At 71.7% G+C, this 451587-nt stretch carries 414 protein-coding genes, 7 tRNA genes, 3 rRNA genes, 4 pseudogenes and 4 riboswitches (2 of these 432 cut by a window edge); of the genes and pseudogenes, 262 read left to right on the forward strand and 166 right to left on the reverse strand.

What is annotated here, in order from left to right; all coding sequences use genetic code 11:
* The 3 genes in view from argB to OG933_RS34945 are tightly spaced (at most 30 nt apart) and all read left to right on the forward strand, a layout consistent with a single transcriptional unit that may run on beyond the window.
* Nucleotides 1–257: the end of an acetylglutamate kinase gene (argB, locus tag OG933_RS34935; protein ID WP_362529829.1), read on the forward strand. Its footprint begins 709 nt before the window's first position; the window shows 257 of its 966 coding nt (coding positions 710–966); its start codon lies off the left edge, out of view; its stop codon occupies nt 255–257.
* Nucleotides 254–1441: an acetylornithine transaminase gene (locus tag OG933_RS34940; protein ID WP_405630858.1), complete on the forward strand. Its 1188-nt coding sequence runs from the start codon at nt 254–256 to the stop codon at nt 1439–1441. The genes argB and OG933_RS34940 overlap by 4 nt, the downstream gene beginning before the upstream one ends.
* 30 nt (nt 1442–1471) lie before the next feature.
* A complete protein-coding gene (locus OG933_RS34945; protein WP_020132361.1) occupies nt 1472–2017 on the forward strand; it encodes an arginine repressor in 546 nt (181 codons plus the stop codon).
* 315 nt (nt 2018–2332) lie between these two features.
* Here OG933_RS34945 and OG933_RS34950 read toward each other — a convergent pair whose 3' ends face one another.
* The 7 genes from OG933_RS34950 to OG933_RS34980 form a co-directional block, all read right to left on the reverse strand.
* Complete coding sequence (locus OG933_RS34950) at nt 2333–3133, reverse strand: FAD:protein FMN transferase (RefSeq protein WP_362529835.1); 801 nt, start codon at nt 3131–3133, stop codon at nt 2333–2335.
* On the reverse strand, nt 3126–4211 hold the full coding sequence (locus tag OG933_RS34955) for an FMN-binding protein (protein WP_405630863.1): 1086 nt from the start codon (nt 4209–4211) through the stop codon (nt 3126–3128). The genes OG933_RS34950 and OG933_RS34955 overlap by 8 nt, the downstream gene beginning before the upstream one ends.
* Nucleotides 4212–4267: 56 nt before the next feature.
* Entirely contained in the window at nt 4268–5650 is a 1383-nt protein-coding gene (locus OG933_RS34960; RefSeq protein ID WP_362529840.1) for a ferredoxin reductase family protein, read from the reverse strand.
* A 116-nt stretch (nt 5651–5766) separates the two neighbouring features.
* Complete coding sequence (locus tag OG933_RS34965; RefSeq protein ID WP_362529843.1) at nt 5767–6474, reverse strand: L,D-transpeptidase family protein; 708 nt, start codon at nt 6472–6474, stop codon at nt 5767–5769.
* A gap of 83 nt (nt 6475–6557) precedes the next feature.
* Nucleotides 6558–8258, reverse strand: a complete 1701-nt coding sequence (locus tag OG933_RS34970; RefSeq protein ID WP_405630866.1) for a peroxidase family protein — start codon at nt 8256–8258, stop codon at nt 6558–6560.
* Between the two features lie 140 nt (nt 8259–8398).
* Nucleotides 8399–8980 (reverse strand): pyridoxamine 5'-phosphate oxidase family protein, encoded by a 582-nt coding sequence (locus OG933_RS34975; protein WP_020128771.1) that lies wholly within the window; start codon nt 8978–8980, stop codon nt 8399–8401.
* 124 nt (nt 8981–9104) lie between these two features.
* Nucleotides 9105–9998, reverse strand: a complete 894-nt coding sequence (locus tag OG933_RS34980; protein ID WP_405630869.1) for a hypothetical protein — start codon at nt 9996–9998, stop codon at nt 9105–9107.
* 216 nt (nt 9999–10214) lie between these two features.
* Between OG933_RS34980 and argH the strand changes: the two genes are divergently transcribed.
* The 4 genes and pseudogenes from argH (at nt 10215) to OG933_RS35000 (ending at nt 15122) form a co-directional block, all read left to right on the forward strand.
* Nucleotides 10215–11648 (forward strand): argininosuccinate lyase, encoded by a 1434-nt coding sequence (gene argH / locus OG933_RS34985; protein WP_142269419.1) that lies wholly within the window; start codon nt 10215–10217, stop codon nt 11646–11648.
* A 165-nt stretch (nt 11649–11813) separates the two neighbouring features.
* Nucleotides 11814–12785 (forward strand): aldo/keto reductase, encoded by a 972-nt coding sequence (locus tag OG933_RS34990; RefSeq protein ID WP_405630872.1) that lies wholly within the window; start codon nt 11814–11816, stop codon nt 12783–12785.
* A gap of 115 nt (nt 12786–12900) precedes the next feature.
* Nucleotides 12901–13437, forward strand: a pseudogene (locus tag OG933_RS34995) (TetR/AcrR family transcriptional regulator); the annotation flags it as partial.
* Nucleotides 13438–13598: 161 nt separating this feature from the next.
* A complete protein-coding gene (locus tag OG933_RS35000; protein ID WP_362529858.1) occupies nt 13599–15122 on the forward strand; it encodes an MFS transporter in 1524 nt (507 codons plus the stop codon).
* A 144-nt stretch (nt 15123–15266) separates the two neighbouring features.
* Here OG933_RS35000 and OG933_RS35005 read toward each other — a convergent pair whose 3' ends face one another.
* Nucleotides 15267–15938 carry a 1-acyl-sn-glycerol-3-phosphate acyltransferase gene (locus OG933_RS35005; protein ID WP_054239454.1) on the reverse strand — a complete coding sequence of 224 codons (672 nt, stop codon included), beginning with the start codon at nt 15936–15938 and terminating at the stop codon, nt 15267–15269.
* A gap of 312 nt (nt 15939–16250) precedes the next feature.
* On the opposite strand from OG933_RS35005, the gene OG933_RS35010 reads away from it, so the two are divergent.
* The 3 genes from OG933_RS35010 to OG933_RS35020 all read left to right on the forward strand — a co-directional run bounded on the left by OG933_RS35010 (nt 16251) and on the right by OG933_RS35020 (nt 18549).
* Complete coding sequence (locus OG933_RS35010; protein ID WP_405630874.1) at nt 16251–17432, forward strand: glycerophosphodiester phosphodiesterase; 1182 nt, start codon at nt 16251–16253, stop codon at nt 17430–17432.
* 67 nt (nt 17433–17499) lie between these two features.
* Nucleotides 17500–18006, forward strand: a complete 507-nt coding sequence (locus OG933_RS35015) for a sigma-70 family RNA polymerase sigma factor (RefSeq protein ID WP_405630875.1) — start codon at nt 17500–17502, stop codon at nt 18004–18006.
* 45 nt (nt 18007–18051) lie between these two features.
* Nucleotides 18052–18549 (forward strand): GNAT family N-acetyltransferase, encoded by a 498-nt coding sequence (locus tag OG933_RS35020; RefSeq protein ID WP_405630878.1) that lies wholly within the window; start codon nt 18052–18054, stop codon nt 18547–18549.
* On the opposite strand, the gene OG933_RS35025 is transcribed toward OG933_RS35020, so the two are convergent.
* Nucleotides 18539–18964, reverse strand: a complete 426-nt coding sequence (locus OG933_RS35025; protein WP_020128781.1) for a hypothetical protein — start codon at nt 18962–18964, stop codon at nt 18539–18541. The two genes, OG933_RS35020 and OG933_RS35025, sit on opposite strands and share 11 nt — an antisense overlap.
* Before the next feature lies 1 nt (nt 18965).
* Nucleotides 18966–19325, reverse strand: a complete 360-nt coding sequence (locus OG933_RS35030; protein WP_362529868.1) for a hypothetical protein — start codon at nt 19323–19325, stop codon at nt 18966–18968.
* A 614-nt stretch (nt 19326–19939) separates the two neighbouring features.
* On the opposite strand from OG933_RS35030, the gene OG933_RS35035 reads away from it, so the two are divergent.
* The 8 genes from OG933_RS35035 to OG933_RS35070 all read left to right on the forward strand — a co-directional run bounded on the left by OG933_RS35035 (nt 19940) and on the right by OG933_RS35070 (nt 31848).
* A complete protein-coding gene (locus OG933_RS35035; protein ID WP_405630882.1) occupies nt 19940–21001 on the forward strand; it encodes a methionine ABC transporter ATP-binding protein in 1062 nt (353 codons plus the stop codon).
* A complete protein-coding gene (locus OG933_RS35040; protein ID WP_405630884.1) occupies nt 20998–21735 on the forward strand; it encodes a methionine ABC transporter permease in 738 nt (245 codons plus the stop codon). Before OG933_RS35035 ends, OG933_RS35040 begins: the two co-directional genes overlap by 4 nt.
* A gap of 76 nt (nt 21736–21811) precedes the next feature.
* Complete coding sequence (locus OG933_RS35045; protein ID WP_020128785.1) at nt 21812–22639, forward strand: MetQ/NlpA family ABC transporter substrate-binding protein; 828 nt, start codon at nt 21812–21814, stop codon at nt 22637–22639.
* Nucleotides 22640–22808: 169 nt separating this feature from the next.
* Nucleotides 22809–23447 (forward strand): GNAT family N-acetyltransferase, encoded by a 639-nt coding sequence (locus OG933_RS35050; protein ID WP_362529877.1) that lies wholly within the window; start codon nt 22809–22811, stop codon nt 23445–23447.
* Nucleotides 23448–23543: 96 nt separating this feature from the next.
* Nucleotides 23544–24767, forward strand: coding sequence for a precorrin-6y C5,15-methyltransferase (decarboxylating) subunit CbiE (gene cbiE, locus OG933_RS35055; RefSeq protein ID WP_054239463.1), 1224 nt, complete (start codon nt 23544–23546; stop codon nt 24765–24767).
* Nucleotides 24768–25237: 470 nt separating this feature from the next.
* Nucleotides 25238–29527: a nicotinate-nucleotide--dimethylbenzimidazole phosphoribosyltransferase gene (gene cobT / locus OG933_RS35060; RefSeq protein ID WP_405630888.1), complete on the forward strand. Its 4290-nt coding sequence runs from the start codon at nt 25238–25240 to the stop codon at nt 29525–29527.
* A gap of 148 nt (nt 29528–29675) precedes the next feature.
* Nucleotides 29676–30908 (forward strand): uroporphyrinogen-III C-methyltransferase, encoded by a 1233-nt coding sequence (gene cobA, locus OG933_RS35065; protein ID WP_362529884.1) that lies wholly within the window; start codon nt 29676–29678, stop codon nt 30906–30908.
* A gap of 64 nt (nt 30909–30972) precedes the next feature.
* Nucleotides 30973–31848, forward strand: a complete 876-nt coding sequence (locus OG933_RS35070) for a TrmH family RNA methyltransferase (RefSeq protein ID WP_405630889.1) — start codon at nt 30973–30975, stop codon at nt 31846–31848.
* A 72-nt stretch (nt 31849–31920) separates the two neighbouring features.
* Here OG933_RS35070 and OG933_RS35075 read toward each other — a convergent pair whose 3' ends face one another.
* On the reverse strand, nt 31921–32262 hold the full coding sequence (locus tag OG933_RS35075) for a hypothetical protein (protein WP_142269403.1): 342 nt from the start codon (nt 32260–32262) through the stop codon (nt 31921–31923).
* Nucleotides 32263–32636: 374 nt separating this feature from the next.
* On the opposite strand from OG933_RS35075, the gene OG933_RS35080 reads away from it, so the two are divergent.
* The 3 genes from OG933_RS35080 to OG933_RS35090 all read left to right on the forward strand — a co-directional run bounded on the left by OG933_RS35080 (nt 32637) and on the right by OG933_RS35090 (nt 34480).
* Entirely contained in the window at nt 32637–33077 is a 441-nt protein-coding gene (locus OG933_RS35080; protein WP_362529890.1) for an ATP-binding protein, read from the forward strand.
* 87 nt (nt 33078–33164) lie between these two features.
* Entirely contained in the window at nt 33165–33731 is a 567-nt protein-coding gene (sigK, locus tag OG933_RS35085; RefSeq protein WP_362529893.1) for an ECF RNA polymerase sigma factor SigK, read from the forward strand.
* Nucleotides 33728–34480 carry an anti-sigma factor domain-containing protein gene (locus tag OG933_RS35090; protein ID WP_405630892.1) on the forward strand — a complete coding sequence of 251 codons (753 nt, stop codon included), beginning with the start codon at nt 33728–33730 and terminating at the stop codon, nt 34478–34480. Before sigK ends, OG933_RS35090 begins: the two co-directional genes overlap by 4 nt.
* A 47-nt stretch (nt 34481–34527) precedes the next feature.
* Here OG933_RS35090 and OG933_RS35095 read toward each other — a convergent pair whose 3' ends face one another.
* Nucleotides 34528–35889, reverse strand: a complete 1362-nt coding sequence (locus OG933_RS35095) for a protein kinase domain-containing protein (RefSeq protein WP_362530010.1) — start codon at nt 35887–35889, stop codon at nt 34528–34530.
* Between the two features lie 612 nt (nt 35890–36501).
* On the opposite strand from OG933_RS35095, the gene OG933_RS35100 reads away from it, so the two are divergent.
* From OG933_RS35100 to OG933_RS35110, 3 genes are all read left to right on the forward strand, one after another.
* Nucleotides 36502–36696: a hypothetical protein gene (locus OG933_RS35100; protein ID WP_054239472.1), complete on the forward strand. Its 195-nt coding sequence runs from the start codon at nt 36502–36504 to the stop codon at nt 36694–36696.
* A 320-nt stretch (nt 36697–37016) separates the two neighbouring features.
* Entirely contained in the window at nt 37017–37952 is a 936-nt protein-coding gene (locus OG933_RS35105; protein WP_405630895.1) for a phosphotransferase family protein, read from the forward strand.
* Between the two features lie 81 nt (nt 37953–38033).
* The gene (locus tag OG933_RS35110; protein WP_037735185.1) at nt 38034–38333 is read left to right on the forward strand and encodes a zf-TFIIB domain-containing protein; all 300 of its coding nucleotides are present in this window, start codon (nt 38034–38036) and stop codon (nt 38331–38333) included.
* A gap of 57 nt (nt 38334–38390) precedes the next feature.
* On the opposite strand, the gene OG933_RS35115 is transcribed toward OG933_RS35110, so the two are convergent.
* The 5 genes from OG933_RS35115 to OG933_RS35135 all read right to left on the reverse strand — a co-directional run bounded on the left by OG933_RS35115 (nt 38391) and on the right by OG933_RS35135 (nt 38860).
* Nucleotides 38391–38462, reverse strand: a tRNA-Val gene (locus OG933_RS35115).
* Nucleotides 38463–38496: 34 nt separating this feature from the next.
* Nucleotides 38497–38568 (reverse strand) — tRNA-Val (locus OG933_RS35120).
* A 26-nt stretch (nt 38569–38594) separates the two neighbouring features.
* Nucleotides 38595–38666, reverse strand: a tRNA-Val gene (locus tag OG933_RS35125).
* Between the two features lies 1 nt (nt 38667).
* Nucleotides 38668–38741: transfer RNA gene (locus OG933_RS35130), tRNA-Cys, on the reverse strand.
* Nucleotides 38742–38787: 46 nt separating this feature from the next.
* Nucleotides 38788–38860 (reverse strand) — tRNA-Gly (locus OG933_RS35135).
* A 189-nt stretch (nt 38861–39049) separates the two neighbouring features.
* Between OG933_RS35135 and OG933_RS35140 the strand changes: the two genes are divergently transcribed.
* The 3 genes from OG933_RS35140 (at nt 39050) to OG933_RS35150 (ending at nt 41839) form a co-directional block, all read left to right on the forward strand.
* Nucleotides 39050–40102: a chorismate-binding protein gene (locus OG933_RS35140; protein WP_405630899.1), complete on the forward strand. Its 1053-nt coding sequence runs from the start codon at nt 39050–39052 to the stop codon at nt 40100–40102.
* A complete protein-coding gene (locus OG933_RS35145; RefSeq protein ID WP_405630902.1) occupies nt 40099–40920 on the forward strand; it encodes an aminotransferase class IV in 822 nt (273 codons plus the stop codon). Before OG933_RS35140 ends, OG933_RS35145 begins: the two co-directional genes overlap by 4 nt.
* Before the next feature lie 94 nt (nt 40921–41014).
* Entirely contained in the window at nt 41015–41839 is an 825-nt protein-coding gene (locus OG933_RS35150; RefSeq protein WP_405630904.1) for a GNAT family N-acetyltransferase, read from the forward strand.
* Between the two features lie 22 nt (nt 41840–41861).
* Here OG933_RS35150 and OG933_RS35155 read toward each other — a convergent pair whose 3' ends face one another.
* Nucleotides 41862–42410 carry a DsbA family protein gene (locus tag OG933_RS35155; protein WP_405630907.1) on the reverse strand — a complete coding sequence of 183 codons (549 nt, stop codon included), beginning with the start codon at nt 42408–42410 and terminating at the stop codon, nt 41862–41864.
* Nucleotides 42411–42674: 264 nt separating this feature from the next.
* Between OG933_RS35155 and OG933_RS35160 the strand changes: the two genes are divergently transcribed.
* Nucleotides 42675–43121: a hypothetical protein gene (locus OG933_RS35160; RefSeq protein ID WP_362529916.1), complete on the forward strand. Its 447-nt coding sequence runs from the start codon at nt 42675–42677 to the stop codon at nt 43119–43121.
* Between the two features lie 181 nt (nt 43122–43302).
* Nucleotides 43303–43455: a hypothetical protein gene (locus OG933_RS35165; protein WP_020128804.1), complete on the forward strand. Its 153-nt coding sequence runs from the start codon at nt 43303–43305 to the stop codon at nt 43453–43455.
* Between the two features lie 213 nt (nt 43456–43668).
* Here the strand turns inward: OG933_RS35165 and OG933_RS35170 are convergent, their stop codons facing one another.
* Nucleotides 43669–44229: a CGNR zinc finger domain-containing protein gene (locus tag OG933_RS35170; RefSeq protein ID WP_020128805.1), complete on the reverse strand. Its 561-nt coding sequence runs from the start codon at nt 44227–44229 to the stop codon at nt 43669–43671.
* Nucleotides 44230–44504: 275 nt separating this feature from the next.
* Entirely contained in the window at nt 44505–44918 is a 414-nt protein-coding gene (locus OG933_RS35175; protein ID WP_004002642.1) for an SsgA family sporulation/cell division regulator, read from the reverse strand.
* Between the two features lie 191 nt (nt 44919–45109).
* Between OG933_RS35175 and OG933_RS35180 the strand changes: the two genes are divergently transcribed.
* The 7 genes from OG933_RS35180 to OG933_RS35210 all read left to right on the forward strand — a co-directional run bounded on the left by OG933_RS35180 (nt 45110) and on the right by OG933_RS35210 (nt 53296).
* Nucleotides 45110–45571, forward strand: a complete 462-nt coding sequence (locus OG933_RS35180) for a TIGR02611 family protein (RefSeq protein WP_362529919.1) — start codon at nt 45110–45112, stop codon at nt 45569–45571.
* A 78-nt stretch (nt 45572–45649) separates the two neighbouring features.
* A tRNA-Val gene (locus OG933_RS35185) sits at nt 45650–45721 on the forward strand.
* Between the two features lie 995 nt (nt 45722–46716).
* Nucleotides 46717–48006 (forward strand): extracellular solute-binding protein, encoded by a 1290-nt coding sequence (locus OG933_RS35190; RefSeq protein WP_362529921.1) that lies wholly within the window; start codon nt 46717–46719, stop codon nt 48004–48006.
* A 14-nt stretch (nt 48007–48020) separates the two neighbouring features.
* A complete protein-coding gene (locus OG933_RS35195) occupies nt 48021–48977 on the forward strand; it encodes a sugar ABC transporter permease (RefSeq protein ID WP_362529924.1) in 957 nt (318 codons plus the stop codon).
* Entirely contained in the window at nt 48974–49849 is an 876-nt protein-coding gene (locus OG933_RS35200; RefSeq protein ID WP_362529927.1) for a carbohydrate ABC transporter permease, read from the forward strand. Before OG933_RS35195 ends, OG933_RS35200 begins: the two co-directional genes overlap by 4 nt.
* A gap of 10 nt (nt 49850–49859) precedes the next feature.
* Nucleotides 49860–50459: a hypothetical protein gene (locus tag OG933_RS35205; protein ID WP_405630910.1), complete on the forward strand. Its 600-nt coding sequence runs from the start codon at nt 49860–49862 to the stop codon at nt 50457–50459.
* A gap of 101 nt (nt 50460–50560) precedes the next feature.
* Nucleotides 50561–53296, forward strand: a complete 2736-nt coding sequence (locus OG933_RS35210; RefSeq protein ID WP_405630912.1) for a Tat pathway signal sequence domain protein — start codon at nt 50561–50563, stop codon at nt 53294–53296.
* Between the two features lie 7 nt (nt 53297–53303).
* Here the strand turns inward: OG933_RS35210 and OG933_RS35215 are convergent, their stop codons facing one another.
* Complete coding sequence (locus tag OG933_RS35215; protein ID WP_405630914.1) at nt 53304–55724, reverse strand: SCO7613 C-terminal domain-containing membrane protein; 2421 nt, start codon at nt 55722–55724, stop codon at nt 53304–53306.
* A gap of 66 nt (nt 55725–55790) precedes the next feature.
* On the opposite strand from OG933_RS35215, the gene OG933_RS35220 reads away from it, so the two are divergent.
* Together OG933_RS35220 and OG933_RS35225 are read left to right on the forward strand one after the other, a co-directional pair.
* Complete coding sequence (locus OG933_RS35220) at nt 55791–56237, forward strand: SRPBCC family protein (protein WP_054239485.1); 447 nt, start codon at nt 55791–55793, stop codon at nt 56235–56237.
* A 39-nt stretch (nt 56238–56276) separates the two neighbouring features.
* A tRNA-Val gene (locus OG933_RS35225) sits at nt 56277–56348 on the forward strand.
* 55 nt (nt 56349–56403) lie between these two features.
* On the opposite strand, the gene OG933_RS35230 is transcribed toward OG933_RS35225, so the two are convergent.
* Nucleotides 56404–57129 carry a 3'-5' exonuclease gene (locus OG933_RS35230; RefSeq protein WP_020128815.1) on the reverse strand — a complete coding sequence of 242 codons (726 nt, stop codon included), beginning with the start codon at nt 57127–57129 and terminating at the stop codon, nt 56404–56406.
* Between the two features lie 168 nt (nt 57130–57297).
* Here OG933_RS35230 and OG933_RS35235 point away from each other — a divergent pair, with 168 nt between their 5' ends.
* The 3 genes from OG933_RS35235 to thrS all read left to right on the forward strand — a co-directional run bounded on the left by OG933_RS35235 (nt 57298) and on the right by thrS (nt 61163).
* Nucleotides 57298–57864: a DUF4365 domain-containing protein gene (locus OG933_RS35235; protein WP_057606934.1), complete on the forward strand. Its 567-nt coding sequence runs from the start codon at nt 57298–57300 to the stop codon at nt 57862–57864.
* Complete coding sequence (locus tag OG933_RS35240; RefSeq protein ID WP_362529938.1) at nt 57861–59096, forward strand: hypothetical protein; 1236 nt, start codon at nt 57861–57863, stop codon at nt 59094–59096. Before OG933_RS35235 ends, OG933_RS35240 begins: the two co-directional genes overlap by 4 nt.
* A gap of 90 nt (nt 59097–59186) precedes the next feature.
* On the forward strand, nt 59187–61163 hold the full coding sequence (gene thrS, locus OG933_RS35245; protein WP_362529941.1) for a threonine--tRNA ligase: 1977 nt from the start codon (nt 59187–59189) through the stop codon (nt 61161–61163).
* Nucleotides 61164–61191: 28 nt separating this feature from the next.
* Here thrS and OG933_RS35250 read toward each other — a convergent pair whose 3' ends face one another.
* Nucleotides 61192–61878: a potassium channel family protein gene (locus OG933_RS35250; protein WP_405630918.1), complete on the reverse strand. Its 687-nt coding sequence runs from the start codon at nt 61876–61878 to the stop codon at nt 61192–61194.
* A gap of 67 nt (nt 61879–61945) precedes the next feature.
* Between OG933_RS35250 and OG933_RS35255 the strand changes: the two genes are divergently transcribed.
* Nucleotides 61946–62509 (forward strand): HIT domain-containing protein, encoded by a 564-nt coding sequence (locus tag OG933_RS35255; protein ID WP_362529948.1) that lies wholly within the window; start codon nt 61946–61948, stop codon nt 62507–62509.
* A gap of 228 nt (nt 62510–62737) precedes the next feature.
* Here the strand turns inward: OG933_RS35255 and OG933_RS35260 are convergent, their stop codons facing one another.
* Nucleotides 62738–64399, reverse strand: a complete 1662-nt coding sequence (locus tag OG933_RS35260) for a hypothetical protein (RefSeq protein WP_362529951.1) — start codon at nt 64397–64399, stop codon at nt 62738–62740.
* Nucleotides 64400–64597: 198 nt separating this feature from the next.
* Nucleotides 64598–66793: an elongation factor G-like protein EF-G2 gene (locus tag OG933_RS35265; protein WP_405630921.1), complete on the reverse strand. Its 2196-nt coding sequence runs from the start codon at nt 66791–66793 to the stop codon at nt 64598–64600.
* 219 nt (nt 66794–67012) lie between these two features.
* On the opposite strand from OG933_RS35265, the gene pgsA reads away from it, so the two are divergent.
* The 15 genes from pgsA (at nt 67013) to OG933_RS35340 (ending at nt 82458) form a co-directional block, all read left to right on the forward strand.
* A complete protein-coding gene (gene pgsA / locus OG933_RS35270) occupies nt 67013–67765 on the forward strand; it encodes a phosphatidylinositol phosphate synthase (protein WP_362530013.1) in 753 nt (250 codons plus the stop codon).
* Nucleotides 67762–68679, forward strand: a complete 918-nt coding sequence (locus OG933_RS35275) for a phosphatidylinositol mannoside acyltransferase (RefSeq protein ID WP_405630923.1) — start codon at nt 67762–67764, stop codon at nt 68677–68679. Before pgsA ends, OG933_RS35275 begins: the two co-directional genes overlap by 4 nt.
* Nucleotides 68676–69845, forward strand: coding sequence for a glycosyltransferase family 4 protein (locus OG933_RS35280; protein WP_020128825.1), 1170 nt, complete (start codon nt 68676–68678; stop codon nt 69843–69845). Before OG933_RS35275 ends, OG933_RS35280 begins: the two co-directional genes overlap by 4 nt.
* Nucleotides 69846–69879: 34 nt before the next feature.
* Nucleotides 69880–70431, forward strand: coding sequence for a hypothetical protein (locus OG933_RS35285; RefSeq protein WP_078615653.1), 552 nt, complete (start codon nt 69880–69882; stop codon nt 70429–70431).
* Between the two features lie 389 nt (nt 70432–70820).
* On the forward strand, nt 70821–71669 hold the full coding sequence (gene pdxS, locus OG933_RS35290) for a pyridoxal 5'-phosphate synthase lyase subunit PdxS (RefSeq protein WP_383478231.1): 849 nt from the start codon (nt 70821–70823) through the stop codon (nt 71667–71669).
* A gap of 8 nt (nt 71670–71677) precedes the next feature.
* A complete protein-coding gene (pdxT, locus tag OG933_RS35295) occupies nt 71678–72289 on the forward strand; it encodes a pyridoxal 5'-phosphate synthase glutaminase subunit PdxT (protein WP_362529964.1) in 612 nt (203 codons plus the stop codon).
* 74 nt (nt 72290–72363) lie between these two features.
* Nucleotides 72364–73116, forward strand: a complete 753-nt coding sequence (locus OG933_RS35300; RefSeq protein ID WP_028806682.1) for a YebC/PmpR family DNA-binding transcriptional regulator — start codon at nt 72364–72366, stop codon at nt 73114–73116.
* Between the two features lie 151 nt (nt 73117–73267).
* Nucleotides 73268–73816, forward strand: coding sequence for a crossover junction endodeoxyribonuclease RuvC (gene ruvC / locus OG933_RS35305; protein WP_362529967.1), 549 nt, complete (start codon nt 73268–73270; stop codon nt 73814–73816).
* Entirely contained in the window at nt 73813–74418 is a 606-nt protein-coding gene (ruvA, locus tag OG933_RS35310) for a Holliday junction branch migration protein RuvA (protein ID WP_054239499.1), read from the forward strand. Before ruvC ends, ruvA begins: the two co-directional genes overlap by 4 nt.
* 9 nt (nt 74419–74427) lie before the next feature.
* The gene (ruvB, locus tag OG933_RS35315; protein WP_362529971.1) at nt 74428–75486 is read left to right on the forward strand and encodes a Holliday junction branch migration DNA helicase RuvB; all 1059 of its coding nucleotides are present in this window, start codon (nt 74428–74430) and stop codon (nt 75484–75486) included.
* A gap of 175 nt (nt 75487–75661) precedes the next feature.
* Entirely contained in the window at nt 75662–76180 is a 519-nt protein-coding gene (yajC, locus tag OG933_RS35320; protein ID WP_362529973.1) for a preprotein translocase subunit YajC, read from the forward strand.
* 134 nt (nt 76181–76314) lie between these two features.
* Entirely contained in the window at nt 76315–78093 is a 1779-nt protein-coding gene (secD, locus tag OG933_RS35325; protein ID WP_362529976.1) for a protein translocase subunit SecD, read from the forward strand.
* Between the two features lie 3 nt (nt 78094–78096).
* A complete protein-coding gene (gene secF, locus OG933_RS35330; RefSeq protein WP_362529978.1) occupies nt 78097–79209 on the forward strand; it encodes a protein translocase subunit SecF in 1113 nt (370 codons plus the stop codon).
* Nucleotides 79206–79754, forward strand: coding sequence for an adenine phosphoribosyltransferase (locus OG933_RS35335; protein WP_405630928.1), 549 nt, complete (start codon nt 79206–79208; stop codon nt 79752–79754). Before secF ends, OG933_RS35335 begins: the two co-directional genes overlap by 4 nt.
* Nucleotides 79755–79935: 181 nt before the next feature.
* On the forward strand, nt 79936–82458 hold the full coding sequence (locus OG933_RS35340) for a RelA/SpoT family protein (RefSeq protein WP_362529981.1): 2523 nt from the start codon (nt 79936–79938) through the stop codon (nt 82456–82458).
* An 80-nt stretch (nt 82459–82538) separates the two neighbouring features.
* Here OG933_RS35340 and OG933_RS35345 read toward each other — a convergent pair whose 3' ends face one another.
* Both OG933_RS35345 and OG933_RS35350 read right to left on the reverse strand, forming a co-directional pair.
* Nucleotides 82539–83768 carry a DUF349 domain-containing protein gene (locus OG933_RS35345; RefSeq protein ID WP_362529984.1) on the reverse strand — a complete coding sequence of 410 codons (1230 nt, stop codon included), beginning with the start codon at nt 83766–83768 and terminating at the stop codon, nt 82539–82541.
* Between the two features lie 157 nt (nt 83769–83925).
* A complete protein-coding gene (locus OG933_RS35350) occupies nt 83926–84741 on the reverse strand; it encodes a peptidylprolyl isomerase (protein WP_054239506.1) in 816 nt (271 codons plus the stop codon).
* 180 nt (nt 84742–84921) lie between these two features.
* On the opposite strand from OG933_RS35350, the gene OG933_RS35355 reads away from it, so the two are divergent.
* The 18 genes from OG933_RS35355 (at nt 84922) to nusB (ending at nt 103301) form a co-directional block, all read left to right on the forward strand.
* Nucleotides 84922–85638: an MBL fold metallo-hydrolase gene (locus OG933_RS35355; protein ID WP_405630932.1), complete on the forward strand. Its 717-nt coding sequence runs from the start codon at nt 84922–84924 to the stop codon at nt 85636–85638.
* A 13-nt stretch (nt 85639–85651) separates the two neighbouring features.
* Nucleotides 85652–86914, forward strand: a complete 1263-nt coding sequence (gene hisS / locus OG933_RS35360) for a histidine--tRNA ligase (RefSeq protein WP_020128841.1) — start codon at nt 85652–85654, stop codon at nt 86912–86914.
* A 280-nt stretch (nt 86915–87194) separates the two neighbouring features.
* Nucleotides 87195–87854, forward strand: a complete 660-nt coding sequence (locus OG933_RS35365; RefSeq protein ID WP_054239508.1) for a vitamin K epoxide reductase family protein — start codon at nt 87195–87197, stop codon at nt 87852–87854.
* Nucleotides 87855–87937: 83 nt separating this feature from the next.
* Nucleotides 87938–89293 (forward strand): replication-associated recombination protein A, encoded by a 1356-nt coding sequence (locus tag OG933_RS35370; protein ID WP_362529990.1) that lies wholly within the window; start codon nt 87938–87940, stop codon nt 89291–89293.
* A 302-nt stretch (nt 89294–89595) separates the two neighbouring features.
* Nucleotides 89596–90210, forward strand: coding sequence for a 30S ribosomal protein S4 (gene rpsD / locus OG933_RS35375; protein WP_020128844.1), 615 nt, complete (start codon nt 89596–89598; stop codon nt 90208–90210).
* Between the two features lie 183 nt (nt 90211–90393).
* Nucleotides 90394–90834 carry a DUF948 domain-containing protein gene (locus OG933_RS35380; RefSeq protein ID WP_028806686.1) on the forward strand — a complete coding sequence of 147 codons (441 nt, stop codon included), beginning with the start codon at nt 90394–90396 and terminating at the stop codon, nt 90832–90834.
* Nucleotides 90835–90842: 8 nt separating this feature from the next.
* Nucleotides 90843–91199 (forward strand): hypothetical protein, encoded by a 357-nt coding sequence (locus OG933_RS35385; RefSeq protein WP_020128846.1) that lies wholly within the window; start codon nt 90843–90845, stop codon nt 91197–91199.
* On the forward strand, nt 91199–93871 hold the full coding sequence (gene alaS, locus OG933_RS35390) for an alanine--tRNA ligase (RefSeq protein ID WP_362529995.1): 2673 nt from the start codon (nt 91199–91201) through the stop codon (nt 93869–93871). Before OG933_RS35385 ends, alaS begins: the two co-directional genes overlap by 1 nt.
* Nucleotides 93872–93879: 8 nt before the next feature.
* Nucleotides 93880–94344 carry a Holliday junction resolvase RuvX gene (ruvX, locus tag OG933_RS35395; RefSeq protein WP_020128848.1) on the forward strand — a complete coding sequence of 155 codons (465 nt, stop codon included), beginning with the start codon at nt 93880–93882 and terminating at the stop codon, nt 94342–94344.
* 123 nt (nt 94345–94467) lie between these two features.
* Entirely contained in the window at nt 94468–96243 is a 1776-nt protein-coding gene (mltG, locus tag OG933_RS35400; RefSeq protein ID WP_405630937.1) for an endolytic transglycosylase MltG, read from the forward strand.
* Nucleotides 96224–97081, forward strand: a complete 858-nt coding sequence (locus OG933_RS35405) for a shikimate dehydrogenase (protein ID WP_405630940.1) — start codon at nt 96224–96226, stop codon at nt 97079–97081. Before mltG ends, OG933_RS35405 begins: the two co-directional genes overlap by 20 nt.
* Nucleotides 97082–97256: 175 nt before the next feature.
* Nucleotides 97257–98441 carry a chorismate synthase gene (aroC, locus tag OG933_RS35410; RefSeq protein WP_020128851.1) on the forward strand — a complete coding sequence of 395 codons (1185 nt, stop codon included), beginning with the start codon at nt 97257–97259 and terminating at the stop codon, nt 98439–98441.
* Nucleotides 98438–98953: a shikimate kinase gene (locus tag OG933_RS35415; RefSeq protein WP_200840046.1), complete on the forward strand. Its 516-nt coding sequence runs from the start codon at nt 98438–98440 to the stop codon at nt 98951–98953. Before aroC ends, OG933_RS35415 begins: the two co-directional genes overlap by 4 nt.
* Nucleotides 98950–100044, forward strand: a complete 1095-nt coding sequence (aroB, locus tag OG933_RS35420) for a 3-dehydroquinate synthase (protein ID WP_267020897.1) — start codon at nt 98950–98952, stop codon at nt 100042–100044. The genes OG933_RS35415 and aroB overlap by 4 nt, the downstream gene beginning before the upstream one ends.
* A gap of 188 nt (nt 100045–100232) precedes the next feature.
* The gene (locus OG933_RS35425) at nt 100233–101054 is read left to right on the forward strand and encodes a Pro-rich N-terminal domain-containing protein (protein WP_054239516.1); all 822 of its coding nucleotides are present in this window, start codon (nt 100233–100235) and stop codon (nt 101052–101054) included.
* A gap of 91 nt (nt 101055–101145) precedes the next feature.
* Entirely contained in the window at nt 101146–102252 is a 1107-nt protein-coding gene (locus OG933_RS35430; RefSeq protein ID WP_405630944.1) for an aminopeptidase P family protein, read from the forward strand.
* Between the two features lie 51 nt (nt 102253–102303).
* Nucleotides 102304–102870 (forward strand): elongation factor P, encoded by a 567-nt coding sequence (gene efp, locus OG933_RS35435; RefSeq protein WP_020128856.1) that lies wholly within the window; start codon nt 102304–102306, stop codon nt 102868–102870.
* Nucleotides 102871–102872: 2 nt separating this feature from the next.
* On the forward strand, nt 102873–103301 hold the full coding sequence (gene nusB, locus OG933_RS35440) for a transcription antitermination factor NusB (RefSeq protein WP_020128857.1): 429 nt from the start codon (nt 102873–102875) through the stop codon (nt 103299–103301).
* A 234-nt stretch (nt 103302–103535) separates the two neighbouring features.
* Here the strand turns inward: nusB and bldD are convergent, their stop codons facing one another.
* Entirely contained in the window at nt 103536–104036 is a 501-nt protein-coding gene (bldD, locus tag OG933_RS35445; RefSeq protein WP_020128858.1) for a transcriptional regulator BldD, read from the reverse strand.
* 240 nt (nt 104037–104276) lie between these two features.
* Here bldD and pyrR point away from each other — a divergent pair, with 240 nt between their 5' ends.
* From pyrR to metK, 13 genes are all read left to right on the forward strand, one after another.
* Nucleotides 104277–104861 carry a bifunctional pyr operon transcriptional regulator/uracil phosphoribosyltransferase PyrR gene (gene pyrR, locus OG933_RS35450; RefSeq protein WP_020128859.1) on the forward strand — a complete coding sequence of 195 codons (585 nt, stop codon included), beginning with the start codon at nt 104277–104279 and terminating at the stop codon, nt 104859–104861.
* Between the two features lie 96 nt (nt 104862–104957).
* Nucleotides 104958–105938 carry an aspartate carbamoyltransferase catalytic subunit gene (locus OG933_RS35455; protein ID WP_020128860.1) on the forward strand — a complete coding sequence of 327 codons (981 nt, stop codon included), beginning with the start codon at nt 104958–104960 and terminating at the stop codon, nt 105936–105938.
* A 5-nt stretch (nt 105939–105943) separates the two neighbouring features.
* Nucleotides 105944–107230, forward strand: a complete 1287-nt coding sequence (locus tag OG933_RS35460; protein WP_020128861.1) for a dihydroorotase — start codon at nt 105944–105946, stop codon at nt 107228–107230.
* Complete coding sequence (locus OG933_RS35465) at nt 107227–107808, forward strand: hypothetical protein (protein WP_142269358.1); 582 nt, start codon at nt 107227–107229, stop codon at nt 107806–107808. Before OG933_RS35460 ends, OG933_RS35465 begins: the two co-directional genes overlap by 4 nt.
* On the forward strand, nt 107805–108947 hold the full coding sequence (gene carA, locus OG933_RS35470; protein WP_362529599.1) for a glutamine-hydrolyzing carbamoyl-phosphate synthase small subunit: 1143 nt from the start codon (nt 107805–107807) through the stop codon (nt 108945–108947). The genes OG933_RS35465 and carA overlap by 4 nt, the downstream gene beginning before the upstream one ends.
* The gene (gene carB, locus OG933_RS35475; RefSeq protein WP_362529603.1) at nt 108940–112248 is read left to right on the forward strand and encodes a carbamoyl-phosphate synthase large subunit; all 3309 of its coding nucleotides are present in this window, start codon (nt 108940–108942) and stop codon (nt 112246–112248) included. Before carA ends, carB begins: the two co-directional genes overlap by 8 nt.
* Before the next feature lie 78 nt (nt 112249–112326).
* Entirely contained in the window at nt 112327–113433 is a 1107-nt protein-coding gene (locus OG933_RS35480) for a quinone-dependent dihydroorotate dehydrogenase (protein ID WP_028806689.1), read from the forward strand.
* Entirely contained in the window at nt 113430–114272 is an 843-nt protein-coding gene (gene pyrF / locus OG933_RS35485) for an orotidine-5'-phosphate decarboxylase (protein WP_200840045.1), read from the forward strand. The genes OG933_RS35480 and pyrF overlap by 4 nt, the downstream gene beginning before the upstream one ends.
* Before the next feature lie 279 nt (nt 114273–114551).
* A complete protein-coding gene (locus tag OG933_RS35490) occupies nt 114552–114875 on the forward strand; it encodes an integration host factor (protein ID WP_003977346.1) in 324 nt (107 codons plus the stop codon).
* A 60-nt stretch (nt 114876–114935) separates the two neighbouring features.
* Nucleotides 114936–115529 carry a guanylate kinase gene (gene gmk / locus OG933_RS35495; RefSeq protein ID WP_028806690.1) on the forward strand — a complete coding sequence of 198 codons (594 nt, stop codon included), beginning with the start codon at nt 114936–114938 and terminating at the stop codon, nt 115527–115529.
* 52 nt (nt 115530–115581) lie between these two features.
* Nucleotides 115582–115854 carry a DNA-directed RNA polymerase subunit omega gene (gene rpoZ / locus OG933_RS35500; RefSeq protein WP_003988945.1) on the forward strand — a complete coding sequence of 91 codons (273 nt, stop codon included), beginning with the start codon at nt 115582–115584 and terminating at the stop codon, nt 115852–115854.
* A 122-nt stretch (nt 115855–115976) separates the two neighbouring features.
* A complete protein-coding gene (gene coaBC / locus OG933_RS35505; protein ID WP_362529610.1) occupies nt 115977–117179 on the forward strand; it encodes a bifunctional phosphopantothenoylcysteine decarboxylase/phosphopantothenate--cysteine ligase CoaBC in 1203 nt (400 codons plus the stop codon).
* Between the two features lie 241 nt (nt 117180–117420).
* Nucleotides 117421–118629: a methionine adenosyltransferase gene (gene metK, locus OG933_RS35510; protein ID WP_020128869.1), complete on the forward strand. Its 1209-nt coding sequence runs from the start codon at nt 117421–117423 to the stop codon at nt 118627–118629.
* Between the two features lie 34 nt (nt 118630–118663).
* Here metK and OG933_RS35515 read toward each other — a convergent pair whose 3' ends face one another.
* Nucleotides 118664–118960, reverse strand: a complete 297-nt coding sequence (locus OG933_RS35515; protein ID WP_405630951.1) for a hypothetical protein — start codon at nt 118958–118960, stop codon at nt 118664–118666.
* Between the two features lie 104 nt (nt 118961–119064).
* Between OG933_RS35515 and OG933_RS35520 the strand changes: the two genes are divergently transcribed.
* Nucleotides 119065–121218 carry a primosomal protein N' gene (locus OG933_RS35520; protein WP_362529616.1) on the forward strand — a complete coding sequence of 718 codons (2154 nt, stop codon included), beginning with the start codon at nt 119065–119067 and terminating at the stop codon, nt 121216–121218.
* A gap of 131 nt (nt 121219–121349) precedes the next feature.
* On the opposite strand, the gene OG933_RS35525 is transcribed toward OG933_RS35520, so the two are convergent.
* The gene (locus tag OG933_RS35525) at nt 121350–121991 is read right to left on the reverse strand and encodes a hypothetical protein (protein ID WP_405630954.1); all 642 of its coding nucleotides are present in this window, start codon (nt 121989–121991) and stop codon (nt 121350–121352) included.
* Between the two features lie 223 nt (nt 121992–122214).
* Here OG933_RS35525 and fmt point away from each other — a divergent pair, with 223 nt between their 5' ends.
* Together fmt and OG933_RS35535 are read left to right on the forward strand one after the other, a co-directional pair.
* Nucleotides 122215–123147, forward strand: coding sequence for a methionyl-tRNA formyltransferase (gene fmt, locus OG933_RS35530; RefSeq protein ID WP_362529619.1), 933 nt, complete (start codon nt 122215–122217; stop codon nt 123145–123147).
* 195 nt (nt 123148–123342) lie between these two features.
* Nucleotides 123343–124770 carry a transcription antitermination factor NusB gene (locus OG933_RS35535; RefSeq protein ID WP_362529622.1) on the forward strand — a complete coding sequence of 476 codons (1428 nt, stop codon included), beginning with the start codon at nt 123343–123345 and terminating at the stop codon, nt 124768–124770.
* Between the two features lie 87 nt (nt 124771–124857).
* Here OG933_RS35535 and argG read toward each other — a convergent pair whose 3' ends face one another.
* Nucleotides 124858–126312 carry an argininosuccinate synthase gene (gene argG / locus OG933_RS35540; protein WP_020128875.1) on the reverse strand — a complete coding sequence of 485 codons (1455 nt, stop codon included), beginning with the start codon at nt 126310–126312 and terminating at the stop codon, nt 124858–124860.
* Nucleotides 126313–126354: 42 nt separating this feature from the next.
* Nucleotides 126355–128499, reverse strand: a complete 2145-nt coding sequence (locus tag OG933_RS35545; protein WP_405630958.1) for an MMPL family transporter — start codon at nt 128497–128499, stop codon at nt 126355–126357.
* A 162-nt stretch (nt 128500–128661) separates the two neighbouring features.
* On the opposite strand from OG933_RS35545, the gene rpe reads away from it, so the two are divergent.
* The 7 genes from rpe (at nt 128662) to OG933_RS35580 (ending at nt 135106) form a co-directional block, all read left to right on the forward strand.
* Complete coding sequence (gene rpe / locus OG933_RS35550; RefSeq protein ID WP_057606884.1) at nt 128662–129348, forward strand: ribulose-phosphate 3-epimerase; 687 nt, start codon at nt 128662–128664, stop codon at nt 129346–129348.
* Between the two features lie 90 nt (nt 129349–129438).
* Entirely contained in the window at nt 129439–130482 is a 1044-nt protein-coding gene (locus OG933_RS35555) for a sugar-binding transcriptional regulator (RefSeq protein ID WP_383478052.1), read from the forward strand.
* A 49-nt stretch (nt 130483–130531) separates the two neighbouring features.
* Nucleotides 130532–130951: a ribonuclease domain-containing protein gene (locus OG933_RS35560; RefSeq protein WP_362529632.1), complete on the forward strand. Its 420-nt coding sequence runs from the start codon at nt 130532–130534 to the stop codon at nt 130949–130951.
* Nucleotides 130948–131253: a barstar family protein gene (locus tag OG933_RS35565; protein ID WP_142269347.1), complete on the forward strand. Its 306-nt coding sequence runs from the start codon at nt 130948–130950 to the stop codon at nt 131251–131253. The genes OG933_RS35560 and OG933_RS35565 overlap by 4 nt, the downstream gene beginning before the upstream one ends.
* Nucleotides 131254–131384: 131 nt before the next feature.
* Nucleotides 131385–132824, forward strand: coding sequence for a GuaB1 family IMP dehydrogenase-related protein (locus tag OG933_RS35570; protein WP_028806693.1), 1440 nt, complete (start codon nt 131385–131387; stop codon nt 132822–132824).
* 343 nt (nt 132825–133167) lie between these two features.
* Nucleotides 133168–134643: an amino acid permease gene (locus OG933_RS35575; protein WP_267020915.1), complete on the forward strand. Its 1476-nt coding sequence runs from the start codon at nt 133168–133170 to the stop codon at nt 134641–134643.
* 10 nt (nt 134644–134653) lie between these two features.
* Nucleotides 134654–135106 carry an Lrp/AsnC family transcriptional regulator gene (locus tag OG933_RS35580; protein WP_020128883.1) on the forward strand — a complete coding sequence of 151 codons (453 nt, stop codon included), beginning with the start codon at nt 134654–134656 and terminating at the stop codon, nt 135104–135106.
* An 84-nt stretch (nt 135107–135190) separates the two neighbouring features.
* On the opposite strand, the gene OG933_RS35585 is transcribed toward OG933_RS35580, so the two are convergent.
* On the reverse strand, nt 135191–135931 hold the full coding sequence (locus OG933_RS35585; RefSeq protein WP_054239536.1) for a GntR family transcriptional regulator: 741 nt from the start codon (nt 135929–135931) through the stop codon (nt 135191–135193).
* A gap of 211 nt (nt 135932–136142) precedes the next feature.
* On the opposite strand from OG933_RS35585, the gene OG933_RS35590 reads away from it, so the two are divergent.
* The 8 genes from OG933_RS35590 to OG933_RS35625 all read left to right on the forward strand — a co-directional run bounded on the left by OG933_RS35590 (nt 136143) and on the right by OG933_RS35625 (nt 145612).
* Nucleotides 136143–137303, forward strand: coding sequence for an ABC transporter substrate-binding protein (locus tag OG933_RS35590; protein ID WP_405630966.1), 1161 nt, complete (start codon nt 136143–136145; stop codon nt 137301–137303).
* The gene (locus OG933_RS35595) at nt 137300–138196 is read left to right on the forward strand and encodes an ABC transporter permease subunit (protein WP_020128886.1); all 897 of its coding nucleotides are present in this window, start codon (nt 137300–137302) and stop codon (nt 138194–138196) included. The genes OG933_RS35590 and OG933_RS35595 overlap by 4 nt, the downstream gene beginning before the upstream one ends.
* Complete coding sequence (locus tag OG933_RS35600) at nt 138184–138996, forward strand: ABC transporter permease subunit (RefSeq protein WP_362529640.1); 813 nt, start codon at nt 138184–138186, stop codon at nt 138994–138996. The genes OG933_RS35595 and OG933_RS35600 overlap by 13 nt, the downstream gene beginning before the upstream one ends.
* Before the next feature lie 3 nt (nt 138997–138999).
* Nucleotides 139000–140085, forward strand: a complete 1086-nt coding sequence (locus tag OG933_RS35605; protein ID WP_405630969.1) for an ABC transporter ATP-binding protein — start codon at nt 139000–139002, stop codon at nt 140083–140085.
* A gap of 23 nt (nt 140086–140108) precedes the next feature.
* Nucleotides 140109–141632, forward strand: a complete 1524-nt coding sequence (locus tag OG933_RS35610) for an HAD-IA family hydrolase (protein WP_405630972.1) — start codon at nt 140109–140111, stop codon at nt 141630–141632.
* A 64-nt stretch (nt 141633–141696) separates the two neighbouring features.
* The gene (locus OG933_RS35615; RefSeq protein WP_362529784.1) at nt 141697–142842 is read left to right on the forward strand and encodes an MFS transporter; all 1146 of its coding nucleotides are present in this window, start codon (nt 141697–141699) and stop codon (nt 142840–142842) included.
* A 191-nt stretch (nt 142843–143033) separates the two neighbouring features.
* On the forward strand, nt 143034–143822 hold the full coding sequence (locus OG933_RS35620) for a carbon-nitrogen hydrolase family protein (protein ID WP_362529649.1): 789 nt from the start codon (nt 143034–143036) through the stop codon (nt 143820–143822).
* Nucleotides 143823–143899: 77 nt separating this feature from the next.
* Nucleotides 143900–145612 (forward strand): flavin monoamine oxidase family protein, encoded by a 1713-nt coding sequence (locus OG933_RS35625; protein ID WP_405630975.1) that lies wholly within the window; start codon nt 143900–143902, stop codon nt 145610–145612.
* Nucleotides 145613–145646: 34 nt separating this feature from the next.
* On the opposite strand, the gene OG933_RS35630 is transcribed toward OG933_RS35625, so the two are convergent.
* Complete coding sequence (locus OG933_RS35630) at nt 145647–146375, reverse strand: DUF5995 family protein (RefSeq protein WP_405630977.1); 729 nt, start codon at nt 146373–146375, stop codon at nt 145647–145649.
* Nucleotides 146376–146517: 142 nt separating this feature from the next.
* Between OG933_RS35630 and OG933_RS35635 the strand changes: the two genes are divergently transcribed.
* Nucleotides 146518–147636 carry a glycoside hydrolase family 6 protein gene (locus OG933_RS35635; RefSeq protein ID WP_405633599.1) on the forward strand — a complete coding sequence of 373 codons (1119 nt, stop codon included), beginning with the start codon at nt 146518–146520 and terminating at the stop codon, nt 147634–147636.
* Here OG933_RS35635 and OG933_RS35640 read toward each other — a convergent pair.
* A complete protein-coding gene (locus OG933_RS35640; protein WP_362529654.1) occupies nt 147615–148994 on the reverse strand; it encodes a solute carrier family 23 protein in 1380 nt (459 codons plus the stop codon). The genes OG933_RS35635 and OG933_RS35640 overlap by 22 nt on opposite strands.
* A gap of 142 nt (nt 148995–149136) precedes the next feature.
* Between OG933_RS35640 and OG933_RS35645 the strand changes: the two genes are divergently transcribed.
* Complete coding sequence (locus tag OG933_RS35645) at nt 149137–149595, forward strand: thioesterase family protein (RefSeq protein ID WP_142269335.1); 459 nt, start codon at nt 149137–149139, stop codon at nt 149593–149595.
* Here the strand turns inward: OG933_RS35645 and OG933_RS35650 are convergent.
* A complete protein-coding gene (locus OG933_RS35650) occupies nt 149555–150775 on the reverse strand; it encodes an MFS transporter (RefSeq protein WP_405630979.1) in 1221 nt (406 codons plus the stop codon). The two genes, OG933_RS35645 and OG933_RS35650, sit on opposite strands and share 41 nt — an antisense overlap.
* 133 nt (nt 150776–150908) lie before the next feature.
* On the opposite strand from OG933_RS35650, the gene OG933_RS35655 reads away from it, so the two are divergent.
* Complete coding sequence (locus OG933_RS35655) at nt 150909–152165, forward strand: ROK family transcriptional regulator (protein WP_405630982.1); 1257 nt, start codon at nt 150909–150911, stop codon at nt 152163–152165.
* Nucleotides 152166–152168: 3 nt separating this feature from the next.
* Here OG933_RS35655 and OG933_RS35660 read toward each other — a convergent pair whose 3' ends face one another.
* On the reverse strand, nt 152169–152912 hold the full coding sequence (locus OG933_RS35660) for an SDR family oxidoreductase (protein WP_405630984.1): 744 nt from the start codon (nt 152910–152912) through the stop codon (nt 152169–152171).
* A 378-nt stretch (nt 152913–153290) separates the two neighbouring features.
* A riboswitch (FMN riboswitch) is annotated at nt 153291–153421 on the forward strand.
* Between the two features lie 146 nt (nt 153422–153567).
* On the opposite strand from OG933_RS35660, the gene OG933_RS35665 reads away from it, so the two are divergent.
* The 9 genes from OG933_RS35665 to OG933_RS35705 all read left to right on the forward strand — a co-directional run bounded on the left by OG933_RS35665 (nt 153568) and on the right by OG933_RS35705 (nt 160981).
* Nucleotides 153568–154173: a riboflavin synthase gene (locus tag OG933_RS35665; RefSeq protein ID WP_142269331.1), complete on the forward strand. Its 606-nt coding sequence runs from the start codon at nt 153568–153570 to the stop codon at nt 154171–154173.
* Nucleotides 154170–154811, forward strand: a complete 642-nt coding sequence (pnuC, locus tag OG933_RS35670) for a nicotinamide riboside transporter PnuC (protein ID WP_020128901.1) — start codon at nt 154170–154172, stop codon at nt 154809–154811. The genes OG933_RS35665 and pnuC overlap by 4 nt, the downstream gene beginning before the upstream one ends.
* Nucleotides 154808–156097 carry a bifunctional 3,4-dihydroxy-2-butanone-4-phosphate synthase/GTP cyclohydrolase II gene (locus tag OG933_RS35675; protein ID WP_054239551.1) on the forward strand — a complete coding sequence of 430 codons (1290 nt, stop codon included), beginning with the start codon at nt 154808–154810 and terminating at the stop codon, nt 156095–156097. Before pnuC ends, OG933_RS35675 begins: the two co-directional genes overlap by 4 nt.
* Before the next feature lie 37 nt (nt 156098–156134).
* Nucleotides 156135–156620 (forward strand): 6,7-dimethyl-8-ribityllumazine synthase, encoded by a 486-nt coding sequence (ribH, locus tag OG933_RS35680; protein WP_020128903.1) that lies wholly within the window; start codon nt 156135–156137, stop codon nt 156618–156620.
* Between the two features lie 33 nt (nt 156621–156653).
* The gene (locus OG933_RS35685) at nt 156654–156926 is read left to right on the forward strand and encodes a phosphoribosyl-ATP diphosphatase (protein ID WP_020128904.1); all 273 of its coding nucleotides are present in this window, start codon (nt 156654–156656) and stop codon (nt 156924–156926) included.
* A 71-nt stretch (nt 156927–156997) separates the two neighbouring features.
* On the forward strand, nt 156998–157846 hold the full coding sequence (gene hisG, locus OG933_RS35690; protein WP_020128905.1) for an ATP phosphoribosyltransferase: 849 nt from the start codon (nt 156998–157000) through the stop codon (nt 157844–157846).
* 14 nt (nt 157847–157860) lie between these two features.
* Nucleotides 157861–158328: a PH domain-containing protein gene (locus OG933_RS35695; protein WP_362529668.1), complete on the forward strand. Its 468-nt coding sequence runs from the start codon at nt 157861–157863 to the stop codon at nt 158326–158328.
* Between the two features lie 206 nt (nt 158329–158534).
* Nucleotides 158535–159860, forward strand: coding sequence for a hemolysin family protein (locus OG933_RS35700; RefSeq protein WP_405630988.1), 1326 nt, complete (start codon nt 158535–158537; stop codon nt 159858–159860).
* Nucleotides 159857–160981, forward strand: a complete 1125-nt coding sequence (locus tag OG933_RS35705; protein WP_362529672.1) for a hemolysin family protein — start codon at nt 159857–159859, stop codon at nt 160979–160981. Before OG933_RS35700 ends, OG933_RS35705 begins: the two co-directional genes overlap by 4 nt.
* A gap of 18 nt (nt 160982–160999) precedes the next feature.
* Here OG933_RS35705 and OG933_RS35710 read toward each other — a convergent pair whose 3' ends face one another.
* Together OG933_RS35710 and OG933_RS35715 are read right to left on the reverse strand one after the other, a co-directional pair.
* A complete protein-coding gene (locus OG933_RS35710; protein ID WP_362529674.1) occupies nt 161000–162862 on the reverse strand; it encodes an AAA family ATPase in 1863 nt (620 codons plus the stop codon).
* A 437-nt stretch (nt 162863–163299) separates the two neighbouring features.
* Nucleotides 163300–163935, reverse strand: coding sequence for a uridine kinase (locus OG933_RS35715; RefSeq protein ID WP_405633601.1), 636 nt, complete (start codon nt 163933–163935; stop codon nt 163300–163302).
* 189 nt (nt 163936–164124) lie between these two features.
* On the opposite strand from OG933_RS35715, the gene OG933_RS35720 reads away from it, so the two are divergent.
* From OG933_RS35720 to OG933_RS35730, 3 genes are all read left to right on the forward strand, one after another.
* Nucleotides 164125–165510, forward strand: a complete 1386-nt coding sequence (locus OG933_RS35720) for a peptidase C39 family protein (protein ID WP_405630991.1) — start codon at nt 164125–164127, stop codon at nt 165508–165510.
* Nucleotides 165511–165613: 103 nt separating this feature from the next.
* Complete coding sequence (locus OG933_RS35725) at nt 165614–165754, forward strand: SCO1431 family membrane protein (RefSeq protein ID WP_314222086.1); 141 nt, start codon at nt 165614–165616, stop codon at nt 165752–165754.
* 74 nt (nt 165755–165828) lie between these two features.
* Nucleotides 165829–166488 (forward strand): TetR/AcrR family transcriptional regulator, encoded by a 660-nt coding sequence (locus OG933_RS35730; RefSeq protein WP_362529679.1) that lies wholly within the window; start codon nt 165829–165831, stop codon nt 166486–166488.
* Nucleotides 166489–166621: 133 nt separating this feature from the next.
* Here OG933_RS35730 and OG933_RS35735 read toward each other — a convergent pair whose 3' ends face one another.
* A complete protein-coding gene (locus OG933_RS35735) occupies nt 166622–167863 on the reverse strand; it encodes a glycoside hydrolase family 18 protein (RefSeq protein WP_405630994.1) in 1242 nt (413 codons plus the stop codon).
* A 231-nt stretch (nt 167864–168094) separates the two neighbouring features.
* Here OG933_RS35735 and OG933_RS35740 point away from each other — a divergent pair, with 231 nt between their 5' ends.
* Entirely contained in the window at nt 168095–169270 is a 1176-nt protein-coding gene (locus OG933_RS35740; RefSeq protein ID WP_405630997.1) for an acyl-CoA dehydrogenase family protein, read from the forward strand.
* Between the two features lie 559 nt (nt 169271–169829).
* On the opposite strand, the gene OG933_RS35745 is transcribed toward OG933_RS35740, so the two are convergent.
* Nucleotides 169830–170291: a hypothetical protein gene (locus OG933_RS35745; RefSeq protein WP_020128916.1), complete on the reverse strand. Its 462-nt coding sequence runs from the start codon at nt 170289–170291 to the stop codon at nt 169830–169832.
* A gap of 277 nt (nt 170292–170568) precedes the next feature.
* Between OG933_RS35745 and OG933_RS35750 the strand changes: the two genes are divergently transcribed.
* From OG933_RS35750 to fxsA, 4 genes are all read left to right on the forward strand, one after another.
* Nucleotides 170569–171009: an Lrp/AsnC family transcriptional regulator gene (locus OG933_RS35750; protein WP_020128917.1), complete on the forward strand. Its 441-nt coding sequence runs from the start codon at nt 170569–170571 to the stop codon at nt 171007–171009.
* Between the two features lie 67 nt (nt 171010–171076).
* Nucleotides 171077–172693: an amidohydrolase gene (locus tag OG933_RS35755; protein ID WP_405631000.1), complete on the forward strand. Its 1617-nt coding sequence runs from the start codon at nt 171077–171079 to the stop codon at nt 172691–172693.
* A gap of 584 nt (nt 172694–173277) precedes the next feature.
* Nucleotides 173278–174114, forward strand: a complete 837-nt coding sequence (locus OG933_RS35760) for a polyprenol monophosphomannose synthase (protein ID WP_362275348.1) — start codon at nt 173278–173280, stop codon at nt 174112–174114.
* 84 nt (nt 174115–174198) lie between these two features.
* Nucleotides 174199–174729: an FxsA family membrane protein gene (gene fxsA / locus OG933_RS35765; RefSeq protein ID WP_362529693.1), complete on the forward strand. Its 531-nt coding sequence runs from the start codon at nt 174199–174201 to the stop codon at nt 174727–174729.
* Between the two features lie 213 nt (nt 174730–174942).
* On the opposite strand, the gene OG933_RS35770 is transcribed toward fxsA, so the two are convergent.
* From OG933_RS35770 to OG933_RS35785, 4 genes are all read right to left on the reverse strand, one after another.
* Nucleotides 174943–175317, reverse strand: coding sequence for an RNA polymerase-binding protein RbpA (locus OG933_RS35770; RefSeq protein ID WP_020128921.1), 375 nt, complete (start codon nt 175315–175317; stop codon nt 174943–174945).
* A 278-nt stretch (nt 175318–175595) separates the two neighbouring features.
* Nucleotides 175596–177014 (reverse strand): MFS transporter, encoded by a 1419-nt coding sequence (locus OG933_RS35775; RefSeq protein ID WP_405631004.1) that lies wholly within the window; start codon nt 177012–177014, stop codon nt 175596–175598.
* Nucleotides 177015–177066: 52 nt separating this feature from the next.
* The gene (locus tag OG933_RS35780; protein WP_405633602.1) at nt 177067–177822 is read right to left on the reverse strand and encodes a glycerophosphodiester phosphodiesterase; all 756 of its coding nucleotides are present in this window, start codon (nt 177820–177822) and stop codon (nt 177067–177069) included.
* Nucleotides 177823–177830: 8 nt separating this feature from the next.
* Nucleotides 177831–178517 (reverse strand): YitT family protein, encoded by a 687-nt coding sequence (locus OG933_RS35785; protein ID WP_405631007.1) that lies wholly within the window; start codon nt 178515–178517, stop codon nt 177831–177833.
* A 99-nt stretch (nt 178518–178616) separates the two neighbouring features.
* Here OG933_RS35785 and OG933_RS35790 point away from each other — a divergent pair, with 99 nt between their 5' ends.
* The gene (locus tag OG933_RS35790) at nt 178617–180116 is read left to right on the forward strand and encodes a PLP-dependent aminotransferase family protein (RefSeq protein WP_020128925.1); all 1500 of its coding nucleotides are present in this window, start codon (nt 178617–178619) and stop codon (nt 180114–180116) included.
* Nucleotides 180117–180137: 21 nt separating this feature from the next.
* On the opposite strand, the gene OG933_RS35795 is transcribed toward OG933_RS35790, so the two are convergent.
* A complete protein-coding gene (locus OG933_RS35795) occupies nt 180138–181799 on the reverse strand; it encodes a hypothetical protein (RefSeq protein WP_405631009.1) in 1662 nt (553 codons plus the stop codon).
* 41 nt (nt 181800–181840) lie between these two features.
* The gene (locus OG933_RS35800; protein WP_020128927.1) at nt 181841–182035 is read right to left on the reverse strand and encodes a hypothetical protein; all 195 of its coding nucleotides are present in this window, start codon (nt 182033–182035) and stop codon (nt 181841–181843) included.
* 262 nt (nt 182036–182297) lie between these two features.
* Between OG933_RS35800 and OG933_RS35805 the strand changes: the two genes are divergently transcribed.
* The 5 genes from OG933_RS35805 (at nt 182298) to OG933_RS35825 (ending at nt 188119) form a co-directional block, all read left to right on the forward strand.
* The gene (locus tag OG933_RS35805) at nt 182298–182690 is read left to right on the forward strand and encodes an ankyrin repeat domain-containing protein (protein ID WP_054239571.1); all 393 of its coding nucleotides are present in this window, start codon (nt 182298–182300) and stop codon (nt 182688–182690) included.
* Between the two features lie 323 nt (nt 182691–183013).
* On the forward strand, nt 183014–184435 hold the full coding sequence (locus OG933_RS35810) for a HEAT repeat domain-containing protein (RefSeq protein WP_267020947.1): 1422 nt from the start codon (nt 183014–183016) through the stop codon (nt 184433–184435).
* A gap of 218 nt (nt 184436–184653) precedes the next feature.
* Nucleotides 184654–185781, forward strand: a complete 1128-nt coding sequence (locus tag OG933_RS35815; protein ID WP_405631012.1) for a glycosyltransferase family 4 protein — start codon at nt 184654–184656, stop codon at nt 185779–185781.
* The gene (locus tag OG933_RS35820) at nt 185778–187010 is read left to right on the forward strand and encodes a glycosyltransferase (RefSeq protein ID WP_405631015.1); all 1233 of its coding nucleotides are present in this window, start codon (nt 185778–185780) and stop codon (nt 187008–187010) included. Before OG933_RS35815 ends, OG933_RS35820 begins: the two co-directional genes overlap by 4 nt.
* Complete coding sequence (locus OG933_RS35825) at nt 187007–188119, forward strand: GDSL-type esterase/lipase family protein (protein ID WP_405631016.1); 1113 nt, start codon at nt 187007–187009, stop codon at nt 188117–188119. The genes OG933_RS35820 and OG933_RS35825 overlap by 4 nt, the downstream gene beginning before the upstream one ends.
* A 27-nt stretch (nt 188120–188146) precedes the next feature.
* On the opposite strand, the gene OG933_RS35830 is transcribed toward OG933_RS35825, so the two are convergent.
* The 5 genes from OG933_RS35830 to OG933_RS35850 are packed head-to-tail and all read right to left on the reverse strand — an operon-like array spanning nt 188147 to nt 192663.
* The gene (locus tag OG933_RS35830) at nt 188147–189016 is read right to left on the reverse strand and encodes a biotin-dependent carboxyltransferase family protein (RefSeq protein WP_405631018.1); all 870 of its coding nucleotides are present in this window, start codon (nt 189014–189016) and stop codon (nt 188147–188149) included.
* The gene (locus OG933_RS35835; RefSeq protein WP_405633604.1) at nt 189013–189702 is read right to left on the reverse strand and encodes a carboxyltransferase domain-containing protein; all 690 of its coding nucleotides are present in this window, start codon (nt 189700–189702) and stop codon (nt 189013–189015) included. The genes OG933_RS35830 and OG933_RS35835 overlap by 4 nt, the downstream gene beginning before the upstream one ends.
* Before the next feature lie 2 nt (nt 189703–189704).
* Nucleotides 189705–190472, reverse strand: coding sequence for a 5-oxoprolinase subunit PxpA (locus tag OG933_RS35840; RefSeq protein WP_362529722.1), 768 nt, complete (start codon nt 190470–190472; stop codon nt 189705–189707).
* Between the two features lie 20 nt (nt 190473–190492).
* Nucleotides 190493–191335 carry a putative hydro-lyase gene (locus OG933_RS35845; RefSeq protein WP_054239622.1) on the reverse strand — a complete coding sequence of 281 codons (843 nt, stop codon included), beginning with the start codon at nt 191333–191335 and terminating at the stop codon, nt 190493–190495.
* Nucleotides 191336–191343: 8 nt separating this feature from the next.
* On the reverse strand, nt 191344–192663 hold the full coding sequence (locus tag OG933_RS35850; protein WP_405631019.1) for an MFS transporter: 1320 nt from the start codon (nt 192661–192663) through the stop codon (nt 191344–191346).
* Between the two features lie 169 nt (nt 192664–192832).
* Between OG933_RS35850 and OG933_RS35855 the strand changes: the two genes are divergently transcribed.
* The 4 genes from OG933_RS35855 to OG933_RS35870 all read left to right on the forward strand — a co-directional run bounded on the left by OG933_RS35855 (nt 192833) and on the right by OG933_RS35870 (nt 200891).
* Nucleotides 192833–193534 carry a GntR family transcriptional regulator gene (locus OG933_RS35855; RefSeq protein ID WP_362275384.1) on the forward strand — a complete coding sequence of 234 codons (702 nt, stop codon included), beginning with the start codon at nt 192833–192835 and terminating at the stop codon, nt 193532–193534.
* 157 nt (nt 193535–193691) lie between these two features.
* The gene (locus tag OG933_RS35860) at nt 193692–195221 is read left to right on the forward strand and encodes a hypothetical protein (RefSeq protein ID WP_362529727.1); all 1530 of its coding nucleotides are present in this window, start codon (nt 193692–193694) and stop codon (nt 195219–195221) included.
* Nucleotides 195222–195273: 52 nt separating this feature from the next.
* A complete protein-coding gene (locus OG933_RS35865; RefSeq protein WP_405631021.1) occupies nt 195274–196152 on the forward strand; it encodes a hypothetical protein in 879 nt (292 codons plus the stop codon).
* Between the two features lie 107 nt (nt 196153–196259).
* Complete coding sequence (locus OG933_RS35870) at nt 196260–200891, forward strand: hypothetical protein (RefSeq protein ID WP_405631022.1); 4632 nt, start codon at nt 196260–196262, stop codon at nt 200889–200891.
* Here the strand turns inward: OG933_RS35870 and OG933_RS35875 are convergent, their stop codons facing one another.
* A complete protein-coding gene (locus OG933_RS35875; protein ID WP_405631024.1) occupies nt 200892–202418 on the reverse strand; it encodes an APC family permease in 1527 nt (508 codons plus the stop codon).
* Between the two features lie 177 nt (nt 202419–202595).
* On the reverse strand, nt 202596–203246 hold the full coding sequence (locus OG933_RS35880) for a hypothetical protein (protein ID WP_405631026.1): 651 nt from the start codon (nt 203244–203246) through the stop codon (nt 202596–202598).
* Nucleotides 203247–203667: 421 nt separating this feature from the next.
* On the opposite strand from OG933_RS35880, the gene OG933_RS35885 reads away from it, so the two are divergent.
* From OG933_RS35885 to OG933_RS35905, 5 genes are read left to right on the forward strand one after another with little or no spacing between them, the layout of a single operon-like run.
* Nucleotides 203668–206532, forward strand: a complete 2865-nt coding sequence (locus OG933_RS35885) for a nitrate- and nitrite sensing domain-containing protein (protein ID WP_405631028.1) — start codon at nt 203668–203670, stop codon at nt 206530–206532.
* Nucleotides 206529–206966 (forward strand): roadblock/LC7 domain-containing protein, encoded by a 438-nt coding sequence (locus OG933_RS35890; RefSeq protein WP_365120294.1) that lies wholly within the window; start codon nt 206529–206531, stop codon nt 206964–206966. The genes OG933_RS35885 and OG933_RS35890 overlap by 4 nt, the downstream gene beginning before the upstream one ends.
* 9 nt (nt 206967–206975) lie before the next feature.
* Complete coding sequence (locus tag OG933_RS35895; RefSeq protein ID WP_054239587.1) at nt 206976–207371, forward strand: DUF742 domain-containing protein; 396 nt, start codon at nt 206976–206978, stop codon at nt 207369–207371.
* A 24-nt stretch (nt 207372–207395) separates the two neighbouring features.
* Entirely contained in the window at nt 207396–207530 is a 135-nt protein-coding gene (locus OG933_RS35900) for a hypothetical protein (RefSeq protein ID WP_362529747.1), read from the forward strand.
* A 3-nt stretch (nt 207531–207533) separates the two neighbouring features.
* Complete coding sequence (locus tag OG933_RS35905; RefSeq protein ID WP_362529753.1) at nt 207534–208139, forward strand: ATP/GTP-binding protein; 606 nt, start codon at nt 207534–207536, stop codon at nt 208137–208139.
* A gap of 79 nt (nt 208140–208218) precedes the next feature.
* On the opposite strand, the gene glpK is transcribed toward OG933_RS35905, so the two are convergent.
* From glpK to OG933_RS35930, 5 genes are all read right to left on the reverse strand, one after another.
* The gene (glpK, locus tag OG933_RS35910) at nt 208219–209739 is read right to left on the reverse strand and encodes a glycerol kinase GlpK (RefSeq protein WP_405631032.1); all 1521 of its coding nucleotides are present in this window, start codon (nt 209737–209739) and stop codon (nt 208219–208221) included.
* Between the two features lie 69 nt (nt 209740–209808).
* Complete coding sequence (locus OG933_RS35915; RefSeq protein ID WP_405631035.1) at nt 209809–210594, reverse strand: MIP/aquaporin family protein; 786 nt, start codon at nt 210592–210594, stop codon at nt 209809–209811.
* Nucleotides 210595–211135: 541 nt separating this feature from the next.
* Complete coding sequence (locus OG933_RS35920) at nt 211136–212821, reverse strand: EAL domain-containing protein (RefSeq protein WP_405631036.1); 1686 nt, start codon at nt 212819–212821, stop codon at nt 211136–211138.
* 174 nt (nt 212822–212995) lie between these two features.
* The gene (locus tag OG933_RS35925; RefSeq protein ID WP_405631039.1) at nt 212996–214186 is read right to left on the reverse strand and encodes a lipid-transfer protein; all 1191 of its coding nucleotides are present in this window, start codon (nt 214184–214186) and stop codon (nt 212996–212998) included.
* Complete coding sequence (locus OG933_RS35930; protein WP_362529795.1) at nt 214186–214608, reverse strand: zinc ribbon domain-containing protein; 423 nt, start codon at nt 214606–214608, stop codon at nt 214186–214188. Before OG933_RS35930 ends, OG933_RS35925 begins: the two co-directional genes overlap by 1 nt.
* A 97-nt stretch (nt 214609–214705) precedes the next feature.
* Here OG933_RS35930 and OG933_RS35935 point away from each other — a divergent pair, with 97 nt between their 5' ends.
* Nucleotides 214706–215515: a M15 family metallopeptidase gene (locus OG933_RS35935; RefSeq protein WP_405631042.1), complete on the forward strand. Its 810-nt coding sequence runs from the start codon at nt 214706–214708 to the stop codon at nt 215513–215515.
* A 47-nt stretch (nt 215516–215562) separates the two neighbouring features.
* Nucleotides 215563–216099 (forward strand): NUDIX domain-containing protein, encoded by a 537-nt coding sequence (locus OG933_RS35940; protein WP_362529769.1) that lies wholly within the window; start codon nt 215563–215565, stop codon nt 216097–216099.
* Here the strand turns inward: OG933_RS35940 and OG933_RS35945 are convergent.
* On the reverse strand, nt 216090–218468 hold the full coding sequence (locus OG933_RS35945) for a TIM-barrel domain-containing protein (RefSeq protein ID WP_405631043.1): 2379 nt from the start codon (nt 218466–218468) through the stop codon (nt 216090–216092). The genes OG933_RS35940 and OG933_RS35945 overlap by 10 nt on opposite strands.
* Nucleotides 218469–218682: 214 nt before the next feature.
* On the opposite strand from OG933_RS35945, the gene OG933_RS35950 reads away from it, so the two are divergent.
* Nucleotides 218683–220659 (forward strand): acetoacetate--CoA ligase, encoded by a 1977-nt coding sequence (locus tag OG933_RS35950; RefSeq protein WP_405631046.1) that lies wholly within the window; start codon nt 218683–218685, stop codon nt 220657–220659.
* A gap of 254 nt (nt 220660–220913) precedes the next feature.
* On the forward strand, nt 220914–221807 hold the full coding sequence (locus OG933_RS35955; protein WP_405631049.1) for a hypothetical protein: 894 nt from the start codon (nt 220914–220916) through the stop codon (nt 221805–221807).
* A 96-nt stretch (nt 221808–221903) separates the two neighbouring features.
* Here OG933_RS35955 and ptsP read toward each other — a convergent pair whose 3' ends face one another.
* Both ptsP and OG933_RS35965 read right to left on the reverse strand, forming a co-directional pair.
* Nucleotides 221904–223574 carry a phosphoenolpyruvate--protein phosphotransferase gene (gene ptsP / locus OG933_RS35960; RefSeq protein ID WP_405631051.1) on the reverse strand — a complete coding sequence of 557 codons (1671 nt, stop codon included), beginning with the start codon at nt 223572–223574 and terminating at the stop codon, nt 221904–221906.
* A 77-nt stretch (nt 223575–223651) separates the two neighbouring features.
* On the reverse strand, nt 223652–224101 hold the full coding sequence (locus OG933_RS35965) for a PTS glucose transporter subunit IIA (protein WP_057606810.1): 450 nt from the start codon (nt 224099–224101) through the stop codon (nt 223652–223654).
* A 572-nt stretch (nt 224102–224673) separates the two neighbouring features.
* Here OG933_RS35965 and OG933_RS35970 point away from each other — a divergent pair.
* The 14 genes from OG933_RS35970 to OG933_RS36035 all read left to right on the forward strand — a co-directional run bounded on the left by OG933_RS35970 (nt 224674) and on the right by OG933_RS36035 (nt 240642).
* Nucleotides 224674–226199: ribosomal RNA gene (locus tag OG933_RS35970) — 16S ribosomal RNA — on the forward strand.
* 322 nt (nt 226200–226521) lie between these two features.
* Nucleotides 226522–229643 (forward strand): 23S ribosomal RNA (locus OG933_RS35975).
* Nucleotides 229644–229733: 90 nt separating this feature from the next.
* Nucleotides 229734–229850 (forward strand): 5S ribosomal RNA (gene rrf, locus OG933_RS35980).
* The 16S, 23S and 5S rRNA genes sit together here, the layout of an rRNA operon.
* A gap of 109 nt (nt 229851–229959) precedes the next feature.
* Nucleotides 229960–230568 (forward strand): CDP-alcohol phosphatidyltransferase family protein, encoded by a 609-nt coding sequence (locus OG933_RS35985; protein ID WP_362529339.1) that lies wholly within the window; start codon nt 229960–229962, stop codon nt 230566–230568.
* A gap of 114 nt (nt 230569–230682) precedes the next feature.
* The gene (locus tag OG933_RS35990; RefSeq protein WP_054240337.1) at nt 230683–233178 is read left to right on the forward strand and encodes a mannose-1-phosphate guanyltransferase; all 2496 of its coding nucleotides are present in this window, start codon (nt 230683–230685) and stop codon (nt 233176–233178) included.
* Nucleotides 233179–233344: 166 nt separating this feature from the next.
* Entirely contained in the window at nt 233345–234181 is an 837-nt protein-coding gene (locus OG933_RS35995) for a DUF881 domain-containing protein (protein ID WP_362529362.1), read from the forward strand.
* The gene (locus tag OG933_RS36000; protein WP_020133151.1) at nt 234178–234510 is read left to right on the forward strand and encodes a small basic family protein; all 333 of its coding nucleotides are present in this window, start codon (nt 234178–234180) and stop codon (nt 234508–234510) included. Before OG933_RS35995 ends, OG933_RS36000 begins: the two co-directional genes overlap by 4 nt.
* Before the next feature lie 5 nt (nt 234511–234515).
* Nucleotides 234516–235349: a DUF881 domain-containing protein gene (locus OG933_RS36005; protein ID WP_405631055.1), complete on the forward strand. Its 834-nt coding sequence runs from the start codon at nt 234516–234518 to the stop codon at nt 235347–235349.
* A gap of 82 nt (nt 235350–235431) precedes the next feature.
* Complete coding sequence (locus OG933_RS36010) at nt 235432–236316, forward strand: FHA domain-containing protein (RefSeq protein WP_314219659.1); 885 nt, start codon at nt 235432–235434, stop codon at nt 236314–236316.
* Nucleotides 236317–236360: 44 nt separating this feature from the next.
* A complete protein-coding gene (locus OG933_RS36015) occupies nt 236361–237098 on the forward strand; it encodes a MerR family transcriptional regulator (RefSeq protein ID WP_405631057.1) in 738 nt (245 codons plus the stop codon).
* Nucleotides 237099–237182: 84 nt separating this feature from the next.
* The gene (locus tag OG933_RS36020; RefSeq protein ID WP_004934251.1) at nt 237183–237656 is read left to right on the forward strand and encodes a bifunctional nuclease family protein; all 474 of its coding nucleotides are present in this window, start codon (nt 237183–237185) and stop codon (nt 237654–237656) included.
* A 245-nt stretch (nt 237657–237901) separates the two neighbouring features.
* A complete protein-coding gene (locus OG933_RS36025) occupies nt 237902–238585 on the forward strand; it encodes a MerR family transcriptional regulator (RefSeq protein ID WP_078616156.1) in 684 nt (227 codons plus the stop codon).
* Nucleotides 238586–238661: 76 nt separating this feature from the next.
* Nucleotides 238662–240080: a DNA polymerase IV gene (locus OG933_RS36030; protein ID WP_405631059.1), complete on the forward strand. Its 1419-nt coding sequence runs from the start codon at nt 238662–238664 to the stop codon at nt 240078–240080.
* Between the two features lie 100 nt (nt 240081–240180).
* Nucleotides 240181–240642, forward strand: a complete 462-nt coding sequence (locus OG933_RS36035; RefSeq protein ID WP_405631062.1) for a nucleotidyltransferase domain-containing protein — start codon at nt 240181–240183, stop codon at nt 240640–240642.
* A gap of 14 nt (nt 240643–240656) precedes the next feature.
* Here OG933_RS36035 and OG933_RS36040 read toward each other — a convergent pair whose 3' ends face one another.
* A complete protein-coding gene (locus tag OG933_RS36040; protein ID WP_020133144.1) occupies nt 240657–241028 on the reverse strand; it encodes a PRC-barrel domain-containing protein in 372 nt (123 codons plus the stop codon).
* 112 nt (nt 241029–241140) lie between these two features.
* A riboswitch (glycine riboswitch) is annotated at nt 241141–241236 on the forward strand.
* Nucleotides 241237–241419: 183 nt separating this feature from the next.
* Between OG933_RS36040 and gcvP the strand changes: the two genes are divergently transcribed.
* The gene (gcvP, locus tag OG933_RS36045; protein ID WP_405631065.1) at nt 241420–244305 is read left to right on the forward strand and encodes an aminomethyl-transferring glycine dehydrogenase; all 2886 of its coding nucleotides are present in this window, start codon (nt 241420–241422) and stop codon (nt 244303–244305) included.
* A 50-nt stretch (nt 244306–244355) separates the two neighbouring features.
* Here gcvP and OG933_RS36050 read toward each other — a convergent pair whose 3' ends face one another.
* Nucleotides 244356–244775 carry a TOBE domain-containing protein gene (locus OG933_RS36050; protein ID WP_362529319.1) on the reverse strand — a complete coding sequence of 140 codons (420 nt, stop codon included), beginning with the start codon at nt 244773–244775 and terminating at the stop codon, nt 244356–244358.
* A 126-nt stretch (nt 244776–244901) separates the two neighbouring features.
* A complete protein-coding gene (locus tag OG933_RS36055) occupies nt 244902–246857 on the reverse strand; it encodes an amino acid transporter (RefSeq protein ID WP_405631067.1) in 1956 nt (651 codons plus the stop codon).
* Nucleotides 246858–247253: 396 nt separating this feature from the next.
* On the opposite strand from OG933_RS36055, the gene OG933_RS36060 reads away from it, so the two are divergent.
* The 4 genes from OG933_RS36060 (at nt 247254) to OG933_RS36075 (ending at nt 251523) form a co-directional block, all read left to right on the forward strand.
* A complete protein-coding gene (locus tag OG933_RS36060) occupies nt 247254–248546 on the forward strand; it encodes an extracellular solute-binding protein (RefSeq protein ID WP_405633607.1) in 1293 nt (430 codons plus the stop codon).
* A 6-nt stretch (nt 248547–248552) separates the two neighbouring features.
* Entirely contained in the window at nt 248553–249551 is a 999-nt protein-coding gene (locus tag OG933_RS36065) for a sugar ABC transporter permease (protein ID WP_362529314.1), read from the forward strand.
* Between the two features lie 83 nt (nt 249552–249634).
* Nucleotides 249635–250399 carry a carbohydrate ABC transporter permease gene (locus OG933_RS36070; protein ID WP_362529355.1) on the forward strand — a complete coding sequence of 255 codons (765 nt, stop codon included), beginning with the start codon at nt 249635–249637 and terminating at the stop codon, nt 250397–250399.
* A 50-nt stretch (nt 250400–250449) separates the two neighbouring features.
* A complete protein-coding gene (locus OG933_RS36075; protein WP_362529311.1) occupies nt 250450–251523 on the forward strand; it encodes an endo-1,4-beta-xylanase in 1074 nt (357 codons plus the stop codon).
* Here the strand turns inward: OG933_RS36075 and OG933_RS36080 are convergent.
* The 3 genes from OG933_RS36080 to OG933_RS36090 all read right to left on the reverse strand — a co-directional run bounded on the left by OG933_RS36080 (nt 251516) and on the right by OG933_RS36090 (nt 253963).
* Complete coding sequence (locus tag OG933_RS36080) at nt 251516–252583, reverse strand: LacI family DNA-binding transcriptional regulator (protein WP_405631070.1); 1068 nt, start codon at nt 252581–252583, stop codon at nt 251516–251518. The genes OG933_RS36075 and OG933_RS36080 overlap by 8 nt on opposite strands.
* A 226-nt stretch (nt 252584–252809) precedes the next feature.
* Entirely contained in the window at nt 252810–252998 is a 189-nt protein-coding gene (locus OG933_RS36085; RefSeq protein ID WP_020132802.1) for a DUF5999 family protein, read from the reverse strand.
* A 374-nt stretch (nt 252999–253372) separates the two neighbouring features.
* Nucleotides 253373–253963 (reverse strand): hypothetical protein, encoded by a 591-nt coding sequence (locus OG933_RS36090; protein ID WP_028807326.1) that lies wholly within the window; start codon nt 253961–253963, stop codon nt 253373–253375.
* Between the two features lie 572 nt (nt 253964–254535).
* On the opposite strand from OG933_RS36090, the gene OG933_RS36095 reads away from it, so the two are divergent.
* Nucleotides 254536–256053: a glutamate--cysteine ligase gene (locus OG933_RS36095; RefSeq protein ID WP_405631073.1), complete on the forward strand. Its 1518-nt coding sequence runs from the start codon at nt 254536–254538 to the stop codon at nt 256051–256053.
* A gap of 264 nt (nt 256054–256317) precedes the next feature.
* On the opposite strand, the gene OG933_RS36100 is transcribed toward OG933_RS36095, so the two are convergent.
* Nucleotides 256318–258090, reverse strand: a complete 1773-nt coding sequence (locus OG933_RS36100; RefSeq protein WP_405631076.1) for a substrate-binding and VWA domain-containing protein — start codon at nt 258088–258090, stop codon at nt 256318–256320.
* Nucleotides 258091–258298: 208 nt separating this feature from the next.
* Between OG933_RS36100 and OG933_RS36105 the strand changes: the two genes are divergently transcribed.
* Nucleotides 258299–259078 (forward strand): CPBP family intramembrane glutamic endopeptidase, encoded by a 780-nt coding sequence (locus tag OG933_RS36105; RefSeq protein WP_028807327.1) that lies wholly within the window; start codon nt 258299–258301, stop codon nt 259076–259078.
* A gap of 31 nt (nt 259079–259109) precedes the next feature.
* Here the strand turns inward: OG933_RS36105 and OG933_RS36110 are convergent, their stop codons facing one another.
* The gene (locus OG933_RS36110) at nt 259110–259919 is read right to left on the reverse strand and encodes a PhzF family phenazine biosynthesis protein (RefSeq protein WP_405631080.1); all 810 of its coding nucleotides are present in this window, start codon (nt 259917–259919) and stop codon (nt 259110–259112) included.
* A gap of 638 nt (nt 259920–260557) precedes the next feature.
* On the opposite strand from OG933_RS36110, the gene OG933_RS36115 reads away from it, so the two are divergent.
* From OG933_RS36115 to OG933_RS36145, 7 genes are all read left to right on the forward strand, one after another.
* Nucleotides 260558–263278: a LuxR C-terminal-related transcriptional regulator gene (locus OG933_RS36115; RefSeq protein ID WP_405631083.1), complete on the forward strand. Its 2721-nt coding sequence runs from the start codon at nt 260558–260560 to the stop codon at nt 263276–263278.
* A 188-nt stretch (nt 263279–263466) separates the two neighbouring features.
* Nucleotides 263467–263985 (forward strand): hypothetical protein, encoded by a 519-nt coding sequence (locus tag OG933_RS36120; protein WP_362529290.1) that lies wholly within the window; start codon nt 263467–263469, stop codon nt 263983–263985.
* A 155-nt stretch (nt 263986–264140) separates the two neighbouring features.
* Complete coding sequence (locus tag OG933_RS36125; RefSeq protein WP_020132810.1) at nt 264141–264338, forward strand: hypothetical protein; 198 nt, start codon at nt 264141–264143, stop codon at nt 264336–264338.
* A 45-nt stretch (nt 264339–264383) separates the two neighbouring features.
* Nucleotides 264384–265070: an HdeD family acid-resistance protein gene (locus tag OG933_RS36130; RefSeq protein WP_362529288.1), complete on the forward strand. Its 687-nt coding sequence runs from the start codon at nt 264384–264386 to the stop codon at nt 265068–265070.
* A 109-nt stretch (nt 265071–265179) separates the two neighbouring features.
* Entirely contained in the window at nt 265180–265608 is a 429-nt protein-coding gene (locus OG933_RS36135) for an SHOCT domain-containing protein (protein ID WP_362271725.1), read from the forward strand.
* Between the two features lie 26 nt (nt 265609–265634).
* Nucleotides 265635–266069 carry a hypothetical protein gene (locus OG933_RS36140; protein WP_020132813.1) on the forward strand — a complete coding sequence of 145 codons (435 nt, stop codon included), beginning with the start codon at nt 265635–265637 and terminating at the stop codon, nt 266067–266069.
* A gap of 82 nt (nt 266070–266151) precedes the next feature.
* Nucleotides 266152–266991, forward strand: coding sequence for a class II glutamine amidotransferase (locus OG933_RS36145; RefSeq protein WP_362529284.1), 840 nt, complete (start codon nt 266152–266154; stop codon nt 266989–266991).
* 76 nt (nt 266992–267067) lie between these two features.
* Here the strand turns inward: OG933_RS36145 and OG933_RS36150 are convergent, their stop codons facing one another.
* Nucleotides 267068–267871 carry an SDR family NAD(P)-dependent oxidoreductase gene (locus tag OG933_RS36150; protein ID WP_405631088.1) on the reverse strand — a complete coding sequence of 268 codons (804 nt, stop codon included), beginning with the start codon at nt 267869–267871 and terminating at the stop codon, nt 267068–267070.
* Nucleotides 267872–268058: 187 nt separating this feature from the next.
* Between OG933_RS36150 and OG933_RS36155 the strand changes: the two genes are divergently transcribed.
* Nucleotides 268059–268700, forward strand: a complete 642-nt coding sequence (locus OG933_RS36155; RefSeq protein WP_405631090.1) for a PadR family transcriptional regulator — start codon at nt 268059–268061, stop codon at nt 268698–268700.
* Between the two features lie 91 nt (nt 268701–268791).
* Here the strand turns inward: OG933_RS36155 and OG933_RS36160 are convergent, their stop codons facing one another.
* Nucleotides 268792–269220, reverse strand: coding sequence for an SRPBCC family protein (locus tag OG933_RS36160; RefSeq protein ID WP_362271720.1), 429 nt, complete (start codon nt 269218–269220; stop codon nt 268792–268794).
* A 258-nt stretch (nt 269221–269478) separates the two neighbouring features.
* Here OG933_RS36160 and OG933_RS36165 point away from each other — a divergent pair, with 258 nt between their 5' ends.
* On the forward strand, nt 269479–270039 hold the full coding sequence (locus tag OG933_RS36165; RefSeq protein ID WP_405631094.1) for a Clp protease N-terminal domain-containing protein: 561 nt from the start codon (nt 269479–269481) through the stop codon (nt 270037–270039).
* A gap of 107 nt (nt 270040–270146) precedes the next feature.
* Entirely contained in the window at nt 270147–271151 is a 1005-nt protein-coding gene (locus tag OG933_RS36170) for an EamA family transporter (protein ID WP_405631097.1), read from the forward strand.
* A 61-nt stretch (nt 271152–271212) separates the two neighbouring features.
* Here the strand turns inward: OG933_RS36170 and OG933_RS36175 are convergent, their stop codons facing one another.
* Nucleotides 271213–271845: an FMN-binding negative transcriptional regulator gene (locus tag OG933_RS36175; RefSeq protein WP_405631099.1), complete on the reverse strand. Its 633-nt coding sequence runs from the start codon at nt 271843–271845 to the stop codon at nt 271213–271215.
* Nucleotides 271845–272528 (reverse strand): pyridoxamine 5'-phosphate oxidase family protein, encoded by a 684-nt coding sequence (locus OG933_RS36180; protein WP_362529270.1) that lies wholly within the window; start codon nt 272526–272528, stop codon nt 271845–271847. Before OG933_RS36180 ends, OG933_RS36175 begins: the two co-directional genes overlap by 1 nt.
* Before the next feature lie 35 nt (nt 272529–272563).
* On the opposite strand from OG933_RS36180, the gene OG933_RS36185 reads away from it, so the two are divergent.
* A complete protein-coding gene (locus OG933_RS36185; RefSeq protein WP_405631102.1) occupies nt 272564–273895 on the forward strand; it encodes an aminotransferase class I/II-fold pyridoxal phosphate-dependent enzyme in 1332 nt (443 codons plus the stop codon).
* Nucleotides 273896–274123: 228 nt separating this feature from the next.
* Here the strand turns inward: OG933_RS36185 and OG933_RS36190 are convergent, their stop codons facing one another.
* Entirely contained in the window at nt 274124–275056 is a 933-nt protein-coding gene (locus tag OG933_RS36190; protein ID WP_362529265.1) for a DMT family transporter, read from the reverse strand.
* Between the two features lie 74 nt (nt 275057–275130).
* Here OG933_RS36190 and OG933_RS36195 point away from each other — a divergent pair, with 74 nt between their 5' ends.
* Nucleotides 275131–276033: a LysR family transcriptional regulator gene (locus OG933_RS36195; protein ID WP_020132827.1), complete on the forward strand. Its 903-nt coding sequence runs from the start codon at nt 275131–275133 to the stop codon at nt 276031–276033.
* Between the two features lie 6 nt (nt 276034–276039).
* Here the strand turns inward: OG933_RS36195 and OG933_RS36200 are convergent, their stop codons facing one another.
* Nucleotides 276040–276507, reverse strand: a complete 468-nt coding sequence (locus OG933_RS36200; protein WP_020132828.1) for a pyridoxamine 5'-phosphate oxidase family protein — start codon at nt 276505–276507, stop codon at nt 276040–276042.
* 132 nt (nt 276508–276639) lie between these two features.
* On the opposite strand from OG933_RS36200, the gene OG933_RS36205 reads away from it, so the two are divergent.
* Nucleotides 276640–277287, forward strand: a complete 648-nt coding sequence (locus OG933_RS36205) for a cysteine hydrolase (RefSeq protein ID WP_362529262.1) — start codon at nt 276640–276642, stop codon at nt 277285–277287.
* On the opposite strand, the gene OG933_RS36210 is transcribed toward OG933_RS36205, so the two are convergent.
* On the reverse strand, nt 277274–277774 hold the full coding sequence (locus OG933_RS36210) for a Rieske (2Fe-2S) protein (RefSeq protein ID WP_267023719.1): 501 nt from the start codon (nt 277772–277774) through the stop codon (nt 277274–277276). The genes OG933_RS36205 and OG933_RS36210 overlap by 14 nt on opposite strands.
* 191 nt (nt 277775–277965) lie before the next feature.
* On the opposite strand from OG933_RS36210, the gene OG933_RS36215 reads away from it, so the two are divergent.
* The 7 genes from OG933_RS36215 to OG933_RS36245 all read left to right on the forward strand — a co-directional run bounded on the left by OG933_RS36215 (nt 277966) and on the right by OG933_RS36245 (nt 284036).
* Entirely contained in the window at nt 277966–278721 is a 756-nt protein-coding gene (locus OG933_RS36215) for a HipA family kinase (RefSeq protein WP_405631106.1), read from the forward strand.
* Nucleotides 278718–279134, forward strand: coding sequence for a DUF3037 domain-containing protein (locus OG933_RS36220; protein WP_054240369.1), 417 nt, complete (start codon nt 278718–278720; stop codon nt 279132–279134). The genes OG933_RS36215 and OG933_RS36220 overlap by 4 nt, the downstream gene beginning before the upstream one ends.
* Nucleotides 279135–279266: 132 nt before the next feature.
* Entirely contained in the window at nt 279267–280028 is a 762-nt protein-coding gene (gene fabG / locus OG933_RS36225) for a 3-oxoacyl-ACP reductase FabG (protein WP_054240370.1), read from the forward strand.
* A gap of 31 nt (nt 280029–280059) precedes the next feature.
* The gene (locus tag OG933_RS36230) at nt 280060–280821 is read left to right on the forward strand and encodes an SDR family oxidoreductase (RefSeq protein ID WP_020132834.1); all 762 of its coding nucleotides are present in this window, start codon (nt 280060–280062) and stop codon (nt 280819–280821) included.
* 206 nt (nt 280822–281027) lie between these two features.
* Nucleotides 281028–282611: an ABC transporter substrate-binding protein gene (locus tag OG933_RS36235; protein WP_362529252.1), complete on the forward strand. Its 1584-nt coding sequence runs from the start codon at nt 281028–281030 to the stop codon at nt 282609–282611.
* A gap of 92 nt (nt 282612–282703) precedes the next feature.
* Nucleotides 282704–283396, forward strand: coding sequence for a uracil-DNA glycosylase (gene ung / locus OG933_RS36240; protein WP_405631110.1), 693 nt, complete (start codon nt 282704–282706; stop codon nt 283394–283396).
* Between the two features lie 139 nt (nt 283397–283535).
* On the forward strand, nt 283536–284036 hold the full coding sequence (locus OG933_RS36245; protein ID WP_020132837.1) for a tetratricopeptide repeat protein: 501 nt from the start codon (nt 283536–283538) through the stop codon (nt 284034–284036).
* A 91-nt stretch (nt 284037–284127) separates the two neighbouring features.
* Here OG933_RS36245 and OG933_RS36250 read toward each other — a convergent pair whose 3' ends face one another.
* Together OG933_RS36250 and OG933_RS36255 are read right to left on the reverse strand one after the other, a co-directional pair.
* The gene (locus OG933_RS36250; RefSeq protein ID WP_362529245.1) at nt 284128–284619 is read right to left on the reverse strand and encodes a hypothetical protein; all 492 of its coding nucleotides are present in this window, start codon (nt 284617–284619) and stop codon (nt 284128–284130) included.
* Between the two features lie 111 nt (nt 284620–284730).
* Nucleotides 284731–285243 carry a DinB family protein gene (locus tag OG933_RS36255; protein WP_362529242.1) on the reverse strand — a complete coding sequence of 171 codons (513 nt, stop codon included), beginning with the start codon at nt 285241–285243 and terminating at the stop codon, nt 284731–284733.
* Nucleotides 285244–285473: 230 nt separating this feature from the next.
* Between OG933_RS36255 and OG933_RS36260 the strand changes: the two genes are divergently transcribed.
* The gene (locus OG933_RS36260; RefSeq protein WP_327181878.1) at nt 285474–286385 is read left to right on the forward strand and encodes a Gfo/Idh/MocA family oxidoreductase; all 912 of its coding nucleotides are present in this window, start codon (nt 285474–285476) and stop codon (nt 286383–286385) included.
* Here the strand turns inward: OG933_RS36260 and lnt are convergent.
* The 6 genes from lnt to OG933_RS36290 all read right to left on the reverse strand — a co-directional run bounded on the left by lnt (nt 286303) and on the right by OG933_RS36290 (nt 291755).
* Nucleotides 286303–287874, reverse strand: a complete 1572-nt coding sequence (lnt, locus tag OG933_RS36265; protein ID WP_405631115.1) for an apolipoprotein N-acyltransferase — start codon at nt 287872–287874, stop codon at nt 286303–286305. The genes OG933_RS36260 and lnt overlap by 83 nt on opposite strands.
* 141 nt (nt 287875–288015) lie before the next feature.
* A complete protein-coding gene (locus tag OG933_RS36270; protein ID WP_362529235.1) occupies nt 288016–288486 on the reverse strand; it encodes a nuclear transport factor 2 family protein in 471 nt (156 codons plus the stop codon).
* Between the two features lie 232 nt (nt 288487–288718).
* Nucleotides 288719–289252 (reverse strand): GNAT family N-acetyltransferase, encoded by a 534-nt coding sequence (locus tag OG933_RS36275; RefSeq protein ID WP_362529232.1) that lies wholly within the window; start codon nt 289250–289252, stop codon nt 288719–288721.
* A 135-nt stretch (nt 289253–289387) separates the two neighbouring features.
* The gene (locus OG933_RS36280; RefSeq protein WP_405631118.1) at nt 289388–290356 is read right to left on the reverse strand and encodes a YhjD/YihY/BrkB family envelope integrity protein; all 969 of its coding nucleotides are present in this window, start codon (nt 290354–290356) and stop codon (nt 289388–289390) included.
* Nucleotides 290357–290531: 175 nt separating this feature from the next.
* A complete protein-coding gene (locus tag OG933_RS36285) occupies nt 290532–290711 on the reverse strand; it encodes a hypothetical protein (protein ID WP_142269239.1) in 180 nt (59 codons plus the stop codon).
* Between the two features lie 168 nt (nt 290712–290879).
* Nucleotides 290880–291755, reverse strand: a complete 876-nt coding sequence (locus OG933_RS36290; RefSeq protein WP_362271691.1) for an undecaprenyl-diphosphate phosphatase — start codon at nt 291753–291755, stop codon at nt 290880–290882.
* A gap of 427 nt (nt 291756–292182) precedes the next feature.
* On the opposite strand from OG933_RS36290, the gene OG933_RS36295 reads away from it, so the two are divergent.
* The 4 genes from OG933_RS36295 to OG933_RS36310 all read left to right on the forward strand — a co-directional run bounded on the left by OG933_RS36295 (nt 292183) and on the right by OG933_RS36310 (nt 295906).
* Nucleotides 292183–293424, forward strand: a complete 1242-nt coding sequence (locus OG933_RS36295; RefSeq protein WP_405631120.1) for a Gfo/Idh/MocA family protein — start codon at nt 292183–292185, stop codon at nt 293422–293424.
* Nucleotides 293421–294350, forward strand: coding sequence for a PmoA family protein (locus tag OG933_RS36300; RefSeq protein WP_405631123.1), 930 nt, complete (start codon nt 293421–293423; stop codon nt 294348–294350). The genes OG933_RS36295 and OG933_RS36300 overlap by 4 nt, the downstream gene beginning before the upstream one ends.
* On the forward strand, nt 294344–295060 hold the full coding sequence (locus OG933_RS36305) for a cupin (RefSeq protein ID WP_362527255.1): 717 nt from the start codon (nt 294344–294346) through the stop codon (nt 295058–295060). Before OG933_RS36300 ends, OG933_RS36305 begins: the two co-directional genes overlap by 7 nt.
* 111 nt (nt 295061–295171) lie before the next feature.
* Nucleotides 295172–295906, forward strand: a complete 735-nt coding sequence (locus tag OG933_RS36310) for a hypothetical protein (RefSeq protein ID WP_405631124.1) — start codon at nt 295172–295174, stop codon at nt 295904–295906.
* 243 nt (nt 295907–296149) lie between these two features.
* On the opposite strand, the gene OG933_RS36315 is transcribed toward OG933_RS36310, so the two are convergent.
* Entirely contained in the window at nt 296150–296620 is a 471-nt protein-coding gene (locus tag OG933_RS36315) for a helix-turn-helix domain-containing protein (protein ID WP_362527260.1), read from the reverse strand.
* 135 nt (nt 296621–296755) lie between these two features.
* Between OG933_RS36315 and OG933_RS36320 the strand changes: the two genes are divergently transcribed.
* On the forward strand, nt 296756–297925 hold the full coding sequence (locus OG933_RS36320; protein ID WP_142269232.1) for a thiolase family protein: 1170 nt from the start codon (nt 296756–296758) through the stop codon (nt 297923–297925).
* A gap of 43 nt (nt 297926–297968) precedes the next feature.
* On the opposite strand, the gene OG933_RS36325 is transcribed toward OG933_RS36320, so the two are convergent.
* Entirely contained in the window at nt 297969–298778 is an 810-nt protein-coding gene (locus OG933_RS36325) for a TVP38/TMEM64 family protein (RefSeq protein WP_405631126.1), read from the reverse strand.
* A gap of 49 nt (nt 298779–298827) precedes the next feature.
* Between OG933_RS36325 and OG933_RS36330 the strand changes: the two genes are divergently transcribed.
* Nucleotides 298828–299562, forward strand: coding sequence for a DNA alkylation repair protein (locus OG933_RS36330; RefSeq protein ID WP_405631127.1), 735 nt, complete (start codon nt 298828–298830; stop codon nt 299560–299562).
* On the opposite strand, the gene OG933_RS36335 is transcribed toward OG933_RS36330, so the two are convergent.
* Nucleotides 299559–300119 (reverse strand): hypothetical protein, encoded by a 561-nt coding sequence (locus OG933_RS36335; protein WP_405631130.1) that lies wholly within the window; start codon nt 300117–300119, stop codon nt 299559–299561. The two genes, OG933_RS36330 and OG933_RS36335, sit on opposite strands and share 4 nt — an antisense overlap.
* Nucleotides 300120–300385: 266 nt before the next feature.
* On the opposite strand from OG933_RS36335, the gene tuf reads away from it, so the two are divergent.
* Nucleotides 300386–301567, forward strand: a complete 1182-nt coding sequence (tuf, locus tag OG933_RS36340; RefSeq protein WP_362527270.1) for an elongation factor Tu — start codon at nt 300386–300388, stop codon at nt 301565–301567.
* A 141-nt stretch (nt 301568–301708) separates the two neighbouring features.
* Nucleotides 301709–302500: a spermidine synthase gene (locus tag OG933_RS36345; RefSeq protein WP_405633608.1), complete on the forward strand. Its 792-nt coding sequence runs from the start codon at nt 301709–301711 to the stop codon at nt 302498–302500.
* Nucleotides 302501–302653: 153 nt separating this feature from the next.
* Here OG933_RS36345 and OG933_RS36350 read toward each other — a convergent pair whose 3' ends face one another.
* Nucleotides 302654–303703, reverse strand: coding sequence for a hypothetical protein (locus OG933_RS36350; protein ID WP_020131697.1), 1050 nt, complete (start codon nt 303701–303703; stop codon nt 302654–302656).
* A 247-nt stretch (nt 303704–303950) separates the two neighbouring features.
* On the opposite strand from OG933_RS36350, the gene OG933_RS36355 reads away from it, so the two are divergent.
* Nucleotides 303951–304388 (forward strand): DUF4442 domain-containing protein, encoded by a 438-nt coding sequence (locus OG933_RS36355; RefSeq protein WP_020131696.1) that lies wholly within the window; start codon nt 303951–303953, stop codon nt 304386–304388.
* A 115-nt stretch (nt 304389–304503) separates the two neighbouring features.
* On the opposite strand, the gene galU is transcribed toward OG933_RS36355, so the two are convergent.
* A complete protein-coding gene (galU, locus tag OG933_RS36360) occupies nt 304504–305433 on the reverse strand; it encodes a UTP--glucose-1-phosphate uridylyltransferase GalU (protein ID WP_362527272.1) in 930 nt (309 codons plus the stop codon).
* Nucleotides 305434–305839: 406 nt separating this feature from the next.
* On the opposite strand from galU, the gene OG933_RS36365 reads away from it, so the two are divergent.
* Nucleotides 305840–307750, forward strand: a complete 1911-nt coding sequence (locus OG933_RS36365) for an RICIN domain-containing protein (RefSeq protein WP_405631132.1) — start codon at nt 305840–305842, stop codon at nt 307748–307750.
* 78 nt (nt 307751–307828) lie between these two features.
* Here OG933_RS36365 and OG933_RS36370 read toward each other — a convergent pair whose 3' ends face one another.
* A complete protein-coding gene (locus tag OG933_RS36370; RefSeq protein ID WP_405631134.1) occupies nt 307829–308242 on the reverse strand; it encodes a hypothetical protein in 414 nt (137 codons plus the stop codon).
* Nucleotides 308243–308444: 202 nt separating this feature from the next.
* On the opposite strand from OG933_RS36370, the gene OG933_RS36375 reads away from it, so the two are divergent.
* A complete protein-coding gene (locus OG933_RS36375) occupies nt 308445–309098 on the forward strand; it encodes a DedA family protein (RefSeq protein ID WP_405631136.1) in 654 nt (217 codons plus the stop codon).
* Nucleotides 309099–309108: 10 nt separating this feature from the next.
* On the opposite strand, the gene OG933_RS36380 is transcribed toward OG933_RS36375, so the two are convergent.
* The gene (locus OG933_RS36380; RefSeq protein WP_057601908.1) at nt 309109–309636 is read right to left on the reverse strand and encodes a gamma carbonic anhydrase family protein; all 528 of its coding nucleotides are present in this window, start codon (nt 309634–309636) and stop codon (nt 309109–309111) included.
* 76 nt (nt 309637–309712) lie between these two features.
* Between OG933_RS36380 and OG933_RS36385 the strand changes: the two genes are divergently transcribed.
* Nucleotides 309713–310504, forward strand: a complete 792-nt coding sequence (locus OG933_RS36385; protein WP_078615958.1) for an acyltransferase — start codon at nt 309713–309715, stop codon at nt 310502–310504.
* Nucleotide 310505: 1 nt separating this feature from the next.
* Here the strand turns inward: OG933_RS36385 and OG933_RS36390 are convergent, their stop codons facing one another.
* Entirely contained in the window at nt 310506–311363 is an 858-nt protein-coding gene (locus tag OG933_RS36390) for a DMT family transporter (RefSeq protein WP_362527280.1), read from the reverse strand.
* A gap of 106 nt (nt 311364–311469) precedes the next feature.
* Here OG933_RS36390 and OG933_RS36395 point away from each other — a divergent pair, with 106 nt between their 5' ends.
* Nucleotides 311470–312042: a helix-turn-helix domain-containing protein gene (locus OG933_RS36395; protein ID WP_142269221.1), complete on the forward strand. Its 573-nt coding sequence runs from the start codon at nt 311470–311472 to the stop codon at nt 312040–312042.
* A 43-nt stretch (nt 312043–312085) separates the two neighbouring features.
* A complete protein-coding gene (locus OG933_RS36400) occupies nt 312086–312643 on the forward strand; it encodes a YbaK/EbsC family protein (RefSeq protein WP_362527283.1) in 558 nt (185 codons plus the stop codon).
* A gap of 21 nt (nt 312644–312664) precedes the next feature.
* On the opposite strand, the gene OG933_RS36405 is transcribed toward OG933_RS36400, so the two are convergent.
* Nucleotides 312665–313777, reverse strand: coding sequence for a cation diffusion facilitator family transporter (locus OG933_RS36405; RefSeq protein WP_405631140.1), 1113 nt, complete (start codon nt 313775–313777; stop codon nt 312665–312667).
* Between the two features lie 61 nt (nt 313778–313838).
* On the opposite strand from OG933_RS36405, the gene OG933_RS36410 reads away from it, so the two are divergent.
* Nucleotides 313839–314198, forward strand: a complete 360-nt coding sequence (locus OG933_RS36410; RefSeq protein WP_037736240.1) for a metalloregulator ArsR/SmtB family transcription factor — start codon at nt 313839–313841, stop codon at nt 314196–314198.
* Nucleotide 314199: 1 nt separating this feature from the next.
* On the opposite strand, the gene OG933_RS36415 is transcribed toward OG933_RS36410, so the two are convergent.
* The gene (locus OG933_RS36415) at nt 314200–315408 is read right to left on the reverse strand and encodes a 4-hydroxybenzoate 3-monooxygenase (protein WP_405631143.1); all 1209 of its coding nucleotides are present in this window, start codon (nt 315406–315408) and stop codon (nt 314200–314202) included.
* Between the two features lie 50 nt (nt 315409–315458).
* The gene (locus tag OG933_RS36420; RefSeq protein WP_020131683.1) at nt 315459–315866 is read right to left on the reverse strand and encodes a CoA-binding protein; all 408 of its coding nucleotides are present in this window, start codon (nt 315864–315866) and stop codon (nt 315459–315461) included.
* A gap of 112 nt (nt 315867–315978) precedes the next feature.
* Between OG933_RS36420 and OG933_RS36425 the strand changes: the two genes are divergently transcribed.
* Together OG933_RS36425 and OG933_RS36430 are read left to right on the forward strand one after the other, a co-directional pair.
* The gene (locus OG933_RS36425) at nt 315979–316731 is read left to right on the forward strand and encodes a hypothetical protein (RefSeq protein WP_405631146.1); all 753 of its coding nucleotides are present in this window, start codon (nt 315979–315981) and stop codon (nt 316729–316731) included.
* The gene (locus OG933_RS36430) at nt 316728–317279 is read left to right on the forward strand and encodes a SixA phosphatase family protein (RefSeq protein ID WP_405631148.1); all 552 of its coding nucleotides are present in this window, start codon (nt 316728–316730) and stop codon (nt 317277–317279) included. The genes OG933_RS36425 and OG933_RS36430 overlap by 4 nt, the downstream gene beginning before the upstream one ends.
* Here OG933_RS36430 and OG933_RS36435 read toward each other — a convergent pair.
* Nucleotides 317276–319243, reverse strand: coding sequence for an amino acid transporter (locus OG933_RS36435; protein WP_405631150.1), 1968 nt, complete (start codon nt 319241–319243; stop codon nt 317276–317278). The genes OG933_RS36430 and OG933_RS36435 overlap by 4 nt on opposite strands.
* A 121-nt stretch (nt 319244–319364) precedes the next feature.
* Here OG933_RS36435 and OG933_RS36440 point away from each other — a divergent pair, with 121 nt between their 5' ends.
* The 3 genes from OG933_RS36440 (at nt 319365) to OG933_RS36450 (ending at nt 324380) form a co-directional block, all read left to right on the forward strand.
* Nucleotides 319365–319991: a YigZ family protein gene (locus OG933_RS36440; protein ID WP_362527298.1), complete on the forward strand. Its 627-nt coding sequence runs from the start codon at nt 319365–319367 to the stop codon at nt 319989–319991.
* Nucleotides 319992–320196: 205 nt separating this feature from the next.
* The gene (locus OG933_RS36445; RefSeq protein WP_405631152.1) at nt 320197–321360 is read left to right on the forward strand and encodes an exonuclease SbcCD subunit D; all 1164 of its coding nucleotides are present in this window, start codon (nt 320197–320199) and stop codon (nt 321358–321360) included.
* The gene (locus OG933_RS36450) at nt 321357–324380 is read left to right on the forward strand and encodes an AAA family ATPase (protein WP_405631154.1); all 3024 of its coding nucleotides are present in this window, start codon (nt 321357–321359) and stop codon (nt 324378–324380) included. The genes OG933_RS36445 and OG933_RS36450 overlap by 4 nt, the downstream gene beginning before the upstream one ends.
* On the opposite strand, the gene OG933_RS36455 is transcribed toward OG933_RS36450, so the two are convergent.
* Nucleotides 324341–324787 carry an Lrp/AsnC family transcriptional regulator gene (locus OG933_RS36455; protein WP_054240409.1) on the reverse strand — a complete coding sequence of 149 codons (447 nt, stop codon included), beginning with the start codon at nt 324785–324787 and terminating at the stop codon, nt 324341–324343. The genes OG933_RS36450 and OG933_RS36455 overlap by 40 nt on opposite strands.
* A gap of 140 nt (nt 324788–324927) precedes the next feature.
* Between OG933_RS36455 and OG933_RS36460 the strand changes: the two genes are divergently transcribed.
* Nucleotides 324928–325443: a rhodanese-like domain-containing protein gene (locus OG933_RS36460; RefSeq protein WP_405631157.1), complete on the forward strand. Its 516-nt coding sequence runs from the start codon at nt 324928–324930 to the stop codon at nt 325441–325443.
* A gap of 56 nt (nt 325444–325499) precedes the next feature.
* On the opposite strand, the gene OG933_RS36465 is transcribed toward OG933_RS36460, so the two are convergent.
* The gene (locus OG933_RS36465) at nt 325500–327191 is read right to left on the reverse strand and encodes a DUF885 domain-containing protein (RefSeq protein WP_362527309.1); all 1692 of its coding nucleotides are present in this window, start codon (nt 327189–327191) and stop codon (nt 325500–325502) included.
* Between the two features lie 33 nt (nt 327192–327224).
* Nucleotides 327225–327716, reverse strand: coding sequence for an Lrp/AsnC family transcriptional regulator (locus OG933_RS36470; protein ID WP_171395930.1), 492 nt, complete (start codon nt 327714–327716; stop codon nt 327225–327227).
* Between the two features lie 60 nt (nt 327717–327776).
* Here OG933_RS36470 and OG933_RS36475 point away from each other — a divergent pair, with 60 nt between their 5' ends.
* Nucleotides 327777–329000 (forward strand): PLP-dependent transferase, encoded by a 1224-nt coding sequence (locus OG933_RS36475; RefSeq protein WP_362527313.1) that lies wholly within the window; start codon nt 327777–327779, stop codon nt 328998–329000.
* Between the two features lie 147 nt (nt 329001–329147).
* On the opposite strand, the gene OG933_RS36480 is transcribed toward OG933_RS36475, so the two are convergent.
* The 3 genes from OG933_RS36480 to OG933_RS36490 form a co-directional block, all read right to left on the reverse strand.
* Nucleotides 329148–330524 (reverse strand): GNAT family N-acetyltransferase, encoded by a 1377-nt coding sequence (locus OG933_RS36480; protein WP_362527399.1) that lies wholly within the window; start codon nt 330522–330524, stop codon nt 329148–329150.
* Between the two features lie 231 nt (nt 330525–330755).
* Entirely contained in the window at nt 330756–332342 is a 1587-nt protein-coding gene (locus OG933_RS36485; RefSeq protein WP_405631159.1) for an alkaline phosphatase D family protein, read from the reverse strand.
* A 165-nt stretch (nt 332343–332507) separates the two neighbouring features.
* Nucleotides 332508–333944 (reverse strand): PLP-dependent aminotransferase family protein, encoded by a 1437-nt coding sequence (locus tag OG933_RS36490; RefSeq protein ID WP_405631162.1) that lies wholly within the window; start codon nt 333942–333944, stop codon nt 332508–332510.
* Nucleotides 333945–333991: 47 nt separating this feature from the next.
* Here OG933_RS36490 and OG933_RS36495 point away from each other — a divergent pair.
* Nucleotides 333992–334828, forward strand: a pseudogene (locus tag OG933_RS36495) (EamA family transporter); the annotation flags it as partial.
* A gap of 45 nt (nt 334829–334873) precedes the next feature.
* Here OG933_RS36495 and OG933_RS36500 read toward each other — a convergent pair.
* A complete protein-coding gene (locus tag OG933_RS36500) occupies nt 334874–335704 on the reverse strand; it encodes an alpha/beta fold hydrolase (RefSeq protein WP_405631164.1) in 831 nt (276 codons plus the stop codon).
* 351 nt (nt 335705–336055) lie between these two features.
* Here OG933_RS36500 and OG933_RS36505 point away from each other — a divergent pair, with 351 nt between their 5' ends.
* On the forward strand, nt 336056–336817 hold the full coding sequence (locus OG933_RS36505; protein ID WP_362572985.1) for a GntR family transcriptional regulator: 762 nt from the start codon (nt 336056–336058) through the stop codon (nt 336815–336817).
* 128 nt (nt 336818–336945) lie between these two features.
* Here OG933_RS36505 and OG933_RS36510 read toward each other — a convergent pair whose 3' ends face one another.
* The 3 genes from OG933_RS36510 to OG933_RS36520 form a co-directional block, all read right to left on the reverse strand.
* The gene (locus OG933_RS36510; protein ID WP_054240418.1) at nt 336946–338103 is read right to left on the reverse strand and encodes an ROK family transcriptional regulator; all 1158 of its coding nucleotides are present in this window, start codon (nt 338101–338103) and stop codon (nt 336946–336948) included.
* A gap of 97 nt (nt 338104–338200) precedes the next feature.
* Nucleotides 338201–338863 carry a response regulator transcription factor gene (locus OG933_RS36515; RefSeq protein ID WP_362527323.1) on the reverse strand — a complete coding sequence of 221 codons (663 nt, stop codon included), beginning with the start codon at nt 338861–338863 and terminating at the stop codon, nt 338201–338203.
* 14 nt (nt 338864–338877) lie between these two features.
* Entirely contained in the window at nt 338878–340032 is a 1155-nt protein-coding gene (locus tag OG933_RS36520) for a sensor histidine kinase (RefSeq protein WP_405633611.1), read from the reverse strand.
* A gap of 109 nt (nt 340033–340141) precedes the next feature.
* Between OG933_RS36520 and OG933_RS36525 the strand changes: the two genes are divergently transcribed.
* The 3 genes from OG933_RS36525 to OG933_RS36535 are packed head-to-tail and all read left to right on the forward strand — an operon-like array spanning nt 340142 to nt 342243.
* The gene (locus OG933_RS36525) at nt 340142–341062 is read left to right on the forward strand and encodes an ABC transporter ATP-binding protein (RefSeq protein WP_405631168.1); all 921 of its coding nucleotides are present in this window, start codon (nt 340142–340144) and stop codon (nt 341060–341062) included.
* Nucleotides 341063–341064: 2 nt separating this feature from the next.
* Entirely contained in the window at nt 341065–341814 is a 750-nt protein-coding gene (locus tag OG933_RS36530; RefSeq protein WP_362527325.1) for an ABC transporter permease, read from the forward strand.
* A gap of 57 nt (nt 341815–341871) precedes the next feature.
* Entirely contained in the window at nt 341872–342243 is a 372-nt protein-coding gene (locus tag OG933_RS36535; RefSeq protein WP_362527328.1) for a hypothetical protein, read from the forward strand.
* A gap of 57 nt (nt 342244–342300) precedes the next feature.
* Here OG933_RS36535 and mug read toward each other — a convergent pair whose 3' ends face one another.
* The 8 genes from mug to OG933_RS36575 form a co-directional block, all read right to left on the reverse strand.
* Complete coding sequence (mug, locus tag OG933_RS36540; RefSeq protein ID WP_362527407.1) at nt 342301–342846, reverse strand: G/U mismatch-specific DNA glycosylase; 546 nt, start codon at nt 342844–342846, stop codon at nt 342301–342303.
* Nucleotides 342843–344285: an adenylosuccinate lyase gene (gene purB, locus OG933_RS36545; RefSeq protein ID WP_362527330.1), complete on the reverse strand. Its 1443-nt coding sequence runs from the start codon at nt 344283–344285 to the stop codon at nt 342843–342845. Before purB ends, mug begins: the two co-directional genes overlap by 4 nt.
* Nucleotides 344286–344492: 207 nt before the next feature.
* Nucleotides 344493–345272, reverse strand: coding sequence for an SGNH/GDSL hydrolase family protein (locus OG933_RS36550; RefSeq protein ID WP_405631169.1), 780 nt, complete (start codon nt 345270–345272; stop codon nt 344493–344495).
* Nucleotides 345273–345340: 68 nt separating this feature from the next.
* Nucleotides 345341–346372, reverse strand: coding sequence for a hemolysin family protein (locus OG933_RS36555; protein WP_020131657.1), 1032 nt, complete (start codon nt 346370–346372; stop codon nt 345341–345343).
* Nucleotides 346369–347709 carry a hemolysin family protein gene (locus OG933_RS36560; RefSeq protein WP_020131656.1) on the reverse strand — a complete coding sequence of 447 codons (1341 nt, stop codon included), beginning with the start codon at nt 347707–347709 and terminating at the stop codon, nt 346369–346371. The genes OG933_RS36555 and OG933_RS36560 overlap by 4 nt, the downstream gene beginning before the upstream one ends.
* 186 nt (nt 347710–347895) lie before the next feature.
* On the reverse strand, nt 347896–348321 hold the full coding sequence (locus OG933_RS36565; protein WP_362573001.1) for a GNAT family N-acetyltransferase: 426 nt from the start codon (nt 348319–348321) through the stop codon (nt 347896–347898).
* Between the two features lie 279 nt (nt 348322–348600).
* Nucleotides 348601–351168, reverse strand: coding sequence for an ABC transporter permease (locus OG933_RS36570; RefSeq protein ID WP_405631172.1), 2568 nt, complete (start codon nt 351166–351168; stop codon nt 348601–348603).
* A gap of 4 nt (nt 351169–351172) precedes the next feature.
* Nucleotides 351173–352036, reverse strand: a complete 864-nt coding sequence (locus OG933_RS36575; protein ID WP_362527346.1) for an ABC transporter ATP-binding protein — start codon at nt 352034–352036, stop codon at nt 351173–351175.
* A gap of 148 nt (nt 352037–352184) precedes the next feature.
* Here OG933_RS36575 and OG933_RS36580 point away from each other — a divergent pair, with 148 nt between their 5' ends.
* On the forward strand, nt 352185–352427 hold the full coding sequence (locus tag OG933_RS36580) for a hypothetical protein (protein ID WP_020131652.1): 243 nt from the start codon (nt 352185–352187) through the stop codon (nt 352425–352427).
* 4 nt (nt 352428–352431) lie between these two features.
* Nucleotides 352432–352806, forward strand: a complete 375-nt coding sequence (locus OG933_RS36585; RefSeq protein WP_267023653.1) for a fic family toxin-antitoxin system, toxin component — start codon at nt 352432–352434, stop codon at nt 352804–352806.
* On the opposite strand, the gene OG933_RS36590 is transcribed toward OG933_RS36585, so the two are convergent.
* Together OG933_RS36590 and OG933_RS36595 are read right to left on the reverse strand one after the other, a co-directional pair.
* The gene (locus tag OG933_RS36590; RefSeq protein WP_362527348.1) at nt 352801–353478 is read right to left on the reverse strand and encodes a methyltransferase domain-containing protein; all 678 of its coding nucleotides are present in this window, start codon (nt 353476–353478) and stop codon (nt 352801–352803) included. The genes OG933_RS36585 and OG933_RS36590 overlap by 6 nt on opposite strands.
* Before the next feature lie 92 nt (nt 353479–353570).
* Nucleotides 353571–354257, reverse strand: coding sequence for an esterase/lipase family protein (locus OG933_RS36595; protein WP_405631175.1), 687 nt, complete (start codon nt 354255–354257; stop codon nt 353571–353573).
* Nucleotides 354258–354371: 114 nt separating this feature from the next.
* On the opposite strand from OG933_RS36595, the gene OG933_RS36600 reads away from it, so the two are divergent.
* Nucleotides 354372–356708, forward strand: a complete 2337-nt coding sequence (locus OG933_RS36600) for a LuxR C-terminal-related transcriptional regulator (protein WP_405631177.1) — start codon at nt 354372–354374, stop codon at nt 356706–356708.
* On the opposite strand, the gene bioD is transcribed toward OG933_RS36600, so the two are convergent.
* From bioD to bioB, 3 genes are read right to left on the reverse strand one after another with little or no spacing between them, the layout of a single operon-like run.
* Nucleotides 356705–357427 (reverse strand): dethiobiotin synthase, encoded by a 723-nt coding sequence (gene bioD, locus OG933_RS36605; protein WP_405633613.1) that lies wholly within the window; start codon nt 357425–357427, stop codon nt 356705–356707. The genes OG933_RS36600 and bioD overlap by 4 nt on opposite strands.
* Nucleotides 357428–357429: 2 nt before the next feature.
* Complete coding sequence (locus tag OG933_RS36610) at nt 357430–358719, reverse strand: adenosylmethionine--8-amino-7-oxononanoate transaminase (RefSeq protein ID WP_405631180.1); 1290 nt, start codon at nt 358717–358719, stop codon at nt 357430–357432.
* Complete coding sequence (gene bioB, locus OG933_RS36615; protein ID WP_405631182.1) at nt 358712–359965, reverse strand: biotin synthase BioB; 1254 nt, start codon at nt 359963–359965, stop codon at nt 358712–358714. The genes OG933_RS36610 and bioB overlap by 8 nt, the downstream gene beginning before the upstream one ends.
* 147 nt (nt 359966–360112) lie before the next feature.
* On the opposite strand from bioB, the gene OG933_RS36620 reads away from it, so the two are divergent.
* Nucleotides 360113–361240, forward strand: coding sequence for an 8-amino-7-oxononanoate synthase (locus tag OG933_RS36620; protein ID WP_362527357.1), 1128 nt, complete (start codon nt 360113–360115; stop codon nt 361238–361240).
* 46 nt (nt 361241–361286) lie between these two features.
* Here the strand turns inward: OG933_RS36620 and OG933_RS36625 are convergent, their stop codons facing one another.
* Together OG933_RS36625 and OG933_RS36630 are read right to left on the reverse strand one after the other, a co-directional pair.
* On the reverse strand, nt 361287–361538 hold the full coding sequence (locus OG933_RS36625; protein WP_362527360.1) for a DUF397 domain-containing protein: 252 nt from the start codon (nt 361536–361538) through the stop codon (nt 361287–361289).
* A gap of 9 nt (nt 361539–361547) precedes the next feature.
* Complete coding sequence (locus OG933_RS36630; RefSeq protein WP_362527362.1) at nt 361548–362408, reverse strand: helix-turn-helix transcriptional regulator; 861 nt, start codon at nt 362406–362408, stop codon at nt 361548–361550.
* A 213-nt stretch (nt 362409–362621) separates the two neighbouring features.
* Between OG933_RS36630 and OG933_RS36635 the strand changes: the two genes are divergently transcribed.
* The gene (locus OG933_RS36635) at nt 362622–363104 is read left to right on the forward strand and encodes an ATP-binding protein (RefSeq protein ID WP_362527365.1); all 483 of its coding nucleotides are present in this window, start codon (nt 362622–362624) and stop codon (nt 363102–363104) included.
* 58 nt (nt 363105–363162) lie between these two features.
* Here the strand turns inward: OG933_RS36635 and OG933_RS36640 are convergent, their stop codons facing one another.
* The 3 genes from OG933_RS36640 to OG933_RS36650 form a co-directional block, all read right to left on the reverse strand.
* Entirely contained in the window at nt 363163–363636 is a 474-nt protein-coding gene (locus tag OG933_RS36640) for a C40 family peptidase (protein ID WP_362271599.1), read from the reverse strand.
* A 3-nt stretch (nt 363637–363639) separates the two neighbouring features.
* Nucleotides 363640–363851: riboswitch (cyclic di-AMP (ydaO/yuaA leader) on the reverse strand.
* 343 nt (nt 363852–364194) lie between these two features.
* The gene (locus OG933_RS36645) at nt 364195–364500 is read right to left on the reverse strand and encodes a hypothetical protein (RefSeq protein WP_142269183.1); all 306 of its coding nucleotides are present in this window, start codon (nt 364498–364500) and stop codon (nt 364195–364197) included.
* Nucleotides 364501–364507: 7 nt separating this feature from the next.
* Complete coding sequence (locus tag OG933_RS36650) at nt 364508–365143, reverse strand: ATP-dependent Clp protease proteolytic subunit (protein WP_362527367.1); 636 nt, start codon at nt 365141–365143, stop codon at nt 364508–364510.
* Between the two features lie 89 nt (nt 365144–365232).
* Here OG933_RS36650 and OG933_RS36655 point away from each other — a divergent pair, with 89 nt between their 5' ends.
* Nucleotides 365233–365511: a type II toxin-antitoxin system Phd/YefM family antitoxin gene (locus OG933_RS36655; protein WP_362527369.1), complete on the forward strand. Its 279-nt coding sequence runs from the start codon at nt 365233–365235 to the stop codon at nt 365509–365511.
* A gap of 134 nt (nt 365512–365645) precedes the next feature.
* Here the strand turns inward: OG933_RS36655 and OG933_RS36660 are convergent, their stop codons facing one another.
* The gene (locus tag OG933_RS36660; RefSeq protein ID WP_362527371.1) at nt 365646–366635 is read right to left on the reverse strand and encodes an ABC transporter permease; all 990 of its coding nucleotides are present in this window, start codon (nt 366633–366635) and stop codon (nt 365646–365648) included.
* A 302-nt stretch (nt 366636–366937) separates the two neighbouring features.
* Between OG933_RS36660 and OG933_RS36665 the strand changes: the two genes are divergently transcribed.
* The 8 genes from OG933_RS36665 to OG933_RS36700 all read left to right on the forward strand — a co-directional run bounded on the left by OG933_RS36665 (nt 366938) and on the right by OG933_RS36700 (nt 374050).
* A complete protein-coding gene (locus OG933_RS36665; RefSeq protein WP_362527373.1) occupies nt 366938–367567 on the forward strand; it encodes a TetR/AcrR family transcriptional regulator in 630 nt (209 codons plus the stop codon).
* Between the two features lie 132 nt (nt 367568–367699).
* Nucleotides 367700–368002, forward strand: coding sequence for an urease subunit gamma (locus OG933_RS36670; protein ID WP_028807144.1), 303 nt, complete (start codon nt 367700–367702; stop codon nt 368000–368002).
* A 10-nt stretch (nt 368003–368012) separates the two neighbouring features.
* Entirely contained in the window at nt 368013–368324 is a 312-nt protein-coding gene (locus tag OG933_RS36675) for an urease subunit beta (protein ID WP_405631190.1), read from the forward strand.
* On the forward strand, nt 368317–370038 hold the full coding sequence (locus OG933_RS36680; RefSeq protein ID WP_314219494.1) for an urease subunit alpha: 1722 nt from the start codon (nt 368317–368319) through the stop codon (nt 370036–370038). The genes OG933_RS36675 and OG933_RS36680 overlap by 8 nt, the downstream gene beginning before the upstream one ends.
* A 32-nt stretch (nt 370039–370070) precedes the next feature.
* The gene (locus tag OG933_RS36685; protein WP_405631195.1) at nt 370071–370745 is read left to right on the forward strand and encodes an urease accessory protein UreF; all 675 of its coding nucleotides are present in this window, start codon (nt 370071–370073) and stop codon (nt 370743–370745) included.
* 148 nt (nt 370746–370893) lie between these two features.
* Nucleotides 370894–371571: an urease accessory protein UreG gene (gene ureG / locus OG933_RS36690; protein ID WP_362527380.1), complete on the forward strand. Its 678-nt coding sequence runs from the start codon at nt 370894–370896 to the stop codon at nt 371569–371571.
* Nucleotide 371572: 1 nt separating this feature from the next.
* Complete coding sequence (locus tag OG933_RS36695; protein WP_362527382.1) at nt 371573–372331, forward strand: urease accessory protein UreD; 759 nt, start codon at nt 371573–371575, stop codon at nt 372329–372331.
* 186 nt (nt 372332–372517) lie between these two features.
* A complete protein-coding gene (locus OG933_RS36700; RefSeq protein WP_405633615.1) occupies nt 372518–374050 on the forward strand; it encodes an alpha/beta hydrolase in 1533 nt (510 codons plus the stop codon).
* A gap of 86 nt (nt 374051–374136) precedes the next feature.
* On the opposite strand, the gene OG933_RS36705 is transcribed toward OG933_RS36700, so the two are convergent.
* The 6 genes from OG933_RS36705 to OG933_RS36730 all read right to left on the reverse strand — a co-directional run bounded on the left by OG933_RS36705 (nt 374137) and on the right by OG933_RS36730 (nt 382445).
* The gene (locus OG933_RS36705; protein ID WP_020131627.1) at nt 374137–374871 is read right to left on the reverse strand and encodes a 1-acyl-sn-glycerol-3-phosphate acyltransferase; all 735 of its coding nucleotides are present in this window, start codon (nt 374869–374871) and stop codon (nt 374137–374139) included.
* 900 nt (nt 374872–375771) lie between these two features.
* Nucleotides 375772–377025, reverse strand: a complete 1254-nt coding sequence (locus tag OG933_RS36710; protein WP_362536647.1) for a SpoIIE family protein phosphatase — start codon at nt 377023–377025, stop codon at nt 375772–375774.
* A 122-nt stretch (nt 377026–377147) separates the two neighbouring features.
* Nucleotides 377148–379613, reverse strand: coding sequence for a SpoIIE family protein phosphatase (locus OG933_RS36715; RefSeq protein ID WP_405631201.1), 2466 nt, complete (start codon nt 379611–379613; stop codon nt 377148–377150).
* Nucleotides 379614–379758: 145 nt separating this feature from the next.
* Nucleotides 379759–380988, reverse strand: a complete 1230-nt coding sequence (gene rocD / locus OG933_RS36720) for an ornithine--oxo-acid transaminase (protein WP_405631203.1) — start codon at nt 380986–380988, stop codon at nt 379759–379761.
* The gene (ddaH, locus tag OG933_RS36725) at nt 380985–381797 is read right to left on the reverse strand and encodes a dimethylargininase (RefSeq protein WP_054240453.1); all 813 of its coding nucleotides are present in this window, start codon (nt 381795–381797) and stop codon (nt 380985–380987) included. The genes rocD and ddaH overlap by 4 nt, the downstream gene beginning before the upstream one ends.
* A gap of 162 nt (nt 381798–381959) precedes the next feature.
* Complete coding sequence (locus tag OG933_RS36730) at nt 381960–382445, reverse strand: Lrp/AsnC family transcriptional regulator (RefSeq protein ID WP_020131619.1); 486 nt, start codon at nt 382443–382445, stop codon at nt 381960–381962.
* A gap of 78 nt (nt 382446–382523) precedes the next feature.
* Between OG933_RS36730 and OG933_RS36735 the strand changes: the two genes are divergently transcribed.
* Genes OG933_RS36735 through OG933_RS36750 form a run of 4 tightly spaced genes read left to right on the forward strand, consistent with a single transcriptional unit; the run spans nt 382524 to nt 386600 of the window.
* Complete coding sequence (locus OG933_RS36735) at nt 382524–383288, forward strand: LytTR family DNA-binding domain-containing protein (RefSeq protein WP_020131618.1); 765 nt, start codon at nt 382524–382526, stop codon at nt 383286–383288.
* Entirely contained in the window at nt 383285–383653 is a 369-nt protein-coding gene (locus OG933_RS36740) for a hypothetical protein (RefSeq protein WP_372481795.1), read from the forward strand. Before OG933_RS36735 ends, OG933_RS36740 begins: the two co-directional genes overlap by 4 nt.
* Nucleotides 383650–385380: a cation acetate symporter gene (locus tag OG933_RS36745; RefSeq protein WP_020131616.1), complete on the forward strand. Its 1731-nt coding sequence runs from the start codon at nt 383650–383652 to the stop codon at nt 385378–385380. Before OG933_RS36740 ends, OG933_RS36745 begins: the two co-directional genes overlap by 4 nt.
* Nucleotides 385377–386600: a sensor histidine kinase gene (locus OG933_RS36750; protein ID WP_405631206.1), complete on the forward strand. Its 1224-nt coding sequence runs from the start codon at nt 385377–385379 to the stop codon at nt 386598–386600. Before OG933_RS36745 ends, OG933_RS36750 begins: the two co-directional genes overlap by 4 nt.
* On the opposite strand, the gene OG933_RS36755 is transcribed toward OG933_RS36750, so the two are convergent.
* The 5 genes from OG933_RS36755 to OG933_RS36775 form a co-directional block, all read right to left on the reverse strand.
* Nucleotides 386569–386751, reverse strand: a complete 183-nt coding sequence (locus tag OG933_RS36755; protein WP_020131614.1) for a hypothetical protein — start codon at nt 386749–386751, stop codon at nt 386569–386571. The two genes, OG933_RS36750 and OG933_RS36755, sit on opposite strands and share 32 nt — an antisense overlap.
* Before the next feature lie 59 nt (nt 386752–386810).
* On the reverse strand, nt 386811–387761 hold the full coding sequence (locus tag OG933_RS36760) for a cytochrome c oxidase assembly protein (protein ID WP_362534684.1): 951 nt from the start codon (nt 387759–387761) through the stop codon (nt 386811–386813).
* A gap of 148 nt (nt 387762–387909) precedes the next feature.
* Entirely contained in the window at nt 387910–388935 is a 1026-nt protein-coding gene (locus OG933_RS36765) for a 6-phosphofructokinase (protein ID WP_020131612.1), read from the reverse strand.
* Nucleotides 388936–389176: 241 nt separating this feature from the next.
* Complete coding sequence (locus tag OG933_RS36770; protein WP_020131611.1) at nt 389177–389905, reverse strand: type 1 glutamine amidotransferase; 729 nt, start codon at nt 389903–389905, stop codon at nt 389177–389179.
* Nucleotides 389906–389922: 17 nt separating this feature from the next.
* Entirely contained in the window at nt 389923–391161 is a 1239-nt protein-coding gene (locus OG933_RS36775) for a MurT ligase domain-containing protein (protein ID WP_327181798.1), read from the reverse strand.
* Nucleotides 391162–391319: 158 nt separating this feature from the next.
* Here OG933_RS36775 and def point away from each other — a divergent pair, with 158 nt between their 5' ends.
* Nucleotides 391320–391874 (forward strand): peptide deformylase, encoded by a 555-nt coding sequence (gene def, locus OG933_RS36780; protein ID WP_405631208.1) that lies wholly within the window; start codon nt 391320–391322, stop codon nt 391872–391874.
* Between the two features lie 75 nt (nt 391875–391949).
* Here the strand turns inward: def and OG933_RS36785 are convergent, their stop codons facing one another.
* Entirely contained in the window at nt 391950–392591 is a 642-nt protein-coding gene (locus tag OG933_RS36785) for a TetR family transcriptional regulator (RefSeq protein WP_020131608.1), read from the reverse strand.
* 178 nt (nt 392592–392769) lie between these two features.
* Between OG933_RS36785 and OG933_RS36790 the strand changes: the two genes are divergently transcribed.
* Nucleotides 392770–393996 carry an acyl-CoA dehydrogenase family protein gene (locus OG933_RS36790; protein ID WP_054240462.1) on the forward strand — a complete coding sequence of 409 codons (1227 nt, stop codon included), beginning with the start codon at nt 392770–392772 and terminating at the stop codon, nt 393994–393996.
* A 91-nt stretch (nt 393997–394087) separates the two neighbouring features.
* Here OG933_RS36790 and OG933_RS36795 read toward each other — a convergent pair whose 3' ends face one another.
* From OG933_RS36795 to OG933_RS36815, 5 genes are all read right to left on the reverse strand, one after another.
* Nucleotides 394088–394324, reverse strand: coding sequence for a DUF6213 family protein (locus OG933_RS36795; protein ID WP_028807142.1), 237 nt, complete (start codon nt 394322–394324; stop codon nt 394088–394090).
* Between the two features lie 25 nt (nt 394325–394349).
* Nucleotides 394350–395735 (reverse strand): NADP-dependent succinic semialdehyde dehydrogenase, encoded by a 1386-nt coding sequence (locus tag OG933_RS36800; RefSeq protein ID WP_362534691.1) that lies wholly within the window; start codon nt 395733–395735, stop codon nt 394350–394352.
* 76 nt (nt 395736–395811) lie between these two features.
* Complete coding sequence (locus tag OG933_RS36805) at nt 395812–396285, reverse strand: NUDIX domain-containing protein (protein WP_362534694.1); 474 nt, start codon at nt 396283–396285, stop codon at nt 395812–395814.
* Entirely contained in the window at nt 396282–397820 is a 1539-nt protein-coding gene (locus OG933_RS36810) for an ATP-dependent DNA ligase (protein ID WP_405631209.1), read from the reverse strand. Before OG933_RS36810 ends, OG933_RS36805 begins: the two co-directional genes overlap by 4 nt.
* Before the next feature lie 143 nt (nt 397821–397963).
* On the reverse strand, nt 397964–398911 hold the full coding sequence (locus tag OG933_RS36815) for an NAD(P)/FAD-dependent oxidoreductase (RefSeq protein WP_405633617.1): 948 nt from the start codon (nt 398909–398911) through the stop codon (nt 397964–397966).
* A gap of 70 nt (nt 398912–398981) precedes the next feature.
* Here OG933_RS36815 and OG933_RS36820 point away from each other — a divergent pair, with 70 nt between their 5' ends.
* The 6 genes from OG933_RS36820 (at nt 398982) to OG933_RS36845 (ending at nt 404244) form a co-directional block, all read left to right on the forward strand.
* A complete protein-coding gene (locus OG933_RS36820; RefSeq protein ID WP_362534698.1) occupies nt 398982–399557 on the forward strand; it encodes an XRE family transcriptional regulator in 576 nt (191 codons plus the stop codon).
* A gap of 112 nt (nt 399558–399669) precedes the next feature.
* Nucleotides 399670–400641 (forward strand): NADPH:quinone oxidoreductase family protein, encoded by a 972-nt coding sequence (locus OG933_RS36825; RefSeq protein WP_362573291.1) that lies wholly within the window; start codon nt 399670–399672, stop codon nt 400639–400641.
* The gene (locus tag OG933_RS36830; RefSeq protein ID WP_405631211.1) at nt 400638–401822 is read left to right on the forward strand and encodes an acyl-CoA dehydrogenase family protein; all 1185 of its coding nucleotides are present in this window, start codon (nt 400638–400640) and stop codon (nt 401820–401822) included. The genes OG933_RS36825 and OG933_RS36830 overlap by 4 nt, the downstream gene beginning before the upstream one ends.
* Nucleotides 401819–402901, forward strand: a complete 1083-nt coding sequence (locus tag OG933_RS36835) for an acyl-CoA dehydrogenase family protein (protein ID WP_405631212.1) — start codon at nt 401819–401821, stop codon at nt 402899–402901. Before OG933_RS36830 ends, OG933_RS36835 begins: the two co-directional genes overlap by 4 nt.
* A gap of 170 nt (nt 402902–403071) precedes the next feature.
* Nucleotides 403072–403932: a phosphatidylinositol-specific phospholipase C/glycerophosphodiester phosphodiesterase family protein gene (locus tag OG933_RS36840; RefSeq protein ID WP_405631213.1), complete on the forward strand. Its 861-nt coding sequence runs from the start codon at nt 403072–403074 to the stop codon at nt 403930–403932.
* A gap of 117 nt (nt 403933–404049) precedes the next feature.
* Complete coding sequence (locus OG933_RS36845) at nt 404050–404244, forward strand: hypothetical protein (RefSeq protein ID WP_142269158.1); 195 nt, start codon at nt 404050–404052, stop codon at nt 404242–404244.
* Between the two features lie 32 nt (nt 404245–404276).
* On the opposite strand, the gene OG933_RS36850 is transcribed toward OG933_RS36845, so the two are convergent.
* From OG933_RS36850 to OG933_RS36865, 4 genes are all read right to left on the reverse strand, one after another.
* On the reverse strand, nt 404277–405506 hold the full coding sequence (locus OG933_RS36850) for a phosphodiester glycosidase family protein (protein ID WP_405631214.1): 1230 nt from the start codon (nt 405504–405506) through the stop codon (nt 404277–404279).
* Nucleotides 405507–405658: 152 nt separating this feature from the next.
* Nucleotides 405659–406207: a GNAT family N-acetyltransferase gene (locus OG933_RS36855; RefSeq protein WP_405631216.1), complete on the reverse strand. Its 549-nt coding sequence runs from the start codon at nt 406205–406207 to the stop codon at nt 405659–405661.
* Nucleotides 406197–407402 carry a bifunctional class I SAM-dependent methyltransferase/NUDIX hydrolase gene (locus OG933_RS36860; protein WP_405631218.1) on the reverse strand — a complete coding sequence of 402 codons (1206 nt, stop codon included), beginning with the start codon at nt 407400–407402 and terminating at the stop codon, nt 406197–406199. The genes OG933_RS36855 and OG933_RS36860 overlap by 11 nt, the downstream gene beginning before the upstream one ends.
* Nucleotides 407403–407532: 130 nt before the next feature.
* A complete protein-coding gene (locus OG933_RS36865; RefSeq protein WP_362271362.1) occupies nt 407533–407982 on the reverse strand; it encodes a carboxymuconolactone decarboxylase family protein in 450 nt (149 codons plus the stop codon).
* 227 nt (nt 407983–408209) lie between these two features.
* Here OG933_RS36865 and OG933_RS36870 point away from each other — a divergent pair.
* A pseudogene (locus tag OG933_RS36870) lies at nt 408210–408411 on the forward strand (dihydrofolate reductase); the annotation flags it as partial.
* A 6-nt stretch (nt 408412–408417) separates the two neighbouring features.
* On the opposite strand, the gene OG933_RS36875 reads toward OG933_RS36870, so the two are convergent.
* Genes OG933_RS36875 through OG933_RS36895 form a run of 5 tightly spaced genes read right to left on the reverse strand, consistent with a single transcriptional unit; the run spans nt 408418 to nt 411743 of the window.
* Nucleotides 408418–408777 (reverse strand): hypothetical protein, encoded by a 360-nt coding sequence (locus OG933_RS36875; RefSeq protein ID WP_362534724.1) that lies wholly within the window; start codon nt 408775–408777, stop codon nt 408418–408420.
* Nucleotides 408778–408796: 19 nt separating this feature from the next.
* Nucleotides 408797–409720, reverse strand: a complete 924-nt coding sequence (locus OG933_RS36880; RefSeq protein WP_405631220.1) for an energy-coupling factor ABC transporter ATP-binding protein — start codon at nt 409718–409720, stop codon at nt 408797–408799.
* Nucleotides 409717–410478: a cobalt ECF transporter T component CbiQ gene (gene cbiQ / locus OG933_RS36885; protein WP_362534730.1), complete on the reverse strand. Its 762-nt coding sequence runs from the start codon at nt 410476–410478 to the stop codon at nt 409717–409719. Before cbiQ ends, OG933_RS36880 begins: the two co-directional genes overlap by 4 nt.
* A 6-nt stretch (nt 410479–410484) precedes the next feature.
* Nucleotides 410485–410997, reverse strand: coding sequence for an energy-coupling factor ABC transporter substrate-binding protein (locus OG933_RS36890; protein WP_405631223.1), 513 nt, complete (start codon nt 410995–410997; stop codon nt 410485–410487).
* Nucleotides 410994–411743, reverse strand: a complete 750-nt coding sequence (locus OG933_RS36895; protein ID WP_405633619.1) for an energy-coupling factor ABC transporter permease — start codon at nt 411741–411743, stop codon at nt 410994–410996. Before OG933_RS36895 ends, OG933_RS36890 begins: the two co-directional genes overlap by 4 nt.
* A 29-nt stretch (nt 411744–411772) precedes the next feature.
* A riboswitch (cobalamin riboswitch) is annotated at nt 411773–411957 on the reverse strand.
* 212 nt (nt 411958–412169) lie between these two features.
* Here OG933_RS36895 and OG933_RS36900 point away from each other — a divergent pair.
* From OG933_RS36900 to OG933_RS36910, 3 genes and pseudogenes are all read left to right on the forward strand, one after another.
* Nucleotides 412170–414302 carry a SpoIIE family protein phosphatase gene (locus OG933_RS36900; RefSeq protein WP_405631226.1) on the forward strand — a complete coding sequence of 711 codons (2133 nt, stop codon included), beginning with the start codon at nt 412170–412172 and terminating at the stop codon, nt 414300–414302.
* A gap of 430 nt (nt 414303–414732) precedes the next feature.
* Nucleotides 414733–415953: a cation:proton antiporter gene (locus OG933_RS36905; protein WP_362534739.1), complete on the forward strand. Its 1221-nt coding sequence runs from the start codon at nt 414733–414735 to the stop codon at nt 415951–415953.
* A 126-nt stretch (nt 415954–416079) separates the two neighbouring features.
* A pseudogene (locus OG933_RS36910) lies at nt 416080–417125 on the forward strand (PucR family transcriptional regulator).
* 60 nt (nt 417126–417185) lie between these two features.
* Here the strand turns inward: OG933_RS36910 and OG933_RS36915 are convergent.
* Nucleotides 417186–417671, reverse strand: coding sequence for a cation:proton antiporter regulatory subunit (locus OG933_RS36915; RefSeq protein WP_405631228.1), 486 nt, complete (start codon nt 417669–417671; stop codon nt 417186–417188).
* A 179-nt stretch (nt 417672–417850) separates the two neighbouring features.
* On the opposite strand from OG933_RS36915, the gene OG933_RS36920 reads away from it, so the two are divergent.
* Both OG933_RS36920 and OG933_RS36925 read left to right on the forward strand, forming a co-directional pair.
* The gene (locus OG933_RS36920) at nt 417851–418270 is read left to right on the forward strand and encodes a hypothetical protein (protein ID WP_362534745.1); all 420 of its coding nucleotides are present in this window, start codon (nt 417851–417853) and stop codon (nt 418268–418270) included.
* A gap of 190 nt (nt 418271–418460) precedes the next feature.
* Nucleotides 418461–420185, forward strand: coding sequence for a VanW family protein (locus OG933_RS36925; protein ID WP_405631230.1), 1725 nt, complete (start codon nt 418461–418463; stop codon nt 420183–420185).
* 21 nt (nt 420186–420206) lie between these two features.
* Here OG933_RS36925 and OG933_RS36930 read toward each other — a convergent pair whose 3' ends face one another.
* The gene (locus OG933_RS36930; protein ID WP_405631232.1) at nt 420207–420866 is read right to left on the reverse strand and encodes a DUF6629 family protein; all 660 of its coding nucleotides are present in this window, start codon (nt 420864–420866) and stop codon (nt 420207–420209) included.
* A 184-nt stretch (nt 420867–421050) separates the two neighbouring features.
* On the opposite strand from OG933_RS36930, the gene OG933_RS36935 reads away from it, so the two are divergent.
* The 12 genes from OG933_RS36935 to OG933_RS36990 all read left to right on the forward strand — a co-directional run bounded on the left by OG933_RS36935 (nt 421051) and on the right by OG933_RS36990 (nt 431231).
* A complete protein-coding gene (locus OG933_RS36935; RefSeq protein ID WP_082412700.1) occupies nt 421051–421407 on the forward strand; it encodes an STAS domain-containing protein in 357 nt (118 codons plus the stop codon).
* Nucleotides 421404–422333, forward strand: coding sequence for an anti-sigma factor RsbA family regulatory protein (locus OG933_RS36940; RefSeq protein ID WP_362534754.1), 930 nt, complete (start codon nt 421404–421406; stop codon nt 422331–422333). The genes OG933_RS36935 and OG933_RS36940 overlap by 4 nt, the downstream gene beginning before the upstream one ends.
* Nucleotides 422334–422485: 152 nt before the next feature.
* On the forward strand, nt 422486–424204 hold the full coding sequence (locus OG933_RS36945; protein ID WP_405631234.1) for an FAD-dependent oxidoreductase: 1719 nt from the start codon (nt 422486–422488) through the stop codon (nt 424202–424204).
* 134 nt (nt 424205–424338) lie between these two features.
* Nucleotides 424339–424926, forward strand: coding sequence for a hypothetical protein (locus OG933_RS36950; protein WP_405631236.1), 588 nt, complete (start codon nt 424339–424341; stop codon nt 424924–424926).
* Nucleotides 424927–425042: 116 nt separating this feature from the next.
* A complete protein-coding gene (locus tag OG933_RS36955) occupies nt 425043–425789 on the forward strand; it encodes a class F sortase (RefSeq protein ID WP_405631237.1) in 747 nt (248 codons plus the stop codon).
* Between the two features lie 137 nt (nt 425790–425926).
* A complete protein-coding gene (locus OG933_RS36960; protein WP_362277533.1) occupies nt 425927–427081 on the forward strand; it encodes a SchA/CurD-like domain-containing protein in 1155 nt (384 codons plus the stop codon).
* A 94-nt stretch (nt 427082–427175) separates the two neighbouring features.
* A complete protein-coding gene (locus tag OG933_RS36965) occupies nt 427176–427595 on the forward strand; it encodes a cupin domain-containing protein (protein ID WP_054240490.1) in 420 nt (139 codons plus the stop codon).
* Nucleotides 427592–428860, forward strand: a complete 1269-nt coding sequence (locus OG933_RS36970; protein ID WP_028806148.1) for a beta-ketoacyl synthase — start codon at nt 427592–427594, stop codon at nt 428858–428860. The genes OG933_RS36965 and OG933_RS36970 overlap by 4 nt, the downstream gene beginning before the upstream one ends.
* The gene (locus OG933_RS36975; RefSeq protein WP_362534763.1) at nt 428857–430107 is read left to right on the forward strand and encodes a beta-ketoacyl synthase N-terminal-like domain-containing protein; all 1251 of its coding nucleotides are present in this window, start codon (nt 428857–428859) and stop codon (nt 430105–430107) included. The genes OG933_RS36970 and OG933_RS36975 overlap by 4 nt, the downstream gene beginning before the upstream one ends.
* A 35-nt stretch (nt 430108–430142) precedes the next feature.
* On the forward strand, nt 430143–430397 hold the full coding sequence (locus OG933_RS36980) for an acyl carrier protein (RefSeq protein WP_054240493.1): 255 nt from the start codon (nt 430143–430145) through the stop codon (nt 430395–430397).
* A 1-nt stretch (nt 430398) separates the two neighbouring features.
* Complete coding sequence (locus OG933_RS36985; protein ID WP_362277542.1) at nt 430399–430878, forward strand: SRPBCC family protein; 480 nt, start codon at nt 430399–430401, stop codon at nt 430876–430878.
* A gap of 20 nt (nt 430879–430898) precedes the next feature.
* The gene (locus tag OG933_RS36990; protein WP_020125749.1) at nt 430899–431231 is read left to right on the forward strand and encodes a TcmI family type II polyketide cyclase; all 333 of its coding nucleotides are present in this window, start codon (nt 430899–430901) and stop codon (nt 431229–431231) included.
* Nucleotides 431232–431340: 109 nt separating this feature from the next.
* Here the strand turns inward: OG933_RS36990 and OG933_RS36995 are convergent, their stop codons facing one another.
* The 5 genes from OG933_RS36995 to OG933_RS37015 form a co-directional block, all read right to left on the reverse strand.
* Nucleotides 431341–432369: a methyltransferase gene (locus OG933_RS36995; RefSeq protein WP_362529031.1), complete on the reverse strand. Its 1029-nt coding sequence runs from the start codon at nt 432367–432369 to the stop codon at nt 431341–431343.
* A gap of 40 nt (nt 432370–432409) precedes the next feature.
* Complete coding sequence (locus OG933_RS37000) at nt 432410–433525, reverse strand: nitrous oxide reductase family maturation protein NosD (protein WP_405631240.1); 1116 nt, start codon at nt 433523–433525, stop codon at nt 432410–432412.
* Nucleotides 433526–433644: 119 nt separating this feature from the next.
* A complete protein-coding gene (locus OG933_RS37005) occupies nt 433645–435876 on the reverse strand; it encodes a nitrate- and nitrite sensing domain-containing protein (protein ID WP_405631243.1) in 2232 nt (743 codons plus the stop codon).
* A 194-nt stretch (nt 435877–436070) separates the two neighbouring features.
* Nucleotides 436071–437342 carry a GNAT family N-acetyltransferase gene (locus OG933_RS37010; protein WP_405631246.1) on the reverse strand — a complete coding sequence of 424 codons (1272 nt, stop codon included), beginning with the start codon at nt 437340–437342 and terminating at the stop codon, nt 436071–436073.
* 154 nt (nt 437343–437496) lie between these two features.
* Nucleotides 437497–437985: a DUF899 family protein gene (locus OG933_RS37015; protein WP_405631248.1), complete on the reverse strand. Its 489-nt coding sequence runs from the start codon at nt 437983–437985 to the stop codon at nt 437497–437499.
* A gap of 313 nt (nt 437986–438298) precedes the next feature.
* Between OG933_RS37015 and OG933_RS37020 the strand changes: the two genes are divergently transcribed.
* Nucleotides 438299–439432, forward strand: a complete 1134-nt coding sequence (locus OG933_RS37020; protein WP_405631249.1) for an FAD-dependent oxidoreductase — start codon at nt 438299–438301, stop codon at nt 439430–439432.
* Nucleotides 439433–439478: 46 nt separating this feature from the next.
* Here the strand turns inward: OG933_RS37020 and OG933_RS37025 are convergent, their stop codons facing one another.
* Nucleotides 439479–440690, reverse strand: coding sequence for an ABC transporter permease subunit (locus OG933_RS37025; protein WP_362529016.1), 1212 nt, complete (start codon nt 440688–440690; stop codon nt 439479–439481).
* Nucleotides 440691–440889: 199 nt separating this feature from the next.
* The gene (locus OG933_RS37030) at nt 440890–441978 is read right to left on the reverse strand and encodes a substrate-binding domain-containing protein (RefSeq protein WP_362529013.1); all 1089 of its coding nucleotides are present in this window, start codon (nt 441976–441978) and stop codon (nt 440890–440892) included.
* A gap of 119 nt (nt 441979–442097) precedes the next feature.
* Between OG933_RS37030 and OG933_RS37035 the strand changes: the two genes are divergently transcribed.
* Nucleotides 442098–444458, forward strand: a complete 2361-nt coding sequence (locus OG933_RS37035) for a SpoIIE family protein phosphatase (RefSeq protein WP_405631252.1) — start codon at nt 442098–442100, stop codon at nt 444456–444458.
* Complete coding sequence (locus OG933_RS37040) at nt 444455–445549, forward strand: substrate-binding domain-containing protein (protein ID WP_362529007.1); 1095 nt, start codon at nt 444455–444457, stop codon at nt 445547–445549. The genes OG933_RS37035 and OG933_RS37040 overlap by 4 nt, the downstream gene beginning before the upstream one ends.
* A 15-nt stretch (nt 445550–445564) precedes the next feature.
* On the opposite strand, the gene OG933_RS37045 is transcribed toward OG933_RS37040, so the two are convergent.
* Complete coding sequence (locus OG933_RS37045) at nt 445565–445855, reverse strand: zinc-ribbon domain-containing protein (RefSeq protein WP_362529004.1); 291 nt, start codon at nt 445853–445855, stop codon at nt 445565–445567.
* Nucleotides 445856–446101: 246 nt separating this feature from the next.
* Between OG933_RS37045 and OG933_RS37050 the strand changes: the two genes are divergently transcribed.
* Nucleotides 446102–447082 carry an SMP-30/gluconolactonase/LRE family protein gene (locus tag OG933_RS37050; protein ID WP_405631255.1) on the forward strand — a complete coding sequence of 327 codons (981 nt, stop codon included), beginning with the start codon at nt 446102–446104 and terminating at the stop codon, nt 447080–447082.
* Between the two features lie 60 nt (nt 447083–447142).
* Here the strand turns inward: OG933_RS37050 and OG933_RS37055 are convergent, their stop codons facing one another.
* The 4 genes in view from OG933_RS37055 to iolD are tightly spaced (at most 37 nt apart) and all read right to left on the reverse strand, a layout consistent with a single transcriptional unit that may run on beyond the window.
* Nucleotides 447143–448141: a sugar phosphate isomerase/epimerase family protein gene (locus OG933_RS37055; RefSeq protein ID WP_405631257.1), complete on the reverse strand. Its 999-nt coding sequence runs from the start codon at nt 448139–448141 to the stop codon at nt 447143–447145.
* Between the two features lie 37 nt (nt 448142–448178).
* Nucleotides 448179–449375: a Gfo/Idh/MocA family oxidoreductase gene (locus OG933_RS37060; RefSeq protein WP_362528995.1), complete on the reverse strand. Its 1197-nt coding sequence runs from the start codon at nt 449373–449375 to the stop codon at nt 448179–448181.
* A gap of 32 nt (nt 449376–449407) precedes the next feature.
* Nucleotides 449408–450910, reverse strand: a complete 1503-nt coding sequence (locus OG933_RS37065) for a CoA-acylating methylmalonate-semialdehyde dehydrogenase (protein WP_405631259.1) — start codon at nt 450908–450910, stop codon at nt 449408–449410.
* 14 nt (nt 450911–450924) lie between these two features.
* Nucleotides 450925–451587, reverse strand: the final stretch of a protein-coding gene (gene iolD / locus OG933_RS37070; protein ID WP_405631261.1) for a 3D-(3,5/4)-trihydroxycyclohexane-1,2-dione acylhydrolase (decyclizing). The gene runs 1215 nt beyond the window's last position; only the last 663 of its 1878 coding nucleotides appear in the window; the start codon falls outside the window, past its right edge; its stop codon occupies nt 450925–450927.

Raw genomic sequence — 451587 nt, forward strand, 5'->3', positions numbered from 1 at the left:
AACTGGAGAGGCTGCTGCCGGAGCTGAGCTCCGGGATGGTCCCGAAGATGGAGGGCTGTCTGCACGCCGTACGCAACGGCGTGAACACCGCCCGCGTCATCGACGGGCGCGTCCAGCACTCGATCCTGCTGGAGATCTTCACCGACGAGGGCATCGGCACGATGGTCGTGCCCGACGAGAAGCCGCACGCAGAGTCGGCCACACAGCCGGCCACACAGCCGGCGACACAGCCGGACGCACAGGGGGAGCCGTCATGAGCAACGAGGAACTGACCGCGCGGTGGCAGAGCGCGCTCATGAACAACTACGGCACCCCGCTGTTGCCCCTCGTACGCGGTGCGGGCAGCCGGGTCTGGGACGCCGACGGCAAGGAGTACCTCGACTTCGTCGGCGGCATCGCGGTCAACGCGCTCGGTCACGCCCACCCGGCCGTCGTCGAGGCCGTGAGCCGGCAGATCGGCTCCCTCGGCCACATCTCCAACTTCTTCATGTCCGAGCCGACCGTCACGCTCGCCGAACGGCTGCTCCAGTACTTCGGCCGGGACGGCAGGGTCTTCTTCTGCAACTCGGGCGCCGAGGCCAACGAGGCCGCCTTCAAGATCGGCCGGCTGACCGGACGGACCCACGTCGTCGCCACCGAGGGCGCCTTCCACGGCCGGACCATGGGCGCGCTCGCGCTCACCGGCCAGCCCGGCAAGCGGGACCCGTTCCTGCCGCTGCCCGGCGAGGTCACCCATGTCCCGTTCGGTGACGCGCAGGCGCTGGCCGCCGCGGTCACCGAGGAGACGGCGCTCGTCGTCCTGGAGCCGATCCAGGGCGAACTGGGTGTCGTGGTGCCGCCGGCCGGCTACCTCAAGGCCGCCCGCGCGATCACCGCCGCGACCGGCGCGCTGCTGGTCCTCGACGAGGTGCAGACCGGCGTCGGCCGGACCGGGCACTGGTTCGAGTACCAGGCCCACGAGGGCGTCCTGCCGGACGTCGTGACGCTGGCCAAGGGCCTCGGCGGCGGACTGCCGCTGGGCGCGACGATCGCCTTCGGGCGGGCCGCCGAGCTGCTGCAGCCCGGCCACCACGGCACCACCTTCGGCGGCAACCCTGTCGCCTGCGCCGCCGGACTCGCCGTTCTCGACACCATCGAGAACGAGGGGCTGCTGGAGAACGTCAAGCGGCAGAGCGAGAAGTTGCGGACCGGAATCGAGGGTGCGGGCCACTCGTTGATCGATTATGTCCGGGGAGCGGGCCTGCTCCTGGGTATCGTGCTCACCGAGCCCCGCGCGCCCCAGGTGCGGGCGGCGGCTCAGGAGGCCGGATTCCTGGTGAACGTGCCCGCCCCCGACGTCGTCCGGCTGATGCCGCCGCTGAACCTCGGCGACGACGAGGTGGAGGCGTTCCTCGGGGCGCTGCCCGGAATCCTCGACGCAGCCGCGGCGAGCGGAGAGTGACGATCCGGAGAACCGGAGAATGAGACGACGATGAGTCAGGCGCAGGAACATGAGCAGCCGGGCGCGGGCGGGCCCGCCGTGCCGCAGACCCGCACGGCGCGTCACCGCCGGATCGTGGACATCCTCAACCGGCAACCGGTGCGGTCGCAGAGCCAGTTGGCGAAGCTGCTGGCCGACGACGGGCTGAGCGTCACCCAGGCGACGCTGTCGCGGGACCTGGACGAGCTCAACGCGGTGAAGATCCGCAACAACGACGGCGACCTGATCTACGCGGTGCCCAGCGAGGGAGGTTTCCGGACCCCCCGGGCACCGCTGGGGGAGTCGGCGAAGGAAGAGCGGATGCGGCGGCTGTCGCAGGAGCTGCTGATCTCCGCGGAGGCGTCCGCCAACCTCGTGGTGCTGCGCACCCCGCCGGGCGCGGCCCAGTTCCTCGCCTCGGCGATCGACCAGGCCGAGCTGCAGGACATCCTCGGGACGATCGCGGGCGACGACACGTTGCTGCTGATCAGCAGGGAGCCGACGGGCGGACAGGCCTTGGCGGACCATCTGCTGCGGCTTGCCCAGAACGGCCACTGAGCGGCCATTGAGCGGCCGCTGACCGGCCACTGGACGGTCGTTGCGCGGCCGCTGACCGGCCCGATGAGGGGTTCCTCGGGTTGTTCGCCGACTGCGGGCGGCGAGCGGGGACTGGTCGCGCCCCGCGGCGGAGCCGCATATCGACACGGCCCCGGGCCCCTGGGGAAGCGCCTGTGCCGCCGCAGCTCGGTCGCCCTCGTCACCGCGCCGACCCGTGCCGCCAGCGGCAGCACAGGGCGCGGGGGCTGTCCGCAGCGCGGGGTTGCGCCACCCGCCCGGGCCGGCCGTGGCTCGGCCGAGTCGGCGGGCCACGGCTCAGCCGAGTCGGCCGGCCAGGCCCCCCGTGCAGCGCACCTCGTCGCCCGCCGTGATCAGCAGTGCCTCCACGTCCGGCAGGGACTCCAGCCAGCCCAGCGCCTCCCGCGAGCCCATCGCGAACGCGGCCGTGGCCCAGCAGTCCGCCCAGGTCAACTGCGGTGTCACCACCGTCACGGCGACCAGGTCGGTCACCGCGGAGCGGCCCGTTCGCGGATCCACGATGTGGGCGCCCCGCTCCGCCGTACCGGAGGTCGCGACGGCCAGTTCGTCCGCTCCCGCCGCCGAGACCACCGCGGCGAGACCACCCGGGCGCAGCGGGTCGGACACCCCGACCCGCCAGGGCCGCTCGGGCCCGGGGACACCGAGCAACTGCACGTCCCCGCCGCCGTTGACGCTCACCCCGCTCACGCCCGCCGCCGCGACCAGCCGGGCCGCGCGCTCGGCGGCCCAGCCCTTCACGATGCCGGTCGGGTCGAGCCGGCCCTGGTAGCGCATGCTGAACCAGCCGTCGCTCACCCGCTCCGCCTCGGCGCCCAGCTCCAGCACCTCGGCCACTTCCGGATCGCACTCCTCGACGGTCAGCTCACCGCGTACCAGCCGGGAGACCTGGCTGTCCTCGCGGTAGGTGCTGAACACCTCGTTCACCCGGTGCAGCGAGGCGATCGCCTTCTCCAGCGCCGCCCGCACCGCCTCGGGTTCCCCGCCGCGGACGTCGAAGGAGAAGACGGTCCCCATTACCTCTTCGGCGTGGCGCAGCACGGCGGGGGCCGGCGCCGACTCGGCCACGGTGTCAGCCACCGGCCTGGTCCAGCGCCGACTGCAAGGACTTCTTGTAGCCCTCGCTGGTGAAGGTCGCGCTGGAGACGGTGTCGATGTCGGCGTTGCCGGCCGCGACCGCAGCCGCGTTGAGCTTCGGGATGGCCAGCTCGGTCTTCTGGTCGCTGGTGCCGCCCTTGGGGGCCTGGACGGCCTCCGCCTTGGTGATCTTCCCGCCGGCGACCGTGATCCGGACCTGGACGGCGCCGTACTGCGTCTGCGTGACGCTGCCGGTGACGGTCTTGGCCTGCGCGGCCCCCGAAGAGGCCCCCGCGTCGCCGGACCCGGACGACGAGCCCGCCGTCGCCTTCGCCTTGTCCAGCGCCGACTGGAGGGACTTCTTGTAGCCCTCGCTGGTGTACGTCGCGCTGGAGACGGTGTCGATGTCGGCGTTGCCGGCCGCGACCGCAGCCGCGTTGAGCTTCGGGACGGCGAGCTCGGTCTTCTGGTCGCTGGTGCCGCCCTTGGGGGCCTGGACGGCCTCCGCCTTGGTGATCTTCCCGCCGGCGACCGTGATCCGGACCTGGACGGCGCCGTACTGCGTCTGCGCCGCGTCACCGGTGAAGGTGCCGGACGCCTGCGCGCTGCCGGAGCCCTGGGAAGCCCCGGAGCCGGCGCTCGCGTTCGCCTTGTCGATCGCCGACTGGAGGGACTTCTTGTAGCCCTCGCTGGTGTACGTGGCGCCCGAGACCGTGTCGATGTCCGGGCTCTGCTTGGCGACCACGTCGGCGTTGAGCTTGGGGACGGCCAGCGCGGTCTTCTGGTCGCTGGTGCCGCCCTTGGGCGCCTGGACCGCCTCGGCCTTGGTGATCTTGTTGTTGACGACGGTGATCCGGACCTGCACGGCCCCGTACTGCGTCTGCGCCGCGTCACCGGTCATCGTCCCCGACACGACCGCCCCGGACCCGCCCTGCGCCGCTTCCTGCGCCGCCGCGCCCGCGCCCGCCGCCTGGGCGGCGCCCGGGTCGGACGACGGCTTCAGCGACAGCAGCAGCACGATCCCGGACACGGTGGCGGCGGTGGCGAGTACGACGCGCCGAAGAGGGTGGCTCTTCCTCATCGCTTCCTGAGCTCCTGATTCCCGTTGGTGGCGAGGTTCCCGTGCGTACGGGTCGCTCACATCTCGAACGACTCGTGGTGGATGCGGCGGGCGGGAACCCCGGCGCCGCGCAGTGCCTCGTACACCCCTTGGGCGAAGCCGTTGGGTCCGCACATGAAGACGTCGTGGCTGTCGATGTCGGGGATCTTCCGCTGGAGGGACTCCGCCGAGATGTCGGGGCGCTCCCCGTCGGGGCTGTTGACGGCGTACATCAGCCGCGCCCCGCGCTCGTCGGCGATCTTCGCCAGCTCGTCCCACAGCGCCAGGTCCTGAGTGCTGTTGGCCCGGTAGAGAAGGGTGATGTCACCGGCCGCGCCCGGCAGCGTCTCGAACAGTGCCCGCATCGGCGTGATGCCGACCCCGCCGGCCACCAGCAGCACCTTGCCGCGGCTGCGCCGGGACGCCGTCATCGCACCGTACGGACCCTCGGCCCACACCTTCGTGCCGGGCTGCAGCTCACGCAGCGCCGCACTGTGGTCGCCGATCGCCTTGACGGTGATCCGCAGGAGGTCCGGGCGGGGGGCCGCCGACAGCGAGTACGGGTGGGAGCTGAACCGCATCCCCGGCGCCATGAACCGCCACCGGAAGAACTGACCGGCCTCCGCGCCCATCCGGTGCAGCTTGCGCCCGCCGATCAGCACCGACACGATGCCCGGCGTCTCCTCGATGACCGCCTCGACGCGCAGCCGGTGCCGCAGGTTCAGCCGGACCGGGACGATGACGCGGTACCAGACGACCAGCGCGGTGACCGAGCCGTACAGCGCGTACCAGACGGTCTTCGCGGTCGGCTCGATGGCGAAGTCGTTCCCGGTGGTGATCTGGTGCCAGAACGTCAGGAACACGGCCGCGTACGTCATCAGATGGATGTGGTACCAGGTGTCGTACGGCATCCGGCGGCGCACGGGTCCGATCGACACCAGCCCGATGAGCAGGAACAGACCGGTGCCGATCGCCGCCTTGCCCATGTCCGGCAGCTGGTTGATGGAGTCGATCGTCTGCTGGACGATGTCCCCCAGCGTCTTGCCGGCCTGGAGCGCGTATCCCCACATGATCAGGAACACGTGCGCGAAGACCAGGCAGAGCGTGTACCGGCCGCTCATCGCGTGCCAGCGAGCGACCCGGTCCGAGCCCACCCGCCGCTCCAGTGCGGGCACCCGTGCCATCTGCAGCACCACGAGCGCCATCAGGTACCCGGCGAGCAGCCCGGTGATCCGTCCCGCGTTGAGGATCCTGCTGTTGTCGTCCGCGATGTTCGGCGTGTTGGCCCACCACAGCCACAGCACACCCGCCGCGCCCGCCCATACGGCGAGCAGCAACGGGACGGCCGGGGAGCGGCGCGGGCGGATGCGGCGCATCGTCTGGCGGCGGGCGGCACGGCCGCCGGCGATCGTCGTGGTCACTGTTCCTCCGTGGATACGGACCCTTGGCCCTCAGATACGGGCCGAGGAGGCGGAGTGTTCAGCGTTCCACGCAGACCGTCACCGGACGCGACCACGGGCAATCGTCGCGAGGCCGCTCAGTACCGGGTGATCGCCGTACGCCCGTCCGTCGTGCCGATCGCGATGTGGGGTCGCTTCCCCGGTCGGGCCCATGTCAGGAGCCGCCGCATCGCCCCCGTCGGGACCGACACACAACCGGCGGTCGCCCCGCGTCCGTTGACGTGCAGGAAGATTCCCGCCCCGCGGCCCCGCACCGGACTGCCGTAGTTGAAGCCGATGACCAGCGCGTGCGCGTACTGGGTGCGGTAGGTGACCAGGTGCTCGGACTCGGCCGCGCGGCAGTCCGCGGGGCGCGGCTCGGTCCACCGGTTGTAGGCGCGGGACTTGTTGTCCTGGCACCACCAGGAGTCCTGGCGCACCGGGCGGTAGGCGTACGACGTCCCGGGCGGCGCCGGCCGGATGCCGAAGGCGTAGGGGAGGCCGTACAGGCCCGTCGGTGTCGTGTTCGTGCCCTGTCGGCGCGAGGCGCCCTCGACCAGGCCCTTCGCGCCGAACCGGGCCGGCGTGGAACCGGCCGGCACCCACCGGCCGTTCCTCAGGTCCCACCAGGTGAGCGTGCCCGAGGTGGCACCGGCCCGCGGGGCCACGGCGGTGATCAGCTGGGTGCCGCCGCCCGTGTCCGCCATCCGCGCGGGCAGCGGCGGGGCGGCCCCGGTGCCCGGAGCGGCACCGAGCAGGCCGAGGGACGCGCAGACGAGGGCGGTGGCGACGACACGAGGGCGCATGATCAGACGCTATGCGCGGGTGGCGGCACCGGCAGGCCGGGTGGGCCGACCGTGCGGGGTGCCGGCCCACCCGCACCGGCCGCTCAGGTCACCGGACCCAGCGGGTTGAGCTGGTCGGCCCGTCCTTCGAAGGCGTACAGCAGCAGGTCGGTCATCTCGAAGACGTCCTGGGAGTTGCGCTCCTCGACCGGGCTGAGGAAGGGACGCCAGAACGGGTCGCGCACGATGGAGTGCCTGCTGCCCTCGATGGCCCGGTGGAACACCTCGGCGACGATGCGGCCGCCGACGCCGGTCAGCTTGCCCTCGCCCCTCACCTCGGCCTCCCGCAGGATGTAGAACCACAGCGGGGTGTGCTGGGCGACCGCTTCCGCGAGCTCGCCGGAGAGCTGTGCACCGCCGCCCTGCGCGATGTCGGCCGCGGTCAGCGGTTCCACGTCGACCTTGCGGTCGATGAAGTGCTCGACCATCTGCTGCCCCGTGGCGAGCCGCAGCATCGAGGCCCGGGTGAGGTTGCGGAAGGCGAGGTTCAGCTCGGCCTGCGCGGGCCTCGGCAGGCCGCGTCCGCCGAAGGAGCCGAGCGGCAGGTCGGCGAGCGGGTCGACCAGCAGGGTGTCGATCCGCTTGGCGAGGTTGAACTGCGCCTCGGGCACGAGGAGGTCGGTCCGCTCCGGCACCGCCTCCTGGAAGGCGAACAGTCGGCGGAAGTCGGCGATCCAGTTGGTGGGCAGGCGCTCGAAGTCTCCCGACTCCGGGTCCGCCGGGTCGGCGGGGGGCGGCGACAGGGTGCCACTGGTGCCGCTGAACTGGAACAGGAGCTCGAGCGTGCCCCGGCCGCGGTCGAAGATCCGGTTCCAGTTGTAGCGGCCCCGGACCATGCTGTGTCCCAGCCGGTAGGCGGCCACGGAGAACTCGATCGGCATGGTCGGCAGGTCGTGTTCGCCCGGCGAGGGTTCGAACACCCGGCGGCCGTTGTCGAACACGTCCTCGACGATCTCGGGGTCGACGATCCTGCGCAGGAAGTCGTGGCGCAGCATCCACTGGTAGTGCTTGACGACCGTCTCGCGTGCCGACTCGAAGAGGACCGCGCTCGACACGCCCTTGCCGACCAGGTCGGCCACCACCCGGTTGTGGAACCGGATGAAGGCGGCGTGGACCTGGGCGACGACCAGGTTCTCGTCGTTGCGCGGGTCCGGGATCAGCGCCCGGCGCCGTTCGGACTTCAGCGAGCCCGTGCCCTGCCGGGGCAGGTCGAACCCGGTGAGGGGCCGGCCCGCGATGGAGGGGTCGTTCGGTATGCCCTGGGTCGTGCCGGACTTCAGCCGGAGGCCGTCGTCCTCGTAGAACCGGCGGTCGAAGCGGTGGGCGGGCCCGAGGCCGTAGAGGGAGTCGAGGTCGAGGGCCGGGGAGCGGCCCTGGAGGAGCTGGCGCACCGTGATCTCGTCCTCCAGGCGCACCGCGGTGGCGTCCAGGGTGAGGTCGTGGTCCACGAACTGGCCGAGATAGGTGAACCCCGACGGGACCCCCGGCTGGTCGGGGTGGTCCCGCTCGGGGTCCGTCATCGCCTTGGCCAGCTCGGTGCGGGCGTTCCGGTCGAGCTGCTGGGCCGGCCGGGAGCGGGGGCCCAGCCGGGAGAAGCGGAACTTGCGCAGGTCCGCCACGGTGGAGGCGGCCAGCGGCTCCACCGGACCGCCGTCCCGGGACTCGGCGAGGATGCCCTCGCCCATGACGTAGAACGAGGAGCGGACATGGCGTTTGCTCTGTGGTTCGCGTGCGGGTCGGAACATGTTTCCCCCATGTGGTCGCACCGGCGCGAGAGCGCGCGGGCGTGAGCCACGCTAGGGGACGAGTACGGCGGAAGGGGGAATTCCGTCAAATCCCCCAAGAGGCCCAAGTGTTGACTGTCTGTACAGAAAGCATATGCACGTCAAATCGGACTCAGGGGCAACGGCAGTCCGGGCAGTCCGTCCATGCTCGTGGCGATGTACTCCTTCTTCGCGAAGTAGGCGCTGAGCGACTCGTCGTCCTCCCGCGCGAACCGCTTGGCGTGCAGCTCGCGCTCCTCGTCGTACGTCATGAAGGGCACCGCGTACCCGCAGGTGTCCCGCACGAGTTCGGCGTGCACGACGATGATCGCGCGCAACCCGTGCGGGGTCGGGTCCAGGTCCGGGAAGCGGGCGAGGAGCTCCGGGAACCGGGGGTCGTCGCGGAAGACGGGTTCCCCGCGGCCGTGCACCCGCACGATGTTCGGCGGCCCCTGGAAGGCGCACCACATCAGGGTGATCCGGCCGTTCTCCCGCAGGTGCGCGATGGTCTCCGCGTTGGAGCCGGCGAAGTCGAGGTAGGCCACGGTGAGTTCGTCGAGAACGGCGAACGACCCCTTGAGGCCTTTGGGGGAGAGGTTCACCGTGCCGTCGCCGGACAGCGGGGCGGTCGCGGTGAAGAAAAGGGGCTGCTCCTCGATGAACGTGCGGAGTCTGCCGTCGATGCGCTCGTAGGTCTTTCCCATGTCTAACGATTATCCGGGAAAGCCTTTCGCGTGTCTAAGGAAATAAGAAAACAGGTGGGGTGTGCACACGCCACAGCGGCCGCCCCGGCCGGCGCTTCTCGGGGCGGCCGCTGTGCCTGTCACGTCACTTGTTCAACGTGCAGGCGGCCAGGGCGTCGAGGCCCTGCGGCTTGGTGCCCTTGCGGCCGATCGAGATGGCGATGCGGTCGATCGTGGAGACCCGCTTGTCCGCCAGCGGGCCGAGGATCGCGTTCTGCACGAAGTTGGCGCCACCCTGGCCGACCGTGTTCTGGAGGCGGGTGTTGGCCTCGTCGATCTGCGTCTGGAGCAGCGCCAGGTTCCGGTCCACCTCGGCCTGCGCGGTGGCGGGGATCTCCGGGAGCTGTGAGGCGACGTCCGGGCAGCTGATGGTGCCCACGCCGGCCGCGTCGGCGCCGGTGTCGTCGCCCGTCTCCGCCGCGCCGCCGTCCGCCCCTTCGGCGGCGGTCTCCTCCGCGCCGGGCGTGGCCTCGGCCTCGTCACCCGCGGCGGCGTCGTCGCCGGCTTCCTCACCGGTGTCCGCGACGCCGCCCGCGTCGAGGGCGCACGGTGCGAGCGCGTCGAGGCCCTGCGGCTTGGTGCCCTGGCGGCCGATCGAGATGGCGATGCGGTCGATCGTGGAGACCCGCTTGCCCTCCAGCGGGCCGAGGATCGCGTTCTGTACGAAGTTCGCCCCGCCCTGGCCCACGGTGTCGACCAGCCGCTTGTTGGCCTCCGCGATCTGCGTCTGCAGCAGGGCCAGGTTGCGGTCGACCTCGGCCTGCGCGGAGGCGGGGATCGCGGGAAGCTGGGAGGCCACGTCCGGGCACGAGATGGTGCCGGGGCTGGCGAGCGTCTTGGCGTTGGTCGAGCCGCTGCTCTTGGACGACTCCCCGGCGAGGGCGGAGTTGACGACGACCGCGCCGGACAGTGCCAGAGCGGCGGCCGCGCCGATGACCACCACGCGACGCTTGTTGTACTTCGGAAGAGCCCTGGACATGCGGATGCCTCACTTGGGTCAGGAGTGGGTGTACAAACGCGGCGCCGGCGTTCAGTCGTGAGTACGGGTAAGCGGTTGCTGTTGTTCAAACTCCTTTCAAAAACTTCTCGAGATCCGGAACCGGGCGGCCGTCCGGAGTCGAATTGACGAATCATGCATAGCGCTGCATACTCATGCACGACGTGGAGCGCAGCGCAGTGGTGAGGAGCAACGCAAGTGAGCAGCAACAGCGGTGACGTAAGGCTCTGGGGCGGCCGTTTCGCCGACGGTCCCGCCGAGGCGCTGGCGAAGCTGTCCGCCTCCGTCCACTTCGACTGGCGCCTCGCGCCCTACGACATCGCCGGTTCGCGTGCCCACGCGCGCGTGCTGCACAAGGCGGGCCTGCTCACCGAGGACGAGCTGACCCGGATGATCGACGGCCTCGACCGGCTCGAGGCGGACGTCGCCGACGGTTCCTTCGTGGGCACCATCGCCGACGAGGACGTCCACACCGCCCTGGAGCGCGGCCTCCTGGAACGCCTCGGCGCCGACCTGGGCGGCAAGCTGCGCGCGGGCCGCTCCCGCAACGACCAGGTGGCCACCCTCTTCCGGATGTACCTGCGCGACCACGCCCGGATCCTCGGCGGCCTGATCGCCGAACTCCAGGACGCCCTGATCGGCCTGGCGGAGGCCCACCCGGACGTGGCGATGCCCGGCCGCACCCACCTCCAGCACGCCCAGCCGGTGCTCTTCGCCCACCATGTCCTCGCCCATGTGCAGTCGCTGTCCCGGGACGCGGAACGCCTGCGTCAGTGGGACGACCGCACCGCCGTGTCGCCGTACGGCTCCGGTGCCCTGGCGGGTTCCTCCCTCGGCCTGGACCCGGAGGCGGTGGCCGAGGACCTCGGCTTCGAGCGCGGCAGCGTCGGCAACTCCATCGACGGCACGGCGTCCCGCGACTTCGTCGCCGAGTTCGCCTTCATCACCGCGATGATCGGCGTGAACCTCTCCCGGATCTCCGAGGAGATCATCATCTGGAACACGAAGGAGTTCTCCTTCGTGACGCTGCACGACGCGTTCTCCACCGGCTCGTCGATCATGCCGCAGAAGAAGAACCCCGACATCGCGGAGCTGGCGCGCGGCAAGTCGGGCCGCCTGATCGGCAACCTGACCGGTCTCATGGCGACCCTCAAGGCCCTCCCGCTCGCCTACAACCGTGACCTCCAGGAGGACAAGGAGCCGGTCTTCGACTCCTGCGACCAGCTCGAGGTCCTGCTCCCCGCCTTCACCGGCATGGTCGCCACCCTCACCGTCCACCGCGAGCGCATGGAGGAGCTGGCCCCGGCCGGGTTCTCGCTCGCCACCGACATCGCCGAGTGGCTGGTCAAGCAGGGCGTGCCGTTCCGGGTCGCGCACGAGGTCGCCGGCGAGTGCGTCAAGGTCGCCGAGGCCGACGGCAAGGAGCTCGACGGCCTCACCGACGAGCAGTTCGCGAAGATCTCCGCCCACCTCACCCCCGAGGTGCGCTCCGTCCTCAACGTCCCCGGCGCCCTCGCCTCCCGCGACGGCCGCGGCGGTACGGCGCCCAGCGCGGTGGCGATCCAGCTCGCAGAGGTGAAGGCGGACGTGGCGGCCCAGCACGCGTGGGCAACGGCCAAGGACAAGCGCTGAGGGCAGCGCCCTGAGGGGTGCGGGGAACCGCGTGACAAGCCACGCGCCACCCGCACCCGCCGACGAGCCGTACCTCCCGGGCTCCGAGGCGCCCCGCACTCACCGAAGGTCACGACGGACTACGTTGGTCGGAAGCCGTACCGCAGCCGACCAACGGAGCCCGCGATGCCCTTCGCCCGACTGGCCACAGCGACGACCCCCACCTGCCACCTCGGACTGGGCCTCGCCGCAGTCGGCCGCCCCGGCTACATCAACCTCGGCCGGGAAACCGACCTCGGGGCGGACCGCAGCGTCGAATCGCTGCGTGCCCGCACCCACGAACTCCTCGACGCCGCCTACGCCCAGGGCGTCCGCTACTTCGACGCGGCCCGCTCCTACGGCCGTTCCGAGGAGTTCCTCGCCGACTGGCTCAAGTCCAGGCCCCACGCGGACGACATCGTGGTGGGCAGCAAGTGGGGCTACACCTACACCGCCGACTGGACCACGGACGCGGAGCGGCACGAGGTCAAGGACCACGGGCTCCCGACGTACGAACGGCAGCGCGCCGAGACGGCGGAACTGCTCGGCGACCGGCTCGACCTCTACCAGATCCACTCGGTGACCCCGGACAGTCCCGCCCTCACCGACAAGGAACTCCACGCGAAGCTGGCCGAGTCCGCCGCGCAGGGCCTCACCGTCGGCTTCTCCACCAGCGGCCCCGCCCAGGCCGAGGCCATCCGCGCCGCCCTCGCCGTGACGGTCGACGGCGAGCCCCTCTTCCGTACCGTCCAGTCGACGTACAACGCGCTGGAGACCTCGGCCGGCCCGGCCCTCGCCGAGGCCCATGACGCCGGGCTCACGGTGATCGTGAAGGAGGGCATGGCCAACGGGCGCCTCGCCCAGCCGCATGCGCCGGACGCCCTGAAGGCCGTGGCGGCACAGACGTCGCTCGGCTGCGACGCGGTCGCCCTCGCGCTGATCCTGCGGCAGCCCTGGGCCGGCGTCGTCCTCTCCGGCGCGGCGACCGCCACCCAGCTCGCCTCCAACCTGCACGCGGCGGTCGTGGACCTCGACGACGATCAGGTGGACCGGCTGGCCGGGCTGGCGGAGGAGCCGCGGGCCTACTGGGAGCGGCGCGGCAGCCTGCCCTGGCACTGAGGCACCCACCGGACCGTCCGGCCACAGCAGTGAGCATGCCCGCGTGAGCACGCTTGAGTGACTCACGCACGCCCAGGATGAGACATCGGTGTCTCATCTGGGTTAGTCTTGTCTCATGGCTGTCGATCGTGATCAAGTGCTGCGCGGAGCCGCGGCCCTGCTGACCCGCAAATCCACCGCGACGATGGACGAGGTGGCCAAGGCGGCCGGCATCAGCCGGGCCACACTGCACCGTCACTTCGCCGGCCGCGACGCGCTGGTGCGGGCCCTGGAGGCCCTCGGCATCGCGGAGTGCGAGACCGCTCTGGACGCGGCGCGGCTGGACGAGGGTCCCGCGCCCGACGCCGTACGCCGGCTCGTCCGGGAGATCGAACCGGCCGCCGGCCTGCTCGCCTTCCTCTACACCGAGAACCAGCTGTTCGAGGGCGAGGAACTGAACCACGGCTGGACCCGGATAGACGACCGGATCTCGGACCTGTTCCGGCGCGGACAACTGAGCGGCGAGTTCCGCATCGACCTCACGCCCGCCTGGCTCACCGAGGCGCTGTTCGGCCTGCTGGCCTCCGGCGCCTGGATGGTGCAGAGCGGCAAGGGCGCCCCCAAGGACTTCCAGCACATGATCGCCGAGCTGCTGCTCGGCGGCGCGCTGAGGCCACCCTCGGCACAGAGCCCGGACACCCACGGCCGCGACACCCCCGGCCCGGACACCCACAGCCCGGAAACCCGCAGTCAGGCACCCCACAGCCCCGCACCACAGAACCCCGCATCACAGAACCCCGCACCACAGAGTTCGGCATCACAGATAGAGGAATCATGACCAGCACCCTGCGGCCGGCGACCACGACCGGGGCGGTGAAGCGTCCGGACCGTTGGCTCGCGCTCTCCGTCCTCGTGCTCGCCGTGCTGCTGGTGGCCGTCGACGCGACCGTCCTCGGTCTCGCGACCCCGTACATCAGCGAGGACCTCGAGCCCTCCGGCACCCAGCTCCTCTGGATCGGCGACGTCTACTCCTTCGTCATCGCCGGTCTGCTCGTCTCGATGGGCAGCCTGGGCGACCGCATCGGCCGCAAGCGGATCCTGCTCATGGGCGCCACCGCGTTCGGGCTGATATCGGTCCTCAACGCCTACGCGACGACCCCGGAGACGATGATCGCGGCCCGGGCCCTGCTCGGCGTGGCCGGCGCGACCCTGATGCCCGCCACCCTCGCCCTGATCCGCAACCTCTTCCACGACCCGCGGGAGCGCAGCCTCGCGGTCGGCATCTGGGGCGCGACCGCCTCCGCGGGCACCGCGGTCGGCCCCATCGTGGGCGGCTTCCTCCTCGAACACTTCTGGTGGGGCTCGGTCTTCCTCATCAACCTGCCCGTGATGGTCGTCCTGGTCGTCGTCGGCATCAGGACGCTTCCCGAGTCCCGCACCCCGAACCCCGGCCCGTGGGACCTGCCCAGCGTGCTGCTGTCCCTGGTCGGCATGATCGGCATCGTCTACGCCGTCAAGGAGGCCGCCACGCACGGCTTCACCTCGATCGCGCTCGGCACGGGTCTGTTGGGCGCGGCCGCGCTGTACGGCTTCGTCCGCCGCCAGCTGACCCTGCCGGCCCCCCTGCTGGACATGCGCCTGTTCCGCAACCGCGGCTTCAGCGGCGCGGTCCTGGCCGACCTGCTGACCATCCTCGGCCTGTCCGGCCTGGTGTTCTTCCTCTCCCAGTACCTCCAGCTCGTCCAGGGCAGGCGCCCGTTGGAGGCGGGTCTGGCCGAACTGCCCGCCGCCGTCGGCGCGGTGGTCGCCGGCCTGATCGCGGGCCGGGCCGCCCGCCGCCTCTCGGTACGGGCCGTGGTCTCCGGCGGTCTCGCGGCGATCGGCCTCGCGCTGGCCGCTCTGACGACGATCGGCCAGTCCACGGCCTACCCCGTGCTGGGCGCGGCCCTGCTGCTGGTCGGCGTGGGAGCGGGTTTCTCCTTCACGGTGACCGCCGACGTCATCCTGGGCTCCGTGCCCAAGGACCAGGCGGGAGCGGCGTCCGCGGTGTCCGAGACGGCGTACGAACTCGGCGCGGCCCTCGGTATCGCGGTACTCGGCTCGATCGTGACGGGCGTGTACAGGGGCTTCGCGGCCCCGGCGGGCACACCGGAAGGGGCGCACGAATCACTGGGCGGCGCTGTGGAGGCGGCGGGGCACATGTCGCCCGCCGCGGCCGAGGAGATGCTGTCGTCGGCCCGAGAGGCGTTCGTCGACGGCCTGACCGTGGCGTCCGGAGCGGGCGCGGCGGTCCTGCTGGCGACAGCGGTGGCCGCGTGGTTCCTGCTCAGGGGACAGCACCTGGAGAACACGCACTAGAACCCCTGAGCGGCGCGGGGAACTGCGCAACCCCCCACGCACCCGCACCCGAGCGTCCGCGCGCGGAAACGCCATCAGGGGCGCGGGGAACTGCGCAAAAACCCACAACGCACCCGCACCCGGGAACAGCTGACCGCCGGAGGCTTACGCGGCCTTCGCCTTGGTGGCGTACATGTCCACGTACTCCTGCCCCGACAGCCGCATGACCTCGGTCATCACCGAGTCCGTCACGGCCCGCAGAACGTACCGGTCCCGGTCCATCCCGTCGTACCGGGAGAACTCCATCGCCTCGCCGAACCGGACGGTGACCCGCCCCGGCCGGGGCATCCCCGCCCCGCCCGGCTGCAACTTGTCCGTGCCGATCATCGCGAAGGGAACGACCGGCGCCCCGGTCATCAGCGTCAGGCGGGCGATACCGGTCCGCCCCCGGTACAGCCGGCCGTCGGGCGACCGGGTGCCCTCGGGGTAGATGCCGAAGACCTTCCCCTCCTCCAGCACCCGCCGCCCGGTCATCAGCGCCGCCACACCGCCGCGGCCGCCGTCGCGGTCCACCGGGATCATGCCGACCCCGGTGAAGAACCAGGCCATGAGCCGGCCCTTGAGGCTCTTGCCGGTGACGTACTCGTCCTTGCCGATGAAGAAGACCTGCCGGTCGCACACGAGCGGAAGGATCATCGAGTCGATGAACGTGAGGTGGTTGCCTGCCAGGATGACGGGGCCGTCGCCAGGGATGTGCTCCGCGCCCTCGACCCGGGGGCGGAACATCAGGCGCATGACCGGTCCGAGTACTGCCTTGATGAGCACGAAGCGGGACAACGAGCCCTCCGATGTCAAGGGAAAACGGTATGAGTCTGTGCAGGTGAGGACGATACTCGCGGCGCCGGGGCTGACGCACATCGGGTCACCCAGGTCTTACGCACTGTTGACGTACGTTTACCTGGACGGCGGCATCGTCGCCTCCTTGTCATCTGCCCGGAACGCGCTGAACTACCGCGCGGAACCGGCCGGACGGCCGTACGGCACATGCCATCCCCCGTCACCCGCGTGTTAGGACCGAGGTCTCCCGACGGTCATGTCCACGCCCCTACGATCGGGCCGCACGGACGAGCCGACGGCAGGAGGCCCCTCATGGGAACGCAGGGCACGCAGGAGTCGAACCAACAGGCGGGCGCGGGCGGAACCGGACGGCGGGCGCTTCTCGGCGCCGCCGTGCTCGGTGCCACCGGAACGGTCCTCGGCCTGTCGGGCACGGCGAGAGCCGCCGACTCGTCCCGCTCCGGCAAGGGCCTGAAGAGCCTGCCCGTGCCGACGATCATCGGTCATCGCGGCGCCAGCGGATACCGGCCGGAGCACACCTTCGGCTCGTACCAGCTCGCCCTCGACCTGGGTGCCGACATCGTCGAGGCGGGGGACCTCGTCCCCACCAGGGACGGCCACCTGGTGTGCCGTCACGAGCCGGAGATCGGCGGCACCACGGACGTTGCCGACCATCCGGAGTTCGCCGGCCGCAGGACCACGAAGGTCCTCGACGGCGTCTCCACGACCGGCTGGTTCACCGAGGACTTCACCCTCGCCGAGCTGAAGACCCTGCGCGCCGTCGAGCGCATCCCGGCGAACCGCCCGCACAACACGCTCTACGACGGCCGCTGGGAGATCCCCACCTTCGAGGAAGTCCTGAAGTGGCAGGACGAGCAGACCCGCAAGCGCGGCAGGCAGGTCTGGATCTACCCCGAGACCAAGCACCCCACCTACTTCCGCAAGCTGGGCCTGGGTCTGGAGGAGCGGGTCGCCAAGCTGCTGCACAAGTACGGCAAGGACCGCAAGAACTCGCCGGTCATCGTGCAGTCCTTCGAGCCGAGCAGCATCCAGCGCCTGAACAAGCTGGTCGACAACCCCCTCGTGGTCCTGCTGTCCGGCGCGAGCTCGCGCCCCTGGGACTTCGTCGAGGCGGGCGACCCGCGCACGGTCGCCGACCTGGTCACCCGGGCGGGCCTCCGGGAGATCGCGGGCTACGCCCAGGGCATTGGACCGACCCTCGACCTGGTGATCCCGAAGGACGCCGCCGGCAACCTCACCACCCCGACCACGCTGGTGAAGGACGCCCACGCGGTCGGCCTGGTGCTGCACCCGTACACCATGCGCAACGAGAACCCCTTCCTGCCCACCAACTTCCGCAAGGGCACGGACGCGGACGCCTACGGTGATTCCTTCGGCGCGTTCCGCACCTACTTCGCGACCGGCATCGACGGTGTCTTCACGGACAACCCGGACACCGGACTGCTGGCCCGCGCGGACTTCGTCAACGGCTGAGTCCCCGTTGGAGTGACAGTCGGCCGCCCGGGCAACCAGCCGCCCGGGCGGCCGCATCGTGTGGCATATGACGCACGACCTGCTCACCACCCTGCACCCGCTGCTCACCGCGGAGGCCTCCGCCGAGGCCCATGCCACCGGGACCGAACCCGGCGATCTGGAACAGGCGGTCTGGCTCCGCCTGCTGGAGCACCTCGCCACCGACGGCCCGCCGCCCGACCCTCACGGCTGGCTGCGCAGGGCCGTCCGCGCCGAGGTCCGCCGCACCCGCCGTACGACCCGCCGCGAGCAGCCCTACGACAGCGACCCCGCCGACGACCTCGACCGCGGCCCCGAGCAGCTCGCCCTCGCCGCCGCCCGGCACCGCGCCCTGCGCGAGGCAGTGCACCGGCTGCCCGGCCGCTGCTCCCGCCTCCTCCAGGCACTTCTGTCGCCCCGGGACCTCACCTACCGGGAGATCGCGGGGGAGTTGGGTATCTCACAGGGCAGTCTCGGACCGGAACGTTCCAGATGTCTGGGATGTCTGCGGCGTTTGCTGGCGCCGGAGGTTGCGGTCCGCGAAGTGCGGGGATAGGAGTGAAGGACCACAGGCGATCAGGTGAGCGGGAGGCGTGCGCACATGGGCATGAGCGTGACCATCTCGGAGGCGACCGAGCAGGATGCCGAGCAGATCTTCAGATTGCAGTACCTGTGCTTCCAGAGTGAAGCCGCGCTGTATGCCAACTACCGCATCGCCCCGCTGGTCCAGAGCCTCGACTCGGTCCGGCAGGAACTCGCCGCCGACTGCGTCTTCGTGGCCCGCCTGGGCGACGAGGTGGTCGGCTCCGTACGAGGCAGTCTCACCGGGGACGGCGCCGCCGCCATCGGCAAGCTCTGCGTGCACCCGCGCCTCCAGGGCCACGGCATCGGCGCGCGGCTGCTCCGCGCGGCCGAGGGGGCGCTGGCCGAGGAGCGCGGCGCCAAGAAGTTCCGCCTCTTCACCGGCCACCGCAGCGAGGGCAACCTCCGCCTCTACCGCCGGGTCGGATACGAGACGGTCGGTACCTCGCAGGGCACGGACGGCGTCATGATGATCGTCCTGGAGAAGCAGGCCGGGGAGTACGCGGCTACGGCGTAGGCCGCGGAGCGGTACGGGACTTCCGCAGCCAGTACAGGGCGGACAGTGGCAGCAGCACGGGGATGAACACGTACCCCATCCCGTACTTCGACCACACGGTCGAGTCCGGGAAGGCCGACGGCTCGACCAGGGTCCAGGTGCCGACGATCAGCACCCCCGCCAGCTCGGCGGCGCAGCACACCTGCGCCGCCCTGCGGGCGGTCTCGCCGCCCCGCACCAGCGAGTACGTGATGAATCCGTACACCACGCCCGCCACGGCCGAGAGCGCGTAGGCCAGCGGTGCCCGGTCGAACTCGGTCGCGATCTGGTACGCCGACCGCGACACCGCCCCGACCACCATCACGCCGTAGAACCACACCAGCAGGATCCCGGGCCCGCTGATGAGCCGCTCCGGCTTGTCGTCCACCGCCGCCATCTCAGCCTCCCCAGATGTCGTAGAGCCGCACTTCGAGCACGGCGAGCACCACTGCGCCCGCGGCGGCGGTCACCGAACCCCAGCGGGTGCGCTCGGACAGTGACATGAGCCCCGCCGCCGGAACGCACGCGAGCGCCCCCAGCAGATACGCCACGAAGATCGTCGTACCCTGCTCCGGCTTCTCGCCCCGCGCCAGCTGGACGATCCCGACCACCAGCTGGATCACGGCCAGCAGGGAGACCACGGCCATCCCGATGAGATGCCAGTCCTTCGTCGGCTGGTCACGGTAGGCGGCCCAGCCGCACCAGGCGGCGAGCAGCAACGCGGCGACGCCGGTCACCAGCGTCAGGGCATCAAGCATGCTGTGACCCTATTACGGCCTATCCGGCGTCCCGCGATCGGCCCCGTGCCCCGGCGCCGAGTCCGGACGCACGTGCCCGAACGCCACTCGCCCGCCGTCCGGAGACCGTGGCGTTGGCCACAGCGCACCGGGGCCGCGGGCTCGACGCGACCACCTGACGAAGGGCCGATCCGCCTTGTCGGCGCTGGTCACGGACGGGGGAGGGGAGACCTCCGGACGTGGCCGGGGCGGACCCGGACACCGTCCACGGCTGTCCGGCATGCGGACGGCGGGGTCTCGGTCAGGACCGTACGTCTGCTTTACTGATGCTCATGACCACTACGAGCAGCCGCACCCTTGCGACCGAGGCGACCATGACGCCCGGTGCTCGTTGTATGTGTCGAATGTGCGCCTTCTAGAGGGCCCCCGCACCACCCCCGAGCTCGCGCCCCGAAGCGAGACGCCGTGGCATGTCCGTGCGCCGCAAGTCCGCCGTACATGACGTAGCCGCGCCCCGCGCACATGTTTCTCCCCGGTTCCCCGCCACAGCGAGAGCCGTGTCGCGTCCCTGACAGCCTGCACCCGTGCGCCCGGGCACACCCACGCCCGCGCACTCGACAGTGACGGAATTCCACGTGATCACCACCACGGGCCTCACGAAGGTCTACCGCTCGCGCGGCCGTGAGGTCACCGCCCTCGACGGCGTCGACCTCCACGTCCGCGAAGGCGAGGTGTACGGCGTCATCGGCCAGTCCGGCGCCGGCAAGTCCTCGCTCATCCGCTGCATCAACCTCCTGGAGCGTCCCACCGCCGGCACGGTCACCGTCGCCGGACAGGACCTCACCGCGCTCGCCGGGCGCGGACCCCGGGCCGGCAAGGAGCTGCGGCAGGCGCGCAGCCGGATCGGCATGGTCTTCCAGCACTTCAACCTGCTGTCCTCGCGGACCGTGCAGGACAACGTCGAACTGCCCCTGGAGATCCTCGGCATCTCGGGACAGGAACGTTCCCGCAAGGCGCTGGAGCTGCTCGACCTGGTCGGTCTCGCCGACAAGGCGAAGTCCTTCCCGGCCCAGCTCTCCGGCGGTCAGAAGCAGCGCGTCGGCATCGCCCGCGCCCTCGCCGGCGACCCCAAGGTGCTGCTCTCCGACGAGGCCACCAGCGCCCTCGACCCGGAGACCACCCGCTCCATCCTCCAGCTGCTGCGCGACCTGAACCGGCAGCTGGGCCTGACCGTCCTGCTCATCACGCACGAGATGGACGTGGTGAAGTCGATCTGCGACTCCGCCGCGCTGATGGAGAACGGCCGCGTCGTCGAGTCCGGCACCGTCGGCGAGCTGCTCGCGACCCCCGGCTCCGAGCTGGCCGGCGCGCTCTTCCCGGTCGGCGGCGACGCCACCGGCGAGGACCGCACGGTCGTCGACGTCACCTTCCACGGCGAGGCCGCCACCCGGCCCGTCATCTCCCAGCTGTCGCGCACCTACAACATCGACATCTCGATCCTCGGCGCCGCCATCGACACCGTCGGCGGGCTCCAGGTCGGCCGCATGCGCATCGAACTGCCCGGCCGCTACGAGGACAACGTGGTGCCGATCGGCTTCCTGCGCGAACAGGGCCTCCAGATCGACATCGTCGACCACACGGCCGACACCGCCGACGCGGCGCAGGAGCCCGTGCTGCTGAAGGAAGGTGCCAAGTGACCTGGTCCGAGATGCAGCCCCTGCTGTCCCAGGCGTGTTGGGACACCCTCTACATGGTCGGCTGGTCCACGCTCATCGCTGTCGTCGGCGGTCTCCCGCTCGGCGTCCTGCTGGTCCTCACCGACCGGGGCGGCCTGTTGCAGAACCTGGCCGCCAACAAGGTGATCGGGCAGGTCGTGAACATCGCCCGCTCGCTGCCGTTCATCATCCTGATGGTCGCGCTGATGAACTTCACCCGCACGATCACCGGGACGACCATCGGCCGCGAGGCCGCGATCGTGCCGCTCGCCATCGGGGCCATCCCGTTCTTCGCGCGCCTGGTCGAGACGGCCGTCCGCGAAGTGGACGGCGGACTCGTCGAGGCCGTGCAGTCGATGGGCGGCAACACCTGGACGATCGTGCGCAAGGTCCTCGTGCCGGAGTCCCTGCCCTCGCTCATCGCGAGCACCACCACCACGATCGTCGCCCTGATCGGCTACTCCGCCATGGCCGGCACGGTCGGCGCGGGCGGCCTCGGCGACATCGCCATCCGCTACGGCTACCAGCGTTTCGAGACCGAGCTGATGTGGATCACGGTGGCGATCCTCGCCGTCGTCATCTCGCTCATCCAGTTCGCCGGCGACTACGCGGCCCGCTCCCTGCACCGCCGCGGCGGCAGCTCGGGCCCCGCGCCGAGGCTCCGGCTCCTGAAGGCCAAGGAGCCGGCCGCCGCGGACATCAGCAAGGTCGCCTGAGCCCGCCCAGGGCCGCTCCCACAGATCCCCCGCACACCCCACGCGGGTCGCTACACCCTCAGGAAAGGCACTTTTCGTGCGTAACACCGCCAAGTTCACCACCGCAGTCCTCGCCGTCGGCGCCCTCACCCTGGGGCTGACCGCCTGCGGCTCGGACAAGGACGCCGCCTCCGACACCAGCGGCCCGCTGACCGTCGCCGCGAGCCCGACCCCGCACGCCGAGATCCTCAACTTCGTCAAGGACAACCTGGCGAAGAAGGCGGGACTCGACCTGGAGGTCAAGGAGTTCACCGACTACGTCACGCCGAACACGGCGACGGAGGACGGCTCGGTCGACGCCAACTACTTCCAGAACCAGCCGTACCTCGACGACTTCAACAAGAAGAACGGCACCCACATCGTGCCCGTCGTCACGGTCCACCTGGAGCCGCTCGGCCTCTACTCCCACAAGGTCAAGAGCGCCGACGCCCTGAAGAGCGGCGCGACGATCGCGGTTCCCAACGACAGCGTCAACGAGGCCCGCGCCCTGAAGCTGCTCGCCGCGAACAAGCTCATCACCCTCAAGGCCGGTGTGGGCAACGACGCGACCCCCGCGGACATCACCGAGAACCCGAAGAAGCTCAAGTTCAAGGAGCTGGAGGCGGCCCAGACCCCGCGCTCCCTGGACGACGTGGACGCCGCCGTCATCAACGGCAACTACGCCATCGAGGCCGACCTGAAGCCCGCGTCGGACGCCCTCGTCCTGGAGTCCGCCACGGACAACCCGTACGGCAACTTCCTCGCCGTCAAGGACGGCAACGAGGACGACCCGCGGGTGAAGAAGCTCGCCAAGCTCCTCACCTCCGCCGAGGTCAAGAAGTTCATCGAGGACAAGTACGACGGCTCCGTCATCGCCTCGTTCTGAACACCTCGACCGGCCGGGGTACCGGCACTTGCGCCCGGGGTCCGCACCATCACCTGGTGTGGACCCCGTGGTGTGGTTCCGGGCCCACATGCTGCATGCTGGGCAGTTCAGCGGACCCTGACGGGTCGGCAGGTCACACCCCGAAGTATCGAAGGTTACGGAGCGGCGCATGACGAGCACCTTCCCCACCATCTCCATCAGCACGGAGCGGTTGGTGCTGCGTCCCCTCGACGAGGACGACGTGCCCGCCCTGGCCGACATGATGAACGACGAGCAGGTCGCGGCCTGGACGGCCGTGCCCCAGCCCTACGACGCGGCGGCCGCCCGCCGCTGGATCACCGAGTACGCGCCCACCGAACGCACCGAGGGCCGCGGCCTCGACCTCGCCGTCACCGAGTTCCTCACCCAGCGCCTGGTCGGCGTCATCCAGCTCGCCAAGACCAACTGGCACGTGCGCTCCACCGAGCTGTCGTACATCATCGCGCCCTGGGCGCGCGGCGAGGGCTACGCCTCCGAGGCGGCGCTGGCCACCGCCCAATGGCTGGTCCGCGACCAGAAGTTCGAGCGCATCGAGCTGCGCACGGCCGCCGACAACACCGCCTCCCAGCAGGTCGCGCAGAAGATCGGCTGTATCAGCGAGGGCGTGCTGCGCGGCGCCTGCATAGCGCGCGCCCGGGCCGAGGACGGCAGGTGGAACGAGGTGCGCACCGACTACATCGTGTGGAGCCTCCTCCCGGAGGACCTGGAGGGCCCCGGGGAGCACTTCGCGGAGAGCGGCGGTTTCACGTCGTACACCGACTGGAACTGACCCCGGCGCCGGTGCCACCACCCTTGCCGTGACCCACCGACCAGGTACCCTCACGGAGCCCGCTACCTGCGTGAACCCCGGGGGAGACTGACGACGATGGCCGACCGCGTCACGGTGATCGGATGGGACGGTTCGCCGCTGACCGCCGCGGCCCGCTCCGCCCTCGGTGCCGCCACGCTGGTGGCCGGCGCCCCCCACCACCTGACGCTGCCCGAGGTGCCGCCCGCGGCGGAGCGCGTCCGGCTCGGGAGTGTCTCCCTCGCCGCCCGCCGCATCGCGGGCCACCGCGGCACCGCGGTCGTCCTCGCCGACGGCGACCCGGGCTTCTTCGGCGTCGTACGGACCCTGCGCGCACCCGAGTTCGGCCTGGAGGTCGAGGTCGTCCCGGCCGTCTCCGCCGTCGCCGCCGCCTTCGCCCGGGCCGGCATGCCCTGGGACGACGCCCATGTGGTCGTCGCCCACCGGCGCACCCTGCGCCGCGCCGTGAACGTCTGCCGCGCCCACACCAAGGTCGCCGTCCTCACCTCCCCGGGCGCGGGCCCCGCCGAGCTCGGCCTGCTCATGGACGGCGTGCACCGCACGTTCGTCGTCTGCGAGGAACTCGGCACCACCCGCGAACAGGTCAGCGTCGTCACCTCCGACAAGGCCGCCGACCACACCTGGCGCGACCCCAACGTCGTCATCGTCATCGGCGGTCCCACCGGGCCGGTCGTCTCCGGGGACAGCGGCTGGATCGCCGGCCGCGACCCGGGCACCGGCCCGCGCGGCTGGGCGCTGCCCGCCGAGGCGTACGGCGGCGGACTCGGCGAGGGCGAGACGGAGCTGCTGCGGGCCGCCCAACTCGCCCGGCTCGGACCGCGCGTCGGCGATCTCGTCTGGGACATCGGCTGCGGCAGCGGCGCCTTCGCGACCGAGGCGGCGCGGGCGGGCGCCGCCGTCCTCGCCGTCGACCGGGACCTCGACGCGTGCGCCCGCACCGACAGCTCCGCGCGCCGTCACGGCGTCCAGCTCCAGATCGTCCACGGCACCGCCCCGCACGTCCTGGAGAACCTGCCCGAACCCGACGTCGTACGGGTCGGCGGCGGGGGAGCGGCCGTGGTCTCCGCCGTCGCCGACCGCCGTCCGCAGCGCATCGTCACCCACGCCGGGACCCGCGACGCCGCCGAACTCGTGGGTCGCGACCTGACCGAGCACGGCTACCGCGTCGAGTGCTCGCTCGTCCAGTCCGTCGAACTCGACACGCGGGCCTGGACGGAACGGGAGCGGAGCGTCGCGTTCCTCCTCACCGGAGAAATCGTCCGGCGCGCGTCGCCCCGCTGAGGCCCGGCGACGGGCGGGGCGCCTGGTGAGGGACAAGTGAGGGCCGCGTGAGGGACCCGTGGGGGACGGGCGTCGGGCAGGACCTTCCCGACCGCCGATCGTGACCCTGCGCGCCCTCCCCGTGATCCTGTTGTCGTACCGCGCGCGGTAGGCTGGCCGATCGTCGTACCGCTTCCGGTCGCCCGGCACTTCGTCGGTCAATGTCCGGAAAACGCATCCCTTTTGGGGTGGGTGTGGTACGGCAGAACCGGAGGACGCGCAACGTGGCGCAGTCCACAGCGGGGCGTCGCGGATCACGCTGTCGCGACGCGACTACGGCCGGGACAATGCCACTGAATGGCTTTGTCGCTTTTTCGGGCGGGTCGTTCGTGCCGCTGGGCACGGACGCTCGTTCTTCACTACGGGGCGGTCGGTGCGCCGCTCCGGGTGAGCAGGTCGTAGAAGCACTAACCGATGGGCGAGGGGTACGCATGACCGACACCGGCCAGGTCCCGGGCGAGGGGCTGCCGGAGAGCGCAGGCATGGTGGAACAGCCGGGCGCCCCCGCGCACGGTGCGTATGCCTACCTCTCCGAGACCACCGCCGAGGACGAAGACCTGTTGCTGCTGCCGGGTGCCCAGAGCGCGTGGGGCAACGAGGTGGCGCCGCCCGCGCCGGAGCCTGTCGTCGAGACGGTGCACGAGCCGGGCCCGCACGAGACGGCGGGCCGCGACAGCGGTTCGGTCGACCTCAGCGCAGTCCGCCTCCCCGGCCCGTCGGCGCCCCAGGCGGCCCCGCGCCGCCCCCTGCATCTCGGCCCGCCGATCCCCGACGCCTCCGCGAGCCCCGTCCGCTCCCTCGCCGACCGCGGCCCCGCCGGCGCGCCGGTACGACAGACCGGGCCGTCCGCGTCCGGTCCCGAGTACCTCGACGCCCCGCACCTGCGCGAGATGCCGCCGCAGGGAGCGTCTCCCTGGGGTACCGCGCAGCCGCCGGTCGAGCACGGGGCCACGGCTGCGGAAACGGTCGCTCCGGCAGCCGTCGCGGCGGCGCAGCAGCACGAGCCGGTCGGCGTGGCCCAGGCCGTCGTCGCCCGGGTGGCGACCGAGGCGATCGCCGCGACCGCCCCGCAGGAGGCCCAGGAGGCCCAGGAGACCGAAGTCGTCGGCGGCGAGGCGCCCGTGTCGGCGCGGGCTGCCGCGGGCTACGGGGTCGTCGACCCCGGCGAGCTGCTCGGAGCCGCGATGATGGCGGAGGCGGAGCAGGCACCCGCCGCCGCGGTCGCGGAGGCCGGGCAGCACGCGGCCGACGTCCCCCTCTCCGGAGACGACGGGACCGCGCACGGCACACCCGGTCCGGCCGTCGACGCGCCGGTGGACGCGGCGCAGGTGCCGGAAGCCGCCCAGGGGCCCCAGGTCCCCGAGTCCGCGCACGCGGAGCAGCCGGTCGTCGCCGCCGAGGGCACCCAGCCGGCCGAACCGGCCGTGGCCCAGGCAGCCGAGGAGGCGGCCCCGGCCGAGGTCACGGAGCTCGCCGAGACGGCGGAGTCCGCCGAGACGGCAGCGCCCGCGGAGGCTTCCGACGCGAACTCCGTAGCGGAGACCGTCGCTCAGGCGGCCGATGCCGGGCAGGCGAGTGCGGTCGAGGCGCCGCAGCAGCCGGAGCCCCAGCAGCCAGTGGAGTCCGTAGAGCCCGTAGAGCCCGTAGAGCTTGTGGAGCCTCACGCGAGCCTCGGCGGCACTCCGGCCCAGGCTCACGAGGCGCTCGCGGCGGAGGCTGTCCCGGTCGCCGAGTTCGTTCCCGCGCCCGGCGTCACTGCCGAAGTCCCCGTGCCGGATGCCGTCGTGGTCCTTGAGCCCGCTCCCGCTGAGCCCATTCCCGCTGAGCCCGCTCCCGCGCCCGCAGCCGCCCCTGCCCCCGAGCCCGTGGCGACCGTCATCCCTGACGTGCCCGAACCGGCGGCACCCGCCCAGGAGTTGCTCGGCCCCGTGGCCGAGGCCCCCGCACCCGAGGCAACCTCCGCACCCGAGGCAACCCCTGTGCCGGAGGTCCCCGCGCCCGCCGCCGCTCCCGAGTCCGTCCTGCTCGTCGACGCGTTCGTGGCGTCGGCCGAGGTCGCCGCCGCAGCAGCCCTCGCCGAGGCGCCCGCCCCGCAGGCCGAGCCCGCTCAGGAGCAGCCCGTCGAGCCGCTCCAGGACGTCCAGCCGGCACCGCTGCCGGAACCCGAGCAGCAGCCGGAGGTGGAGACTCCGCAGGAGACCCTCGCCCCGGCCGCTCATATCGCGGCCCCCGTGTCTCACATTCCGGAAGCACCCGTTCCAGGGACGGCCGCCGAACCCGAGGCCGCAGTCGAACCCGCGCTCGAGGCGGAGGCCCCGGTCGGCCAGTCGGAGCCCGACCCCGCAGCGGCAGCCCTCGCGGAGGCGGAGCCCGAACAGGAGCCGGAGCCGGAACCGCAGCCGGAACCGCCGACGGCGGAGTCGCCCGTCGAGGCGCCCCCCGCGCAGGTCGTCCCCGAGCCCGTGGCGGTCGCGGTCCCCGTGGCCGTGGACGCCACGGCCACCCAGCAGCCGGCGCAGCAGGAGCACGCGCTCGCGCACCCGCACCCGCAGCTCGTCCAGGAGCCGGTGGCCGTCCTCGCGTCGCCCGCCGCCCCTCCGGCTGACCAGCAGGAGCAGCCCGACCGGCCGGACGGATCCGCGTCGCCGGACCAGCCCCTGGGCCGGTTCGTGCCGGTCGACGGCACGGTGCCCAGCACCCCGCACCTCGCCCCGACCCCGCCGCACCCCCTGGTGCTCCCCACGGAGGAGCAGTTCGCCCACCCGGTGGCGGAACAGGGGCAGACCGCCGAAGCGGACGCCGCACCGACCACCGTCACGGTCCCCGCCCCTCGCGGCGCCGACCCCGCTCCCGCCCCGGCGACCCCGGACACGGAGCCCGAGACCGGCATCGACCCCGATGTCGCACAGAGCCCGGAGGACCTGGAAACCAGGGCCGCCGACCAGGAAGAGAGCCCGGCCCCAGTGGAAGAAGTTCGAGAGTCCACCGGCCCCGCCGCGCCCGCGTACGACGACGCCGAGCGCGAGGCCGTCCTGAAGGTCATGCGTGAGCGCCGCGACATCCGCAACGGATTCCGCGCCGACCCGATCCCGCACGAGGTGCTGCTGCGTGTCCTGGAGGCCGCCCACACGGCGCCCTCCGTCGGTCACTCGCAGCCCTGGGACTTCGTCGTCATCCGCTCCGCCGACACCCGGCAGGCGATGCACGAACTGGCGACCCGGCAGCGTGACGCGTACGCGAAGTCGCTGCCGAAGGGCCGGGCGAAGCAGTTCAAGGAACTGAAGATCGAGGCCATCCTCGACACCCCGGTGAACATCGTCGTCACCGCCGACCCGACCCGCGGCGGCCGCCACACCCTCGGCCGGCACACCCAGCCGCAGATGGCGCCGTACTCCTCCGCGCTCGCGGTCGAGAACCTCTGGCTCGCCGCCCGCGCCGAGGGCCTCGGTGTCGGCTGGGTGAGCTTCTTCGACGAGCGCGAGATGGTCCGCGCGCTGGGCCTGCCCGAGCACCTCGAAGTGGTCGCGTACCTGTGCGTCGGCTACGTCGACGAGTTCCCGGACGAGCCCGAGCTGATGCAGGCCGGCTGGGCCAAGCGCCGTCCGCTGTCGTGGGTCGTCCACGAGGAGACGTACGGCCGTCGCGCGCTGCCCGGCGAGGACCCGCACGACCTGCTCGCCGAGACCGTCGCCAGTGTCCGCCCGCTGGACGCCAAGGCGCTCGGCGAGGCCTGGGAGCGGCAGAAGCGCATGACGAAGCCGCCGGGCTCGCTCGGCATGCTGGAGATCATCTCCGCGCAGCTGTCCGGCCTGTCCCGGCAGTGCCCGCCGCCGATCCCGGAGCCCGCGGCCGTCGCGATCTTCGCCGGCGACCACGGGGTGCACGCGCAGGGGGTCACCCCCTGGCCGCAGGAGGTGACGGCGCAGATGGTCGCCAACTTCCTCGGCGGGGGAGCGGTCTGCAACGCCTTCGCGACCCAGGTGGGCGCCGAGGTCTGCGTGGTGGACGTGGGCGTCGCCGCCGAGCTGCCCGCGACCCCCGGCCTGCTGCCCCGCAAGATCCGCGCGGGCACGTCCGACATGACCACCGGCCCCGCGATGACCCGCGAGGAGGCCAAGCAGGCCATCGAGGTCGGCATCGAGACCGCCCGCGACCTGGTCGCGGCCGGCAACAAGGCGCTGCTCACGGGCGAGATGGGTATCGCGAACACCACGGCGTCCGCGGCCCTCATCTCGGTCTTCACGGGCGCCGACCCGGCCGAGGTCACCGGCCGCGGCACCGGTATCAACGACGAGACCCTCGCCCGCAAGACCGAGGTCGTGCGCCGCGCACTGGAGGTCCACCAGCCGGACCCGGCGGACCCCATCGGCGTCCTCGCCGCGATCGGCGGCTTCGAACACGCGGCGATGGTCGGCCTCCTCCTCGGCGGCGCCTCCCTCCGCACGCCCGTGATCCTGGACGGCGTCAGCGCCGGCGCCGCCGCCCTGGTCGCCCGCGCCATCGCCCCCGAGGTCCTCGCGGCCTGCATCGCGGGCCACCGCAGCGCCGAACCCGGTCATGTGGCCGCCCTGAACAAGCTGGGTCTGCGTCCCCTGGTCGACCTCGACCTCCGCCTCGGCGAGGGAACGGGCGCCCTGCTCGCCCTGCCGCTGGTGCAGAGCACCGCCAGGGCGATGCACGAGGTGGCGACGTTCGATTCGGCGGGCGTCACCGAGAAGTAGGGCCCGCTCAGGGGCCGGCGGGCACGCGCTTGTGCTGCCCCCGGCCCCGCCGCATGCTGAAGTCACCTCTAAAATGCGCACGTCAGGGCCGCTCCAGAGCCGCAGCGCCCACCCTCTGCTCTCTGCCCGTACGAGGAGCCGCACCCTCATGGCCGAACACCCCGCCTACCCCGTAGGCCTCCGTCTCACCGGCCGCAGGGTCGTCGTCCTCGGCGGCGGCCAGGTCGCCCAGCGCCGGCTCCCCGCGCTGATCGCGGCAGGCGCCGACATCCACCTCGTGTCCCCCGGAGCGACGCCTTCGGTGGAAGCGATGGCGGACACGGGCGAGATCACCTGGTCGAAGCGCCCTTACGCCGCCGGCGACCTCGCCGACGCCTGGTACGCCCTCATCGCCACGAGCGACCCCGAGGCGAACGGCCGGGCCTCCGCCGAAGCCGAGGCGCACCGCGTCTGGTGCGTCCGCTCCGACGACGCCGACGCCGCGACCGCCTGGACCCCGGCGACCGGCCACAGCGAGGGGGTCACGGTCGCCGTGCTCACCACCGACGCCCGCGGCCGCGACCCGCGCCACACCGCCGCCATCCGTGACGCGGTCGTCGAGGGGCTGCGCGACGGCACCCTCGTCGCCCCCCACCACCGCACCCGGACCCCCGGTGTCGCGCTGGTCGGCGGCGGGCCCGGCGACCCGGATCTGATCACGGTCCGCGGGCGTCGCCTCCTCGCCGAGGCGGACGTCGTCATCGCGGACCGGCTCGGCCCGCGCGACCTGCTCGCCGAACTCCCGCCGCATGTCGAGGTGATCGACGCGGCGAAGATCCCCTACGGCCGGTTCATGGCCCAGGAGGCCATCAACAACGCGCTGATCGAGCACGCCAAGCAGGGCAAGTCGGTCGTCCGCCTCAAGGGCGGCGACCCGTACGTCTTCGGCCGTGGCATGGAGGAGCTCCAGGCACTCGCGGAGGCCGGTATCGCCTGCACGGTCGTGCCGGGTATCTCCAGCTCGATCTCGGTGCCCGGCGCCGCCGGCATCCCGGTCACCCACCGGGGCGTCGCCCATGAGTTCACGGTGGTCAGCGGGCATGTCGCTCCCGACGACGAGCGGTCCCTGGTCGACTGGCCCTCCCTCGCGAAGCTCACCGGCACCCTGGTGATCCTCATGGGCGTCGACAAGATCGGGAAGATCGCCGAGACGCTCGTCGCGCACGGCAAGTCGCCCGACACCCCGGTCGCCCTCGTCCAGGAGGGCACGACGGCCGCCCAGCGCCGGGTCGACGCGACGCTCGCGACGGTCGCCGAGGCGGTCCGTACGCAGGAGGTCAGGCCTCCAGCGGTGATCGTCGTCGGCGCGGTCGTCGCCGTCGGCTCGCGGAGCCCTGAGTAACCGCGGGTAACACAACCGTTCCGAGCCGTTGGCACCACACCCAGGACAAGGCAGTATCACCCCTGTGGCCGATCTCATCACCGTTGAGGACCCCGACGACCCGCGCCTGCGCGACTACACCGGCCTGACCGACGTCGAGCTGCGCCGCAAGCGCGAGCCCGCCGAGGGCCTGTTCATCGCCGAGGGCGAGAAGGTCATCCGCCGGGCCAGGGACGCCGGGTACGAGATGCGCTCCATGCTGCTCTCCGCCAAGTGGGTCGACGTCATGCGCGATGTCATCGACGAGCTCCCGGCGCCGGTCTACGCCGTCAGCCCGGAGCTCGCCGAACGGGTCACCGGCTATCACGTCCACCGCGGCGCGCTGGCCTCCATGCAGCGCAAGCCGCTGCCGGCCGCCGCCGAACTGCTCCAGGCAGCCCGCCGGACCGTCGACCCGGGGCCGGCCGGCGACCACCCGCTGGAACCGTCGGACGACGCGGGTCAGCGCGTCGCCGTCTTCGAGGGCTTCGTCGATCACGCGAACCTCGGGGCCGCCTTCCGCAGTGCCGCCGCGCTGGGCATCAAGGCGATCCTGCTCTCACCGGACTGCGCCGACCCCCTCTACCGGCGGGCGATCAAGGTGTCGATGGGTGCCGTCTTCTCGGTTCCCTACGCCCGGTTCGACGCCTGGCCGGCCGGGCTCGACGTCGTGCGCGACGCCGGGTACGACATCCTCGCCATGACCCCGGACGAGAAGGCGACCCCCCTCGACGAGCTGAACCCGGCCCGCTTCGAGAAGAGCGCCATCATGCTGGGCTCGGAGGGGCACGGACTGTCCACGTACGCTCTGCGGGCGGCGGACGAATGGGTGCGCATCCCCATGTCCGCCGGGATCGACTCCCTCAACGTGGCGGCCGCCTCCGCCGTCGCGTTCTACGCGACCCGGCCGAGGCTTGTCTGAGGGCCGGACCCGATCGTGGAGCGAGGGCCGGACGGCGTCAAGCCTCCGGCCCTCGCTCGCGCACGGCCGCGGTCAGCGGTGGTGGCACTCCCAGTGCCCCTTGACCCACTGGTGGTCCCAGTGGCCGGGAACATAGACCCACTTGTAGGTGTAGTGGTTGTCCCAGTGGCCGTGGTGCCAGGTCTTGTGGTTGACCCGCTTCTTCTCCCAGTGACCCTTCACCCACTTCTTCTCCCAGTGACCCTTCACCCAGTGGCACTTACCGTCGTGGTCGGTGGTCACCACGGTCGGGGCGGAAGCGGGGGCGGGAGCCGCGGTCGCCGCACCGGACATGCCGAGCACGGCCCCTCCGGCCAGTAGGCCCGTCGCGGCGGCTCCGGCCACCAGGCGGCGGGCTCGAAGGAAAGCGGTCATCGGACACATCTCCCTTGGACGTCGAGCGAAGAGCACAGGCGACGAGGTCACGCCACTCCCGTCCACCGGTGGCGCCGATGGCACGGTGTGGATCCGGGAGGAACGCCGTTCCCCGTCTCGCTGTGCCGGACGCGGGGGATTCGGACCCGAAAGCGGGACGGATGATGACAAAGCCGAAAAATGTCAGGACGGCATAAAGGCCGCGGCGGCGTAAGGGCCGAGGACATCCCTGCGGAACGCGCGGACCCCCGCTCGTCCGGCCGGGTGAGAACCTGAGGCTTTCGTGTACAACACGGCGGCATCCGCGTGCTGTGCGGCTACGAATCCCCTGCGTACAAAAGCCGTCCCCGACGAGTCGTTCCAGGGGAGCCCTCATGTCCACCACCACGTCACTGCCGACGGCACCGCCGACGACGGCGCGTTGTGCCGTCGCCCTGCCGCACTCCCGGCGGGCCCCGTCCCTCGCCCGTCAGGTCAGTGAGAGCTGGCTGAAGGCGACCGACCCGGTCGATCGCGTGCCGGACGCGGTCCTCGTCGTCTCCGAACTCGTGACCAACGCGGTCCGCCACACCTGCGGTCCCTGCATGCTGACGCTGACGATGCGCGACGGCCGACTGGACATCGCCGTCGCCGACCACAGCGAGGAGCTTCCCGAACTCCACCGCCGTTCGGCCGGCGACGAGCGCGGCGGCTTCGGCATGGGGGTCATCCGCGGGCTGGGCGGACAGATCAGGCTGGTCCCCGCCATCGGCGGCAAGACCGTACACGTCCTGCTCGACCTGAGATCCGCGCGCGGCCCGTCCCCGGAGCGGTGAGGAGCCTCCCGGTGCAGGTCTCTTCCCTCCGCACCCGCCGCGGGCGGGCCGTCCGAACCCAGCACGAGGCACGAGGGGAGCAGGGCTTTGCCGCACAGCTTCGATCCGGACGCCCGAGTGGAGGACCTGCTGGCCCGGGTGGCGGGTGGCGACCATGACGCGTTCACCGGCGTCTACGACGCGCTGTCCGGCAGTGTCATGGGACTGGCCTGCCGGATCCTGCGGGACGTCGCGCAGGCCGAGGAGGTGACCCAGGAGGTCATGATCGAGGTCTGGCGCACCGCGGACCGTTACAGCCCCGAGCGGGGAACGGCGAAAGCCTGGGTCCTCACCGTGGCCCACCGCCGGGCGGTGGACCGGGTGCGTTCCGCGCAGGCGGGCTCGGCCCGCGAACACCGCACGGTCACCCTCGATCCGCAGCGGCCCTTCGACGAAGTGGCCGAGATCGTGCAGGACCACGACGAGCAGCGGCGGCTCCACCGCTGTCTCACCGCGCTGGCCCGCCAGGAGCGCGTGCCGCTGATGCTCGCCTACTACCAGGGCCTGACCTACCTCGAGGTCGCCGACGCACTCTCCACCCCCGAAGGAACGGTGAAGTCCCGAATGCGCGCGGGGCTCCGGCGACTGCGCGCCTGTCTGGAGGCCGACGCATGACACCTGAGGAGGATCGTCACCTGGCCGTCGGCGCGTATGTTCTGTACGCCCTGCCGCCCGCCGAGGAGTCCGCGTTCGAGAACCATCTCGCCGGTTGCGAACAGTGCCGGCGGGAGGCGGCCGATCTCCTGCGGGCCACCGCCCGGCTCGGCGCCTCGGTACAGAACGTCCCGGTGACCCCGCAGGCACGTGCCCGCACCCTTCAGGCCGTCGCCCACACCCGTCAGGACCGGGTCCCGCACCGCTCACGGGCCCCCTCCCACCGGGTGCTGCGCTTCGCGCTCGCCGCGAGCATCGCGGCGGCCGCCGTGCTCGGCGGCATCGCCGTCCGGCAGCACGTCGAGGCGGACGACGTCCGTACCCGGGCGGCCCTGGCCGAGCAGCAGGCCCGCACCGCGGGCGCCGCGATCACGGAGGTCCTCACCGCACCCGACGCCACCGTCCACTCCGGAAGCCTGACCGGCGGGACCGCCGCAGCCGTCGTGGTCTCCCTCGACGAGGCGAGGGCGGTCTTCGCCGCCTACGGCCTTCCCGCCCTGACCGGAGGCAAGGTCTACGAGCTCTGGTACGCGGCCGAGGAGGGCGACGTCCGCCCGGCGGGCCTGGTGACCGGCAGCGCGCCGAACGGCTCCCACGTCCTGAAGGGATCGCCCGCCGACGCCGTCGCCGTGGGGATCACCGTCGAGCCGGCCGGCGGCTCACCGCAGCCCACCACCGAGCCCCTGGGCATCATCCCCATCACCGCCTGACGCGGTCCCGGCCACCTCCCCGGCAGCCCGGGAGGTTCAGCTCCGGCTCAGTCCCCGAGCGGGTCGCCCGGCTGCGGACGGAGGTGCTGCTGTTCCTGCCGTACGACGCCGTCGTCGCCGCCGAGCCCGCGCGCCGGACCCTGGCAGCCCTGGACGACGGCGATGCCGAGCGCGACCAGCAGGGTCACCACGACGAACACGAACAGCCGCTGGCGCAGCAGCCGCGGATTTGCGGGCCGCCGCCCGGTTCCCGTGGTCCTCTGCCCCGGGCGCCGGGCGCCGCCACGGGACGCGGGCCGGTTGCCGTTGCCGGGGCGGGTGTTGCGCGAGGGAGCCGGCCGGGCCCCCGACCGCGACGACGAGGCACCGCCACCCCGAGCGGCATTGCCCCCGCGAGCCGGCGCTCCGCCCCGCGAAGGAACCGAACCGCGCGCGGGCGGCGCCCCGTTCCGCGGCGGCGGAGTACCTGGTCCGGCCTGCTGGCGGAGCGTGCGCTCCGGGTAACCGGTGTCGGAGAGCCGCCCCGTCGGACGATCCGCCTCGGCCGACCGCGGCGCCGGAGGACGCGCGTCCGCCAGCCCCTGAGCCTCCCGGGTCGCGATCTCCTTCAGACGCAGGGAGAGATCGAGGGTGCTGGGCCGCTCCTCCGGGTCCTTCGCCAGACAGGCACGCACCAGCGGGGCCAGCGCGTCCGGCACCCCGTGCAGGTGCGGCTCCTCGTGCACCACGCGGTACAGCATCACCTCGGAACTGCCGTGCCCGAAGGGCGAATCGGCCGTCGAGGCGTAGGCGAGCGTGGCGCCGAGCGAGAACACGTCGGTGGCCGGGGTGACCAGCGCCCCGCGCACCTGCTCGGGCGCGAGGAACCCGGGGGAGCCGACCGCCGTACCGACATGCGTCAGCGTGGAGGCGCCCGTCGCCCAGGCGATGCCGAAGTCGATGATCCGCGGGCCCTTGGGGGAGAGCAGGATGTTGGAGGGCTTGAGGTCCCGGTGCACGACCCCGGCCTCGTGGACGGCGACGAGCCCCTCCGACAGCGCGGCTCCGATCGAGGCCAGCTCGGCGGCCCCGAGCGGCCCCTCGTCGTTGACCTTGTCGTGGAGGGAGGGACCGGGCACGTACTGGGTGGCGAACCACGGCCGCTCGGCGTCCAGATCCGCCGCGACCAGCCGCGCCGTACACCCGCCCCGGATCCGGCGAGCGGCCGAGACCTCGCGCGCGAACCGTGACCGGAACTCCTGGTCCTCCGCCAGATCGGGCCGGATCACCTTCAGCGCGACCCGCTGCCCCTTCTTGTCGGAACCCAGGTAGACGACGCCCATCCCACCCGCGCCGAGCCGTCGGTGAAGCCTGAACGAGCCGACGACGCGCGGGTCCTCGCGCCTCAGGCGCATCATCGCCATGTTCATCCCCGCTGCCCGGTCCGTGTGACGTGGCACAGCTTACGTTTCCACGGCCGTTCGCGCGCAGAGGCCGCGCCCTCTCGTACCGATCGATTGTCAGTGACCGGTGGGGAATGTGAAGGGTGATCAGAGACCTTGCGAACAGGCACGCCTTGGCGGTCAGGCGACCCCAACCACCTTTCACGGAGGGTGGATTGATCCCGTGGCAGGTGACGGTGCCCGGACCGGCGCCGACGCCGGCGACCGGAGCCGGACCCGGGGGGTGACGGCCCGCCGGGCGGGCCGGGGAGGGGCGGCGGCGGTACGGCGGAGGGCGGCGGAGTGAGCGAAGTCACGACCTGGGGCCCTGCCTCATGCGGTGTGGCGCCGCGGGTGCCCGGACCGGACCGGAGAGCCCCTCCGGGAAGACCCTGAGACCTAGGACCATCTCTCCACCCAGGGGAGTACTCCGCAGGTCGTGGCTCATCCTCCGGGAGGCCCGGCAATCGGTACGAGGGCATGACGCCCGACGGCGGCCCCGCGCCTAGATTTGAGGTCAAGCGGCGGGTGCAGCACTCGTCCCCCGAGGTCAGACACCCGCCGCTGCCAACGACAACTGATCAGGTCAGGAGAGGGACCATGGCTCTTACGGCACCGCGGACCATGATCCGCGCACAGGGACGCGGTACGCGCCCTCGTCGCACGGGCCGCCGCCACCCCCTGGTGGCGACACTGATGGCCCTTCCTCTGGCGGTCCTGCTCCTCGTCGTCTTCGACGGCTGGGAGACAGTGGCCACACAGGCGTCGTCCGTGGGAGTGATGCTGGGGCGCTGAGCGGCGACCCCAGGCCCGGAAGAGCGGTCCGGGCGGGGACATCCACCCATGAAACCCCGTGGGGACGGGGGTGCGGCGGACGGCAAAAAATGCAGGCGCAGCTGGGGAGCTGCGCCTGCATTGCTTTTCCCGGCGCCCGAGGCGCCTTCCCCGGCGCCCCGCGACGCCTGTCCCGGCCGCCCGCGACGCGCCCGAGGCGCCTTCCCCGGCGCCCCGCGTCGCCTCTCCCTGCCGCCCGCGACCGAGAGGCCCCGCGACTCCGGTCGCCCCGGCTGCGTACCCTCGCGGGAAGAACCGCACGCCGCCGCCCAGGGAGCCCCGTGACCGCGCACCCCCTGCTCACCGAGCTCTCCCGTCGAGCCGGAGCCAAGGCGCACGAGGCCACACCGGCCTGTCCCTGCGGCGCGGCCACCCTCGCCGACCGTCCCGACGCCACCGTCGTCCGGCATGCCGACACCGTCGCGAAGGCGCACGCCCCCGGCACCGACCCGGCCGGACTCACCCCGCGCCTCGCCCTCGCCGCCCGGCTCCCCGACATCCTCCTCGCGCCGCTCGCACCGGCTCCGGCCGCGCTCCACGGCCGTCTGGTGACCTTCTGGCCGTACGGCACCCCGGTGGACCCGGACGATCCCGACCTGGCCCCCTGGGAAGCCGCGGGCACCCTGCTCGCCCGGCTGCACCGCACCCCCGCTCCGACCGCGCTCCCGGAGATGCGCGGTCCCGCCAAGGCGGCCCACGCGGTGGCCCGCCTCCGCGCGGCCGGACCGCACCCCGCCGTCACCCCCGTCCTGGGCGCCTGGCGCGCGCTGCCCGCCTGGGCCCGCGGCGAAGCCCCCATGCCCGACACCACCACCCTCTGCCACGGCGACCTCCACCTCGGCCAGCTCGTCCGCCATCCGGCACCCGACGGGCCCTGGCGTCTGATCGACGTCGACGATCTCGGCGTCGGCGTTCCGGCCTGGGATCTCGCCCGCCCCGCCGCCTGGTACGCCTGCGGTCTCCTCCCGCCCGAGGAGTGGACCCGCTTCCTCGCCGCCTACCGCGCCCAGGGCGGACCCGCGGTCCCGGTGGACGGCGACCCCTGGGCCGCCCTCGACGTCCCGGCGCGCGCACTCACCGTGCAGACCGCGGCACGTTCTGTCACGAAATCGCTCGCGGAGGGGCGGGCGTTGGACGAAGTCGAGCAGTGCCTGGTCGACGCCTGTGCCCGAATGGGTTCCGTCCCCCCGCAGTTGACGGCCGGCCGGGCGAAGTAGGGTGCAACCGACCGCAGCCGGACAGTGTCTGTCCTGGCGGTACGCGAAACAGCACCGACCGGCGAGGAGTTGAGCCGAACCATGCAGTGCCCGAAGTGTCACGCTCAGATGCACACGTACAACCGCAACGGCGTCCAGATCGAACAGTGCAGCAACTGCCGCGGGATCTTCCTCGACTACGGCGAGCTGGAGGCGCTGACCCGCCTGGAGTCCCAGTGGTCCCAGCCGGGTCCGCCGCCGCCGGCCGCCCCGCAGGCGTACCCCCAGGCCGCCCCGGCCGCGCCCGCCTGGGGTGCCCCGCAAGGCGGCGCGCACTACGGCGGCCACCACGGCGGGCACCACCGCCAGAAGGGCTTCGGCCGGATGCTGTTCTCCAGCTGAACCGGAACCGCAAGAAGCCCCCGACCGCGAAGGCGGCCGGGGGCTTCTTGATGTGTGTGGACGATACTGGGATTGAACCAGTGACCTCTTCCGTGTCAGGGAAGCGCTCTCCCGCTGAGCTAATCGTCCTCGGGGCCACGACCCGAGGGGCGTGCGCGGTGCGTGCGCGATACTGGGATTGAACCAGTGACCTCTTCCGTGTCAGGGAAGCGCTCTCCCGCTGAGCTAATCGCGCGGGTTCGGATCTTCGAACAGATCCAGTGGACGATACTGGGATTGAACCAGTGACCTCTTCCGTGTCAGGGAAGCGCTCTCCCGCTGAGCTAATCGTCCTTGGAGGTGGAGACGGGATTTGAACCCGTGTAGACGGCTTTGCAGGCCGTTGCCTCGCCTCTCGGCCACTCCACCAGGAGTGCGGGGGTTCGGGATGATCCCCCTCTTCCTGCTTCCTGCGAGCGGACGACCAGGTTCGAACTGGCGACCTCAACCTTGGCAAGGTTGCGCTCTACCAACTGAGCTACGTCCGCATGTCGTTTCGGTCGGCTCTCGCGTCCCGGCGACGTGTTGAACTCTAGCGGATTCCCGGGCCAGTACAAAAACGCGTTTGTGCAGCGTGCTGCGCTGTGTCTGCTCGCCGACCTGGTCAGGGCCCCCGGCCGGGACCTGCGGGACATGCCCGGACCACCTCTCGAGCGACCCGCCATACACTCGACCACGTGCTCGACCTCCCTCCTCTCGCTCGTTTCGGCACCCGAGTCGCCACCGGCCTCCTCGATGTGACCAGCGATCCGGCCGCGCTCGAAGCCGCCGGTTTCTGGGCCGTCTGCGCCGACTTCGAGGGCCGTCCGGTCTGCGCGCGCTTCGCCGACGTGCGCGAGGAACCGGTGCCCGCTCCCGTGCCCGGGGCGTGGCGAGGGCCCTCGGCCGGTGACTGGACGTCGTCCCTCGACCGCGCCGCGTACACGGCGGGCGTGCGTCGCATCCGGGAGCACATCGCGGCCGGCCAGGTGTACCAGGCCAACCTCTGCCGGGTCCTGACCGCGCCGGTCGGGTCCGACGCCGACGTGGACGCGCTGACCGCCCTGCTGGCCCGGGGCAACCCGGCGCCGTACGCAGGAACGATTCGTCTCCCGGCGCACGGCATAGAGACGGCCACCGCGTCGCCCGAGCTCTTCCTGCGCCGTGACGGCCGGGTCGTCGAGTCCGGGCCCATCAAGGGCACCGGCCGCACCGAGGCGGACCTCCTGGAGAAGGACTACGCCGAGAACGTGATGATCGTGGACCTCGTCCGCAACGACCTCGGTCAGGTCTGCGCCACCGGCAGCGTGACCGTCCCCGACCTGTGCGCCGTGGAGAAGCATCCGGGTCTGGTCCACCTGGTGTCCACGGTCCGCGGCGAGCTGCGCGACGGCGCCGGCTGGCCGGAACTGCTCGACTCCGCCTTTCCGCCCGGCTCGGTCACCGGCGCCCCCAAGTCCAGCGCCCTGCGGATCATCGAAGCGCTGGAGACGGCACCGCGCGGCCCGTACTGCGGCGGCATCGGCTGGGTCGACGCCGACCGGGGGACCGGCGAGCTGGCGGTCGGCATCCGCACCTTCTGGATCGACCGCGCCCCCGGGGGCGCGGCCGTGCTGCGTTTCGGCACCGGCGCGGGCATCACCTGGGGCTCGGACCCCGGGGCCGAGTGGGAGGAGACCGAGCTGAAGGCCTCCCGACTGCTCGCGGTAGCGTCGGGGACGTACGAGGCCGAAGGAGAGGGACTGACGTGAAGATCTGGCTCGACGGCGGGCTGCAGGACACCGAGTCTGCCCGCGTCTCCGTCTTCGACCACGGACTGACCGTGGGCGACGGCATCTTCGAGACGGTGAAGGCGGTGGACGGCGTGACGTTCGCGCTGACCCGCCATCTCGACCGGCTGACCCGCTCCGCGCGCGGTCTCGGCCTGCCGGACCCCGACCACGACGAGGTCCGCCGCGCCTGCGCCGCCGTCCTCGAGGCCAACCCGATGCCGCTCGGCCGGCTGCGCATCACCTACACCGGCGGCCACGGCCCGCTCGGCTCCGACCGCGGCGAACACGGCCCCACCCTCGTCGTCGCCCTGGGGGAGACCACCCGGCGCGCCGATGCGACGGCCGTCGTCACGGTCCCCTGGACCCGCAACGAACGCGGCGCGCTCACCGGCCTGAAGACGACCTCGTACGCCGAGAACGTCGTCGCCCTGGCCCGCGCCCACCAACACGGAGCCACCGAGGCGCTGTTCGCCAACACGGTCGGGCAGCTCTGCGAGGGCACCGGGTCCAACGTGTTCGTCGTCCTGGACGGAGAGATCCACACCCCGCCGCTCGCCTCCGGCTGCCTCGCGGGCATCACGCGCGAGCTGACCGCCGAGTGGACCGGCGCCAAGGAGACCGACCTGCCGCTGGACGTGCTGGAGCGGGCCGATGAAGTCTTCCTCACCTCCACGCTGCGGGACGTCCAGGCCGTGCACCGCGTCGACGACCGCGAACTGCCGGGCGCGCCGGGGCCGGTGACCGCCAAGGCGATGCGGATCTTCGCCGAGCGCGCCGCCGACGATCTCGACCCGTAAGGTCGCGCACCGAACCCGTGACGTCCCGGACCGGAACCGCAAGGACCGGGAAAACAGGCTGACGTGGCTCGCCGGGGTGGGTAGAAAGCCCCTGATGACCACGACCCTGCGGCCGACCGAGCCGCTTCAGCACGCCGCCGACGGGGCACTGTCACGCCACTACCAGGTGTGCGTGAACAGCCGTCCCGTCGGAGCGGTCCACCTCTCGACGTCCCCCGTGTTCGGCCCCCGCGTCGCCCGGATCACCGACCTGCGCATCGAGGAACCGGACCGCGGGCGCGGGCGCGGCACGGTGGCCGCGCTGGCCGCCGAAGAGGTGGCCAGGGGGTGGGGCTGCAAGCGTATCGAGCTCAGGGTGCCCGCCGACGCGGGGACCGCGCTGCGGATGGCGGTGGCGCTCGGCTACGTCCACCGCAACCGCGGCATGGAGAAGGTCCTGGGTGCCACCGCTCCCCGGCTGCCCGAGGGCAGCCGGGGCAGGCCCTTGACCGAGGCCGAGTACCTGCCCTGGTTCGAGCACGGTGTCGCGTCCTACGCCCAGGACTGGGTGGATCGCGGGGTGCCCCGGGACGAGGCGTGGGCCAGGTCGCGGCGGGACCACGAACTGCTGCTGCCGCAGGGCTGGGCGACGCAGAACATGCTGTTCAGCGTCCTGGAGCAGGAGGGCACCCGGGTCGGCACGCTCTGGGTGGCGTTCGTCGGCGGCAAGGCGTTCGTGTACGACGTCGAGACCGACGAGGCCTTTCGCGGCCAAGGCCACGGACGTTCCCTGATGCTGCTGGCCGAGGCCCAGGCCATCGCTGCGGACCAGCGCGTTCTCGGCCTCAACGTCTTCGCCGGCAACACCCCGGCCGAGCGGCTCTACGAGTCCCTCGGATATCTGCCCGTGGGCTACTCGATGTACAAGAACCTGCTCTGAACCGGCCCGCGCGGAGCCCGCCTCAGGCCTGCTCGGCCAGCAGTCGGTCGGCGATCTCCTCGATGCGCTCGCGCAGCCCGTCCTGGCTCTTGCCGCCGTCGAGACGTTCGCCGCCGATGACGTACGTCGGGGTGCCGGTGATGCCGATCGCCTTGCCCTCGGCCTGGTCGGCGTCCACGATCAGGATGTGCCGTCCGTCGATCAGGGCGGTGTCGAACTCCTCGGCGTCGAGCCCGAGTTCACCGGCCACCTCGACCAGGAAGGGTTCTCCCCCACGGTCCAGCTCCTCGACCCGGGTCAGCACGGCCTCGACGTACGGCCATCCCTGCCCCTGCTCCAGGGCTTCCTCGGCGGCCTGCGCGGCGGCGAAAGCGTGCTTGTGCTTCTCCAGCGGGAAGTGCCGAAGCCGCAGCTCCAGCCGGTCGCCGTACCGCTCGCGCAGGGCGCGCAGGTCGTCGAGGGCGCCGCGGCAGTCCGGGCACTGGAGCTCGCACCACACGTCGAGGACGACGGCGGGACGGGCGGCCGCCGGGCCGGGGGCGGCGGCGGAGGTCGGGGACGAGTCGTTCATGACGCCAGTCTTCCAGTCACTGCCCGGCCGCCCCAATCCGGACCTCCGGTCGCCCGGGCACGGCGCTCCCGGCCGGACCGGAGGGACGCGCCGGTGCGACACCTGCGGAGGAGCCGACCCGGAGATGTCCCTGATGTCCGGCCGGAGCATGGCCCGCGACCGGTGCGCAGGTGCAGGATGGAAGGGACGAGGCGCGGGGCCGCCGGCCGCGGTGCCGAGTCGATGTGAACCTCTGCCCGAGTGAGCCCACGCCTGGAGGACCGGATGATTGCCGAGACCGTCTGTTCCGCCGCCGCCGTGGCCGGCCTCGGCATCGCGGCGGTCACCGCCTACCGCAAGCGCTTCCTGGCGGCCGCCCGCATCGCCGCCTACGCCCTGGTACCGCTGGGCCTCGTGATGACCGGCGTCGTCGAATGGGCCGCCGATACCGCCTTCAGCCCGACGGCCTGGGCGGGCTTCGCCGTGCTCGGCGGGGCCTGGGCCCTGTTCGCCACCACCCGCACCGTGGAGCGCCGTCGCGGCGGCACCCGCAAGGAGCGCAGAGCGGCGGCCCGCGCCGCGCAGGCCGAGGCGGTGGCCCCCGCCGCCTCCGCGCCCTCCCTGGGCCAGGCCTCCCGCCCGGCGTCCCGTCCCGCGGCCACACCCCGCGCGAGCGGCGGCGCCGACGACTTCAGCGACATCGAGGCCATCCTGAAGAAACACGGCATATGAGCCGGGGCCGATGAACCCCTGGCCACGGGGTGGCCCGGGCGTTTGAAACGACACAGTCGGCCTGCCCGTGCGCGGAAGTGATCACGGCACGACAGCGACGTCACGGAATCCGGCGCACTCCCGCTCATTCCGGGCGCGTGATCGCGCGAGGGGCGTCACCTGCGTCATCATCGCCCGCGAGATGCTGGACACGACACAGAGCGACGCCGCGCCGCCGCAGGACGAGCCGCGCGGGTGCCTCTTCGCCCTTTCCCAGCCACCGCTGATGATCTTTCTGGCGGTGATCGGGTGTCTTCTGCTCATGGCTTCGCTGCATGATCTGCTGCTGCTCTGAGCCGTACCCGCGGTCCCCGGCGTCACCCGCCGGGGCCGCGTCGGCATCGAACGACTTCGAGGGACCTCCGAGGAACGGCCAAGGGACGGCTGGGGACGCCCAAGGGACGTCGAGGGACGTCGACGGGCGTCGAGGGACATCGGCGGGCGTCGAGGGACATCGGCGGGCGTCGAGGAACCGCGAGAGGGCCCCCGTGCGGCGAGGCCGCGGCCCTCAGCCCGCCGCCTCCTTGCGGCGCGCCCGGTAGGCGGCCACGTGCAGGCGGTTGCCACAGGTGCGGCTGTCGCAGTACCGCCGGGAGCGATTGCGGGAGAGGTCGACGAAGGCGCGCCGGCAGTCCGGGGCCTCACAGCGCCGAAGCCGCTCCTGCTCCCCGGCCACCACGAAGAACGCCAGGGCCATCCCGCAGTCGGCCGCCAGATGGTCGGCGACGGAGGCACCGGGTGCGAAGTAGTGCACATGCCAGTCGTAGCCGTCGTGATCCGTGAGGCGTGGCGTGGTGCCCGCGGCGGCGACCAACTCGTTGATCAGCCCGGCGGCGGTCCGTGGGTCCGAAGCCGCGAAGATCCCGGCGAACCGCCCACGGATCTTGCGCACCGCGGACAGGTCGAACTCGGACAGCACGCCGACGTCACTGATCTCGTGCTTCTGTACGAAATCCGCGAGGGCGGCGACATCCGGCAGCGCGTCCGGAGTCGTGTCGTCCTCCGGTGCGGTGTTCACCAGTTCCACCACGGCATCGAGCGCACACCGGGTGTCGTGGGTGATCAGCACATTTCGCTCCCTGGCCTGGGGGTCGGGCGAGCGCCCGCCGATGCTGGCCGATGGTAGCCGCACCGGGCCGTCGAGCAACGGTCACTCGGGGACCGGATCCCGTGACGTACGGGGTCGGGAGGCCGGGGGAGCCCCGCCCGGACGTGCCGCGCGCACGCCGACGCCGCCCCACGGGAGACCCGTGGCACGGCGTCGGCGCATGCCCTATTCGGTTGTCCTGGCCCGAGCCGTCTCCCCGAGTGGACGGCGCCGGGCAGCTCGGTGTGAGCCTCGCCCTAGCTCTCCGCCAGGATGTGCGAGAGCTCCTGATCGAGATCGAAGTGCCGGTGTTCCGTGCCAGGAGGCACGGCGGCGTCCGTCCGCTTCAGGAAGGACTCCAGGGCCCGCGCAGGGGCCTCGAGCAGGGCTTCGCCCTCGGGAGAGCTCAGGGCGATGCATACGACGCCCTGACCGTGACTGCGCGACGGCCAGACACGGACGTCGCCGGTGCCCGTGGGCCGGTGCAGGCCCTCGGCGAGCAGGTCGCGGGCGAACACCCACTCGACGGTCTCCTCGGCACCGGTGTGGAAGGTGGCGTGCACGGCGTAGGGGTCGGCCGTGTCGTACCGCAGGCCTGCGGGGACAGGCAGGGAGGACTCGCTCGACACAACGAGGCGCAGGTGCAGCTCGCAGCTGACCGTGGTGTTCATAAGCGCCAGGGCCTTTCGCTCAGTGTGCGCTCGGGGATTCGCACGTCGGCGAAATCGACATGCCACCTACGGTGCCGTTGTAAACCCCTCTGAGTGTTTTGCGTGCCTTTACGTAACTCTTCCGGCCGACAGTGCGTTCGCCCAGTACCACCATTCCGGTGACCGGATTCTCTCGGGTAAGGTCAGGCTGTATGAACACGGGGAGTGACGAGTCGGGCGAGGCAGGCGTGGCGGTGGACAGGTCGAAGCCGGACGATGCGGCGGAGGAGCAGCAGGGCCAGGGGCTCGGCTCCAGGGCGCCCGAATTCGTCAAGGCGCGCCGCATGCTGCACCTGAGCTGGCAGGTCGGGGTCTTCGTGATCGGCCTCGCCGTGGTGGGCGCCGGCATCGTCATGTTGCCGCTGCCCGGCCCCGGCTGGGTGGTGATCTTCGGCGGCATGGCGATCTGGGCGACCGAGTTCGTCTGGGCGCAGCTGGTGCTCCGCTGGACCAAGCGCAAAGTCACCGAGGCGGCCCAACGTGCGCTCGACCCGAAGGTCCGCCGCCGCAACATCACCCTGACCGCGATCGGCCTCGTGATCATCGCCGTCCTGACGGGTGTCTACCTGTGGAAGTTCGGCCTCGAGATGCCCTGGAAGATCAAGGACCAGTGATCCGCCGCGGAGGCGCGGGGGAGGGTCGGCCCTGGTCACAGCCACCCCCTGACATGGGGTAATGTTCTTCCTGCGTCCGGGCGATTAGCTCAGTGGGAGAGCGCTTCGTTCACACCGAAGAGGTCACTGGTTCGAACCCAGTATCGCCCACCCGGAACGTCGGCCCGCCTGCGAGAACGCAGGCGGGCCGACGTCGTCAGCGGTGGCAACCGGCGCCCCGCCCGCGCCCACGGAGCCCACTCGGGCCGTCAATCCTGGCAGCACCCCCTCTCCGCCCTTCGGGCCCGGCCGCACCGCCCCCGGGCCGGGCCGCAGCATCTCCCTGGCCCGAGCCGGGCCGCAGCGTCTCCCTGGCCCCGAGCCGGGCCGCACCGCCTCCCCGGCCCCGGGCCGGCCCCGAGCCGGGCCGCAGCGTCTCCCCGGCCCCGGGCCCGGCCGCACCGCCTCCCCGCTCCTTCGGACCCGGCCACACCACCTCCCCGCGCCTTCGGACCCGGCCGCACCGCCTCCCCGCTCCTTCGAGCCCGGCAGCGCCCCCTCTCCGCCCCCCCTCCGCCCCGTCGAGCCTGGTCACGCCGCTGGCCCGGCCGTGCCGGCGCCTCGGTCGCCCACTGGCGACGAGCCCCCGCCCCCTGCCCCGCCCCACTCCCTGTGCCATCCCTCGGCTCACCCGCCCCGCCCCCGCTTCCTGTGCCGTCCCGTGCCGGCGCCGCCCCGCTCGCCCGTGAACACGCCGTACGGCTCGTCGACGGCCAGGTCGATCCCCATCCGGTCGAGGCGGACGGCGCGAGGAGGTCAACCGGGCGATGGGCGACCTTGCTCGTCAACGCCCCGCTCCCTCGTCCCGCCATGCTCCCGCTCCTCGGGCGACTCCCTTTCCCGCAGGCGGATTTCAGCCCCTCGAAGTGATCTTCCGACGACCGGTCAGCGGTTCGGTGATGCGAACAGACGTCTCTCACCTGCGAGTTCGTCCGGTCGGCGAGACCGCATCACCCGCGCGGGCGCGGTTCGCCGGAGAAGCCGAACGTAAGAAATTCCTGTCCGAATCATTGACGCTCTCTCAACCCCCTCGTACCTTGTGCCAGCAAGCGCTTTCTTGAAACGATTCATGCAAGCGGCAACGACGCTGCGGGGAGGGCCCGACTGTGGGAACCAGCAGGAATGTTGAGAGGCGAACGATCCTGAAGGCCGCGGGGGCGACGGCGGCCACACTGGGCCTGGCCGCGACCACGGGGTGCGGGGGAGGCGACGGGACGTCGGCGGACGGGACGGTCACGATCCGTTACGCCTGGTGGGGTGGCGAGCCGCGCACCATCGCCATCAAGAAGACGATCGCGCTCTTCGAGAAGAAGTACCCGAAGATCAAGATCAAGCCCGAATTCACCGACTACGAGGCGTTCTGGGAGAAGTTCCAGACCCAGGCCTCCGGCGGGAATCCGCCGGACGTTTTCCAGAATGCGGTCGGCTTTCTGCGCAAGTACGACAAGCGCGGTGTTCTGATGGATCTCAAGTCGCAGGCGGACGCGGGGAACCTGAGCCTGGAGAACTTCCGCAACGGCGTACTGGCGAACGGTCAGGTCGACGGCAAGCAGATCGGCATTCCGGTCGGCGCCAACACCATGTCGCTCGTCATCGACCTCAAGGCCTTCAAGAACGCGGGCGTCGAGGCGAAGTTCGGCTGGACCTGGGACGAGTACTTCGCCGCGCTGCAGAAGATCCAGGACAAGCTGAAGATCGCCGGTGACACCGGCTACTTCAGCATCATGTACCTCTACGACCTGTACCTGCGTCAGAACGGCAAGGCCTTCTTCACCGACAGCGATCTCGGCTTCACCGAGGACGATGTGACGCAGTGGTGGGCGGACGGCTACAAGCGCGTGAAGTCCGGGCTGGTCGCCGACCCGAAGAAGATCGAGCAGGTCAAGCCGAAGTCCGGTCTCTCGGCGGGCCTCGCCGCGTCCGAGTTCACCTGGGACAACTTCTCCATCCGCTACCAGGGCGAGGGCGAGTCGGACTACGGGCTCGCGCCGATCCCCACCACGGACGGCAAGGACACCGGGCAGTACCTCGGTTCGCTGATGCTGAGCGCCTTCTCCGGGACGAAGCACCCGAAGGAAGTGGCCCAGTTCATCGACTTCATGGTCCACGACCCCGAGGTCGGCAAGATCATGGGCTACGACCGCGGCATCCTCTCCACCACCGAGCAGTACGACGCCTTCAAGCCGACCGACCCCAACAACAAGGGCGTCTCGGCCTACGAGGACGAGGTCGCCAAGGCCGGCGTCCTCGGGAAGATCACCCCGCACCCGTCCGGCGCGGACGTCATCGAGGCGGCCTTCCTGCGGATCGGCGGTGAGGTCGCCCAGGGCAAGACCAAGCCGGCCGACGCCGCGAAGGCGCTGTTCAGCGAGGCCAAGGCCGCGTTCGCGGGCTGAGGGGACGTACCACCATGACGCTCGTCAAGGAAGCGCCCGCGCGCCCGGCGAAGAAGCGGTCCGCCGCTCCTGCCGCCGGGCGGCGCGGGCGGCGCCGCGAGAACCTCGCCGGCTATCTCTTCATGTCGCCGTGGATCGCGGGTTTCCTGCTGCTCACGGCGGGGCCGATGATCGCGTCGCTGTACTACGCGTTCACCAGCTACAACCTGTTCACGCCGCCCCGGTGGGTGGGGCTCGACAACTTCACGACGATGTTCCAGGACCCGCGCTGGCAGAAGTCGGTCGAGGTCACGCTGAAGTACGTCGTCGTGGCCACACCGCTGAAGCTGCTCCTCGCGCTCGGAGTGGCGCTGCTGCTCGCGCAGAAGCGGCGCGGACAGGCCCTGTACCGGGCCGCGTTCTACATGCCGTCGCTGATCGGCGCCAGCGTCTCGGTGGGCTTCGTGTGGCGGGCGCTCTTCTCCGACGACGCCGTCGTGGACCGTACGCAGAAGGTCTTCGGACTCGACGTCGGCGGCTGGATCGGCAACCCGGACTATGTCCTGTACTCCCTGGTGGCTCTGAGTATCTGGCAGTTCGGTGCGCCGATGGTCATCTTCCTGGCGGGGCTCAAGCAGGTGCCGCAGGAGCTGTACGAGGCCGCCGAGATGGACGGGGCCGGCCCCCTGCGGCGGTTCTGGAACATCACGCTGCCGATGATTTCCCCGGTGCTCTTCTTCAACGTGCTGCTGGAGTCCATCCACGCGTTCCAGGTGTTCGGCTCGGCGTACGTCGTCTCGGACACCCGGTGCGGACCGGCCGATGCCACCCTCGTCTACACCTGTTACCTGTATCAGAAGGGCTTCAAGGAGGCGCAGATGGGCTTCGCCTCCGCGATGGCCTGGACGCTGGTGATCGCGGTGGCGCTCGTCACGGCGGTCCTGTTCTGGTCGCAGAAGAAGTGGGTGCACTACGAGGAGGCCGCCAAGTGACCAGTGCCACCAGCCCCGCCGTGCGCCCCGCGCACGAGCGGCGGCGTATCGGATCTCTTGCCTGGCACGTGGGCGCGATCCTTGTGCTCGCGGTCGTGCTCTACCCGGTCGTCTGGGTGCTCGGCGCCTCGTTCAAGCCGAGCAAGGACATCATCGCCAGCATCGACCTGCTGCCCACCGAGCCGGTCTGGGCGAACTTCTCCGGGCTCGCCGACGGCATCTCCGGCATCTCCATCACCAGCTTCTTCACCAACTCGCTGATGTACGCGGGCCTGGCCGTGGTCGGTGTGGTGCTCTCCAGCTCGCTGACGGCGTACGCCTTCGCCAAGATCCGGTTCGCCGGGCGGAACCTGCTGTTCACCCTGATGATCGGCACCCTGCTGCTGCCGTACCACGTGCTGCTCATCCCGCAGTACGTGCTGTTCCGCAACCTCGGCTACATCGACACGCTCGTGCCGCTGGTCGCGGGCAAGTTCCTGGCGACGGAGGCGTTCTTCGTCTTCCTGATGGTGCAGTTCATGCGCGGGCTGCCGCGCGAGCTGGACGAGGCCGCCAAGCTCGACGGCTGCGGGCACCTGAGGACCTACTGGTCCATCGTGCTGCCGCTGAGCCGCCCGGCCATCATCACCAGCGCCATCTTCACCTTCATCAACGCGTGGAACGACTTCATGGGGCCGTTGATCTATCTCAACACGCCTTCCAAGTACACCGTCTCGCTCGGCCTGATGATGTTCCGCGACCAGGAGGGCATCTCCAACTACGGCAGCATGATCGCGATGTCGCTGGTGGCGTTGGTGCCGGTCATCGCCTTCTTCATGGCCTTCCAGCGCTATCTCATCGACGGCATGGCGACCTCCGGACTGAAGGGCTGAGGCGGTCACCATGGCGCAAGCTCGCGTGAAGGCCCGCTCCCGGCGCAGGGAGTCCGTGTTCGGCGAGCGCTTCGCGGTGTTCGCCGAGTGTCTGCTCACCGGAGTGTGGATCTCCGTGGCCTGTCTCGGGGTCGTCACCTACCCCGCGGCCTTCGCCGCCGGCGCCCGCCATCTGCGGCGTCGTACGTCCCATGAGGTCGGTGGCGGACGGGAGTTCGTCGCGGACTTCCGGGCGGCCGTGCGCGGCGGGTGGGTCGTCGGGCTCGCCGGGTGGGCGGTGGCCGCCGCGGTCTGGGTGGACGTCCTGGCCGCGCGGGCCGGGATTCCCGGCGGGCCGCTCGTCGGGGCCGTCGGCATCCTCGCGCTGATCGGGCTTGCCGTGGCCCTGCTGCGGGCGGCGGCCGTCTGGACTCCGGGCCGCACCTGGCGGGCGCTGCTCAGGGAGGCCGGGCGGCGGACCGTGCTCGATCCCGCCGGTTCCTTCCTGATCGTCTGCGGGCTGGCCGTCGTCGTCCTGTCCGCCTGGCTCGTCGCGCCGTTGGCGGTCCCCGTCCTCGGGGCCGTCGCGGCGGCGGCCCTTGCCGTCGAGCAGCGGTACCGGCACCGCTGACGGCCGTGCCCTCGCACCAGGCCGGCGCCCCGGGCGCCGCGCCTCTCTCTGTCATGCCCCTGACCACCCTGCACCCGCACGGAAAGGAAAGGCTGCATCCCATGTCTCCCATCCCCCGTAGGTCCCTCCTCAAGGCGGCTGCCGTCGCCGGAGCCGCCGCCCAGTTCAGCTGGGCCCTGGGCGCCAAGGACGCGCAGGCCGAGCCGAGAGCCGCCGCGGCCGACGCCGATCCCGTGACCCTGGACTGGCTGGAGGACGGCGGCCTCGGCGCCGCCCCCGGTTCCACGCTCGGCGTGCCCTGGCCCATGGGCACGTACCAGGAGGACCAGACCTTCGCGCTGACGGACGCCGACGGCAAGGACGTCCCCGTACAGTCCTGGCCGCTCGCCTACTGGCCGGACGGGTCGCTGAAGTGGACGGCGCACGCGGTCGGTTCGGGCTCAGGCAAGCTCACCCTCGCCGCCGGCGCCCCGGCCGCGCCCGCCAAGAAGGTCACCGTCGACAAGAGCGGCGGCACCATCGACGTGTCGACGGGCGTCATCACCGCGAAGATCGGCAAGTCGGGCGCCACCCTCATCAAATCCGTCACCCGTGGCTCCACCGAGATCGCCAAGAACGGCCGGCTGGTCCTGATCCGGCAGCCCGAGATCGAGGACGAGGACCAGGGCACCGTCAAGACCGAGCGCTTCGAGGGCGCCATCGACGGCGTCACCGTCGAGCAGAGCGGCCCGGTCCGCGCGGTCGTCCGCATCGACGGCAAGCACCGTAAGGGCAGCCGCAGTTGGCTCCCCTTCTCCATCCGCCTGTACTTCTACGCGGGCGCCGACTCCTTCCGCATGGTGCACACCATCACCTACGACGGCAAGCAGGAGCCCGGCAAGGCGAGCGGCGACTTCATCCGGGGGCTGGGCGTCCGCTTCACCGTCCCGATGCGCGACGAGTCCTACGACCGCCACATCCGTATCGGCGGCGAGGGCACCGGTCTGCTGCGCGAGGCGGTCAAGGGCATCACGGGTCTGCGCCGTGACCCCGGCGCGGCGGTGCAGGCGGCCCAGTACGCCGGCCAGAAGCTTCCCGACCCCGCCACCTGGGACCAGCGGGTCACCACCCGCCTCCAGTACATCCCCGAGTGGGGCGACTACACCCTCTCCCAGCTGTCGGCGGACGGCTTCGCACTGCGCAAGCGCACCAAGAAGGGCTACGGCTGGATCGGCGCCGGCGGCGGCAAGCGGGCCTCCGGCTTCGGATACGTCGGCGGGACGAGCGGCGGCTTCTCGTTCGGCCTCCGGGACTTCTGGGAGAAGCACCCCGCCCAGCTCGACATCCGCGACGCGCACACCGACGAGGCCGAGGTCACCCTCTGGCTCTGGTCACCCGAGGCGCAGCCCATGGACCTGCGCTTCTACCACGACGGCATGGGCCAGGACACCTTCCCCGAACAGCTCGAGGGCCTCAACATCACCTACGAGGACTACGAGCCCGGCTTCGGCACCCCCTACGGCATCGCCCGTACCTCCGAACTCCTCTTCTGGGCCAACGAGTCGACGCCCGCCCCGGAGAAACTCGCCGAACAGGTCGAGGCCGTACGGGTGCTGCCCCAGCTCGCCGCCCCGCCCAAGCAGCTCATCAAGGCCAAGGTGTTCGGCCCGGGCCTGTACGCCGAGCCGGACCGCTCCACTCCCGCCAAGGCGAAGATCGAGGACCACCTCGACTTCCTCTTCACCTACTACAAGGACCAGGTGGAGCAGCGCCGTTGGTACGGCTTCTGGGACTACGGCGACATCATGCACACCTACGACACCGTCAGGCACCAGTGGCGGTACGACATCGGCGGCTACGCCTGGGACAACTCCGAGCTCTCACCGGACCTCTGGCTCTGGTTCGCCTATCTGCGCAGCGGCCGCGCGGACATCTTCCGCTTCGCCGAGGCGATGACCCGGCACACCGGCGAGGTCGACGTCTACCACCTCGGCCAGTGGGCGGGCCTGGGCACCCGGCACGGTGTGCAGCACTACGCCGACAGTGCCAAGCAGCAGCGCATCGCCAACACCACCTACCGCCGCTACTACTACTTCCTCACCGCGGACGAACGGGTCGGCGACCTCATGCACGCCAACGTCGACTCCGACGAGACGTTCCTCGCCCTGGACCCGCTGCGCAAGATCCGCACCGAGCCGTACACCCCCGACCGGCACGCCCTGTCGATCGGCTTCGGCACCGACTGGAGCGGTCTGGTGTCGGCGTGGCTGACCGAGTGGGAACGCAAGGGCCCGAAGTGGGAGAAGGCGAAGGCCCGCGTCCTGTCCACCATGGAGACCATCGGCGCCCAGCCCAACGGCTTCGTGCAGGGCAGCGGCCTGTACGACCTCGACACCGGCAGGTTCGCGGTGGCCACGGCCCCGGTCGTCGGCGTCTCGCACCTGTCCGCGGTCTTCGGCCTCAACGAACTGTGCGCCGAACTCATCCACCTGGTCGACATCCCGAAGTTCAAGGAGGCGTACCTCGACTACTGCCGCTACTTCAACGCCACCAAGGCGGAACAGGCGGCGCGCTACGGCAGCAACTTCGGCACCCTGCTGCTCTTCCAGGGCCACTCGCGCCTCGACGCGTACGCCGCCGTCCAGACCGGGGACGAGGTGCTCGCCAAGCGGGCGTGGACGAAGTTCTACAGCTCCGACGGCTACATGGAGTCCTCGCCGTGGAAGACGGAGCCGCTGAGCGGCCCCGCCTCCCTGGTCGCGGGCGGCGAGGCCGCCTGGGTGTCCACCAACGACACCGCCCTCTACGGCCTCGCCGCCATCGAGAACCTGGCGCTGCTCGGCGACAGGATGCCGTGACCGGCGGCTAGTTCATCCGCCCCAGGACCTCCCGCACCCGCCGGACATCGCGCAGCCGCTGCTCGTACGTCGCACCGAGTGCGAGCAGCAGCAGCCCGGCGAGGGCGGGAGGCACCCAGCGGGGGAGCGCGTCGGTCACCTGGACCAGGTACGGGGCGAGTTCGTGCAGCGTGACCAGGGCGAGCACCGAGCCGCCCAGCACGAGCGGGGCCCGCAGCCGGTGCCGGGCGCCCAGCAGGGTGAGCAGCAGCCCGGCCGCGCCCAGCAGCAGCGGACGCGTCCACTCGACGTCGCTCCAGGCCGTGGCGAGGCTCGGCAGGAGCGTCACGGTGAGACCGGGACCGTACGCCGTCCAGGACGACGAGGCCGGGTCCCGGCGCCGGCGCAGGGCTCCGACGAGCAGCGCCGGGACCGTGACCGGCAGCGTGTAGGCCTCCGGGAGTTCCACCTGCCAGGCCGCCAGCCGGACCCACGAGGCCAGCACGAAGAGGGCGACGGCCGCGTAGCCGACGTCACGGCGGTCCGGACGTACGGCCGTTCCGGCCGCGATCACCCCGCACAGGGACAGCACCAGGGCCAGCAGCGGCGGGTCGGCCACCGCGAGAGCGATGGCGACGAACCCTGCGACGGCCCCCGTCACCTCGACCGTCACCGTCGTCACGGGGTCGTCCAGCCGCGCCGCGAGCAGGGCCGCTGCCACCGGGACGACGAGCACCAGCAGCGCGACGATCTCCGGCCGCCAGCCGGCGGACGCGCCCACCGCGCAGGCCAGGGCCGTGGCCCAGCCCAGGGCGGCCGCCGCGGACACGGGCGCCTGCCGACCGCGCCACGCGGCCACCGCGAACACCACGGTCAGCGACGCGAGAACCCCGAGGGTCGCCGGCTCGGTGGCCAGCGACAGGAAGGCGAGACCGAGGGAGGTGAGCAGGGCGAGCCCGGTGGCCGTCCGCGCAGCCGCCCCCCGAAGCGCCGGCGCCAGGAGCGCCGGCACGGTGAGCCCCTGGATCAACAGGCCGACGAGGTAGGGAAGCTCCAGCGCCGTGGGTGTGACGAGCACCGCGGCCCAGGTCAGCGTCAGCGCGGCGGTCAGCGCCTGCGGGCGCCGCTCCGCGCCGCGGACAGCCGTGGCCAGGACCGCGGCGACCGCGAGGAGGACCAGCGGCACCGTGACGGCGTACGGCGGCCAGAAGGCGTCGGCCGTCACCGCGGCACGCGAGTCGGCCGGGGCCCCGGCCCAGATGTGCCGCAGCCACGCCACCGGTCCCAGCAGCGTGACGCCCACGGCGGGCACCGCCCACAGCACCGCACCCGCCTGGACGACACCGGACGCCAGGACGACACCCCGGCGCACCGCCGCCGGGCCCCGCGCGGCGGCCAACAGTGCGATTCCGCAGGCCAGACAGGCCGGCACCACCCAGTCACCGGGTACCGACACCCGCAGGACACCGACCGGGCCGGCCACCGCGCACAGGGCGGCGGTCGTCGCCATCCCCGTCGCGAGCCCCGGCCGCGGCGCGAACCGGGCCACCCCCAGGGCGATCACCGCCGCCAGGAGGAGGAGCGCCGCCGCACGGGCGGCGGCGCTCGGACCGGCCGCTCCCAGGGAGAGCAGACCGGCCGCCAGGACCCCCCAGCCGCCCGTGCCGAACCCGCACACCAGGGCGACGACACGCACCGGCCGCTCGGACACCCGCAGCGCGACCACCGCGTCGAACGCCGTCGTCAGCAGCACCGCGGCCGTGACCGTGAGCGGGCCGCCGCCGAGCGCGATCGTCCAGAGGACCAGGGGGAGTTGGGCGACCGCCAGGGCGGCGGGGTGCGGCAGCCGCAGCGTGGCCGAGCCCGGCAGCCCGGCGAGCGCCGTGCCGTACGCCGCCCACAGCGCCGCCAGCGCCGTCGAAGCCGCCGCCGCGTACGTCGTACCGTCCGCCGCCGTGAACACGACCTCGTGCAGGGCGTAGGCGTCCAGCACGGTCAGCGCGAGGCCGAGGCCGGCCACCGACTCGGCGGTCGAACGCAGCCCCCGCCGCAGCAGCGCCACGGGCGCGCCGAGCACCGCCAGCGTGACCGCGCCCAGCACCAGGGAGCGGCCGGCGATCCCCAGATGCCCCCAGCTGACCAGCGTGAACACCATCGCCGCGATGGTGAGCAGGATCCCGCCGAGCAGGAGGAGGACGTTCTGCACACCCGGGGCGGTGGCCTCGGGGCGGGCGGAAGGGCCGGGTTGCGCCTGCCGGCTGGGCCACACCGGCGGGGCCGGCTGTACCGCCTGCTGAAGCATCGTGATCAGCCAGGCGCGGCGGGCCAGCAACTGGGCCCGGCGGGCGTCCAGTTGCCGGAGCTCGCTGTCGAGGAAGCGCAGCTCCTCGGCCGGGGGCGGAAAATACGTCATGTGCCGCAGTGTGGTCCGGGTCACGCCCGACGGCATGAGCGCACGTACTCAGAACGTACTCAATTGGCGTCGGCCCGGCCCCCGTGCGGGCACACTCGGCCCATGGACTGGACCCGTTACCGCTTCCGCAGCCTGTGGGCCCTGCCCGCGCCGCCCGCCCGCGTGTACGACGCGCTGGAGCGGGCCGAGGACTACCCGCGCTGGTGGCGCCAGGTGCGCGAGGTGAACCAGGTCGACGCCGCGACCGGCGTGATCCGCGTCCGCTCCCTCCTCCCGTACGACCTGACCTTCACCGCGCGCGAGGTGCGGCGCGACGCGGCGGCCGGGGTGCTGGAGATCGCGATGACCGGCGACATCGACGGCTGGGCGCGCTGGACGGTCACCGCCGCCGGCTCCGGCACCCTCGCCCGCTACGAGCAGGTGGTGCAGGTCAACAAGCCGCTGCTGCGGCGGTTCGCCGTCCCCGGCCGGCCGGTGTTCCGACTCAACCACCGGCTGATGATGCGGGCCGGACGGCGCGGCCTGGCCGCGTACCTCGAAGCGGTTTGAAGGAAGCCCGCGAAGACCTGTATTGTTCGGTGCGTTCCCGGGCGATTAGCTCAGTGGGAGAGCGCTTCGTTCACACCGAAGAGGTCACTGGTTCGAACCCAGTATCGCCCACCGGGAAAGGCCGGTCCGCATCACGCGGACCGGCTTTTTGTGTCGGCGCCCCGGCCTAGGCCGCCGCCGGCAGCTCCGGGCGCAGCGGCCAGGAGGTGTCCACCGTCTCCGGTGTGCCGCTGCGCGCGAACCACGCCTGGAGCCCGCGCGCCTGCGCCGCGTGCCAGGTCGTCTGGAGCGCGTGCAGCTCGGCGGGGGACAGGCGTTCCAGCCGGGCCGCGAACCGTCGGCCCAGCGCCCGGACGACCTCCAGGGCGGCCAGCGCGTCCGCCGCCGCGTCGTGCGCGTCGGCCAGCGTGACGCCGTAGTGCGCGCACAGGTCGGTGAGTGTGCGCCGACCCTTGCGGTAGCGGTCCAGGTGCTTGTCGAGGACCCGTGGGTCCAGCACCCGCAGCGGCGTCGCGTCCACCCAGTGGCCCAGCGCGGAGGCGCGGTGCCTGCGCAGCTCACGGTCGAGCAGCGTCAGGTCGAACGGCGCGTTCATCACCACCAACGGACGTCCCGCGGCGGCCTGTTCGGCGAGCAGCCCGGCTATCTCGAACATCACCGGCGACGGCCAGCGGCCGTTGCGCTGGAGGTGGTCGTCCGTCAGTCCGTGCACTTCCGTCGCCCCGGCCGGCACCGGCACACCCGGGTTCACCAGCCAGCGGCTCACCCTCGGCCGGGCCCCCGGCGCATCCTGGACGACGAGGGCGGCCGACACGATCCGGTCGGTCTCCACGTCGACGCCCGTCGTCTCCGTGTCAAAGGCGGCCAGAGGCCCCTCGTACCAGTACGTCATACCCACACAACCCCTCGTTCACCCACGGCAGCTGACGCCCCGTCTTCTGCCTGTTTGGTGATACCCGGGCTGTTTGCGACGTACGCCGGAAGGACACAACACGAGTACGGGTCCTCGCAGTTCAGCGACCCGTCACGGGGACCGGCTTTGCTTGGAAGGCTGTTGGCCATGGCGATAGCGCAGCCCGAGCGGGGCGGGCTGCTGCCCGAACGCGAAGGGCTTCATCGCGGCACGCTCGCCACCACCGCCTGCATGGAGACACTCCAGGTGGGCTATCTGCACGCCGTCGCGGCGGCAGCGGGATGCTCGCTGTCCCAGCCGTTCCCGGACAACGGCATCGACTGGCACGTCAGCCACAGCGCACCCGGGCACACCGTCGACGACGAGGTCACCATCAAGGTGCAGCTCAAGGCGACCTACCAGATCCGGCCCAACCCGCCCGGCCGCTTCTTCTCCTTCACGCTCGACAACGACCATCTGCGCAAACTCGCCCGCACCCCGGTGTCGGTGCACAAGATCCTCGTCGTGATGCTCGTCCCGCGGTCCCAGGACCAGTGGCTGCGCGCCGGCCACGACTGCCTCGAACTGCGGCACTGCTGCTACTGGGTCAATCTCGCCGGCCACCCGATCACCGGCCGGACCCGGACCACCGTGCGGATACCGACCACACGCATCTTCGACGACCGGGCGCTGTGCGAGATCATGACGCGGGCCGGGACGGGAGGCAGACCATGACCCACCGCCCCCTCGACGAGCCACTGCGGGCCGTACGGCCGCACCCCGAGGCCCACTGGGACCAGGCGCCCGAGCCCGGGGAGGTCGACCCGGCCGTCCTCGGCGCCCTGCTGCGCCGGCACGGCTGGCAGCGGCGCGGCGGTGCCGTGGGCCGCTACGGCCGCTGGACCCCGCCCGGGCCGGGCGGCGGCGGGACCAGCCTGCTCGTGCCGGAGAGCCGGGCCTTCCCCGACAGCGACGACCTGCTCGGCGAGGCGCTGCTCGCGCTGGCCCGCAGCGGCATGCCCTCCGCGCGCGAGGTGCTCGTCGGGCTCGCCGTCCCGAGCGACGAGATCCGCTGGTGGCGGGACACACCGGCCGGGCCCGCCGGGGCCGCGTCCTGGCCCGTCGAGGAACAGCTGCGCGCCGCCGCCCGCCAGATGCTGCTGGCCGGCGCGCTCGCCACACGCGCGCGTGCCGGGTACCACGGTGCCCGGCACCGCCGCGCGGCCTTCGCGACGCTGGAGAGCGTCCTCGTCGGCTCCGCGGCCGGTGGCCGCCTTCTGACGGCCTTCGTGCCCGTCGTGGGCGCCCGCCCCCTGTCCGTCCGCCTCCACCAGGCCCTGTACGCGGTCCGTGAGGCCATCGACTACCAGCGGGCCACCGGGGGCATGGACGCCTTCGACGGCGCCGTGGAGGCCGGCGCCAGCCGCGAGCTCACCGAGGCGCTGATCACCCTCGTCCGGGGCACCGAGGGCGCCCGGATCGCCGTCGAGTGGGCGCCGACCGCCGGGGTCCCCGAGGCGTGCGCCGCGGGCGGTGAACCGGTCGAGTTCTCGCCCGGCGACCTGTCCGTACTGCGCGAGGCGGGCGCCCGCTATCTCCGCGCGGAGCCCTCCGTGCCCGTGCGGATCACCGGCGCGGTCGTCCGGATGCGCAGGTCGGGGCCGCGCGGCGACGGCAGCGTACGGCTGCGGGTGCTGGCCGGCGCCGACATCCCGCACGTCCGGCTCACCCTCGACGAGGAGGACTACCGCATCGCCGGGCAGGCCCACCTGGTCGGACTGCCGGTACGGGTGCAGGGCCGGCTGGAGAGCAGGGGCGGCTTCCGCAGGGTCACCGGCGCCTGCGGGGTGGTACCCGTGCAGGTCGACGAGGCCGAGCGGGACCGGCTGATGAAATCGATGCAGGGGGACACAGGGGGTGCGGACTACTTCGAGGAAGCCTGCGAAGAGGAACAGCCGGGGGACTGATTTCGCGGTCGGCGGGTGCGGGTCGGTACGATCGCCTCTTGCGCGCGCCCAGGGTATGGCGCCGCACCCACCTTCAGTCAGGAGATACCGGTGTCGGACGTCCGTGTGATCATCCAACGCGATTCGGAGCGGGAAGAGCGCACGGTGACGACGGGCACCACGGCCGCCGACCTCTTCGCCGGCGAGCGCTCGATCATCGCCGCGCGTGTGGCCGGCGAGCTCAGGGACCTGTCGTACGTGCTCGCCGACGGCGAGGAGGTCGAGGCCGTCGAGATCTCCTCGACCGACGGTCTGAACATCCTGCGCCACTCCACCGCGCACGTCATGGCCCAGGCCGTGCAGGAGCTCTTCCCCGAGGCCAAGCTGGGCATCGGCCCGCCGGTCAGGGACGGCTTCTACTACGACTTCGACGTCGAGAAGCCGTTCACGCCCGAGGATCTCAAGGCCATCGAGAAGAAGATGCAGGAGATCCAGAAGCGGGGGCAGAGGTTCGCCCGCCGCGTGGTCACCGACGAGGCCGCCCGCGAGGAGCTCGCCGACGAGCCCTACAAGCTGGAGCTCATCGGCATCAAGGGCTCGGCCTCCACCGACGACGGCGCGGACGTCGAGGTCGGCGCCGGCGAGCTGACGATCTACGACAACCTGGACGCCAAGACCGGTGACCTGTGCTGGAAGGACCTCTGCCGCGGTCCCCACCTGCCCACCACCCGCAACATCCCGGCGTTCAAGCTGATGCGCAACGCGGCCGCCTACTGGCGCGGCAGCGAGAAGAACCCCATGCTCCAGCGCATCTACGGCACCGCCTGGCCCTCCAAGGAGGAGCTCAAGGCCCACCTCGACTTCCTCGCCGAGGCCGAGAAGCGCGACCACCGCAAGCTGGGCAGCGAGCTGGACCTCTTCTCCGTCCCGGAGCAGATCGGTTCCGGCCTCGCCGTCTTCCACCCCAAGGGCGGCGTCATCCGCCGGGTCATGGAGGACTACTCGCGCCGCCGCCACGAGGAGGAGGGCTACGAGTTCGTCTACACCCCGCACGCGACGAAGGGGAAGCTCTTCGAGACCTCGGGCCACCTGGACTGGTACGCCGACGGCATGTACCCGCCCATGCAGCTCGACGAGGGCGTGGACTACTACCTCAAGCCCATGAACTGCCCGATGCACAACCTGATCTTCGACGCGCGCGGGCGCTCCTACCGTGAGCTGCCGCTGCGCCTCTTCGAGTTCGGGACCGTGTACCGGTACGAGAAGTCGGGCGTGGTGCACGGCCTGACCCGCGCGCGCGGCTTCACCCAGGACGACGCGCACATCTACTGCACCCGCGAGCAGATGGCTGAGGAGCTCGACAAGACGCTCACCTTCGTCCTCGGCCTGCTGCGCGACTACGGCCTGACCGACTTCTACCTGGAGCTGTCCACCAAGGACCCGGAGAAGTTCGTCGGCTCCGACGAGGTCTGGGAGGAGGCGACCGAGACGCTGCGCCAGGTCGCCGAGAAGCAGGGCCTGCCGCTCGTGCCCGACCCGGGTGGCGCCGCCTTCTACGGCCCCAAGATCTCCGTCCAGACGAAGGACGCCATCGGCCGCACCTGGCAGATGTCGACCGTCCAGCTCGACTTCAACCTGCCGGAGCGCTTCGACCTCGAGTACACCGGCCCCGACGGCTCGAAGCAGCGCCCGGTGATGATCCACCGTGCCCTCTTCGGTTCGATCGAGCGGTTCTTCGCGGTGCTCCTGGAGCACTACGCGGGCGCCTTCCCGGCGTGGCTGGCCCCCGTCCAGGCGATCGGCATCCCGATCGGCGACGGGCACGTGGAGTACCTGGAGAAGTTCGCCGCGGCCGCGAAGAAGCGGGGCCTGCGGGTGGAGGTGGACTCCTCCTCCGACCGGATGCAGAAGAAGATCCGCAACGCCCAGAAGCAGAAGGTGCCCTTCATGGTCATCGCGGGCGACGAGGACATGTCGGCGGGCTCGGTCTCCTTCCGCTACCGCGACGGCTCGCAGGAGAACGGCATCCCGTTCGACGAGGCCATCGCCAAGATCGCGAAGGTCGTCGAGGAGCGGGCGCAGGTCTGACCCTGTCGTGCGCGGGCCCCCGGGGAGTTCATCTCTCCGGGGGCCCTTCGCCGTGCCGGGTGTCCTGGGTGTCCTGGGTGTCGCCCTCCTGCGAGAACACCTGGATCAGCCACGACGAGAACGACCCGGTCACCGCACCCAGCAGCGCCAGCCCGCACGCCATCATGCCGACCGCGATCAGCCGGCCTCCCGTGGTGACCGGGGTGACATCGCCGTAGCCGACCGTGGTGAGCGTCTCGCAGGTCCACCAGAGGGCGTCGCCGAAGGTCTTCATGTTCGCGCCCGGCGCCCCGCGTTCCTGGTCGTAGACCGCGAGCGCGCCGGCGAAGCCGAGTAGTCCCGTGGACAGCCCGGCGTAGGTGATCACGCGCGCGTGCAGCGAGAACCGGGGCTCCCCGTGCCGGCGCTGCACGGCCTCGTAGAGCTTGACGATCCGCAGCGGGCGCAGCAGGGGGAGCAGGACGACCAGTCCGTCCAGCCAGTGGGTGCGCACGAAGCGCAGCCGCTCTCCGCTGAGCCGCCAGCGCACCGCGTAGTCCACGCCGAACATCGCCCACGCGATCAGCATCACGGCGAAGGAGAGGTCCCGCCAGCCGTCCGTGATGTGCTGGGCGAGGACGTGGATGGCGTACCCGATGAGGAAGGCCAGGGAGGCCAGCGCGAGGGGGACCTCGGTGCTCTGCTCCCAGCGGGCCAGACGGCTGTCTTCGTCCATCGGCCAAGCTTGGCCCGCGAGGCTTTTCCCGCAGCCCCGCCGACACGCCGCGAATGGGCGAAGCAATATGCTGCCTTGCATGACGAGTGAGCCGGAACAGCAGATCGGAGTGGGCACGCAGGACGCGTTCCAGCGTCTGTGGACGCCCCACCGGATGGCCTACATCCAGGGTGAGAACAAGCCGACCGGTCCGGGTGCCGACGACGGCTGTCCCTTCTGCTCGATCCCGGCCAAATCCGATGAGGACGGGCTGGTCGTCCGACGTGGTGAGCACGTGTACGCGGTGCTGAACCTGTACCCCTACAACGGCGGCCACCTGATGACCGTCCCCTACCGGCATGTCGCCGACTACACCGATCTCACGGTGCCGGAGACCGCCGAGCTCGCGGAGCTGACGAAGCAGGCGATGACGGCTCTGCGCCACGCGTCCGGCGCGCACGGCTTCAACATCGGCATGAACCAGGGAACCGTCGCGGGCGCCGGCATCGCCGCCCACCTGCACCAGCACATCGTGCCCCGCTGGGGCGGGGACACGAACTTCATGCCGGTCGTGGGCCACACACGCGTACTCCCGCAACTCCTGGCAGACACGAGAAAAATGCTGGCAGAGGCCTGGCCGACACCGGCCTAGATCCTCGGCGGTGACTTCCGGGCCGACAGGGAACAGGGAACTGTCCGGCCCGGCTCGGTCATCCCAGCCCGTCCGGCGGCTGTCCGGCCCGGCCAGGTCATTCCAGCCCGTCCGGCGTTTGAGGACGAGGCCGTCCAGGCCGAAAGCGGGGGTCTGGGGGCGCAGCCCCCAGGGACCAGGGACCGGCACCCCAGGACACCCGCACGATTCCGGCCGACCGCCGGAGGCCTACGCGTCGTAGCTGTCGGCCTTACGCGGTGACACGTCCTGGACCGCACCGCTGAGAGCCGACGAGCGCGAGCTGAACTTGTCGATGTCCACGTCGTGTTCCTTGAGCACCTTGATCGCGGAGGTGTGCACCACGCGCAGCACCGGCGTGGCCGCGCGCAGCGCGTCGTCGGCCATGAAGCGGTGCCGCCAGGGCTGGTCGGCCCAGGCGTGCCGCAGACCGAAGGGCTCGGGCAGGCCGATCGAACCGCCGAGCCACTTCAGCAGCGGCGGATACCAGCTGATCGTCGCCCGCGCGGCCAGCCGGACCACCTCGTCTGCGGTGACCAGCGGGAGCTTGACCGTGCGCGTCTCCCAGAACCGGACGCTCTTGGCGACCTCCTTGGTGGGGGCCTCGGACTTCGTGGTGAACAGGCCGTTCACGGGGCCCAGGGCGTGGCCGGTGACCTCGATGCGCAGCGTCTCGTGCAGCACGGTCACCGTGATCAGCATGGTGATGATCAACTGGCCGTCCCAGAGGGGCCACTGCACGCCCAGGTAGTGCCGGTCGCCGCCGCCGAACTGCTGGTTGTTGCAGATGTCCTCTATGGCCCTCGGCTTGACCTGGTACGCCTCGACGTCGGTGCCCTCCGGCCGGGCGACCGCCTTGGCGTTCTCACCGACCGGGGTGACGATCCAGTGCCGGACCGAGGGCGGCGGGAAGCCGCCGGTCTTCAGGCTCTGTCGGGGCAGCAGCTTCAGCTGGTCGTGGATGGCCCGCACGACCGTCCAGCTGCGGAACTCGTGGACGCCCTTCACGGGGTCGAGCGGTGTCAGCTCCTCGGCGAGGTGCCAGGCGCCCCAGCGCGTGCCCATGCCGAGTATGCCCTTGGGGCCGGCGTAGAAGACCGAGTTGGACTGCTGTTCGGCGCTGAGCCGGGCCAGGGACTGGCGCAGCTGCTCGGCCGCCGTCTGGTTCGGGCTGGTCGGCACGGCCTCGGGGACCTTGGCGCCGACGCTGCTGCCGGCCAGCAGGCCGTCCCAGCGCTGGCGCAGGTCCGTCGCGGTGCTCTCGCAGATCCGCTTGGCCAGGAACCAGCCGGCCACGGGTGCCACGACGCACCCGCGCGCGTACCAGCCCACGAGACCGCCGAACGGCATCTTGACCAGGAAGAGCACGGCGAGGGCGCCCACCGCGACGAGCAGACCGGTGCCGACGCCGGAGACCCGCTTGTTGTCCAGCTTCCCCATGGTCGCCCGCAGTTGGAAGACCAGCAGCCACACCAGCAGCCCGGGCAGGAAGAGCACACCGCACAGCAGCATCACGCCGGTCAGCTTCTGGTCGCGCTCGCGCCGGATGCGGTTGGCCGCGAGGCAGTGCTCGACGACGGCCTGCGGCTCACTGCCGAAGGACTGGATGAGCGGCTTGCGGCCGACCCCCAGCATGCGGTCGATCACCGCCTGGGAGAACGCCTCGCCGAGGTTGGGCCGGAAGATCTTGGCCCAGCTGCGGCCGGGATTGACCGCCGTCTGGTGCCACTCGTTGTCGGCCTTCTTGATGTCCTCGACCGGGTTGTCCCGGTAGGCCGCCGAGGCCAGGGCGAAGGTCGGTGTCTGCCCGCCGTCCCCCGTCTGCGGCACCTGTGGTCCGAAGATGTCCGCGTAACCGCTGTCAACGGTCATTCCCGCCCCCGATCGCCGCCGCTCCCGCTTCTGCGGCTTTCCCGACTTCCGTACTTCGCACACCTGTTGATCAGGTCATCAGCGTATCCGCAGGCGGCGACATCCGTCGGCGGACGGCCGAAGCCGCCCGCCGAATCGGAGGGAAACGTTCCACTACGGTGCCCCGCCGGCCACTTGAGGGCCGGCGGGCATCAACCGTCAGCCGCTCTGCGCCTGTTGGCGGACCTTCTCGGCGACCTGTGCCGGCATCGGCTCGTGCCGGGCGTACGCCCGCTGGAAACGCGCCGTGCCGTGGGAGAGGGAGCGCAGGTCGACCGCGTACCGGCCGATCTCGATCTCGGGCACCTCGGCCCTGACGAGGGTGCGCCCGCCGCCGGTCTGCTCGGTGCCCAGCACCCGCCCGCGCCGCCCCGACAGATCGCTCATCACGGAGCCCACGTACGCGTCGCCGACCAGGACGGTCACCTCGGCCACCGGCTCCAGCAGATGGATCCGCGCCTCGGCCGCCGCCTCCCGCAGCGCCAGCGCGCCGGCCGTCTGGAAGGCGGCGTCGGAGGAGTCCACCGAGTGCGCCTTGCCGTCGAGCAGGGTGATCCGGATGTCGACCAGTGGATGCCCGGCCTCCACCCCCTTGGCCGCCTGTGCCCGTACGCCCTTCTCGACGGACGGGATGAACTGCCGGGGCACCGCGCCGCCGACGACCTTGTCCACGAACTCGATGCCCGTGCCGCCCGGCAGCGGTTCCACCTCGATCTCGCAGATGGCGTACTGGCCGTGTCCGCCGGACTGTTTGACGTGCCGTCCGCGCCCGCCGGACTTCGCGGCGAACGTCTCCCGGAGGGGGACCTTGTGCGGGACGACGTCGACCTGGACCCCGTAGCGGGAGCGCAGCCGCTCCAGGGCCACGTCCGAGTGAGCCTCGCCCAGGCACCACAGGACCACCTGGTGGGTCTGCTGGTTCTGTTCCAGGCGCATCGTCGGGTCCTCGGCGACCAGCCGGCCGAGGCCCTGCGAGAGCTTGTCCTCGTCGGCCTTGCTGTGTGCCTGGATGGCGAGGGGCAGCAGCGGGTCGGGCATCTGCCAGGGCTCCATGAGGAGCGGGTCGCCCTTGGCGGACAGGGTGTCGCCGGTCTCCGCGCGGCCGAGTTTCGCCACACACGCGAGGTCGCCCGCGATGCAGTGCGTCAGGTTCCGCTGCTGTTTGCCGAACGGCGCGGACAGGGCGCCGATGCGTTCGTCGACGTCGTGGTCCTCGTGGCCGCGGTCGGCGAGCCCGTGCCCCGAGACATGGACGGTCTCGTCGGGGTGCAGGGTGCCGGAGAAGACCCGGACCAGCGAGACACGGCCCACGTAGGGGTCGGACGAGGTCTTCACGACCTCCGCGACCAGAGGTCCGTCCGGATCGCACGCGGTCAGCTCGCGGGGCTCGCCGTCGATCGTCGTCACGCGGGGCGCCGGGCGTTCCAGGGGCGTCGGGAAGCCCCTGGTGACCAGTTCCAGCAGCTCCACCGTGCCGAGGCCCTGCCGGGCGCCCTCGGCGGCGGGGGCGGCCGCGAGGACGGGGAAGAACGTGCCGCGCGCGACGGCCCGCTCCAGGTCCTCGATCAGCGTCTTGACGTCGATCTGCTCGCCGCCGAGATAGCGGTCCATGAGGGTCTCGTCCTCGCTCTCGGCGATGATCCCCTCGATCAGCCGGTTGCGGGCCGTCTCGATGTCCGGCAGCTGGTCCTCGCCCGGCTCGGACTCCTTGCGTTCGCCGGTGGAGTAGTCGAACAGCTTCCGGGACAGCAGCCCGGTCAGTCCGGTCACGGGCGCGTGCCCGTCGGGCCCCTCGGGCCCGTGCAACGGCAGGTAGAGCGGCAGGACCGCGTCCGGGTCGTCGCCGCCGAAGGCCTCCGCGCAGATCCGCGTCATCTCCTCGAAGTCCGCGCGGGCGGCCTCCAGGTGGGTGACGACGATCGCGCGGGGCATGCCGACGGCCGCGCACTCCTCCCACACCATCCGGGTCGAGCCGTCCACGCCGTCCGACGCCGAGACGACGAAGAGGGCCGCGTCCGCGGCGCGCAGACCGGCCCTGAGTTCTCCGACGAAGTCGGCGTATCCGGGGGTGTCGAGGACGTTGACCTTGATGCCGTCCCATTCCACGGGCACCAGGGAGAGCTGTACCGAGCGCTGCTGCCGGTGCTCGATCTCGTCGTAGTCGGAGACGGTGCCGCCGTCCTCCACGCGGCCCGCCCGGTTCACCGCTCCCGCCGTCAGCGCGAGAGCCTCCACCAATGTCGTCTTGCCCGATCCGCAGTGGCCGACCAGCACCACATTCCGTACGGACGCGGGGTGGTCGGCCGCTGTAGCCCTGCCGGCGGCTCCGGGACGTGCATTCGCCTTGTCGCCCATTTTCCTTGCCTCCCGAACACGGTGAGGTCACTGGGGGCGCGGGCACGGCGGCCCCGCGTGCGATGGCGGCTCCGGCGACGCCCGCGGTCCTTCGAGCTTTCCACTCCCGTCACGGCGCGTCCATACGGCGGACGCGACGCGGCCGTGACCCGGATGCCGTCGGGCCGGGACACGGGGGTCCGGGTGCCCGACCGTCGCACACACGCGCGCGTGGCTACGATGGGCCAGCCGGCGGCCAGCAGGGGCCGCGCGGCGACACCGACCCTCGGGAAGGCCATGCTGAACAAGTACGCGCGTGCATTCTTCACGCGTGTCCTCACACCGTTCGCCGCGTTTCTCATCCGCCGGGGTGTGAGCCCCGACACGGTCACGCTCCTCGGTACGGCCGGCGTGATCGCGGGCGCGCTGGTCTTCTACCCCAGGGGAGAGTTCTTCTGGGGCACGATCGTGATCACGCTCTTCGTCTTCTCCGACCTGGTCGACGGCAACATGGCCCGCCAGCTCGGCCGGACCAGCCGCTGGGGCGCCTTCCTGGACTCCACGCTCGACCGGGTCGCCGACGGCGCGATCTTCGGCGGCTTCGCGCTCTGGTACGCGGGCAACGGCGACGACAACGTCCTGTGCGCCGTCTCGATCTTCTGCCTGACCAGCGGCCAGGTGGTGTCGTACACGAAGGCCCGGGGCGAGTCGATCGGTCTGCCGGTCGCCGTCAACGGGCTCGTGGAGCGCGCCGAGCGCCTGGTGATCTCCCTGGTCGCGGCCGGCCTGGCGGGTCTGCACACGTTCGGCGTGCCCGGCATCCAGGTGCTGCTGCCGATCGCGCTGTGGATCGTCGCCGTCGGCAGCCTCGTCACGCTGATCCAGCGGGTCGTCACGGTCCGGCGCGAGTCGGCCGAGGCGGAGGCCGCCGCGGGCCAGGAGACACCTGAGTCCCAGGGACACGAGGCGCAGGGGAGCGAGGCCGCGAAGTGAGCGCCCAGGAGCGCCTGGCCGACGCGCTGTACGGCCTCGGCTGGAGCACCGTCAAGAAGCTCCCCGAGCCCGTCGCCGTACGGCTCGGCCGCACCGTCGCCGACCTCGCCTGGAAGCGGCGCGGCAAGGGAGTGCGACGGCTGGAGAGCAACTACGCGCGCGTGGTGCCGGGCGCGAGCCCCGAGCGCCTGGCCGAGCTCTCACGCGCGGGGATGCGCTCCTATCTGCGGTACTGGATGGAGTCCTTCCGGCTGCCGGCCTGGAGCGCCGAGCGCATCAGCAACGGCTTCACCGCCAAGGACGTACACCACCTGACCGACGGGATCGCCTCCGACCGGGGCGTCATCCTGGCCCTGCCCCACATGGCCAACTGGGACCTCGCCGGCGCCTGGGTCACCACCGAGCTGCGGACGCCCTTCACCACGGTCGCCGAGCGTCTCAGGCCGGAGACGCTGTACGACCGGTTCGTCGCCTACCGGGAGGGCCTCGGCATGGAGGTGCTGCCGCACAGCGGCGGCAGCGCCTTCGGCACCCTGGCGAGGCGCCTGCGCGACGGCGGGCTGGTCTGCCTGGTCGCCGAGCGCGACCTGTCCGCCTCCGGGGTCGAGGTGGACTTCTTCGGGGACACCGCCACGATGCCCGCCGGACCCGCCCTGCTCGCCCAGCAGACCGGCGCGCTGCTGCTCCCCGTCACCCTCTGGTACGACGACACGCCCGTCATGCGGGGCCGGGTGCATCCCCCGGTCGAGGTACCCGAGTCAGGTACGCGGGCCGAGAAGACGTCTGTCATGACACAGTCGCTGGCAGACGCCTTCGCCACCGGCATCGCCGACCACCCGGAGGACTGGCACATGTTGCAGCGGTTGTGGCTCGCGGATCTGGAACCCCGCCCGTCGGACGGGGACCTCGCGTGAGAATCGGCATCGTCTGCCCGTACTCCTGGGATGTGCCGGGCGGCGTCCAGTTCCACATCCGCGACCTCGCCGAGTACTTCATCCGGCTCGGTCACGAGGTGTCCGTCCTGGCCCCGGCCGACGACGACACCCCCCTGCCGCCGTACGTCGTCTCGGCCGGCCGAGCCGTCCCGGTGCCGTACAACGGCTCGGTGGCACGCCTCAACTTCGGTTTCCTGTCCGCCGCGCGCGTGCGCCGCTGGCTGCACGACGGCGCGTTCGACGTCGTCCACATCCACGAGCCGACCTCGCCGTCGCTCGGCCTGCTGACCTGCTGGGCGGCCTCGGGCCCGATCGTGGCCACCTTCCACACGTCCAACCCGCGCTCGCGCGCCATGATCGCCGCGTACTCCATCCTCCAGGCCGCCCTGGAGAAGATCAGCGCGCGGATCGCGGTCAGCGAGTACGCCCGGCGCACGCTGGTGGAGCACCTCGGCGGGGACGCGGTCGTCATCCCCAACGGCGTCGACGTCGACTTCTTCGCCGGGGCCGAGCCCAACCCCGAGTGGCAGGGCGACACGATCGGCTTCGTCGGGCGCATCGACGAGCCCCGCAAGGGCCTGCCCGTGCTGATGCGCGCGCTGCCGAAGATCTTCGCCGAGCGCCCGGACGCCCGGCTGCTGGTCGCCGGCCGCGGCGACGAGAAGGAGGCGGTGGAGAGCCTGCCCAAGGAGCTGCACGCGCGCGTGGAGTTCCTCGGCATGATCAGCGACGAGGACAAGGCGCGCTTCCTGCGCAGCGTCGACCTGTACGTCGCCCCCAACACCGGCGGTGAGAGCTTCGGCATCATCCTCGTCGAGGCCATGTCGGCCGGGGCACCGGTGCTCGCCTCGGACCTGGACGCCTTCGCCCAGGTCCTCGACCAGGGAGCGGCCGGCGAGCTGTTCGCCAACGAGGACGCGGACGCCCTGGCCGAGGCGGCGGTACGGCTCCTGGGCGACCCGGAGCGCAGAGGCGAGCTGCGGGAGCGGGGCAGCGCGCACGTACGGCGCTTCGACTGGTCGACCGTCGGCGCGGACATCCTGTCGGTGTACGAGACGGTGACGGCCGGCGCGGCGGCGGTGGCGGCCGACGACGACCGTGGATCGCCGGGTCTGCGGGCCCGGCTCGGACTGGCGCGGGACTGACCCCGCCCCGCCGGCGTGAAGGTCACGGGTAGCCTTGCCGCCCGTGACCGCAACCCTGATCTGGACCCTGGTCGTCCTCGTCGCGATCGGCCTGTACCTGAGCTGGACGGCGGGACGGCTGGACCGGCTGCACGCCCGCATCGACGCCGCCCGCGCGGCGCTGGACGCACAGCTGCTGCGCCGGGCGTCCGTGGCCCAGGAGCTGGCCACCTCCAAGGTGCTCGACCCCGCCGCCTCGATCGTCCTGTACGAGGCCGCGCACGCGGCGCGGCAGGCCGAGGAGGAGCAGCGGGAGGTCGCCGAGAGCGACCTCAGCCAGGCCCTGCGGGCCGTCTTCGCTGACGCGCGGCAGCTGGACGTCGTACGCGAGGCGCCCGGGGGAGACGCGGCGGCCCGTGAGCTCACCGAGGCCGCACGCCGGGTCCCCATGGCCCGCCGCTTCCACAACGACGCCGTGGGCGCGGTCCGCAGGCTGCGCCAGCACCGCAAGGTCCGCTGGTTCCGGCTGGCCGGCCACGCCCCGTTCCCGATGGCGTTCGAGATGGACGACGAACCGCCGCCCGCCCTCGCGGACCGCGCGGCCTGAGCCGAGGCTCCGCGACCCGCGACGACGTGTTCCCCGGCCCCCTGGTCCTCGACGAGTCCCGCTTCACCGAGGTGGACGAGGCATGGGTGCCGGTGCCGGTGCTGACGCCCGACGGGCCCGGGTTTACTGGTCTGGGAGAACTCCGACCAGGGAGAGCGGCGCGACCCGGATTGCCGGCCGCCGAGGTCGGTCCGTGGGGCCGGTGCGGGCCACATGATCCACCAAAAGGATCCACGGGCTTTCCATTGGCCCTTGCTGTGGACTGGTCCACTCGCGTTTCCTCGTTGCTGCCGAAGCCCCCCTTTTCCGACGAGTGAGGTCACCCCGTGTCCAGCACGATCTCCGAAAACCAGACCCCCGAGACCGGCACCGCGCGCGTGAAGCGCGGTATGGCCGAGCAGCTCAAGGGCGGCGTGATCATGGACGTGGTCAACGCCGAGCAGGCGAAGATCGCCGAGGACGCCGGCGCCGTGGCCGTCATGGCGCTGGAGCGGGTCCCGGCCGACATCCGCAAGGACGGCGGCGTGGCCCGGATGTCGGACCCCAACATGATCGAGGAGATCATCGAGGCGGTCTCCATCCCCGTGATGGCCAAGTCCCGCATCGGCCACTTCGTCGAGGCCCAGGTCCTGCAGTCGCTCGGCGTCGACTACATCGACGAGTCCGAGGTCCTCACCCCGGCCGACGAGGTCAACCACTCCGACAAGTTCGCGTTCACCACCCCCTTCGTCTGCGGCGCCACCAACCTGGGCGAGGCCCTGCGCCGTATCGCCGAGGGTGCGGCCATGATCCGCTCCAAGGGCGAGGCCGGCACCGGCAACGTCGTCGAGGCCGTCCGTCACCTGCGCCAGATCAAGAACGAGATCGCCCGGCTGCGCGGCTTCGACAACAACGAGCTGTACGCCGCCGCCAAGGACCTGCGCGCCCCGTACGAGCTGGTCAAGGAGGTCGCCGAGCTCGGCAAGCTCCCCGTCGTGCTGTTCTCCGCCGGTGGTGTCGCGACCCCGGCCGACGCCGCGCTGATGCGCCAGCTCGGCGCCGAGGGCGTCTTCGTCGGCTCCGGCATCTTCAAGTCCGGCGACCCGGCCAAGCGCGCCGCCGCCATCGTGAAGGCCACCACCTTCTACGACGACCCGAAGATCATCGCGGATGCCTCCCGCAACCTGGGCGAGGCCATGGTCGGCATCAACTGCGACACCCTGCCCGAGGCCGAGCGCTACGCCAACCGCGGCTGGTAATCACTCCCATGAGCCACGAAGCCCCCGTCATAGGTGTCCTGGCACTCCAGGGCGACGTCCGGGAGCACCTCATCGCCCTGGCCGCGGCCGACGCCGTGGCCAGGCCGGTGCGGCGCCCCGAGGAACTCGCCGAGGTCGACGGTCTCGTCATCCCCGGCGGTGAGTCGACCACCATCTCCAAGCTGGCCGTCCTCTTCGGCGTGATGGAGCCCCTCCGCGCGCGCGTGCGGGCCGGAATGCCCGTCTACGGAACCTGCGCGGGCATGATCCTGCTCGCCGACAAGATCCTCGACCCGCGCTCGGGCCAGGAGACCGTCGGCGGCATCGACATGATCGTGCGCCGTAACGCGTTCGGGCGGCAGAACGAGTCCTTCGAGGCCGCCCTCGACGTGAACGGCATCGCGGGCGATCCGGTGGAGGGCGTGTTCATCCGCGCGCCCTGGGTCGAGTCCGTCGGTGCCGAGGCCGAGGTGCTGGCCGAGCACGAGGGCCACATCGTCGCCGTCCGCCAGGGCAGCGCGCTCGCCACCTCGTTCCACCCGGAACTGACCGGTGACCACCGTGTGCACGCCCTGTTCGTCGACATGGTGCGCGCGAACCGGGCGGCGGCGTCCTTGTAGGATCTGGGGGTCCCCTCAGGCTCCGCAGGCCCGGGGAGTTCGTCCAGGTTGGGTTACGCGAAGGAGACAGGCAGATGTCCGGCCACTCTAAATGGGCTACGACGAAGCACAAGAAGGCCGTGATCGACGCCAAGCGCGGCAAGCTCTTCGCGAAGATGATCAAGAACATCGAAGTCGCGGCCCGTACCGGTGGCGCGGACGTGTCCGGCAACCCGACGCTGTTCGACGCCATCCAGAAGGCCAAGAAGAGCTCGGTCCCGAACAAGAACATCGACTCCGCGGTGAAGCGCGGCGCCGGTCTCGAGGCCGGTGGCGCCGACTACGAGACGATCATGTACGAGGGCTACGGCCCGAACGGCGTCGCGGTGCTCATCGAGTGCCTCACCGACAACCGCAACCGCGCCGCCTCCGACGTCCGCGTCGCCATGACCCGCAACGGCGGTTCCATGGCCGACCCGGGTTCGGTGTCGTACCTCTTCAACCGCAAGGGCGTCGTCATCGTCCCCAAGGGTGAGCTGGCCGAGGACGACGTCCTCGGTGCCGTGCTCGACGCGGGCGCCGAAGAGGTCAACGACCTCGGTGAGACCTTCGAGGTCCTGTCCGAGGCCACCGACCTGGTCGCGGTGCGCACCGCGCTCCAGGAGGCCGGCATCGACTACGACTCCGCCGAGGCCAACTTCGTCCCGACCATGCAGGTCGAGCTCGACGAGGACGGCGCGCGGAAGATCTTCAAGCTGATCGACGCGCTCGAGGACAGCGACGACGTGCAGAACGTCTTCGCCAACTTCGACGTCAGCGACGAGGTCATGGAGAAGGTCGACGCGTAGCGTCGCCGCGAGCTGAGCGGATCCGTCGGGCCGGTGGGACACGTCCTACCGGCCCGACGTCGTTGTCGGTGGCAGCGGATAGCCTGGCGGGCGTCAGAGATCACCGTCCACGGACCGCAGCGGCGGTCCGGCCGCGAAGAGGGGAAGGCCCGTGCGGGTATTGGGGGTGGACCCCGGACTGACGCGATGCGGCGTCGGTGTCGTCGAGGGGGTCGCGGGCCGGCCGCTCACCATGCTCGGCGTGGGTGTCGTACGCACGTCCGCGGACGCCGAGTTGGGGCAGCGCCTCGTCGGCATCGAACAGGGCATCGAGCGGTGGCTCGACGAATACCGCCCCGAATTCGTCGCCGTGGAGCGGGTGTTCAGCCAGCACAACGTCAGCACGGTCATGGGCACCGCCCAGGCCAGCGCCGTCGCCATGCTCTGCGCCGCCCGCCGCGGCATCCCCGTCGCCCTGCACACCCCGAGCGAGGTCAAGGCCGCCGTCACCGGCAGCGGACGCGCGGACAAGGCCCAGATCGGCGCGATGGTCACGCGCCTGCTGCGGCTCGACGCGCCGCCCAAGCCCGCCGACGCCGCCGACGCCCTCGCGCTCGCCATCTGCCACATCTGGCGCGGCCCCGCGCAGAACCGGCTCCAGCGGGCCGTCGCCCTGCACACGGCCACCGCACAGACGACTCCGAAAGGCCGTACGGCATGATCGCCTTCGTCAGCGGCACCGTCGCCGCCCTCGCTCCCGACACCGCCGTGGTCGAGGTGGGTGGCGTGGGCATGGCCATCCAGTGCTCGCCGAACACGCTGTCCACGCTCCGGCTCGGCCGGCCGGCCAAGCTCGCCACCTCCCTCGTCGTACGGGAGGACTCGCTGACCCTGTACGGCTTCGTGGACGACGACGAGCGCCAGGTCTTCGAGCTGCTCCAGACGGCGAGCGGGGTCGGCCCCCGGCTGGCCCAGGCCATGCTGGCGGTGCACGCCCCGGACACCCTGCGCCGCGCGGTGGCCACGGGCGACGAGAAGGCCCTCATCGCGGTGCCGGGCATCGGCAAGAAGGGCGCCCAGAAGCTGTTGCTGGAACTGAAGGACCGCCTGGGCGAGCCGCTCGGCGCCCCCGTGGTCGGCGCCCCGGTCACCAGCGGCTGGCGCGACCAGCTGCACGCCGCCCTGATCGGCCTCGGCTACGCGACCCGCGAGGCCGACGAGGCGGTCGCCGCCGTGACCCCGCAGGCCGAGGCCGCGGACGGCGCACCCCAGGTGGGCCACCTCCTGAAGGCCGCCCTTCAGACCCTGAACCGCGCCCGCTAGGAGACGTCAGTGAACTGGGACGACACGACCGAAGACACCGCCCCGGAGCGGTTGGTCGGCTCTGTCGCCGACCGTGAGGACCAGGCCGTCGAGGCCGCGCTGCGCCCCAAGGACCTGGGCGAGTTCATCGGCCAGGAGAAGGTCCGCGAACAGCTCGACCTCGTCCTGCGCGCCGCACGCGCGCGTGGCGCCACCGCCGACCATGTGCTGCTCTCCGGCGCCCCGGGCCTCGGCAAGACCACCCTCTCGATGATCATCGCCGCCGAGATGGGCGCCCCGATCCGCATCACCAGCGGCCCCGCCATCCAGCACGCGGGCGACCTCGCGGCGATCCTCTCCTCCCTCCAGGAGGGCGAGGTCCTCTTCCTCGACGAGATCCACCGCATGTCGCGGCCCGCCGAGGAGATGCTCTACATGGCGATGGAGGACTTCCGCGTCGACGTCATCGTCGGCAAGGGCCCCGGCGCCACCGCCATCCCGCTCGAGCTGCCCCCGTTCACGCTGGTCGGCGCCACCACGCGCGCGGGGCTGCTGCCGCCCCCGCTGCGCGACCGCTTCGGTTTCACGGCGCACATGGAGTTCTACGAGCCCGCCGAACTGCAGCGCGTCATCCACCGCTCCGCTGACCTCCTCGACGTGGAGATCGACACCGCCGGCGCCGCCGAGATCGCCGGCCGCTCCCGCGGAACCCCCCGGATCGCCAACCGCCTGCTGCGCCGCGTACGCGACTACGCGCAGGTCAAGGCCGACGGGAGGATCACCCGCGTGATCGCGGAGGCCGCCCTGAAGGTCTACGAGGTGGACGGCCGCGGCCTGGACCGTCTCGACCGCGGGGTCCTGGAGGCCCTGCTGAAGCTGTTCGGCGGCGGCCCGGTCGGTCTGTCCACGCTCGCCGTGGCGGTGGGGGAGGAGCGTGAGACCGTGGAGGAGGTGGCCGAGCCCTTCCTGGTGAGGGAGGGACTGCTCGCCCGCACCCCGCGAGGGCGGGTGGCGACCCCGGCCGCTTGGGCGCACCTCGGCCTCACCCCGGCTCAGGGAAGTGGACAACAGGACCTGTTCGGGGCGTGAGGCGGAGGACTGCGGCGGAGGTGTTGGCCGGGTCAGGAACCCAGGTGCCATGCTGAGCGTTGTTCCATGCGCGCGGACTCGCTTAGACTCCGCCGATGCCGCCGTTGTCGGCAGCACACAACCCCCATCCAACAGGCCGCTCCACCATCGCGGTCGTCCGAAGGAAGTCCGTCCCGTGAGTCCTGTGACCCTCCTCCCGTTCATCGTGCTCATCGGGGCCATGTTCCTGATGACCCGGTCGGCCAAGAAGAAGCAGCAGCAGGCCGCCGCCATGCGAAACGACATGCAGCCCGGCAGTGGTGTCCGCACCATCGGGGGCATGTACGCGACGGTGAAGGAGGTCAACGAGGACACGGTCCTCCTCGACGCCGGTCCGGGCGTCGACCTGCTCTTCGCGAAGAACTCCATCGGTGCCGTCCTGACCGACGACGAGTACAACCGCATCGTCCACGGCATCGAGCACGACCTGAAGTCCGACTCCGACGTCGTCCCGGACGACGCCTCCTCCCTCACCGAGTCCACCGAGACCGACGACTCCGTCGACGACGCTGCCGCCGCCTCCGACGACAAGGCCGTCGACCTCGGCAAGAAGGACGCGACCGACGAGGTGCAGGAGAAGGCCGCCGACGCCGAGCCGGCCGAGGCCGCCGAAGAGCCGAAGAAGACCGACGGCGACTCCGACGCGAAGAAGTAGCCCCGTCCCCGGCGTGCGCGGGTACCACCCGTCCGCGCCGGGGCGCGCGCATCTCGCCAGGGGATCCCGACACCATGTCATGGCCGCCGCCGCGCTGACCCGGCGCGAGGTGGCCCGAGAGGGAGTACGAGAAGGTGGCAGCACCTAAGAAGGGCCGGAGCGCGAGTGCCCAGAGCAAGCCAGGGCGCTCGCTGGCCCTGATCCTGATCGCCATCGTGGGGCTCACCGCAGGCATGTTCGCCTCCGGTCACACCACTCCGCGTCTCGGCATCGACCTTGCCGGCGGTACCAGCATCACGCTGGAGGCGAAGTCGGACCAGGGATCAGCGATCAACAAGGCCAACATGGACACCGCGGTCGAGATCATGAACCGTCGTGTCAACGGGCTGGGCGTCTCCGAGGCGGAGGTGCAGACCCAGGGCAGTCGCAACATCATCGTGAACATCCCCAAGGGCACCAACTCGGAGAAGGCCCGGGAGCAGGTCGGCACCACCGCCAAGCTGTACTTCCGTCCGGTCTTGGCCCAGGAGGCCACCGGCTCCGCCGCCGCCTCGCCGAGCGCGTCCCCGAGCGGCTCCTCCAGTGCCTCTCCGAGCCCCTCGGCGAGCGCCTCCGGCACGGGTGAGAAGGCGACCTCCTCGTCCTCCCCGTCGGCCTCCGCCACCTCGCAGGGCCGCGCCGTCACCGACGCGCTGAAGGCCGACTCGACCCCGTCGGCCTCCGCCAGTGCCAAGGCGAGCTCCTCCGCCAGCCCGTCGGCCTCCGCGAGCAGCGGCGCCGCCGTCACCGCGGACGACGCCGCGCTCCAGGCCAAGTACGCCGCACTGGACTGCTCCAAGGAGTCGGTCCGGGCCAAGACCGGCGAAGGCGTCAAGCCCGAGGACACGACCGTGGCCTGCGGTGAGATCGACAAGGTCTGGTACAAGTACCTGCTCGGCCCGGCCGCCGTCGACGGCACCGAGGTCGACAAGGCCCAGGCCGTCTACGACACGCAGACCGCCGCCGGCTGGCAGGTCACCATGGACTTCAACAAGTCCGGCGCCAAGAAGTTCGCCACGATCACCGGCCAGCTCGCGCAGAACACCCAGCCGCAGAACGAGTTCGGCATCGTGCTCGACGGCAACGTCGTCTCCAGCCCGTACGTGAGCTCGTCCATCACCGGCGGCCAGGCCCAGATCTCGGGCAGCTTCACGCAGGAGGAGGCCCAGGGCCTCGCCAACATGCTGTCCTACGGTGCGCTCCCGCTCTCCTTCCAGGAGCAGAGCGTGACCACGGTGACGGCGGCGCTCGGCGGTGACCAGCTGCACGCCGGTCTGCTGGCCGGCGCCATCGGCCTCCTGCTGGTCGTGATCTACCTGGTGGCCTACTACCGCGGCCTGGCGCTCATCGCGCTCGCGTCGCTGCTGGTCTCCGCGGCCCTCACCTACGTGCTCATGGCGCTGCTCGGCCCGGCCATCGGCTTCGCGCTGAACCTGCCCGCCGTCTGTGGCGCCATCGTTGCCATCGGCATCACGGCGGACTCGTTCATCGTGTACTTCGAACGCGTCCGGGACGAGATCCGCGAGGGCCGTACCCTGCGCCCCGCCGTCGAGCGGGCCTGGCCGCGTGCCCGGCGCACCATCCTGGTCTCCGACTTCGTGTCGTTCCTCGCCGCCGCGGTGCTCTTCATTGTCACGGTCGGCAAGGTCCAGGGCTTCGCGTTCACACTGGGCCTGACCACCGTCCTGGACGTGGTCGTGGTCTTCTTCTTCACCAAGCCGCTGATGACGCTCATCGCTCGGCGGAAGTTCTTCGCGAGCGGCCACAAGTGGTCCGGCCTCGACCCGAAGAGCCTGGGTGCCCAGCCGCCGCTGCGCCGCACCCGCCGTCCCGGCGGTCCTGCCGCCGGCCCCGTCGAGACGAAGGAGGCCTGAGCGATGTCGAAACTCGGTAACCTCGGCGCCCGGCTGCATCGTGGCGAGATCAGCTACGACTTCATCGGCCACCGCAAGCTCTGGTACAGCATCTCGATCCTGATCACCATCACGGCCATCGTCGGCCTGGCGGTGCGCGGTCTGAACATGGGCATCGACTTCCAGGGCGGCGCCGTCTTCAACACCGAGAAGACGAGCGTCTCCGTCTCCCAGGCCGAGGAGTACGCGAAGTCGGCATCGGGCCACGACGCGGTCGTGCAGAAGCTGGGCAACGGCACGCTGCGCATCCAGATCGCCGGCATGGACATCAAGCAGTCCAACGAGATCAAGACCGACCTGGCCAAGGACTTCAAGGTCGACCCGGAGACGATCACCGCCGAGCTGGTCGGTCCCAGCTGGGGCGACCAGATCGCCAGCAAGGCCTGGCAGGGCCTGGCGATCTTCATGGTCCTGGTCGTGATCTATCTGGCGATCGCCTTCGAGTGGCGCATGGCCATCGCGGCCCTCGTCGCCCTGATCCACGACATCACCATCACGGTCGGCATCTACGCCCTCGTCGGCTTCGAGGTGACGCCCGGCACGGTGATCGGTCTGCTGACGATCCTCGGTTACTCGCTGTACGACACGGTCGTCGTCTTCGACTCCCTCAAGGAACAGACGAAGGACCTCACCAAGCAGACCCGCTTCACCTACAGCGAGATCGCCAACCGGTCGATCAACGGCACCCTGGTCCGTTCCATCAACACCACGGTCGTCGCGCTGCTGCCGGTGGCGGGACTGCTGTTCATCGGCGGCGGCTTCCTCGGCGCGGGCACGCTCAACGACATCTCGCTGTCGCTGTTCGTCGGCCTCGCCGCCGGCGCGTACTCCTCGATCTTCATCGCCACGCCGCTCGTCGCCGACCTCAAGGAGCTCGAGCCGCAGATCAAGGCGCTGAAGAAGCGTGTCCTGGCCAAGCGCGCCCAGGCGTCGGCCGAGGAGGCGCCCGCACAGCACCGCGGCGACGACACCTACGGCGACGAGCCGGAGGACGCCGAAGCCGCGGTCGTCGGCCCGCGCAACCAGCCCGCGTCCCGGGGCCGGGGCCGTGGCCGTCCGTCGGGGAAGCGCCGATGACGGAGCTCACCGACATCACGGCGCTGCTCCACAGCCGCATCCGTGACGTGGCCGACTACCCGGAGCCGGGCGTGATGTTCAAGGACATCACCCCGCTCCTGGCGGACCCGGTGGCGTTCACCGCGCTCACCGACGCGTTCGCCGGGATCGCGGAGCGCACCGGCGCCACCAAGGTCGTCGGCCTGGAGGCCCGGGGCTTCATCCTGGGCGCCCCGGTCGCCGTCCGGGCCGGCCTCGGCTTCATCCCCGTACGCAAGGCCGGCAAGCTCCCCGGAGCCACCCTCGGCCAGGCCTACGACCTGGAGTACGGCTCGGCCGAGATCGAGGTGCACGCCGAGGACCTGTCCGCCGACGACCGAGTGCTGATCGTCGACGACGTCCTCGCCACCGGCGGCACCGCCGAGGCGTCGATCCAGCTCATCCACCGGGCGGGCGCCCAGGTCGCGGGCGTCGCCGTCCTGATGGAGCTGGGCTTCCTCGACGGCCGTCCCCGCCTGGAGGCGGCCCTCGGCGGAGCGCCCCTGGAGTCGCTGCTCACGATCTGAGCGCGGTCCCAGAACCGTCGTACGCCAAGGGGGCGGGCCCGGAGGAATCCGGAGCCCGCCCCTTGTGTTTCTCCGGTAGACGGCCCTCACATCGGCCTGAAGGCGATCCTGGAGCTCAGGATCGCTACGATGGGTGCTCCGGAGCCTGACCGGGGACCCGGATCGCGCACGAGGAGTCCTCTTGCCAGACGAGGCCCAGCACCTGACCGCCGCCAAGCCCGAGTCCGCCTCGGGTCCCGCGGCCACGCCCGCGTCGCAGGCGAAGGACGACGGCCGTGGGGCGGTCGAGCACGACCGGTCCGCGCCGGTCGACAAGCCGGCCGAGCAGCCCCGGCCCAAGCCGGCCCAGCCCGACGGCTCCTCGGTGGTGCCCGCCGGCCGGCCGGCCGCCGCGCAGCCTTCGGCGCGTTCCGGCTCCTCCAACCGCGTCCGCGCCCGCCTCGCCCGGCTCGGCGTCCAGCGCCAGAACCCGTACAACCCGGTCCTGGAACCGCTGCTGCGGATAGTGCGCAGCAACGACCCCAAGATCGAGACGGCGACGCTGCGCCAGATCGAGAAGTCCTACCAGGTCGCCGAGCGCTGGCACCGCGGTCAGAAGCGCAAGAGCGGCGACCCGTACATCACGCACCCGCTCGCGGTGACCACGATCCTCGCCGAGCTGGGCATGGATCCGGCCACGCTCATGGCGGGCCTGCTGCACGACACCGTCGAGGACACCGAGTACGGCCTGGAGGACCTGCGCCGCGACTTCGGCGACCAGGTCGCCCTGCTCGTCGACGGCGTCACCAAGCTGGACAAGGTCAAGTTCGGCGAGGCCGCGCAGGCCGAGACCGTGCGCAAGATGGTCGTCGCCATGGCCAAGGACCCGCGCGTCCTGGTCATCAAGCTCGCCGACCGGCTGCACAACATGCGCACCATGCGTTACCTCAAGCGCGAGAAGCAGGAGAAGAAGGCGCGCGAGACCCTCGAGATCTACGCGCCGCTCGCCCATCGCCTGGGCATGAACACCATCAAGTGGGAGCTGGAGGACCTCGCCTTCGCGATCCTCTACCCCAAGATGTACGACGAGATCGTACGGCTGGTGGCCGAGCGGGCACCGAAGCGTGACGAGTATCTGGCCATAGTGACCGACGAGGTCCAGGCCGACCTGCGCGCCGCCCGGATCAAGGCGACCGTCACCGGCCGCCCGAAGCACTACTACAGCGTCTACCAGAAGATGATCGTCCGCGGCCGTGACTTCGCGGAGATCTACGACCTGGTGGGCATCCGCGTCCTCGTGGACACCGTCCGCGACTGCTACGCGGCCCTCGGCACGGTGCACGCGCGATGGAACCCGGTCCCCGGCCGGTTCAAGGACTACATCGCGATGCCCAAGTTCAACATGTACCAGTCGCTGCACACGACGGTCATCGGCCCCAACGGCAAGCCGGTCGAACTCCAGATCCGCACGTTCGACATGCACCGCCGCGCCGAGTACGGCATCGCCGCGCACTGGAAGTACAAGCAGGAGGCCGTCGCCGGCGCCTCCAAGGTGCGCTCGGACCAGCCGAGGACCACCGGCAAGGACGACCACCTCAACGACATGGCGTGGCTGCGCCAACTGCTCGACTGGCAGAAGGAGACCGAGGACCCCGGCGAGTTCCTGGAGTCCCTGCGCTTCGACCTGTCGCGCAACGAGGTCTTCGTCTTCACGCCGAAGGGCGACGTGATAGCGCTGCCGGCCGGCGCCACGCCCGTGGACTTCTCGTACGCGGTGCACACCGAGGTGGGCCACCGCACCATAGGAGCCCGCGTCAACGGACGCCTCGTCCCGCTGGAATCGACCCTGGACAACGGCGACCTGGTGGAGGTCTTCACCTCCAAGGCGGCCGGGGCCGGGCCGTCCCGGGACTGGCTGAACTTCGTGAAGTCGCCGCGTGCCCGCAACAAGATCCGGGCCTGGTTCTCCAAGGAGCGCCGCGACGAGGCCATCGAGCAGGGCAAGGACGCCATCGCGCGGGCGATGCGCAAGCAGAACCTGCCGATCCAGCGGATCCTCACCGGTGACTCGCTGGTCACGCTGGCGCACGAGATGCGCTACCCGGACATCTCCTCGCTGTACGCGGCGATCGGCGAGGGCCATGTGGCCGCGCAGAACGTCGTGCAGAAGCTGGTGCAGGCCCTCGGCGGCGAGGAGGCGGCCACCGAGGAGATCGACGAGACGGTCCCGTCCCGCAGCCGTGGCCGCAAGCGGCGCAGCAACCAGGACCCCGGTGTGGTCGTCAAGGGCGTCGACGACGTCTGGGTCAAGCTGGCCCGCTGCTGTACGCCCGTACCCGGCGACCCGATCATCGGCTTCGTCACGCGCGGTAGTGGTGTATCGGTTCACCGCAGCGACTGCGTCAACGTGGAGTCACTCTCCCGCGAGCCGGAGCGCATCCTCGAGGTCGAGTGGGCGCCCACGCAGTCCTCGGTCTTCCTGGTCGCCATCCAGGTCGAGGCCCTGGACCGGTCCCGCCTCCTCTCGGACGTCACGCGGGTGCTGTCCGACCAGCACGTCAACATCCTGTCCGCGGCCGTCCAGACCTCCCGCGACCGGGTGGCCACCTCCCGCTTCACCTTCGAGATGGGCGACCCCAAGCACCTGGGGCACGTCCTGAAGGCCGTACGCGGCGTGGAGGGCGTCTACGACGTCTACCGGGTGACATCGGCGCGCAGGCCGTAGCCGAGCACACGAGAGGCCCCCGTACGCGATGTACGGGGGCCTCTTCGTCGAACGTCGACCGGACGGGTCGGGAGCCGGGATCAGCCGCCGAACTCCTGAAGCCCCTTCAGGGCCTGGTCCAGCAGCGCCTGACGGCCTTCCAGCTCACGCTCCAGCTTGTCGGCCCTCGCGGAGTTGCCCTGGGCACGAGCCTGGTCGATCTGCGTCCGCAGCTTGTCCACGGCGGCCTGGAGCTGACCGGTCAGACCCGCGGCACGCGCGCGTGCCTCCGGGTTCGTCCGGCGCCACTCGGCCTCCTCGGACTCCTGCATCGCCCGCTCCACGGCGTGCATCCGGCCCTCGACCTTCGGCCGGGCGTCGCGCGGCACATGGCCGATGGCCTCCCAGCGCTCGTTGATCGAGCGGAAGGCGGCACGCGCCGCCTTCAGGTCGCCGATCGGCAGGAGCTTCTCGGCCTCCTCGGCCAGCTCCTCCTTGAGCTTGAGGTTCTCCGTCTGCTCCGCGTCCCGCTCGGCGAACACCGAGCTGCGGGCGGCGAAGAAGACGTCCTGGGCGCCGCGGAAGCGGTTCCAGAGGTCGTCCTCGTGCTCGCGCTGGGCGCGGCCCGCCGCCTTCCACTCCGCCATCAGCTCGCGGTAGCGGGCCGCCGTCGGACCCCAGTCCGACGAACCGGACAGTGCCTCGGCCTCGGAGACCAGCCGTTCCTTGGTCCGGCGGGCCTCCTCGCGCTGCGCGTCCAGCTGCGCGAAGTGCGCCTTGCGGCGCTTGGAGAACGCCGAGCGCGCGTGCGAGAACCGGTGCCACAGCTCGTCGTCCGACTTGCGGTCGAGACGCGGCAGGCCCTTCCAGGTGTCCACCAGCGACCGCAGCCGCTCGCCGGCGGCCCGCCACTGGTCGGACTGCGCCAGCTGCTCCGCCTCGGTGACGAGGTCCTCCTTGGCCTTGCGGGCCTCGTCGGACTGCTTGGCCCGCTGCTGCTTGCGCTCCTCGCGCCGCGACTCGACGGTCGTCACCAGCTTGTCCAGCCGGTCCCGCAGTGCCTGGAGATCACCGACCGCGTGGTGCGCGTCGACCTGTTCGCGGATGTGGTCGATCGCGACCTGGGCGTCCTTCGTCGACAGATCGGTGGTCTTCACTCGCTTCTCGAGGAGGCCGATCTCGACAACCAGGCCCTCGTACTTGCGCTCGAAATAGGCCAGCGCCTCCTCGGGGGAGCCTGCCTGCCAGGAACCGACCACCTGCTCGCCGTCGGCCGTACGCACGTACACGGTCCCCGTCTCGTCGACGCGGCCCCACGGGTCGCTGCTCACAGCGCCTCCTCCACATGATGCCTCCGAGGGGCTTCAGCGCCCCTGGGCATCGTCCACAGTTTCGTCACGGCCAACATAGGCGACCGGCGGGCCGCCTGTCCGCATCCAGCGCGACCGAAATTGCGCAGTTGACCGCCCCTTGGTCGGCAGATCGCCGTCAGGATTTCGTGACCGTCGCCTTGTTGATCACGACCGTCGCGTTCGGGGCTCCGTCACCCGCGCCCGTGTTCTCACCGGCGGCGGCGATCTTCGTCAGCACCTTCATGCCGTCGGCCGACACGGTACCGAACGGCGTGTAACTCGGCGGGAGCTGACTGTCCTGGTAGACGAGGAAGAACTGGCTGCCGCCGGTGTGCGCCTGACCCGTGTTGGCCATCGCGATCGTGCCCGCCGGGTAGATGTTGTTCTTGAGGCTGGTGTCCTTCAGGTTCTCGTCCGGAATGGTGTAGCCGGGACCGCCGCTGCCGCTGCCCGTCGGGTCACCGCACTGCAGCACGTAGATGCCGTTGGTGGTGAGACGGTGGCACTTGGTGTGGTCGAAGTAGCCCTTGCCGGCGAGGAAGCTGAACGAGTTCACCGTGTGCGGCGCGGCCTTCGCCTTGAGCGCTATGCCGATGTCCCCGCACGTCGTCGCGAGGGTCATCGTGTACTTCGCCGACTTGTCGATCGTGACCGCCGGCTCCTTCTTCCAGGTCTGCGTCTTGACCGAGCCCGCGGCCGCCTTCTCGCACGGGTCCTTTGCGGCGCTGGGCGTCGCGGACGGCGTCGTCTCCGAGCTCGCGTTCGCCTTGTCGTCGTCCTTCATGACGCCGGTCGCGTACAGCGCGACGCTGCCGATGATGATCACGCCGAGCACCGACGCGATCACCGAGTTGCGCGCACGCGCCTTGCGTCGCGCGGAGGTGCGCCGCTGCTGCTGCCGCAAGAACTTCTCCCGGGCGAGCTGACGCTTCCGCTGTTCCTGGGTGACCACCGAGTTCTCTCCTCGTGCGTCTCGTACGTCGACTGGGACGCGTGCGTCTTGTGAGCCGACCGCCTGCGTGTGCCCCGTACCGTATATGGGTTCGCTGAGGAATCGGCAGCGCCGGTAGGCTCTGACCACTGGCGCAGCCGCCCAGAAGCCCACGCGTATCGACACAAACGAAGGACGATCGTGCTCATTGCCGGGTTCCCCGCCGGGGCCTGGGGGACGAACTGTTATCTCGTCGCCCCCGCCGCCGGTGAGGAGTGCGTGATCATCGACCCGGGCCACCAGGCGGCCCCAGGAGTCGAGGAAGCGATCAGGAAGCATCGGCTCAAGCCCGTCGCCGTCGTCCTCACCCACGGCCACATCGACCACGTGGCCTCGGTCGTCCCGGTGTGCGGAGCGCACGACGTACCGGCCTGGATCCACCCCGAGGACCGCTACATGATGAGCGATCCCGAGAAGGCGCTCGGCCGGTCCATCGGGATGCCGCTGATGGGCGAGCTGACCGTGGGGGAGCCGGACGACGTCCGTGAGCTGACCGACGGCGTGGGACTGGACCTGGCCGGTCTGGAGTTCTCCGTCGCCTATGCGCCGGGCCATACCAAGGGGTCGGTGACCTTCCGGATGCCCGAGGCGGCCGACGTCCCGTCGGTCTTCTTCTCCGGGGATCTGCTGTTCGCCGGCTCCATCGGACGCACCGACCTGCCCGGCGGCGACATGGCCGAGATGCTCGACTCGCTGGCCCGCGTGTGCCTGCCGCTCGAGGACTCGACCGTGGTGCTGTCCGGCCACGGCCCCCAGACGACCATCGGCCAGGAGCGCGCCACCAACCCGCATCTGCGGCAGGTGGCGGCCGGCGGCCAGGGAGCGGGTACGCACGCCCCTCCCCGACGAGGAATGTGACGAGAGACCTTCCGTGAGCACCTTTCAGGCCCCCAAGGGCACGTACGACCTGATTCCGCCGCGTTCCGCGAAGTTCCTCGCGGTGCGCGAGGCGATCGCCGCCCCACTGCGCAACTCCGGCTACGGCTACGTCGAGACGCCCGGCTTCGAGGACGTCAACCTGTTCGCGCGCGGTGTGGGTGAGTCCACCGACATCGTCAGCAAGGAGATGTACGCCTTCGAGACCAAGGGAGGCGACCAGCTGGCCCTGCGCCCGGAGGGCACGGCGTCCGTGCTGCGCGCCGCCCTGGAGGCGAACCTGCACAAGCAGGGCAACCTGCCGGTCAAGCTCTGGTACTCGGGCTCGTACTACCGGTACGAGAAGCCGCAGGCGGGCCGGTACCGGCACTTCTCCCAGGTCGGTGCCGAGGCGATCGGCGCGGAGGACCCGGCGCTGGACGCCGAGCTGATCATCCTGGCCGACCAGGCGTACCGCTCGCTGGGGCTGCGCGACTTCCGCATCCTCCTGAACAGCCTCGGCGACAAGGAGTGCCGCCCGGTGTACCGGGAGGCGCTCCAGACCTTCCTGCGGGGCCTGGACCTCGACGAGGACACGCTGCGCCGCGCGGAGATCAACCCGCTGCGGGTCCTGGACGACAAGCGCGAGGCGGTCCAGAAGCAGCTCGGGGGCGCGCCGCTCCTGCGCGACTACCTCTGCGACGCGTGCAAGGCGTACCACGAGGAGGTCCGTGAGCTGATCACGGCGGCGGGCGTGGTCTTCGAGGACGATCCGAAGCTGGTCCGCGGCCTCGACTACTACACGCGCACGACCTTCGAGTTCGTCCACGACGGACTGGGCTCGCAGTCCGCGGTGGGCGGTGGCGGCCGCTACGACGGTCTCTCCGAGATGATCGGCGGCCCCGCGCTGCCGTCGGTGGGCTGGGCGCTGGGCGTCGACCGTACGGTGCTGGCGCTGGAGGCGGAGGGCGTGGAGCTGGAACTGCCCGCCGCGACCTCCGTGTTCGCCGTCCCGCTCGGCGAGGAGGCCCGCCGGGTCCTCTTCGCGAAGGTCACCGAACTGCGCAAGCTCGGTGTCGCGGCGGACTTCTCCTACGGCTCCAGGGGGCTCAAGGGCGCCATGAAGAGCGCCAACCGCAGCGGGGCCCGCTACACGATCGTCGCCGGCGAACGCGATCTCGCCGAGGGCGTCGTCCAGCTCAAGGACATGGAGTCCGGCGAGCAGACGGCGATCGGCGTCAACGAGATCGTGGCGGAACTGGAGTCGAAGCTGGGCTGACGGGCGCAGGAGCCCGAGGAAGGCGCCGGGTCGGGCGACCCGGCGCCTTCGTCATGCGCCGCAACGTCAACCCGGCGGCCGCCCGTTCGTCCTTCGGAGGGTGCCGTCGCCCGAGCGCCACGCACGCGTGCCGGTGTGCGCCTGGCCTTGGCCGGAACCGAACGCCGCGGGACGGCCGTGCGTACTTCCTTATGCGCAGCGAACGGTGCGCACCCGGTCCGGTGCGGCACAATGGCCCCTGCCCGAAGATGGTCCAACTCTCAAGTGACGGATCGGCGTGATGAGCAAGACGACAGTCAAAGACGTCTCCACGGAGTCCGAGCCCGAGCGCGTCACCGCGACCGAGCCCCGGACCGTGGGCGGCAGCCGTGCGTTCGCGATCCTGCTGCTGATCACCGGTGCCGCCGGTCTGCTGGCCGCCTGGGTCATCACGCTCGACAAGTTCAAGATCCTCGAGGCCAAGGTCGCCGGCGAGACCTTCACGCCCAGTTGCAGTATCAGCCCGATCATCAGCTGCGGCAGCGTCATGGAGAGCAAGCAGGCCGCGGCCTTCGGCTTCCCCAACCCGATGCTCGGGCTCGTCGCCTACGGCATCGTGATCTGTGTCGGCATGAGCCTGCTGACCCGGGTCGCGTTCCCGCGCTGGTACTGGCTGACCTTCAACTTCGGCACGCTCTTCGGCGTGGCCTTCTGCACCTGGCTCCAGTACCAGTCCCTGTACGAGATCAACGCCCTGTGCCTGTGGTGCTCGCTGGCCTGGGTCGCGACGATCACCATGTTCTGGTACGTCACCTCGTTCAACGTGCGCAACGACCTGCTGCCCGCCCCGGGCTGGCTGAAGCGCTTCCTCGGCGAGTTCACCTGGGTCCTGCCGGTCACCCACGTCGGCATCATCGCCATGCTGATCCTGACCCGCTGGGGCGCGGACCTCTGGGCCTGAGCCCGGCACCGGACAGGCGCCGGAGCAGGCCGCGCACCGGGCGCCGGACAGGACTGTCAGACCTCTGACGTAGGCTCCGACGTGTGGAGCCCGACCTGTTCACCGCCGCAGCGGAAGACCGCCAGGAGAAGGACCCCGCCGGGAGCCCCCTGGCGGTCCGGATGCGCCCGCGCACCCTCGACGAGGTGGTGGGCCAGCAGCACCTGCTGAAGCCGGGCTCACCCCTGCGCCGCCTGGTCGGCGAGGGCGCCACGGGCCCGGCCGGGCCCTCCTCGGTGATCCTCTGGGGGCCGCCCGGCACCGGGAAGACGACCCTGGCGTACGTCGTCTCCAAGGCCACCAACAAGCGGTTCGTCGAACTGTCGGCCATCACCGCGGGCGTCAAGGAGGTCCGCGCCGTCATCGACGGCGCCCGCCGCGCCATCGGCGGCTACGGCAAGGAGACCGTCCTCTTCCTCGACGAGATCCACCGCTTCAGCAAGGCCCAGCAGGACTCCCTCCTGCCGGCCGTCGAGAACCGCTGGGTGACGCTGATCGCGGCGACCACCGAGAACCCGTACTTCTCGATCATCTCGCCCCTGCTCTCCCGCTCGCTCCTGCTGACCCTCGAGCCCCTCACGGACGACGACCTCCGCGACCTCGTCAGGCGCGCCCTGTCCGACGATCGCGGCCTCAAGGACGTTCTCACCCTTCCCGAGGACACCGAGGCGCATCTGCTGCGCATCGCCGGCGGGGACGCCCGCCGCGCCCTCACCGCCCTGGAGGCCGCCGCCGGGGCCGCCCTGGACCAGGACGAGAGCGGGATCAGCCTGCAGACCCTGGAGCAGACCGTCGACCGCGCCGCGGTGAAGTACGACCGTGACGGCGACCAGCACTACGACGTCGCCAGCGCCCTCATCAAGTCCATCCGGGGTTCGGACGTCGACGCGGCCCTGCACTACCTGGCTCGCATGATCGAGGCCGGCGAGGACCCCCGCTTCATCGCCCGCCGTCTGATGATCTCCGCCAGCGAGGACATCGGCCTCGCCGATCCGGGCGCGCTGCCCCTCGCGGTCGCCGCCGCCCAGGCCGTCGCCATGATCGGCTTCCCCGAGGCCGCCCTCACCCTCAGCCACACCACCATCGCCCTCGCCCTGGCACCCAAGTCCAACGCCGCGACGACCGCGATCGGCGCCGCCCTGGAGGACGTACGCAAGGGACTGGCCGGTCCGGTGCCGCCGCATCTGCGCGACGGGCACTACAAGGGCGCCGCCAAGCTGGGGCACGCGCAGGGGTACGTGTATCCGCACGACCTGCCCGAGGGCATCGCCGCCCAGCAGTACGCCCCGGACGCCATCAAGGACCGTGAGTACTACGAGCCCACCCGGCACGGCGCCGAGGCCCGCTACGCGGACGCGGTCGAGTGGACCCGGCAGCACCTCGGTCGCAACGGGTCCTGAGCACCCTGTAGACTCGCCCGAAGTGCCGCGTCCCGTGCAGTCAGAACAGGACAGTCGGCCGGAGCACCGGTCCTCGGACCTCGCTCCAGGAGCGTCGCGCACCGTCGAACGGTGTCGCGGGCAGCCCATCACCACCCGGAGTTCCGGGACCGGTCGGTGGGCAACTCGCGTGCTGCATCTATGTGCCCAGACCAGGGGAGCGGCTGCCCGACAGGTTCCACGCGGACCCGACGGGTTTCCCCGGCTGCGGATGCGACCTCCCTTAACCCTGACGAGCCGGAAATTCTGGAAAGAGAGAGATCGTGGCGAACCAGCCCCGTCCCAAGGTCAAGAAGTCGCGTGCCCTCGGCATCGCGCTGACCCCGAAGGCCGTCAAGTACTTCGAGGCCCGCCCCTACCCGCCGGGTGAGCACGGCCGTGGCCGCAAGCAGAACTCGGACTACAAGGTCCGTCTGCTCGAGAAGCAGCGTCTGCGTGCGCAGTACGACGTGTCCGAGCGCCAGCTCGTCCGCGCCTACGAGCGTGCCTCCAAGGTCCAGGGCAAGACCGGTGAGGCCCTGATCATCGAGCTCGAGCGCCGTCTCGACGCGCTGGTCCTGCGTTCGGGCATCGCCCGCACGATCTACCAGGCCCGCCAGATGGTCGTCCACGGCCACATCGAGGTCAACGGCCAGAAGGTCGACAAGCCGTCCTTCCGCGTCAAGCCGGACGACGTCGTCATGGTGCGCGAGCGCAGCCGTGAGAAGACGCTGTTCTCGATCTCCCGCGAGGGTGGCTTCGCCCCCGACGGCGAGACCCCGCGCTACCTGCAGGTGAACCTCCGCGCCCTGGCCTTCCGCCTGGACCGTGAGCCGAACCGCAAGGAGATCCCGGTGATCTGCGACGAGCAGCTCGTCGTCGAGTACTACGCCCGCTGATCCCCTTCCGGATCGGTCTGCGGCGGTCGTAGGACTTCTGCGCCAAGGCCCGTCGTCTCCCTGCCCTTCGGGGCAGGTGGGACGGCGGGCTTTCGCACGCCTAATCCGGTACGGAACGCCGGCGTCGGCGCGATAGGCTCGCCTCCAGAGATAGGTGTTCGTCAGACAGGGAGCGGGTGCGCAGTGTCCGGTGGAGAGGTGGCCGGCATCCTGGTGGCCGTGTTCTGGGCGATCCTGGTCTCCTTCCTCGCCGTCGCGCTGGCGAGGCTGGCCCAGACGCTCAGGGCGACCACCAGACTCGTCGCCGACGTGACCGAGCAGGCCGTGCCGCTGCTGGCCGACGCCTCCGCGGCGGTGCGTTCCGCGCAGACCCAGATCGACCGGGTCGACGCGATCGCCACCGACGTCCAGGAAGTCACGTCGAACGCCTCGGCGCTGTCCACCACGGTCGCCTCCACCTTCGGCGGCCCCCTGGTGAAGGTCGCCGCCTTCGGCTACGGCGTCCGCCGGGCCCTCGGCGGCCGTAAGGACGACGTGCCCGCCGGGGAGCCCCGGCGGACCGTGATCGTGGGCCGAACGGTCTCCCGGCGGGAGAAGCGCAAGCCCCGTGGAAAGAGGGACTGAGACCAGCGATGTTCCGCCGTACCTTCTGGTTCACCACGGGCGTCGCCGCCGGTGTCTGGGCCACCACCAAGGTCAATCGCAAGCTGAAGCAGCTGACCCCCGAGAGCCTCGCCGCGACCGCGGCCAACAAGGCGCTCGAGACGGGAGCGCGCCTCAAGGACCGCGCGGTGGGCTTCGCGCTCGACGTCCGCGACAACATGGCCCAGCGGGAGGCCGAGCTGGGGGAGGCGCTGGGGATCCACGACGACCCCGAACTCCCCGCGCCCCGGCGGTACAACGCCATCGAGAGCAACCGCAGCACCCCCAAGTACCCCGAGCACATCGAGAACACGACGTACTCGCACAACCGGAATGAGGACCACTGATGGAGTCGGCCGAGATCCGCCGCCGCTGGCTGAGCTTCTACGAGGAGCGCGGGCACACCGTCGTCCCTTCGGCGTCGCTCATCGCGGACGACCCGACTCTGCTCCTGGTCCCCGCCGGCATGGTCCCCTTCAAGCCGTACTTCCTCGGCGACGTCAAGCCGCCGTGGTCGCGCGCCACCAGCGTGCAGAAGTGCGTGCGTACGCCCGACATCGAAGAGGTCGGCAAGACCACCCGCCACGGCACCTTCTTCCAGATGTGCGGCAACTTCTCCTTCGGTGACTACTTCAAGGAAGGCGCCATCAAGTACGCCTGGGAGCTGCTCACCGCGCCCCAGGACAAGGGTGGTTACGGCCTGGAGCCGGAGAAGCTCTGGATCACGGTCTACAAGGACGACGACGAGGCCGAGCGCATCTGGCACGACGTCGTCGGCGTGCCCAAGGAGCGCATCCAGCGCCTCGGCATGAAGGACAACTACTGGTCCATGGGCGTCCCCGGACCCTGCGGCCCCTGTTCCGAGATCAACTACGACCGCGGCCCCGAGTTCGGCGTCGAGGGCGGCCCCGCCGTCAACGACGAGCGGTACGTGGAGATCTGGAACCTCGTCTTCATGCAGTACGAGCGTGGCGAGGGCATCGGCAAGGACAACTTCGAGATCCTGGGTGACCTGCCGAGCAAGAACATCGACACGGGCCTCGGCCTGGAACGCCTCGCCATGATTCTGCAGGGCGTGCAGAACATGTACGAGATCGACACCTCGATGGCCGTCATCAAGAAGGCCACCGAACTGACCGGCGTCGAGTACGGCGAGGCCCACGAGTCGGACGTCTCGCTGCGCGTGGTCACCGACCACATGCGCACCTCCGTGATGCTCATCGGCGACGGCGTCACCCCCGGCAACGAGGGCCGCGGTTACGTGCTGCGCCGCATCATGCGCCGCGCCATCCGCAACATGCGTCTCCTCGGCGCCGGCGGCCCGGTCGTCAAGGACCTCATCGACACCGTCATCGAGATGATGGGACAGCAGTACCCGGAGCTGGTCACCGACCGCGAGCGCATCGAGAAGGTCGCCCTCGCCGAGGAGAACGCCTTCCTCAAGACGCTCAAGGCCGGCACCAACATCCTCGACACCGCCGTCACCGAGACCAGGCAGTCCGGTGGCTCGGTGCTGGCCGGCGACAAGGCCTTCCTGCTCCACGACACCTGGGGCTTCCCGATCGACCTCACCCTCGAGATGGCCGCCGAGCAGGGGCTGTCCGTGGACGAGGACGGCTTCCGCCGCCTGATGAAGGAGCAGCGGGAACGCGCCAAGGCCGACGCCCAGGCCAAGAAGACCGGGCACGCCGGCGTGGGCGCCTACCGCGAGATCGCCGACCGGGCCGGTGCGACCGACTTCATCGGTTACTCCGACACCGAGGGCGAGTCGACGATCGTCGGCATCCTCGTGGACGGCACCTCCTCGCCGGCCGCCACCGAGGGCGACGAGGTCGAGATCGTCCTCGACCGCACCCCGTTCTACGCCGAGGGTGGCGGCCAGATCGGCGACACCGGCCGTATCAAGGTGGACACCGGCGCCGTCATCGAGATCCGCGACACCCAGAAGCCGGTTCCCGGCGTGTACGTCCACAAGGGCGTCGTCCAGGTCGGCGAGGTCACGCTCGGCGCCAAGGCCCACGCCTCGATCGACCAGCGCCGCCGCACGGCCATCGCCCGTGCCCACTCGGCCACCCACCTCACGCACCAGGCGCTGCGCGACGCCCTCGGCCCGACGGCCGCCCAGGCCGGTTCCGAGAACCAGCCCGGCCGCTTCCGCTTCGACTTCGGTTCCCCGTCCGCCGTTCCGACGGCCGTGATGACCGACGTCGAGCAGAAGATCAACGAGATCCTCGCCCGCGACCTGGACGTCCAGGCCGAGGTCATGGGCATCGACGAGGCCAAGAAGCAGGGCGCCATCGCCGAGTTCGGCGAGAAGTACGGCGAGCGGGTCCGGGTCGTGACCATCGGCGACTTCTCCAAGGAGCTGTGCGGTGGCACCCATGTGCACAACACCTCCCAGCTGGGCCTGGTGAAGCTGCTCGGCGAGTCGTCGATCGGCTCGGGTGTCCGCCGCATCGAGGCCCTCGTCGGCGTCGACGCCTACAACTTCCTGGCCCGTGAGCACACGGTCGTCGCCCAGCTCCAGGAGCTGATCAAGGGCCGTCCGGAGGAGCTCCCGGAGAAGGTCTCCGCCATGCTCGGCAAGCTGAAGGACGCCGAGAAGGAGATCGAGAAGTTCCGCGCGGAGAAGGTGCTGCAGGCCGCCGCCGGTCTCGCGGAGTCCGCCAAGGACGTCCGCGGTGTCGCCCTCGTCACCGGTCAGGTCCCGGACGGCACGAGCCCCGACGACCTGCGCAGGCTCGTCCTCGACGTGCGCGGCCGCATCCAGGGCGGCCGGGCCGCCGTGGTCGCCCTGTTCACGGTCAACAACGGCAAGCCGCTGACGGTCATCGCCACCAACGAGGCCGCCCGCGAGCGCGGTCTCAAGGCCGGCGAGCTGGTCCGCACGGCTGCCAAGACCCTCGGTGGTGGCGGCGGCGGCAAGCCGGACGTCGCCCAGGGCGGCGGCCAGAACCCGGCCGCCGTCGGCGACGCCGTCGACGCCGTCGAGCGGCTCGTGGCGGAAACGGCCAAGTGAGCGAGCCGATGAGGAAGGGCCGTCGACTCGCGATCGACGTCGGGGACGCCCGGATCGGGGTCGCCTCGTGCGACCCCGACGGGATCCTCGCCACTCCGGTGGAGACGGTCCCCGGCCGGGATGTCCCCGCGGCCTACCGCCGACTCGGACAACTGGTCGAGGAATACGAGCCGATCGAGGTCGTCGTGGGTCTGCCTCGCTCCCTCAAGGGGGGCGAGGGCCCGGCCGCGGTGAAGGTCCGCGGCTTCGCACAGCAGCTGGCGAACAAAATCGCGCCCGTATCCGTACGTCTGGTGGACGAGAGGATGACGACCGTGACGGCCAGTCAGGGACTGCGTGCCTCGGGCGTGAAGGCGAAGAAGGGCCGCTCGGTGATCGACCAGGCAGCCGCCGTGATCATCCTTCAGCAGGCCCTGGAATCCGAACGGGTGTCAGGCAAAGCACCGGGCGAGGGCGTCGAAGTGGTCATCTGATCGCGATACGGTAACGTTCCGCGCGATGTGGCGGTGTTCGAACAGCTGCCGCACAGAGAGAGACGGAACGGTGACGGGCCGGAAAAAGCCGCGTGATCGCCGCCTCGCGGCTCTAGGGGATCGATGACTGAGTATGGCCGGGGCCCTGGCTCCGAACCGTGGCATCCGGAGGACCCGTTGTACGGGGACGGCGGATGGGAAGGGCAGGAGGCCCCCACGGGTCATCAGCCTGCCTACGGCGGCCAGCCACAGCACCACCACTACCCGCAGCAGCCGCAGCAGCAGGAGTACGGCGACTGGGGCCAGGGACAGGCGCAGCAGTACGACCAGCAGCACTACGACCCGCAGCAGTACGGCCAGCAGCAGTACGACCCGCAGTACCAGGGCTACGACCAGCAGCAGTACGGCGCTCAGGACCAGCAGTACACCCACCAGAACCAGCAGGCCTACCACGAGGGGTACCAGGAGGGCGGCTGGGACGGCACGGGCACCCATGCCCACGTCCCCTTCGCCGCCGATCCCGGCGACCCCTACGGTCAGCAGGCCGCGGCCTACGGCGCCGAACAGCCCGACTTCTACGGCACTCCCGAGGCGTACCCGCCGCCGGAGCCGCCCGCCCGGCGCCGCGCCGAGCCCGAACCGGACCCGGTGCCGGAATCCGACGCCGAGGCCGAGCAGAAGACCGACTGGGACCCCGGGCCCGATCAGGGTGAGCACGCCTTCTTCGCGGGCGGCGGGGCCGAGGACGACGAGGACGACGACGAGCCGGAGGGCCGCGGCGACCGGCGGGGCCGGGGCGGTAAGGGTGCGAAGAGCAAGAAGAGCCGCAGCGGCTGCGCCTGTCTGGTCGTCGTGCTGGTGTTCGGCGGTGGTGTCGCGGGTGTCGGATATTTCGGCTACGACTACTACCAGAATCGTTACGCCGCCGCTCCGGACTTCACGGGCGACGGCACGAAGCAGACCGTGAGCATCCAGGTGCCCAAGGGCTCCGGCGGCGCCGCCATCGGCAGACTGCTCAAGGACGCCGGCGTCGTCAAGAGCGTGGACGCGTTCGTCTCCGCGGTCACGAACAATCCCGAAGCGGGCGGCATCCAGGCGGGCGCGTACATCCTGAAGAAGGAGATGTCCGCGAAGAGCGCCGTGGAGATGATGCTCGACCCGGCCAGCCAGGCCAACGTGATGGTCACCCCGGGCCAGCGGAACGTGGCTGTCTACAAAATCATCGACACGAAGCTCGGACTCGCCTCCGGTACCACCAGAAAGGTGGCGGAGAGCGAGTACAAGACGCTGGGTCTGCCGGCCTGGGCGAACGACAACGAGGACATCAAGGACCCGCTGGAGGGCTTCCTCTTCCCGGGGACGTACGGCGCCGCCAAGGGCATGAAGCCCGAGGCGGTGCTGAAGTCGATGGTCGCGCACGCCAACGAGGTGTACGGCGAGTACGACCTCGAGGCCAAGGCCAAGACGCTCAAGCTGGAAAGCCCGTTGCAGGTCATCACGGTCGCCAGCCTCGTCCAGGCCGAGGGTAAGACGCACGACGACTACCGCAAGATGGCGGAGGTCGTCTACAACCGGCTCAAGCCGACGAACGACCAGACCAACCAGTTGCTGCAGTTCGACTCGACCTTCAACTACCTGAAGGGCGAGAGCAAGATCAACATCAGCGAGTCCGAGATCAACAGCAACAAGGACCCGTACAACACCTACACCAACAGGGGCCTGACGCCGGGACCGATCGGCAACCCCAGTGAGGACGCGCTGAAGGCCACGATGAATCCGACCACCGACGGCTGGATCTATTTCGTGGCGACCGACGGCGAGAGCAACACCGAATTCGCGAAGACCTACGCGGAATTCCAGAGACTCAAGGACAAGTTCGATGCCAGCACGGGCAACTGACGCCCGCCGGGCCGCGGTACTCGGCAGCCCCATCGTCCACTCCCTCTCCCCGGTGCTGCACCGCGCCGCGTACGAGGCACTGGAACTCACCGGCTGGACGTACGACCGTTTCGACGTCGACGAGGAGGCGCTGCCGTCGTTCGTCGCCGGGCTCGGCGCCGAATGGGCCGGTCTCTCGCTGACCATGCCGCTGAAGCGCGCGGTCATCCCGCTGCTCGACGAGATCAGCGAGACGGCCGCCTCCGTCGAGGCGGTCAACACCCTCGTGTTCACCGAGGACGGCCGTCGACTCGGCGACAACACGGACATTCCCGGCATGGTCGCCGCCCTGCGCGAGCGCGGTGTCGAACAGGTCGACTCGGCCGCGATCCTCGGCGCCGGCGCCACCGCGTCCTCCGCCCTGGCCGCCCTGGCCAGGGTCTGCACCGGCGAGATCGTCGCCTACGTCCGCAGCGCGGCCCGCGCCGCCGAGATGCGGCAGTGGGGCGAGCGGCTCGACGTCGAGGTCCGGATCGCCGACTGGGCGGACGCCGCCGACGCGCTGCGCTTCCCGCTGGTCGTCGCGACCACCCCGGCCGGGGCCACGGACGCCCTCGCCGTCTCGGTGCCGGAGCGCCCCGCCACCCTGTTCGACGTGCTCTACGACCCGTGGCCGACCGAGCTGGCCGCCCGCTGGTCCATGTTCGGCGGCGCCGTCGTCAGCGGCCTCGACCTGCTGGTGCACCAGGCGGTGCTCCAGGTGGAGCAGATGACCGGCCGTGTCCCGGCGCCGGTGGAGGCCATGCGCAAGGCGGGCGAGCACGCCCTCGCCTCCCGCCGGGACTCGCACCACCCGTGACCCCGTCCCGGGATGTTCCACCGTCCGCAGGCTGGACCCTCGACCGGTTCCTGAGCCGGGACGTGGGAGGATCGGAGGTGGCGGGCCAGGGCCGCGCACCCGGTCACGCCACCGACGTACGCGAAGGACGCGCGTGCGCAGAGCGCTAGCAGAGCGCGAGCACTGAGGAGCATCGTTGAGCAGGCTGCGTTGGCTGACCGCGGGCGAGTCCCACGGACCCGCACTGGTGGCGACGCTGGAGGGCCTTCCCGCCGGCGTGCCGATCACCACGGAGATGGTCGCCGACCACCTCGCGCGGCGACGGCTCGGCTATGGGCGCGGTGCGCGCATGAAGTTCGAGCGCGACGAGGTCACCTTCCTCGGCGGTGTCCGGCACGGCCTGACCATGGGCTCCCCGGTCGCCGTCATGGTGGGCAACACGGAGTGGCCGAAGTGGGAGCAGGTCATGTCGGCCGACCCGGTCGACCCGGAGATCCTCGCGGGCCTCGCCCGCAACGCCCCGCTCACCCGGCCGCGCCCCGGCCACGCCGACCTCGCCGGGATGCAGAAGTACGGCTTCGACGAGGCCCGGCCGATCCTGGAGCGCGCCTCCGCGCGGGAGACGGCAGCCCGCGTCGCGCTGGGCGCGGTGGCCCGGTCGTACCTGAAGGAGACGGCGGGCATCGAGATCGTCAGCCACGTCGTCGAGCTGGCCGCCGCCAAGGCGCCCTACGGCGTACTGCCGACCCCCGCGGACGTCGAGAAGCTGGACGCCGACCCGGTCCGCTGCCTCGACGCGGACGCCTCGAAGGCGATGGTCGCCGAGATCGACCAGGCCCACAAGGACGGCGACACCCTCGGCGGCGTCGTCGAGGTGCTGGCGTACGACGTGCCGGTGGGCCTGGGCTCGCACGTGCACTGGGACCGCCGGCTCGACGCCCGCCTCGCCGCGGCCCTGATGGGTATCCAGGCGATCAAGGGCGTCGAGGTCGGCGACGGCTTCGACCTCGCGCGCGTGCCGGGCTCGAAGGCGCACGACGAGATCATCACCACGCCCGAGGGCATCAGGCGCGCGAGCGGCCGTTCCGGTGGCACCGAGGGCGGACTCACCACCGGCGAGCTGCTGCGCGTGCGCGCCGCGATGAAGCCGATCGCGACCGTGCCGCGGGCCCTGAAGACGGTGGACGTCGCCACGGGCGAGGCCACCCAGGCGCACCACCAGCGCTCCGACGTGTGCGCGGTCCCGGCCGCGGGGATCGTCGCCGAGGCGATGGTCGCCCTGGTGCTCGCGGACGCGGTGGCGGAGAAGTTCGGCGGCGACAGCGTCACCGAGACCCGCCGCAACGTGCGGTCGTACCTCGACAGCCTGCACATCCGATGAGCGGGCCACTGGTCGTCCTCGTCGGCCCGATGGGCGTGGGCAAGTCCACCGTCGGGCAATTGCTGGCCGAGCGGCTCGGCGTCGGCTATCGGGACACCGACGACGACATCGTCGCCGAGGCGGGCCGCAGCATCGCGGAGATCTTCGTCGACGAGGGCGAGGAGACCTTCCGCGCGATCGAGAAGCGGGCCGTACGGCGCGCGCTCGCCGAGCACGACGGCGTACTGGCGCTCGGCGGCGGCTCGGTCCTGGACCCGGACACCCGCGCGCTGCTGGCGGGGCAGCGCGTGGTCTACCTGGCCATGGACGTCGAGGAAGCCGTCAAGCGCACCGGCCTGAACACGGCGCGCCCGCTGCTCGCCGTCAATCCGCGCAAGCAGTGGCGCGAGCTGATGGAGGCCCGTCGCCCTCTCTACGAGGGTGTCGCCACCGCGGTCGTGACCACGGACGGCCGTACGCCCGAAGAGGTCAGCCAAGTGGCCTTGGACGCTTTGGAGTTGAAGGAAGCATGAGCAGCGAGTCCGTAACGCGGATCCGGGTCGGCGGCAGCGCGGGCTCGGAGCCGTACGAGGTCCTGGTCGGCCGTCAGCTGCTGGGTGAGCTCGGCGGGCTGATCGGCGACCGGGTCAAGCGGGTCGCCGTGATCCACCCCGAGGCGCTCGCCGACACCGGCGACGCCCTCCGCGCCGACCTGGCCGGACAGGGCTACGAGGCCGTCGCCATCCAGGTGCCCAACGCGGAGGAGGCCAAGACCGCCGAGGTCGCCGCCTACTGCTGGAAGGCGCTCGGCCAGTCCGGGTTCACCCGCACCGACGTCGTCGTGGGCGTCGGCGGGGGCTCCACCACCGACCTGGCCGGGTTCGTCGCCGCGACCTGGCTGCGCGGGGTGCGCTGGATCGCCGTCCCGACGACCGTGCTGGCCATGGTCGACGCGGCCGTCGGCGGCAAGACCGGCATCAACACCGCCGAGGGCAAGAACCTCGTCGGCGCCTTCCACCCGCCGGCCGGTGTGCTGTGCGACCTGGCCGCGCTGGACTCCCTCCCGGTCAACGACTACGTCTCCGGGCTCGCCGAGATCATCAAGGCCGGCTTCATCGCCGACCCGGCGATCCTCGACCTGGTCGAGTCCGACCCCGAGGCGGCCCGCACCCCGGCGGGCCCGCACACCGCCGAGCTCATCGAGCGCTCCATCCGGGTCAAGGCGGACGTCGTGTCGTCCGACCTGAAGGAGTCGGGCCTGCGGGAGATCCTCAACTACGGTCACACCCTGGCGCACGCCATCGAGAAGAACGAGCGCTACCAGTGGCGGCACGGCGCGGCCGTGTCCGTGGGCATGCACTTCGCCGCCGAACTGGGCCGCCTGGCGGGCCGGCTGGACGACGCGACGGCCGACCGCCACCGTACGGTCCTGGAATCGGTGGGGCTGCCGCTGCACTACCGCTACGACCAGTGGCCCAAGCTGCTGGAGAACATGAAGGTCGACAAGAAGTCCCGCGGCGACCTGCTGCGGTTCATCGTCCTGGACGGCCTCGCCAAGCCGAACGTTCTCGAGGGTCCCGACCCGGCGGTCCTGCTGGCCGCGTACGGAGAGGTGGGCGAGTAGGAGCGCGGGACGGTCGAGTGGTCGGCCCGCTTCCCTTCCGCCCGATTCGCTTTCCACACCGGGCACTTCGGACCGCCCCCGGCCGTTCACCAAAGGACGGCCGGGGGCGGTACCGTTCAGTAGCGAACAGGGGGTCCGCGCCCCTCACAACCAGCGCCCATTGCCTGTACGAGACGGAGTGGCACCGGATGCAGCACGCAGTGGGTTCTCCGCTGCCGCCGCCCCACCAGCCGGGCGGCGCCCCCCAGCAGCAGCCGGGGTATCTCGGCGCCCCCTCGGGCCCGGTCCCGCCCGCGCCCCAGCCGCCGGTGCCGCCCGTGCCGCCTCCGCCCGCCCCGCAGCACGCCCCGGTCCCGCAGGGCACCGACACCACCGGGCATGTCCCGCTGCCGCCGGGCGGCCCCGTCCCCATGCCCAGCGCGCCGCCCGCCCAAGTCGTCCCCGACCCGACGGCCACGACACTGGCGGTGCTGCTGATCGGCCCGGCGGGCGCCGGGAAGACGAGCGTCGCCAAGTTCTGGGCCGACCACCGCCGGGTGCCCACGGCCCACGTCAGCCTCGACGACGTACGGGAATGGGTCCGCTCGGGCTTCGCCGACCCGCAGTCGGGGTGGAACGACCATTCCGAGGCCCAGTACCGTCTGGCCCGCCGCACCTGCGGCTTCGCCGCGCGCAACTTCCTGGCCAACGGCATCTCGTGCATCCTGGACGACGCGATCTTCCCCGACCGCCCGGCCGTGGGCCTCGGTGGCTGGAAACGGCATGTGGGCCCGGGCCTGCTGCCCGTCGTCCTCCTGCCCGGCCTGGAGGTCGTCCTGGAGCGCAACGCCGAACGCGCGGGCAACCGCCGCCTCACCGACGAGGAGGTGGCCCGTATCCACGGCCGCATGGCCGGCTGGTACGGCTCCGGCCTCCCCATCATCGACAACTCCCAACTGGACGTCCCGACGACGGCGAGGGTCCTGGACGACGTGCTGGCGAGGGCGATCGCGAGCCCCCCGAAGTGGTAGAGCGCTCCCGAGCGCGCCGGTCCGACCCGGACGGTTCCCCCGAACGCCCTCCCAACCGGCACAATCCGGCCACTCCTCCTACGCTCGTGTCATGTCAGAGGTCTACGCGTCCCGCCGCAACCGGCTGAGAGAACGCTGCAACGCCAGCGGCAGCGCCACCGCGCTGATCTCCCGCCCCGCCAACGTGAGATACCTCGCGGGTGCGGCCCCGCGCGGCGCCGTGCTGTTGCTGGGCAGACGTGAGGATCTTCTCGTCTGCCTGGACCCGCCCGACGACCGCCCGAGCGAGGGCCGGCCGGACGAGGCCCTGCGTGTCCACTGCCTCCGCCTCCCCGGAGGCGATCCGGCGGTCGCCGCCGCCGATCTCCTCGTGGGCGAGGGCGGCGACTCCCTCGCGGTGGAGGAGCACCACCTCACGGTGGCCCGCCACCGCGAACTGCGTGCCGTCGCGCCCGGGCTGCGCCTCGGCGATCTGGGTGGCGCGGTCGAACAGCTGCGGGTGGTGAAGGACGAGGAGGAGATCTCCTGTCTGCGGATCGGCGCCGAGATCGCCGACCAGGCCCTGGGGGAGCTGCTGGAGTCCATCCTGGTGGGTCGTACGGAACGGCATCTCGCCCTCGAACTGGAACGGCGCCTCGTCGATCACGGTGCCGACGGCCCCGCCTTCGCCACCTCGGTCGCCACCGGCCCGAACTCGGGCCGGCGCGGCCACCGGCCCACCGACCGGCGGGTCGAGGAGGGTGACTTCCTTTCCGTCTGCCTGGGAGCGAGCTACCGCGGATACCGCTGCGAGATCGGCCGTACCTTCGTGATCGGCACGTCCCCCGCCGACTGGCAGATCGAGCTGTACGACCTCGTCTTCGCTGCCCAGCGGGCCGGACGGGAGGCTCTGGCACCCGGCGCCGCCTTCCGGGACGTGGACCGCGCGGCCCGCCAGATCCTGGACTCGGCAGGGCACTCCGAGGGCCTCGCGGCACTCACCGGGCACGGTGTCGGACTCGAAATCGAAGAGGACCCGCAGTTGTCTCCCGCGGCCATGGGTAAACTGGACGCTTGCGTGCCGGTCACCGTCGAACCGGGGGTCCACCTCCCGGGCCGGGGCGGTGTCAGGATCGATGACACGCTCGTCGTGCGCCCCGAGGCGGACGGCGGACCCGAGCTACTCACCATCACGACCAAGGAGCTGCTCGCCCTCTAGGCAGGTGCGTGCGCCGGGGTCGTCCACGTCAGTCCAGGAGATTCCGCAACCGTGGCTTCCACGAACGACCTCAAGAACGGCCTGGTGCTCAAGCTCGAAGGCGGCCAGCTCTGGTCCGTCGTCGAGTTCCAGCACGTCAAGCCCGGCAAGGGCCCGGCCTTCGTGCGCACCAAGCTGAAGAACGTGCTTTCCGGCAAGGTCGTCGACAAGACGTTCAACGCCGGCGTCAAGGTCGAGACGGCCACTGTCGACAAGCGCGACATGCAGTTCTCGTACATGGACGGCGAGTACTTCGTCTTCATGGACATGGAGACCTACGACCAGCTGATGGTCGACCGCAAGGCCGTCGGCGACGCCGCCAACTTCCTGATCGAGGGCTTCACGGCCACCGTGGCGCAGCACGAGGGCGAGGTGCTCTTCGTAGAGCTGCCGGCCGCCGTCGAGCTCGTCGTGCAGGAGACCGAGCCGGGCCTCCAGGGCGACCGCTCCACCGGTGGCACCAAGCCCGCCACCCTGGAGACCGGTCACCAGATCAACGTCCCGCTCTTCATCACCACCGGTGAGAAGATCAAGGTCGACACCCGCACCAGCGACTACCTCGGCCGGGTGAACAGCTAACCGTGGCTGCCCGCAACACGGCCCGCAAGCGCGCCTTCCAGATCCTCTTCGAGGGCGACCAGCGCGGAGTCGACGTCCTGACAGTCCTCGCGGACTGGATCCGGCTCTCCCGGGCCGACACCCGGCAGCCGCCGGTGAGCGAGTACACGATGCAGCTGGTCGAGGGCTACGCCGGGTACGCGCGTCGCATCGACGAGCTGATCTCGCAGTACTCGGTCGGCTGGACGCTGGACCGGATGCCGGTCGTCGACCGCAACATCCTGCGTCTCGGCGCCTACGAGCTGATCTGGGCCGACGAGACCCCGGACGCGGTCGTCCTCGACGAGATGGTGCAGCTGGCGAAGGAGTTCTCGACGGACGAGTCGCCGTCGTTCGTCAACGGCCTGCTCGGCCGGTTCAAGGAGCTCAAGCCGTCTCTGCGTCGCGAATAGCGAACAGTTCCGCAGGGAGAGCCGGGGAACGAGGGCCACAGGAGGCCTGCGAGCCCCCTGTGGCTCGTCGCGCGGTTCCCCGCGCCCCTCGGGGCGCGAACACGCCGGAGGGCCCACAGCGCACGCTGTGGGCCCTCCGGCATGTACCGACAAAAAGCCGGGGTGGCCGGAACCATCAGGTTCCGGCCACCCCGGCGGCACGTTTCTGCTGAGCTCTGCCGGGCCGCTGGGGCCTCAGCCCTCCTCGTGGGAGACGGCGCGACGGGCGTCCGCGTCCAGGACGCCCCAGCTGATCAGCTGCTCGGTCAGGACCGAGGGGGACTGGTCGTAGATGACGGCGAGGGTGCGCAGGTCGTCCTGGCGGATCGACAGCACCTTGCCGTTGTAGTCACCGCGCTGCGACTGGATGGTGGCCGCGTACCGCTGAAGGGGACCCGCCTTCTCGACCGGCACGTGGGCCAGTCGCTCCAGGTCCAGGACCAGCTTCGGCGGCGGCTCGGCGGCGCCGCCCGGAGTGGTGCCCGGCAGCAGTTCCTGCACGGGAACGCCGTAGAAGTCCGCCAGCTCGGCAAGGCGCTGCACGGTCACGGCGCGGTCGCCGCGCTCGTACGAACCGACCACGACCGCCTTCCACCGTCCCTGGGACTTCTCCTCGACACCGTGGAGGGAAAGGCCCTGCTGGGTGCGGATCGCCCGGAGCTTGGCCCCGAGCTGTTTGGCGTATTCGCTGGACATATAGCTCCCCGGCACTGGGTCGACGCGGCACGAGCCGCGTGCTGGTAACTCACTGTGAGGTTACGCAGCGTGATTCTTCTGAGTCAAGCCGAATGGTCCACACCGACGCTTCCGTGGTATCGGTGGCCGATTACTCCAAGGGGGTGATCGGGGCGGTGTCCCGGCCTGCTACCGTGGATGGCGCAAATCCGACGTCCTTTAAGGTCCGTCCCGTGAGGCGGAGAAGGAGGTCCGTTTCATATGGACAAGCAGGACATTCAGCAGGACTCCCGGCAAGCCGATGCGCGGCCCGTTCTCGAAGGCCCCGACATCGCGCGGGTGCTGACCCGTATCGCCCACGAGATCGTCGAACGCGCCAAGGGCGCCGACGACGTGGTGCTGCTCGGCATCCCGACCCGCGGCGTCTTCCTCGCCCAGCGGCTCGCCGCCAAGCTCGAGCAGATCACCGACCGCAGGATCCCGGTCGGCTCCCTCGACATCACCATGTACCGCGACGACCTGCGCATGCACCCGCCGCGTGCGCTGGCCCGCACCGAGATTCCCGGTGACGGCCTGGACGGGAAGCTGGTCGTCCTCGTCGACGACGTGCTCTTCTCCGGCCGCACCATCCGTGCCGCCCTCGACGCCCTGAACGACCTCGGGCGCCCGCGCGCGGTGCAGCTCGCGGTCCTCGTCGACCGCGGCCACCGGGAACTGCCCATCCGCGCCGACTACGTCGGCAAGAACCTCCCCACGTCGTTGCGGGAGACGGTCAAGGTCCAGCTCGCCGAGGAGGACGGTCGCGACACCGTGCTGCTCGGTGTGAAGCCGGCCGCCCAGCAGTAGCACGCGCGCGTGCGGCCCTCGGTGCCGTGCGCCTCACAGCCGTGCCCTGCACGTCCGTGATCTCCCTTGTCTGAACTGCCTTACGGAGCCTGACAGATGCAGCGTCATCTCATCTCGGCCGCCGATCTCACCCGCGACGACGCCGTCCTGATCCTCGACACCGCCGAGGAGATGGCCCGGGTCGCGGACCGGCCCATCAAGAAACTGCCGACCCTGCGCGGCCGCACGATCGTCAACCTCTTCTTCGAGGACTCCACGCGCACGCGTATCTCCTTCGAGGCCGCCGAGAAGCGCCTCTCCGCGGACGTCATCAACTTCTCCGCCAAGGGGTCGTCGGTGTCGAAGGGCGAGTCCCTCAAGGACACCGCGCAGACGCTGGAGGCCATGGGCGTCGACGCCGTCGTCATCCGGCACGGCGCCTCCGGGGCGCCCTACCGCCTGGCCACCTCCGGCTGGATCGACGCGGTCGTCGTCAACGCCGGCGACGGCACCCACCAGCACCCCACCCAGGCCCTCCTGGACGCCTTCACCATGCGCCGCCGACTGGTCGGCCGGGACGCCGGGATCGGCCAGGACCTCGCCGGCAAGCGCATCACGATCGTCGGCGACGTGCTGCACAGCCGGGTCGCCCGCTCCAACGTCGACCTGCTGCACACGCTCGGCGCCGAGGTGACCCTGGTCGCCCCGCCCACCCTGGTGCCGGTCGGCATCGAGACCTGGCCGTGCGAGGTGTCGTACGACCTCGACAGCACGCTGCCCAAGTCCGACGCGGTGATGATGCTGCGGGTGCAGCGCGAGCGGATGAACGCCGCGTTCTTCCCCACCGAGCGCGAGTACTCGCGGCGCTACGGGCTCGACGGCGACCGCATGGCGCGGATGCCCGAGCACGCCATCGTCATGCACCCCGGCCCGATGGTCCGCGGCATGGAGATCACCGCCGAGGTCGCCGACTCCGAGCGCTGCACCGTCGTCGAACAGGTCGCCAACGGCGTGTCCATCCGGATGGCCGTCCTCTACCTGCTCCTGGGCGGCAACGAGCCCGCCGTCAGCCACGCCCGCACCACCGAGGAGAAGTAAGAACCATGAGCAAGATCCTGATCCGTGGTGCGAAGGTGCTCGGCGGTGAGCCGCAGGACGTCCTGATCGACGGCGCGGTCATCGAGGCCGTCGGCGCGGGGCTGTCCGCAGAGGGCGCCGAGGTCGTCGAGGCCGCAGGCAAGGTGCTGCTGCCGGGCCTCGTCGACCTGCACACCCATCTGCGCGAGCCGGGCCGCGAGGACTCCGAGACGGTGCTGACCGGCACCCGTGCCGCCGCCTCCGGCGGCTACACCGCCGTGTTCGCCATGGCCAACACCTTCCCCGTGGCCGACACCGCCGGCGTGGTCGAGCAGGTCTACCGGCTCGGCCAGGAGCACGGCTACTGCGACGTGCAGCCGATCGGCGCGGTCACGGTCGGCCTGGAGGGCCGCAAGCTCGCCGAGCTGGGCGCCATGCACGAGTCGGCGGCCGGCGTCACCGTCTTCTCCGACGACGGCAAGTGCGTCGACGACGCGGTGATCATGCGCCGGGCCCTGGAGTACGTGAAGGCCTTCGGCGGGGTCGTCGCCCAGCACGCGCAGGAGCCGCGGCTGACCGAGGGCGCCCAGATGAACGAGGGCGTCGTCTCCGCCGAGCTGGGGCTCGGGGGCTGGCCGGCGGTGGCCGAGGAGTCGATCATCGCCCGGGACGTCCTGCTCGCCGAGCACGTCGGCTCCCGGGTCCACATCTGCCACCTGTCCACCGCAGGGTCGGTCGAGATCGTCCGCTGGGCCAAGTCCCGCGGCATCGACGTGACCGCCGAGGTCACCCCGCACCACCTGCTGCTCACCGACGAACTGGTGCGCAGCTACAACCCGGTCTACAAGGTGAACCCGCCGCTGCGCACCGAGCGGGACGTGCTCGCCCTGCGCGAGGCGCTCGCCGACGGCACCATCGACATCGTCGCCACCGACCACGCCCCGCACCCGCACGAGGACAAGGACTGCGAGTGGGCCGCGGCCGCCATGGGCATGGTCGGCCTGGAGACCGCGCTGTCGGTGGTCCAGGAGACGATGGTGGAGACGGGCCTGCTGGACTGGGCCGGGGTCGCGAGCCGGATGTCGTTCAAGCCCGCCCTGATCGGGCAGGCCAAGGGGCACGGGCGTCCCGTCTCGGCAGGTGAGCCCGCCAACCTCACGCTCGTCGACACGGAATACCGTGGGTCGGTGGACCCCGCGGGCTTCGCCTCGCGCAGCCGGAACACCCCGTACGAGGGGCGTGAGCTGCCGGGCCGTGTCACGCACACGTGGCTCCGGGGCAAGGCCACGCTCGTCGACGGGAAGCTCACGTGACATCTGCTGCACTACTGCTCGCGGCCGAAAAGGAATCGGCCGAAGTGACCGACTGGGCCGCGCGGATCGGCTGGGTGGTCGGCCTCGGCCTCTTCGTCGCGCTCGTCTACTGGCTGATGCGCGAGGGCTGGAAGTGGCGCGGCACGCTCCAGGGCGACCTGCCCGAGCTCCCCACCGCGCCGGACGACCCCGGCCCGGTGAGACTGGGCATGAGCGGCCGCTACCACGGCTCCACCACCGCCGGGCAGTGGCTCGACCGCATCGTGGCGCACGGCCTGGGCACCCGCAGCCGGGTCGAGCTCACCCTGACGGCCGCGGGACTGGACGTCGTACGCCCCGGCGCGACCGACTTCTTCGTCCCGGTCGCGGCACTGCGTGAGGCCCGGCTCGACAAGGGCATCGCCGGCAAGGTCCTCACCGAGGGCGGCCTGCTGGTGGTGACCTGGGCACACGGCGACAAACTGCTCGACTCCGGCTTCCGCTCGGACCACGCGGCCGAGCACGGCGACTGGGTCGACGCCATCAACTCCATGATCGACAAGACGGAAAACCCGACGGAAACGGAAGGCGCACGATGACGACCTCCACCAGGGGAACCACCAAGGTTCCCGCCGTACTCGTCCTGGAGGACGGCCGGATCTTCCGCGGCCGTGCCTACGGGGCCGTGGGGGAAACCTTCGGCGAAGCGGTGTTCTCCACCGGCATGACCGGCTACCAGGAGACCCTGACCGACCCGTCGTACGACCGCCAGATCGTCGTCGCGACCGCCCCCCAGATCGGCAACACCGGCTGGAACGACGAGGACGACGAGTCGGACCGCATCTGGGTCTCCGGCTACGTCGTGCGCGACCCCGCGCGTGTGCCCTCCAACTGGCGCGCCAAGCGTTCCCTGGACGACGAGCTCGTCGCGCAGAACGTCGTGGGCATCTCCGGCATCGACACCCGCGCGCTCACCCGCCACCTGCGCGAGAGCGGCTCGATGCGCGCCGGCATCTTCTCCGGCGAGGCGGTCGGCTCTCAGACCGAGCTCCTCGCGCGCGTGCAGGCCCAGCCGCAGATGAAGGGCGCGAGCCTCTACGAGGCGGTCACCACCAAGGAGGCCTACGTCGTCCCGGCGGTCGGCGAGAAGCGGTTCACCGTCGCCGCCATCGACCTCGGCATCAAGGGAATGACCCCGCACCGCATGGCCGAGCGCGGCATCGAGGTGCACGTGCTCCCGGCGACGGCCTCGGCGGCGCAGGTGTACGCCGTCGACCCCGACGGCGTGTTCTTCTCCAACGGCCCGGGCGACCCGGCCACCGCCGACGGTCCGGTCGCGCTGATGACCGAGGTGCTCCAGCGCAGGACGCCGCTCTTCGGCATCTGCTTCGGCAACCAGATCCTCGGCCGCGCCCTCGGCTTCGGCACCTACAAGCTGAAGTACGGCCACCGCGGCATCAACCAGCCGGTCCAGGACCGTACGACCGGCAAGGTCGAGGTCACCGCGCACAACCACGGGTTCGCCGTGGACGCGCCGCTCGACCGGGTCAGCGAGACGAAGTTCGGCCGCGCCGAGGTCTCGCACGTCTGCCTCAACGACGACGTCGTGGAGGGGCTCCAGCTGCTCGACCAGCCGGCCTTCTCCGTCCAGTACCACCCCGAAGCGGCAGCGGGCCCCCACGACGCCGCCTACCTGTTCGACCGCTTCGTATCCCTGATGGAGGGCCAGCGTGCCTAAGCGCACCGATATCCAGTCCGTCCTGGTCATCGGCTCCGGCCCGATCGTCATCGGCCAGGCCGCCGAGTTCGACTACTCCGGCACCCAGGCGTGCCGCATCCTGCGCGCCGAGGGCCTGCGGGTCATCCTGGTCAACTCCAACCCGGCGACGATCATGACCGACCCGGAGATCGCCGACGCCACCTACGTCGAGCCGATCACGCCGGAGTTCGTCGAGAAGATCATCGCCAAGGAGCGCCCCGACGTCCTGCTGCCCACCCTGGGCGGCCAGACGGCCCTCAACACCGCGATCTCCATGCACGAGCAGGGTGTGCTGGAGAAGTACGGCGTCGAGCTGATCGGCGCCAACGTCGAGGCGATCAACAAGGGCGAGGACCGCGACCTCTTCAAGGGTGTCGTCGAGGCCGTCCGCGAGAAGATCGGGCACGGCGAGTCCGCCCGGTCCGTGATCTGCCACTCCATGGACGACGTGATCGCGGGCGTCGAGACGCTCGGCGGCTACCCCGTCGTCGTCCGTCCCTCCTTCACCATGGGCGGCGCCGGCTCCGGCTTCGCCCACGACGAGGAGGAGCTGCGCCGTATCGCCGGCCAGGGCCTGACGCTCTCGCCCACCACCGAGGTGCTCCTGGAGGAGTCCATCCTCGGCTGGAAGGAGTACGAGCTGGAGCTGATGCGCGACAAGAACGACAACGTCGTGGTCGTCTGCTCCATCGAGAACTTCGACCCCATGGGCGTGCACACCGGTGACTCGATCACCGTCGCGCCGGCGATGACGCTGACCGACCGCGAGTACCAGCGGCTGCGCGACATCGGCATCGCGATCATCCGCGAGGTCGGCGTCGACACCGGCGGCTGCAACATCCAGTTCGCGGTGAACCCCGAGGACGGCCGGATCATCGTCATCGAGATGAACCCGCGCGTGTCGCGGTCCTCGGCCCTCGCCTCCAAGGCCACCGGCTTCCCGATCGCCAAGATCGCCGCCAAGCTCGCCGTCGGCTACACCCTCGACGAGATCCCGAACGACATCACGCTGGAGACCCCGGCCTCCTTCGAGCCGACGCTCGACTACGTGGTCGTGAAGGCCCCGCGCTTCGCCTTCGAGAAGTTCCCGAGCGCCGACTCCACGCTGACCACGACCATGAAGTCGGTCGGCGAGGCCATGGCCATCGGCCGCAACTTCACCGAGGCCTTCCAGAAGGCGCTGCGCTCGCTGGAGAAGAAGGGCAGCCAGTTCACGTTCGTCGGCGAGCCCGGCGACAAGGACGAGCTGCTGCGCGAGGCCGTACGGCCCACCGACGGGCGTATCAACACCGTCATGCAGGCCATCCGCGCGGGCGCCACCCCCGAGGAGGTCTTCGAGTTCACGAAGATCGACCCCTGGTTCGTCGACCAGCTCTTCCTCATCAAGGAGACCGCCGACGAGCTGGCCGCCGCCGAGCGCCTGGACGTCGAGCTGCTCGCCGAGGCCAAGCGGCACGGCTTCTCGGACCAGCAGATCGCCGAGATCCGCGGGCTGCGCGAGGACGTCGTCCGTGAGGTCCGGCACGCCCTGGGCATCCGCCCGGTCTACAAGACGGTCGACACCTGCGCCGCCGAGTTCGCCGCGAAGACGCCGTACTTCTACTCCTCCTACGACGAGGAGAGCGAGGTCGCGCCCCGCGAGAAGCCCGCGGTGATCATCCTGGGCTCCGGCCCGAACCGCATCGGCCAGGGCATCGAGTTCGACTACTCCTGCGTCCACGCCTCCTTCGCGCTCAGCGACGCGGGCTACGAGACCGTGATGGTCAACTGCAACCCGGAGACCGTCTCCACGGACTACGACACCTCCGACCGTCTGTACTTCGAGCCGCTGACGCTGGAAGACGTGCTGGAGATCGTCCACGCGGAGTCGCTGGCAGGACCGATCGCCGGTGTGATCGTCCAGCTCGGCGGCCAGACCCCGCTGGGCCTGGCGCAGGCGCTGAAGGACAACGGCGTGCCGATCGTCGGCACGTCGCCCGAGGCCATCCACGCGGCCGAGGACCGGGGCGCCTTCGGGCGGGTGCTCGCCGAGGCCGGTCTGCCGGCCCCGAAGCACGGCACGGCCACCACCTTCTCCGAGGCCAAGGCCATCGCGGACGAGATCGGCTACCCGGTCCTGGTGCGGCCGTCGTACGTGCTCGGCGGCCGTGGCATGGAGATCGTCTACGACGAGACCCGGCTGTCCTCCTACATCGCCGAGTCGACCGAGATCAGCCCCACCCGGCCGGTGCTCGTCGACCGCTTCCTCGACGACGCCATCGAGATCGACGTCGACGCGCTCTACGACGGCGAGGAGCTGTATCTCGGCGGCGTCATGGAGCACATCGAGGAGGCCGGCATCCACTCCGGCGACTCGGCGTGCGCCCTGCCCCCGATCACCCTGGGCGGCTTCGACATCAAGCGCCTGCGGGCCTCCACCGAGGCGATCGCCAAGGGCGTCGGTGTGCGCGGTCTGATCAACATCCAGTTCGCGATGGCCGGCGACATCCTCTACGTCCTGGAGGCCAACCCGCGCGCGTCCCGCACGGTCCCCTTCACCTCGAAGGCGACCGCGGTGCCGCTGGCGAAGGCCGCCGCCCGGATCTCGCTGGGCGCGACCGTCGCCGAGCTGCGCGCCGAGGGGCTGCTCCCGGCGACCGGCGACGGCGGTGAGCTGCCGCTGGACGCGCCGATCTCCGTCAAGGAGGCCGTGATGCCGTGGACCCGCTTCCGGGACACCTCCGGCCGCGGTGTCGACACCGTGCTCGGCCCGGAGATGCGCTCCACCGGCGAGGTCATGGGCATCGACTCCGTCTTCGGCACGGCGTACGCGAAGTCGCAGGCGGGCGCCTACGGCCCGCTGCCCACCAAGGGCCGCGCGTTCATCTCGGTCGCCAACCGCGACAAGCGCTCGATGATCTTCCCGGCCCGTGAGCTGGTCGCCCACGGCTTCGAGCTGCTCGCCACCTCCGGCACGGCCGAGGTGCTCAGGCGCAACGGCCTCAACGCGAAGGTCGTGCGCAAGCAGTCCGAGGGCACCGGCCCGAACGGCGAGAAGACCATCGTCCAGCTCATCCACGACGGCGAGGTCGACCTCATCGTCAACACCCCGTACGGCACCGGTGGCCGCCTCGACGGCTACGAGATCCGTACGGCGGCCGTGGCGCGGTCCGTGCCGTGCCTGACGACGGTCCAGGCGCTCGCCGCGGCCGTCCAGGGCATCGACGCCCTCAACCACGGGGACGTGGGCGTGCGCTCACTCCAGGAACACGCGGAACACCTGACCGCGGCCCGCGACTAGCAGCCCTCAGGGGGACACCGGAAACGGTGTCCCCCTCTTCATGACACCTCTTCGCGAGGCTCCTTGGAGGACATGACCATGTACAAGCAATTCTTCCGGCTGGTCTTCCAGCGGATGGACCCCGAGCGCGCCCACCACCTGGCCTTCCGCTGGATCCGGCTCGCCGTGCGGATCCCGGTGCTGCGCACGTTCGTCGCGGCCGCCCTGGCCCCCCGGTACGAGGAACTGCGCACCGAGGCCTTCGGGCTGCGCATGCACGGCCCCTTCGGACTCGCCGCGGGCTTCGACAAGAACGCCGTCGCGATCGACGGGATGTCGATGCTGGGCTTCGACCACGTCGAGATCGGCACGGTCACCGGTGAGCCGCAGCCCGGCAACCCCGCCCAGCGGCTGTTCCGGCTCGTGAAGGACCGGGGGCTCATCAACCGCATGGGCTTCAACAACGAGGGCTCGCTGGCCGTCGCAGCGCGCCTGGCCTCCCGTACGCCCGTCTTCAAGCCCGTGGTCGGCGTCAACATCGGCAAGACCAAGGTCGTACCGGAGGAGGAGGCCGTCGGCGACTACGTGAAGTCGACCGAGCGGCTCGCGCCGTACGCCGACTACCTGGTCGTCAACGTGTCCTCGCCGAACACCCCGGGGCTGCGCAACCTCCAGGCCACCGAGGCGCTGCGGCCGCTGCTGAGCGCCGTCCGCGAGGCCGCCGACCGGGTGGTGACCTCGCGGCGGGTCCCGCTGCTGGTCAAGATCGCCCCGGACCTGGCCGACGAGGACGTCGACGCGGTCGCCGACCTGGCCGTGGAACTCGGCCTGGACGGGATCATCGCCACCAACACCACCATCGCGCGCGAGGGTCTCGGGCTGACCTCCGACCCCTCGCTGGTGAAGGAGACCGGCGGACTGTCCGGGGCGCCCCTCAAGGCACGCTCCCTGGAGGTGCTGCGCCGCCTCTACGCGCGCGTGGGCGACCGCGTCACCCTGGTGGGCGTCGGCGGCGTGGAGGACGCCGAGGACGCCTGGCAGCGCATCCTGGCCGGTGCCACGCTGGTCCAGGGGTACAGCGCCTTCATCTACGAGGGGCCCTTCTGGGGCCGTGCGATCCACAAGGGCCTGGCCGCCCGCCTGCGGACGAGCCCCTACGCCACTCTCGCCGACGCGGTCGGCGCCGACGTGAGGAAGACGGCATGACCCTGGAGCCCTTCGGCGCGCGGCTGCGCCGGGCCATGGACGAGCGTGGCCCGCTCTGCGTCGGCATCGACCCGCACGCCTCCCTGCTCGCCGAGTGGGGCCTGAACGACGATGTCGCCGGCCTGGAGCGGTTCAGCCGCACGGTCGTCGAGGCGACGGCCGACCGGGTCGCCCTGCTGAAGCCGCAGAGCGCCTTCTTCGAGCGGTTCGGCTCGCGCGGCGTCGCCGTCCTGGAGAAGACGGTGCAGGAGGCCCGGGCGGCCGGTGCCCTGGTCGTGATGGACGCCAAGCGCGGTGACATCGGCTCGACCATGGCCGCGTACGCCGAGTCCTTCCTGCACAAGGACGCCCCGCTGTTCTCCGACGCCCTCACCGTGTCGCCGTACCTCGGTTACGGATCCCTCTCCCCGGCGGTGGCGTCGGCGCGCGAGAGCGGCGCCGGGCTGTTCGTGCTGGCGCTGACCTCGAACCCGGAGGGCGGCGAGGTCCAGCACGCGGTGCGGGCCGACGGACGGGACGTGGGCGCGACGATGCTGGCGCACCTGGCCGCGGAGAACGCGGGGGAGGAGCCGCTGGGCTCCTTCGGGGCGGTCGTCGGCGCCACCCTGGGCGACCTCTCGACGTACGACCTCGACATCAACGGTCCGCTCCTCGCACCAGGTGTCGGCGCTCAGGGGGCGACCCCGGCCGACCTTCCGCGGGTCTTCGGGTCCGCGGTGCGCAATGTCGTACCGAACGTGAGTCGGGGTGTGTTGCGTCACGGTCCCGACCTCGTCGCTCTGCGTGACGCGGTGGATCGATTCGCGCGAGAGGTCAGGGCGGCCGTGGACGCCGCCTGACGGGCCTCGGCCGCCCGACCGGGGGCTCGGTCGGGCGGCTCGGGGGCGACTTGAGTCTGGATACATCCTCAAATCCGGGGCACTATGTCTTAAATGTCCGGCCTGGCAGAGGCTGACCAGGACTTTTCCTTGGTTCTCGCTGACTCTGGCGGAGTTGGCCGCTAGTCTCCGACGGAGAGTGAACGGGCAGCGCGTGTTGCTCGTAACTCACCAGGTGTGGGGCGACTAGGTTCCTCACCGGTCCGTATCCGACAGTTCGACATCCGAGGTGACGTAGGCGTGGCTCTTCCGCCCCTTACCCCCGAACAGCGCGCAGCCGCGCTCGAAAAGGCCGCCGCGGCTCGCCGGGAGCGGGCCGAGGTCAAGAATCGACTCAAGCACTCCGGCGCCTCGCTTCACGAGGTCATCAAGCAGGGTCAGGAAAACGACGTCATCGGCAAGATGAAGGTCTCTGCCCTTCTGGAGTCGCTCCCGGGCGTGGGCAAGGTCCGCGCCAAGCAGATCATGGAGCGACTCGGCATCTCCGAGAGCCGCCGCGTGCGCGGCCTCGGTTCCAACCAGATCGCGTCCCTGGAGCGTGAGTTCGGCAGCACCGGCTCCTGATTCCCGGGTGCCGCGGGGAGGGAGTCCCGGGCACTCCGGGATTGCTGGAATAATCGCTGCATGGCAGTAAAACTCCGGGGGACGACCCCCGAAACCCCGGACGCACGTCCGCGGCTGACCGTGCTCTCCGGCCCCTCCGGGGTCGGCAAGAGCACGGTCGTCGCTCATATGCGCAAGGAACACCCCGAGGCCTGGCTCTCGGTGTCGGCGACGACCCGCAGGCCGCGGCCCGGCGAGAAGCACGGAGTCCACTACTTCTTCGTCACCGACGAGGAGATGGACAAGCTGATCGCCAACGGCGAGCTGCTGGAGTGGGCCGAGTTCGCGGGCAACCGCTACGGCACTCCGCGCGCCGCGGTGCTGGAGCGCCTGGAGTCGGGTGAGCCGGTCCTCCTGGAGATCGATCTCCAGGGTGCCCGGCAGGTCCGCGAGTCCATGCCCGAGGCCCAACTGGTGTTCCTGGCCCCTCCCTCCTGGGAGGAACTGGTACGCAGGCTCACCGGGCGGGGCACCGAACCGCCCGAGGTGATCGAGCGCCGCCTGGCGGCGGCGAAGATCGAACTGGCGGCCGAGCCGGAGTTCGACGTGACCCTGGTCAACACCTCCGTCGAGGACGTCGCGCGTGAGCTGCTAGCCTTGGTCGATGTTGTGTGATTACGAGCCTGTGATCACGACCGGTCTTTTCCCATCCATCGGAAGGTAGAGCGTGTCCTCTTCCATCTCCGCGCCCGAGGGCATCATCAACCCGCCGATCGACGAGCTCCTCGAGGCCACCGACTCGAAGTACAGCCTCGTGATCTACGCGGCCAAGCGGGCCCGCCAGATCAACGCGTACTACTCGCAGCTCGGCGAGGGCCTCCTCGAGTACGTCGGTCCGCTCGTGGACACCCACGTCCACGAGAAGCCGCTCTCGATCGCCCTCCGCGAGATCAACGCCGGTCTGCTGACGTCCGAGGCCGTAGAGGGCCCCGCTCAGTAGTATTTTCGGCTCACAGTGGGTTTTTCCACAGGCCCGGCAGCACGGCTGCCGGGCCTGTGGTGTCTGATGGACTCGTACGCCGGGAGCCGCGGCGTACGTTTTCCGAGGTCCGGGGAGAGACGGTGGACAAGCCGAAGGTCGTTCTGGGGGTCAGTGGGGGCATCGCCGCCTACAAGGCCTGTGAGCTGCTGCGCAGACTGACCGAGTCGGGCCATGACGTCCGGGTGGTGCCCACCGCCTCCGCGCTGCACTTCGTCGGTGCCGCCACCTGGTCCGCCCTGTCCGGCCACCCCGTCTCCACGGAGGTCTGGGACGACGTCCACGAGGTCCCGCACGTCCGCATCGGCCAGCAGGCCGACCTGGTGGTCGTCGCCCCGGCCACCGCGGACATGCTCGCCAAGGCCGCCCACGGCCTCGCCGACGACCTCCTCACCAACACCCTCCTGACGGCCCGCTGTCCGGTCGTCCTCGCCCCCGCGATGCACACCGAGATGTGGGAGCACCCGGCCACCCAGGAGAACGTGGCGACACTGCGACGCCGGGGCGCCGTCGTCATCGAGCCGGCCGTCGGCCGGCTCACCGGCGTCGACACCGGCAAGGGGCGGCTGCCCGACCCGGCCGAGATATTCGAGGTCTGCCGCCGGGTCCTGGCCAGGGGAGTGCGCGAACCCGACCTCGCCGGCCGGCATGTCGTGGTCAGCGCCGGCGGCACCCGCGAGCCCCTCGACCCGGTCCGCTTCCTCGGCAACCGCTCCTCCGGCAAGCAGGGCTACGCCCTCGCCCGCACCGCCGCCGCCCGTGGCGCCCGCGTCACGCTGATCGCGGCGAACACCGGCCTGCCCGACCCGGCCGGGGTCGACGTCGTCCAGGTCGGCACGGCCGTGCAGCTGCGCGAGGCGGTCCTGAAGGCGGCCGCGGACGCCGACGCCGTCGTCATGGCGGCCGCCGTGGCCGATTTCCGGCCGGAGACCTACGCGGCCGGAAAGATCAAGAAGCAGGACGGCCGGGAACCGGACCCCATCGTTCTCGTACGGAATCCGGACATCCTCGCGGAGGTCTCCGCCGACCGGGCGCGCTCCAACCAGGTGGTTGTGGGCTTCGCGGCCGAGACCGACGACGTCCTGGCCAACGGCCGGTCGAAGCTCCGGCGCAAGGGCTGTGATCTGCTGGTGGTGAACGAGGTGGGGGAGCGCAAGACCTTCGGCTCCGAGGAGAACGAAGCGGTCGTGCTGGGCGTCGACGGCAGCGAAACTCCCGTGCCGTACGGGCCCAAGGAGGCCCTGGCCGAAATCGTGTGGGACCTGGTGACGCGGCGCCTGACCTGACTGTTTGATGCGCTTCCCCGTCGTCCTCCCGCTCGGTCGATTCGGGTGTGGCGCCCCTGGCCAACGGTGCTCGGCATTCGGCAGAATGCCCGTGCCGCAGGTCACAGCGCTTCCCGAGAGGCGAGACGGGTGGCCCGGTGGAGGGGCACGACCGATAAACTGTTCTCGGACGACGCCGGGCGCAGCTCCTGTCGCGTCCGCCAATGATCAGCCAGCAGCCGCTGCAACCCCAGGGAGCGTTGTGTCCCGTCGCCTGTTCACCTCGGAGTCTGTGACCGAGGGTCACCCCGACAAGATCGCTGACCAGATCAGCGACACCATTCTCGATGCCCTGCTGCGCGAGGACCCGGCCTCCCGGGTCGCCGTGGAGACCTTGATCACGACCGGTCTGGTGCACGTGGCCGGCGAGGTCACGACCAAGGCCTACGCGCCGATCCCCCAGCTCGTGCGCGACAAGATCCTCGAGATCGGCTACGACTCCTCGAAGAAGGGCTTCGACGGCGCCTCCTGCGGCGTCTCGGTGTCCATCGGCGCGCAGTCCCCGGACATCGCCCAGGGTGTCGACACGGCGTACGAGAACCGCGTCGAGGGCGACGAGGACGAGCTGGACCGCCAGGGCGCCGGCGACCAGGGCCTGATGTTCGGCTACGCGTCGGACGAGACGCCGACCCTGATGCCGCTGCCGATCTTCCTGGCGCACCGGCTGTCGAAGCGCCTGTCGGACGTCCGCAAGAACGGGACCATCCCCTACCTGCGTCCCGACGGCAAGACCCAGGTCACCATCGAGTACGACGGCGACAAGGCCCTCCGTCTCGACACGGTCGTCGTCTCCTCGCAGCACGCGAGCGACATCGACCTGGACTCCCTGCTGGCCCCGGACATCCGCGAGTTCGTGGTGGAGCCGGAGCTGAAGGCGCTCCTGGACGAGGGCATCAAGCTCGACACCGAGAACTACCGTCTGCTGGTCAACCCGACCGGCCGCTTCGAGATCGGCGGCCCGATGGGCGACGCCGGCCTCACCGGTCGCAAGATCATCATCGACACCTACGGCGGCTTCGCCCGGCACGGTGGCGGCGCCTTCTCGGGCAAGGACCCGTCGAAGGTCGACCGCTCGGCTGCGTACGCGATGCGCTGGGTCGCGAAGAACGTGGTGGCCGCGGGTCTCGCCGCGCGCTGCGAGGTCCAGGTCGCCTACGCGATCGGCAAGGCCGAGCCGGTCGGTCTCTTCGTGGAGACCTTCGGTACCGCCAAGGTCGACGCCGAGAAGATCGAGAAGGCCATCGACGAGGTCTTCGACCTCCGCCCGGCCGCGATCATCCGCGACCTCGACCTGCTGCGTCCGATCTACGCCCAGACCGCCGCGTACGGCCACTTCGGCCGTGAGCTGCCCGACTTCACGTGGGAGCGCACGGACCGCGTGGACGCGCTGCGCAAGGCCGCGGGACTGTAGGTCCTCCCCGGCACGACGCATGGGCCCGGCCTCCTCAGGGAGGCCGGGCCTCGGCGTTTGCGCGGGTCACCCGCCGCGGGTGGCCGGTCTGCTCGACGATCTTCGCCAGGCCGAGCAGGGCGAGCTCGGGGCTCAGCGCGGCGACCACCGCCGAAGTCGGCGGACGGGAGGCGAGGACGTGCCGGACGGCCTCCGGATCGACCGGGACCTCGTAGTGGTCCTCCGCCCTCCGCCGGAAGGTCTGCGGTGAGCGGTCGGTGAGCAGCCGGAACAGGTGCGTGGCGCCGTCCGGGTCGTCCGCCGGGTGTTCGGGGACGTCGATCGTGCCCAACGTCTCGAACGCTCACGTGCCCAGCCGACCTCCTGCGGCGCCGGACGGGGAACAGAGCCTCGGCGGAAGGACCGTTGTCAGTGGCGTTTGGTAAGAATGCAAGCGTGAGCAGCGAGAACGGGCAGGGGGACGGCGGTGCGGCCGGGGAGGGCGCGCCGCCCGAGCAGCTCGCGCTGATCCGGGAGAGCGTGCGGCAGGCCAAGACGCCGCGGGCCAAGCCCCGGACCTGGCGGGGGGCCGCGCTGGCCGAGGAGCTGCCGGTCGCGCGCGTGCTCGTCGACAAGGGTGTGCTGCATCTGGACCGGTACTTCGACTACGCGGTGCCGGCCGAGCTGGACGCCGACGCCCAGCCGGGGGTGCGGGTGCGGGTGCGGTTCGGGGCCGGGCGCGGTCGGGTGCGGGAAGGGCGGCGCGAGGGCGGGGGGCTCATCGACGGGTTCCTCGTCGAGCGGCTCGCCGCATCGGACTACTCCGGGCCGCTCGCGGCGCTCGCCCAGGTGGTGTCGCCCGAGCCGGTGCTGAGCGAGGAGCTGCTGGGCCTGGCGCGGGCCGTCGCCGACCGGTACGCGGGAAGCCTGGCCGACGTCCTCCAGCTGGCCGTGCCGCCGCGTAACGCGCGCGCCGAGCAGCGCCCCTCCCCGGCGCCGCTGCCGCCGCCGAAAGCGCCGGAGGCCGGGTCATGGGGGCGGTACGAGCGAGGGGGCGCGTTCGTCGAGTCGCTGGCGTCCGGGGGCGCGCCCCGGGCGGTGTGGAACGCGCTGCCCGGCCCCCGGTGGAGCGAGGAGCTGGCGCGGGCCGTCGCCGCGACGCTCGCCTCGGGACGCGGGGCCCTGGTCGTCGTACCCGACGGGCGGGCCGCCGCACGGGTCGACGCCGCGTTGACGGCGTTGCTGGGGGAGGGACGGCATGCGCTGCTCACCGCGGACGCCGGGCCCGAGAAGCGGTATCGGGAGTGGCTCGCCGTGCGGCGGGGTTCCGTGCGCGCGGTCGTCGGGACGCGTGCCGCGATGTTCGCGCCGGTCCAGAACCTCGGCCTGGTCGCGCTCTGGGACGACGGGGACGACAGCCACAGCGAGCAGCACGCGCCGCAGCCCCATGCGCGCGAGGTGCTGCTGCTGCGGGCCGCGCAGGACAAGTGCGGTTTCCTGATGGGGGGTTGGAGCTGCACCGTGGAGGGCGCGCAGCTCGTCGAGAGCGGATGGGCGCGGCCGTTGGTCGCCGCACGGGAGCAGGTGCGGCACAGCGCTCCGCTGGTGCGCACCGTGGGCGACCAGGACCTCGCGCGGGACGAGGCCGCCCGGGCCGCCCGGCTGCCCACCCTCGCCTGGCAGGCGGCCCGGGAGGGGTTGCGGCACGGGCCGGTGCTCGTGCAGGTGCCCCGGCGGGGCTATGTGCCGCGGATGGCGTGTGCGCAGTGCCGGGCCGCCGCCCGGTGCCGGCACTGCTCCGGGCCGTTGGAGGCGCGGGACGGGGGTGCGGTGTGGTGCGGGTGGTGCGGGCGTGAGGAGAGCGCCTGGCACTGTCCCGAGTGCGGCTCGTTCCGCTTGCGGGCCCAGGTCGTGGGGGCCCGGCGGACCGCCGAGGAGCTGGGGCGGGCGTTTCCCGCCGTGCCGGTACGGACGTCGGGGCGGGAGCAGGTGCTGGACACCGTGCCGGGGGCGCCCGCGCTCGTGGTGTCCACGCCCGGGGCCGAGCCGGTCGCCGAGGGCGGGTACGCGGCCGCGCTGCTGCTGGACGGCTGGGCCATGCTCGGGCGGCCCGACCTGCGGGCCGGGGAGGACGCGCTGCGCCGCTGGATCGCGGCGGCCGCGCTGGTACGGCCGTCGGGGGAGGGGGGAACCGTGGTCGTCGTCGCCGAGCCGACCCTGCGGCCCGTCCAGGCGCTGGTGCGCTGGGATCCGGTGGGACACGCGGTGCGGGAGCTCTCCGAGCGGGCCGAGCTGGGCTTTCCGCCGGTGTCGCGGATGGCGGCGGTGTCGGGGACGGCGCAGGCCCTGACCGCGTTCCTGAAGGCCGTAGAACTGCCGCCGGAGGCGGAGCTGCTGGGGCCGGTTCCGGTGCCGACGGGCCCGGCGGGGCGGCCTCGCCGGCCGGGGGCGCCGCCCCCCGGGGAGGAGTGGGAGCGGGCGCTGCTCCGGGTGCCGCCCGGGAGGGGCGCCGCGCTGGCTGCCGCGCTGAAGACCGCGCAGGCGGCTCGGATGGCGCGGGGTGGCGAGGAGGCCGTACGGGTGCGGATCGATCCCCCGGACATCGGCTGAGGGACGACGCGGAGCCGGCGCCGGTGCGGTGGGGGAGGGCCGGGTGTGCGACTGCCCTCTCGGGCGGGGGCCGAGAGGGCAGGGTGGGGAGGGGACGGGGTGGGGAGGTGCTCGGCGCGGGATGCGGTGCGTCAGCCGTTGCGCGGGCCGGGGAAGGCGGTCGGCCTCGCCTCGTCGCGCAGGGCCGGGCTGCCGACGTCACGCAGCGCCGGGGCGCCGGCCTCGCGCAAGGCAGAGCTCCCGGCGTCACGCAGGGCCGGGGCCCCGGCGTCACGCAGGGCCGGGCTGCCGGCCGTCGGCTGGGTCGGCATCGAGCGGGCGGCCGGAACCGTGGGAACCGTCGGGATGCCCGTGTTGACGGTGACCGTGCGGGCGGCGGTGGGCTCGGCGGGTCGCTCGGCCTCGGCGGTGGCGGCCTGGGCCGCGGCCCGGCGGGCGCCGTAGCGGCGGTGTACGGCCTGCTTGGTGACCCCGAGGGCGGAGCCCACCGCGTCCCACGAGAAGCCGAGCGAACGGTCGAAGTCCACCGCCGCGGTGACCAGTGTCTCGACGCTGTCCCGCAGCTCCTGGGCGAGGCGGACCGTGGGGGCGGGGGCGCGTCCGTAGACGACGAAGCCCGTGGACGGGCCGGAGCGGCGGGGGCGGTAGACGTTGCCCAGCTGGGCGGTGAGGGTGCGCAGTGCGTCCACCTGCCGTCGGACGCGCTCGATGTCCCGCACCAGCAAGTGCAGGCTGGCCCGGGCCTGGGCGTCGTGGGTTGCATGGTCGGCCATGAACAAGCCTCTCGAACCGGCGTTGAAGAAGGTGTGGTCAACTCTTTCTTGACCAACGCGGGTTCGCGCCGCTGGTCACGGTGTGGGGGCGTATGGGCATATGCGTACGCCCCCCGGAGGGCGCGGCTCGTGGGGCCTCCCGCCCGTCGGCGGCCTGCCCGGTCGGCGTCATAAACTTGTGCGTTGCCCGTCGTCCGTCCCGCCCGAGAGGCCCCGCCCACTCATGAAGCTCGTCTTCGCCGGTACCCCCGAGGTCGCCGTTCCCGCCCTGGACGCTCTGATCGCCTCCGGGCGGCATGAGGTGGCCGCCGTCGTCACGCGGCCCGACGCGCCGGCCGGACGGGGGCGCAGGCTGATCGCCTCTCCCGTCGCCCAGCGCGCCGAGGAGGCGGGCATCGAAGTGCTGAGGCCCGCCAAGCCGCGCGATCCGGAGTTCCTGGAGCGGCTGCGGGAGATCGCGCCCGACTGCTGTCCCGTCGTGGCCTACGGGGCGCTGCTGCCCAGGGTGGCGCTGGACATCCCGGCCCACGGCTGGGTCAACCTGCACTTCTCGCTGCTGCCGGCCTGGCGCGGGGCCGCTCCCGTGCAGCACGCCGTGATGGCGGGGGACGAGATCACCGGCGCGTCCACCTTCCTCATCGAGGAGGGACTCGACTCGGGGCCGGTCTACGGGACGGTCACCGAGGAGATCCGGCCCACCGACACCAGCGGTGACCTGCTCACGCGGCTGGCCTTCGCCGGCAGCGGGCTGCTCGCCGCGACCATGGACGGGATCGAGGACGGCACACTGAAGGCCGTGCCGCAGCCGGGTGAGGGGATCACCCTCGCGCCGAAGATCACCGTCGAGGACGCTCAGGTCGACTGGGCCACCCCGGCTCTGCGGGTCGACCGGGTCGTGCGCGGCTGCACCCCCGCCCCCGGCGCCTGGACCACCTTCCGCGGGGAGCGGCTCAAGCTCATCCAGGTCCAGCCGGTTCCCGAGCGGACCGATCTCGCCCCGGGCGCGCTCCTCGTCGGCAAGAACAGCGTGCACGTCGGCACCGGCTCGTACGCGGTCGAGCTGCTGTGGGTGCAGGCGCAGGGCAAGAAGCCGATGCGGGCCGCCGACTGGGCCCGGGGCGCCCGGATCGGGGACGGGGACACCCTCGGGGCGTAACGCTCCTGCACAAGCCCCGCCCGGTCCGTGAGCCCCGCCCGGTCCGTGAGCCCCGCCCGGTCCGTGAGCGCCGCCGAGCCCGTGGGTCCCGCCCCCGGTCCGCGGGCGCCGGTCGGCAGGTCCGCCCGGCGTACCACCGACGTACGCTGGACGCACCTTTCCTCCTTTTCCTTCTGCAATCCGGAGCACCTTTTCGTGAGCGATCAGCCCCACCGTTCCCGCAAGCCGGGCAAGCCCTACCGCCGGCCTCAGAAGGACCCCGTCCGCATGCTCGCCTTCGAGGCGCTGCGGGCCGTGGACGAGCGGGACGCGTACGCCAACCTCGTGCTGCCGCCGCTGCTGCGCAAGGCACGCGAGAAGGAGGGACCCGACAAGTTCGACGCCCGGGACGCGGCCCTCGCCACCGAGCTGGTGTACGGGACGCTGCGCCGGCAGGGCACGTACGACGCCGTCATCTCCGCGTGTGTCGACCGGCCGCTGCGCGAGGTCGACCCGCCGGTCCTCGACGTGCTGAGTCTGGGCGTGCATCAGCTGCTCGGAACACGTATCCCGACCCATGCGGCCGTGTCCGCCTCCGTCGAGCTCGCCCGGGTCGTGCTCGGCGACGGACGTGCCAAGTTCGTCAACGCCGTGCTGCGCAAGGTCGCGGCGCACGATCTCGACGAGTGGCTCGACAAGGTCGCTCCGCCCTACGAGGACGATCCCGAGGACCACCTCGCCGTCGTGCACTCGCACCCGCGCTGGGTGGTCTCCGCACTGTGGGACTCCCTCGGCGGCGGGCGGGCCGGCATCGAGGAGCTGCTGGCGGCGGACAACGAGCGGCCCGAGGTCACGCTCGTCGCCCGGCCCGGGCGGGCCACCACCGAGGAGTTGCTCCGGGAGGAGGCCTCGGTCGCCGGGCACTGGTCGCCGTACGCCGTGCGGCTCACCGAGGGCGGCGAGCCGGGAGCGATCGACGCCGTACGGGACGGACGGGCGGGGGTGCAGGACGAGGGCAGCCAGCTCGTGGCGCTCGCGCTGGCCAATGTGCCGCTCGACGGGTCCGACGCGCTGTGGCTGGACGGCTGCGCCGGCCCCGGGGGCAAGGCGGCGTTGCTCGCCGCCCTCGCCGCCGAGCGGGGGGCCGCGCTGCTCGCCTCCGAGAAGCAGCCGCACCGCGCGGGGCTCGTCGCCAAGGCGCTGGCCGGCAACCCCGGGCCCTACCAGGTCATCGCCGCCGACGGGACCCGGCCGCCGTGGCGGCCCGGCTCCTTCGACCGGGTGCTGATGGACGTGCCGTGCACGGGTCTCGGCGCCCTGCGGCGGCGGCCCGAGGCACGCTGGCGGCGCAGGCCGGAGGATCTCGACGGGTTCGGGCCGCTCCAGCGCGGGCTGCTGCGGACCGCGCTGGAGTCGGTGCGGGTCGGGGGCGTCGTCGGGTACGCCACCTGTTCGCCGCACCTCGCCGAGACCCGGTCGGTCGTCTCCGACGTCCTCAAGCAGTATCCGGAGGCCGAGCTGATCGACGCGCGGCCGCTGCTGCCGGGCGTACCGGAGCTGGGTGACGGGCCGGACATCCAGCTCTGGCCGCATCTGCACGGGACGGACGCCATGTACCTGGCGTTGATCAGGAAGACGGGCTGAGGCCCGCGCGGACGGACACGCGAGAAGGCCGGCCCCACGTCCACGGCGTGGGGCCGGCCTTCTGCGCGGGCGGATACTCCGCGGGGGTCAGTCCGTGCCGAACTCCATCGCGGCGCGGTCCAGCAGCTGGTCGTCGTCGGAGACCTCGCCGCGGGAGGCGATGGCCTCGGCGCCGCCCTCCGGCAGCTCGGTCATGGTGCCGATGAGACCGGTCGCGGCCGCCTGGTCGGCGCCGATCGCGGGGCTGCCGGTGCCGATCAGACCGAGCGTGGCGTACTGCTCCAGCTTGGCGCGCGAGTCGGCGATGTCGAGGTTGCGCATGGTGAGCTGGCCGATCCGGTCCACCGGGCCGAACGCGGAGTCCTCGGTGCGCTCCATGGACAGCTTGTCCGGGTGGTAGCTGAAGGCCGGGCCGGCGGTGTTGAGGATCGAGTAGTCCTCACCGCGCCGCAGTCGCAGCGTCACCTCGCCGGTGACGGCCGCGCCGACCCAGCGCTGGAGCGACTCGCGCACCATCAGGGCCTGCGGGTCCAGCCAGCGGCCCTCGTACATCAGCCGGCCGAGGCGCCGTCCCTCGTTGTAGTACTGGGCGAGGGTGTCCTCGTTGTGGATGGCGTTGACCAGACGCTCGTAGGCCGCGTGCAGCAGGGCCATGCCGGGCGCCTCGTAGATGCCGCGGCTCTTGGCCTCGATGATGCGGTTCTCGATCTGGTCCGACATGCCCATGCCGTGGCGGCCGCCGATGGCGTTGGCCTCCATCACCAGATCGACGGGGGAGGCGAACTCCTTGCCGTTGATCGTCACGGGGCGGCCCTGGTCGAAGCCGATCGTCACGTCCTCGGTGGCGATCTCGACCGACGGGTCCCAGAACCGCACGCCCATGATGGGCTCGACGGTCTCGACGCCGGTGTCCAGGTGCTCCAGGGTCTTGGCCTCGTGGGTGGCGCCCCAGATGTTGGCGTCGGTGGAGTACGCCTTCTCCGTGCTGTCCCGGTAGGGCAGGTCGTGGGCGACGAGCCACTCCGACATTTCCTTGCGGCCGCCGAGCTCGGTCACGAAGTCCGCGTCCAGCCAGGGCTTGTAGATCCGCAGGTGGGGGTTGGCCAGCAGGCCGTAGCGGTAGAACCGCTCGATGTCGTTGCCCTTGAAGGTCGAGCCGTCGCCCCAGATCTGGACGTTGTCCTCGAGCATCGCCCGGACCAGGAGGGTGCCGGTGACGGCACGGCCGAGGGGCGTGGTGTTGAAGTAGGCGCGCCCGCCCGAGCGGATGTGGAACGCCCCGCAGGTGAGTGCGGCCAGGCCCTCCTCGACCAGAGCGGCGCGGCAGTCGACCAGGCGCGCGATCTCGGCGCCGTAGGCCTTCGCGCGGCCGGGCACCGAGGCGATGTCGGGCTCGTCGTACTGGCCGATGTCGGCGGTGTAGGTGCACGGGACGGCACCCTTGTCGCGCATCCACGCGACCGCGACCGAGGTGTCGAGCCCGCCGGAGAAGGCGATGCCGACGCGCTCGCCGGCGGGAAGGGAGGTGAGGACCTTGGACATAGGAAGATTATGCATGAACTCGCATGGTCATGCAAAGGGTGCTCAGGTCTCGGTGCTCTCGACCGGCTGCGCGGGCTCCTTCGACAGGGCCGGGTGGCTTTCCCGGGCCAGCCGGTGCGGCCACCAGATCTTCGGTCCGATGTCCAGGAAGAGTGAGGTGACGAGCACCGACCGCACGATGAAGGTGTCCAGCAGGACGCCCAGGGCCACCGCGAAGCCGATCTCCGCGAAGGCGACCATGGGCAGGGTGGCCAGGGCCGCGAAGGTGCCGGCCAGCACCAGGCCCGCCGAGGTGATCACCGAGCCGGTGGCCGCCAGACCGGTCACCACACCCTGCCGGGTGCCCTGGCGGGCGGCCTCCTCGCGGATCCGGGTGGTCAGGAAGATGTTGTAGTCGATGCCCAGGGCCACCAGGAACACGAAGACGAACAGCGGGAAGTCCGTCGACTCGCCCGCGTAGTCGAAGAGATGGCGGAACGCCAGCGCGCTGAGGCCCAGGGCCGCCGCGAAGGACAGGATCACCGTCCCGACCAGCAGCAGCGGAGCGATCAGGGCGCGCAGCAGGGCGCCGAGGATGAGCAGGACCACGGCCAGGACCAGCGGGATGATCACCAGATTGTCGTGCGTGGTCGCCTTGTCCATGTCGAGCAGCGCCGCCGTGCCGCCGCCCACCTGGGCGTCGGCGTCGGGTATCTCGTGCACGGCGTCCCGGACCCGTTCCACGGTCTGCTTGGCGGCCTCGCTGTCGGCCGGATCGGTCATCGTCGCCTCGAACAGCACCTGGCCGTCGTGGACGGGTTTCGTGCCCGCCGGCAGGCCGAGGGACGTCGGCACGACGCCCTCCGTCCCCGCGACCGCGCGTTTCACCTGCCCGGCCCGGGCCTGGTCGGCGATGACCACCAGCGGGTCGCCGCTGCCCGCCGGGAAGTACTTCGCCGACACCTCCTGGCCCGTGATCGAGTCCGGTTTGCCGGTGAACGCGTCCGCGTTGCCGATGCCCTCGGCGCGCAGCTGGATCAGGCCGAGCGAGCAGACCGCCAGGACCAGCGCCGTCACGGCCCAGACCATGCGCGGGCGACGGGCGATGCCACGGCCCGTGCGGGCCCAGACACCGTGCTCGGTCGGGTCCGAGGAGCCGAAGTGCGGGATCGCCGGCCAGAAGATCCAGCGGCCGCAGATCACCAGCAGGGCGGGGAAGAGGGTCATCATCGCCAGCAGTGCGACCGCCACGCCGATGGCCGCGACCGGGCCCAGCCCGCGGGTCGAGTTCATCTCGGCGGCCAGCAGCATCAGCATGCTCAGGACGACCGTGGCGCCGGACGCCAGGACGGCGGGGCCCGCGCGGTGCAGCGCCAGCGCCATCGCCTCGTGCCGGTCCTCGTGCCGGCGCAGCTCCTCCCGGTAACGGGCCACCAGCAGCAGGGCGTAGTCGGTGCCCGCGCCGAACACGAGCACCGTGAGGATGCCGGCGCTCTGACCGTTCACCGTCAGGCCCGCGTGCTCGGCCAGGAAGTAGATCAGCGCCTGCGCGGTGAACAGGGCGGCGACCACGGCGAGCACCGGGACGACGAGGAGGGTGGGGCTGCGGTAGGTGATCAGGAGCATGACGACGACCACCCCCATCGCCGCCAGCAGCAGGGTCGAGTCGATGCCCTCGAAGGCCTCGGAGAAGTCCGCCGAGGTACCGCCGGGTCCGGTGATGTGCACGGCCATACCGGCGCCGCCGTCGCCGACGACGTCACGGATCGAGTCGACGGCCGGGGCGATGCGCTCCCAGCCCTGCTCGTCCATGGTGATCGGCACGTAGATCTGGGCGGCGCGCGGGTCGGCCGGGCGGTCGTAGACCGGGCCGCGGGTCTCGGCGCCGCGGATGCCGTGGTCGGTGAGCTGCCTGAGCTGCGCCGCGTCCTCGGTGATCTGCGCCCGGTCCTCGGCCGTCAGGCCCGCGTCACGGGCGTAGACGACGACCGCGGGAATCTGCTCGGGCCTGAAGTCCTGCGAGATCTCCAGCACCTGGGTGGACTCCGCCGACCCCGGCAGCCAGGAGGCCGCGTCATTGTCCTGGGCGTCGGTGAGCTTCTGGGCGAAGGGTGCCGTCAGGAACAGCAACACCAGCCACAACGCCAGCACCAGCCACTTCGCACGCCGCCCGCAGACCAGGTGCGCGACACCGCGATTCTCGGCCATGACTACCCTCCGAGCCGTTCTGTCTCCGCCGTGTGCGGCCGCCTCCGGTCAGGGGTGCGGGGGGGCTGCGCGATCCTCCTGGGCCGGTCCGCGGGCGTCGCACCACGCTCCCCCCGCGGGACCGATGCCCGCAACCCCCGGAGGGCATGGCAGGCTTGGGTCATGGCCGTGCAGATCAACCCCAGCATCCTGTCCGCCGACTTCGCCCGCCTTGCGGACGAGGCGGAGGCGGTCGCCGGAGCCGACTGGCTCCACGTCGACGTCATGGACAACCATTTCGTCCCGAACCTCACGCTCGGTGTGCCGGTCGTAGAGTCACTGGCCCGTGCGACGGACACCCCGCTGGACTGCCATCTGATGATCGAGGCCCCCGATCGCTGGGCCCCGCAGTACGTCGAGGCGGGTGCCTCGTCCGTCACCTTCCACGTCGAGGCCGCCGCCGCACCCGTGCGGCTCGCCCGCGAGATCCGGGCGAAGGGCGCCCGTGCCTCCATGGCACTCAGGCCGGCGACGCCCATCGAGCCGTACGAGGACCTGCTGCCCGAACTCGACATGCTGCTGATCATGACGGTCGAGCCGGGCTTCGGGGGCCAGGCCTTCCTCGACATCATGCTCCCCAAGATCCGCCGCACCCGCGAGTTGATCAGCAAGCACGGCCTCGACCTGTGGCTCCAGATCGACGGCGGGGTGTCGGCCTCGACGATCGAGCGGTGCGCCGAGGCGGGCGCGGACGTGTTCGTGGCAGGCTCGGCCGTATACGGGGCGGACGACCCGGCGGAGGCGGTCCGTGGCCTGCGGGCTCAGGCGGAGGCGGCGACCGCCGGCGCCTCCTGGGCATGTGGACACTGAACCAACCACTTACCGACAGGTATGTGAACGGCTCCCAACAGAGCTGATCAACTGCGCCGGATCTGCGAGGATGAACGGCGTATCCAGAGTGTGAACAGCAGTGAGGAGAACGCCGTGTCGGGTATGTCGGCGGGCCGGTCAGCCATGCGGATGGGACCCGCTGAGCTGGTGCAGGCGGCGGCCATGGCCCGCCGCTTCTACCTTGAGGGAAAGTCCAAGATCCAGATCGCGGAGGAGTTCGGCGTCAGCCGCTTCAAGGTGGCCCGGGTCCTGGAGACCGCCCTCGAACGGGATCTCGTACGGATCGAGATCCGCGTGCCGGCCGAGCTGGACGCGGAGCGCTCGGACGCGCTCCGCGCCCGCTACGGCCTCAGGCACGCCGTCGTGGTCGAGTCCCCGGCCGAGGCGGAGGAGACCACGGACCCCGAGAACCTGGGGGAAGTGGCAGCGGACCTGCTCGGCGAACTGGTCGACGAGGGGGACGTACTGGGGCTGGCCTGGGGCCGGTCCACCATTCACATGGCGGCGGCGCTGGACCGGCTGCCGCCGTGCACTGTGGTGCAGCTGACGGGTGTCTACGACGCCGGGACCGCGGAGCGCGGCTCGGTCGAGGCCGTCCGCCGTGCCGCCCAGGTGTCCGGCGGCGACGCGCACCCCATCTACGCGCCGATGCTGCTGCCGGACGCGGCCACCGCGGCCGCGCTGCGCCACCAGACCGGGATCGCCCGCGCCTTCGAGTACTTCGACAAGGTCACGGTCGCCTGTGTCTCCATCGGCTCCTGGGAGCCGGGCATCTCGACGGTGCACGACATGCTCAGTGACGAGGAGCGGGCGCACTACGCCTCGCTCGGGGTCGCCGCCGAGATGTCCGCGCACCTTTTCGACGCCGAGGGCCGCCGGGTCGGGCGGGACCTGGGCGAGCGGTGCATCACGGTCAAGACCGACCAGCTGCGCCGGGTCCCCGAGGTGGTCGCGATCGCGGGCGGGCAGCGCAAGGCGGCCGCGATCGACGCGGTGCTCCGCTCCGGGCTCGTCACCAGCCTGGTGACGGACACGTCGGCGGCCGACTACCTGATGACGGCGGGGCCGACTCCGAAGCCCGCCCTGGGCCGGTCGGACCCGGACGGGATCTGACCCGGCCGGAAGCAGGCCATGAGGGGACGGCCGTGACAGCATCGAACGCATGCTGCTGCGGTTCGTCCCCCGCGTGCTGGTGTGCCTGCTCCTCCCGCTCGCCCTGCTCACCGGCTGTACATCGGGGCAGCCGGGCCCGCAGGACTCCACCCCGGCCGTCGCCACGGCCGCCGAGCCGTCCTGGGCCGGCGGCCTGGCCACGGTCCGGGAGTCCGAGCTGCCCGCCGAGGCCCGCCGAACGCTCCGGCTCATCGACGACGGCGGCCCCTTCCCGTACGCCAGGGACGGCGCCGTCTTCGGGAACTTCGAGGGGCTGCTGCCCGCGCACAAGCGGGGTTACTACCACGAATACACCGTCGAGACGCCGGGCTCGCGCGACCGCGGGGCCCGACGCGTTGTCACCGGGCAGGGCGACGAGATCTACTACACCGATGATCACTACGACACGTTCCGGGCGGTGCTGAGATGACGCAGTTCGTGGTCACGCTGGATCTGGAGGGGGTGACCGACAAGTCCGCCCTGATGGACCGCTGCGCCGACGCCCTGGGCCTGCCCGACTGGTTCGGACGCAACTGGGACGCCCTCGCCGACAGCCTCACCGACCTCCAGGCCCCGCCCGGGGACGGCGGGCTGCAGATCGTCGTACGGAACTGGCGGCCGTACGCCGAGGCGCGGCCGCAGGAGTGGGTGATCGCGCAGGACGTGTTCGCCCAGGCCGTCGACCGGGTGCCGGCGCTGTCCGTGCTGCTCGCCCTCGGAGGATCCTCCTAAGACCCCCCTGAGCTGCTTGGACGTTCTGTCCGGGCATCGCATCGCGGCCGTCGTGGGAGAATGAAGTACGTGCTTCTCCCCCTGGCTGACCTGTCCGGGGGTCACCTCTGATCGACTGGGATGTGCAGCACGTGCGTTTCCTCAACGACATCCAGCCCGCGTACGACCTCACCTACGACGACGTCTTCATGGTGCCGAGCCGCAGCGCGGTCGGGTCGCGTCAGGCTGTCGACCTGGCCGCCCCGGACGGCACGGGCACCACGATCCCGCTGGTCGTCGCCAACATGACCGCCGTGGCCGGCCGCCGGATGGCCGAGACCATGGCCCGTCGCGGCGGGCTGGTGGTGATCCCGCAGGACATCCCGATCGACGTCGTCACCGACGTCATCACCTGGGTCAAGAGCCGCCACCTGGTGCTGGACACCCCCATCGTGCTCGCCCCGCACCAGACGGTCGCCGACGCCCTGGCCCTGCTGCCCAAGCGCGCGCACAACGCGGGTGTCGTCGTCGACGAGGAGTTCCGCCCGGTCGGTGTCGTCACCGACGCGGACCTGAGCGGGGTCGACCGCTTCACCCAGCTCGAGGTCGTCATGTCCCGGGACCTGCTGCTCCTGGACGCCGACATCGACCCGCGCGAGGCCTTCAACACCCTCGACGCGGCCAACCGGCGCTACGCCCCCGCCGTCGACCGGGAGGGCAAGCTCGCCGGCATCCTCACCCGCAAGGGCGCCCTGCGCGCCACCCTGTACACGCCGGCCGTCGACGCGGCGGGCAAGCTGTGCGTCGCCGCGGCCGTCGGTATCAACGGCGATGTCGCGGGCAAGGCCAAGCAGCTGCTCGACGCGGGCGTGGACACGCTCGTCATCGACACCGCGCACGGCCACCAGGAGTCGATGATCAGCGCGATCCGGACCGTGCGCTCGCTCGACCCGCGGGTGCCGATCGTCGCCGGCAACATCGTCTCCGCTGAGGGCGTCAAGGACCTGATCGACGCGGGCGCCGACATCATCAAGGTCGGGGTCGGACCGGGCGCCATGTGCACCACCCGCATGATGACCGGTGTGGGCCGGCCGCAGTTCTCGGCGGTCCTGGAGTGCGCGGCCGAGGCGAAGAAGTACGGCAAGCACGTGTGGGCCGACGGCGGTGTCCGGCACCCGCGCGATGTCGCCATGGCGCTGGCCGCCGGTGCGTCCAACGTGATGATCGGGTCGTGGTTCGCGGGCACCTACGAGTCCCCGGGCGACCTCCAGCAGGACGCGGGCGGCCGGCTGTACAAGGAGTCGTTCGGCATGGCGTCCGCGCGCGCCGTCGCCAACCGCACCTCCGACGAGTCGGCGTACGACCGTGCCCGCAAGGCACTGTTCGAGGAGGGCATCTCCACCTCGCGGATGTTCCTCGACCCGGCCCGCCCCGGTGTCGAGGACCTGATCGACTCGGTCATCGCGGGCGTCCGTTCCTCCTGCACGTACGCGGGCGCGGGCTCTCTCGAGGAGTTCGCCGAGAAGGCCGTCGTGGGCATCCAGAGCGCGGCCGGTTACGCGGAGGGCAAGCCGCTGCACGCCAGCTGGTAGCTCCGCGAGGCGCTCCTCGTGCGGCTCCGCTGGTTGGGCCGTACTTCGGGTGCGGGTCCGCTTCGGCTGGTCGCGCCCACGCGGCGGAGCCGCATGTCGGCACAGCCCCGCGCCCCTGCCGGGGCGCGTTCAGCCGGCCCGCAACGAATGTGCACCCTCGTTCCATGAACGCAACGTTCTTGCGTGTGTGCGCAAGGTTGCAGCATTACAAGCGCTACGGCCCTGCTCGTAGGGTCGTGCGCTGTACGTAGCGTGGCGGGGACCCCGCTCGGTGGGTTCCTGCTCGCGCAGGTGTGCCGCCGGTTCCCGTCACGCCGAGAGGCAGCGACGAAGGAGTCAGCGCGTGCTCGATCAAGGCGCACCCCCGCAACAACGCAGTCGGACCGCCCCCGCGTCCCCGGGGCCCGTCGCGCGTCTCATGCGGCGCAAGCCCGTGGAACACCTGGTCGCCGAGGGTGGCCAGGGCGAGGGAGGTTCCCTCAGGCGCTCCCTCGGGCTGTGGCAGCTCACGATGATCAGCATCGGCGCCACCCTCGGCACCGGCATCTTCGTGGTCCTCGGCGAGGCCGTGCCCAAGGCCGGTCCCGCCGTCACGCTCTCCTTCGTGATCGCCGGACTCACCGCGCTCTTCTCCGCCCTGTCCTACGCCGAACTGGCGGGGACCATCCCGGTCGCCGGCTCCTCGTACTCGTATGCGTACGCGACGATGGGCGAACTGATCGCCTGGATCTGCGGCTGGTGTCTGGTCCTGGAGTACGGCGTGTCGGTCGCCGCCGTGGCCGTCGGCTGGGGCGAGTACCTCAACGAGCTGCTCGACGGGACGATCGGCGTCACCATCCCGGACGCGCTGTCGGCGCCGCCCGGGGACGGTGGCATCTTCAACCTGCCGGCCCTCATCGTCGTCCTGCTCGCCATGGCCTTCCTGCTCGGCGGCGCCCGCGAGTCGGCGCGTGCCAACACCGTCATGGTGGCCGTGAAGATCGCCGCGCTGGTGCTGTTCTGCGCCATCGGCGTCCAGGGTTTCCGCTCCGGCAACTACGAGCACTTCATGCCGCTGGGCATGGCGGGCGTCAGCGCGGCCGGTGCGACGCTGTTCTTCTCGTACATCGGCTTCGACGCCGCCTCCACCGCCGGTGAGGAGGCCAAGAACGCGCAGCGCGACCTGCCCCGCGCGATCATGCTGTCGCTCGTCATCGTGACGGCGCTGTACGTCCTCGTCGCGGCCGTCGCCGTGGGCGCCAAGCCCTGGCAGCGGTTCGGCGACTCCGAGGCCGCGCTCGCGCAGATCATGCGCGAGGTGACCGGCCAGTCCTTCTGGGGCACCCTCCTCGCCTTCTGCGCGGTCATCGCCATCGCGAGCGTCGTCCTGACCGTGCTGTACGGCCAGACCCGCATCCTCTTCGCGATGTCCCGGGACGGCCTGGTGCCCAAGGTGTTCTCCCGCGTCCACCCGAAGACCGGCACGCCCCGCACGAACACGGTGATCGTGTCGCTGTTCTGCGGTGTGCTGGCCGCCGCGATCCCGTTGGGCCAGCTGGCCGACGCCACCAGCATCGGTACGCTGTTCGCGTTCGGGCTGGTCAACATCGCGGTCGTGGTGCTGCGCCGGACCCGTCCCGAGATGCCCCGGACCTTCCGGGTGCCGCTCTCGCCGGTACTGCCGGCCCTGGGGCTCGCCTTCTGCGTCTGGATGATGGGCAGCCTTTCGGCCGTCACCTGGGTGGTCTTCGGAGTCTGGATGGCGGTCGGGCTCGTGTTCTACTTCCTCTACGGCCACCGCCGCTCCCGCCTCGCGGCGCCCGCACCATCTGAGAAATGATCAACCCACTGTGCTGAACGATCTCGACGAACGCATCGTGCACGCCCTCGCCGAGGACGCCCGCCGCTCCTTCGCGGACATCGGGCAACTGGTCGGCCTGTCCGCGCCCGCCGTGAAGCGGCGCGTGGACCGGCTGCGGGCCACCGGGGCGATCACCGGCTTCACCGTACGGGTCGACCCGGCGGCCCTCGGCTGGGAGACCGAAGGGTTCGTCGAGATCTACTGCCGGCGCAACACCTCCCCGGAGACCATCCAGCGGGGCCTGGAGCGCTACCAGGAGGTGGTGGCCGCGTCCACCGTCACCGGGGAGGCGGACGCCGTCGCCCAGGTCTTCGCCGCCGACATGCGCCACTTCGAGCGGGTCCTTGAGCGCATCGCGGGGGAGCCGTTCGTGGAACGGACGAAGTCCGTGCTCGTACTGTCGCCGCTCCTGCGCCGCTTCTCCGCAGGCTCACCGACCTGAGCGAACCCGGACCGACCTGAGTCGGTCCGGGGCCACCTGATCCGCCCGGGGTGGCGTCAGGGGTCGATCGGGGTCGGGCCGGGGCTACCCGGCCGTTTTTCGGGCCAGTGCGTTGTTTCCGATCGAGTTGTGCACGCTGAAGCTGACCGCGTCCGAGCGGTAGCGGTCGTCGGACCACTCCACCGGGCGGCCCTCGCGGGTCGTGGTGACCCGGCGGACGCGCAGCAGGGGGCTCGTGCGGCGGATGGCGAGCAGTTCGGCGTCCTGGGCGCCCGCCGCCACCGCGTCGATGACATGCTCGCCGTAGGCGAAGACCAGGCCGGTGTCGTCGAGGAGGCGCTGGGTCACGGAGGGGCAGTCCGGCTCGATCGACTCGACGGCCGGGGAGATCCAGTCCGCGTACACGGTCCGCTCCAGGAGCACCGGCTCGCCGTCGAGGCCGCGCAGCCGCAGGACGTGCAACACGGGTGTCCCGTCACGGAGTTGGAGGCGCACCGCGTCCTCGGTGCCGGCCGGGCGGTACTCCTGGGCGACGACCCGGCCGGTCGCCTCGCGGCCCATCGCGCGCGCCCACTGGGCGAAGCTGCGCAGCTCGGCGAAGCTCTGGCTGCGGCGGCTGGCCAGGACCACGCGGCGGGCGCCCTGGCGGGAGCCGATGAGTCCCTCGGCGGTCAGCGCCGCGACGGCCTGGCGGACCGTGCCGCGCGAGACGCCGTACCGGGCGGCGAGGTCGGTCTCGGCGGGCAGCCGCGCCCCGACCGCGTACTCCTCGCGGTCGATCGCCCGGCGCAGTGCGTCGGCGATCTCCTCGTGTCGCGCGGCCATGCTTCCCCTCTGCGTCGACGGCTGTACACAGCTTGACCAGCCTAGTCGACCTGCGGAGCTGCTCGGCTTCCACCGCAACTGTGCGTGAAATCGGGGCTCAGGGTTTCGCCAGTGTTTACGAAGGGGACACCAGCGGCGTGCGTACTGAGGCCAACTTGTTCAGACAAGTTGCCCTCATCTCCTGCATTCTCGCGCGTCCCCTGGAGAAGCCGTGACCGTGCCCCTGCCGAGAACAGCCGTCCGTGGCGGTGCCCTCGCCGCCGTCGCCGTACTCGCCCTGAGCGCCTGTGGCGCCGCCCCCGACACCAGCACCTCCACCACCGCCGACGGCAAGAACGCCGCCACCGCCACCTCCGCCGCCGACTTCGGCGGCCTCGACGCCCTGGTGAAGGCGGCGAAGAAGGAGGGCACGCTGAACGCCATCGCGCTGCCCCGCGACTGGGCCAACTACGGCGCCCTCATCGACGGCTTCCAGAAGAAGTACGGCATCAAGATCGCGGTCGAGAACCCCGACGGCTCCAGCCAGGACGAGATCAACGCCGTCACCTCCCGGAAGGGCCAGGACCGCGCGCCGGACGTCCTCGACCTCGGCAGTTCCTTCGCACTGAGCGCCGCCCAGCAGGGGCTGCTCGCGCCGTACGAGGTGGCGTCCTACGCCGACCTCCCCGAGGGGCAGAAGGACGCGAAGGCCCGCTGGTACAACGACTACGGCGGCTACATCTCCATCGGCTGCGACGCCAAGCGCGTCAAGACCTGTCCGACCACCTTCGCGGATCTGCTCAAGCCCCAGTACAAGGGCCAGGTCGCCCTCAACGGCAACCCCACCAAGTCCGGCTCCGCCTTCGGCGGCGTCTACGCGGCCGCCCTCGCGAGCGGCGGCTCCTTCGACGACATCCAGCCCGGCCTCGACTTCTTCGCCCAGCTGAAGAAGAACGACAACTACACGCCCGTCGAGTCGACCCCGGCCACCGTCGAGAAGGGCGAGACGCCCATCAGCATCGACTGGGACTACCTCAACGCCGGATACGCCGACGAGTTCAAGTCCAAGGGCGTCGACTGGAAGGTGTCGGTGCCCAGCGACGGCCAGTTCTCCCAGTACTACTCCCAGGCGATCAACAAGGACGCCCCGCACCCGGCGGCCGCCCGCCTGTGGCAGGAGTACCTCTACAGCGCCGAGGGCCAGAACCTGTGGCTCAAGGGGTACGCCCGGCCGGCCCTGATGACCGCCATGGAGAAGGCCGGCACCCTCGACAAGACCGCCGCGGCCAAGCTGCCCGAGGTCTCCGGGACGCCCACCTTCCCGACCGAGGACCAGCAGAGCAAGGCCAAGACGGTTCTCGGGCAGGGCTGGGCCAAGGCCGTCTCCGGATGACCTCCACCGCCGTACGGGTCGACATGGCGGCCGCCGCTCCGGTGAAGCGGCGGCGCCGTGCCCTCGGCTGGCTCGCCGTCGTCCCGCTGCTCGCCTTCACCGCGCTCGCCTTCGGGCTGCCCGCCATGGCCATGCTCGACGGCGCGTTCACCGCCAAGGACCCGGCCACGGGCGCCACCTCGTACACGGCCGACAACCTGACGGCCTCCCTGCGGGGCGCGTACCTGACGGCCCTGCTCGGCAGCGTGAAGCTGTCCGCGGTGTCGGCGGGGCTGGGGGCGCTGCTCGGGCTGCCGCTGGCCCAGGCCGTCGTGACCTCCCGTTTCCGCGCGCTGCGCGAGGCGGTGCTCACCGCGTCCGGGGTGCTCGCCAACTTCGGCGGCGTCCCGCTGGCGTTCGCCTTCGTCGCCACGCTCGGCAACGCCGGTGTGCTGACCCGGCACTTCGGCCTCACCGACCACGGCTGGGACCTGTACAGCTTCTGGGGACTGGTGATCGTCTACCTGTACTTCCTGATCCCGCTGATGGTGCTCACCATCACCCCCGCCCTGGAGGGCCTGCGCTCCCAGTGGCGCGAGGCGGCGCAGAACAACGGCGCGACCTCCGCGCAGTACTGGCGGCACGTCGCCCTGCCCGTCCTGCTGCCCTCGCTGCTCGGCGGCCTGGTGCTGCTCTTCGGCAGCGCCTTCGCCGCGTACGCCACCGCCGCCGCCATGGTCGGCAGCTCCATCCCGCTGGTCACCCTCCAGATCGCCGACGCCATCTCCGGCAACGTGCTCGTCGGCCAGGAGAACGTGGCGCTCGCCCTCAGCCTCGACATGGTCCTGGTCGCGGGCCTGGTCATGGCGGTGTATCTGCCCCTGCAACGACGGAGCGCGCGATGGCTCGCCTGAACCTGTGGCGGTGGGGAGTCCTCGGCCTCGCCGGACTGTACTTTCTGGTCCCGCTGGCCGCGTCGGTCGTCTTCACCGTCGACGTGCCCGGACAGGGCGTCACCTTCGACGCCTACACCCGGATCTTCTCCACGGCGGGCTTCGGATCCAGTCTGCTGCTCTCGCTGGAGCTGGCCGTCGCCACCATCGCCGTCGTCCTGCTGCTGATGGTGCCGGCCATGGTGGCGCTGCGGCTGGGCGCGCCCCGGCTGCGGCCGGTCGTCGAGGTGGTGTGCTCACTGCCGCTGGTCGTGCCGCCGATCGCGTTCGTCGCGGGCATCGGGACGGTGCTGAAATGGGGGCCCGAGCATCTCTCGCGCACGCCGCTGTTCCAGACCTTCGTGGCGATCCAGAACCCCGACTTCCCCGTGGTGCTCGTCCTGGCGTATGTCGTGATGGCGCTGCCGTTCGTGTACCGGGCCCTGGACGCGGGGCTGCGTGCCGTCGATGTGGCCACCCTCGTCGAGGCCGCCCGCAGCTGCGGGGCCGGCTGGCCGCAGGCGCTGGTCCGGGCCGTCCTGCCCAATCTGCGCGGCGCGCTGCTCAACGCCTCCTTCCTCACCCTGGCCCTGGTGCTCGGCGAGTTCACCGTGGCGCAGCTGCTCGGCTTCCAGCCCTTCGCCGTCTGGATCGTGAACGTCAGCGGCTCGCAGGCCCAGCTGTCCGTCGCCGTGTCCGTGCTCAGCCTGCTCGTGACCTGGGTGCTGCTCCTCGTCCTCGCCGGTTTCGGCGGGCGCACCCGTCCTACTTCCCGGGGATGAACCATGACCGTGCTCGACAAGACAGCGACGACGACGGAGCCGGCGACGAACGCGGCGACCGTCGAATTCCGCGGCCTGCGCCGGGAGTTCGGGCCGACCGTCGCCCTCGACGGCCTCGACCTCACCGTCCGGCCGGGTGAACTCCTCGCCCTGCTGGGCCCCTCCGGCTGCGGCAAGACCACCGCGCTGCGGATGCTCGCCGGGTTCGAACACCCCGACGCCGGCGAGGTGCTGGTCGACGGCGAGGACGTCACCCGGGTGCCGGCCCACCGCCGCGACGCCGGGATGGTGTTCCAGTCGTACAGCCTCTTCCCGCACCTCGACGCGCTCGACAACGTGGCCTTCGGGCTGCGGATGCGCAAGGTGCGCACCGCCGAACGGCGTTCCCGGGCGGCCGAGTTGCTGGAGCTGGTGGGCCTCGCCGACAAGGGCGCACGGTTCCCGCACCAGCTCTCCGGCGGACAGCAGCAGCGCGTCGCCCTGGCCCGCGCCCTCGCCCTGCGCCCGCGCGTCCTGCTCCTGGACGAACCGCTCTCCGCGCTCGACGCCAAGGTGCGGCTGACCCTGCGCGAGGAGATCCGGCGGCTCCAGCAGGAGCTCGGCATCACCACCCTGTTCGTCACCCACGACCAGGAGGAGGCCCTGTCCATGGCGGACCGGGTCGCCGTGATGCAGGCCGGACGGCTCGAACAGTGCGCTGCCCCGGCCGAGTTGTACGGCCGGCCCGCCACGGCCTTCGTCGCCGAGTTCGTGGGCACGACGAGCCGGATCCCGGGACAGCTCGACGGCGAGACCGTCGAGGTGCTCGGGCGCCGGCTGCCCGTCGACGGCAGGATCCCGGCCGCGACCGAGGTGGACGTACTGGTGCGGCCGGAGGCGGTGCGGGTGCGGGCCGAGGACGGCGGGGACGCGCGCGTGGTCGCCACCTCCTTCCTGGGCGCGGCCGTCCGGGTCACCGTCCGGCTCGCCGACGGCACGGAGGTCAAGGCCGACCTGCCCGCCCACGAGGCCGCCGAGCTCACCGCGGGCGCCGCGGTGGGCCTCTCGCTGCCCGACCGCCCGGTGCTCGTCGCCGAACGTACGTCCTGATCCCCCCACCGAAAGAGGCAACCGTGACGCAACTCCCCCTCCAGGCCGTTCTGTTCGACATGGACGGCACGCTCGTCGACACCGAGCGGCTGTGGTGGGAGGCGGTGGAAGAGGTGGCCGGCCGGCCCCTGACCGAGGCGGACCGGCCGGAGGTGCTCGGCCGTCCCGTCGAGCACACCGCCCACTGGCTGGCCGCCACCACGGGCCGGCCGGCGCCGGGGCTCGCCGAGGCGCTCCACCGGGAGTTCGCGGACCGCGTCCGCGCCGACATCGTGCCGCGCCCCGGCGCGCTCGCCCTGCTGGACGCCCTGGCCCGGGAGGGCGTACCGACGGCGCTGGTGACCGCGTCGCCGCGGGCGGTCGCCGACACGGTGCTCGACGCGCTCGGCGCGAGCCGCTTCGCCGTCACCGTCACCGCCGACGACACCGAGCACACCAAGCCCGCCCCCGACCCCTACCTCGCCGCCTGCCACGCCCTGGGCGTCGACCCGGCGGCCTGTGTGGCCGTCGAGGACACCGAGACCGGCGTGACCTCCGCCGAGGCCGCCGGGTGCACGGTGCTGGCGGTGCCGTCGCTCGCGCCGATCGGGACGGCGCCCGGCCGGACCGTCGTGCCCGGCCTGGAGGGCGTCACCCCCGGGCGGCTGCGGTCCCTGCTGCCGCACCGGCTCCGCGTCATGAGCTGGAACCTCTGGTACGGCGGCACGAAGGTCCGCGACCACCGGGCCAAGCAGCTCAAGGTCCTCACCGAGACCGACGTGGACGTGGTCGGCCTCCAGGAGACGTACGGCACCGCCGCCGAGGAACTCGCCGAGGCCCTCGGCTGGTACCACCACCGCGCCGGGGAGAACCTCGGGATCATCAGCCGGCACCCGATCACGGCCGCCCTCGGCGACCCCCACGTGGGCTTCTACGGCGCGGCGGGCGTCCGGATCGCGGTCGGCGCCGGCGAGGTCGACGTGTGGACGGCCCACCTGGACTGCGCGCCGTACGGGCCCTACGAGTCCGCCTTCGACGGGCTCGACGCGGACACCCTGGTCGCCCACGAGGGGGCGCGGCTCGCGCGGCTGCGGGACGCCCTGCGCCGGATCGGACCGGGCCCCGGCGTGCCCGTCGTCCTCGTCGGTGACTTCAACAGCCCCTCCCACCTGGACCGGCCGGACGTCGGGTGGCCGGTGACGAGGGCCGCCGAGGAGGCGGGCTTCGCCGACTCCTACCGCGAGGCGCACCCCGATCCGGTACGGGACCCCGGGCACACCTGGTCCCCGGTCCACGCCGAGCACGAGGACGGCAGCGGCCGCCCGGAGCCGCAGGACCGGATCGACTTCGTGCTCCACCGGGGCCTCAGGGTGCTCGACTCCCGGACACACGTCACCGGCAGCCCCAGGCCGTGGCCGGACGTCGAGGACAACGACTGGCCCTCCGACCACGCCGCGGTGATCACCACCTTCGCGATCACCACCTCCGGGATCACCACCTCCGGGATCACCGCCTCCGGGATCACCACCTCCGGGATCACCGGAAATCCGGTGGGCGGTGGCGCGTGAGCTGACTACCATCGGTGGCATGACCTGGCGACATTGATCCACAACCGGCCCCGACGTCCGTCGACTGACCGCCACGCTGTACGCGTACGCGTTCCTCGACGAGTTCGTGCTGCTCTACCCGGTGTACGCGCTGCTGTTCTCGGACAGCGGCCTGTCCGTCGGGCAGATCTCCTCCCTGTTCGTCCTGTGGTCGCTGACCGGTGTCTTGCTGGAGGTGCCCTCGGGCGCCTGGGCGGACGCCGTCTCCCGACGGCTGCTGCTGTGGATCGGCCCGCTGCTGGGCGCGGCGGGCTTCGCCCTGTGGGTGCTGTTCCCGTCGTACTGGGCCTTCGCGGCCGGCTTCGTCCTGTGGGGTGCGCGCGGCGCGCTGGGATCCGGCGCGCTGGAGGCGCTGGTCTACGAGGAGCTGGACCGGGCCGGCGCCGCGGACCGGTACGCCCGGCTCATGGGCCGCGCGCACGCGGTGGGCCAAGTGGCCGTGATGGCGGCGATGGGCCTGGCCGGGCCGGTCTTCGCGGTCGGCGGGTACCGGGCCGTCGGTGCGGCCAGCGTGCTGGCGTGTCTGCTCTGCGCGGCGACGGCGACCCGTTTCGCCGAGCACCGGCGGCCGGTGGACGACGGTGACAGCGGGGCCGCGACCTTGCGGGCCGGAGTGGCCGACGCCCGCCGCGACCGCTCCGTACGCGGTGCCCTGCTGCTCGTCCCGGCCGTGTCGGCGGTGTGGGGCGCCCTCGACGAGTACACACCCCTGCTGGTCAGGGAGACGGGCGTACCGGAGGCGAACGTCTCCCACCTGCTGGTGCTGATCTGGGCCGGCGTCACCGCCGGAAGCCTGCTGGCCGGACCGGCCGAGCGCCTGGGCCGCAGGGGATTCGCCGCGCTGCTCGCCCTCTCCGCGCTCGCCCTCGCCGTCGGGGCGATCGGCGGCACGCCGGCCGGCATCACCCTCGTCGCCCTCGCCTTCGGCGGCTTCCAGCTGGCGACCGTGCTGGCCGACGTCCGGCTCCAGCAGCGCATCGAGGGCACCGGCCGGGCCACCCTCACCTCGGTCGCGAGCCTCGGCACGGAGGTGGTGACCATCGCGGTGTACGGCGCGTACGGCGCCCTCGGCTCGACGTTCCCGCACGGCGTCGTCTTCGCCCTGTGCGCGGTGCCGTACCTGCTGACCGCGCTGACGATGTCGACGGTGGCCCGGGGGAGGGGCGAGTGAGTGGGAGGGCGAGCGAGGAGGCGGCGGGTGAGCGGGCGAGTGAGGGGGCGCAACGAATCGCCGCCCGGCGGTCCGTGCACGCAACGATCCGCTCACCGGCGCGCAACGGCTCCTTCTTGTCCGGCCCGGGTGGGCGCCCGTACCGTCTAGATGGCCCCCACAACCACCCTTTCGCCCGGTGAGGATCACGCATGCGCACCGCCCTGCTCCAGAGCTCCGGCCGCCCCGGCTCCGTCGTCGAGAACCTGAAGGTCCTCGACGAGGCCGCGGACCGGGCCGCCGCCGCGGGCGCCGGGCTGCTCGTCGCGCCGGAGATGTTCCTCACCGGGTACGCGATCGGCGACGACATCGCCCGCCTCGCCGAGCCCGCAGACGGGGACTCCGCGGACGCCGTCGCCGAGATCGCCGGCCGGCACGGTCTCGCGATCGCCTACGGCTACCCGGAGCGCCACGGCGAGACGGTCCACAACTCCGCCCAGCTGGTCTCCGCCGACGGCAGCCGGCTCGCGAACTACCGCAAGACCCACCTCTTCGGCTGCTTCGAGCGCGACCACTTCCGGCCGGGCGGGCAGCCGGTCGTCCAGGCCGAACTCAACGGCCTCACCGTCGGCCTCATGATCTGCTACGACGTCGAGTTCCCGGAGAACGTCCGCGCCCACGCCCTCGCCGGCACCGACCTCCTCGTCGTGCCGACCGCGCAGATGCACCCCTTCCAGTTCGTCGCCGAGTCGGTGATCCCGGTGCGCGCCTTCGAGAACCAGATGTACGTGGCGTACGTCAACCGGGTCGGCCAGGAGGGCGAGTTCGAGTTCGTCGGCCTCTCCACCCTGGCCGGGCCCGACGGAGTCGCCCGCACCCGCGCCGGACGCGGCGAGGAGCTGGTGTTCGCCGACGCCGACCCGGTCTCCCTGGCCGCGTCCCGCGAGGCGAACCCGTACCTGAAGGACCGCCGCCCCGGCCTCTACGGATCCCTGGTCTGAACCCGGCCCGCACCCGCCCCGCATCCGTCACCCCTGAGCCTCCCCCCGAGTCACCACGCGCAAGGAGTCCGTACCCCATGACGTCCACCGTGCCCAACGCCGTCGAGCACGCAGACGAGCAGCAGCCGCCGATCACCATGTTCGGCCCGGACTTCCCCTACGCGTACGACGACTTCCTCGCCCACCCGGCGGGCCTCGGCCAGATCCCCGCGACCGAGCACGGCACCGAGGTCGCCGTCATCGGCGGCGGACTGTCCGGCATCGTGGCCGCGTACGAGCTGATGAAGATGGGCCTCAAGCCGGTCGTCTACGAGGCCGACCGGATCGGCGGCCGGCTGCGCACCGTCGGCTTCGACGGCTGCGACCCCTCCCTCACCGCCGAGATGGGCGCGATGCGCTTCCCGCCGTCCTCCACGGCGCTCCAGCACTACATCGACCTGGTCGGACTGGAGACCCAGCCGTTCCCCAACCCGCTCGCGGAGACGACCCCGTCGACGGTCGTCGACCTCAAGGGCGAGTCGCACTACGCCGAGACGGCCGAGGACCTGCCGCAGGTCTACCGCGATGTCGCGGCCGCCTGGAACAAGTGCCTCGAAGAGGGCGCCGACTTCTCCGACATGAACCAGGCCATGCGCGAGCGGGACGTGCCGCGCATCCGCGAGATCTGGGCGAAGCTCGTCGAGAAGCTCGACAACCAGACCTTCTACGGCTTCCTCTGCGACTCCGAGGCCTTCAGGTCCTTCCGGCACCGCGAGATCTTCGGCCAGGTCGGCTTCGGCACCGGCGGCTGGGACACGGACTTCCCGAACTCCATCCTGGAGATCCTGCGGGTCGTCTACACCGAGGCCGACGACCACCACCGCGGTATCGTCGGCGGCTCCCAGCAGCTGCCGCTGCGCCTCTGGGAGCGTGAGCCGGAGAAGATCGTCCACTGGGCGTACGGCACCTCGCTGGCGAGCCTGCACGAGGGCGGCGAGCCCCGCCCGGCCGTGACCCGGCTGCACCGCACCGCCGGCAACCGGATCACCGTGACGGACGCGAACGGCGACATCCGCACCTACCGGGCGGCGATCTTCACCGCCCAGTCCTGGATGCTGCTGTCGAAGATCGCCTGTGACGACTCGCTCTTCCCGATCGACCACTGGACGGCGATCGAGCGCACCCACTACATGGAGTCCAGCAAGCTGTTCGTGCCGGTCGACCGGCCGTTCTGGCTCGACAAGGCCGTCGACGACAGGGGCAATCCCACCGGCCGGGACGTCATGTCGATGACGCTCACCGACCGCATGACGCGCGGCACCTACCTCCTCGACGACGGCCCGGACAAGCCCGCCGTCATCTGCCTCTCGTACACCTGGTGCGACGACAGCCTGAAGTGGCTGCCGCTGTCGGCGAACGAGCGGATGGAGGTCATGCTGAAGTCGCTCGGCGAGATCTATCCCAACGTCGACATCAGGAAGCACATCATCGGCAACCCGGTGACGGTCTCCTGGGAGAACGAGCCCTACTTCATGGGCGCGTTCAAGGCCAACCTGCCCGGCCACTACCGCTACCAGCGGCGCCTGTTCACCCACTTCATGCAGGACCGGCTGCCCGAGGACAAGCGCGGCGTCTTCCTCGCCGGCGACGACATCTCCTGGACCGCGGGCTGGGCCGAGGGGGCCGTGCAGACCGCGCTGAACGCGGTCTGGGGCGTCATGCACCACTTCGGCGGGACCACCGACGCGACCAACCCGGGCCCGGGCGACGTGTACGACGAGATCGCGCCGGTGGAACTCCCGGAGGACTGAGGCCGCACAGCGCGAGGTCTCACAGCGCGAGGTCTCACAGCGCGAGGCCCGACAGCGGGGTGAGCATCATGCGGCCCGCGAAGCCGACGGCCGTGTCGAGGCGTTCGGTGAACTCCCCGGCCACGTCGGGGAGCCGGCGCAGCGCCCACAGGGCCCGGGCCGCCGTCCAGGTGGCGTCCCGGGCGCGGTCCAGGCTCCAGGAGCCCAGCAGGTGGGTGAGGGGGTCGGCGATCTGCAACAGGTCGGGGCCCGGCATCAGCTCTTCGCGGATGCGTTCCTCCAGCGAGCCGAGTAGCTCGCCCACGCGGTCGAACTCGTCCTCCAGCTCGACCGGTTCGCAGCCGAGGCTACGACAGGCGTCCACCACGGCGAGCGCGAGGTCGTGCCCGATGTGCGCGTTGATGCCCGCGAGCGCGAACTGCAGGGGACGTACGCCGGGATGGCGGCGGAACTGGAGCAGAGGCCGCCAGCAGGCCGGTGGCCGCCGGTCGGCCGGCCCGGGGTCCACCGCGTCCAGGTAGCGCTTCGCGAACCGAACGTCCAGCGTGGTGGCGGCCCGTGCGTCCGGGAACCGGCCGGTGTCGATGCGCCGGTCGACCTCCTGGGTCACCGCGAGGTAGACGCGGTTGAAGACCGCGACGCCGTCCCCGGGAGGCAGGGCCGCGTCGAGGGCGCGCATCCGGGCGAGCACGTCGTCGACACTTGTGCGGTCCGTGTCGAGGCCTGTCTCGACGGGAGCGGTGAACTGTTGCGATTGCGGCATGGGGGCAGGGTGACAGTCCTAGGCTGGCCCGCGTGTCGGCGGGCCCGACGCTTCCCCGGAACGGGGGAACGAGCCCGTCGCACGGGAGGGGAACAGCACGGTGCGAGGCGTACGTGAGCGACGGTCCGGACGGCGGACGGTCATGGTCGCCGCCGCCTCGGTGGTGGTGGCCCTGGGCACCGCGGCCGGGCTGCTGACCGCACTGGGCGACGGGCACGACGGCGACGACCCACGCGGCGCGGACCGGGCCCGTCCGAAGGTGAGCGCGACGCTCCTGTCCCCCTCGACCGCGAACCCGCCGTCCCCGTCCGGGTCCCCCTCGGCCTCCGCCCCGACCGCGCGGCCGACGCCCTCGCCCGGCCGTACCGCGCGCAAGCCGCGGGCGGCCGCCGTGACCACGAACCTCTACCGCCACCCCGAGTCCCAGGTCCTCGACTGGGTCCGCGCCAACCCGGCGGATCCGCGCACCGCCGTCATCGAGTCCCGGATCGCGAGCCGGCCGGCGGCGGTGTGGTTCACCGAGTACGCCCCCGACACCGTGACCTCGCGGGTCCGCGCGGTCACGGCGGGCGCCGCCGCCCAGGGCCGGGTGCCCGTCCTCGTGGCGTACGCGATCCCGGACCGCGACTGCGGCGGCGCCTCCGAGGGCGGGGCGCCCGACCTCGACGCCTACGCGGGCTGGATCGACGCCTTCGCCGCCGGACTCGGCTCCGGCGAGGTCGTGGTCGTCCTGGAGCCCGACTCGATAGCCCAGACCGACTGCCTCGACGAGGCCGGGCGGGCCGGCCGTCTCGCCGCGCTGGCCCGCGCGGGACGTGTGCTGAAGGCGGCGAACCCGAAGGCGCGCGTCTATTACGACGCCGGGCACTCCGGCTGGAACGATCCGGCCGAGCAGGCCGCGCTGCTGAAACAGGCCGGTGCCGCCTCGGCCGCCTCCTCCGACGGGATCTTCAGCAACGTCTCCAACTTCCACCGCACGGCGGACGAGGTGGCCTACGACCGCCGGGTCCTGGGCGCCCTGGGCGGCCCGCCCGGCCTGGGCGCAGTCATCGACACCAGCCGCAACGGCAACGGCGCGCCCACCGACGGCGAGTGGTGCGACCCGGACGGCCGGAGCATCGGCCGGGCCCCCACCTTCCGGACCGGTGAGGCCCGGATCGACGCCTACCTGTGGGTGAAACTGCCGGGGGAGTCGGACGGCTGCAAGGGGTCGGCCGGCGAGTTCAGCCCGTCGTACGCCTACGAACTGGCCTCGTCGTAGCTGCTGGTGCCCTCGTCGAGCAGGGGCCCCGGCGACCTGAGGTGGGCGGGCGCGAACGCGCGCAGTGCGTGGTAGCCCGTGATGACGACGACCGTGCCGAGCGCGATACCGCTCAGCGAGAAGGTGTCGGTGAACTCCAGCGTGACGTTGCCGACGCCGATGATGATGCCCGCCGCGGCCGGCACCAGGTTCAGCGGATTGCGCAGGTCGACCCCGGCGTTGATCCAGATCTGCGCGCCGAGCAGGCCGATCATGCCGTAGAGGATGACGGTGATGCCGCCGAGCACCCCGCCGGGGATCGCGGCGACGACCGCGCCGAACTTCGGGCACAGGCCGAAGAGGAGGGCGAACCCGGCGGCGGCCCAGTAGGCGGCCGTCGAGTAGACCCGGGTCGCGGCCATCACGCCGATGTTCTCGGAGTAGGTGGTGTTGGGCGGCCCGCCCACCGCGGTGGACAGCATCGAGCCGACGCCGTCGGCGGAGATCGCCGTACCGAGCCGGTCGTCCAGGTTGTCGCCGGTCATCTCGCCGACCGCCTTGACGTGGCCCGCGTTCTCCGCGACCAGGGCGATCACGACGGGGAGTGCCACGAGGATCGCCGACCATTCGAAGGACGGGCCGTGGAAGGACGGCAGCCCGATCCAGTCGGCGTGACCGACCCCGGTCAGGTCGAGCCGCCAGTGGTCGGTGACCTTGCCGCTCGCGTCGGCGGAGTGGATCCGGCCGAAGATCCGGTCGAACGCCCACGAGATGCCGTACCCGAAGACGAGGCCGAGGAAGATCGCGATGCGGGACCAGAAACCGCGCAGGCAGACCACCGCCATCCCGGTGAACGCCATGACCAGCAGGGCCGTCCACTGGTCCTGCGGCCAGTAGGTGGTGGCGGTGACCGGGGCGAGGTTGAAGCCGATGAGCATCACGACCGCGCCCGTCACGATCGGCGGCATCGCGGCGTGGATGATCCGCGCCCCGAACCGCTGTACGGCCAGTCCGACGAGGAACAGCGCGACCCCGACGACGAACACCGCGCCGGTGACCGTGGCGCTCGTCCCGCCCTGCGCCCGGATGACCGCGGCCACGCCGACGAAGGACAGCGAGCAGCCGAGGTAACTGGGCACCCGGCCACGGGTTGCGAGCAGGAAGATCACGGTCGCGACGCCGGACATCATGATGGCGAGGTTGGGGTCGAGACCCATCAGGACGGGTGCGACGAAAGAGGCCCCGAACATCGCCACCACGTGCTGGGCGCCGAGTCCCACCGTGCGGGGCCAGGAGAGCCGCTCGTCGGGACGGACCACCGCGCCGGGCGCCGGGGTGCGTCCGTCGCCGTGCAGTTTCCAGCGGACGCCAAGATCCATGGTGCGGGTTCGCTTTCCTGGGGGTGCGGGTGTCCGGACCATTCTCACGTGAAACCGGAGGGTGAGCGACCGCTTAGCGACCCCGTACGATGAGGGTAGTTTCCCCGTACATGCACCTCGTACCCGCACAGGAGCCCCCGCCGTGACCGCCGAAGCCCCGAGCGCCCCCGCTGTGTCGTACGGCCGGCTCATGCCCGTCACCGTCCACTTCGACGACCTGGACGCACTGGGCATGCTGCACAACGCCCGCTATCCGCTGCTCGTCGAGCGGGCCTGGACCGAGTTCTGGCAGGACAACGGCGTCCGCTTCGAGGGCGACTGGGCGAGCGCCGGGGATGCCTGCAACGTGGTCAAGGAACTGCTGATCGGCTACGAGGCCCCGGTCACCCGTACCGGCACGTACGCCGTCCACCTCTGGCTGGACCGGCTCGGTACCACGGGGCTGACCTACGGCTTCCGGTTCTGCTCGGCGGACGGAGCCACGACGTACGCGCGCGGCACCCGCGTCCTGGTGCGACTCGACGCGACCACGATGCGCCCCACGCCGTGGAGCGACGCCTTCAGGACCGGGGGCCGGGCACTGCTGCGGCCTGCGGACTGACCTTCGCACCGGTCCGCTCGCCGCCCCGCAGCACTCCCGCGAACAGTACGAGCCCGCACGCCAGGACCGTCACCACGACGAAGGACACCACCAGGCTGGTCGCCTGCGCCACGCCGCCGATCAGGCTCGGGGCGATCAGCCCGGAGGTGTAGGTGATCGTCGCGACGCCCGCGATGGCCTGGCTGGGGTTCGGCCCGCTGTGCCCGGCCGCCGCGAAGCACAGGGGTACGACGACCGCGATGCCCAGCCCCATCAGCCCGAACCCGCCCATCGCCACCGCCGGATGCCCCGCGACGACGATCAGCAGCCCGCCCAGCGCGGCGAGGACACCGCCCGCCCGGACGGTACGCACCGCGCCGAACCGGTTCACCACGGCGTCGCCCACGATCCGGGCCACCGCCATCGTGAACATGAAGCCGGTCGTACAGGCGGCCGCCGCCCCGGCCGACGAGCCGAGCTGGTCGCGCAGGTAGACGGCCGACCAGTCCAGGCTGGCGCCCTCCGCGAACACCGCGCAGAAGCCGACCGCGCCGATGAGCAGCGCCGAGCGGGGTGGCAGCGTGAACCGCGGGGGCGGCTCCTCGTCCTCGGCGGGGCGCAGATCCAGCACCCAGCGGCAGGCCAGCAGGCCGAGCAGGGTGAGGACGGCCGCCGCCAGCACATGGTGCACGCGCGCGTCCGCACCGAGGTGCGCGGCGAGCGTTCCGCCCGCCGAACCGATCAGGGCGCCCGCGCTCCACATGCCGTGCAGTCCCGACATGATCGACCTGTCGAGCAGCTGTTCCACCTCGACGCCCAGGGCGTTCATCGCGACGTCGGCCATGCCCGCGCTCGCGCCGTACGTGAACATCGCCAGGCAGAGCGTCAGCAGGTTCGGGGCGAGGGCGGGCAGCGTCAGGGACAGCGTCCACAGGACGAGCAGTCCGCGCAGGGCCGCGCGGCTGCCGAAGCGATGGGTGATCGAGCCGGCCAGCGGCATCGCGCAGGCCGCGCCGAACGCCGTGAAGGCGAGCGCGAACCCGAGCTGTCCGGTGGAGACGTCGGCGTGGTCCTGGATCCACGGCACGCGGGTGGCGAACGAACCGGTGACCGCGCCGTGCACCGCGAACACGGCCGCCACGGCGTACCGGGCGCGCCGCACCTCCGACGGTGCGTGGATCACTTCGTCCACTCCGCTCATTCTCCCGTCCCTTCCGGATCCGCGCCGCGCCGTCGCGATGCCGTCGTAAACTATCAGGAACCCTGCCTGATAAATAGATGCCGACGGTCGGCGACAGCCGGTCGGGCCCCTCGGCCATGGGAGGATTCCCGCCATGCCCGCATCTCCGAGCACCGCCCGGGCCATCAACGACCGGCTCGCCCTCCGCCTGCTCCAGCACGAAGGCCCGTTGACGGCAGGGCAGTTGAAGCAGCTCACCGGCCTGTCCCGGCCGTCGGTCGCCGACCTCGTCGAACGCCTCACCGCCTCCGGTCTGATCGAAATGGTCGGGGAGGCGGGCGCGCAGCGCCGCGGGCCGAACGCCAAGCTCTACGGCATCGTCGCCGACCGCGCCCATCTGGTCGCGCTGGACGTGCGCACCGAGGGGGTCACGGTGCTCGTCTCGGACCTGGTCGGCCGGGTGCTCGCCGAGGCGTCCGTGCCGATCGGCGGCGACACGGGCACCGGGACGGCCGTGGAACAGGCGGTCTCGCTGGTCGAGCGGGCGGCGAAGGAGGCCGAGGCCGTCGGGGCGCCCCCGCGCGAGGGTCTGCGGACCTGGGGGCGGCTGCACACCCTCGGCATCGGCGCACCCGGGCTGATCGACCCCGCCAGCGGTGAGCTGCGCGACTCCAGCGGCCTGCCCGAGTGGCACCGCCGACTGGTGGCCGCGCTGCAGGAACGCTTCCCGGCCGCGCACGCGCACGTCGAGAACGAGACCAACCTCGCCGCCCTGGCCGAACAGCGCGAGGGCGCCGCCCGGGACCGCGACACCTTCGTCCTGCTGTGGCTCGGCCACGGCACCGGCGCGGCCGTCGTCCTGGACGGCGCACTGCGCCGCGGCGCCTCCGGCGGCACCGGCGAGATCGGTTTCCTGCCGGTACCCGGCACCGGCGGCCTGCCCTCGGCGACGGACTGCGAGGGCGGCTTCCACTCGCTGGCCGGTTCGGCGGCGATCGCCGCCCTGGCGGGAGAGTACGGGCTGACGGCGCACGCGCGCTCCGACGAGCCGGTGGCGGCGGCGCTGGTGCGAGCGGCGGTGGACGCGCCGGACACCGGGGCCGCCGCCGGTTTTCTCGACGCCCTGGCCGACCGGCTCGCCCTCGGCGCGGCCTCCGTCGTCGCCGTCCTCGACCCCGGCTGTGTGGTCCTCGGCGGGGAGGTCGGACAGGCCGGCGGGGAGGTGCTCGCGAGCCGGGTGGCACGGCGGCTCCGGCAGATGGCGCCGCTGCCCACGGAGGTGCGCGCCAGTGCCCTGGGCGGCGGCGCGGTGCTGCGCGGGGCGCTGCTGACGGCCCGTGACGCCGCGCAGGAGGAGCTGTTCACCATGGCGCACAGGACCGAGACGCACCAGGTCGTGTCCGCGACCTAGGGCCTAGCTGCGGATGCGCGTAGCCAGGTAATCCTCGAAGGTGCCCTTGCCCACCGCCCGCTCCGGCGCCAGGTGGCCGCCCGAGCGAAAGCCCCGGTAGGCCGCGCCCCACAGCGGCACGTTCACCACCGCGCACCGTCGGCCGCTCGCCTTCAAGAACGCGCGGGCCAGCGACTCGAAGGTGCGGACCTCGGGCCCGGCCATGTCGTCGACCCGGCCGGCCGGCGCGCCCGCGGCCAGCTCCGCGAGCCGATCGGCGACCTCGGCGACCTCCACCGGCTGGTCGCTCACCCCGGCCGGCAGCATCATCACCGGTACCTTGGCCAGCCCCTGGAAGAGCTGGACCAGCAGGTCGTGGAACTGGGTCGCCCGCAGCACCGTCCAGCCGAGCCCGGACTCCGCCAGCAGTTCCTCCACGGCGAGCTTGGCCTTGTAGTAGCCGAACGGCACCCGGTCGACGCCGACGATCGAGATGTAGAGCAGGTGCGGCACCCCGGCCTGCCGCGCCGCGGCGATCAGGTTCGCGGCCGCCTGCACATCGTCTCCGCGTGGAGTGGTCGCGCAGTGCACGATCGCGTCCACGCCCGCGACGGCCGCGTCGAGTCCTGGCCCGCCCTCGCGCAGGTCGACGGCGTACGGCCGGGTGTGCCGGCTCAGCACCCGCACCTCGTGCCCGTCCGAGCGCAGCCGTTCGGTGACGAGCCTGCCGAGGGTTCCCGTACCGCCGGTCACCAGGATCGTGGTCATACCGTTCAGCCCCTTCGGACACCGGGCGCTCCCGGTCGGAACGCCCTCCGTCGGGTCAAGCTTGTCGGGGTCGGCCACGGCTCGCATGTCCCGCGGCTCACGGCGGGGATCCGGCCCGCCGGAACGCGCGGCGATCGGCCGGGGCGAAGGGACCCGGCGGCGGGCAAGGGCCGTCGTCACCGCCGCCGGGCCGCACTCCGCCGACCCTAGAAAGGACTAGACCAGTACGTCAATAGGTATGGACCAATCCTGGTGCGGGCCTGGGTGGGCCTCGAACCGGCCCGGACGCAAGCCGAAGTGACGACCTGTGAGCCACCCCACATCCTTCACCTGTATGGACGCCTACCCGGCGTGGCACACTGGCCCTGTAAATCAAAGCAGCGCACTCCGGGGTCGGTGAAAGTCCGAACCGGCGGTTACAGTCCGCGACCCGGTCGCTTCCAGCGACCGGTTGACCAGGTGAAATTCCTGGACCGACGGTTAAAGTCCGGATGGGAGGCAGTGCGCGGCGGGCGGGCATTCGTGCGCGCCGCCGTATACGTACTCGTCCGCGGACGAGTCTGTCCGGCGTCGCCCCCGGTGTCGTTGCCCGTACCTGCTGTCGTCATCGACAGGCCCCGGAGTCCGTGCCCGAAGAGGCAGGAGGACCCGGGAAGTGTTCACCGGAATCGTCGAAGAGCTGGGTGAGGTCACCGCCGTCGAGAATCTCGGCGACGCCTCCCGCTTCCGGCTGCGCGGCCCCGTCGTGACCGACGGCGCGAAGCACGGCGACTCCATCGCCGTGAACGGGGTCTGTCTCACCGTCGTCGAGCACGAGGGCGACGAGTTCACCGCCGACGTCATGGCGGAGACCCTGAACCGCTCCAGTCTCGGAGCACTCGGCGTCGGCTCCCGCGTCAACCTCGAACGCCCCACCGCCGTCGGCGACCGCCTCGGCGGGCACATCGTGCAGGGCCATGTCGACGGCACCGGAGCGGTGTTGGAGCGCAAGCCCTCCGAGAACTGGGAGATCATCAAGATCTCCCTCCCCGCCGACCTCGCCCGGTACGTCGTGGAGAAGGGCTCGATCACCGTCGACGGCATCAGCCTCACGGTCGTCGAGGCCGGCCCCGACTTCTTCACCGTCAGCCTCATCCCCACCACCCTCGCCCTGACCACGCTCGGCCTCAAGCAGGCCGGCGACCCGGTCAACCTCGAGGTGGACATCGTCGCCAAGTACGTCGAGCGCCTGCTGACCACCACCCGGGGAGCGGCGCAGTGAACTCGCTGAACTCCGAGGCCTTCACCCTCCTCGACCAGCACATCCTCTGGTCGGACATGATCGGCAACATCCTCGGCCTGATCACCCTCGCCCTCGGCTGGCGCCGCTCGCTGTGGACCTGGCCGGTGCAGTTCCTCTCCGGGCTCGTCCTCTTCGGCGCCTTCTTCGGCCATCTGACCGGCAGCGCCGGCAAGCAGGTCGTCGTCATGGTCGTCGCCCTGTACGGCTGGTGGCAGTGGAACCGCAGCAAGGGGCGGTCCGAGGACGGCCAGATCACGCCCCGCTTCGCGACCTGGATCGAGCGCGCGGCCATGGTCGGCGCCGCCGCCGTCGGCACGGTCGCGGTGGCCCTGCTCTTCAAGGCCCACCCGTCCCTGTCCTGGGACCCCTGGCCGGACGCCTACATCTTCGTCGGCACCATCGTCGCCATGTACGCCCAGGCGCGCGGCATGGTCGAGTTCTGGATCGCCTGGCTCCTCGTCGACCTCGTCGGCGTCCCGCTGAACTTCGCCAACGGCTACGCCTTCTCCGGCTTCGTCTACGTCATCTACGGCGCGCTCGTCCTGTGGGGCATGCGCGACTGGTGGCTGCGCTCCCGCAAGGCCTCGCAACCCGCTCTGGAAGGAGCGCCGGCATGAGTACCGCACCGATCCTCTACAGCACGGACGGCATCGAGGACTTCGCGCTGGACCCCGTCGAGCGGGCCATCGCCGACATCGCCGCCGGCCGTCCCGTGGTGGTCGTCGACGACGAGGACCGCGAGAACGAGGGGGACCTCGTCATCGCCGCGGAGAAGGCCACCCCGGAGATCGTCGCCTTCATGATGAGCGAGTGCCGCGGCCTGATCTGCGCCCCCATGGAGGGCGACGAACTGGAGCGTCTGAAGCTCCCGCAGATGGTCGAGGACAACACCGAGTCGATGAAGACCGCGTTCACGGTCTCCGTCGACGCCTCCGCAGCCCACGGCGTGACCACCGGCATCTCCGCCGCCGACCGCGCCACCACGCTGCGGCTCCTGGCGAGCGGCACCACCGAGGCCACGGACTTCGTCCGCCCGGGACACATCTTCCCGCTCCGCGCCAAGCCCGGCGGTGTGCTGACCCGTGACGGCCACACCGAGGCGGCCGTCGACCTCGCCCGTCTCGCGGGGCTGCGTCCGGCCGGCGCGATCGTCGAGATCGCCGGCGAGGACGGCCGGATGCTCCGCCTGCCCGAACTGATCCCGTTCGCCCGCAAGCACGGCCTGACGATCATCTCCATCGAGGACCTGATCGCCTACCGCCGCAGCGCCGAGCCCACCGTCCGCCGCGAGGCGCAGACCCGGCTGCCCACCGTCCACGGCACCTTCACCGCGTACGGCTACCGCTCCACCGTCGACGGCGTCGAGCACGTCGCCCTGGTCCACGGTGAGATCGGCGACGGCGAGGACGTCCTCGTCCGGGTGCACTCCGAGTGCCTCACCGGCGACATCTTCGCCTCCCAGCGCTGCGACTGCGGCCCCCAGCTGGACACCTCCCTGGAGCGCATCCAGAGCGAGGGCCGGGGCGTGGTGGTCTATCTGCGCGGACACGAGGGCCGGGGCATCGGTCTGCTCTCCAAGCTGAGGGCCTACGAGCTCCAGGAGCAGGGACACGACACCCTCGACGCCAACCTGGAGCTGGGCCTGCCCGCCGACGCCCGTGACTACGCGGCCGGCGCGCAGATCCTCGAGGACCTCGGCGTGCGCAGTGTGCGCCTGATGACCAACAACCCCGAGAAGACCGACGCCCTCGTCCGGCACGGCATCGAGGTCACCCGGCGCGAGCCGATGCCCGTACAGGCGGGCGAGCACAACATCCGCTACCTGCGCACCAAGCGGGACCGGATGGGACACGACCTGCCCTGGCTGGACACGGCCCCCGTGTCCCCCTGCGGCAACCAGTAACGCAAGTCGGCAAGGCACGAAAGGCAAGAGGAGAGACGTGAGCGGCAAGGGCGCACCGGAGCTGTCCGTACGCAATGTGGGTGACCTGCGGGTCGCCGTCATCGCGGCACAGTGGCACGAGAAGGTGATGGACGGACTGGTCGACGGCGCGCTGCGCGCCCTGCACGACCTCGGCATCGACGAGCCGACCCTGCTGAGGGTCCCCGGCAGCTGGGAGCTCCCGGTCGTCGCCAAGGTGCTGGCCGGACGGGGCTACGACGCGATCGTCGCCCTCGGCGTCGTCATCCGCGGCGGCACCCCGCACTTCGAGTACGTGTGCCAGGGCGTCACCCAGGGACTCACCCAGGTCTCCGTCGAGACCGGCGTGCCCGTCGGCATGGGCGTCCTCACCTGTGACACCGAGGAGCAGGCCCTGGACCGGGCCGGCCTCGAGGGCTCCAACGAGGACAAGGGGCACGAGGCGGTGACGGCGGCGGTGGCGACCGCGGCCACCCTCCGCTCAGTATCCGAACCCTGGCGGTAGGCAGGCCGGCACAACGGCTAGGGTGGGATCACCATGTCCAAGAAGACGTTCGAGGAGCTCTTCACCGAGCTCCAGCAGAAGGCCGCCAACGGCGACCCCGCCACTTCCCGCACCGCAGAACTGGTCGGGAAGGGCGTCCATGCCATCGGCAAGAAGGTCGTCGAAGAGGCCGCAGAGGTCTGGATGGCGGCCGAGTACGAAGGCAAGGAAGCAGCCGCCGAGGAGATCTCGCAGCTGCTCTACCACGTCCAGGTGATGATGGTCGCCCGCGGAATCTCGCTGGACGACGTGTACGCCCACCTGTAAACATCATTTTTCAGACACCACCGCACATATCCGCCCCGATCGTCACGTTCCACGCGAAGGAAGCCGACCTCATGCTGCGCATCGCCGTCCCCAACAAGGGTTCCCTGTCAGGCCCCGCGGGGGAGATGCTGCATGAGGCCGGCTACCAGCAGCGCCGCGAGTCCAAGGAGCTGCGGATCGTCGACCCGGTCAACGACGTCGAGTTCTTCTACCTCCGCCCCCGGGACATCGCGATCTATGTCTCCTCCGGGCGCCTCGACATCGGCATCACCGGCCGCGACCTGCTGATCGACTCCGGAGCCAACGCCGAGGAGATCCTCCCGCTCGGCTTCGCCCGCTCCACCTTCCGCTTCGCCGGCAAGCCGGGCACGGCCGCCGGCATCGAGGACCTGCAGGGCCGGACGGTCGCCACCTCCTACGAGGGCATCGTCGCCAAGCACCTGGCCGAGCAGGGCGTCGACGCCTCCGTCGTCCACCTCGACGGCGCCGTCGAGACCGCGATCGAACTGGGTGTCGCCGAGGTCATCGCCGACGTCGTCGAGACCGGCACCTCACTGCGCAACGCGGGCCTCGAGGTCTTCGGCGAGCCCATCATGAAGTCCGAGGCCATCGTGATCCGGCGCACCGGCGCGGACGTCGAGGAGCCCAAGGTGCAGCAGTTCCTGCGCCGTCTCCAGGGCGTCCTGGTCGCCCGGACGTACGTGATGATGGACTACGACTGCCGGGTCGAGCAGCTCGAGAAGGCCGTCGCGCTGACCCCGGGTCTGGAGTCGCCGACCGTCTCCCCGCTGCACAACGAAGGCTGGGTCGCCGTCCGCGCCATGGTCCCGGCCAAGGAGGCCCAGCGGATCATGGACGACCTCTACGACATCGGCGCCCGCGCCATCCTGACCACGGCCATCCACGCCTGCCGACTCTGACCTCAGCCGGGAACATGTCCAACCTGCCGACCCTCCCCGTCACCTTCCGGCCAGGGCGCACCCGTGTGGTGCTGCTCACGGCCGGAGTGGTGATCCTCCTCGTCATCTCCGCCGTGGCGATGCTGCTGGAGCAGCTCGGCCCGGGGGAGCGGCTCAGCTTCATCCTCACCGGCGCCCTCATCTTCTGGGTGCTGGCCCAGCTCGCCCGGGTGCGGGTCGTCGCCGACGAATCCGGTGTCACCGTCGTGAACATCGCCAGCAGGCGGCGCCTGGACTGGGCCGAGATCCTCCAGGTGAACCTCCGTCCGGGCGACCCCTGGGTGTTCCTCAACCTCAGCGACGGCACCAGCCTGCCCGCCCTCGGAATCCAGCCGGGCATCGACAAGCAGCAGGCCATCGCCGACGCGCGCACCCTGCGGACCCTCGCGGAAGCCCGGTCCGTCCGGGACCCCGAGGAGTCCACAGAGCAAGATCAGGGCTGACTCGGGGCCGTCCACCCTGCCGCTGAAGCCCGTGTCTTGATTAATCTGGTGACGGAGGCGTTCCACTGACGCCTCCGCCCCTGTGGCTCCCAGCCGGGTGCACAGGGGTTCCTGCTACCCGAGGAGTGACTCCCTCCGGCGATGGACGGTTCGTCCTGTAGTACCTGCGCCGCCCCTGTCCGACCTCTTTCGGAGGCGGCGGCATCATGACCACCCCGTTGCTGCTCCTGGCAGCCGCGTTCCTGCTCATCCTCGCCAACGGCTTCTTCGTCGCCGCCGAGTTCGGCCTCATCACGGTCGAGCGGCAGGACGCCGAGAAGGCCGCCGCCGAGGGCGACAGACGAGCCCGCACGGTCGTCGAGTCGCTGAAGGAACTGTCCTTCCAGCTCTCCGGCACCCAGCTCGGCATCACCATCACCTCCCTCGTCGTCGGCATGCTCGCCGAACCGGCGCTGGCCGAGCTGCTGCACGGCCCGTTCACCGCGATCGGCGTCCCCGAGGGTGCCGTCTCCGGTGTCGCCGTGGTCGTCGGCATGCTGCTGGCCTCCGCCGTGCAGATGGTGATCGGCGAGCTCGTGCCCAAGAACTGGGCGGTGTCCAAGCCCCTCCAGGTCGCGCGCTTCGTCGCGGGCCCGCAGGCCGGCTTCTCCCGCCTCTTCCGGCCGGTGATCGCGGCGCTCAACACCGTCGCCAACCGGCTGGTGCGCGCCCTGGGCATCGAGCCCACCGCGGAGCTGGCCTCCGCGCGGACCCCCGGCGAACTCGTCTCGCTGGCCCGTCACTCGGCCCAGGCCGGGGCGCTCGAACAGGACACGGCCGATCTCTTCGTCCGGACCCTGTCGCTGGCCGAGCTGACCGCTCAGCACGTCATGACCCCACGGGTGAAGGTGAGCGCCCTGCAGTCCTCGGCCACCGCCGAGGACGTGGTCAACCTGACCCGCGCCACCGGCCTGTCCCGGTTCCCCGTCTACCGCGAGAAGATCGACGAGATCGTCGGCATGGTCCACCTCAAGGACGCCCTGGCGATCCCTGTCCACGACCGGCTGCGTACCCCGCTCGGCCGTATCGCCCGCCCCGCGCTGCTGGTCCCGGAGACCCTGCCCGTCCAGCCCCTGCTGGCCCGGCTGCGCAGCGAGCAGCCCATCGCCGTCGTCGTCGACGAGTACGGCGGCACGGCCGGCGTGGTCACGCTCGAGGACATCGTCGAGGAGATCGTCGGCGAGGTCCGTGACGAGCACGACGGCCAGGACACGCCCGAACTCGCCGCGGCTCCGGCCGAGGAGGGCAGGCCCGCCTGGGACGTGGACGGCAGCTGCCGTGTCGACACCCTCCAGCGCATAGGCCTGGCGGTCCCCGAGGGGCCGTACGAGACGGTCGCCGGGCTGGTCGCCGATCTGCTCGGCCGGATCCCGGCCGTCGGCGACCGGGCCGAACTGCCCGGCTGGCGGGTCTCCGTGCGCCGCGTCGGCCACTACCGCGCCGAGCGGGTCCGCCTGGTGCGGACCGGCCAGGTCGTGGAGGTCGCCCGATGAGCGCCTTCCAGCTCCTCTTCGCCGCGCTGCTCGTGCTCGCCAACGGATTCTTCGTCGGCGCCGAGTTCGCTCTCGTCTCCGTCCGCCGCAGCCAGATCGAGCCACTGGGCACCGCACGGGCCCGTCAGGTCCTCTACGGTCTGGAACGCCTGCCCCAGATGATGGCGGCGGCCCAGTTCGGCATCACCGTCTGCTCCCTCACCCTGGGCGCGGTCGCCGAACCGACGGTCGCGCACCTGCTGGAGCCGGTCCTCGAGGCGGTCCACCTCCCGCACGGCATGATCCACCCGCTGGGCTACGTGGTGGCCCTCGCGGCCGTGGTCTTCTTCCACCTCGTCATCGGCGAGATGGTCCCGAAGAACCTCGCCATGGCGGCCCCCGAGAAGGCCGCGCTGTGGCTCAGCCCCGGCCTGGTCGCCTTCGCCCGGGTCTGCCGGCCGATCACGGTGGCCCTCGGCGCCTGCGCCCGCGGCATCCTGCGGCTCTTCCACGTCGAACCCAAGGACGAGGTCGAGGCCGTCGTCACCAGCGAGCAGCTGAACCGCCTGCTGGAGGACTCCGGACAGGCCGGCCTCCTCGACCCCGAGGAGCAGGAACGGCTGGAGGACGCGCTGGAGCTGGGCTCCCGCCCGGTGACGGACGTGCTGCTCAAGCGCGAGTCCCTGGTGACGGTCAGCCCGTCGGTCACCCCCGGGGAGATCGTGGGCCTGACCGCCCGTACCGGCTACTCCCGCTTCCCGGTGGCCGCGGAGAACGGCGCCTTCATGGGCTATCTGCACGTGAAGGACGTCCTCGACCTGGAGGAGTCCGAGCGGGCGGTGCCGCAGCAGGTGTGGCGACCGATGACGACGCTCCGCTCCGAACTGCCGCTGGACGACGCGCTGACGGTGATGCGCCGGGCGGCGACCCACCTGGCGCAGGTGGCCGACGCGTCCGGCAGGGTGCTCGGCCTGGTCGCCCTGGAGGACGTACTGGAGCTGCTGGTGGGCGAGGTCACCGACCCCGCGCACCGGGAGGTCTCCGGGATCCGGCTGACGGAGCCGAGGGGGAGTTCCCCCAAGGTGTCGGCTCCGCTGGAGCAGGGCGGACCCCCGTCTCCGGAGGAAGCGCTGGCGAGCTGAGCGGCGCCGCGGGATCCGTCACACCGCCGGATCCTGCGGCCCCCTCCCCGACAGCACCTCTCCGTAGGCCTGCATCAGATCGGGCAGGCGCAGGGTCGCGAGGTCGTCCCGGGTCAGCCCGCCCGGATAGGTCGACAGCCGAAGATCCCGGTAGGCGCAGCTCTTCTCGTACAGGGTGCGCAGGAACCGCCCGTTGCCCAGTTCGTCGATCCACCCCTGGTCCACGACGTGCCCGGCGATGGAGCGCAGCTCGTCCAGGGCCTCCTCGTCCCACGCGTCGCCGTTCTCCGCGGCCAGCACCTCGCCGATGGAGGTGAGTTCGAGGGGCCGGTAGGACGGGAAGTCGACACGGGTCGTGAAGCGGGAGGACAGCCCGGGGTTCGCGGCCAGCAGACGGTCCATGCCCTCCGGATAGCCGGCCAGGATCACCACCAGGTGGTCCCGGTTGTCCTCGGCCCGCTTCAGCAGCACCTGGAGCGCCTCGTCGCCGTACGCGTCGCCCTTGCCGTAACCGGAGTTCGAGAGCGAGTACGCCTCGTCGACGAAGAGCACGCCACCGAGGGCGGAGTCGATCAGCTCGTTGGCCTTCACGGCCGTCTGGCCGAGGTACTCGCCGACCAGGTCGGCCCGCTGGGCCTCCACCAGATGGTCGCCGCCCAGCAGGCCGAGGGCGTAGAAGACCCGGCCGAGGATGCGGGCCACCGTGGTCTTGCCGGTGCCGGAAGGACCGGAGAAGACGAAGTGGCGCTTCGGCGGCTGGACCGGAAGGCCCTGGCCGGTCCGCAGCCGCGCCATGTTGAGCTGCGCGGACAGGGCCTTGACCTGGCGTTTCACCGGCTCCAGGCCGACCATGCCCTCCAGTTCGGCGAGCGCCTCCTCGAGTAACACGGGATCGGTGGGCCCGGGCGGCAGCGACGAGGCGACGACGTTCTTCTCCCGCACCGCAGGGTCCGTCACCGACGGCAGCGGGCCGACGGGCGGCAGGTCGGAGGGCTCGGTCAGCCGCAGATCCCGGCCCTCGGTGCCGAACAGCGGGTCGAAGCCGTCGGGGCCGTCCACCATGTCCTGCCCGATCCCGGTGAGCGTGATCGCCGCGAAGTCGGCGGGATCGTCGTATCCGTCGCCCTCGGCGATCGCGGCGAGCCGGGCGGAGGTGTCCATGAAGGCGGCGTCGACGCGGTGCACCGCCCGGTACAGGGGGAGAGCCGCCGCCGAACGCCCCGTTCCCTCATGGGCCCGGGCCAGCCAGTACCGCAGCTCCTTGCGCTGCGGCTGCTCGCTGCGGCAGCGCATCAGGGCCGACGACAGCAGCGGCTCGGCCTGTCCGTACATCTCCAGGCGGACCCGGGCCATCCCGCCGAACAGACCGGCCTCGATGCCCAGCAGGGGGTCGTCAAGCAGTGGGTCGGTGTGCCGGACCAATTGCTCCCAGTCCTTGACCAGATAGGCGCGGCAGGCGTGCAGGAAGCGGACCTGGTGATCGGTGTCGACGGGCGGCAGCCCGGCGAGCGCCCGGTCCAGTTCGGGCACGTGACGGCCGTCCAGCCAGTGCGAGGCGTGCGCCAGCAGCAGGTCGCGCGGACTCTCCAGCACCGGTTGCACCCACCAGCCCAGCCAGTACCAGGAGTTGAGGGTGCGGCGGTGCCGGGTCCGCTGCTCGCCGAAGCGCTCGCGGTGCCGGAACATCCTGAGCAGCGCGGTCGTCGTGTCGACGCGCAGCGCGTGCAGCCCGAGCCAGCCGTCGGCCATCCCGGGATCGATCCGCACCGCGGTGCGGAACTCCTCCTCCGCCTGCGGATAGGCGCCCATCGTGTAGGCGTCCACGCCTCGCAGCCAGGCGAGGTCGGCCGGGGCGTCGGGGCCCTGCGTGCCGAAGTCCATCACGTCCCCCACAAACCGTGCCCCCGTCGGTGTGCCGCCGGGCGTCGCCCTTCGGCTGCCTTGGTCGAACCGCTGTGCCGCGGACCGGAGTTGCAAGGTGCGCGAGGCAGTCGCCCAGGTCGCACCGAGGGCATCGTACCTGCGTGGGAGCCGCTCGCCGTAGGGTGCGCACAGGCCGTTCGGCGAGGTGGGAGCGGACGGGGCGCATCGCGCGCGGTGACCCTGGGTGAGCGAATCGTGCCGTGGCGCGTCCGGAAACGGGGCATCGGGCGGGATGAGGACAGAACGAAGCCCCCGATCACGGGGGAACAACCGGGGGCTTCGCGTCCGAGGGCGGCTGCGATAGCCGCACATTCAGAACGTAAGTCCTGTACGGGCCGTCGGTCAAGCAGCGCTGAAGCAGTTGGCGAAGTTCGAACGCAGAGCCCTTCACACGTTCACCACATTGCGGGTGGTCCGTCACGGTGGGTGACATCCTGGTGTGGTCCAAGGTCTCCCACCGGCCCCGGCAGCACCTCGTACCCCTGCATCAACTGCCGTACCAGCAGGGCGGCATGGGGGCGCGAAGGATCGTCGGCGAAGTGACGGATCTCGGCCGCGACCCACCCGTCCCAGAACTCCCGTTGCTCCTCCCCGTCCCGGGACCGTCCGCGCGCCCAGGCCTCCTCGGGTGGCATGTCCATCCACAGCAGACACGCCAGGAACGGGCGCAGGGCGCGGCGGCCGGCGCCGACCCCCTCGACCAGGACGACGGGGGCCGCCGGAAGCGGCCGCGGCGGGCCGAAGCGACGGGCGCGCCAGTCGTAGGGGGCGTAGTGCGCGGTCTCGCCGCGGCCGAACGGCTCGACGACCTGGGTCAGCAGTCGCCCGGTCCAGGCGAACAGCTCGTCGTGGCTGGCGAGGTCGTCGAGACGCAGCACCGGCGCGCCCCCCAGCGCCTCGGCGAGCCTTCCGGCCAGGGTGGACTTCCCCGAGCCGGCGTGTCCGTCGACACCGATCAGCCGGACCGGCCCGCAGGACGGCGGCAGACGGCGCAGGCGGGAGGCGAGCTGGCGGAGGGCGGGCTGATGGATGGCGGTTCCCGGGGCGAGGAGCGGGGTGGGGGGCGTCGTACGGTGCCGAAGTCTACGGTCGGCCGCCCGCGCCGCCAGTGGCCCAGACCAATATTGGTGGCGTGGCACGGGCGGAAGTGCTGGAAGGCGGGGCCCGCTCCGTCCATAGTTGGCGCACAGTCGCGCAGACACCCTGGGGGTCTTCCGCACATGAGCAGAGCCGAACAGCCGTCCCGCAGAACGGTCCTCGCCGCCGCGGTCGCCGCCGCGGTGGCAGGGGGCTCGGCCACGGCCGCCACGGCCGCCACCGCCGCCACCGCCGATGACTCGGCGGACGCCGCGACCGCCGAGTCGGCCCCGGCCCGGACCGTCGACTACCGCTCCTGGACCACGTACGCCGACTGGCGCGCCGGTACGGCCAAGGGCACCCGTGCCGTGGCGGGCCTTCGCCCGGGCGTGGCCGTAGGCGCCCCGCTCGGCACCGTCGACTACACCGACCCGCACACCAAGACCACGGCCACCTGGGAGTACGCGACCTGGACGTCCCCGGTCCAGAAGCTCGCCGTGCCCTCGACGGAGGTGATCGCCTCCTGGAGCGCGAGCACCCCGGCCGGCACCTGGCTCCAGGTCGAGCTGAAGGGCACGTACTCCGACGGCAAGGACACCCCCTGGTACGTGATGGGCCGCTGGGCCTCCGGCGACCAGGACATCAAGCGCACCTCGGTCGACGACCAGACCGACGGCCGCAGCACCGTCTGGACGGACACCTTCGCGATCGACGACGCCTCGACCGGCCTGCGTCTCGCCTCCTGCCGCCTTCGTCTCACGCTGTACCGCCGCCCCGGCACCAAGCTCACCCCGACCGTGTGGCGGCTGGGCGCGATGGGCTCCGACGTCCCGGACCGGTTCACCGTGCCGGCCTCCGTGCCCGGCCTCGCGCAGGAGCTGGCCGTCCCGCGCTACTCGCAGGAGATCCATCTGGGCCAGTACCCCGAGTACGACAGCGGCGGCGAGGCCTGGTGCAGCCCCACCTCCTCGCAGATGATCGTCGAGTACTGGGGCGGCCGGCTCACCGCCGAGCAGCTGGCGTGGGTCGACCCGTCCTACGCCGACCCGCAGGTCTGCCACGCCGCCCGGCACACGTACGACCACCAGTACGCCGGCTGCGGCAACTGGCCGTTCAACGCCGCCTACGCGGCGACCTTCAAGGATCTCCAGGGCGTGGTCACCCGGCTCGGCTCGCTCACCGACCTGGAGACGCTGATCGCGGCGGGGATCCCGGCCATAACGTCCCAGTCCTTCCTCAAGGAGGAGCTCACAGGCGCGGGATACGGCACCTCGGGGCACCTGATGACCGTCATCGGCTTCACGGCCGAGGGCGATGTGATCGCCAACGACCCGTTCTCGGCGGACGACGCGGCGGTGCGGCGCGTGTACCGGCGGCGGGAGTTCGAGAACATCTGGCTCAGGACCAAGCGGTACAACGCGAGCGGCAAGGTCGCGTCCGGCACCGGAGGCGTCTGCTACCTGTACTTCCCGGCGCGCCCCACGGCCCGCCAGTGCCTGGCCCTCACGGCGGTGGGGGTCCCCGTGTGAGCAAGGTCTCCGCCGCAAAAGCCCCGGCGGGTGGCAAGGTGGACGGATCGGTGGGGGAGCCGGTGGGGGGAAGCACCTGTCCGTCCGACCTCAGCGAGACACCATGACCGCACAGACAGCCACCGCCACCCGCACCCGCACCGGCGGCCCCGGGACCGACGGCCCGAAGGTCCTCGAGCACGTCATGGGCTGGGTCCTCGTCGCGGTCGTCGCGATGCTGGTCACCCAGCTCGGACTGCTGTGACGGGCGTGACCTGACGCACGGTTGACCTGACATACTGCGGATGTCCCGCCGACCGCCCGAGACCAGGGTCGAAATTGAATATCAGTGAACAGCGCGAAGTTGCCCGTCCCCGGGCACGCGGCACCGAGCGCTCACTGGCGCGCCGCGCCGAACTCATCTCCATCGGGCGGAAGTTGTTCGCCGACACGTCCTACGACGCGCTCTCGATGGATGACATCGCCCGGCAGGCGCATGTCGCCAAAGGGCTGATCTACTACTACTTCCAGTCCAAGCGCGGCTACTACCTGGCGATCATCCAGGACTCCGTCGCCGATCTGGTCACCTTCGCGGCGAGCGGCCTCGAACTGCCCCAGGTGGACCGGGTGCACCGCACCATCGACAGCTATCTGCGCTACGCCGAGCACAACACGGCCGCCTACCGCACGATCGTCAGCGGCGGCGTCGGCTTCGACACCGAGGTGCACGCCATCCGGGACGGGGTGCGCGCGGCGATCGTGGCGACCATCGCCGAGGGCGCGTACGGCAGCAGCGACATCCCGGCACTGCCCCGCATGGGCCTGCTCTCCTGGGTGTGCAGCGTCGAGGGCGCCACCCTGGAGTGGCTCGCCCGCCCCGAACTCTCCCGCGAGATCATGGGCGAACTGCTGGTGAAGACCCTGGGCGGCTGCCTGCGCGCCATCGAGGAACTCGAGCCCGCCTTCTCCGCGCCGAAGCCGGCCCGCCGCGAGGACTGACGCACGAGACGCAGGCGCGAGACGCAGGCGTGAGGCGTGAGGCGTGAGATGCAGGCGTGAGGCGGAGGCGCGAGGCGGACGCACTTGGGGCGGAGGCTCGTGGTCCTCCGCCCCAAGTGCCCCATGAGCCGGGCTATTTGATCGCGTGGATCAGCTCACCGTCGGCCGTGTCCCCGCTCAGTTCCCAGAAGAACGTGCCGCCCAGCCCCTGCCGGGACTTGTACTTCATCTTCGTCCCGATGGTCGCGGGGGTGTCGTAACTCCACCAGTCGTTCCCGCACTTGGCATAGGCGGTGCCGCCGACCGTGCCGGTCGCCGGGCACTTGGCCTTGAGGACCTTGTAGTCCTCGTTGCCGTCCTCGTACGTCCCCGCCGCGGGACCGGTGGCCGTGCCGCCCGGCTTCGCCTGGGTGACGCCGGTCCAGCCGCGCCCGTAGAAGCCGATGCCGAGCAGCAGCTTCCGTGACGGGATGCCCAGGCGCTTGAGCTTGGCGATCGTCGCGGCGGTGTCGTAGCCCTGCTGCGGGATGCCCGGGTACGAGGTCAGCGGCGAGTGCGGTGCCGTGGGGCCGGTCGCCGCCCATGCGCCGAAGTAGTCGTACGTCATCGGGTTGTACCAGTCGACGTACCGAGCCGCGCCCCCGTAGTCCGCCGCGTCGATCTTGCCGCCGTCGGTCGCGTCCGCCGTGATCGCCGCAGTGATCAGCTCGCGCTTGCCGAACTCGGCGCGCAGGGCCTTCATGACGTCCCGGAAGGCCTCGCGGCCGCTGGTGTCGCAGGTGAGGCCGCAGGCGTTCGGGTACTCCCAGTCGATGTCGATGCCGTCGAAGACGTCCGCCCACCGTGAGTTCTCGACCAGGTCGTGGCAGGACCTGGCGAAGGCCGCCGGGTCCTTGGCCGCCTCGCCGAACCCGCCCGACCAGCTCCAACCGCCGAACGACCAGATGACCTTGAGCCTCGGGTGCAGCTTCTTGAGCTCGCGCAGCTGGTTGAAGTTGCCGCCGAGCGGCTGGTCCGCCGTGTCGGCGACGCCGTCCACGGACTCCTCGGCGGTGAACGGCCGGTCGGTGTCCGCCCAGGAGTCGCCCAGGGCGCACTTGCCGTCGGTGACGTTGCCGAAGGCGTAGTTGATGTGGGTGAGCCGGTCCGCGGAGCCGGACGTCTCGATGTTCTTGACGTAGTACTGGCGGTCGTAGATGCCCCAGTCGGTGAAGTAACCCACGACCTTGGAGCCGTTCGCGTGGGCCTGGGCCGGGCGGGGTTCGCCGGCGGTGGCGGTGCCCGCGCCGGCGAGCAGGGCGGCGCCGAGCGCGGCGCAACAGACGGCGGACAGCAGCGTCCGGAACCGGGCGCGGGGGCGGAGCGGGGTGTGCATCGGGTGTCTCCTCGCAGGGACAGGGAGGGGATCGCACGCCGATTGGCATGAACGCGGGGAAGCGTTGGAGCGAAACGGTAGGAGGACTAGACCACTTCGGTCAATGGTTCGGACCAATCGGCCGACCGTTCTTCCCGTCGTCCCTCTGGCGGTCCGCCCGTGCGGCGGCGGTGTCCCGCGGGCATACTCACAGCGCGAAGCCGCTGGTCAGTTCGGGAGGAGGAAGCCGCCATGCCCGACCGCGCGCCGTCCCCGGTGGACCGCTCCCTGCCCACGGCCGAAGCCCGGGAACTCATGGCGCTGGTGCGCGACATCGCCCGGCGCGAGATCGCCCCGGCCGCCGCCGAGGAGGAGGACGCCGAGATCTTCCCGCGCGAACTGTTCACCCTCCTGTCCGCATCGGGGCTGCTCGGTCTGCCGTACGACTCCGCGCACGGCGGCGGTGACCAGCCCTACGAGGTGTACCTCCAGGTCGTCGAGGAGCTCGCCGCGGCCCGCCTCACCGTGGGGCTGGGCGTCAGCGTCCACACGCTGGCCTCCTACGCGCTCGCCGCCCACGGCACGGACGCGCAGCGGGCCGCGTATCTGCCCGCCATGCTCGGCGGCGGGCAGCTCGGCGCGTACTGCCTCTCCGAGCCGTCCTCCGGGTCGGACGCGGCCTCGCTGCGGACCAGGGCCGTGCGGGAGGGCGGCGGGGACTGGGTGATCACCGGCACCAAGGCCTGGATCACCCACGCCGGGCTCGCCGACTTCTACACCGTCCTGGCCAGGACCGGCGGCGCGGGCGCGTCGGGGATCACCGCCTTCCTGGTGCCCGGTGACGCCGCGGGACTGAACGTCGCGGCCCCCGAGCGCAAGATGGGGCTGAAGGGGTCACCCACCGCCCAGGTGCACCTCGACGGGGTACGCATCCCCGACGCCCGGCGGATCGGCGACGAGGGCCAGGGCTTCGCGATCGCCCTGGCCGCGCTGGACTCGGGGCGGCTCGGCATCGCGGCCTGCGCGGTCGGCCTCGCCCAGGCGGCCCTCGACGAGGCCGTCGGCTGGGCGAGGCAGCGACGGCAGTTCGGGCACCCGATCGCCGACTTCCAGGGCCTGCGCTTCCTGCTCGCCGACATGGCCACCCGGATCGAGGCGGGCCGGGCGCTGTACCTCGCGGCCGCGCGGCAGAGGGACGCCGGACGGCCGTTCGGCCGGCAGGCGGCCATGGCCAAACTCCACTGCACCGACGCGGCCATGCAGGTCACCACCGACGCAGTCCAGGTCCTCGGCGGGTACGGCTACACCGCCGACTTCCCCGTGGAGCGCTACCTGCGCGAGGCCAAGGTCCTGCAGATCGTCGAGGGCACGAACCAGATCCAGCGGATGGTCATCGCCCGTCACCTACTGGGTCCGGAAACCCGCTGAACTGCCCCGGCCGCACCTGCGGGGCCGCCAGCCGTACCCACTCCGGGTCGTGGCGTCCCGGCAGCGTGCGGCCCCGATCGGCCCAGGTGCGCAGGAGGTCGCGGTAGATGGGCGGGTCCTGTGAGGGCGGCGGGGCCAGCGGAACCGATTCTGCCCGGACAGGTTCCGGACGCGCGGGGACGAAGAGCTGGCGGTGACGCCCGGGCGCGACTGACTGGGTGGGGGTCATACCAGGGCAACGCGAAGCCACCGGACAGGTCACCGGCAGGCATGGTCGAGCGTGAGTTCGGGGAGTGCCCCCGGTTCCGGCGCTAAGCGTGACCGGTCTGCCCGGTGAAACCCGACGCCCCGTCAAATTCCTTACGGAGCAACAAGATTGCCGCACGCCCGCCGCACGCCCGCCGCGCGCCCGCCGCGCACCGCCCACCGGCAGGGGCACTTCGCCGGCGTCGGCCCCCCGGTCACTCGGACGCACTGATCCTGCACCACGGCGACCTGCCGGCCATGGTGCAGGGCAGCTACGGGAGTCGAGCCGGTGAGGCGAGCGCGGAAGCGGCGCTCAGGCCGCCAGGCGACGCATCGTCGGAACGCGCATCGGGCGCGAGCCCGGTCCGCCGACGTGCGAGAAGGGCTGGGTGCGCCAGTCCAGCCCCTGAGGGAGCGTCAACAGGAGTGCGGTGTCCTGCTCCTGGGGCTCCACGGACTCGTCCGCGGGCCGGGCCTCGGAGGCCCCCCGTCCCGTCCCGGCGCAGACCGTCAGCCCGAAGGGGTTCCACGGCGAGGCGCACAGCGCGTGCTCCGGCAGGACCTCCTCGTCCGCCAGCAGCGCGATGGGCTGCGCACAGTCCGGGCAGATCACCCGGTACATCTCGAAGGTGTCGTACGCGTCGAAGTGATCGGCGTCGTCGACGTCGAAGCCGTCGGAGTAGTCCGCGTCGGGTTCGACGCCCTCCGGCTCGGGTTCGACGACGGACTGGAGCCGCTTGGGCGCGGTGCGACCAGGGCGCTTAAGACTCTGCATGGGATTCTCCCCCTCGGGCTGGGCCGTGAAGGCACTGCGGCCTCGACCACAGCAAGCACTTCCCGCCCCGTCTCGGCGGTAATCACGAGGACATCACGAAGAGTTGAGGAGTGCTGTGGCGTTCGTCACATGCCGCTTGCAGATGCCTCGTGCTTCGGTTGAGCCCCCGAACGGCCCGCACCCGGCCGCCGTCGACTCCCGGCCACATCACAAACCGGCTATGACCTGGACTGCATAGGTATACGCGGAGATCGCACGCACGGTAAGTTCTTGCGTCATGGAGGAGCTGGACCGACAAATCGTGCAGCTGCTCGTCAAGGACGGGCGGATGAGTTACACCGATCTGGGCAAGGCCACGGGCCTGTCCACCTCGGCCGTGCACCAAAGGGTGCGCCGGTTGGAACAGCGCGGCGTCATCCGCGGATACGCGGCCGTCGTCGACTCCGAGGCCATCGGGCTGCCCCTGACCGCCTTCATCTCGGTGAAACCGTTCGACCCCAGCGCCCCCGACGACATCGCCGAGCGGCTGGCCGGCGTACCGGAGATCGAGGCCTGCCACAGCGTGGCCGGTGACGAGAACTACATCCTCAAGGTGCGCGTGGCCACCCCGCACGAGCTGGAGGAACTGCTCGGGCGGCTCCGGGCGCTCGCCGGGGTGTCGACGCGCACGACGGTCGTGCTGTCCACCCCGTACGAGGCCCGGCCACCCCGCATCTGAGCGGATCCGAAAGGATCCGAGGGGTCCCCGTGCCGAGCGGCCGAGGCGAGGCGCGAGACTGTTCCCCATGAGTGAGCGCACCGCCGAGCCCAAGACCGTCCTGCTCCGCCGAGGAGAGGTACACAGCCCCGCCGATCCGTTCGCGACCGCGATGGTCGTCGAACGCGGCCAGGTCGCCTGGGTCGGCTCCGAAGGCGCCGCCGACGCCTTCGCGGACGGCGTCGACGAGGTGGTCGACCTGGACGGCGCCCTGGTCACCCCGGCCTTCACCGACGCCCATGTGCACACCACGTCCACCGGCCTCGCGCTCACCGGTCTCGACCTCTCCACCGCCCCCTCCCTGGCGGCCGCCCTCGCCCTCGTACGGGCCTTCGCGGTGGCCCGTCCATGGGACAAGGTGCTGCTCGGGCACGGTTGGGACGCCTCCCGCTGGCCGGAGGGCCGCCCGCCCCGACGGGAGGAACTGGACGCGGCGACCGGCGGCCGACCGCTCTACCTCAGCCGGATCGACGTCCACTCCGCCGTGGTCACCACCGCCCTGCTGGAACTGGCACCCGGGGCCCGCACCGAGCCGGGCTTCGCGGACGGCGCGCCGCTCACCCGGGACGCCCACCACGCCGTCCGCGCCGCCGCGTTCGCAGCCGTGACGCCCGCCCAGCGCGCCGAGGCCCAGCGGGCCGCCCTCGCGCACGCCGCCTCCCTCGGTATCGGCTCGGTCCACGAGTGCGCGGGACCCGAGATCTCCTCCGAGGACGACTTCACGGACCTGCTGCGGCTCGCCGCCGAGGAGCCCGGCCCCCGGGTCGTCGGCTACTGGGCCGAGCGGGACGTCGACAAGGCCCGGCGGCTGGGCGCGCTCGGTGCCGCCGGAGACCTGTTCGTCGACGGCGCCCTCGGCTCCCACACCGCCTGTCTGCACGCCGCCTACACGGACGCCGACCACACCGGCACCGGCTACCTGGACGCCGCCGACGTCGCCGCGCACGTGACGGACTGCACCGAGGCCGGCCTCCAGGCGGGCTTCCACGCCATCGGCGACGCCGCCGTGACCGCCGTCGTCGAGGGTGTGCGCGCCGCCGCGGAGAAGGTCGGCCTCGCCCGGATCCGCGCCGCCCGCCACCGCATCGAGCACGCCGAGATGCTCACGCCCGAGACGATCGCCGCCTTCGCCGAACTCGGCCTCACCGCCTCAGTCCAGCCCGCCTTCGACGCCCTGTGGGGCGGCGAGGAGGGCATGTACGCCCAGCGTCTGGGCGTCGAGCGGGCGCGCACCCTGAACCCCTTCGCGGCCCTGCTGCGCGCGGGTGTCCCGCTCGCCTTCGGCTCGGACAGCCCGGTCACCCCCCTCGATCCCTGGGGCACGGTCCGCGCCGCCGCCTTCCACCGCACCCCCGGTCACCGGGTGTCGGCTCGCGCCGCGTTCACGGCCCACACGCGCGGCGGCTGGCGCGCGATCGGCCGGGACGACGCGGGCGTCCTGGTCCCGGGCGCACCCGCCGACTACGCGGTCTGGCGCACCGAGGAACTGGTCGTCCAGGCCCCCGACGACCGGGTCGCCCGCTGGTCCACCGACCCCCGTTCCGGCACCCCCGGCCTGCCGGACCTGACCCCCGGCACCGAACTCCCGGTGTGCCTGCGTACGGTGGTGGGCGGCCGGACCGTGTTCCTGCGGCCGAGCGAGTGATCTCCCGGGTCGGCCCGGGGAAGATCACCCGTCCGCCTGTCGACATACGCCCGGTGTCTTCTCCGCGCTGACCTGGGCATTGACGGAAGATCCGCAGGTCAAGCCGCTGTTGACAGCCGATGGCGGGGGGCCGGTAGGTTCGGCGGAGTCCACCACCGGACGCCCCGCCCGGGGAACGCCCGCGCACTCGCCGCGGCGCCGCTGGGTCAGGGGCGGTGAGCCGTACCGGCGCACCGCCACTGGCAGCCAGGCTCAGCGCCCGCGCCGCAGCGAGGGAACGTTCCGGCCGGTCGGGGAGGTGTGACCCGGATGGGGCCCGGGCGCTCAGTAGACAACGGCTTTCGGTCGACCCGCAGCCAGCGGGTCCCGGGCCGGCCCGAAGAGCGCCGGGCCCCCATCCGCAGCAGGCCCGTTCTCACCCCGCTCGCGCTCACCCCCACGGGGCAGGTGCGCACATACAAGCCCAAAGGTACGTTCTTACCCCGCTCACGCGGGTTCGACACCACCGTACGTACGTGCTGTCACGTCACCGCAGGCGGCGGCCACTATGGTGGTCCTCTGCGTACGGACTTGAAGGGGCAGTAGTGAACGACGGCGACGGGACCCTCGCGGCACAGGACCGGGGAAGGCAGTTCGGTCCGCTCGGCACGGCCTTGGTGATCATCCCGACCTACAACGAGGCGGAGAACATCAAGACCATCGTCGGCCGGGTGCGCGAGGCCGTCCCCGAGGCTCACGTCCTCGTGGCCGACGACAACAGCCCCGACGGCACCGGCAAGCTCGCCGACGAGCTGGCCGTCGGTGACGACCAGGTCCAGGTCCTGCACCGCAAGGGCAAGGAGGGCCTCGGCGCCGCCTACCTCGCCGGCTTCCGCTGGGGCCTGGAGAACGGCTACGGCGTACTGATCGAGATGGACGCCGACGGCTCCCACCAGCCCGAGGAACTGCCCCGCCTGCTCACCGCGCTCAAGAGCGCCGACCTGGTCCTGGGCTCCCGCTGGGTGCCGGGCGGCCGGGTGGTCAACTGGCCCAAGTCCCGTGAGGTCATCTCCCGCGGCGGCAGCCTCTACTCCCGCCTCGCCCTCGACCTCCCGCTGCGTGACATCACCGGCGGCTACCGCGCCTTCCGCCGCGAGACGCTGGAGGGTCTCGGCCTGGAGGAGGTCGCCTCCCAGGGGTACTGCTTCCAGGTCGACCTCGCCCGCCGCGCCGTCAAGGCCGGCTTCCACGTCATCGAGGTCCCCATCACCTTCGTCGAGCGGGAGCACGGCGACTCCAAGATGAGCCGGGACATCCTCGTCGAGGCCCTGTGGCGGGTCACGGCCTGGGGCGTGGGGGAGCGGGTCGGCAAGATCACGGGCCGCACCGCCGACCGTCCGGAGCGCCCACAGGCGCCCGCCGCGTCTCACAGCGACGGCTGAGCCTCACAGCGACGGCTGAGCCTCACAGCGACGGCTGATCCTCCCCTTATGCCGCTCTGAGCCTGTTCCGGGCACACTGGGAGCATGACGACTGGCTCTCCGACCCCCGCGTACCAGACACCCGCCCGGCCCCCGGCCCAGCCCCGCCGCTCCCGCCTGCGGACGTTCCTGCCGCTGGGGCTGGCCGCCTGGCTGGTACTGGAGATCTGGTTGCTGACCGTGGTCGCGGGCGCGACGAGCGGGCTCGTGGTCCTGCTGCTCCTGGCCGCCGGGTTCGTCCTGGGCGCCGTGGTCATCAAGCGGGCGGGGCGCCGGGCCTTCCAGAACCTGAACGAAGCGCTCCAGCGCGGTACGGCCTCCTCCGGCCGGGGCGGCGGCAACGGCCTCATGATGCTCGGCGGCCTGTTCCTGATGATCCCGGGCCTGGCCTCCGACGTGATCGGCCTGCTCCTGCTGCTCCCGCCGGTCCAGAAGGCGGTCAGCGGCTATGGGGAGCGCAAGCTGAGGGCGGCCGCGGCCACGCCCGGCACTCTGGGGGACGCCTTCCAGCAGGCCCGCATCCACCGCCCGGACGGCAAGGTGGTGCAGGGCGAGGTCATCAGGGACGAGCAGTGAGCCACGGCGCCTGATCGGCCAGGAGCTACCCCTCGGGCCCCTTGGGGGAGCCGATGCCGATCGCCCTTGCCTCCACGCAGCGGTCACCACGGCCATCGCAGAGGGCGGCAAGCCGCAGAGGGCAGCACGACGACCGCGGGCGCCGTACGTGAATCACGTACGGCGCCCGCGGTCGTTGTCGTTCGCTGTGAAGCTGGTCACAGCCCCTTGGGGCTATGCGCTTTTACGGCTGTCACGGGGATGTACCGCAAGGTTCATCGCCCCGGACCGCAGAACGGCGAGCCGCTCCTCGAGGACCTCTTCGAGTTCCTCGCGGGTCCGCCGCTCCATCAGCATGTCCCAATGCGTACGCGCGGGCTTGGCCTTCTTCTCCTCAGGGCCGTCGCCGTCCACGAGGAGTGCAGGGGCTCCACAGACCTTGCACTCCCACTCCGGCGGAATCTCCGCCTCGACCGAGAAGGGCATCTCAAACCGGTGCCCCTTCTCGCATGCGTACTCCACGGCCTGGCGCGGGGCCAGGTCGATGCCGCGGTCCGTCTCGTAGCTGGTCACCACGAGGCGCGTGCCGCGAAGAGCTCGCTCACTCATGAATCGTGCCTCCCGGGCTTGTCGCCCACAGGACAGGTGTCGCTGTCGTCGTCATCCGGTCAACGTCCGGTCGGCGGTAAAGATTCCCGTTCGGAGTCCCGTTCCGGGTCATGCGTCGCCGTCGTAGCCGCGGTCTTGTCAACCAGTGCAGTACCCACCGGCGCCCGGTTTGTCACATCTGAAAGGAGATGTCACCCAGCGTTTCGGCATCTTTGACGCGCAGTAACGGTACGCCTGGCAGGCCAAACGCGTACACTACCGCCCTTTCGGCTTGAGTGCTAAATCTTCTCGGGCACAGGGTTCCCCGCGTCGCCGATCGCCTGCCGTACCGGTACCCGAACGAGCAGCAGGAAGCCCACCACGAAGAAGACCACCAGCGAGATGATCGCGTCCCGGTAGCTCCCGGTCAGCTGGTAGGTGACCCCGAAGAGGAGCGGGCCGAGCCAGCTCATGCCGCGGTCGCTCATCTCGTACGCCGAGAAGTACTCGGCCTCCTTGCCGGGCGGGACCAGGTGGGAGAAGAGGGAGCGGGAGAGCGCCTGGCTGCCGCCGAGGACCAGGCCGATCGCGGCCGCCAGCAGGAAGAAACCGACCGGGGCGCCGGCCGGCAGGAAGTAGCCGGCGCCCAGGGTGAGCGTCCAGGCCGCCAGTGAACCGAGGATCGTGCGCTTCGCGCCGTACGTCCGGGCCAGCCGCCCCATGCCCAGCGCTCCCGCCACGGCCAGCACCTGCACCAGCAGGACGGCACCGATCAGCGTGGACTGGCCGAGGCCGAGCTCCTCGGAGCCGTAGACCGAGGCCTGGGAGATCACGGTCTGGATGCCGTCGTTGTAGATCAGGTACGCGAGGAGGAAGGAGAGGGTCAGCGGGTGGCGGCGCATGTCGCGGACCGTCGCCGCGAGCTGACGCAGTCCAGGAGCCGTGCGGACCGTCCGATCCGTGCGATCCGATTGATCCGTGTGATCCGTGTGATCCGTCGGATCCGGTCGAGGGGTCGCCTCCCGGGCGGCGGGCGGCCGGTCGCGCAGCCGCAGCAGCGGGATCAGCGTGAAACCGCCCCACCACAGCCCGGCCGAGGCCAGGCAGATCCGTACCGCCATCGACTCGGAGACGCCGAAGGAGTCGTGGGCGAGGTAGAGCACCAGGTTGACGACCAGGACCAGCGAGCCCGCCGCATAGCCGAAGGCCCACCCCCGGGAGGAGACCGCGTCGCGTTCCTCGGGCGGGGCGATCTGCGGCAGGTAGGAGTTGTACAGCATCATCGCCACGGACTGGGCCGCGTTCGCCACGATCAGCAGCGCGCCCCCCAGCAGATAGCGGTCGCCGCCCAGGAAGAACATGCCGGCCGTGGCCGCGGCGCCCACATACGCGGCGGCGCCCAGCAGGGGCTTCTTGCGGCCGCTGCGGTCGGCGGCCGCACCCACCAGGGGCATCACCAGCACGGCCACGATCACCGACAGGGACACCGAGTAGGCGAAGAAGGAACCCGCCCGCACCGGGATGCCCAGCGGATGCACGTACCCGTCGGCGTCCGCCGCCCGCTTGGCGACCGATGTCAGGTACGGGCCGAGGAACACGGTGAGCACGCTCGTCGAGTAGACGGAGCACGCCCAGTCGTAGAAGTACCAGCCGCGCTGCTCGCGCCGCCGTTCGGCGGCCTCGTCGGACGCCGCCGTCCGCACGGTGTCGATGTCCACCCGTGCCCTCGCTTCCCGCTGCCGCAACCGCGCGCGGGCGACGGGCCCGAGGTCAGACCCAGACGCCGCGGTCCTCCATGACCTCGCGCAACGTGTCGATGTGATCGGTCATGATGCCATCGACCTCGAGGTCCAGGAGCCGGTGCATCCGATCCGGATCGTTGATCGTCCACACATGCACCTGGAGCCCGCGCGCGTGGGCGGCACGGACGAAGCGACGGTCCACGACCGGGATGCCCGACTGGCTCTCGGGCACCTGCGCGGCGACCGCCGAACGACGCAGCGCCGCGGGCACGCCCCAGGACCGCAGCCGCAGGTTGAGCACGCCCCGGGTGCCGTACGAGGTCGCCAGACGCGGCCCGGCCAGCCGCTGGGCCCGCACCACCCGCGCCTCCGAGAACGAGCCGACGCAGACCCGGTCCCACGCGCCCGTGCGGGCGATCAGGTTGAGCAACGGGTGCAGCGCGGGCTCCGCCTTGAGATCGACGTTCCACCGCACCTCGGGGAAGGTCTCCAGGAGCTCTTCGAAGAGCGGCACCGGCTCCTTGCCCGCCACGCGCGCGTGCCGTATGTCCGACCAGAGCAGGTCCGCTATGCGGCCGGCGCCGTCGGTCATCCGGTCCAGCGTCGCGTCGTGGAAGGCGACGAGCTTGCCGTCCCGGGTGGCATGCACATCGGTCTCGATGTAGCGGTAACCCGCCTCGACCGCCCGCCGGAACTGCGCGGTGGTGTTCTCCAGGCCGTCCGCGGCCCCACCGCGGTGGGCGAACGGGATGGGCCCCGGATGGTCGAGATACGGGTGGGTCATGAGGCTGGTCACGGACGCAGTATGGCTCCCTGGGGTGTCCCGGTGGCAACGACCGTGCTGCCGCCCGGTGCAGCGGGAACGGCGAACATCCGCAGGAAGAGCTGGGCGAGCGGACCGATCGTCACCGCGTAGAGCACGGTGCCGACGCCGATGGTGCCGCCGAGGGCGAACCCGGTCACCACGACCGCCACCTCCACGGCCGTCCGCATCAGCCGGATCGAACGCCCGGTACGCCGGTGCAGCCCCGTCATCAGCCCGTCGCGCGGGCCGGGCCCGAAGCTGGCGGCGATGTAGAGACCGGTGGCCGCCCCGTTGAGGACGATCCCCGTCAGCAGCAGCGGCACCTGGACGGCGAGCCCGTGTGCTTCGGGGACGTACGCGAGCGTGCCGTCCATCGCGAGGCCGACGACGAAGACGTTGGAGACCGTGCCGAGGCCCGGGCGCTGGCGCAGCGGGATCCACAGCAGCAGTACCGCCGCGCCCACGACGATCGACACGACACCGATCGTCAGGCCGGTGAGCTCGCCGAGACCCTGGTGCAGCACGTTCCAGGGCTCCAGACCGAGCCCTGCCCGCACGAGGAGGGCGGAGCTGGCGCCGTAGAGGGCGAGGCCGACGTACAGCTGGATCAGCCGACGGGCGAGGTGGTCGTGCGGATCCCGCGAGGGTGCTTCCTGCGGTGGCGGCTCGGACAAGGGGTTCCCCTGGTGGTCGTAGTGGCCTGACCCGTGACACTCTGTGGCTTGGAAGCGCAGGGCATCCATGGCCAATTCGGGGAAGGTGGACTGGTAATCATGGCGCAGTGGACCTCGGCGGTGGGGGCCGCGCAGCTTTCGCGGCTGCTCAAGTCCCAGCAGGACCGTCCGGCCGGCCCCGGGTCGCGCCGGCCGCCGGCCTACCGGGCGCTCGCCGACGGTATCCGGCTGCTGGTGCTGGAAGGCCGCGTCCCCGTCGCCGCGCGCCTGCCCGCGGAACGTGAACTGGCCCTCTCCCTGTCCGTGAGCCGGACGACCGTCGCCGCCGCCTACGAGGCGCTGCGCGCCGAGGGGTTCCTGGAGTCCCGGCGCGGCGCGGGCAGCTGGACGGCCGTCCCGGCCGGCAACCCGGTTCCGGCGCGCGGCCTGGAGCCCCTGCCGCCCGAGGCCCTCGGCTCGATCATCGACCTGGGCTGCGCGGCGCTGCCCGCGCCCGAGCCCTGGCTCACCCGGGCGGTGCGGGGCGCGCTGGAGGAATTGCCGCCGTACGCCCACACGCACGGCGACTATCCCGCGGGCCTGCCCGCGCTGCGGTCGATGATCGCCGAGCGGTACACCGCGCGCGGGATCCCGACGATGCCCGAGCAGATCATGGTCACCACGGGCGCGATGGGCGCCATCGACGCCATCTGCCATCTGTTCGGCGGGCGCGGCGAGCGTATCGCCGTCGAGTCCCCCTCCTACGCCAACATCCTCCAGCTGATGCGTGAGGCGGGTGCGCGTCTGGTGCCCGTCGCGATGGCCGAGGGGCTCGCCGGGTGGGACATGGACCGCTGGCGCCAGGTCCTGCGCGAGGCCGCGCCGCGCATCGCGTATGTCGTCGCCGACTTCCACAACCCGACCGGCGCGCTCGCCGACGAGGACCAGCGGCGCCAACTCGTGGAGGCGGCTCGTTCCGCGGGGACCGTGCTGGTCGCCGACGAGACCATGAGCGAACTGTGGCTCGACGACGGTGTCGAGATGCCCCGGCCGGTGTGCGGCTTCGATCCCGCGGGGTCGACGGTGATCACGGTGGGGTCGGCGAGCAAGGCCTTCTGGGCCGGGATGCGCATCGGCTGGGTGCGCGCGGCCCCGGACGTGATCCGCAGCCTCGTCGCGGCCCGCGCCTACGCCGACCTGGGCACACCGGTACTGGAACAGCTGGCGGTGAACTGGCTGTTCAGCACCGGCGGCTGGGAGCAGGCCGTCGAGCTGCGCCGCCATCAGGCCCGGCAGAACCGGGACGACCTGGTCGCGGCGGTGCGCCGGGAGCTGCCGGAGTGGGAGTTCGCCGTGCCCGAGGGCGGGCTGACGCTGTGGGTGCGGGCCGGGGGTCTTTCCGGGTCACGGCTCGCCGAGGCGGGGGAGCGGGTGGGTCTGCGGGTGCCGTCCGGACCGCGGTTCGGCGTCGACGGCGCCTTCGAGGGGTATGTACGGCTGCCGTTCACCGTGGGAGGCGCGGTGGCGGAGGAGGCGGCCGCCCGGCTGGCGGCCGCGGCCCGGATCGTGGAGAGCGGGGGGACGATCGGCGCCGAGGGGCCGCGCACGTTCGTCGCCTAGAGGAATGCCCGGCGGGAGCGGTCACCCGCCCGCGCTGGACACCTGCTCCGCGCCCACGGCGTCGGCCGCCGAGGGCTCGGCACCCGTGGCCTTCGTGGCCCCGGCGGCCGTGTCCACGGGCTTGGTGAGCACGACCTCGGCCGGTACCGGCGGCAACGTCTCCGTGTCGGCCGGGGTGGAGCGCGGCGGCAGCAGGTCCAGCACCGCCTGCCGATGCGCGTCGCTCGTCGCGTCGTCGTACGGGTCCGGTGTCGCCGGTACCTGGAGCCGGTGCACCGGCCCCGAACCGAGCCGGGCGTATCCGCGTCCCGGCGGTGTGTGGTCGACGGGCGTGGTGTGCGGGGGTGCGCCGAGGACCGCCTCCAGCTGCTGCTTCGACGCCGGCCCGAGCGCGACCCGCGCGCGGGTGTGCTGCCGTACGGCGTCGCTCAGCGAGTCCAGGGCGTCGAACTGCTCGGCCACCACCACCGTGACCCCGACCGCGCGGCCGTGCCGGAGGGGGACCTGGAGGAGGGACTGCGGGTCCTTGCGGCCGTCCGTGTCGGCCAGGTGGGTGAAGGCGGTGGGGCGGTCCAGCAGGATCCACAGGGGGTGTCTGGTGTCGTCCGGCGGCGGGTCGCCCGCCTGCCGGGCGCGGTTGCCGGCGATGAGCCGGCGCTCCGTCTCGTGCACCGCCCACTCCAGGGCGGCCAGTGCCCCGGCCAGTCCGACCTCGACGCCCAGGACGCCTTCCCGGCCGGTGAGGCAGGCGTACTCGCCGGTGCTGCCGCCCTCGATCACCAGGACGTCGCCGTGCTGGAGGGCCTGCAGGGCGATGGAGCGCAGCAGGGTGGAGGTGCCGCTGCCGGGCTGGCCGACCGCCAGCAGGTGCGGCTCGGTGGAGCGGATGCCGGTGCGCCAGACGACCGGCGGTACGTCGCGCCGGTCCTCACCGTGGGCGAGGGGGAGCGTGCGCTGGACCCGGGAGGGGTCGGTGATGCCCAGGACCGTCTCGCCGGGGGCGGTGACGAAGCGTTGGGCCGCGAAGTCGGTGGGGAGGGGGCTGAGGACACTGAGGGTGAGTTCGTTGCCCTCCTCGTCCCAGACGAAGAGGTATTCGCGGCCACGGCCGGACTTCGCGGCGAGCAACTGCTCGATCCGTGCGCGGGGTGCGGCCTCTCCGTCCGGGAAGAACGCGGGGTAGCGGATCACGAGGAGGGTCACGCGGTCCGAGTCGTCGAACTCCAGCGTCGGGAAGACGGTCTCCCAGTCGCCGCCGTGGGCGTACAGGGGAGCGGGGTCGTCGGCCGTCGAGAAGTACGGGACCAGGGCCTCGTACAGCACCTGGAGTCGCTGGATCTGCGACTCGTCGGGGCCTTCGGGAACCGGTGGGGTGCGGTCCCTGCCCTGCCAGGCCGCTGCCGCCATCAGGGTGATGACGGCGAGCAGCGGGCCGTACGGCACCAGCACCACGACCAGGATCAACGAGGCCACCAGGAACAGCAGCGGTCCGCGCTTGTCCCTGGGGGTCTCGGCCCACCTGCGCCGCCCGGCCGAGGCCAGCCGGCGCAGTCCGCGGGTGATCGTGATCAGCGGATGGAGGACATCGGTGGCGCTGTCGGCCGCCGTCCGGGCCAGCTCCCGGCTCCGGGCGATCTGTGCGCTGCCTGTGCTCAGGATGCTGGGAAGGGGGCGCCGGGCCACTGCTGTCTCCTGTGAGGTGCGTACGGACGGGACGGGCGGCGTCAGAACTTGATGCCGCCGAGGAGGCTCGCCAGGCTCTCGCCGCCTGCCTTGATGCTCGGGGCGATGGCCGTGCTGGCCATGTAGAAGCCGAACAGGGCCGAGACCACGGCGTGCGACGCCTTGAGCCCGTCCTTGCGGAAGAAGAGGAAGACGATGATGCCGAGCAGGACTACGCCTGACATGGACAGGATCATTTGGGTTCTCCTGGTTCGCGGGGACAGTCACCATGAGTACTTCCAGGATCACAGGATGTATCCATACTATAAAAGGTGCAACTGGGTGAAAAACAGCTGATTTCCCCCAGCTGGCGGAAGGCCTGGTGGGCTGCCTGAGCAGGAGAGTTGCGTCGAACGGGTCTGCCCGTGATCTTTGCCGCCGACGGGACCGGCCATGTTTCCGACGAGCCAGTACGCTGGCGATTCACCTGAACGGTTGAGTGGAGAGGCGGACCGGCCGATGAGCGAAGGCCCCGACCCCGAGGTCGTGGAGCTGGCGACCAAGATCTTCGATCTGGCCCGCGGGGGTCGGACCGAGGAGCTCGTGGCGTACGTCGACGCGGGCGTTCCGGCCAACCTCACCAACGACCGCGGCGACTCCCTGGTGATGCTCGCCGCGTACCACGGCCACGCCGACGCGGTCCGGGCCCTGCTGGCCCGCGGCGCCGAGGCCGACCGGATCAACGACCGAGGCCAGACCCCGCTCGCCGGGGCGGCCTTCAAGGGCGAGACGGACGTCATCAAGGTCCTGCTGGAGGCCGGCGCCGATCCCTCCCAGGGGACCCCGTCGGCGGTCGACACCGCTCGCATGTTCGGCAGGGCGGAGCTGCTCGACCTGTTCGGCGTGCACTGAGCCGACGGTTACGAGCAGGTCAACGAGAGTTCCTGACCAGGTAAATCGACGACCACGGGGGAGGCGGTACAAGGCCGCCGGAAATTTCGGTCGCGGCAGGTAGAACAGCCGGGTCATCATGACGTCGTGATTCACGGACGCGATGGCTGGGCAGGTGTTGCCGCACCGCGCGGGCCGTGACGCGGTCCGCATGGGCCACCGACGAGAGGCAGAGGAAAATGGTCTACAGCAAGCAGGAAACGGCGGGCGCCCCGACGTGTTGTCACGCGGCCAGGTAATGCACGTCCCCGGTTGCGTCGACGCTTGATGTGAGGCTGTTTCCCATGTTCGATCCGGTCATAGCGCCCAGCGGTACGCTGCTCGGCCTGCTCCAGAGGGGGCGCGGCGACGGCACGTTGCACGCGCTCACCGCTCCGCGAGCCGAGGCGCTCGCGGCGCTGAACCACTGTGTGCTGCGGGACCCCCGCCACGACTGGCAGGTGGAGAACCGCTCCCTCTACTACGCCCGTCTCTACCTCGATCTGCACGGCGAGCTGGACGAGATCGAGGCCCACCTCTTCGATGTCGAGGACTCCTTCGACACCGAGGAATCCCGCACGGGCCTGGCCCTGGCCGTCCTCGGCCACCTCGCCTCCTACGGCAGGCGGGAGGCCCTGGCCCTGCTGCGCCGGTACGCGGTCTCAGGAGCCAACTGGGCCTGGGCCCTGGACGAACTCGCCCTGCGGGACGACGACGCCGGTCTGCGCGCCCTCGCGGCACCCGTGCTCGCACGGTTCGCCACCGATACCGAGGGCGAGGCCGAACTCGCCGCCGCCGTACGGGACGCCTTCGAACCACGGCCCTGGCGGCTGTGGGCCGAGGATCCCCGCGAGTACGTCTCCACGCGCGTGCGTGCCGCTCAGGAGGCCGGCTGTTTCGACCGCTGGCAACGTCAGATGAGTCCGAGCGGACCCCGCCCCGGCTGGAGCGTCCAGGCCGTCTTCGAATGGGCCCAGCAGGGTGTCGAACGCGGAGCCGCGCTCCATGTCCCCGCCGCCCGCTGCCTGTCCGCCGTGGCAGGGCCCGAGGACCGCGCCGAGATCGTGCAGGCGGCCAAGGACGGCACCGAGGGAGCCCGCTGCACGGCCCTGCGCTACCTCGCCGACTTCAACGACCCCGACGCCCTGCTCCTCATCGAACAGGCCGTGGCCACCGGCTCGACGCCCGTCGTCGAGGCCGCCGTCGACGCCTTCGAGCGCATGCGCAGCGTCGCCGCCGTCGACCGGGCCCGCGGCTGGGCCCACCGGCCCGACCCCCTGGGCACCGCGGCCGGCCGCATGCTCGCCTGCCGGGGCGGAACCCAGGACAGCGACCTCGTCCTCGGCGCGCTGCGCGAGGCCGTACGCGGCGAGGGCTGCGACGCGCCGAGCCTGTGGACCCTCGTCGACGGCGCCGGACGGCTCGGCATCGTCTGCGCGGCACCCGTCCTGCGCCATATCTACCGCGAGACGGCCTCGTCCCATCTGCGCGGGCGCTGCGCCCGCGCACTGGCCGCCACCGACCCGTCCTACGCCACCGGCTTCGCCGTCGAGTGCCTCTGGGACTGCGAGGAGGGCACCCGCGAGATCGCCGCCCGGCACGCCGAGACCGGTGACGCCCGGGTCGTGGAGCGCCTGCGCCGGCTCGCCGCCGATCCGGCCGAGGAGGCGGAGGTCCAGACGGCCGTGCGCAGCCGGATCGGACCGGACGCCGCGTCCGCGATGTGACTGTCGGGACAGGCCGCCGCCCGAGGGGAGCCTGGCGGCGGCCTGTCCCGGCAGATGAACACCCGATGGCCCGCCGGGCGGACCGGCATGGACGCCGTCCGACCTGCGCGGAACGTGTAGCGCGCCTACGTCCTGCGCAGCGCAACGCTCACGGGACGTTTGTCGTTCGGAAAGATCCACTTTGACGCGTCCACGTCCGGGGCGGCGACAACACGGGTATGCGTGTCGTCATCGTGACCGAATCCTTTCCCCCCGACGTGAACGGCGTGGCCCATTGCGCCTTCCAGACCGCCCGACACCTCGTCGATCGCGGTCACACCCCCGTCGTCGTCGCCCCGGCCACCGCCGCCGGGACCGGGCCGGACGCCGAAGCGCCCTGCCCCGTCGTCCGAGTCCCCTCCCTTCCGCTCCCCGGCTACCCCCAGGTCCGCGTCGCTCTCCCCAGCCGACGCGTCGCCGCCGCCATCGCCGAGCACCGGGCCGACATGGTCCACCTGGCCAGCCCGTTCATCCTCGGCGTACGGGGCATGTCGGCCGCCGCCCGGCTCGGTATCCCCGCAGTCGCCGTCTACCAGACCGACCTGGGCGGCTACGCCCGCACCTACATGGGCGCCGGCGAGGCAGCCGCCTGGCGCCGGATACGGTCCGTCCACGCCGCCGCCGACCTCACCCTCGCCCCCTCCAGCGCGGCCCTGCACGACCTGGACACGCACGGTGTCCCCCGGGTGAAGCTGTGGCCGCGGGGCGTGGACACCCTGCGCTTCCGTCCCGACCGCCGCGACGAGACACTGCGGCGCGCGCTCGCCCCGAACGGCGAGCTGATCGTCGGCTACGTCGGACGGCTCGCCCCCGAGAAGCACGTCGAGCTGCTGTCCGGCGTCTGCGGGCTGCCGGGGGTGCGGGTCGTGGTGGTGGGCGACGGACCGAGCAGGCCCGGCCTGGAGGAGACCCTGCCGGGCGCGGTCTTCCTGGGCAACCGCACCGGCGACGAACTCGCCCGGATCTTCGCCTCGCTGGACGTGTTCGTGCACACCGGCCCCTTCGAGACCTTCTGCCAGACCGTGCAGGAGGCCATGGCCAGCGGTGTGCCGGTGGTCGCGCCCGCCGCGGGCGGCCCGCTGGACCTGGTCGCCCAAGGGCGTACCGGCCTGCTCGTCCCGCCCCGGGACGCCGCCGTCGTGCAGGACGCGGTGGCGGCGCTGGCGGCCGACCCCGCGCGGCGGGCCGCCTACGGCGCCGCCGGGCGGGCCACGGTGGAGGGACGCACCTGGGCCGCCGTCGGCGACCGGCTCATCGGCCACTACGAGGACGTGCTCGCCGCGCGTCGACCGGCGGTGGCGGCATGAGCGGCCCCGACGGCGGCAACGGCCCCGCCCGCCCCACCTGCACGAGTGCCGGGCCGCTGCGGATCGTGCGGCTCGCCAACTTCGTCGCCCCCGCCTCGGGCGGCCTGCGCACGGCCCTGCGCGAACTCGGCAAGGGCTATCGCGCGGCCGGCCACGACCCGGTCCTGATCGTGCCCGGCGAGCGGGAGAGCGACCGTCGGACCGAGCAGGGGCGGGTGATCACCCTGCCGGGGCCGCTGCTGCCCGGCACCGGCGGCTACCGCGTCCTCACCGACAAACGGCGGGTCGCCCGCCTGCTGGAGGAACTCGCCCCCGACCGTCTGGAGGTCTCCGACCGTACGACACTGCGCTGGACCGGCAGGTGGGCGCGGCGGGCCCGGGTCCCCGCCGTGATGGTCTCCCACGAGACCGCCGACGGCGTCCTGCGCACCTGGGGCGTGCCGGAGGGTGCGGCCCGGCGCGCCGCCGACGTGCTCAACCTCCGCACGGCGCACACGTACGCGCGCGTGGTGTGCACCACCGAGTTCGCCGAGCGGGAGTTCGTGCGGATCGGGGCGCGGAACGTCGTGCGGGCGCCGCTGGGCGTCGACCTCGTCGAACGGCACCCCGCCCTGTACGACGCCGGGCTGCGGGCCCGTCACGCGCGCGAGGACCAGACCTTGCTGGTGATGTGTACCCGTCTGTCCGTGGAGAAGCGGCCCGGCACGGCGCTGGACGCCCTGGAGGCGTTGCTGCGGCGCGGTGCGCGGGCGGTCCTGGTCGTCGCGGGCGACGGGCCGCTGCGGCCGCGGCTGGAGCAGCGGGCCCGCGAGCGCGGGCTGCCCGTGACGTTCCTGGGGCATGTCTCCGACCGCGGTGCGCTCGGTGCCCTGCAGGCCTCGGCCGACGTGTGTCTGGCCCCTGGGCCTGCGGAGACGTTCGGGCTCGCCGCCCTGGAGGCCATGGCGTGCGGGACCCCCGTCGTCGCGAGCGCCTCCTCGGCGCTCCCCGAGGTGATCGGCGCCGCGGGGACCACGGCGGCCGACCGGGGGGAGGCGTTCGCGGACGCCGTGGAGAGCCTCCTGGAGCGCCCCTTCGCGGCCCGCCGGGAGGCCGCACGCGCGCGTGCGGAGTGCTTCGGCTGGGGTACGGCGGTCGACGCCTTCCTCACGGCGCACGACGCGACGGTGTCGGTCCCGGCCCCGGTGACCGCACCTGTCCGTCCCTTCGCGCCCGGAGGCCTCGGATGAGACACGTCCGCTTCGTCGCCCTCGGGGACTCGCTCACCGAGGGCGTGGGGGACCCCGTGGGCGAGCGGTGGCGCGGCTGGGCCGCACTGCTCGCCCAGAGCCTGATCGGCGAGAACGGGGGCGCCACGCGGGCGGTCGGGCCCGCGGGGCCTGCGGGGCGCGCGGGGCGCGCGGGGTTCGAGGGGCTCCCAAGGGTCGAGGGGCTCGCGGGAACCAAGAGATTCGCGGGGACCGCGGAGATCCAGGCGTTTGCGGGGACCGAGACGCTTGCGCGAACCGAGGGGCTTGGAGGGACTGACGGGCTCGCGGGGGTCGAGGCGCTCGCGGGGGCCGAGGCGTGCGCAGGGGGCGACGCGGCCGTGGCGCCTGGGGAGCACGTTGAGTTCATCAATCTCGCGGTCAGCGGCGCGCAGACGCGGGACGTGCTGGACCGGCAGCTCCCGGCCGGGCTGGAACTGCGGCCCGACGTCGTCTCCGTGGTCGTCGGCGTCAACGACACTCTGCGCTGCACCTTCGACATCCACGCCGTGGCCGCCCGGCTCGACACGGTCTACGGCGCCTTCGCCGAGCAGGGCGCGGTCCTGCTCACCGCGTGCCTGCCCGACCCGGGCGGCACCCTCGGGCTGCCCGGGGCTCTCGCCCGGCCACTGGCCCGGCGGCAGCGCGCGGTCAACGCCGTCGTCCACGCGCTCTCCGAACGGTACGGCGCCGTCCACCTGCACGCCGCGGAGGGCGCCTGGCTGACGGACCGGGCCATGTGGAGCGCGGACCGGCTCCACCCCGGGGAGCGCGGGCACCGGCAACTGGCCGTGCGCTTCCACGCGGTGCTCGCCGAGGCGGGCCTCGCGACCGGGTCCCCGCCCTCGCCCGAGCCCGAGTTCCCGGCGCCGACGACCTCGGCGAGCCTGTGGTGGCTGGCGACCGCGGGCACCGGCTGGGTGGCCCGGCGCTGCACCGACCTGCTCCCGCAACTGCTCACGCTGGCCGCCGACGAGCTGCGGCACCGCGCGCGGGGGACGAGCGCCCGTCTCGATCTGCGGGCCTCCGCGGCGGTGTCCGCGGCGCTCGCCGCGCTCTCCGTGGCGGAACGGCAGCCGGACGCCGCCTGAAGTCCGGAGCGGCCGACGTCGTCGGCGTCACCTTCGGCGTACGGCCACGAAGCGGACCGGCGTTCCCGGCACGGCCTGGGCCGCCGCCGCGAGATCGCCCGCGCGGACGACCCCGATCACCGGGTAGCCCCCGGTGGTCGGGTGATCGGCCAGGAAGACCACCGGCCGGCCGGCGGGCGGAACCTGTACGGCGCCCAGGACCATGCCCTCGCTCGCCAGTTCACCGCTGCGCGCACGCTCCAGGGCGGGCCCCTCGGTGCGCAGCCCGATGCGATTGCTCGCGGAGGACACGAGGAACGTCCGCGAGGTGAAGGCGCGGAGCGCGTCCGGCGTGAACCAGTCGTCCCGTGGACCGAGCGTCACCCGGAGGACCAGTTCGGCCGGGGGCGCAGGCTGCGGGGCGACGTCCACGCGCGCGTGCGGGACGAGTTCGCGCCCCAGCGGAAGGACGGTGCCGTCCGTGAGCGGCGGGGGCCCGAGACCCGAGAGCAGGTCCGTGGACCGGCTGCCGAGGACCGGCTCGACGATGATGCCGCCGGCCAGGGCCACGTAGGTGCGTACCCCCCAGACGGCCGGTCCGATCTCCAGGAGGGTCCCGGCGCGTACCCGTACGGGGGCGCCCCAGGCGACCGGCCGGCCGTCCACCGTGACCCGGCAGGGCGCGCCGCCGACCGCGACGGTCATGTCGGAACGCGGCCTGAGGGCGCAGCCGTTGAGCGTCGTCTCCAGGACGGCCGCATCGGGCGGGTTGCCCACCAGCCGGTTGACGAGGGCCGCCGCGGGCGCGTCGAGAGCGCCGGAACGGGGCACGCCGAGATGCGCGTGCCCCGGGCGGCCCCGGTCCTGCACCGTGGTGAGGGCCCCGGCGCGGACGACGGAGACTGCGCGGTCGCTCATGAGGTGCCCACAGATCCCACAGATCCCGCCGGTCCCGCCGGTCCCACAGGTCCCACAGGTCCCGCCGGTCCCATCGGTCCCACCGGGACGAAGCGCACGCGCGTGCCCGGCGACAGCAGCGCGGCCGGCACGCGCGCGTGGTCCCAGAGCACCGCGTCCGTGCTGCCGATCAGCTGCCAGCCGCCCGGCGACGCACGCGGGTACACACCCGTGTACGGCCCGGCCAGTGCCACCGAACCGGCCGGCACGGCGGTGCGCGGGGTGGCCCGGCGTGGCACGTCGTAGCGCGGAGGCAGGCCGGTCAGGTAGCCGAAGCCGGGCGCGAACCCGCAGAAGGCGACCCGGAACTCGGTGCCCGCGTGGATGCGGGCCACCTCCTCCTCGGGGACGCCCCAGTGGGCGGCGACCTCGGCCAGGTCCGGGCCGTCGTACCGGATCGGGATCTCCACGGCCGCCTGCTCACGCGGGGGAGCGGGCGGTACGTCGGACGCGGCCAGCTCGGACGCCAGCCGGCCGGGATCGGTCAGACCGTCCAGGAGGACGGTGCGGGCCGCCGGGACAATCTCGCGGGCACTGAGCAGGCCCGCCGCGCGGCGACGCAGCAGTTCCGCATGCAGGGCCTCGGCCTCCGCGCCCGACGCCAGCTCGACGAGCAGGGCGTCGTCGCCGACGGGCAGGACACGCACGCTCATGCGAAGGCCTCCACCCGTACGCCCGACTCCTCCAGCCCACGCCGGACCCGGCGGGCCAGTTCCACCGCACCGGGCGTGTCGCCGTGCAGGCACAGCGAACGCGCGTGCACCTCGATGGACGACCCCGCCTGGGAGATGACCTGCCCGAGGCGGGCCAAGCGCACCGACCGTTCCACGACGGCGTCCGGGTCGGTGACCACGGCCCCGGCCCGCCCACGGGGCACGAGCGTGCCCTCCTCGGTGTACGCGCGGTCCGCGAAGGCCTCCGGGACGGCGGGGAGCCCCGCCCCCCGGGCCCGCTCCAGCAGGCGTGAGCCGGGCAGCCCGAGCACCGGCAGCGCGGCGCCGACGAGGAGCACCCCGTCGACCACCGCGCCGGCCTGCTCCTCGTCGTGCACGACCCGGTTGTAGAGCGCGCCGTGCGGCTTCACGTACGCCACGCGCGCGCCCGCCGCCCGGGCGAACACCTCCAGGGCGCCGATCTGGTACGCCACCTCGGCGGCCAGTTCGGCGGGCGGCACGTCCATGGCGCGCCGCCCGAACCCGGCCAGGTCCCGGTAGGAGACCTGCGCGCCGATCGTCACACCCCGCTCGGCCGCCAGGTCGCACACCCGGCGCATGGTGACCGGGTCCCCCGCGTGGAAGCCACAGGCCACGTTGGCGCTGCTGACGACGGACAGCAGCCGCTCGTCGTCGGTCAGCTCCCAGCGGCCGAAGCCCTCGCCGAGGTCGGCGTTCAGATCGATCGCGGTCGTCGCGGTCATGGTTCCTTCGTATCTCGTTCTCACGCCACGCGGTACTGCTCGTCGCGGGCGTCGGTGAGGAACATCTGTCCCGGGGCGTGGGTGAGGGCGAACGGAGGGCGCGAGGCCATCACCGCGGCCTGCGGGGTCACGCCGCAGGCCCAGAACACCGGGATGTCGTCCGGCGCGGCTTCCACCGGGTCGCCGAAGTCGGGCCGGCCGAGGTCGTCGATGCCCAGTCCCGACGGATCGCCGCAGTGTACGGGGCCGCCGTGCACCGCCGGGAGCAGGCTGCTCTCCCGGATGGCCGCCGCGAGGTGCTGCGGCGGCACCGGACGCATGGAGACCACCATGGGGCCGTGCAGCCGCCCCGCGGGCCGGCACCGGCGGCTCGTCACGTACATCGGGACGTTGCGCCCCTGCTCGACGTGCCGGATCGGGACGCCCGCCCCGGACAGCGCCCACTCGAAGGTGAAGCTGCACCCGATCAGGAACGACACCAGGTCGTCGCGCCAGTACGCGCGCACGTCCGTCGGCTCGTCCACCAGTTCCCCGTCCGCCCAGACCCGGTAGCGCGGCAGATCGGTGCGCAGGTCGGCGCCCTCGGCGAGGACGGTCGTCCAAGAGCCGGCGTCCGTGACGTCGAGGACGGGACAGGGCTTGGGGTTGCGCTGGCAGAACAGGAGCATGTCGTACGCCCAGTCCGCGGGCACCGAGATCAGGTTGACCTGGGTGTGGCCGCCCGCGACCCCGGCCGTGGGGCCCGCCAGGCCCGCCCGGAAGCGGGCCCGGGCGGTGGCGGGGCTCCACGCGTGCGCGTGCTCGTCGAGGAGGGTGACGGGACGGTCGTCGACGAGGGGCGGACGGCTGTCCTGCGTGAGGATCGGACGGTTCACTCCAGTTCCTTCCCGCGGGTCTCCGGCAGCCCCAGCAGCGCCAGGGCGGCGATGGCGTAGCCGATCGCGCCGAACACCAGCGCGCCGCCCACACCCCAGCTGTCGGCGAGGAAGCCGACCGTGGTGGGGAAGACGGCGCCCACGGCGCGGCCGGTGTTGTAGGTGAAGCCCTGTCCGGTGCCGCGCAGGGCCGTTGGGTACAGCTCGCTCAGGTAGGAGCCGAAGCCGCTGAAGATCGCGGACATGCAGAACCCGAGGGGGAAACCGAGCACGAGGAGCAGGGTGTCCGCGCCGCTCGGGATGTTCGCGTACGCCAGGATGCACACCGCGGACAGCAGGGCGAACAGCCAGATGTTGCGCCGCCGGCCCAGCCGGTCGGTGAGATAGCCGCCCGTGAGGTAGCCGAGGAAGGCCCCCGAGATCAGGAAGGTCAGATAGCCGCCGGTGCCGACCACCGACAGGCCCCGCTCCGATTTCAGGTACGTCGGCACCCAGGTCGCCAGGGTGTAGTAGCCGCCCTGCACACCGGTGGAGAGCAGGCCGGCGAAGAGCGTGGTCCGCAGCAGCGGCCCTTTGAAGATCGCCGGGAACGAGCCCTTCTCGGCGCTCTGCTCGCGGGCGGCCGTGGCCTCCGGAGCGTCCTGCACCCGGCGCCGCATCCACACCACGAGCAGCGCGGGCAGGGCGCCGGTCCAGAACATCACGCGCCAGGCGACGTCGTCGCCGAAGAACGAGAAGACCAGCGTGTACGCCACTACCGCGAGGCCCCAGCCGACGGCCCACGAACTCTGGATCGCGCCGAGGGTGCGACCCCGGTGCTTCGCGCTCGCGTACTCGGCGACCAGGATCGCGCCGACCGCCCACTCGCCGCCGAAACCGAGGCCCTGGAGGGACCGGAAGACCAGCAGCGTCTCGTAGCTGGACGCGAAGCCGCAGGCGACGGTGAAGACCGCGTACGTGATCACCGTGATCATCAGGGCCCTGACCCGGCCGATCCGGTCGGCCAGCACCCCCGCGACGGCGCCGCCGATCGCCGAGGCGACCAGGGTGACGGTGGTGAACAGGCCGGTCTGGCCGCTGTCCAGGCCGAAGTAGGCCGCCAGCGCGACCATGCTCAGCGGCAGCGTGAAGTAGTCGTAGGAGTCGAGGGCGTAGCCGCCGAACGCGCCGGCGAAGGCGCGGCGGCCGCGCGGACCGAGGGCCCGCAGCCAGGCCAGAGCGCCGTCGTCGGGAGCGGTGCCGGAGGCGGGGGCGGGGGCGGAGGCGGCGGGGCGGGGGTCGGTGGCCGGGGTCCGTGATGGAGGGGGCGTGCTCATGGGGCACCTCGCTGAGGGAGGACGGAGGGTGCGGGAACTGAGCTGTGCCGTGCGGAGGCGGTCGCCGCGGCGGGGACGGGCGGTGCCATGAAAGGAAGGTAGAGGATCGTTGAACGATCCTTCAATACCCATGTTGTTTCGTTCTCGTGTCTGCGGTTGAATTCCGGGCATGGCAGAGCAGCTGGCGGGACTGGCCGACGACCGCGCCCTCCTGGGCCGCACGAGCACGGCCGAACGGGTTTCGGACATCCTCAGAAGCCGCATCGCCGAGGGCTATTTCCCGCCCGGGACGCGACTGTCGGAGGACAGCATCGGCGGGGCGCTCGGCGTCTCCCGCAACACGCTGCGCGAGGCGTTCCGGCTGCTCACCCACGAGCGCCTGCTCGTCCACGAGCTGAACCGGGGCGTGTTCGTCCGGGTCCTGACCGTCGAGGACGTCGAGGACATCTACCGCACGCGCGCGCTCGTCGAGTGCGCCGTCGTACGCGGGCTCGGGGAGTCGCCGTACACACTGGACGGCCTCCGGGCGAGCGTCACCGAAGGACAGGTCGCGGCCGTCGAGAGTGACTGGAAAGGACTGGGTACCGCCAACTTCCACTTCCACCGCGAACTGGTGGCCCTGGCCGGAAGCGTGCGCACCGACGAGCTGATGCGCAGCGTCTTCGCCGAGCTGCGCCTCGCCTTCCACCTCGTCGACGAGCCGCGCCGGCTGCACGAGCCCTACCTCCAGCGCAACCGCCAGATCCTCCAGGCCCTGGAGGCGCAGGACGCGGAGGAGGCCGAGCGGCTGCTGGGCGTCTACCTGGCCGACTCGCTGGAACGCGTGCTCGAGGCCTACCGGCGAAGGGTCGAGGGCGACAGCGCCCCCTAGCGACGCGGGTCTGTATCGATGTGCGGCTCCGCCGCGTGGGCTCGGCCGGCCCCACCGGCCCGCAGCCGGAGAACGACCCGTAGTCGTGCGGCCATGCCGCCGGAGGCGATCCGCGCCGTTTGGGTCGATGTCAGACCGAGGACCTAGTCTGTGCACCGTGACTTCGCCTGCGTCGACGGACCGTGTTCCGCCCCAGCTCAGCGCGGCGCCGCGCCCCGCTCCGGGCCCGGCGGCCGACGAGGGGCTGGCGCGGCGGCTGCGCGCGCTCGCCTGCACCGCGCCGATCCACGACCTCGACGCCCGCAAGGCCAACCTCGCCGGTGAGTACTCGGTCTACGGCATGGCGGAGATCGCCCTCGCCGCCATCGACCTCGTCACACTCAACATGGACTTCGACACCGGCGCCGACCACGACCAGATAGTGGCCCGCCTCATGCCGCGCATCGCCGCGCAGGCCCCGCGGCGGCCCGTCGCCGAGCACGAGCGGGTGGCCCGCTGGGTGCTGGAGAACCTGATCAACGTCGGCAGCGTCGACCGCGGCTTCCGCGCCGCGTACGGCACGTTCGCGCCGGACGGCACGTATGTGCGCCGCGACTACGACTTCAAGCTGATCGAAGAGGTCCCCGGCTACGGCGGCGCGGTCTACCTCCGCACCACCGACGAGGCGGTCAACGTCCTAGTCGGCGCCCTCGACACCGACGTCACCAGCGCGCAGATCGCCGCCGAGGTCAAGCTCGAGGTGCTCATCCGGCGCGGCCGGCTCGCCGACGCCCAGCTGGCCGCCGAACAGGCCCGCTACCGCACCGTGCAGTACTCGGAGACCCTGCGCCGCGCCCTGGAGGCGACCCGGCGCAACGTGCGCGCGGTGGACTGGCTCAACGCCGTCCCCGACATGATCGCCGAGGCCCTCGACCACGTCGCCGACCGCTACCGCCACGAGAACGCGATCCTCACCAACATCCGCAAGGCACGCGACGAGATCGAGGACGCGGAGAACAAGCGGCGGGCCGCCGAACTCGTCGACATCGTGAAGGACTGCATCCGCCGGCACACCCAGTTGCAGTCCCGGCTGCTGGAGGCCGGCCCGCTGTTCCGTGCCGAGCAGGACCGACAGGCCTTCGCCACGCCCATGACCTCGTCGGGGATCGACCTCTACGGGCACCTCGTCACCCCCGTGCTGCCGCTGCCGCTGGAGCAGGCGGTCCGGGTCACCGACGCGTTCTTCGCCCACGGGACCGGATTGCGCACGCCGGTGTCGGTGCGCCTGGGCGACCTCGTCGACCTGCTGCTGACGCCGCCGGTGGAGCGGGAGCACCTGGGCGCGGAGATGCCGGAGCCGGACCTCATCGCGACGCCGGACGACAGCCGGTTCAGCGAGGAACAGCTGGCGATGGCCAAGGAACTGCTCGATCTGCCGGCGGACGCGCCACGACGGCTGTCGGGACTGCTCGAGGAGGCGCGGGCCAAGGACGGCGAGGAACTGGCCTACCTGGTGGCACTGCTGGCCGTGCACGCCGCCAGCCCGGCCGTGGGCACCGCCTACCGCCAGGGCGAGGAGAAGCTGCTGTTCGCCGTGGACGACGGCAAGGAACTGGACGACCCGGGGTTCGGCGGAGCCGATCTCATCGTCGGCACCGCCCTGCTGGACGCCGCGGGGATGGCGGCGGACCGCACGGAGGCGGCATGAGCCGGGTCGGGAACCGAGTGGACGAGCACGAGAACACCAAGGAGCCGAAGCTGTGACCGAGCAGGTCGAGTGGAGCGACACGGAGGCACCCGCCCCGGCGGCGAACGCCGCCGTCACCCCCGCCGACGCCGCCGACGCGGCGCGGCTCGTCGCCTTCGGGCTGATGCCCAAGCTGCAGCCCGCGCGGGACCAGGAGTACGCCGAACTGCTGCGGCGGTACCGGGAGGACCCGGCGTTCGCACGGCTCGCCGACGCCGTGGCCACCGGACTCGGGCTGATCGTGCTGGAGGTCTCCCCGCGCGCGGGGATGGCGGTGACCGCGGCCGAGGACTCGGTGTTCGCCGTGCGGATGGGGGACTACGCGCGTCGTACGTCCGCCGACGGCGGCGACCGGTTCCTGCACGGGCTCGCGCACCTCTGCGTCGCCGCGATGGCGTTCCCCCGGCCCGAGGACCTGGCCGACGACGGCTACATCGGCCGGGTCAGCGTCAACGGAGTGGACGCCTTCGTACGCCAGGCCTGCCGCCGGCTGGAGGAGCGGGCGGACGAGCAGGGCGAGAACACCGACCCCGCCACCGACGCGCCCGGCCTGGAGGCCGCCTGGCGGATCTGGGCCAGACGCAGCTCCACCGGCGCCACCAAGGACGCCCGCAGACTCGCCGGTTCGACGACCGGCATCGTCGGCAAGGCCGTCGCGTTCCTCACCGACTCCGGTTTCCTCCAGCGGACCGGTGACGACAGCGGCGGTACCTACCGGACGACCGCCCGCTATCAGCTCCAGGTGCGTGACATGGCGGGCGGTGCCGCCATGGCCGAGCTGCTGGAGCTGGGCGTCGTCCCGGTCACCGACGGCTCTCCGACGCTGCTGCCAGCCGAGGAGAGCGAGGACCTGGACCTGGTGGCCGACGCCGGCCTGCCGTTCCACTCCTGAAGCTACCGAGCTACCGAGCTACCGAGCTTCCGGGCTCATGGGCCTTCGGGCCCCTGAGCTTCCGAAGCGCCTCCCCCCGATCTGCCGAAGACTTACGAGAGTCCGCCATGTACGAGCTGTCCCGGGTCCGCCTCTACTCCATCGGGCCTGCCGGTGCGCGCTACGCCGACACCGTGCTTGACCTGCGGGGCGTGGGCGACATCGTGCCCGACCCCGCCCCCACTCAGGCGGAGTTCTTCGAGGAGGAGCCGGTCGGCCCGCCGCGCCGGCCGGCGCCCGCGGGCGTGCTCTTCCTGGAGAACGGCGGCGGCAAGTCCGTCCTGCTTAAGCTGATCTTCTCGGTGATGCTGCCGGGCCACCGCAACACGCTCGGCGGCGCCAGCTCCGGCGTGCTCCGCAAGTTCCTCCTCGCCGACGACTGCGGGCACGTGGCGCTGGAGTGGCAGCACGTGCTCACCGGCGAGTGTGTCGTCGTCGGCAAGGCGAGCGAGTGGCGCGGGCGGCAGGTGTCCAACGATCCGCGGAAGTTCGCGGAGGCCTGGTACTCGTTCCGCCCCGGGCCCGGGCTAAGCCTGGACAATCTGCCCGTCGCCGAGTCCACCGCCGTCCGCCCGCCCGTCGAGGGCGCCTCCGGCGCGCAGGGGCGGCGGCGCACCATGAAGGGGTTCCGGGACGCCATCACCGAGGCGGGGAAGGCGTATCTGCACCTGGAGGTGCACTGGGAGGAGATCCACGACCGGTGGATCGAGCACCTCGGCGAGCTGGGCCTGGACCCCGAACTCTTCCGCTACCAGCGGGAGATGAACGCCGACGAGGGTGAGGCCGCCGGCCTCTTCGCGGTCAAGAAGGACTCCGACTTCACCGACCTGCTGCTGCGCGCGGTGACCGACACACGGGACACCGACGGGCTCGCCGACCTGGTCAGCGGCTTCGGCAACAAGCTGGGCCGCCGCGCCGAGCTGATCGCCGAACGGGACTTCACCGCCGGTTCGGTGGACCTGCTCGGGCGGATCGTCGAGGCCGCCGAGGCGCGGGCACGCGCGCGTGACATCCACGCCGGCGCCGAGCGCCGCACCCGCGCGCTGGCCCGGCGGCTGTCCTCGCGCGGCCTGCGGGAGAAGGCGCGGGCCGGTGATCTCGCCCAGCGGGTCACGGCCGCCGCCTACGCCGTCACGCACTCCGAGAGCGCGCGAGAGCGCAGCGCGCTGATCGCCGCCGAACTCGCCTACCGTCATGCCTCGTTGGCGCTCGCCGGCGCCGAGAAGTCCGCCGCCGCCCAGAAGCGCGAACTCGCCGACGCCCGCACCCTGCACTCCGCCTGGCAGGCCGCCGAGGCCGTGCTGCGCCACCGCGCCGCCGCCGACCGCGTCGCGCGCGTCTCCGCCGCGATCCAGGAGGCCGAACGCGACGCGGCCCCCGCGCTCGCCGCCCGCGCCAGGGCCGCCGTCGACCTCGTCCGGGCCCTGCACGCGGCCGCCGAGAACGCCGAGGCCCTCGCCAACGAGGAGGAGGAGCGCTCGGCGGCACTCCAGGAGGTCGGCGAGTCCGCACACCGGGACTCGACGTCCGCCGCCACCGACGCCCAGCGCGCCCGCAGCGAGGTCGGCCACCTGCGCCAGCGCCTCGCCGAGGTCGAGCAGGAGACCGCCGAGGCCGTACGCGCGGGCTGGCTCGACGACAGCGCGCCCGACGCCGACCCCGCCCGCGCGGCCCTCGCCGCCAGCGACGCCGAGAAGACCGCCGTCGCCGCCTGGGACACCGCGCGTGACGCCTCACGCAGGGCCGCCGAGCACGCGCGCGAGGCCGCCTCCGCTGAGTCCCGCGCCGAGCTCACCGCGGCCCGGGCCGCCGACGCCGCGACGGCCGCGCACCGCTCCCACGAGGCCGAGCTGCGGCTCGCCGAGTCCCTGGCGGGCGAGGAGCGGCTCGCGGAGCTGCTCGGACTGACCGGCGGCGGCGCCCGCCCGCGGATCCCGCAGCCGCGGCAGAACGGCGAGCCGGACGACGGCTCCCTGCTGACCCCCGAGGACCTGGACCGCTGCGCCGACGAACTGCGCGATCTCCTCGACGACGCCGTCTCCTCCGCCGAACGGCAGCTCTTCGAGCTGCGGACGGCGGCCGCCGACGACTCCCGCATCCTCGGCGCGCTCGGTGACGGAGGGCTGCTGCCGCCCGGCCCGGACGTGCTGGCCACGGTCGAGTTCCTCGGCGAGCACGGCATCCCCGCCCTGCCCGGCTGGCGCTACCTCGCGCAGGCCGTCGACCCCGCCGACCACGCGCGCGTGCTCGCCGCGCGGCCCGAACTGGTCGACGGCGTGATCATCACCGACCCCGCCTCGCACGCACGCGCGCGGGAGGCGCTCGGTGAAGCCGCGCTGCTGCCCCGTTCGGCCGTGGCCGTCGGTACGGCCGCCGCCCTGCTGGCGCCGACCCCGGCGGCCGACGCGCAGAGCGCAGACGTCTTCCTCGTCCCGCCGAACCCGGCCATGCACGACGAGCACGCCGCCGACGAGGAACGGCAGGCGCTGCGCGCGCGGGCGACCGAGCGGGACGACGACATCCGCCGCCTCGCCGCGCGGCTCGGCAAGGACCGGGAGCTGGCCGCCCGGCTGTCCTCCTGGCGTACCGGCTGTCCCGCCGGGCGGCTCACCGAACTGGCCCGGTCCGCCGGGGAGGCGCGCGCGTTCGCCGAGGAGTCCGAGGCCGAGCTGTCCGAGGCCCGTACCGCGCGCGCGGAGGCCGACGAGATCGCCGCCGAGGCGGCCCAGGTGCGCGACGAGCGCCAGGAGGCCGCGCAGAAGGCCAGGCGAGCCGCCGACGCCCTGGCCGGCCTCGCCTTCCGGCTGCGCGAACGCGCCGGCTGGCAGGTCAAGGTGCGCGAACTCGCCGACGAGGCCGCCGAGTCGGAGGCCCGCGCCCAGACCTGCCTGGAGCGCGCCCGCGCCGCCGACGAGGACCGCCGCGGCGCCCAGCGCGCCGCCGACGACGCCCGCCGCACCGCGCGTGCGCTGCGCGCCGAACGCGCCGAGATCGCCGGCGCCCCCGACGACGTACCGGAAGGCGGGACGGACGCGTCCAAGGCGTCCCTGCCCGCCCTCCGCGAGGCCTACCGGGCGGCGTCCCAGCTGTACGAGAAGGTCGGCGTCGGCGCGGACCTGCGGGCCGAGCAGGCCCGCGCGGAGAGCGACGAGAGCGGGGCCCGCACCGAGCTGGACCGGCTCAGCAACAAGGTCCGCACGCGCGCGGAGCAGTTGCTCCAGTCGCCCGACGGCTCCGACGGGCCGTCCCGGCAGGCCGCCGCCGCCCGTGCGGATGAGCTGGTGCAGCTCCTGGAGACCCGAGTGTCCACCGCGAGCGAGCAGCTCGGGCGGCTGCGCGGCGAGACCGAGCGGCACGCCCCCGAGGACGGCGGGACCCACACCGAGCTGCCCGAGGAGCTCCAGCCGCGCGACGCCGAGCACGCCCAGGCGCTGCTGCGCACCGCGACGACCGAACTCGCCTCCCGCACCGAGGCGTTGAGCCGGTCCCGCGAGGCCCACGCCGAACTCCTGGCCGACCACCGCGCCGCCGAGGACGCGGCCGGCGGCTTCGACGAGATCGCCGCGATGCTCCGGGACCTGCTGCGCGAACACACCCCCGAGGAGGAGCAGGAGGAGGCGGAGCCCTACCCCGGCACCCCGGAGGAGGCCCGTCAGTCGGCCGCCGAGGCCCGCCGCTCGCTGCGCGGCTGCGCGGCCGAGCTGTCCGCCGCCGAGTCCGCCGTCCGCGAGGCCAGTGACATCCTCGTTCGGCACGCCAACTCCACGCGCTACGAGCAGGTTCGCACCCCGGCCCGCCAGCAGATCCGTGAGCTGCCCGCCGCCGCGCTGCCCGAGCACGCGCAGAAGTGGGCGAACGCCTTCGCGCCCCGGCTGCGTGTCCTGACCGACGAGCTGGAGCAGCTGGAGCGCAACAGGGACTCGATCGTGGACCGGCTGCGCGGGCTCGTCGAGTCCGCTCTCGCCACCCTGCGCTCGGCCCAGCGGCTCTCCCGGCTGCCCGAGGGACTCGGCGAGTGGTCCGGCCAGGAGTTCCTGCGCATCCGCTTCGAGGAGCCCGACCAGAGCACCCTCACCGAGCGGCTCGGCGAGGTCATCGACGAGGCGACCCGGGCCGCCGTGAAGAAGAACTCCGATCTGCGGCGCGACGGCATGTCACTGCTGCTGCGCGGGGTCGGCGCGGCCCTGCAGCCCAAGGGCGTCGCCGTCGAGATCCTCAAGCCGGACGCCGTACTGCGGGCCGAGCGGGTCCCCGTCGGTCAGATGGGCGACGTGTTCTCCGGTGGACAGCTGCTCACCGCGGCCATCGCCCTGTACTGCACGATGGCGGCGCTCAGGAGCAACGACCGGGGCCGGGACAAACACCGGTACGCCGGCACGCTGTTCCTCGACAACCCCATCGGGCGCGCCAACGCGACCTATCTGCTGGAGCTCCAGCGCGCCGTCTCGGACGCCCTCGGCGTGCAGCTCCTCTACACCACAGGGCTGTTCGACACGACGGCGCTGGCGGAGTTCCCGCTGGTCATCCGGCTGCGCAACGACGCCGACCTGCGGGCGGGCCTGAAGTACATCAGCGTCGAGGAACACCTCCGGCCGGGGCTGCCGCAGCAGGCCCCGGCCGGAGAAGGCGATGCGGTGCAGGTGCGCAGCGAGATCACGGCGACCCGGATGTACAAACGGCCCGCGCCGAACACCGGTTGATCAGCTCTCCGTCAGGCGGTGGTCCTCGAGGACACCGGTCCGGTGCCGCTGCACGAACCAGTAGTAGGCGAAGCCACCGCCCGCGATCACGGCGACGAACAGGACGGCCCCCCACTGGAGGTACCAGTGGAAGGGCGCCGCCGCGTTGTAGACCGAGGCACGCGGCCAGATCAGGTTGGTCGTCATCGCCGCGCCCCACACCACCGCGACGAGGTTGACGAGCAGCCCCCAGCGGCCGAGCGAGAACTTCCCGTCGCTCGCCGGCTGCCACCTGCCGCGCAGCCGTGCCACCAGCATCGGGCCGGTCACGCCCAGGTAGGCGAGGTAGATCATGATGATGCCGATGCTGGTGACGACCGTGAAGATCTGCGGCTGGCGGATGTTGACCACCAGGATCGCCAGCGCCAGCACACCGATGATCACGGTCGGCAGCACCGGGGTCCGGAAGCGCGGGTGGCACTTGGCCAGCCGCGCGGACCCGGGCAGGTTGTTGTCGCGGGCCATCGCGAACGCCAGCCGGATCGCCGCCGTGTGCACGGCCAGGGCGCACACCGTGACGGCGATCAGCACACACCACAGCATCGCCTTGCCGGCCGTCGGACCGAGCACGTCGAGCACGACGTACTGAAGCCCGTCCGTGGACAACTTCTCGCCCTTCAGGCTGGAGACGCTCATCAGCGCGAGCAGCAGGATCAGTCCGCCGAGGACGAAGGAGGCGACGATCGCCCGGATGATCGCCCGGGGCGCGTTGCGGGACGGGTCGATGGACTCCTCGCCGAGCGACGCGGCCGTGTCGAAGCCGTACATGACATACGCCGAGGCCAGCGAGGCCACCAGGAACGCGCCGAGATACCCGGCCCCGTAGCCCGCTCCCGTGCCGTTGGTCTCCATGACCACCTGCGGGCCGCGGGTGATGTGGACGGCGAACAGGACGATCAGTACGACGGTGGCGATCAGCTCGATGAACACTCCGGCCGTGTTGATCGTCGCCATCAGCTTGACGCCGAACGCGTTGACCAACGTGGTGAACAGGATCAACACGGTGGCCAGGACGACCGCGTTGGTCGCCACGTCGTACTTGCCGGTGCCGTCACCCACGAACTGGAACGTCGAGGAGATCTGCGGCAGCGTCAACTGGTAGGCCAGCGCCACGGCCGCGATTGACACGATCGAGGCAATCAACATCATCCAGCCGGCCAGCCAGCCCAGATGCGGATTGCCGATCTTCTTCGACCAGTTGTAGACGGACCCCGCGACCGGATAGCGGGCGGCGAGCTCCGCGAAGCACAGGGCGACCGCGAACTGGCCGACGAACACCATCGGCCAGGACCACCAGTAGGCGGGGCCACCGCTGCCGTAGCCGAAGTAGAAGAGCTGGAAAGTGCCGGTCAGGATCGAGATGTAGCTGATGCCCGCGGCGAAGGTGTGGAAGTTGCCCAAGGTCCGCTTGAGCTCGGGTCGGTAGCCGAACTCGGCGAGCTCGGCGTCGTCCTGCTGAGGGCCTTGTGGATGCTCGGCTGTCGTCATGGGCGAACTCCTGGTGCTCGTAGGAGTCCAGCACACCACCAGGGCGATCAGCCCGCGAGATCATCGTCGGCCGGGTCCGTTCACACGTCTCGAAGATCTGCGCTCACTGTGTGAACGGACGCGGCCCGACCGGGGAAACCCGTCTTGGTTCCCCTGGCCGGTGCCGCGCCGACCGCCTCAGGAGTGGGACAGCTGTCCGGCGCCGCCCTGCCTGCGTATCCGCTCCTGCGTGCGCTCGGCGGCCCGAGCCTGCCGACGCAGCCGGCGTCGCTCACGTCGCAGTGAACGCGCGGTGCTGCTCGGCGTCGACACCACGCCGTTGCGCTGGTTCCACACCTGCCGGGTCACCCAGACGTCCAGCGCGCCCCAGGTGGCCAGCACCGTGCTGACCACGCTGCTGATCACCATCGGGAACGCCAGCCAGGATCCGGCCAGCGTGCACAGGAAGGCGACCATCGCCTGTATCAGCGTCACGGCGATGACCAGCACCGCGCGCACCGCCGCCGTACGCACCGGGTCGGGCATCCGACGCCGCCGCGCAGGCTCCTCCACCCACAACGGGCGGTAGACCGCCCGCGCTTGTGCCGTGGCGGACGTACCGCGGGTGTCGCCCCCGCCGGTCCGCCGGACCTTCTGCACCGTGTCCCCGGCTCCCGCGGGGGTGCCACGGCCCGTCGACCCGCGCCGGTCCGGCGCGCTCTCGCTCCGCTCCGCTGTCACGTGCCCGTTCGCCGGAATGTCGCGGTCGGATGCCTCGGGATCCCGCAACGCCGTACTGCCCGCCGTCGCGCTCTCCTCCGGCGCCTTACGCCGCTCCGCCGTGCCCATCACTGTGTCACTCCCCACCGCCAGCAGACCGCTCGCCTCCGGGTCAGAAGACCCGGCTCCCCAGTGGCTGCCCGGCTTGCGCTGTTTTACGCCGCCCAGGTGCGGCAAACGGCTCGTGTGGCCGATTCCGCCCCCAATTCCCAATGAGTAGGACGAACGACGTGCCCTGAAGATTCCCGAGTTGCGAAAAATTCTGGCCAACTCGTGTGCACGGCCGACCGGATCCGGCCGGGTCCACAGGAGCGGATTCGGGGAGACAATCTCCCGTAATTACCGGACAACACGCCATGTCTCGCCCCCGGGGCGGAAGTTCAGCTTCCGGACAGCTCTTCGAGTTCACTGTGCGTCGGTAGTAGGCTCGCGCCGTTTGTTGACGCACATGCGTACCCCCTGCCGGAGGGGGTTCGAGCTGGGGGAGGCCATGCGCTTTCGCGGGAAGTCGATCCGCCGGAAGATCGTGGCGCTGCTTCTCGTGCCGCTGGTGTCCCTGACCGCCGTCTGGGGCTTCGCCACGGTACTCACGGGACGCGAGGCGAGCCGCCTGTTCACGGTGTCGTCCCTCGTCGAGAAGGTCGGCTACCCGATCGAGGACACCGTCCGCGTCGTTCAGCAGGAACGCCGCCAGGCCCTCGTCTACCTCGCCGACCCCCGTGCCTCCGACGCGCTGTCCGCGCTGCGCCGCACCCGGACCGCCACCGACAAGGCACTGGCCGAGATCCGCGGGAACGCCCAGGACCCCGACGTGCGTGACGTCCTGGACCAGGACGACGGGGAAGGCCTGACCGCGGTGCTCGACGCCTTCGACGGCGTCGACTCGCTGCGCCGAAGCGTCGAGGAAGGCACCGTCACCCGGGCGCAGGCCCTCGCCCTCTACACCCAGCTGATCGACCCCTGTTACGCCCTGCTGGCCAAGCTGGACGTCGTCGACAGCGTGGAGATGGACAAGCAGTACCGAGCGCTCGTCAGCGTCGCCCGAGCCCGTGAACTGCTCTCCCAGGAGGACGCCCTGCTCGGCTCCGCCCTGGTCGTGGGCCGGCTCAGCCGCGAGGAGATCCGCGACGTCTCCGACCTCGAGGCCCAGCGGGAGGTGGTCTACGAAGTCGGCCTCGCCCAGCTGCCCACCGCGGAGCGCGAGCGCTACGAGAGCTTCTGGAAGAACGCCACCACCGCCCCGCTGCGCACCGTCGAACAGGCCGTCGTCGGCACCACGCCCGGCGGCATGCCCCGGGGCGTCAGCGCCAAGAACTGGGACACCGCGGCCGGAAACGTCCTCCTCGAACTCGGCACCCTGGACGAGCAGGCCAACGACCGCTACCAGGACCGGGTGCGCCCGGTCGCGATCGAGGTCATCGTCAAGGCGGTCGTCGCCGGCGTCTTCGGACTGGTTGCCCTGCTGGTCTCCCTGGTCCTGTCCGTACGTATCGGCCGTGGCCTCATACGCGACCTGCGCCAGCTCCGGCTGGAGGCCCACGAGGCGTCCGGCGTGCGGCTGCCCAGTGTGATGCGCCGCCTGTCCGCGGGCGAACAGGTCGACGTGGAGACCGAGGTACCGCGCCTGGAGTACGACAAGAACGAGATGGGCGAGGTCGGCCGGGCCCTCAACACCCTCCAGCGCGCCGCGGTCGAGGCCGCCGTCAAACAGGCCGAACTGCGGTCCGGGGTCTCCGAGGTCTTCGTCAACCTCGCCCGCCGCAGCCAGGTCCTGCTGCACAAGCAGCTGACCCTGCTCGACACCATGGAGCGCCGCACCGAGGACACCGAGGAACTCGCCGACCTCTTCCGCCTAGACCACCTCACCACCCGCATGCGCCGGCACGCCGAGGGCCTGGTGATCCTCTCGGGCGCCGCCCCTTCCCGGCAGTGGCGCAGGCCCGTGCAGCTCATGGACATCGTGCGCGCCGCGGTCGCCGAGGTCGAGGACTACGAACGCATCGAGGTCCGCCGGCTGCCGCGCCTAGCCGTCACCGGCCCGGCCGTCGCCGACCTCACCCACCTGGTGGCCGAACTCCTGGAGAACGCCACGGTGTTCTCCCCGCCGCACACCGCGGTCCAGGTGTTCGGCGACCGGGTCGCCAACGGCTTCACCCTCGAGATCCACGACCGCGGCCTCGGCATGGCACCCGAGGCTCTCCTGGAGGCCAACCTCCGGCTCGCCGAGACACCGGAATTCGAGCTGTCCGACACCGACCGCCTCGGGCTGTTCGTGGTCAGCCGGCTCGCCCAGCGGCAGAACGTCCGTGTCTCCCTGCAGCCGTCGCCGTACGGGGGGACGACGGCCATCGTCTTCATCCCCGACGCCCTGCTGACCGACGACGTCCCCGACACCAACGGCATCGGCTTCCGGCTCGACCGGCCCCGGCCCCCGAAGGAGGCCGACTCCGCGGAGCCCCGCAGGACCGCCCTCTCCCCGGCCTCGATGCAGCTTCCCGGAGTGCCGGCCTCGGTGCTCGACGGTCCGGTCGAACTGGAGGCCCCCGTCGGCCTGGACGCCCTCGGTGACTTCCCGGCCACCCTGGACGAGGACGACGACGGCGGTGGCCTGTTCCGCCCGCGGCGCTCCCTCACCCGCGCCGAGGACGAGCCGGCGGCGGACACCGTCGACCAGCACCGCAGGCTGCCCGACAGCCCCGGCGAACCCCAAGGGCCCCTCGCCGACGATCCGGCCGGTCGCCGCCTGCCCAAGCTGGTCAGCTCGCACGGCCGCCCGGTCCCGGAACAGCGGCCCCGCCGTGCGGAGACGGACCCCGAGCCCCCGGCCAGGCCCGGCCCCCGCCGGGTGGAGAACGACGGCCCGGCACCGCTGCCCTCGCGCCGCCGCGGCATGACGGCGCAGATCCCCCGCAACGGTGGCACCACCGAGCGCCCCGCGCCGCAGGAACGTCCCGGCCGCGGCGCACAGGAGCCGGCCCAGCCTCCCGCCCTTCCCCAGCGCACGCGACAGGCCACGGCCCGGCCCGGTGTCCCCGGCGGCACGTCCGACCGCGCGGACACCACGTCCGCCCGGTCCGGCGACACCGCGTCCGGCGGGAGGGACGGCAGCGGGTCCGGCGCGGGTGCGCTGCCGCGGCGCGTACGGCAGGCGAACCTGGCCCCGCAACTGCGGCAGGGTCCGGCCCCGCGCACCGAGGACCGAGCCGACCCCGCGGACCGGGACGCCGACGAGGTACGCAGCCGGATGGCCTCGCTCCAGCGCGGCTGGCAGCGCGGCCGCGTAGAGAACGCCGCGGGCGACGACGCCCACAGCGGCGCGGCACCACAACGAACGACAAAGGGGGACGGTCGATGACCGCACCGAAGACGACCGGCCACAGCACGACCACCAACAACGGCGAGCTGAACTGGCTCCTCGACGAACTCGTCGACCGCGTCGCCAGCATCCGCAAGGCCGTCGTCCTCTCCGGCGACGGCCTGCCGACGGGGGTGTCCAAGGACCTGACCCGGGAGGACGGCGAGCATCTGGCCGCCGTGGCCTCCGGGTTCCACAGCCTCGCCAAGGGCGTCGGCCGTCACTTCGAGGCCGGCAGCGTCCGCCAGACCGTCGTCGAACTCGACGACGCCTTCCTGTTCGTCACGGCCGCGGGCGACGGCAGCTGCCTCGCCGTCCTCTCGGACGCCGACTCGGACGTGGGGCTCGTGGCGTACGAGATGACGCTCCTCGTCAAGCGGGTCGGCGTACATCTGGCCACCACCCCACGCACCGATCTGCCCTCGGGCGGGTAGTGGGATGGCATGAGCACAGACGGTCAGGGAAGCAGTCACTGGTTCGACGACGAGGCCGGACCGGTCGTCCGCCCGTACGCCATGACGCGCGGCCGTACCTCCAGTGCGGTCCAGCACCGTCTCGACCTGATCGCGCTGGTCGTCGCCGAGCCGCACGCCGAGGAAGCGGACACGGACCCGTCGTTGTCGCCGGAGCACGTGGACATCGTGGACCTGTGCCGCGAAGCACCGCAGTCGGTCGCCGAACTCGCCGCCGAACTCAATCTGCCCATTGGGGTGGTGCGGGTCCTCGTCGGCGATCTCGTGGACGCGGAGTTCGTCCACGTGAACCGGCCGGTACCTCCTGCCGAGCTGCCGGACGAGAGTATTCTGCGCGACGTGATCAACGGCCTCCGGGCGCTGTGAGCAGCGCGGAAGCGAGGTGAGGACGTGTCCGGTCGGTGGTTCGCGGTGGACCCGGACGGCGCCCTCGTCCACAGGGTCGCCCGCCGCCCGGACGTCCGGTTGCCGGCGCACGGACCGCTGTCGGAGAACCCCCAGTCAAGCATCCAGCAGGAGAAGTGATCGATGATCTTCGGGCGTTCTGAGCGTGGCAAGCCCCCGGTCGAACCCGTCACGCTCAAGATCCTGGTGGCCGGCGGCTTCGGCGTGGGCAAGACCACCCTCGTCGGTGCCGTCAGCGAGATCAAGCCGCTGCGTACCGAGGAGTACCTCACCGAGGCGGGCCGCCCGGTCGACGACACGACCGGCGTGGAGGCCAAACACACCACCACCGTCGCCATGGACTTCGGGCGCATCACCCTGCGCGAGGACCTGGTGCTCTACCTCTTCGGGACGCCCGGTCAGGAGCGGTTCTGGTTCATGTGGGACGAGCTCTCCGAGGGCGCGCTCGGTGCCGTCGTGCTCGCCGACACCCGCCGGCTCGAGGACTGCTTCGCCGCGGTCGACTACTTCGAACGGCGCTCCATACCCTTCCTCATCGCCGTCAACTGCTTCGAGGGATCCGCCCGTTACCCGGAGGAGGACGTCCGCGGCGCTCTGGACCTCGACGACGGCATACCCGTGGTGCTGTGCGACGCCCGCGACCGGAGATCGGTGCGGGACGTCCTGGTCGGCGTCGTGCAGCACGCGATGGACTTCGGGGCCGAACGCCGCCAGGCGATCACCACCTGAGACGCCCGCGCGGTGGCACGGCCCGTACCCCCGCCGACAGGGGTACGGGCCGTGGCTCCCGGGGAGGTACGCGCGCGTACTAGCCTTCGCCGTCCTCCAGCCAGCCGAAGCTCTTCTCCACGGCCTTGCGCCAGTTGTGGTACTCGCGGTCCCGTACCGACGCGTCCATCGCCGGAGTCCACTCGGCGTCCTTCTGCCAGTGCGCCTTGAGCTCGTCGAGGTCGTTCCACACGCCGACGGCGAGCCCCGCGGCGTAGGCCGCGCCCAGACAGGTCGTCTCGGACACCCGGGGCCGGATCACGGGCACGCCCAGCACGTCCGCCTGATGCTGCATGAGCAGGTTGTTCTTGGTCATGCCCCCGTCCACCTTCAGGGTCGTGATCTGTACCCCGGAGTCCTGGAACATGGCGTCCACGACCTCACGCGTCTGCCAGCTCGTCGCCTCGAGCACGGCACGCGCGAGATGCCCCTTCGTGACGTAGCGGGTGAGGCCGGTGACGACACCACGCGCGTCGGAGCGCCAGTACGGCGCGAACAGCCCCGAGAAGGCGGGGACGATGTAGGCGCCGCCGTTGTCGTCGACGCTCGCCGCCAGGCTCTCGATCTCGTCCGCCGTACGGATGATGCCGAGCTGGTCCCGGAACCACTGCACGAGCGCACCCGTGATGGCGATCGAGCCCTCCAGGCAGTAGACCGGCGCCTCACTGCCGATCTTGTAGCCCATCGTCGTCAACAGCCCGCTCTTCGAAGGCACCGGCCGGCTGCCGGTGTTGAGCAGCAGGAAACTGCCCGTCCCGTACGTGTTCTTCGCCGTGCCCACCTCGTAACAGGCCTGGCCGAACACCGCCGCCTGCTGGTCGCCCAGCGCCGAGGCGACCGGCACGCCGCCGAGTTGGCCCACGGCCGTGCCGTACACCTCGGCGGAGGACCTGATCTCCGGCAGCACGGCCTCGGGCACGTCCATCGCGGACAGGATGGAGGCGTCCCACTGGAGGGTCTCCAGGTTCATCAGCATGGTGCGCCCGGCGTTGGTGACGTCGGTGACGTGCCGGCCGCCGTCGACGCCGCCGGTGAGGTTCCAGATCAGCCAGGAGTCGATCGTGCCGAAGGCGATCTCACCGCGTTCGGCGCGTGCCCTGAGGCCCGGCACGTGGTCCAGCAGCCAGGCAGCCTTGGGCCCCGAGAAATAGCTGGCCAACGGCAGCCCGGTCTGCTCGCGGAAACGGTCCTGCCCGTCGGATCCCCCCAGCCGGCCGCACAGTCCCGCGGTGCGGGTGTCCTGCCACACGATCGCGTTGTGCACCGGCTTGCCGGTGGCGCGGTCCCACAGCACGGTCGTCTCGCGCTGGTTGGTGATCCCGAGGGCGCTGATCTGGTCGGCGCGCAGCCCGGCCTTGGCGATCGCCCCGGCGACCACGGCCTGCACCTTGGACCAGATCTCGGTCGCGTCGTGCTCCACCCAGCCGGGCTTGGGAAAGATCTGACGGTGCTCGCGCTGGTCGACGGCGACGATCGCGCCGTTCCGGTCGAAGACGATGCAGCGGCTGGAGGTGGTGCCCTGGTCGATTGCGGCGACGTACTTCTCGGCGTTGTCCGTCATGGCTACCCCTTGGGCCGGTTCGGAAGGCTGCGTGGATGACTGCGACTGCGGCGGCGGTCGGACGGCGCTTCAGAAGGCCGCGTTGTACAGGAGACCCGCGAGCGCTCCGCCGACCAGCGGGCCGACGACCGGGATCCAGGCGTAACCCCAGTCCGAGGTGCCCTTGTTCGGGATGTGCAGGAAGGTGTGCACGATGCGGGGCCCGAGGTCACGTGCCGGGTTGATGGCATAGCCGGTGGGCCCGCCGAGGGAGAGACCGATGCCGACGACGAGCAGGGAGACGATCAGCACCGTGATCCCGGATTCGCCCAGGCCCTCGGTCAGCCCGAAGGCGAGGACCGGCAGGACGAGGGCGATCGTCGCGATGATCTCGGTGATCAGGTTGGCGACCGGATTCCGGATCTCGGGGATGGTGGAGAAGATGCCCAGGGTCGGCGTCGGCTCCTCGCCCGTGCCCTCGTCGATGCCTTCGCCCGTGCCCTCGTCGACGCCCTCAGCGGTGCCTCCGCTCCGCACGTTCGCCTGGAACTGCGCGAGGTACACCAGGTACGCGAGGACGGCGCCGAGCATCGCACCGGCCATCTGCCCCAGCAGATACACCCACACCTTGCCCCACTCGCCCGTGTCGACGGCGATGCCGAGGGTCACGGCCGGATTGAGATGCCCGCCCGACAGCGGCGCGGCGGTGTAGGCGCCCGCCAGCACGCCGAACCCCCAGCCGAAGGCGATCACGATCCACCCCGAGCCCCGAGCCTTGGAGTGCCTGAGGGTGACGGCGGCGCACACTCCCGCGCCGAACAGGATGAGGATCGCGGTACCGATGACCTCGCCGACGAATATGTCTGCGTTGCTCATGGCGGCTCCTGGGCCCGGCCCGGGGCGGATCGCCCCGGTGCTCCGTACAGGGTGCGGTTCCCGTGGCTGCCGAAGCCGAGGCAGGGAGAACCCGCGCCCCGCCCGGCGTCCGTGACGAGCGTGCCGTCGTAGCCGAATCGCCCCCGGGGGAGTGGGCCTTGCATCGGGAGCCCGCGTGGCGCGTGCCTGGACAAGCCGAGAATGTACGGCGATGTCGGCTGACACCGGGAAGTGTTCACCGGCACCCAGGGAGCGTCAAGGAGGCCGACGGCAACGGTTGGAGACGCGGGAGACGGCCCGCGCCACCGACGTGCGGGGCGCCGATCACCGGCCCGGTGCCCCGGAGCGCCCTTCCCGTCCACCTGATGCCGACCCTCTGCGCCGATCCGGACTCCGACCCGATCCGGACTCCGACCCGACCCCGCCCCGCCCCGACCCGGACCCGGACTCCGGCAGGGCGCACGGAAGTTGCCGAGCACCCGGCGGGTCGTCGTCCCGTGACGGCCGCCTCCCGGTTCGGCCGGCCGTGCGGTCGCTGACGTCAGGTCAGCCCGCTCGCGGACTCCGCCCCGGCCGTCCCCGTCCCCGCCCCCGTCCCCGCCCCCGTCCCCGCAGGAGTCATCGGCTGGGAACCGCGCCGGACCTGGTATTCGGCCAGCCCCGCGTGCCCGACCACCCAGCTCGCCCCGCGCAACGACTTCGCAGCCTTCTTCAAGGGCGCCAGCCACGCCGCCGCCTGGCGGTGATCCGTCACGCTGCCCGGCCGGCACAGAACCGTGGCCAGTGACAAGGTCACCGGGCTTCCGCCAGCGGACCACGGCACGTCCAGCACGGTCGAGACCAGCGGCTCCAGGCCTTCCGGATCGGCCAGCACCAGGAAGTCGTCTCCGCCGATGTGGCCCACGCGCGCGTTCCCCGACGCGGTCAACTGCAGTGCCCGCCCCACCGACCGGATGAGCTCGTCACCCGCCGCGAACCCGGCGCCGTCGTTGACCTGTTTGAAGTGGTCGATGTCCAGCCAGCTCAGCGCGAACATGCGCCCCTCGGCGATCCTCCGGTCCACCTCCCCGGTGATCGCGTCCGAACCGGGCAGCCGCGTCAGCGGATTCAGACCGGCCGCCTCCTCGACCCGGCTCTCGGCCAACGCCCGTACGAGGTCCGCGAGCCGGACGACACCCACGCAGCGCCCGTTGCGGTCGACGACGGCGACGTCGTCGGAGGTGCGGTCCCGGTCGCCGACCGCGACCACGTCCAGCACCTCCCACGCCGTCGCGTCGACGCCCACCGTCCGCGGCGGATCACCGAGCTTGGCCGCGGGACGGTCCGCGTACAGGGCATGGCCGTAGCGCCCGGACATCGACAGCAGGAAGCGTGACCGGTGCACCGACCGGACGGGGACCCCCGCGCGGTCCACGAGCAGCACCCCGGACACGTCCGGCGAGCCGGTCAGCAGCGCCCGTACCTGACCGGCGGAGGCGGTCGCGGACAGCAGGGCGGCCGGCCGGACGAACTCCCGTACCGACGGCCCCGACCGGAGCGCCGGCAGGACGGCGGGACCGAGCGGCGGAACGTACACGTCGGCGACCGGCAACCGGCTCGGCGGCGCGAAGAGTGTGCCCTGCGCCAGCTGCGCCCCGGCCGACATCGCGGCCGCGCACTGGAGCTCGGTCTCCACGCCCTCGACGACCAGCAGCGCCCCCAATTCGTCGCACAGTGTCCGCATCGCCCTGACCGCCGAGGGCCGTGCCAGGAGCGAGGCGTCGAGCTTGAGCAGGTCCGGCGCGATGTCGACGAGCAGCCGCAGCGGTGCGTCCCCGTCCCCGACCCCGTCCGCGCTGATGCGGAAGCCCTGGTCCCGGAGTGCCGCCAGGGCCTCCAGAAGAGCGGGCTGCGGGACGTGCGTGTAGGGCGGAACGACATCGAGCGTGACCTCCCAGGGCAAGCGCCCCGCCTCGCGCACGGCGTCGTGCAGCGCGGTGAGTCCGCCGAGATCGGCCAGAGTGCCGGCGAACACGTTCACATGAAGGGGCAGCAGGGTCTCCTTGCGGGCCGCCGCGCGAAACGCCAACACGGCCAGTCGGCAGTCGAGTTCGGGATCCCGGCGAGCCTGCGCCAGGATGTCGCCGGCCTCCGGGCGGGCGAGTATCTCCAGCCCCGCGACCCCTCCGGTGGTCAGGTTGACCACGGGCTGGAAGGCGAAGCGGAGAGTGTCCGTCCAGGAGTGCACGGCAGCATGATTGCGCTGCGGGCGTGCGCCCAGGCGCAGTTCATGAGACGTTCACACAGGATTCCGAGGTGAACACGGAGGGTGAGAGGGGTCGAGCGGGACAGGTGGCAGGGGTCGAGTGGCTCCGGGGGAGGGGCTGAGCGGGACAGGTGACACGGAGGCGTCGGGTCCTCCTCACCGCACCGCGACCACCGCCGAACCATGCCCGAACAGCCCCTGGTTCGCCGTGATGGCCACGCGCGCGTCCGGGATCTGGCGATCGCCGGCCTGCCCCCGCAACTGCCACGTGACCTCGCAGACCTGGGCGATGGCCTGCGCCGGCACCGCCTCGCCGAAGGAGGCGAGTCCACCGCTCGGGTTCACCGGTATACGGCCGCCCGGCGCCGTCACGCCCTCCCGCAGCGACTTGGCGGCCTCGCCCTCGCCGCACAGCCCCAGATCCTCGTACCACTGCAACTCCAGTGCGGTGGACAGGTCGTAGACCTCGGCGAGGGACAGGTCCTCGGGCCCGATGCCGGCCTCTTCGTAGGCGGCGCGGGCGATGGAGGCCCGGAAGGCTTCCCCGCCGGGCTCCACCCCCACCGCGGAGTCGGTCGCGATGTCCGGCAGGTCCAGCACCGTGTTGGGGTACCGGGGCGTCACGGTGGACACCGCCCTGATGCGCACCGGCTCCGCCGCCCCGTGCCGTCGGGCGAACTCCATACTGGACAGCACCAGCGCCGCCCCGCCGTCCGACGTCGCGCAGATGTCCAGCAGTCGCAGCGGATCGGCGACCACCGCGGAGGCGGCGACCTCCTCCGCCGTCACCCGCTTCCGGTAGCGCGCGTTCGGGTTCAGCGCGCCCATGGCGGCGTTCTTCACCTTGACCTGGGCGAAGTCCTCCGGCGTGTCCCCGTGCACGGCCATGCGCCTGCGCGCGTACAGCCCGAAGTACGTCGGATTGGTCGCGCCGAGCACCCGGAACCGCAGCCAGTCGGGGTCGTCCGGCCGGTCCCCGCCCGCAGGCCGGAAGAAGCCCTTGGGGGCGGCGTCGGCCCCCACCACGAGCACCACGTCCGCCAGGCCCGCGAGGATCTGGGCCCGGGCCGTGTTGATCGCCTGAGCGCCCGACGCGCAGGCCGCGTAGACGCTCGCGACGCGGGCGCCCTGCCACCCCAGGGCCCTGGCGAACGTCGCCCCGGCCACATATCCCGGATAGCCGCCACGCACCGTGTCCGCGCCCACGATCGAACCGACGTCCCGCCAGTCCACACCGGCGTCCGCGAGGGCCGCGCGCGCCGCCTTCACGCCGTACTCGACGAAGCCGCGCCCCCACTTGCCCCACGGATGCATCCCGGCGCCGAGCACCGCCACCTCTGCCGTCATCACGCCACCCCCGTCGGCCGCCATCGCCAGGTCGTCCAGGTCGTCTCCGCGTCCTCGTCGAGCACGCCCGGGACGACCTCCATCTCCATGCCCACCGCCAGATCGGCGACGGTGACCCCGGGAACCGCCTGTCCCAGCACCACGATCCGCTCGGACTCCAGCTCCACAGCGATCAACGCGTACGGCTCCCACGGAAGTTCCGGATCGGTCACATAGGGTGACGGAGGGCGGTACCGGCTGTCCGTGTACGACCAGACGCGCCCCCGCCGCGACAGCGGGACCTCCGTCAGATCGCCGCCCCCGCAGCCCGGGTTGCGGCAGTGCGTGTCCTCGCGCGGGAAGAAGACCGACCGGCATGCCGAGCAGCGTGTGCCGAGCAGCCTGAAGTCGTCCCCGTCCCCGACGAACCAGCCCGTGACCACGGGTGTGCGTGTGCGTGACATGGCCCCTCCCGACAGCATGCCTGACGGAACGTCAGAAGTGTGTCACGGGCGTGCTGAAATGGGCAGGGCAGGAGACATGACACGACTCTCCGGCGCAGTACGCGGTGTCGTCGCCGTGCTCGTCGCCCTGCTGACCGTGACCGCCGCCTCCACCACCGCGCGGGCGAACGCCGACCCCGTGGCCCCAGCGGACTTCGTGGCCCTGAGAACCGTTGACCCGACGATCCTTCAGGAGATGCGCTACTTCACCCCGCACAACTTCGTCGGGGAGCGCATCGACGGTTACCGGCAGCCGATCTGCATCCTCACCCGGCCGGCCGCCGAGGCCCTGCACAAGGCCCAGACGAACCTGCTGAGCCAGGGCTACACACTCAAGGTTTACGACTGCTATCGCCCCCAGCGCGCCGTGAACCACTTCGTCCGCTGGGCCGAGGACCTGAACGACGAGCAGCTCAAAGGCGAGTTCTACCCGAACGTCGACAAGACCCGTCTGTTCGAGGACGGCTACATCGCCGCCAAGTCCGGGCACAGCCGCGGTTCGACCATGGACCTGACCATCGTCAGGCTCCCCGCCACCCCGACCAGGCCCTACGTGCCCGGTGAACCCCTCGTGCCGTGCCACGCCCCACAACAGCAGCGCTTCCCCGACAACTCGGTCGACATGGGCACCGGCTTCGACTGCTTCGACACCTTGGCCCACACCCTGGACCCGCGCATCCAGGGGCAGCAGCGCGCCAACCGGACGCTCCTGAAAAGCACTCTGGAAAACCTCGGCTTCGTGAATCTCGCCGAGGAGTGGTGGCACTACACCTTCAAGCCCGAGCCCTACCCCGACACCTACTTCGACTTCCCCGTGTCCGCCAGGTCGCTGGCCCAGAGGTATTGAGCCGCCTCCGTACGACGCCCTCCCCAAGATCGGATACGCTCCGCCGCGTGTCCGAAAATCTGCACTCCACTTCGAACTCCGCGCGCGACTCCCACTGTTCGAGTTGCGGAGCGCCCTACGGGGAGGGCGCCACCGGCTGGCCCCGCACCTGTCCGGTCTGCGCCACCGTGACCTACCGCAACCCGCTGCCGGTCGCCGTCGCGCTCCAGCCCGTGTACGACACGAAGGGCACCGCCCTGGTCGTCATCACCCGAACCATCGCCCCCGCGCGCGGGGGCATCGCCCTGCCCGGCGGTTACATCGACGACCGCGAGGACTGGCGCCAGGCCGTCGTACGCGAACTCATGGAGGAGACCGGCATCGAGGCAGCGCCCCGTGACGTGCGGCTGGCCGACGCCATGAGCTCTCCCGGCGGCCACCTGCTGCTCTTCGGGCTGCTGCCGGAGCGTCCCGCGGACCGTCTCCCGGCGACCGCCCCCACGGACGAGACCGAGGGCTGGCACCTGCTGCGCGGACAGGAGGAACTCGCCTTCCCCCTGCACACACTCGCCGTGCGGGCGTTCTTCGAGGGCCGCTACATCTGAGCTCGGCGCTCGTCGAGCCCGCGTACCCGCACCGGGTGGGACGGCACCCGCACGCCGTCCGCAGCCTCCCGCTCGACGACGACCCGCGGCCCCTCCCAGCGGGCGACGTACCGTTCGACCTCCGGCTCGTCCCAGCCGTCGCCCGCGTCCCGCACGACCACACCGCCACCCGTCCGCCCTCGCACCGGCGCCCACACCTCCAACTCCAGCCGGCCGTCGTCTCCGCGCACCGGTATGACGGCACCCGCGCGCGCGAGCACCGGGACACGCGACAGCGGGGCATCCACGAGCACCTGCCCCGGCCCCTGGTAAGCCCGCTCCGTCGCCGTGTCGTACCAGCGCCCCCGCGGCAACTGCACCGCTCGCCGGTCGCCGCCGGGGCCGAGCACCGGCGCCACCAGGAGGCAGTCACCCAGCAGGAAGGCGTCCTCGCAGTCCCGCAACGCCCGGTTGCCGGGCGCCCCCCACCACACCGGACGGACATAGGGGGCTCCGGTACGCCGGGCCAGATGCGCCAGCGTCACGTAGTACGGCAGCAGCCGCCTACGCTCGACGAGCGCCACACGCGCGTGCTCCAACACCTCGGGACCGAACTCCCACGGCTCCCGCTGCCCCGCCCGCACGCTCGTGTGCGTGCGGAACAGCGGCAGGTACGCGCCCAGCTGGAGCCGGCGCAGATACAGCTCGGGCGACGGACCACCGTCGAAACCGCCCGTGTCCGGGCCTGAATACGGCACTCCGCACAGCCCCAGCCCCAGCACCAACGACAGTGACGCCCGCAACCCCGGCCAGCCCGCGACGGCGACCCCGGACCAGGTGCCGCCGTAGCGCTGCACGCCCGCCCAGCCGGACCGCGAGAAGACGAAGGGACGCTGGTCCGGAACCAGGTCCCGCACCCCCTCGTAGGTCGCCGAGGCCATGCACAGCCCGTACACGTTGTGGGCCTCGCGATGGTCACCCCCGCGACCCTCCAGGGCGTGCCGCGCCGACCGGGGCAACGTCGACTCCCCGAAAGCGGCGAACACCGTCGGTTCGTCCATGTCGTGCCAGAAGCCGGCGAAGCCCTGCGCGATCCGCTCCGCGTGGAGACCTCCCCACCACTGCCGCACGCGTGCGTGCGTGAAGTCCGGGAAAACGGCCTCCCCGGGCGACGCCAACGCCGTGACGAGCCGACCCGACGCGCCCCGCACGAACGCGTCCTCGGCCACCCCACCGTCGTACACGGCGTTGCCCGGCGTGGCCTTGACCGCCGGGCCGACGGCCGACACCAGACGTATCCCGTCCCGACGCAGTTCCTCGGAGAGCACCGCCAGTTTCGGGAAACGCTCCTGGTCGACGGTGAACACCTGGTGCTCGTCGTAGTGGCCGATGCCGAGGTGGACGGCATCGAGCGGCAGACCGTGCTCCTGATGGCCCGCCACGGTCCGGCGCACCTCCTCCTCGCTCCCGAGGCCCCGGCCCGCGAGCTGATGACCCAGCGCCCACGCGGGCGGCAGCGCGGGCGCCCCGGTGAGCGCGACCCAGGCGAGCAGCACGCGCGCGGGGGTGCCCACCACCACCCAGCAGCGCAACGGACCGCCCGCCATCCGCACCTCGCACGCCCCGGACCGGTCGTGCCCCGAGCCCGCCCCCTCCGTGCCCTCCCGCAGCGTGACCGTGCCGTCCCAGGAGGTGTCGTGGAACACCAGATGAGTGCCCGCGTCGGCCACCACCAGCTGCACCGGCATCGCGAGGGGGAGCGGATCGTCCCCCCGCCCGAACGCGTGCCCGGGATCGGTGTTCCACAGCCGGTACGTCCCGTCGCGCAGCCGCGGCCCGGACGCCCGCCCGCCGAGACCGAAGAAGCGCGCGTCCGCCGCCACCTCCGAACGCTGCATCCAGCGCGCCGGGCCACCCTCCTCCGGTTCCCACCACCGGGGCGGCAGCTCCCGCCGCAGCATCACGCCTCCGGGCGTGCACACGTCGATGGCACCGTGCCGTGAGACCACGACCGTCACCCGTTCGGCGATCACGCGCCATCCGCCGTCCTTGTCGGGCTCCAGAACCGCTCGGGGATCCGGCTCAGGACAGCGGCCGGCCAGCGCGTACGACGGCTCGGGCTCGGCACCGTCCCAACCCCAGAACACCGCGCCGCTCACGGCGACGCGGATCCTCAGCTCGGAGCGACTGAACCGGAGCGTCCCACCACCGGGCCCCGGCTCCGCCTCCTGCACCGCACCCGGCACCCGCGCACGCTCGGGACCCCGCACCGGCAGCCCGGCGGCGTCGGCACGGTTCCTGCGCCAGGCCGCCCGCACCGTGCGCAGACCCTGGGCAGCTCCCGCGGAACCGACCGCCTTCATCGAACGCACCAGGTCACGACCGTCCATGCTGTTCACCCTGTCACTGACCGCGTCACGCGCGCGGGTCGTTCAACTGCCGTTCACCCGTGGTGAGGCCACATCTTCACGAGACGGACTGTGGGGAGCCCACCCTGGTGCAGAAGTCGATCACATGGCATCGTCCGTGTCAGCCGCGTCACGCGCACTACCCCAGCTCGTGCGCGGGCAACGCACACGACGCGTACAGCCCGGGAGCCGCCCCATGCCGACCCTGAACCCCGAGCCGCTCTGGCGGCCCGACCCGCAGCGCATCGCCCAGGCCCAGGTCACCAAGTTCCAGGCCTGGGCGGCCGACCAGCACGGAGCCCCGTCCGAAGGCGGATATCCGGCACTGCACCGCTGGTCCGTGGACGAGCTGGAGACGTTCTGGAAAGCCGTCACGGAGTGGTTCGAAGTACGGTTCTCGACGCCCTACGCGCGCGTGCTGGGCGACCGCTCCATGCCCGGCGCCCAGTGGTTCCCCGGTGCGACGCTGAACTACGCCGAGCACGCGCTCCGCGCGGCCGCCACCCGCCCGGCCGAACCGGCCCTGCTGTACGTCGACGAGACGCATGAACCGAGCCCGGTGACCTGGTCCGAGCTGCGCCGCCAGGTCGGTTCACTGGCCGGTGAACTGCGTGCCCTCGGCGTCCGCCCCGGTGACCGGGTCAGCGGCTACCTCCCGAACATCCCGCAGGCCGTGGTGGCGTTCCTCGCGACGGCCGCCGTGGGCGGTGTCTGGACCTCCTGCGCCCCCGACTTCGGCGCCCGCAGCGTCCTCGACCGCTTCCAGCAGGTCGAACCCGTCGTCCTCTTCACGGTCGACGGCTACCGCTACGGCGGCAAGGAGCACGACCGCCGTGACGTCGTCGCCGAACTCCGCGCCGAACTGCCCACCCTGCGCGCCGTCGTCCACATCCCCCTGCTGGGCACGGAACCGCCCCGGGGAGCCCTGGAATGGTCGGCCCTGACGGCCGCGGACGAGGCACCCGTCTTTGAACCGGTTCCCTTCGACCACCCCCTCTGGGTGCTCTACTCCTCCGGTACGACCGGCCTGCCCAAGGCCATCGTCCAGTCGCAGGGCGGCATCCTGATCGAACACCTCAAGCAGCTCGGCCTGCACTGCGACCTGGGCCCCGAGGATCGTTTCTTCTGGTACACCTCGACCGGCTGGATGATGTGGAACTTCCTCGTCTCCGGCCTGCTCACCGGCACGACGATCGTCCTCTACGACGGCAGCCCCGGCTATCCCGACACGGGCGCCCAGTGGCGGATCGCCGAACGCACCGGCGCCACCCTCTACGGCACCTCCGCCGCGTACGTCATGGCCTGCCGCAAGGCGGAAGTGCACCCGGCCCGCGACTTCGACCTCTCCAAGGTCCAGTGCGTCGCCACCACGGGATCCCCGCTCCCGCCCGACGGCTTCCGCTGGCTCCACGACGAGTTCGCGGCGAGCCGGGCCGACCTGTGGATCGCCTCCGTCAGCGGCGGCACGGACGTGTGCTCCTGCTTCGCCGGGGCCGTCCCGACGCTCCCGGTCCACACCGGCGAACTCCAGGCACCCGGCCTCGGCACCGACCTGCAGTCCTGGGACGCGAACGGCCACCCCGTGATCGACGAGGTGGGCGAACTCGTCGTCACCAACCCCATGCCGTCCATGCCGGTCCGGTTCTGGAACGACCCCGACGGCAGCCGCTACCACGACAGCTACTTCGACACCTACCCCGGCGTGTGGCGCCACGGCGACTGGATCACCGTCACCTCACGCGGTTCGGTCGTCATCCACGGCCGCTCCGACTCCACGCTCAACCGCCAGGGCGTACGCATGGGCTCCGCCGACATCTACGAGGTCGTCGAACGACTCCCCGAGATCAAGGAATCCCTGGTCATCGGTATCGAGCAGCCCGCCGGCGGCTACTGGATGCCCCTCTTCGTACACCTCGCCCCGGGAGCCGCACTCGACGAGGCCCTCCTCGGCCGCATCAAACAGGCCATCCGCGAACAGCTCTCGCCGCGCCACGTCCCCGACGAGGTCATCGAGGTACCCGGAGTCCCGCACACCCTCACCGGCAAACGCATCGAGGTCCCGGTCAAACGCCTCCTCCAGGGCACTCCACTGGAAAAGGCGGTCAACCCGGGTTCCATCGACAACCTCGACCTCCTGCACTTCTACGAGGACCTCGCCCGCAAGCGGGCCTGAGCCGCCGGAAGCCTCGGACTCACCCGGTACCACCACGAAGTCCGAGGCCGACCGGCTTTGAGCGCCCCCGCCACTCGCCGTCACCGCCGTGATCGTCACCGGGTCACCCGGCTGCCTCACCTGCACCCACGAAATCTCCATGACCTGCATGTTTCCGTGCCTCGGGGCCTCTGGCCCGATCGGGCGAGGGCCCGTTGTCAGTGCCGTCGATTACTGTGAGTGAGCATTGATCGACTGTGCACACAGGGGGAAACATGGCACACACCGACCACCGGACCATGCGACGCGTCCTGCGCCGTGAGATCGCCGGCACCATCGGCCTGCTCACCGACGAACACGACTTCCGTGCCATGCGGCGCTACCGCACCTTCGCGTTCGACGATCACGCCGTCTACCTCCAACAGGTCGAAGACCTTCTGAAGACACGCGCCATGCAAGGCACCCACACCACCGTGGCCCTCTTCGACCCCCAGGAATACGCCGAGTACTGCACCGGCAGGGGACTCGACCCCGACATCCCCGCTCACCGCACCCGCTTCACGGCCGAGCTCGCGACCACGGGCCCCACCATCGCCTACGAGGGCCAGCCCCTCGCCGATCTCCTGCCCGCCCTCGTCGACGAAGCCGTACGCCAGGCGACCTGGGAGTACGCGGCCACTCTGCTCGCCCGCCTCGGCGCCTGCGCCACCTGCGGCGAGGACATCGGCCGCGCCGCCTTCACCCGCGCATCGGACCTCGTCGGCCGCATCCTCGACACGGCGCCACCCGGCAACCGCCACCTCGTGTGCAGCGTGACCGGCACACCCGAGACCCTGGTCGCCGTCCTGCACGCGGACGAGGAGGCCGAGGGCGCCACCCGACTCGACGAGGCCGAAGCGCTCGAGTTCACCACCGTCCTCGCCCTGGGCCTCGCCACCCAGAGCCCTGGCGGCCTGGTCATGCGCACCACCGCCCCCGACACCTCCGACCGGATCTACGGCTGGCGGCTGCGCGGCGACGGCCTCGAACCCCTGACCGCAGGCGAGGTCTTCGACGCCTACTGCACCGACGTGGAGTCCGGCGACCTCATCTCACCCGAGTCCAACGTGGACTACTGCTTCCCGCCGGAGCTCGGCCCGGAGGAAAAGACACCGGGCCACAGCCACTGACCGCAAGGGAAGAACCAGGACGCTCACACGCAGCAGGGGCGCTCCACCCGAAGGCGGAGCGCCCCTGCTCACCGGCCGATCGCCGACCGGAACCGACTACTCGCCGGAGAGCACGGCCTGCGCCGCGCTGCGCGCTTCCTCGGCGCTGTCCGCCGCACGCGCGGCAGCCGCGGCACGCTCACACTGCGCCAGCGTGTACTTCGCCAGCGCGGTCCGGACGTAAGGAATCGACGCCGCCCCCATGGAAAGAGAGGTGACGCCCAGACCCGTCAGCACACATGCGAGCAGCGGATCGGACGCGGCCTCGCCACAGACACCGCAGCTCTTGCCCTCCGCCCGTGCCGCCTCGGCGGACAGTGCCACGAGGTCCAGCAGCGCGGGCTGCCACGGGTCCTGCAGCCGGGACACCGCACCCACCTGCCGGTCGGCGGCGAAGGTGTACTGCGCGAGGTCGTTCGTACCCAGCGACAGGAACTCGACCTCCTGCAGGATCGAACGAGCCCGCAGAGCGGCCGACGGGATCTCCACCATCGCGCCGAACTTCGCCCGCAGCCCCGCCTCACGACAGGCGTCCGCGAACGCCTTCGCGTCGGCACGGTCCGCCACCATCGGCGCCATGACCTCGAGGTAGACAGGCAGCCCCTCGGCGGCCTTCGCCAACGCGGTCAGCTGGGTCCGCAGGACGTCGGGGTGGTCCAGCAGGGTCCGAAGCCCGCGCACGCCCAGAGCCGGGTTGGGCTCGTCGGCCGGAGTGAGGAAGTCCAGCGGCTTGTCGGCGCCCGCATCCAGTACCCGCACGACGACTCGTCCCTCGGGGAACGCCTCGAGCACCTGTCGGTAGGCCTGGACCTGCTTCTCCTCGGACGGCGCGCTCTTGCTGTCGTCGAGGAAGAGGAACTCGGTACGGAAGAGCCCCACTCCCTCAGCGCCGGCCTCCACGGCAGCCGGCACGTCGGCAGGGCCTCCGACGTTCGCCAGCAGCGGCACCTTGTGACCGTCGGCGGTGGCACCCGGGCCGGTCGAGGCGGACAGTGCCGCCCTGCGCTCGGCGGCCGCGGCCTCGAGCTGGGCCTTCTTCTCGTCGCTGGGGTTCACGAAGACGTCGCCGGTGCTGCCGTCCACGGCGATCACCGTTCCCTCGGCGATTTCACCGGCACCCGGCAGAGCCACCACGGCAGGCACACCGAGTGCCCGCGCCAGGATGGCGCTGTGACTCGTCGGCCCGCCTTCCTCGGTGACGAAACCGAGCACGAGAGTCGGGTCCAGCAGCGCGGTGTCGGCGGGCGCCAGGTCCCGGGCCACCAGCACGTAGGGCTCGTCACTGTCCGGGACACCGGGCATCGGGACGCCCAGCAGACGGGCGACGATACGATTCCGCACATCGTCGAGGTCGGCCACACGACCGGCGAGGTACTCGCCGGCTCCCGCCAGCAGCTCCCGGTAGGCGGCGAACGCGTCGTACACGGCACGCTCGGCCGTGCTTCCGACGGCGATACGCCGGTCCACGTCGACCATCAGCTCGGGATCCTGCGCCATCATGGCCTGCGCCTCGAGCACCGCCTGGGCTTCGCCCCCCGCCAGATTGCCGCGCGCCATCAGATCGGCTGCCACAGCCTCCACGGCCTTGCGGGCGCGCCCCTGTTCGCGCTCCGCATCCTCCGCCGGGATCTGCTTGGCGGGCGGTTCGAGCACCGCCGTTCCCATGTGCCGAACCTCGCCGATCGCCACACCGTGACTCACGCCGACGCCTCGCAGCGTTGTCTCCATCTCACCCGTCTCCGATAGTGCGGCGGGTCCCGCCGCCGCGGTGGTTGTCCTGTGCCGTCGGTATGACGGCGTCAGTACTACTGCCAGGAAAAGAGAGCGTCGCCGGCTTTGACATCGCCGTCTTCACGGAGTTCGCCGAGCGCGTCGGCCGTGGCCTCCAGCGCGACGACCGGGCACACCGGGGACTTGCCGGCCTCCTCGACCGCGGCCGGGTTCCATCGCACGATGCTCTGCCCGCGCGTCACGGTGTCGCCCTTGTTCACCAGGAGCTCGAAGCCCTCGCCGTTGAGCTGCACGGTGTCGATGCCGAGATGGGTGAGTACCCCATGTCCCTCGGAGTCGACGACGACGAAGGCGTGCGGGTGGAGGGAGACGATGACTCCGTCCACGGGTGCGACGGCCTCGGAAGGCTCACGCACCGGGTCGATCGCCGTGCCCGGGCCGACCATGGCCCCGGAGAAGACCGGGTCCGGCACGGCCGCCAGCCCGATGGCGCGTCCTACTAGAGGGGACGTCACGGTGGTCATGGGAAGCCTCCCAGGGGTGGAGATGTATATGGGCCGTCACTGCTTGTCCAGGTCGGCGCACTGTGCAGCAGGGTATGTCATATGAAGTACCGGTTCCGCACGAGAGCACCCGATCCGTGGTCTAGACCACTAGCGTAGTCGATTTGCAGCGTCTCCGCGGCCCCGTGTACAGTCGTACTCCTGCTTGAGGGTGAGTGACGCGATCAAGCGCGCTTATCGAGCAGCACCCAACTTGTCAGATCCTATCTCTGGATCATCTTCCGCATGTCTGCGGAACGGTGGTCAGGGGGCCGGAAAAACCCTGATAGAGTCGGAAACGCAAGGCCGAAGGGAAGCGCCCGGAGGAAAGCCTGAGAGAGTCTCTCGGGTGAGTACAAAGGAAGCGTCCGTTCCTTGAGAACTCAACAGCGTGCCAAAAATCAACGCCAGATATGTTGATACCCCGTCCCCGGCAGTGATAGCCGAGGATGAGGTTCCTTTGAAACAAAACACAGCGAGGACGCTGTGAACGGCCGGGCTTATTCCGCCTGGCTGTTCCGCTCTCGTGGTGTCGACCGGATAACCGGTAAACATTCACGGAGAGTTTGATCCTGGCTCAGGACGAACGCTGGCGGCGTGCTTAACACATGCAAGTCGAACGATGAACCACTTCGGTGGGGATTAGTGGCGAACGGGTGAGTAACACGTGGGCAATCTGCCCTTCACTCTGGGACAAGCCCTGGAAACGGGGTCTAATACCGGATAATACTTCCACTCGCATGGGTGGAGGTTAAAAGCTCCGGCGGTGAAGGATGAGCCCGCGGCCTATCAGCTTGTTGGTGAGGTAATGGCTCACCAAGGCGACGACGGGTAGCCGGCCTGAGAGGGCGACCGGCCACACTGGGACTGAGACACGGCCCAGACTCCTACGGGAGGCAGCAGTGGGGAATATTGCACAATGGGCGAAAGCCTGATGCAGCGACGCCGCGTGAGGGATGACGGCCTTCGGGTTGTAAACCTCTTTCAGCAGGGAAGAAGCGAAAGTGACGGTACCTGCAGAAGAAGCGCCGGCTAACTACGTGCCAGCAGCCGCGGTAATACGTAGGGCGCAAGCGTTGTCCGGAATTATTGGGCGTAAAGAGCTCGTAGGCGGTCTGTCACGTCGGATGTGAAAGCCCGGGGCTTAACCCCGGGTCTGCATTCGATACGGGCAGACTAGAGTGTGGTAGGGGAGATCGGAATTCCTGGTGTAGCGGTGAAATGCGCAGATATCAGGAGGAACACCGGTGGCGAAGGCGGATCTCTGGGCCATTACTGACGCTGAGGAGCGAAAGCGTGGGGAGCGAACAGGATTAGATACCCTGGTAGTCCACGCCGTAAACGGTGGGAACTAGGTGTTGGCGACATTCCACGTCGTCGGTGCCGCAGCTAACGCATTAAGTTCCCCGCCTGGGGAGTACGGCCGCAAGGCTAAAACTCAAAGGAATTGACGGGGGCCCGCACAAGCAGCGGAGCATGTGGCTTAATTCGACGCAACGCGAAGAACCTTACCAAGGCTTGACATACACCGGAAACGTCTGGAGACAGGCGCCCCCTTGTGGTCGGTGTACAGGTGGTGCATGGCTGTCGTCAGCTCGTGTCGTGAGATGTTGGGTTAAGTCCCGCAACGAGCGCAACCCTTGTTCTGTGTTGCCAGCATGCCCTTCGGGGTGATGGGGACTCACAGGAGACTGCCGGGGTCAACTCGGAGGAAGGTGGGGACGACGTCAAGTCATCATGCCCCTTATGTCTTGGGCTGCACACGTGCTACAATGGCCGGTACAAAGAGCTGCGAAACCGTGAGGTGGAGCGAATCTCAAAAAGCCGGTCTCAGTTCGGATTGGGGTCTGCAACTCGACCCCATGAAGTCGGAGTTGCTAGTAATCGCAGATCAGCATTGCTGCGGTGAATACGTTCCCGGGCCTTGTACACACCGCCCGTCACGTCACGAAAGTCGGTAACACCCGAAGCCGGTGGCCCAACCCCTTGTGGGAGGGAGCTGTCGAAGGTGGGACTGGCGATTGGGACGAAGTCGTAACAAGGTAGCCGTACCGGAAGGTGCGGCTGGATCACCTCCTTTCTAAGGAGCACTTCTTACCGATCCCTTCGGGGTGAGGTCAGAGGCCAGTACATCGGCGTACGTCCGATGCTGGTTGCTCATGGGTGGAACGTTGATTATTCGGTCCGGTTCACGGGTCGGAGGCTGCAAGTACTGTCCGTAAGGGCGTGGAAAGCATCATCTCCGGACGCGACCGGGTCGGGCACGCTGTTGGGTATCTGAGGGTGCGAGCGTTTGCTCGTCCTTCTGATGCCGGCCCCAGTGCACTCGAAACCGTTAAGGGTTCGGGGTGATGGGTGGCTGGTCGTTGTTTGAGAACTGCACAGTGGACGCGAGCATCTGTGGCCAAGTTTTTAAGGGCGCACGGTGGATGCCTTGGCACCAGGAACCGATGAAGGACGTGGGAGGCCACGATAGTCCCCGGGGAGTCGTCAACCAGGCTTTGATCCGGGGGTTTCCGAATGGGGAAACCCGGCAGTCGTCATGGGCTGTCACCCGCTGCTGAACACATAGGCAGTGTGGAGGGAACGCGGGGAAGTGAAACATCTCAGTACCCGCAGGAAGAGAAAACAACCGTGATTCCGGGAGTAGTGGCGAGCGAAACCGGATGAGGCCAAACCGTATACGTGTGAGACCCGGCAGGGGTTGCGTGTACGGGGTTGTGGGATCTCTCTTTCACAGTCTGCCGGCTGTGAGACGAGTCAGAAACCGTTGATGTAGGCGAAGGACATGCGAAAGGTCCGGCGTAGAGGGTAAGACCCCCGTAGTCGAAACGTCAACGGCTCGTTTGAGAGACACCCAAGTAGCACGGGGCCCGAGAAATCCCGTGTGAATCTGGCGGGACCACCCGCTAAGCCTAAATATTCCCTGGTGACCGATAGCGGATAGTACCGTGAGGGAATGGTGAAAAGTACCGCGGGAGCGGAGTGAAATAGTACCTGAAACCGTGTGCCTACAAGCCGTGGGAGCGTCGCGCATTGAGTTTACTCGATGCGTCGTGACTGCGTGCCTTTTGAAGAATGAGCCTGCGAGTTTGCGGTGTGTTGCGAGGTTAACCCGAGTGGGGAAGCCGTAGCGAAAGCGAGTCCGAATAGGGCGTTTCAGTAGCACGCTCAAGACCCGAAGCGGAGTGATCTAGCCATGGGCAGGTTGAAGCGGAGGTAAGACTTCGTGGAGGACCGAACCCACCAGGGTTGAAAACCTGGGGGATGACCTGTGGTTAGGGGTGAAAGGCCAATCAAACTCCGTGATAGCTGGTTCTCCCCGAAATGCATTTAGGTGCAGCGTCGTGTGTTTCTTGCCGGAGGTAGAGCACTGGATAGGCGATGGGCCCTACCGGGTTACTGACCTTAGCCAAACTCCGAATGCCGGTAAGTGAGAGCGCGGCAGTGAGACTGTGGGGGATAAGCTCCATGGTCGAGAGGGAAACAGCCCAGAGCATCGACTAAGGCCCCTAAGCGTACGCTAAGTGGGAAAGGATGTGGAGTCGCACAGACAACCAGGAGGTTGGCTTAGAAGCAGCCACCCTTGAAAGAGTGCGTAATAGCTCACTGGTCTAGTGATTCCGCGCCGACAATGTAGCGGGGCTCAAGCGTACCGCCGAAGTCGTGTCATTCATACAATAGGGCCAACGCCTGTATGGATGGGTAGGGGAGCGTCGTGTGCCGGGTGAAGCAGCCGCGGAAGCGAGTTGTGGACGGTTCACGAGTGAGAATGCAGGCATGAGTAGCGATACACACGTGAGAAACGTGTGCGCCGATTGACTAAGGGTTCCTGGGTCAAGCTGATCTGCCCAGGGTAAGTCGGGACCTAAGGCGAGGCCGACAGGCGTAGTCGATGGATAACCGGTTGATATTCCGGTACCCGCTGTGAAGCGTCAAACATTGAACCAGGCGATGCTAAGTCCGTGAAGCCGTTCCGGACCCTTCGGGGAAAGGAAAGTGGTGGAGCCGACGAACCAGACTTGCAGTAGGTGAGTGATGGGGTGACGCAGGAAGGTAGTCCATCCCGGGCGGTGGTTGTCCCGGGGTAAGGGTGTAGGACGAACGGTAGGCAAATCCGCCGTTCACATAGTCTGAGACCTGATGCCGAGCCGATTGTGGCGAAGTGGATGATCCTATGCTGTCGAGAAAAGCCTCTAGCGAGTTTCATGGCGGCCCGTACCCTAAACCGACTCAGGTGGTCAGGTAGAGAATACCGAGGCGTTCGGGTGAACTATGGTTAAGGAACTCGGCAAAATGCCCCCGTAACTTCGGGAGAAGGGGGCCACGTCTGGTGAGAGCACTTGCTGCTCGAGCTGGGGGTGGCCGCAGAGACCAGCGAGAAGCGACTGTTTACTAAAAACACAGGTCCGTGCGAAGCCGTAAGGCGATGTATACGGACTGACGCCTGCCCGGTGCTGGAACGTTAAGGGGACCGGTTAGTCACTCTTCGGGGTGGCGAAGCTGAGAACTTAAGCGCCAGTAAACGGCGGTGGTAACTATAACCATCCTAAGGTAGCGAAATTCCTTGTCGGGTAAGTTCCGACCTGCACGAATGGCGTAACGACTTCTCGACTGTCTCAACCATAGGCCCGGTGAAATTGCACTACGAGTAAAGATGCTCGTTTCGCGCAGCAGGACGGAAAGACCCCGGGACCTTTACTACAGTTTGATATTGGTGTTCGGTTCGGCTTGTGTAGGATAGGTGGGAGACTTTGAAACGTGGACGCCAGTTCACGGTGAGTCGCCGTTGAAATACCACTCTGGTCGTGCTGGATGTCTAACCTGGGTCCGTGATCCGGATCAGGGACAGTGTCTGATGGGTAGTTTAACTGGGGCGGTTGCCTCCTAAAGAGTAACGGAGGCGCCCAAAGGTTCCCTCAGCCTGGTTGGCAATCAGGTGTTGAGTGTAAGTGCACAAGGGAGCTTGACTGTGAGACCGACGGGTCGAGCAGGGACGAAAGTCGGGACTAGTGATCCGGCGGTGGCTTGTGGAAGCGCCGTCGCTCAACGGATAAAAGGTACCCCGGGGATAACAGGCTGATCTTCCCCAAGAGTCCATATCGACGGGATGGTTTGGCACCTCGATGTCGGCTCGTCGCATCCTGGGGCTGGAGTCGGTCCCAAGGGTTGGGCTGTTCGCCCATTAAAGCGGTACGCGAGCTGGGTTTAGAACGTCGTGAGACAGTTCGGTCCCTATCCGCTGCGCGCGCAGGAATATTGAGAAGGGCTGTCCCTAGTACGAGAGGACCGGGACGGACGAACCTCTGGTGTGCCAGTTGTTCTGCCAAGGGCATGGCTGGTTGGCTACGTTCGGGAGGGATAACCGCTGAAAGCATCTAAGCGGGAAGCCTGCTTCGAGATGAGTATTCCCACCCCCTTGAGGGGTTAAGGCTCCCAGTAGACGACTGGGTTGATAGGCCGGATGTGGAAGCCCAGTAATGGGTGAAGCTGACTGGTACTAATAGGCCGAGGGCTTGTCCTCAGTTGCTCGCGTCCACTGTGTTGGTTCTGAAACCACGAACGGCCCCATGCCATGGTCACGGCATGGTGCGGCTGGACAGTTTCATAGTGTTTCGGTGGTCATAGCGTGAGGGAAACGCCCGGTTACATTCCGAACCCGGAAGCTAAGCCTTACAGCGCCGATGGTACTGCAGGGGGGACCCTGTGGGAGAGTAGGACACCGCCGAACTCCTTTTAGAGCTCTGGCTCTTGGGCATACAGCCCGAGGGCCAGAGCTTTTTTGCGTTGGGGTAAGGTCAGGGGGAATCGTTGGCTCATTTCCTACTGGAGGCCCCCGGGTGGAGGTCCAGGAGACCCGTGTCCAGACAGACCGGGTCCTCACCATCCCGAACATCCTCAGCATGGCGCGTCTGGTCGGCGTACCCGTGTTCCTGTGGCTGATCCTCCGGCCCGAGTTCGGAGGCCCGCAGAGCGACGGCTGGGCTCTCCTCGTGCTGGCTTTCAGCGGGATCACCGACTATCTGGACGGCAAGCTCGCTCGGCGCTGGAACCAGATCAGCAGCCTCGGCCGGCTCCTCGACCCTGCTGCGGACCGGCTCTACATTCTCTCAACTCTGGTCGGTCTCACCTGGCGGGAGATTCTGCCTGTCTGGTTGACCGCTGTACTTCTGGCCCGGGAGCTGCTTCTGCTGGTGATGGTCGGCATCCTCAGGCGGCACGGCTATCCGCCGCCGCAGGTGAACTTCCTGGGGAAGGCGGCCACCTTCAACCTGATGTACGCCTTCCCGCTGCTTCTGCTCAGTGACGGAAGTGGCTGGCTGGCGTCACTCGCTGCCATTTTCGGATGGGCGTTCGCCGTTTGGGGTACAACGCTCTATTGGTGGGCAGGAGTCCTCTACGTGGTACAGGTCCGCCGCCTGGTTCGTGCGGACGCCGTGGCCGACTGACCTCGCCGATTGGCAGCTGCGCAGTGGCTCGATGGCCCGCGGACGAAAAGTGCGGGACAATCTGGACGGGTGAAGTCGGCTAGACAGTCGTCTCTATAGGAGGACGCTTCCGACATGAAGGCCGTCGTGATGGCCGGAGGCGAAGGCACACGCCTTCGCCCTATGACCTCGAGCATGCCCAAGCCGCTCCTGCCGGTGGCCAACCGGCCGATCATGGAGCATGTCCTGAGGCTGCTCAAAAGGCATGGGCTCAACGAGACCGTCGTAACTGTTCAGTTCCTGGCGTCGCTGGTCAAGAACTACTTCGGTGACGGCGAAGAGCTCGGAATGGAGCTCAGCTATGCCAACGAGGAGAAGCCACTCGGTACCGCCGGAAGCGTCAAGAACGCAGAGGAGGCGCTGAAGGACGACGCCTTCGTCGTCATCTCCGGCGATGCCCTCACTGACTTCGACCTCACCGAGTTGATCGCCTTCCACAAGGAAAAGGGCGCACTGGTCACGGTCTGTCTGACGCGTGTGCCCAATCCGCTGGAATTCGGTATCACCATCGTCGACGAAGAGGGCAAGGTCGAGCGTTTCCTCGAGAAGCCGACCTGGGGCCAGGTTTTCTCGGACACGGTGAACACGGGCATCTACGTCATGGAGCCGGAGGTTTTCGACTACGTCGAGGCCGACGTGCCCGTCGACTGGTCCGGGGACGTCTTCCCGCAGCTGATGAAGGAGGGCAAGCCGGTCTACGGCTTCATCGCCGAGGGCTACTGGGAAGATGTGGGCACGCACGAGAGCTACGTGAAGGCCCAGGCCGACGTGCTCGAAGGCAAGGTCGACGTCGAGATCGACGGGTTCGAGATCTCGCCCGGCGTGTGGGTGGCCGAAGGTGCCGAGGTGCATCCCGATGCCGTCCTTCGCGGCCCCCTCTACATCGGGGACTACGCGAAGGTCGAGGCCGGCGCCGAAATCCGCGAACACTCCGTCATCGGATCCAACGTCGTCGTGAAGAGCGGGGCCTTCCTGCACAAGGCCGTGGTGCACGACAACGTGTACGTCGGTGAGCACAGCAATCTCCGCGGCTGTGTCGTCGGGAAGAACACCGACATCATGCGGGCGGCCCGGATCGAGGACGGCGCTGTCATCGGTGACGAATGCCTGATCGGTGAAGAATCGATCGTGCAGGGCAATGTGCGGGTCTATCCCTTCAAGACCATCGAAGCCGGCGCGTTCGTCAACACGTCGGTGATCTGGGAGTCCCGTGGGCAGGCGCACCTGTTCGGTGCCCGTGGGGTGTCCGGGATCCTGAACGTCGAGATCACGCCCGAACTGGCCGTGCGTCTCGCGGGGGCCTACGCCACGACGCTCAAGAAGGGGTCCACGGTCACCACGGCCCGGGACCACTCGCGTGGTGCCCGTGCGCTGAAGCGGGCGGTCATCTCCGCGCTTCAGGCCAGTGCCATCGACGTACGGGACCTGGAGAACGTCCCGCTGCCCGTGGCGCGGCAGCAGACGGCGCGGGGGAGTGCCGGCGGGATCATGATCCGGACCTCGCCCGGGGTGCCGGACTCCGTCGACATCATGTTCTTCGACGGACAGGGCGCGGATCTGTCTCAGGGCAGTCAGCGCAAGCTGGACCGGGTGTTCGCGCGGCAGGAGTACCGGCGGGCGTTCCCGGGAGAGATCGGCGACCTGCATTTCCCGGCCAGCGTCTTCGACTCGTACACCGGGTCGTTGCTGCGGAACGTGGATACGACAGGGATTGCCGAGTCCGGGCTCAAGGTCGTGGTGGACGCCTCGAACGGCAGCGCCGGGCTGGTGTTGCCGAGTCTCCTGGGGAAGCTCGGCGTGGACTCGCTGACCGTCAATCCCGGTCTGAACGAGGCCAGGCCCACGGAGACGGGCGACCAGCGGCGCTCCGGGCTCGTCCGGCTCGGAGAGATCGTGGCTTCGTCGCGGGCCGCGTTCGGTGTGCGGTTCGACCCTGTGGGTGAGCGGCTCTCCCTCGTCGACGAGAAGGGCCGGATCATCGAGGACGACCGGGCGCTGCTCGTGCTGCTGGACCTGGTGGCCGCCGAGCGGCGCAGCGGGCGGGTCGCCCTGCCGGTGACCACGACGCGGATCGCCGAGCAGGTGGCGGCGTATCACGGGACGCAGGTCGAGTGGACGACGACCTCGCCGGACGACCTCACCCGGGTCGGGCGGGACGAGACGGCCATCTTCGGCGGGGACGGCAAGGGCGGCTTCATCGTCCCGGAGTTCAGCAGCGTCTTCGACGGTACGGCGGCCTTCGTGCGGTTGATCGGGCTGGTGGCGCGGACGCAGCTCACGCTCAGCCAGATCGACGCGCGGATTCCGCGGGCGCACGTCCTGAAGCGGGATCTGGCGACCCCGTGGGCGGTCAAGGGCCTCGTGATGCGGCGGGTCGTGGAGGTGGCCGGAGACCGCTTCGTGGACACCACCGACGGTGTCCGGGTGGTGGAGACGGACGGGCGCTGGGTGATGGTGCTGCCGGACCCGGCCGAGGCCGTCACCCACCTGTGGGCGGAGGGGCCGGACGACGCGTCGGCGCAGGCCCTGCTCGACGAGTGGTCGGCGGTCGTGGACAGCGCGGGCCGCTGATCCACGCGCACGCGCGCGTGCCGGACAAGTGTCCCCAAGGGGGCCTGTCCGGCACGCCGGTGGGGCCATTCGGAGGTACTGGGCGCGACGTGCGACGATGTGCGGCATGCCGCAGCAGCCCCCCGTTCGGAGCACACCCGCGCGTGTGCCGCGCCCGGACGCGTCCATGTCGCTGCTCACCAACGTCATGGACCACAGCCTCGACGACGGTTATGCCGAGGCCGCCGCCCGTAAGCAGGCCGAGGGCGTCGGTGGGCTGCCCAGGACGGTTCGCGCGAAGCTGGGTCTCGCCGTGGGCCTGGTGCTCGCGGCTCTCGTCGTCACCGTCGGTGCGGCGCAGGCGCGGGTCGCGGCGCCGGTCGTCGCGAAGGAACGCGAGGAGCTCATCGACCGTATCGATCGTGAGACCGATGCGGCCGACGAGCTCGAAAGCGCCGTCGACAAGCTGCGAGACGATGTGAGCGGTCGGCAGCAGGAGGCGCTCAAGCAGAGCGGCGGCAGTGACCAGGCGGATCTGGTGGGCATCCTGTCGGGCGCCGTCGAGGTGCACGGGCCGGGCGTCAAGCTGGTCGTGGACGACGCCAAGGAAGCCACCACGGGCGGCGACGGCAACCCGCGTGAGACCTCCGGCTTCTCCGACACCGGGCGGGTCCGGGACCGTGACATGCAGCGCGTGGTCAACGGACTGTGGGCGTCGGGTGCCGAGGCCGTCTCCATCAACGGACAACGGCTGACCGCGCTCTCGGCGATCAGGGCCGCGGGTGAAGCGATACTGGTCGACAACAAACCGCTGGTCCCGCCGTACACGGTGCTGGCGGTGGGGGACGGGAAGAGCCTCAGCACCAGGTTCCAGAACAGTGCCGACGGGCTGTATCTGAACGCCTTGCAGGAGAACTACGGCATCCGGACGGCCATCTCCGTGGCGGACGACCTCCGGCTGCCCGCCGCACCGAGTGTGATCGTACGTACAGCGCAGCCGAGAACTGAGAAGGGCACATCGTGATCGCCGTACTGGGCCTCGTCGTGGGAGTCGTGGCCGGCCTGTTGGTCCAGCCCGAGGTTCCGGCGGCCGTCGTGCCTTATCTGCCGATCGCCGTGGTGGCGGCGCTGGACGCCGTGTTCGGCGGGCTTCGGGCCATGCTCGACGGCATCTTCGACGACAAGGTGTTCGTGGTGTCCTTCCTGTCGAACGTGGTGGTGGCCGCGCTGATCGTCTTCCTGGGGGACGAGTTGGGCGTCGGATCGCAGCTGTCCACCGGGGTCGTGGTCGTCCTCGGTATCCGGATCTTCTCCAACGCCGCGGCGATCCGTCGGCACGTCTTCCGGGCGTGAGGTCGATGAGCAACCAGGACGAGACGCCCGAGTACAGGCTCCGCAAGGAGTTGCCCGACGAGGTCCCGGTGACTGCGTCCGCGGACGGAGTGGCCGAGCAGCCGGCCGAGCCCGCGCTGACCGGTCGGCAGCGGCTGGTGCAGGGACTCTGGCCGCCGCGGGTGTCCAGGGCCCAACTCATCGTCGCCCTGCTGCTGTTCGGCCTGGGCTTCGGCCTGGCCGTGCAGGTCGCCTCCAACAGCGACAGCGGAAACGCGCTGCGCGGTGCGCGTCAGGAAGATCTCGTACGCATCCTCGATGAACTCGATGACCGCAGTCAGCGTCTTGAGGACGAGAAGCAAGGTCTCGAGAAGCAGCAGCAGGAGCTGGAGAACAGCTCCGACCAGGCCGAGGAGGCCCGGAAGCAGACGGTCGAGAAGGAGAAGCAACTCGGCATTCTGGCGGGCACGGTCGCTGCGCAGGGGCCGGGCATCACGATGACCATCGAGGACACGAAGGGGACGGTCCAGGCGGACATGTTGCTCGACGCGATCCAGGAGCTGCGCGCGGCCGGGGCCGAGGCGATCCAGGTGAACGGAGTGCGGGTCGTCGCCGGCACCTTTCTGGAGGATTCGGGCAAGAGCGTGAGCGTCGACGGGAACAAGATCAACACGCCCTTTCGTTTCAAGGTCATCGGCAACCCGCAGGACCTCGAGCCGGCGCTGAACATCCCTGGAGGCGTGGTGCAGACTCTTGAGAAGGAGCAGGCCACCGTGACTGTCGAGCGGTCGGACAAGATCGTCGTGGACGCCTTGCGAGCGGCGAAGCAGCCTGACTACGCTCGGTCGTCGGGCCAGTGAACCGGGGGTGCATGGCGGCCGTCCGGCAGGGGCATGAGGTTGCGGGGGGTCGACGCACCGATCGGGTGGTGCGTGGTGGAAACTGTCTGGTGGGCACGGACGTTGTGAAGGTGTCCGGGTCGACCGGTGTATTCAGTCAGGGTTCGTCCTGCCCCACGGGCGGGTCTGTTTCGGTCAAGGGGAATCGCCCGTGAAGTTGTTTGCGAAGTTGTTCGGCAAGAGCGCGCGAGAGGGTAGCGACAACGCGACCGCTCGCCATCGCGCACAGCCTGACGCAGAGGGTCAGCGGCCGCTTTTCAGGGACCAGGTGGCTGGTCAGGGCGGCGACGTTTCCGGCGGCCAGGGCGCGGCGTCTGTTGACCCTGCGCAGTCCGGCGGCATAGGTTTCGGCCAACCGTCAACCTCAAGTACGGGTGGAGGGTTTTCCCCTATGTCGGCCCTGGTGTGTACGAGGTGCGGTAACCGCAACGCGGAGAACAGCCGCTTCTGCTCCAACTGCGGCGCGCCGCTGCGCCCCGGGCTGACGCCCGAGCGTGCGTCGGAGACGACCTCCACCATCTCCATCTCCGGTCTCGAGGCCTACGACGCCGAGGTCACCGGTCAGACGCAGTTGCCCGCGCTCTCGCCCGAGGCGCAGGCCGCGGTCGACGCGCTGCCGCTGGGTTCCGCCCTGCTGGTCGTGCGGCGCGGCCCGAACTCGGGCAGCCGTTTCCTTCTGGACGGCGACCTGACGACGGCCGGGCGTCACCCGCAGAGCGACATCTTCCTGGACGACGTGACGGTCTCGCGTCGCCACGTGGAGTTCCGGCGCAACCCGGACGGCACGTTCAAGGTCGCGGACGTCGGCAGTCTGAACGGCACGTACGTCAACCGGGAGCGGATCGACGAGGTCCCTCTGTCGAACGGTGACGAGGTGCAGATCGGCAAGTACCGGCTGGTCTTCTACGCGAGCCAGCGGGGCTACTGACCGGCCCCCGGGCACCGTCCGGGGGGACTCCCCAGGGAAGGTCCATGCTTCAAACACCGAGGGGCGGTGCCGGACACGGCACCGCCGCCGCGGACGGTGGTCCGATGAGCATCGGCACCGTGCTGAACGCGCTGCGCGACGAGTTTCCCGAAGTCACCATCTCCAAGATCCGTTTTCTGGAGTCGGAAGGGCTGATCGAGCCGCAACGGACCCCTTCGGGGTACCGGAAGTTCAGTGTGCAGGACGTCGAGCGCCTCGGCCACGTCCTGAGGATGCAGCGGGACCACTATCTGCCGCTCAAGGTCATCCGTGAGCACCTGGACGCCGTGGAGCGCGGTGAGGCCGCGCCGCTGCCGACCGTGGGCCGGCAGCGGGACGGCGAGGTCGTTCTGGAGGCGTCGGAGGGGCCGACCGTCGCCAGGATCGGCCGGTCCGAGCTGCTGGCGACCGCGGGGATCGGTGAGCGGGAGCTCGAGGAGTGGGAGTCGTACGGTCTCGTCGCGCCGTTGGAGGACGGGGTCTACGACGCCGAGGCGGCCACGGTGGCAGCGCTCGTCGCCGAGCTGGGCAGATTCGGGATCGAGCCCCGGCATCTGCGGGTGATGAAGGCCGCGGCCGACCGTGAGGCCGGGCTCGTGGACCAGGTGGTGGCCCCGCTCAAGCGCCACCGCAATCCGCAGACCAGGGCCCACGCGCAGGCCCGTACGAAGGAAATCGCGGGGCTCACGGTGCGGCTGCACGCGGCGTTGGTGCAGACGGCACTCGGGGTGCGACTGCCCTGAGCGGGCGGTTTCGCCCTGGGCGGATCGGTCACCCGTTCCCGGCCCGACTACCCAAACGTCCCGGGCACGGCCTAGGGTTGCTGTGTGAACGAGCTCGATGTCGTAGGTGTCCGGGTCGAGATGCCCTCCAACCAACCGATCGTGCTGCTGCGTGAAGTGGGAGGCGACCGTTACCTTCCCATCTGGATCGGACCGGGCGAGGCGACGGCGATCGCCTTCGCCCAGCAGGGCATGGCTCCCGCGCGACCGCTGACCCACGACCTGTTCAAGGACGTGCTGGAGGCCGTCGGCCAGGAGCTCACCGAGGTGCGCATCACGGACCTGCGGGAGGGCGTCTTCTACGCGGAGCTGGTCTTCGCCAGCGGGGTCGAGGTGAGCGCGCGTCCGTCGGACGCCATAGCGCTGGCGTTGCGCACGGGGACACCGATCTACGGCAGTGACACCGTCCTCGACGACGCGGGGATCGCCATCCCTGACGAGCAGGAGGACGAGGTGGAGAAGTTCCGCGAGTTCCTCGACCAGATCTCGCCCGAGGACTTCGGCACCAGCAACCAGTAGCCGGCACATGCGCGGAACGCGGGCGTCCTGCACGGGGACGCCCGCCCTGTTTTCGGCAAATGCCAACGGCGAGTGAGAGCGTCCTACGGCTACTTCTCGGCGCATTCGGCTAGCCTTTCCCCGCGACGGGGTGCGGGAAACCACTCTCAGGGTGATTATCACTCGGCGTGCCGAGTGTGGCGATCGTTGACGCACCCCTGGTGACTGCCTACCGTCGACAAGGCAGGTCAAGGACGGAGGTCGGCGTGAGAAGCAGCGGCGACGGTACGGCTGGGGGTGCCCCCGGACTCGGTGTCGGGGGGAGCGGTCCGTACCCTTCCCCGGGCTCTCCAGCACGCTCGAGCAGGGGGTACCCCCAGCAGAGCAGCGCGGCCGACCACGCTCCGCAGCGACCGGCGGCCGTGCCGAGCAGCGGAGGGGCGACGTCCATGGCGTCCGAGCAGATCGGCTATCGCGGTCCGACGGCCTGCGCGGCCGCCGGCATCACCTATCGGCAACTGGACTACTGGGCCCGCACCGGGCTGGTGGAGCCGAGCGTGCGGCCCGCACACGGGTCCGGCACGCAGCGTCTGTACAGCTTCCGGGACGTCGTCGTCCTGAAGATCGTCAAGCGGTTCCTCGACACTGGGGTGTCGCTGCAGAACATCCGCACCGCCGTGCAGCACCTGCGGGAGCGCGGGTTCAGCGACCTGGAGCGCATGACGCTGATGAGCGACGGCGCCACGGTCTACGAGTGCACCTCGCCGGACGAGGTCCACGCGCTGCTCCAGGGCGGTCAGGGCATCTTCGGGATCGCTGTGGGCGTGGTGTGGCGGGACGTCGAGAGCGCGCTGTCGCAGTTGCACGGGGAGCGTGTCGACACCGGGGAGACGCTCGTCGGGCACAATCCGGCGGACGAACTGGCCCGTCGGCGCAACCGGGCGGTCTGACACCCGACACCCCTCCTGGGGCGCTGGGGGCGGCTGTACGACGTCATTGTCAGTGGCGTGGTGCAGCATCGGACATGTGAGAAACGCGCCCACGATCCTGCATCTCGACATGGATGCCTTCTTCGCCCAGGCGGAGCAGGCGTCCAAGCCGAGCCTGCGCGGGAAAGCCGTGGTCGTGGGGGGTCTGGGGCCCCGTGGAGTGGTCGCGACCGCCTCCTACGAGGCGCGGGTCTTCGGAGTGCACTCGGCGATGCCCATGGCCCAGGCGCGCCGACGGGCTCCGAACGCCGCGTATCTGGTCCCGCGCTTCGCGTTCTACCGGTCGATCAGCGAGCAGGTCATGGGGCTGCTGCGGGCGCTGTCGCCGCTGGTGGAGCCGCTGAGTCTGGACGAGGCCTTCGTCGACCTGGATGCCGGGGGAGCGGCCTGGGACAGCGAGTCGGCGCGGCTGGCGGGGATCAGGCTGCGCGCGGACATACGGGCCGTCACCGGGCTCACGGGTTCGGTGGGCCTGGCTTCCTGCAAGATGCTGGCGAAGATCGCCTCGGAGCAGGCGAAGCCCGACGGGCTGGTGCTCATCGAGCCGGGGACCGAGCGGGCCCTGCTCGGGCCGCTGTCGGTGCGGACCCTGCCGGGGGTCGGCCCGGCGACGGGGGACCATCTGCGCCGGGCCGGGATCACCACGATCGACGAGATCGCCGAGGCGGGTGAGGACGAGCTGGTGCGGCTGCTGGGCAAGGCGCACGGGCACGCGCTGTACGCCATGGCGCTGGCCCGCGACGACCGGCCCGTGGTGGCGGAGCGGGAGACCAAGTCGGTGTCGGTCGAGGACACGTACGACGTGGACATCCACGACCGGGTCCGGGTGGAGCTGGAGGTGCAGCGGCTCGCGGACCGGTGTGTGCGCAGGCTGCGGGGGGCCGGTCTGTCGGGGCGGACCATCGTGCTGAAGGTGCGGCGGTACGACTTCTCCACGCTCACCCGGTCCGAGACCCTGCGCGGGCCCACCGATGATCCGGCGGTGGTCCGGGAGGCGGCGGCCCGGTTGCTGGACTCGGTGGACACGACGGGCGGGGTGCGGCTGCTCGGGGTGGGCGTCAGCGGGCTGGCGGACTTCACGCAGGAGGATCTGTTCGCGCAGGCCGCCGAGGACCGGGCGGACGGGTCCGAGGAGGAACTCGCGGACGAGCCCGTCGGCGAGGTGCCGGTACCGGTCGAGCGCCAGTGGCGCCCAGGACACGACGTGCGGCATGCCGAGCTCGGACACGGTTGGGTGCAGGGCAGCGGGCTGGGCCGGGTCACCGTGCGGTTCGAGACGCCCGAGTCGGAGCCGGGACGGGTGCGTACCTTCAGGACCGACGATCCGGGGCTGGAGCCGGCGGATCCGTTGCCGTTGGTGCGACGAAGACCTGAGGACGACGGTGGCGGAACGGCGGCGGGAGCGCCGCGTCCGGAGGCGAAGCCGTCGGGGGTGGAGTCCGGGAACTCCGCGTGAGGCGGATCAGTTACACAGAGTGAAGCGGTTCGAAGTGTGGGGTGCGTCGGAGCGGTGGCGGTGTCCCGAGAGGCGACACCGGTGACGGATGGGGAGCTGCATGAAGCTGCACGGAGGCCAGTTCGCGGACCCGGCGGGGGCGTCGCCGGAGCGCGAAGCGGAGATGGGCCGGGTGGTGGACCGGGTCACCCGGTGGGCGGGGAACCGGAGCGACGTGGTGGGGCTGCTGCTCGTCGGGTCCTTTGCGCGCGGGGCCGCGCGTCCCGACTCGGATGTGGACCTCGTGGTGTTGTCGACGGCGCCTGCCCGATACGCGGAGGACGACGGGTGGGCACGTGAGCCGGCCCTGGGGGAGGTGGTCCGGGTCCAGGAACGGGGGTCCGTCACCGAATGGCGGTATATGACCGCCTCCGGTCTGCAGGGCGCGGTGGTGATCGGTTCCGCCCACTGGGCGCGGACCGATCCGGTCGATGCCGGCACCCGAAGAGCCGTCACGGACGGCGCCCGGCCGCTGTACGACCCTGCCGGGATTCTCGGGGCGCTGCTACAGGCCTGCGGCTGAGGGGCCGAGAGGGTTCAGCTGTCGTCCGTACCCGCCAGTCGGCCGAAGTCGCGGTCGGGGAGCGGGGGAGCGGCGCCCACGTCGAGGCCGTAGTGGTGGTAGAGCTGGAGCTCCTGTTCGGGGGAGAGGTGGCGACCCACGCCGAAGTCGGGAGCGTCCTTGATCAGGGCCCGTTCGAAGGGGATGCGCAGGGTGCCCTCGACCAGTTGGCTGGGCTCCAGGGGGACGAAGGCGTCGCGGGAGAACAGACCGGTGCGTATGGCCGCCCACTCCGGAACTCCGGTGGCGTCGTCGAGATAGACCTCGTCGACCGTGCCGATCTTGGTGCCGTTGCGGTCGAACGCCTTGCGGCCGATCAGGTTGCGCGGATCGATGTCGGTCTGCACGGGCCCTCCACTTGGTCGCAACTCATCCGTAAGCACTACAAAAGAGCACATTGGGATGAGCGGCCACTCGAGCGAGTCTCGTTGACCCCGCTGGTAGTCTGACAACGGCTGCTGACACCGCGCGGGAGAGTCCTCCGGACATCACCGGAGGCGCCGAAGGAGCAAATCCTCCCCGGAATCTCTCAGGCTCACGTACCGCACGGACGAGGTCACTCTGGAAAGCAGGGCGGTTGCCGACGGCGTCGACGGCTTCCGCTCTCACCGACGGTGAAAGCCGGGTGCCCTCGGGCGGCCCGGTGAAGCTCTCAGGTTGAGATGACAGAGGGGGAGGCCGTCCGGGTACCCACCGTGGTGACCCTCGAAGGTCGTGTCAGACCAGGAGGCCTCCGTAATGACCGCCCACCGCATTCCGCTCACAGAGCTCGAGCAGGGAATCCCCTTCGAACAGCGCCACATCGGGCCCGACCTCGAAGCGCGGGCCAAGATGCTCGCACAGGTCGGCTACGGCTCGCTCGACGAGCTCACCGCCGCAGCGGTCCCGGATGTGATCAAGAACGCCGACGCGCTGGACCTGCCGGGCGCGCGCACCGAGGCCGAGGTGCTGGCCGAGCTGCGCTCGCTGGCCGACCGCAACCAGGTCCTCGACTCGATGATCGGCCTCGGCTACTACGGGACGTTCACGCCGCCCGTCATCCTGCGCAACGTCATGGAGAACCCGGCCTGGTACACGGCCTACACGCCGTACCAGCCGGAGATCTCCCAGGGCCGGCTCGAGGCGCTGCTGAACTTCCAGACCGTCGTCGCCGACCTCACCGGGCTGCCGACCTCCGGTGCGTCGCTGCTCGACGAGGGCACGGCGGCCGCCGAGGCGATGGCGCTGTCCCGGCGCATGGGGAAGAACAAGAAGGGCCTCTTCCTCATCGACGCGGACGCGCTGCCGCAGACCATCGCCGTGATCGAGACCCGCGCCGAGCCGACAGGCGTGGAGATCGTCGTCGCCGACCTGAGCGACGGGATCCCGGCGGAGATCGCCGCGCGGGAGATCAACGGCGTGCTCGTCCAGTACCCCGGCGCCTCCGGTGCCGTACGTGACCTCAAGGCGCTCGTCGACCAGGCGCACGGGCTCGGCGCGCTCGTCACCGTCGCCGCGGATCTGCTCGCGCTGACGCTGCTGAAGTCGCCGGGCGAGTTGGGGGCGGACATCGCCGTCGGAACGACGCAGCGGTTCGGCGTGCCGATGGGCTTCGGCGGGCCGCACGCCGGTTACATGGCCGTCCGCGAGCAGTTCGCGCGCAGCCTGCCCGGGCGGCTGGTGGGCGTGTCGGTGGACGCCGACGGGCACAAGGCCTACCGGCTCGCGCTCCAGACGCGTGAGCAGCACATCCGGCGCGAGAAGGCCACCAGCAACATCTGCACGGCGCAGGTGCTGCTGGCGGTGATGGCGGGGATGTACGCCGTCTATCACGGTCCCGACGGGCTGCGGGCGATCGCCCGGCGCACGCACCGGTACGCCTCCATCCTCGCCGCCGGGCTCGAGGCCGGTGGTGTCGAGGTCGTGCACGGGTCGTACTTCGACACGCTGACCGTACGGGTGCCGGCGAAGGCCGCCGAGGTCGTCGCCGCCGCGCGGGAGCGCGGGGTCAACCTGCACCTCGTCGACGCCGACCAGGTGTCGATCGCCTGCGACGAGACGACCGCGCGGGCGCAGGTGTCCGCCGTCTGGGCCGCCTTCGGGGTGGACGGCGACATCGAGGCGCTCGACGCGGCCACCGCCGACTCCCTGCCCGCCGGGCTGCTGCGGTCCGACGCGGTGCTGACGCATCCCGTCTTCCACCAGCACCGTTCCGAGACCGCGATGCTGCGCTACCTGCGCAGGCTCGCGGACCGGGACTACGCGCTGGACCGGGGCATGATCCCGCTGGGCTCCTGCACCATGAAGCTCAACGCGACCACCGAGATGGAGCCGGTCACCTGGCCCGAGTTCGGGCAGCTGCACCCCTTCGCGCCGGCCGAGCAGGCGGAGGGCTATCTGACGCTCATCCGCGAGCTGGAGGAGCGGCTCGCCGAGGTCACCGGGTACGACAAGGTGTCGCTCCAGCCGAACGCCGGGTCGCAGGGCGAGCTGGCCGGGCTGCTCGCCGTCCGCGGGTACCACCGGGGCAACGGCGACGAGCAGCGGACCGTGTGCCTCATCCCGTCCTCCGCGCACGGCACGAACGCGGCCAGTGCCGTGATGGCGGGCATGAAGGTCGTCGTCGTGAAGACCGCCGAGGACGGCGAGATCGACGTCGAGGACCTGCGGGCGAAGATCGAGCGGCACCGGGACGAGCTGTCGGTGCTGATGATCACCTACCCGTCGACGCACGGGGTGTTCGAGGAGCACGTCGCCGACATCTGCGCCCAGGTGCACGAGGCGGGCGGGCAGGTGTACGTCGACGGCGCCAACCTCAACGCGCTCGTCGGTCTCGCCAAGCCGGGGCACTTCGGTGGGGACGTCTCGCACCTGAACCTGCACAAGACGTTCTGCATCCCGCACGGCGGCGGCGGCCCGGGCGTCGGACCGGTCGCCGTACGGTCGCACCTGGCGCCGTATCTGCCGAACCACCCGCTGCAGCCCGCCGCCGGGCCGGAGACCGGGGTGGGGCCGATCTCCGCGGCTCCCTGGGGTTCCGCCGGGATACTGCCGATCTCGTGGGCGTATGTGCGGCTCATGGGCGGCGAGGGGCTCAAGCGGGCCACGCAGGTGGCCGTGCTGAGCGCCAACTACATCGCCAAGCGGCTGGAGCCGCACTACCCGGTGCTCTACAACGGGCCGGGCGGGCTGGTCGCGCACGAGTGCATCATCGACCTGCGGCCGCTGACCAAGGCGACCGGCGTGAGCGTCGACGACGTCGCCAAGCGGCTCATCGACTACGGGTTCCACGCGCCGACGATGTCGTTCCCGGTGGCCGGGACGCTGATGATCGAACCGACCGAGTCCGAGGACCTGATCGAGATCGACCGTTTCTGTGAGGCGATGATCGCCATCCGTGCGGAGATCGAGAAGGTCGGGGCGGGCGCATGGCCGGCCGAGGACAACCCGCTGCACGGTGCCCCGCACACCGCGGCCGCGCTGGGCGGGGAGTGGGAGCACGCGTACACGCGTGAGGAGGCCGTCTTCCCGGCCGGTGTGTCGGCCGCCGACAAGTACTGGCCGCCGGTGCGCCGGATCGACCAGGCCTTCGGCGACCGGAACCTGGTCTGCTCGTGCCCGCCGCTGGACGCGTACGAGGACTGAGCCGGTGCGTGAGGGCCCCCGTCCGTTCCGGGCGGGGGCCCTCACGCGTGCTAGGCCGTCGCCAGGGACACCTCGGTCGCCTTGATCAGCGCGATGACGTCGGAGCCGACGAAGAGGCCGAGGTCGGTGGCTGCTTCCTTGGTGATCACCGAGGTGAGTTCGCCCCCGTCCATGGAGACCTTCACCGAGGCCATGACCTCGCCCGTCACCAGGCCGGTGATCGTGCCGGTGAGCTGGTTGCGGATCGAGAGGCCGTCGACCCGGCCGGTGGCCAGGGAGACCTCCGTCGACTTCACCAGGGCGCGGACGGCGGTGCCCGCGGCCAGGGCGAGCTGGTTCACGGCCTCCAGCGTGATGGCCGCCGTGAGGTCCTGGCCGCCGTCCAGACGGATCTTGACGGTGGCCATCACCTCGCCGGGGCGGACGGCGGTGACGGTGCCGGGGAGTTGGTTGCGGATGCTCAGGCTCATGAGCGTCAACGGTAGGCCGCGGGTCGCCTTATGCGGGTTATGTGCGGGTATGCGTCGTCCTGGCGGCGTCGGGAGGGTCGGGTCGGAGCTCTTCGTTTCGTCCCGGGACGAAACGCCCGGGACGGGTCAGCCGGTGTGGACGCGGGGGCGGCGGTCGCGGTCCGGTTCGGCCTCGCGCAGGACCTCCCGGGTGACCGGGGCGACCTCGCCCTGGCCGAACAGGAAGAAGCGCAGGAAGTTGGCGAAGGGGTTGCCCTCGGTCCACTCGAAGTAGATGTGCGGGATGCAGCCGGTGGAGTCACGGGTGTTCAGCAGCAGCGCGGCCAGGGCGTTGGAGATGGAGGAGGACTCCAGGGTCAGGACGCGGTAGCGGCCGTGCAGCACCTCGCCGCGTACGGTCAGGCCGGACTCGAACTCGGAGGGGTCGACGACGGTGACCTCGACGAAGACGAAATCCTCCCCCGGGATGTCATTGTCCTGCCGGATCTGTTCGATCTTGTCGCGGTACTCGGCCTTGTCGCGTTGGTCGGGCTCGTTGGCGATGAACCGTATCTTGCGGCTGGCCATGTCCCGGATGAAACGTTCCGCCATCGGGTCCAGCGTCACGCTGGTCACCCGGAGCTCGAAGGCTCGGGCCAGCCGGGACAGCAGCGAGACCAGGATGATGCCCGCGATGAAGCAGGCGCCGATCTTGACGCCGTCGGGGCGCTCGATGACGTTCACGACGGTCACGTAGAGCAGGACGGCCGAGATCGCGGCGAAGCCGACCGTCCAGCCCCGCTGCCGGGCGCGGCGGGCGGCGATGGTCACCGCGATCGCCGCCGAGGACATCAGGACCAGTACGCCGGTGGCGTAGGCGCCGCCCTGGGCGTCGACGTCGGCGTCGAAGATCCAGGTGACCAGGAAGGCGACGAGGGTGAAGACGATGACCATGGGGCGGACGGCGCGGGCCCAGTGCGGGGCCATGCCGTAGCGGGGGAGGTAGCGCGGCATCAGGTTGAGCAGCCCGGCCATCGCGGAGGCGCCGGCGAACCACAGGATGGCGATCGTCGACACGTCGTACACCGTGCCGAAGGCGTTGCCCAGGTACTCGTGGGCGAGATACGCGAGGGCGCGCCCGTTGGCCTGGCCGCCGGACTCGAACTCCCTCTCCGGGATCAGCACCGTGGTGATGAAGCTGGTGGCGATCAGGAAGACGCTCATGATCAGGGCGGCGGTCGTCAGCAGCTTCTTGGTGTCCCGGATGCGGCCCCTGGGGTGCTCCGCGGTGTCGTCAGGGTCGCCCTGGACGTGCGGCATGACCGCCACGCCGGTCTCGAAACCGGACAGGCCCAGCGCGAGCTTGGGGAAGACCAGCAGGGAGACACCGATCATCGCGAACACGTTGCCGTGTTCGGCGGTCAGCGCGTCGGCCCAGTCGGTGACCACATGGCCCTCGGTGATCACATGCCACAGGCCGACGGCCACGACGACGACGTTCAGACCGAGATAGACGACGACCAGCGCGACCGCGACGCCGATGGCCTCCAGGAACCCCTTGAGGAACACCGCTCCCAGCAGGGCGACGAGGACGAGCGTGATCACCATCTGCCGGTCGTGCAGGGTGCTGGTCAGGTGCGGGTTCTCGACCAGGTGGGTCGAGGCGTCCGCCGCGGACAGGGTGATCGTGATCAGGAAGTCGGTGGCGGCGAACCCGAGCAGGGTCAGGACGAACAGCTTGCCCTTCCAGAAGGACAGCAGCCGTTCCAGCATCGCGATCGAGCCCTCGCCGTGCGGACTCTCCTCGGCGACGCGCCGGTACACCGGCAGGGCGCCCACCAGGGTGACGACGACCAGCACGATCGTCGCCACCGGCGAGAGCAGGCCGGCCGCGAGGGCGGCGATACCCGGCTGGTAGCCGAGGGTCGAGAAGTAGTCGACGCCGGTCAGGCACATCACCCGGTACCAGCGTTGGCCCTTGTGCTCGGGCGCGGCCTCGGTGGCCGGGGCCGTCCGGGGAGTGTGGCCCTTGCCCATGTCGGACAGGCCCTCCAGCATCCAGGCGCGCAGGCGACCGGGAGGAGGGTGCTCGGTGGTGGCCATCGGGCGCTCCTGAGGTGCGGATCGGCGTGTGGTTTCGGCCATCACGCGGACGGCGGAATCAGCGTAAGCGGAGAGTGACGCCTGGGCCCTTGGATCATGGGCGGCACGGCGTCAAGCTTCCGTTAAGACTGGTCGCGGGGTGGACACGCAGCGTGACGCACCGCCCGGTTTGTTTCCGGCCGTCGGATCATTGCCCCTGCTCGCTTCGTAATGTTCGCCGATTGATCCGAATGTTTCGATGCCCATTGGCGCCTCGCTGAGCCTTCTCCCGTGAAAAGACCCCCGGATTCCCTGTGTTCAAGGGGTTGCCACCCGTCGGAGGGTGTCTCTAGGGTGCGGCAGCAGCGAAGCTTTCTGGATCTGGTTCGAAACTTTCGATCTATCAAGGAGCGCATGATGGGCGACCCGGCACTCTCCCGCCGCGGCTTTCTGGCGGCCTCCGCCGCGGCCGGTCTGAGCATGACGGCACTGAGCGCCTGCGGCGGCGACTCGGACGGAGGGTCGTCGGGGACGACCACCATCGAGTGGTGGAACATCTCCACCACCCAGCCGACCAAGGACGTCTGGGCCGGTCTCGCCAAGCAGTTCGAGGCCCAGAACCCCAAGGTGAAGATCAAGATCGTGCAGTTGGAGAACGACGCCTACAAGTCGAAGATGACGGCGCTGACCGCCTCCGGGAAGCTGCCCGACATCTTCCACACCTGGGGCGGCGGTGTCCTGCAGCAGCAGGTCGACGCCGGGCTCGTCGAGGACCTCACGGAGCGGACGAAGGAGTGGGCCGACGGCCTGCTCCCGGTCGCCCGCGAGCCCTACCTGCTCGACAAGAAGGCGTACGGTGTCCCGTTCGACATCGGCATGATCGGGTTCTGGTACAACAAGGCGCTCTTCAAGCAGGCCGGGATCAGTGCTCCCCCGACCACCTGGAGCGGCTTCCTCGACGCGGTGCGCAAGCTGAAGGCCGCCGGGATCACGCCGCTCGCGCTGGCGGGCAAGGAGAAGTGGCCCGGAATGTACTACTGGGCGTATCTCGCGATGCGCACCGCCGGTGTCGACGCCCTGCGCACGGCCGGGGACGACAAGGACTTCACCGGGGACGGGTTCGTCCAGGCCGGGCAGCACCTCCAGGACCTGGTCGATCTCCAGCCGTTCCAGAAGGGCTTCCTCGGCGCCGCCTACTCCAGCCCCACCGGCCAGGCCGCCGCCGTCGGCAACGGCAAGGCGGCGATGGAACTCATGGGCCAGTGGGCGCCGGTGGTGGAGGCCGACGCGGGCAAGGGGCTCGGCGCGAACCTCGGCTTCTTCCCGTTCCCGGCGGTCGACGGCGGCAAGGGTGTGATCACCGAGGTGTTCGGCGGAGGCGGCGGGCACGCCCTGCGCAAGGACGCCCCGCAGGCGGCCGTCGACTTCCTGAAGTTCTTCGCCACCGCCGCCACGGACACCGAACTGGTCAAGAAGACCGGGGTGCTGCCCGTCGTACCGGCCGCCGAGAGCGCCATCGCCGACCCCAACATCAAGGCCGTACAGGCCCAGTTGAAGGCCGCCACCGGCTTCCAGCTCTACCTCGACCAGGCCTACGCGCCGGCCCTCGGCCAGGAGGTCAACGACAGCGTCGCCGCCCTCATAGCCGGGTCCAAGTCGCCTCAGCAGGTCACCGAGTCGATCACCAAGGTCGCGAAGGAAGAGCAGTAGCAGGCGATGACCTCCACCTTCCTTCCGGACAAGCGCAGCGGCCCGGACGTAGGCCCGCCGCCCCCGTCCGCCGGCTCGGGCCGGAGCCGGACGCGGCGGCGGGCGCGGCACTGGCTCACCGCCGTCGGCTTCCAGGTGCCCGCGCTGGTGCTCTTCGGCACGCTCGTGCTGCTGCCGATGCTCTTCGCGCTGTACGCCTCGTTCTTCCGCTGGGGCGGCTTCGGCATGCCCGACGACTACATCGGCGGCGACAACTTCTCCCGGCTCTTCCAGGACCCGGTGTTCCTGGGCGACCTGTGGCGCTGTCTGCTCCTGGTCGGGCTCTCGCTCGTCCTCCAGCTGCCGTTCGCGCTCGCCCTCGCGGTCGCGCTCAACCAGAAGATCCGCGGCCGGGCCGTGTACCGGATGCTGTTCTTCGCGCCGTACATCCTCTCCGAGGCGATCACCGGCGTGCTGTTCAGCATGATCTTCGCCCCGGACGACGGTCTCGCCGACCACGTCCTGGGGGCGATCGGTCTGGACGGGGTGGGCGGCCAGTGGTTCGCCGACCCCTCCACCGTCATGGCCACCCTCTTCCTGGTCATGACGTGGAAGTACTTCGGCTTCCACATGATGCTCTACCTGGCCGGACTCCAGTCCATCCCGGCCGAGTTGACGGAGGCGGCCCTGATCGACGGAGCGGGTCCCTGGCAGCGCTTCCGCAACGTCACCCTGCCGCTGCTCGCGCCGACCCTGCGGATCAGCGTCTTCCTGTCGGTCATCGGCTCGATCCAGCTCTTCGACCTGGTGTGGGTGGTCACCGCGGGCGGCCCCGACCACCACTCCGAGACGATGGCCGTGACCATGTTCCAGTACGGCTTCAAGCGCTACCAGGTCGGCTACGCCAGCGCGATCAGCGTGGCCATGTTCGGTATCAGTCTCGTCTTCGCCCTCGCCTACCAGCGGTTCGTGCTCCGCCGGGACCTTCAGGGCGCCACCACGACCATGCGAGGAGGCGGCGCGTGAAAACCCGTGAGACCGGCCGGAGCACCCGCCGTACCGGCCGGACGCTTCCCCTGCACCTCGTCCTCGGGCTCGTCGGCGCGGTGATGGCCGTACCGCTCGGCTACGCCGTGCTGTCCGGCTTCAAGTCCACCGACCAGCTCTCCCGCAACCCCATCGGCCTGCCCGATCCCTGGGTCACCTCCAACTACACGGACATCCTCGGCTCCGGCTCCTTCTGGCAGCTCGTCGGCAGCAGCACGCTCATCGCGGCCGGTACGACCGTGGTGGTCGTCGCGGTCTCGGCGCTGGCCGCGTTCTCCTTCGCCCGGTTCGCCTTCCGCGGCCGGGAGGTGCTCTTCACCCTGTTCACGATGGGGCTGATGTTCCCCTTCGCGGTGGCGGCACTGCCCCTGTTCCTGCTGCTGCGGTCGATGGGCCTGCTGGACAACCCGCTCGGCGTGATCCTGCCGCAGGCCGCCTTCGGGCTGCCGATGACCATCGTGGTCCTGCGCGGGTTCTTCCGGGAGATCCCCGCCGAGCTGGAGGAGGCGGCCACCCTCGACGGCTGCGGGCCCCTGAAGTTCTTCTGGCGGATCCTGCTGCCCATGGCCAGGCCCGCCCTCGGCACGGTCTCCGTGCTCGCCGTGGTCGGCAGCTGGAACAACTTCCTGCTGCCGCTGCTGGTCTTCAACGAGCCCACCTGGTGGACCGTCCCGATCGGCGTCCAGCAGTTCCAGGGCCAGTACTCCGCGGAGTACGCGCGCGTCTTCGCCTACCTCGTGCTCGCCATGGTGCCCGCCCTGGCGTTCTACTCCGTCGCCGAGCGTCAGCTCGTCGGCGGCCTCACCGCCGGCGCCACCAAGGGATGACGCGCGCCCGCGGACCCGTACGGCTCACCCCTACCGTGAGGAGTCGCACCATGCCCAGCACCGCCGCCCGCACCCGGCTCAGACTCGCCGGCGCCCTCGCAGCCGTCCTGGTCGCCTCCGGTGTCGCCACCGGACCGGCCGCCCAGGCGCACGAGGGCCCGGCGCACGGAAAGCCGCGGACGACCCTCGCCGACCTCGCGCAGCGCCACGGCCGCTACTTCGGCAGCGCCACCGACAACCCCGAACTCACCGACACCGCCTATACGAAGATCCTGGGCGAGGAGTTCGACATGATCACCCCGGGCAACGGCATGAAGTGGTACGCCACCGAGCCGCAGCAGGGCGTCTTCGACTGGACGGCAGGCGACGAGATCGTCGACCTCGCGCGCGACCACCACCAGAAGGTCCGCGCCCACACCCTCGTCTGGCACAGCCAGCTGCCCGGCTGGCTGACCGGCAAGGAGTGGACGGCGGACGAGCTGCGGGCCGTCCTGAAGAACCACATCCAGACCGAGGTACGCCACTACCGGGGCAAGGTCTACGCCTGGGACGTCGTCAACGAGGCGTTCAACGAGGACGGCACCTACCGCGAGACGGTCTTCTACAAGACCCTCGGCCCGGGTTACATCGCCGACGCCCTGCGGTGGGCCCACCAGGCCGACCCGAAGGCGAAGCTCTACCTCAACGACTACAACATCGAGGCGGTCGGCCCGAAGAGCGACGCCTACTACGCCCTGGCCAAGGAGCTGAAGGCCCAGCGCGTCCCGCTCGACGGCGTCGGCCTCCAGGCGCATCTCGCCCTCCAGTACGGCTATCCGACGACCCTGGAGGACAACCTCCGCCGCTTCTCCCGGCTCGGCCTGGACACCGCGCTCACCGAGGTCGACGTTCGGATGCTGCTGCCCGCGACCGACGAGAAGCTGGCCCAACAGGCCGACTGGTACCGGGACATGACCGAGGCGTGCCTCGCGGTGCGGCGGTGCGTCGGCATCACCGTCTGGGACTACACCGACAAGTACTCGTGGATCCCGGCGTTCTTCCCCGGCCAGGGCGCGGCGCTGCCCTGGGACGAGCAGCTCGCGCCGAAGCCGGCCTACCGGGCGATCCGGGAGGCGCTCAGCTAGGGCCCGTCCGGCCGGACAGGCCCTGGGCGCCGCGCGGCGGCGCGGTGCTCGAGCGGATCACCAGCTCCGTGCCCAGTTCCACCCGCGGCGAGTCGGGGCGCTCGCCGCGGGCCAGGCTCAGGACGGTGCGGGCGGCCAGTTTGCCCATGTCGGCGAGGGGCTGGCGGACGGTGGTCAACGGCGGGGCGGACCAGCGCACTTCCGGAAGGTCGTCGAAACCGACGACGCTCATGTCCTCCGGGGCCCGCAGCCCGCGCCGGCGCAGCGCCTCGATCGCGCCGAGCGCCATCTGGTCGCTGGCCGCGAACAAGGCGGTCGGCGGTTCGGGCAGGCCGAGCAGGGCGGTGCAGCCGGTGAAGCCCGACTCGGGGCGGAAGTCGCCGGGGACGACGAGGGTCTCGTCCACGGCGACACCGGCCGCCTCCAGCGCGGCCCGGTAGCCGTCGTAGCGGGCGCGGGAGCACAGCAGCCGGGGCGGTCCGGCGATCAGGCCGATCCTCCGGTGGCCCAGCGACAGCAGATGCTCGGTGGCCGCCAGGCCGCCCGCCCAGTTGGCGGCGCCGATGGTCGGGGTGTCGACGGCGGGGGAGCCCATCGGGTCGACGACGACCAGCGGGACGCCCAGGATGCGCAACTGCTCGTGCAGGGTGGGTTCGAGGGCCGAGGTGACGAGGATGACGCCGTCGGAGGCGCGGGCGCGCAGGTTGCGCATCCACTCGCGGGCGTCGCCCGAGCGGCCGTGGATCGCCGACACCACGGTGCCCACCCCGGCAGCGTGGGCGACCTCCTCGACCCCCCGGATGATCTCCACCGCCCAGGGGCTGTCGAGGTCGTTGAAGACCAGGTCGAGCAGCGCGGCCCGGGTGCGGGCGGCGGCGGGGCGCTTGCGGTAGCCGTGCTGCCGCAGCAGGTCCTCGACCCGGGCCCTGGTTCCCGGGGAGACGTCGGAGCGGCCGTTGACGACCCGGGACACGGTCGGTACCGAGACGCCGGCCTGGCGGGCGATCTCCGTGATCGTGATTCTGCCCCGGGACACGGGCACGGTGTCGTCCGCTGTCACTTCCCCACCTCCGTCGCGTGGTTCCGGACGGTGCGCCGAAACTTCCAGAAGTCTTCCGGAACATGCGCGGTCGTGGGAAGACATACAGGGGGTATGCACCAGGCCGAGACGGGGCGACTACGCGGAGTGAGCGGCCGTGAACGCGCGTCGGGGCCGGTTCGCGGTGGTCTCCGCGGGCCGGCCCCTCATGTCTGCGGACGGCGGTCCCGCGCCGTCCGGCTGAGGCTCAGGCGGCGGTCACGACCCGGTGAGGGGCGATGACCCGGCCGTCCGGCAGGAGCTCACCGGTGTCCTCGAAGAGCAGGACGCCGTTGCACAGCAGGCTCCAGCCCTGCTCCGGGTGGTGCGCCGTGAGGCGCGCGGATTCCCGGTCGGCTGAGGTCGCTGTCGGGCACGGTGGCTGGTGCTGGCACATGGATGGGAACTTCCGCTCTGGCGTGAGGTCTGAGATGGCTGTGGTGTCTGTTCCGCGGCGTGAAACGTCGTTCATGGCCGCCCCCCGTTGTGATAAGTCCGTCGGAACCCAGTGTTGCCCCACGGAGGTCGTTCCGCAGGGATTTCGCGGCACCGCTTCTCACAGGTTCATGACGCATCACCCGCGCGGGCGGTTCATCTCAACCGCACTGTCACTTCGGGTGGTTCCTGGTGGCCGAATGGGGCTAGTCCGCGTCGCCCGGGAGGCTCTCGGGTCACCGGACCGCGCCGTACCCCGCCACCGGGGCCGCGGTGACGGGGTACGGGGTGCGGGGGTGCGGGGGTGCGGGGTCGACCGGTCGGGTGGCCGAACGGTCAGGCCGGTGAACCGAGCAGCGGCGGGGTCGCGGGGGTGACACGGAGGGTGAGCAGCGGAAGCAGCTCGGCGACCCGGTGCGCGCGGTGTGCGGCGATCCCCGGCGGTGCCGGGGCCAACGGCACCAGGAGGTCGGTCGGTGCGGGATGCCCCGTGGTGCCGTCCGACGAACTGTCCCCGTGCAGCCAGAGGGTGAGCATGTAGAGCCCGGGCACCGACAGCAGCCGCGGCTGGAACGGCTGGGCGGTCGACTCGGCCTGGCGTAGGGCGCGTTCGGTGGAGGCGATGTACGGGCCTTCGAAGAAGTGCGAGAACGCCCAGCCGTCCGGGGTGAGCCGGGTCTCGGCCGCGGCCACGGCGCGGTCGCCGCAGCGGATCAGGAAGCGCCAGCCGGCCAGCCGGGTCGCGGCCACGCCTTCGGGGGCGATCCGGTCCAGGACGTGCAGGGGCAGCGGGAGTTCGGGCGTGACATCACCCTGAGCGGTGCGCAGGGAGGGCGTACGAGCCTCGCGGACCGCGGTGGGGGAACCGAGTGCCATGAGGACGGAGCGAAGGGCGGGCGCGGGAGCCGGGGGGACATGCAAAGGCATGGTGGGTCGCCTCTCATTCGACAGGCACGGTGGCGCGAGGGCGTGGGCGGACGGCGCTGTCAGCTAGCTCTCGAACAGGTCGGAGAGGCAGGGACCGGAGTCTGGGGATGCGGGGGTGCGCGAGCGGCCTGCCGTCACCTCGACGACAGGCTCCTTCGACTGTGGGCGCCAACCTTCTCTGCCTTGTTCGCGGAGTTTATACGACATGTGTTCAGACTGTGTTTCGTCTAGTCGATGCCGGGACACTCGGCAAGGGTTCATTCGGTCGGCGATAGGGGTGAATCATCCCGATTCAGAGCGGGGTGCGCGGCGATGACCTCGGCTTATGTGTGTCACGCGGTCGGCGTATTTCAGTCGGCGTTTTTCACGAGTTCCGTATTTCGTGAAAGGGCCTTCGGCCGCATGCCCCGTGAATGTGCCAGCGGTCACCGCCGGTGGCTTTCGGTCAGCGTAGCGGGTGCCGGGCCGCCTGGGGGACGTTATCGATCGGCCCGGCTGGGCATCATCCCACCTGACCCGGATCATCCGGCGGCCGGGATCGCCGGTCCGCCCACGCGAGGAGGGACGCTTCGATGGGGGAAAAGGTCGTGGCAGGCGCGTTCGACCTGTCCGATCGTCAGCACTACCGGGACAAGCTCCGGCGGTGCCTGACGGGGCTCGAGCGGCTCCTGGCCCAGAAGCGCTTCGACCGCCCCAAGAACCTCATGGGGCTCGAGATCGAACTGAATCTCGCGGGTGCCGACGGCCAGCCGAGAATGCTGAATGGGCAAGTACTGGAGAGGATCGCGAGCCGCGATTTCCAAACAGAACTCGCCATGTTCAATCTGGAAGTGAACATAGCCCCACATCGATTGGGGGGCCGGGTATTCGATCGACTCGCGGAAGAACTCCGTACGTCACTGGCATATGCCCACCGAAAGGCGGCCGAGGTCGACGCCGGTATCGTGATGATCGGTATTCTGCCCACGCTCGACCGCGACGACCTGGTCTCGTCGAACCTTTCCGAGGTCGATCGCTACACGCTCCTCAACGACCAGATCGTGGCCGCCCGGGGTGAGGACTTCGTCCTGGAGATCGACGGGGTCGAGCGGCTGTCGTGCACCTCGAAGTCGATCGTGCCCGAAGCGGCCTGCACCTCCGTGCAACTGCACCTCCAGGTCACGCCGGGCCGCTTCGCCGCGGTGTGGAACGCCGCGCAGGCGGTCACCGCCGCGCAGATCGCCGTCGGCGCCAACTCGCCCTTCCTGTTCGGTCACGAGCTGTGGCGGGAGTCGCGGCCCCCGCTGTTCCAGCAGGCCACCGACACCCGGCCGCCGGAGCTGCAGGCGCAGGGCGTACGGCCGCGGACGTGGTTCGGGGAGCGATGGATCGGCTCGGCGTACGAGCTGTTCGAGGAGAACCTGCGGTTCTTCCCGCCGCTGCTGCCGATCTGCGACGACGAGGACCCGTTGGAGGTCCTGGACGCGGGCGGGGTGCCCTCGCTCGCCGAGCTCGTCCTGCACAACGGTACGGTCTACCGCTGGAACCGGCCCGTCTACGGCATCGCCGACGGCGTTCCGCACCTGCGGGTGGAGAACCGTGTCCTGCCCGCCGGGCCGACCGTGACCGACGTGGTCGCCAACGCGGCCTTCTACTACGGCGTGGTCCGGGCCCTGGCCGAGGAGTCCCGGCCGGTGTGGTCCCGGCTGCCGTTCGAGGCGGCCGAGGCCAACTTCGACGCGGCCTGCCGGTACGGGATCGAGGCGCGGCTCCAGTGGCCGCGGCGCGGGCGGCTGGGCGGCGTGGCCGAGGTGGACGCGGTGAGTCTCGTACGGGACGAGCTGCTGCCGCTGGCCGAGGCGGGGCTGGACGGGTGGGGCGTGGAGCCGGCCGACCGCGACTTCTATCTGGGGGTCATCGAGGAACGGTGCCGGCGGCGGACCAACGGGGCGACCTGGCAGGTGGCGACGTTCCACCGGGCGGTGGAGGCGGGGTTGTCGCGGGACGCGGCGCTGGCGGCGACCACGCGGCGGTACGCGGAGCTGATGCATCTGGGGGAGCCGGTGCATACGTGGCCTGTGGGGTTGCCGGAGCCTGCGTCCTTGGGGTGAGGCGGGGTGGGGTTCGGCGGCTCGGGAGCGCGGGATCCCCGGGAGCCCCGGGGAGTTCGGTGGTTCGTCGGCTGCGGGGCGGTGGGGGCTGGTCGCGCAGTTCCCCGCGCCCCTGGGTGGGGTCGGTAGCGGGTGGGGATTCCGGCTCGGGTGGGCTTTCGTGCTGACAGGTGGAGATTCCGGCTCGGGTGGGTTTCGTGCCGAACGGTGGGGATTCCTGCTGGGGGCGGGTTTCGCGTCGGCCCGTGGGGGCTTTTGAGGGGATCAGTCCTCGTTGCCCTGGGTTCCTGCTGCCACTATCGCCTTGAGGATCACCGTGTGGATCTGGGAGGGGTCGGTCACCGACTGGCCCGAGCCGCCCGTCGCCCCGGCTATCTGGGCGGCCTCCTCGCGGTCCGCGTCGGGGCCGACCGCGATCATGATGAGAGGGACGGGGCGTTCGGGGCTGGCGAGTTTCCGGAGTTCGGTGAGGAGGGCGGTGCGGGAGATGCTGCCCGGGTCCTGGTTGACGCCGTCGGTCAGGATGACCAGCGCGTTGAACTTGCCCTTCACGTAGGAGGCGGTGGCCTGCCGGTACGCGGCGAGAGTCGTGTCGTACAGGCCGGTCGCGCCGTCGGGGACCGGAGACAGGTCGCCGAAAGCGGCCGACAGCCTGTCGCGCTGGGTGTCGCCGGCGGCGGTGTCGCCGAGCCGTTCGGTGGGGACCAGGACGCGGTAGTCCTTGTCGCCGTCCAGCTTGGTGGAGAACTCCCACAGACCGATCTCGTCCTGCGGGGTGAAGGTGGCGAGGGCCTGGAGGAGCGAGGACTTGGTGACGTCCATGCGGGAACGGCCCGTCCCGGGGACCGGCTCGGACATGGACGAGGAGGCGTCGACGACCGTGGTGAGCCGGGCGCTCTGCACCGTGATCGTCCACGTCCCCAGCGTCTCCTCGACGGCCGTGTCCGACGCGGGCCGGGCGGCGGGCTCGGCGAACGGCTGCGGGCCGCTGCCGCCGGCCGCGGCCACCAGGGTCTGCGGGGCGTCGTAGTCGGACGTCCGAAAGCCGTGCTTCTGGAGGAGTTTCTGCTGCTCGGGGCGGCGCAGAAAGGTCATGAACCGGATCGCCGCCCGGCTCTCGTCGGTGCTCAGCCGGGTCTTGTCGACCAGCGTGTACGGGTAGTCGAGCCGCGGTGAGCCGTCCTTCGGATAGAACAGGTCGAGGCCGGTGCCCGCGTCCGCCGACGCGTTGTGCGTGAACGAGGCCTGCTCGGTGACGACGACCGCCCGGTTGCGCCGGGGACTGCCCTGCTCGGCGCCCGAGGCATCGCGCGGCAGCGTGTCCAGGACCTGGGCGTCGGTGTCCGACGTCCGCTGGGACAGCGTCTTCATCAGGGCGGCGGCCTGGGTGTCCCCGTCCTTGACGCCGGCCGCGGCGGCGCCGATCTGCGTCAGCGCGAGCAGCCCGGTCGCGCTGCGCGCCGGATCGGCCGCGCCCAGCCGCAAGGAGCCGTCCTGAAGGGTGGCCCCGGCCAGCTCCAGCCAGGAGTACGTCTTCTTCGGCCAGCCCAGCGACTTCGCGGCCGCCGGGACCATCGCCACCGCGACGGGGGTGGAGGCCACGTTGCCCACCGGGGTCACCCGGGTCGCCTTGCGGTTGGCGGTGATCCGCTGAACCCACAGGTCCGAGTCGGCCACCCACACCTGCGCGTCCGGGTCCTTGCCCGCCGCCAGCGTCTCGGCGACGTTGGACGACTCGCGCGCCGTGACGCCGATCTCGAGGCACTGTCCGTCGGAGGTGAGGCCGCTGTCCTCGGCCCGCTTCGCCGCGACCGTGAGCGCCGGGGCCACGTCCGGGGAGGCGGCCACGGTCAGTCGTACGGGGTGGTCGCGGCAGGACGAGCCGAAGGAGAGTAATCCGCTGCGCACGGCGGCCGCGGCACCCCCGGCGACCGTGAGCACGAGGGCGGTCGCGAGGGCCACGGTGCGGCGGCGGATCCGAGGACGGGGGTCGCTGCCGCCCGCCCCGTACTGATCGGGCAAGCTGTGACGTCCCATGTCGGTGGTGCCCCTCCCTGTCGGCCCCTGTGGCGGATTTCCGCCGCACGGCCTGCGAAGGGGAGGTACGCCCCGTACGGCGCCCGTCCCCCCGGACGGCCTGTCACGCACGATCTTCGTAACTTCTTTCGAGACCCTAGCGAGGCAGGGGTGGGGATGCGGCGGGTTTACGCAACTGGAGGCAAGTGTGCAGGTGGAGGCAGGGTAGGTGGCTGATTCTTTTCCGCGGGAGCAGCTCTCGCGACGGATTTTCCGCAATGAGACACTGCTCGTTCTGGGGGTTTCGCTCGGTGCGAGCGGTGTGTCGGCCCTGATCAGTTTTGTCGGATCGGTCACCGAGCCGGGCGGCCTCAAGGACCAGGCGGCGACCCTCAACGCCTCGGCCGCGCCCGGTCGTCCATGGCTCGATCTCGCCTGGCAGCTGTTCTGGATCGCCAAGGCGCTCGTCCCGGTGGCCCTGGTCGCGCACTTCCTGATGCGCGAGGGCCAGGGGCTGCGGACCCTGGGCTTCGACCGCACCCGGCCCTGGCCGGACCTCGGTCGCGGGGCGGCGATCGCGGCGGTGATCGGCAGCACCGGCATCGCCTTCTATCTGGCGGCGCGCGGCCTCGGCTTCAACCTCACGGTGGTGCCGGAGGCGCTGCCCGACGTGTGGTGGAAGTACCCCGTGCTGATCTTGTCCGCGATGCAGAACGCGATCCTCGAAGAGGTCATCGTCGTCGGCTATCTGCTGCGCCGGCTGGGGCAGTTGGGCTGGACTCCGGGCACCGCGCTCGTGGCCAGCGCCGTGCTGCGCGGCTCCTACCACCTCTACCAGGGCATCGGCGGCTTCCTCGGCAACATGGCGATGGGTGTGGTGTTCGTCTACCTCTACCGGCGCTGGGGCCGGGTGGGTCCCCTGGTGGTGGCGCACTCCCTGCTCGACATCGGAGCCTTCGTGGGATACGCGCTGCTGGCGGGGAAGGTGGGGTGGCTGCCGACGGCGTGAGCCGGCCCCGGGTGTCCCCGCCGGACAGCACTCAGGCGAGCAGTTCGCCCTCGATGACCGTGACCGCTCGGCCGCTCAGCAGGGTGCGCTCGCCGCACAGTTCGGTGCGGACCCGGCCGGCCCGGGGCGAGGCCTGGAGGCCGGTCAGGGCGGTGCGGCCGAGCCGCTCGGCCCAGTAGGGCGCCAGGGCGGTGTGCGCGCTGCCCGTCACCGGGTCCTCGTCGATGCCGACGTTCGGGAAGAAGCAGCGGGAGACGAAGTCGTATCCCAGGTCCGGGTTCTCGGCGCGGGCGGTCGCGATGATGCCGCGGCGGGAGTGGGCGCCCAGGGCCTTGTGGTCGGGCCGCAGGGCGTGGACGGTCTTCTCGTCGGCCAGCTCGACCAGCAGGTCGCCGACGTGCGGGCCGGTGTCGACACACGCAAGCGGTTCGGCGCCCAGGGCGTCCGCGACCCCGGCCGGGATCTCGACCCTGGTCAGCGGGGCGGTCGGAAAGTCCAGGGTGATCGAGCCGTCCTCGGCCGGCGTCGCGACGAGGACACCGCTGCGGGTGGCGAAGCGCACCGGGCCCTCGTGGGCGCCCGTGGTGTGCAGGACATGGGCCGTGGCGAGTGTCGCGTGGCCGCACATGTCGACCTCGGCGACGGGCGTGAACCAGCGCAGGGCCCAGTCCGCCTCGCCGCCCTCGGGGAGCGGGTGGGCGAACGCCGTCTCGGCGTGGTTGACCTCCAGGGCCACGTTCTGGAGCCGGTTGTCGTCCGGGAAGGCGTCCAGGAGCAGGACGCCGGCCGGGTTGCCGGTGAAGGGGCGGTCGGTGAAGGCGTCGACGATTCGAATGCGCATGCCGGTGACGGTAGGCGCTGGGCACAGCCGCCGACCAAGGCCAATCCGAGAGTCCTGGCCCGGATTCCCCCGGGCTTCGCCGCGAATGGGCCTCGGCCGGGCATGCGCCGGGCCTCGCCGCGCGTCCGCCGTGGCCGGGTCTGCGCCGGGCGTCGTCGCGAGCATGCTGGGGCCGGTTTGCCGTCGGCGCTGCTGGGAGCACGTCATGGCGGCGCGGCGCCGGGTTCCTTCGGCGTCCGCCGTGGCCGGGTGTGCGCCGGGCGTCGTCGCGAGCATGCTGGGGCCGGTTTGCCGTCGGCGCTGCTGGGAGCACGTCATGGCGGCGCGGCGCCGGGTCCCTTCGGCGTCCGCCGTGGCCGGGTCTGCGCCGGGCGTCGTCGCGAACATGCCGGGGCCGGTTCGCCGCTGATCCTGCCCGGAGCACGTCGTGGCGGGGGTGCGCAGACCCCCTGCCGGGCCTTCGTGGCCGGGTCTGTGGTGCTCGTGCCGGCAGCGCCCGTGGCCGGGTTGCGCTGTCCGTCGTCCGGCACGCCGAGGCGTCTCGTGCGGGGGCCTCGCAGGGCACCCGGGGCGAAACCCTGGGATCCTGAGGGTGAGGAGCGCGACCCATGACCTGACGACCACGGGCGGTGAGCGCCATGGCTGGGCTCGAGGAGAGCGGCACCGATCCGGCGGCGTCCTACGCCGATCCGCAGGGCGATCCGTTTCTGCGCACTCGGTTCGTCATACCGGCCCGGCCGGAGACGTTCCTGCGGCGCGAGCGGCTGGTCAGGCATCTCGACGAGGCGCTGCGCACCCCGTTGACGATGGTCAACGGCGCTGCGGGCGCGGGCAAGACGCTGCTGGTCGCCGACTGGGCCGCGGCCCGTGACCGGCCCGTCGCCTGGCTCACCACGGACGCGGCGGAGCAGGGCCCGGGCATGTTCTGGGCGTACCTGCTGCATGCCCTGCGCGCCTGCGGGACGTCGCTGCCCGCAGAGATCGGCTGCCCCGCGGACGCGAGCCGCGTGCCCCCCAACCTGCTGGCGCGGCTCGCCGCCGAGCTGAGCACCCGCGACCGGCCCGTGATCGTGGTGCTCGACGAGTTCGACCGGGTGATCGACCCGGAGATCGCGGACCAGCTGGAGTTCGTTCTGCACCACGCCGGGGACGGCCTGCGCCTGATCCTCGTCACCCGTACGGAGCCGCTGCTGCCCCTGCACCGCTACCGGGCGGCAGGCGACCTGACCGAGATCCGGGGCGCGGAGCTGGCGTTCACCGCCGAGGAGGCGGCCGAGCTCCTCGGCCTGCACGGACTGCGGCTTCCGGCGCACGCGACGCACGGTCTCGTGGAGCGCACCCGGGGCTGGGCCGCCGGACTGCGGCTGTGCGCCCTCGCCGCACGGGAGAACCCGGATCCGGAGCTCTATCTCAAGGAGTTCGAGGCCGACCGCACCACGGTCGCCGACTTCCTGCTCGCGGAGGTGCTCAGACGCCAGCCGCCCGAGACACAGGACCTCCTGCTGCGGGTCAGCGTCCTCGACCGGTTCCGCCCCGAGCTGGTGAACGCGCTGACGGAGCGCACCGACGCCGGGCCCATCCTCGCCGGGCTCTACCGCGAGAACGCCTTCGTCGAGCATCTCGGCCAGGACTGGTACCGCCTCCACCCGCTCTTCGGCGAGATCCTCCAGGCCCATCTGCGGGTGCGCTCACCCGGCCTGGAGCCCGAACTGCACCGGCGGGCCGCGCACTGGCTGCGGGGCTCCGGAGCCCTCACGGAGACGCTGTGCCAGGGCGCCGCCGCGGGGGACTGGGAGTTCACCGCCGGAGCCCTGATCGACGACCTCGCCATCGGCTGGCTCTTCACCGGCCTGCGCTCCGACGAACTCGCCGAGCTGTTCTCCCGGATGGGACCGGAGGCCGCGGGCCCCGCGACGGACCTGGTCCGTGCCGCCGGCGACCTGTCCCGGCGCGATCTCGACCGGGGCCTGAGGCACCTGCGTCGCGCCGAGCAGGGCCTGACGGCCGAACTGGGCCTGACGGCCGGGCCCGGCGATGCGGCGGAACAGGCACTGACCGCCGAGTGGAGTCCGGCAGGCGAGGAGCCCGGCCTGGTGGCGGCCCGCTTGAGCTGCGCCCTGCTCGAGGCGTTGGCCGCCCGGCTGACCGGCGCGCCGGGGCGGGCGGAGCGGGCCGCGACGGCTGCCGAGACGCTGTGCGACCAGGCGCCCGCCCACCTGCTGGAGAGGCATCCCGAGCTCACCGCGCTGCTGCTGGCCCATCTGGGCTCGGCTCGCCTGTGGGCGGGGCGGTTCGACGACGCGTCCGCCGCTCTGTCACGGGTCGCAGGCGCCTCGGCGGGCGCTTCGACGGCACTCGCCCGCGAGGACTCGCTCGGTCGGCTGGCTCTGATCGACTACCTGAACGGCTGGCTGGGCAGGGCGGAGCGGAAGGCCCGGGCGGCGGTGACCGAGACGGAGCGGTACGGGCTGCCCCAGCCGTCCGGTTCCGGCATGGGGCGGCTGGTGCTGGCCGCCGTCGCCGTGGACCGTGACGACCTGGGCCGGGCGCGGGCGCTTCTCGCCGAGGCGGCCGAGTCGTACCCGGCGCTGCGGGACCCGGTCATGGAGGCGGGCCGGGCGATCGCGACCGCCCGTCTGCATCTGGCCCGCGGCGACATCCGAGCCGCTCTCGAAGCGGCGGAACGAGCGGTGCCGGCCGCCGTGATCTCCCCCTGGGCGGCGGGCCAGACGGCGCTCGTCGTCTCCGCCGCGCATCTGGCGGGAGGCCGGCCGGAGACCGCTTTCGAGGTGTTGCGGCCGCTGTCCGACGAGCAGCCGGCGTGCGCGGTGGGGGCCGCGCGGGCCCAGCTCGCGGCGGGTCGACCCAGGGAGGCGATCGACCTGCTCGACGGCGTACGGTCCGAAGGCGGCGCGGGCCCCGCGGTGACCGTCCGGGCCCTGCTGGTGAGAGCACAGGCGGCGGACGAGTCGGGGGACGCGGTCAGCTCGCGCCGACTCGTCGCCCAGGCCCTGCGCGAGGCGCGGCGGGACGGGCTGCGACGGCCCTTCGTCGAGGCCGGTCCGTGGATCCGCCCGTTCCTGGACGCCATGGCACCGCGGGTACCGGCGACGGACCGGGCCATCCCCGGAGCGGTGGCGTCCGACGGCCCGCCGCTCCCGCTCGTGGAGGAGCTGAGCGGACGCGAACGCGATGTGCTGGGCAGGCTCGCCCTGACGATGTCGACGGAGGAGATCGCCGCCGACCTGTACGTCTCCGTGAACACCGTCAAGACCCACCTGAAGAGCGTCTACCGCAAGCTGGCGGTCAACCGCCGCAACGACGCGGTGCGCCGCGCCCGCGAGCTGAACCTGTTGTGACCGAGGCCCTCGGACCCCTCAGGCTCGCCCGTGGCGGGTGAGGCGCCGACCGGGCTTCTCCGCTGCGATGGGGGTGTGGACACCTGCCCGCGGCCCCCTCATCCGACTTGTCCGATCCGTGCGGCCCGTGCGGCCCGTGCGACTCATCTGACTCATCTGACTCGTCCCGCTCGTCGAGGGAGGTCGTGATGCCGAGGGCGGAAGACGTCACGGAGGCTCGGACGCGTGCCGACCGCCAGGACGCCGTCGACTTCACCGGCGGCGTCTACGGATCCATGCTCGCCGCCTCGGTGATCGTCGGTGCGGGCACCCTGGGCTCGTTCCCCCGGCTGGAGCTCGTGCTGCTGCTGTTGTTCACCGGAGTGGCGTTCTGGATCGCGCATGTGCACGCCCAGTTGTTCGGGGCGCGGCTCGTGCAGCGGAACCTGAACCGCCGGGCCGTGCTGCACGTGTGCCGCGAGGAGTGGCCCATCGTCAAGGCAGCGGTCCCGCCGGCCGTCGCCGTGGCCGTCAGCCCGCTGCTGGGACTCGACCTGGAGGGGGCGCTCTGGTTCGCGCTCTCGGTCGCCGTGGCCGGTCAGGTGGGCTGGTCGGCGGCGGCGGCACGGCGGGCCGGAGCCTCCTGGCGGATGGTGGGGGTCACGGCCACGGTGAACCTCGTGCTCGGGTTGCTGATCATCTCCTTCAAGCTCTACCTGACGCACTAGACGCACCAGAGGAGCCGGCACGGACGCCGCCGGCGGCACCCGGGGCGCAGGAGGTATCACCTGCACGGGGTGAGGACGTCCGCCCCGCCGGGGGCGGACGATCGCAGGGTGAGTGCGCAGTCAGCCAGTCCCAGGCCATCCCGGGAGAGCAGCTCATGCGCTACGAGATCCGCGTCGACGGACACCTGTCGGAGGTACTGACCAGGGTCTTTCCGGAACTGGACCATGTGGTCATGTCCGGTCAGACCGTCCTGTTCGGGTACGTCGTCGACGAAGCGCACCTGTACGGGCTGCTGGCCCGCTGCCAGTCCCTGGGGCTGCGGGTCCTGGAGATGCGTCAACTGCCGGAGTGACGTGCCGAGGCGCCAGAGGCACCCGGCCGGGCAGGAGGAGGAGTCATGAGCGTTTCGCCTGGACCCGCACCGCACACCGGACCGGACGACCCGTTCGGTGGCCATGAGCGGCCACCGGGCGGGGCGGCTGCCGGGCCGGTGGGCGTCGATCCCGCCGGGACACTGGCCGTGCTCGGGCGCTCCTGGACATGGATCCTCGCCTCGGCGGTCGCCACGCTCGTGCCGGGCATCCTGATCCTGGTCTGGCCGGACGAGACCCTGCACGTCCTGGCGGTCCTCATCGGCCTGTACCTGCTGGTCACCGGCGGCTTCCGGTTCGTCGCGGCCTTCGCGAGGGACGACCACGGGGAACGCATCACCGGACTCCTGCTGGCGGTGCTGTACGTCGTCGCCGGGGTGCTGTGCCTGCGGAACCCGCTGCAGACCATCGCGACGCTCTCACTGATCGTCGGGGTCCTCTGGCTGGTGTCCGGCATCCTCACCCTCTACACGGCGCTCGCCACCAAGGACCTGCCCCACCGCGGAGTCGTGCTCGGCGCCGCCGTGCTCGCCATCGTCGCGGGGATCGTGGTGCTCGCCCTGCCCACCGAGTCGGCCCGGGCGCTGACCCGGCTGCTCGGCCTGTGGCTCGTCCTGCTCGGCCTGGTCGAGGCGGCGGTCGCCTTCGCCTGGCGGGCCGCACTGCGCCGGGCGCGGGCGGCGGAGCCGGGAACTCCCGCGGGGACGGTCTGAGACGGCCGACGCACTCACCCGTCCCGGGTGAGGACGCGGGGACCGCTCGCACGCACGCTGAGATCGCCACACAACGGCATACGGGCCCCGGCCCGGAACGGAGGAAGAGATGAGTGGGGACACGTACCTCGCCTACGACTATCCGCTGCTGAGCGCCTTCTGGACCATGTTGGTGTTCTTCCTGTGGGTCATGTGGTTCGTCCTGCTGTTCCGGATCGTCGTGGACATCTTCCGGGACGACGAACTCAGCGGCTGGGCCAAGGCCGGCTGGCTGGTGTTCTGCATCGTGCTGCCCTTCCTGGGCGTCTTCGTCTACGTGATCGCGCGGGGCAAGAACATGGGACGCCGGGAGATCAAGCAGGCGCGGGACCAGCAGCAGGCCTTCGACAGCTATGTCCGCGAGACCGCCAAGGGCTCGGCGCCCACCAGCAGCGTCGACGAACTCGCCAAGCTCTCGGAGATCCGTGCCCGCGGTGACATCACGGACGAGGAGTTCAACAGGGCCAAGCAGATGGTGCTGAGCGGCTCCCACCACTGAGCACGAAACCGAATCGAGGCTTCGGGATGACAGCGACACACCCCACCCACACGCCGTCGGCCAAGGGGCACACGGCCAAACAGAACTGGGCCGAAGGCCTGATGGTCTTCGCCGCCGTCACCCTCATGCTCGCCGGAGTGCTCGACATCTTCCGGGGCATCATGGGGATCGCCGAGGACGACGTCTTCCTCTCCACCCGCAACTACGTCTTCGCGTTCGACCTCACCGGCTGGGGCTGGATCCACCTGGCCCTGGGCGCGGTCGCGGTGATCGTCAGCATGGGGCTGTTCCAGTCGGCGACGTGGGCGCGGGTCGCCGGCGTGGCCATCGCCGGGCTGATCGTCATCGCCAACTTCCTCTCCCTGCCGTACTACCCGGTCTGGTCCGTCGTGATGATCGCGTTCTCCGGGTTCATCATCTGGGCGCTGTGCGTGGTGAAGCCGGACAGGCCTGCCGATTGACCGGACTGACCGGACTGACCGGACTGACCGGACCGATCGACCGGAATCCCTCCCGTCCGCATCATCAGGAAGGCGGTAGACGATGTGCCGATGGCTCGCCTACTCGGGAACCCCTGTCCTGCTCGAAACGATTCTCTACCGGCCGGAGCACTCGCTGATCGACCAGAGCCTGCACTCCAAGATGGGTGTGGAGACGACCAACGGTGACGGCTTCGGCGTCGGCTGGTACGGGCCCGACTCGGGCGACGGGACCCCCGCGGTGGTCCGGGAGATCGGCCCGGCGTGGAGCAACCGCAATCTGCGGGAGATCGCCGGTCACGTCCGCTCACCGCTGTTCTTCGCGCACATCCGGGCCTCGACCGGTTCGGCGGTGCAGCAGACCAACTCCCACCCGTTCCGGCACGGGCGCTGGATGTGGATGCACAACGGCGCGATCGCCGACTTCCACCGGATGCGCCGGGACCTCGCCCTCTCCGTCGACCCGCAGCTCTTCCTCGACATCGAGGGGTCGACGGACTCCGAGATGATGTTCTTCCTGGCCCTCACCCTCGGCCTGGAGGAGGATCCGCCGGGCGCCGTCGCCCGGATGGTCGGCCTGGTGGAACGCACCGGCCACGCACACGGGGTGGAGTACCCGGTCCAGATGACGGTCGCCGTGACCGACGGAGAACGGCTGTGGGCCTTCCGCTACTCCAGCCAGGGAGACTCACGCTCGCTGTTCTACAGCACCCGGGTGGAGACGCTCCGGTCGCTCCACCCCGACCTGGCCTTCCTGCGCGAGGTGTCCGACGAGACCCGGCTCATCGTCTCCGAGCCCCTGGGCGACATGCCCGGCGCCTGGAACAAGGTCCCCGAGAGCACGTACGGCGTGGTGCAGCCCGGAGGGGACGACATCGTCCACTTCGTCCCACAGGCGGCCTAGTTCGTACGGCGGCACCGCACAGGGAGTCCGTAGATGTCCCTGGGCAGCCCTGGACAGCCATGGACATCCATGGACATCAGTGCACGGAGAAGCCGCCGTCGACGAAGAGCGACTGCCCCGTCACATAACCGGAGGAGCGGCCGGCCAGGAACACCGCGGCTCCGGCGAAGTCCTCGGCCAGGCCGTTGCGCCCGACCATCGTGCGCGCGGCCAGCGCCGCCACCTTCTCCGGGTCGGACTGCAGCCGCATGTTGAGGGGGGTCAGCACGAAGCCGGGCACCAACGTGTTGCAGGTGACGCCGTACGGCGACCACGCCTCGGCCTGGGAGCGGGCCAGCGACTCCAGGGCCCCCTTGGAGACGCCGTAGGCGCCGCTCTGGACGAACGCGCGGTGTGCCTGCTGGGACGTGATGTGGATGATCCGTCCGAAGCCGCGCTCGGCCATCCCGGGACCGAACCGCAGGCCCAGCAGATAGGGCGCCTCCAGGTTCACCGCCATCGTGGCGTCCCACACCTCCTCGCCCAGCTCGCCCATCGGCGGCCGCAGGTTGATCCCGGCGCAGTTGACGAGGATGTCGGGCTCGCCGTACACCGCCGCCGCCTGCTCCGCGGCGGCGCGCACCCCGTCGCGGGTGCTCAGGTCGGCGCTCACCCAGGCCGCCGTGCAGCCGTCCGCCGTCAGCTCGTCGATCGTGGCGGCCAGCTCCGCCTCCTTGCGCGCCACGATCACCACGCGCGCCCCCGCCCGGGCGAGGGCGCCGGCGATGGCCCGGCCGATGCCGGAACTGCCGCCGGTCACCAGGGCTACCCGGCCGTCCAGCGAGAACAGTTCGGAGAGATAGGCGTCCGGGGTGCCGTGCGAGGGGCTGCGGGAAGTCATGTCCGCACCCTAGACGGCCTCCGCACCCCGGCCGGCGGACGGTCTCGCACCTCGGACGGCGGACGGTCTCCGCAGCTCGGACGGCCTGCGCACCCAGGGGCGCCCGGGACCCTTGCCAAGCGACCTGTTCCGATATATCGTTGACGCATCGCGACAGATCAACGATGGAATGAAGGAGTGGTTTGCGATGCGTACCCACGGATTCGAGCGTGGACATGGACAGGACGGCTCCCGGCGTGGCCGCGGCAGCTTCGACGGGCGGCGGGCGGCTTTCGGGCCCTTCGGTCCGGGTGGCCCCGGCGGTCCGGGATTCGGCCCCGGCGGTCCCGGCTTCGGGCCGGGCTTCGGTGGCCCCTGGGGCGGACGAGGGCGTGGCGGACCCAGGGGGAGGGCGCGGCGCGGTGACGTACGGGCCTCGATCCTGGCCCTGCTCAAGGGCCGGCCCATGCACGGCTACGAGATGATCCAGGAGATCGCCGAACGCAGCGGCGGGGCGTGGAAGCCCAGCCCGGGCTCGGTGTACCCCACCCTCCAACTGCTGGAGGACGAGGGCCTGATCAGCAGTGAGAGCGAAGGCGGCAAGAAGCTGTTCTCGCTCACCGACGAAGGCCGCACGGCCGCCGAGGAGGGCCCCGAGGCCCCCTGGGAGGAGGCCTCGCGCGGGGTCGACTGGGAGGCTCTCAGTGAGATCCGCCAGGCCGGCTTCGGCCTGATGGAGGCTTTCGGGCAGGTCTGGAAGACCGGCAGCAAGGAGCAGCGCGAAAAGGCGCTCACGGTCATCAACGACGCCCGTAAGAAGCTGTACCTGATCCTCGCCGACGAGGACTGATCGCCGTACGGCGATGCCGAGGCGCCCCGCGGAGTCATCCGCGGGGCGCCTTCGTGTGCCGGGCGCCTCGCCTGCCGGGCGCCTCGCCCGGTCAGGCGACCAGTCCGCCCAGCTTGCGCAGCGACTCGTTCAGTGCGGCCGTGCCCGAGTCCTTGAGCCTGCCCGCCATCAGCGACACTGCCGCGCCCGTGAACTCGCCGTCGATGCGGACCGTCGTGGCGTCCCCGTCGGGGGTCAGGGTGTAGCGGGTGGTGACGGACACCGCCATCGGGCCCTTCCCGCGAATGGCCAGCAGTCGGGCGGGCTCCAGTTCCGCCACGGTCCACTCGACCTCGGCCGGGAACCCCATGAGCTTCATGTTCTCCTGGAAGGTCGCGCCCACTTCGAGGGTCTCGGGGCCGCCCTTGGGGAAGTTGGTGTGGGTCGCGTTCCACTCCCCGTACGCCGGCCAGTCGGTGAGCTGGGCCCACACCTTCTCGGCCGGTGCCTGGATGCGTGCCTCCGCGCTGACTTCGGCCATGCGACCACCTCTTCGTGTCGGGCAACTGGGGCTGCGGTGTCGCGGAACGTAGCTCCAGGGCCTCGAACATTCAATACTGACGAACCGTCAGAAAATGTGGAGGGGACGTGCGGCAAGTCGGCGCGCGCCCCGGTGGGGGAAGCGCCTGATCTCATCCGTAGGGAGGAGATTCCGACGGCAGGGGTCCGCTCTGTGTGGGACGTGAAGATGCTCCCCGCCGGGGATGACCGCGCCCGGCCGGACTGATGGGGTGGGGTTGTGCAATCCCGTACTTCCCGGCAGTCGCCCCACAACCCGGTGGCGCACGGCATGGACGACGACCCCAGGCTCGCCGCCGAGCCCGCGGCGGCGCTCGCCGCCGCCCGTCGCAGGGCGGTGCGGGACGGGGACCGGCAGATCGACACCGCCCACCTGCTGCACTCGCTCCTGGAGCAGGACCCACAGGTGCGCGCAGCCTTCGACGGCGGACCTCAGCTCGCCCGGCTGCTCGGCTACCTCGTCCAGCGCAGCATCGGCTACGGCCTGCGCTGGCAGAGCGGAGTCGAGGACTCCGGGACCCTGCCCGTCGTGACGGTCATCGAGGCTCTCTCCCCACTGGCCGCGGCCGCGCTGGAGCACGCGTGCGTGAGGGCCGCCCGGCGCGACGGAGCGCGGGCCCGGGGCGTCGACCTGCTCGCGGCGATCGTCGCGGACCCGCAGGCGCGTGCCGTCGAGGTGCTGACCCGCGCCGCCGTCGACATCCACGCACTGCGCGCACGGATCGAGGACGGTCCGCAGGAGCGCGAGGCTCGTGCGGGAGGCGGCGAAGGCGCCTGCTGAGCCCGCTCCGGCCGCCCTCGCCCGGCGTCCTCGCCCGCCGGCCGGGCCGTCCAGCCGATGAGACAGGTGTCAACGGGGATGACGCTCATGTCATCGCCTGTCATCATGTGCCGGTGCATACGTCTGTGAGCAGTGAGGGCAACCGCGGAAAGGGCATCGGGCTCGGTCTGGCGATCGGGTCGGCCATCGCCTTCGGCGGATCCGGGGTCGCGGCCAAGCCGCTGATCGAGGCGGGCCTCGATCCGCTGCATGTGGTGTGGCTGCGGGTGACCGGCGCGGCCCTGGTGATGCTGCCGCTCGCCGTACGGCACCGCGCCCTGCTGCGCACCCGCCCGGCGCTGCTCGCCGGGTTCGGTCTGCTCGGCGTGGCGGGGGTGCAGGCGTTCTACTTCGCCGCGATCTCCCGCATCCCGGTCGGTGTCGCGCTGCTCGTCGAGTACCTCGCGCCCGCGCTGGTGCTCGGCTGGGTGCGATTCGTGCAGCGGCGGCCGGTGACGCGCGCCGCCGCGCTCGGCGTGGTCCTCGCGGTGGGCGGGCTGGCCTGTGTCGTCGAGGTCTGGACGGGCTTGAGTTTCGACGTCGTCGGGCTGCTGCTCGCGCTCGCGGCCGCCTGCTGTCAGGTCGGCTACTTCGTCCTGTCCGACCAGGGCAGCGACTCCGGGGACGACGCCCCCGATCCGCTCGGTGTCATCGCGTACGGCCTCCTCGTGGGCGCCGTCGTCCTGACCGCCGTCTCCCGCCCCTGGGGCATGGACTGGTCCGCGCTCGCGCACACCGCGGGCATGAACGGCACCGAGGTCCCCGCCTGGCTGCTGCTCGCCTGGATCGTGCTCATCGCGACGGTGGTCGCGTACGTCACCGGCGTGGTCTCCGTGCGCCGGCTCTCTCCCCAGGTCGCGGGTGTGGTGGCCTGCCTGGAGGCGGTCATCGCGACGGTCCTGGCGTGGGTGCTGCTCGGCGAGCACCTCTCGGCACCGCAGATCGTGGGCGGGGCGGTGGTTCTCCTGGGCGCCTTCATCGCGCAGTCGTCCGCGCCGGCCAAGGGCGCCGCGGAGCCGGTGGCCGGCGGCAGTCCCGAACGGGAGCTGTCGGCCCGCGGAACGGCTGCCTAGGCTCCCGGTGCACACCGGGCGCCCGCCCTTCGCGCGCCCTCCCGTACGTCAGCCCGGGGCGTCATGCCCGGCGTCGTCGCGACAGGTGCTCGCCGGCCGCCGCGTCGCGTGGGCCGCCGCGGGCGGCCAGGCCGGCGGCGATGCGGTCCTGGGTCTCGCTCGGCCGGTGGGCCGCGTACTTGAACTTCGCCCGCACGCCGGTCACCTCGAGCCGGACACCACGGATGCCGGAGAGCAGACGGCCGTACGGCGCCTCGCCGACCGTGGGCCGGGCGGAGCCGCCCTCGGGCTGGAAGTGACCCAACTGGCGTGTGAGCAGCTCGGCCTTGCCGGTCGGATCGTCCACGATGTGAGCCGTGCAGCGGAGTTGCACCGCCGCGTAGAAGCTCGTCGGGGTGCCGTGCTCGGCGGGGGCACCCGGCGGTGCCTGCCACGGGCCGGGTACGAACACGTAGTCGTCGACCACGCTCAGGATCACGGTCGGGTCCGCCTCAAGGGCGGGCCACAGCGGGTTGGGGCGGGCCAGGTGGGTGACCGCCTCGCCCGCGTCGGGGTCGTAGGCGAAGTGCAGCGGCTGGACGAACGGCGGCTCGCCCGGCAGGCCGTTGACGGCGAGCTGGCCGAAGTCGTGGGCGGACAGCCAGGTGCGCCACTCGCCGTCGTCGTGGGGCGCGTCCCAGGGGTGGATGAGCATCACGGCACCGCGAGGTAGTCGGGGAGCGCGATGCCGGGGGCGAGGTCGGCCTCCGGGAGGGGCGCGTCGTAGCCCTTGCGCAGCGGGAGCACGCCGGCCCAGTGGGGGAGGGTGAGGTCCTCAGGTTCCTCGTTCACCCCGCCGGTGCGGGTCTTGGCCGAGACCTCGTTCAGGTCGAGGCGGATCACCGCGGTCGCCGCCAGCTCCTTCTTGTTGGCGGGGCGCGAGTCGGCGGCCCGGCCCGGGACGACATGGTCGACGAGGGCGTCGAGCGCGGTGAGCTTCTCCTGCGGGTCCGTCACGTCGTGCGCGATGCCGTGCACCACGACCGAGCGGTAGTTGATCGAGTGGTGGAAGGCCGAGCGGGCCAGCACCAGACCGTCGACATGCGTCACCGTCAGGCACACCGGCAGCCCCGGGTCCGCCTGCCCCGTCATCCGCAGCGGGCGCGAACCCGTGGAGCCGTGCACGTAGAGCGTCTCGCCGACCCTGCCGTACAGGGTCGGCAGCACGACCGGCGCGCCGTCGCGGACGAAACCGAGGTGGCAGACGTAGCCCTCGTCGAGTATCGCGTGCACGAGATCCCTGTCGTACGAGGCCTTCTGCGCGGACCGCGTGGGGATCGTGCGGTCGGTCGGGGTGTAGGCGGCGGTCCGTGTCGTCGTCTCCGGGGTCCCCTGCATGGCGTTCTCCATTGCACTAGTGCATAATAGGCTTTGTGCTAGGAGAATATCCGATCAGGGGCCGGCGTGCAGCGGAGATTTCCGCGAGCATCGAGACGGCGGTGGGCGCGGGTGAGCTGATTCCTGGGCAACTGCTGCCTCCCATGAGGGAGTTGGCGACGGCGCTGGGGGTGAACCCGAACACCGTCGCGGCCGCGTATCGCACCCTGCGGGAGCGCGGAGTGATCGAGACCGACGGCAGGCGAGGCAGCCGGGTGCGGTCGAAGCCCGCGACGACCGGGCGCGAGTTCCTCCGGGTCGAGGTGTCCGAGGGTGTACGGGACGCGGCCGCGGGCAACCCGGACACCGCGCTGCTGCCACCGCTGGCGCCGGCGTTCGCGTGGGCCGCCGCGCAGGGCGACCGGGAGCCGGTCCTGTACGGACACGCTCCGCTGGAGCCCGAGCTGGCGCGGCTGGCGCGGGCCGAACTGGACGCGGACGGCGTGCCGGCCGGACCGGTGGCCGTCGCCTCCGGTTCGCTGGACGCGATCGAACGCGTCCTCGCCGCGCATGTGAGGCCGGGCGACACCGTGGCCGTCGAGGATCCCGGCTGGGGCTCCCTGCTCGACCTCGTCCCGGCGCTCGGGCTGCGCCCGGTCCCGGTCGGCGTCGACGACGACGGCCCGCTGCCCGAGCAGGTGCGGCATGCCCTGGAGGCCGGGGCGCGCGCCCTGATCGTCACCGACCGCGCGCAGAACCCGACCGGCGCGGCGGTGAGTGCCGTACGCGCGCGTGCCCTGCGTGCCGTGCTGCGGGAACACCCGCAGACCGTGCTCGTCGAGGACGACCACGGTCATGGCATCGTCGACCTCCCTCTGCACCCCCTCGCGGGCGTCACCCGGCACTGGGCGTTCGTGCGCTCGGTGGCCAAGGCGTACGGCCCCGACCTGCGGTTCGCCGTGCTCACCGGGGACGAGGTCACCCTCGACCGGGTGCGCGGGCGGCAGCGGCTCGGACCCGGGTGGGTCAGCCGGATCACCCAGCGGGCGGTGCTGCGGCTGTGGGCCGACGGCGCGGTGGACGCGCGGGCGGTCGCCGAGGCGTACGGGAGCCGGCGGGACGCGCTGATCACGGCGCTGGCCGGGCGGGGGGTCGAGGCGCACGGCCGCAGTGGGATGAACGTGTGGATCCCCGTGCCGGACGAGACGGGGGCCGTCGCCCGGTTGCTCCAGGCGGGGTGGGCCGTCGCGCCCGGGGCGCGGTTCCGGGTCGAGGCCCCGCCGGGGATCCGGATCACCGTGTCGACGCTGGCCCGGGACGAGGTCGGCCCACTGGCGGACGCCGTCGCCTCCGCGGTACGGGTGGGCGGCACCCGCGGGTACGTCTAGGGCGCGAAGGCGCTGCGCGGAGCGGTCTCGACGGGTGCCGGGTCGTCGTGGGTTTCGCATCCACCCGGCGGTGCCGCAGGGCGCTGCCGCCCGCGCCGATCGGGTCGGCGGGGGCCCGGCCGTCGTGGCGTGTCGCGGCTACGCGGCGGAGCCGCGGGTCGGCGCCGCCCCCGTGCTCGGGGGCCGGACACCGTGCCCCCGCGCTCAGGACATGCCGTGCCCCCGCGCTCAGGATCTGCCGCGTGCCTGGGTCAGTGCCGCTCCCGCCAGGACGATCGCCGCGCCCACCGGGGTCGACCAGCTCAGCGGCTCGCCGAGGATCGCGACGCCCGCCGCCGTCGCGATGACCGGGATGAAGTAGGTGACCATCTGGGCTGTCGTGGGGCCGACCTCCGTGACCAGGCCGTACTGGATCAGCAGGGCGAGGCCCGTGCCGAGCGCGCCCAGGGCGGCCGTCGCGAGCAGCGGGACCACCGGGAAACGGCTCGGGAAGGAGGTGAACAGCGGGGTGACGACGGCCAGTTGGAGCGTGGCCAGCAGGAGCTGCCCGCCGGTCATCGACAGGGCCGAGGAGCCGGTGTTCGCCAGGGTGCGGCGGAGGTAGATCCAGCCGATCGGGTAGCTGAGCGAGGCCAGCAGGGCCAGGGTCGTGCCCCGGGCGTCCAGGCCGTGGAAGCCCTGCCAGGCGCCGAGGACCGTGAGGACACCGAGGAAGCCGAGGCCCAGGCCCGCGACGCGCAGCCGGGTCGGCCGGTCCTCCGACAGCGCCACCAGGGAGAGGGCCATGCCCCACAGGGGCGAGGTCGCGTTGCAGATCCCGGCCAGGGTGGAGGGAATGGTCAGCTCGGCGTAGGCGAACAGGGAGAAGGGCAGGGCGTTGAGGAGGAACGCCGCCACCGTCAGATGCGCCCAGGTGCGGGCCCCGCGCGGCAGCCGCTCGCGCTTCACCACCATCGCGACCGCCAGGACCGCCGTACCGAACAGCAGCCTGCCCAGGGTGACCTGGAAGGGTGCGTAGCCGTCGGTGCCCACCTTGATGAGCAGGAAGCTGAAGCCCCAGATCAGCGACAGCACGCCGAAGCGCAGCCGCCAGTCGAGGGTGCGGCGCGGGCGGGCGGCGGCCGGCGGGGAGGTCCGGGCGGGGGCGGTGACAGCAGTCATGAGCGTAACGATGCTGTACGTCGTCTCGTCACACAATCGAGAATATTCGAGCGATACCTCGTAGCATCGCTTACATGTTGAACCTGGAGCGCCTGCGCACCCTCGACGCCCTGGCCCGGCACGGATCGGTCAGCGGCGCCGCCACGGGCCTGCACATCACCACCTCGGCCGTCTCGCAGCAGATGGCCAAGCTGGAACGGGAGGTCGGGCAGCGACTCCTCGCCAAGCAGGGGCGAGGCGTGCGGCTCACGGACGCCGGGCGGCTGCTCGCCGACCACGCGTCCCGGATCCTGTCGCAGGTCGAGCTTGCCCAGTCCGATCTGGAGGCCCAGCGCGGGCAGGTGGTGGGGGAGCTGCGGCTCTCCGCGTTCCCGACCGCGGCACGCGGGCTGTTTCCCGTCGCGCTCGCCGAGCTGCGCAAGGCGCACCCGGGGCTGCGCCTGCGCTCGTGCGAACTGGAACCGGAGCGGGGCGTCGCCGGGGTGGTCCGCGGCGACCTCGACCTGGCCGTCGTCCTGGACTGGTACAACAAGCCGATGCCGGTGCCGGACGGCCTGGTCAAGGCGCCCATCCTGGACGATCCCGCCGATGTCGCGATGCCGGCCGGGCACCCCCTCGCGGACCGGGACGAGGTGGATCTGGGGGAGTTCGCCGAGGACGAGTGGATCACCTGGGGCGAGGGCGAGTTCTGCCACGAGTGGCTGATGTTCACGCTGCGCTCCCGGGGCGTGGAGCCGATCGTCGGCCACCGGGCGGCCGAGACGCACACCCAACTCGGGCTGGTGGCCGCCGGACTGGGTGTCTGCATCGCGCCGCTGCTCGGTCGTCACCCGGTGCCCGAGGGTGTCGTGACGGTCCCCCTGCGGCAGCGGGTGCGCCGGCATGTGTACGTGCTCTGGCGGGCGGACGCCGACCGCCGCCCGTCGATCCGGGCGGCGGTCGCGGCGCTCAAGGCCGCGGGGCAGGCCGTGGGTTGAACAGCCCTACGCCCCGCCCAGCTTGCGGAAGTCCCAGGACACGATCTTCGCCGGCTTCAGCCGCACCCACGCGTGCCGGCCGTCGTGCGGCATCGCGTCCAGGCCGAAGTTCTTGCGCGCGAACAGCGTCTCCACGGCGTCGAGTTCGGCGCACAGCTCCCCGGTGCGCGGGCTCTCGCCCACGAACTCGACCACGCCGGACAGCTCCACGCCCCGCAGCGCGTCGTACTCCTCGCCCGTGTCGATCACGATCGCGACCCGAGGATCGCGGTTCAGGTCCGCCCAGCGCTTGCTGCGCACGACCGAGTACAGCCACAACGCGGTGCCGTCCCAGAGAAACCACAGGGCGCTGACGTGCGGGGCGCCGTCGGTGGACACGGTCGCGACCCGGCAGGTGCGCTGGAGGGTGAGGAACGCGTCCAGTTCACCCGGCGACATCATGATCTTCCGGCCCCGGCGCTGAGTGACGGTCATCCGGCCCCCTCATTCTTTTCTTGTGGGTACGTGCCGCTCTCCTGAAATACCGTCAGGAAAGCATGGGTCTTCTTCCTTGTGCGCGCAATGGCGGTTACTGTCGCCCGCTCCACACCGACGCCAGGGGGAGTCATGCCGTCGTACGAACAGCTCAGCGCCCTCCTCGACCCGGCGACCACCGTCCTGATCACGGTGGAATGCCAGCAGGGCGTCGTCGGGCCCGATGCCGCGCTGCCCCAGCTCGCCCGTGCGGCACGGGAGTCGGGGGCCCTCGACAACGTCGCCCGGCTGGTCGCGGCCGCCCACGCGAGCCGCGTCCAGGTCGTGCACGCCGTCGCCGAACGGCGCCCCGACGGCCGGGGCGCCAACCGCAACGCCCGGCTGTTCCGCGCGGCCGAGCGCCTTCCCGTCCAGCAGCTCACCGGCACCGTCGCGACCAGCCTGGCGCCCCCGATCGAGCTGGCCGAGCAGGACCTCGTGGTACGGAGGCTGCACGGACTGTCGCCGGTCCAGGGCACCGACGTCGACGCCCTGCTGCGCAACCTGGGCTGCCGCACCCTGGTCGTGACCGGCGTCTCGGCCAACGTGGCGATCCCGAACACCGTCTTCGACGCCGTCAACCGCGGCTACACGGCCGTCGTGCCGTCGGACGCCATCGCCGGGGTGCCTGCCGACTACACCCCCGCGATGATCCGCCACACCCTCGCATTGGTCGCTACGGTCGCGACCACGGACGAGGTGCTGGCCTGCCTCCGGCGGCCGGCCGTCAGGCCAGCGTGATCGAGTCGCCGCTGACGGTGATCGCCACCTCGGGCAGCGGCTTCTGCGCGGGACCGCTCTTCACACTGCCGTCCGTGATCGAGAAGTTGCTGTTGTGACAGGGGCAGTTGATCACGCCGTCGCTGATGCTCTTCACCGCGCAGCCCTGGTGGGTGCAGACCGCGGAGAACGCCTTGTACGTGCCCGCCGTCGGCTGGGTGACGACCACCTTCTCGGAGTCGAAGACCTTGCCACCGCCCTCGGGTATGTCGGCGGTCGTGGCGAGCGCGCCGGCCGCGGCGTTGTCCCCGCCGCCCGTGCCACCGCTGCTCGCGGCCTCGGTGGACCCGGTGGAACCCGACGTGCCCGCCGAGGCGGACGAGCTCGACGAGTCGTCGTCGGAGCCTCCGCACGCGGTCAGCGCGACGGAGAGCCCCGCGGCTCCGGCGGCTGCCACGACGGTACGGCGGGCAGGCCCCGACGCGGACTTGATCGATGCGCTGGTCATGCTGGAGGTTCCCTTCCAGGGGGGTGCGTGGATCTGCCGAGAGGTACGAGCCACGGGCGCCGGTCGTTCAGCGCCCCCGCCAAGTCCGGACAGTGTCGAGATATTGACCCGTTCGAGATGAGCGCGGCGTAAGCCAGAGCTGTCGCGGAGCTGTCGGCCCCGCATCGTTCCAGGCCCAGTAGCCTGGGGCGATGCTCAAGGAAGTCACCGCGACCCGCTTCGTCACCCCCCTGCGTGAGGGCGGCTCCTTGCCGGGACTCGTCGAGGCCGACGACTTCGGTCTGTACGTCATGAAGTTCACCGGCGCCGGACAGGGCCGCAAGACGCTCGTCGCCGAGGTCGTCTGCGGCGAACTCGCCCGCAGGCTCGGTTTCCGGGTGCCTCGGCTGGTGACCGTGGAGCTCGACATCGTGCTCGGACTCGGCGAACCCGACCAGCAGGTACAGGAGTTGCTGAAGTCCAGCGGCGGCACCAACCTCGGCATGGCCTTCCTCTCCGGCGCCCTCGGCTTCGACCCGCTCGCCTTCCCGGTGACCTCCGAGGAGGCCGGCCGGATCGTCTGGTTCGACGCGCTCGTGAACAACGTCGACCGCTCCTGGCGCAACCCCAACCTGCTGATGCACCGCGGCGACCTGTGGGTCATCGACCACGGCGCCACCATGATCTGGCAGCACAACTGGCCCACCGCCGAGACCTCCGCGGCCCGCCCCTACGACGCATCCGACCACGCGCTCACCCCGTTCGGGCCGGACGTCGCGGCCGCGGCGGCGGAGCTGGCGCCGCTGGTCACCGCCGAACTCCTCGCCGAGGTCACCGCCGAGATCCCCGACGTCTGGCTGGCGGACGAGCCCGGCTTCGACACCCCGGACGAGCTCCGGCGGGCCTACGCGGCCCCGCTGCTCGCCCGCGCCGCCGTCATCCACGACCGCATCAAGGGAATCAAGTGAACGAGCGCCACATCATCCGGCCGGGCCAGGGCGGCGACCGGGACGTCTTCGAGTACGCCCTGCTGCGCGTCGTACCGCGTGTCGAGCGCGGCGAGTGCATCAACGCGGGCGTGCTGGTGTACTGCCGCGGCCAGGACTACGTCGGTGCCCGCACCCACCTCGACGAGGCGAAGCTGCTGGCGCTGGACCCGGACGCGGACGTGACCGGGGTGCGTGCCGCCCTGCGGGCGGTCGAGGGTGTGTGCGCGGGCGGCGCGTCGGCCGGACAGGCGGCGCACGACGACGCCGGACGGCGCTTCCGCTGGCTGATCGCCCCCCGTTCGACGATCGTCCGGCCGGGCCCCGTCCACACGGGGCTCACCACCGATCCCGCGGCCGAGACGGAGCGGCTGCTGGAACTGCTGGTGAGGTAATGGATCACACCCGCGCCGTGTGGCGTTGACACCGGGTGCCAGGGCTTCTAGCGTCACGTCTGTCGAAGGTACTAAGCGGTCGCTCACCACTCGGGCGCATCGAGATTTTCTCAAGGGCGAGGAGAACCAGCAATGTCCACCACTGAGCAGCGGGTCGCCGTGGTCACGGGCGCGGCGCGCGGCATCGGCGCCGCCACCGCCGTACGGCTGGCCGCGGAAGGCCGTGCGGTCGCCGTGGTCGACCTCGACGAGGCCGCCTGCAAGGACACCGTCGAGAAGATCACCGCGGCGGGCGGCAAGGCCGTCGCGATCGGTGCCGACGTCTCCGACGAGGCCCAGGTCGAGGCGGCGATCGCACGCATCGTCGAGGAGCTCGGCGCGCCGACGATCCTCGTCAACAACGCGGGCGTGCTCCGCGACAACCTGCTGTTCAAGATGAGCGTCGCCGACTGGGACACCGTCCTGGGCGTGCACCTGCGCGGCTCGTTCCTGATGACCAAGGCCGTCCAGAAGCACATGGTCGACGCCGGCTTCGGCCGGGTGGTCAACCTGTCGTCCTCCTCGGCGCTCGGCAACCGCGGCCAGGCCAACTACTCCGCCGCCAAGGCCGGTCTCCAGGGCTTCACCAAGACCCTCGCCATCGAGCTCGGCAAGTTCGGCATCACCGCCAACGCCGTCGCCCCCGGCTTCATCGCCACCGACATGACCGCCGCGACCGCCGCCCGGGTCGGCATGGGCTTCGAGGAGTTCAAGGCCGCGGCCGCCACCCAGATCCCGGTCGCGCGCGTGGGCGAGCCCGACGACATCGCCAACGCGATCGCCTTCTTCACGAACGAGGCCGCCGGCTTCGTCTCCGGCCAGGTGCTGTACGTCGCCGGCGGACCGCTCGACTAAAGGCCACTAGGGAGCACTGGGGATCACGAACATGACTGAACTGCCCGCACTCTCCGGCAAGGTCGCCCTCGTCACGGGCGCCAGCCGCGGCATCGGCTACGGCGTCGCCGAGGCGCTCGTCGCCCGCGGCGACCGGGTCTGCATCACCGGCCGGGGCGAGGACGCGCTCAAGGAGGCCGTCGAGCGGCTCGGCGCCGACCGGGTCATCGCCGTCGCCGGCAAGGCGCACGACCTGGCGCACCAGGCCGCCGCCGTCGAGCGCACCATGGAGGCCTTCGGGCGCGTCGACTTCCTGGTCAACAACGCCGGCACGAACCCGGTGTTCGGGCCGATCGCCGACCTCGACCTGGACGTGGCCCGCAAGGTCTTCGAGACCAACGTGGTCTCCGCGCTCGGCTTCGCGCAGCGCACCTGGCACGCCTGGCAGAAGGACAACGGCGGCGCGATCGTCAACATCGCCTCCGTCGCGGGGCTCTCCGCCTCGCCCTTCATCGGCGCGTACGGCGTCAGCAAGGCCGCGATGATCAACCTGACCCAGCAGCTGGCGCACGAGTTCGCGCCGCGGGTGCGGGTCAACGCGATCGCCCCGGCCGTGGTGAAGACGAAGTTCGCCGAGGCCCTGTACGAGGGCCGCGAGGAGGAGGCGGCCGCCGCCTACCCGCTCGCCCGGCTCGGTGTGCCGTCCGACATCGGCGGCACCGCCGCGTTCCTGACCTCGGAGCAGTCGGACTGGATCACCGGCCAGACACTCGTCGTCGACGGCGGAATCTTCCTCAACGCCGGCGTGGGCTGATCCCGGCCCGGCTTGAACGCGACACCGGCACGGGCGCCGTTTTCTTGACGAAAACGGCGCCCGTGTCGTCGTTCGGGCCGCGAACGGGCGATGACAACGTCGTCACCCCGAAGTGATCAAGAATGCTTCAAGGGCGCGGGTTCACGGCGCGTGGGGCTGCGGTATGGTCTGCCAACCCTTGGCATGGCAGATCGAGGAGCGTGCGCGTGTTCAACCGGAACCGATCCTTGCAGCAGATGGCGGCGATCGTGTCCATATCCCTGGTGGCCGGATGCAGCCTCCTGGGAGAGGAGAGCTCCGACGATGCCGGACCGATCGTCGTGGGCACCACCAGTGCTCCCAGCACGCTCGATCCCGCCGCGGCCTGGGACGGCTCCTGGGAGCTGTTCCGCAACATCTACCAGACGTTGCTGAGCTACCCCAACGGAGCGACGAGTCCCCAGCCGGACGCCGCCAAGTCCTGTGACTTCACGGACGATTCGAACCGCACGTACAAGTGCGAACTGCGCGACGGCCTGAAGTTCTCGAACGGCGACAAGCTGGACGCGAACGCCGTGAAGCACTCGATCGACCGAATAAGGACGATCAACGCCGAAACCGGCCCCAACGGACTCCTGGGCAGCCTGGACAGCGTCGAGACGAAGGGCGACCAGGTGGTGCTCTTCCGGCTCAACAAGCCCGACGCCACCTTCCCGTTCGTGCTCGCCACCCCCGGCATGTCGCTCGTCGACCCCGAGGACTACTCCGCGAAGGCCCTGCGCAAGGACGACGGCATCGTCGGTTCCGGACCATACCGGCTCCAGTCCTACGAAGAGGGCAAGCAGGCCGTACTGGTACGGAACGACAACTACAAGGGCTTCGCCGACCGCAAGAACGACGCGGTGACCATCCGCTACTTCCAGGACTCCGGCGAGATGGTCAAGGCCTTGCGCAGCAAGGACATCGACATCACCTACCAGGGTCTCGCCGCCGATGACATCGTCGACCTGGACGGCAAGACCGCCGCCAACGAGGGCCTCCAGCTCATCGAGGGCGCCGGCAGCAACATCAACTACCTGGTGTTCAACCCCAAGGACCCGTGGTCCGACAAGGTCGCCGTGCGCCGGGCCGTGGCCCAGGTCGTGGACCGCGCCGCGATCGCCCACGAGGTCTACAAGGACACGGTCGAGCCGCTGTACTCCATGGTCCCGTCCGGCCTGACCGGCCACACCACCGGCTTCTTCGACTCCTTCGGCGACCCCGACAAGGCCAAGGCGCGCAAGATCCTCACCGAGGCGGGGATCACCGAGACCGTCCCGCTCACCCTCTGGTACACCACCGACCGCTACGGCTCCGACACCGCCCTGGAGTTCAAGGAGATCAAGAGGCAGCTCGACGCCTCGGGCCTGTTCTCGGTCAAGCTGAAGAGCCGCCCCTGGAACACCTACGTGGTCGGCTACCAGAAGGGCGAGTACCCGGTGTTCGGGCGCGGCTGGGCCCCGGACTTCCCCGACGCGGACAACTTCATCGCCCCCTTCGTCGGCGATCAGAACGCGCTCGGCACGCCCTACCCGGCGAAGGAGATCACGCAGGTGCTGCTGCCCCGCTCCCGCGGCGAGAGCGACCGCGCCAACGTGGTGCAGGACTTCGAGGAGGCCCAGCAGATCCTCGTCGACGACGCCCGGCTGCTGCCGCTGTGGCAGGGCAAGCAGTACCTGGCCTCCTCCGAGGACGTCTCGGGCGGCGAGCGCTCCCTGGACCCGTCGACGATCATGATGATGTGGGAGCTGACGCGCAAGACCAGCTGGTAGGCGGTCGGTGAACCGGTCCCCGGGGCCGGTTGTCAGTGGTCGCCTGTAGGTTCTGTGCTCTACAAGTGACCGCACGACGCAAGGACGTTGACGTGACCGACATCGCCATGCTGCCCGAGTCCTGGCGCGGGGTTCTGGGCGACGAACTCCAGCAGCCCTACTTCAAGGAGCTGACGGAGTTCGTCGAGGAGGAGCGGGCGGCCGGTCCCGTCTACCCCCCGCGCGAGGAGGTCTTCGCCGCGCTCGACGCGACGCCGTACGAGCGGGTGAAGGTACTCGTCCTCGGCCAGGACCCGTACCACGGCGAGGGGCAGGGGCACGGCCTGTGCTTCTCGGTGCGGCCGGGTGTGAAGATCCCGCCGTCCCTGCGGAACATCTACAAGGAGCTGCACGCGGAGCTGGACACGCCGATCCCGGACAACGGCTACCTGATGCCGTGGGCACAGCAGGGCGTCCTGCTGCTGAACGCGGTCCTCACGGTCCGCTCCGGCGAGGCGAACTCGCACAAGGGCAAGGGCTGGGAGAAGTTCACTGACGCGGTGATCCGCGCGGTGGCCGACCGGCCCGACCCGGCCGTCTTCGTCCTGTGGGGCAACTACGCGCAGAAGAAGCTCCCGCTCATCGACGAGACCCGGCACATCGTGGTCAAGGGCGCCCACCCCTCGCCGCTGTCGGCCAAGAAGTTCTTCGGTTCCCGCCCGTTCACGCAGATCAACGAGGCGGTGGCACAGCAGGGCCACGAGCCGATCGACTGGACCGTCCCGAACCTGGCCGACCAGGCCTGACCCGACGCCCGACCCGGCCCGACCTCGGGTGACTGCACCTGCCGCCGGGCCGGTTCCTCCGCGGACCGGCACGGTGCCGCCTGACCGGGATTGCGGATGCCTGCGGCTAGCGTCGTCGCAACGACGCAAGGAGGCCGTGGTGGCGGAGCGACAGGGGCAGACGGTGCCGGACGCCCTGCTGACGCGGATCGGGCAGGTCGTGATGCTGCACCACGGGGGAGACCGCGAGGAGGCCCGGCGCCGCCTCCTCGACCTCTGGACGGAGCTCGGCGAGGGCGGTGCCCCGCTGCACCGCTGCACCCTCGCCCACTACCTGGCCGACACCCACGACGACCCCTCGGACGAGCTGGCGTGGGACCTGCGGGCGCTGACGGCGGCGGAGGAGCACGTCGGCTCGGTCGAGGTGCGGGCGCTCTATCCGTCGCTGCACCTCAACCTGGCCGCGGACTACGTCAAACTCGGCCGCGCCGAGGCCGCCCGCACCCATGTACGCAGGGCCCGTACGGCGGCCGTGGCACTGAGGGACGACAGCTACGGGGACGGTGTACGGGCGGCGATCAGCCGGATGGAACTGAGACTGGGGCCGGGCGAAGGCGAAGGCGAGTGGGAGGGACGGGGCGAGTGGGAGCGGGAGTGGTGAGAGCGGCGAGTCCGTCGTCGCGGGAGTGGTGAGACCGGCGGGGCGGTCGTCCTCCTACGGCCACGGCACCTGGCACCTGGCACCTGAACCCTCATCGCCCGTAGGCCTGCTCGCAGATCGCCGCCTCCGGGCTGTCGCCCTGCCATCCGCCGTACGTCCTGCCGAGCGCGCACACGTCGGTGTTCCTGCGCACCTCCTTCTCGATGTCCGGGATCGACGCGTGCGGCAACGCGTGCCGCCGGACCTCCGGGTGAGACGGCCGGGGGTGCGGGCGGGAGCGGGACGAGGGCGGCTGTCCGGCGCCCCCGGCCCCCGGCAGCGCCGCCGTCCGCCGCCGCTGTGCCGGCGCCGTCGGTGCATCCGGTTTTGGCTCACGGGACGGCCCGACCATCTCCAGCGCCTCCAGGGCGGGCGCCTGGACGACCTGCACCTCGGCCCGCCCCTCCGGCCGCGGCACGGACGGCTGGGACGGTGCCAGGACGGGGCCGGGGACGGCCGGGCGCTGGACGGTCACGCATCCCGCGAGGGCCGAGACGGCCACGGTGACCAGGAGCGTTGCGGTAGTCGTCGTCGTTCGATGCACCCGCGCAACTCTGCTGGTTCCGCCCGCCCGAGCAACAGCGGAGCAGCGGAGGTTGCCCCGCACGGGTGATCTCGTGCCCCGTACGAGGGAGCAGGCCCGCCCGCGCTGACGTCACTCGCCGGTGAAACCGTCGATGCGCTCCCGGATCAGGTCGGCGTGGCCGTTGTGACGGGCGTACTCCTCGATCATGTGGGTGTAGATCCAGCGCAGGCTGAACGGCTCGTCGGTGAACCTGCTCCGACCGCGGGAGAGCTCGGCCAGGGCGAAGCCCGCCGCATGCCGTCGGGCGACCTCGATCTCGGCCTGCCAGGTGGCGTGGGCCTCCGCCCAGGTGTCCCGCTCGGTGAGATGGAACTCGCCGTCCGGGTCCTGGTCGCTGTAGTGGATCGGCCCCGCGTCGTCGCCGACGAGCACCCTGCGGAACCAACTGCGCTCCACGTCGGCCATGTGCCGTACCAGGCCCATCAGGGACAGCTCGGACGGCGGCACCGAGGCGGTGCGCAGCTGGGCGTCGGTGAGTCCCTCGCACTTCCACGCCAGGGTCTGCCGGTGGTAGTCCAGCCAACCTTCCAGCATGGCGCGTTCGTCGGCGTTCTGGGCGGGTCCGGTGCGCTGCGTCGTCATCCCCGCATGGTGGCTCCGAGCCGCCCTCCGCCACCACGGGTTTTCCCTCGACGCGGCTGCCGGGCAGGCCCCTGAACACCCCCGGGGACCCCCGCGCACCGCCTCCGGGCCGGGCGCCGGACACCTCGCGGACCGGCGGACGGCGGCCGGGGAGGGGCCCCGTATGCTGCCGTACACGGTAGGCCGGGCAGTGGGCCGGGCAGCGTGGGACAGGTAGCGAGGGAGCGCCCGTGAAGGTCGGCTGCATCGGACTCGGCGACATCGCGCAGAAGGCGTATCTGCCGGTGCTCGGCGCGCTGCCCGGGATCGAGCTCCACCTCCAGACCCGCACACCGGCCACCCTCGACCGGGTCGCCGACGGGCTGCGCCTGCCCCGCGAGCAGCGCCACCACGACCTCGACGCGCTCCTCGCCGCCGGCCTCGACGCGGCCTTCGTGCACGCCCCCACCGCCGCCCACCCCGAGATCGTCTCCCGGCTGCTGGAGGCGGGCGTCCCGACGTACGTGGACAAGCCCCTCGCGTACGAACTCGCCGACTCCGAGCGGCTCGTCACGCTCGCGGAAGCGCGGAACGTGTCCCTCGCCGTCGGCTTCAACCGACGCCTCGCGCCCGGCTACGCGCAATGCGCCGACCACCCGCGCGAGCTGATCCTCATGCAGAAGAACCGGGTCGGGCTGCCCGAGCAGCCGCGCACGATGATCCTCGACGACTTCATCCACGTCGTGGACACCCTGCGCTTCCTGGCGCCGGGCCCGGTCGACGACGTGACCGTGCGCGCCCGCGTCGAGGACGGCCTGCTGCACCACGTGGTCCTCCAGCTCGCCGGCCCCGGCTTCACCGCGCTCGGCGTGATGAACCGGCTCAGCGGTTCCAACGAGGAGATCCTCGAGGTGTCCGGGCAGGACACCAAGCGCCAGGTCGTCAACCTCGCCGAGGTGATCGATCACAAGGGGCAGCCCACCGTGCGGCGGCGCGGCGACTGGGTGCCGGTGGCCCGGCAGCGCGGCATCGAACAGGCGGTCCTCGCCTTCCTGGACGCCGTGCGCGCGGGCAAGGTGCTCAGCGCCCGGGACGCGCTGGCGACTCATGAGCTGTGCGAGCGGGTGGTACGAGCGGTGCGGGAGCAGTCCGCCGCAGCCTGACCGTCCGCGCGCCCTCCGTGAGCGCGAGGGCCAGCAGCACCAACAGGGCTCCGTGGACCGGCCAGTCGCCGTAGCGGACGTACGGGGTGACGCCGTCGGCGAGCGGGACGTCGTAGACGGCCGTCGTGCTCGCCTCCGTGCCCAGCCACGAGCCCATCCGCCGGCCACTCGCGTCGTACACGGCCGACACGCCGGTGAGGGTGGAGTGGACGAACGGCCGTCCGGTCTCCGCGGCGCGCAGCGCGCCCAGCGAGGCGTGCTGCGCGGGCGCCCAGCTGTGCTGGAAGGAGGAGGTCGACGACTGCGCGACCAGCACGTCCGCGCCGTCCCCTGCCAGGTGCCGGCTCATGTCGGGGAACGCCGTCTCGAAGCACACCATCGGCCCGATGCGCAGCCCGTGCCCGGCGTCCATCACGACCTGCTCGGTACCGCGCCGCCGGTCCTCACCGGCCGCCTTGCCGACGGAGGTGGCCCAGCCGAGCAGGGAGCGGGCCGGTATGTACTCCCCGAAGGGCACGAGCCGCATCTTGTCGTACCGGTCGCCGGTCGGGCCTTCGGACCCGATGAGCATCGAGCTCTTGTAGATGCCGGGCCGGTCGGAGCGGCGGGCGTCGACGTTGACGAGGATGTCGGCGCCGGTGACGCGGGACAACTCCGCCAGGCGCCGGGCCAGGTCGGGCCGGTCGTCGAGGTCGTAACCGACGCTGCTCTCGCCCCACACGATCAGGTCCACGTCCTGCCCGACCAGCCGCCGGGTCAACTGCTCCTCGCGGTCGAAGCGCCGGTCGGGGCCGTCGATCACCCCCGGCTGCACGACGGCGATCCGGTCCTGCCCGTCGGCGTCGGGGCGCGGCGCCCACATCCACGCGGCAGAGGCCGTGGCGGCGGTGGCCACGAGACCGGCGACGGCCGGGGCCCGGGACGCCGGAACGGAGACCAGGACGGCGGCCGACACGTTGACCGCCACCACCAGGAAGCTGAGCAGCCACACCCCGCCGACGGAGGCGAGCCGCAACGCGGGCTCCACCTGCCACTGACTGGCCCCGAGCATGCCCCACGGCCCGCCCAGCCCCTGCCAGGAGCGGACGAGCTCGATCGCCAGCCAGCCCGAGGGCAGGACCAGCAGCGCGGCGAACACCCGCCCGCGGCTGGGGATCACGTCCGCGGTGAGAAACCGGCGGACCAGCCACGCCCACGGGCCCCACAGGGCGCCCAGCAGCGCGGCGATCACCAGGGTGAACACATGCAGGCTCGGCAGCAGCCAGTGGTGCATGGCCAGCATGAAACCGAACCCGCCGCTCCATCCGTCGTACGCGGCCCGCCTCCCTGTCGGCGCGGAGCGGGCGAGCAGGATCCACGGGACGAGTGCGAAATAGGCCCACCACCACAGGGCCGGCGCGGGGAACGCGAGCACGGGCAGCGCGCCCGCGAGAGCCGCGACGGCCGTACGCCGCCAGGGGGAGGTGAGCCACAGTCCGAACGTCTTCATACGGCACCTCCCTACCCGCTCAGGGGTGCCTCCAGTGTGCGCGCGTCGGACGATCTCCGACAGGGGAGGTTTTCTCGCCGGCCACCGTGCGGCGCTACCGCCTCCGCTTCGTGCTTCCGCCCAGTACTTGCCGCGTATGTCTCAGCCGGTGAGCCGCCGCCACTTCTCCCGGACGACGACCTCACGCACCCGCCACCCGTCGTCGGTCCGCAGCAGACCGAAGGAGTACCTGCCCCCACAGACGAAGTCCGGCGCACCGGCCGCCGAGTCGTCGTGTTCGGCCGCGGCCAGCCGCATCGGGTTGACGTAGTCGGCCTGGACCCGGGCCGTGTCGCCCGTGTCCTGCTCCAGAACCCCGAAGCGCACCTGGCGATTGACGATGAGGTGCTGCCGCATCGCGAACACCCGCATGGTCTCCGCGAGCCATGAGGCGACGTTCCCGGCGTCGCCCTCGATTCCACCGGCCGAGCGGTAGTCCGCCCGCCCGTCCGACGTGAACAGTTCCCGGTACGCCGTCCAGTCACCGTCGTCGACCGCCACCGCGTAGTCGGTGACCAACCCGTCCACGGCCAGCCGGTCCATCACTGCGGCGAGTTCCACACGCTGCGTCATGGCCCGAGTGTTGGGCATGAGGGCTGCTCAGCCAAGCTCCGTGCGGGAACGATCCGGTAATTCGGTGCGGTGATCTCAGCGAGGGACTACCGCGTCGTCCAGGTATCGGTGCATGACGCCCGTCGGAAGGCCGGGGTGGGAGAGGGCGCGGGCATGGTGCATCGCGCGGCGTTCAGCGGAGACGGACGGCCATCCTCACCGTCACGCCGTCCCCTGCCCGTACGAGGCTCGGTCACCCATCGAACTCGGTGAGGTCGATGGCGTGGACGTGCAACGCGAAGCGGTGCACCGGGTGCACCGTTTCGCGTTCCGGTGTCATGCCGAGCTTGCGGCTGATGTTCTCGGACGCGTCGTCACCGATCCGGTTGATGCTGATGACGCGGTCCAGGCCGCGATCCTGGAGGGCGAACTCCAGCGTGGCGTGGGCGGCCTCGGACGCGTACCCCTGACCCCAGAACTGGGAGCCGAACCGCCAGCTGATCGCCACGTCGGGCCGTACCTCCGGCAGGAACTCGGGCACGGACAGGCCCGTGAAGCCGGCCAGTTCGCCCGAGCCGAGCAGTTCCACGGCGAAGAGTCCGAAGCCCTCCTCGTCCCACTCCTCCTCCCACCGCTCGATGGCCTCCGCCGTCCGCTCCAGGTCGAGAACCGACCCGTCGTCGACCCAGCGCATGACATGCGGATCCGCGTTGATCTCGGCCATCGGCACGAGGTCGTCGTCGGTCCAGCGGCGGAGGAGGAGGCGGGGGGTGTGGATCTCGGTCATGGTGACCATCCTGCCCGTGGCGGGAGCCTCACCGGTAATCGGCGGTGACCGGTGCCGGGGCGGCCGGCGGCGTCGGCCGGCCGGCCGGGCCCCGTCCGAGCCCTGTCCGGATCCGTTCAGGTCGCTGCCGGGCTCTCAGCGGTCGGGGTTCTTGGTCTGTCGGGTCTGATGGTTCTGGCGGCGGGAGATCTGCCCCCGTGCCGTGCGCCACCGTGACCGGGTCTGCTCGACCACGGTGTCCCACTGCCGGCGGACCTCGTGGTCGGAGGGGCGGTGACCCTGACGGATCCGGTCCAGTTCGTCCCGTACCTCGCGCCCCAGCGCCGACGATCCGACCATGACCAGCATGACGGCGAAGAGCGCGGAGATCATCGCGAAGACCGCTCCCACCACGCCGTAGCGTGCGGCGTAGGAGTTGAACAGACGCGGCAAATAGACGGCCGCGCCCACCGAATAGGCCGCCGTCAGGACGGCGGCGGTGACGCCGAAGGGGACCAGGTCCCGCCAGTCGACCCGCTTCGCCGACAGGAGCCGTCCGCTCCAGACGAGGAACGCTGCGGTCACCGGTACCTCGCACACCGAGGCGACGAGTCCCAGTTCGCCTCTGCCGAGGAGCGCGGTGAGCGCGGCGGTGCACAGTGCGTAGCCGCCCAGGCCGAGGATCCACCACAGGCCGTTGCGGGTGTTGCGCACGCTGAGCGGGCTGAGCTCCCATGTCTGTTCGACGAGGCGTTGTGCGGCCCGGGCGAAACTGAGGACGGAGATCATGAGGAACACGGCTCCGAAGACGCCCACGCTCGCGCTGCTGTCCTCCGCGGGGGAGAAGAGGGAGCTGACAGCCGTCGCGCCCGCGCCGGTGAGGTGGTAGCGCTTGATGATCTGCTCCGCGGCGTCGTAGTGCACGAAGCTGCTCACCACGGCGCCGATGAGGATGGAGAGCGGGACCAGCGCGGTCAGCGCGCTGGATGCCAGGGCCATCGACCGGTCGAAGCCCACGATCTTCTGAAACCGGTTGATGACGCGCAACGCGAAGGCGGGACGCAGCCAGAACGTCAGCGTTCTGACGAGGCGCTCACGCTTGATCCTCGCCGTCGTACCCTCCATGAAGATAGCGACCGTTGTGGCGAGGCGAGCGTAACGGACGGTAGCGGGCCCGACGCGGGGCGACACGGGACGGCAAGGGGGCGGCACGGGGCGGCAAGGGGCGGCACGGGGAGAGCGGGAGAAGCCGGGAAGGCCGGAAGGCGAGGGGCGCGGCGAGGGAGGGGGGGTCCTGGGCTCAGGCCGCCTTGACGACCTCGCCGCGGATCGCGATGGCCCACTCCACGACCAGCAGCTCGTACTCCGCCCGCTCCTGGGCGGAGAGCGAACCGCCCGCGCGCAGCCAAAGGGCCCGGATCCGCTCATTTAACTCGGCAGCGGACCGCACGGAACCAGAGGGCACAGAGTTGGGGGACATGAGGCAAGCCTAGGCGCAAGCACTGACACTGCGCTACCGGACGGCTACGCGCGCGGTTATGGGCTTGGTCACGGCTGATCGATCAACTCCGTTGGCCCCCCGGCCGGTTCGGACGGGAAGGCCGATCCGTGCGGCGGCGCGCAGCCCGGGGGCGTGGAGCGGTACCGGTCAGCCCGCCGACTCCGCCGCGTGCGGGCTCAGTGAACCCGTCGCGACCAGGGCGATGATCACGATGCCGAGTACGACGCGGTAGTAGACGAACGGCATGAAGGACTTGGTGCTGATGAACTTCATGAACCAGGCGATGACGACGTATCCCGACACGAAGGCGATCACCGTCGCGAACATCGTCGGCCCCCACGCCACGTGACCGCCCTCGACCGCGTCCTTCAACTCGAAGACACCGGAGGCCAGTACGGCCGGAATGGCCAGCAGGAAGGAGTAGCGGGCCGCGGCCTCGCGCTTGTAGCCCATGAACAGGCCGCCGCTGATGGTGGCGCCGGAACGCGAGACGCCGGGGATGAGCGCGCAGGCCTGGCAGAGGCCGAAGATCAGGCCGTCCTTGACGCCCAGGTTCTCCAGGTTCTTGCGCTGCTTGGGCGCGCGGTGCTTCCCGCCCGTTTCGTCGCGGGCCGCCAGCCGGTCGGCGATGCCGATCACGATGCCGACGACGACGAGCATCGTGGCGGTGATCCGCAGGTCGCGGAACGGGCCCTCGATCTGGTCCTTGAGCGTCACGCCCAGCACGCCGATCGGGATCGAGCCGACGATCACCAGCCAGCCCATCTGGGCGTCGTGGTCCTTGCGCAGCGTCTTGTCGAACAGTGATCGGCTCCACGCCGAGATGATCCGGCCGATGTCCTTGCGGAAGTAGATCAGCACCGCGGCTTCCGTGCCGATCTGCGTGATCGCCGTGAAGGCGGCGCCGGGGTCCTTCCAGCCGGAGAACGCCGCGGTCAGCCGCAGGTGCGCGCTGGAGGAGACGGGGAGGAACTCGGTCAGCCCCTGGACGAGTCCGAGGATGAGGGATTCAAACCAAGACATGAGGTTACGGAGTCCAAGTGCCGATCGGAGAGGGCGACGGCGACGGTCGGCCCGTCGCGCGCGATGATCAGGTGATCAGGTGTGTGCCGGGGGGAAGCGTAGCGTTCCCGGGTGACAGGCCCGGCACAGGGGTTTCGCAGGCGCCGCGTGAGCTCCCGCACCGACGGCTCTCGTCCCCTCCCCAGGAGCGACAGAAAGCCCTCACGCGACGCGCACGCGCCCGGCCCCGCCGCACCCGCCCGCAGGCGGCTCACGTGCGGATCGGTACGCCGGAGAGGTGTCCCCATGGTTGACCGGCCGCCCGGCCGCCGCATACGTTGCTGCCGATGGGAAAGCGCTTGCTGTGTGCAGGTACTGCACGCTTCCCCCTCGGTTGCTGGCCCGCCCGGCCGTTCGGCCGTACGTCGGAGGAGTGCTGATCACGCCCATGCCCCCATCCACTCCGCTGCCTGCGCTCGCCGGCCGCCGCGTCCGGGCCGCCATCGTCGGTATCGGCGCGATCGGGCGCGGCTCCCATCTGCCCGCACTCCAGCAGCTCGCCGCCGAGGGCGAGGCCGAGGTCGTGGCGGCCGTTGACATCGATGCCACCGCCGTCGAGGCCTTCTGCGCGGAGAGCGGGGTTCCGCACGCCTACACCGACCTGGAGCGGATGCTGGCGGAGCAGCGCCCCGACCTGGTGACGATCTGCACCCCGCCGACCCTGCACCGCGAGCAGAGCGTGGCGGCGCTGCGGGCCGGCGCCTGGGTGTGGTGCGAGAAGCCGCCGGTGCCCACCCTCGCCGACTACGACGCCGTGCAGGCGGAGGAGGGCGCGGCGGCGGGGCCGTACTCCTCGATCGTCTTCCAGCACCGTTTCGGATCCGGGACCCGGCATGTACGGCGGCTGCTCGCCGAGCAGGCCCTCGGGCGGCCGCTGGTCGCGCACTGCCAGACCACCTGGTACCGCGACACCGCCTACTACGCCGTGCCCTGGCGCGGGCGCTGGCAGACCGAGGGCGGCGGCCCGGCGATGGGCCACGGCATCCACCAGATGGACCTGCTGCTCGACCTCCTCGGCCCGTGGAGCGAGGTGCGCGCGATGGCCGCCCGGCTCGTGCACGACGTGGAGACGGAGGACGTGTCCACCGCCCTGGTCCGCTTCGAGAGCGGGGCCATGGCGACGGTCGTCAACAGCGTCCTGAGTCCCGACGAGGTCAGCCGAATCCGTATCGACTGCGAGCGTGCCACCGTCGAACTCACCCACCTCTACGGCCACTCCAACGCCAACTGGCACATCACGCCCGCCCCGGACGTCTCCGGCGAGCTGGCGGCGGCCTGGCAGGACTTCGGCGCCGACGTCCCCAGCTCGCACCTGGCGCAGCTGCGCGAGCTGGTGGCGAGCATGCGCGCGGGCCGCCGGCCGCGCAGCAGCGGAACGGACGGGCGCACCAGCCTGGAGCTGATCAGCGCGCTGTACAAGTCGGCGTTCACCGACACGACGGTGCGACGGGGCGAGATCGGGCCGGGTGACCCGTACTACACGGCCCTGCACGGTGGCGCCCCCGGCTGGGCACCGGCCACGGTCGCGACGAGGACGGCGACCGAGACGGGTACGGGCGCGGGTGCGGGGACGCATACGGGTACGGGGACGAGCGCGAGCACGGCGACGAACGCGGAGGTGCCCGCGTGACCGGCGACCTGCGGCTCGTACACGCGCACGGCGACCGGGTCACGGTGACCGACCCGGCGACCGGCGTCGAGCTGCTCGCCTACGTCTACCGGCCCGAGGCGGCGTGGGAGGCGCCGAGGCCGTACATCCACCCGCTGCGGACGCTCGCCGGTGACGTCGTCACCGACTACCGGCCCAACGACCACCGCTGGCACAAGGGGCTGTCGCTGACCGCCTCGCACCTCTCGGGCGCCAACCTGTGGGGCGGCAACTCGTATGTGCACGGCGAGGGGTATCTCGAACTCCCCGAGCGGGTCGGTTCGATGGCGCACGTCGGCTTCGACGAGGTGTCGGTGGCCGGCGGCCGGGTCGTCATCGCCGAGCGGCTGACCTGGCATCCGCACAGCGGCGAGCTGTGGGCGCAGGAGGCGCGCCGGATCGAGGTGCACGACGTCGACCTGGACGCCGGTTCCTGGGCGCTGACCTGGACCAGCGCCGTCACCAACCGCAGGGACGAGCCGCTCCGCTTCGGCAGCCCGACCACCGCCGGGCGCGAACTGGCCGGATACACGGGCCTGTTCTGGCGGGGCCCGCGCGCCTTCCGTGACGGCCGGATCATCGGCCCGGACGGGGAGGGCCCCGGGCTGATGGCCTCGCAGAGCCCCTGGCTGGCCCTCTCCGGCGAGCACGACGGCGCCGACGGTCACGCCACCGTCGTCTTCGCGCACGCCCCCGAGAACGACCACTCCGGCGCCCGAGGCGCCCACCCCGCACACTGGTTCGTCCGCAACGAGCCCTTCGCGGGCATCGCCCCGTCCTGGTCCTTCTTCGACGAGCTCGAGCTCGCCCCCGGCGACACGCTCACCCGCCGCTACCGCGTGGTGGTGGCCGACGGTGCCTGGGAGCGGGAGGAGATCGCCAAGTACCTGGAGGCACATCCGTGGTGAGCGAGCCCGGGGGACTGCCCGGCGGGGTCGCCGTCTCGCACCTGCGCGTGTACGACTGGCCCGCCGCCGACGGTCTGCACGGCGGAACTCCCCATATGCACCTGACGTGTTCGGAAGGGTATGTCGTCACGGCCGGGCATGGCGCGGTGCAGACCCTGACGGCGTCCGGGTACGAGGTCACGCCGCTCGCACCCGGCACGGTCGCCTGGTTCACGCCGGGCACCGTCCACCGACTGGTCAACGAGGACGATCTGCGCATCACCGTGCTGATGCAGAACAGCGGGCTGCCGGAGGCCGGCGACGCCGTGCTCACCCTGCCGCCGGAGTACCTCACCGACCCCGAGGCGTACGCCGCCGCGACCGTGATCCCGGCCGACGCTCCCCGGGAGGAGCAGGCCCGGATCGCCCGTGCCCGGCGCGACCTCGCACTGGAGGGCTACCGCGCGCTGCGCGAGGCGGCGGACGGTCCGGCCGCCCTGGCCGCCTTCCACCGGTCGGCCGCCGCGCTGGTGGAGCCCCGGCTCGCCGAGTGGCGTGAGCGCTGGCTCCGCGGTGCGCGGGCGGCCGCGCAGGTCACGGGTGAGCAGCTCGACCGGCTCTCGGACGGCGATGTGTCCTACCTCGCCGAGGCCGCCGTCCGGGCCGAACAGCCCTCGTCCCACGGCAGGTTCGGGATGTGCGGGTGGCTGGACGTGTACGCGCTGCCGTAGCCCCGGGTCATCAGCGCAGGGGGGATCGGCTGACGTAGATTGCGTGGTACTCCTGCGGCTTCCCCGCCGGAATGATCCAATCGACCGATGTCGAGAGCGGGGAGTCAGCGGGTGCGGATCAGAGTGACGGCGGCGGCCCTGTGCGCGGCGGTGCTGGTGGCCGGATGCGGGGGCGGTGGCGGCGGCGATTCCGATGCGAAGGCCACGGATTCCGCGGCGGCACAAGGGTCTTCATCCGGATCGGGGTCCGGATCGGGGTCCGGATCGGCGTCGGCCTCGGCTGCCGCGTCGGAGGCGCCCGCGGAACCGCTCGGCGAGGCTCAGCTGAAGTCCGCCGCGCTGGTCGGCGGGGACGTGGACGGCTACCAGATCACCGACTTCCCCGTGAAGCCCGACGGCGATTCCACCGCCCGGCCCGCGGACTGCCAGCCGCTGGAGAACATGCGCACCGCCTCGCCCGACCCGGGCCCCAAGGCGTTCGTCGGCCTCCTCGCCTTCGGGGGAGCCGGCCCCACCGCCGGTTCCGCCACCACCATCGGCCTCATGGCCTACGACGGGTCCGACGCGGAGGGCATTCTCGACGGCCTCCGCACCGCCCTGAAGAAGTGCACCGCCTACGAGGGAGGCGTGCCCGCGCGGACCACCGCCAAGGCGGCCACCGCCCCCGACGCGGGCGACGAGGCGGTCGCCTTCGGCCTGGAGACCCAGGGGGACAGCGCGGACGCGTTCGTGGTCGTGCGCAGCGGTGCCACGGTGGTCCTGTTCTACACGGCCGCCGGCACCGGCTCGGCGGCGGAGGTACCGGCGGAACTGGTCACCGCGCAGATCCGGAAGCTGGGAGCCTGAGGGCCGTCCCGTGACTGCTGTCCGCTGGTGCGGTGGCGCTCCCGACCGGTGATCCGTGCGCTCGGCGGGTAGGTCGGGTCACCGCGAACCACGGTGACCTCGACCGCCGCGGGGCTCGGCTCCGGCGCCACCCGCTCGCGCTCCCCGGACGACGCGACCCGCGAGCAGGTGGCCGCACACGCCGCCATCGCCGCCCGCACCATCCACACCGCCCGCGCGCCCGCGTGTCCGCGCGGGGCGGCTTCAGGCGGCCGACGGGCCCGCCACCGTCCAGCCCGGAGCCTGCGGGTGGGCGCTCACGTCCTCGTGGCGGACCTGGTCGCCGCAGGCCGCGCAGGTGACCACGGGGGCCAGCTCGTTGCCGCAGACGTGCGCGAGCACCATGGGGCGGTCGTCGTCCTCGCGGAGATGGCGGTCGCCCCACGCCATGAGGGTCATCAGGACCGGCTCCAGTTCGAGCCCCGCCTGCGTGGGCCGGTACTCGAAGCGCTGCGGCCGCTCGCTGTAGGCACGCCTGGTCAGGATCCCGGCGTCGACGAGGCGGCGCAGCCGGGTGGCCAGGATGTCGCGCGGAGCGCCGATGTTGCGCACCAGTTGGTCGAAGCGGGTGTTGCCCAGGCACACCTCCCGCAGGACGAGCAGGGAGTACTTCTCGCCGACGAGGGCGAGGGCGTCGGCGATCGAGCAGGGGCGCGGATCTTTGGAGGCGGCCATGGCGGTCAGTCTAGGGGAGGGTTGGAAAAGCAAATCGAGGTCGGTTGGATTTTCCAACCCTCGGGGTTATGGTGAGTCCGGATTTCCTACTCACCGGTAGTTTCCCCGCTCGTGCTCGTCATGGAGGCATCGCACATGCGTGACGCAGTCATCGTCGAAGCCGTACGCACCCCGATCGGCAAGGGCAAGCCGAACGGCTCCCTCGCCCACGTCCACCCCGTCGAACTCCTCGCCCACACCCTGCGCACCCTCGTCGACCGCTCCGGCGTCGATCCCGCGCTGATCGACGACGTGATCGGCGGCACCGTCGACCAGGTCGGCGAACAGGCCATGAACACCACCCGCTACGCGCTGCTCTCGGCGGGCTTCCCGGAGACCGTCCCCGCGACCACCGTCGACCGGCAGTGCGGATCCTCCCAGCAGGCCGTGCACTTCGCGGCCCAGGGCGTCATGTCCGGCGCCTACGACCTCGTCGTCGCCTGCGGTGTCGAGTCGATGAGCCGGGTGCCGATGTGGTCCAACGTGCCGCCCGGCAAGGACCCCTTCGGCCCCGGCGTCGCCGCGCGCTACCCGGAGGGACTCGTCCCGCAGGGCATCAGCTCCGAGCTCATCGCCGCCAAGTGGTCGATCACGCGGGAGCAGATGGACGGCTTCGCCGTCTCCTCGCACCGCAAGGCCGCCGAGGCCTGGGCACAGGGGCTCTTCGACGCCGAGGTCGCGCCCCTGGACGGCGTCTCGCGCGACGAGTGCGTACGGCCCGGGAGCACCCCCGAGATCCTCGCCGGCCTCAAACCCGCCTACTACGACCCGGCCTTCGCCGAGCGCTTCCCGCAGATCGAGTGGAACGTCACCGCGGGCAACGCCAGCCCGGTCAACGACGGCGCCTCGGCCGTGCTGATCACCTCCGGCGAGACCGCCGCCCGCCTCGGTCTGCGCCCGCTCGCCCGACTGCACAGCTTCGCCGTCACCGGCTCGGACCCGCTGCTGATGCTGACCGGCGTGATCCCGGCGACCGAGAAGGTGCTGCGCCGGGCCGGGCTACGTCTCGACGACATCGACCTCTTCGAGGTCAACGAGGCGTTCTCCAGCGTGGTCCTGGCCTGGCGGCAGGAGACCGGCGCGGACCTCGACAAGGTCAATGTGCACGGCGGCGCGATCGCGCTCGGACACCCGCTCGGCGCGAGCGGCACCCGGCTGACGACGACGCTCGTCCACGCGATGCGGGAACGCGGCGCCCGCTACGCCCTGCAGACGATGTGTGAGGCGGGCGGGCTCGCCAACGCGATGGTGCTGGAATCCGTGTAGTCGGCCGACGGACAGGGGCCGCGAAGCCGACGGCGGCGGGCGGCTACGGGCGACGCAGGTGGTGGCGCTTGCGCCAGGCCACCACCGCGCCGACCAGCGCCGGCAGGGTGATGGCGGCCATGGCGATCAGGAAGGCCGGCGAGGTCGGGGAGGAGGCGCGGGCCCCGGCGACGACATAGGCGGCGGTGTTCGGGATGGAGCCCAGCGCGGTCGCCACCAGGAAGGACAGCCAGCCCATGCGGGAGACGGCGGCGCAGTAGTTCGCGGCCCAGAACGGCACCCCCGGGAACAGCCGGGCCGCCAGCATCGAGCGCATGCCGTGCCGGCTCAGCTGACCGTCCGCCGCCTTGAGCAGCCGTCCGCGCAGCAGCGGCCGTAGCGCGTCCTGCCCGAGGACCCGGCCGAGCCCGAAGGCGATCCCGGCCCCCAGCACCGTGCCCGCGAGCGCCGCGGCGACACCCCACTGCGAACCGAAGACGGCGCCCGCTGCCAGGTTCAGCAGCGGTCGGGGCACGAACGCCACCGTGCACAGTCCGTACGCCACCGCGAAGACCGCGGCCGCCGTGACACCGCCCAACTGGGGTGGCCAGCCGTCCGCGAGGAGCTTCTGCGGCTCGAAGAGCAGCACGCTCGACGCGGCCGCCGCCAGCAGCGTGACCAGCAGCGCGAAACGGGACCAGGGCGAACGCAGCACTCTCGCGCAGCGCGCGGCGAGGCCGCCGGGTGCGTCGGCCCGCGGAGCGACGGACGCGATGACGGGCACGGGAGCGAGCGTGGGGACGACGAGCTCCGTGGCGGTGGCCCGGGGAGTGGCCGTGGCGGTGCCCCCAGAGCGGGTGGTGGCATCGAGCATCCCGCGACACTAACCGACGGACATGTGTGATCGCCGTATGGTTCGTCTCATGACGGTCACAGGTGCGGACGCGATCGGCGTGCCGGACAGCGTTCTCGCCGACATCGTGCTGGAGCGGCTGACGACCGCGTACGGCGCCGCGGCCGACCCGGGCCAGGCGGCGGCCATGCGCGCGTACATGAAGGACGTGGCCCCCTTCCTCGGCCTCCCCACTCCCGCCCGCCGGGCGCTGTCCCGCACCGTCCTGGCGGGCACGCCCCGCCCCGACGAGGCCGACTGCACGGCGATCGCGCTGCGCTGCTGGGCGCTGCCGCAGCGCGAGTACCACTACTTCGCCGTCGACTACCTGCGCCGGTACGCGCCACGCCTGTCGTCGGCGTTCCTGCCCGTGGCACGCCGGCTGGTGACCACGACGTCCTGGTGGGACACGGTCGACCTGCTCGCCGCACACGTGGTCGGCACGCTCGTCGCGGCCGACCCCCGGCTCGGCGCCGACATGGACGTCTGGATCGCCGACGAGGACCTGTGGGTCGCCCGTACCGCCCTGCTCCACCAGCTCCGCTACAAGGAACGCACCGACACCGACCGTCTCTTCGCCCACTGCCTGCGCCGGTCCGCCCACCCGGACTTCTTCATCCGCAAGGCGATCGGCTGGGCCCTGCGCGAATACGCCAAGACCGACCCGGCGGCCGTCCGCGCCTTCGTCACCCGCGAGCGGGACCACCTCGCGCCGCTGACGGTGCGCGAGGCACTGAAGAACATCGGGGACACGGCCGGCGGCTAGGAGGGCCGCAGGCGGGGTGCCTCGTCGTCCGGGGTGTCCGGGCTCGCGAAGTGGAAGGGCACCGACAGACGCGCGGCCAGGGCCCTGCCCACCTTGTCGGCGACGGCCGCGCAGGGATGGTGCAGCGCGGGATCCGTACCGTCGAGGTGCCGTTGCGCCGTGTGCCGGTAGACGGTGGCCAGCGCCTGCTCGCCCTCGGGGTCGGCGGTGACGGCGTACAGGATCACGAACCAGTCGTGGACCGTGTCCCCGTCCCAGACGACCTCGATCGCCACGACCCGGCCCGGCGCGCCGGCCGCGCGAGCGCCCAGTGAATCCAGGTCCAGCGGGTTGTCGGGGGTCCGGGCGATCCGGTCGCCGTGGTGGGAATAGCGTTCGTGGACGACGAGTTGAGCCTCCTGGAGGCCGACGCCGTGAGCCTGGCCGGCCTCCCAGACGGCGCGGATCGCCGGCATCAGGGCGTCCTGGAGGACGTACCCGTCGACCTGCTCGCGGATCCCCTGCGGCAGCAGCTCCCACCACTGCTCCCACGGCTCTGTCGTGCTGATGTCGGTCATCAGGACCGTAACCCTCCCCATCCGGCGAAAACCATTCGACGCCGAACGAACCGTCGGCGATGATCGGCACCATGTTCCGGTACGCCTTCCTCCTCGCAGCATCCGCGGTCGCGGATACGCCGAAGGCTGCCGTCCCACTCCTCATGGCCGCTGTCGACGGCGCCCGAAGCTGACCCTCTCCGGATCGTCCGGCGGACCCCGCAGGGGGAGGGTCGGTCAGTTCGCCGGGGTCCCCACTTCCTACGGACACGCTTCGAGGTACAGCCATGCCCAAGACCGCTTACGTGCGGACCAAACCACACCTCAACATCGGCACCATGGGGCACGTGGACCACGGCAAGACCACCCTGACCGCCGCCATCACCAAGGTCCTCGCCGACCGCGGCACCGGCGCCTTCGTGCCGTTCGACCGTATCGACCGCGCCCCGGAGGAGGCCGCGCGCGGCATCACCATCAACATCGCGCACGTCGAGTACGAGACCGACACCCGGCACTACGCGCACGTGGACATGCCGGGCCACGCCGACTACGTCAAGAACATGGTCACCGGGGCCGCGCAGCTCGACGGGGCGATCCTCGTCGTCTCCGCGCTCGACGGGATCATGCCGCAGACCGCCGAACACGTCCTGCTCGCCCGCCAGGTGGGCGTCGACCACATCGTGGTCGCGCTCAACAAGGCCGACGCCGTCGTCGACGGGGACGACACCGAGTTGATCGACCTGGTCGAACTGGAGGTCCGCGACCTGCTCACCGAGCACGGCTACGGCGGCGACTCCGCGCCCGTCGTCAGGGTGTCGGGGCTGCGGGCCCTGGCCGGCGACCCCCGCTGGACGGCGTCGATCGACGCGCTGCTCGACGCGGTGGACACCTATGTGCCCATGCCCGAGCGGTATCTGGACGCGCCGTTCCTGCTGCCCGTGGAGAACGTGCTCACCATCACCGGCCGGGGGACGGTCGTCACCGGAGCGGTGGAGCGCGGGACGCTCCGCCTGGGGGACCAGGTGCAGGTGCTCGGCGCCGGTGTCGAGACCGTGGTGACGGGCATCGAGACCTTCGGCAAGCCGATGGAGGAGGCGCAGGCCGGGGACAACGTGGCACTGCTGCTGCGCGGCGTGCCCCGGGACGCCGTCCGGCGGGGACATGTGGTGGTGGCGCCGGGGAGCGTGGTGCCCAGCCGGCGGTTCACGGCCCGGGTGTACGTCCTGTCCGGGCGGGAGGGCGGCCGCACCACGCCCGTCTCGACCGGCTACCGGCCGCAGTTCTACATCCGTACGGCGGACGTCGTCGGGGACGTGGACCTGGGCGAGATCCCGGTCGCACGGCCCGGGGACACGGTCGGCATGACCGTCGAGCTGGGGCGTGAGGTCCCGCTGGAGCCCGGTCTCGGCTTCGCCATCCGCGAGGGCGGGCGGACCGTGGGGGCGGGAACCGTGACAGCCGTGCTGTGAGGGCGGCCGGTGTCCGTGGCCGACGTGCGCGGGGCCTGCGGGCCGTGCTCCTTCGGGGGCGTGGCCCGCAGGCACAATGGGACGGTGAACGACGAGCCCATACCCGTCTCCCGCGCCGTCGACCACGGCACCGCCAAGCTGATGCCCGACGTCGACCGGGAGCGCGCCTGGCTGCTGACCGTCGACGGGGCGCCGCAGTCGTACGTCGACCTGGACGAGCCGACGTACCTGGAGTTCGAGTACGCGCGGCGCCTCGGGCACGTCCTGGACACCGTCGCCGAGGCGGGGCGGCCCCTGGACGTCCTGCATCTCGGCGGCGGCGCGCTCACCCTGCCCCGGTATCTGGCCGCGACCCGGCCGGGTTCCCGGCAGGACGTCGTCGAGTTCGACCGCGGGCTGCTGGAGCTGATCGACACGCACCTGCCGGTCCCGGCCGGAGCCGGCATCGCGCTGCACGCCGCCGACGCGCGGGACTGGCTGGAAGCGGCTCCGGACGGCTCCGCCGACGCGCTCGTCGCCGATGTCTTCGGCGGCTCCCGCGTCCCCGCCCATCTGACGTCCCTGACCTACGCCCAGGAGGCCGGACGGGTCCTGCGCCGCGACGGCGTCTATCTGGCGAACCTCGCCGACGCGGCGCCCTTCGGCTTCCTGCGGTCCCAACTCGCCAACTTCGCCGCGGTGTTCGAGGAACTCGCCCTCATCGCCGAGCCCGCCGTACTGCGCGGCCGCCGGTTCGGCAACGCGGTGCTCGTCGCCGCGCACCGTCCGCTCGACGTGACCGCTCTGGCCCGCCGTACCGCCTGTGACGCCTTCCCGGCCCGGGTCGAGCACGGCCCGGGTCTGCGCCGCTTCATCGGCGACGCCCGCCCGGTACGGGACGAGGACGCCGTACCGTCCCCCGAACCACCCGAGGGCGCGTTCGGCATCGGCTGAGCGGCGTCGGCCGAGCGGCGGGTACCGCCACAGCGCCCAGGGGGCCCCGCGGGAACCGGCGTACCGGTCACCGGCCGGCCGTCCTCGCGGGGGTTCCGCGGTGTGCGACCGGTGACCCGGTGAGCGGCGGCGCGGCCGGTGACCCGGTGGCGGCTAGTTCTGCGTCGGTGTCCCGTTCAGCCGTACGGTGCTGAGGATCTGCATGATCGTGGCCTTCGGGAGTTCGTCCTTCACGCCCTTGGCCCCGTACAGGTTCCACGACACGTAGTCGCCGTTGGAGTTCTTGAAGCCGAACGTGATCGCCTTGCCGTCGCTGTCGCACTTGCCCTTCTGGGGCGTGTTCGTCGACTGCGCCCAGGCGTAACTGCCCACGATGCCGGAGGCGGTGGTGAATGCGGTGGCCTTCTTCTCGAAGGTCAGGCTCTTCTTGTCCGGCTCGGTGTAGCCGCCGAAGACCCACCAGGCGGGCGTGTTGATGGCGATCTCGTCGGTCGACTTGGCCCCCTCGGCACCCTTGCTGCCGACCACGGCCAGCGCGGTGTCCTCGGTCTTGCCGTCCTTGTCGGAGTCCACGGAGCACCACTTCGACTTGAGCTCGGCCGTGCCCCCCTGGAGGATCTGGTCGTAGCCGTCGGACTGCTCCTTGTCCTCCCACTCGAAGCCCTGGCTGAGCGTCGGGGACTGGACCTCCCAGTCGGCCGGCACGTCGAAGGCGATGCCCCACTTGGGGTTCACCACGACCTTCCAGCCGGCGACGGTCGCCTTCGCGGTCTCGTTGCTGCGCGGGTTGTCGTCGGTGCCGGTCGAGGAGGAGCCGGAAGCCGAGGCGGAACCGGACGTGGAGACCGTGGGGCTCGCGCTGCCCTTGCTCGCGTCGACCTTGTCGTCATCGTCGCCGCCCAGCACCAGGAACCCGGTGACACCGGCGGCCACGACGACGGCCATGGCCGCGACGATCGCGATCAGCTTCGTCCGGTTGCCATCGCCCGAGCCGCCTCCGCCGGGCGGCGGCGTGGGCGCGCCCGCGGGCGACGGGGCGCCCCACTGCGGTTGCTGCGCGTAGGGGTTGGGCTGCTGGTCGGGTTGTTGCGGGTAGCCGGGCTGCTGATACGGATTCGGCTGCTGGTATCCCGGCTGCTGGTACGGATTGTTCTGCGCCTGCGGGTTCTGCTCTCCCCCGGGCGGCTGCTGTCCTGGCCACATGGCCAGAAACCCTAGTGCCGTCCGGGACACGATTCGGTCACCGCCCCTTGTCAGGGACGTACCGAATCGGACGCGAAGGACCGAAGCATGCGAGGTGTGCCCTGAACTTCCCGGATTGCGGCGTCCGGGACCTCGTCGGCGACCCCTCGCGAGGGCGGGGGCGCGCGAGGAGGTGGGGCGAACGTCACGCCGGTCTGGCCAGCTGAAGCTACTCACAGGTAACATCGCGGGCATGAGCGCAGACCAGATGTCCATCGGCGAGATGCTCGCCGCCACGGTGCCCATGGCCCGGACCCTGAACCTCGAGTTCCTCGAGGCGGGTCCGGAGAAGGCCGTGGTCGCCCTGCCCGACCAGAGCGAGTTCCACAACCACGTGGGCGGGCCGCACGCCGGGGCGATGTTCACGCTCGGCGAGTCCGCCAGCGGCGCGATCGTCCTCGCCGCGTTCGGCGACCAGCTCTCCCGCGCCGTACCGCTCGCCGTCGGCGCCGAGATCGCCTACCGCAAGCTGGCCATGGGAGCGGTCACCGCCACCGCCACGCTGGGCCGCCCGGCCGCCGAGGTCGTCGCGCAGCTCGACGCGGGGGAGCGGCCCGAGTTCCCGGTCGCGATCGAGATCCGCCGCGCCGACGGTGCGGTGACCGGCGAGATGACGGTGACCTGGACCCTGCGTCCCAACAGCTGATCGGCCGAGCGGCCGAGCGGCTTCCTGCGAGGGCGACGGCCCCCCGGTCGCGGCGACCTCGGGGCCCTGGGGGGCGCTGGGCACCGCCCGCCACCCTCCGCCCGCCACGCGCCGGTCAGGCCGCCAGCTGTTCCCGGGCCGCGTCGCCGTCCTCCAGGCCCGCCACGAACTCCTTCAGCCAGGCGACGAACTCCGGCCCCAGGTCGGGCCGGTCGCAGGCCAGGCGGACGACCGTGCGCAGATAGTCGGCCTTGTCGCCCGTGTCGTAACGGCGGCCCGAGAAGATCACGCCGTGCACCGTGCCGCCCGCCGCGAGTTCCTGGAGGGCGTCGGTGAGCTGGATCTCACCGCCGCGGCCGGGTGCGGTGCGTTCCAGGACGTCGAAGACGGCCGGGTCGAGGACGTACCGTCCGATGACCGCGTACCGGCTGGGCGCGTCCTCGCGCGCGGGCTTCTCCACCAGACCGGTGACGCGCACCACCCCGTCCTCGCCGGACGGCTCCACGGCCGCGCAGCCGTAGAGGTGGACCTGCTCCGGCGGGACCTCCATCAGGGCGACCACGCTGCCGGCGTACCGGTCGCGGACCTCGAGCATCTGGCTGAGCAGGGTCTCCCGCGGGTCGATGAGGTCGTCGCCCAGCAGTACCGCGAACGGCTGGTCGCCGACGTGGTTGCGGGCGCAGAGCACCGCGTGACCGAGCCCGAGCGGGTCGCCCTGCCGGATGTGGTGGATGTCGGCGAGCCGGGCCGGATCGCGCACCGCGTCCAGCCGGACGGTGTCGCCCTTGGCGGCGAGCGCCTGCTCCAGTTCGAAGGCGTGGTCGAAGTGGTCCTCGATGGCCCGCTTGTGCCGGCCCGTGACCATCAGGACGTCGTCCAGACCCGCGGCGGCCGCCTCCTCGACGACGTACTGGATGGCCGGCTTGTCGACCACCGGCAGCATCTCCTTCGGCGTCGCCTTGGTGGCGGGCAGGAAGCGGGTACCGAGGCCGGCGGCCGGGACGACTGCTTTGCGGACACTGGGTGCGGAGTGGGGGGCGCTCATGCGGATCAGGGTGTCCCACGGGGATGGGAGTACCCCGAGAGTCACATCTGAGATTCCTGTGGGCCGTCCCTGTGCCGGAGAGGCGGCCGCCCCGGGCCGGAAGTTGGAGATTCGGTGTGCCATCCGGCTTTGCGCGTACACAAGTTGAGTCCGTGGATCCGGGCGCAATTTCGAATGCGGGTGCGGATACCGCCGGTAACTTATCTGAAATTACCGCGCTTTGAACTTGGGTCACTCGAACTCCTTGTTTCCTGTGAGGCGCGTGTGCGAAGGTGAGCCTCCCCTTACGGACGGGCCGGATCAGGCCAACGTGCCTGGTCAGGCCAAAGGTACGCACCAATCAGGCACCCGCATTCCGACACCGTGCTTTTCCGTGCCGTTCGTCGGCTTGGAAGGAAATGGTTCCGTGCAATCCCCCAACCCCCCACGCCCGCCCTACCCGCCCCGCCCCGGCCGGCCCCCCGGGGATTCCGACCCCCAGCTCGCCGCCCTGCTGGCCGCCCGGCCCGCCGGTGACGACGGGCGTGCCCGCGCGGTCGCCCTGCTGTTCGCCCGTCACTGGCGGGCGGCCCACGACTACGCGACCGTCTGTCTGGCCGGCACCGAGGACACGGCGCGGCTCGTGGCCGCCGCCGCGTTCCACGAGGTGCTGGGCCGGCTCGCGGACGGGCGCACCGGCGGCGCCCTGCGTCCCCAACTCCTGGTCGCCGTACGGGAGACGGTCCGCAAATGGGCCGGCGCCGACGGAGTGGCCGACGTTCTGCCGGAGCTGCGGAAAACTGTCGGCGGCCGCGGACTGCGCGCCGCACGGGCGGTGACCGCCGAAAGGCGGCAACTCGCCGAGCGCTCTTTCCAGTTGCTTCCGGCCGCCTCCCAATGCCTGTTGTGGCACACGGAGGTGGAGGCGGACCCGATATCCGTACCGGCCGGTCTGTCCGGCGTGGACGACCTCTCCGCGGCGGCCGCCCTGGAACAGGCGCGGGAACAATTCCGGGCGGGCTGTGTACGCGCCCACCGCGAACTCGCGCCGACGAGCGAATGCCGCTTCTACAACCGTCTCCTCGACATTCCGCTGCGCCGCGGCGGAACGCTGCTGCCCGATGTCCGCCAGCATCTCGCGCACTGCCGCTTCTGCCGGCACGCCGCCGAACAGCTCAGCCATTTCGACGACGGCCTCGACCTGCTGCTCGTCGAGACCGTGCTGGGCTGGGGCGCCCGCCGCTACCTCGACTCGCGCCCCGGGCGCACGGCTTCCGCCGGCGTGGCGGCCGGGCCCGCGGTGCCGGCCGGGCCCGCCGCGCGGCGGCCGCCCGCCGGAGTCGGCCGGCACCGCACCACCTCGGCGGGACTGCTCGAACTGCCGGGCAGACGGCCCAAGGCCGTGCTGGTGGGCGTGGGCCTGACCTCGCTCGCGCTGATCGCGACCGTCCTCGTGGCCAAGGGCTGGTCCGATGACAACGGTGTCCCCGCCCCCGGGGCCACCTGGGGCGCACCCGTCGGCGGGAACAGCACCCCGGCCACCGGCGGACGGGGTCTGCCCGGCGGCTCCGACGACCCCTCGCCCTCCGGATCCCCGTCGGCCGCCTCCGCGTCCCGGTCCGCCGAGGTCGCGCACGGCAGGCTGCGCAGCCCGGACACGGAGCTCTGCCTCGACGCCGCCCGCGGCCTGGCCCGGCCCGGTGCGGGAATCGTCCTCGCGAGGTGCTCGCAGGCCGCGTCCCAGCAGTGGTCGTACCAGGACGACGGGCTGCTGCGCAGCGCGGCCGACCCGACGCTCTGCCTGGGCGCGGACCCGGGCCACCGGACGACCGCCCTGGTCAGCTGCCTGGTGCACGCCGGCGAGACGTTCTTCGACCTGACCGTCCGCGGGGAACTCCTGCTGCGGCGGGACGACGCACTGGTCGTCGCGCGCGTCGCCGGCAAGCCGGGAGCGGCCGTCGTCGTCACCGAGCGGGACGGCTCCGGCGGGCAGCGGTGGGTGTTCGACACGGCCGCGGCGGCGCCGGGGGCGCCCGCTCCGGAGCCGCGCAGCACGGCGGAGCAGCCCGCTCCGGGCACACCCGGCTCCCCGGACCTCCCCGCGCCGCGCGGTGACCGGCCCCTCGCCCCGGACGCCGCACCGGCGCCCGCCGAAACGGCTCCGGCGCCGGAGTTCGGGACGAGGGTCGCCCAGGTGCAGTGCTGCGACCCGCCGGCCGGCCCGGCCGCGCCCGCGGCCGCCCCCGCCACGCTCCTCGACGCGCTCCCGGCGCCCGCCGCGGTGTCCGACGCGCTGGGGAAGGTCGTCGCGGACGTGACCGGGTCCCTCGGTCACTGAGCCCGGAACCGGAAGGAGGGGCCGCACGAGGGGATGGCCCCTCCTTCCTTCTGTCTTCTCGCGCCGACGACCGCCTGGCTACGAGGTGCAGACGTCCCTCAGCTCCGAGGCCGCCTTGTCGATCTCGGCGGAGTCGGGCCGCTCGCCGTCGAGGATGTCCTGGTTGTAGTCCTCGACGGCCTGCTGGAGCTTGTCGACCGCCTTGTCGACCTTGCCGTCGCCGGACGAGCTGTCGTCCGACTTGCCGTTGATCTTGTCCAGGTTCTTCTCGATGGTGTCGATGGAGTCCTCGGTCCGCGTCGGATCCTCGATGGCGTCGGCTCCGGCCTTGTTGATCGCCGTGATGCTGTCCGTGATGGCGTCGGCGTTCGAGAGGCAGTCGACGGAGTCGTCGAACTCGCAGCCGGTGAGCAGGCCGGCGGTCAGCGCGAAGGCTGCCGCGGCGGTGGCGATGACGGCAGTACGGCGTCCGCGTCGGCGGTTCACGGCCATGGCGGGGTCCTTTCGGGAACGGTGGGGGCACGGTGGGTTCTTCCTCCACCACGATCACGTCACGGCGCCGTCGTCACGAGGGACCCCGCCCCCGGATCCGTGGTGTAGCGGGCTACACCATGCGACGGGCCGGGGCCGGCCGACCCGGTAGGCTTCCGGGAAGGCAAGGCTGCCCAGGGACGTCAAACGGGAGGAACCCGCGGTGCACGTGCAGGAATGGCTCGACACGGTGCCCGCGGCCGCCGTCTACGCCCTCGTCGGGGTGGTGATCGGACTTGAGAGCCTCGGCATCCCGCTGCCGGGCGAGATCGTCCTGGTCTCGGCCGCGCTGCTGTCCTCCCAGCACGGCGGCATCAACCCCGTCGTGCTCGGCGCGTGCGCCACCGCGGGGGCCGTGATCGGCGACTCCATCGGCTACGCCATCGGCCGCAAGGGCGGACGTCCGCTGCTCGCCTGGCTCGGCGGGAAGTTCCCCCGGCACTTCGGCGAGGGCCATATCGCCACCGCCGAGCGGTCCTTCGAGAAGTGGGGCATGTGGGCCGTCTTCTTCGGCCGGTTCGTCGCCCTGCTGCGTATCTTCGCCGGCCCGCTCGCGGGCGTGCTGCACATGCCGTACTGGAAGTTCCTCGTCGCCAACGTCCTCGGCGGCATCGCCTGGGCGGGCGGCACGACGGCCGTCATCTACTACGTGGGTGTCGTGGCGGAGTCGTGGCTGAAGAAGTTCTCGTACCTGGGCCTGGTGGCGGCGGTGCTGATCGGCCTCACGTCGATGCTGATCATCAAGCGCAAGGCGAAGAAGATGCAGAGCGCTTCGCAAGAGGCCGAAGCGGAGACCGTGCCCGCCGCCGCCGAATAGGCGGGCCGCCCTACTCGTGCACCTTCCCGTGCGCCTTGGCCAGGTCCGCGTAGAGGGTGCCGTTCAGGGTCACACCCTGCCGTTCCTCCTCGCTCAACTCCCGCCTGACCTTGGCCGGTACGCCCGCGACCAGTGATCCCGGCGGTACCTCCATGCCCTGGGGCACGAGCGCCTGCGCGGCGACCAGCGAACCCGCCCCGATCACCGCCCCGTTGAGCACGGTCGCCCCCATCCCGATGAGGCAGTCGTCGCCGACCGTCGCCCCGTGCACGACGGCGTTGTGGCCGACGGACACCCGCTCGCCGATCGTCACCGGAAAGCCGGGGTCGGCGTGCAGCGTCACGTTGTCCTGGATGTTGGCGTCGGCCCGGACGGTGATCCGCTCCACGTCGCCGCGCACGACGGCCCCGTACCAGACGCTCGCGCCCGCCTCCAGCGTCACGTCCCCGATCACCGAGGCCGTCGGCGCCACGAACGCCTCGGCGTCGATCTTCGGTTCCCTGCCGCCGATGCCCACGATCAGCGCCTTGTGCGTCATCACCGTCTCCTCGTCTCGGTCGTCCCACCGCACCGTACGCCACCGGGTGGGGCGAAGATCACAGGGCCGTGGCCGCATGGCCGCACCGCGCGCTGAGTACGGTGAGCGGGTGCCGAAGCCCTGGAACACGTTCTCATCATGGCGGCGCCGACTGGTGCAGCGTGCCGTCCACGCGGGCTGGGCGTGGGTGCAGCGCACGGGCTCCGTCACCGCGGAGCACCCCGGACGCCTCCGCTTCGGCTCGATCGGCCGGGGCACCCGGCTCGCCTTCCCGCTCGGCACGGTCTTCGGGGAGCCCTGGATCCACCTCGGCGCGCACTGCATCGTCGGCGAACAGGTCACCCTGACCGCCGGTCTGATGCCCGACCTGGACCTCGGCCCGGACCCGATCCTGCGGCTCGGCGACGGCGTGGTGCTCGGCCGGGGCAGCCATGTCATCGCCGACACCACGGTCACCATCGGCAGCGACTGCTACTTCGGCCCGTACGTCTACGTCACGTCCACGAACCACTCCTACGACGATCCGCACGAGCCCATCGGCAAGCAGTGGCCCCGCATGGAGCCCGTGGAGATCGGCCCGGGGTGCTGGATCGGCACCGGGGCCGTGATCCTGCCGGGTGCGCGGATCGGACGGAACGTCGTCGTCGCGGCCGGGGCGGTGGTACGCGGCCCGGTGCCCGACCACAGCGTCGTCGCGGGGGCGCCCGCCAAGGTCGTACGGCGCTGGACGCCCGCCGAGGGATGGCAGCCGCCGCTGCGCACCCCGGCGCCGGTGCCGATCCCGGACGGCGTCACCTCGGACCAGTTGGTCGCGCTGTCGGAACTGGACGAGGAGACGGCGGCCGCGCTCGCCCGGCTGGAACCCTAGGTCACCCGGTCGCCAGCAGCAGCGTGCCCACCAGGGCAAGGCCCGCGCCCGCCGCCTGGACCGCGCGCAGCCGCTCCCGCAGGAAGCCGCGCGCGGCGAGAGCGGTCACCACCGGGTAGAGCGAGGCGAGCACCGCGGCCACCGTGACCGGGCCGTGCTGGGCGGCGACGGCGTAGGTGCCGTTCGCGGCGACGTCGGCCAGCCCGACGAACCCGTACGCCGGCAGTGCGGACAGGGCCAGGCCGCCCTGGGGAAGCGCGGGCGCCCCGCGCCGGACGGCCAGGTACAGCGCCGCACCGCCGGTGGCCACGTTGGTCACGCGCTGCACGAACAGGGCGAGGAACAGGCCGGTGACGGTGGTGGACGCCTCGGTGATCAGGACGAACACCGTGCCGAAGCCGAGCGCCGCGACCAGTGTGAGCAGAACGGCCTGCCGCTGCACCGGGGCGCCCCTGAGCTGGGGGCCGCCCGCCAGGACGACCCCGACCACGGCGACCGCGATGCCCGCCACCTGGACGAGTCCCGGCCGCTCGCCGAGGACCAGCCCGACGGAGACCGGCACGGCCACGCTGAGGGTGGCCAGCGGGGAGACGACTCCCATGGGGCCGAGGGCCAGCGCCTTGTAGAAGGAGAACAGGGCGACCGGGCCCACCAGTCCGGCCGCGACCGCGAACCACAGACGGGGGCCGGCCTCGCTCCAGCCGCCGGTGGCGACCACGATCGCGCCGAGGACGACGGCCGCGATCGACTGCGAGACCACGACCACCGTGAGTGCCGGGGCCCGGCGCGTCAGCAGCCCGCCACCGAAGTCGGCCAGGCCCCACAGGAGGCTGGTGGCCAGGGCGAAGAGTGCTGTCACGGGGTCCCTCGCAGTACAGTTCGGTGCACGATCAGGTGCACCCCACGGTAGTACAGGGAAGTGGATCCTGGCATCCAGAATATTGGACTCCCGAAGTGGACGGAACGTGTCGGACCTCGAACTCCTGACCCAGTCCCTGGCGCGCAACGTCAAGCACTGGCGCGCGGTGCGCGGCTTCACCCTGGACGTGCTCGCCGCCCGGGCCGGTGTCAGCCGCGGGATGCTCATCCAGATCGAGCAGGCCCGCACCAATCCGAGCATCGGCACGGTCGTCAAGATCGGTGACGCGCTCGGCATCAGCGTCACCACCCTCCTCGACTACGAACGAGGCGCGAAGGTCCGTATCGTCCCGGCCGATCAGGCGGTACGGCTGTGGCACACCGACGCCGGCAGCTACAACCGGCTGCTCGCCGGCACGGAGGCGCCCGGGCCGCTGGAGATGTGGGACTGGCTGCTGATGCCGGGGGAGAGCAGCCTCTCGGAACCCCACCCCGTCGGCACGGTCGAGCTCGTGCACGTCACCGCGGGCGAACTCGCGCTCACCGTGGACGGCGAGGAGTACCGCGTCCCGACCGGCGCGAGCGCCTCCTTCGAGGCGAGCGTCCCGCATGTCTACGGCAACCGGGGCGAGGTGCCGATGGAGATGGTGATGGCCGTCTCGGTGCCGCCCGTGCACTGAGACGAAGCGGCCGTCGGCGGGCGGCCCTTGTTAGCGTGCGGTCATGCGCGCACCCATCGGACACTTCGACACCGCCACCCCCGCCCCCGACTGCCTCGACGAGCTGGTCGGCCCGGTCGCCGACGCCGTACGCCGCTGGAGCGGCAGCGTGCCGGCCGACGAGTTCGTCCACGTCGACACCGACCCGCAGTGGGCGGACACGGCCGTCTTCGTGGAGCACTACGGCCGGGAGCTGCTGGAGCAGTCCGCCAACTGTGTGGTGGTCGCCGGCAAGCGGGGCGGCGGGACGACCCTCGCCGCGTGTGTCGTGCTGTCCACCACCCGGGTCGACGTCAACGGGGTCGTGCGCCGACAACTCGGCGCCCGCAAGGCCTCGTTCGCGGCGATGGACACGGCGGTGGGGGAGACCGGCATGGAGTACGGCGGCATCACGCCGATCGGACTCCCGGCCGGCTGGCCGGTGTTGGTGGACTCCGCCGTCGTCGACCTGCCGTACGTCCTGGTGGGCAGCGGGCGCCGGCGCGGGAAGCTGCTGGTGCCGGGCAAGGCGTTCGCCGAACTGCCGGGCGCGGTGGTGCTGGAGGGGCTGGGCGTGGCCTGAGGCGCCTCACCGGCGGTGGTCTCAGGCCGCCGTGTGATGGGCGAGGGCCAGATGCGGGTCGTCCTCGCCCGGCACCGGCGCCGGATCCGCGTGGACCAGCGCGGCCGTCAGGCGCGGCACGGCGTGCAGCAGGGCGTGTTCGGCCGCCACGGCGATCCCGTGCGCCTCGCGTACCGTCGCCTCGCCGTCCACGACGACCGCCACCTCGGCCCGCAGCCGGTGCCCGATCCAGCGCAGCCGCAACTCGCCGACCGCGCGCACCCCGTCGACCTCCCGCAGCGCATGCTCGGCCCGGTCGACCAGCGCCGGGTCGACGGCGTCCATCACCCGGCGGAACACCTCGCGTGCCGCGTCACGCAGCACCAGCGCGATCGCCGCCGTGATCGCCAGTCCCACGACCGGGTCCGCGAGTTGCCACCCCAGCGCCGAGCCGCCCGCGCCCAGCAGCACCGCCAGCGAGGTGAACCCGTCCGTGCGGGCGTGCAGCCCGTCCGCGACCAGCGCGGCCGAGCCGATCGAGCGGCCGACCCGGATGCGGTACCGCGCGACCCACTCGTTGCCCGCGAAGCCGGCCAGCGCGGCCACGGCGACCGCGCCGACCTGCTCGACGGGGCGCGGGTTCATCAGCCGCTCGACCGCGGTCCATCCCGCGAAGGCCGCCGACGCGGCGATCGTCAGCACGATGGCGATGCCCGCCAGGTCCTCCGCCCGCCCGTAGCCGTAGGTGAAGCGGCGGGTGGCCGCCCGTCGGCCCAGCACGAAGGCGATGCCCAGCGGTACGGCCGTCAGCGCGTCCGCCGTGTTGTGCACGGTGTCGCCGAGCAGCGCCACCGACCCGGACAGCGAGACCACGACCGCCTGCGCGACGGCCGTCACGCCCAGTACGGCCAGCGAGACCCACAGCGCGCGCATGCCCCGGGCCGAGGACTCGAGCGCCGGGTCGAGTTTGTCGGCGCTCTCGTGCGAGTGCGGGGTGAGGAGGTGGGCGACGCGGTGGCGCAGCCCCGGAGAGGGGGAGGGGGGCGGGGAAGAGGAGGAGGGGGCGGAGTGGTGGTGCGGGTGCTCGTGGGCGTGGTCGTGATGGTGCCCGCGGTCGTGCCGGTGTCCGTGCTCGTGGTCGTGCCGCTCGCTCACGTCGATCCCTTCCGCTGCGCCGAGGTGGACGCGTGCCCGTCCGTTCCCCCATTATGTGCGTATGAGCGCACGCATGCACCTATCACCTGCACACCATGCGCATCCGCGCACACCCGGCGAGGAACAGTTCGCCCTCGCCGCCGAGCTGCTCGCCCTGCTCGGCGACCGCACCCGGCTCGCCCTGCTGCACGCGCTGACCGCCGGCGAGGCCGATGTGACGACCCTGACGGAAGGCGTCGGAGCGGCCCGGCCGGCGGTCAGCCAGCATCTGGCGCGGCTGCGGCTGGCCGGGCTGGTGAACACCCGCAAGGAGGGCCGCCGGGTGGTCTACTCGCTCTCCGACGGCCATCTGCGCCGCCTGGTGGACGAGGCGCTGAACGTGGCGGACCACCGGCTCGGGGACGAGCCGCCGCACGACTGACTCAGTAGTGCTCGGCCGTTCCCAGGTACTGCTCCGCGAAGGCGGCAGCGGCGGCGGGGGACGTGAACAGGCGACGCAGCCGGGCGAAGGTCGTGCCCGCGCGGAACGGGTCGCCCGCCGCGGTCCCGTGGTAGACCTCGGACAGCCACTGCGAGAACTCCTGGTAGTCCCAGACCCGGCGCAGACACGCCTGCGAGTAGTCGTCCAGTCCGTCGCCGTCGCCCCCGTCGAGATACGCCACCAGTGCGTCGCCCAGCAGGAACGCGTCGTGCAGGGCGAGGTTCATGCCCTTCGCGGCGATGGGCGCGACGAGGTGGGCCGCGTCCCCGGCCAGGAAGAGCCGCCCGTACGTCATCGGTTCGACCACGTAGTCGTGCATGTCCAGCACGCGCTTCTCGATCAGCCGCCCCTCGGTGAGCGGCCGGGCCCCGGCGCCCTCGAGGCGCTGGTGCAGCTCGGACCAGACGCGGTCGTGGGACCAGTTCTCCGGGTCGTCGCCGGGCGGGCACTGAAGGTAGTACCGGGTCACGTCGGGACTGCGGGCCATGTGCCCGGCGAACCCGTTCGGATGGACACCGAACAGGACGCAGTCGGAGGACGGCGGCGCCTCGGCGAGCAGCGCCAGCCAGCCTGTGCCGTAGTCGTGCCGCGCGATCCGGGCGTGCTCCGGCACCAGCGCGGCCCGGCTGACCCCGCGCGCCCCGTCGGCGCCGACCACGAAGTCGCAGGTCAGCACCTGCCGTTCTGCGGTGTCGGGGCAGATGTACGACACCGAGGGGCGGCCCGTGCCGAGGTCGCGCAGCTCGACGTCGCGCACCGAGAAGCGGGCGTCGCCGCCGCGTACGTCGACGTACTCGTGGACGAGATCCGTCACCAGCAACGGCTGCGGATACACCCAGTGATGATGGCCCGTCAGCTCGGTGTAGGAGAAGCGGTAGCGCTCGCCGCCGAAGCGGAACTCGCACGCGGAGTGCTGCTGGGCCCGCGCCAGCAGGTTCTGGGCCAGGCCCCGTTGCCGCAGTCCGTGGACGGCCCGCTCCTCGAGGACCCCGGCGCGCGGCCGCCGTTCGATGAACTCACGGCTCTCCGTCTCCAGTACGACGCAGTCGACGGACGCGGCCCGCAGGATGTTGCCGACGGTGAGACCTGCGGGGCCCGCGCCCACGACGACGACGGGAGTGTGGTGGGGGGAAGGGGAGTTGGTGGTCACCCGCACATTATGGGCGGGCCCTCCGACACGGCCCGGAGGGCACCGGCCGGTCAGCCCAGCCGGGGAATCTCGATGGCCGGGCAGCGGTCCATGACCATCTCCAGGCCCGCGGCCCGGGTCCGGTCGTAGGCCGCCTCGTCGACGACGCCGAGCTGGAACCACACCGCCTTCGCGCCCTTGGCGACCGCCTCGTCCGCCACGGCACCCGCGAGTTCGCCGTTGACGAAGACGTCGACGACGTCCACCTCGAAGGGGATGTCCGCGAGGGAGGCGTACCCCTGCTCCCCGTGCACCGTCTCCGCCTTCGGGTGGACGGGCACGACCCGCTTGCCGAAGCGCTGGAGCACCTCGGCGACCCCGTAGGCCGCCCGCCCGCGGTTGGTCGACAGGCCCACGACGGCCCAGGTGTCGCCGAGTCCGGTGAGGATCCTGCGGATCGTTGCCTCGTCGCCGTGCACCGGCGGCCTCCTTGAGATCGGAAAGGAACAGTCCTGGCCTTCAACAGCTCGCGCCGCACCCTGATTCCGGCCCCTGCCTGCGAAGTCGCGCCCGTCCGCCTAGGCTCGCCTCGTGCTGAGCCTCATCGACGCCCGAACCGGCGAGCCCGTCGTCGCCGCCCCCGTCCGCCGTGGCCTGACCCGGGTGGAGGCGCATGCCTCGGGGTACGGGGCCGGATCGCTCCGGATCCTCCTCGTCGCCGATCTGCTCGTCCGCGCGCTGGAACTCGGCGGCACGCCCGTGTGGGCGCTGCTGTCCGGCGAACGAGACCAGGCGGAACTCCGGGCGGGCGCCACCGCCCTCGGCATGCACCCCTTCGAGGACGGCCGCGACCTCGGCGCGGGCGCCGGAGTGGGCGAGGCGCAGATCCTGCACGTGGTGGAGGAGGGCGGCCGGATCCCCGACGGGGTGTGTGTCGCCGTCGCGCCGGCGGAGGGCGCGGTGCCCGGGGGACCGGGCCGGGCCCCCGGGGGGACGGACCCCGACTTCGCCGTCCTGCGGCTGGCCCTTCTCTCCCAGCCCCGCACCCGGCCCCTGCGGCTCGACGCGGACGCGCTGGGCGAGGCCCGGGACACCCTCGCAGGCTGGCGGCGAGCCGTCGCCGAGTGGGCGCGGCGGCCCTCGCGGCCGGTTCCCGACGCGGTGCGCGGACGGCTGCGCGCCGCCTGGGAGGACGACCTGGACCTGCCCGAGGTGCTGCGGGTACTGCGGTCGGTGGAGGCCGCCGGGCCCGAGCTGCCGGACGGCGCCCGCTTCGAGAGCTACGCCTACGCCGACCGTCTCCTCGGCCTCGAACTCACCCGCGACCTCGGAGCCCCGGCGTGAACGGGCCCGGCGCGGGGACACCCGCGCGCCGGCTGGTGGTGCTGCGGCACGCCAAGTCGGCCTGGCCGGAGGGCGTCCCCGACCACGAGCGGCCGCTCGCCCCGCGCGGCCTTCGCGACGCGCCGGCCGCGGGCCGGGCGCTCGCCGAAGCCGGCTGCGTCCCGGACCTCGCCCTGTGCTCCACCGCCGCCCGCGCCCGCGGGACCTGGGAATTGGCCGCCGCCGAGTGGGACACCCCGCCCCCGGTGCGCTTCGACCGGCGGCTCTACGGGGCCGACGTCCGCGAGCTCCTGGAGGTCGTCCACGAGACGCCCGCCGAGGTCGGGACACTGCTGCTGGTCGGGCACAACCCCGGCCTGGAGGAACTGGTCCTCGACCTGGCCGGGGACGGTCCGGGGGACGCCCTGGACGAGGTGCGGCTGAAGTTCCCGACATCGGCGGTCGCCGTCCTGGCCTGGTACGGGACCGACTGGCGGTCCCTGGCGCCGGGCACGGCCCTGCTGACGTCGATGACCGTCCCGAGAGGCCACAAGCCGCAGGAGGGCTAGCCGACGTGCACGCGCGGCCGCCGCCCCGGATCGGGCTCCGCGCGGCGCAGCACCTCGCGGGTGACCGGGGCGACCTCGCCGTCGCCGAAGACGAGGAACCGGATCAGATGGCCGACCGGGTTGCCCTCGGTCCAGCTGAAGTACGTGTGCGGCACCTCACCGGTGCGGTCGCGCAGCGCCAGCAGGACCGCGGCGATGGCATTGGGCACCGTGGGACCGGAGACGCGCAGCCGCCGGACCCCGTGCTTCTCGTCGCCGCGCACGGTGACGTCCGCCGTGAAGTCGGAGGAGTCCCGCACGAACACCTCCAGGAAGAGCACCGGACCGCCGCCGGGGATCGGGGTGTGCTCGCGTTGCTCCCACTCCTTGGAGCGGTACGCGCGCGTGCTGTGTTCGCGCGGCTCGTTGGCGATGAGCTGGACGGGTCCGTGCCGCGCGGCCCCGTCGACGAACCGGGCCGCCACCTCGTCGAAGGTGACCTCGGCGGCGCGCAGTTCGAAGGCGCGGCGCACCCGTGAGGCGAACGACGTGACCAGGATGGCGAAGATGAAGATCGCCGCGATCCTGATGCCGTCCGGTCGCTCGATGACGTTCGCGACGAGCGTGTAGGCGAAGACGGCCGTGATCGTGCCGAAGCCGAGCGCGGCCCGGCGGCGGCCCCGCCGGTGCACGGCCACGGTCGACGCGAACGCCGCCGACAGCATCAGCACCAGCACTCCGGTCGCGTAGGCGCCGCTCTGGTCGTCGACGTTCGCGTTGAACCACAGGGTGATGCAGACGGCGGCCGCCATGAACACCAGTACCAGGGGGCGCACCGCGCGCGTCCATTCGGGCGCCATGCCGTAGCGGGGCAGATAGCGCGGGACGAGGTTCAGCAGACCGGCCAGCGCGGAGGCGCCCGCGAACCACAGGATCGCGATCGTGGAGACGTCGTAGACCGTGCCGAAGGCCTCGCCCAGATGTTCGTGCGCGAGGTAGGCCAGCGCCCGGCCGTTCGCCGGGCCACCGCTGTCGAAGTCGTCCTGCGGGATGAGGATCGTCGTCGCCAGGCTGGACAGCAGCAGGAAGCAGCTCATGATCAGCGCGGCCGTGGTGAGCAGTTTGCGGGTGTCCCGCACCCGCCCCCTCGGCTCCTCCCAGGTGTCCGTCGGATCACCCTTGACCTGCGGCATCACCGCCACCCCGGTCTCGAAGCCGGACATGCCGAGCGCCAGCTTCGGGAAGACCAGCACGGCCACGCCGACCATGGCCCACGGCGAGGAGTGCTCGGCGGTCATGGCGTCGGTCCAGTCGCCGATCCGCACGGGGTGCGTGAGGATCTCCCACGCGCAGACGCCGAGCACCACGAGGTTCAGCGCCAGATAGGACGCCACCATCGGCACCGCGATGCCGATGGCCTCCCGGAATCCCTTGAGGAACACCGCGCCCAGAGCGCCGACCAGCAGCAGGGTGATCCACTCGTTGCCGTCGCTCATCCAGTGCGGGGCGAACGGGTTCTCCACGACGTGCGCGGCGGCGTCCGCGGACGACAGGGTGATCGTGATCATGAAGTCGGTGGCCGCGAACCCCAGCAGCACCAGCACCAGGATCTTCCCCGACCACCACGGCAGCAGCCGCTCCAGCATGGCGATCGAGCCCTCGCCGTGCGGGCTCTCGTGCGCCACCCGGCGGTACACCGGCAGCGCGCCGAGCAGCGTCAGCGCGATCAGCACGAGCGTCGCGAGCGGGGACAGCAGACCGGCCGCGAGGGCGGCGATCCCCGGCTGGTAGCCGAGGGTGGAGAAGTAGTCGACACCGGTCAGGCACATCACCCGCCACCAGCGGTGGCCCTTCTCCTGAGCCTGCGGGGTGGCGTGCGGGCCCGGATGACGGGCGGTCTGCTCGCTGAGCCCCTCCAGGAGCCACGCCCGCCACCGGGAGGACGCCTGAGCCGCGCCGCTCACCTTCACCCGGGTGCCGGTCATGCTGCGCGCTCCCTGCGATCGGTCGGGCCACGTTCCACGGTCACCACCCTCGGTCGTCCCGCACATCGTCGCCCGGCCCTCCGGCGACGGCGACTCAGCGATCACCGCTTAGGCTGGCCGGATGCAGGACGAGTACCGCACGGTCGCCCACGCGGGCGTGCACGACACCGAGGTCAACCGCTCCCGCTTCCTGTGCGCCCTCGCCCCCGCGGCCACCGAGCAGGAGGCCCAGGACTTCATCGCGTCCGTCCGCAAGGAGCACGCCGACGCCACCCACAACTGCTGGGCGTACGTCATCGGCGCCGACGCCTCGGTCCAGAAGGCGAGCGACGACGGTGAACCCGGCGGCACGGCGGGCGTCCCGATGCTCCAGATGCTGCTGCGCCGCGACATGCGGTACGTCGTCGCCGTCGTCACCCGCTACTACGGCGGGGTCAAGCTCGGCGCGGGCGGCCTCATCCGGGCCTACGGCGGCGCGGTCGGCGAGGCCCTCGACACCCTCGGCACCCTCACCCGCCGCCGTTTCCGGCTGGCCACGGTGACCGTGGACCACCAGCGCGCCGGCAAGGTACAGAACGACCTGCACTCGACGGGCCGCGCGGTACGTGACGTCCGCTACGGCGAGGAGGTCACCATCGAGATCGGCCTGCCGGATGCCGACGTGGACGCCTTCCGCGCCTGGCTCGCGGACGCGACGGCGGGGACGGCGGGGTTCGAGCTGGGCGGGGAGGCCTACGGGGACGCGTGAGGCGTCGGCCCACGACGCGCGGTGTACGACGCGTGGTGCACGACGCGTGGTAGACCACGCGCGGCGGCCGACCCGGCGACTCGTGACGCGTTGAGCGAACGGCTGGGCGAAATGTCCGTAACGGCCCTTTGTGTCGGTCGGTGTGACGGTGCGATACGGGAGCAACCGCCCGTGATGTCAGACCCGGCCGCTAGTCTCGGGGATCATGAGGCTCCTGCACACTTCCGACTGGCATCTCGGCCGGGCGTTCCACCGGGTGAACATGCTCGGCGCCCAGGCCGAGTTCATCGGTCACCTCGTCGCGACCGTGCGTGAGCGCGAGGTCGACGCGGTGGTCGTGTCGGGAGACGTGTACGACCGCGCGGTGCCCCCGCTCGCCGCGGTCGAACTGTTCGACGACGCGCTGCACCGGCTCGCCGGCCTCGGAGTACCCACGGTGATGATCTCCGGGAACCACGACTCGGCCCGCCGGCTCGGGGTCGGAGCCGGGCTGATCGGGCGGGCCGGTATCCATCTGCGCACCGACCCGGCCGCCGCCGGGACGCCCGTGGTGCTCGCCGACGCCCATGGGGACGTGGCGTTCTACGGCCTGCCCTATCTCGAACCCGCCCTGGTGAAGGACGAGTTCGGCGTGGAGAAGGCCGGCCACGAGAGCGTGCTGGCCGCCGCGATGGACCGGGTCCGCGCCGACCTGGCCGCACGCGCGCGCGGGACGCGTTCCGTCGTCCTCGCCCATGCCTTCGTCACCGGCGGCGAGCCCAGCGACAGCGAACGCGACATCACCGTCGGCGGGGTCGCCGCGGTGCCCGCCGGGGTCTTCGACGGCGTCGACTACACCGCGCTGGGGCACCTGCACGGCTGCCAGACCATCACCGAGCGCGTGCGCTACTCCGGCTCCCCGCTGCCGTACTCCTTCTCGGAGAGCGAGCACCGCAAGACCATGTGGCTCGTCGACCTCGGCCCCGACGGGGAGATCGACGCCGAGCGGATCGACTGCCCGGTGCCGCGCGCGCTGGCCCGGGTCCGCGGCCCCCTGGAGGAGCTGCTCGCCGACCCCGCCCTCACGCGCCACGAGGAGGCGTGGGTCGAGGCGACGCTCACCGACGCCGCCCGCCCGGCCGACCCCATGGCCCGGCTCACCCAGCGCTTCCCGCACACGCTCAGCCTCGTCTTCGCCCCGGAGCGTGCGCCCGACGACCCCGACGTGTCGTACGCCCGGCGCCTCGCCGACCGCAGCGACCAGGAGATCGCCGAGGACTTCGTGGCCCATGTGCGCGGGGCCGGCCCCGACGTGCGTGAGCAGGGCGTGCTGCGGGACGCCTTCGACGCGGTGCGCGCGGACGACTCGGTGCGGGAGGTGGCGCGGTGAGGCTGCATCGGCTCGACCTGACGGCCTTCGGCCCCTTCGGCGGTTCTCAGAGCGTCGACTTCGACGAGCTCTCCGCCGCCGGGATCTTCCTGCTGCACGGGCCGACGGGCGCCGGCAAGACCTCCGTCCTGGACGCCGTCTGCTACGCGCTGTACGGCTCCGTGCCCGGCGCCCGGCAGAGCGGCCAGGGCCTGACGCTGCGCAGCGACCACGCGGCGCACGGCACCCGCACCGAGGTCACCCTCGAACTCACCGTCGCGGGACGCCGCCTCGAGGTCACCCGGCAGCCGCCCTGGGAGCGGCCCAAGAAGCGCGGCACGGGCACGACGGTCGAGAAGGCGCAGAGCCGGCTGCGCGAGTACGACACGGTCGGCGGCGCCTGGAAGGACCTCAGCCGCTCCCACCAGGAGATCGGCGAGGAGATCACCCAGCTGCTCGGTATGAGCCGCGAGCAGTTCTGCCAGGTCGTGCTGCTGCCCCAGGGAGACTTCGCCCGTTTCCTGCGGGCCGACGCCGAGGCGCGCGGCCGGCTCCTCGGCCGCCTCTTCGACACCCGGCGGTTCGCCGAGGTCGAGAAGCGGCTCGTCGAGCGCCGCCGCACCACCGAGGCACGCGTGCGTGAGGGCGACTCCGCCCTGCTCGCGGACGCCCACCGGATGCAGCAGGTCGCCGGGGACGCCATGGAGCTGCCCGAGCTCGCCCCGGGAGACCCGGGGCTCGCCGAGGCGGTGCTGGCCGCGGCCGCCGTCGCTCGCAGCACCTCCCGTGAGCTGCTGACGACCGCCCACTGCGGCCGCCTCGCCGCCGAGTCCGCGCAGGCCGCCGCCGAGCGCGCCCTGGCGGACGTACGCGAACGGGCCCGGCTCCAGCGGCGGTTCGCCGACGCGCGCGAGCGGGCCGCCGTGCTGGAGGAGCGGGCGGGCGACCATCGCAACGCGCAGGCGCGGATGGAGCGGGCGCGCAAGGCGGAGTCGGTGGCGCCGGCGCTGGAGCTGCGCGAGGCCGCCGACACCGAGCACACCACCGCCTCCGCGCGCGCGGCACGCGCGCGGGACCTGCTCCCGCGGCGGTTCGCGGACGCCGGCGCCGCCGGGCTCGCCGCAGCGGCCCGCCGGGCCGCCGAGGAACTGGGCGGGCTGGAGTCGGCCCGCCGGGGCGAGCGACGGCTGGCCGGTCTCGTCGCCGAGCGGACCGACCTGGACCGGCGGGAGCGTGACGACGAGGACGTCCTGACCGAGACCGAGGCCTGGCTCGCGGACTGGGAGGCCGTCCGCGCGGGTCTCCGGGCCGGCATCGAGGCCGCCCAGGAGGCCGCCGCCCGCGCCGAACAGCTCGACGGCCGACGCGAGCCCATGCAGCGGCGCCTGAAGGCGGCCCGGCTGCGCGACGAGCTGGCCCGCGCCCTGGAGGCCGCCCAGCGCAAGGCCCTCGCCTCCGGCGAGCAGGCCCAGACGGCCCGCGCGCAGTGGCTCGACCTCAAGGAACAGCGCCTGAACGGCATCGCCGCCGAACTGGCCGCCACCCTCGCCGACGGGACACCGTGCGCCGTCTGCGGTGCCACCGAGCACCCCGCGCCCGCCCGCAAGGTCGCGGGGCACGTCGACCGGGAGACCGAGGAACGGGCGCTCACCGCCTCCCGGCGCGCGGAGGAACGGCACGCCCAGGACGAACGCGAGCTCGGCCTCGTACGAGAGGCGCTCGCCGCCGCGACCGCCGAGGCGGGCGACACCCCGACGGACCGGCTCGCCGCCGAGGCCCGGGAGGGGGAGGAGAACTACGCGCAGGCGCGCCGGGAGGCCTCCGCGCTGCACCCCGCGCGGGAGGAGCTGCGCCAGGCCGAGCAGGAGCATGAGCGCCGTACGGCGGCGCAGCGCGAGGCCGCGGTGCGGACCGCGTCCCGGGTCGGCCACCGGGAGCGCCTGGAGCGCGAACGGGCCGCCCTGGAGGAGGAGTTGACGCAGGCCCGGGGTGCCGCGGAGAGCGTCGCCGCGCGGGCCGCCGAACTGGAGGGGCTGGCGGCACGGCTCACCGAAGCGGCCGACTCCGCCCGCGTCGCCGAGGGGAGCGCCGAGCGTCTCAAGGCAGCCGACGGGCGTCTCGACGAAGCCGCGTTCCGGGCCGGCTTCGACACCCCGCGGGCCGCCGCCGACGCCCTCCTCGACGACACCGCCCACCGTGAGCTGCAGCGGCGGCTGGACGCCCGGCAGAGCGAGGAGGCCGCCGTACGGGCCGTCCTCGCCGAACCCGACACCGTGGCGGCGGCCCAGCAGCCGCCCGCCGACCTCGGGGCCGCGGAACAGTCGGCGGCCGCCGCGGCCGAGCGGCTGCGCACGGCCGCTTCCGCCCAGGACGCCGCCGCCCGCCGCTGTGCCGAGCTCGATCAGCTCTCCGCGCGCGCGAGCGACGGCGTGCGCCGGCTCGGGCCGCTGCGCGAGGAGTACGACCGGGTGGCCCGGCTGGCCGGTCTCACCGCCGGCACCTCCGCCGACAACGAGCGCAGGATGCGCCTGGAGGCGTACGTCCTGGCCGCCCGTCTGGAGCAGGTGGCCGCCGCCGCGACCGTCCGTCTCCAGCGCATGTCCTCGGGGCGCTACACCCTGGTGCACTCCGACGACCGGGCCGGGCGCGGCCGCAGCGGGCTCGGCCTGCACGTCGTCGACGCCTGGACCGGGCGCGAGCGGGACACGGCCACGCTGTCGGGCGGCGAGACCTTCTTCGCCTCGCTCGCCCTCGCCCTCGGTCTGGCCGACGTCGTGACCGACGAGGCGGGCGGGGTCCGCCTCGACACCCTCTTCATCGACGAGGGGTTCGGCAGCCTCGACGACCAGACCCTCGACGAGGTCCTCGACGTCCTCGACTCGCTGCGCGAACGCGACCGCAGTGTCGGCATCGTCAGCCATGTCGCCGACCTGCGGCGGCGGATCCACGCCCAGCTGGAGGTCGTCAAGGGGAGATCGGGGTCACTGGTGCGGCAGCGGGGCTACCGGCCCAGTGGGCGCCTGGGGAGCGGCGACGAATAGACGACGCTGGTCGTCACCGACCCCAGCGCGCCGATCTTGCCCGACACCTCTTCGAGGTGCCGCATCGAACGGGCGGTGACCTTGATCACGAAGCAGTCGTCGCCCGTCACATGGTGTGCCTCGAGGATCTCGGGCGTGACGGCCACCAGGTCGTGGAAGGGCTTGTAGTTGCCGTTGGGGTAGCGCAGCCGTACGAAGGCCAGGATCGGCAGCCCCAGCCGCTCGGGGTCCACCACGGCCGCGTACCCCTGGATCACACCCGCCTCCTCCAGCCGCCGCACCCGCTCGGTGACGGCGCTCGCCGACATCGCCACGGCACGTGCCAGGTCGGCGAAACTGGCCCGGCCCTCGCGCTGGAGGACCTCGAGAATGCGCCAGTCGGTGGCGTCCGGGGAATACGCGGTCATGAGCGAGGGATAGCAGGGAAATCCCCGGCAGGGCAAGGTCGAGGCCGGGGAATGCCTCTTCAGGGAGGGGGATCACCGGTCGTAGATTTCTGGTCATCGAAAGCAGTGACCAGCCGGAACCCCACGGGAGGGCCCCCGCGATGACCCCCATGACCCCGCTCACCGCCATGACCGGCACGGCCGCCGCGACCACGGTCAACCCCGTCCTGCGCGTCGCCCCCGCGGCTCCGGCCGAGGCCGCCGCCCACTTCCGGGCGAGCCTCGCCTTCCACGCCGACGTCTCCGACGTGGCGGCGGCCCTCGCCGCCGGTGGTGACCCCGGCTTCGTCGTCCTGGACTCCCGCTCCACCGAGTCCTGGGACCAGGGCCACATCCCGGGCGCCGTCCACCTGCCCACCGCGCTCATCGCCGAGCAGGCCGCCCGGCTCCTCGACCCGGACGTGCCGGTCGTCACGTACTGCTGGGGGCCAGGCTGCAACGGGGCCACCCGCGCCGCCCTCGCGCTCGCCGAACTCGGCTACCGGGTCAAGGAGATGCTCGGCGGCTTCGAGTACTGGGCGCGGGAGGGCTTCGCGTACGACACCTGGGAGGGCGGCGAGCGGCGCGCCGCCGATCCGCTCACGGCCCCCGTCGACGCGGAGAACTGCGGCTGCTGACCGCCCGTGCGGGGCCGGCGCGGCGACCGTCCGCCGCGCCGGTCCCGCACCGTGTCTCAGAGCTGCGCCAGCTCGTCCACCAGGTCGTCCAGGCCCAGCGAGCCCTGCGAAAGGGCCGCCATGTGCCAGGACTTGAGGTCGAAGGCGTCGCCGTGGCGCTCGCGGGCCTTCTCCCGGCCCAGCAGCCAGGCCCGTTCGCCGAGCTTGTAGCCGATCGCCTGGCCGGGGATGGTCAGATAGCGGGTCAGCTCGCTCTCCACGAAGTCCGCCGGGCGGCTGCTGTGCCCGCCGAAGAACTCCTCGGCCAGCTCCGGGGTCCAGCGCTCGCCGGGGTGGAAGGGGGAGTCCGCCGGGATCTCCAGTTCCAGGTGCATGCCGATGTCGACGATGACCCGCGCCGCCCGCATCATCTGCGCGTCCAGGTAACCGAGCCGCTGCTCCGCGTCGGTGAGGAAACCGAGTTCGTCCATCAGCCGTTCCGCGTACAGCGCCCAGCCCTCGCAGTTGGCGCTGACCATGCCGACGGAGGCCTGGTAGCGGGAGAGGTCCCCGGCGATGTGCGCCCACTGCGCCAGCTGCAGGTGGTGACCTGGGACGCCCTCGTGGTACCAGGTCGAGACGAGGTCGTAGAGCGGGAAGCGGGTCTGCCCCATCGTCGGCAGCCAGGTACGGCCCGGCCGCGAGAAGTCCTCCGTCGGGGGCGTGTAGTACGGGGCGGCGGCGCCGCCGGGCGGGGCGATCCGCGACTCCACCTTCCGTACCCGGTCGGCGAGTTCGAAGTGCGTGCCGTCGAGCTTCTCGATCGCCTGGTCCATCAGGCCCTGGAGCCAGTCGCGGACCTCGTCGACGCCCTCGATGTGCGTGCCGTGCTCGTCGAGATGGGCCAGGGCCACCCAGGGGGTCTCCGCGCCCGGCAGGATCTTCTCGGCCTCCTTCTTCATCTCGGCGAGCAGCCGGTGGTACTCCGCCCAGCCGTACGCGTACGCCTCGTCGAGGTCGAGATCGGTGCCGTTGAAGTAGCGCGCCGCGCGCGCGTACCGCTCCCGGCCGACGGTGTTCGGGGCGCCCTCGATCGTCGGCGCGTACACGTCGCGCATCCAGTCCCGCAGCTCCACGACGGCCGCGGTCGCCGTACGGGCGGCCTCGTCCAGCTCCGCGCGCAGCGCGTCGGGACCGGGGGACACGAAGTCCTCGAACCAGCCGCGGCCCTCGCCGTCCGTGTCCGACCACTCGGTGAGCTGCCCGACGAACGTGAGGGTCGGCCGCGGCGCCGCGTACAGCTTGCGCTCCAGACCCAGCGCCAGGGACTCCCGGTAGCCCGCGAGGGCCGCCGGCACCCCGCGCAGCCGCTCGGCGACCGCCGCCCAGTCGGCGTCGGTCTGCGTGGGCGTCACGGTGAACACCTCGCGCACGTGATGCGGAGGCGTGGCCATGTTGCCGACGGCGCGCAGTCCCTCGTGGGTCTCGAGCACACCGAGTTCCGCGGTCAGGCGCTCGCGCAGCAGGCGCGCGCACCGGCGCTCGATGTCACTGTCCGCGCCGGGCCTCCGCTCCGCCTCGTCGAGCCCGGCCAGGGTGTCGCGCGCGAGCTGCGCGAGCGCCTCCAGGCCGGCGGGCGAGTAGTCGGGCAGACGGCTCGAACTCTCCTGCACGCCGAGGTAGGTACCGGTCACCGGGTCGAGGGCGATGAGGTCGTCGACATACGCGTCGGCGACCTCGCGGGGAAGCGGGCTGCTGGTCTGTGACATGGGCTCCATCCTCGTACGAGGCGGTGGCGCACGTCACGCGTTTTGTCCCGAAGTCGTCGGCGGCAGCAGGGGTCCGCACTCCCACTGCTGGAAGATCAGCCGCGTCTCGACCCGGGCCACCTCCCGCTGCGAGGTGAACTCGTCCAGCACCAGTCGCTGCAGGTCTGCCATGTCCGCGACGGCGACATGGACGAGATAGTCGTCGGGCCCGGTGAGGTGGAAGACGGTGAGCGCCTCCGGGAGCCCCCGGATCCGCTCCACGAAGGGCCCCACCAACTCCCGCCGGTGCGGCCTGACCTGTACCGACAGCAGTGCCTGGAGGCCACGCCCCAGTTTGGCCGGATCGAGCCGCAGCTGATGACCGAGGATCACGCCCGAGCGGCGCAGCCGCGTCACCCGGTCAAGACAGGTCGACGGCGCGACCCCGACCTGCGCCGCGAGGTCGCGGTAGGTGGTCCGGGCGTCGTTCTGGAGCAGCCGCAGCAGCTGGAGATCGACCGGGTCCAGTACGACGGATTCAGCCATTGGCCGAACGTAGCACGGTGTTCGATTACACGACCCCGTTCGATGTTCACCCTGCGGTCCATGGACTCAGCCTCAGCGAGCACGCACGCGTACGACGACGTACGCCGACCCGCGTCGAGAGCGCCCCGCGCACTGGCCACCGAGGCCGTGCACGCCGGGCGGGACGACCTGGCCCGCCAGGGCCTGCACGCCCCGCCGATCGACCTGTCCACCACCTACCCCTCGTTCGACAGCCGCGGCGAGGCCGCCCGCATCGACGCGTTCGCCACGACGGGCGCGGAGCCGGAGGGACCGCCCGTCTACGGCCGGCTGGGCAACCCGACGGTCGCCCGATTCGAGACGGCCCTCGCCCGCCTCGAAGGCACCGAGAGCGCGGTCGCGTTCGCCAGCGGGATGGCGGCGCTCAGCGCGGTGCTGCTGGCGCGCGCCTCGACGGGGCTGCGGCACGTCGTCGCCGTGCGCCCTCTCTACGGTTGCAGCGACCACCTGCTGACCGCCGGGCTGCTCGGCTCGGAGGTCACCTGGACCGACCCGGCCGGGATCGCCGACGCGCTGCGCCCGGACACCGGTCTCGTCATGGTCGAGTCGCCGGCCAACCCGACGCTCGCCGAGGTCGACCTGCGGGCCGTCGCCCACGCCTGCGGCTCGGTCCCGCTGCTCGCGGACAACACCTTCGCGACGCCCGTGCTCCAGCGCCCCGCCGAGCGGGGCGCGCGGCTCGTCCTGCACAGCGCCACCAAGTATTTGGGCGGACACGGGGACGTGCTGGGGGGCGTGGTCGCCTGCGACGAGGAGTTCGCCGGGCGGCTTCGGCAGATACGGTTCGCCACCGGCGGCGTCCTGCATCCACTGGCCGGATATCTGCTGTTGCGGGGCCTGTCGACGCTCCCGGTGCGGGTGCGGGCCGCTTCCGCGACCGCCGCCGACCTGGCCCGGCGGCTGGCCGCCGACCCGCGGGTGGCCCGCGTCCACTATCCGCGGATCGGCGGCGCGATGATCGCCTTCGAGGTCCACGGCGACCCGCACGAGGTGATCGCGGGCGTCCGTCTGATCACCCCGGCCGTCAGCCTCGGCAGCGTCGACACCCTCATCCAGCACCCGGCGTCCATCAGCCATCGCATCGTGGACGCGCACGAGCGCCGGGGCGCGGGCGTGAGCGACCGGCTGCTGCGGCTCTCGGTCGGCCTGGAGGACGTCGAGGACCTGTGGGACGACCTGCGAGCGGCACTCGGCGCGGCGAACGCCACGGCCGCCCCGGCCCGGCACGGGGCCGCCGTCGTGTGACCGTAGACGGCGACCCGGGTACGGGGATCCGGGTACGGCGACCCGGGTACGGCGACCCGGGACGGGGATGCGTGGGCGGGGCGGCGGCCCGTATGCCGACGGCCCGGTGGTGTGGTCGCACCGCCGGGCCGCGTGGTGTCCGGTGACTCAGTCGCGTGCGACGCGCTCGTCGTACCGCCCGGAGCCGGCCCGCGCCCGGGTCGCCGCGCCGTCCAGGCGCGCGGTGATGACCAGGGTGCCCTCCTCGATCTGGTAGTCGAGGGGCAGGTCGAGGCCGCGCATGGCGGCGACCATGCCGGTGTTGGAGGCCTGCGTCACGGCGTAGACGCTCTCGCAGCCCGCCTCGACGGCCATCGCCACCAGCCGGCCGAGCAGTTCGGCGCCGATGCCGCGCCGCTGCCACTGGTCCTCGATCAGCAGGGCGACCTCGGTCTCGTCGCCGTCCCACAGCAGGTGGCCGAGGCCGACGACGCGCCCCGACGGGGTCTGCACGGCGAGCGTGCGGCCGAAGCGGGGGCTGAGCAGGTGCCTGAGGTAGCGGTCGGCGTCGCCGACGGGCCCGTGGTAGCGCATCCCGAGCGTGCGCGAGGAGCACCGGTCGTGCATCGCCTTCGCCGCCGCCAGGTCACCGGGGTCGGCGCGGCGCACGGTGATGGCGTTGCCCTCGGGCAGCGTCAGCACGTCCTGGCCGCGCGGCACCCGCGGGCCGAGCCGGGCGTCCAGCTCCACCAGCGCACGCGCGCGGGCGAACTCGGTCGGGGTGAACGGCAGATACGGCCGCTCCACGGTGATCACTCCGCCTTCCGGCGCCCGCAGGCGCATCACGGTGTCCTCCAATACGCCCTCCACGGGCACGCCCTCCTGCCCGCGGCCGCTGCCGCCCGGCGCGGCGGGCAGCGAACGGATCGTGCAGCGGCCCAGCAACTGACGTAGCGCCAAGGGTAGTTCAGCCGCGTCGAGCGCGGTGCGGGTGGCCAGGCCGAGGATCCGGGTCGGCGCGTCCACCAGGTCGTGGGCGTCGGCCCGTTCGATCCAGGTGCCGCTGCCGCCCGCCACTGCCACGGCCCGGGTGATCTCGCCCGCAGCCAGGGCGCCCGGGGCGCGCAGCAGGAACTCGTCCACTGTTTCCTCGCCCAGCGGGTGCGTCTGGAGGCTCAGGATGTCCACCCGGTGGCCGGCGAGCGCCGCGCAGAGTGCGGCCAGTGACCCCGGGGCGTCCTTCACCGTCGTCCGCATCCGCCACAGGGCGCTCTCCTCGGCGACCTGGGAGGGGAGTTCGGACGGCCCGGCCTGCGGCTCCTCGGAGCGCGGCCGGGCGTCGGTATCGCCCGTGGGGGGCGCGTGACCGTGGCGTCGTGCCCACCAGGTGTGGAAACCGGCCGTGGCGACGAGCAGGGCCGCTGAGACGGCCAGCAGCGCCGGACCGTCGGGTCCGTGGCCCACCAGGTTCGCCACCCCGTCGGCCACCGCGACCGCTGTGAACAGCGCGGCGAGTTCCACCACGTCCCGTCGCCAGTGGTGCACAGGGCGTCCGCGCTTCGCACGCGTCACATCAGACATGTCTCGAGTCATGCAGCCACTGTGGAGGAACGGTGTTGCGTGATCACGAACGGTTTGTGACTGATGGGTAAAGGTTACCAATGCCCGTTTTGTTAATTCTTCTACGATCACGCCGTGTACGGGGTGTCACGACCGTGCCGCGCACCGGGGGATGACGCCGGTGCGCGGCACGTGTCCGAGGGTACGGGACGCGGACTACTGGCCGACCCGTCCCGGCTGGAGCACCTGTGTGAACAGCACGGTCCCGTCCTGCTCGCGCAGACGCACCGTCAGCTCCCCGCTGCCGCCGTCGATGTCGACCTCGCCGAAGAACTGGTAGCCGCCGGCGGGCGACACGTTCGACGCGGTCGGCGCCTTCACGAACACGCGCTCCGGACCGAAGGTGGCGTCCAGCGCGCTGGCCGGGAAGGCGCCCGCGTTGAGGGGGCCGGAGACGAACTCCCAGAACGGCTCGAAGTCACCGAACGCGGCCCGCGAGGGCTGGTAGTGCTGCGCCGAGGTGTGGTGGACGTCGGCCGTCAGCCACACCGTGCCGGTGATCCGGCGGTGCTTGATGTACCGCAGCAGCTCGGCGATCTGGAGCTCACGGCCCAGCGGCGCGCCCGGGTCGCCCTGCGCGACGGCCTCGATGTTCGCCCTGCCCTCGGTGGCGTCGGGCACCACCAGGCCGAGCGGCATGTCGGCGGCGATCACCTTCCACACCGCGCGCGACCGGGACAGCTCCCGCTTCAGCCACTCCAACTGCTCGGCGCCGAGGATGCCCTGCGGGTCCACGGTCTGGTCGTCCGCCGAGTTGGCGTTGCGGTACGTCCGCATGTCCAGCACGAACACGTCCAGCAGCGGCCCGTGGCGCACGACCCGGTGGACCCGGCCCTCCTTCGCGCCCGGACGCAGGGTCGAGATCGGGAAGTACTCGCCGAACGCCCGCCGGGCGCGCCCCGCGAGCACGTCGACGCTCTTCTCCGTGTACCGGGCGTCGGAGTCGGCGATCACCTCGCCGGGGTACCAGTTGTTGCGGACCTCGTGGTCGTCCCACTGGATGACGGACGGCACCTGAGCGTTGAAGCGGCGCAGGTTCTCGTCGAGCAGGTTGTAGCGGAAGTTGCCGCGGAACTCGGCGAGCGTCTCGGCGACCTTGGACTTCTCCTCGGTGACGACGTTCCGCCAGAGGGTGCCGTCGGGCAGCGCCTGGGTCGCCGTGATCGGGCCGTCGGCGTAGATGTTGTCGCCGCTGCACAGGAAGAAGTCGGGATCGAGCTTCGCCATCGCGTCGTAGATGCGGTAACCGCCCAGCTCGGGGTTGATGCCCCAGCCCTGGCCCGCGAGGTCCCCGGACCACAGGAAACGCACCCCGCGCCGACGCCCCGGGGAAACGGTGCGGAAGGTGCCGTTCACCGGCTCCCCGGTGCGGCGCGGGTCGTCCGGGTCGGCGAGGAGCACCCGGTAGTGGATCTGCTCGCCGGCGGGCAGCCCGTGCAGCCGGGTGGTGCCGGTGAAGTCCGTACCCGCGCCGAGCAGCGGACCGTGCCAGCGGCGGGCCCCGCGGAAGGACTCGGTGGCCGCGGTCTCGACGACCATCCGCGCGGGACGGTCGGAGCGTACCCACACCAGCCCGGAGTCGGAGGTCACGTCCCCGGCCTGCACACCCCAACCCGCCTTGGGCCGCCCGGACAGCCCGAAAGCGGGCGCCGCTCCGACGGCGGCGGGCAGGGTCAGGGCCGCGGAAGCGGCGAGCGAACCGCGCAGGACGCTGCGGCGCCCGGGAAACGGACTGGGTGACATGGAAGGGCCTCCAGGGGCGGGAACCGGCCGGTGTGCACAGCCACAACTACTGGTGCGCCGCAGCGCACACGGAAACCACAAGTGAACAACTGGCCGCGCGCCCCCGGGATCCGACGCGCGCGGCCCGCGTCACGGCCGCGTCACCGCCCGCGTCTCCCGCCCCTGTCACCCGCCCGCGACGGCCCGAGCCATCAGCCGTACGCCGTCCCGGATGCGCGTGGGCGACATCTGCGCGTAGCCGAGGACGAGACGGATGTGCGCGTCCCGCACGGCACGCGGGTGTGCGTACTGCGCCAGCGCACGCACCTCGACGCCCGCCGCGGCCGTCCGCGCGAGGAACCGTTCCCGTGGCCCGTACCGCGCCGGAAACTCGGCGATGACATGCAGCCCCGCCGCGATCCCGGACACCCGCGCCCCGGGGAAGTGCTCCCCGAGCGCGCCCACCAGGGCGTCCCGGCGCTCCCGGTAGGCCCGCTGGCAGCGGCGCAGCTGACGGTCGTAGTCGCCGCGCTCCACGAGCCGGGCGAACAGCGCCTGGTCGAGCGTGGGATGGCCGAGATCCATCGTCCGCTTGCGCTCGACGACCTCCTCGGCGAGCGCCTCGGGAACGAGCAGCCAGCCGAGCCGCAGTCCCGGTGCGAGCGACTTGCTGACCGACCCGGTGTAGGCCACGCGCTCGGGGTCCAGGCCCTGGAGCGCGCCCACGGGAGCGCGGTCGTAACGGAAGTCGCCGTCGTAGTCGTCCTCGACCACGAAGCCGTCCACGGACCTCGCCCAGTCGAGCAGTTCGGCGCGCCGCCGCGCGGAGTACGCGATCCCGGTGGGGAACTGGTGCGCCGGCGTCGTCACCACCGCCCGCACCCCGGACGACCTGAGCGGGTCCACGGCCAGCCCCTCGGTGTCGAGCGCCAGCGGTACGGCGGTGACGCCCGCCGCCGCGTACAGGGCGCCGTGCTGGGGGCTCCCGGGGTCCTCGACGCCGACGGTGTCCGTCCCGCGCGCGTGCAGCGCGAGCCCGAGCAGAGCCGTCGCCTGGGCCACCCCGGAGACGACGACGAGGCGCTCCGGGTCGGCGACCACGCCCCGGCGGCGGGCGAGGAGCCCGGCGAGCGCGGTGCGCAGCCGGGGCAGCCCGCGCGGGTCGGGATAGCCGAGTTCGTGGTGGGGCAGCTCGGCGAGCACACCCCGCTGCGCGGCGGCCCAGGCGGCGCGCGGGAACAGCGACAGGTCCGGGGTGCCCGGCACGAAGTCGGCCCGTACGCCCGGGGGCCGCGGAGCGAGATCACGCGCGCGTGGCCGGGCCGCCCGGACGGCGCCGCTCACCCAGGTTCCCGCGCCGCGGCCGCTGCGCAGATAGCCCTCGGCCGTCAGCTGCTCGTACGCCTCCGTCACCAGCCCGCGCGAGACGCCGAGATCGGCGGCCAGATCCCGGCTCGACGGCAGCCGGGTGCCCTGCGCGAGCCGCCCCGAGCGGACCGCGTCCCGCAGGGCTGCCTGGAGCGCGCGGCCACGCGCGCGCGGCGGGGCCGAGGCGGCCGGCAGCAGCAGCTCCCAGGCCGCCGACCCGGGCCCCGGGCCGGGATTGGTCCCCGATGGCGTCATGGAAGTGGACCTTAACCGGGACCGCCGTCGTTCCTAGCGTCACCTTCATGAACGCGACCACCCTGCGCGGGTCCCTGCTCGCCGCGCTCGCCTGCCTCCTCGTCGGAGGGTCGTTCACCGCCAACAGCGTCCTCGGCGGCTATCCGTACGCGGGCGGCCAGGCCCTGCGCTACGGCCTCGCCTGTCTGCTGCTCGTACCCCTGGTGGAGGCGGGGGCCGGGCTCCGGCTGCGCGCGCTCACCCTCCGGCTGTGGCTGCGCCTGGCGCTGCTCGCGGCCGTCGGGATGGTCGGCTTCAACGTGGCGGTGCTGGCCGCCGAGCGCTCCGCGGAACCCGCCGTACCCGGCGTCCTCGTGGGCTGCGCGCCGGTCGTCGTGGCGGTCGTCGTCCCGTTGCTGGAGGGGCGGCGGCCCCGCCGACCGGTGCTGGTGGGGGCGTCGCTGGTGGCCGTCGGCGCGTTCACGGTGCAGGGGTGGGGGCGCACGGACGGCGCGGGCATCGCCTACTCGGTCTGCGCGCTGGCCGGGGAGGTCGGTTTCGCGGTGCTGGCCGTGCCCGTCCTGCGGGTTCTCGGGCCACGGCTGCTGTCCGCCACGGTGTGCGCGATCGCCGCGGCCGAGGCCGCCGCGACCGGCCTGCTGCTCGACGGCGGCGCATGGCTGCGGCGGCCGGACGGCACGGAGGCCGCCGCGCTGTTGTGGCAGGCGGCCGTCGTCACCGTCGTCGGCTTCGTGTGCTGGTACATGGGCATGCAGCGGATCGGCGCGGAGCGCGCCACGCTCTTCTCCGGGCTCATCCCGGTGGCGGCCGCCTGCACCGCCCCGCTCGTCGGAACGGGCTCCTACGGCCCCGCCCAGGGCGTGGGGAGCGCCCTTGTCGGGGCCGGAGTCGCCCTGGGGGCCGGGGTGTTGCGGCGTGCCCCCAGGACGTCAGCGGCTGCCGTCGAGGATCACGCGCGCGACGAGCGCCGGGTCGTCGTTCATCGGGCAGTGACCGCAGCCGGGCAGTCGCACCAGGCGCGCGGCGGGGATGATCTGCTTGGCCCGGACGCCCTGTCGCCGCACGAGCAGCAAGTCGCGGGTGCCCCAGCCGAGCGTGACCGGGACGCCGGGGAGGTCGTCGGTGAACCGGACGGTGGCGCCGGCCCGCAGGGTCTGGTCGAACCCGGTGGCCCGGGCCAGGGCCAGCGTCTCGGCGACCACGGCCTCGGGTGAACGCCGGCTCGGGCGGGCGTAGATGGTGCTGGTGAGGGCCGTACGGCCGGCCGCCGTGCTCGCCATCCGCTCGACGAGGGGCAGCGGCATCCGGCGCGCGATCTGCCGCATGGTGAGCAGGACGCCGAAGGCGTAGCGCCGCTCGGCCTGCGACCAGAACCCGGCGGGCGACAGCGCGGTGACGGACCGTACGAGCTTCTCGCGGCCGAGTTCCAGGGCGAGCAGCCCGCCGAGGGAGTTGCCCGCGACGTGGGGCCGGTCGAGCTCCAGCGCCTCGCAGAAGGCGGCGAACACGGCGGCCGTGGTGGGCAGGTCGTAGGCCAGTCCGTCCGGCAGGGGCGGGGACACGCCGAAGCCGGGCAGGTCCACGGCGATGACCTCGCGCTCGGCGGCCAGGATGTCCACCACCGGGTCCCAGGCCTGCCGGTGGTGTCCGATGCCGTGCAGCAGGAGCAGCGGCTCGCCTTGGCCCACGCGCGCGTAGGAGACGGTGACGGGCAGCGGGCCACTGGGGGAGGGGACCGTGAAGGAGACGGTGGCGGACATGAGGAGCTCCTCGACTGGACGGGCCGTGGACCGGCCGGCGGACGCCATAGACAGCTTGTCAGCAATAGCTACCGACGGGTAGCCCCTGAGGGTGAACCGCACGGCCCCTCATCCTCGGGCCTCCTCGAAGCGTCGTTTACTGAGCGGACCTTGCCGGAGTGTCACGAAAACGCGCCCGTACGAACGCGCCGTGAACGCTTTTCTGTCGGACACCTGTCGTCCTCGAGAGGGACCGAGGATTGGTCTTGACCAAGGGTGGGGGCCGCCCTATGGTCGCAGAGAAGTACAACAACCTTTAATAAACAAGGGCGCGAAAAACGCCGCCGGACCACGGCGATTGCGGAGGACAGGGTGGGGACCACGCAGCTGGAATCGGTACCGGAACCGAAGTACTGGCATCTCAAGACCGTACTCAGCGAGGCACTCGACTCGGAATTCACCGTGGGCGAGATCCTGCCCAACGAGCGTGACCTGGCCGCCCGCTTCGGCGTCGCCCGCGCCACGCTCCGCCAGGCACTGGAGCAGCTCGAACTGGAGGGCCGGCTCCAGCGCCGCCGTGGCGTCGGCACCACCGTCGCCCCGCCGCGCATGGGCGTCGCCGTCGGCAACGACCAGCAGGTCTGGCCGGGCACGGGCGACGACGCCTGGCAGGCCGTCGACTGCACGCTCGCGACCCCGCCCGCGGTCGTCGCCACCGCCCTGGAGACCGCGCGCGACCAGGCCGTGCACATCGTGCGCCGCTCACGCGTCTCGCACGGCCAGCCCGTCGCCGCCGAACTGCTCTACGTCCCCGTGACGTCGGTGCCCGACCTCACCGCGATCGACACCCCCTCCGAGGCGGCACGCGCGCGTGCGGTGCTGCGCGAGCTCCAGCGCCTGGAACTGGAGGGCCAGGACCGCGCCGTGGAGCTGGGCTCGGCCCGCGCGGACGACGCCCGGGAACTCGACCGCCTCCCCGGCGCCCCCGTCCTCGTCGTCACCACCCGCTTCTTCGCCGGGGGACACACCGCGGCGCTGTCCGTCGCGACCTATCGCGCGGACACCTGCCGACTGACGTTCGGCGCGTCCGGCGGCGTGGAGATACACCACGGCCCGGAGCGCCAGGCCTCCTGAACACCCCGTCACCCGCGGGCCGGATACGGCAGGCTCCCTGAACAGCCTGCACCCGGCCCACCGGGCGGACACCCCGCCGCGCCCCGGAACTCCACCGGGGCGCGGCGCGTTTCACCGATGACGCCAGGTCACCGCCGCGCCGTCACGGTCCCCTCGACCGCGAACAACTGCTCCTCGACATGGTCGAGGGCGAGCCGCAGGGCCCCCGTCGCCACCGCCGCCTCACCGAGCAGCGACAGCGCCACCTTCGGCGGGCGCAGACAGTAGCGCGCCAACTCGTTGCGCAGCGGCTCCAGCACACCGTCCAGACCGGCCGCCCAGCCGCCCACCACGACCAGCTCCGGATCGAGCGCCAGGACCAGCGCGGCCACGTCGTGGACGAGCCGCTGGATGAAACGGTCCACCGCGGCCCGCGCCTGCTGGTCGCCCTCGCGGGCCTGCGCGAACACCTCCGCGACCGCCTGCTCGTCCAGCGGATGCAGCGGCTCGTCCGTCATGGACAGCAGCGTCTCCGGCGTCACCTCCCGGCCCAGCAGGTGCAGCGCGCCGATCTCCCCGGCCGCCCCGCCGTACCCCCGGTGCAGCCGGCCCCCGATCAGCGAGCCGGCGCCCGGGCTCAGCCCGGCCAGCACGAAGACGACGTCGTCGGACTCGGTGGCCGACCCTTTCCAGTGCTCGGCCACGGCCGCCGCGTTGGCGTCGTTCTCCACCAGCACCGGACACTTGAAGGAACGGCTCAGCCGCTCACCCAGCCGCAGCCCCGTCCACTCGGGCAGCGCGGTGCCGAGGCGTACCGTCCCGTCCGCCTCCACGATCCCGGGCGTGCCGACCCCCACCGCCCGCAGCGAGCTGCGCGGGACGCCCGCCCGGCGGAGCAGCTCGGCGACGGCCGTACGCAGCCGCTCCAGCCGTTCGTCCGCCGGTGCCGCCTCGTCGACCTCCTTGGCCTGCGCGCCGAGTATCCGGCCGTCCAGGTCGGCCAGCAGCGCGGCCACCCGGTGCGAGCCGATCTCCAGCCCCAGCAGATGCCCGGCCTCGGCCCGGAACCGGAACCGCCGCGCGGGCCGCCCCTGCCGCCGGGCGACACTCTCGTCGGCGGCCTTCTCGACGACGAGCCCCGCCCCGATGAGATCCTCGACGACCCCCTCGACGGTCGGCCGGGACAGGCCCGTCACGCGGGTGATCTCCGTGAGCGTCGCGCAGTCCGCGGCACGCAGCGCGTGCAGCACCACCGCGGAATTGATCCTTCGCAGCAGCGAGGGATCCCCGCCGGTCAGCTGCCCCAACGTCCGTCCTTCCAGCTCGTGCGCGTGTTGGGCGGATCGTACTCGGCGGGAGGTACCCCGGCGAGTAAGGAATCCGTACCGATATCTACCGGCGCGCTCACCCCGGCGCGACGAACCCCGACTCGTACGCCGTGATCACCGCCTGTGTCCGGTTGCGTGCCCCGAGCTTCGCCAGCACCGCCCCGGCATGGGACTTGACCGTCTCCGTCCCGACGACGAGCCGGGCGGCGATCTCCGCGTTCGACATCCCGCGTGCCATCAGCCGCAGCACCTCGGCCTCCCGCTCGGTCAGCCCGGCCCGCTCCAGGGTGTCCCGGGCCGCCCGATTGCCTCCGCGGTCGCCGTACTCGGCGGCCAGCCGCCGCACCGACGCCGGGAACAGCAGCGACTCGCCCTCGGCGACCAGGCGCACCGCGTGCACGATCTCGGCGGCCCGGGCCCGCTTCAGCAGGAACCCGTTCGCGCCCGCGCGCAGCGCCTCGTAGACGTACTCGTCGCTCTCGAAGGTCGTCACCACGAGGATCTTCGGCGGCTCGTCGACCGACCGCAGCACCGCGCGCGTGGCCTCGATACCGTCCATCAGCGGCATCCGGACGTCCATGGCGACCACGTCCGGCCGCAGTTGCCGCACCAGTGGGATCACCGCGGCGCCGTCGGCCGCCTCCCCGACGACCTCGATGTCGGGCTGCGCCTCCAGCACGGCGCGCAGCCCCACCCGCACCAGGGGTTCATCGTCGACGAGGAGCACGGTGACCGGCATCCGGCCAGCGTAGATCAGCGCAGGGGCAGCTCCGCCCGCACCCTCCAGTCCCCCTCGTCCGGCCCGGTCGACGCCCGCCCGCCGAGCAGGGCGGCCCGCTCCCGTATGCCCCGCAGCCCGCTGCCCCGCCCCGGGCCGGGAATGCGGGCCGTCGAAGGGTTGCGCACCTCCAGGCGCAGCAGATCGTCGGCGACCCCGACGCGGACCCGCACCGGAACCGGCCCCGCGTGCCGCAGCACATTGGTCAGCGCTTCCTGGAGGATGCGGTAGCCCTCCCGGGACACCGGCCCCGGGACCGTCTCCAGGGGCCCCGTCACCTCGGCGTCGACCTTCGCCCCGGACGCCCGCGCCGACTCCAGCAGCCGGTCGGCCTCCGCCAGCGTCGGGCTGTCGCTCACCGGCCGTCCCGACTCCCGCAGCACGCCGAGCACCCGCTCCAGGTCCGCGAGCGCCGACCGGCCGCTCTCCTCGATGGCCGACAGGGCCCGGTCGGTGAACTCCGCGTCGCCCGCCGCCCGCGCCGCGCCCGCCTGCACCACCGCGACCGTCAACGCGTGCCCGATGGAGTCGTGCAACTCCCGCGCGATGCGGTTGCGTTCGAGCAACCGCTCCGTCCGCTCCTCCAGGGCGGCGAGCCGCTCGGCGGCGGACGGACCCAGCAGCCCGCGCGCGACGACGGTCACCAGCTCGCCCAGGCCCACCACGGCCCCGTACAGGGCGAGGAGGGGGAGCGGGACGAGCAGGGCGGGCCACCAGTGCGGAACCGCCCCGCGCAGGCCCGGCAGGTCGTCCGGAACCGGCCCGCCCGCGCTCGCGGCGAGGTCGTAGGCCAGGCTGGGCGACCAGACGCACGCGAACATCGCCGCCGCGCCCAGGGCCATCCGCGCCTCCAGCCACAGCACCGTGCGCAGCCGGTCCCGCCAGGTCTTCGAGGGCGCCACGGAGAAGCCGGCGTCCGCGTCGCCCGGCAGGAGCAGCAGCCGGGCCTGGACCCCCTCGCCCGTCCGCACCGCCGGAATCAGCCCGACCGGCACGAGCAGCAGCGCGGGCACCCACGGCCTCGACGGGTCGATGAACATCCAGACGCTCACGACCAGCATCGGCACCCACAGATGCAGCAGTCGTGTGTACGTCGTCCCCCGCAGCAGCGGGCGCAGGAAGCGGCCCATGCCGACCATCGTGGCAGGCGGCACCGACAACGGCCCTCCCCCGAGCGGGGGAGACGCTCCCCACCGGCGGGGGAGGACCGCGCCGCCGTCAGTGGCGAGAGTGAGGGCCATGACCAGCATCGACGTACGAGACCTCACCAAGGAGTACGGGCCCCGACGGGCCGTGGACCGCCTCACGTTCAGCGTGCGGCCCGGCCGCGTCACCGGTTTCCTCGGCCCCAACGGCGCGGGCAAGTCCACCACCCTGCGCCTCGTCCTCGGCCTGGACGAACCCACCGCGGGTACCGCCATCGTCGGCGGCCGGGCCTACACCGCCCTGCGGCAACCCCTGCGCCACGTCGGCGCGCTGCTCGACGCGCAGGCCGCGCACGGCTCCCGGACGGGGCGCGATCATCTGCGTGCCCTGGCGGCGAGCAACCGCATCGCCGTCCGCCGGGTCGAGGAGGTGCTGGCGGAGACCGGCCTCGCCCCGGCCGCGCGGCGCCGGGTGCGGACCTACTCCCTGGGCATGCGCCAACGCCTCGGCATCGCCGCCGCCCTGCTCGGCGACCCCGAAGTGGTGCTCCTCGACGAGCCCTCCAACGGCCTGGACCCCGAAGGCATCGTCTGGATCCGTGCGTTGCTGAGGAGGCTCGCCGCGGAAGGACGCACCGTACTGGTCTCCAGCCACCTGATGAACGAGACCGCCTCCTTCGCCGACCACCTCGTCGTCCTCGGCCGGGGCCGCCTGCTGGCCGACACCGACCTGCGGGACTTCATCGACGCGCGCGTGCGGCCGCGCGTACGCATCCGTACGACCGACCCCACCGCGCTGAAGAGCGCCCTCGCCCGCCACGGCCACGACGCCGAGGAACACCAGGACGGGCACTGGACGGTGCACCACGCGCGCGTGGACGACATCGGCCACCTGCTGTCCGACGCCGGCGTCCCCCTGCTCGAACTGACCGCGGAGGAAGGCACGCTGGAACAGGCCTACCTCGACCTGACCGCCGCCGAGGCAGAGTTCGCGGCCCGGCCCCAGGAGGCCTGACCATGGGATTCACACCCGCGCTCCACGCCGAGTGGATCAAGATCCGTACCCTGCGCCCGCTGGTCGGCGGCCTGTGCGCGATGTTGTCGGCCACCCTCGTCCTCTCGGTGTTCTCCGCGGTCTCGGCGTCTTCGGCGGACGCCGGGACCGGCTCGGGCGGCGAGGACCTCGACCCGCTCTTCTCCGTCCTCTTCGGCGTGAGCTTCGGTCAGATCGCGGCCATCGCCTTCGCGACGACGGCCGTCTCGAGCGAGTTCCACGGCGGCGCACTGCGTCTGTCGCTGGCCGCGGTGCCCAACCGGGGCCGCTGGTTCGCCGCCAAGCTGACCGCGATCGCCCTTCCCGTGCTGACCGTCGGTCTGACCACGGGCCTGATCACCGTGGCGGTGGGCAGCGCCGTGCTGGGGGAGAGGGCGGACGGGCTGGGCACCGCCGACCGTCTGCGCGGCGCGCTGGGCTGCGGCGTCTACCTGACGCTGATGGCGCTGCTCGCGGCGGGCCTGACGGCCGTGCTGCGGAGCGGAACAGCCGCGTTGAGCATCCTCGTCCCGTTCCTGCTGATCGTGTCCTTCGTCGTCGGCGACATGAGCGGCGACGTCGCGGGCCTGCTGCCGGACCGAGCCGGCCAAGTCGTGCTCCACAGCAGGTGGGAGGGCCCGCTGGGGCCGTGGACGGGGCTCGCGGTGACGGCTCTGTGGACGGCGACGGCGGTCGGCGCAGGGGCGTGGCGGATACGGCGAAGGGATGCCTGAGCCGCAGGCCGGCTGACGGACCGCCAATTGTCAGTGGTGACGGGTTTACTGGAACTCATGGACATCGACAGGTACCTCGGGCCCGGTCACGGTACGACGGCCTTGGTGACCAGTCACGGCCTCGCGGCCGCGGACGCCGCGGTGCGTCGCGCGCAGGCGGAGCGGTTCCACGAGGAGAAGGAGCACCTGGCCGGGAAACTGACGGCGAGATGGGGAGATCCGTGCCACATCGGGCTGCAGACGGTCCGGCTGAGGACCGGGACCGAGGAGATACCCGAGCCCTGGGCCGAGCTGAGCCTGCGGGTGGGGGACGTGTACCTCTGGCGGGCGGCGGAGCACGGCCGCTGGGTGGCCCTGGGCGTCGCCGATCTCGACCCGTGCGACGAGATTCAGCTCCTCCTGGTCGTCACCGAGACCGACCCGCCCTGAAGCCCCGGTACGACGTCCCAGTACGACGGCCCGGTACGACGTCCCGGCACGAGACCCTCAGTCCTCCGCCGCCACCCGCAGCCGCGCGAACTCCTCCGCCATCGTCGCCGCCGTCCAGTGCGCGTTCAGCCCGCTGGGATTCGGCAGCACCCACACGCGCGTGTCCCCGATGACCCGCTCCTGTGGGCCCACCGCCGCCTTGCGGTCGTCGAAGGCCGCCCGGTACGCGGTCACGCCCACCACCGCCAGCCAGCGGGGCTTCAGCCGGGTCACCTTCTCCGCCAGAAGTCGCCCACCGTCCTGGTACTCCCGCGCCGTGAGCTCGTCGGCCCGAGCGGTGGCCCTCGCCACCACGTTCGTGATGCCGAGACCGTAGGACAGCAACTCCTGCTGCTCGGCGGGCTTGAGCAGCCTCGGGGTGAAGCCGGACAGGTGCAACACCGGCCAGAAGCGGTTGCCCGGGCGGGCGAAGTGGTGACCGGTCGCCGCCGTCATCAGACCCGGGTTGATGCCGCAGAACAGCACACGCAGGCCGCCCGCGACGACGTCCGGTACGAGACGGTCGCGGGCGGCCTCCAGCTCCGCCTGGGTGAAGCGCGTCAGAGGATCGCTCCAGGGGTGTAACCGGCCGCCTCAGGACGCTGCTTCACGATCTCCTCGACCCGGCCGACGACCGTGGCCACCTGGGCCGCCGCGGCACCGGTGAAGGACAGCTTGTCGGCCATCAGCGCGTCCAGCTGGGCACGATCGAGCGGGAGCCGCTCGTCGGCGGCGAGCTTGTCCAGCAGCTCGTTGCGCTCCGCACCCTGCTCGCGCATCGCCAGCGCCGAGGCGACGGCGTTCTCCTTGATCGCCTCGTGCGCGACCTCACGGCCGACGCCCGCGCGCACCGCGCCCATCAGCACCTTGGTGGTGGCCAGGAACGGCAGGTAGCGGTCCAGCTCCCGGGCGACGACCGCCGGGAAGGCGCCGAACTCGTCGAGCACCGTCAGGAACGTCTCCAGCAGACCGTCGAGCGCGAAGAACGCGTCCGGCAGCGCGACCCGGCGCACCACCGAGCAGGACACGTCGCCCTCGTTCCACTGGTCGCCCGCCAGCTCGCCGGTCATCGACGCGTAGCCGCGCAGGATGACCATCAGGCCGTTCACGCGCTCGCAGGAGCGGGTGTTCATCTTGTGCGGCATCGCCGAGGAGCCGACCTGGCCGGGCTTGAACCCCTCGGTCACCAGCTCGTGCCCGGCCATCAGCCGGATCGTCTTCGCCAGCGAGGAGGGCGCCGCCGCCAGCTGCACCAGCGCGGTGACGACCTCGTAGTCCAGCGACCGCGGGTAGACCTGGCCGACGGACGTGAACGCCTGCGAGAAGCCCAGGTGACCGGCGATCCGGTCCTCCAGCTCGCTGAGCTTGGCGGCGTCGCCCCCGAGCAGGTCGAGCATGTCCTGGGCGGTGCCGACCGGGCCCTTGATGCCGCGCAGCGGGTAACGCCCGAGCAGCTCCTCGACGCGGCCGTACGCGACGAGCAGCTCGTCGGCGGCGGTCGCGAACCGCTTGCCGAGCGTCGTGGCCTGCGCGGCCACGTTGTGGGAGCGCCCGGCCATGACGAGCTCGCCGTACTCGCCGGCCAGCTTGCCGAGGCGTGCCAGCACGGCCACCGTGCGGTCGCGGACGAGCTCCAGCGAGAGCCGGATCTGGAGCTGCTCGACGTTCTCCGTCAGGTCGCGGGACGTCATGCCCTTGTGGACCTGCTCATGGCCGGCGAGGTCGTTGAACTCCTCGATCCGGGCCTTCACGTCGTGCCGGGTGACCTTCTCGCGCTCGGCGATGGAGGCCAGGTCGACGGTGTCGAGGACACGCTCGTAGTCGGAGATCGCCGTGTCCGGCACCTCGATCCCGAGGTCCTTCTGAGCCCGCAGCACGGCGAGCCAGAGCTGACGCTCCAGCTTCACCTTGTGCTCGGGCGACCAGAGCGTGGCGAGCTCGGCGGAGGCGTAGCGTCCGGCGAGCACGTTGGGGATACGGGGCTTGGCGGGAGCGGAAGTCACGTGTACGGATTCTACTGGCGATTCGTGCAGGCCAGCGCCACGGCCTCGTTCGGCGGAACCTACGAGACCGGCGTCACCCCGCCCCTGCCCGGCGTCACCCCGCCCCTGCCCGGCGTCACCCCGCCCTGGCCGGCGGGGCCGCCCCGGCTCCGGCCGCGTGGCCGGTCACTCGCGCGCGCAGGGAACGCGAACGCGTACGGAAGACGCCTAGGCCCGACCCTCGTAAGGCAGCAGGTCGGGCCGCTTCGGCGGCAGGCCGTCCCCGGAGGACCGGCCGGTCAGCCGGCGGCCTATCCAGGGCAGGAGGTACTGCCGGGCGAACCGCGCGTCGGCGACGCGGCGGGCGGCCCAGCCCGGAGGCAGTGTGGCCGGCATCGGCGTGTGCCACTCGGAGTCCTCCGAGTCGTGCCCGAGGCTCTGCCAGACCGCCTCCGCGACCCGGCGGTGGCCCTCCGCCGTCAGGTGCAGCCGGTCGATGTCCCACATGCGCGGGTCGCCGAGGGACGGGGCGCCGTACAGGTCGACGACGAGTGCGCCGTGCCGCTCCGCCAGCTCCTCGACATGCACGAACAGTTCCTCCATGCGCGGCCTGAACCGCTCCAGGACCGGCCCCTGCCGGCCCGGGCTGCGCATCAGCACCAGCTCCTTGCACGCGGGGGTCAGGCGCTCCACGGCCTCCGTCAGCAGGCCCTTCACGCGGCCCATGTCGCACTTGGGGCGCAGGGTGTCGTTGAGGCCGCCGACGAGGGTGATGACGTCGGCGCCCATCGCGACGGCCACCGGCACCTGCTCCTCGACGATCTGTCCGATCAGCTTGCCGCGCACCGCCAGGTTGGCGTACCGGAAGCCGGGGGTGCGGGCGGCCATCCGCGCGGCGAGGAGGTCCGCCCAGCCCCGGTAGGAGCCGTCGGGCAGCAGGTCCGACATGCCCTCGGTGAAGGAGTCGCCGAGGGCGACCAGGCTGGTGTGTGTGGGATTCGTCTGCATGGCGACATAGATGGTAGCCCGAGTCTCATACCCGGCGGTCGGTCACCTCCGGCCCCGCCTCCGTGCCCTCACGCCCGCTGCCCGAACAGCTCCCGCAGCACGTCCTCCATCGTCACCAGACCGGACAGCCGCCCGTCGGAGCCGAGCACGGCCGCCAGATGCGTACGGGTGCCCCGCATCGCGGTGAGGACGTCGTCCAGCGGAGTCGCCTCCCGCACGCGCGCGATGGGCCGCATGTCGCCCAGCCGGAACGCCGTGTCCCGCGGCGAGGCGTCCAGCGCGTCCTTCACGTGCAGGTAACCGACGATCCGGCGCCCCTCGTCCACGACGGGGAACCGGGAGAACCCGGACTCCGCCGCCAGCCGCTCCAGCTCCTCCGGAGTGACGCCCACGCGCGCGTAGACGACCCCCTCCAGCGGCAGGACGACATCACGCACCGGACGGCGGCCCAGCTCCAGGGCGTCGTGCAGCCGCTCCAGGGCGCGGTCGTCGATGAGACCCGCCTCACCGGCGTCCTTGACGATCTGGGCGAGCTGGGCGTCCGAGAAGGCCGCGGCGACCTCGTCCTTGGTCTCGATCCGCAGGAGTTTCAGCAGGCCGTTCGCGAAGGCGTTGATCGCGAAGATCACCGGGCGCAGCGCCCGGGCCAGCGTGACCAGCGGCGGTCCCAGCAGCAGCGCGCTGCGCACCGGCTCCGCGAGCGCGATGTTCTTCGGCACCATCTCGCCGAGCAGCATGTGCAGATAGGTCGCCGCCGCCAGCGCGATGACGAAGGACACCGCGTGTCCCGCGCCCTCGGGCACGCCCACCGCGTGGAACGCCGGCTCCAGCAGATGCGCGATGGCGGGTTCGGCGACCACACCGAGGATCAGCGTGCACAGGGTGATGCCGAGCTGCGCGGCCGCCATCAGGGCGGACACGTGCTGGAGGCCCCACAGCACGCTCTTGGCGCGCCGGTCGCCCTGCGCGCCCTTCGCGCCGCCTTCGAGGTACTGCTCGATCTGGGAGCGGCGTACGGAGATCAGCGCGAACTCCGCGCCGACGAAGAACGCGTTGACGACGAGGGTCGCCAGTGCGATCAGCAACTGGACGGCGATCACTTCCCGGCCTCCTGTTCAAAACCCTCGGACGGGGCGAGCGGCGCGTGCAGCAGCACGCGCGCGGCCCGCCGGCCCGAGGCGTCCACCACGTCCATGCGCCAGCCCGCGACCTCCACGGTGTCGCCGACCGCCGGTATCCGGCCCAGCTCGGTGGCGAGCAGACCGGCGAGCGTCTCGTACGGCCCCTCGGGGGTGTGCAGGCCCACGCGCGCGAGTTGGTCGGTGCGTGCGGCGCCGTCGGCCGAGTAGAGCGTGCGGCCCTCGTCGTCCTTGCCCGCGGCGGCCAGGTCGGACGTCTCGTGCGGGTCGTGTTCGTCGCGGACCTCGCCGACCACCTCCTCGACGATGTCCTCCAGCGTCGCCACGCCCGCCGTGCCGCCGTACTCGTCGATGACCACGGCCATCGTCCGCTTGCCGGACAGCCGGTCCAGCAGCCGGTCCACGGTCAGCGACTCGGGCACGAGGAGCGGCTCGCGCATGATCTCCGAGACGGGTACGCGCGGTCGGCGCTCCGCCGGGATCGCCAGCACGTCCTTGATGTGCGCGGTGCCCACCACCGAGTCGAGGTTGCCGCGGTACACGGGGAACCGGGACAGGCCCGTCGCCCGGGTCGCGTTCGCCACGTCCTCGCAGGTCGCCGCCGCGTCGAGGGCGATGACCTGGACGCGCGGGGTCATCACGTTCTCCGCGGTCAGATCGGCCAGGTTCAGCGTGCGCACGAACAGCTCCGCGGTGTCCGCCTCCAGGGCGCCCTCCTTCGCGGAGTGCCGGGCCAGGGCCGCGAGCTCCTGGGGGCCGCGCGCGGCGGCGAGTTCCTCGGTGGGCTCCACGCCGAAGCGGCGCACGATGCGGTTCGCGGTGTTGTTGAGATGGGTGATGAAGGGCCGGAAGGCGGCGCTGAACCAGCGCTGCGCGTTGCCCACGCGCTTGGCGACGGCCAGCGGGGAGGAGATCGCCCAGTTCTTGGGCACGAGTTCGCCGACGACCATCAGGAACACGGTCGACAGGGCCGTACCCAGCACCAGCGCGACGGAGCTCGACGTGGTGCTCGACAGGCCGAGCGACTCCAGCGGCCCGGCGATCAGCTTGGCGATCGACGGCTCGGAGAGCATGCCGACCACGAGGTTGGTGACGGTGATGCCGAGCTGGGCGCCGGAGAGCTGGAAGGTGAGGTTCCGTACGGCCTTGAGCGCTCCGGGAGCGCCGCGCTCGCCGCGCTCCACCGCCCGTTCCAGTTCGCTGCGCTCGACCGTGGTCAGCGAGAACTCGGCGGCGACGAAGGCGCCGCACGCGAGCGACAGCAGGATCGCCACCAGGAGGAGCAGGACTTCGGTCATCGGGTCACCTCCGTCCCATGATCGGACAGGGCGGGGAGGGACGCGCGGTGTCGCGTGGGGGTACTGGGAGGCTCGCCCATGGGCGGACGCTCACACCTTTCATGAAGTCATCAGGGGACCGCGCGGGTCGTCCGCACAGTCCCCCAATGGTAAAGGATCGGCAAAAGAGCCCTTCACGGGCTCCGGTCAGTCGCTGAGCGGCTTCACCCAGCGCCGCCACTTCTCCTCGGGCGCGTACCCCGCAGCGCGCCAGGCATGATGCGCCGTTTCGTTGCGGGTGAGCACCATCGCGTCCCCACGGCGCCCGCCCAGCCGCACGAACCGCTCCTCCGCGGCGGCCAGCAGCGCCGAGCCGATGCCCTGGCGGCGCTGGTCGGGGTGCACCGCCAGCCGGTACAGATGGCACCGCCATCCGTCGAACCCGGCGATCACCGTCCCGGCCAGCTCACCGTCCCGCTCGGCGAGGATCAGTGCCCCCGGATCGCGCGCGACCAGCCGCTCCACCCCGCTCCGGTCGTCGCTGATGCTCGTGCCCTCGGCGGAGGTCTTCCAGAAGGCCAGCACGGTGTCCAGGTCCTCGGGGCCGGCGGCCCGTATCCGCAGATCAGTCATGGACCGATCCCACCACGCGGGAAACCGGCCGGAACGCGAATTTCCAGCATGCGGACGCCTGTCGACGGCCCGCGGACGGCAAGCGGGTCCCGGAGAGCGGGCAGCCGGTACCCGGAGTCAGCGGCCGGTCTCCGGACGGCGGTCGGCCGCTCCCCGGAGGGCAGGGGGCCGGTACCCCGACGGCATTCGGCCCGTCCCCGGACCGCCGCTCGGCGCACACGGCCCGGCGATCACGGGCGGGAACCCCCGGAGGCGTTCGCGCCCGTGATCGCCTCCGTGTCACTCGTGCGCGATCGCGGCCAGTACGTTCATCCGCGAGGCGCGCAGCGCGGGCAGCAGGGCCGCCACGACACCGACGACCGCGGAGCCCACCACGACCGCGACTATCGTGCCCCACGGGACGGCGAGGGCCTTCATGCCCTGCAACTCCAGCACCTGCTGTATGCACACGCCCCACACCAGCCCGAGCGCCAGGCCCAGCACCGCGCCGAAGACCGCGATCACCACCGACTCCAGCCGGATCATCCGGCGCAACTGCCGCCGGCCCAGCCCGATGGCGCGCAGCAGCCCGATCTCCCGGGTCCGCTCCACCACCGACAGCGCCAGGGTGTTGACCACACCGAGCACCGCGATGACGATCGCGAGCCCGAGCAGGGCGTACACCAGGTAGAGCAGCACGGCGATCTGGTCGTGCACCAGCTTCTTGTAGTCGGCCTGGTCACGCGCCTGTACCTGCGGATAGGCGTCGAGCGTCTTCTCCAGGCGGGGCCGCAGCTGGTCGCCGCCGGTCCCGGAGGCCGCGTTCACGTACAGCGCCGAGTCCTGCCCGCCGGGCACGTACTTCTCGACGGTGGCGATCCCGAGGAACAGCCCGCCCTGCATGCCGAACCCGTCGCCGCCGTCCTGGTCGGTGAGCGCGCCGACCTTCAGCGACGTGGTCCGCTTCCCGGGGAACTCCACCGGCAGCACACTGCCCAGCCGTACCCCGTGGTCCTTGGCGAAGTCGACGTCCATGCCGATGGCGCCGTCGGCCAGCGCGGCCGCCGTGTCGCCCTGCGCGTAGGTGATGTGCGCGACGTCGTCGACCCGGTCGTCGTAGCCGGAGGCGGTCGTCTCGACGCGCTTGCCGTCGGGCAGCCGTACGGCGAGCGGCGCGAACCGCTGCCGTACGACCAGGCCGACACCCTCGGTGTCGCGCACCGCGTCCGTGACCTCTTGGGAGAACGGCGTGAAGTTGGCGTTCTGGACGACGAAGTCGGCGCCCAGCGTCTTGTCGATCTGCTCGTCGAAGGACTTGGACATCGACGCGCTGGCCACCGACATCCCGCCGACCAGGGCGAGACCCACCATCAACGCGGCCGCCGTGGCGCCGGTACGGCGCGGGTTGCGCAGGGCGTTGCGCTGGCTCATCCGGCCCACCGAGCCGAACAGCGCGGGGAAGGCGCCGCCGAGCACGCGGATCACCGGGCGGACCAGCAGCGGCCCCGCGATGACGGTGGCGATGAGCGTGAGCACGACACCCAGGCCCAGCAGGGACGCCGCGGACGCCGTCTTCGAGGAGCTCACACAGCCGGCGAGCGCCGCCACGCCCAGCGCGCCGACGACCGCGCCGACCACCGCGCGCACCTTCAGCGGCCGCCCCACCCCGGCGATGTCCGCGTCCGCGAGGGCCGCCATCGGCGACACGGTCGCGGCGCGCCGGGCCGGGAGGTAGGCCGCCACGAAGGTGACGCCGACGCCGACGACGTACGCCGACACCGGGGTCGCCCAGCCGACGACCATCTCCGTGGTCTTCAGGTTCATGCCGAACGCGCTCATGAGCTTGATCAGCCCGGCCGCCAGACCGATACCGGCGGCGAGGCCGACCGTGGAGCCCACGACACCGAGCAGCACCGCCTCGGTGAGCACCGAGCGGCGCACCTGACGGCGGTCGGCGCCCAGGGCGCGCAGCAGGCCCAGCTCGCGCGTGCGCTGGGCGATCAGCATCGAGAACGTGTTGACGATCAGGAACACACCGACCAGGACGGCGATCCCGGCGAAGCCGAGCATCACGTACTTGATCACGTCGAGGAACCCGCCCAGCGCCTCCGCCGACGACTTCGCCTGCTCGTCCGCCGTCTTCACGTCGTAGGGTCCGGCACCGACCGCGGAGCTGACGCGCCGTTCGAGGACCGGGTCGCTCACCCCCTTCGCCGCGTCGACGGAGATGCTCGTGGCCTTGTCCGGCGACCCCAGGAGCTGGGTGGCGGCGGTCGCGGGGTCGAGGAAGACCAGGGCCGCGCCCGGGTTGGTGGTGGTGAACGTGGCGATGCCGACGATCTTCACCTTGAACGAGCCCGGCTGGGCCATCACGGTGAGGGTGTCGCCGATCTTCACGTGCTTCTTGTCGGCGGTGTCGGCGTCGAGCATGGCCTCGCCCGCGCCCTGCGGGGCGTGGCCGGAGGTCAGCTTCACCGGGCTGCGGTCGGTGACGTACCAGTCGGTGGCGATGGTCGGCGCGCCGGTGGTCGGCCCGACGGACTTGTTCTCGCCGTCCACGACCGTGATGTTCTCCACGCTCACGTCCGCGTGGGTCGACGCGACCCCGTCGACGCGGGCCACCTTTTCGGCGAGGGAGGCGGGCACGGTCTGCACCGCGCCGGTCGGCACGGACGCCTTCAGGTCGTCGCTGGGCTCGACCGTCACATCCGCCGACGTGGACGCGAAGAGCCGGTCGAAGGTGCGGGTGACCGTGTCGGAGAAGATCAGGCTGCCCGAGACGAACGCCACCGACAGGACGACGGCGAGCGCGGACAGCAGCAGCCGTCCCTTGTGCGCGAGGAAACTTCTGAGGGTTGCTTTCAGCACCGGATCACTTCTCCTTGGCGTCGGTGCCGTGGGCGGTGCCGTGGGCGTCGGTGGCCGGGATGCCGACGTCGCCGCTCTCGCCGTCGGACTGGGCGCGGCTCACGTCGAAGCGCTTCATGCGTTCCAGCACCGCGTCCGCCGTCGGCCGCTCCATCTCGTCCACGATCCGCCCGTCCGCGAGGAAGAGCACCAGGTCGGAGTGGGCGGCGGCACCCGGGTCATGGGTGACCATGACGACGGTCTGCCCCAGCTGGTCGACGGCCTCCCGCAGGAACGCGAGGACCTCGAGCCCGGCGCGCGAGTCCAGGTTGCCGGTCGGCTCGTCGGCGAAGATCAGCTCGGGGCGGGAGGCGAGTGCCCGGGCGCAGGCCACGCGCTGCTGCTGGCCGCCGGACAGCTGCGACGGCCGGTGCTTCAGCCGGTCCCGCAGGCCGAGCGTGTCGATCACCTGGTCCAGCCACTTCTGGTCGGGCTTCTGCCCCGCGATGTCCATGGGCAGGGTGATGTTCTCGGCGGCGTTCAGCGTCGGGATCAGGTTGAACGACTGGAACATGAACCCGATCCGGTCCCGTCGCAGCCGGGTCAGCTCCCGGTCCTTCAGTCCCGTGATCTCGGTGTCGCCGATCCACACCTGACCGGCCGACACCGTGTCGAGGCCCGCCAGGCAGTGCATCAGGGTCGACTTGCCGGAACCGGACGGGCCCATGACGGCGGTGAAGCGGCCGCGCGCGATGTCCACGTCCACCGCGTCCAGGGCGAGCACCGTGGTCTCGCCCGAGCCGTACGCCTTGGTCAGACCGCGGGCGCGGGCCGCGATCCCGCCGGCCGAGGCCAGGCCGGGGGCGTGCTCCGCAGCAGGTGTGGACAAGGCTGTCTCCTCGCTCGTGTGGACGTGCCGATCGCTTGGTGATGTGTCTGCCCGGCCGAGCGTAGTGTGACCCGGCGCACACCCGGTATCCCTTTTCACCTCCCGGCCGCCCTTGCCGTTGCTAGCAGCACGACGCTAGCGTCGAGGTATGGCGAAGACCCAGCTGAACGTACGCGTCGACGAGGGCACGGCCCGCGCCGCCCGCGAGCGCGCCACGGCCCGCGGCATGAGCGTCAACCGCTATATAGAAGAGCTGGTCAGACAGGACGCCGGCGAAGTCGGCCACACGTTCGTCGAGGCCGCCAGCGACTTCATGAAGCAGTACGAGGCCGTGTTCGCGGAAGAGTTCGGCGCCGACCGCGAGGGCGGCACGCGCGAAGGTCGCCGCTGATCCCTTGAGCGACCTCCGCATCGATCTCGCCTGGCTTCTCATGCTCGCCGAACAGAAGACCCCGGGGGACCCCCAGGTCACCGACTGGGGGGCACTGGTGGCGGCCGTGGCGCGCCACCAGGCCGAGATATTCGACGTCCCCGTCTACGACGACGCGCCGGCCCGCGCCGCGGCGCTGCTCCAGCTCCTCATCCACGTCCCCGCGCTGGAGCGCTCCAACGCCCTGTTCGCCTGCGCCGTCGCCTACGCGTATCTCGTCGCCAGCGGTCTGAAGGTCGCCACCTCGCCCGAACAGGTCCGCGACCTGGCCAGGCTGGTCAAGACCGGGGAGGCGTCGGTGTCCGACATCGCGCGGGAACTGCGCCAGTGGAGCCTATGAGGGGCGCCGGGCTCTCCCTAGAACGCAGTACGAGGCGGGGGACCGAGGGCCCTTCTCCGGCACGGTCAGCCGACGGTACGGGCCGACCTCGAACCCTGCCTCGCGCAGGGCGTCGAGGGTGTCCCGGGTGAGGTGACAGCCGCCGGCCAGGGTCGGCCACACCGTGCGGTCCAGCGCGCGCTGGGTGAACCGCATCGCCGGACCACCGCCGGGACCGTGCTCGAAGAACCTCAGTTCACCGCCGGGCCGCAGCACCCGCCGCAGCTCCCCGAGCGCGCGGGGCACGTCCCGCACACTGCACAGCACCAGCGAGAGCACCGCTCCGTCGAAGGCCTCGCTCTTCACCGGCAGCGCTTCCGCCACGGCCGGCACGACATCGACCGGCACCTCCGCGCGCCGGGCCGCTTCCAGCGCCAGCGTGCGCAGGTGGCGCTCCGGCTCGATCGCGACGACCTCCGAGACGGCGGCCGGGTAGTGCGCGAAATTCAGTCCGTTGCCCGCGCCGATCTCGATGATCCGGCCGGACAGCCCCGCGAGCAGCTGATCGCGTACGGGGGCCAGGCCGCCGCGGGTCTCGGCGGCCGTGCCGAGCCGGGCGTAGAACCGGGCGAACAACGGGTGGTGGACGGCGTCACCGGGCACCTCGGCGGAGCCGCTGGAGCGCAGGGGCATGGCGACCTCCCGGGCAGGACGGGCCTACCGGGATTCTCCCCCGTGCAGGCCCGCCGCACCCACGCTGTCGCGCTGCTCGCTCGTCCGACCGTCTATTGGATGAAGTCGCGCACCTGCTCGTACACCCCGGAGTCGTTGTTGATGTCCGTGTGCGAGATGCATCCGACGCCGACGTTGGTGGCCCCGCTCAGCAGCGCCGAGGAGTCCGGGTCGATGGCCGAGTCGCAGTTCGACCAGTAGGTCGCGTAGCTCACGCTGCCCGGGGTCTCGTCACCGGAGTTGAGCGCGGTGAGGAACGAACTGCCGGTGACCATCTCGGCGCAGGAGGTGTAGAGCCAGCTGCACCACGAGGCGACCGACGTCCCGTGGTTGGTGCCCGCGACGGAGACGAAGTCGTCCACGTACGCGGTGCCGCCGAGGTTCTTGAGGTAGTAGCGGGAGCTGAGCGCGCCCATGGAGTGGATGACGACGTCGACCTTGGACGCACCGGTTCTCGCCAGCACGTTCTTGATCTCGGTGGCCAGTTGGGAGGCGGTCGTGGCGTTCGACTGGGACCAGCTGTAGGTCCAGGCGTCCAGTTCGGCGGCCGTGTAGCCGTCGGCCTTGAAGTCCGCGACCCAGTCGTCCCAGCTGCTGGAGGAACTGCTGATGCCGTGCACGAAGACGATCGGATTGTGGGTCGCGGCGTGGGCTGTGGGGGCGGAGAACGAGAGTGACAGAAGGAGCGAAGAGACCACGGCCGAGAAAGCCGCGGCGATGCGACGCTTGTGGCGCTGCATGATGCCTCCTGAAACGTGTGGGGTTGCCAGGAGTGTCCGGCGGGTCTACGCGCGCCGCATCGGTGAAATCGCCAGTCTTTACGGTTCAAGTAACCCGCCAGTAACGTCACTTGTGTGGTGACACGAGTGAACCCCCCGTCTACGGACCGCACTTCGCCACCGGCGCCGCCGGACGCGGGCCCGCGCCCGGCCCCGGCGCTGTCCGAAGGCGTCCGCGTGCGCGTGCTGCGCCTCGTATACGGCGACCCGCGTGCCGCCGCCGAACTCGTCGCGCGGCTGACCGAACGGCAGGCGGCCGGCCTCGACCCGCTGCCGGCCGAGCCCGCCGACCTCGCCCCCGAGACGCTGCGCGCCCACCGCCACGAGATCCGCGCGCTGCCCGACGGCACCCGGCTGGTGCTCCTGCTGGCGGCCGCCGACCAGTACCCGGTGGCCACCCACGCCTTCCTGCGGGCCGTCGCCGCCGCCCGCCTCGACACCCGGCCCCTCGAAGCGGCGGAGGCGGCCGGGATCGCCCACGCCACGGCCGGCGGGGTCGGCTTCCGCGACGCCTGGACCCGGATCGCCGCGTACGAGACGGCCGCCCCTGCCGACCGGCGCGACGCCCACCGGTTGCTCGCCCGCGTCCTGCACGGCGCGGCGGAGACGCCCCGGCGGTCCTGGCACCGGGGCGCGGGCGCACTCGGGCCCAGCGCGCGGCTCGCCGCGGAACTCACGGCGGCCGCCGCCAGGGCGCGCGCCGCCGGTGACCCGGCGCGCTCGGGCGCCCTCGCCGAACGCGCCGCCGCGCTCTGCACGGACCCGGGCGAAAGGTCCCGGCTCCTCGCCCACGCGGCGGCCGACGCCTGGCACCGCGGTGACGGCGACCGGTCCCGCGCCCTCGCCGCCCGCACCGACGCCGACGCCCTCACCGGCATCCTCGCCCTGCGGACCGGGCACGCGGGGGAGGCGTTCGACGCGCTGCTGGCCGGGGCGGTACGGGCGGCCGGGGCGCGGCCCGCGCCCGGTGACCCGCCCCCGGGACGGGACGGCTCCACGGCCTCCCCCGGCGCCTTCCCCGTCGCCTCCTCCGTCACCTCCCCGGGCGCCTCGCACGAGCCGGTCGCCCCGCACGAGTCCGGCGAGGCGGCGGGTTCAGCCCCCGCCGCCCCCGTCGCCCACCTCCTGGCCCGAGCCGCCGAAGCGGCCGTCTACACCGGCGATCTGCGTCGATGCCGTGAAGCGGCCCTCGTCGCAGGGCAGTCGGGCATCGACCCGCCCGGTGTGCTCGGCGGGATCGCCGCGGCCGTCGACGGGCGGTACGAGGACGCGCGCAACCTGCTGGAGGCCACCGCCGGACGGTGCGGCCCGGGCGGTGACCCCACCCTCCTCCTGCACGCGGGGATCGCCGCCCTGATGCTCGGCGACCACACCCGCGCCGCCACCGCCACGGTCCGGGCGGCCGCCGCGGCCCGCGCCCGGGGCGTCACCGCCGCCGTGTCCCAGGCCATGGAGTTCCGTGCCTACGCCGACTTCTGGACCGGCCGCCCACGCGCCGCCGAGGCCGCCGCACTGGACGCCCTGCGGCAGGCGTACGCCACCGGACAGGACAACGGCGCCTGCCATCTGCAGGCCGCCCTCGCGATGTTCGCCGCGCTCACCGGCGACGAGGCCCTGTGCCGGGAGCGGGCCGCGGCCGCCCGCTCCTACGCCCTCGCCCACGCCCTGGGCCTGCCCGCCGCCCTGGCGCAGTGGGCGCTCGCCTTCCTCGACCTGGGCTCCGGCCGCTTCGACGCCGCCGCGGCCCGGCTGCGTGCCCTCGCCGCCTCGGGTCCGGGCCACGGCCACCGGGCCATCCGCCACCTGGCCACCCCGCACTATGTCGAGGCCGCCGTCCGCACCGGCGAGACCCGCGTGGCGCGCGCCGCGCACGCCGACTACGACCGTTGGGCCCGCGCCGTCGGCAGCGCCGACGACCTGGCTCTCAGCGCCCGCTGCCAAGCCCTGCTCACGCCGGGCGCCGACGCCGTCGAGCACTACCGCACGGCCCTGCGGCTGCACGCCGAAGGGACCCGAGCCTTCGAACGGGCCCGCACCGAACTGCTGTTCGGTAGTGCGCTGCGCAGGCTGCGCCGCCGCGCCGAGGCCCGCGACCGGCTGCACAGCGCGATGGAGGCGTTCGAGTCCTTCGACGCCCCGCACTGCGCCGAGAGCGCCCGCGCCGAGCTGCGTGCGCTGGGCGCCCCCGCGGCCCCCACCCGCGGCGACCGGCGCCCGACGGTCCACCTGACCGCCCAGCAACTCCTGGTCGCCCGGATGGCGGCGGACGGCGCCACGAACCGCGAGATCGCCGCCCGCCTCGCCCTCAGCCCCCGCACCATCGACCACCATCTGCGAGGCGTCTTCACCCGCCTCGGCATCCGCTCCCGCATCGAACTCGTCCGGCTGCTCGCGGACGCGGACAGCGGCTAGACCCCGGAACCGGTCCGCTGCCGGAAGGCCTCCGCCTCCCACGTCCCGTCCAGCCGCGGCGCCAGCCAACCGGGCGCCACGGTACGGAAATCGACGGGCGTGAGAGCGCCGGCGCCCGACGGAAGCGCCCCCAGCAGCGGGGCCCCGGCCACCTCCGGAAGATCCGCGACATTGCAACGCGAGGCGAGATCGGGGGAGTCGGGCCAGCTGCCGATCACGACCCCCAGCAACTCCACGCCCCGACCCCGCAGTTCACGAGCCGTCAGTTCCGTCGTGTTCAGCGTGCCGAGGCCCGCCGAGGCCACCACCAGCACCGGCGCCCGCAGCAGCTGCGCCACATCGGCCAGCGTCCCGCCCGCCTCGTCGAACCGTACGAGCAGCCCGCCCGCCCCCTCGACGAGCACCAGGTCGTGCCCGGCGGCCAGTTTCTGCGCCGCCTCCGCCACGTCCTGCGGCCGCACCGCCGCCAGGCCCGCCCTGCGCGCCGCCGTCGCCGGAGCCAACGGCTCGGGATAGCGGGCCACTTCGGCCGTCGTCACCGTGCCGGCGAGCCGGGCCACCTCGTCGGCGTCCCCGGACTCGTCCGCCCGTACGCCGGTCTGCGCGGCCTTGAGGACGGCCACCGTCCGCCCCGCCGCGAGCGCCGACGCGGCGACCGCGGCCGTCGTGACGGTCTTGCCGACCTCCGTGCCCGTCCCCGTGATCACCAGGATCGGCATGTTCATCCCTCCCGCGCCGCGGCACACACCGCGCGCGCGATCCGTGCCACGTCCGCGTCACCGGTGACGTACGGCGGCATCGTGTAGATCAGGTCGCGGAACGGCCGCAGCCAGACCCCCTCGCGCACGGCGGCCCGGGTGGCGGCCGCCATGTCCACCGGGTGGTCGAGCTGGACGACACCGATCGCGCCGAGGACCCGGACGTCCCGGACACCCGGGATCTCCGCCGCGGCGGCGAGGCCGTCCCGCAGCCCCGACTCGATCCGTTTGACCTCGGCGAGCCAGTCCTGCCCGAGCAGCAGCTCGATCGAGGCACAGGCGACCGCCGCGGCGAGCGGGTTGCCCATGAACGTCGGCCCGTGGGCCAGCACCGGCACCACGCCCCGCGAGATCCCGTCGGCCACCCGGGACGTGCACAGCGTCGCCGCCATCGTCAGATAGCCGCCGGTCAACGCCTTGCCGACGCACATCACATCCGGTGTCACCGCGGCGTGCTCCGCCGCGAACAGCGCGCCCGTGCGCCCGAACCCGGTCGCGATCTCGTCGAACACCAGCAGCACGTCGTGCGCGTCGCACGCCTCGCGCAGCACCCGCAGATAGCCGGGGGAGTGGAACCGCATGCCGCCCGCGCCCTGCACCACCGGCTCCACGATGACCGCGGCCAGTTCGTCGGCGTGCCGCTCGATCGTCTCGCGCAACAGGTCGGCGTACGCCTCGTCGAACTCCACCGGAGGCGGGTCCACGAAGACCTGCCGGGGCAGCACCCCGGTCCACAGGTCGTGCATCCCGCCCTCGGGATCGCACACGGACATCGGCTGCCAGGTGTCGCCGTGGTAACCGCCGCGCCAGGTCAGCAGGCGTCCCTTGGCCGGGCGGCCCAGCGAGCGCCAGTACTGGAGGCACATCTTCACCGCGACCTCGACCGACACCGAGCCGGAGTCGGCGAGGAACACATGCTCCAGACCGTCGGGCGACATGTCGACAAGGAGCTTCGCCAGCCGTACGGCGGGCTCGTGGGTGAGCCCGCCGAACATCACATGACTCATCCGGCCCAGCTGCTCGCGCACGGCCTCGTTGAGCACCGGGTGGTTGTAGCCGTGGATCGCCGACCACCAGGACGCCATGCCGTCGACCAGGTCGCCCGAGCCGTCCGCCGGCCGCAGCCGTACCCCGCTCGCCGACTCCACGACGAGCGGTTCGACCCTGCCGGGCATCGGACCGTACGGATGCCACACATGGCGCCGGTCGAGCTCCAGCAGCTCGGGCACCCCGAGCCGGTCCGGCTCAGGCATTGGGCGCGAGATCGGTACCGGCGCCACGCCGGCGCACGGCGACCAGGTCCGTACGGGCCTCGCCGACCGCCGCGACCGGGGCCGCGGCCGGAGTCGACGCCGGGGCCGACGCCGGGGCGGAGCCGCACACACCGCCGCCCGCGTGCGAGCCGCAGCCCGCGTCCCCGTGCGAACCGCACCCGGAGTCCTCGTGCGAGCCGCAGCCACCGCCCTCGTGGGAACCGCAGCCCCCGGCCGCCGTCGCGCGGTGCTCGGGCAGGGTGACCTGTTCCGCGCCCTCCACCTCGAATCCGGCGTCCGCGATCATCTCCAGGTCGGCCTTGCCGGCCTGGCCCTCGGTCGTGAGGTAGTCGCCCAGGAAGATCGAGTTGGCCAGGTGCAGGGCGAGCGGCTGCATCGTGCGCAGATGGACCTCGCGGCCGCCCGCGATGCGCACCTCGACGTCCGGGCAGACGAACCGCACCATCGCCAGGATGCGCAGACAGCGCTGCGGGGTGAGGTTCCACTCCTTGGCGAGCGGGGTGCCCTCCACCGGGATGAGGAAGTTCACCGGAACGGAGTCCGGGTCCAGCTCGCGCAGTGAGAAGACGACGTCCACCAGGTCCTCGTCGGACTCGCCCATGCCGGCGATCAGACCCGAGCACGCCGACAGACCCGCCGCGTGCGCCTTCTGCACCGTGTCCACCCGGTCGGCGTACGTGTGCGTGGTCGTGATCTCCCCGTACGTGCCCTCGGACGTGTTCAGGTTGTGGTTGTAGGCGTCGGCGCCCGCCTCGCGCAGCCGTTCGGCCTGGCCGTCGGAGAGCAGGCCCAGACAGGCGCAGACCTCGACGCCCTCGTTCTGGTCCTTGATCGCCTTGATGGTCCCGGCGACCCGGTCGACGTCACGGTCCGTCGGACCACGCCCGGACGCCACCAGACAGACCCGCTTGGCCCCGCCGGCCAGCCCGGCCGCCGCCGCCTGCGAGGCCTCTTCCGGCTTGAGCCAGGTGTACTTCAGGATCCCGGCCGTGGAGCCGAGCCGCTGGGAGCAGTAGGAGCAGTCCTCGGGGCACAGCCCCGACTTGAGGTTGACGAGGTAGTTGAGTTTCACCCGTCGCCCGAACCACTGCCGGCGCACCCGGCCGGCCGCGGCCACCACATCCAGCACGTCGTCGTCGGAAGTGGCCAGCACGGCCAACGCTTCCTCGCGGGTCGGCAGCTCGCGCCGAAGCCCCTTGTCCACCAGCGTGTTCAGCAGGTCCATGAGAGCCGATCCTGTCCTACGCACCCGCTCCGGGCCAAGGTAGGGATCACACAACACACCGGGTTCGACGTGTGGGTATTGCCACACCGTGGGTGGGCGGTCGGGCCGCTAGTGTCTGTCCGCTACCTACAAAAGCCCGGAGGACCCATGGCGTTCGGCTGGATCGACGAGCAGGCGGAGCTGCGGCGCCGGGCCGGACTCGTACGGACACTGAGGCCCCGCCCGGCCGACTCGCCGCTCCTCGACCTGGCGAGCAACGACTACCTGGGCCTCGCCCGCCACCCCGAGGTCACGGAGGGGGCCGCGGCGGCCGCCAGGACCTGGGGCGGCGGCGCCACCGGCTCCCGGCTCGTCACGGGCACCACCGAGCTGCACGGCGAGCTGGAGCGGGAGCTCGCCGAGCACTGCGGCTTCGAGGCGGCCCTCGTCTTCTCCTCCGGATACGCGGCCAACCTCGCCGCGGTCACCGCGCTGGCCCCGCACGGCTCGCTGATCGTCTCCGACGCGGGCAACCACGCCTCGCTCATCGACGGCTGCCGGCTTGCCCGCGGCACCACCCAGGTCGTCGGGCACGCCGACCCGGACGCGGTGCGCAAGGCGCTCGGCACCCACGACGGCCCGGCCGTGGCCGTCTCCGACACGGTCTTCTCCGTCGACGGCGACGCCGCCCCGCTGGCCGCCCTGGCGGCCGCCTGCCGGGAGTACGGCGCCGGACTGGTCGTCGACGACGCCCACGGGCTCGGTGTGCTGGGGGACGGCGGCCAGGGCGCTCCGTACGCGTCCGGTCTGGCGGGCGCCGACGACGTCGTCGTCACGGTCACGCTGTCCAAGTCGCTGGGCAGCCAGGGCGGCGCCGTGCTGGGTCCCGCGCGGGTGATCGAGCATCTGGTGAACGCGGCCCGGACGTTCATCTTCGACACGGGCCTGGCCCCGGCGGCGGCGGGGGCGGCGCTGGCCGCCCTCAGGCTGCTGCGCCGGGAGCCCCTGCGCGCGGCACGCGCGCGTGCGGTGGCGGGCGAGCTGCACGCGCGCCTGACGGCCGCGGGCCTGGCAGCGGTGCGTCCGGACGCCGCGGTCGTCTCCGTGCGTGCGCCGTCCCCGGAGGGGGCCGTGCGCTGGGCGGCGGACTGCCGGTCGGCAGGCCTGGCCGTGGGCTGCTTCCGTCCTCCCTCCGTGCCCGACGGCATCTCACGCCTCAGGCTGACCGCGCGTGCGGACCTCTCCGGGGCCGAGCTGGAACGCGCTGTACGGGTGATCGGCGAGACACGACCATGAGTCGGCGTGACACGGCCGTGGACCGCCTCTGACTGCTCCGGTGCGGTCAGCGGACCCGCGCGACCCTCGAGAACACGGCAGTGAAGCCCGACCAGCTCTCGGGGGAGAAGAGCAGGGCGGGTCCGGCCGGGTCCTTGGAGTCGCGTACGGCGAGCAGACCGGCCCAGGGGCCGGAGGCCGGCCGGGCCGTCTCCACACAGTTGTTCGCTCCCGTGCTGTAGCTGCTGCGCAGCCACCGCACATCAGGGAGACGGTCGGGATCGGTACTGGAAGGTACGTTCCGCGGTGGTGCGGACATGGTGCCTCCTTACGCGCCGTCGGCTATCGCGGCGATGTAATCCGATGAGTCCCCGGGCGAAAGGGCGTGCGCCCGAAGGGCGTTGAAGGCCTCGGTGTAGGCCTGGAGGTCTTCTTTCCGTTCGAGATAGAGGCTACTCGTCAAGTGGTCGAGAACAACCACATCCAGATCAGAAGTGCGCGAAAATGAGAAGATAACGAAAGGGCCGGTTACCCCGATATGCGCTCCGGCGGCGAACGGCAGCACCTGGAGCCGAACTTGGGGCAATCGGGCCGCTTCCACGAGCCGACCGAGCTGTCGTGCCATCACCTCGGGCCCGCCCACCTCCCGTCGCAGCACCGCCTCGTCCAGTACCGCGCTCAGTTCCAGCGGCGGCTGCGCGCGCAACACGTCCTGGCGGGCCAGCCGCACCTCCACCAGGGTGTCGAGCTGATCCTCGGCGCCGCCCTCCACGGATGCCCTGGTCACCGCGCGCGCGTACTCGGGTGTCTGCAACAGCCCCGGTACCACCGTCGTCTCCAGGGTGCGCATCGCACTCGCCTGCGACTCCAGACTGATGAAGTCCCGGTAGGTGGGCGGCAGCACCCCGCGGTAGGCGTGCCACCAGTGGTCCCGGCCGCCACTGCCGTCGTCGCCCGCCAACGCCAGCATCAGCTCTCGCAGTTGCGGATCCGCGACACCATAGGCGTCCAGGAGTAACCGCACATCGGCCGGTTTCGATCCACTGATACCGGTCTCGATGCGGCTCACCTTGGACTGGTGCCAGCCCACGAGCCGGGCCGCCTCACCACTGGTGAGGCCCGCCTGGGCGCGCAGATTGCGCAGTTCGGCGCCAAGCTTCCGGCGGCGCACCGCGGGACCGTGCTGCATGGGCTCCTCCTTACTCCTATCGGGCCGACCAAATACGCTCTGCCGTCGCAGAGTTCACCGCATTGGGCGACAGATATATGCATATCTCGGTGGATCCCACCCGTGACCGGCGCGGTAATGGCAGTCTGGCGAAGAAGCACCAGTCCGGGACCGTACTCGAACCATCCGCACCGTGTCGGGCTCCCGGTCCCGTGGGAAAGGGTCGACGTCGCCATGGCAGATCACCTGGAAGCATCCGTCACTCTGCCGAGCGATCCCGCCTCGGTCTACGCTGCTCGCGTATTCGTGGCAGGCGCCCTCGGGGAATGGGGTCTGCCGGCGGACGCGGAGCTGGCCGACGCCGTCCGGCTGATCGTCTCGGAACTCGCCACCAACGCCGTACAGCACACCTTCGGCCAGTCACCCACCTTCACGGTGGACCTGGCCCTCGACCGTGACGAACACCTGCGCGTCGGGGTCACCGACAGCCACCCGCGCTTCCCCAAACGACTGCCGGCCGCCGTCCAGCAGGACAACGGCCGAGGCATGGTGATCATTCGATGGCTGACCGCGGAGTGCGGCGGCAGGCTGAGAGTGCGGCCCACCCGGGAGGGCGGCAAGACGGTCACCGTCGAGCTCCCGTGGGCCGTCCCGGCGGCGGAGCCGGTGGCCGGTGCCCTGGCGGCCCCGGCGGAGGGTGAGCTCCCGGGGCGGTGAAGGCGCGTCAGGACGCCCCCACCACCCCGGGAAACCAGCCCGTGACCCCGGGCAGGCCCTAGCGGACCCGCCCGTACCAGACGCTCTTGGTCCAGATCTTCTGGAGCTTCACCACCTCGCCGGTCTTCGGCGAGTGCCAGATCTTGCCCTTACCCGCGTAGATCCCGACGTGGTACACGTTCGAGCCCGAGTGGAAGAACACGAGGTCGCCTGCCTTGCGGCTCGACGCCTTGATGTGCTTCGTCTTGTTGTACTGCTGGGACGCCGTCCGGGGCAGGCTCTTGCCCGCCTTCTTGAACGAGTACAGCGTGAGCCCGGAGCAGTCGAACCTCTTCGGCCCGGTGGCACCGTACTTGTACGGTGCACCCTTCTTGGAGGCCGCGATCTGGAGCGCCTTCGTCGCCGGTGTGGCGGCCGCGGCGTCGGGGGCGAGCCCCGGGACCACGACCGAGCCGCCCACGGCGGCGATGGCGAAAGCCGAGGCCGTACCGGCCCTGGCCATGAGCGACGGGACACGATTGAGCGCAGTCATGCGCAACCCTTCGTCAGCCGCCTGTGAAGGATGACCTGTCGGATTCGGGCTGGCGAAGTTGCCCGGCCGCTGCTGCGGCTTCACCCCAAGGGCTGCTCGACCCGGTCATGGCGTGACCGTTCCGGCGACCCGTCGTGCTTGGGTCCTCCACTCCTGCCGATGCACTCCTGTCGACCGGTCATCCGGGCGGCGGCAGGACTCGGCGTCCGCCCGGACCGCCCCGCCGCTTGTGGCGGGGGCTTGTCGTCAGTCAGGGATCTTGGCTCACCGATGTCCGAAAATCCCAACGGAACCGGGGATTTGTGGGGTTACTCACCACTCACCTGTTCGGGTGAACACTCTGATGGAGGATCAGGTGTCGAGTCGCTCGAAGGGCTCCCACCAGCGGTGACACCCTCTGTCCGGCCCGCGGAGCGCCCCATTTGCGCAACTTCGGGGCGTCCGGGGAACCCGTAGACACTCTGCCGAACGGGGGTACGCCTTCTGGGCCGTTTCAACTCCGGTCCGGTCGTCACGTCCTGGGCGCGAGCGGTCCGGACCGGAGGCGGGTCGCTCGGGTCAACTGTCGGAGAGCGGAGGCAGCGTGACACGCGCGGTGCGGCGCTCCCCGTCCAGCACGCGCAGAGCCCGCGCGAGCGTCGGCGCGTGCAGCTCGCTCTCGCCCCGCTGGTGCATGAGCGTCAGCGCGTCGCGCAACGCGGTCGCCTTGGTCACCAGAGCCTGGGCGGCGCGCAGTCCGCGGTAGGTGTCGCCGTGGTGGGCGGGATTGATCCGGCCGAGCATGTCGACCACGTCGAGATAGCCGTCGATCAGCTCGGCCTCCGCGCGGGTCAGCGCGGGCAGTGGCGGCAGCTCGGGCACCATCGGCGGCTCACCTCCCGCCGGGCGTGCCGGCCGAGGCCTTGCGGCTGGGGATGATCCCGTCCACCAGGCCGTACTCCACGGCCTCCTGGGCGGTGAGGAACCTGTCCCGCTCGATGTCCGCGGTCACCTGCTCCGGCGTCCGCCCGGTGTGCCGTACGAGCATCTCCTCCAGGCTCGCGCGGGTCCGGGCCAGCTCCTCGGCCTGGATCGCCAGGTCGCTCGCCTGTCCGTGGACGGGCTCGGGCAGGGACGGCTGGCGGATCGTCATCCGCGCGCCCGGCAGTGCGTACCGCTTGCCCGGCGTGCCCGCCGCCAGCAGCACCGCCGCGGACGAGCCCGCCTGACCCAGGCACGTGGTCTCCACGTCGCAGGTGACGTACCGGATCGTGTCGTAGAGGGCCGTCATCGCGCTGAAGGAGCCGCCGGGGGAGTTGATGTACAGCGCGATGTCCCGGTCCGGGTCCTTGTGCTCGAGGTACATGAACTGGGCCATCACGTCGTTCGCCGAGATGTCGTCGATCCGCGTCCCCAGGAAGACGATCCGTTCCTCCAGCAGCTTCGAGTACGGATCCATGGTCCGGTGCCCGAAGCTCGTGCGCTCGGTGAACTCGGGCAGGACATGGCGGGCGGACGGTCGGTTCATCGGAGCCCCTCCTTCTCCGCCGGACGCCTTCTACGTCCGACGGGATCTGTAAAAAATGTACAGGATGTACGTGACGTTAGAATGGGGGTATGGCCTACGAGATTCCGGTGACGCAAGCCAGGGCTGAACTCGCCGACCTGATCAACCGCGTGGTGTACGGCGGTGAACGTGTCGTCGTGACACGCCACGGCAAGCCTCTCGTCGCCCTCGTCTCCGCCGCTGACCTGGAGCGACTCGACGAACTCGACAAGGTCGCGGAGGAGCCGGTGATCAGCTCGGTCACCGCCGTGCGCGAGGTCGCGTCCGCTCCCCGCGAACAGCACCGGTTCGGGGTCACGGCGGAGTACCGGGGCCCGAATCCGTCGTAGGGAGTACCGGATCCGTCGTAGGGAGCACCGGCGGCAAGCACCGGCAGCAAGCGCCGGTCGTAGGCACGCGAAAGGCCGTGCATCCCCGGATCCGGAGGTGCACGGCCCTGTGGGCGGGGCAGGCGACGGGACGGTCAGGCGACGAGTGCCGACCGCCGCGCCTCGGTGGTCGGCTCGGCCCGGGCCGGCCCCGGCTTCAGCTGGGCGCCCAGCAGCACCGCCCCGAGGCCCAGCGCGGCCCACCAGACCAGCGTGAGCGCGGGGCCGGTCGCCGCCGCTCCGTCGAAGAACGACACCGAGCGCAACAGGGTCGTACCGGCACCCGGCGGCAGCCACTGGCCGATCACCCCGACCGGCTCCGGCAGCATCCGCGGCGCCGACGCCGCCCCGGAGAACGGATTCCCGAGGAACATCACCACGAACGACACGGCTCCGATGCCCGGCGTGCCGAGCAGCGCGGCGCAGCCCGCCACGGCCGCGCTCACCGCGAGCGTGGAGAGCCCCAGCACCGCGGCCTCCGCCCACCAGTCGCCGGTGAGCACCCCGAGCCAGCTGTGCGCCAGGGCCGCCGCGACCGACCCGACCAGGGCGGCGGCGCCGACCAGTGCGATCACGGCACGGATCCCGCGCAGGCCCAGCAGGGACACCAGCGCGCCCGCCGCGATCCCGGCGAGGGCCAGCGGCAGCACGCTCGCGCCGAGGGCCGAGCCGCGCGGGTCGGCGGCCGGAGCCGCCACCACGTCCACCGTCTCCACCCGGGTGCCGGAGGCCGCCGCCTGCTGCGCGACCGCCTGCTGCAGCAGCTGGGCGACGAGCGGGCTCGCGGCCGAGGCGGTCAGCAGTTCGGATCCCTCGGCGGTGACGACCACCGCGCCGTATACGGTCCGGTCCTCGACGGCGTCCCGGGCGGCCGTCGCGTCGGCGTAGTGGTGGATCTCGAAGGCGCCCTCGTGCCGGGTCAGCTGCTTCTCCAGCTGCGCGGTCGCGGCGGGCGGACCGGCCACGCCGAGCGGCAGGTCGCGGGGTGCGGTGCGGGCGGCCGGCCAGGCGAAGGCCCAGAGGGCGACGGCGGCGACGGTCGGGACGAGCAGGACGACGGCGATCAGGCGCCGGGTGGCGGACATGGGGACTCCCCCTGGAGGCGTGCGGGACGGCGTGTCGGACGGGTGGGGCTGCGGGCGGGCGGTGGGCGCTGGGCGGTCGGTGTGCGGGCAGGTGGTTGTGCGGGCGGGTGGGCCTGCGAACGAGGCGGCGCGCGGACGGGGCGGCGTGCGGACGGGGCGGGTTGCGGAACGGGTCGGTAGGGGCCGCCTCGGTAGGGGCTGGGGCTCTAAAAAGAAGGATCGTTCGTTTTACCGCTGGCCCACACCGTCCCGCCGGAACCGGCTCCTTGTCAAGAAGGAATGTTCGTTCTACGTTTGGGACCATGGCTCGTGTATCCCAGGCACACCTCGACGCCCGCCGCCGGCAGATCCTCGACGGCGCGTCGATCTGCTTCGCCCGCAACGGCTTCCACGCCACGTCCATGCAGGACGTGCTGAAGGAGGCCGACCTGTCCGCCGGGGCGGTGTACCGCTACTTCAGCGGCAAGGAGGAGCTCATCGCCGCGATCGTCGGCGAGGTGCTGAGCCTGGTCCGCGAGGGCTTCGAGGAGGAGAGCCGGCACATCCCGCCGCCGACCCCCGACGACCTCGTCTCCTCGGTCCTGCGCAGGGTCCTCGCCACCCAGGAGTCCCTGACCGTCGACGGCCGGCCGGCCTTCCCCCGTCTGGTGATCCAGGTGTGGACGGAGACGCTGCGCAACGAGGAGCTGGCGGCGATCCTGAGCGAGGGCTACCGGGGGGTGCGCGACGCGTGGGGGCGGATCGTCGTCGCCTACCAGGAGGCCGGGATGATGCGGTCCGACGTGGCGCCGGACGACGTGGCGCGCACGATGATCGCCGTCGTGCTGGGCTTCCTCGTCCAGCAGTCGCTGTACGGTCCCGCACCGGTCGAGGTGCTGCGCGACGGACTGCGCGCGTTGATGAGCGTGTCGCCGCCGCTTTCGGGGGCCTGAATCGATCACAGCTCGGTTAACTTGCTCGAAATGCGGTCCAACTAGCCTGCCGATCCATGCCACCAGGGTCTTTTCCCCGTGGCCGCGGCAACCGGGCCCCGCACGGTCCGGAGCGAGGATGTGAGGTGGGACGTGCAACTGACCCCGCACGAGCAGGAGAGGCTGCTGATCCACGTGGCGGCCGACGTCGCCGAGAAGCGCCGGGCCCGCGGGCTCAGGCTCAACCACCCGGAGGCCGTGGCCCTCATCACGGCGCACATCCTCGAAGGCGCGCGTGACGGCCGCACGGTGGCCGAGCTCATGTCCTCCGGCCGCAAGCTGCTCACCCGCGACGACGTCATGGAGGGCATCCCCGAGATGATCCACGACGTCCAGGTCGAGGCCACCTTCCCGGACGGCACCAAGCTCGTCACCGTCCACGATCCGATCGTCTGAGGGGGCCTCGATGATTCCCGGAGAGATCCTGTTCGCCGCGGACCCCGTCGTCTACAACGAGGGCCGCGAGGTCACCCGGCTCACCGTCCTCAACGCCGCCGACCGGCCCGTCCAGGTCGGCTCCCACTACCACTTCGCCGAGGCCAACCCCGGCCTGGAGTTCGACCGCGTCGCCGCGCGCGGCCGGCGGCTGAACGTCGCCGCCGGCACCGCCGTGCGCTTCGAGCCCGGCATCCCCGTCGACGTCGAACTCGTCCCCCTCGCCGGCGCCCGCGTCGTGCCCGGTCTGCGCGGGGAGACCGGAGGTGCCCTCGATGCCTGAGATCTCGCGTGCCGCGTACGCCGACCTGTTCGGCCCGACGACCGGCGACCGCATCCGGCTCGCCGACACCGACCTGCTGATCGAGATCGAGGAGGACCGCTGCGGCGGCCCCGGACTCGCCGGTGAGGAGGCGGTCTTCGGCGGCGGCAAGGTCATCCGTGAGTCCATGGGACAGTCCCGCGCCACGCGCGCGGACGGCACGCCCGACACCGTCATCACGGGCGCGGTCGTCGTCGACCACTGGGGTGTGGTGAAGGCCGACGTCGGTATCCGCGACGGGCGCATCACCGGCATCGGCAAGGCCGGCAACCCCGACACGATGGACGGGGTCCACCCGGACCTGGTCATCGGCCCGGAGACCGAGATCATCGCGGGCAACGGACGGATCCTGACCGCCGGCGCGGTCGACGCCCACGTCCACTTCATCTGTCCGCAGATCGCCGACGAGGCGTTGTCCGCCGGTGTCACCACGCTGGTCGGCGGCGGCACCGGGCCGGCCGAGGGCTCGAAGGCGACCACCGTGACGCCCGGCCCGTGGCACCTCGCGCGGATGCTGGAGGCGATGGAGCAGTACCCGCTGAACATCGGTTTCCTCGGCAAGGGCAACACCGTCTCGCAGGACGCGATGCTGTCGCAGATCCGGGGCGGGGCGCTCGGTCTGAAGCTGCACGAGGACTGGGGCTCGACGCCGGCCGTCATCGACGCCTCGCTGACCGTCGCCGACCGGACGGGCATCCAGGTCGCGATCCACACGGACACCCTCAACGAGGCCGGGTTCGTGGGCGACACGCTCGCCGCGATCGCCGGCCGCGGCATCCACGCCTACCACACCGAGGGTGCGGGCGGCGGACACGCGCCGGACATCATGACCGTCGTCTCCGAGCCGCACGTGCTGCCGAGCTCCACGAACCCGACGCGGCCGTACACCGTGAACACCGCCGAGGAACACCTCGACATGCTGATGGTGTGCCATCACCTCAACCCGGCGGTCCCGGAGGACCTGGCGTTCGCCGAGTCGAGGATCCGGCCGTCGACGATCGGCGCCGAGGACGTCCTGCACGACCTCGGGGCGATCTCGATCATCTCCTCCGACGCGCAGGCCATGGGCCGGGTCGGCGAGGTCATCCTGCGGACCTGGCAGACGGCGCACGTCATGAAGCGGCGCAGGGGCTCCCTGCCGGGCGACGGCCGGGCGGACAACCACCGGGTACGCCGCTACATCGCCAAGTACACGATCAACCCCGCGCTCGCGCAGGGCCTGGCCCGCGAGATCGGCTCGGTCGAGGGCGGCAAGCTCGCCGACCTGGTGCTGTGGGAGCCGGCATTCTTCGGCGTCAAGCCGCACCTCGTGATCAAGGGCGGGCAGATCGCATACGCGCAGATGGGCGACGCCAACGCCTCGATCCCGACGCCGCAGCCGATCCTGCCGCGTCCGATGTACGGCGCGATCGGCCGGGCACCCGCCTCGAACTCGTTCAACTTCGTGGCGCCGCTCGCGATCGAGGACGGACTGCCGGAGCGTCTGCAGCTGGGCAAGAAGTTCGTCGCCATCGAGTCCACGCGCGGTGTCACCAAGGCGGACATGCGGGAGAACGACGCCCGGCCGCGCGTCCAGGTCGACCCCGACAGTTTCGCCGTGCACATCGACGGGGAGCTGGTCGAGGCGACACCGGCCGCCGAACTGCCCATGGCGCAGCGCTACTTCCTGTTCTGATCCTGTTCCGATCCGGTTCTGAGGACATCGATGTGACAAGGGCAGCACTGCTCGTCCTGGCCGACGGCCGCTTCCCCGCCGGAGGACACGCGCACTCCGGCGGGGCGGAGGAGGCCGTCAAGGCGGGACGGATCTCCGGCGCGACGAGCCTGGAGGCCTTTCTCCGGGGGAGGTTGCACACCACGGGGCTGGTGACCGCCGCGCTGGCGGCCGCCGCCGCGGCCGGCGGGGATCCGGCGGAGCTGGACGCGGCGGCGGACGCCCGCACCCCGTCCCCGGCGCTTCGGCTGACCGCCAGGAAGCTGGGCCGGCAGCTGATGCGGGCCGCCCGGGCGGCCTGGCCGAGCGCCGAACTCGACGCCCTGGCACGGGAGTTCCCCAAGGGGGCGCATCAACCGGTGGTGTTGGGGCTGACCGCGCGGGCGGCCGGGCTCGGGGCGGCGGACGCCGCGTACTGCTCGGTCTACGAAAGCGTGAGCGGACCGGCGACGGCCGTGGTGCGGCTGCTGAGCCTGGACCCGTTCGAGGCGACGGCGGTGCTGGCCCGGCTGGCACCGGAGCTGGACCGGGTGGTCGACCGGGCGGTGGTCGCGGGGTCGGCCGTCGCCACGGCCGGGGTCGACGCGCTGCCGGCGGCTTCGGCGCCGCTGCTGGAGATCGGGGCGGAGGTTCATGCCGCGTGGCCGGTACGGCTGTTCGCCTCCTAGCCACCGCGGCGGAGCCGTTGACCGATGCGGCCGCCCCCGCCGCCCCTTCCCTTTCCCGACCCTGGGGGCTCCGCCCCCAGACCCCCGTTCGGCCCTGAAAGGGCCTCGTCCTCAAACGCCGGACGGGCTGATCCGAGGAGCCGTAGTCATGCATCTCGACCACACCCCCCACGGTCCCGCCGCCGTCGGCGCCGACGCGCGTCGGGCCGACGGTTCGCGCCGCGCCCTCCGTATCGGGCTCGGCGGTCCCGTCGGGTCCGGCAAGACCGCCACCGTCGCCGCGCTCTGCCGCACCCTGCGGGACGAACTGTCCCTCGCCGTCGTCACCAACGACATCTACACCCGCGAGGACGCCGAGTTCCTCCTCAGGGAGGCCGTGCTGCCGCCCGAGCGGATCACGGCCGTCGAGACGGGAGCCTGTCCGCACACCGCGATCCGGGACGACATCTCCGCCAACCTCGAGGCCGTGGAGGACCTGGAGGACGAGGTCGGCCCGCTGGACCTGATCCTCGTCGAGTCCGGTGGCGACAATCTCACCGCGACCTTCTCCAAGGGCCTCGTGGACGCGCAGATCTTCGTCATCGATGTCGCGGGCGGGGACGACATCCCCCGCAAGGGCGGGCCCGGTGTCACCACCGCCGACCTGCTCGTCGTCAACAAGACCGACCTCGCGCCGTACGTCGGCTCCGACCTCGCCCGGATGGCCGCCGACGCCAAGGCCCAGCGGGCCGAACTGCCGGTCGTCTTCCAGTCGCTGCGGAGCGAGGGCGGTGTCCAGGACGTCGCCGCGTGGGTGCGGGCGCAGTTCGCCGCCTGGACGGCGTGACATGAGCGGAGTGCACGCCACCGCGCGGATCGGGGCGAGGGACGACGGACGCGGGGGGACCTCCCTGCCCGTCCTCGAGAGCGACGGACCGCTCGCCCTGCGCCGCACCCGGGGCACCGCCGGCGAGGCGCGCGTCATGCTCGTCGGCGCGATGAGCGGACCTCTCGGCGGCGACCGTTTCGCCGTCGAGGCCGACGTGGGGAACGGCGCCCGGCTGCACGTCGGTTCGGCCGCCGCCACCATCGCCCTGCCCGGGCAGGCGAAGGACGAGGCCCACTACGACGTCCGCCTCACGGTCGCCGACGGTGGTGAACTGCGCTGGCTGCCCGAGCAGTTGATCTCGGCGAGGGGGAGCGATCTGTTCGTCACCACGCGGGCCGAGCTCGGGGCCGACGCCCGGCTCGTCCTGCGCGAGGAGCAGGTGCTCGGCCGGGTGGGGGAGGAGCCGGGGAGGCTGACCAGCCGGCTCACCGTGCGGGTCGCCGGGCGGGTCGTCCTCGATCAGGAACTGGCCTGCGGGCCCGGCGCGCCCGGCGGCTGGGACGGGCCCGCCGTCCTGGCGGAGTATCGTGCGGTGGGCCAACTCGTCGTCGTCCGACCGGAGTTCCGCGAGGCCCCGACCGAGGCCCGGAACATCGGTGAGCACGCCCGTGTCATGCCGCTGGCCGGGCCGGCGGCTCTCGTCACCGCCGTCGCGCCCGACGCGCTGCGGCTGCGGCGGGCGTTGGACGAGGCGCTCGCCGATGTCGACATCCGGTGAGCGGTACATCACTTTCCGGTTATCGGATTGGCAAAGAAGGTCAACGACACCTTTTCTCAGGTGCCTCACAGCCGCGAGGATCCCTCTGCCGCCATCACCAGGTAGGGGAGTTCCCACTTGAAGGACATACGACCGAACAAGCGCACCACGGCGCTCGGCTCGGCCGGCGTACTCGTCGCCGCGACGATGCTCGCCGGCGCTTTCGCGGCGCCCACGGCCAGCGCGACCAGCGGCCGTCCGGGGCAGGACCGGGAGGCGCGCGGTGCCGCGATCGCGGCGGAGCGCGCCGGCAAGGCCGGCATCGACTGGCAGGACTGCCCCGCCGACTGGGGCCTGGAGAAGCCGATCCAGTGCGGCTGGGTCACCGTGCCGCTCGACTACGCCAAGCCCAACGGCAAGCAGATCAAGCTGGCCGTCGACCGCATCGGCAACACGGGCACCGCCGCGGAGCGCCAGGGCGCGCTCGTCTACAACCCCGGCGGCCCCGGCGGCTCGGGCCTGCGCTTCCCGCGCCGCGTCACCACCAAGGCCCCCGTCTGGACCAACGTGGCGAAGGCCTACGACTTCGTGGGCTTCGACCCGCGCGGGGTCGGCCACTCCGCGCCCATCTCCTGCATCGACCCGCAGGAGTTCGTCAAGGCGCCGAAGGCCGACCCGGTCCCGGACAGCGAGGCCGACAAGCTCGCCCAGATCAAGCTCGCCCGTGAGTACGCGGACGGGTGCGCCGAGCGCAGCGGCAAGGCCGTGCTGGCGCAGATGACCACCCCGAACACCGTCCGTGACCTGGACGTCATCCGCGCCGCCCTGGGCGAGAAGAAGCTCAACTTCCTGGGCGTCTCCTACGGCACCTACATCGGCGCCGTCTACGGCACCATGTTCCCGGGCCACCTGCGCCGCATGATCGTCGACAGCGTGGTCAACCCCTCCCGCGAGAAGATCTGGTACGAGGCCAACCTCGACCAGGACGTCGCCTTCGAGGGCCGCTGGAAGGACTGGCAGGACTGGGTCGCCGCCAACGACGCCACCTTCCACCTCGGCACCACCCGCGCCGCCGTCCAGGCCAAGTGGCTCGAACTGCGCGCCACCGCGAAGAAGAACCCCATCGGCGGGATCGTCGGCCCGGCCGAGCTGATCTCCTTCTTCCAGAGCGCCCCGTACTACGACTCCTCGTGGGTTCCGGTCGCCACCGTCTTCAGCAAGTACTTCGCGGGAGACACCCAGGCGCTCGTCGACGCGGCCGCCCCGGACCTGACCGACACGGCCGGCAACATCTCCTCGGAGAACGGCAACGCCGTCTACACCGCCGTCGAGTGCACCGACGCCAAGTGGCCCACCAGCTGGCGGAAGTGGAACAGCGACAACACGCGGCTCAACAAGGACTACCCGTTCATGACCTGGGCCAACGCGTGGATGAACCTGCCGTGCGCCTTCTGGCCGGTCCAGCAGCAGACCCCGGTGGACGTCAAGACCCACAAGGGCCTGCCGCAGGTGCTCATCGTGCAGTCCACGGATGACGCGGCCACCCCGTACGAGGGTGCCGTCGAACTGCACAAGCGCTTCAAGGGCTCCCGCCTGATCACCGAGAAGGACGCCGGCTCCCACGGAGTGACCGGCCTGGTGAACACCTGCATCAACTCCCGGGTGGACGCCTACCTGCTCACCGGCAAGCTGGACACCGCGGACGTGACCTGCGCGCCGCACGCCACGCCCAAGCCGTAGCACCCCCGCGCGACAGCGAAGGGCGGCCGGAGTGATCCGGCCGCCCTTTCAGTCGTCCTGACGGACCATCGATTCGTGAGGGGCCGTCAACGTGACGGCAGGCGCGGGAACTTGCGCTCCTTCTCGGCCTTGGCCGCCTTCGCCGCGGCCTCCTCCGCCTTGGCGACGGCCGCGTACTGGTCCACGTACTCCTGCTCGGACAGCGTCAGGATCGCGTACATGATCTCGTCGGTGATCGCCCGCAGCACCGCCTTCTCGTTCTCCATGCCGAGGTAGCGGGAGAAGTCGAGGGGCTTGCCGAACCGGATCACCACGGGGTGCAGGGTCGGGATCACCTTGCCGGGCGGCTGCGCCTCGAAGGTGCCGATCATCGCGCAGGGGATGACGGGGACCTGAGCCCTGAGCGCCATCACCGCCACCCCGACCTTGCCCTTGTACAGGCGGCCGTCGTGCGAGCGGGTGCCCTCCGGGTAGATACCGAGCAGCTCGTCCTTGGCGAGCACACCGAGGCCCTCGCGGATCGCGGCCTGGCCCGCCTCCTTGCCCGAGCGGTCGACCGGGATCTGGCCCGCGCTGCGGAAGAAGGCCGCCGTCAGCCGGCCCTTGATGCCGGGACCCGTGAAGTACTCGGCCTTCGCGAGGAAGGTGATGCGGCGCTTGAGGATCGCGGGCATCAGGAAGTGGTCCGAGAACGACAGATGGTTCCCGGCGACGATCGCCGGACCCGACTCCGGTACGTGCTCGAGGCCTTCGATCCGCGGTCGGAAGACCAGTCTCAGCAGGGGGCCCAGCAAGACGTACTTGAGCACGTAGTAGAACAAAGGGTGGCTCCTCACTCCAGCGGGTTTGCCCAACCGCCGTGTTCCGGCTGGTCAGCCGGTAAGTCGTGGGGTGTAAGTGTAGGTGCCGGGGCCGACTGTGCGGAAGCACGGGGCGAAGCTGCCCGGGGAGCCGCTCGCAGAGCCACGTGTTTGCGTCACAGAGGCTGAATCCACTATTTTTCCGCGGTTGCTCATACTTCTCCGAAGGTGGCAAATGGAATAGAGGGGTCTCACCGAGGTCACGGCACACCTGAATGCGGCGCGGACCGCTCTGCAGGGGCCCGAGGGGTAAAAGATCCGTAGGCGTATGTCAGGCGCTCCGGCGGGTCGGGCGTTGGTGAATATGCGCGAGGCCGAGGTGGCCCTGCTGCGCATCGCCTCGCAGGAGGAACTCCGTGACAAGGACTCCGCGGGATCGGCCGATGTGTTTTTTTCCTGGAGTTCATCGGAATGCTTGCCGCCGCCGTAGCGGGATCCGTCGGGCGCTCTCCTGGCGGCGGGGGGAATACTGCTGATGAGTGGGGAGTTCTTCCCGGGTCCGACACGGCTCGACACGCCGACTCAGGTGATTGCTTGGGGAATCGCCTTCGGAATTCCTCAGGAGTCGCTCACCCGGGCCGTGGACAGACAGGGACGCTCCCTGCTCGACAACATCAAGGGGCCCGGCAGCGAAACTGCGCCTCCGTCGAATTCCGGTTCGCGTACGGCCGGGCCGGCCGTCGAGCGGGCCGCGGCCCCGCCGACCGCCGAACCGACTGCCTCTCTCGGGTCACGCGTCCGTCGTGGCCGTCGTGGCCGTCGTGGCTGTCGTGGCCGACGAGGTCGATGTGGTCGATGTGACTGACGAGCCGATGTGACTGACGAGGTGTACAGGCGGGGGACCCGCACGGCCGCGCCCCCTCACAGCCGCACGATCACCAGGGCCGTGTCGTCGGTCGCCCCGCCGGGCGGCAGCAACTCCAGCAGGACGGCGTCGGCGAGGGACTCGGGGTCCGCCTCCCGGTGCCGTGCCAGGGCGTCGGCGAGGCGGGCGAGACCCGTGTCGATGTCCTCGCGCCGCCGTTCCACGAGTCCGTCGGTGTACAGCGCGAGCGTGGCGCCGCTGTCGTAGGCGGTGCGTGCCTGGGGCCGGGGGACCGGCGTGGGCCGGGCGTCGAGCGGGGGGTCGGTGGCCCGGTCGAGGAACTCCACCCGGCCGTCGGTGTGGACGAGCACGGGCGGGGGATGCCCGGCGCTGCTGTAGGTGATGATGTGGTGGTCGAAGTCGATGAACGTGGTGACCGCGGTGGCGGATTCGGCGCCGTCCACGACGTGCGCGTACCGCCCGAGGACGTTCAGCGCCTCGGCCGGGCCCGCGGCGACCCGGGAGGCCGCGCTGAGGGCACTGCGCAGCTGGCCCATCACTCCGGCCGCCTCCAGACCGTGCCCGACGACGTCGCCGACCGACACGCCGATGCGGTTGCCGCCGACGAGGTCCACCAGGTCGTACCAGTCGCCGCACACGTTGAGCGCGCCGACCGCCGGCCGGTAGCGCACGGCGGCCCGGTGGTGCCCGACCTGCCGGCCGGCGGGCAGCATCGCCTCCTGAAGGGCGAGGGCCACCTCGCGCTCACGGGCATGGGCCAGCCGCAGCCGCTCGTTGAGTTCCTGGAGCTCGCGGGCGCGGGTGTACAGCTCGGCCTCCAGGACACGGCCCCGGCTGCCCGCCCGTGCTCCGTCCCCGCCCGTCCCGCGGCCGCCGCGGGCCCGGATCAGTTCGGTGACCTCCTCGACCCGGTGCACGATCAGCACCACCGAGCCGTCCGGCCCGTGCACGGGCGCGTTGACGGGGCTCCAGTAGCGCTCGTCCCACTCGCCGGGCCGCTCGCTCGACTCGACGTCGTAACGCTGGAGCGCCATGGCCTCCCGCTCGCCGGTGGCCAGCACCCGCCGCAGTGAGGCCTCCAGGTTGCGCATGCCGCTCGCGGCCCCGTCGTCGGGATTGTCGGGGAAGACCTCGAAGACGTGCCGGCCGATCAACTGCTCGCGCCTGCGGCCGGACACGCGCAGGAACTCCCTGTTGGCGTCCGCGTACACCAGCTCGGGTGTCAGCAGCGCCACCGCGCCCGGCAACGCCTGGAACACCGCCGTGTAGTCGATCGCCGTGTCGTTCATGGCAGCGTCCCATCCGCCGGTTTTGCGTCATTTTCTCATGTGATGTGACGAATGGGGTGGGTGGGCCGCTCCGTGGAGCCGGTCAGAGTCGGTCAGGGCCGGTCGGTACCGGCGAGGGCCGGTCAGGCATCGGGATCCGTGAGCGACTGCTCGGCCCAGATGATCTTGCCCTCGGGGAGGAAGCGGGTGCCCCACCGCTGCGTGACCTGCGAGACCAGCAGCAGCCCGCGGCCGCCCTCGTCGGTGGCGCGCGGATGGCGCAGATGCGGCGCGGTGGTGCCGCCGTCGAAGACCTCGCAGACCAGGGTGCGCTCGCGGATCAGCCGCAGCCGGATCGGTCCGGTGGCGTACCGGATGGCGTTGGTGACCAGCTCGCTCACGACCAGCTCGGTGGTGAACGACAGCTCGGCCAGACCCCACTCCGCCAACCGGCGGCTCGCGGTCTTGCGGGCCTCGGCCACCGCCGCCGGGTCGGCGGGCAGTTCCCAGTCGGCGACCCGCTCGGCCGACAGCCGACGGGTCCGGGCCATCAGCAGGGCCACGTCGTCGTACGGGCGGGCCGGGACCAGGGCGTCGATCACCGTCCCGCAGCGCAGCTCGAGGGTGTCCGCCGACTGCTCCAGGGCCTGCCGCAGCCGTTCCCGGTCGGTGTCCAGCGCCCACCGCTCGCCCCGGGCCAGCAGACCGTCCGTGTGCAGCGCCAGCGTGCTGCCCTCCGGCAGGGTCACCTCGGCCGACTCGAACGGCGGCCCGCCCGCACCGAGCGGCGAGCCCTGGGGCAGCTCGATGAACGTGACGCTGCCGTCGGGCAGGACGACGGCCGGGGCGGGGTGCCCCGCCGCGGCCATCACGCACCGCCCGTCGACGGGGTCGTACACGACGTACACGCACGCGGCGCCCACGGTCTGGGCACCGCCCGACCGCGGTTCCTGCGGCTCCGTCTCGGCCGCCACGCCCTCCTCGTCGTCCATGCGGGCGACGAGGTCGTCGAGGTGCGCGAGGATCTCCGCAGGCGGCAGGTCGAGGGCGGCCAGGGTGCGCACGGCGGTCCGTACCCGCCCCATGGCCGCGGCGGCGTCGATGCCGTGCCCCGGCACCTCGCCGACGACCAGCGCCACCCGCGCACCCGACAGCGGGATCAGGTCGTACCAGTCGCCGCCGAGACCGGTCAGCTCGTCGGCCGGCCGGTAGCAGGCGGCCACCTCGACCGCGTCCTGCTCGGGCAGCCGGCGGGGGAGCAGATTGCGCTGGAGCACCAGGGCCGCGTCGCGCTCGCGCGTGTAGCGGCGCGCGTTGTCCACGCAGACGGCCGCCCGCGAGACGAGGTCCTCGGCGAGCGCCAGATCGTCCTCGCCGAAGGGCTCGTGCCGGTGGCGCCGCAGGAACGTGGTCACGCCGAGGGTGACCCCCCGCGCCCGGACCGGCACGATCAGGGCACTGGGCGGCTCGGAACCGGCGGGCAGCTCCGCGACCCACTCCTCGGTGAGCGGATCGAGCGGGTCGAGCGGATCGAGCCGTTCGACCCGCCAGGGCCGTCCGCCGACCAGAGCGCGCACCGCCGGCGAGCCGCCCCGGTGCACGACCTCGCGGCTGCCGGTCGCGACCCCGGGATCGCCGGTCGCCCGCCGTCCCGCCCTGCGCAGGGTGACGGAGTCGTCCGCGTCGTCCGACACCTGGCCGGGCGAGGGCTCCGCGCCCCGCAACACCGGCTCCAGCAGATCCACGGTGACGAGGTCGGCGAACCCCGGCACCGCCACGTCCGCCAGCTCCTGAGCGGTCCGGGCGATGTCCAGGCTGCGGCCGATGCGCCGGCCGGCCCGGTCGAGCAGGGCGAGCCGCTGCCGGGCGCGGTGCCGCTCGGTCATGTCCACGACCGTGTAGTAGACGCCCATCGGGGCGCCGTGCTCGTCGTCCAGACGGGTGAACGACAGCATGTGCGCCGTCTCGCGGTGCGGCGCCGCCCGTACCCGCCCGACGAGCTCGTAGCCGAGCACCGGCTCACCGGTCGCCAGCACCCGTCGCATCTGTGCCTCGATCGCCTCCGAGTTCAGCCCCGGCTGGACCTCGGCCAGCCGCAGCCCCAGCCGGCTCTCCGGCGGACCGCCGCCGAACTGGGTCAGGGCCGCGTTCGACCACACGAAACGCAGGTCGGCGTCGACCATCGCGATACCGATCGGGGAGCCGCCGATCATCTGCTCCAGCACCGCGCGGCTCATGTCCCAGCCGGGAGCGTCGGCCATCTCGTTGACCAGGACCAGCCAGCGCGCGCTGCCGCCGGGCTCATCGGCCGAGGTGATCCGCGCCATCACGGACACCGGCGGTCCGTCCCGGCGGCGGGCGGACAGCAGCCCGGCCCAGCCGCCGTCCCGCCGGCACCGGTCCATGACGTACGGCAGCCGCTCGGCGTCCCCGGGGGCGAGCAGCCGGGCCAGGTCCTCGCCCACCGCCTCGGCGGCCGCATATCCCAGCAAGCGCTCGGCTTCCCTGGTCCAGCTCGTCACCACCCCTTGAGCGTCGAGCAGCAGGGGGGCGGTGTCCGCCACGTCGAACCACCGGCGGGCAACGTCGTCCTCGTCGTGTGTGCCCACGGCCGACCTCTCTGTCGCTGAGAGTGGTCTACCACCTCCTGACTCAATCTTCACCCTGCCTGCACGACAGCGGCCGAGCCACCCGGGAGGCGGCGGCCGCGCGCAGGCGCGGCCGGGAATCCGCGCCCCTCGCGGGGCGCGTCCCTCAGGCGTCGCGCGTCAGCACGCTCTCCAAGGTGGCCAGCGCCGAGGCCAGTTCCTCGCCGGTGATGGTCAGCGGCGGCGCCAGCCGGATGGTCGAGCCGTGGGTGTCCTTGACCAGGACGCCCTTGCGCATGAGGCGCTCGCTCACCTCGCGGCCGGTGCCCAGGGCCGGGTCGACGTCGACACCCGCCCACAGCCCGCGCGCCCGGAAGCCGACGACGCCCTTGCCGACCAGCCCGGTCAGCCCGTCCCGCAGGACCACGCCCAGCTCGGTCGCCCGGCGCTGGAACTCACCCGTCTCCAGCAGCTCCACCACCGCCGTGCCCACCGCCGCGGCCAGCGGATTGCCGCCGAACGTCGACCCGTGCTCGCCCGGCCGCAGCACCGACAGCACCTCCCGCCGGGCCACCACCGCCGACACCGGCACGATCCCGCCGCCCAGCGCCTTGCCGAGCAGCAGCATGTCGGGCACGACCCCCTCGTGCTCCACGGCGAGCGTCCGCCCGGTACGGCCGAGCCCGGACTGGATCTCGTCCGCGATGAACAGGCAGTTCCTGCGGCGGGTCAGCTCCCGGACCCCCGCCAGATAGCCGTCGTCGGGGATGACGACGCCCGCCTCGCCCTGGATCGGCTCGATCAGCACCGCCGCCGTCGTCTCGTCGACGGCCGCCTCCAGCGCGGCCAGGTCGTTGTACGGCACGATCCGGAAGCCCGGGGTGAACGGCCCGAAGCCCGCCCGCGCCGTCTCGTCCGTCGAGAAGCTCACGATCGTCGTCGTACGGCCGTGGAAGTTCTCGGCGGCCACCACGATGGTCGCCCGGTCGGCGGGTACGCCCTTCACCTCGTACGCCCACTTGCGGGCCACCTTGATACCGCTCTCGACCGCCTCCGCGCCCGTGTTCATCGGCAGGACCATGTCCAGGCCGGTCAGCTCCGCGAGCCGCTCGGCGAACTCGGCGAGGCGGTCGTTGTGGAAGGCACGGGAGGTGAGGGTGAGACGGTCCAGCTGGCGGTGGGCCGCCTCGATCAGCAGCGGGTGCCGGTGGCCGAAGTTGAGGGCCGAGTAGCCGGCCAGCATGTCGAGGTAACGGCGGCCCTCGACGTCCGTCACCCAGGCGCCCTCGGCGCTCGCGACGACCACGGGCAGCGGATGGTAGTTGTGCGCGAGAACGGGCTCCTCGGCGCGGATCAGATCGGCGGAGGTGCGCGTCGGGACGACGGGTGCGGTCATGAACGGATCTCCTGCGTGCAGCACTTGATGCCACCGCCGGCCTTCTGGAACTCCGAGAGGTCGACGGGGACGGGGACATAGCCGCGCTCGGTGAGACGGGAGGCGAGGGCCTCGGCCCGGGGCGCGATGAACACATGGCGCCCGTCGGAGACCGAGTTCAGACCGAACACCATGGCGTCGTCGCGGGTGGCGAGCACCGCGTCCGGATACAGCCGGGCGAGCACCTCACGGCTGCCGGAGGAGAACGCCTCCGGGTAGTACGAGATGTTGTCGTCGTCGAGGACGAACAGCGCCGTGTCCAGGTGGTAGAAGTGCGGGTCCACCAGGGTCAGGCTGATCACCGGGTGGCCGAAGAACTCCTGCACCTCCCGGTGCGCCTCACGGGTCGTCCGGAAGCCGGTGCCGGCCAGCACGTACCGGCCCGTCCACACCAGGTCGCCCTCGCCCTCGCAGACGGACTCCGGCCGGTGGACGTCGTAGCCCGCCGCCTTGAACCAGGTGTCGTAGTGGACGGACTCGGGCCGCCGCTCGGGCGCGTGGAACAGGGAGCCGAAGACCCGGCCCGCCACCACGACCGCCGAGTTCGCGGCGAAGACCATGTCCGGGAGACCGGGGGCCGGCTCCACGGTGTCCACGGTGTGGCCGTGGGCCCGGTAGGCGCGGACCAGTCCCTGCCACTGCTCCTGGGCGAGGTCGACGTCGACGGGGCTGTCGGGACGCATCCAGGGGTTGATCGCGTACTGCACGGCGAAGTGTCTGGGTTCACAGACGAGGAAGCGCCGAGGGCGCCGCACACGGGTTTCGGTCACAGTGAGGTACCTCCACCTTTCCCTTTTCCTGCGGAGTCGACTGGGGTTGACACCACGGTAGGAACTGACGGGGACGCCCGACAAGGAACATGCATTGCGTGTCGACGCAGGAATGCTGCGTGATGTGCCTGGTAAACGCAGGTTCACTGCGCCCACGCAGGTTTATTCGGGAGCGGGCTGGCTCGCGCCCGCCTCGGGGCTGTCCGGCAGCAGATGGGACAGCACCATCACGCTGATCGTCTTGCGGATGAAGGGCTCGGACCGGATGCGCTCCAGCACGTTCTCGAAGTGCTCCACATCCCGTGCCCGCACGTGCAGCAGCGCGTCCGCCCCACCCGTCACCGTCATCGCCGCGGTGATCTCCGGATGGTTGCGCGCCACCTCCGCGAGGCGCCTCGGGGGCGCGGCGCCCTCGCAGTACACCTCCACGTACGCCTCCGTGCGCCAGCCCAGCGCCGACGGCTGCACGGTGGCCGTGAATCCCGTGATCACCCCGGTGTCCCGCAGCCGGTCCACCCGGCGCTTGACCGCCGTCGAGGACAGACCGACGGCCGTCCCGATCTCGGCGAAGCTCGTCCTGGCGTTCGCCATCAGAGCGGTGATGATCTTCCGGTCGAGTTCGTCGAAAGGGGCGGGCGTGCTGTTCATGCGGGCACTGTATCCAGCGCATACGTCCACACCCCGGTGCATGTCCAGTCGTGCGGATCGCCCCTACACTCCACCTTCATGCTGCGCGCCCTCGCCGTCGACGACGAACGCCCCTCGCTGGAGGAGCTGCTCTACCTGCTCACCGCGGACCCCCGGATCGGCACCGTGGAGGGTGCCGGCGACGCGACCGAGGCGCTGCGCCGCATCAACCGTGCCCTGGAGTCCGGACCCGACGGCCCCGAAGCCATCGACGTGGTCTTCCTGGACATCCAGATGCCCGGCCTCGACGGCCTCGACCTCGCCCGTCTGCTCACCGGCTTCGCGCGGCCGCCCCTGGTCGTGTTCGTCACCGCCCACGAGGACTTCGCCGTCCAGGCCTTCGACCTCAAGGCCGTCGACTACGTCCTCAAACCCGTCCGCAAGGAACGGCTCGCCGAGGCGGTCCGCCGCGCCGTCGAACTCAGAGCCGCCGAACGGCGCGGCCCCGCTCCGCGCATCCCCGTGCACGAGCCCGACCCGGACCACATCCCCGTCGAACTCGGCGGTGTGACCCGCTTCGTCGCCGTCGACGACATCACCCACGTCGAGGCCCGCGGCGACTACGCCCGGCTGCACACCGACCGCGGCAGCCACCTGGTCCGGATCCCGCTGTCCACCCTGGAGGAGCGCTGGCGGGCCCGCGGCTTCGTCCGCATCCACCGCCGCCATCTCGTCGCCCTGCGCCACATAGGCGAACTACGCCTGGACGCGGGCACGGTGAGCGTCCTGGTGGGCGGCGAGGAACTCCAGGTCAGCCGCCGTCACGCCCGAGAACTGCGGGACCTGCTGATGAGGAGGCCCTGACCGTGCCCCACCAGGACCCCGCCGAGCGGCGTGTCGTCGTCACCGGGCCCGCCCGTCGTACCCTGCGCGCCTCCGGCTACTACCGGCCGCGTACCGAGATCGACGAGCAGACCACCCTCGGACACACCTACGTCCGCTCCCTGATGCGCTCCCAACTGCGGGCCGCCCTAGCGGTGTTCGCCGTCCTCACCCTGCTCGTGGGCCCGCTGCCGCTGCTCTTCGCGGCGATGCCCGACGCCCACCGCCTCGAATGGGCGGTCCTCGGCTTCTGCCTCTACGCCCCGCTCGTGCTGCTCGCCCGCTGGTACGTGCGCCGCGCCGAACGCAACGAGCGGGACCTCATACGCCTGGTCGAGGACCGATGAACTCGGCGTTCGCCGTCCCCGCCGTCGCGCTCGTCGTCGTCGCGACCGTCCTCGTCGGCGCCTTCGGTCTGCGCATCTCCCGCACCACCTCCGACTTCTACGTGGCCTCCCGCACCGTCGGCCCGCGCCTCAACGCGGCTGCCATCAGCGGCGAGTACCTCTCCGCCGCCTCCTTCCTCGGCATCGCGGGGCTGGTCCTGGTCCAGGGGCCGGACATGCTCTGGTACCCGGTCGGCTACACCGCCGGCTATCTGGTGCTGCTCCTCTTCGTCGCGGCCCCGCTGCGCCGCTCCGGCGCCTACACCCTCCCCGACTTCGCCGAGGCCCGCCTCGGCTCACAGTCGTCCCGGCGGCTGGCGGGCGCCTTCGTGGTCGGCGTCGGCTGGCTCTACCTGTTGCCCCAACTCCAGGGCGCGGGGCTGACGTTGACCGTGCTGACCGGCGCCCCCGACTCGCTCGGCGGCCTGATCGTCGCGGTCGTGGTCACCGCGATCGTCGCCGCGGGCGGCATGCGCAGCATCACCTTCGTGCAGGCCTTCCAGTACTGGCTCAAGCTCACCGCCCTCCTCGTCCCGGCCCTCTTCCTCGTCCTCGCCTGGCAGGGCGACGGCGCGCCCCGCGACGCCTTCGGGGAACCGGCCACCTTCCGCGACCAGCGCGTCGTCCGGGTCGACGACACCCTCGACCTCCGACTGGACCGCCCCCTGACCGTGACGGTGGACGGCCGCGTCGACGGCCGCCCGCACCGGGACGCCGTGCTCCGGCTCCCCGTCGGCACCCACCACATCGAGCGGGGCACCCGCCTCACCTTCGCCGAGGGCACCGCCGTCCCCGTCGCCGAGCGCGGCAGCAACGGCGGCATGTCCACCTCCCTCGCCGCCGGCCGCGAGGAACGCCCCCTGTACGCCACCTACGGCCTGATCCTCGCGACCTTCCTCGGCACCATGGGCCTGCCGCACGTCGTCGTCCGCTTCTACACCAGCCCGCACGGAGTCGCCGCCCGCCGCACCACGGTCGCCGTCCTCGCCCTGATCGGCGCCTTCTACCTGCTGCCGCCCGTCTACGGCGCCCTGGGCCGCCTCTACGCCCCAGAGCTGGCCCTCAGCGGCGACGCCGACGCGGCCGTGCTGTTGCTGCCCGACCGGGTGATCGGCGGCCTCGGCGGCGACCTGCTGGGCGCGCTGGTCGCCGGGGGAGCCTTCGCCGCGTTCCTGTCCACCGCGTCCGGGCTGACGATGGCCGTCGCGGGCGTGCTCACCCAGGACGTCCTGCCGACCCGGGGCGTCCGGCACTTCCGGCTGGGCACCGGGCTCGCCATGGCCGTACCCCTCGCCGCGAGCCCACTGGTGGGCGGGCTGCCGGTGGCCGACGCGGTCGGGCTGGCCTTCGCCGTGTCCGCGTCCTCCTTCTGCCCGCTGCTCGTCCTCGGCATCTGGTGGCGACGGCTGACCCCGCCCGGCGCGGCCGCCGGGATGCTGGTGGGCGGCGGTTCGGCGTTCGCCGCCGTCGCCGCGACCATGGCGGGCTTCCCCGGCACGGGCGGCCTGCACGCGCTGCTGGCCTGGCCCGCGCTGTGGTCCGTACCGCTCGGCTTCCTCACCATGATCCTGGTGTCCCTGGCCACCCCGGGGCGGGTCCCGGCCGGCACGGCGGCGATCCTGGCCCGGTTCCACCTGCCCGAGGAACTGCGCACGGAAGAGCTGCGAGCGGCGGAGGCGAAGGCATGAGCGGGTTCCTGGCGGGCGTCTGCATCGCCATCCTCCCCTTCGTCGCGGCGGGCTTCTGGCTGGGCCGCCGCACCGCCCGCCCCGAGAACCTCGGCGGCCTGGGCACCCCCGTCGAGCACGCCACCTTCGAGACCCTGCACACCGCCTCGCTCGCCGCGCCCCCGCTCCGGGCGGGCCTCACGGAGGAGACGGCCCGCAGATCGGCCCGCAGGCTGCGCACCCTGCTCGGCACGGACGCGCTGTGCCTGACCGACGAGACGCAGGTGCTGGTCTGGGACGGCGTGGGGTCACATCACCGCGCCGAGATCATGGAACGGCTGGCCGGTCCCCTGGAGAGCGGGCGCGGCGAGGCCTTCCGGCTCACCTGCGAGCACGCCGACTGCCCCGTCCGCTGGGCCGTTCTCGCCCCGCTCACCGTCGACGACCGGGTGCACGGCGTCCTCGTGGCCTGCGCGCCCCGCGAGTCCGCCGTCCTGGTCCGGGCGGCCGGCGAGGTGGCCCGCTGGGTGAGCGTCCAGCTGGAGCTGGCGGACCTCGACCAGTCCCGTACGAAACTGATCGAGGCGGAGATCAAGGCCCTGCGTGCCCAGATCTCCCCGCACTTCGTCTTCAACTCGCTCGCGGTGATCGCGTCGTTCGTCCGCACCGACCCCGAACGCGCCCGCGAGCTGCTCCTGGAGTTCGCCGACTTCACCCGCTACTCGTTCCGCAGGCACGGCGACTTCACCACCCTCGCCGACGAACTGCACGCCATCGACCACTACCTGGCGCTGGTCCGGGCCCGCTTCGGCGACCGTCTCGCCGTCACCCTCCAGATAGCCCCCGAGGTCCTCCCGGTGGCCCTGCCCTTCCTCTGCCTCCAGCCGCTCGTCGAGAACGCCGTCAAACACGGCCTGGAGGGCAAGGCCGACCAGTGCCACATCCAGATCACCGCGCAGGACGCCGGCGCCGAGGCCCTGGTCGTCATCGAGGACGACGGCGCCGGCATGGACCCGGTCGCGCTGCGCCGCATCCTGGCCGGCGAGGTGAGCCCCTCGGGGGGCATCGGCCTGTCCAACGTGGACGACCGGCTCCGCCAGGTGTACGGCGACGACTACGGCCTGGTCATCGAGACGGCCCTCGGAGCAGGGATGAAGATCACCGCCCGGCTGCCGAAGTACCAGCCGGGCGTCCACTCGGCGGCCCGCCTCACCGGTGGCCAGGGCCGGGCCGCGTCATGATCATGGCGAGCGTGATCAGCCCCAGCACGACCCAGCCGAACCACAGCCAGCCGTTGCTGCCGAGCGCCACCGTGTAGGCGGTCACCGCGACGAGTCCGCCGACGGTGAGCACCCCCATGGTCTTCGTGGAACTGTCCGTGGTACCTGCCATCGCGACACCTTTCTCGGGGCCGCCCTCCGCAGGGCGCGTCCCTCCATGGTGCCCCGGGTTCAGCGCCCCTGTGTGTTGAGCGACGCAAGATAGGCGTTGTACGCCTCCAGCTCCTGGTCGCCGTCGCGGTCCGCGGCCCGGTCCTTGCGCTTGGCCTGCCGCTGCTCGGAGCCGTACCACTGGAAGAGCAGCGCGATCAGCACCAGCACGGACGGGATCTCGCTGAACGCCCAGGCGATCCCGCCGGCCGCGTTCTGGTCGGAGAGCGCGTCGATGCCGAGCGAGGCGGGCGGGTTCTCGAACGTCTCGACCATCGGCTGCGAGGCCATCATCAGCGCGATGCCGAAGAACGCGTGGAACGGCATGCCCGCGAACAGCTCCAGCATCCGCATCAGATAGCCGGGCCGGTTCGGCCCCGGGTCCACGCCGATGATCGGCCAGAAGAACACCACACCGACGGCGAGGAAGTGCACCATCATCGCGAGGTGCCCCGCCCTGGAGCCCATCAGGAAGTCGAAGATCGGCGTGAAGTACAGCGCGTACAGGCTCGCGATGAACAGCGGGATGGTGAACGCGGGATGGGTGACGATCCGCATGTAGCGGCTGTGCAGCAGCATCAGCAGCAGCTCGCGCGGCCCCTTGCGACCCCGCCCGGCGGCCGGCAGCGCACGCAGCGCCAGCGTCATCGGCGCGCCCAGCAGGATCAGGATCGGCGACAGCATGCTGATCACCATGTGCTGCACCATGTGCACGCTGAACATGACCATGCCGTAGTCGTTCAGCCTGGTGCACATGACGAGCCCGATGGTCAGCACCCCGACGACGAACGACACGGTCCGCCCCACCGGCCACGCGTCCCCGCGCCTGCGCAGCCGCAGGACGCCCCAGCCGTAGAGCCCCAGCCCCAGCAGACAGCCGACGAGGAAGAACGGGTCCGCCGACCACTGAAGGCCCCGCCCCAGCGTGAACGGCGGCAGATCCATGGTCATGCCGTGCCCGCTGTGTCCCATGCCGCCGGCTCCTGATTCGTGGGGGGTTGTACGTTTCCTGCCGCCCACAAGAGTAGAGAAGCCCCCGGCGACCTCTGTCACCGGGGGCGAACGGCCCTGTCCCAGGGGTGCGGGGCCGGTACGGCGGACCCGCACCCGACCGGACGGACTAGAGCACGGTCTCCGCCTCGGCGTACCGGTCCTCGGGAACGGTCTTGAGCGTCGCGACCGCGTCCGCCAGCGGCACCATCACGATGTCCGTCCCGCGCAGGGCCGTCATCTTCCCGAACTCGCCCCGGTGCACCGCCTCCACCGCGTGCCAGCCGAACCGCGTGGCGAGCACCCGGTCGTACGCGGTCGGCGTGCCGCCGCGCTGCACATGCCCCAGGATGACCGGCCGGGCCTCCTTGCCGAGCCGGGACTCCAGCTCGATGGAGAGCTGCCGGGCGATCCCGGCGAACCGCTCGTGCCCGTAGATGTCCTTCGCGCCCTCGTCGAAGGCCATGCTGCCGGCCTTCGGCTTCGCGCCCTCGGCCGCGACGACGATCGCGAACCGCTTGCCCGCCTCGAACCGCTCGCCGACCCGGCGGGCCAGTTCGTCGATGTCGAAGGGCCGTTCCGGTACGACGATGGCGTGGGCGCCGGCCGCCATGCCGGACTGGAGCGCTATCCAGCCGGTGTGGCGTCCCATGACCTCGACGACGAGCACCCGCTGGTGGGACTCGGCGGTGGTCTTCAGCCGGTCCAGCGCCTCGGTCGCGACCCCGACGGCCGTGTCGAAACCGAAGGTGACGTCGGTGACGGCGATGTCGTTGTCGATGGTCTTCGGCACGCCCACGATGGGCAGCCCGCTGTCGTACATCAGCTTCGCCGCCTTGAGCGTGCCCTCACCCCCGATCGGGATGATCGCGTCGAGGCCGAGCTCCGCGACATGGCCCCGGGCCCGCTCCACGCCGTCCCGCAGATGCGAGGGCTGGACCCGGGAGGAGCCGAGGATCGTGCCGCCGCGGGCGAGGATGCCGCCCACCGCGTCGAGGTCGAGCTTGAGGTAGTCGCACTCCAGGAGGCCCTTCCAGCCGTCCCGGAACCCGATGACCTCGTCGCCGTGGTCGGCGACGGCACGGTGCACGACGGACCGGATGACGGCGTTCAGGCCGGGGCAGTCGCCGCCGGACGTGAGGACACCAATGCGCATAGCCCGAAACAACCTTCTCCACGTGGGCCGGTCCGGACCACACTGTCCGGCTCGAATCCCCGCCACCCTAGCGGCAGGAGGGGGCGGGGCCGAAGCATGCGTCCGCCTGCTGGACGTGCCTGCTCACCTGTGCGGATGCACCGTCAGACGGGCTGCTGACGGCACCCTGAAAATCAGGTGAACACACGGTCACGCGGACGGTCGCGCGGCAGCGTCCGCGCAGGCTGCCGCGCGGCCGTGCCTACGCGGGCTGCTGCGCGGCCGCGATGCGCTCGTTGCGGAGCGCCTCGTACCAGCGGTCGTCGATCGGCGGCAGCGCGTTCACGTCGAGCGCCAGCTTCAGCAGCAGGTCCGCGATCAGCGGGTTGCGGGCGAGCACCGGGCCGTGCATGTACGTGCCGAACACGGTGTCGTTGTACGCGCCCTCGGTGCCGTCGCCGGTGCCGTTGCCCTTGCCGAGCGAGACGCGGGCGAGCGGGCGGGCGGTCGGGCCGAGGTGGGTGATGCCCTGGTGGTTCTCGAAGCCCGTCAGCGGGGGCAGACCGAGCCGCGGGTCGATGTCCCCGAGGACGTCGCCCACACACCGCTCGCCCTCACCACGCGTCGTCGTCACGTCCAGCAGACCGAGACCGGGCTCACGCTGGCCGAGGTCGTTGACGAACTCCTGGCCCAGGATCTGGTACCCGGCACACACCGCGAAGACGATCGCGCCGTTCTGCACCGCCTGGTACAGGTGCCCGTCCCGGCGCAGCCGCTCCGCCGCGAGGCGCTGCGGCCGGTCCTCGCCGCCCCCGATCAGGTAGATGTCGCCGGAGGTCGGGATCGGCTGGTCGCTGCGCACGTCGAGACGCGCCACGTCCAGGCCGCGCTGCCGGGCGCGGCGCTCGACGACGAGGGCGTTGCCCTGGTCGCCGTAGGTGCTCAGCAGGTCCGGGTAGATCCACACCAGCCGCAGTTGGTTGTCGCTCATGGAAACGTCCTTAGTGGTCAGTTGCCGACGCGGCGGCGCAGGTCCTGGAACGCGGTGTAGTTCGCGATGACCTCGATCCGGCCCGGCGGTGCCTGCTGCACGGCCTGGTCGAGGTTCTCGCACACCTGGAAGTGCTGGTTGGCGACCTCCAGGCGCACCGCGAGGTCCAGCTTCCGGTCACCGACGACGAAGATCGGGTGGCCGGTCAGCCGCGTGTAGTCGACGTCCCACAGCCAGGAGGTGTCGGTGCCGTCGGCGCCGCGCGCGTTCACCGAGAGGATCACCGGGGTGGGCGGCGGATCGATCAGGCTGAACGTCTCGAGCCAGCCCGCCGGGTTCTTCGCGAGCAGCAGCCGCAGGTCACGGCCCTGGAACTGGACGACGTCGTAGCGTCCGGCGACGGCCTGCACCTGGTACATCCGCTCCAGCGCCACCTGCGGCGGCACCCCGAAGACGGCGGCCACGGCGGCCGAGGAGGCGGCGTTGGCCTTGTTGGCGCGGCCCGGCAGCTGGAGGTGGATCGGCCAGGCGGACCCGTGCGGGTCGAGCACGTGGTCCCCGGACAGCGCCCAGCTCGGCGTCGGACGCCGGAACCCGCACTCGCCGCAGAACCAGTCGTCACCGGGCCGCTGCATGACGCCACCGCAGGACGGGCACGACCAGGCGTCGTCCTTCCACATCTGCCCGGCGGCGACCCAGATCACGTTGGGGGAGGAGGAGGCGGCCCAGACCACCAGCGGGTCGTCGGCGTTGGCGACCACGACGGCCTTCGAACCGGCAAGCCCCTCACGCCAGTTCTCCGCGAGCATGCGGGTCTCGGCGGCGCGGTCCAACTGGTCGCGGGAGAGGTTGAGCAGCGCGATGCACTTGGGGGCGGTGTCCCGGGCCACGCCCGCGAGGTACTTCTCGTCGACCTCGATCACGCCGTAGCGGGCGTCGGAGCCGCCGGCGAGGGCCGAGGTGATGCCGGCCGGCATGTTGGCGCCGAGCGCGTTGGACACGACCGGCCCGGCGGCGCGCAGTGCCTCGGCGATCAGCCGCGTGGTGGTGGTCTTGCCGTTGGTCGCCGAGACGAGGATGACGTCCAGGTTCTGGGCGAGCCGGGCGAGAAGGTCGGGGTCGAGTTTGAGCGCCACCCGGCCGCCGATCACCGAACCACTGCCGCGCCCCGCGGCGCGCGACGCCGCCGCGACCGCTTTGCCGGCGGTCACGGCGATCTTGGCCCGCGGCGTGAGCGGGTCCGAGTTGCCTGCCATCAGTTCTCGATCCTCCTTGCGTACGCGCCGCGCCTCTGCCGTACGGCAACGTGGTGGGTGGTCAGCCTATCGAGATCCATTCGCACTCCCGAATCCCGGCACCACCTCACGCCCGTGAGCGGCATGCGCGTGTCAGAAAGGACCGTACCCTTGCCGCCATGCGACACGGCTCCATCCCGGGCGCCCACGGGCGCGTCCGGCCCCTCTCCCTGCTCGGCGACCCCGTCCTGCACACCCGCTGCGAGGACGTCACCGACTTCGGCCCCGAACTCGCCCGCCTGGTCGAGGACATGTTCGCCACGATGTACGCGGCCCAGGGCGTGGGCCTCGCCGCGAACCAGGTGGGCGAGCCCTTGAGGGTCTTCGTCTACGACTGTCCCGACGACGAGGACGTCCGCCACCTGGGCCATGTGGTGAACCCCCGGCTGGTGGAGGCCGACGGCATCGTCCTGCGCGGCCCGGAGGGCTGTCTGTCCCTGCCGGGTCTGGAGGCGGGCACGGAGCGCCACGACCACGCGGTGGTCGAGGGGTTCACGGTGACGGGCGAGCCGATCACCGTGCACGGCACCGGATTCTTTGCCAGATGCTTGCAGCACGAGGCGGACCATCTGGAGGGCACGGTGTACGCGGACCGCGTGACGGGGTGGCGCAGCAGGAGACTGACGCGCCAGGTCGCACGGGCCTCCTGGAGCCGGGGAGCCGGTCCCGCCTAGGGCGGGGATGTCGAGGTACGGCCGGGCCGTGCGGGCGCGAGCGCCCGCACGTGTCCCGCGCCCGGTGGGCGGGCGTCAGAATCCGGGCCCGCCGAGCTTGTCGCCGGCCGCCGCGAGGCGACCCCACAACAGATCGGCCAGACTCCGCACCAGCTCCGCTCGGGTGCAGGGGCGCTCTCCCAGCCACCAGTCCCCGGCCGCGTGCATCATCCCGACGATCCCGTGCCCCCACACCCGGGCCAGCTGCTGGCTGCCGGGTCCGAGGTCCACCCGGTCCTCGATGACCTGGGCCAGCTCCTCACCCATCCGCCGGAGCAGGGGTGCCGAGTGCTTGCCCACGTCGAAACCCTGCTCGCCCGGAGACCCGTCCGACGGATGCATCAGGAACCGGTAGACCTGGGGCCGGGCCTCGATCGCGGCGAGGTAGGTGTCCAGCGTGGCCTCCACCCGTTCGCGCCGCTCGGCGGGCGCGTCCAGCGCGGCCCGCAGCGAGTCCAGCAGCGCGTCCGTGTGCCTTTTGGCGAGCGCGGCGTAGAGTCCGCCCTTGTCGCCGAAGTGCCGGTAGAGGATCGGTTTGGTGATGCCCGCCTCCGCCGCGATCGCGTTCATCGAGGCCTGCGGCCCGTCGCGCAGCACCACCCGGTCGGCGGCCTCCAGCAGCTCGCGCCTTCGGCGGTCGGCGGACCGTTGCTGCTCGGTCCGCTGCGTGGTGTCCATGAGCTCTCCCCACCCGTGCTGATTCGGTGACGCCTGCGCAAACTAACACCTGGCAGCAGCCTGACATCGAACGGGCCGGGGGGCTCCCGGGTCGTCAGCAGGAGTTGACTTTTCCTACCGACCGGTAACAGACTCACGTTACCGCTAGTAACACGCACGTTCCGCCGCTGGAGGGGACATGGCCGAGTTCACCATGGAGCTCAACGACGAACAGAAGGAGGTCCGGGACTGGCTGCACGGCTTCGCGGCCGACGTCATCCGCCCCGCGGCCGCCGAATGGGACGAGCGTGAGGAGACTCCCTGGCCGGTCATCCAGGAGGCCGCCAAGGTCGGGATCTACTCCCTCGACTTCTATGCGCAGCAGTACTTCGACCCCACCGGCCTCGGTATCCCGATGGCCATGGAGGAGCTGTTCTGGGGCGACGCGGGCATCGCCCTGTCGATCGTGGGCACCGGCCTCGCCGCCGTGGGCGTTCTCGCCAACGGCACCGAGGAGCAGATCGGCACCTGGATCCCGCAGATGTACGGCGACGCCAGCGACGTCAAGGTGGCCGCCTTCTGCTCCTCCGAGCCCGACGCCGGCTCCGACGTGGCCTCCCTGCGTACGCGTGCCGTGTACGACGAGGCCAAGGACGAGTGGGTGCTGAACGGCACGAAGACCTGGGCGACCAACGGCGGCATCGCCAACGTCCATGTCGTCGTCGCGGCCGTGGACACCGAACTCGGCTCCAAGGGGCACGCCTCCTTCATCGTCCCGCCGGGCACCCCGGGTCTCGCCCAGGGCCAGAAGTTCAAGAAGCACGGCATCCGCGCCTCGCACACCGCCGAGGTGATCCTCGACAACGTGCGGATCCCCGGCTCCTGCCTGCTCGGCGGCAAGGAGAAGCTGGACGAGCGGCTGGCGCGGGCCCGCGAGCGGGCGAGGACGGGCGGCGAGCGCGTCAAGAACGCGGCGATGGCGACCTTCGAGGCCTCGCGGCCGGCGGTCGGCGCCATGGCCGTCGGCACGGCCCGCGCCGCGTACGAGGTGGCCCTCGACTACGCCAAGACCCGTGAGCAGTTCGGCCGCCCGATCATCGACAACCAGGGTGTCGCCTTCCAGCTCGCGGACATGCGCACCCAGATCGACGCCGCGCGGCTGCTGGTCTGGCGCGCGTCCTGGATGGCGATCAACGGAAAGCCGTTCACCGCCGCCGAGGGTTCGATGTCGAAGCTGTACGCCAGCGAGACCGCGAAGCAGGTCACCGCGCAGGCGATCCAGATTCTCGGTGGCAACGGCTACACCAGGGAGTACCCGGTGGAGCGCATGCACCGCGACGCGGCCATCTACACGATCTTCGAGGGCACGAGCGAGATCCAGCGCCTGGTGATCGCCCGCACGCTGTCGGGGATGCCGATCCGCTAGGACGGGTCGCAGAGACACCGCAGGACACCGCAGGACGACGTGGCACGGCCCCGGGGACGCCCCCGGGGCCTGCGCGATCAGCGGTAACGGACTACGGCGCACCCCCGCTGCTGTGCGCGATGCACGCCACATCGATCCGGTCGGCCAGCTTCGCGAGCTCGATGGTCAACGCGGCGACGGTGTCCTCGTCGAGCCCGTCCGCCCCGGCCTCGACGAGATGCAGCCACCGACCGCCCAACGTGCGGAGCAGCTTGCTCACGTCGGCCGCGGCCACCTGCAAGGTCCCGCGGTCATCGACGATCAGAGGCAGAGTCACTTCGCGGTTCACATCCGGGATCGTAGCCGCGCGGCGCTCACGCACCGTGCCAAACCGTGGTGATGTTGCAGAACTCCCGGATTCCGTGCCCGGACAGCTCACGGCCGTACCCGGACCGCTTCACCCCGCCGAAGGGGAACCCCGGATGGGACGCGGTCATCCCGTTGACGTACACACCGCCGGCCTCCAGATCCCGTACGAAACGGTCCACCTCGGCCTCGTCCCGCGTCCACACGTTGGAACTCAGGCCGAACGGCGAGTCGTTGGCGATGAGTACCGCCTCGTCCAGGTCGGCCGCCCGGTACAGCGTCGCGACCGGCCCGAACGCCTCCTCCCGGTGGATGCGCATCTCGCGGGTGATCCCGGAGAGCACGGTCGGCGGGTAATACCAGCCCGGTCCGTCGGGCCGTTCGCCCCCGCACAGGGCGGCGGCGCCGGAGCGTCGCGCGTCGTCCACCAGCTCCTCCAGGTCCGACCGCCCCTGCTCGCTCGCCAGCGGCCCGACGTCCGTCTCCTCCTCCAGCGGGTCGCCGACCTTCAGCGCCGCCATGCCCGCCACGAACCGCTCGGTGAAGGCGTCGTACACGTCCGTGTGAACGATGAACCGCTTCGCGGCGATGCACGACTGCCCGTTGTTCTGCACGCGCGCGGTCACCGCCACCTGCGCGGCCCGGTCGACGTCCGCCGACGGCATGACCACGTACGGGTCGCTGCCGCCCAGCTCCAGCACCGTCTTCTTGATCATCTCCCCGGCGGTGGCGGCCACCGCCCGCCCGGCCGGCTCGCTGCCGGTCAGGGTCGCCGCCTTCACCCGTTCGTCGCGCAGGATCTCGTCGACCGCGCCCGAGCCGACGAGCAGCGTCTGGAAGCAGCCCTCGGTGAAGCCGGCGCGGTGGAACAGGTCCTCCAGGTACAGGGCGGTCTGCGGGACGTTCGAGGCGTGCTTGAGCAGGCCGACATTGCCCGCCATCAGCGCCGGCGCGGCGAACCGGACCACCTGCCACAGCGGGAAGTTCCACGGCATCACCGCGAGCACCGGGCCCAGCGGCCGGTAGCGGACCAGGGCGCGCGCGGCGCCGGAGTCCTTCACGTCGGCGGCGGACGGCTCCTCGTCGGCGAGCAGCTCCGCCGCGTGCTCGGCGTACCAGCGCATCGCCCTGGCGCACTTCGCGGCCTCCGCGCGCGCCTGCTTCACCGGCTTGCCCATCTCGGTGGTCATCACCCGGCCGATGTCCCCCTGGTCCTCGTCGAGGAGGTCGGCGGCCCGCCCGAGCAGGCGGGCGCGTTCGGAATACGTCGTCGTCCGGTACGTACGGAAGGTGGCCTCCGCGAGCTGGAGCCGGCGCTCCAGCTCTTCCTCGCCCATGGCCTCGTACGTCCGAAGCGTCTCGCCGTTCGCCGGGTTCACCGTCGCGATGGGCATGACCGACCTCCTGAAGAGCTGACTGTGCTTCGACCTTCCCGCGCCGGACCCGGGGCCGCAACGCGTGCGCATCCGCTCAGGCCGAGTGCTCCGCCAGCCGGTCGAGAAACGCGGCCTGTGCCGTGACGATCACCTCGTGGGCCCGGTCGAGCCCGAACCAGGCCACCCGGTCCAGTTCCGGGAACTCCTGGGTCAGGCCGGACCTCGGCGGCCACTCCATGGTGAACGTGCCGGGTGCGATCGCCGCCGGGTCGAGGTCCGCCTCGATCGCCCACGCGGTGACGATCTTGCCGTTCCTCTGCCGGACCTCGCCGAGGCCGATCGCCTCGCCGTCGGGCGGCGGCAGGCCCAGCTCCTCCCGGAACTCGCGGCGGGCCGCCTCCCAGGCAGGTTCGTCGGGCTCGTACTCGCCCTTCGGGACGGTCCACGCCCCGGCGTCCTTCTTCGCGAAGTACGGACCGCCCATATGGCCCAGCAACACCTGGGGACCGTCGTCGGTGTGCCTGAACAACAGCAGGCCCGCGCTGCGCTTCGGCGTCGCGGGGGTCAAGGACGCACCTCCGGGTGGGCGGCGAGCAGGGTCTCCACCGTGTCGGCCTCCTCCGGGCGCTTGTCCTCGCGGTAGCGCAGGACGCGGGCGAAGCGGAGCGTGACACCGGCCGGGTAGCGGGTGGAGCGTTGAAGGCCGTCGTAGGCGATCTCCACGACGAGTTCGGGGCGTACGGTCACCACGTATCCGCTCTCGTCGACGGCGAGTTCCCGCAGGCGCTCGGTCTGCCAGGTGAGCAGCGCGTCGGTCAGGCCCTTGAAGGTCTTGCCGAGCATGGCGAAGCCGCCGTCCGCGGTGCGGGCGCCGAGATGCAGGTTGGAGAGCTTGCCGGTGCGCCGCCCGTGGCCCCACTCGGCGGCCAGCACCACCAGGTCGAGCGTGTGCACGGGCTTGACCTTCAGCCAGGAGGCGCCACGCCGGCCCGCGCTGTAGGGCGCGTCGAGAGCCTTCACCACGACTCCCTCGTGACCGCGCAGCAAGGTCTGCCTCGAGAACTCCTCCGCGGCTTCGACGTCCTCGGGGCCGGACACCACCGTGCGGCGCACCCGCATCGGCTCGGGCACCAGCCGGGCCAGCTCCGCGTGCCGTTCGGCGAAGGGCAGGTCGAGCAGGTCCCGGCCGTCCACGGACAACGCGTCGAAGAAGACGGGCGCCACGGGGACCGCTTCGGCGGCCGCCGTCACGTCCACCCGGGAGCCGACCCGGCCGGCCGTCTCCTGGAAGGAGCGGGGGCGGCCCGTCTCGTCGAAGGCGATGACCTCGCCGTCGAGGATGAAGCGCGAACCCGTCAACCGCCGCGCCGCGTCCGTCACTTCGGGCAGCCGGTCGGTGATGTCGTCCAGGGTGCGGGTGTAGAGGCGGACGTCGTCGCCGGCCCGGTGCACCTGGACGCGGATCCCGTCCAGCTTCTCCTCCACCGCGCAGACGCCGAGCTTGCCGACCGCCTCGGCCACGGCGGACGCGGTGTGCGCGAGCATCGGCAGGACCGGCCGGCCGACGGTGAGCCGGAACCCCTCCAGCGCCGCCGGTCCGTCCGCGAGCAGCGCCTGCGCCACCGTCCCCAGGGACCCAGCCAGCATCACCGCCCGGCGTACGTCCGTGGCGGGCGCCCCGGTCGCCTGCGCCAGGCCCTCCACGGCGACGGCGTCCAGCGCGCCCTGCCGGACCTCGCCGGTGATGAGGCCGAGCAGGAAGCGTTGTTCGTCCGCGGTGGCCGCTCCCATCAACTCGCCGACCAGGCGCGTCCGTTCGGCCTGCGAGCCGGGGCCCGACACCTTGCCGAGCGCGGTGAGCCGGGCGTCCGCCTCCCGCACGGTGAGGGCCGGGGTCTCGGCCGGGGCGACCGGCCGGCTCAGCACCTTCCAGCCGATACCCAGCCGGCCCTGGGGGAGCCGGCCGGCCAGATAGGGGATGACGACCGGCACGTCGTCCGCCTCCGCGTTCCGGAAGAGTTCGGCGAGCAGGGCGATCTTGCGGGAGCGCGCCGAGGTGGCGGCGACCTCCCGGGACACGTCGGCGAGCCGGGTCAGCAGCATGCAGCCATGGTGCGGCGCGCTCCGCTGTTTTACACGCCGAGGAACGGGTCGCTTTTCGTCCGCGGGCGCGTTGTGGCCGGTCGCGCAGTTCCCCGCGCCCCTTGGGGGCGCTGCCGAACCGCAGCCTGATCCGCCCGGACCGCTCAGCAGGCGGCCGTCGTGTCGAGGTCCGCCATCAGCAGCTCCCCGTTGATCGCCGCCCCGGCCCGGTAGCCACGGCTGGCCGCGTTCACGACCTGTTCGGCGAAGCCCGACGCGTTGCCGGCCGCCCACAGGCCGGGCACGGTCGTCAGGCCCCGTCCGTCGATCACGGGGTACGTGCCGAAGGGGGTCTCGCTCAGCTCGGCGCCCAGCCGGGCGAGCAGGTCGGTCCGCGGCACCGCCCGGGGCGCCACGAACACCACCTCGCGCTCGTGCACCCGTCCGTCCCGGAGCCGGACCCCGGTGAGCCGGTCGTCCTCGACGACCAGGCCCGCCACCTCGCCGGGGACGAGCCGCACGCCGGCGGCGGCCAGCCTGCGCAGGTCCTCGTCCGTCAGGTCCGCCTCCGCGACCGTGTGCAGGAACAGGGTCACGTCCTTCGACCACTGGGACACCATCAGTGCCTGGTGGACGCTCATCGCGGTGCCGGCGAGCACACCGAAGGCCTGGTCGCGGACTTCCCAGCCGTGGCAGTAGGGGCAGTGGACCACGTCCCGGCCGAAGCGCTCGGCGATGCCCGGGACGGGCGGCAGCTCGTCCTTCAGGCCGGTCGCGACGACGAGCTGCCGGGCCCGCACGGTCCGCCCGCCTGCGAGCCGTACGGCGAAGCCCTCGTCCCGGGTGGCGTCCACCGCCCGGTCGTGGACCAGGTCCACGCCGTACCGCGCGATCTCCTCGCGGCCGACGGCGAGGAACTCGGCGGGCGACATGCCGTCCCGCGACAGATAGCCCTGCATGTGGGCGGCGGGCGCGTTGCGCGGCTCACCCGCGTCCACCACCAGGGTGCGGCGCCGGGCCCGGCCCAGGACGAGCGCGGCGGACAGGCCGGCGGTGCCCCCGCCGACGACGATCACTTCGTACTCCTCGGTCTTCTCGGTCACGGTGACCACCTCCGCGACCACGGTCGCCGGGAGCACGCGGGATTGACAAACATATTTGCCGGTTCGGCAAGATGGAGGCATGACGACCGATGAGGTACTCGCGGAGGTGGGGCCGAGGCTGCGGCGGCTCCGGAAGGATCGGGAGGTGACGCTCGCGGCGCTGTCCGAGTCGACCGGCATCTCCGTCAGCACCCTCTCGCGGCTGGAGTCCGGGCTGCGCAAGCCCAGCCTGGAGCTGCTGCTGCCGATCGCCCAGGCCCATCAGGTGCCGCTGGACGAGCTGGTCGGGGCGCCGCCGGTGGGGGATCCGCGGGTGCGTGCCGCCGAGCCGATCGTGCGGCACGGGCGCACGTTCTGGCCGCTGTCCCGGCAGCCCGGCGGGCTTCAGGCCTTCAAGGTGCTGGTGCCCCGGCGCGAGGAGGAGCCCGAACTGCGCGTCCACGAGGGCTACGAATGGCTGTACGTGATGTCCGGGCGGCTGCGGGTGGTGCTGGGGGAGCACGACGTGGTGATGACGGCGGGCGAGGCCGCGGAGTTCGACACGCGCGTGCCGCACTGGTTCGGGTCCACGGGGGAGGGGCCGGCCGAGTTCCTGAGCCTGTTCGGACCGCAGGGCGAGCGGATGCATGTGCGAGCGAGGCCCCGGCAGGGGTGACGGAGGCGACTCTTCGTCCGTCGTCTGTTCCCTCGTGGCAAGCGACCGCTTAGTATGCGAAGCGAACCGGTCGGAACGCCGGTCGGACGACGCAGTCCCGTGGAGGCTCCGCATGCAGGCATGGCAGGTGCACGAGAACGGCGAGCCGAGCGAGGTGATGCGGCTCGAGGACGTGGAGCGGCCCACGCCCGGCGACGGCCAGGTCCTGCTCAGGGTGCGTGCCGCGAACATCAACTTCCCGGACGTGCTGATGGTCCGGGGGCACTACCAGGTGCGGCCCCCGCTGCCGTTCACGCCCGGCGTGGAGATCTGCGGCGAGACCGAGGACGGCCGTCGCGTGATCGCCAACCCGGCGCTGCCGTACGGCGGTTTCGCCGAGTACGCGGTCGCCGACGCGGCCGCCCTGCTGCCGGCGCCCGAGTCGCTGGACGACGCCGAGGCCGCCGCGCTGCACATCGGTTACCAGACGGGCTGGTTCGGTCTGCACCGCAGGGCGCGCCTGGAGGCCGGCGAGACGCTGCTCGTCCACGCTGCCGCAGGAGGGGTCGGCAGCGCGGCCGTGCAGCTGGGGAAGGCGGCGGGCGCGAGGGTCATCGGCGTCGTGGGCGGCGCCGAGAAGGCCGCCGTGGCCCGGGAGCTGGGCTGCGACGTGGTGATCGACCGCAGGGCGCAGGACGTCGTGGGTGCGGTGAAGGAGGCAACCGGCGGCCGGGGCGCCGACGTGATCTACGACCCCGTCGGCGGCGAGGCCTACACCCAGTCCACGAAGGTCGTCGCCTTCGAGGGCCGGATCGTGGTCGTCGGCTTCGCGAGCGGGACCATCCCGAGTCCCGCGCTGAACCACGCCCTGGTCAAGAACTACGCGATCCTCGGCCTGCACTGGGGCCTGTACAACACCAAGAACCCGAAGCTGGTCCAGCACTGCCACGAGCAGCTCACCGAACTGGCCGGCCGGGGCGCGATCCGGCCGCTGGTGAGTGAGCGCGTACCGCTCGACGGGGCCGCGGCCGCCGTGCAGCGGGTCGGCGACGGCGTCACCACCGGCCGGGTCGCCGTCGTACCGCAGAACGGAGCCACCGCATGACCGACGCAGCCGAACTCAAGCGCCGCACAGCGCAGTTGCTGGCCGCGCACCCGCCCGCCGACACCGGTACGACGGACTTCCTCAAGGCCCGCTTCGACGCGGGACTCGCCTGGGTGCACTTCCCCGAGGGCCTCGGCGGACTGGGCGCGCCCCGCTCCCTCCAGGTCGTCGTGGACGCCGAGCTGGCGGCCGCGGGCGCCCCCGACAACGACCCGCGGCGCATCGGCATCGGTCTCGGCATGGCCGCGCCGACGATCCTGCGCTACGGCACCGAGGAGCAGAAGCAGCGGTTCCTGCGTCCCCTGTGGGTGGGCGAGGAGGTCTGGTGCCAGCTGTTCAGCGAGCCCGGCGCCGGTTCCGACCTGGCCGCGCTCGGCACCCGCGCCGTCCGTGAGGACGGGGGCGGCTGGGTCGTGAACGGGCAGAAGGTGTGGACGTCCAGCGCCCATGTCGCCCGCTGGGCCATCCTCATCGCCCGCACCGACCCGGACGTGCCCAAGCACGCGGGCATCACCTACTTCCTCTGTGACATGACGGACCCGGGTGTCGAGGTCCGGCCGCTGCGCCAGATCACCGGCGAGGCCGAGTTCAACGAGGTGTTCCTGACCGACGTCCGCATCCCCGACTCCCGCCGCCTCGGCGAGGTCGGCGACGGCTGGCGGGTCGCGCAGACCACGCTGAACAACGAGCGCGTCGCCATCGGCGGCATGCGGCTGCCCCGCGAGGGCGGCATGATCGGCCCGGTCTCGAAGACCTGGCGCGAGCGGCCCGAGCTGCGCACCCACGACCTGCACCAGCGGCTGCTGAAGCTCTGGGTCGAGGCCGAGGCCGCCCGCCTCACCGGTGAACGCCTGCGCCAGCAGCTCGTCGCCGGCCAGCCCGGCTACGAGGGCTCCGGCATGAAGCTCGCGTTCGCCCGGCTCAACCAGGAGATCAGCGGCCTGGAGGTCGAACTCCTCGGTGCGGAGGGCCTGTTGTACGACGACTGGACCATGCGCCGCCCGGAGCTGGTGGACTTCACCGGCCGGGAGGCCGGGTACCGCTACCTCCGCTCCAAGGGCAACAGCATCGAGGGCGGGACCAGCGAGGTCCTGCTGAACATCGTCGCCGAACGCGTCCTGGGCCTGCCGTCCGAGCCGCGCACCGACAAGGACGTCGCCTGGAAGGACCTGGCCCGATGAGCGCACAGCCCGATCTCCTCTACTCCGAGGAGGAAGAGGCGCTGCGCGCCGCCGTCCGTGACCTGCTCGCCGACCACTGCGACGCGCCCGGGGTCATCGCGCGTACGGAGTCGGACGCGCCGCACGACCTCGCGGCCTGGAAGGCGCTCTCCGACGGCATGGGCCTCGCGGGCCTGCTGGTGCCCGAGGCGCTGGGCGGTCAGGGTGCCGGCCATCGTGAAGTCGCCGTGGTGCTGGAGGAGTTGGGGCGTGCCGTCGCCCCTGTTCCGTACCTGACCAGCGCCGTCGTCGCCACCGAGGCGCTGCTGGCCCTCGGGGACGAGGAGCTGCTCGGCCGGCTGGCGTCCGGGCGGACGATCGGTGTGTTGGCGGTCGGCCTGCACACCGCACCGGGCGCCGCCGTCCAGGCCGTACGCGTCGAAGGGGGCGTTCTCCACGGCGAGTTGTCCGGGATCGCGGACGCGGCCGTCGCCGACGTGCTGCTCGTGCCCGCGGACGACGGCGGTCTGTACGCGGTGGACGCGGCCGCCGCGACCGTCACCCCGCAGGTGTCGCTCGACCTCACCCGCCCGCTCGCGACGGTCACCCTCGACGGTGCCCCCGGCCGCCGCCTCGGCGACGCCGAACCGGCGGTCCGCCGTGGTCTGCGGGCCGGCGCGGGGCTGCTCGCCTCGGAGCAACTCGGTCTGGCGGACTGGGCGTTGACCGAGACCGTGCGCTATCTGAAGGAGCGCAAGCAGTTCAACCGGCCCGTCGGCGGCTTCCAGGCGATCAAGCACCGGCTGGCCCAGCTCTGGCTGGAGGTCGTCAACCTCCGGGCCGTCGCCCGGGGCGCGGCCGACGCACTGGCGAGCGGTGAGGACGTCGACATCGCGGTGGCCGTCGCCCAGGCCTACGCGGCAGGCGTCGCCGTGCACGCCGCCGAGGAGGCGCTCCAGCTGCACGCGGGCATCGGCATGACGTGGGAGCACCCGATCCACCTGTACCTCAAGCGGGCCAAGGCGGACTCGATCGCCTACGGCAGCGCGGGCGCCCACCGGGCCGCCGTGGCCGAACTCGTCGATCTGCGGGCCCCCTGACCGTCACCCGATGAAGCCCGCCCCACCTGGGGCGGGCTTTTTCGTGCCGCCGGCCGGAAGGAGTGAACGAGCGACGGCGGTCCGGCCAACTCCTGGCACGTACAGGTTCGTTGCCGCTCCTTCAGCCTCATACTCCCTGTGGTCCCGACCGCCCCACAGGGAGGAACGACATGGCTCTCGTCACCCGCCGCAGAGTGCTCACCGGCCTCGGCGCCACCGTCGCCGCGGTGCTCGCCCCGCCCGCCGGCAGCGCGTTCGCCGACGGCCACAAGCGCGGCCCCCGCCCGCTGTGGCGCGCCCACGCCCACAACGACTACGAGCATCCCCGCCCGCTCCTCGACGCCCTCGACCACCGCTTCGGCAGCGTCGAGGCCGACATCTTCCTCGTCGACGGTGAACTCCTCATCGCCCATTCGGCGGACCAGCTCGACCCCACCCGCACCCTGGAGTCGCTCTACCTCGCCCCGCTCGCCGCCCGCGTGAAAGCCAACCGCGGATCGGTGTACCGGGGTTACCGGCAGCCCCTTCAGCTGCTCATCGACATCAAGACCGAGGGGTCCTCGACGTATCTCGAACTCGACCGGCAACTGGCGCGTCACAAAAGTCTGTTCACCACCTACGCGCACGGCCGCGTCCACCCCGGAGCCGTGACCGCCGTCATCTCCGGTGACCGCGCGGCCCGTACGCCCATGGAGGCCCAGACCGTGCGCCGGGCCTTCTATGACGGCCGGCTTGTCGACCTCGGCACCTCCGAGTCCTCGTTCGCCTCGCTGATCAGCGACAACTGGACGCTCAACTTCACCTGGCTCGGCGTCGGGGCCTTCCCCGAGGCGGAACGGCAGAAGCTGCGGAGCATCGTCGGCGCGGCCCACGCGCGCGGACAACAGGTGCGGTTCTGGGCCACGCCCGATCTCGCGGGCCCCGCCCGGGACGCGCTGTGGGCCGAACTCCTCGCCGCCGGCGTCGACCACCTCAACACGGACGACCTGGCGGGCCTGGAGGCATTCCTCGACGCCCACCGGACGGCGTAGCGGCCCTCGCCTGACACCACTCGTTCGGCGGACAGGTCAGCCGCACGGACGAACCCTCCGTTAGGCCACACTTGCGGCCGAACGCCGTGAAAACGGACCTGTCGGAGGAGGTTGACGGTGGCCATTTCGATTTCCGCGGTGCTGTTGCTGCTGGTCCTGGCGGTGATCTTCATGCGCAACGGCGGACTGAAGGTCTCGCACGGGCTGGTCTGCCTGCTGCTCGGGTTCCTCCTGGCCGGCACCGGCATCGCCCCCACCATCCACAGTGGCCTCACGGCGACGGCCGACATCGTCGGCAGTCTTCGACCGTGAGGCCACCGCGGGTTCACCCATGACCTGGGCTCCTACTTGGTGAAGACCCCGATGCCGTTCGCCACGGGGCGCTCGTACCCGTCGGACGGGTGGTTGCGGACCGACACCTTGGTCGAGCCCGCGGGACGGGCCACCAGGGTCGACGAGCCGCCGCCGTCCAGGCTGAAGCCCTCGGTCGCGCCGAGACTCTTCAGGGCGCCTGCGACCTCGGCGATCGTCAGCCCCTTGCGGTACGCGGTGGCACCGTCCAGCGCGAACAGGTACACCCGCTTCCCGCCGTTGCCGATGCCCACGGCCGTACGCACCGCCGAGACCGACGTGTCCAGGCCGGACAGCGGCTTGGCGGCGGACAGGATCGGGTAGCCGCCCACGGCGAAGCTGTAAGCGGACCTCGACGCGGCCGTCAGCCCGTAGCGCACCGCCACCGCCTGACCCTTGACGAGCTTCTTCAGGCGCGCCGCGCCCGCCTCCCGCCCGACGAGGACCGTGGTGCCGGCCGTGATGGTGCCGCTGCCGGGTGCGGTCGACGTCGACACCACCCGGCCCTTCTTCACGGTCACCTCGTAGGTGCTGGTGCTGCACGCCGCGGCCCGTTCGGTGTCCGTGCCGCAGGTGGCCCGCTTGCGCGAGACGCTGCCCCAGTCCGAGGTGTACGCGCCGATGGAGTTCTCGGCCAGCGCGTACTGGTTGACGCCGCCCAACGGCAGCCGCCGCCCGAGGATGCTGACCGTTCCGTTGAGGGACAGGCTGTCCAACCGGGCCTTGCCGTCGGTGCCCACACCGACCACGGCCCTGGTGTTCGTGCCCGGCGGCAGCGCCGGCCCGAACCGCTGCCCGTTCGGGACCGCGCCCTTGAGCGCCTTCCCGTTCGCGACCGCCGGCCCCACGCTCGCCCCGGTCGCCGCGACGCCCGGGTGCTGCGTCTCACTGATGTTGAAGAAGTCGCCGTTGATGCCGGCGACGGCCTTCTGACTGTTCGCCAGTGAGGAGATCGCCGAGCGGGACGCGACCGCCCCCGGGTACAACAGCCCGAGACGCACGTGGGTGTTGGCGAGATCGACGCTGAGCACATGCACATGCGTCGTCCCGGCGGCCGCCGACAGGTCGTACTGCCGGTACGCCACGCCCGCCGCCACGGTGGTCCAGGTCGCGGCGTCGGCCGGAGCCGCCCCCGCGAGCGCCGCCCCGGCCATCGTGCCGAGCGCGACGAGCAGTGTCACCGGCTTTCTGCGCACCCCGAACCGCTTCTGATGTCGTGTCACAGACCCCCCTGGGTAGTTTGGGCCGCAACTTTCTCATGACCTGCGGGAACTCCCGCCAGGGGGGTGGGCGGGAAGACCACGAGAACGAGTGAGGAAACGCACGATTCCGGGTGCTTGCACCGCCGTTCGGCAGCGCCTGCCGGCCCCTTGTGCTACTCGGTCGCCCGAGCGGCCGTACGCGGGGCGGCGTAGCAGCGCACGGACACCGTCCGGGTCGGACCCCACCGCTGGTCGGCGGTGCCGAGGAGCCGCCAACCGAGGCGCTCGTAGAAGGACACCGCGGGGTCGGCGGCCACCACGTCCAGGACCGGGTGCAGATCCCGGGCGCGTGCCGCCCCGGCCGCCCGTGCCAGGAGGGCCGCGCCGACGCCGTGGCCGCGGGCCTCGGGGGAGACGTACAGCCGGCTGATCACCGCGGGCGCCGCCGGGCCGTCCCGCAGGCTCGCCGCCGCGTCCTCCTTCCCGGCACCGCACAGACCGACATGCCCGACGATCCGCCCGTCCAGCTCGGCCACCCACGCCGCGAGCAGGGCGGCCGGAGTCAGCCAGGCGGCGGGCCGGTCGGGCAGGTCGACCGGGTAGCCGCTGTGCGTGTGCACCAGCGCGAGCACGGCGACACAGCCGTCCAGGTCGGCCGGGAGCCGGGGGCGGACCCGGGGACGGACCGGGACGCGAGGGGCCCCCGCGGGGTCAGTCGTCATCGCCGCGCACCTGGCCGTCGTACCCGGCGAACGGGGTGAAGTGGGCCGGGGCGTGATCGATCGGCAGGTCCGGGCGCCAGACGGTGAGGGACTGGGCGCTGCACACGAACAAGGACGGCGGCAGCCGGTCCAGCGGGTACCAGCGCCAGTCGCCGACGCTCTCGCCGGGCTGGTCGGCCGGCTCGCCCTCCCAGTCGGTGACGACGGCGCCGACGGTCATCCGCACGACACCCTCCACCCGGTCGAGCAGGGTGCCCAGCAGGCGCACCTTCGACGGGTCCGCCCGCAGCCCGGTCTCCTCGCGCAACTCCCGTACCACCGTCTCCTGGAGCGACTCCCCGGGTTCCACCGTGCCTCCGGGCAGCTCCCAGGTGCCCCGGCGGTGACGGCCCAGGAGCAGCCCCCGGCGGGGCCCGTACAGGATGGCGCCGACGCCGATCGCCGCGTGCGCGACGGGCGGGCGGCCGGAGCGGGCGCGGGCCGAGACGCGCACGGGGCGCCGGGCCCGGAGGACCCGGTAGGCGGCGGGGTTGGCGGGGTCCGGCGATGTCACCGGCACCACGTCCTCCAGACGCAGCCCGTGCTCGGCGAGCAGGTGCTGCCACCGCTCGGTGGTGGGCACCCACATCCGCACCGTCGTCTCGCCGCCGCCCGCGAACCGCAGGGTCTCCGGCCGCGCCACCAGCTCCGAAGTGGGGCCGTCGCCGTCGGAGTTGGTGTCCAGCACGGAGAAACAGAGCGTCCCGCCGGGGGCGAGCGCGGTCGCCAGGGCGGGGAACAGCCGCCGGGGGTCGATGAACGGTACGGCGTTGACGGAGTAGATCACGTCGTACGGCCGTGCGGTGCGCAGGTGCTCGACGGCGTCGGCATGGAGCAGGCGCAGGCCGGGCAGTGAGCCGTACCGGTCCCGGGCCCGCTCGATCTGGCCCGGCGCGCGATCGACCGCGTCGACGGTGGCCCCGTGCGCGCGGACGAGCCGGGCGGCGTGCCGGGCCGGACCGCAGCCGAGGTCCAGGACGCGCCGGCCCGCCAGTTCCCCGAGGAAGGCCTCGTCCGGCCCGGCGCCCGGGAACCCCCAGTCGATCCGCTCCGCCTCGGCCAGGACCGTGCCGCGCCGCAGGTGGTGCGTCGCGTAGGCCTGCCAGGCCTCGGCGTTGACGGACTCCGGGCCGTCGAGGGCGACGGGACGGGGCATGGGCGGTCCTCCACGGGTGGGGCGGTCGGCGCGCATCGGGCCAGACGATTCTTACCGGACGCGGCACCGCGCAACCGGCGGGCCTGTGTTGAGACGTCGGCCGGCCGCGGGCCCACGGGGACTGCGGTTGCTAGTGCACCGGGTGCTTGCTCAGGATGGACACCCGGTTGAAGGCGTTGATGGTGACCGCCACCCAGATCACCGCCGCTGTCTGGTCCTCGGTGAGAACCTCCACGGCGTCGGCGTACGCGGCCTCCTGCGCGGCGGCGTCGGACAGCACGGTGGTCGCCTCGGCCAGCGCCAGGGCGGCACGCTCCAGGGGGCTGAAGAGGTCGGTGTCCCGCCACGCCGCGAGGACACCCAGCCGCCGGGTGTCCTCACCGGCGCGCACGGCGGCCCTGGTGTGCAGGTCGAGGCAGAACGCGCAGCCGTTGAGCTGCGAGACGCGCAGGTTGATCAGTTCCACGACGGTGCGCTCCAGGCCGGCGTCGGCGGCGGTCGCCCGCACGGCCTCGGACGTCTGGACCAGCGCGTGGTAGGCCTTGGGGCTCTGCTTGTCTATGAAGATCCGTCGAGTCATAGTTGAATATCAAACCATTCATGGGTCGGGACCGCGGGTACGGGAAGTGCCCGCGGTGAGCAGGGCCGAGGCACCCACCCCGCGAGACGTCCCGCCGGGCGGCCCCCGGCGATGACCGTACGACGGACGCCGCCGCAACGTACGCGCAGCCTCGTCGGCTCGCGGTGACGCGCCCGGCGCGGGGCGCATGCCATGAGCCGCGCAGGGCCGGGTCCCGATCGACGCGAGGGGACAACCCGCCGTTCCGGACTCCGGGCTTCGTGCTCACCCACCGTCCACGGCCCACCCTGGTCAAGGAGGGCGGCACCACCTTCACGTTCGTCACCGACGGCATCCACGGCGCCCTCGCCCGGGCGAAGGCCGCCGCGGGGGAGCGGAACGTCGACATCGCGGGCGGGCGAGCACCGTAGGCAGTACCTGGGGGATGGCAACTTCCTACCCGCCGGCGGGGGCGAGCCCGAAGACGCGGGTCATGCAGGTGTCGAGGAGGGCTCCGAACTGCTGGGTGGAGGTCATCGCCGGGGTGGGGAGCACGCCCGCGTCGTCGATGGTCGCGATGTAGTCGATGTCGGCCCACCCGCCGCGGTAGAGGACGACGAGCAGTTCGGCCTCGTGCGGGCCGCGGACATGGATGCCGACCGAGTCGGGATCCGTGACCTCGGCCCGGTCGGTCTCGAGCCGCTGTGGCCAGGGAGCTGCCGCGTCGCGCCAGGTCACGGGACCGACCGTCAGTCCTTCGGCCCGCCAGGCGGTCCGGCGGTCCGTGACGGCGGCAACGGCTTCGTCGAGATCCATGATCCGCTCCATGCGGCGATCATCGCCCATCCGGTTCCCGTGCGTCGGCTGTCGGCGGCCGGCGGACACCGTCGCGGGGGCGTCGGCCTTCGGCGGGGATCGGGGGAGCGGGCGTCGCGGCCAGCGCGGCCAGTTCCTCCGCGGTGCGCGGGCCGGTCGAGGGATCCGTCAGCAGACCGTGGACGCGCAGGAGTTGGGCGGCGGCGACGCCCCAGGGCAGCCGCAGGCCCGCCTGTTGGAGGAGGTCCGTGCGGGCGAGTGTCGTGGCGGCGGGGCCGGTGCGCGCGCCGGACGGGGTGAGCAGGGTCGCGTCGTCGGCCCAGCGCAGGGCCAGGTCGACGTCGTGGGTGGCCATGACCACGGTCGTGCCGGACTCGCGCAGTCGGCCGAGAATCGCGAGCAGCCGTTCCTGGCCGTCGGGGTCGAGTCCGGCGGTCGGTTCGTCGAGGATCAGCACCCGGGGCCGCATCGCGACGGCGCCGGCGATCGCGGTGCGCTTGCGCTGGCCGTAGGAGAGCAGATGGGTGGGCCGGTCGGCCAGGGCGGTGATGTCCAGGGCCGCGAGCGCCTCCTCGATCCGGGCCCTCACCTCGGTGTCGGGCAGGCCGAGGTTCAGCGGGCCGAACGACACGTCCTGGGCGACGGACGCGGCGAACAGCTGGTCGTCCGGGTCCTGGACCACCAGCTGCACGGTCGTACGCAGCCGGGTCAGCCCCTTGCGGTCGTACGTCACCGGGCGCCCCTCGACCCGCAACTCGCCCTTGCCCGGCCGCAGTCCACCGCTCAGCAGCCGCATCAGCGTGGTCTTGCCGCTGCCGTTGCGGCCCAGCAGGGCGAGCGCGCGCCCCGCGTGGACCTCGAAGTCCAGGCCGCTGAGCACGGCCGGGCCGTCCTCGTAGGCGAAGGAGGCACCCCGCAGGGCGACCAGTGCGGGCTCGCTCATGACAGCGGCCTTTCCAGTACGGATTGCAGTACGAAGGTGAGGGCGACCAGGGCCGCGAAGAGCGCGGCGCTGGCGGCCGTGAAGCGGACGGAGACGCGGGCCTCGGGCACCAGGACGCGCAGGGTGCCGTCGTAGCCGCGTCCGGCCAGCCCGTCCTGGAGGCGAGCCGCCCGGTCGAAGGCACGGACGAACGCGGTGGCGCCGAGCCCGGCCAGCGAACGCCACTCCGCGGCCCGGGTGCTGTGCCCGAGCCGGGCCGCCTGCGCTTCTCGGATCCGGCGCACGGAGTCGAGCAGCAGGAAGCTCATGCGGTACGTCACCAGCGCGACGTCCACGACGGGCGCGGGCACTCCGGCCCTGACCAGGCGGGGCAGCAGGTCGGACATCGGGGTGGTGAACGCGAGGAGGAGGACCCCGAGGGAGGCCGCCGAGGTACGCAGCAGCAGCTCCCCGGCGCGCACCGGACCGCCGTCGGCCAGGGCCACGAACCGGTCCGGGCCGCCGACCTGCACGAGCAGGGTGAGCGCACCGGTCACGCAGAAGCCCAGCGGTACCCGGTAGGCGCGCCACAGCCGCCGGCCCGGCACCCCCGCGGGTCCCAGCAGGATGACGAGCGCCGTCACCAGGACCAGGGCGGCGCCGGGCCAGGGCGGCAGGGAGATGGCGAGCACGGTGAGGCCCAGTCCCAGCACGGCCTTGTCCACGGGATGGCGGTGGCGCCAGCGACTGCTGTGCGCCGCCGCGTCGATCGGCAGCACGCGGGCTCAGGTCCGTTCGGGAGCGGACGCTTCGGAGGCGCTCTCGGAGGGATGGGATCTCGCGGTGTTCCCTGTGTTCCCTGTGTTCCCGGCGTTCCCGGCGTTCCCGGTCTTCTCGTCGCTCTCGGTGCTCTGCGAGGTCCTCGCTGTCGTCGAGGTCTTCGCCGCTGCCGAGGTCGTCGAGGTCGTCGAGGTCGTGGTGTCCCGCTGGGCCAGGGCCCGGAGTTCGCCCTGGCGCCGTCCCCGGTGCAGACCGAAGTAGTAGGCGAGGACCCCCGCACCGAGGGCCGCCTGAAGGGCGAACAGTGCCGACTCGATCTCGCCGGACGGCGGCTCGTACAGGGGCGAGAACCAGGGTTCGTAGTCCGGCCGGATCTCGGTGATCGCCGTCTCCGCCTCCGAGTCGGCGCCCGTGAACGGCTCCTCCTTGTGGTCGCCGAGCCCGAGGGCCAGCGGCAGGACGGCCAGCGCGGCCACCACGAACAGCAGCAGGGCGTTGATCTTCGCGTTACGGCTCACCGGGCCACCGCCTCGGTCCCGGCCTCGGTCCCGGCCTCGGTCCCGGCCTCGGTCCCCGCGTCGGCGCCGGCCTTGGTCCGGCCGCCGGTCACGAGCACGCCCAGCCTGGTCAGTTCACCCTTGCTGGACTGGGTCAGCAGTCGCATCACGAACACCGTGAGGAGCCCCTCGCTGACCGCGAGCGGGATCTGGGTGACGGCGAAGATGGAGCCGAACTTGCCGAGCGCGCCCAGGAATCCGCTGCTCGGGTCCGGGAAGGCGAGCGCCAGCTGCACGCTGGTGACGCAGTAGGTGGACAGGTCGGCCACGAACGCGCCGAAGAACACCGTGACCATCAGCGGCACCTCGAACCGCCGCAGCAGCCGGTAGACCGCGTAACCCGCCCAGGGCCCGACGACGGCCATCGAGAAGACGTTGGCGCCGAGCGTCGTCAGGCCGCCGTGGGCGAGCAACAGGGCCTGGAAGAGCAGGGTGATGGTGCCCAGCACCGCCATGATCGGCGGCCGGAACAGGATGGCGCCGAGCCCCGTGCCGGTGGGGTGTGAGCAACTCCCGGTCACCGAAGGCAGTTTCAGCGCGGACAGTACGAACGTGAAGGCTCCGGAGGCGCCGAGGAGCAGGGTGCTCTCGGGGTGCTCCTTGACCTCACGGGTGAGTGACCGTACTCCGTGGACGACGAATGGCGCGGATGCGACGCCCCAGGCGATCGCATGCGCCGGAGGCAGAAAACCCTCGGCTATGTGCATGGCTGAGCAGACCCTCTCCAGCACCTCGTGGATGGTTGACGTGCCTTGGCCGGTCTCCTGGCTCACGGGTACCACCGCCCGTGCTCCGCCTTCCCGGGTCTCAAGGACCCAGTGGCTGCCCGCGAGGGCCGGAGCCGGACTTCCCGATCACAGTGGCGAGGGCCGCACCGGCATCACACCGGATTTCCCGTTCACCAAGGCGTGGTGACAGTAGTGCCCGCACAGAGGCGCTGACAAGCGGCGATGTGGGGCGCGAAGACGGCGGACGACGGCTCACCCCGGCGCACGGACGCCGTCCGCGGGCCCGACGAAATGCCGCGTCCGCACGGTCGGCGTAGGGTCCGCCGTAGGGGTGACGGCCCTCGGCGCCCGGGGGTCTGCGCGTCGTTCAGCGAGCGCCCCCTGTGCTGCGGGGAAGGTGAGAGTGTGCCGGATGCTGCCGCTGCCGGGTCGGGTGGGGGCCGTGATCCGGAGTCGCTGGACACGGTCCTGGCCGAGGCCGCGCGGGAGACCGGCGCCTCCGTGACCGCCGTGTACCTGCCGGCGGCCGACGAGACGGTGCTGTGGCTCGCCGTACTGGGCGGGCTCCCCTGGGAGATCTCCATGCCCTGGGCGCGAGTGGCGCTGACGGCCGCGTCCCCGGTGTCCGACGCCGTGCGGGAACGACGCCTGGTGTGGATCGGCGGCGCGGAGGAGATGGCGCGCCGCTATCCGCGTCTGTCGCTCGTCGTGCCGTACCGCTTCTCGCTGGCCGCCGCCCCGATCACCACCGGGGAGGAGGTCTGGGGCGGGTTGGTGCTCCAGTGGCCCGCCTCGCACCCGGCACAGCTGAGCGTGCGCGAACGGGAGGCCATGACCGGCCTCTGCCTCCGGGTGGGTCAGTTCCTGCGGCGGGCCGCCGCCGACGGACACCCCGTGCGGGTCGGCGGGGTGCCACGGGTGCTGCCGCCGCTCCGGGCCCGGCCGGTCGCAGCGGCCCAGGCGCAGTCCGCCGTCGACTTCGCCGAGCGCTTCCCCGGCGGCTGCTGCTCGCTGGACGTGGACGGCCGCATCACCTTCGCCACCACCACGGCCGCCCGGCTGCTCGGCTCCGCCGTCCCCGACCTGCTCGGCACCAAGCCGTGGGAGGCGCTGCCCTGGCTCGACGACCCGATCGCCGAGGACAGCTACCGGGCGGCCCTGATCAGCCGCGAACCGACCTCCTTCACCGCCCTGCGGCCGCCGGACCGGTGGCTGTCCTTCCGGCTGCACCCGGACGCCTCCGGCATCAGCGTGTACATCGCCCCCACCCACTCGGCGCACGCCCACGCTCCGCTCAGCGGCCCGCCGCGACCGCATCCGGCGGCTGCCGCCACGCCCGGCCGGGCCGCCACCCTCTACCACCTGATGCACCTGGCGGCCACGCTCACCGAGGCCGTCGGGGTCCGGGACGTGGTCGACCAGGTCGCCGAACAGCTCCCGTCCGCCTTCGGGGCCAGGGCCCTCGCGCTGATGACGGCGGAGGACGGACGCCTGCGGATCATCGGCTACCGCGGCTACTCCGCCGACCTCATGCAGCGTTTCGACGCCGCCCCGCTCACCTCCGACACCCCCGCCGTGCGCACCCTGACCACCGGCGTTCCGGGCTTCTTCGCCACCTTCGCCGAGCTCAGGCGTGCGTATCCCCCCGCGGTCCTCCAGGACGGCATGGCCGCCTGGGCCTTCCTGCCGCTGATCACCTCCGGACGTCCCGTCGGCTCCCTGGTGCTCGCCTACGACCGGCCCCACCCCTTCCTTCCGGAGGAGCGGGCCGTCCTCACCTCCACCGCCGGGCTGATCGCGCAGGCGCTGGACCGGGCTCGTCTCTACGACACCCAGCACCGGCTCGTCCACAACCTCCAGGCCGTTCTGCTGCCCCACACCCTGCCCCGGGTCCCCGGTCTGGACGTGGCCGCCCGCTACCTCCCCGCCACTCGCGGCATGGACATCGGCGGCGACTTCTACGACCTCATCCGCCTCGACACCACCACGGCCGCCGCCACCATCGGTGACGTCCAGGGGCACAACGTCAACGCGGCGGCGCTCATGGGACAGGTCCGCACCGCCGTCCACGCCAATGCCGGCGCGGCCCCCGACGAGGTCCTCGCCCGCACCAACCGCCTGCTCACCGACCTCGACCCCGGCCTGTTCACCAGCTGCCTCTACGTCCACCTCGACCTGACCACGCACGTCGCGTGCCTGGCCAGCGCCGGCCACCCGCCCCCGCTGCTGCGCCACCCCGGCGGCCGCACCGAAGTCCTCCAGGTGCCGCCCGGGCTCCTGCTGGGCATCGAGCCGGACGCCCCGTACGAGTCCATCGAGGTCCCGCTGCCTCCCGGTTCGGTGCTGGCCCTCTATACCGACGGCATGGTCGAAGCCCCGGGCATCGACATCGACGACGCCGTGGACGCCCTCGCCCGCGAACTCGGCCGCACCGGGCCCGGCACCATGAACGCCCTCGCGGACGCCCTCGTCCGGCACGCCCGCCGCTCGACCCCGCGCAGCGACGACATCGCTCTCCTTCTCATCCAACCCATCTGACATGTATTTCTATGATTTTCACCTTTCGGTGTGCGCTAGGATCCTTTACCAAGCGCTTACACTCCGCTGGGCGCCGATCCGCCCGGCCGTGGAGCAACGGGCCGGCGGTCGCCGCCGACGTGATGGGGGGCGTGGCATGGGCCGAGTCGTCCACGTACGCGTCGACAACGCCGCTCGCGACGGCGTTCCCGATACCGGCGGTACCGTCCTGAGCCACCACCCCGTGCGCTGACGCTTCCTCGCCCCGCGCGGTGGAGACAGGCAGACCCACGGTCGGTACCGCCTCACCCGCGACGCAGCCCGCCGCTCACGGCGGCAACCCACGCCCTTCTCCGGCTCCCTGACGCAGCGACGAGCCACTTCGGGACACCCGCACGCCCGTACGGCACAGACGCCACCACCGACTTCGACCGACGGAGGTCAGACGCCCGTGCACGACACCACCGCCCTGCTCATCGAACTCGGGGCGATCATCCTCGTCCTGGGCCTGCTGGGACGCCTCGCCGGACGCGTGGGCTTCTCACCCATACCCCTCTACCTGCTGGCCGGGCTCGCCTTCGGCCACGGCGGCATCCTGCCCCTGGAGGCCAGCGAGGAGTTCGTCGCCACCGGCGCGGAGATCGGCGTCATCCTCCTGCTGCTCCTGCTCGGTCTGGAGTACAGCGCCTCCGAACTCGTCACCAGCCTGAAGACCCAATACCCTTCCGGCGCGGTCGACTTCGCGCTCAACGCCGCCCCCGGCGCCGCGACGGCCCTGCTGCTCGGCTGGGGCCCGGTCGCGGCCGTCGCCCTCGCCGGAGTCACCTGGATCTCCTCCTCCGGCGTCATCGCCAAGGTCCTCGGCGACCTGCGCCGGCTCGGCAACCGCGAGACTCCGGTCGTCCTCGGCATCCTGGTCCTGGAAGACCTCTCCATGGCGCTCTACCTGCCCATCCTCACCGCCCTGCTCGCCGGGGTGAGCCTCGCGGGCGGAGCCGTCACCCTCCTGATCGCCCTGGGGACCGTCGGAGCCGTCCTGTACGTGGCGCTGCGCCACGGCCGTCTCATCAGCCGCGCCGTCTCCTCCGACAACGCCGAGATGCTCCTGCTGGTCGTCCTCGGCCTCACCCTTCTCGTCGCGGGCATCGCCCAGCAGCTCCAGGTCTCGGCGGCCGTGGGCGCCTTCCTCGTCGGCATCGCGCTGTCCGGCGAGGTCGCCGAGGGCGCCAGCAGCCTCCTCACCCCGCTGCGGGACCTGTTCGCCGCGGTGTTCTTCGTCTTCTTCGGCCTGCACACCGACCCCGCGGACATCCCGCCCGTCCTCCTCCCCGCCCTGGCGCTGGCCACCGTCACCGCCCTGACGAAGATCGCCACCGGCTACTGGGCGGCCGGGCGGGCCGGGATCTCCGCCAAGGGCCGGTGGCGGGCGGGCGGCACCCTGGTGGCGCGCGGCGAGTTCTCCATCGTCATCGCCGGACTCGCCGTCGGTGTCGAACCGCGCATCGGCCCGCTGGCCACCGCGTACGTACTGATCCTGGTCGTCCTCGGGCCGCTCGCCGCCCGTTGGACCGAACCCCTCGCCCGCCGCCTCGTCCGGGGGCGCCCGCGGAGCGCGCCGCCCGGCCCGGCCACGCCGACGGAGTCCGCCGAAGCCGTCCACGCGAGCCGCTGAGTCCGGTGGGCGGATACCACGCCGGGCGCCACGCCGGGCGCTGCCCCGGAGTACTCCACCTCGCCGCACCGCTCGGTGGGAACATGTGTCCGATGTTCGACAGTGCTCGATCCGAACGGGGAGACCATGACAGGCCCGCACTCGTCCGAGCCGTTCCTCGACGGATTCGACCGGATCCTGGCGGACGCCGCGCTCACGGGCCGTCGGCTGACCCGGGACGAGATCGAGTCCCGCCGGGCGCTCGGCGCGGTCTCGTCCGCGCGCACCTCGCGGCGGGCCGGGAGGGCCGTCCGCGAGGCGCCGATCCCGACAGCGTCCTCGCCGTCGTCGAACAGGCGGTGGACGCCTTCGCCGACGGCTACGAGCGCGCGCAGCGGCTGGTGGTCCGCAAAGAGGAGGCGGCCCGCCGCGAGTTCATCGACGACCTGCTCCACGGGCGGGGGCCCGCGGGCCAACTCGCCGCGCGCTCCGAACGGTTCGGGCTACGGCTGTCCCGCGCCCACGCGGTCGCGGTGGCCGAGGGCCCGGACACGTACGACGAGACCGACCCCGTTCCCCGGCAGGTGGCGGACGAGCTGTTCGGCCGCTTCGAGAACCGCCGCATCCTGTTCACCACCAAGGACGGCCGGATGGTGTGCATCGCCCCCGCCGACCAGGACGAGGTCCTCACCCACTTCGCCCGGCACGCCCGCGCCACCACGGGCCGGGCCCAGGTCGCCATCGGGCGGTCCAGGCCGGGCCCGGTCGGCATCGGGCACAGCTACGAAGAGGCCCTCAACACCCTGGACGTGGCCCAGCGCATGGGCCTCGACGAGCCGCTGCTGCGCGCCTCCGACCTGCTGGTCTTCCCCGTCCTGGCCCGGGACCGGCAGGCGCTGGTGGACCTGGTGCAGGGCGCTCTGGGGCCGCTGGAACGGGCGCGCGGCGGGGCGCAGCCCCTGCTCGACACCCTGATCGCGTACTTCGACACCGGCTGTGTGGCCGCCGCCACGGCCCGGCGGCTCTCGCTCAGCGTGCGCGCCCTCACCTACCGCCTGGCCCGCATCCACGCCCTGACCGGCACCGACCCCGCCGACCCCGCCCACCGCTACACCTTGCAGACCGCGGTCATCGGCGCCCGACTGCTCGACTGGCCGACCAGGCCCCTGACGTCGGCCGAGACCTCCTTCTAGAGGGGCGGCGTCCGCTGGAGGGGCGGCGCCCGCGCCTCACTCCCGGCGCAACTCCCGGCCTCACTCCCGCGCGAGGATCGCCGCGGCCGCCTCCACACCCTCCCTCGTGCCGATGAGGATCAGCGTGTCCCCGCCGGTCAGCCGGAAGTCCGGCTTCGGTGAGGGGATGGCCTCGGCGCGGCGCAGCACCGCCACGATCGACACCCCGGTCTCGGTGCGCATCCGGGTCTCGCCGAGCAGCCGCCCGTTCCAGTGCGACGTCCCCGGCAGCTCGACGCGCTCCGCCACCAGGCCCAGCTCGGTGGTGGACAGCAGGCTGGGGCTGTGGTGGTCCGGCAGCATCGCGTCGACGAGCGCCGCCGCCTCGCCCGAGGTCAGCCGCACCGACAGGGCACAGGCGTCCGGATCGTCCTCGTGGTAGGAGCTCAGGGTGCGAGCCCCGTCGCGGTGCGCGACCACCGAGAGGCGGCGTTGCTCGCGTGTGGTCAGGTCGTAGCGGACACCGATCCCCGGCAACGGCGTACTGCTCAGGCGTGGAGCACCCACGGCCGCCCCCTGTCTGGTTGGAGCGTTCCTTCGAACACCTGTCGATGCCACCCTAGCCAGCACGGGAACGGGGCGACGGGAGTGTGCTCGGCGACCGGGTGGGAGAATACGCGTCGAGGTCCACGCTGCCGTGGCGGCCGGCGTTCCGGGGGCATGGGGGCCGGAAGGAAGCGTGCAGCATGATCGAGTGGGTGTCCCTCAGGACCGGCGCCCGGCCCGTGCCCCAGCCCGTCGCCACCCCGGTGGTGTGGGCCACGGCCTTCGGCGGCGCGCTGGTCCTGGTGGCCGTGCACAACATGCTGGTGGGCTCGGACCGGCCCGGATTCGCCCTGGCCGCGCTGTCCCTGCTGGCGGCCCTGCTGGGGCTCTGCGCCCGCTTCACCGCGGCCCCGGGTACCGCCGTGCTGTGCTGGCTGACCCTCAACGGTTTCGCCATCCCGCCCGTAGGCACGCTCACCTGGGCCGGCCACCGGGACACCTTCTGGCTCACCTGCCTGTGCGCCGCGACTCTCGTCGGCACCGTGCTCGCCCGGATCATCCAGGCCCGCGCCGCCTACCGCCGGATCGCGGCAGAGCCGGCCGCCCCGTCGACCGACTGATCCGGGGCCGGACGGCGTGATCCGGAACAGACGTGATCCGGAACATACGTGTTCTGGGACATATGATCTCATCGCGCATTTTGGGTAGCTTGGGGTGCTTGCCCATGCTTGCCCCCGTGTTCGACGCTGCCCCGTGTGCGGCGTCGCGCAGCGGGGCGGATCACCCGTCGATCGTCCGTCCTGGAGACCCATGCGCCCCCGAACAGCCTCCGTGCCGCCCCTCGCCCTGGCGGGCGGTGCGCTGACCGTCGGCGTCGGCGCGCTGTACCTGACCGGGCTGCTGCTCACGGGCGGCGAGATCGAGCCGGGCACGACGGTGCGGGGCGTGGACATCGGCGGCCTCAGCCGTGCGGAGGCCGTCCGCAAACTGGACGAGCACCTGACGGCGGCCGGCTCGCGGGAGCTGGCCGTGCGGGTCGGGGACCGCAGCGGGACCGTCGACCCGCGGCAGGCCGGACTCACCTTCGACGCCGAGGACACGGTCGACCGGGTGGCCCGCGTCGGCTCCGATCCGGTCGCTCTGGTCGGCGGGCTCTTCGGCTCGGGGGGCGACGAGGAGCCGGTCGTACACCTCGACGAGAACAAGGCCCGCACCGCTCTGGGGAAGCTGGCGAAGACCCTCGACCAGAAGGTCCGCGAGGGCACGGTCGGTTTCGCCGAAGGCCGGGTCGAGCAGGTCGCCCCGCACCCCGGCTACGCCCTGGACGTGGACGCCGCCGTCGGCACCCTGCGGACCTCCTTCCTGCGCGGCGAGGCGGGCGCGGTCACGGCCCTGCCCGCCCGCGAGACACGGCCGAAGGTCACGGCGGACGAGGTGCGGCGCGCGGTGCGCGAGTTCGCGCAGCCGGCCATGTCGGCGCCCGTCACCCTCACCACGGGCGGCAAGCGGTTCACCATCGGGCAGAAGGTGCTGGGCGAGCATCTGACGATGCGGCCCGACAGCGCCGGCCGGCTGGTACCGAAGCTGGACGACAAGGGGCTGCGCGCGGCCCCCTCGGTGGCCCGCCCGCTGGCCGGCATCACCACCACCGCCGCGAACGCCGGCCTGCGGCTGGACGGCGACCGGGTCGTGGTGGCCGACGACGCCCGGACCGGCGTCCGGATCACCGACAAGGCACTGGGCAAGGCCGTGCTGCCGCTGCTCACCCGGTCCGGCGGAGCGGCCCGCACCGGGGAAGTGGTCGCACTGCGGACGCAGCCGCAGGTGACCCGGGACAGCGCCGCACGGCTGGGGCTGACGGAGAAGATGTCCTCCTTCACCGTCCACTTCGAACCGGCCGCGTACCGCACGAAGAACATCGGCCGGGCCGCGCAGCTCATCAACGGCTCCCTCGTCATGCCGGGCAAGACCTGGAGTTTCAACCGGACCGTGGGGCAGCGCACCGAGGCCAACGGCTTCGGCGAGGGCATCATGATCCTCGACGGCGAGTTCACCAAGGCGCCCGGCGGTGGTGTCTCGACCATGGCCACGACCATGTTCAACGCGATGTTCTTCGCCGGTGTCAAGCCCGTGGAGTACGGCGCCCACTCCTTCTACATCGAGCGCTATCCGCAGGGCCGCGAGGCGACGGTCGCCTGGGGCAGCCTCGATCTGAAGTTCGCCAACGACTCCGGTCACGCCCTCTACATCCAGGCCGAGGCCACCGACACCTCGGTGACCGTCACCTTCCTCGGCACCAGGAAGTACGACGAGATCAAGTCGGTCACCGGGCCCCGCACCCAGGTGCGGCAGCCGGAGCGGAAGGTGAGCACGGACAAGAAGTGCGTGCCGCAGACCCCGCTCGAGGGCTTCGACGTCACCGTCGACCGGGTCTTCTACAACGACGGCAGGGAAGTGCGGCGGGAGCCGTTCCGCACCCACTACACCCCCCGGGACGAGATCACCTGCGAAGCCCCCGCCGAGGACCCGCAGTAGGTCCGGCGGCCGGGCGTGCGCTCAGCGGGTGGCGCCGGAGTTCCTCGTCCGGCTCGGCGGCAGCTGCGCGGCGTCCGGCCGCCGGCGTACCCAGTCGAGCAGCAGCACCGACCACAGCGCCGCGAACGCGCACCAGGTCGAGACGAACTCCAGCCGCCACAGCGTGAAGCAGGCCGCCGCGCCCACGCCGACCACCACCCCCAGGACCAGCAGCCGCCGGTCGCCGGACAGCAGCAGGGAGCCGACGGTGGCCAGGAGATAGCCCGCGACGAGCACGGCCGGGTGCGAGAGGTGGACCGAGTACCCGACCGTGTGGCCGCGGATCTCGGCCGTCACCGGCCCGGTGGCGACAGCGGCCGCGAGCCCCGCGGCGGTCGCGACGCCGAGCGCGAGGAGGAAGTCCAGCCTGCGCCGGGCGGCCGGCGGGGCGGCGCACCGCACGGCCGCGGGCACCCACACCGCCAGCAGCGGCAGCGCGATCACGGCCCAGACGACGGTGGCGGGCCCGCTGCCCCCGCCCGAGTCCCAGACCACCGCCTCCACGATCTGATGAGCCCCGAGCAGCAGCGGCAGCGCGGCAAGGGGAAGATCCCGGCGGTCGCGGACCCGCGTCACGCAGGCCGCCCCGACGGCCGCCACACCGGCGCCCGCCATCAGATCGGCCGTCGCACTCCAACACATCACGTCACCATGGGCTCGGCCGTCGTCCGCATCCGCCTCCTCGTGCGGTGCGGGCCAGGTTACGTCTCGTGCCGGGAATTTCCCGGCCGCCGGGCCGACGCCGCTGTTCGAGTAGCGCACCGACGGTGCAAGGAGCCGCGTTACGCTGGTGCCGGTGAGCGGCAGACAGCGAAGGAGGCCGCGGGTGGTGGACGTCTCGCAGGGAGACGACGGACTCGGGCCGGGGCGCGGCGCGGCCGTGCTGGAGGTGGGCCCGTTGACGGGGCGGCCCGGTATTCGGGCCCGGGGCGAGATCAGCGAGATCACTCGCTCGCCCTGGGAAGAGGCGTTGGCGGGCCTGGCCCGGCAGCACGCCGACGTGTCCTATGTGGAGCTGTCGGAAGTGGCGTTCGTCGACGTGGCAGGGGTGGCGGCGCTCGCCGTCACGGCACTGGGCCTGTCCGGAGGCCGGGTGGTGGTCGAGCATCCGCCACCGCAGGTGCCGCGCGTACTGAGCCTGTTCTGGCCGGGCCTCGGCAGGATCGAGGTGGCGCCGCGATGAACACGGTGGCGACCCACGAGGCGTTCGAGCACCCCGCGCTGTTCTACCGCACCGAACAGGAGTACGTGGACCGGACGGTGTCCTTCGTGCAGGAGGGCCTGGACCTCGGCGAACCGGTGGCGGTGGCGGTGCCGGGACCCAACCTGGAGCTGATCAGGGCCGGACTGGGCGCGGACGCCCGGGCCGTTCGTCTGCTGGACATGACGGTGGCGGGCCGCAACCCGGGCCGGATCATTCCCGGAGTGCTACGCGCGTTCGCGGACTCCCATCAGCGGGGGCGGGTCCGGATCATCGGCGAGCCGATCTGGGCGGGCCGCAGCGCCGTCGAGTACCCGGCCTGCGCGCAGCACGAGGCACTGATCAACGCGGCCTTCGAGGGCCGTCCGGTGACCATCCTCTGCCCGTACGACGAGGCCCGCCTGGACGAGGAGGTCCTGGCCGACGCGAGGATCACCCACCCGACGATCGTGACCCGCGACAAGGAGGGCGTCAGCGAGGACTACGACTGGCGTTCCGTCGTGGCCCGCTACAACGAGGAGCTGGTGCCCGCGCCGGACGCCGCCGTGTTCCCGTTCGGCGCCGACGAGCTGTACGCGGCCCGTGTCTTCGCGGTCGAGGAGGCCGGACGGCTGGGCCTCGCCGGGCAGCGGCTGGCCGACACCGAGCTGGCGGTGGCGGAACTGACCACCAACAGCGTGGTGCACGGCGCCGGACGGGGAACGCTCGCCGTCTGGGCCCGGGCGGGACAGGTCGTGTGCGAGGTCCGGGACGCGGGCCGGCTGTCCGATCCGCTCGCCGGCCGCAGACCGCCCGCGCGCGGTCAGATCGGCGGCCGCGGGCTGATGCTGGTCCACTACGTGGCCGACCTGGTCCGTCTGCACACCTCCGACGAGGGCACGACCGTCCGCTTCTACGTCGGCAGCTGAGAGCCCGGCCGAGACGCCGGCCGATCGGAACCGTTCCCCGTACACCCGAAGGTGTGCGGGGTCCGACGGTTCACGAGGCGCCGGACGGGCCCGTCCGGCGCCGCGACGCAGGCGGGTGAAGCCTGAGGCGCCGTCACCTCCACGGGGCATGCATGAGGATCTCCGCCGTATCCGGCCGGGTCGGCGGAATCGACGCGCTGGAGGCGAGAGTGACGAAAGAACGAGCCGAAGAGACCGGCCCCCACACCCTCAGGGTTCCGGTCCTCATCGTCGGCGGCTCCCTGGTCGGCCTGGCGACCTCGTTGTTCCTGGGACGGCTGGGAGTACCGCACGTACTGGTGGAGCGCCACGCGGGCACCTCCATCCATCCCCGCGGCCGCGGCAACAACGTCCGCACGATGGAGCTGTTCCGAGTGGCGGGTGTCGAGCAGGCGATCCAGGAGGCCGCCGCCACCCTCGCCGACAACCACGGCATCCTGCAGGCGCCCACCCTGGTCGGCGACGCGGGCGAGTGGCTGTTCCGGGACATCGACCCGGGCGGCGGTCTGGCCCGCTTCAGCCCCAGCTCCTGGTGCCTGTGCAGTCAGAACGACCTGGAGCCGGTCCTGCTCGACCACGCCCAACGGCACGGCGGCGACCTGCGCTTCCACACCGAGATGATGTCGTTCGACAGCGACGCCACCGGCGTCACCGCGGTGGTCAAGAGCCGTGGGACGGGCGAGCACACCACCATCCGCGCGGACTACCTCGTCGCCGCCGACGGCCCCCGCAGCCCTGTCCGGGAGCAGCTGGGCATCGGTCAGAGCGGGCCCGGCGACCTGTTCCACAACGTCAGCCTCACTTTCCGCTCCCGCCGCCTCGCCGAGGTCGTGGGCGACCGCCACTTCATCGTCTGCTACCTGACCAACCCGGAGGCCGACGGCGCCCTGCTGCCGGTGGACAACCGCGAGAACTGGGTCTTCCACGCCCCCTGGCACCCCGAACACGGCGAAACCCTCGAGGAGTTCACCGACGAGCGCTGTGTCGAGCACATCCGCCGGGCGGTCGGGGTCGCCGACCTCGACGTGGAGATCACCGGCAAGGCGCCCTGGCACGCCGCCCAGCGGGTCGCCCGCAGCTACCGGTCGGGACGGGTGTTCCTGGCCGGCGACTCGGCCCACGAGATGTCCCCCACCGGGGCCTTCGGCTCCAACACCGGTATCCAGGACGCGCACAACCTCGCCTGGAAGCTGGCCGCGGTCGTCGACGGCTGGGCGGGGGAGGCGCTGCTGGACACCTACGACGCCGAGCGCCGGCCCGTGGCCGAGGCCACCAGCGCCCGGGCCGCCGCCCGGTCGGCCGAGCACAGCCACCCCGGGTTCGCCGCGCCGCCCGCGGCCGGCGGCGGCGGTCCCCAGCGAGGCATCCTCAACGTGGCCCTCGGCTACCGCTACCCGCAGGGCGCCGTCGTCGGCGCCGACCCCGCGGTCCCGGTCGTGCCGGAGGGCCTCGACCTGACCGGCGGACCCGGCAGCAGGGCACCTCACCTGTGGGTCCGCCGGGGGAACGAACGGATCTCGACCCTCGACCTCTACGAGCGGACCCTGGTCCTGCTCAGCGACGCCGCTGCGCCGAGCGGATGGCACGAGGCCGCCACCCGCCTCGCCGAGGAGCTGGTCCTCCCGCTCAGGTCGTACCGGGTGGGCACGGGAGCCGACGCGGACCTGGTGCCGGAGGGCGACGCCGACTGGGCGGAGCGCCACGGCACGGCACGCGGGGGCGCCGTACTCGTGCGGCCCGACGGGTTCGTCGTATGGCGCGCGCCGGGTCCGGACGCGGACGCGGAGGCGACGCTGCGCCAGGTCCTGAAGACCGGGCTGGGGCTCGTCTGACCCCGCGGGCTTCACCCGTGTGAACGCCCCGAGTGGTGCCGCGGCGACGGGCGGCTGACGGTGGATCACATTGCGGTCGGGTCGCCCGAGCTGACGAGGTGTCGGCTGCCCGGTCGTGACGGAAGGACCATCAGATGCGTTCTGCTCGCATGATCCTGGCCACCGCGGCGGCTTCGGCCGCCCTCGCCATCGGCGCCCCCGGCGCCTACGCCGCCGGTGACACGGACCACGACGACTCGTCCTACAGCAAGGAGGACAGCTCCTCGTACAGCAAGGAGCACGACAAGGAGGACGACTCCTCGTACAGCAAGGAGGAGCACGGCAAGGAGCACGGAAAGGAAGAGCACGGCAAGGAGGAGCACGACTCCCCGCACGGCGGCATCCACACCGGCGGCGGCGCCCTCGCCTCGGTGAACGACGGCGGCGACGTGGCCGTGGACCCCAAGTACGACCCCGAGACGTACAAGGACAAGGACAAGGACAAGGACACCGAGAAGGGCAGCTCCACCGGCGAGCACGGCAAGGACTCCTGGAACGGCGGGAAGGAAGAGGAGTCCGGCGGCTGGAGCAAGGAGCACGACAAGCCCAGCGGCGGCATGCACACCGGCGGCGGCGGCCTCGCCACCCCCTCGGCGACCGCGGCCGGAATCGGCGTCCTCGCCGTCGCCGGCACCGGCATCTACGCCCTGCGCCGCAGGAAGACGGCCGGAAGCGCGGCCTGACCCATGCCTGACGCGATAGCGAAGCCGCGGCCGCCACCGGTACCCCCGTGTGGCGGCCCGGCTCGCTCCCCGTGCTCTGTCCGCCCCGCTGCCGCGCCCGAATGAGGTGGTCCCCGATGGCAGTTCCCCCTTCTTCCTCCCCTTCTCCCTCCGACCCCGCCAAACCCTCCGGCACCGAGCCGACGTCCACCGAAGAGGGAACTTCCCGCGCCGGCGTGCTGATGGTCTGCGCCGCGGTCGCGGTGCTCCTGGCGCTGAACCTGTTCGGCGGCGGCAACGAGGCCTCGACCGGTACCGCCAGACCGCCGCACGCCCCGCCCGCCGCCGGCTCGGTCCCCGCCGCCCGCGCACCGGACGCACCGGCCCCGACCGCCGGCGAAGCGGACACCGGGAGCCCGGTGGGCAAGCATCTGCCGCGCTCCCGGCCCGTGCGGCTGTTCATCCCGAAGATCGGGGTCGACGCCCCCTTCGTCGACCTCGCCATCGGCGCCGACGGCCGGCTGGAGCCGCCTCCCGCGAACGACGTCAACCTCGTCGGCTGGCACACCAAGGGAGCCTCACCCGGCGAGACGGGCACCGCGATCATCGCCGGGCACGTCGACACCAAGACCTCCCCGGCCGTCTTCGCGGGGCTCAGCGCACTGGCGAAGGGCGACGGCTTCCAGGTCCTGCGGGCCGACGGCGCCAAGGCGTCCTTCCGGGTCGACAGCGTGGAGACCTTCGACAAGGCCGACTTCCCCAGCGAACGGGTGTACAGCGACACCTCCGAGGCGCAGGTGCGGCTCATCACCTGCGCGGGGGCCTACGACCGGCGAGTCAAGGACTACACCGAGAACCTGGTCGTCTTCGCTCATCTCGTCTGACGGCCGGCCGCCCAGTCACCCACGTAGTTCATCCGAGTCGCGCGCTTGCGGGGACGGGCACAGGATCGAGGAACGCTGACGTCGCATCACCGCGGCCGACGTTCACTTATCCCCTCCGCGAAGGAGATGTGCGCAGGATGACCACCACCTCCGAACGTGTTGCAGGTTCGCGGGCGCGACAGGCGTCACAACGTGTCTCCCAGTCCGTGTTCGACGGCTCCCGGCTCCGCGTCGTCCTTCTGGTCGACGTCTACGACGGCGCCCAGCAGCAGTTCCTCGAGGCGTACGAGCAGCTCTGCAACCAGGTCGCGTCCGTCCCCGGGCACGTCAGCGACCAGCTGTGCCAGTCCATCGAGAACCCCTCGCAGTGGCTCATCACCAGCGAGTGGGAGAGCGCCCCGCCGTTCCTCGCCTGGGTCAACAGCGAGGAGCACGTGGCGATGGTGGAGCCGCTGCACAGCTGCGTGCGCGACACCCGCTCGCTGCGCTTCCACGTCGTCCGCGAGACGGGTGGCCCGGCGGCGGCCGCCGACCAGGCGAAGCGCCGGCTGCAGACGTCGCCCAGGATCGGCGACGGCGTGATCCGGCACGCGCTCACCTTCACCGTCAAGCCGGGCAGCGAGGAGATCGTCGCCAAGATCCTCGCCGACTACGCCTCACCCGAGCCGCAGGTCGACGACACCACCCGGCTGTGCCGCACCTCGCTGTTCATGCACGGCAACCGGGTGGTGCGGGCCATCGAGGTGCGGGGCGACCTGCTCTCCGCGCTGCGCCACGTCTCCCGGCAGCCCGAGGTGCGGGCCGTCGAGGAGGCCATCAACCCCCATCTGGAGCAGGACCGGGACCTCAACGACCCCGAGTCCGCCCGGGTCTTCTTCACCCGCGCCGCGCTGCCGGCCGTCCACCACGTGACGGCGGAGGAGCGGCAGAACCCGCAGGCCGAGCGGTACGCCCTGTACTACCCGGCCCGGCCGGACCGCGGCATGAAGCTGGCCGAGCTGCTCGCCCGGCAGGACGAGGCGGCGGCGGACGACCCGCGCAGCCCGGTCCTGCGCAGCACGATCTTCCAGCGCGACGACGTCGTCGTACGGCTGATCGACGTGCGCGGCGGACTCGAGGCCGCCGACCCGGTACAGGCCCTGGGTCTGTCCGACCCCGGACAGGTGGCCGAGCTGACGACGCTCCAGGACGACGCCGCCGGCGCGTCCAAGTCGAAGGACGGCCGTCTCGCGCGCTTCCTCGAACTGGCGCGCATGGATCTCGTCACCGACCGCCGGTCGCCCGACGCCTGATTCGTCATCACGTGGCAGGGGCGGTGCCCCGCCCCTGCCACGTCGGTGCACCACATCATCGGAGGAAGTCGTGATCACTTCTCGTCACAGAATCATGGATCTCAGCGAGGTCGAGCCCAACACCCGGCGAGGCGGCGACCTGCGCGCCATGCTCACCCCGGCCACGGTGGGCGCCACCAGCGGTTTCATGGGCCTGGCCCTCATCCAGCCCGGCGACCGCATCGGTGAGCACTACCACCCGTACTCCGAGGAGTTCGTGTACGTGGTGTGCGGACAGCTGGAAGTGGACCTGGACGGTGAGCCGCACCCGCTCCAGCCCGAGCAGGGGCTCCTGATCCCCCTCAACGTGCGCCACCGCTTCCGCAACGTCGGCAAGGTGGAGGCCCGTATGGTCTTCCACCTCGGCCCGCTGGCCCCGAGCCCGCCGCTCGGCCACGTCGACACCGAGGGAACCGAAGCCGAGCCCGCCGTGGTCGGGGCGGAGTCGGCCGAGCGACGTCAGGTGCGCTCATGACGAGACGAGTGGCGGTCACCGGCATAGGCATCGTCGCCCCGGGCGGCATAGGCGTACCGGCCTTCTGGAACCTCCTGGCGGACGGGCGCACGGCGACGCGGGCCATCACGTTCTTCGACCCGACCGGTCTGCGGTCGCGGATCGCCGCCGAGTGCGACTTCGACCCGGCGGCCCACGGCCTGGACGCAACGGACGTCGAGCGGTGCGACCGCTACATCCAGTTCGCCCTGGTCGCCGGGGACGAAGCGGTACGCGACGCGGGTCTCGACCTGGCCGCCGAGAACCCCTGGCGGGTCGGTGTCTCGCTGGGCACCGCGGTCGGCGGCACCACCCGGCTGGAGAACGACTACGTCGCGGTCAGCCACGGCGGGCAGCGCTGGAACGTGGACCACCGGGAGGCGGCCCCGCACCTGCACCGCGCGTTCACGCCCAGCACGCTGGCCTCGACGGTGGCGGAGCGGTTCGGGGCGCGCGGTCCGGTGCAGACCGTCTCCACGGGCTGCACCTCCGGGCTCGACGCGGTCGGGTACGCCTTCCACACCGTGGAGGAGGGCCGGGCCGACATATGCATAGCCGGCGCCTCGGACTCGCCGATCTCTCCGATCACCATGGCGTGCTTCGACGCGATCAAGGCCACCTCCTCGAACAACGACGACCCGGCCCACGCCTCGCGTCCCTTCGACGCCGACCGTGACGGGTTCGTCATGGGCGAGGGCGGCGCCGTACTCGTCCTGGAGGAGCTCGAGCACGCCCGGGCCCGCGGCGCGCACGTCTACTGCGAGCTCGGCGGGTACGCCACGTTCGGCAACGCCTACCACATGACCGGCCTGACCAGTGACGGCCTGGAGATGGCCCGGGCCATCGAGGAAGCCCTCGACCACGCCCGGCTCGACGCCACCGCGATCGACTACGTCAACGCGCACGGCTCGGGCACCAAGCAGAACGACCGCCACGAGACCGCCGCGGTGAAGCGCGTCCTGGGCACCCACGCCTACGACACGCCCATGAGCTCCATCAAGTCGATGGTGGGCCACTCCCTCGGCGCGATCGGGGCGATCGAACTCGTCGCCTGTGTGCTGGCCCTGGCCAACCAGGTCGTACCGCCGACCGCGAACTACGAGACGCCCGACCCCGAGTGCGACCTGGACTACGTCCCGCGCGTGGCCCGCGAGCGCAAGCTCGCCAGCGTGCTCTCGGTGGGCAGCGGGTTCGGCGGCTTCCAGTCCGCGGTGGTCATGAACCGGCCGAGGGAGAAGACACGATGAGCGAACCCCAGCCACGGCGCGCGGCCGTCACGGGAATCGGTGTGATCGCGCCCAACGGAGCCAGTACCGAGACCTTCTGGAAGTCCACCAGGGAGGGCATCAGCGTCCTGGACCGGGTCGACCGCGAGGGCTGCGAGGATCTGCCGCTGCGGGTGGCGGGCCAGGTCCGCGACTTCGACCCGTCGGCCGCGATCGAGGAGCGCTTCCTGGTCCAGACCGACCGGTTCACGCACTTCGCGATGGCCGCGGCCGACTTCGCGCTGGACGACGCCCAGCTCGGCCGGCCGGAGACCGACGCCGCGCCCTTCTCCGTGGGCGTGGTCACCGCGGCCGGTTCCGGCGGCGGCGAGTTCGGACAGCGGGAGCTCCAGAACCTGTGGGGCAAGGGCAGTCGCTTCGTCGGCCCGTACCAGTCCATCGCCTGGTTCTACGCCGCCAGCACCGGCCAGATCTCCATCCGCCGCGGCTTCAAGGGCCCCTGCTCGGTGGTCGCCGCCGACGAGGCCGGCGGCCTGGACGCCCTCGCCCACGCGGCGCGGGCGGTGCGTCGCGGCACCGATGTGATCGTGGCCGGCGCCACCGAGGCACCGATCGCGCCCTACTCGGTGGTCTGCCAGCTCGGCTACGAGGAACTCAGCACGGTCGACGACCCGACCCGCGCCTACCGCCCCTTCACCTCCGCGGCCTGCGGGTTCGTGCCGGCCGAGGGCGGCGCCATGCTCGTGGTGGAGGCGGAGGCCGCGGCCCGGGCACGGGGCGCACGGGTGCGGGCCTACCTGGCCGGACACGCGGCGACCTTCACCGGGGCCTCCCGCTGGGAGGAGTCCCGGGAGGGGCTCGCCCAGGCCGTCCGGCAAGCACTGGAGGAGGCCGACTGCGCGCCCGAGGAGATCGACGTGGTCTTCGCCGACGCGCTCGGTGTACCGGAGGCGGACCGCGCCGAGGCCCTGGCGATCGCCGACGCCCTCGGGGCGCACGGTATGCGCGTGCCCGTCACCGCGCCGAAGACCGGGATCGGCCGGGGCTACTGCGCGGCGCCGCTGATGGACGCCGCGGCGGCGGTGCTCGCGATGGAGCACGGCCTGATCCCACCCACCCCCAACGTCTTCGACATCTGCCACGACCTCGACCTCGTGACCGGCCGGGCCCGTACCGCCGAGGTACGCACGGCGCTGGTCCTGAGCAGGGGACTCATGGGGTCGAACTCGGCGCTGGTGCTGCGGCACGGCGCCACCGACGCCTCGTAGCGAGGCGCCGCGGAGCAGCAGAGGAAGGGAATGGCATGACTGACCGCATCACCGTGGAAGAGCTGGCCGAACTCATGAAGAAGTCCGCCGGCGTCACCGTCGCCCCGGAGGAACTCCGCCGCGACGACACCGGCTTCGACCGCCTGGGCGTCGACTCGCTCGGCCTGCTGGGGATCGTGGGCGAACTGGAGAACCGGTACGGCACGCCGATGCCTCCCGACGCCGAACGCTCCAAGTCGCCCCGGCAGTTCCTCGACCTCGTCAACAGCGCCCTCCTGACAGGAGCCTGAGATGACCGGACACACACAGAACGAGATCACCATCGCGGCGCCTCTCGACCTGGTCTGGGAGGTGACCAACGACCTGGAGAACTGGCCGCGGCTGTTCAGCGAGTACGCCTCCGTCGAGATCCTCTCCCGGGAGGGACGCAGGACGACGTTCCGGCTGACCATGCACCCGGACGAGAACGGCACCGTGTGGAGCTGGGTCTCGGAGCGCGAGCCGGACCGCGACACGCTCACCGTCAAGGCCCGCCGGGTCGAGACGGGGCCCTTCGCGCACATGGACATCCACTGGCGGTACGAGGAGGTGCCGACCGGTACGCGGATGGTCTGGACGCAGGACTTCGCGATGAAGCCGGAGGCGCCGGTCGACGACGAGTGGATGACCGACAACATCAACCGGAACTCCAAGGTCCAGCTGGGCCTGATCCGGGACCGCATCGAGAAGACCGCCGCCGAGCGCGGTGCCACCCCCGGTCTGACCGACTGAGCCGGACGGAGAACAGCACCATGCACCAAGCTCTGATCGTCGCCCGGATGGCCCCGGGGTCGGCGCCCGACATCGCCAAGGTGTTCGAGGAGTCCGACCGGGGAGAGCTGCCGCGGCTCGTCGGTGTGAACCGGCGCAGCCTGTTCCAGTTCGGCGACGTGTACATGCACCTGATCGAGTCCGAGCGCGACCCCGGGCCCGCCATCGCCAAGATCACCGGACATCCCGAGTTCCGGGGCGTCAGCGAGCGGCTGGCCGCGTACGTCAGCGCGTACGACCCCGAGACCTGGCGTTCCCCGAAGGACGCCATGGCGCAGCGCTTCTACCTCTGGGAGCGTGAGCCGGCCGGCTGACCCCCGCCGACCATCACCGGTCGCCGGGCCCGCGACGCTGCGGGCCCGGCGACCGGTGGTCTGTGTGTGTCTTCGTGGGTGTGTCTTCGTGTGGGTCTTCGCGGTCGGATCAGCCGGGGACGTGGCAGTCGAACGCGTGCAGGTAGGGGTTGACCGGGCTGATGTCGTCGATGACGAGGCCCGCCTCGGTCAGCCGGTCCACCATGCTCCGGGTGGTGTGCTTCGCCCCGCCGACGTTCAGGAGCAGCAGCAGGTCCATCGCGGTGCTGAACCGCATCGAGGGCGAGTCGTCGACGAGGTTCTCGATGACCACGACCCGGGTCCCGGGGCCGCCCGCCTCACGGACGTTGCGCAGCGCGCGGGCCGTGCTCTCGTCGTCCCACTCCAGGATGTTCTTGATGACGTAGACGTCCGCCTTCACCGGAACGGACGTACGGACGTCGCCGGGTACGACGCGCGCACGGCCGGCGAGGTCGCCGCCCGCGAGCAGACGCGGCACCGCGTTCTCCACCACCCGGGGGAGGTCGAGCAGCGCCCCGTGCATCGACGGGTACTTGTCGAGCAGGCTCGCCACCACGTGCCCCTGGCCGCCGCCGATGTCGGCGACCGAGGAGCTCCCCGTCAGGTCGAGGAACTCCGCGACGTCCCGCGCCGACTGCACGCTGGAGGTCGTCATGGCGCGGTTGAAGATGTCGGCCGACTCCGGGGCGTCCTCGTTGAGGTAGGGGAAGAACTCCTTGCCGTACAGGTCCTCCACCACGTTGCGGCCGGTGCGCACCGCCTCGTCCAGCATCGGCCAGGCGTCCCAGGTCCACGGCTCGGTGCACCACAGCGTGATGGCGCGCAGGCTGTTCGGGTCGTCCTCGCGCAGCAGCCGGGAGACGTCGGTGTGCGCGAAGGTCCCGTCCGGCGCCTCGGCGAAGACGCCGTAGCAGGACAGGGCCCGCAGCAGCCGTCGCAGCGGGCGGGGTTCGGTCTTCACCGCGGCCGCGAGGTCCTCCACGGCCATGGGGCTGTCGCCGAGGGCGTCGGCGACGCCCAGCCGGGCGGCCGCGCGCACGGCGGCGGCACATGCCGCCCCGAACGCGAGTTCCCGCAGCCGCATCGACGGCGGAGGGGCAGACTGAGTGGTCGTCATGTGCCGCCTTCCTTCTTGGAGTTCGTGGGGTTCACGGGGTTCAGCACAGACCGGCGGGCTTCGACGAGCGGCAGGAGTTGCCTTCGAAGGTGTTGCCCTTGCCGGTGTCCGTGTTGACGAGGTCCGGGGAGTTGCCCCGCAGCAGGTTGTCGCTGATCCGGTTCCGCTCGCTGGTCGTGCCCACGAAACTCTTGAACAGGACGATGCCGCCGGACAGCGGGGACTTGCCGACGTTGTCCTTGATCACGTTCCGGGTGACCAGGCTGTCCTCGGCGCCGGTCAGGACGATGCCGGAGCCCTGGAGGGCGTCCAGCCGCGCGGTCTTCGGGCACGACTTGTTGTTGCGCTCGATGCGGTTGTCGCGCACCGTCACGAAGCCGGCCTTCGGCTTGTTCTCGTCGCCGACGACGAACACGCCGGCGCAGTTGCCCGTGAGGTGGTTGCCCGCGAGGGTCAGGTTGCGCAGCCGGCGGACGGTGACGCCGATCCGGTTGCCCTCCAGCCGGTTGTGCTCGACCACGGTTCCCTCGGTGTCCGTGGCGCCCTGCTCCTCCTTGACCGTGTTGGCGAGGAAGAGGCCCGCGTCGCCGTTGTCGCGGGCGGTGTTGTCGCGGAACACGCCATGGACCGAGTGCTCCGTGGCGATGCCCCACACGCCGTTCTTCACCGCGGTGACGCGCCGTACGGTCAGCCCGTCGGCCTCCGTGGCGTAGAGACCGGTCTTGGCGAAGCCGGTCACCGTCAGGGAGGCGACGGTGACGTCGTCGACGCTGTGGTCCTTCGTGCCCACGACGCAGATGCCGTTCCCGGCCGCGGCACAGCTGTTCGCGGCCTTGCCGGTCTTCCCGGTCTTCGAGGCGCCCGATCCGGTGCTCGGGGTGGTGCTGGTGCTCGCGCCCGCCTCCGGTTCGAGCACCGTGCCGCGGCCCACGCCGCGCAGGGTGAGCCCGGGCGTGCTGACGTCGACGCTCTCGTGATAGGTGCCGTAGGTCAGCAGAACGGTGTCGCCCGGCTGGGCCGCGTCCACCGCCTTCTGGATGGATTCCCCCGGGTGGACCACATGGATCCTGTGCGCGGCGACCGGCGGAGCGGCGCCGAGGCCCGTGCCGATCAACGCCGCGGTGCACGCCAAGTACGCGATATGGCATTTCTTCATATTGCGCACGGTATGACCCTATGACCCCGGAACCGGCGGGATGGGCCGTCCGGCGGCGTGTCCCTCCGGTCGCACGCCGCCCGGCGGTCACCGCACGCAGCCCGTCCCGGGGGAGGGCGTCAGCCGGTGCGCGGGCGGCGGTTGCTCCGGGATGCGCGCCGGGAGAGTCGCCGCGGGCGGGCCCCGGTCGTCGGCTGCGGCTTGTCGGCGGAGGGCTTGTCCGGGTGCGGCTCGTCGGCGGGCCGCGTCCCGGCCGGCTCGTCCTGCCACGCCTCGTAGTCCGTGAAGGCGTCACCGGAGTCCTGGCCGCCGGGAGAGAGCGCGGCGCCCGCGTACTCGGGCTGCGGGACGTTCTTGAGCAGGGCCAGCGTCAGGGTGTCGGAGTCGGGCAGGGTGCCCGGCAGGGGCTGGGTGACCGTGTCGGGCAGCATGACGAGGGACGTCGTGCCGGACTTCTCGCCGGAGGGCCGCAACTGGACGCGGATGCCGTGCCGCTCGGCGAGCCTGCCGACCACGAACAGCCCCATGTGCTGGGAGATGTCGACGTCGACGGTCGGCGGGTCGGCCAGCTTGCGGTTGATCACCGCGAAGTCGTCCGCCGCCAGCCCGATGCCCTCGTCGTGGATCTCGACCGTGATCCGGCCGTCGGGGAGCCGCACGGCGGTCACCCGCACCTCCGAGTGCGGGGAGGAGAACACCGTGGCGTTCTCCAGCAGTTCGGCGAGCAGATGCACGAGGTCGGGCACGGTCCGGCCGTCGATCTGGGCCTCCGGCAGCCCGGAGAGCCGGATGCGCTCGTACTGCTCCACCTCCGAGCAGGCCGCGCGGACGACGTCGACCAGCGGCAGCGGCCGGTCCCACTGCTCGGCGGGCCGCTCGCCGCCGAGCACCAGGAGGTTCTCGCCGTTGCGGCGGACCCGGGTGGCGAGATGGTCCAGCCGGAAGAGGTTCTCCAGCTGCTCCGGGTCGGTCTCGTTGTCCTCCAGGCTGGTGATGAGGGCCAGTTGACGTTCGATCAGGGACTGGCCCCGGTGCGAGAGGTTGGTGAAGATCGCGTTGATGTTGCCCCGCAGCAGGGCCTGTTCGGCGGCGAGCCGGACGGCCTCGCGATGGACGAGGTCGAAGGCCCGGGCCACCTCGCCGATCTCGTCGGTGGTGTGGATCGGGATCGGGACGACCCGGGTGTCCACCTCGCCGGAGTCGGGCCGGGACATCTGGTCGACGAGAGCGGGCAGCCGCTGGCCGGCGATCTCGATCGCGCTGGCGCTGAGGCGGCGCATCCCGGTGCTCATCGTGCGGGCCACCCAGGAAGCGAGCAGAAACGCCACGAGCAGCGAGGCGAGCACGAGCGCCGCGTTGGTGACGGCGTCCCGGCGCGCGTCGTCGGCGATGTCGTGGGCGCTCGTCAGCGCGGCGTCGGTCAGGTTCACCTGGATGCCCCGGTAGGCGTCGAAGCCCAGCGTGGACGCGGCGAAGAACGACTCGGGTGTGATGCCCCGCGCGGCCAGTTCCGCGGCCGGCTTCCCGTCGGCGATCTCGGCGATCATCACGTCGATGGCGGGCGGGGCGACGAACGTGCGCCCCGCCGCCGCGGCCTGTGCGGCCGCGGCGGCGGTCTGCTGTCTGCCGCGCTCCTCGGCGGCGGCGAGCGCCTGCTGGAGCCTCGTCACGTCCGCGGTGGTGCCCGCGCCCACGTACTCCTGGAGCCCGACCTGTTCGAGGTAGGCGTACGAGCGGAACGAGGCCAGCTGGGACGCCAGTTCGCCGGGGGCCAGCCGGTCGCGGTCCTCCACCAGCAGGTGGGTGCCGATGGACCGGATCAGGGACTCGGCCGCCTGGGTCAGGGACACGGCGTAGAGCGTCCGGCCGATGCTCGCCTGGCTGCTGCTGCCGAAGCCCAGTTCGTTCGAGATCTCCATCAAGGGGTGCTGGACGGTGTGGTAGCTCTCCTCGGTCTGCACTCCGGACATCCGGGAGGTGAACGCGTTGGCCCGCACGGCGGCGAGTTGCGCCTCACCGGCGCGGACCAGCTGTACGCGCCGGACGAGGCCGCCGGTCTTCGGCATCCGGCCGACCGCCGCGTCGAACACCCGGGCGTCCGCGTCGGTGATCTTCCGGGCCTGTACGACCGTGTCGGAGGTCCTGGCGCCCGTCAGCAGGGGGATGACCGACAGATCGCGCTCGTTGATCGCGTCGCTCGCGTATTTGTTCGCCGCCTGGATCAGTTCCGCCACGCGGACCGCGTCGTCCGCGTCCTGCCAGGTGTCGACCGAGCGTTTCACCCGTACGCCTCCGAGTACGAGGGCGACGAGCACGGGGATCAGCAGCACGGCCCGAAGCCGTCTGGCCACGGGCCAGTTGCGGGTGAGGGGCTTTCTTCGTCCCTCAGCCGCGGGTGAGTTCTTCGGCACGATCGACCTATCGCCTCTGGAGCGCCTCGCGCGTGACGCGCCGGGTACCCCTCACTACGACGCGTCGGCGGCACTGCGTTCAAAAGTGGTGCAAGTTTCACCTAAGACGTCGCTCAGGTTCGGTCGGCGCGCGGTCAGAACCAGTGCAGGCAGTGCGGGGAGCGCTCGGCGCGGAACAGGGCGTCGGCGAGGCCGGCCGCGCCCGGACGGTGGGCCCGGATGTGCCCGGCACGCACGAGCGTGCTCGGGGCGGTACCGCCGAGGTAGACCGAACCCAGGTCGCTCACGTCCAGGGACAGGTCGGGCTCCCGGTCCGTCGGCACGCACTCGGCCTTGCCGTCCCGGACGGTCAGCAGGTGGCGGCCGTGCTCGCCGAGGAACGGGTCGTCGACGTCGAGGACGAGCTCGCCGTCCGCGCCCCAGCCTCGCGCGGTCAGCGCACGCGGGACGTCCAGCAGCCGCACCCAGAGCCAGTCGGTGTCGTCGCTCACCTCGGCGGCCCGGAAGTCCGCGAACTGCCAGCGCAGCGGGTGCTCGGGCGGGAAGTGCTTGAACACGATCCGGGTGACCAGGTCGTGTCCGAGCACGAACCGGGCCAGGGCGGTGAAGACGGCGTCGTCGCCGGCGATCGTCTCGTCGACCGTCAAGGTGTCGCCCTCGCCGATCGAGTAGCTGGCGTACCCGTCCGGCACGCCGTCGGCGTCCCGGTGGACGGCGACGTGGCGCGGCGCCGGAGAGATCGGGGGCTGCCCCGCGCGCCGGGCCCACCAGCGGTGCGGCCGGGACAGCGCGCCGGGCTGCGCGCGGCGGTACCGGTCGTAGACCTCTTCCAGGATCTCGCCGCACTCGGCACTCCGCAGCAGCTCGATCGTGCCCGTGCCCGATCCGGTGTCCGATCCGGTGTCCGAGCCGGTCGCCGGGGCGGTCGCCGGGGCGTCGGCCGTTCCGCGTGCCCGGGGGAGGGCGAGGGCGGCCTTGTGGCGCGGCACCGTCAGCCGCCGGGTGTAGGTCGCCGGTCCGTAGCCGAACCTGCGGTAGATCAGGGCCTCGGAGGCCAGCAGCACGGAGAGGAACTCTCCCCGGGCCCGCAGCTCGGTGAGCTGATGCCGCATCATCGCGCCGAGCACGCCCCGGCGCCGGTGCGAGGGCAGGACGCCGACGGCGGTCACCCCGCCGGCCGGGGCGAGGATCTGACCGGGCAGGGTGAGTTCGAAGGAGTACGCACCGGCGGTGCCGACGGGCCGCCCGTCCGCCGTCACGGCGAGCAGGCCGCGGTCCATCTCGAGCGCCGACCACCAGACCCCGCCGCCGTCCTCGGCCGGGGTTTCCGGGAAGCGCCCGAATGCGGCATGGAGTGTGTCGACGAAGACGTCGAGGTCCTGGTCGGTCGTGGGACGGATCTCCATCGCTGCCGCTGCCTTCCGGGACGACGGCACCACGCGGTGTGGTGCCCCGCCACAGTGCAGCTTCGGCCCGTGGCCGGGTCAAGCGGATTACGGCCGGGCCCACGCCCGGCCGTACGGCACGGCCCGGTCGTCGCCCGGGGTGAGTCGCGGCACGTCAGTGGTGGGGGCCGTGCCGGCCGAGGGTCTGCACGGGGGTCGCGCCGGGGCGGGTCCACTGCGGCACGGGACGGCTGGTCGGGCCCCAGGTGGCGTTCCCGTCCGCGTCCGTGCGCCAGGACCAGCAGGCGCTGCCCCCCTCGGGCCGGCCCTCGGGGTTGTCCTCCCACGCCTCGCCGCGGCCGTAGGGCGTCCTGTCGAGCAGGGCGAGGGACCCGTTGACCGGCTCATTGCATCGGCCCGGCTCGTCGCGGCCCTGGAACAGGTCCAGGAACGGGGCCGGGCCGTCGGGTCCGACGACCTCGACCGTCCCGTCGAACTCCACCATCGGCAGCCGGCGGCGGTCCGCGGCGAGGGCGTCGCCCGCACGGGTGTACGCCTTCTCGCGGACCAGCAGTTCGTCACGAGCGGTCTGCCAGGTGGCCAGGTCGACGACGGGCGGGCGGCCGGGCAGCGCGGTGGTCGGGTCGTGCGGCGTGGTCGTCATGGCGTCCTCCGTGGTGTCTCGTGCCGGGCAGCGTCCTATGCCGTCCCGCGACGGTCACGAGAAGAGGCCCGCGCCCCGCCCGGAACTCATCGCAACCGGCGGCGCCCGTGGGAGCGGGCCCGCACCGACCGGGCCGGGCGACCCGGGAGATCGGGCGGCGGGGCCGCGTGTCGGTCCGATGCCGGGGCTGTCGGTCGGATGTCGGGGCTGTCGGTCCGATGTCGGCGGCCTGACGGCCCGGTCCGGAACCTTTCGAGGTGATCCCGCCGGGCGCCCGTCCGGCAGGCGTACGTACGACACGCAAGGAATCACCATGACCACTCATGTCACGATCATCGGCGCCGGCCTCGGCGGACTCGTCCTGGCCCGCGTCCTGCACGTCCACGGCATAACGTCCACGGTCCACGAGGCGGAGGCCTCACCGGCGGCCCGCGCCCAGGGCGGGATGCTCGACATCCACGACCACAACGGCCAGCCGGCTCTTCGGGCGGCCGGCCTGATGGACGAGTTCCGCGGCCTGGTCCTGGAGGGCCGCCAGGCGCTGCGGCTCCTCGACCGGGACGGGGCCGTCCTGTTCGACGAGCCCGACGACGGCACCGGCGGGCGCCCCGAGGTGCAGCGCGGCGAGCTGCGGCGGATGCTGCTCGACTCGCTCCCGGCCGGCACCGTCCGGTGGGGCCACAAGGTCAGCGCCACCCGTGCCCTCGGCGACGGCCGCCACGAGGTGACCTTCGCCGACGGCACCACCGTCACCACGAGCCTGCTCGTCGGCGCGGACGGCGCGTGGTCACGGGTGCGGCCGCTGCTCTCCGCCGCCGTACCCGAGTACACCGGCATGTCGTACGTCGAGACCTATCTGTTCGACGGCGACACCCGGCACCCGGCCGCCGCGAAGGCGGTCGGCGGCGGCTCGCTGCTCGCGCTCGCCCCGGGCAGGGCGATCCAGGCTCACCGGGAGAAGGGCGACACCCTGCACGCCTACGTGGCCCTCACCCGGCCGCGGGACTGGTTCGACGCCGTCGATTTCTCCGATGCCGCCGGGGCCCGCGCGCGGATCGCGCGGGAGTTCGACGGCTGGGCGCCGGAGCTCACCGCGCTGATCACCGAGGCAGACACCGCCCCCGTCCTGCGCCCCCTCTACGCGCTGCCGACCGGGCACCGGTGGGAGCGGGTGCCGGGGGTGACCCTGCTCGGCGACGCCGCCCACCTCTCGGTCCCGAACGGCGAAGGCGCCAACCTGGCCATGTACGACGGCGCCGAACTCGGCAAGGCCCTCGCCGCGCACCCCGACGACGTCGAGGCCGCGCTCACCGCGTACGAGCGGGCCTTGTTCCCCCGCAGCACCGAGGCCGCGGCCGACGGCACCCGGCTCCACGAGCTCATGTTCGGCGACCACGCGCCCCACAGCCTGATCACCGCGTTCGCCGGGGACGAGCAGACGTCGTGACCTCCGTTCGTGGAACGGTCACCGGGGCCGTTCCACGAACGTCTCCTCACGCCCGTCTGCGGGTGGCCTGGGAATGCCGCGACAGCGAGTCGATGATCACCGCGGCGAAGAGCACCCCGCCCGTGATGACGAACTGCACGGCCGGGGGAGTGTCCGTGATCGCCATGCCGGAGGCGATCGACTGGATGACCAGCATGCCGAGCACCGCCGACCAGGTCGTACCGCGCCCGCCGAACAGGCTGGTGCCGCCGATGACGGCCGCCGCGATGGCGTTGACCAGCAGCACGCCCGACCCCGAGCTCTGGCTCACCGAGGTGATGCGCGAGGCGAGGAACAGGCCGCCGACGGCGGCCATCGTGCCCGAGGCCGCGAGCACCGCGGTCTGCACCCACGTCACGCTGAGGCTGGCGCGGCGGGCCGCCTCGACGCTGCCGCCGAGCGCGTAGACCTGCCGTCCGTAGTGGGTGCGGCGGAGCACCACGTCGAGACCGGCCACCACCACGAGGAAGATCAGCAGGGCGAGCGGCAGCCCCTGGAACCGGTTGAGCAGGTACGCGACGCCGAAGGCGACCACGGCGACCGCTGCGGTGCGCAGCGCGATGGCGTGCACCGACCGGTGCGGCATACCGATGGCCTTGCGGCGCCGCCGGTCGCGGTCGGAGACGAGGAAGACCGCACCCGCGGCGACCGCCGCCAGGCCGTAGGCCACGGCGTCGTCGGTGAAGTAGTAGCTGGTCAGCTTGGCGACCAGCCCGTTCTCGTCGAGGTTGACGGTGCCGTTGTCCCCGAGGACGGAGAGCATCAGGCCGTTCCAGGTGAGCAGCCCGGCGAGAGTGATCACGAAGGCCGGCACCCGGGTTCTGGCGATGGAGTAGCCCTGGACGGTCCCCGCCACGGTGCCCGCCAGCACCGCGACGATGAGCGCGAGCCACTCCGGCACCCCGTTGTTCACGTTCAGTACGGCGAAGACGGCCGCCGCGAGCCCGCTGATCGAGCCGACGGACAGATCGAGTTCACCGAGCAGCAGCACGAAGACGATGCCGACCGCGATCATCCCGGTGCCCACGATGTCCACGCTGAGATTGGACAGGTTGCGGGGCGAGAGGAAGTTCTCGTTGAGGGACTGGAAGGTGATCCAGACGACGGCGAGGACGAGGACGACGGGCAGCGAGCCCAGCTCACCGGCGCTCAGCCTGCGCCGGACGACCGCCGGGCCGCTCCGCACGGCACGGGCGACGGCCCGCACGCGGGTCACCACCTCGCCTCCCGTACGGCCGCCGGTGGGGGCGTGCCCGGTGCGGCGCCGGCGACGGCCCCGGGCGTGTCGCCCCCGATCACGGCGGCGGAACGCCCGGAGCGAATCTCCGGCACGGAAACCATCTCCTTCCCGAGGGCGTCGGCTCCGGCGGCGTCAGGTCGACGCGTGTCCTGCCGACACGGTGTCCGTTCGATGCGGGTCAGGTCAGTCCGGCCCGGTCGCAGGCGGCCCGGAGCTGGGGCGTGCAGATCTGCCCGACGGTGTGCAGGCCGTCCTTCACCACCGTGTCCTCGATGTTGTCGACGGTCACCGACACCGGGGTGAGCAGCACGGCGGCGACCGCTTCCCCGCCGCTCGTCGGTACCTCGGCCGTGGCCACCTGCCCGAGGCTCTCCCCGCGGGCCGCGGCGACCGCCATGGCACCGCCGGCGGCGGCCTCGGGCGCGAACGGCTTGAAGACGGTCATGTACTGTTCGCCGCCGACGATGCGCCGCAGGGCCGAGAGTTCGGCGTCCTGCCCGGTGACCGGGGGCAGCGGGTCGACCTTGTTCGCCTTGAGGGCGGAGATGCTCCCGGCGGCGAGGCCGTCGTTGGCCGCGTAGACCCCGTCGATGGACTCGACACCGAGGGCCGCGATGGCCCCGGACATGTTCATGTGCGCGGCCTCTCTGCGCCACTGGAGGGTGTCGTAGGCCTTGCCGATCTTCACCTTTCCGTCGAGCACGGACAGGGCGCCGTCCTGGAACGACTTCGTGTTCGGGTCGCTGGGGTCGCCGTTCATCATGACGATCTCGGCGCCGGGCACCTTGTCGCCCATCGCCTTCAGCAGCGCCCGGCCCTGGAGCCGGCCGACCTCCTTGCCGTCGAAGGAGACGTAACCCGAGATGGGGCCCTCGGCGAGCCGGTCGTAGGAGATGACGGGGATGTCCGCCTTCTGGGCCTTGGTGACCGCCGGGCCGAGCGAGCGGGAGTCCACGGCCACGAGCACGATGGCGTCGACCCCCTTGGTGATCATCGAGTCCATCTGTTCCTGCTGGAGGGCCACATCGCCCTTGGCGTTGGCGTGTTCGACCGCGCAGTCGGGGCACAGTTCGTCGATCTTCTTCTCCAGCAGTGGCCTGTCCTGGGTCTCCCAGCGGGGCGTGGTGACGTCCGGCAGCAGTAGACCGATGCGCGGCCCGCCGCCCCGGCCCGGTTCGTCGGGGGTGTCCGCCCCACAGGCCGTCAGGACGACCGCGGTGGAGACCGCGGTCACCGCGGCTGCTGTGTCCCTGATGCAGGCCTTCATGGGTGATACCTGCCGTAGACGACAATAGGGTGGATAGCGGTGGATATGTTCGGTTGATCCTTATATGCGATTCTGGTGGGTGGGTGCCCCGATCTCAACCTGTCGGCACCTGCGGCAGGATGGGAGGTACGTTGCGGACATGCCTCGACCGGGCCCTGACCTTCGCCGGAGCGACACTGGCGGCGGTCTACGCGCCGGAGGTCGGCACGCGCGAGCTTCAGCTGGTGGACACGTCCGGAAGCGTCCCTTCCGGGCCGGCACCGCCGGAGCGCCTGCCGCTGTCCGGTGACTCGCCCGCGGCGCGTGCCTTCCGCACCCACCACCCCCTGTGGCTGACCGCCGAGACCCCGCTCGGTGCGCTGCCCCTCGGCATCCAGGGCAGCCGGCTGGGCTGCCTCCTCGTCCTGGGGGCCTCCCCGGACGGCTTCGAGGTCGAGCAGCGCCGCTTCCTGGAGCGGTACGCCGACGCCGTCGCAGCCCTCCTCCCGCCGGGCGCGGACCCGCCGATCCCGACACCGCTGCTGGGCCCCGCCCTGCGCAGCCTGCGCGTCGGCTCCTTCGTCCTCTCCCCGGACACCGGCCTGATCGAGGCCGACGACACCCTGCTCGAACTGGTCGGCATCACACCGGACGACTTCGACGGCAAGGTCGACACCCTGCTCGCGCACGCCCTCCCGGAGGACATGCACGCCCTGATGTCGGTCCTGGAGCCGACCACCGACGCCTTCGGCCGACGGGACCTGGAGTTCCGGGTCCGGGGCCCGACCGGCGAGATGCGCTGGCTGAGCCTGAGCTGCCGGGCGGAGCCGGGCGCGGGCGACGGGCCGCAACAGGTCCTGGGCGTGGTCACGGCGACCCCGGTGCTGCGCCGCGGCGGCGACGACGTCTCCAGGATCCAGTGGCTGACGGCCGCCCTCGACGACGCGGCGACGGTCCGCGACGTCGGCCGCGTGGTCGTCGCCGCCCTGCGCGAGCCGCTGGCCGCCGACCACGTGGCCCTCGCCGCGGTCCAGGACGACCGGGTCATGGTCACCGCCCTCGACCCGCCCCAGCCCGGCGCCTGGCCGGACGTGTGGCGCACCGAGTGGCGCACGGAATGGCCCGACGCACCGCTGCGCGCCCTGCCCACCCTCCAGGCGGCCCTGCGGGACGGCCGGATGGACCTCTGGCCCGCCGGCACCGCCCTCGAAGCCGGCCTGGTCGGCATCGGAGCCGGGGGACTGGCCGTGCTGCCGCTGCCCGCCAAGGGCCAGATCGCCGGGGTGTGCATGGTCGGCTGGGACCGGCCGCACGAGTTCGTCCCCGAGGAACGGTCCCTGCTCACCGCCACCGCGGCCCTGGTCGGCCAGGCCCTCAAGCGCGCCCACGCGCACGACGCCGAGCAGGAACTCGCGACGATGCTCCAGCGCAGCCTGCTGCCCCGGCGCCTGCCCGAACTGCCCGGCGGGACCGCCGTCGCCCGCTATCTGCCGGCCAGACGCGGGCTCCAGGTGGGCGGCGACTGGTACGACGTCATCGCCCTCTCCGAGGACCGGGTGGCCCTGGTCATCGGAGACGTCCAGGGACACAGCGCCGGCGCCGCGACGATCATGGGCCAGATGCGTACGGCCGTCCGCGCCTACGCCATCGAGGGCCACCCGCCCGACGTGGTCGTCTCGCACGCCAACCGGCTCCTCGTCGGCATGGAGACCGACCTGTTCGCCACCTGCTGCTACGCCGAACTGGACCTGGAGGAGGGCAACGCCCTCTTCGTCCGGGCCGGGCACCTCGCACCCATGCTGCGCCTTCCCGACGGCTCCACCGAGGAGGTCGAGGTGGCGGGCGGCCCCCCGCTCGGCATCCTGGCGGAGGCGGACTTCCCCATGACGGCCGTCGAACTGGCGCCCGGCACGGTCCTCGCCCTGGTCACCGACGGTCTGGTCGAGGCCGCCGACCTGCCCCTGGACGAGGGCATGCGCAGGACGCGCGTCGCGCTCGCCGCGGCCGACCCCGCCGACCCGGGGAAGATGGCCGACGAACTCCTCGGCGACGACGGCCGCCGGGAGGACGACGTGGCGCTGCTGCTGCTGCGCTACGACGGCATGAAGACCCGGCCGATCCGGGCCGGCTGGATGGTGTGGCGGCTGCCGGACGCCGTCATGCACGCCCGCCGCTTCACCGCACGCACCCTGCGCCGCTGGAAGGTCCAGGAGGCGGCCGACGCGGTGCTGCTGGTCGTCTCCGAACTCGTCACCAACGCCCTGGTGCACACCCAGGGGCCGGTCCGGCTCGACCTGGTGCTGCGCGGGGACCGGGTGCGCGTCTCCGTGAGCGACTCCTCGCCGCGCGCGCCCGCCAAACCGGTGATCGTCGACTGGGAGGCGACCGGCGGCCGGGGCCTGCTGCTGGTCGAGGCGATGTCGGACGCCTTCGGGTCGGTCCCGGTGGCCGGCGGCAAACAGGTGTGGAGCGAGATCGTCGTGCCGGAGGGAGTGCCGTGAGGACGCGCCGCAGGGCCGTCGTCGCGGTGCTCGCCGCGGCGCTCCTGACGATGCCCCTGGCCGCCTGCGGAGGGGACGAGAAGGCGGCCGGCGAAGGCTTCACCGTCGGCCTGCTGCTGCCGAGCCGCATGGTCCCGCGCTGGGAACACGCGGACCGACCGCTGATCGAGGCGCAGGTGAGGAAGCTCTGCCCCGGCTGCCGGACGGAATACGCCAACGCCGAGAACGACGTCACCCGACAGCGGCAGCAGATGATCTCCATGATCACCAAGGGGGCCCGGGTCCTGATCCTCGACGCCGCCGACACCCGGGCGCTGCGCTCCTCCATCCAGGAAGCGGACCGGGCGGGTGTCCCGGTGATCGCCTACGACCGCCTCGCCGAGGGCCCGATCACCGGCTACGTCGGCTTCGACGGCCTCATGGTCGGCAGACTCCAGGGCGAGGCGCTCCTGAAGGCTCTGGGACTGAAAGCGGGGCAGAGGGCCGGGAGCGACAACGTCGTCATGATGAACGGCGATCCGACCAGCCCGAACGCGGAGTCGTACCGGAAGGGCGCGCTGTCCGTCCTCACCGGCGAGGTGCGGATCGCCCGGTCCTACAACACCCCGGACTGGAGCACCCAGAACGCCCACACCAACATGAACGCCGCCATCGCGGCCCTCGGTCCGGACCGGATCGACGCAGTCCTCGCGGCCAACGACAACATCGCCGCGGGCGTCGTCGCCGCGCTCAAGAGCGCCGGCGTCACCGACCTCCCGCCCGTCACCGGCCAGGACGCCGACCTCGACGCGGTGCGGCGCGTCGTCAAGGGCGAGCAGTACATGACGGTCTACAAGCCGTTCGCGAAGGAGGCCGCCGCGGTCGCCGCCATGGCCGTCGCCGTCGGCCGGGGCGAGGACCCCCGGGACAGCGCCACCACGACCGTCGACAGCCCCACCACGAAGCGCATCCCGGCCGTCCTGCTCCAGCCGCGTCCGGTGACGGCCCGTGACATCGAGCGGACCCTGGTCAAGGGCGGCCTGTACACGACGGGGCAGATCTGCACCCGTGAGCTCCTGACCGCCTGCGCGAGGGCGGGACTCACCCGCTGAGCCGCCGGGAGGCCGTCAGTGCTGGTGCGGCTGCTGGTGCGGCTGCCCGTACGCCTGGCCGTCGACGCCGCCCGCGGCCTGCGCCGTCAACTGCTCCGCCTGCTCCTTGGTCAGCTTCTGCTCGGCACCGCAGAACGTGCACTGCGTCGAGTGACTCGTCGAGATCGGGAACAGCGGCACGAAGAACAGCGTGAACTTCGTGACCCGCTTGCGCAGCGTGTGCGCGGCGGGGTTGCCGCAACGGCCGCACACGAGCGTCAGTATCGCCAGCTGGTAGAGGTATCCCTTGGTGCCGAAGATGATCACGCTGTGCTTCCTTCTGGGTGAGTGTCCGTCCGGGCGGGTCGCCGTCGGGACGGCTGTCGGGACCGCTGTCCGCACCGCACAGTCTGCTGCATGGCCGGGTCACCCGGGTGAGCGGCAGGCGGGTCGATGCCCTGGGCCACGCGGGCGATCCCTCGGCCACGACTGCGGCGGCCGCCGCCGGCCCACCGCCATGGTCGTCTGGCCGCCGCACGGCGGCGTTCCCGGCTACCCCGCAAGGTAGGTCACATGCCCCGAGTCCCCCGTTCGGCGGGCGTCACCTCCGCCGCCCTAGCCCTCGGCCTGCTCGCCACGGCCCCCGCCGTCTCGGACGAGCCGGCGGTCTCCGCTCCGCGCGTCGTCGTCCACTTCGACCTCGCCAAGGGCCAGTCACCGGAGAACATCGCCCTCGAACCCGACGGCTCCGCCGACCTGACGTTCTCCACCGCCCGGCAGGTCGTCAACGTCACCCGGCAGGGCAGGACGCGGCTCCTCGCGACCCTGCCCGCCGTGACGAACCCGCAGACACCCGTCGTCGGCAGGGCCGTCGTCCTCGGCATCGTCCGCGCACAGGACGGCACCCTGTACGTCAACTACGCCACCGGCACCCGCGCGACCGGCATCTGGCGCATCCCCTCCGGCGGCGGCAAGCCCCGGCAGATCGCACAGCTGCCGCCGAACGGGTTCCCCAACGGCCTCGCCCTCGACGAGCGCCGGGGCGTGTTCTACGTCGCGGACTCGGTGCTGGGCACCGTCTGGCGCGTCCCGCGCTCGGGCGGCAAGCCCACGGCGTGGGCCGAGGGAGCGCTGTTCAAGCCCCTCAACGCACCGCCCGCAGCCCGCGTCGGAGTCAACGGCCTCAAGGTCCACCGCGACGCCGTGTGGGTGTCCAACACCAACGCGGGCACGCTGCTGCGCATCCCCGTGCGGGAGAGCGGCTGCGCCGGCGCGATCGAGACCCGGGCGACGGGCCTGCTCGCGATCGACGACTTCGCGTTCGTGGACCGGCACCGCGACACGGTTCTCGCCGCCCTGATCGGCGGCAGCGAGATCGCCCAGGTCCGCCCGGACGGTACCCACCGCATCGTCCTCACCCGAAAGGACGGGCTGTCCAACCCCACCTCGGTGGCGGTACGCGGCCGGACCGCCTACGTCCCCAGCGCGGCGTACTTCAAGCAGCCCGACCCGAACCTGCTGCTGGCCCGCGTCAACCAACGCGACCGCGGCTAGCAGCCGGGCGGCCCCGTACCCGGAAGGCGGGGTACGGGGCCGCGGGGGGGGGAGGGGGGATCAGACCGCGGACGCCGCGCTGTGCAGGTTCTTGGCCGCCAGGGCGAGTCCCTCGGTCTGTGAGTAGGCGGCGTCCTCGTGCTCGATGTTCACGGCCATGTCCGGGTCGATCTCGGCGAGGGCGCGCAGGAACCCGGTCCAGAAGGGGACGTCGTTGCCGAGACCCACGGCGACGAACTTCCAGGCCGGGTTCTCCGGCCACGCGTTGCACCAGAATCCGTACCCGGTGGGCACCTTGCCCTCCGCGTCGGCGGGCACACGCGTGAACGACGTGTCGAGCACACCGCGGATGTCGGCGCCCGGGCAGAGCGTGGCGTCCTTCGCGGCGGCGTGGAACACCAGCGGGCCCAGCCACTTGATGGAGGCGACGACGTCCATGCCCTGCCACATCAGGTGGGACGGGTCCATCTCCGCGCCGACGTTCGTCAGACCTCCCTCGTCCACCAGCCGCTTCAGGGTGACCGGGGAGAACACCAGGTTGTGCGGGTGCATCTCGATGGCGACCCGGACGTCGTTGGCCCGGGCGAGGGCGTCGATCTCCTGCCAGAACGGGACGGCGACGCCCCACTGGTAGTCCAGGACGTCCAGGTAGACGCCGTCCCACGGGTTGACGACCCAGGAGGGGTACTTGGCGTCGGGGTCGGAGCCCGGCGTGCCGGACATCGTCACGACGTGCCGCACCCCGAGCAGACCGGCGAGGCGGATGGTGCGGCGCAGGTCGTCGGCGTGCTTGGGCCCGACGCCGGGCAGCGGGTTGAGCGGGTTGCCGTTGCAGTTGAGGCCGGTCAGCTCCATGCCCCGGTCGGCGAAGGCCGCCAGGTACTCCTCGCGGGCGCGGGCCGAGGACAGGAGCAGGTCGACCGGGCAGTGCGGGGAGGGGATGAACCCGCCGGTGTTGACCTCCACCGAGGTCAGACCGTTCTCCTTGAGGATGTCGAGCGCCTCGTCGAGGGGCCGGTCGTGCAGACAGGCGGTGTAGGCGCCGAGCTTGAGAGCCATGGGTCTTCTTCCTCTTCCTTCTGTACGGTGCGGGAGGTCAGGCGAGGGGCGGAACGGTGACGGCGGCGCCACCGGTGCGGGAGGACTCGACGACGGCCTGGATGATCTCCATGGTCCGCAGCGCGTCGGCGAACGTGGCGCAGGCCGGCAGCGGCTCGGCGACACCCGCGACCTGGTCGAGGAAGGCCCGCGCCTGGTAGGTGAAGTTGTCGGCGTTGCTGGCGCCCACACCCGGCGCCTCCATCGGGACCCCGCCCGCGAAGTACGGCATCTGCGGGCCGGCGATGATCTGGCGGGCGCCACGGGTACGGGCGTCGGGCTGGGCGTCGTCGAAGAGGTACTCGGCGGGCCGGTGCTGGTCGAACGCGGCCCGGCCGCCGACCCCCAGGACGTCGAAGGCGAGCCCGTTGGGCAGGCCGAAACCGGTGCGCGTCACCGAGAACGTGCCGACCAGACCCGACTCGAACCGGGCGGTGAAGGACGCGGTGTCCTCGTTCTCGACCTCGCCGAACTCGTCGGAGACCGGGGCCGCGTGGTGCCCGACGACCGCGCCCAGCGGCAGCGGCCGCTTGGGGATCTGGGTCGACAGCGAGGCACCGGAGACCGTGGCGATGGGCCCGGCGACGTACTCGGCGGCGTCGATGACGTGCGAGCCGACGTCCCCGAGCGCCCCGGAACCGGGGTTCCCCTTGAACCGCCAGCTCAGCGGCCCGCTCGGGTCGGTCGCGTAGTCGCACCAGTAGCGGCCGCTGAACAGGGTGAGATCGCCCAGCTCGCCGCGCCGGACGTGCTCGCGGATCGCGGCGATGCCGGGGGAACGCCGGAAGGTGTACCCGACGGCGGTCACGACCTCGGCGCCCCGCTCCGACGCCGCCATCGCACGGGCGTCCTCGAGCGAGCCGGCCAGCGGCTTCTCGCACAGCACATGCTTGCCGGCGGCGATCAGCGCCTCGGCGATCGGCCGGTGCAGCGCATTGCCCACGACGATGCTCACCGCGTCGATCGTCGGGTCCTCGACGACCGCCTCCCAGCTCGGGAGCGCCTTCTCGAAGCCGTACCGCCGGGCGGCGTCCTCGCCCAGAGCGAGGTTGGCGTCGGCTATCGCGGCCAGCCGGACGGGCGGCAGACCGGCGCCGAAGACCGTGTTGACGTTGCGGTAGCCGGCGGCGTGACTGCGGCCGGCCATACCGGCTCCGATCACCGCGACGGAAAGGGGCTTGCCGGACGTGGTCATGGGGGTGCCTTTCACAGGGACACGCGGGGGTGTCAGTTGGAGGTGGGGAAGTCGAAACCGGCGGCCGTCCGCTGCTGGGCGGGCTGCGGCCAGCGGGTGGTGACGACCTTGGGCCGGGTGTAGAAGCGGACGCCGTCGGGACCGTGGACGGGGGAGTCGCCGATGAGCGAGTCCTTCCAGCCGCCGAAGGAGTAGTAGGACATCGGCACGGGCACCGGCACGTTGATGCCGATCATCCCGACCTTGACGCCTCGCCGGAACCGGCGAGCGGCCTCGCCCGAGGCGGTGAACAGGGCCGTTCCGTTGCCGTACGGGTTGGCGTTGATCAGCGCGATCGCCTCGTCGAGCGACTCGGCGCGGACGACGGCGAGAACCGGGCCGAACAGTTCCTCCCGGTAGGCGTCCATCTCGGCCGTCACATGGTCGAGGAGGGAGGGGCCGATGAAGAAGCCCGCCGCGCACTCGGGGTGATCGTCGACCTTCAGCCCGCGTCCGTCGACGACGACGGTGGCGCCCTGGGAGGCGGCGGCGCCCACGGCGTTCTCGACGCGTTCCCGGGCGGCCTCGGTGACCAGCGGGCCCATCTCCACGCCGGGGGCGTCACCGGGTCCGACCCGCACCTCGCGGGCCTTGCGCGCCAGCACCTCGACCAGGGCGTCGGCCGCCTCGCCGACCGCGACGGCCACCGACACGGCCATGCAGCGCTCGCCGGCCGAGCCGTACGCCCCGGCAGTGATGTGGTCGGCGGCGAACTCCAGGTCGGCGTCGGGCAGGACGACGGCGTGGTTCTTCGCGCCGCCGAGCGCCTGGACGCGCTTGCCGTGCGCGGTGGCCTGTTCGTGCACGTACTTGGCGATCGGGGTCGACCCGACGAAGGAGACGGCTTCGATACCCGGGTGGGTGAGGAGGGCGTCGACGGCGGGCTTGCCGCCGTGGACGACGTTGAACACGCCGTCCGGCAGCCCGGCCCTCCGGTACAGCTCGGCGACGAAGTTCGCGGCGGACGGGTCGCGCTCACTCGGCTTCAGGACGAAGGTGTTGCCGGTCGCGATGGCGATCGGGTGCATCCAGAGCGGCACCATGGCGGGGAAGTTGAACGGCGTGATGCCGGCCACGACACCGAGCGGCTGACGGAAGTCGTGCACGTCGACACCGCGCGACACCTGGTCCGAGAAGGACCCCTTCAGCACGTCGCCGAGGCCACAGGCGAACTCCACCACCTCCCGGCCGCGGGTGATCTCGCCGCGTGCGTCGTCGACGGTCTTGCCGTGCTCGGCGGAGATGATCCGGGCGAGCTCCTCCTCGTGCTCGACGAGGAGCTGCCGGAAGGCGAACATCACCTGGGTGCGTCGGGAGAGCGAGGACTCCGACCAGGACTCGAAGGCCGTCGCGGCGGCGGTCACGGCGGCGTCCACGTCGGCGGCGTCGCCCAGGACGACCCGGGCCCGCTCCTGACCGGTGGCCGGGTTGAACACCGGCGCGCTGTCCGCGCCCGGGACCGGTGAACCGTTGATCCAGTGGGGGATGGTAGTCACGTGAGGGTTCCTTCTCAGAGGTAGTGCCGCTGCGCGCGCTTGTGGGCGGCGTAGGTGTCGTGGGCGGCGCGGGTGGAGTCCAGGGCGGAGGTCTGGCTGACCGGGACGTCCCACCAGCCGTGTGCGGGCGGGTTGGGGCCGTGGAGGTCGGTCTCGACGTGGACGACGGTGGTGCGGCCGGACGCCTTGGCCTTCTCCATCGCGACCCGGAACTCGTCGACGGTGGTGGCGTGCAGGACGTCCGCGCCGAGCGAGGAGGCGTTGGCGGCGAGGTCGACGGGCAGGACAGCGCCGTCGAGCCGGCCCGAATCGCCGTCCCGGAAGCGGTACTTGGTGCCGAAGCGCTGCGAGCCGAGCGACTCCGACAGGGCGCCGATGGAGGCGAAGCCATGGTTCTGGACAAGGACGACGATGACCTTCAGACCCTCGGAGACCATGGTCACGATCTCCTGGGCCATCATCAGATACGAGCCGTCGCCGACCAGGACGACCACCTCGCGCGACGGGTCGGCCATCTTCGCCCCGACGCCTGCGGCGACCTCGTAACCCATGCAGGAGTACGCGTACTCCACGTGATAGGCCTTGGGATCGCGGGCCCGCCACAGCTGCTGGAGGTCACCGGGCATGGAGCCGGCCGCGTTGATGACGACGGCGCGGTCGTCCAGGACGTCGTTCAG

The organism is Streptomyces sp. NBC_00016, assembly GCF_045040885.1.
Taxonomy (GTDB): Bacteria; Actinomycetota; Actinomycetes; order Streptomycetales; family Streptomycetaceae; genus Streptomyces; species Streptomyces coriariae.

What these genes read in the sequence shown, in the direction of transcription:
- OG933_RS35230 (WP_020128815.1), bottom strand. Translation starts at nt 57,129, where the DNA reads ATGACGTACTGGTACGAGGGGCCTCTGGCCGCCTTTGACACGGAGACG.
- OG933_RS36985 (WP_362277542.1), top strand. Translation starts at nt 430,399, where the DNA reads ATGACCGGACACACACAGAACGAGATCACCATCGCGGCGCCTCTCGAC.
- OG933_RS36385 (WP_078615958.1), top strand. Translation starts at nt 309,713, where the DNA reads ATGGCCGCACCGCGCGCTGAGTACGGTGAGCGGGTGCCGAAGCCCTGG.
- OG933_RS36410 (WP_037736240.1), top strand. Translation starts at nt 313,839, where the DNA reads ATGAGCGCACGCATGCACCTATCACCTGCACACCATGCGCATCCGCGC.
- ruvX (WP_020128848.1), top strand. Translation starts at nt 93,880, where the DNA reads ATGAGGAAGGGCCGTCGACTCGCGATCGACGTCGGGGACGCCCGGATC.
- OG933_RS35430 (WP_405630944.1), top strand. Translation starts at nt 101,146, where the DNA reads ATGTCAGAGGTCTACGCGTCCCGCCGCAACCGGCTGAGAGAACGCTGC.
- OG933_RS35810 (WP_267020947.1), top strand. Translation starts at nt 183,014, where the DNA reads ATGTTCGATCCGGTCATAGCGCCCAGCGGTACGCTGCTCGGCCTGCTC.
- OG933_RS36880 (WP_405631220.1), bottom strand. Translation starts at nt 409,720, where the DNA reads ATGAGCGAGCCCGCACTGGTCGCCCTGCGGGGTGCCTCCTTCGCCTAC.
- OG933_RS35990 (WP_054240337.1), top strand. Translation starts at nt 230,683, where the DNA reads ATGAAGGCCGTCGTGATGGCCGGAGGCGAAGGCACACGCCTTCGCCCT.
- OG933_RS35030 (WP_362529868.1), bottom strand. Translation starts at nt 19,325, where the DNA reads ATGCTTGATGCCCTGACGCTGGTGACCGGCGTCGCCGCGTTGCTGCTC.
- OG933_RS36085 (WP_020132802.1), bottom strand. Translation starts at nt 252,998, where the DNA reads ATGTGCCAGCACCAGCCACCGTGCCCGACAGCGACCTCAGCCGACCGG.
- OG933_RS36120 (WP_362529290.1), top strand. Translation starts at nt 263,467, where the DNA reads ATGCCGAGGGCGGAAGACGTCACGGAGGCTCGGACGCGTGCCGACCGC.
- OG933_RS34945 (WP_020132361.1), top strand. Translation starts at nt 1,472, where the DNA reads ATGAGTCAGGCGCAGGAACATGAGCAGCCGGGCGCGGGCGGGCCCGCC.
- pyrF (WP_200840045.1), top strand. Translation starts at nt 113,430, where the DNA reads ATGACCCTGGAGCCCTTCGGCGCGCGGCTGCGCCGGGCCATGGACGAG.
- OG933_RS36820 (WP_362534698.1), top strand. Translation starts at nt 398,982, where the DNA reads ATGACGACCGATGAGGTACTCGCGGAGGTGGGGCCGAGGCTGCGGCGG.
- OG933_RS36565 (WP_362573001.1), bottom strand. Translation starts at nt 348,321, where the DNA reads ATGACTGATCTGCGGATACGGGCCGCCGGCCCCGAGGACCTGGACACC.
- OG933_RS35545 (WP_405630958.1), bottom strand. Translation starts at nt 128,499, where the DNA reads ATGGCCGAGAATCGCGGTGTCGCGCACCTGGTCTGCGGGCGGCGTGCG.
- OG933_RS36315 (WP_362527260.1), bottom strand. Translation starts at nt 296,620, where the DNA reads ATGGCCGCCTCCAAAGATCCGCGCCCCTGCTCGATCGCCGACGCCCTC.
- OG933_RS36485 (WP_405631159.1), bottom strand. Translation starts at nt 332,342, where the DNA reads ATGTCACCCAGTCCGTTTCCCGGGCGCCGCAGCGTCCTGCGCGGTTCG.
- OG933_RS35855 (WP_362275384.1), top strand. Translation starts at nt 192,833, where the DNA reads ATGGCAGAGCAGCTGGCGGGACTGGCCGACGACCGCGCCCTCCTGGGC.
- OG933_RS35205 (WP_405630910.1), top strand. Translation starts at nt 49,860, where the DNA reads ATGGCGCAAGCTCGCGTGAAGGCCCGCTCCCGGCGCAGGGAGTCCGTG.
- OG933_RS35595 (WP_020128886.1), top strand. Translation starts at nt 137,300, where the DNA reads ATGACCTCCACCGCCGTACGGGTCGACATGGCGGCCGCCGCTCCGGTG.
- OG933_RS35895 (WP_054239587.1), top strand. Translation starts at nt 206,976, where the DNA reads ATGAGCACAGACGGTCAGGGAAGCAGTCACTGGTTCGACGACGAGGCC.
- OG933_RS36950 (WP_405631236.1), top strand. Translation starts at nt 424,339, where the DNA reads ATGCGTTCTGCTCGCATGATCCTGGCCACCGCGGCGGCTTCGGCCGCC.
- OG933_RS36095 (WP_405631073.1), top strand. Translation starts at nt 254,536, where the DNA reads ATGGGGGAAAAGGTCGTGGCAGGCGCGTTCGACCTGTCCGATCGTCAG.
- OG933_RS35195 (WP_362529924.1), top strand. Translation starts at nt 48,021, where the DNA reads ATGACGCTCGTCAAGGAAGCGCCCGCGCGCCCGGCGAAGAAGCGGTCC.
- fmt (WP_362529619.1), top strand. Translation starts at nt 122,215, where the DNA reads ATGAAGCTCGTCTTCGCCGGTACCCCCGAGGTCGCCGTTCCCGCCCTG.
- OG933_RS36180 (WP_362529270.1), bottom strand. Translation starts at nt 272,528, where the DNA reads ATGCAGGGGACCCCGGAGACGACGACACGGACCGCCGCCTACACCCCG.
- OG933_RS36550 (WP_405631169.1), bottom strand. Translation starts at nt 345,272, where the DNA reads ATGCAGACGAATCCCACACACACCAGCCTGGTCGCCCTCGGCGACTCC.
- OG933_RS36680 (WP_314219494.1), top strand. Translation starts at nt 368,317, where the DNA reads ATGCCTGAGATCTCGCGTGCCGCGTACGCCGACCTGTTCGGCCCGACG.
- gcvP (WP_405631065.1), top strand. Translation starts at nt 241,420, where the DNA reads ATGACCGCCCACCGCATTCCGCTCACAGAGCTCGAGCAGGGAATCCCC.
- OG933_RS35825 (WP_405631016.1), top strand. Translation starts at nt 187,007, where the DNA reads ATGAGACACGTCCGCTTCGTCGCCCTCGGGGACTCGCTCACCGAGGGC.
- OG933_RS35870 (WP_405631022.1), top strand. Translation starts at nt 196,260, where the DNA reads ATGTACGAGCTGTCCCGGGTCCGCCTCTACTCCATCGGGCCTGCCGGT.
- OG933_RS36210 (WP_267023719.1), bottom strand. Translation starts at nt 277,774, where the DNA reads ATGACCAGCGCATCGATCAAGTCCGCGTCGGGGCCTGCCCGCCGTACC.
- OG933_RS36380 (WP_057601908.1), bottom strand. Translation starts at nt 309,636, where the DNA reads ATGACGCACAAGGCGCTGATCGTGGGCATCGGCGGCAGGGAACCGAAG.
- OG933_RS35800 (WP_020128927.1), bottom strand. Translation starts at nt 182,035, where the DNA reads ATGATCCTGTCCATGTCAGGCGTAGTCCTGCTCGGCATCATCGTCTTC.
- OG933_RS36130 (WP_362529288.1), top strand. Translation starts at nt 264,384, where the DNA reads ATGAGCGTTTCGCCTGGACCCGCACCGCACACCGGACCGGACGACCCG.
- OG933_RS36320 (WP_142269232.1), top strand. Translation starts at nt 296,756, where the DNA reads ATGCGTGACGCAGTCATCGTCGAAGCCGTACGCACCCCGATCGGCAAG.
- OG933_RS35460 (WP_020128861.1), top strand. Translation starts at nt 105,944, where the DNA reads ATGAGCAAGATCCTGATCCGTGGTGCGAAGGTGCTCGGCGGTGAGCCG.
- OG933_RS36400 (WP_362527283.1), top strand. Translation starts at nt 312,086, where the DNA reads ATGCGCGCACCCATCGGACACTTCGACACCGCCACCCCCGCCCCCGAC.
- OG933_RS35885 (WP_405631028.1), top strand. Translation starts at nt 203,668, where the DNA reads ATGCGCTTTCGCGGGAAGTCGATCCGCCGGAAGATCGTGGCGCTGCTT.
- cbiE (WP_054239463.1), top strand. Translation starts at nt 23,544, where the DNA reads ATGGCCGACCGCGTCACGGTGATCGGATGGGACGGTTCGCCGCTGACC.
- OG933_RS36125 (WP_020132810.1), top strand. Translation starts at nt 264,141, where the DNA reads ATGCGCTACGAGATCCGCGTCGACGGACACCTGTCGGAGGTACTGACC.
- OG933_RS35565 (WP_142269347.1), top strand. Translation starts at nt 130,948, where the DNA reads ATGACGCAGTTCGTGGTCACGCTGGATCTGGAGGGGGTGACCGACAAG.
- OG933_RS36355 (WP_020131696.1), top strand. Translation starts at nt 303,951, where the DNA reads ATGTCCATCGGCGAGATGCTCGCCGCCACGGTGCCCATGGCCCGGACC.
- OG933_RS36865 (WP_362271362.1), bottom strand. Translation starts at nt 407,982, where the DNA reads ATGACTCGACGGATCTTCATAGACAAGCAGAGCCCCAAGGCCTACCAC.
- cobT (WP_405630888.1), top strand. Translation starts at nt 25,238, where the DNA reads ATGACCGACACCGGCCAGGTCCCGGGCGAGGGGCTGCCGGAGAGCGCA.
- OG933_RS35755 (WP_405631000.1), top strand. Translation starts at nt 171,077, where the DNA reads ATGAGTGAGCGCACCGCCGAGCCCAAGACCGTCCTGCTCCGCCGAGGA.
- OG933_RS36640 (WP_362271599.1), bottom strand. Translation starts at nt 363,636, where the DNA reads ATGACTGCGCTCAATCGTGTCCCGTCGCTCATGGCCAGGGCCGGTACG.
- OG933_RS35095 (WP_362530010.1), bottom strand. Translation starts at nt 35,889, where the DNA reads ATGAACATGGCGATGATGCGCCTGAGGCGCGAGGACCCGCGCGTCGTC.
- OG933_RS36065 (WP_362529314.1), top strand. Translation starts at nt 248,553, where the DNA reads ATGACCTCCACCTTCCTTCCGGACAAGCGCAGCGGCCCGGACGTAGGC.
- OG933_RS35385 (WP_020128846.1), top strand. Translation starts at nt 90,843, where the DNA reads ATGTTCCGCCGTACCTTCTGGTTCACCACGGGCGTCGCCGCCGGTGTC.
- OG933_RS36955 (WP_405631237.1), top strand. Translation starts at nt 425,043, where the DNA reads ATGGCAGTTCCCCCTTCTTCCTCCCCTTCTCCCTCCGACCCCGCCAAA.
- OG933_RS35925 (WP_405631039.1), bottom strand. Translation starts at nt 214,186, where the DNA reads ATGACGGCAGAGGTGGCGGTGCTCGGCGCCGGGATGCATCCGTGGGGC.
- OG933_RS36835 (WP_405631212.1), top strand. Translation starts at nt 401,819, where the DNA reads ATGAGCGCACAGCCCGATCTCCTCTACTCCGAGGAGGAAGAGGCGCTG.
- OG933_RS36035 (WP_405631062.1), top strand. Translation starts at nt 240,181, where the DNA reads ATGAAGCTGCACGGAGGCCAGTTCGCGGACCCGGCGGGGGCGTCGCCG.
- OG933_RS37035 (WP_405631252.1), top strand. Translation starts at nt 442,098, where the DNA reads ATGGGAGGTACGTTGCGGACATGCCTCGACCGGGCCCTGACCTTCGCC.
- OG933_RS35250 (WP_405630918.1), bottom strand. Translation starts at nt 61,878, where the DNA reads ATGGACGAAGACAGCCGTCTGGCCCGCTGGGAGCAGAGCACCGAGGTC.
- OG933_RS35805 (WP_054239571.1), top strand. Translation starts at nt 182,298, where the DNA reads ATGAGCGAAGGCCCCGACCCCGAGGTCGTGGAGCTGGCGACCAAGATC.
- OG933_RS34970 (WP_405630866.1), bottom strand. Translation starts at nt 8,258, where the DNA reads ATGTTCCGACCCGCACGCGAACCACAGAGCAAACGCCATGTCCGCTCC.
- carA (WP_362529599.1), top strand. Translation starts at nt 107,805, where the DNA reads ATGACGACCTCCACCAGGGGAACCACCAAGGTTCCCGCCGTACTCGTC.
- ptsP (WP_405631051.1), bottom strand. Translation starts at nt 223,574, where the DNA reads ATGGAGACAACGCTGCGAGGCGTCGGCGTGAGTCACGGTGTGGCGATC.
- OG933_RS36655 (WP_362527369.1), top strand. Translation starts at nt 365,233, where the DNA reads ATGGCCTACGAGATTCCGGTGACGCAAGCCAGGGCTGAACTCGCCGAC.
- OG933_RS36005 (WP_405631055.1), top strand. Translation starts at nt 234,516, where the DNA reads ATGAGCAACCAGGACGAGACGCCCGAGTACAGGCTCCGCAAGGAGTTG.
- OG933_RS36960 (WP_362277533.1), top strand. Translation starts at nt 425,927, where the DNA reads ATGACCACCACCTCCGAACGTGTTGCAGGTTCGCGGGCGCGACAGGCG.
- OG933_RS36920 (WP_362534745.1), top strand. Translation starts at nt 417,851, where the DNA reads ATGATCGAGTGGGTGTCCCTCAGGACCGGCGCCCGGCCCGTGCCCCAG.
- OG933_RS35650 (WP_405630979.1), bottom strand. Translation starts at nt 150,775, where the DNA reads ATGAGCGGAGTGGACGAAGTGATCCACGCACCGTCGGAGGTGCGGCGC.
- OG933_RS35995 (WP_362529362.1), top strand. Translation starts at nt 233,345, where the DNA reads ATGTCGCTGCTCACCAACGTCATGGACCACAGCCTCGACGACGGTTAT.
- OG933_RS37055 (WP_405631257.1), bottom strand. Translation starts at nt 448,141, where the DNA reads ATGGCTCTCAAGCTCGGCGCCTACACCGCCTGTCTGCACGACCGGCCC.
- glpK (WP_405631032.1), bottom strand. Translation starts at nt 209,739, where the DNA reads ATGACGGACAACGCCGAGAAGTACGTCGCCGCAATCGACCAGGGCACC.
- OG933_RS35750 (WP_020128917.1), top strand. Translation starts at nt 170,569, where the DNA reads ATGGAGGAGCTGGACCGACAAATCGTGCAGCTGCTCGTCAAGGACGGG.
- argG (WP_020128875.1), bottom strand. Translation starts at nt 126,312, where the DNA reads ATGTCCAAGGTCCTCACCTCCCTTCCCGCCGGCGAGCGCGTCGGCATC.
- OG933_RS36675 (WP_405631190.1), top strand. Translation starts at nt 368,013, where the DNA reads ATGATTCCCGGAGAGATCCTGTTCGCCGCGGACCCCGTCGTCTACAAC.
- OG933_RS36590 (WP_362527348.1), bottom strand. Translation starts at nt 353,478, where the DNA reads ATGCCCCTGCGCTCCAGCGGCTCCGCCGAGGTGCCCGGTGACGCCGTC.
- OG933_RS35010 (WP_405630874.1), top strand. Translation starts at nt 16,251, where the DNA reads ATGGGAACGCAGGGCACGCAGGAGTCGAACCAACAGGCGGGCGCGGGC.
- OG933_RS36090 (WP_028807326.1), bottom strand. Translation starts at nt 253,963, where the DNA reads ATGCCTTTGCATGTCCCCCCGGCTCCCGCGCCCGCCCTTCGCTCCGTC.
- OG933_RS36800 (WP_362534691.1), bottom strand. Translation starts at nt 395,735, where the DNA reads ATGCCCATCGCGACGGTGAACCCGGCGAACGGCGAGACGCTTCGGACG.
- OG933_RS36275 (WP_362529232.1), bottom strand. Translation starts at nt 289,252, where the DNA reads ATGACCGAGATCCACACCCCCCGCCTCCTCCTCCGCCGCTGGACCGAC.
- OG933_RS36970 (WP_028806148.1), top strand. Translation starts at nt 427,592, where the DNA reads ATGACGAGACGAGTGGCGGTCACCGGCATAGGCATCGTCGCCCCGGGC.
- OG933_RS36255 (WP_362529242.1), bottom strand. Translation starts at nt 285,243, where the DNA reads ATGACGACGCAGCGCACCGGACCCGCCCAGAACGCCGACGAACGCGCC.
- OG933_RS35415 (WP_200840046.1), top strand. Translation starts at nt 98,438, where the DNA reads ATGAGCGGGCCACTGGTCGTCCTCGTCGGCCCGATGGGCGTGGGCAAG.
- OG933_RS35745 (WP_020128916.1), bottom strand. Translation starts at nt 170,291, where the DNA reads ATGCAGAGTCTTAAGCGCCCTGGTCGCACCGCGCCCAAGCGGCTCCAG.
- OG933_RS37030 (WP_362529013.1), bottom strand. Translation starts at nt 441,978, where the DNA reads ATGAAGGCCTGCATCAGGGACACAGCAGCCGCGGTGACCGCGGTCTCC.
- OG933_RS35405 (WP_405630940.1), top strand. Translation starts at nt 96,224, where the DNA reads ATGCCAGCACGGGCAACTGACGCCCGCCGGGCCGCGGTACTCGGCAGC.
- OG933_RS35770 (WP_020128921.1), bottom strand. Translation starts at nt 175,317, where the DNA reads ATGAGTGAGCGAGCTCTTCGCGGCACGCGCCTCGTGGTGACCAGCTAC.
- OG933_RS36580 (WP_020131652.1), top strand. Translation starts at nt 352,185, where the DNA reads ATGGCGAAGACCCAGCTGAACGTACGCGTCGACGAGGGCACGGCCCGC.
- OG933_RS35950 (WP_405631046.1), top strand. Translation starts at nt 218,683, where the DNA reads ATGCCGACCCTGAACCCCGAGCCGCTCTGGCGGCCCGACCCGCAGCGC.
- OG933_RS35090 (WP_405630892.1), top strand. Translation starts at nt 33,728, where the DNA reads ATGACACCTGAGGAGGATCGTCACCTGGCCGTCGGCGCGTATGTTCTG.
- OG933_RS36825 (WP_362573291.1), top strand. Translation starts at nt 399,670, where the DNA reads ATGCAGGCATGGCAGGTGCACGAGAACGGCGAGCCGAGCGAGGTGATG.
- OG933_RS36635 (WP_362527365.1), top strand. Translation starts at nt 362,622, where the DNA reads ATGGCAGATCACCTGGAAGCATCCGTCACTCTGCCGAGCGATCCCGCC.
- OG933_RS36110 (WP_405631080.1), bottom strand. Translation starts at nt 259,919, where the DNA reads ATGCGCATTCGAATCGTCGACGCCTTCACCGACCGCCCCTTCACCGGC.
- OG933_RS35780 (WP_405633602.1), bottom strand. Translation starts at nt 177,822, where the DNA reads ATGACCCACCCGTATCTCGACCATCCGGGGCCCATCCCGTTCGCCCAC.
- OG933_RS36665 (WP_362527373.1), top strand. Translation starts at nt 366,938, where the DNA reads ATGGCTCGTGTATCCCAGGCACACCTCGACGCCCGCCGCCGGCAGATC.
- OG933_RS36775 (WP_327181798.1), bottom strand. Translation starts at nt 391,161, where the DNA reads ATGGCAGGCAACTCGGACCCGCTCACGCCGCGGGCCAAGATCGCCGTG.
- OG933_RS36760 (WP_362534684.1), bottom strand. Translation starts at nt 387,761, where the DNA reads ATGGGACACAGCGGGCACGGCATGACCATGGATCTGCCGCCGTTCACG.
- OG933_RS35735 (WP_405630994.1), bottom strand. Translation starts at nt 167,863, where the DNA reads ATGCACACCCCGCTCCGCCCCCGCGCCCGGTTCCGGACGCTGCTGTCC.
- OG933_RS35110 (WP_037735185.1), top strand. Translation starts at nt 38,034, where the DNA reads ATGCAGTGCCCGAAGTGTCACGCTCAGATGCACACGTACAACCGCAAC.
- OG933_RS35425 (WP_054239516.1), top strand. Translation starts at nt 100,233, where the DNA reads ATGCAGCACGCAGTGGGTTCTCCGCTGCCGCCGCCCCACCAGCCGGGC.
- OG933_RS34990 (WP_405630872.1), top strand. Translation starts at nt 11,814, where the DNA reads ATGCCCTTCGCCCGACTGGCCACAGCGACGACCCCCACCTGCCACCTC.
- OG933_RS35000 (WP_362529858.1), top strand. Translation starts at nt 13,599, where the DNA reads ATGACCAGCACCCTGCGGCCGGCGACCACGACCGGGGCGGTGAAGCGT.
- OG933_RS35080 (WP_362529890.1), top strand. Translation starts at nt 32,637, where the DNA reads ATGTCCACCACCACGTCACTGCCGACGGCACCGCCGACGACGGCGCGT.
- OG933_RS36445 (WP_405631152.1), top strand. Translation starts at nt 320,197, where the DNA reads ATGAGGCTCCTGCACACTTCCGACTGGCATCTCGGCCGGGCGTTCCAC.
- OG933_RS36830 (WP_405631211.1), top strand. Translation starts at nt 400,638, where the DNA reads ATGACCGACGCAGCCGAACTCAAGCGCCGCACAGCGCAGTTGCTGGCC.
- OG933_RS36520 (WP_405633611.1), bottom strand. Translation starts at nt 340,032, where the DNA reads ATGGGCCGCTTCCTGCGCCCGCTGCTGCGGGGGACGACGTACACACGA.
- ruvA (WP_054239499.1), top strand. Translation starts at nt 73,813, where the DNA reads ATGATCGCCTTCGTCAGCGGCACCGTCGCCGCCCTCGCTCCCGACACC.
- OG933_RS36735 (WP_020131618.1), top strand. Translation starts at nt 382,524, where the DNA reads ATGCTGCGCGCCCTCGCCGTCGACGACGAACGCCCCTCGCTGGAGGAG.
- OG933_RS35660 (WP_405630984.1), bottom strand. Translation starts at nt 152,912, where the DNA reads ATGACCACGATCCTGGTGACCGGCGGTACGGGAACCCTCGGCAGGCTC.
- OG933_RS36335 (WP_405631130.1), bottom strand. Translation starts at nt 300,119, where the DNA reads ATGACCGACATCAGCACGACAGAGCCGTGGGAGCAGTGGTGGGAGCTG.
- lnt (WP_405631115.1), bottom strand. Translation starts at nt 287,874, where the DNA reads ATGAAGACGTTCGGACTGTGGCTCACCTCCCCCTGGCGGCGTACGGCC.
- OG933_RS36455 (WP_054240409.1), bottom strand. Translation starts at nt 324,787, where the DNA reads ATGACCGCGTATTCCCCGGACGCCACCGACTGGCGCATTCTCGAGGTC.
- pyrR (WP_020128859.1), top strand. Translation starts at nt 104,277, where the DNA reads ATGGACAAGCAGGACATTCAGCAGGACTCCCGGCAAGCCGATGCGCGG.
- OG933_RS35600 (WP_362529640.1), top strand. Translation starts at nt 138,184, where the DNA reads ATGGCTCGCCTGAACCTGTGGCGGTGGGGAGTCCTCGGCCTCGCCGGA.
- OG933_RS35945 (WP_405631043.1), bottom strand. Translation starts at nt 218,468, where the DNA reads ATGGACGGTCGTGACCTGGTGCGTTCGATGAAGGCGGTCGGTTCCGCG.
- fabG (WP_054240370.1), top strand. Translation starts at nt 279,267, where the DNA reads ATGTCCACCACTGAGCAGCGGGTCGCCGTGGTCACGGGCGCGGCGCGC.
- OG933_RS36645 (WP_142269183.1), bottom strand. Translation starts at nt 364,500, where the DNA reads ATGGTGCCCGAGCTGCCGCCACTGCCCGCGCTGACCCGCGCGGAGGCC.
- OG933_RS35850 (WP_405631019.1), bottom strand. Translation starts at nt 192,663, where the DNA reads ATGAGCACGCCCCCTCCATCACGGACCCCGGCCACCGACCCCCGCCCC.
- OG933_RS35635 (WP_405633599.1), top strand. Translation starts at nt 146,518, where the DNA reads ATGGTCGCCGCCGCCTCGGTGGTGGTGGCCCTGGGCACCGCGGCCGGG.
- OG933_RS36660 (WP_362527371.1), bottom strand. Translation starts at nt 366,635, where the DNA reads ATGTCCGCCACCCGGCGCCTGATCGCCGTCGTCCTGCTCGTCCCGACC.
- OG933_RS34980 (WP_405630869.1), bottom strand. Translation starts at nt 9,998, where the DNA reads ATGTCCAGGGCTCTTCCGAAGTACAACAAGCGTCGCGTGGTGGTCATC.
- OG933_RS35955 (WP_405631049.1), top strand. Translation starts at nt 220,914, where the DNA reads ATGGCACACACCGACCACCGGACCATGCGACGCGTCCTGCGCCGTGAG.
- OG933_RS36940 (WP_362534754.1), top strand. Translation starts at nt 421,404, where the DNA reads ATGAACACGGTGGCGACCCACGAGGCGTTCGAGCACCCCGCGCTGTTC.
- OG933_RS37000 (WP_405631240.1), bottom strand. Translation starts at nt 433,525, where the DNA reads ATGAAGAAATGCCATATCGCGTACTTGGCGTGCACCGCGGCGTTGATC.
- OG933_RS36990 (WP_020125749.1), top strand. Translation starts at nt 430,899, where the DNA reads ATGCACCAAGCTCTGATCGTCGCCCGGATGGCCCCGGGGTCGGCGCCC.
- OG933_RS36945 (WP_405631234.1), top strand. Translation starts at nt 422,486, where the DNA reads ATGAGGATCTCCGCCGTATCCGGCCGGGTCGGCGGAATCGACGCGCTG.
- OG933_RS36205 (WP_362529262.1), top strand. Translation starts at nt 276,640, where the DNA reads ATGCCGTCGTACGAACAGCTCAGCGCCCTCCTCGACCCGGCGACCACC.
- OG933_RS36650 (WP_362527367.1), bottom strand. Translation starts at nt 365,143, where the DNA reads ATGAACCGACCGTCCGCCCGCCATGTCCTGCCCGAGTTCACCGAGCGC.
- OG933_RS35710 (WP_362529674.1), bottom strand. Translation starts at nt 162,862, where the DNA reads ATGGACTTCGGCACGCAGGGCCCCGACGCCCCGGCCGACCTCGCCTGG.
- OG933_RS35020 (WP_405630878.1), top strand. Translation starts at nt 18,052, where the DNA reads ATGGGCATGAGCGTGACCATCTCGGAGGCGACCGAGCAGGATGCCGAG.
- pdxT (WP_362529964.1), top strand. Translation starts at nt 71,678, where the DNA reads ATGAGCCACGAAGCCCCCGTCATAGGTGTCCTGGCACTCCAGGGCGAC.
- OG933_RS35180 (WP_362529919.1), top strand. Translation starts at nt 45,110, where the DNA reads ATGAACACGGGGAGTGACGAGTCGGGCGAGGCAGGCGTGGCGGTGGAC.
- OG933_RS36560 (WP_020131656.1), bottom strand. Translation starts at nt 347,709, where the DNA reads ATGACCGAAGTCCTGCTCCTCCTGGTGGCGATCCTGCTGTCGCTCGCG.
- OG933_RS36630 (WP_362527362.1), bottom strand. Translation starts at nt 362,408, where the DNA reads ATGCAGCACGGTCCCGCGGTGCGCCGCCGGAAGCTTGGCGCCGAACTG.
- OG933_RS36930 (WP_405631232.1), bottom strand. Translation starts at nt 420,866, where the DNA reads ATGTGTTGGAGTGCGACGGCCGATCTGATGGCGGGCGCCGGTGTGGCG.
- OG933_RS35260 (WP_362529951.1), bottom strand. Translation starts at nt 64,399, where the DNA reads ATGACCGTTGACAGCGGTTACGCGGACATCTTCGGACCACAGGTGCCG.
- OG933_RS35880 (WP_405631026.1), bottom strand. Translation starts at nt 203,246, where the DNA reads ATGGGCACGGCGGAGCGGCGTAAGGCGCCGGAGGAGAGCGCGACGGCG.
- OG933_RS36810 (WP_405631209.1), bottom strand. Translation starts at nt 397,820, where the DNA reads ATGCTGCTGACCCGGCTCGCCGACGTGTCCCGGGAGGTCGCCGCCACC.
- OG933_RS35265 (WP_405630921.1), bottom strand. Translation starts at nt 66,793, where the DNA reads ATGGGCGACAAGGCGAATGCACGTCCCGGAGCCGCCGGCAGGGCTACA.
- OG933_RS36610 (WP_405631180.1), bottom strand. Translation starts at nt 358,719, where the DNA reads ATGCCTGAGCCGGACCGGCTCGGGGTGCCCGAGCTGCTGGAGCTCGAC.
- OG933_RS35915 (WP_405631035.1), bottom strand. Translation starts at nt 210,594, where the DNA reads ATGAGCAACGCAGACATATTCGTCGGCGAGGTCATCGGTACCGCGATC.
- OG933_RS36060 (WP_405633607.1), top strand. Translation starts at nt 247,254, where the DNA reads ATGGGCGACCCGGCACTCTCCCGCCGCGGCTTTCTGGCGGCCTCCGCC.
- def (WP_405631208.1), top strand. Translation starts at nt 391,320, where the DNA reads ATGCGACACGGCTCCATCCCGGGCGCCCACGGGCGCGTCCGGCCCCTC.
- OG933_RS37020 (WP_405631249.1), top strand. Translation starts at nt 438,299, where the DNA reads ATGACCACTCATGTCACGATCATCGGCGCCGGCCTCGGCGGACTCGTC.
- OG933_RS36535 (WP_362527328.1), top strand. Translation starts at nt 341,872, where the DNA reads ATGGACATCGACAGGTACCTCGGGCCCGGTCACGGTACGACGGCCTTG.
- OG933_RS36200 (WP_020132828.1), bottom strand. Translation starts at nt 276,507, where the DNA reads ATGACCGTCACTCAGCGCCGGGGCCGGAAGATCATGATGTCGCCGGGT.
- OG933_RS35875 (WP_405631024.1), bottom strand. Translation starts at nt 202,418, where the DNA reads ATGACGACAGCCGAGCATCCACAAGGCCCTCAGCAGGACGACGCCGAG.
- OG933_RS35830 (WP_405631018.1), bottom strand. Translation starts at nt 189,016, where the DNA reads ATGAGCGACCGCGCAGTCTCCGTCGTCCGCGCCGGGGCCCTCACCACG.
- OG933_RS34965 (WP_362529843.1), bottom strand. Translation starts at nt 6,474, where the DNA reads ATGCGCCCTCGTGTCGTCGCCACCGCCCTCGTCTGCGCGTCCCTCGGC.
- OG933_RS36515 (WP_362527323.1), bottom strand. Translation starts at nt 338,863, where the DNA reads ATGCCGGTCACCGTGCTCCTCGTCGACGATGAACCCCTGGTGCGGGTG.
- OG933_RS35025 (WP_020128781.1), bottom strand. Translation starts at nt 18,964, where the DNA reads ATGGCGGCGGTGGACGACAAGCCGGAGCGGCTCATCAGCGGGCCCGGG.
- OG933_RS36155 (WP_405631090.1), top strand. Translation starts at nt 268,059, where the DNA reads ATGCGTACCCACGGATTCGAGCGTGGACATGGACAGGACGGCTCCCGG.
- ureG (WP_362527380.1), top strand. Translation starts at nt 370,894, where the DNA reads ATGCATCTCGACCACACCCCCCACGGTCCCGCCGCCGTCGGCGCCGAC.
- OG933_RS36215 (WP_405631106.1), top strand. Translation starts at nt 277,966, where the DNA reads ATGCTCAAGGAAGTCACCGCGACCCGCTTCGTCACCCCCCTGCGTGAG.
- OG933_RS37060 (WP_362528995.1), bottom strand. Translation starts at nt 449,375, where the DNA reads ATGACCACGTCCGGCAAGCCCCTTTCCGTCGCGGTGATCGGAGCCGGT.
- OG933_RS37015 (WP_405631248.1), bottom strand. Translation starts at nt 437,985, where the DNA reads ATGACGACCACGCCGCACGACCCGACCACCGCGCTGCCCGGCCGCCCG.
- secF (WP_362529978.1), top strand. Translation starts at nt 78,097, where the DNA reads ATGTCGAAACTCGGTAACCTCGGCGCCCGGCTGCATCGTGGCGAGATC.
- OG933_RS36465 (WP_362527309.1), bottom strand. Translation starts at nt 327,191, where the DNA reads ATGTCACAGACCAGCAGCCCGCTTCCCCGCGAGGTCGCCGACGCGTAT.
- OG933_RS36015 (WP_405631057.1), top strand. Translation starts at nt 236,361, where the DNA reads ATGCTTCAAACACCGAGGGGCGGTGCCGGACACGGCACCGCCGCCGCG.
- OG933_RS35655 (WP_405630982.1), top strand. Translation starts at nt 150,909, where the DNA reads ATGCCCGCATCTCCGAGCACCGCCCGGGCCATCAACGACCGGCTCGCC.
- OG933_RS36790 (WP_054240462.1), top strand. Translation starts at nt 392,770, where the DNA reads ATGGCCGAGTTCACCATGGAGCTCAACGACGAACAGAAGGAGGTCCGG.
- OG933_RS35905 (WP_362529753.1), top strand. Translation starts at nt 207,534, where the DNA reads ATGATCTTCGGGCGTTCTGAGCGTGGCAAGCCCCCGGTCGAACCCGTC.
- OG933_RS36785 (WP_020131608.1), bottom strand. Translation starts at nt 392,591, where the DNA reads ATGGACACCACGCAGCGGACCGAGCAGCAACGGTCCGCCGACCGCCGA.
- OG933_RS35160 (WP_362529916.1), top strand. Translation starts at nt 42,675, where the DNA reads ATGATTGCCGAGACCGTCTGTTCCGCCGCCGCCGTGGCCGGCCTCGGC.
- OG933_RS36055 (WP_405631067.1), bottom strand. Translation starts at nt 246,857, where the DNA reads ATGGCCACCACCGAGCACCCTCCTCCCGGTCGCCTGCGCGCCTGGATG.
- OG933_RS36625 (WP_362527360.1), bottom strand. Translation starts at nt 361,538, where the DNA reads ATGTCCGCACCACCGCGGAACGTACCTTCCAGTACCGATCCCGACCGT.
- OG933_RS36525 (WP_405631168.1), top strand. Translation starts at nt 340,142, where the DNA reads ATGACCAGCATCGACGTACGAGACCTCACCAAGGAGTACGGGCCCCGA.
- OG933_RS35150 (WP_405630904.1), top strand. Translation starts at nt 41,015, where the DNA reads ATGACCACGACCCTGCGGCCGACCGAGCCGCTTCAGCACGCCGCCGAC.
- OG933_RS36700 (WP_405633615.1), top strand. Translation starts at nt 372,518, where the DNA reads ATGCTCGCCGGCGCTTTCGCGGCGCCCACGGCCAGCGCGACCAGCGGC.
- OG933_RS36100 (WP_405631076.1), bottom strand. Translation starts at nt 258,090, where the DNA reads ATGGGACGTCACAGCTTGCCCGATCAGTACGGGGCGGGCGGCAGCGAC.
- OG933_RS35840 (WP_362529722.1), bottom strand. Translation starts at nt 190,472, where the DNA reads ATGACCGCGACGACCGCGATCGATCTGAACGCCGACCTCGGCGAGGGC.
- OG933_RS36230 (WP_020132834.1), top strand. Translation starts at nt 280,060, where the DNA reads ATGACTGAACTGCCCGCACTCTCCGGCAAGGTCGCCCTCGTCACGGGC.
- OG933_RS36745 (WP_020131616.1), top strand. Translation starts at nt 383,650, where the DNA reads ATGAACTCGGCGTTCGCCGTCCCCGCCGTCGCGCTCGTCGTCGTCGCG.
- OG933_RS36370 (WP_405631134.1), bottom strand. Translation starts at nt 308,242, where the DNA reads ATGGCCGTGAACCGCCGACGCGGACGCCGTACTGCCGTCATCGCCACC.
- OG933_RS35480 (WP_028806689.1), top strand. Translation starts at nt 112,327, where the DNA reads ATGTACAAGCAATTCTTCCGGCTGGTCTTCCAGCGGATGGACCCCGAG.
- OG933_RS36150 (WP_405631088.1), bottom strand. Translation starts at nt 267,871, where the DNA reads ATGACTTCCCGCAGCCCCTCGCACGGCACCCCGGACGCCTATCTCTCC.
- OG933_RS35075 (WP_142269403.1), bottom strand. Translation starts at nt 32,262, where the DNA reads ATGACCGCTTTCCTTCGAGCCCGCCGCCTGGTGGCCGGAGCCGCCGCG.
- OG933_RS35740 (WP_405630997.1), top strand. Translation starts at nt 168,095, where the DNA reads ATGCCCGACCGCGCGCCGTCCCCGGTGGACCGCTCCCTGCCCACGGCC.
- tuf (WP_362527270.1), top strand. Translation starts at nt 300,386, where the DNA reads ATGCCCAAGACCGCTTACGTGCGGACCAAACCACACCTCAACATCGGC.
- OG933_RS35700 (WP_405630988.1), top strand. Translation starts at nt 158,535, where the DNA reads ATGACCACCCCGTTGCTGCTCCTGGCAGCCGCGTTCCTGCTCATCCTC.
- rpe (WP_057606884.1), top strand. Translation starts at nt 128,662, where the DNA reads ATGGCCGTGCAGATCAACCCCAGCATCCTGTCCGCCGACTTCGCCCGC.
- OG933_RS36115 (WP_405631083.1), top strand. Translation starts at nt 260,558, where the DNA reads ATGGCTGGGCTCGAGGAGAGCGGCACCGATCCGGCGGCGTCCTACGCC.
- OG933_RS35015 (WP_405630875.1), top strand. Translation starts at nt 17,500, where the DNA reads ATGACGCACGACCTGCTCACCACCCTGCACCCGCTGCTCACCGCGGAG.
- OG933_RS36490 (WP_405631162.1), bottom strand. Translation starts at nt 333,944, where the DNA reads ATGACGCCATCGGGGACCAATCCCGGCCCGGGGCCCGGGTCGGCGGCC.
- OG933_RS36765 (WP_020131612.1), bottom strand. Translation starts at nt 388,935, where the DNA reads ATGCGCATTGGTGTCCTCACGTCCGGCGGCGACTGCCCCGGCCTGAAC.
- OG933_RS36195 (WP_020132827.1), top strand. Translation starts at nt 275,131, where the DNA reads ATGTTGAACCTGGAGCGCCTGCGCACCCTCGACGCCCTGGCCCGGCAC.
- OG933_RS36855 (WP_405631216.1), bottom strand. Translation starts at nt 406,207, where the DNA reads ATGACGACTGACCCCGCGGGGGCCCCTCGCGTCCCGGTCCGTCCCCGG.
- OG933_RS36075 (WP_362529311.1), top strand. Translation starts at nt 250,450, where the DNA reads ATGCCCAGCACCGCCGCCCGCACCCGGCTCAGACTCGCCGGCGCCCTC.
- OG933_RS37050 (WP_405631255.1), top strand. Translation starts at nt 446,102, where the DNA reads ATGCCCCGAGTCCCCCGTTCGGCGGGCGTCACCTCCGCCGCCCTAGCC.
- OG933_RS35705 (WP_362529672.1), top strand. Translation starts at nt 159,857, where the DNA reads ATGAGCGCCTTCCAGCTCCTCTTCGCCGCGCTGCTCGTGCTCGCCAAC.
- OG933_RS36925 (WP_405631230.1), top strand. Translation starts at nt 418,461, where the DNA reads ATGCGCCCCCGAACAGCCTCCGTGCCGCCCCTCGCCCTGGCGGGCGGT.
- OG933_RS36435 (WP_405631150.1), bottom strand. Translation starts at nt 319,243, where the DNA reads ATGACCGGCACCCGGGTGAAGGTGAGCGGCGCGGCTCAGGCGTCCTCC.
- OG933_RS34955 (WP_405630863.1), bottom strand. Translation starts at nt 4,211, where the DNA reads ATGAGGAAGAGCCACCCTCTTCGGCGCGTCGTACTCGCCACCGCCGCC.
- OG933_RS36695 (WP_362527382.1), top strand. Translation starts at nt 371,573, where the DNA reads ATGAGCGGAGTGCACGCCACCGCGCGGATCGGGGCGAGGGACGACGGA.
- OG933_RS35620 (WP_362529649.1), top strand. Translation starts at nt 143,034, where the DNA reads ATGCGCACCGCCCTGCTCCAGAGCTCCGGCCGCCCCGGCTCCGTCGTC.
- bioD (WP_405633613.1), bottom strand. Translation starts at nt 357,427, where the DNA reads ATGCCGATCCTGGTGATCACGGGGACGGGCACGGAGGTCGGCAAGACC.
- OG933_RS35365 (WP_054239508.1), top strand. Translation starts at nt 87,195, where the DNA reads ATGAGCAAGACGACAGTCAAAGACGTCTCCACGGAGTCCGAGCCCGAG.
- OG933_RS35175 (WP_004002642.1), bottom strand. Translation starts at nt 44,918, where the DNA reads ATGAACACCACGGTCAGCTGCGAGCTGCACCTGCGCCTCGTTGTGTCG.
- OG933_RS36770 (WP_020131611.1), bottom strand. Translation starts at nt 389,905, where the DNA reads ATGAGCGACAACCAACTGCGGCTGGTGTGGATCTACCCGGACCTGCTG.
- OG933_RS35560 (WP_362529632.1), top strand. Translation starts at nt 130,532, where the DNA reads ATGCTGCTGCGGTTCGTCCCCCGCGTGCTGGTGTGCCTGCTCCTCCCG.
- OG933_RS36290 (WP_362271691.1), bottom strand. Translation starts at nt 291,755, where the DNA reads ATGTCTTGGTTTGAATCCCTCATCCTCGGACTCGTCCAGGGGCTGACC.
- OG933_RS36285 (WP_142269239.1), bottom strand. Translation starts at nt 290,711, where the DNA reads ATGTCCCCCAACTCTGTGCCCTCTGGTTCCGTGCGGTCCGCTGCCGAG.
- OG933_RS35675 (WP_054239551.1), top strand. Translation starts at nt 154,808, where the DNA reads ATGAGTACCGCACCGATCCTCTACAGCACGGACGGCATCGAGGACTTC.
- OG933_RS35215 (WP_405630914.1), bottom strand. Translation starts at nt 55,724, where the DNA reads ATGCCGTCGGGCGTGACCCGGACCACACTGCGGCACATGACGTATTTT.
- OG933_RS36070 (WP_362529355.1), top strand. Translation starts at nt 249,635, where the DNA reads ATGGCCGTACCGCTCGGCTACGCCGTGCTGTCCGGCTTCAAGTCCACC.
- fxsA (WP_362529693.1), top strand. Translation starts at nt 174,199, where the DNA reads ATGACGACTGGCTCTCCGACCCCCGCGTACCAGACACCCGCCCGGCCC.
- OG933_RS36975 (WP_362534763.1), top strand. Translation starts at nt 428,857, where the DNA reads ATGAGCGAACCCCAGCCACGGCGCGCGGCCGTCACGGGAATCGGTGTG.
- OG933_RS37010 (WP_405631246.1), bottom strand. Translation starts at nt 437,342, where the DNA reads ATGGAGATCCGTCCCACGACCGACCAGGACCTCGACGTCTTCGTCGAC.
- OG933_RS36620 (WP_362527357.1), top strand. Translation starts at nt 360,113, where the DNA reads ATGGCGTTCGGCTGGATCGACGAGCAGGCGGAGCTGCGGCGCCGGGCC.
- OG933_RS35630 (WP_405630977.1), bottom strand. Translation starts at nt 146,375, where the DNA reads ATGCCGCAATCGCAACAGTTCACCGCTCCCGTCGAGACAGGCCTCGAC.
- OG933_RS35335 (WP_405630928.1), top strand. Translation starts at nt 79,206, where the DNA reads ATGACGGAGCTCACCGACATCACGGCGCTGCTCCACAGCCGCATCCGT.
- bioB (WP_405631182.1), bottom strand. Translation starts at nt 359,965, where the DNA reads ATGGACCTGCTGAACACGCTGGTGGACAAGGGGCTTCGGCGCGAGCTG.
- OG933_RS35685 (WP_020128904.1), top strand. Translation starts at nt 156,654, where the DNA reads ATGTCCAAGAAGACGTTCGAGGAGCTCTTCACCGAGCTCCAGCAGAAG.
- pgsA (WP_362530013.1), top strand. Translation starts at nt 67,013, where the DNA reads ATGGGCCAGCCGGCGGCCAGCAGGGGCCGCGCGGCGACACCGACCCTC.
- OG933_RS34975 (WP_020128771.1), bottom strand. Translation starts at nt 8,980, where the DNA reads ATGGGAAAGACCTACGAGCGCATCGACGGCAGACTCCGCACGTTCATC.
- OG933_RS35640 (WP_362529654.1), bottom strand. Translation starts at nt 148,994, where the DNA reads ATGGATCTTGGCGTCCGCTGGAAACTGCACGGCGACGGACGCACCCCG.
- aroB (WP_267020897.1), top strand. Translation starts at nt 98,950, where the DNA reads ATGAGCAGCGAGTCCGTAACGCGGATCCGGGTCGGCGGCAGCGCGGGC.
- OG933_RS36895 (WP_405633619.1), bottom strand. Translation starts at nt 411,743, where the DNA reads ATGCACATAGCCGAGGGTTTTCTGCCTCCGGCGCATGCGATCGCCTGG.
- OG933_RS35720 (WP_405630991.1), top strand. Translation starts at nt 164,125, where the DNA reads ATGAGCAGAGCCGAACAGCCGTCCCGCAGAACGGTCCTCGCCGCCGCG.
- OG933_RS36350 (WP_020131697.1), bottom strand. Translation starts at nt 303,703, where the DNA reads ATGTGGCCAGGACAGCAGCCGCCCGGGGGAGAGCAGAACCCGCAGGCG.
- OG933_RS35155 (WP_405630907.1), bottom strand. Translation starts at nt 42,410, where the DNA reads ATGAACGACTCGTCCCCGACCTCCGCCGCCGCCCCCGGCCCGGCGGCC.
- rocD (WP_405631203.1), bottom strand. Translation starts at nt 380,988, where the DNA reads ATGACCGCACCCGTCGTCCCGACGCGCACCTCCGCCGATCTGATCCGC.
- OG933_RS36875 (WP_362534724.1), bottom strand. Translation starts at nt 408,777, where the DNA reads ATGGATCTCGACGAAGCCGTTGCCGCCGTCACGGACCGCCGGACCGCC.
- OG933_RS36840 (WP_405631213.1), top strand. Translation starts at nt 403,072, where the DNA reads ATGGCTCTCGTCACCCGCCGCAGAGTGCTCACCGGCCTCGGCGCCACC.
- OG933_RS36160 (WP_362271720.1), bottom strand. Translation starts at nt 269,220, where the DNA reads ATGGCCGAAGTCAGCGCGGAGGCACGCATCCAGGCACCGGCCGAGAAG.
- OG933_RS36440 (WP_362527298.1), top strand. Translation starts at nt 319,365, where the DNA reads ATGCAGGACGAGTACCGCACGGTCGCCCACGCGGGCGTGCACGACACC.
- OG933_RS35220 (WP_054239485.1), top strand. Translation starts at nt 55,791, where the DNA reads ATGGACTGGACCCGTTACCGCTTCCGCAGCCTGTGGGCCCTGCCCGCG.
- OG933_RS35455 (WP_020128860.1), top strand. Translation starts at nt 104,958, where the DNA reads ATGCAGCGTCATCTCATCTCGGCCGCCGATCTCACCCGCGACGACGCC.
- OG933_RS35165 (WP_020128804.1), top strand. Translation starts at nt 43,303, where the DNA reads ATGCTGGACACGACACAGAGCGACGCCGCGCCGCCGCAGGACGAGCCG.
- OG933_RS34940 (WP_405630858.1), top strand. Translation starts at nt 254, where the DNA reads ATGAGCAACGAGGAACTGACCGCGCGGTGGCAGAGCGCGCTCATGAAC.
- mltG (WP_405630937.1), top strand. Translation starts at nt 94,468, where the DNA reads ATGACTGAGTATGGCCGGGGCCCTGGCTCCGAACCGTGGCATCCGGAG.
- OG933_RS36730 (WP_020131619.1), bottom strand. Translation starts at nt 382,445, where the DNA reads ATGAACAGCACGCCCGCCCCTTTCGACGAACTCGACCGGAAGATCATC.
- OG933_RS36050 (WP_362529319.1), bottom strand. Translation starts at nt 244,775, where the DNA reads ATGAGCCTGAGCATCCGCAACCAACTCCCCGGCACCGTCACCGCCGTC.
- OG933_RS36345 (WP_405633608.1), top strand. Translation starts at nt 301,709, where the DNA reads ATGCCCGACGTCGACCGGGAGCGCGCCTGGCTGCTGACCGTCGACGGG.
- pdxS (WP_383478231.1), top strand. Translation starts at nt 70,821, where the DNA reads ATGGCCGAGCAGCTCAAGGGCGGCGTGATCATGGACGTGGTCAACGCC.
- OG933_RS36965 (WP_054240490.1), top strand. Translation starts at nt 427,176, where the DNA reads ATGGATCTCAGCGAGGTCGAGCCCAACACCCGGCGAGGCGGCGACCTG.
- OG933_RS36750 (WP_405631206.1), top strand. Translation starts at nt 385,377, where the DNA reads ATGAGCGGGTTCCTGGCGGGCGTCTGCATCGCCATCCTCCCCTTCGTC.
- OG933_RS36500 (WP_405631164.1), bottom strand. Translation starts at nt 335,704, where the DNA reads ATGTCCGCCACCGTCTCCTTCACGGTCCCCTCCCCCAGTGGCCCGCTG.
- OG933_RS35050 (WP_362529877.1), top strand. Translation starts at nt 22,809, where the DNA reads ATGACGAGCACCTTCCCCACCATCTCCATCAGCACGGAGCGGTTGGTG.
- OG933_RS36995 (WP_362529031.1), bottom strand. Translation starts at nt 432,369, where the DNA reads ATGACGACCACTCAGTCTGCCCCTCCGCCGTCGATGCGGCTGCGGGAA.
- OG933_RS36595 (WP_405631175.1), bottom strand. Translation starts at nt 354,257, where the DNA reads ATGCAGCGCCACAAGCGTCGCATCGCCGCGGCTTTCTCGGCCGTGGTC.
- OG933_RS36860 (WP_405631218.1), bottom strand. Translation starts at nt 407,402, where the DNA reads ATGCCCCGTCCCGTCGCCCTCGACGGCCCGGAGTCCGTCAACGCCGAG.
- OG933_RS35625 (WP_405630975.1), top strand. Translation starts at nt 143,900, where the DNA reads ATGACGTCCACCGTGCCCAACGCCGTCGAGCACGCAGACGAGCAGCAG.
- OG933_RS35695 (WP_362529668.1), top strand. Translation starts at nt 157,861, where the DNA reads ATGTCCAACCTGCCGACCCTCCCCGTCACCTTCCGGCCAGGGCGCACC.
- OG933_RS35605 (WP_405630969.1), top strand. Translation starts at nt 139,000, where the DNA reads ATGACCGTGCTCGACAAGACAGCGACGACGACGGAGCCGGCGACGAAC.
- OG933_RS36530 (WP_362527325.1), top strand. Translation starts at nt 341,065, where the DNA reads ATGGGATTCACACCCGCGCTCCACGCCGAGTGGATCAAGATCCGTACC.
- OG933_RS36330 (WP_405631127.1), top strand. Translation starts at nt 298,828, where the DNA reads ATGACGGTCACAGGTGCGGACGCGATCGGCGTGCCGGACAGCGTTCTC.
- galU (WP_362527272.1), bottom strand. Translation starts at nt 305,433, where the DNA reads ATGAGCGCCCCCCACTCCGCACCCAGTGTCCGCAAAGCAGTCGTCCCG.
- OG933_RS36470 (WP_171395930.1), bottom strand. Translation starts at nt 327,716, where the DNA reads ATGGCTGAATCCGTCGTACTGGACCCGGTCGATCTCCAGCTGCTGCGG.
- OG933_RS36270 (WP_362529235.1), bottom strand. Translation starts at nt 288,486, where the DNA reads ATGACGCAGCGTGTGGAACTCGCCGCAGTGATGGACCGGCTGGCCGTG.
- OG933_RS36460 (WP_405631157.1), top strand. Translation starts at nt 324,928, where the DNA reads ATGACCCCCATGACCCCGCTCACCGCCATGACCGGCACGGCCGCCGCG.
- OG933_RS36140 (WP_020132813.1), top strand. Translation starts at nt 265,635, where the DNA reads ATGACAGCGACACACCCCACCCACACGCCGTCGGCCAAGGGGCACACG.
- OG933_RS36145 (WP_362529284.1), top strand. Translation starts at nt 266,152, where the DNA reads ATGTGCCGATGGCTCGCCTACTCGGGAACCCCTGTCCTGCTCGAAACG.
- OG933_RS36135 (WP_362271725.1), top strand. Translation starts at nt 265,180, where the DNA reads ATGAGTGGGGACACGTACCTCGCCTACGACTATCCGCTGCTGAGCGCC.
- OG933_RS36190 (WP_362529265.1), bottom strand. Translation starts at nt 275,056, where the DNA reads ATGACTGCTGTCACCGCCCCCGCCCGGACCTCCCCGCCGGCCGCCGCC.
- OG933_RS35235 (WP_057606934.1), top strand. Translation starts at nt 57,298, where the DNA reads ATGGCGATAGCGCAGCCCGAGCGGGGCGGGCTGCTGCCCGAACGCGAA.
- gmk (WP_028806690.1), top strand. Translation starts at nt 114,936, where the DNA reads ATGGCAGTAAAACTCCGGGGGACGACCCCCGAAACCCCGGACGCACGT.
- cobA (WP_362529884.1), top strand. Translation starts at nt 29,676, where the DNA reads ATGGCCGAACACCCCGCCTACCCCGTAGGCCTCCGTCTCACCGGCCGC.
- OG933_RS35790 (WP_020128925.1), top strand. Translation starts at nt 178,617, where the DNA reads ATGGCGCAGTGGACCTCGGCGGTGGGGGCCGCGCAGCTTTCGCGGCTG.
- OG933_RS36755 (WP_020131614.1), bottom strand. Translation starts at nt 386,751, where the DNA reads ATGGCAGGTACCACGGACAGTTCCACGAAGACCATGGGGGTGCTCACC.
- OG933_RS35300 (WP_028806682.1), top strand. Translation starts at nt 72,364, where the DNA reads ATGTCCGGCCACTCTAAATGGGCTACGACGAAGCACAAGAAGGCCGTG.
- OG933_RS36980 (WP_054240493.1), top strand. Translation starts at nt 430,143, where the DNA reads ATGACTGACCGCATCACCGTGGAAGAGCTGGCCGAACTCATGAAGAAG.
- OG933_RS35100 (WP_054239472.1), top strand. Translation starts at nt 36,502, where the DNA reads ATGGCTCTTACGGCACCGCGGACCATGATCCGCGCACAGGGACGCGGT.
- OG933_RS36295 (WP_405631120.1), top strand. Translation starts at nt 292,183, where the DNA reads ATGCCCCCATCCACTCCGCTGCCTGCGCTCGCCGGCCGCCGCGTCCGG.
- OG933_RS35935 (WP_405631042.1), top strand. Translation starts at nt 214,706, where the DNA reads ATGACACGACTCTCCGGCGCAGTACGCGGTGTCGTCGCCGTGCTCGTC.
- OG933_RS35240 (WP_362529938.1), top strand. Translation starts at nt 57,861, where the DNA reads ATGACCCACCGCCCCCTCGACGAGCCACTGCGGGCCGTACGGCCGCAC.
- OG933_RS36475 (WP_362527313.1), top strand. Translation starts at nt 327,777, where the DNA reads ATGGACTCAGCCTCAGCGAGCACGCACGCGTACGACGACGTACGCCGA.
- hisG (WP_020128905.1), top strand. Translation starts at nt 156,998, where the DNA reads ATGCTGCGCATCGCCGTCCCCAACAAGGGTTCCCTGTCAGGCCCCGCG.
- OG933_RS35815 (WP_405631012.1), top strand. Translation starts at nt 184,654, where the DNA reads ATGCGTGTCGTCATCGTGACCGAATCCTTTCCCCCCGACGTGAACGGC.
- OG933_RS36710 (WP_362536647.1), bottom strand. Translation starts at nt 377,025, where the DNA reads ATGAACGACACGGCGATCGACTACACGGCGGTGTTCCAGGCGTTGCCG.
- OG933_RS35965 (WP_057606810.1), bottom strand. Translation starts at nt 224,101, where the DNA reads ATGACCACCGTGACGTCCCCTCTAGTAGGACGCGCCATCGGGCTGGCG.
- OG933_RS35210 (WP_405630912.1), top strand. Translation starts at nt 50,561, where the DNA reads ATGTCTCCCATCCCCCGTAGGTCCCTCCTCAAGGCGGCTGCCGTCGCC.
- bldD (WP_020128858.1), bottom strand. Translation starts at nt 104,036, where the DNA reads ATGTCCAGCGAATACGCCAAACAGCTCGGGGCCAAGCTCCGGGCGATC.
- OG933_RS35255 (WP_362529948.1), top strand. Translation starts at nt 61,946, where the DNA reads ATGCTGCCTTGCATGACGAGTGAGCCGGAACAGCAGATCGGAGTGGGC.
- OG933_RS36280 (WP_405631118.1), bottom strand. Translation starts at nt 290,356, where the DNA reads ATGGAGGGTACGACGGCGAGGATCAAGCGTGAGCGCCTCGTCAGAACG.
- OG933_RS35525 (WP_405630954.1), bottom strand. Translation starts at nt 121,991, where the DNA reads ATGGCCGACCATGCAACCCACGACGCCCAGGCCCGGGCCAGCCTGCAC.
- OG933_RS36175 (WP_405631099.1), bottom strand. Translation starts at nt 271,845, where the DNA reads ATGCTCATCCACCCCTGGGACGCGCCCCACGACGACGGCGAGTGGCGC.
- OG933_RS36325 (WP_405631126.1), bottom strand. Translation starts at nt 298,778, where the DNA reads ATGCTCGATGCCACCACCCGCTCTGGGGGCACCGCCACGGCCACTCCC.
- OG933_RS35725 (WP_314222086.1), top strand. Translation starts at nt 165,614, where the DNA reads ATGACCGCACAGACAGCCACCGCCACCCGCACCCGCACCGGCGGCCCC.
- OG933_RS35585 (WP_054239536.1), bottom strand. Translation starts at nt 135,931, where the DNA reads ATGGCCGCGCGACACGAGGAGATCGCCGACGCACTGCGCCGGGCGATC.
- OG933_RS35890 (WP_365120294.1), top strand. Translation starts at nt 206,529, where the DNA reads ATGACCGCACCGAAGACGACCGGCCACAGCACGACCACCAACAACGGC.
- alaS (WP_362529995.1), top strand. Translation starts at nt 91,199, where the DNA reads ATGGAGTCGGCCGAGATCCGCCGCCGCTGGCTGAGCTTCTACGAGGAG.
- OG933_RS35820 (WP_405631015.1), top strand. Translation starts at nt 185,778, where the DNA reads ATGAGCGGCCCCGACGGCGGCAACGGCCCCGCCCGCCCCACCTGCACG.